The 356,194-nt window shown below is 70.2% G+C and carries 288 protein-coding genes, 3 tRNA genes, 3 rRNA genes and 1 pseudogene; 122 read left to right on the top strand and 173 right to left on the bottom strand.

What is annotated here, in order from left to right:
• The 5 genes from JMO03_RS18495 to JMO03_RS18515 all read right to left on the bottom strand — a co-directional run.
• Window positions 1-1,912: ESPR-type extended signal peptide-containing protein (locus JMO03_RS18495; RefSeq protein WP_273544296.1), on the bottom strand; the 1,912-nt coding region annotated here is incomplete at its 3' end.
• Window positions 1,913-2,730: 818 nt separating this feature from the next.
• Window positions 2,731-6,747, bottom strand: a complete 4,017-nt coding sequence (gene purL, locus JMO03_RS18500; RefSeq protein ID WP_202845247.1) for a phosphoribosylformylglycinamidine synthase — start codon at window positions 6,745-6,747, stop codon at window positions 2,731-2,733.
• Window positions 6,748-6,850: 103 nt separating this feature from the next.
• The gene (locus JMO03_RS18505) at window positions 6,851-7,672 is read right to left on the bottom strand and encodes a DsbC family protein (RefSeq protein WP_202845248.1); all 822 of its coding nucleotides are present in this window, start codon (window positions 7,670-7,672) and stop codon (window positions 6,851-6,853) included.
• Window positions 7,673-7,784: 112 nt separating this feature from the next.
• Window positions 7,785-9,518, bottom strand: coding sequence for an asparagine synthase B (gene asnB, locus JMO03_RS18510; protein ID WP_202845249.1), 1,734 nt, complete (start codon window positions 9,516-9,518; stop codon window positions 7,785-7,787).
• Window positions 9,519-9,621: 103 nt separating this feature from the next.
• A complete protein-coding gene (locus JMO03_RS18515) occupies window positions 9,622-9,852 on the bottom strand; it encodes a hypothetical protein (protein WP_202845250.1) in 231 nt (76 codons plus the stop codon).
• Between JMO03_RS18515 and JMO03_RS18520 the strand changes: the two genes are divergently transcribed.
• Window positions 9,851-11,512, top strand: a complete 1,662-nt coding sequence (locus JMO03_RS18520) for an ABC1 kinase family protein (RefSeq protein WP_202845251.1) — start codon at window positions 9,851-9,853, stop codon at window positions 11,510-11,512. The two genes, JMO03_RS18515 and JMO03_RS18520, sit on opposite strands and share 2 nt — an antisense overlap.
• A 325-nt stretch (window positions 11,513-11,837) precedes the next feature.
• Here JMO03_RS18520 and dapE read toward each other — a convergent pair whose 3' ends face one another.
• From dapE to map, 5 genes are all read right to left on the bottom strand, one after another.
• Entirely contained in the window at window positions 11,838-12,974 is a 1,137-nt protein-coding gene (gene dapE / locus JMO03_RS18525; protein ID WP_202845252.1) for a succinyl-diaminopimelate desuccinylase, read from the bottom strand.
• A 449-nt stretch (window positions 12,975-13,423) separates the two neighbouring features.
• A complete protein-coding gene (locus tag JMO03_RS18530) occupies window positions 13,424-13,783 on the bottom strand; it encodes a Spx/MgsR family RNA polymerase-binding regulatory protein (RefSeq protein WP_202845253.1) in 360 nt (119 codons plus the stop codon).
• Between the two features lie 79 nt (window positions 13,784-13,862).
• On the bottom strand, window positions 13,863-14,711 hold the full coding sequence (gene dapD, locus JMO03_RS18535; protein WP_202845254.1) for a 2,3,4,5-tetrahydropyridine-2,6-dicarboxylate N-succinyltransferase: 849 nt from the start codon (window positions 14,709-14,711) through the stop codon (window positions 13,863-13,865).
• A complete protein-coding gene (glnD, locus tag JMO03_RS18540; protein ID WP_337926452.1) occupies window positions 14,708-17,323 on the bottom strand; it encodes a [protein-PII] uridylyltransferase in 2,616 nt (871 codons plus the stop codon). The genes dapD and glnD overlap by 4 nt, the downstream gene beginning before the upstream one ends.
• 2 nt (window positions 17,324-17,325) lie before the next feature.
• On the bottom strand, window positions 17,326-18,102 hold the full coding sequence (gene map / locus JMO03_RS18545) for a type I methionyl aminopeptidase (RefSeq protein WP_202845255.1): 777 nt from the start codon (window positions 18,100-18,102) through the stop codon (window positions 17,326-17,328).
• 549 nt (window positions 18,103-18,651) lie between these two features.
• On the opposite strand from map, the gene rpsB reads away from it, so the two are divergent.
• Together rpsB and tsf are read left to right on the top strand one after the other, a co-directional pair.
• On the top strand, window positions 18,652-19,503 hold the full coding sequence (rpsB, locus tag JMO03_RS18550; RefSeq protein ID WP_202845256.1) for a 30S ribosomal protein S2: 852 nt from the start codon (window positions 18,652-18,654) through the stop codon (window positions 19,501-19,503).
• Window positions 19,504-19,630: 127 nt separating this feature from the next.
• Window positions 19,631-20,503, top strand: a complete 873-nt coding sequence (tsf, locus tag JMO03_RS18555; RefSeq protein WP_202845257.1) for a translation elongation factor Ts — start codon at window positions 19,631-19,633, stop codon at window positions 20,501-20,503.
• Between the two features lie 88 nt (window positions 20,504-20,591).
• Here the strand turns inward: tsf and JMO03_RS18560 are convergent, their stop codons facing one another.
• From JMO03_RS18560 to JMO03_RS18570, 3 genes are read right to left on the bottom strand one after another with little or no spacing between them, the layout of a single operon-like run.
• Window positions 20,592-22,199, bottom strand: coding sequence for a diguanylate cyclase domain-containing protein (locus JMO03_RS18560; protein WP_202845258.1), 1,608 nt, complete (start codon window positions 22,197-22,199; stop codon window positions 20,592-20,594).
• Between the two features lie 8 nt (window positions 22,200-22,207).
• Window positions 22,208-23,689, bottom strand: coding sequence for an ATPase domain-containing protein (locus JMO03_RS18565; RefSeq protein ID WP_202845259.1), 1,482 nt, complete (start codon window positions 23,687-23,689; stop codon window positions 22,208-22,210).
• Window positions 23,686-24,084 (bottom strand): hypothetical protein, encoded by a 399-nt coding sequence (locus tag JMO03_RS18570; protein ID WP_202845260.1) that lies wholly within the window; start codon window positions 24,082-24,084, stop codon window positions 23,686-23,688. Before JMO03_RS18570 ends, JMO03_RS18565 begins: the two co-directional genes overlap by 4 nt.
• Before the next feature lie 385 nt (window positions 24,085-24,469).
• On the opposite strand from JMO03_RS18570, the gene JMO03_RS18575 reads away from it, so the two are divergent.
• The 13 genes from JMO03_RS18575 (at window position 24,470) to JMO03_RS18635 (ending at window position 38,758) form a co-directional block, all read left to right on the top strand.
• Window positions 24,470-25,957, top strand: a complete 1,488-nt coding sequence (locus tag JMO03_RS18575; RefSeq protein WP_202845261.1) for a GGDEF domain-containing protein — start codon at window positions 24,470-24,472, stop codon at window positions 25,955-25,957.
• A gap of 80 nt (window positions 25,958-26,037) precedes the next feature.
• Window positions 26,038-26,760 carry a UMP kinase gene (pyrH, locus tag JMO03_RS18580; protein ID WP_202845262.1) on the top strand — a complete coding sequence of 241 codons (723 nt, stop codon included), beginning with the start codon at window positions 26,038-26,040 and terminating at the stop codon, window positions 26,758-26,760.
• A gap of 396 nt (window positions 26,761-27,156) precedes the next feature.
• Window positions 27,157-27,714 (top strand): ribosome recycling factor, encoded by a 558-nt coding sequence (gene frr, locus JMO03_RS18585; RefSeq protein WP_149103936.1) that lies wholly within the window; start codon window positions 27,157-27,159, stop codon window positions 27,712-27,714.
• A 115-nt stretch (window positions 27,715-27,829) separates the two neighbouring features.
• Window positions 27,830-28,591 (top strand): polyprenyl diphosphate synthase, encoded by a 762-nt coding sequence (uppS, locus tag JMO03_RS18590; protein ID WP_425491868.1) that lies wholly within the window; start codon window positions 27,830-27,832, stop codon window positions 28,589-28,591.
• The gene (locus JMO03_RS18595) at window positions 28,588-29,466 is read left to right on the top strand and encodes a phosphatidate cytidylyltransferase (RefSeq protein WP_202845264.1); all 879 of its coding nucleotides are present in this window, start codon (window positions 28,588-28,590) and stop codon (window positions 29,464-29,466) included. The genes uppS and JMO03_RS18595 overlap by 4 nt, the downstream gene beginning before the upstream one ends.
• A complete protein-coding gene (locus JMO03_RS18600) occupies window positions 29,451-30,638 on the top strand; it encodes a 1-deoxy-D-xylulose-5-phosphate reductoisomerase (RefSeq protein WP_425491869.1) in 1,188 nt (395 codons plus the stop codon). The genes JMO03_RS18595 and JMO03_RS18600 overlap by 16 nt, the downstream gene beginning before the upstream one ends.
• Before the next feature lie 9 nt (window positions 30,639-30,647).
• The gene (gene rseP, locus JMO03_RS18605) at window positions 30,648-32,009 is read left to right on the top strand and encodes an RIP metalloprotease RseP (protein WP_202845266.1); all 1,362 of its coding nucleotides are present in this window, start codon (window positions 30,648-30,650) and stop codon (window positions 32,007-32,009) included.
• A gap of 62 nt (window positions 32,010-32,071) precedes the next feature.
• Window positions 32,072-34,627 carry an outer membrane protein assembly factor BamA gene (gene bamA / locus JMO03_RS18610; RefSeq protein WP_202845267.1) on the top strand — a complete coding sequence of 852 codons (2,556 nt, stop codon included), beginning with the start codon at window positions 32,072-32,074 and terminating at the stop codon, window positions 34,625-34,627.
• Between the two features lie 14 nt (window positions 34,628-34,641).
• Window positions 34,642-35,682: a UDP-3-O-(3-hydroxymyristoyl)glucosamine N-acyltransferase gene (gene lpxD / locus JMO03_RS18615; RefSeq protein ID WP_202845268.1), complete on the top strand. Its 1,041-nt coding sequence runs from the start codon at window positions 34,642-34,644 to the stop codon at window positions 35,680-35,682.
• Window positions 35,679-36,134, top strand: a complete 456-nt coding sequence (gene fabZ / locus JMO03_RS18620) for a 3-hydroxyacyl-ACP dehydratase FabZ (protein ID WP_202845269.1) — start codon at window positions 35,679-35,681, stop codon at window positions 36,132-36,134. The genes lpxD and fabZ overlap by 4 nt, the downstream gene beginning before the upstream one ends.
• 1 nt (window position 36,135) lies before the next feature.
• Window positions 36,136-36,921 (top strand): acyl-ACP--UDP-N-acetylglucosamine O-acyltransferase, encoded by a 786-nt coding sequence (gene lpxA, locus JMO03_RS18625; protein ID WP_202845270.1) that lies wholly within the window; start codon window positions 36,136-36,138, stop codon window positions 36,919-36,921.
• Entirely contained in the window at window positions 36,921-38,186 is a 1,266-nt protein-coding gene (lpxB, locus tag JMO03_RS18630) for a lipid-A-disaccharide synthase (protein WP_202845271.1), read from the top strand. Before lpxA ends, lpxB begins: the two co-directional genes overlap by 1 nt.
• A complete protein-coding gene (locus tag JMO03_RS18635; RefSeq protein WP_202845272.1) occupies window positions 38,183-38,758 on the top strand; it encodes a ribonuclease HII in 576 nt (191 codons plus the stop codon). The genes lpxB and JMO03_RS18635 overlap by 4 nt, the downstream gene beginning before the upstream one ends.
• 43 nt (window positions 38,759-38,801) lie before the next feature.
• On the opposite strand, the gene JMO03_RS18640 is transcribed toward JMO03_RS18635, so the two are convergent.
• The 5 genes from JMO03_RS18640 to JMO03_RS18660 all read right to left on the bottom strand — a co-directional run bounded on the left by JMO03_RS18640 (window position 38,802) and on the right by JMO03_RS18660 (window position 45,935).
• Window positions 38,802-39,308 (bottom strand): gluconokinase, encoded by a 507-nt coding sequence (locus JMO03_RS18640; protein WP_202845273.1) that lies wholly within the window; start codon window positions 39,306-39,308, stop codon window positions 38,802-38,804.
• Complete coding sequence (locus JMO03_RS18645; RefSeq protein ID WP_202845274.1) at window positions 39,305-41,692, bottom strand: GH36-type glycosyl hydrolase domain-containing protein; 2,388 nt, start codon at window positions 41,690-41,692, stop codon at window positions 39,305-39,307. The genes JMO03_RS18640 and JMO03_RS18645 overlap by 4 nt, the downstream gene beginning before the upstream one ends.
• Complete coding sequence (locus JMO03_RS21560; protein WP_202845275.1) at window positions 41,689-43,077, bottom strand: glycoside-pentoside-hexuronide (GPH):cation symporter; 1,389 nt, start codon at window positions 43,075-43,077, stop codon at window positions 41,689-41,691. Before JMO03_RS21560 ends, JMO03_RS18645 begins: the two co-directional genes overlap by 4 nt.
• Window positions 43,078-43,470: 393 nt before the next feature.
• Window positions 43,471-43,728, bottom strand: coding sequence for a hypothetical protein (locus JMO03_RS18655; protein ID WP_202845276.1), 258 nt, complete (start codon window positions 43,726-43,728; stop codon window positions 43,471-43,473).
• Between the two features lie 23 nt (window positions 43,729-43,751).
• The gene (locus tag JMO03_RS18660; RefSeq protein ID WP_202845277.1) at window positions 43,752-45,935 is read right to left on the bottom strand and encodes a tetratricopeptide repeat protein; all 2,184 of its coding nucleotides are present in this window, start codon (window positions 45,933-45,935) and stop codon (window positions 43,752-43,754) included.
• Between the two features lie 145 nt (window positions 45,936-46,080).
• Here JMO03_RS18660 and JMO03_RS18665 point away from each other — a divergent pair, with 145 nt between their 5' ends.
• The 8 genes from JMO03_RS18665 to JMO03_RS18700 all read left to right on the top strand — a co-directional run bounded on the left by JMO03_RS18665 (window position 46,081) and on the right by JMO03_RS18700 (window position 55,241).
• A complete protein-coding gene (locus JMO03_RS18665; protein WP_202845278.1) occupies window positions 46,081-46,719 on the top strand; it encodes a YkvA family protein in 639 nt (212 codons plus the stop codon).
• Window positions 46,720-46,878: 159 nt separating this feature from the next.
• Window positions 46,879-50,460 carry a DNA polymerase III subunit alpha gene (gene dnaE, locus JMO03_RS18670; protein ID WP_202845279.1) on the top strand — a complete coding sequence of 1,194 codons (3,582 nt, stop codon included), beginning with the start codon at window positions 46,879-46,881 and terminating at the stop codon, window positions 50,458-50,460.
• Window positions 50,461-50,580: 120 nt separating this feature from the next.
• Window positions 50,581-51,540 carry an acetyl-CoA carboxylase carboxyltransferase subunit alpha gene (locus JMO03_RS18675; protein WP_202845280.1) on the top strand — a complete coding sequence of 320 codons (960 nt, stop codon included), beginning with the start codon at window positions 50,581-50,583 and terminating at the stop codon, window positions 51,538-51,540.
• Between the two features lie 16 nt (window positions 51,541-51,556).
• A complete protein-coding gene (locus JMO03_RS18680; RefSeq protein ID WP_202845281.1) occupies window positions 51,557-52,294 on the top strand; it encodes a tetratricopeptide repeat protein in 738 nt (245 codons plus the stop codon).
• 172 nt (window positions 52,295-52,466) lie between these two features.
• Window positions 52,467-52,607, top strand: a complete 141-nt coding sequence (locus JMO03_RS18685; RefSeq protein WP_202845282.1) for a hypothetical protein — start codon at window positions 52,467-52,469, stop codon at window positions 52,605-52,607.
• A gap of 31 nt (window positions 52,608-52,638) precedes the next feature.
• On the top strand, window positions 52,639-53,991 hold the full coding sequence (tilS, locus tag JMO03_RS18690; RefSeq protein ID WP_238346333.1) for a tRNA lysidine(34) synthetase TilS: 1,353 nt from the start codon (window positions 52,639-52,641) through the stop codon (window positions 53,989-53,991).
• A 46-nt stretch (window positions 53,992-54,037) separates the two neighbouring features.
• Window positions 54,038-54,301, top strand: a complete 264-nt coding sequence (locus tag JMO03_RS18695) for an exodeoxyribonuclease VII small subunit (RefSeq protein WP_202845283.1) — start codon at window positions 54,038-54,040, stop codon at window positions 54,299-54,301.
• The gene (locus tag JMO03_RS18700) at window positions 54,288-55,241 is read left to right on the top strand and encodes a farnesyl diphosphate synthase (RefSeq protein WP_202845284.1); all 954 of its coding nucleotides are present in this window, start codon (window positions 54,288-54,290) and stop codon (window positions 55,239-55,241) included. Before JMO03_RS18695 ends, JMO03_RS18700 begins: the two co-directional genes overlap by 14 nt.
• A 274-nt stretch (window positions 55,242-55,515) precedes the next feature.
• On the opposite strand, the gene JMO03_RS18705 is transcribed toward JMO03_RS18700, so the two are convergent.
• The 3 genes from JMO03_RS18705 to pmbA form a co-directional block, all read right to left on the bottom strand.
• Complete coding sequence (locus tag JMO03_RS18705; RefSeq protein ID WP_202845285.1) at window positions 55,516-55,953, bottom strand: DUF4870 domain-containing protein; 438 nt, start codon at window positions 55,951-55,953, stop codon at window positions 55,516-55,518.
• A gap of 273 nt (window positions 55,954-56,226) precedes the next feature.
• A complete protein-coding gene (locus JMO03_RS18710; RefSeq protein WP_202845286.1) occupies window positions 56,227-56,592 on the bottom strand; it encodes a DUF4870 domain-containing protein in 366 nt (121 codons plus the stop codon).
• A gap of 77 nt (window positions 56,593-56,669) precedes the next feature.
• Complete coding sequence (gene pmbA / locus JMO03_RS18715; RefSeq protein WP_202845287.1) at window positions 56,670-58,043, bottom strand: metalloprotease PmbA; 1,374 nt, start codon at window positions 58,041-58,043, stop codon at window positions 56,670-56,672.
• A gap of 17 nt (window positions 58,044-58,060) precedes the next feature.
• Between pmbA and yjgA the strand changes: the two genes are divergently transcribed.
• A complete protein-coding gene (gene yjgA, locus JMO03_RS18720) occupies window positions 58,061-58,603 on the top strand; it encodes a ribosome biogenesis factor YjgA (protein WP_202845288.1) in 543 nt (180 codons plus the stop codon).
• 126 nt (window positions 58,604-58,729) lie between these two features.
• On the opposite strand, the gene tldD is transcribed toward yjgA, so the two are convergent.
• The 4 genes from tldD to JMO03_RS18740 all read right to left on the bottom strand — a co-directional run bounded on the left by tldD (window position 58,730) and on the right by JMO03_RS18740 (window position 66,353).
• Window positions 58,730-60,181 carry a metalloprotease TldD gene (tldD, locus tag JMO03_RS18725; RefSeq protein WP_202845289.1) on the bottom strand — a complete coding sequence of 484 codons (1,452 nt, stop codon included), beginning with the start codon at window positions 60,179-60,181 and terminating at the stop codon, window positions 58,730-58,732.
• Between the two features lie 59 nt (window positions 60,182-60,240).
• Complete coding sequence (locus JMO03_RS18730; protein ID WP_202845290.1) at window positions 60,241-64,122, bottom strand: YhdP family protein; 3,882 nt, start codon at window positions 64,120-64,122, stop codon at window positions 60,241-60,243.
• 105 nt (window positions 64,123-64,227) lie between these two features.
• Complete coding sequence (rng, locus tag JMO03_RS18735; RefSeq protein ID WP_202845291.1) at window positions 64,228-65,715, bottom strand: ribonuclease G; 1,488 nt, start codon at window positions 65,713-65,715, stop codon at window positions 64,228-64,230.
• Window positions 65,715-66,353, bottom strand: coding sequence for a Maf family protein (locus tag JMO03_RS18740; RefSeq protein WP_202845292.1), 639 nt, complete (start codon window positions 66,351-66,353; stop codon window positions 65,715-65,717). The genes rng and JMO03_RS18740 overlap by 1 nt, the downstream gene beginning before the upstream one ends.
• 122 nt (window positions 66,354-66,475) lie before the next feature.
• Here JMO03_RS18740 and JMO03_RS18745 point away from each other — a divergent pair, with 122 nt between their 5' ends.
• Entirely contained in the window at window positions 66,476-67,213 is a 738-nt protein-coding gene (locus JMO03_RS18745; RefSeq protein ID WP_202845293.1) for an SIMPL domain-containing protein, read from the top strand.
• Between the two features lie 5 nt (window positions 67,214-67,218).
• Window positions 67,219-67,386 (top strand): hypothetical protein, encoded by a 168-nt coding sequence (locus JMO03_RS18750; RefSeq protein WP_202845294.1) that lies wholly within the window; start codon window positions 67,219-67,221, stop codon window positions 67,384-67,386.
• A 344-nt stretch (window positions 67,387-67,730) separates the two neighbouring features.
• On the opposite strand, the gene JMO03_RS18755 is transcribed toward JMO03_RS18750, so the two are convergent.
• Entirely contained in the window at window positions 67,731-68,324 is a 594-nt protein-coding gene (locus tag JMO03_RS18755; RefSeq protein ID WP_202845295.1) for a protein tyrosine phosphatase family protein, read from the bottom strand.
• A 96-nt stretch (window positions 68,325-68,420) separates the two neighbouring features.
• Between JMO03_RS18755 and JMO03_RS18760 the strand changes: the two genes are divergently transcribed.
• The 5 genes from JMO03_RS18760 to JMO03_RS18780 all read left to right on the top strand — a co-directional run bounded on the left by JMO03_RS18760 (window position 68,421) and on the right by JMO03_RS18780 (window position 72,828).
• The gene (locus JMO03_RS18760) at window positions 68,421-69,284 is read left to right on the top strand and encodes an MBL fold metallo-hydrolase (RefSeq protein WP_202845296.1); all 864 of its coding nucleotides are present in this window, start codon (window positions 68,421-68,423) and stop codon (window positions 69,282-69,284) included.
• 130 nt (window positions 69,285-69,414) lie between these two features.
• Window positions 69,415-69,972 (top strand): flavin reductase family protein, encoded by a 558-nt coding sequence (locus JMO03_RS18765; protein WP_202845297.1) that lies wholly within the window; start codon window positions 69,415-69,417, stop codon window positions 69,970-69,972.
• 13 nt (window positions 69,973-69,985) lie between these two features.
• Window positions 69,986-71,944: an acetyl-CoA hydrolase/transferase C-terminal domain-containing protein gene (locus JMO03_RS18770; protein ID WP_202845298.1), complete on the top strand. Its 1,959-nt coding sequence runs from the start codon at window positions 69,986-69,988 to the stop codon at window positions 71,942-71,944.
• 73 nt (window positions 71,945-72,017) lie between these two features.
• Window positions 72,018-72,335: a BolA family protein gene (locus JMO03_RS18775; protein ID WP_202845299.1), complete on the top strand. Its 318-nt coding sequence runs from the start codon at window positions 72,018-72,020 to the stop codon at window positions 72,333-72,335.
• A 10-nt stretch (window positions 72,336-72,345) separates the two neighbouring features.
• Window positions 72,346-72,828, top strand: a complete 483-nt coding sequence (locus JMO03_RS18780; protein WP_202845300.1) for an NUDIX domain-containing protein — start codon at window positions 72,346-72,348, stop codon at window positions 72,826-72,828.
• Window positions 72,829-73,405: 577 nt separating this feature from the next.
• Here the strand turns inward: JMO03_RS18780 and tkt are convergent.
• From tkt to JMO03_RS18845, 13 genes are all read right to left on the bottom strand, one after another.
• Window positions 73,406-75,394 carry a transketolase gene (gene tkt, locus JMO03_RS18785; RefSeq protein ID WP_202845301.1) on the bottom strand — a complete coding sequence of 663 codons (1,989 nt, stop codon included), beginning with the start codon at window positions 75,392-75,394 and terminating at the stop codon, window positions 73,406-73,408.
• Window positions 75,395-75,570: 176 nt separating this feature from the next.
• Window positions 75,571-76,917 carry a dicarboxylate/amino acid:cation symporter gene (locus JMO03_RS18790; RefSeq protein WP_238346334.1) on the bottom strand — a complete coding sequence of 449 codons (1,347 nt, stop codon included), beginning with the start codon at window positions 76,915-76,917 and terminating at the stop codon, window positions 75,571-75,573.
• A gap of 128 nt (window positions 76,918-77,045) precedes the next feature.
• The gene (locus tag JMO03_RS18795; RefSeq protein WP_202845302.1) at window positions 77,046-78,719 is read right to left on the bottom strand and encodes a BatD family protein; all 1,674 of its coding nucleotides are present in this window, start codon (window positions 78,717-78,719) and stop codon (window positions 77,046-77,048) included.
• Window positions 78,716-80,527, bottom strand: a complete 1,812-nt coding sequence (locus JMO03_RS18800) for a VWA domain-containing protein (protein WP_202845303.1) — start codon at window positions 80,525-80,527, stop codon at window positions 78,716-78,718. The genes JMO03_RS18795 and JMO03_RS18800 overlap by 4 nt, the downstream gene beginning before the upstream one ends.
• Window positions 80,524-81,585, bottom strand: coding sequence for a vWA domain-containing protein (locus JMO03_RS18805; protein WP_202845304.1), 1,062 nt, complete (start codon window positions 81,583-81,585; stop codon window positions 80,524-80,526). The genes JMO03_RS18800 and JMO03_RS18805 overlap by 4 nt, the downstream gene beginning before the upstream one ends.
• Window positions 81,582-82,040 carry a DUF4381 family protein gene (locus JMO03_RS18810; protein ID WP_202845305.1) on the bottom strand — a complete coding sequence of 153 codons (459 nt, stop codon included), beginning with the start codon at window positions 82,038-82,040 and terminating at the stop codon, window positions 81,582-81,584. The genes JMO03_RS18805 and JMO03_RS18810 overlap by 4 nt, the downstream gene beginning before the upstream one ends.
• Complete coding sequence (locus JMO03_RS18815; protein WP_238346335.1) at window positions 82,037-82,972, bottom strand: DUF58 domain-containing protein; 936 nt, start codon at window positions 82,970-82,972, stop codon at window positions 82,037-82,039. Before JMO03_RS18815 ends, JMO03_RS18810 begins: the two co-directional genes overlap by 4 nt.
• 178 nt (window positions 82,973-83,150) lie before the next feature.
• Window positions 83,151-84,143: an AAA family ATPase gene (locus tag JMO03_RS18820; protein WP_202845307.1), complete on the bottom strand. Its 993-nt coding sequence runs from the start codon at window positions 84,141-84,143 to the stop codon at window positions 83,151-83,153.
• Between the two features lie 153 nt (window positions 84,144-84,296).
• On the bottom strand, window positions 84,297-86,219 hold the full coding sequence (locus JMO03_RS18825) for a type IV pilus secretin PilQ (protein ID WP_202845308.1): 1,923 nt from the start codon (window positions 86,217-86,219) through the stop codon (window positions 84,297-84,299).
• Between the two features lie 16 nt (window positions 86,220-86,235).
• Window positions 86,236-86,766 (bottom strand): pilus assembly protein PilP, encoded by a 531-nt coding sequence (locus tag JMO03_RS18830; RefSeq protein WP_202845516.1) that lies wholly within the window; start codon window positions 86,764-86,766, stop codon window positions 86,236-86,238.
• 10 nt (window positions 86,767-86,776) lie between these two features.
• Window positions 86,777-87,451, bottom strand: coding sequence for a type 4a pilus biogenesis protein PilO (locus JMO03_RS18835; protein WP_202845309.1), 675 nt, complete (start codon window positions 87,449-87,451; stop codon window positions 86,777-86,779).
• Window positions 87,448-88,167 carry a PilN domain-containing protein gene (locus JMO03_RS18840; protein WP_202845310.1) on the bottom strand — a complete coding sequence of 240 codons (720 nt, stop codon included), beginning with the start codon at window positions 88,165-88,167 and terminating at the stop codon, window positions 87,448-87,450. The genes JMO03_RS18835 and JMO03_RS18840 overlap by 4 nt, the downstream gene beginning before the upstream one ends.
• A complete protein-coding gene (locus tag JMO03_RS18845; protein WP_202845311.1) occupies window positions 88,167-89,225 on the bottom strand; it encodes a type IV pilus assembly protein PilM in 1,059 nt (352 codons plus the stop codon). The genes JMO03_RS18840 and JMO03_RS18845 overlap by 1 nt, the downstream gene beginning before the upstream one ends.
• Window positions 89,226-89,486: 261 nt before the next feature.
• Between JMO03_RS18845 and JMO03_RS18850 the strand changes: the two genes are divergently transcribed.
• Together JMO03_RS18850 and JMO03_RS18855 are read left to right on the top strand one after the other, a co-directional pair.
• Window positions 89,487-92,042 (top strand): penicillin-binding protein 1A, encoded by a 2,556-nt coding sequence (locus tag JMO03_RS18850; protein ID WP_202845312.1) that lies wholly within the window; start codon window positions 89,487-89,489, stop codon window positions 92,040-92,042.
• A 235-nt stretch (window positions 92,043-92,277) separates the two neighbouring features.
• The gene (locus JMO03_RS18855) at window positions 92,278-92,931 is read left to right on the top strand and encodes a hypothetical protein (protein WP_202845313.1); all 654 of its coding nucleotides are present in this window, start codon (window positions 92,278-92,280) and stop codon (window positions 92,929-92,931) included.
• A gap of 79 nt (window positions 92,932-93,010) precedes the next feature.
• Here JMO03_RS18855 and JMO03_RS18860 read toward each other — a convergent pair whose 3' ends face one another.
• The 9 genes from JMO03_RS18860 to JMO03_RS18900 form a co-directional block, all read right to left on the bottom strand.
• Window positions 93,011-94,294: a citrate synthase gene (locus JMO03_RS18860; protein ID WP_202845314.1), complete on the bottom strand. Its 1,284-nt coding sequence runs from the start codon at window positions 94,292-94,294 to the stop codon at window positions 93,011-93,013.
• A 217-nt stretch (window positions 94,295-94,511) separates the two neighbouring features.
• Window positions 94,512-94,760, bottom strand: coding sequence for a type B 50S ribosomal protein L31 (locus JMO03_RS18865; RefSeq protein WP_149102349.1), 249 nt, complete (start codon window positions 94,758-94,760; stop codon window positions 94,512-94,514).
• A 74-nt stretch (window positions 94,761-94,834) separates the two neighbouring features.
• Window positions 94,835-95,773 (bottom strand): nucleoside hydrolase, encoded by a 939-nt coding sequence (locus tag JMO03_RS18870; protein WP_202845315.1) that lies wholly within the window; start codon window positions 95,771-95,773, stop codon window positions 94,835-94,837.
• 145 nt (window positions 95,774-95,918) lie between these two features.
• Window positions 95,919-98,021, bottom strand: coding sequence for an ATP-dependent DNA helicase RecG (recG, locus tag JMO03_RS18875; protein WP_202845316.1), 2,103 nt, complete (start codon window positions 98,019-98,021; stop codon window positions 95,919-95,921).
• Window positions 98,022-98,033: 12 nt separating this feature from the next.
• The gene (locus tag JMO03_RS18880) at window positions 98,034-98,417 is read right to left on the bottom strand and encodes a Rid family detoxifying hydrolase (protein WP_202845317.1); all 384 of its coding nucleotides are present in this window, start codon (window positions 98,415-98,417) and stop codon (window positions 98,034-98,036) included.
• A 133-nt stretch (window positions 98,418-98,550) separates the two neighbouring features.
• Window positions 98,551-100,722: a RelA/SpoT family protein gene (locus JMO03_RS18885; protein WP_202845318.1), complete on the bottom strand. Its 2,172-nt coding sequence runs from the start codon at window positions 100,720-100,722 to the stop codon at window positions 98,551-98,553.
• Between the two features lie 316 nt (window positions 100,723-101,038).
• Window positions 101,039-101,341, bottom strand: a complete 303-nt coding sequence (gene rpoZ / locus JMO03_RS18890; RefSeq protein WP_149102354.1) for a DNA-directed RNA polymerase subunit omega — start codon at window positions 101,339-101,341, stop codon at window positions 101,039-101,041.
• A 137-nt stretch (window positions 101,342-101,478) separates the two neighbouring features.
• Window positions 101,479-102,096 (bottom strand): guanylate kinase, encoded by a 618-nt coding sequence (gmk, locus tag JMO03_RS18895; RefSeq protein ID WP_202845319.1) that lies wholly within the window; start codon window positions 102,094-102,096, stop codon window positions 101,479-101,481.
• 132 nt (window positions 102,097-102,228) lie between these two features.
• Window positions 102,229-103,077 (bottom strand): YicC/YloC family endoribonuclease, encoded by an 849-nt coding sequence (locus JMO03_RS18900; RefSeq protein ID WP_202845517.1) that lies wholly within the window; start codon window positions 103,075-103,077, stop codon window positions 102,229-102,231.
• Between the two features lie 96 nt (window positions 103,078-103,173).
• On the opposite strand from JMO03_RS18900, the gene rph reads away from it, so the two are divergent.
• The 9 genes from rph to JMO03_RS18945 all read left to right on the top strand — a co-directional run bounded on the left by rph (window position 103,174) and on the right by JMO03_RS18945 (window position 114,584).
• Window positions 103,174-103,899, top strand: coding sequence for a ribonuclease PH (rph, locus tag JMO03_RS18905; protein WP_202845320.1), 726 nt, complete (start codon window positions 103,174-103,176; stop codon window positions 103,897-103,899).
• Window positions 103,896-104,543, top strand: coding sequence for an RdgB/HAM1 family non-canonical purine NTP pyrophosphatase (gene rdgB, locus JMO03_RS18910; protein WP_202845321.1), 648 nt, complete (start codon window positions 103,896-103,898; stop codon window positions 104,541-104,543). The genes rph and rdgB overlap by 4 nt, the downstream gene beginning before the upstream one ends.
• The gene (hemW, locus tag JMO03_RS18915) at window positions 104,521-105,762 is read left to right on the top strand and encodes a radical SAM family heme chaperone HemW (protein WP_202845322.1); all 1,242 of its coding nucleotides are present in this window, start codon (window positions 104,521-104,523) and stop codon (window positions 105,760-105,762) included. Before rdgB ends, hemW begins: the two co-directional genes overlap by 23 nt.
• A 76-nt stretch (window positions 105,763-105,838) precedes the next feature.
• A complete protein-coding gene (locus tag JMO03_RS18920) occupies window positions 105,839-108,193 on the top strand; it encodes a DUF1631 domain-containing protein (protein WP_202845323.1) in 2,355 nt (784 codons plus the stop codon).
• Complete coding sequence (locus JMO03_RS18925) at window positions 108,190-108,537, top strand: PilZ domain-containing protein (RefSeq protein WP_202845324.1); 348 nt, start codon at window positions 108,190-108,192, stop codon at window positions 108,535-108,537. The genes JMO03_RS18920 and JMO03_RS18925 overlap by 4 nt, the downstream gene beginning before the upstream one ends.
• 150 nt (window positions 108,538-108,687) lie before the next feature.
• Window positions 108,688-110,019: a Xaa-Pro dipeptidase gene (pepQ, locus tag JMO03_RS18930; protein WP_202845325.1), complete on the top strand. Its 1,332-nt coding sequence runs from the start codon at window positions 108,688-108,690 to the stop codon at window positions 110,017-110,019.
• Between the two features lie 325 nt (window positions 110,020-110,344).
• A complete protein-coding gene (locus tag JMO03_RS18935) occupies window positions 110,345-112,375 on the top strand; it encodes a sodium-translocating pyrophosphatase (protein ID WP_202845326.1) in 2,031 nt (676 codons plus the stop codon).
• Between the two features lie 376 nt (window positions 112,376-112,751).
• Window positions 112,752-113,810: a L,D-transpeptidase gene (locus tag JMO03_RS18940; RefSeq protein ID WP_202845327.1), complete on the top strand. Its 1,059-nt coding sequence runs from the start codon at window positions 112,752-112,754 to the stop codon at window positions 113,808-113,810.
• A 48-nt stretch (window positions 113,811-113,858) separates the two neighbouring features.
• Window positions 113,859-114,584 carry a murein L,D-transpeptidase catalytic domain family protein gene (locus tag JMO03_RS18945; protein ID WP_202845328.1) on the top strand — a complete coding sequence of 242 codons (726 nt, stop codon included), beginning with the start codon at window positions 113,859-113,861 and terminating at the stop codon, window positions 114,582-114,584.
• A 34-nt stretch (window positions 114,585-114,618) separates the two neighbouring features.
• On the opposite strand, the gene JMO03_RS18950 is transcribed toward JMO03_RS18945, so the two are convergent.
• Both JMO03_RS18950 and JMO03_RS18955 read right to left on the bottom strand, forming a co-directional pair.
• A complete protein-coding gene (locus JMO03_RS18950; protein ID WP_202845329.1) occupies window positions 114,619-115,170 on the bottom strand; it encodes a hypothetical protein in 552 nt (183 codons plus the stop codon).
• Between the two features lie 243 nt (window positions 115,171-115,413).
• The gene (locus JMO03_RS18955) at window positions 115,414-116,997 is read right to left on the bottom strand and encodes a M91 family zinc metallopeptidase (protein ID WP_202845330.1); all 1,584 of its coding nucleotides are present in this window, start codon (window positions 116,995-116,997) and stop codon (window positions 115,414-115,416) included.
• Window positions 116,998-117,202: 205 nt separating this feature from the next.
• Between JMO03_RS18955 and ppa the strand changes: the two genes are divergently transcribed.
• The gene (ppa, locus tag JMO03_RS18960; protein WP_202845331.1) at window positions 117,203-117,751 is read left to right on the top strand and encodes an inorganic diphosphatase; all 549 of its coding nucleotides are present in this window, start codon (window positions 117,203-117,205) and stop codon (window positions 117,749-117,751) included.
• Between the two features lie 110 nt (window positions 117,752-117,861).
• Here ppa and JMO03_RS18965 read toward each other — a convergent pair whose 3' ends face one another.
• From JMO03_RS18965 to JMO03_RS19025, 13 genes are all read right to left on the bottom strand, one after another.
• Window positions 117,862-120,051, bottom strand: coding sequence for a carboxy terminal-processing peptidase (locus tag JMO03_RS18965; RefSeq protein ID WP_202845332.1), 2,190 nt, complete (start codon window positions 120,049-120,051; stop codon window positions 117,862-117,864).
• A 191-nt stretch (window positions 120,052-120,242) separates the two neighbouring features.
• Window positions 120,243-121,250 carry a lipoyl synthase gene (gene lipA, locus JMO03_RS18970; RefSeq protein ID WP_202845333.1) on the bottom strand — a complete coding sequence of 336 codons (1,008 nt, stop codon included), beginning with the start codon at window positions 121,248-121,250 and terminating at the stop codon, window positions 120,243-120,245.
• 4 nt (window positions 121,251-121,254) lie between these two features.
• Window positions 121,255-121,944: a lipoyl(octanoyl) transferase LipB gene (gene lipB, locus JMO03_RS18975; protein WP_202845334.1), complete on the bottom strand. Its 690-nt coding sequence runs from the start codon at window positions 121,942-121,944 to the stop codon at window positions 121,255-121,257.
• Window positions 121,932-122,210: a DUF493 family protein gene (locus tag JMO03_RS18980; RefSeq protein WP_202845335.1), complete on the bottom strand. Its 279-nt coding sequence runs from the start codon at window positions 122,208-122,210 to the stop codon at window positions 121,932-121,934. The genes lipB and JMO03_RS18980 overlap by 13 nt, the downstream gene beginning before the upstream one ends.
• Window positions 122,211-122,315: 105 nt before the next feature.
• Entirely contained in the window at window positions 122,316-123,278 is a 963-nt protein-coding gene (locus tag JMO03_RS18985; protein WP_202845336.1) for a CsgG/HfaB family protein, read from the bottom strand.
• 149 nt (window positions 123,279-123,427) lie between these two features.
• Entirely contained in the window at window positions 123,428-124,648 is a 1,221-nt protein-coding gene (locus JMO03_RS18990; protein ID WP_202845337.1) for a D-alanyl-D-alanine carboxypeptidase family protein, read from the bottom strand.
• A gap of 86 nt (window positions 124,649-124,734) precedes the next feature.
• The gene (locus JMO03_RS18995) at window positions 124,735-126,123 is read right to left on the bottom strand and encodes a septal ring lytic transglycosylase RlpA family protein (RefSeq protein ID WP_202845338.1); all 1,389 of its coding nucleotides are present in this window, start codon (window positions 126,121-126,123) and stop codon (window positions 124,735-124,737) included.
• Complete coding sequence (gene mltB, locus JMO03_RS19000; RefSeq protein WP_202845339.1) at window positions 126,120-127,265, bottom strand: lytic murein transglycosylase B; 1,146 nt, start codon at window positions 127,263-127,265, stop codon at window positions 126,120-126,122. Before mltB ends, JMO03_RS18995 begins: the two co-directional genes overlap by 4 nt.
• 102 nt (window positions 127,266-127,367) lie before the next feature.
• Entirely contained in the window at window positions 127,368-128,498 is a 1,131-nt protein-coding gene (gene rodA, locus JMO03_RS19005; protein ID WP_202845340.1) for a rod shape-determining protein RodA, read from the bottom strand.
• Window positions 128,495-130,495 (bottom strand): penicillin-binding protein 2, encoded by a 2,001-nt coding sequence (mrdA, locus tag JMO03_RS19010; RefSeq protein ID WP_202845341.1) that lies wholly within the window; start codon window positions 130,493-130,495, stop codon window positions 128,495-128,497. The genes rodA and mrdA overlap by 4 nt, the downstream gene beginning before the upstream one ends.
• Window positions 130,495-130,977, bottom strand: coding sequence for a rod shape-determining protein MreD (mreD, locus tag JMO03_RS19015; RefSeq protein ID WP_202845342.1), 483 nt, complete (start codon window positions 130,975-130,977; stop codon window positions 130,495-130,497). Before mreD ends, mrdA begins: the two co-directional genes overlap by 1 nt.
• A complete protein-coding gene (mreC, locus tag JMO03_RS19020; protein ID WP_202845343.1) occupies window positions 130,974-131,981 on the bottom strand; it encodes a rod shape-determining protein MreC in 1,008 nt (335 codons plus the stop codon). The genes mreD and mreC overlap by 4 nt, the downstream gene beginning before the upstream one ends.
• 153 nt (window positions 131,982-132,134) lie before the next feature.
• Window positions 132,135-133,178: a rod shape-determining protein gene (locus JMO03_RS19025; RefSeq protein ID WP_149102380.1), complete on the bottom strand. Its 1,044-nt coding sequence runs from the start codon at window positions 133,176-133,178 to the stop codon at window positions 132,135-132,137.
• 212 nt (window positions 133,179-133,390) lie between these two features.
• Between JMO03_RS19025 and JMO03_RS19030 the strand changes: the two genes are divergently transcribed.
• Window positions 133,391-134,323 (top strand): carbohydrate kinase family protein, encoded by a 933-nt coding sequence (locus JMO03_RS19030; RefSeq protein WP_202845344.1) that lies wholly within the window; start codon window positions 133,391-133,393, stop codon window positions 134,321-134,323.
• A 415-nt stretch (window positions 134,324-134,738) separates the two neighbouring features.
• Here the strand turns inward: JMO03_RS19030 and JMO03_RS19035 are convergent, their stop codons facing one another.
• The 6 genes from JMO03_RS19035 to JMO03_RS19060 all read right to left on the bottom strand — a co-directional run bounded on the left by JMO03_RS19035 (window position 134,739) and on the right by JMO03_RS19060 (window position 142,229).
• Window positions 134,739-135,473 (bottom strand): hypothetical protein, encoded by a 735-nt coding sequence (locus JMO03_RS19035; RefSeq protein WP_425491863.1) that lies wholly within the window; start codon window positions 135,471-135,473, stop codon window positions 134,739-134,741.
• A 200-nt stretch (window positions 135,474-135,673) separates the two neighbouring features.
• Window positions 135,674-136,636, bottom strand: coding sequence for a peptidoglycan-binding protein (locus tag JMO03_RS19040; RefSeq protein WP_202845345.1), 963 nt, complete (start codon window positions 136,634-136,636; stop codon window positions 135,674-135,676).
• 238 nt (window positions 136,637-136,874) lie between these two features.
• The gene (locus tag JMO03_RS19045; protein ID WP_202845346.1) at window positions 136,875-137,837 is read right to left on the bottom strand and encodes an alpha/beta fold hydrolase; all 963 of its coding nucleotides are present in this window, start codon (window positions 137,835-137,837) and stop codon (window positions 136,875-136,877) included.
• Window positions 137,838-137,846: 9 nt separating this feature from the next.
• Window positions 137,847-139,862 carry a M1 family metallopeptidase gene (locus tag JMO03_RS19050; RefSeq protein ID WP_425491864.1) on the bottom strand — a complete coding sequence of 672 codons (2,016 nt, stop codon included), beginning with the start codon at window positions 139,860-139,862 and terminating at the stop codon, window positions 137,847-137,849.
• 74 nt (window positions 139,863-139,936) lie between these two features.
• On the bottom strand, window positions 139,937-140,695 hold the full coding sequence (ubiE, locus tag JMO03_RS19055; protein WP_202845347.1) for a bifunctional demethylmenaquinone methyltransferase/2-methoxy-6-polyprenyl-1,4-benzoquinol methylase UbiE: 759 nt from the start codon (window positions 140,693-140,695) through the stop codon (window positions 139,937-139,939).
• Window positions 140,696-140,753: 58 nt separating this feature from the next.
• Window positions 140,754-142,229 (bottom strand): metallopeptidase domain-containing protein, encoded by a 1,476-nt coding sequence (locus tag JMO03_RS19060; protein WP_202845348.1) that lies wholly within the window; start codon window positions 142,227-142,229, stop codon window positions 140,754-140,756.
• Window positions 142,230-142,365: 136 nt separating this feature from the next.
• On the opposite strand from JMO03_RS19060, the gene JMO03_RS19065 reads away from it, so the two are divergent.
• Both JMO03_RS19065 and JMO03_RS19070 read left to right on the top strand, forming a co-directional pair.
• Window positions 142,366-142,818 carry a nucleoside deaminase gene (locus tag JMO03_RS19065; protein WP_202845349.1) on the top strand — a complete coding sequence of 151 codons (453 nt, stop codon included), beginning with the start codon at window positions 142,366-142,368 and terminating at the stop codon, window positions 142,816-142,818.
• A gap of 5 nt (window positions 142,819-142,823) precedes the next feature.
• Window positions 142,824-143,648: a D-hexose-6-phosphate mutarotase gene (locus JMO03_RS19070; RefSeq protein WP_202845350.1), complete on the top strand. Its 825-nt coding sequence runs from the start codon at window positions 142,824-142,826 to the stop codon at window positions 143,646-143,648.
• Between the two features lie 91 nt (window positions 143,649-143,739).
• Here JMO03_RS19070 and JMO03_RS19075 read toward each other — a convergent pair whose 3' ends face one another.
• The 16 genes from JMO03_RS19075 to JMO03_RS19150 all read right to left on the bottom strand — a co-directional run bounded on the left by JMO03_RS19075 (window position 143,740) and on the right by JMO03_RS19150 (window position 160,269).
• The gene (locus tag JMO03_RS19075; RefSeq protein ID WP_202845351.1) at window positions 143,740-144,180 is read right to left on the bottom strand and encodes a hypothetical protein; all 441 of its coding nucleotides are present in this window, start codon (window positions 144,178-144,180) and stop codon (window positions 143,740-143,742) included.
• 152 nt (window positions 144,181-144,332) lie between these two features.
• Entirely contained in the window at window positions 144,333-145,712 is a 1,380-nt protein-coding gene (gene hslU, locus JMO03_RS19080; protein WP_238346337.1) for an ATP-dependent protease ATPase subunit HslU, read from the bottom strand.
• A 189-nt stretch (window positions 145,713-145,901) separates the two neighbouring features.
• A complete protein-coding gene (hslV, locus tag JMO03_RS19085) occupies window positions 145,902-146,453 on the bottom strand; it encodes an ATP-dependent protease subunit HslV (protein ID WP_202845352.1) in 552 nt (183 codons plus the stop codon).
• Window positions 146,454-146,533: 80 nt separating this feature from the next.
• A complete protein-coding gene (locus tag JMO03_RS19090) occupies window positions 146,534-146,998 on the bottom strand; it encodes a DUF1203 domain-containing protein (protein ID WP_202845353.1) in 465 nt (154 codons plus the stop codon).
• A 109-nt stretch (window positions 146,999-147,107) separates the two neighbouring features.
• The gene (gene xerC, locus JMO03_RS19095) at window positions 147,108-147,986 is read right to left on the bottom strand and encodes a tyrosine recombinase XerC (RefSeq protein WP_202845354.1); all 879 of its coding nucleotides are present in this window, start codon (window positions 147,984-147,986) and stop codon (window positions 147,108-147,110) included.
• A 99-nt stretch (window positions 147,987-148,085) separates the two neighbouring features.
• Window positions 148,086-148,766, bottom strand: coding sequence for a DUF484 family protein (locus JMO03_RS19100; RefSeq protein WP_202845355.1), 681 nt, complete (start codon window positions 148,764-148,766; stop codon window positions 148,086-148,088).
• Window positions 148,754-149,599, bottom strand: coding sequence for a diaminopimelate epimerase (gene dapF, locus JMO03_RS19105; protein WP_202845356.1), 846 nt, complete (start codon window positions 149,597-149,599; stop codon window positions 148,754-148,756). Before dapF ends, JMO03_RS19100 begins: the two co-directional genes overlap by 13 nt.
• 41 nt (window positions 149,600-149,640) lie before the next feature.
• A complete protein-coding gene (lptM, locus tag JMO03_RS19110; RefSeq protein ID WP_202845357.1) occupies window positions 149,641-149,916 on the bottom strand; it encodes an LPS translocon maturation chaperone LptM in 276 nt (91 codons plus the stop codon).
• Window positions 149,917-149,979: 63 nt separating this feature from the next.
• Window positions 149,980-150,435 carry a YbaN family protein gene (locus JMO03_RS19115; protein WP_202845358.1) on the bottom strand — a complete coding sequence of 152 codons (456 nt, stop codon included), beginning with the start codon at window positions 150,433-150,435 and terminating at the stop codon, window positions 149,980-149,982.
• A gap of 93 nt (window positions 150,436-150,528) precedes the next feature.
• Entirely contained in the window at window positions 150,529-152,694 is a 2,166-nt protein-coding gene (locus tag JMO03_RS19120) for a S9 family peptidase (protein WP_202845359.1), read from the bottom strand.
• A 62-nt stretch (window positions 152,695-152,756) separates the two neighbouring features.
• On the bottom strand, window positions 152,757-154,889 hold the full coding sequence (locus JMO03_RS19125; protein WP_202845360.1) for a prolyl oligopeptidase family serine peptidase: 2,133 nt from the start codon (window positions 154,887-154,889) through the stop codon (window positions 152,757-152,759).
• A 235-nt stretch (window positions 154,890-155,124) separates the two neighbouring features.
• A 5S ribosomal RNA gene (gene rrf, locus JMO03_RS19130) occupies window positions 155,125-155,237 on the bottom strand.
• Window positions 155,238-155,383: 146 nt separating this feature from the next.
• Window positions 155,384-158,247, bottom strand: a 23S ribosomal RNA gene (locus JMO03_RS19135).
• A 249-nt stretch (window positions 158,248-158,496) separates the two neighbouring features.
• Window positions 158,497-158,572, bottom strand: a tRNA-Ala gene (locus tag JMO03_RS19140).
• Between the two features lie 4 nt (window positions 158,573-158,576).
• Window positions 158,577-158,653, bottom strand: a tRNA-Ile gene (locus JMO03_RS19145).
• Between the two features lie 71 nt (window positions 158,654-158,724).
• Window positions 158,725-160,269: ribosomal RNA gene (locus tag JMO03_RS19150) — 16S ribosomal RNA — on the bottom strand.
• The 16S, 23S and 5S rRNA genes sit together here with 2 tRNA genes alongside, the layout of an rRNA operon.
• A 555-nt stretch (window positions 160,270-160,824) precedes the next feature.
• Here JMO03_RS19150 and JMO03_RS19155 point away from each other — a divergent pair.
• Together JMO03_RS19155 and JMO03_RS19160 are read left to right on the top strand one after the other, a co-directional pair.
• Entirely contained in the window at window positions 160,825-161,277 is a 453-nt protein-coding gene (locus tag JMO03_RS19155) for a DUF192 domain-containing protein (RefSeq protein ID WP_202845361.1), read from the top strand.
• Window positions 161,278-161,295: 18 nt separating this feature from the next.
• Window positions 161,296-162,177: a SirB1 family protein gene (locus JMO03_RS19160; RefSeq protein WP_425491865.1), complete on the top strand. Its 882-nt coding sequence runs from the start codon at window positions 161,296-161,298 to the stop codon at window positions 162,175-162,177.
• Between the two features lie 12 nt (window positions 162,178-162,189).
• On the opposite strand, the gene JMO03_RS19165 is transcribed toward JMO03_RS19160, so the two are convergent.
• Entirely contained in the window at window positions 162,190-162,369 is a 180-nt protein-coding gene (locus JMO03_RS19165) for a rubredoxin (RefSeq protein WP_202845363.1), read from the bottom strand.
• Between the two features lie 30 nt (window positions 162,370-162,399).
• Between JMO03_RS19165 and thiE the strand changes: the two genes are divergently transcribed.
• From thiE to JMO03_RS19185, 4 genes are all read left to right on the top strand, one after another.
• Window positions 162,400-163,098 carry a thiamine phosphate synthase gene (gene thiE, locus JMO03_RS19170; RefSeq protein ID WP_202845364.1) on the top strand — a complete coding sequence of 233 codons (699 nt, stop codon included), beginning with the start codon at window positions 162,400-162,402 and terminating at the stop codon, window positions 163,096-163,098.
• 90 nt (window positions 163,099-163,188) lie between these two features.
• The gene (gene hemL / locus JMO03_RS19175; RefSeq protein WP_202845365.1) at window positions 163,189-164,484 is read left to right on the top strand and encodes a glutamate-1-semialdehyde 2,1-aminomutase; all 1,296 of its coding nucleotides are present in this window, start codon (window positions 163,189-163,191) and stop codon (window positions 164,482-164,484) included.
• Complete coding sequence (locus JMO03_RS19180; RefSeq protein ID WP_202845366.1) at window positions 164,481-165,095, top strand: HAD-IA family hydrolase; 615 nt, start codon at window positions 164,481-164,483, stop codon at window positions 165,093-165,095. Before hemL ends, JMO03_RS19180 begins: the two co-directional genes overlap by 4 nt.
• A gap of 178 nt (window positions 165,096-165,273) precedes the next feature.
• On the top strand, window positions 165,274-167,523 hold the full coding sequence (locus JMO03_RS19185) for a TonB-dependent receptor family protein (protein ID WP_202845367.1): 2,250 nt from the start codon (window positions 165,274-165,276) through the stop codon (window positions 167,521-167,523).
• Window positions 167,524-167,544: 21 nt separating this feature from the next.
• Here JMO03_RS19185 and JMO03_RS19190 read toward each other — a convergent pair whose 3' ends face one another.
• The 4 genes from JMO03_RS19190 to JMO03_RS19205 all read right to left on the bottom strand — a co-directional run bounded on the left by JMO03_RS19190 (window position 167,545) and on the right by JMO03_RS19205 (window position 171,014).
• On the bottom strand, window positions 167,545-168,765 hold the full coding sequence (locus JMO03_RS19190; protein ID WP_202845368.1) for an acetylornithine transaminase: 1,221 nt from the start codon (window positions 168,763-168,765) through the stop codon (window positions 167,545-167,547).
• Between the two features lie 129 nt (window positions 168,766-168,894).
• Window positions 168,895-169,332: a VOC family protein gene (locus tag JMO03_RS19195; protein WP_202845369.1), complete on the bottom strand. Its 438-nt coding sequence runs from the start codon at window positions 169,330-169,332 to the stop codon at window positions 168,895-168,897.
• Window positions 169,333-169,441: 109 nt separating this feature from the next.
• Window positions 169,442-170,260 (bottom strand): SDR family oxidoreductase, encoded by an 819-nt coding sequence (locus tag JMO03_RS19200; RefSeq protein ID WP_202845370.1) that lies wholly within the window; start codon window positions 170,258-170,260, stop codon window positions 169,442-169,444.
• Window positions 170,261-170,351: 91 nt separating this feature from the next.
• Entirely contained in the window at window positions 170,352-171,014 is a 663-nt protein-coding gene (locus JMO03_RS19205) for a protein kinase family protein (RefSeq protein ID WP_202845371.1), read from the bottom strand.
• Window positions 171,015-171,061: 47 nt separating this feature from the next.
• On the opposite strand from JMO03_RS19205, the gene JMO03_RS19210 reads away from it, so the two are divergent.
• Window positions 171,062-173,074, top strand: coding sequence for a bifunctional DedA family/phosphatase PAP2 family protein (locus tag JMO03_RS19210; protein WP_202845372.1), 2,013 nt, complete (start codon window positions 171,062-171,064; stop codon window positions 173,072-173,074).
• On the opposite strand, the gene JMO03_RS19215 is transcribed toward JMO03_RS19210, so the two are convergent.
• Both JMO03_RS19215 and mpl read right to left on the bottom strand, forming a co-directional pair.
• Window positions 173,057-173,629: an LON peptidase substrate-binding domain-containing protein gene (locus tag JMO03_RS19215; protein ID WP_202845373.1), complete on the bottom strand. Its 573-nt coding sequence runs from the start codon at window positions 173,627-173,629 to the stop codon at window positions 173,057-173,059. The two genes, JMO03_RS19210 and JMO03_RS19215, sit on opposite strands and share 18 nt — an antisense overlap.
• 220 nt (window positions 173,630-173,849) lie before the next feature.
• On the bottom strand, window positions 173,850-175,211 hold the full coding sequence (mpl, locus tag JMO03_RS19220; RefSeq protein ID WP_273544298.1) for a UDP-N-acetylmuramate:L-alanyl-gamma-D-glutamyl-meso-diaminopimelate ligase: 1,362 nt from the start codon (window positions 175,209-175,211) through the stop codon (window positions 173,850-173,852).
• Between the two features lie 132 nt (window positions 175,212-175,343).
• Here mpl and JMO03_RS19225 point away from each other — a divergent pair, with 132 nt between their 5' ends.
• The gene (locus JMO03_RS19225) at window positions 175,344-175,841 is read left to right on the top strand and encodes a DUF411 domain-containing protein (RefSeq protein WP_202845374.1); all 498 of its coding nucleotides are present in this window, start codon (window positions 175,344-175,346) and stop codon (window positions 175,839-175,841) included.
• A gap of 104 nt (window positions 175,842-175,945) precedes the next feature.
• Here the strand turns inward: JMO03_RS19225 and JMO03_RS19230 are convergent, their stop codons facing one another.
• Window positions 175,946-176,524, bottom strand: coding sequence for an adenylate kinase (locus tag JMO03_RS19230; protein ID WP_202845375.1), 579 nt, complete (start codon window positions 176,522-176,524; stop codon window positions 175,946-175,948).
• Window positions 176,525-176,652: 128 nt separating this feature from the next.
• Here JMO03_RS19230 and JMO03_RS19235 point away from each other — a divergent pair, with 128 nt between their 5' ends.
• From JMO03_RS19235 to JMO03_RS19245, 3 genes are all read left to right on the top strand, one after another.
• The gene (locus tag JMO03_RS19235; RefSeq protein WP_202845376.1) at window positions 176,653-177,909 is read left to right on the top strand and encodes a 6-phosphofructokinase; all 1,257 of its coding nucleotides are present in this window, start codon (window positions 176,653-176,655) and stop codon (window positions 177,907-177,909) included.
• A gap of 315 nt (window positions 177,910-178,224) precedes the next feature.
• A complete protein-coding gene (locus JMO03_RS19240) occupies window positions 178,225-178,818 on the top strand; it encodes a hypothetical protein (RefSeq protein ID WP_202845377.1) in 594 nt (197 codons plus the stop codon).
• Entirely contained in the window at window positions 178,815-179,516 is a 702-nt protein-coding gene (locus tag JMO03_RS19245) for a DUF2846 domain-containing protein (RefSeq protein ID WP_202845378.1), read from the top strand. The genes JMO03_RS19240 and JMO03_RS19245 overlap by 4 nt, the downstream gene beginning before the upstream one ends.
• Before the next feature lie 153 nt (window positions 179,517-179,669).
• On the opposite strand, the gene ilvD is transcribed toward JMO03_RS19245, so the two are convergent.
• Window positions 179,670-181,511 (bottom strand): dihydroxy-acid dehydratase, encoded by a 1,842-nt coding sequence (gene ilvD, locus JMO03_RS19250; RefSeq protein WP_202845379.1) that lies wholly within the window; start codon window positions 181,509-181,511, stop codon window positions 179,670-179,672.
• 370 nt (window positions 181,512-181,881) lie between these two features.
• Between ilvD and ilvC the strand changes: the two genes are divergently transcribed.
• The 7 genes from ilvC to leuB all read left to right on the top strand — a co-directional run bounded on the left by ilvC (window position 181,882) and on the right by leuB (window position 189,747).
• Window positions 181,882-182,874 (top strand): ketol-acid reductoisomerase, encoded by a 993-nt coding sequence (ilvC, locus tag JMO03_RS19255; protein WP_202845380.1) that lies wholly within the window; start codon window positions 181,882-181,884, stop codon window positions 182,872-182,874.
• Window positions 182,874-184,643, top strand: coding sequence for an acetolactate synthase 2 catalytic subunit (gene ilvG / locus JMO03_RS19260; protein WP_202845381.1), 1,770 nt, complete (start codon window positions 182,874-182,876; stop codon window positions 184,641-184,643). The genes ilvC and ilvG overlap by 1 nt, the downstream gene beginning before the upstream one ends.
• Complete coding sequence (locus tag JMO03_RS19265; protein ID WP_202845382.1) at window positions 184,627-184,863, top strand: ACT domain-containing protein; 237 nt, start codon at window positions 184,627-184,629, stop codon at window positions 184,861-184,863. The genes ilvG and JMO03_RS19265 overlap by 17 nt, the downstream gene beginning before the upstream one ends.
• A gap of 110 nt (window positions 184,864-184,973) precedes the next feature.
• Window positions 184,974-185,912 carry an aminotransferase class IV gene (locus JMO03_RS19270; RefSeq protein WP_202845383.1) on the top strand — a complete coding sequence of 313 codons (939 nt, stop codon included), beginning with the start codon at window positions 184,974-184,976 and terminating at the stop codon, window positions 185,910-185,912.
• Complete coding sequence (locus JMO03_RS19275; RefSeq protein ID WP_238346338.1) at window positions 185,912-187,027, top strand: threonine dehydratase; 1,116 nt, start codon at window positions 185,912-185,914, stop codon at window positions 187,025-187,027. The genes JMO03_RS19270 and JMO03_RS19275 overlap by 1 nt, the downstream gene beginning before the upstream one ends.
• Window positions 187,024-188,574, top strand: coding sequence for a 2-isopropylmalate synthase (locus tag JMO03_RS19280; protein WP_202845384.1), 1,551 nt, complete (start codon window positions 187,024-187,026; stop codon window positions 188,572-188,574). Before JMO03_RS19275 ends, JMO03_RS19280 begins: the two co-directional genes overlap by 4 nt.
• A gap of 114 nt (window positions 188,575-188,688) precedes the next feature.
• The gene (gene leuB, locus JMO03_RS19285) at window positions 188,689-189,747 is read left to right on the top strand and encodes a 3-isopropylmalate dehydrogenase (RefSeq protein WP_202845385.1); all 1,059 of its coding nucleotides are present in this window, start codon (window positions 188,689-188,691) and stop codon (window positions 189,745-189,747) included.
• Between the two features lie 729 nt (window positions 189,748-190,476).
• Here leuB and leuD read toward each other — a convergent pair.
• Both leuD and leuC read right to left on the bottom strand, forming a co-directional pair.
• Window positions 190,477-191,124, bottom strand: coding sequence for a 3-isopropylmalate dehydratase small subunit (leuD, locus tag JMO03_RS19290; protein WP_202845386.1), 648 nt, complete (start codon window positions 191,122-191,124; stop codon window positions 190,477-190,479).
• A 101-nt stretch (window positions 191,125-191,225) separates the two neighbouring features.
• Window positions 191,226-192,665: a 3-isopropylmalate dehydratase large subunit gene (leuC, locus tag JMO03_RS19295; RefSeq protein ID WP_202845387.1), complete on the bottom strand. Its 1,440-nt coding sequence runs from the start codon at window positions 192,663-192,665 to the stop codon at window positions 191,226-191,228.
• 131 nt (window positions 192,666-192,796) lie between these two features.
• Between leuC and JMO03_RS19300 the strand changes: the two genes are divergently transcribed.
• Window positions 192,797-193,672: a LysR family transcriptional regulator gene (locus JMO03_RS19300; RefSeq protein ID WP_202845388.1), complete on the top strand. Its 876-nt coding sequence runs from the start codon at window positions 192,797-192,799 to the stop codon at window positions 193,670-193,672.
• Window positions 193,673-193,675: 3 nt separating this feature from the next.
• Here JMO03_RS19300 and JMO03_RS19305 read toward each other — a convergent pair whose 3' ends face one another.
• Together JMO03_RS19305 and JMO03_RS19310 are read right to left on the bottom strand one after the other, a co-directional pair.
• The gene (locus JMO03_RS19305; protein ID WP_202845389.1) at window positions 193,676-196,870 is read right to left on the bottom strand and encodes an efflux RND transporter permease subunit; all 3,195 of its coding nucleotides are present in this window, start codon (window positions 196,868-196,870) and stop codon (window positions 193,676-193,678) included.
• A gap of 53 nt (window positions 196,871-196,923) precedes the next feature.
• Window positions 196,924-198,063: an efflux RND transporter periplasmic adaptor subunit gene (locus JMO03_RS19310; protein WP_202845390.1), complete on the bottom strand. Its 1,140-nt coding sequence runs from the start codon at window positions 198,061-198,063 to the stop codon at window positions 196,924-196,926.
• Window positions 198,064-198,130: 67 nt separating this feature from the next.
• Here JMO03_RS19310 and JMO03_RS19315 point away from each other — a divergent pair, with 67 nt between their 5' ends.
• From JMO03_RS19315 to JMO03_RS19325, 3 genes are all read left to right on the top strand, one after another.
• The gene (locus JMO03_RS19315) at window positions 198,131-198,817 is read left to right on the top strand and encodes a TetR/AcrR family transcriptional regulator (RefSeq protein WP_202845391.1); all 687 of its coding nucleotides are present in this window, start codon (window positions 198,131-198,133) and stop codon (window positions 198,815-198,817) included.
• A 136-nt stretch (window positions 198,818-198,953) separates the two neighbouring features.
• The gene (locus JMO03_RS19320; protein ID WP_202845392.1) at window positions 198,954-199,607 is read left to right on the top strand and encodes a protein-L-isoaspartate O-methyltransferase family protein; all 654 of its coding nucleotides are present in this window, start codon (window positions 198,954-198,956) and stop codon (window positions 199,605-199,607) included.
• Window positions 199,608-199,636: 29 nt separating this feature from the next.
• On the top strand, window positions 199,637-200,983 hold the full coding sequence (locus JMO03_RS19325) for a TolC family outer membrane protein (RefSeq protein WP_202845393.1): 1,347 nt from the start codon (window positions 199,637-199,639) through the stop codon (window positions 200,981-200,983).
• 147 nt (window positions 200,984-201,130) lie between these two features.
• On the opposite strand, the gene waaA is transcribed toward JMO03_RS19325, so the two are convergent.
• Entirely contained in the window at window positions 201,131-202,435 is a 1,305-nt protein-coding gene (waaA, locus tag JMO03_RS19330; RefSeq protein ID WP_202845394.1) for a lipid IV(A) 3-deoxy-D-manno-octulosonic acid transferase, read from the bottom strand.
• 235 nt (window positions 202,436-202,670) lie between these two features.
• Between waaA and lpxL the strand changes: the two genes are divergently transcribed.
• Window positions 202,671-203,594: an LpxL/LpxP family Kdo(2)-lipid IV(A) lauroyl/palmitoleoyl acyltransferase gene (gene lpxL, locus JMO03_RS19335; protein ID WP_202845395.1), complete on the top strand. Its 924-nt coding sequence runs from the start codon at window positions 202,671-202,673 to the stop codon at window positions 203,592-203,594.
• Between the two features lie 268 nt (window positions 203,595-203,862).
• On the opposite strand, the gene JMO03_RS19340 is transcribed toward lpxL, so the two are convergent.
• The 6 genes from JMO03_RS19340 to JMO03_RS19365 form a co-directional block, all read right to left on the bottom strand.
• Entirely contained in the window at window positions 203,863-205,224 is a 1,362-nt protein-coding gene (locus JMO03_RS19340) for an O-antigen ligase family protein (RefSeq protein WP_202845396.1), read from the bottom strand.
• Window positions 205,184-206,320 (bottom strand): glycosyltransferase, encoded by a 1,137-nt coding sequence (locus tag JMO03_RS19345; protein WP_202845397.1) that lies wholly within the window; start codon window positions 206,318-206,320, stop codon window positions 205,184-205,186. The genes JMO03_RS19340 and JMO03_RS19345 overlap by 41 nt, the downstream gene beginning before the upstream one ends.
• Window positions 206,321-206,339: 19 nt before the next feature.
• On the bottom strand, window positions 206,340-206,540 hold the full coding sequence (locus JMO03_RS19350) for a zinc-finger domain-containing protein (RefSeq protein WP_202845398.1): 201 nt from the start codon (window positions 206,538-206,540) through the stop codon (window positions 206,340-206,342).
• A gap of 238 nt (window positions 206,541-206,778) precedes the next feature.
• Window positions 206,779-207,489, bottom strand: coding sequence for a pirin family protein (locus JMO03_RS19355; protein ID WP_202845399.1), 711 nt, complete (start codon window positions 207,487-207,489; stop codon window positions 206,779-206,781).
• A gap of 9 nt (window positions 207,490-207,498) precedes the next feature.
• Complete coding sequence (locus tag JMO03_RS19360; protein WP_202845523.1) at window positions 207,499-208,203, bottom strand: YceI family protein; 705 nt, start codon at window positions 208,201-208,203, stop codon at window positions 207,499-207,501.
• Between the two features lie 214 nt (window positions 208,204-208,417).
• On the bottom strand, window positions 208,418-209,008 hold the full coding sequence (locus JMO03_RS19365; protein ID WP_202845400.1) for a malonic semialdehyde reductase: 591 nt from the start codon (window positions 209,006-209,008) through the stop codon (window positions 208,418-208,420).
• A gap of 92 nt (window positions 209,009-209,100) precedes the next feature.
• On the opposite strand from JMO03_RS19365, the gene JMO03_RS19370 reads away from it, so the two are divergent.
• Window positions 209,101-210,078, top strand: a complete 978-nt coding sequence (locus JMO03_RS19370; RefSeq protein ID WP_202845401.1) for a mitochondrial fission ELM1 family protein — start codon at window positions 209,101-209,103, stop codon at window positions 210,076-210,078.
• A 633-nt stretch (window positions 210,079-210,711) separates the two neighbouring features.
• Here the strand turns inward: JMO03_RS19370 and JMO03_RS19375 are convergent.
• Window positions 210,712-211,041: an EF-hand domain-containing protein gene (locus tag JMO03_RS19375; RefSeq protein WP_202845402.1), complete on the bottom strand. Its 330-nt coding sequence runs from the start codon at window positions 211,039-211,041 to the stop codon at window positions 210,712-210,714.
• A gap of 240 nt (window positions 211,042-211,281) precedes the next feature.
• Complete coding sequence (locus tag JMO03_RS19380; RefSeq protein ID WP_202845403.1) at window positions 211,282-212,490, bottom strand: DesA family fatty acid desaturase; 1,209 nt, start codon at window positions 212,488-212,490, stop codon at window positions 211,282-211,284.
• Window positions 212,491-212,598: 108 nt separating this feature from the next.
• Here JMO03_RS19380 and JMO03_RS19385 point away from each other — a divergent pair, with 108 nt between their 5' ends.
• From JMO03_RS19385 to JMO03_RS19400, 4 genes are all read left to right on the top strand, one after another.
• Window positions 212,599-213,429: an ABC transporter ATP-binding protein gene (locus JMO03_RS19385; protein ID WP_202845404.1), complete on the top strand. Its 831-nt coding sequence runs from the start codon at window positions 212,599-212,601 to the stop codon at window positions 213,427-213,429.
• Window positions 213,422-214,249, top strand: a complete 828-nt coding sequence (gene mutM, locus JMO03_RS19390; protein WP_202845405.1) for a bifunctional DNA-formamidopyrimidine glycosylase/DNA-(apurinic or apyrimidinic site) lyase — start codon at window positions 213,422-213,424, stop codon at window positions 214,247-214,249. The genes JMO03_RS19385 and mutM overlap by 8 nt, the downstream gene beginning before the upstream one ends.
• Before the next feature lie 81 nt (window positions 214,250-214,330).
• Entirely contained in the window at window positions 214,331-214,894 is a 564-nt protein-coding gene (locus tag JMO03_RS19395; protein WP_202845406.1) for an ECF-type sigma factor, read from the top strand.
• Between the two features lie 236 nt (window positions 214,895-215,130).
• Complete coding sequence (locus JMO03_RS19400) at window positions 215,131-217,998, top strand: serine/threonine-protein kinase (RefSeq protein ID WP_202845407.1); 2,868 nt, start codon at window positions 215,131-215,133, stop codon at window positions 217,996-217,998.
• Here JMO03_RS19400 and JMO03_RS19405 read toward each other — a convergent pair.
• Complete coding sequence (locus JMO03_RS19405; RefSeq protein ID WP_202845408.1) at window positions 217,943-218,566, bottom strand: thymidine kinase; 624 nt, start codon at window positions 218,564-218,566, stop codon at window positions 217,943-217,945. The genes JMO03_RS19400 and JMO03_RS19405 overlap by 56 nt on opposite strands.
• Before the next feature lie 189 nt (window positions 218,567-218,755).
• On the opposite strand from JMO03_RS19405, the gene JMO03_RS19410 reads away from it, so the two are divergent.
• Window positions 218,756-220,729, top strand: a complete 1,974-nt coding sequence (locus JMO03_RS19410; protein ID WP_202845409.1) for a UvrD-helicase domain-containing protein — start codon at window positions 218,756-218,758, stop codon at window positions 220,727-220,729.
• A gap of 286 nt (window positions 220,730-221,015) precedes the next feature.
• Here JMO03_RS19410 and JMO03_RS19415 read toward each other — a convergent pair whose 3' ends face one another.
• The gene (locus tag JMO03_RS19415) at window positions 221,016-221,672 is read right to left on the bottom strand and encodes a DUF480 domain-containing protein (RefSeq protein ID WP_202845410.1); all 657 of its coding nucleotides are present in this window, start codon (window positions 221,670-221,672) and stop codon (window positions 221,016-221,018) included.
• A 113-nt stretch (window positions 221,673-221,785) separates the two neighbouring features.
• On the opposite strand from JMO03_RS19415, the gene JMO03_RS19420 reads away from it, so the two are divergent.
• Window positions 221,786-222,715 (top strand): 5'-nucleotidase, lipoprotein e(P4) family, encoded by a 930-nt coding sequence (locus tag JMO03_RS19420; RefSeq protein ID WP_202845411.1) that lies wholly within the window; start codon window positions 221,786-221,788, stop codon window positions 222,713-222,715.
• Between the two features lie 568 nt (window positions 222,716-223,283).
• Window positions 223,284-224,855, top strand: coding sequence for a hypothetical protein (locus tag JMO03_RS19425; RefSeq protein ID WP_202845412.1), 1,572 nt, complete (start codon window positions 223,284-223,286; stop codon window positions 224,853-224,855).
• A 24-nt stretch (window positions 224,856-224,879) separates the two neighbouring features.
• Here JMO03_RS19425 and JMO03_RS19430 read toward each other — a convergent pair whose 3' ends face one another.
• The 17 genes from JMO03_RS19430 to JMO03_RS19510 all read right to left on the bottom strand — a co-directional run bounded on the left by JMO03_RS19430 (window position 224,880) and on the right by JMO03_RS19510 (window position 238,367).
• Window positions 224,880-225,506 carry a hypothetical protein gene (locus JMO03_RS19430; RefSeq protein WP_202845413.1) on the bottom strand — a complete coding sequence of 209 codons (627 nt, stop codon included), beginning with the start codon at window positions 225,504-225,506 and terminating at the stop codon, window positions 224,880-224,882.
• Between the two features lie 363 nt (window positions 225,507-225,869).
• Entirely contained in the window at window positions 225,870-226,487 is a 618-nt protein-coding gene (locus JMO03_RS19435) for a hypothetical protein (RefSeq protein WP_202845414.1), read from the bottom strand.
• 37 nt (window positions 226,488-226,524) lie between these two features.
• Entirely contained in the window at window positions 226,525-226,863 is a 339-nt protein-coding gene (locus tag JMO03_RS19440; RefSeq protein ID WP_202845415.1) for a hypothetical protein, read from the bottom strand.
• 79 nt (window positions 226,864-226,942) lie between these two features.
• A complete protein-coding gene (locus JMO03_RS19445) occupies window positions 226,943-227,548 on the bottom strand; it encodes a hypothetical protein (RefSeq protein WP_202845416.1) in 606 nt (201 codons plus the stop codon).
• A gap of 101 nt (window positions 227,549-227,649) precedes the next feature.
• Window positions 227,650-228,099, bottom strand: coding sequence for a hypothetical protein (locus tag JMO03_RS19450; RefSeq protein ID WP_202845417.1), 450 nt, complete (start codon window positions 228,097-228,099; stop codon window positions 227,650-227,652).
• Between the two features lie 81 nt (window positions 228,100-228,180).
• Window positions 228,181-228,390, bottom strand: a complete 210-nt coding sequence (locus JMO03_RS19455; protein WP_149102457.1) for a hypothetical protein — start codon at window positions 228,388-228,390, stop codon at window positions 228,181-228,183.
• Window positions 228,391-228,523: 133 nt separating this feature from the next.
• Entirely contained in the window at window positions 228,524-229,243 is a 720-nt protein-coding gene (locus JMO03_RS19460; RefSeq protein WP_202845418.1) for a type III secretion HpaP family protein, read from the bottom strand.
• A 10-nt stretch (window positions 229,244-229,253) separates the two neighbouring features.
• Window positions 229,254-229,757, bottom strand: a complete 504-nt coding sequence (locus tag JMO03_RS19465; protein ID WP_202845419.1) for a hypothetical protein — start codon at window positions 229,755-229,757, stop codon at window positions 229,254-229,256.
• Entirely contained in the window at window positions 229,754-231,064 is a 1,311-nt protein-coding gene (locus JMO03_RS19470) for a FliI/YscN family ATPase (protein WP_202845524.1), read from the bottom strand. Before JMO03_RS19470 ends, JMO03_RS19465 begins: the two co-directional genes overlap by 4 nt.
• 53 nt (window positions 231,065-231,117) lie before the next feature.
• The gene (locus JMO03_RS19475) at window positions 231,118-231,783 is read right to left on the bottom strand and encodes a FliH/SctL family protein (protein WP_202845420.1); all 666 of its coding nucleotides are present in this window, start codon (window positions 231,781-231,783) and stop codon (window positions 231,118-231,120) included.
• A 10-nt stretch (window positions 231,784-231,793) separates the two neighbouring features.
• Complete coding sequence (locus tag JMO03_RS19480) at window positions 231,794-232,429, bottom strand: hypothetical protein (protein WP_202845421.1); 636 nt, start codon at window positions 232,427-232,429, stop codon at window positions 231,794-231,796.
• 3 nt (window positions 232,430-232,432) lie between these two features.
• A complete protein-coding gene (gene sctJ, locus JMO03_RS19485; RefSeq protein ID WP_202845422.1) occupies window positions 232,433-233,239 on the bottom strand; it encodes a type III secretion system inner membrane ring lipoprotein SctJ in 807 nt (268 codons plus the stop codon).
• A gap of 19 nt (window positions 233,240-233,258) precedes the next feature.
• Window positions 233,259-233,681, bottom strand: a complete 423-nt coding sequence (locus tag JMO03_RS19490; protein ID WP_202845423.1) for a hypothetical protein — start codon at window positions 233,679-233,681, stop codon at window positions 233,259-233,261.
• A 102-nt stretch (window positions 233,682-233,783) separates the two neighbouring features.
• On the bottom strand, window positions 233,784-234,122 hold the full coding sequence (locus tag JMO03_RS19495; protein WP_202845424.1) for a hypothetical protein: 339 nt from the start codon (window positions 234,120-234,122) through the stop codon (window positions 233,784-233,786).
• A gap of 139 nt (window positions 234,123-234,261) precedes the next feature.
• Window positions 234,262-235,527: an FHA domain-containing protein gene (locus tag JMO03_RS19500; RefSeq protein WP_202845425.1), complete on the bottom strand. Its 1,266-nt coding sequence runs from the start codon at window positions 235,525-235,527 to the stop codon at window positions 234,262-234,264.
• A 65-nt stretch (window positions 235,528-235,592) separates the two neighbouring features.
• Complete coding sequence (locus JMO03_RS19505; protein WP_202845426.1) at window positions 235,593-237,650, bottom strand: FHIPEP family type III secretion protein; 2,058 nt, start codon at window positions 237,648-237,650, stop codon at window positions 235,593-235,595.
• Between the two features lie 297 nt (window positions 237,651-237,947).
• Entirely contained in the window at window positions 237,948-238,367 is a 420-nt protein-coding gene (locus JMO03_RS19510) for a flagellar biosynthetic protein FliO (RefSeq protein WP_202845427.1), read from the bottom strand.
• Window positions 238,368-238,517: 150 nt separating this feature from the next.
• Here JMO03_RS19510 and JMO03_RS19515 point away from each other — a divergent pair, with 150 nt between their 5' ends.
• Genes JMO03_RS19515 through sctT form a run of 6 tightly spaced genes read left to right on the top strand, consistent with a single transcriptional unit; the run spans window position 238,518 to window position 243,451 of the window.
• Entirely contained in the window at window positions 238,518-239,594 is a 1,077-nt protein-coding gene (locus tag JMO03_RS19515; RefSeq protein WP_202845428.1) for a sensor histidine kinase, read from the top strand.
• A gap of 3 nt (window positions 239,595-239,597) precedes the next feature.
• Window positions 239,598-240,194 carry a response regulator transcription factor gene (locus JMO03_RS19520; RefSeq protein WP_202845429.1) on the top strand — a complete coding sequence of 199 codons (597 nt, stop codon included), beginning with the start codon at window positions 239,598-239,600 and terminating at the stop codon, window positions 240,192-240,194.
• Window positions 240,187-241,317 carry a type III secretion system cytoplasmic ring protein SctQ gene (gene sctQ / locus JMO03_RS19525; RefSeq protein WP_202845430.1) on the top strand — a complete coding sequence of 377 codons (1,131 nt, stop codon included), beginning with the start codon at window positions 240,187-240,189 and terminating at the stop codon, window positions 241,315-241,317. The genes JMO03_RS19520 and sctQ overlap by 8 nt, the downstream gene beginning before the upstream one ends.
• A 46-nt stretch (window positions 241,318-241,363) precedes the next feature.
• The gene (locus JMO03_RS21565; protein WP_425491866.1) at window positions 241,364-242,383 is read left to right on the top strand and encodes a hypothetical protein; all 1,020 of its coding nucleotides are present in this window, start codon (window positions 241,364-241,366) and stop codon (window positions 242,381-242,383) included.
• Window positions 242,384-242,396: 13 nt separating this feature from the next.
• Complete coding sequence (sctS, locus tag JMO03_RS19540) at window positions 242,397-242,663, top strand: type III secretion system export apparatus subunit SctS (protein ID WP_202845431.1); 267 nt, start codon at window positions 242,397-242,399, stop codon at window positions 242,661-242,663.
• A complete protein-coding gene (gene sctT / locus JMO03_RS19545; protein ID WP_202845432.1) occupies window positions 242,663-243,451 on the top strand; it encodes a type III secretion system export apparatus subunit SctT in 789 nt (262 codons plus the stop codon). The genes sctS and sctT overlap by 1 nt, the downstream gene beginning before the upstream one ends.
• Before the next feature lie 289 nt (window positions 243,452-243,740).
• On the opposite strand, the gene mdoH is transcribed toward sctT, so the two are convergent.
• The 3 genes from mdoH to JMO03_RS19560 form a co-directional block, all read right to left on the bottom strand.
• Complete coding sequence (mdoH, locus tag JMO03_RS19550) at window positions 243,741-245,636, bottom strand: glucans biosynthesis glucosyltransferase MdoH (RefSeq protein ID WP_425491870.1); 1,896 nt, start codon at window positions 245,634-245,636, stop codon at window positions 243,741-243,743.
• Window positions 245,637-245,638: 2 nt separating this feature from the next.
• Window positions 245,639-247,177: an OpgD/OpgG family glucan biosynthesis protein gene (locus tag JMO03_RS19555; protein WP_202845434.1), complete on the bottom strand. Its 1,539-nt coding sequence runs from the start codon at window positions 247,175-247,177 to the stop codon at window positions 245,639-245,641.
• An 83-nt stretch (window positions 247,178-247,260) separates the two neighbouring features.
• Complete coding sequence (locus JMO03_RS19560; protein WP_202845435.1) at window positions 247,261-249,306, bottom strand: M3 family metallopeptidase; 2,046 nt, start codon at window positions 249,304-249,306, stop codon at window positions 247,261-247,263.
• 203 nt (window positions 249,307-249,509) lie between these two features.
• Between JMO03_RS19560 and yghX the strand changes: the two genes are divergently transcribed.
• Window positions 249,510-250,403, top strand: coding sequence for a YghX family hydrolase (yghX, locus tag JMO03_RS19565; protein WP_202845436.1), 894 nt, complete (start codon window positions 249,510-249,512; stop codon window positions 250,401-250,403).
• A gap of 33 nt (window positions 250,404-250,436) precedes the next feature.
• Here yghX and JMO03_RS19570 read toward each other — a convergent pair whose 3' ends face one another.
• From JMO03_RS19570 to JMO03_RS19605, 8 genes are all read right to left on the bottom strand, one after another.
• Window positions 250,437-252,020 (bottom strand): serine hydrolase, encoded by a 1,584-nt coding sequence (locus JMO03_RS19570; RefSeq protein ID WP_202845437.1) that lies wholly within the window; start codon window positions 252,018-252,020, stop codon window positions 250,437-250,439.
• A gap of 23 nt (window positions 252,021-252,043) precedes the next feature.
• Window positions 252,044-253,159 (bottom strand): YkvI family membrane protein, encoded by a 1,116-nt coding sequence (locus JMO03_RS19575; RefSeq protein WP_202845438.1) that lies wholly within the window; start codon window positions 253,157-253,159, stop codon window positions 252,044-252,046.
• 18 nt (window positions 253,160-253,177) lie between these two features.
• Complete coding sequence (locus JMO03_RS19580; RefSeq protein WP_202845439.1) at window positions 253,178-254,218, bottom strand: N-acetyltransferase DgcN family protein; 1,041 nt, start codon at window positions 254,216-254,218, stop codon at window positions 253,178-253,180.
• Window positions 254,219-254,280: 62 nt separating this feature from the next.
• Window positions 254,281-256,632, bottom strand: coding sequence for a TonB-dependent receptor (locus tag JMO03_RS19585; RefSeq protein ID WP_202845440.1), 2,352 nt, complete (start codon window positions 256,630-256,632; stop codon window positions 254,281-254,283).
• A 115-nt stretch (window positions 256,633-256,747) separates the two neighbouring features.
• On the bottom strand, window positions 256,748-258,511 hold the full coding sequence (locus JMO03_RS19590) for an N-acyl-D-amino-acid deacylase family protein (protein WP_202845441.1): 1,764 nt from the start codon (window positions 258,509-258,511) through the stop codon (window positions 256,748-256,750).
• A 124-nt stretch (window positions 258,512-258,635) separates the two neighbouring features.
• Window positions 258,636-259,784 (bottom strand): DUF819 family protein, encoded by a 1,149-nt coding sequence (locus JMO03_RS19595; protein WP_202845442.1) that lies wholly within the window; start codon window positions 259,782-259,784, stop codon window positions 258,636-258,638.
• The gene (locus JMO03_RS19600; protein ID WP_337926455.1) at window positions 259,781-260,794 is read right to left on the bottom strand and encodes a dipeptide epimerase; all 1,014 of its coding nucleotides are present in this window, start codon (window positions 260,792-260,794) and stop codon (window positions 259,781-259,783) included. The genes JMO03_RS19595 and JMO03_RS19600 overlap by 4 nt, the downstream gene beginning before the upstream one ends.
• Before the next feature lie 68 nt (window positions 260,795-260,862).
• A complete protein-coding gene (locus JMO03_RS19605) occupies window positions 260,863-262,878 on the bottom strand; it encodes a serine hydrolase domain-containing protein (RefSeq protein ID WP_202845443.1) in 2,016 nt (671 codons plus the stop codon).
• A gap of 263 nt (window positions 262,879-263,141) precedes the next feature.
• Here JMO03_RS19605 and JMO03_RS19610 point away from each other — a divergent pair, with 263 nt between their 5' ends.
• From JMO03_RS19610 to JMO03_RS19630, 5 genes are all read left to right on the top strand, one after another.
• On the top strand, window positions 263,142-263,879 hold the full coding sequence (locus tag JMO03_RS19610; protein ID WP_202845444.1) for a helix-turn-helix domain-containing protein: 738 nt from the start codon (window positions 263,142-263,144) through the stop codon (window positions 263,877-263,879).
• 156 nt (window positions 263,880-264,035) lie between these two features.
• Entirely contained in the window at window positions 264,036-265,199 is a 1,164-nt protein-coding gene (locus JMO03_RS19615; RefSeq protein WP_202845445.1) for a zinc-dependent alcohol dehydrogenase, read from the top strand.
• A 69-nt stretch (window positions 265,200-265,268) separates the two neighbouring features.
• A complete protein-coding gene (locus JMO03_RS19620) occupies window positions 265,269-266,084 on the top strand; it encodes a DUF72 domain-containing protein (RefSeq protein WP_202845446.1) in 816 nt (271 codons plus the stop codon).
• Entirely contained in the window at window positions 266,077-266,805 is a 729-nt protein-coding gene (locus tag JMO03_RS19625; protein ID WP_202845447.1) for a DNA-formamidopyrimidine glycosylase family protein, read from the top strand. The genes JMO03_RS19620 and JMO03_RS19625 overlap by 8 nt, the downstream gene beginning before the upstream one ends.
• Window positions 266,806-267,062: 257 nt before the next feature.
• The gene (locus tag JMO03_RS19630) at window positions 267,063-267,410 is read left to right on the top strand and encodes a nuclear transport factor 2 family protein (protein WP_202845448.1); all 348 of its coding nucleotides are present in this window, start codon (window positions 267,063-267,065) and stop codon (window positions 267,408-267,410) included.
• A gap of 80 nt (window positions 267,411-267,490) precedes the next feature.
• Here the strand turns inward: JMO03_RS19630 and JMO03_RS19635 are convergent, their stop codons facing one another.
• Window positions 267,491-268,396 (bottom strand): LysR family transcriptional regulator, encoded by a 906-nt coding sequence (locus JMO03_RS19635; protein WP_202845449.1) that lies wholly within the window; start codon window positions 268,394-268,396, stop codon window positions 267,491-267,493.
• Between the two features lie 169 nt (window positions 268,397-268,565).
• Between JMO03_RS19635 and JMO03_RS19640 the strand changes: the two genes are divergently transcribed.
• Window positions 268,566-269,609 (top strand): SDR family oxidoreductase, encoded by a 1,044-nt coding sequence (locus JMO03_RS19640; RefSeq protein WP_202845450.1) that lies wholly within the window; start codon window positions 268,566-268,568, stop codon window positions 269,607-269,609.
• 14 nt (window positions 269,610-269,623) lie between these two features.
• Window positions 269,624-270,982: an NTP/NDP exchange transporter gene (locus JMO03_RS19645; protein WP_202845451.1), complete on the top strand. Its 1,359-nt coding sequence runs from the start codon at window positions 269,624-269,626 to the stop codon at window positions 270,980-270,982.
• Between the two features lie 359 nt (window positions 270,983-271,341).
• Here the strand turns inward: JMO03_RS19645 and JMO03_RS19650 are convergent, their stop codons facing one another.
• Entirely contained in the window at window positions 271,342-272,910 is a 1,569-nt protein-coding gene (locus JMO03_RS19650) for a S41 family peptidase (RefSeq protein ID WP_202845452.1), read from the bottom strand.
• 51 nt (window positions 272,911-272,961) lie between these two features.
• On the opposite strand from JMO03_RS19650, the gene JMO03_RS19655 reads away from it, so the two are divergent.
• Window positions 272,962-273,513: a helix-turn-helix domain-containing protein gene (locus tag JMO03_RS19655; RefSeq protein WP_202845453.1), complete on the top strand. Its 552-nt coding sequence runs from the start codon at window positions 272,962-272,964 to the stop codon at window positions 273,511-273,513.
• A 260-nt stretch (window positions 273,514-273,773) separates the two neighbouring features.
• On the opposite strand, the pseudogene JMO03_RS21265 reads toward JMO03_RS19655, so the two are convergent.
• The 3 genes and pseudogenes from JMO03_RS21265 to JMO03_RS19675 all read right to left on the bottom strand — a co-directional run bounded on the left by JMO03_RS21265 (window position 273,774) and on the right by JMO03_RS19675 (window position 275,203).
• Window positions 273,774-274,303 (bottom strand): annotated as a pseudogene (locus JMO03_RS21265) (RES family NAD+ phosphorylase).
• Window positions 274,300-274,686 (bottom strand): hypothetical protein, encoded by a 387-nt coding sequence (locus tag JMO03_RS19670; RefSeq protein WP_202845455.1) that lies wholly within the window; start codon window positions 274,684-274,686, stop codon window positions 274,300-274,302. Before JMO03_RS19670 ends, JMO03_RS21265 begins: the two are co-directional and overlap by 4 nt.
• A 444-nt stretch (window positions 274,687-275,130) precedes the next feature.
• A tRNA-Ile gene (locus JMO03_RS19675) sits at window positions 275,131-275,203 on the bottom strand.
• A gap of 205 nt (window positions 275,204-275,408) precedes the next feature.
• On the opposite strand from JMO03_RS19675, the gene JMO03_RS19680 reads away from it, so the two are divergent.
• On the top strand, window positions 275,409-275,963 hold the full coding sequence (locus tag JMO03_RS19680) for an ECF-type sigma factor (protein WP_202845456.1): 555 nt from the start codon (window positions 275,409-275,411) through the stop codon (window positions 275,961-275,963).
• Window positions 275,960-278,737 carry a serine/threonine-protein kinase gene (locus JMO03_RS19685; RefSeq protein WP_202845457.1) on the top strand — a complete coding sequence of 926 codons (2,778 nt, stop codon included), beginning with the start codon at window positions 275,960-275,962 and terminating at the stop codon, window positions 278,735-278,737. The genes JMO03_RS19680 and JMO03_RS19685 overlap by 4 nt, the downstream gene beginning before the upstream one ends.
• A gap of 63 nt (window positions 278,738-278,800) precedes the next feature.
• Here the strand turns inward: JMO03_RS19685 and JMO03_RS19690 are convergent, their stop codons facing one another.
• Window positions 278,801-279,823, bottom strand: a complete 1,023-nt coding sequence (locus tag JMO03_RS19690; RefSeq protein WP_202845458.1) for a CARDB domain-containing protein — start codon at window positions 279,821-279,823, stop codon at window positions 278,801-278,803.
• Window positions 279,824-280,142: 319 nt separating this feature from the next.
• Here JMO03_RS19690 and JMO03_RS19695 point away from each other — a divergent pair, with 319 nt between their 5' ends.
• The gene (locus tag JMO03_RS19695; RefSeq protein WP_202845459.1) at window positions 280,143-281,597 is read left to right on the top strand and encodes a peptidoglycan DD-metalloendopeptidase family protein; all 1,455 of its coding nucleotides are present in this window, start codon (window positions 280,143-280,145) and stop codon (window positions 281,595-281,597) included.
• A 381-nt stretch (window positions 281,598-281,978) separates the two neighbouring features.
• Here the strand turns inward: JMO03_RS19695 and JMO03_RS19700 are convergent, their stop codons facing one another.
• The 3 genes from JMO03_RS19700 to dtd form a co-directional block, all read right to left on the bottom strand.
• Window positions 281,979-282,359 (bottom strand): hypothetical protein, encoded by a 381-nt coding sequence (locus tag JMO03_RS19700; protein WP_202845460.1) that lies wholly within the window; start codon window positions 282,357-282,359, stop codon window positions 281,979-281,981.
• Window positions 282,360-282,566: 207 nt separating this feature from the next.
• Entirely contained in the window at window positions 282,567-284,426 is a 1,860-nt protein-coding gene (gene rpoD, locus JMO03_RS19705; protein WP_202845461.1) for an RNA polymerase sigma factor RpoD, read from the bottom strand.
• Between the two features lie 179 nt (window positions 284,427-284,605).
• A complete protein-coding gene (gene dtd, locus JMO03_RS19710) occupies window positions 284,606-285,046 on the bottom strand; it encodes a D-aminoacyl-tRNA deacylase (protein ID WP_202845462.1) in 441 nt (146 codons plus the stop codon).
• 456 nt (window positions 285,047-285,502) lie between these two features.
• Here dtd and JMO03_RS19715 point away from each other — a divergent pair, with 456 nt between their 5' ends.
• From JMO03_RS19715 to JMO03_RS19725, 3 genes are read left to right on the top strand one after another with little or no spacing between them, the layout of a single operon-like run.
• Window positions 285,503-286,423, top strand: a complete 921-nt coding sequence (locus JMO03_RS19715; protein ID WP_202845463.1) for a lauroyl acyltransferase — start codon at window positions 285,503-285,505, stop codon at window positions 286,421-286,423.
• On the top strand, window positions 286,420-286,950 hold the full coding sequence (locus JMO03_RS19720; RefSeq protein ID WP_202845464.1) for a PH domain-containing protein: 531 nt from the start codon (window positions 286,420-286,422) through the stop codon (window positions 286,948-286,950). The genes JMO03_RS19715 and JMO03_RS19720 overlap by 4 nt, the downstream gene beginning before the upstream one ends.
• Window positions 286,934-288,460, top strand: coding sequence for a PH domain-containing protein (locus JMO03_RS19725; protein ID WP_202845465.1), 1,527 nt, complete (start codon window positions 286,934-286,936; stop codon window positions 288,458-288,460). The genes JMO03_RS19720 and JMO03_RS19725 overlap by 17 nt, the downstream gene beginning before the upstream one ends.
• Before the next feature lie 7 nt (window positions 288,461-288,467).
• Here JMO03_RS19725 and JMO03_RS19730 read toward each other — a convergent pair whose 3' ends face one another.
• Window positions 288,468-289,586: a glycosyltransferase gene (locus JMO03_RS19730; protein ID WP_202845466.1), complete on the bottom strand. Its 1,119-nt coding sequence runs from the start codon at window positions 289,584-289,586 to the stop codon at window positions 288,468-288,470.
• Window positions 289,587-289,929: 343 nt separating this feature from the next.
• Here JMO03_RS19730 and JMO03_RS19735 point away from each other — a divergent pair, with 343 nt between their 5' ends.
• Window positions 289,930-290,592 carry a capsular polysaccharide synthesis protein gene (locus JMO03_RS19735; protein WP_202845467.1) on the top strand — a complete coding sequence of 221 codons (663 nt, stop codon included), beginning with the start codon at window positions 289,930-289,932 and terminating at the stop codon, window positions 290,590-290,592.
• An 11-nt stretch (window positions 290,593-290,603) separates the two neighbouring features.
• On the opposite strand, the gene JMO03_RS19740 is transcribed toward JMO03_RS19735, so the two are convergent.
• From JMO03_RS19740 to def, 4 genes are all read right to left on the bottom strand, one after another.
• Window positions 290,604-291,608 carry a glycosyltransferase family 2 protein gene (locus JMO03_RS19740; RefSeq protein WP_202845468.1) on the bottom strand — a complete coding sequence of 335 codons (1,005 nt, stop codon included), beginning with the start codon at window positions 291,606-291,608 and terminating at the stop codon, window positions 290,604-290,606.
• 78 nt (window positions 291,609-291,686) lie between these two features.
• Complete coding sequence (gene rsmB, locus JMO03_RS19745) at window positions 291,687-293,000, bottom strand: 16S rRNA (cytosine(967)-C(5))-methyltransferase RsmB (protein ID WP_202845469.1); 1,314 nt, start codon at window positions 292,998-293,000, stop codon at window positions 291,687-291,689.
• A gap of 71 nt (window positions 293,001-293,071) precedes the next feature.
• Complete coding sequence (gene fmt, locus JMO03_RS19750) at window positions 293,072-294,019, bottom strand: methionyl-tRNA formyltransferase (protein ID WP_202845470.1); 948 nt, start codon at window positions 294,017-294,019, stop codon at window positions 293,072-293,074.
• Between the two features lie 82 nt (window positions 294,020-294,101).
• Window positions 294,102-294,617, bottom strand: coding sequence for a peptide deformylase (def, locus tag JMO03_RS19755; RefSeq protein ID WP_202845471.1), 516 nt, complete (start codon window positions 294,615-294,617; stop codon window positions 294,102-294,104).
• A gap of 142 nt (window positions 294,618-294,759) precedes the next feature.
• On the opposite strand from def, the gene JMO03_RS19760 reads away from it, so the two are divergent.
• The 11 genes from JMO03_RS19760 to JMO03_RS19810 all read left to right on the top strand — a co-directional run bounded on the left by JMO03_RS19760 (window position 294,760) and on the right by JMO03_RS19810 (window position 310,467).
• Window positions 294,760-295,923, top strand: a complete 1,164-nt coding sequence (locus JMO03_RS19760) for a LysM peptidoglycan-binding domain-containing protein (protein WP_202845528.1) — start codon at window positions 294,760-294,762, stop codon at window positions 295,921-295,923.
• 89 nt (window positions 295,924-296,012) lie between these two features.
• The gene (gene dprA / locus JMO03_RS19765; protein WP_202845472.1) at window positions 296,013-297,143 is read left to right on the top strand and encodes a DNA-processing protein DprA; all 1,131 of its coding nucleotides are present in this window, start codon (window positions 296,013-296,015) and stop codon (window positions 297,141-297,143) included.
• 33 nt (window positions 297,144-297,176) lie between these two features.
• Window positions 297,177-297,650 carry a DUF494 family protein gene (locus JMO03_RS19770; RefSeq protein ID WP_149102519.1) on the top strand — a complete coding sequence of 158 codons (474 nt, stop codon included), beginning with the start codon at window positions 297,177-297,179 and terminating at the stop codon, window positions 297,648-297,650.
• Between the two features lie 111 nt (window positions 297,651-297,761).
• Window positions 297,762-298,271: a pilin gene (locus JMO03_RS19775; protein ID WP_202845473.1), complete on the top strand. Its 510-nt coding sequence runs from the start codon at window positions 297,762-297,764 to the stop codon at window positions 298,269-298,271.
• A gap of 45 nt (window positions 298,272-298,316) precedes the next feature.
• Complete coding sequence (locus JMO03_RS19780; RefSeq protein WP_202845474.1) at window positions 298,317-299,249, top strand: RDD family protein; 933 nt, start codon at window positions 298,317-298,319, stop codon at window positions 299,247-299,249.
• Window positions 299,250-299,426: 177 nt separating this feature from the next.
• Window positions 299,427-301,973: a DNA topoisomerase I gene (locus tag JMO03_RS19785; RefSeq protein ID WP_202845475.1), complete on the top strand. Its 2,547-nt coding sequence runs from the start codon at window positions 299,427-299,429 to the stop codon at window positions 301,971-301,973.
• A gap of 197 nt (window positions 301,974-302,170) precedes the next feature.
• On the top strand, window positions 302,171-302,731 hold the full coding sequence (tsaC, locus tag JMO03_RS19790; RefSeq protein ID WP_202845476.1) for an L-threonylcarbamoyladenylate synthase type 1 TsaC: 561 nt from the start codon (window positions 302,171-302,173) through the stop codon (window positions 302,729-302,731).
• Window positions 302,732-302,902: 171 nt separating this feature from the next.
• On the top strand, window positions 302,903-307,360 hold the full coding sequence (gene gltB / locus JMO03_RS19795) for a glutamate synthase large subunit (RefSeq protein ID WP_202845477.1): 4,458 nt from the start codon (window positions 302,903-302,905) through the stop codon (window positions 307,358-307,360).
• A gap of 127 nt (window positions 307,361-307,487) precedes the next feature.
• Complete coding sequence (locus JMO03_RS19800; protein ID WP_202845478.1) at window positions 307,488-308,969, top strand: FAD-dependent oxidoreductase; 1,482 nt, start codon at window positions 307,488-307,490, stop codon at window positions 308,967-308,969.
• A gap of 101 nt (window positions 308,970-309,070) precedes the next feature.
• The gene (locus tag JMO03_RS19805; RefSeq protein ID WP_202845479.1) at window positions 309,071-309,811 is read left to right on the top strand and encodes a DUF4124 domain-containing protein; all 741 of its coding nucleotides are present in this window, start codon (window positions 309,071-309,073) and stop codon (window positions 309,809-309,811) included.
• Window positions 309,811-310,467, top strand: a complete 657-nt coding sequence (locus JMO03_RS19810; protein ID WP_202845480.1) for a DUF4124 domain-containing protein — start codon at window positions 309,811-309,813, stop codon at window positions 310,465-310,467. Before JMO03_RS19805 ends, JMO03_RS19810 begins: the two co-directional genes overlap by 1 nt.
• 7 nt (window positions 310,468-310,474) lie before the next feature.
• Here JMO03_RS19810 and JMO03_RS19815 read toward each other — a convergent pair whose 3' ends face one another.
• The 10 genes from JMO03_RS19815 to JMO03_RS19860 all read right to left on the bottom strand — a co-directional run bounded on the left by JMO03_RS19815 (window position 310,475) and on the right by JMO03_RS19860 (window position 320,180).
• On the bottom strand, window positions 310,475-310,909 hold the full coding sequence (locus JMO03_RS19815; RefSeq protein WP_202845481.1) for a VOC family protein: 435 nt from the start codon (window positions 310,907-310,909) through the stop codon (window positions 310,475-310,477).
• 231 nt (window positions 310,910-311,140) lie between these two features.
• Window positions 311,141-311,917: an SDR family oxidoreductase gene (locus JMO03_RS19820; RefSeq protein WP_202845482.1), complete on the bottom strand. Its 777-nt coding sequence runs from the start codon at window positions 311,915-311,917 to the stop codon at window positions 311,141-311,143.
• A gap of 168 nt (window positions 311,918-312,085) precedes the next feature.
• Entirely contained in the window at window positions 312,086-313,207 is a 1,122-nt protein-coding gene (locus JMO03_RS19825; RefSeq protein WP_425491871.1) for a GDSL-type esterase/lipase family protein, read from the bottom strand.
• A gap of 187 nt (window positions 313,208-313,394) precedes the next feature.
• Window positions 313,395-314,153: a 2-dehydro-3-deoxy-D-gluconate 5-dehydrogenase KduD gene (gene kduD, locus JMO03_RS19830; RefSeq protein ID WP_202845484.1), complete on the bottom strand. Its 759-nt coding sequence runs from the start codon at window positions 314,151-314,153 to the stop codon at window positions 313,395-313,397.
• A 39-nt stretch (window positions 314,154-314,192) separates the two neighbouring features.
• Complete coding sequence (gene kduI, locus JMO03_RS19835) at window positions 314,193-315,041, bottom strand: 5-dehydro-4-deoxy-D-glucuronate isomerase (RefSeq protein ID WP_202845485.1); 849 nt, start codon at window positions 315,039-315,041, stop codon at window positions 314,193-314,195.
• 282 nt (window positions 315,042-315,323) lie between these two features.
• Window positions 315,324-316,373, bottom strand: a complete 1,050-nt coding sequence (locus tag JMO03_RS19840) for a LacI family DNA-binding transcriptional regulator (RefSeq protein WP_202845486.1) — start codon at window positions 316,371-316,373, stop codon at window positions 315,324-315,326.
• Between the two features lie 113 nt (window positions 316,374-316,486).
• Window positions 316,487-317,770 (bottom strand): TRAP transporter large permease, encoded by a 1,284-nt coding sequence (locus JMO03_RS19845; protein ID WP_202845487.1) that lies wholly within the window; start codon window positions 317,768-317,770, stop codon window positions 316,487-316,489.
• 3 nt (window positions 317,771-317,773) lie between these two features.
• Window positions 317,774-318,319: a TRAP transporter small permease gene (locus tag JMO03_RS19850; protein WP_202845488.1), complete on the bottom strand. Its 546-nt coding sequence runs from the start codon at window positions 318,317-318,319 to the stop codon at window positions 317,774-317,776.
• An 8-nt stretch (window positions 318,320-318,327) separates the two neighbouring features.
• Window positions 318,328-319,332: a TRAP transporter substrate-binding protein gene (locus JMO03_RS19855; RefSeq protein WP_202845489.1), complete on the bottom strand. Its 1,005-nt coding sequence runs from the start codon at window positions 319,330-319,332 to the stop codon at window positions 318,328-318,330.
• The gene (locus JMO03_RS19860; protein WP_202845490.1) at window positions 319,329-320,180 is read right to left on the bottom strand and encodes a 2-keto-4-pentenoate hydratase; all 852 of its coding nucleotides are present in this window, start codon (window positions 320,178-320,180) and stop codon (window positions 319,329-319,331) included. Before JMO03_RS19860 ends, JMO03_RS19855 begins: the two co-directional genes overlap by 4 nt.
• A gap of 148 nt (window positions 320,181-320,328) precedes the next feature.
• On the opposite strand from JMO03_RS19860, the gene JMO03_RS19865 reads away from it, so the two are divergent.
• On the top strand, window positions 320,329-321,666 hold the full coding sequence (locus JMO03_RS19865) for a pectate lyase family protein (RefSeq protein ID WP_202845491.1): 1,338 nt from the start codon (window positions 320,329-320,331) through the stop codon (window positions 321,664-321,666).
• Window positions 321,667-321,671: 5 nt separating this feature from the next.
• Window positions 321,672-323,273, top strand: coding sequence for a carboxylesterase/lipase family protein (locus JMO03_RS19870; protein WP_202845492.1), 1,602 nt, complete (start codon window positions 321,672-321,674; stop codon window positions 323,271-323,273).
• A 128-nt stretch (window positions 323,274-323,401) separates the two neighbouring features.
• Here the strand turns inward: JMO03_RS19870 and JMO03_RS19875 are convergent, their stop codons facing one another.
• Together JMO03_RS19875 and JMO03_RS19880 are read right to left on the bottom strand one after the other, a co-directional pair.
• Complete coding sequence (locus JMO03_RS19875) at window positions 323,402-324,757, bottom strand: pectate lyase family protein (RefSeq protein ID WP_202845493.1); 1,356 nt, start codon at window positions 324,755-324,757, stop codon at window positions 323,402-323,404.
• A gap of 108 nt (window positions 324,758-324,865) precedes the next feature.
• Window positions 324,866-327,682 carry a TonB-dependent receptor gene (locus JMO03_RS19880; RefSeq protein WP_202845494.1) on the bottom strand — a complete coding sequence of 939 codons (2,817 nt, stop codon included), beginning with the start codon at window positions 327,680-327,682 and terminating at the stop codon, window positions 324,866-324,868.
• Window positions 327,683-327,879: 197 nt separating this feature from the next.
• Between JMO03_RS19880 and JMO03_RS19885 the strand changes: the two genes are divergently transcribed.
• Window positions 327,880-328,905, top strand: a complete 1,026-nt coding sequence (locus tag JMO03_RS19885) for a sugar kinase (RefSeq protein WP_202845495.1) — start codon at window positions 327,880-327,882, stop codon at window positions 328,903-328,905.
• A 587-nt stretch (window positions 328,906-329,492) separates the two neighbouring features.
• On the opposite strand, the gene sppA is transcribed toward JMO03_RS19885, so the two are convergent.
• Together sppA and JMO03_RS19895 are read right to left on the bottom strand one after the other, a co-directional pair.
• Window positions 329,493-331,376, bottom strand: coding sequence for a signal peptide peptidase SppA (gene sppA, locus JMO03_RS19890; RefSeq protein WP_202845496.1), 1,884 nt, complete (start codon window positions 331,374-331,376; stop codon window positions 329,493-329,495).
• 55 nt (window positions 331,377-331,431) lie between these two features.
• Window positions 331,432-332,823: an MATE family efflux transporter gene (locus JMO03_RS19895; protein WP_202845497.1), complete on the bottom strand. Its 1,392-nt coding sequence runs from the start codon at window positions 332,821-332,823 to the stop codon at window positions 331,432-331,434.
• A 155-nt stretch (window positions 332,824-332,978) separates the two neighbouring features.
• Between JMO03_RS19895 and JMO03_RS19900 the strand changes: the two genes are divergently transcribed.
• Complete coding sequence (locus tag JMO03_RS19900) at window positions 332,979-334,196, top strand: DUF3667 domain-containing protein (RefSeq protein WP_238346339.1); 1,218 nt, start codon at window positions 332,979-332,981, stop codon at window positions 334,194-334,196.
• 17 nt (window positions 334,197-334,213) lie between these two features.
• The gene (locus JMO03_RS19905; protein ID WP_202845498.1) at window positions 334,214-334,519 is read left to right on the top strand and encodes a DUF4286 family protein; all 306 of its coding nucleotides are present in this window, start codon (window positions 334,214-334,216) and stop codon (window positions 334,517-334,519) included.
• A 104-nt stretch (window positions 334,520-334,623) separates the two neighbouring features.
• Here JMO03_RS19905 and JMO03_RS19910 read toward each other — a convergent pair whose 3' ends face one another.
• Window positions 334,624-335,208: a DUF3106 domain-containing protein gene (locus tag JMO03_RS19910; protein WP_202845499.1), complete on the bottom strand. Its 585-nt coding sequence runs from the start codon at window positions 335,206-335,208 to the stop codon at window positions 334,624-334,626.
• Window positions 335,195-336,127 (bottom strand): hypothetical protein, encoded by a 933-nt coding sequence (locus JMO03_RS19915; RefSeq protein WP_202845500.1) that lies wholly within the window; start codon window positions 336,125-336,127, stop codon window positions 335,195-335,197. The genes JMO03_RS19910 and JMO03_RS19915 overlap by 14 nt, the downstream gene beginning before the upstream one ends.
• A 470-nt stretch (window positions 336,128-336,597) precedes the next feature.
• Here JMO03_RS19915 and JMO03_RS19920 point away from each other — a divergent pair, with 470 nt between their 5' ends.
• Window positions 336,598-338,829 (top strand): primosomal protein N', encoded by a 2,232-nt coding sequence (locus JMO03_RS19920; RefSeq protein WP_202845501.1) that lies wholly within the window; start codon window positions 336,598-336,600, stop codon window positions 338,827-338,829.
• 18 nt (window positions 338,830-338,847) lie between these two features.
• Here the strand turns inward: JMO03_RS19920 and JMO03_RS19925 are convergent, their stop codons facing one another.
• Window positions 338,848-339,585: an NYN domain-containing protein gene (locus JMO03_RS19925; RefSeq protein WP_202845502.1), complete on the bottom strand. Its 738-nt coding sequence runs from the start codon at window positions 339,583-339,585 to the stop codon at window positions 338,848-338,850.
• Window positions 339,586-339,863: 278 nt separating this feature from the next.
• Here JMO03_RS19925 and JMO03_RS19930 point away from each other — a divergent pair, with 278 nt between their 5' ends.
• From JMO03_RS19930 to JMO03_RS19950, 5 genes are all read left to right on the top strand, one after another.
• Complete coding sequence (locus JMO03_RS19930; protein ID WP_202845503.1) at window positions 339,864-341,183, top strand: MFS transporter; 1,320 nt, start codon at window positions 339,864-339,866, stop codon at window positions 341,181-341,183.
• Between the two features lie 72 nt (window positions 341,184-341,255).
• Window positions 341,256-342,203 (top strand): transaldolase, encoded by a 948-nt coding sequence (tal, locus tag JMO03_RS19935; protein ID WP_202845504.1) that lies wholly within the window; start codon window positions 341,256-341,258, stop codon window positions 342,201-342,203.
• 337 nt (window positions 342,204-342,540) lie between these two features.
• Window positions 342,541-343,818: an NAD(P)/FAD-dependent oxidoreductase gene (locus JMO03_RS19940; protein ID WP_202845505.1), complete on the top strand. Its 1,278-nt coding sequence runs from the start codon at window positions 342,541-342,543 to the stop codon at window positions 343,816-343,818.
• Window positions 343,819-343,897: 79 nt separating this feature from the next.
• Entirely contained in the window at window positions 343,898-344,707 is an 810-nt protein-coding gene (gene zupT / locus JMO03_RS19945) for a zinc transporter ZupT (RefSeq protein ID WP_202845506.1), read from the top strand.
• Between the two features lie 155 nt (window positions 344,708-344,862).
• Window positions 344,863-345,555, top strand: coding sequence for a DUF2306 domain-containing protein (locus tag JMO03_RS19950; protein ID WP_202845507.1), 693 nt, complete (start codon window positions 344,863-344,865; stop codon window positions 345,553-345,555).
• Here the strand turns inward: JMO03_RS19950 and JMO03_RS19955 are convergent.
• The 5 genes from JMO03_RS19955 to JMO03_RS19975 all read right to left on the bottom strand — a co-directional run.
• The gene (locus tag JMO03_RS19955; protein WP_202845508.1) at window positions 345,482-346,576 is read right to left on the bottom strand and encodes a helix-turn-helix domain-containing protein; all 1,095 of its coding nucleotides are present in this window, start codon (window positions 346,574-346,576) and stop codon (window positions 345,482-345,484) included. The genes JMO03_RS19950 and JMO03_RS19955 overlap by 74 nt on opposite strands.
• Window positions 346,577-346,682: 106 nt before the next feature.
• Window positions 346,683-347,561 carry an RNA polymerase sigma factor RpoH gene (rpoH, locus tag JMO03_RS19960; RefSeq protein WP_425491867.1) on the bottom strand — a complete coding sequence of 293 codons (879 nt, stop codon included), beginning with the start codon at window positions 347,559-347,561 and terminating at the stop codon, window positions 346,683-346,685.
• A gap of 394 nt (window positions 347,562-347,955) precedes the next feature.
• The gene (locus tag JMO03_RS19965) at window positions 347,956-349,905 is read right to left on the bottom strand and encodes a DUF11 domain-containing protein (RefSeq protein ID WP_202845510.1); all 1,950 of its coding nucleotides are present in this window, start codon (window positions 349,903-349,905) and stop codon (window positions 347,956-347,958) included.
• Window positions 349,905-353,570 (bottom strand): TonB-dependent receptor, encoded by a 3,666-nt coding sequence (locus JMO03_RS19970; protein ID WP_202845511.1) that lies wholly within the window; start codon window positions 353,568-353,570, stop codon window positions 349,905-349,907. The genes JMO03_RS19965 and JMO03_RS19970 overlap by 1 nt, the downstream gene beginning before the upstream one ends.
• Window positions 353,571-353,584: 14 nt before the next feature.
• Window positions 353,585-356,194, bottom strand: a 2,610-nt coding sequence (locus JMO03_RS19975) for an OmpA family protein (protein WP_238346340.1), incomplete at its 5' end; no start/stop codon positions are given.

Here is a 356,194-nt window from a genome sequence, read left to right on the forward strand (position 1 = left end):
TGGCCTGCAGTCCATCGGCCGTGGCCGCCGCACCGCTGGCGGTGCTGAACGCGCCGTTGGCCTGCGCGCCCGCGCCGAACGCGCTCGCCCCCACCGCCGAGGCGGTCGTGGTCTGGTCCAGCAGCACCTCGCCCGTGGTCGGGTCCTCGTAGTACAGGCTCCCGCCCACCGCCGTCGCACCGTCCGCCGTCGCCGTCGCGTTGAACCCCGACGCCGTCGCGTTCTGGCCTTCGGCGTACGCGCCGCTGCCGTAGGCCGACGCACCGTCGCCATACGCGTTCGCCGCCTCGCCCGACGCCGTCGCATACGCCCCTTCGGCATACGCACCCACGTCGTCGCTCTGGTCGTCGTCGTTGCCCGTGGCCTGGAAGTAGCGGTTGTCCGCCGTCGCCTCCTCCAGCTGGTCCAGGTTCACCGCATCGGTGCCTTCCGTCCCCGCCGCCACGTTCGTGATCTGCCGCTCTTCGCCGACATCGCCCACGGACACCGTGTTGTCGCGATCGGCGTAGGAACCCTGTCCCAGCGCCACGCTGCCTTCGCCGACGGCCGCGCTGTCCGATCCCAGCGCCAGGCTGTTGTCGCCCTCGGCGGCGCTGAAGTTGCCGACCGCGGTGCTGTTGAAGCCGCCGGCGTAGGCCGCCCCACCCACCGCGGTCGAGTAATCGCCCGACGCCTCGGTCGGGATCAGTCCCCAGAACGCGCCACCGACCGCAACCGCGTTGTCGCCGCTGGCAATCGCATATTCGCCTACCGCCACCGAATCGAAGTTGCCGGCGAAGGCCCCGAAGCCCACCGCCGTGGCGCCATCGAACGTGGCCTCGGCGCCATAACCGAAGGCGCTCGCGCCGAAGCCGCTGGCCACGCTGTAGCCGCCGTACGCGGCCGAGGCGTCGCCCGACGCATCGCTGCGGAAGCCAGCCGCCGTCGCCTGCAGGCCGGAGGCGGAGGCCTCGCTGCCCACCGCAGTCGCGTAGGCGTCGGTCGCCTGCGCGCCGGCACCCAGCGCGGTCGCGCCGTCGCCATCGGCGACCGCGCCCGCGCCCGCCGCGACCGCGCCATCGCCGTTGATGCTGGCGTCGTCGCTGCCGTCGTCGGCGCCGTCCGCCTTGAAGTAGCGGTCGGTGTGCTCGGCCATCTCGGCTACGGCTTCCACCGCGCCCGCCACTTCGTCGACCTGGCCGACCGTCGCCGCGTCGCTGTCCGCGACGCCGTCGCTGACGTTGGTGATCCTGCGCGTGGCCGGTCCGACCGTGCCGGCGCCGCCGCCGTTGCCGACCGAGAACACGCCGGCCTCGGTGGCGCGCGCGCCGTAGCCCAGCGCCACGCTGCCGCTGGCGGCCGGGGCGACGTAGGCGTTGAAGCCCATCGCCACCGCGCCTTCCGAATGCGCCTGCGCCGCCTGGCCGACCGCGGTGCTGCGCAGCCCCATCGCCTGTGACGAACTCCCCAGCGCGGTCGAGGCCGAACCGTTGGCGAGCGCGTTCGATCCCACCGCGGTGGTGTTGGACTGCAGCGCGCGCGCATTGTTTCCGAGCGCCGTGCCATTGGCGTGGGTCGCCCTGGCCGCGTTGCCCACCGCGGTCGAGCCCGCCCCGCTGGCGTTGGCATCGTTGCCGCAGGCCGTCGAGCCGGTGCCCGAGGCGACTGCGCTGCCGCAGGCGTCCGCGAGCTTCGCCGGCGCAGCCTTGCCCTGGTCATGCGCCTTCGCCGAGTGCTGTCCCTTCCCCGTCGGCTTCCCGCCATGGACCTGACCCTGGGCGCCGGCGACGCCGGCGACGGCGATCACGCCGGTCGCGACGACCGCCTGCAGCATCCGCACCCCCTTCCCCTTGCCCTTCGCCGTGGCCAGCTCGGAGGCGACGGTCACCTGACCGGTGGACGGGTTCCAGATCTTGGAATAGATGCGGTTCATCGAGTTGGCCCTCTTGAGAGTGGGATTGATGCGGAAGACATCTGGAAAAATCAGGGCACGGCCGCGCGGGGCGTCCGATACGTGAAAGGCGGGAGGGAGTCAGGGGCGTGTCGCGGATCGCAGCGAGATCAGGCATCGAAGCCATCCATGTGCGGGCCGCCAGCGCTTCCTGAACGCTCCTCAAACTGCGGAAGGACTGTGACGATACTCACCGCGGCGGGCAATTTTCGTCAAGCGATTGGACGCCTCGCGTCACAAAATGACGCGTTCGAGCGAATTACTCCCCGTTTTCATCGACTTGCCGCCTGGTCCTGCCGCCGCTTGGGATGTTTCCGCTGAAACCAACTGAGCCTGCTGGAAAACCAGCCTGGACGATCAGGGGCGACGCCCGGCGCCCGACCGTAAAACCGGTCGGGATCGGGTCAGCTGTCCTGTTCGCGCCCGCAATCCCGTTTTGGCGGCGTTCCGCTGCACCGCAGCATCGGTCTCCGCGGCGCTGCCTGAAGGCCGCTTCCCCGGGGGCGCGTCCGGACACGTCGGCCAGCCCGCGCCGCTGCCCTGCCGGAACGGGCGAACAGCGGCGAACAGCGACTGGCAGGAGCGGACGGCGGGGCGCATGTCCGCGCCGAACCCGCACCGGCCCCGGCGACGCCTGCCGGCGCCTGCCCAGCCACGGGCCAGGACACCACGAGCGGGCCACCGGTCGGCGAAAACCGCAGGCTCCGCAGACGGCCTCGCGGGCGCTCGCTCGCGCGGTGTTGCCCAAGGCCCCGCTCAGGGATGCGCGTCGCCCGGACACGGGCGACGCCTGGCGGCTCTCAGCCGCGTTCGACCCGCACGCGCGCGTTGCGGAACATCCGCATCCAGGGCGAGGCATCCGGCCAGTCGGCCGGCGCCCAGCTGAAGTTGAGGCGGCGCAGGGTCCGCTCGGGATGCGGCATCAGGATGGTCGCGCGGCCATCGTCGCTGCACAGGCCGGCGATCGCGTCGGTCGAACCGTTGGGGTTGTCGGGATAGGTTTGCGCGGGCGTGCCGTCGCCCTCGACGTAGCGCAACGCCACCTTCGCCGCGGCGCGGTCGGCTTCGTCGTCGAACGCGGCGCGGCCTTCGCCATGGGCCACCACGACGGGGATGCGCGACCCGGCCATCCCGGCGAGGAACAGCGACGGCGAATCGAGCACCTCCAGCATGCCCAGGCGCCCTTCGAACTGCTCGCTGCGGTTGCGCAGGAAGCGCGGCCAGTGCGTCGCGCCGGGGATGATGTCGCGAAGCTGGGACAGCATCTGGCAGCCGTTGCACACGCCCAGCGAGAACGTGTCGCCGCGCGCGAAGAACGCCGAGAACTGCGCGCGCAGGGCGTCGTGTTCCAGGATCGAGGTCGCCCAGCCGCGACCCGCGCCGAGCACGTCGCCGTAGCTGAAGCCGCCGCAGGCGACCAGGCCGCTGAAGCCGTCGAGCCTCGCGCGCCCGGCGAGCAGGTCGCTCATGTGCACGTCGACCGCGGCGAAACCGGCGCGATCGAAGCCCACGGCCATCTCGACCTGGCTGTTGACGCCCTGCTCGCGCAGCACCGCGACCCGTGGCCGCGCGCCGGTCGCAACGAACGGCGCTCGTCCGTGCGCGCTCTGCGGACGCGATCCGCTCCCGAGCGACGCCGCGATGTCTTCCGCGGGATCGAACCTGAGCTCCGGCCGCAACCCCGGCGCATCGAAACGCCTGGCCGCAGCGCGTTCCTCATCGGCGCAGTCGGGGTGGTCGCGCAGCCGCTGCATCGCATGGGTCACCGACCACCAGGCGTCGAAGAGTTCCTCCCATCGCCATTCGGCCAGCGACCGCCCCCCGTCCAGCACCCGGATCCGGGGAGCGGTGATCGGCCGCGCGATGCGTTGCGCGCATTCGATCAGGCCGTGCCTGGCCACGAGGTCGGCGAACTCGGCACGGTCTTCCGTGGCGATCTGTACCACCGCGCCCAGTTCCTCGGAGAACAGCGTGCGCAGCACGTCCTCGGCGCGGTCGTCGCCCCAGCCGTCGAGGTCGATGTCGAGCCCGCGATGCGAGCAGAACGCCATCTCGCACAGCGCGGCGAAGGTGCCGCCATCGGAGCGGTCGTGGTAGGCGCGCAGCAGCCTCGCTTCGCGCGCATCGCGGACGAGTTCGAAGAAGCCGCGCAGGCGCGCAGGCTCGTCGAGATCCGGGCAGGCGCCACCGAACGCGTCGTAGCACTGCGCCAGGATGGACCCGCCCAGGCGCTGCTTTCCCGCGCCCAGGCCGATCAGCCACAGTTCGCTGTCGATGCCGTCCTCGAGCAGCGGCGTGAGCTGCGCGGTCACGTCGGCCACCGGCGCGAACGCGGTGACGATCAGCGAGACCGGGGAAACGCTCTTGTGCGTTTTCCCGGGAATGGGGAATGGGGAATGGGGAATGGCGGCCTGGGGATCGACGCCATCGCTTTGCCGATTCCCGATTCCCGATTCCCCATTCCCGGCTTCCACCCACTGCACCTGCATCGACAGCGAATCCTTGCCCACCGGAATGCTCAGGCCCAGTTCGGGGCACAGTTCCATGCCCACGGCGCGCACCGCATCGAACAGCTTAGCGTCCTCGCCGGGGTGGCCGGCCGCGGCCATCCAGTTCGCCGACAGCTTCACCCGCTCCAGCGCCTCGACCGGCGCCGCGCACAGGTTGGTGATCGCCTCGCCCACGGCCATGCGCGCCGCGGCCGCCGAATCGATCAGCGCCAGCGGCGTGCGTTCGCCGATCGCCATCGCCTCGCCGGCCACGCCGTCGAAGCCGGCCAGCGTCAGCGCGCAGTCGGCGACCGGCATCTGCCAGGGCCCGACCAGCTGGTCGCGCGCGGTCAGCCCGCCGACGGCGCGATCGCCGATGGTGATCAGGAACTGCTTGGCGGCCACGGTCGGATGCGCCAGCACGCGCAGCCCGGCCTCGTGCAGGTCGACGACGTTGGTGTTGAGGCCGCGCCAGCGCACCGGCGTCGCACGCGCGGTGTCGCGATGCATCTTCGGCGCCTTGCCGAACAGCACGTCCATCGGCAGGTCGATCGCGGGATCGGGCGGGGTGTGTCCTACCGATGCGCCATAGGCGACCACCAGGTGCTCGGCTTCGGTCGCCACGCCCACCGCCGCGAACGGGCAGCGCTCGCGTTCGCACAGCGCGGCGAATTCCTCGAGCCGGTCCTGCGGCACGCCGAGCACGTAGCGCTCCTGGGACTCGTTGCACCACAGCTGCATCGGCGAGAGCGAGGGATCGTCGCTGGGCACCTTGTCCAGGTCGATCACGCCGCCCACTCCGGAATCGTGCAGCAGCTCGGGAATCGCGTTGGACAAGCCGCCGGCGCCGACATCGTGGATCGAGGCGATCGGATTGCGATCGCCGAGCGCGACGCAGCGGTCGATCACTTCCTGGCAACGCCGCTCCATCTCCGGGTTCTCGCGCTGCACCGAGGCGAAATCCAGGTCTTCCGCGCTCTCGCCCGAGGCCACCGAACTCGCGGCGCCGCCGCCCAGGCCGATCAGCATCGCCGGCCCTCCGAGCACCACCACCGCATCGCCGGGCTGGAGAGAATGCTTGGCCACCATCGGCCGGTCCATCGCGCCGAGGCCGCCGGCGAGCATGATCGGCTTGTCGTAGGCGCGCGCCGGTTCGCCCGCGTGCTGCAGCTCGAAGCTGCGGAAGTAACCGAGCAGGTTCGGGCGCCCGAACTCGTTGTTGAACGCGGCGCCGCCGAGCGGGCCGTCGAGCATGATCTCCAGTGCCGGCGCCATCCGCGGATTGAGCGCGCGCGGCGCTTCCCAGGGCTGCGGCAGCGTCGGGATGCGCAGGTGCGAGACGCTGAAGCCGGTCAGGCCGGCCTTGGGCTTGCCGCCGCGCCCGGTGGCGCCCTCGTCGCGGATCTCGCCACCGGCGCCGGTGCTGGCGCCGGGGAACGGCGAGATCGCGGTCGGGTGGTTGTGGGTCTCGACCTTGATGCAGAACGCGCTGTCGGCGACCGGCTCGCTGCGGTATTCGCCGCCGGCGGGGCCGGGCCGGAAGCGGCGGGCGGGGTAGCCCTCCACCACCGCGGCGTTGTCGCTGTAGGCCGACAGCGTGTGCTGCGGCGTCTTCGCATGGGTGTGCCTGATCATGCGGAACAGCGAATGCGGCTGGTCCTCGCCGTCGACGGTCCACGAGGCATTGAAGATCTTGTGCCGGCAGTGCTCGGAGTTCGCCTGCGCGAACATCATCAGCTCCACGTCGGACGGATCGCGGCCGAGTCCGGCATAGCGCTCGCGCAGGTACCCGATCTCGTCCGCGGCCAGCGCCAGACCCAGGCGCGCGTTCGCGTCTTCCAGCTGCGCCAGCGGGATCCGCTCGAGCGCGCCGCGCGCGGGCACCGCGAACAGGCCCGCCGCCTCGTCGTGCGAGGACAGCAGCGACTGGGTCATGGGATCGTGCAGCCGCCTGGCCAATGCAGCCTGCAACGCCGGCTCGTCCGGCCATCCGGCGAGGTCGAGCCGGGTGCCACGTTCGACCCGGTGCACCGGCTGCCCGGCGCCGCGCACGATCTCTGTGGCCTTGCTCGCCCAGGGCGAGATCGTGCCCAGGCGCGGAGAGACGAAGCGCGACACCGTGCCGGGATGTTGCGGGGACGGCTCCCCGGACGCCTCCAGCATGCGCCGCAGCGTGTCGTCGTCCGGCGTGGCGCCGGGTTCCGGGTCGATCCAGTAGACGTGCCAGGCGCCGGCGATCCGGACCTCGGGCGCAACCGACTGCAGGCGGAGCTCAAGCCGTTCGCGACGGAACGGCGACAGGGCCGGGAGGCCCTCGAGGACGATCATGTCCGGAGAACGTTGGGAGCGGGCCGCCTATTGTAAGGGCGTTTGCCCTGGCCGGCCGGCGGAACGCCGTTTCGACGCACCGGCCGCGTGGGGCGCCCGCGGATCAGCCGCCGGCGGCCGCGTCCGCGTCGACCTGCTTGAGCGCCGACAAAAGGGCGTCGGGCGGCAGGTAGCCCGGCATCTGCACGCCGCTTTCGGTGACGATCATCGGGGTGCCGGTCAGGCCGACGCGCTGGCCGAGCTGGTACTGGCTGGCCACCGGGTTCTCGCACTTGCGCGACGGCACACGGCGGCCTTCCTTGGCGTCGGTGAGGGCCTTGCGCCGGTCCGGCGAGCACCACACCGACACCATCAGCTCGTAGTCGGGCGTGTCGAGTCCCATCCGCGGGAACGCCAGGTACTCGATCGCGATGCCGCGCTTGTTGTACTCGGCGATGTCCTGGTGCAGCTTGCGGCAGTAGCCGCATTCGACGTCGGTGAACACGCTGACCGTGTACTTCGGGTTGGCCGGTGCGAACACGATGCGGTCGCTGGCGGGCACCGCGGCCAGCAGCTTGCGCCGCACCTCCGCGACACCGGCCTGGGTGACGTCCTTCTTCGCCTCGATGTCGAACAGGCTGCCCTGCAGCAGGTACTTGCCATCGTCGCTGACGTAAAGCGCCTGCCCGCCGACGATCACTTCGCGGAACCCCTCCAGCGGCGCCGCGGCGATGCTGTCGATCCGGATGTCGGGATTGATCGACTCGATCGCCTTGCGCGCGCGGTCCTCCGGCGTGCCGGGCGCGGTTTCGATCCGGGCCGCGGCGGGGGCGTCGCCTGCTGGAATCGCATCCGGCTCTTCGGAGGCGGACGACGGCGACTGCGCGCAGGCCGACAGGCTCGCGGCGCAGAGGAGGGACAGCAGCAGGCTTCGCTTCGGGGACATTCGGCCGGGACACGTCGACAGCGGGACAGGCTCGCATTGTTGCACGCCGCGTCCCGGCGCCCTGCCATGGCAGGCGGCGGGGTCCGGAACCGTTCAAGTCCGTGCGCCCGCCTCAGACCGCGGGCACCGCCTGCGCGTGCACGCCGGCCACCGCGCGCCCGGACGGATCGGCCATTGCCGCGAAACTCGCGTCCCAGGCGATGGCCGTCGGCGACGAGCAGGCGATCGACTTGCCGCCCGGCACCGTCTGCGCGCAGGCGGTGCCGGGGTAGAACTGCTCGAACAGCATCCGGTAGTAGTACGCCTCCTTGGTCTGCGGCGGGTTGACCGGGAAGCGCCGGTCGGCGGCGGCCAGCTCGCGGTCGCTCACCTGCGCCTGCGCATGCGCCTTGAGGCCGTCGATCCAGCCGTAGCCGACGCCATCGCTGAACTGCTCCTTCTGCCGCCACAGGATCGGATCGGGCAGCTCGCCCTCGAATGCCTCGCGCAGCACGCCCTTCTCCATCCGCCGCGGACCGCTGTCGTCGCGGTCGATCATCTTGTACGCCGCGTCCATCCGCATCGCCACGTCGAGGAACTCGCGGTCCAGGAACGGAACGCGCGGCTCCACGCCCCAGGCCATCATCGACTTGTTGGCGCGCAGGCAGTCGTAGTTGGCGAGCGCGTCGAGCTTGCGTACCAGTTCCTCGTGGAATTCGCGCGCGTTGGGCGCCTTGTGGAAGTACAGGTAGCCGCCGAAGATCTCGTCGCTGCCCTCGCCCGAGAGCACCATCTTGACCCCCATCGCCTTGATCCGGCGCGCCAGCAGGTACATCGGCGTCGAGGCGCGGATGGTGGTGACGTCATAGGTCTCGATGTGGCGGATCACCTCCGGCAGCGCGTCCAGGCCTTCCTGGAAGGTGTAGGTGAAGCCGTGGTGCACCGTGCCCAGCGCGGCGGCCGCGACCTCGGCGGCGGCGAGGTCGGGCGAGCCCTCCAGCCCGATCGCGAACGAGTGCAGGCGCGGCCACCAGGCCTCGCTGCGATCGTCGTCCTCGACGCGGTGGCGCGCATAGCGCGCGGCGACCGCGGCGACCAGCGAGGAGTCCAGGCCGCCCGACAGCAGCACGCCATAGGGCACGTCGGTCATCAGTTGCCGGTGCACCGCGGCCTCGAACGCGGCGCGCAGCTCCTCCTTCGGTACCTGCACGCCCTCCACCGCCGCGTAGTCGCGCCACGGACGCTCGTAATACTTGCGCAGCACGGGCTTGGACGTCTCCGCGGCGTCGGCCGGGAACTCGTAGTAGTGCCCCGGCGGGAACTGCGCCACGTCGGCGCAGATCGGCGCCAGAGCCTTCATCTCCGAGGCCACGCACAGGCGCCCGGCGCGGTCGTGGCCCCAGTACAGCGGCACCACGCCGATCGGGTCGCGTGCGATCAGGGCACGTCCCTTCTCCGCGTCCCACAGCGCGAAGGCGAAGATGCCGTTGAGCCGCTCGAGGAACGCGGCCGCCCCCCCCGCATCCGCCCCGCTCTCGCGGTACAGGGCATTGATCACCTCGCAGTCCGACCCGGTCTGGAACGCGTAGTCGCGCACCAGTTCGGCCTTGAGCTCGCGGTGGTTGTAGATCTCGCCGTTGACCGCCAGCGCGAGCGCGCCGTCGGCCGAACGCAGCGGCTGCGAGCCGCCGGCCGGATCGACGATGGCCAGGCGCTCGTGCACCAGGATCGCGCGCCCGTCGTGGTACACGCCGCTCCAGTCCGGGCCGCGGTGGCGCTGCTTCTGCGACAGTTCCAGCGCCTGCCGCCGCAGCGCGGGGACGTCGTCGCCGGGCTGCAGCCCGAACATGCCGAAGATGGAACACATGGGGCGGAACTCCTGGGTTGCGAACGGTGGCTGGATGCGCGGACACGAAAAAGCCCGCATCTTGCGATGCGGGCTTGCATGGACGGCGTGGTCTTTCGGGGATCTACGCCGGGCTGCAGCCCGCTTCGCGCACACGATTGTTCGCCGCGCCGGGATTGCGGCCGGAAGCGTTCGCGTTGCGGAAGGACTGCGGTGCCATGTCGCGAACGTAACCGCCGCCACCGGCATTTGCAACAGTTGCAGACACAACCGTCACCGCGGCGCCGGAATACTCGCGGGCGGGCTGGCCACGGGCCAGCGCAAGACAGGGGGACACGACCTTGAACGACACCATGCAGCGAATCTCCCGCACCTCGCAGATCATCGCCATGCTCGCGCGCTACCGCAGCTCGGGCATCCTCACCGGGCTGGACCTGGGCGACACCCAGGAAGAGGACGTGGCCGATGCGGAGACCGATGCGCTGGCCGAGCGCTTCGTCTCCGACCTGGAAGAGATGGGCCCGGCCTTCGTCAAGCTCGGCCAGGCCCTGTCCACCCGACCCGACCTCGTGCCCGCCGCCTGGATCGCCGCGCTCGAGCGCACCCAGGACGACGCCACCCCGGCCCCCATCGGCGACATCGAGGTCCTGCTGGAGCGCGAGCTCGGCGTGCGCGCGAGCAAGGTCTTCGCCCAGATCGACCCGGAGCCGATGGCGGCGGCCTCGCTGGCGCAGGTGCATCGCGCGGTGCTGCACGATGGTCGCGTGGTCGCATTGAAGATCCAGCGTCCCGACGTGGCCGGCGCGGTGCGCGCCGATCTCGACGTGCTGGCGCGGCTGGCGGGGACCGCGGACGCGCTCACCGACGCCGGCCGCCGCCTGCGCCTGGCCGACTGGATCGCCGAGTTCCGCAAGGCCATGCTGCACGAACTCGACTACCGGATCGAGGCCGAGAACCTGGACCGCTTCGGCCGCCACCTGGCCGGCTACGAACGGCTGCGCGTGCCCGTGCCGCTGTGGGACTACGTGACCCCGCACCTGCTGGTGATGGAGTGGATCGACGGCATCAACGTCACCCGAATCAGCGGCCTGCGCCGCACCGAACAGGACACCGCGCCGGCCACCGTCGAGCTGCTGCGCGCCTACCTCGACCAGGTGTTCGTGCATGGCGACATCCATGCCGACCCGCACCCGGGCAACGTGCTGCTGTGCCCGGACGGGCGGATCGCGCTGATCGACCTGGGCATGGTCGCGATCATCCCGCCGCGCCAGCGCGAACGCCTGCTCAAGCTGGTCTTCGCCGCGGTCGACGGCCGCGGCGAGGACGTCGCGCGCGAACTGGTCGCGCTCGGCACCCGGCTGGAGGACTTCGACGAGAGCGCCTACGTGCGCGAGATCTCGCAGGTGGTCGCGCGTTACGCCAGCGCCACCCGGCGCGCCTCGGAAGGCCGCATGGTGCTGGACCTGGTCCGCCGCGCCACCGAATGCGGGCTGCGCACGCCGCCCGAGATCAGCCTGCTGGGCAAGACGCTGCTCAACCTCGAGCGTGTGGTCGACGCGCTCTCGCCCGAGATCGACGTGCGCCGCGAGATCGAGGCGCACCTGCAGTCGCTGATGCGCGACCGCCTGCGCAAGGCGCTGTCGCCGGCCAACCTCGCCACCGAGGCGATGGAGCTGCAGGAGCTGGTGCGCGAAGCGCCGCGCAAGCTCTCCGACACGCTGTCGCTGCTGGCGGGAAACCGGATGCAGGTGCGCCTGGCCGGCCTGGACGACTCGCGGCTGATGGAGAACCTGCAGAAGATCGCCAACCGCATCGCCTCCGCCGTGGTGATCGCGGCGCTGCTGCTGTCGTCGACGCAATTGATGCGGATGCAGGTCGGGCCGACGCTGCTGGGCTACCCGGCGCTGGCGGTGCTGATGTTCCTGGTCGCGGCGGTGCTGGGCCTGATCCTCGTGATCGGCGCGATGCGCCACGACCGGCATGCGCGGCCAGTGGAGCGCAGCGGAGCCGAGTAGCCGGCGCCACGCCCGTCCCCAGTTCCCGCGCGAGGCGCGGGCACCGGCATCGCAACCGCGAACGCGCGCCGAGCCATCTCCCGCGGAGGGAAGCGGAACCGCACGGGGAGAACCTCTCGGTTTCCTGCGCGCGAAGCTGGCCTGCACGCGAGGCCGGCGAGAACGGGCGGGGCGTTTCGCCCTTCCTTCCCCCGCTTGCGGGGGGATCGCACCTTCACGGTTGGAGTGTGCCGAAGGCGGATGGGCGTGCCGCAGGCGCGGGCGGCACCATCGCGGCCATCGCCCCTGACCCCGCGCTCCCGGGGCAACGGCCGCCCTGCGGTGGCTACGCGTTCGGCAGCAACAACCGCTCGATCAGGGCCCCGTACAGCGCCGGCAATGCGTCGAGATCGGCGACGCGCACGTGCTCGTCGACCTGGTGGATGCTGGCATTGACCGGACCGACCTCGATGCACTGCGTCCCCAGCGGCGCGATGAAGCGCGCGTCCGAGGTGCCGCCGCCCGTGCTTTCCTCCGGTGCCGCGCCGGCGAACGATGCCAGCACCTCGCGCGCGACGCTGCGCAGTGGACCCTCCGGCGTGTGGAAGGGTTCGCCGCTGCGGTGCCACTGCAGGCCGTAGTCCAGCCCGTGGCGGTCGAGCAGCGCGACGACCTCGGCCTCCAGCCGCGAAGCATCCCAGTGCGGGTTGTAGCGCAGGTTGAACAGCGCCCGCAGCTCGCCGGGAATGACGTTGCCGGCGCCGGTCCCGGCGTCGAGGTTGGAGATCTGCAGGCTGGTCGGCGGGAAGCTCTCGTAGCCCTCGTCCCAGCGCCGCGCGACGAGTTCGGCCAGCGCCGGCGCGAACAGGTGGATCGGGTTGCGCGCTTTGTGCGGATAGGCGACATGGCCCTGCACCCCGCGCACGGTGAGCGTCGCCGACAGGCTGCCGCGGCGTCCCACGCGCAGCAGGTCGCCGAGGCGTTCGCTCGACGATGGTTCTCCGGTGATGCACCAGTCGATGCGGGTGCCGCGCTCGCGGAAGATGTCGGCGACGCGGCGCACGCCGTCGATCGCATCGCCCTCCTCGTCCGAGGTCAGCAGCAGCGCGACCGTGCCCGGATGGTCCGGATGCGCGGCGGCGAACCGCTCGAGCGCGACCACGAACGCGGCCACGCTGCCCTTCATGTCGGCCGCGCCGCGGCCGTACAGCGCGCCGTCGCGCAGCGTCGGCGCGAACGGATCGCTGGCCCAGGCCTCGCGCGGTCCCGGCGGCACCACGTCGGTGTGCCCGAGCAGCGCCAGCACCGGCGCGCCGCTGCCATGCGTGGCCCAGAGGTTGTCCACCGCGCCATGGCGCAGGGACTCGATCGCGAATCCCGCGCGCGACAGGCGCCCGGCGACCAGCGCCTGGCAGCCGGCGTCATCCGGCGTCACCGAGGGGCGGGCGATCAGTTCGCAAGCCAGATCCAGAACTTCGCTCATGCTGCCGTCTCCGGGGCCCGGTCGACGCGCCGGGCCTTCGGGCAAGTATGTCCCGGCAAAGCCGGGGCTTCAGGGGTGAGTCCCGCGAAGGGGCCCGGCATGGCGTGTGCTGCCTGGAGGCGGCAGCTTCGATCCCTTCTCCCTCGGGGAGAAGGTGGCGCGAAGCGCCGGATGGGGGTCCGCCGGAGCGAGACGGGTTCGGACACCGCGCAAGTCGTGAGCCGATGATTCGCGCTCCGCATCATCCCGTCGCTACGTCGCGCCCCACCCGACCCGCGCTCCGCGTCCTGCCTGCGCATGGGTTCGGCCCCTGTGCGCAACGGCGCACACGCCATGCGGCATCACCCCGGGGAGAGAGGGCAGACACGCCGAGCGCTGCGGAAGTCGGACATGGCGAGTCACCCGGCAAAGCCGGGGGCCTTCCCTGGACATGCACCGGTCGCCCCCGGCTACTGCCCCACCCCGAAGCGCTTCTTGAATCCGTTGTCGGTGAAGCCCTGCGTGATCTCGCCGTCGTCCGTGACCACCACGGGCCGGCGGATCAGCTGCGGATGCTCGCGCAGCAGCAGCTTCCATTCGGCGTCGCCGGCGGCAGCCTTGCGGTTGTCGGGCAACTGCCGCCACGTGGTCGAGGACTTGTTGACCATCGCCGGGAACCCGCCCAGCCTGCCGGCCCACTCCACCAGCGTCTCGGGTGTGGGCTTGTGGTCGCGATAGTCGACGAACGCATACGGCACGCCGAATCGGTCGAGCCACTTGAGCGCCTTCCGGCACGTGTCGCAGTTCTTCAGTCCATAGAGCGTGGTCATGCATCGATCCTTCTTCAATCGGGCCTGCGCGCCGGCAGTACCCCGCGGGGGTGGTGGCGGCCACTGATCGAACGAACGGTCAGTCGGCCAGTCCTCGCAGCAGGTCGTTGACGCTGGTCTTGCCGCGGGTCTTCTCGTCGACCTGCTTGACGATCACGGCGCAGTACAGCGAATGCGAACCGTCCTTCGCCGGCAGTTGCCCGGACACCACCACGCTGCCCGGCGGCACGTAGCCATAACTCACCTCGCCGGTGGCGCGGTCGTAGATGCGGGTCGACTGGCCGAGAAACACGCCCATGCCGATCACGCTGTGGTGACCCACGACCACGCCTTCGACCACCTCCGAACGCGCACCGATGAAGCAGTGGTCCTCGATGATCGTGGGCGCGGCCTGCAGCGGTTCGAGCACGCCGCCGATGCCGGCGCCGCCGGACAGGTGGACGTGGCGGCCGATCTGCGCGCAGGAGCCCACCGTGGCCCAGGTGTCGACCATCGTGCCCTCGCCCACGTACGCGCCGATGTTGACGAAGCTCGGCATCAGCACCACGTCGCGGCCGAAATAGGTGCCACGCCGCGCGACCGCGCCCGGCACCACCCGCACGCCCATCCGCTTGAACCTGGGCGCGTCGAAGCCGGCGAAGCGCGCCTCGACCTTGTCCCAGAACGGCGCCGGCTGCGCGTCCACCAGCGCCATGTCGTTGGTCCGGAAATACAGCAGCACGGCCTTCTTCAGCCACTCGTTGACCCGCCAGCCACCCGTGCCGTCGGGCTCGGCCACGCGCAGTTCGCCGCTTTCCAGGCCGAGCATGGCGCCTTCGACCGCGGGCTTCACCGCATCGGCGGTTTCCCCGGCGCCGAGGTCCGTGCGGCGCTCCCAGGCGTCCTCGATCGTGCGCTGGATATCCGTTGCCCTTGCCGCTGCGGTCATGCCTTGTGTTCTCCGTCGATGCCGTGGTGGAGCGCTTCGCGCAGGGCGTCGCACTGGGTGTCGTCGAGCGCGCGGTCGCGCCGGTCGCTGACCAGGAACACGTCCTCGGCACGCGCGCCGAAGGTGGCGATGCGGGCGTCGTGGACGCGGATGCGCTGCTGGCGCAGGACCGCGGCGATGTCGGCCAGCAGTCCGGGGCGATCGGTGCAGACCAGGCTCATCACGGTGCGATGGCCATCCCCGGTGGTATCGAAATCGACCTGCGGCGCCACCCGGAAATGACGCAGGTGGCGCGGCTGGGCGCGCCGCGCCGGGCGCACGTCGAGCGAGCCGGCCAGCACCGTGGCCAGCTTGCGTTCGATCGTAGCGATGTCCGGCGCCTGCCGCTGGTCCACCGACAGCACCTGGAAGGTATCGAAGATGGTGTGCCCTGGGCCGTCCAGCGCGCGTGCCTGCTGGATCGCGAGCCCGAGCCGGTCGAGGGTGATGACGATCGCCGCGAACAGGCCGTCGCGGTCCGGCGCGTGCACGAATACCTCCAGCGCATCGCCCGCGCCGGCCAGCCGGCGCACGCGCGCCACGGTGGCACCGGGTGCCGCCCGGCGCAGCGCGAGCGCCTGCCAGACCACCTGGTCGGCGCGCGCGCGCAGGAAACTGGTATCGGGCATACGCGCGAACAGCGTCTCGATGTCGTCGACCCCTTCGGCCACCAGCAGGCCGGTGACCTTGTCGCGGGTCTCGGCGATGCGGTCGGCGGCGCCGATGCGGTGCTCGAGCCCGCGTCGCAGCGCGTAGCGGGTGGCGATGCGCAGGTCGGCGAGCAGGCGGTCCTTCCACGCGTTCCACAGCTTCGGCGAGGTGCCGGCGATGTCGGCACAGGTCAGCAGGTAGAGGTAGTCGAGCCGCTCGCGGTCCGCCACCTCGACCGCGAAGCGGTGGATCACCGCGGGGTCGGAGATGTCCTGCTTCTGCGCCGTGGTCGACATCAGCAGGTGCTTGAGCACCAGCCACTCTACCAGGGCGGTGTCGGTCTCGCCGTAGCCGTGCGCCCGGCAGAACGCGCGCGCGTCGACCGCGCCGAGCTCTGAATGGTCGCCGCCGCGGCCCTTGGCGATGTCGTGGAACAGGCCGGCGATGAGCAGCAGCTCGGGCTTGCGCAGCAGCGGCCAGACCTCGTGCGCCAACGAGAAGCGTTCATCGGGAATGCCGGTGGAGAACGAGGCGAGGTTGCGCAGCACCGCGAGCGTGTGCTGGTCGACGGTGTAGACGTGGAACAGGTCGAACTGCATGCGCCCGGACACCCGCGCGAACGCAGGAATCCATCGCCCGAGCACGCCCAGCCTGGCCATGCGTTCGAGCGAGCGCACCGGCCCCGGGCCGCGCAGCAGGGCGACGAAATCCTCTCGCAGCTCCGGCGACGCCGCGTCGTAGGCCGGCAGCGCGTGCAGCGATTCGGCCAGCGCGCGCGCGGTGCGCGAATGCAGCCCCTTGGCGCCCGGATGGTCGGCCCACAGCGCGAACAGCCAGAACACCCGGGTCATGTCGCCCCCGGGCCAGAACTCGTCGCGCGCCACGAGATATCCGCGCTTCATCGCGAACTCCGCATCCAGCGGCACCGCCTCCACGTCGCCCTCGATCTGCTCCTCGAAGCGCTGCAGCAGCCGCTCGCCGATGCGTTGCACGATCGCCGCGCTGCGGTAGAAGTCCTGCATCATCCGCTCGATCGCGGCGTTGTCGGCGTCGTCGATGTGCTGCAGGCGCGCGGCCAGCGCCTTCTGGTAGTCGAAGCGCAGCCGCTCCTCGCGCTTGCCGGCGACCAGGTGCAGGCCGTAGCGCAGCCGCGCCAGTACCCGCCATTCGCGCTCCAGCGCCGAATACTCGTCCAGGCCCAGGTGCCCGAGCGGGATCAGCGATTCGATGTCGCGGGTGCCGAACACCCGTCGCGCCATCCAGCGCAGGGTGTGGATGTCGCGCAGACCGCCCGGGCCTTCCTTGATGTTGGGCTCGAGGTTGTCGGCGGTGTCGCCGAAGCGGGCGTGACGCTGGCGCAGTTCCTCGCGCTTGGCGTTGAAGAACTCGCGCGCCGGCCAGACCCGGTCCACCGACACCGCCGCCTCCAGCCGCAAGGCCATCTCGGGCGTGGCGACCAGCGGTCGCGCCTCGATCAGCGAGGTCATCACGGTGAGGTCGTCCTGCGCGGCCTGGGTGCATTCGTCGAGGGAGCGCACCGCGTGCCCCACCGGAAGACCGGCGTCCCACAGCAGGGCGAACAAGCGCGACAGCGCGTCGGTGTCGCCTGCGCGCACGTCCTCGCCGACCACCACCAGCAGGTCGATGTCCGAACGCGGGAACAGTTCGCCGCGCCCGTAGCCGCCCGTTGCGAACAGGGTGAGCGCGGCATCGGCCGGGATCGAGCGCGACCATGCCTGCCGCACCAGCCCGTCGACCGCGATCACCCGTGCCATCAGCAGGCGCTCGATGTCGCCGTTGGCGTCGAAGCGCTGGGCGAAACTCGCGTCCTGTCCGCGCAGCGTCTCGGCGGCGAGCGCCGCCCAGGCCGCATCGTCTCCGGCGCGCGCGGCGGCCTCGTCGCTGTCCGGGGACCCCGACACGGTCAGAGGTCGTTGTCGTCGCCGGGCAACCGGGTCAGGATCTCGACCCCGCCGTCGGTCACCAGCACGGTGTGCTCCCACTGCGCCGACAGCTTGCGGTCCTTGGTGACCACGGTCCAGCCGTCCGGCAGCAGCCGGGTGAAGCGCGTGCCTTCGTTGATCATCGGCTCGATGGTGAAGGTCATGCCGGGCTGGAACACCAGGCCCTCGCCCGGCCGGCCGTAGTGCAGCACCTGCGGGTCCTCGTGGTAGACCTTGCCGATGCCGTGGCCGCAGTACTCGCGCACCACACTGAAGCGCTGGCCTTCGGCGTATTCCTGGATGGCGTGGCCGATGTCGCCGAGAGTGGCGCCGGGCCGGACCGCGCGGATGCCGCGGAACAGCGCCTCGCGGGTGACCTCCACCAGCCGCCTGGCCATCACCGAGGGCGTGCCGACGTAGTACATGCGGCTGGTGTCGCCGTGCCAGCCGTCCTTGATGACGGTGACGTCGATATTGATGATGTCGCCGTCCTTGAGCACCTTGGCCTGGCTCGGGATGCCGTGGCAGATGACGTTGTTGGCCGAGATGCAGGTGGTCTTCGGGTAGCCCTTGTAGCCCAGGTTCGCCGGGACCGCCTTCTGCACATGGACGATGTGGTCGTGGCAGATGCGGTCGAGCTCTTCGGTGCTGACGCCGGGCTTCACGTGTTCGGCCACGACCTGCAGCACTTCGGCCGCGAGCCGGCCGGCCACGCGCATCTTCTCGACCTGTTCGGGAGTCTTGGGGATCACGGACATAGGCGGCCATTATCCCCGATTCCTGCCGCGGGCCGGAAAACAGCCGGCCGGCGATGGCGAGGGTCTCGCTGGCGACGCTGAGGTCCCGTCGCGAACCGCAGTCTTCGGCCGCGAGCGGGACCCGCCGCCGGGACATGCCGGCGCTGACGGCAGGTGGGCCCGATGCCCAGCCGACGTCGCGGCCGCCGCCGGCGGCGGCTGGCGCTGCGGACAGGGCCGGACCGCCGAATCGGCCCGGCGGCCCCGAGCCCGCGCCTGCTCCTGCCCAGGCGGGTTTACCTGAGCACCCCGCCACGCTATGATTCCGCGGCTGTGCAGGGCCAACACCCGGCCCAGTCGCCCACGCCGGGCGTCGCGTCGGTCTCGACGCAGGCGAATACACACCCGCTGCAAGCACCCGTGCCGGGGTGTCCCGCGTCCACCAGGACGCAGGATCTGGCCACGGAGGCAGCGGGGAGGCCCAACCCCGGAACCGAGCGCCCTGCCGCGCAGGACGCACCGCCCATCCTGTCCCGTGGCGGCCGGTTCCATTCCCAGGAGTTCCGAACCATGCCCCAGATCACCATGCGCCAGATGCTGGAAGCCGGCGTCCATTTCGGCCACCAGACGCGCTACTGGAACCCGAAGATGGCCCCGTACATCTTCGGCGCCCGCGGCAAGATCCACATCATCAACCTCGAGAAGACGGTTCCGCTGTTCAACGACGCGATGAACTTCATCTCGGGCATCGCCCAGAAGCGCGGCATCGTGCTGTTCGTCGGTACCAAGCGCAGCGCGCGCGACGCGGTCAAGGAAGAGGCCGAGCGCTGCGGCATGCCGTACATGACCCAGCGCTGGCTGGGCGGCACGCTGACCAACTTCCGCACCGTCAAGCAGTCGGTCGCGCGCCTGAAGGAACTGGAAGCGGCCGAGACCGACGGCACCTTCGACAAGCTGGTCAAGCACGAGGTCCTGGGCCTGCGTCGCGAGCGCGACAAGCTGCTGTCCTCGCTCGGCGGCCTGAAGGACCTCAACCGCCTGCCCGACGCGCTGTTCGTGATCGACATCGGCCACGAGGACATCGCGGTCAAGGAAGCCAAGAAGCTCGGCATCCCGGTGGTGGCGGTGGTCGACACCAACTACGACCCGGCGCTGGTGGACTACGCCATCCCCGGCAACGACGATGCGATCCGCGCCGTGCAGCTGTACGCCGGCGCCGCCGCCGACGCGGTGCTCGAAGGCAAGGCCGCCGCACCGAACGCCGCGAACGTGCGCGAGGAGGAGTTCGTCGAGGGCGACGCCAAGCCGGGCCGTCGCGCGCCGGCGAAGAAGGCCGACGACGTCGCCGCGGCCGCGAAGGCCGCCGAACCGGCCGAAGCCGCCGAGCCTGCCAAGGCCGACGAGGCCCAGGCCGCCGGGTAATCCTGCGGCAATGCAGCCGCGGCACCCTGCCGCGGTTGCGATCGCGGCCGTCGTCCCCACGTCAGCCGTCACGAATCCAGCGGCGGGCCCTGCCCGCCGGTCATTTTTTTAGAATCCGAGGTCCCCGATGGAAATCACCGCATCCCTGGTCAAGGAACTGCGCGAGCGTACCGGCGCCGGCATGATGGAGTGCAAGAAGGCGCTCACCGAGAACAACGGCGACATCGACGCGTCCGCCGAGGCGCTGCGCAAGTCGGGCCTGGCCAAGGCCGACAAGAAGGCCAGCCGCGTCGCCGCGGAAGGCCGCATCGCCGCAGCGCAGGACGGCGGCAAGGCCGTGCTGGTCGAGATCAACTCCGAGACCGACTTCGTCGCCAAGGACGAGAACTTCGTCGCCTTCACCGAGGCGGTGGCCAAGGCCGCGCTGGGCGCCGGCGACGTCGAGGCGCTCAAGGCCACGAAGCTGCCGGCCGGCGAGACCGTCGAGGAAGCGCGCGCGGCCGTGATCGCCAAGGTCGGCGAGAACGTGCAGGTGCGGCGCCTGGCCCGCATCGACAGCGGCAACAACGTCGCCGCGTACGTGCACGGCGGCAAGATCGGCGTGCTGGTCGAGGTCAAGGGCGGCGACGCCGACCTCGCCCGCGGTCTGGCGATGCATGTCGCGGCGATGAACCCGCCGCACAACAGGCAGAGCGACGTGCCGGCCGACTTCATCGCCAAGGAAAAGGAGATCGAGCTGGCGAAGATGTCCGAGAAGGACCGCGCCAAGCCGGCCGAGATCCTCGAGAAGATCATCGGCGGCAAGATCGCCAAGATCGTCAACGAGGTCAGCCTGTACGGCCAGCCCTACGTGCTCGACACCGACAAGAGCGTCGAGGCCGTGCTCAAGGGCGCCGGCGCCGAAGTCGTCGGCTTCCAGCGCCTGGCCGTCGGCGAGGGCATCGAGAAGGTGGTCGAGGACTACGCCGCCGAAGTGATGAAGCAGGCCGGCCTGGCCTGACTTCGCGCGATCGCAGCCATTGAACGAAGCCGCGCGAAAGCGCGGCTTTTTTCATGTCCGCGGGTTTCTCCCGCGCACAGGGCCGGGCCTATCGAAGCAACGGCAACGTGACCACGAACCGGCTGCCCTGTCCGGGCCCGGCGCTGGTCGCGACCACGCTGCCGCCGTGGGCCTCGACCAGTTCGCGCACCACGGTCAGGCCGATGCCGAGGCCGACGCCGTTGAAGCCGATCGCGTGACCCTCCTGCACGAACGGTTCGAACACGTCCGGCAGGGCCTCGGCACTGATGCCGATCCCGCTGTCGGCGACGGTGATCGCCACCGTGTCGCCGAGCACCGCGACGGAAAGCCCGATCCGGCCCGCTTCCGGCGTGTACTTGGAGGCGTTGTCGAGCAGGTTGCTGAGCACCTGCACCAGGCGCACCGGGTCGCCATCCACGGCGACAGCGCGCACGGGCAGTTGCACGGTCAGCTGCTGCAGGCGCATGTCCATCGCCGGCCGGCAGGCATCGATCGCCGCGTCGACGATCCCGGCCAGGTCCACGGTGCATCGTTCGAGCCGCAGCTTGCCGGTGTTGGCGCGGGAGATGTCGAGCAGGTCGCTGACCACGCGGGCCATGTGCGTCACCTCGCGCTCGATGATCGCCTGCATCCGCGCCGGATCGCCACCCTCGGACTGCGCGAGCATGGTCGAGGCGAGGCGGATCGAGGTCAGCGGATTGCGCAGCTCGTGCGCCATCATCGCCAGGAACTCCTTCTGCTGGCGCTGCGACCGTTGCGCCGCGGCCTGCAGATCCTGGGCGGTCAGCGCCGCCAGCACCAGTTGCTCGTTCGCCTCCCGGAGCTGTTCATAGCGGCGATCGTGCTCGACCAGCGCCAGTTCGTACGGGGTCAGCGGATGTCTCAACGCGGCGACGCCCGGCGATCGCGCATCCTCCGTTCCGTTCTCGCTGAAGACGCAGTTACCCAGACCGCGACGCTTGGCGCCGTACATCGCCGCATCCGCATGGTCGATCAGCGTATCGGCATCCTCCCCATGCTCCGGGTAGATGCTGATGCCGATGCTCGCGGTCAGCCGCAGGACGTGTCCGCCGACGCGGTCGGGCACGCCGAGGGCCGCGGTCAGCTTGTGGGCCACGTCGACCGCATCCGCGGCCTGGGACAGCTCGGTGAGCAGGATCAGGAACTCGTCGCCACCGTGGCGCGAGACGGTGTCCACGTCGCGGACCGCCGCCGTCAGGCGGCGGGCGGCCAGCTTCAGCACCTCGTCGCCGACCGGGTGGCCGAAGGTATCGTTGATCTGCTTGAAGTGGTCGATGTCCAGGAACAGCAGGGCCAGGCGCGTACCGTGCCGGTTCGCATGCGCGATGGCCTGTGCGAACCGGTCGAGCAGGAGCAACCGGTTGGGCAGTTCGGTCAGGGCATCGTGCCCCTGCGATCGCGACATCTCCTGCAAGGTCTCCTTGCACGTGTCGGCATCGACCCGCGCGGCGAGGGCCGAGCACAGCAACTGCTCGTTGACTTCGACCAGTTGCGCCTCCCGACGGCTGTCGAGACGGTTTTCGGCTTCGACCACCTGCTGCTGCAGGCGCACCAAGTCGGCACGGGCCTGCCCGGCCTGCTCCTGCAGTCGCGACAGATCCCGCGCGGCTTCCTCCGTCGCGGACCCATCCTTCTTGTTGCCGGGGACAGCCATCGTGCCGCCTAGCCGTCGTCGCCGGCCGCGGCAGACCGATCGTGTGCGCGTTTGCTCGTCGGCCTGCCGCCGAGCAGCCCTTCCTGTTCGGCGAGCTTCTCGCCGATGCGAAGGCCGCTTCCGTCGATGGTGTACTCGCGCAGCTCATCCGAGTGCCCGCTCGAACGCACCTTGACCACCGCCATCACCCGCCGCAGCCGGCTCTCCACCTCGATGTAACGCTGGACGATGATCGCGTCGGTCAGGAACGCGGTGCCATAGGGACTGAAGCGCAGGTCGGTGTAGCGATCCTCGAGTTCGGAGGTCATCAGCACGGTGAGGCCGGCGGCGGCGAGCGCGGCGACCATGCGCGAGAGGTTCTCGCGGAAGTCGTGGCGGAAGGTCGGTGCCACCGCGAGCTCGAAACCCGAGAGCGAATCGATGACCACGCGGCTGGCCTTGCGCCGGCGCACCTCGTCCAGGATCAGCAGCACGATCTCGTCGATCGACAGGTCGGGCGCGCGGGTGTCCACCAGGCCGACCTGGTCGGCTGCGATCAGCTCGGCCAGCTGGCGGTTGCGCAGCCGGTCCGGGCGCTGCTCGAAGACCGCGATGACGCCCGCATCGCCAGCGCGCACGCCCTCGGCCAGGAAGGAAGCGGCGAGGATGCTCTTGCCCGAGCCCGAGGGCCCGGCCACCAGCAACGAGTAGCCGCGGGGCAGGCCGCCGCCGAGCATGTCGTCCAGCCGCGGCACGCCCATCCGCAGTCGCACGTCGTCGCGCGCCGGAAGCTTGTCGATCGCGTCCACCGGAACGCGTGCCGGCGCGAACACCTTGATGCCGGCCCCGCCGATGCGGAAGGTGTGCAGCCCCGGCAGCGTCGGCTGTCCGCGCATCTTCATGATCTCCATCTTGCGCACCATCGAATTGCGCTCGACGCTCTGGCGCAGCCAGATCAGCCCGTCGGCGATGGTGAAGATCGGGTTGGGGCCGGTCTCGGTGAAGTACTCGCCGATCAGGAAGGTCGTGGCCTGCCAGCTGGTCATCAGCATCCCGAGCTGCTGCACGAACTGCTGCAACTGGTTGTGCCCGGTACCGGCGGAGCCGCTGGCGAGCACCACGGAGCGGAACGAATCCACGAACACCAGCGCCGGGGCATGCGCCTCCATCGCCTCGACGATCCGGGCCAGCACGCGGTCCAGGTCGCCGGTACCGGTCTCCTCGGAGAGGTTGATCATGCGGATCGACCGGTTGATCGCCGCACTGTCGAAGTACGCGAACTGCTGCTGGTAACGCAGCATCTTCAACGGCGGCTCACCGAGCACGGTGAAGTACAGCGCCGGGCGCTCCGGCGTCGCCAGCGCGAACATCATCTGGTGCGCCAGCGTGGTCTTGCCGCTGCCCGGCGGCCCGGCGATCAGGTTGAACGAGTATTCCGGCAGGCCGCCGCCCAGCACGTCGTCCAGGCCGGGGACGCCGGTGGCCAGGCGGTTGATGGTGACAGAGGTCATGGCGCTGGATCCTGGGCGGGCAAGCCGCTGGAAGGGGAAGGGGGCGTCCAGACGGCGTCGAGCAGCCGCCGGGTGAGCGAAGGGCCGATCAGGCTGGTCAGCACACTCTGGAAAGCCTGCAGCAGGGCGACTGCGCCGGCGGTGGCCTCGGCGGGGTGGTCCTGGCGCGAGATCGCCGACTTGAGGGCCACGAGGTCCGCGGGCGCCTGGGCGTCCTCCCGCAACTCCAGCCAGGGATGCGCCGCGGCGGCGAGATGCAGGCTGCGCCTGTAGAGCGCGGCCACGCCGCGCTGGCCGATGACCGGCGCCAGCGCGACATCGATCCCATCCCATATCTCGCCGATCGCCTCGGCGATCCGCGCCGCGTCCGCACCTTCCCCGGCCCGCTGCGCCACGGCAAGAGCGATCCGGTCATCCTGACTGTCCACGAAACCCCTCTGCCGACCGCGGCGGACGGCATCGAACCGATACTACGCCCCCGGGTGTGAGGACGATGGCGGGGCCACGCCTCGCAGGCCCCGCCCTGCCGCCGCCGGGGTGTCTCGCGCGCGACCCTCGCGCCGACTCCGCAAGCAAGCGCCAGCGCACGTGCCCGGGCCGCCATCTGAAGCATGGCGCCGGCAACCCGGCGCCATGAGCGCGGCGGACGCTGCGACGCTTTCCGCGGTGGCCATCGCCATCCACTTCAGCTGTCCCACGTCCGGCCGATAACGAAGGCGCCCACCCCCGCCCCCGGAACGTCCAGGCGGTCGGCCCAGTCCGCACGGAGCCAGCAGTTCGATGCACCCGGAGTTCGAAATCCTGCTCGACCGCTGCGGCGACCTGCCGACTCCGCCCGGTGTCGCCCTGCGGGTCATCGCGCTCGCCCAGGACCCCGCCGCCCACCTGGCCGCCACCGCCGAGGTGATCAACCTCGACGCCGCGCTCAGCGCCAGGATCCTGCGCATCGCCAACTCGCCGCTGTTCGCCAGCGCCACCCGGCGTCCGTCGGCGACGGTCTCGCGGGCGCTCGCCCTGCTCGGCCTGAACGCGGCGATCACCCTGGCGCTCGGGTTCTCGCTGGCGGCCACGATGCGCGGTGGCGGCCCGATCGCGGCGGCGCGGGAGCACTTCTGGCGCCGGAGCGTGCTGAGCGCCATGGCCAGCCGCCTGCTCGGCGAGCGTGCCGGCCTGGAGCGGCTGGAAGAACTGATGCTCGGCGGACTGCTGCAGGACATCGGGGCGCTGGCCCTGATCCAGGTCCTGCCGGACCGCTACGCCGAGCTCGGCAACGTACCCGCCGGCATCCTGCCGTTGGAGCGCGAACGCGAGCTGTTCGGCAGCGACCATGCCGAGGTCGGCGCCTGGCTGGCGGCGCGCTGGAACCTGCCCGCCTACCTGCAGCGGATCATCGCCCGCCACGAATGCGGGCACTACGAGGGCGATCCCGAACTCGCCTGCGTCGCGGGCTCCGGCCTGCTCGCGGACCTCTGGCTGCAGGCGGGCACGCCGGAGCAACTGCGGGCGATCGCCGCCGAACTGGAGCGCCGCACCGGGCTGACGGGACTGGAAATCGCGCGCCTGCTCGAACGCCTGTCGGCGTCCGCACCGGAACTGGCCACCCTGTTCGATGTCCGCCTGGAGCACCCGCGCGAGCTGCGCGCGCTCCACGGCCGGGTGCAGGAACTGATGGTGGTGCGCAACCTGATCGAGATCCGCAACGCGGCCGACGCCAGGCGCGAGATCGAGGTCCTCAAGGCCCGGACGCGCGACCTGTCCGAACAGGTACGACGCGATCCGCTCACCGGCGCCTACAACCGCCTGCAACTGGAGGAGGTGCTGGAGCGCGAGTTCGAGGAAGCGCTGCGCCACGACCGGCCGCTGTCGATCGCCTTCATCGACCTGGACGACTTCAAACGCATCAACGATCGCCACGGCCACCTGGTCGGCGACCAGGTGCTGCAGGAATTCACCCGCTGCCTGGCCGCTCAGCTGCGGCAGAGCGACCTGCTCGCGCGCTACGGCGGCGAGGAATTCCTGATCGTGCTCGGCAATTGCGACGCGATCGACGCGCGTGCCACGCTCGAGCGGATCCTGGCGGAGATCTCGCGCACGCCGATGGCGCTGATCGACGGCGTTCCCCTGTACATCACCTTCTCCGCGGGACTGGCCTGCCAGGGCGGCAGCGACCAGTTCGCCAGTGCCGACGAGCTGCTGCGGGCCGCGGACGAGGCGCTCTACGGCGCCAAGCGCGATGGCCGCAACCAGGTCGCCGCGCAGGGGGGGTGAATCGGGCGGGAGGCCCGACGCGGAACCGGCATCGACGGCGATCGGCTAGAATCCCCGCGCCCCCCAGCCCCGAGGTCCGGATGTCCCAGCTCGCCTATCGCCGCGTCCTGCTGAAGCTGTCCGGCGAGGCGCTGATGGGCGACGAGGACTACGGGATCGACCCGAAGGTCATCGGCCGGCTGGCGCGCGAGGTGATCGAGGCGCAACAGGCGGGCGCCGAGATCGGCGTGGTGGTCGGTGGCGGCAACATCTTCCGCGGCGCGGGACTCGCGGCCGGCGGCATGGACCGGGTGACCGGAGACCAGATGGGCATGCTGGCCACGGTGATCAACGCGCTGGCGCTGCAGGACGCGCTGGAAAAGCTGGGCGCACGCGCCCGGGTGATGAGCGCGATCAAGATCAACGACGTCTGCGAGGACTACATCCGCCGGCGCGCGATCCGCCATCTCGAGAAGGGCCGGATCGCGATCTTCGCCGCCGGCACCGGCAATCCGTTCTTCACCACCGATTCGGGCGCTGCGCTGCGCGCGATCGAGATCGGCGCCGACCTGCTGCTCAAGGCGACCAAGGTCGACGGCGTGTACGACAAGGACCCGAAGAAGCACGCCGATGCGGTGCGCTTCGATTCGCTGAGCTACGACGAGGTCCTGTCGCGCGACCTGCAGGTGATGGACACCGCGGCGTTCGCGCTGTGCCGCGACAGCGACCTGCCACTGCGCATCTTCGACATGGGCCAGCCGGGCGTGCTGCTGCGCATCCTGCAGGGCGAGCCGATCGGCACCCTGGTGCGCGGACGGGCCTGACGCCCCTCCCTGGCGGAACCTTCCGGACCTCGGCCCAGCGCGGCCTGCGGCCGCCATGCACCGGGGCGGGTCCACGCCATGCGGCATCGCAACCACCCTTCGCCGCAGCGGGCCGGGCATGCAGCCTTGCCGGCAGCCCGGATGCGGCGGGGCGCCACGTCGCGCCGATCGCTCCGATGCCTCGCCCGCATCCTCGTCCGCACGGGCCGACCTGCCGGACTCCGCGCGACCCGGCCAGCGATCCATGCGCGTGCAGGGGCGCCCGGCCGCTCCGCGGGCCGCGGGAAGCGGGACTTCGCTGCACGAAACCCGCCGCCGGCCGGGAAGCCCGGACTCGTGCCGACGCCGCACCGCCTATAATCCCGCAGCTCAGCCCAGAGGACACCGGAGCCGGCGATGCTCAACGAGATCAAGAAAGACGCCCAGACCCGCATGGCCAAGAGCGTCGAGGCGCTGCGCCACACCCTGGTGAAGATCCGCACCGGCCGGGCCTCGACCGCGCTGGTCGAGCACCTGAAGGTGAACTACTACGGGTCGGACATGCCGCTGAGCCAGGTGGCCAGCGTGGCGATCAGCGACGCGCGTTCGCTGACGATCACCCCCTGGGAGAAGCAGATGGTCGGACCCGTCGAGAAGGCGATCCTCGCGTCCGACCTCGGCCTGACCCCCACCACCGCCGGCACCACCATCCGCCTGAACCTGCCGGCGCTTACCGAGGAGCGCCGCAGGGAGCTGTCGAAGGTGGTGCATGCGGAGGGCGAGGACGCCAAGGTCGCGATCCGCAACATCCGCCGCGACGCGATCCAGCAGGTCAAGGAACTGCTCAAGGAAAAGCAGATCTCCGAGGACGACGAGCGTCGCGGCGAGGACGAGATCCAGAAGATCACCGACAAGGCGATCAAGGACGTCGACGAGGTGGTCAAGGGCAAGGAACAGGAACTGATGGCGGTCTGAAGAGGGCCGTGATTGGCGATTCGTGATTGGTGAAAGCCGAAGCTTGGGAAAGGCCATCGCATTGACTGAGATCCAGGATTCGCGAGACCGCGCTCTTCCGAATCACCAATCAACCATCGCCCCTCACCGCGACGTGCCCAGGCACGTCGCGATCATCATGGACGGCAACGGCCGCTGGGCGACGCGCCGCCGGCGGCCGCGCGCGATCGGGCACCGCGCCGGGGCGCGCGCGGTCAACGTCTGCATCGACTTCTGCCTCGACCAGGGGATCCGGGCGCTGACCCTGTTCGCGTTTTCCAGCGAGAACTGGGGCCGGCCGGAGGAGGAGGTGGGCGCGCTGATGAAGCTGTTCCTGGCCGCGCTCGACCGCGAGGTGGAGGAGTTGCACCGCCGCGGCGTGGAAGTGCGCTTCATCGGCGACCGCGCGCGCTTCCCGGCCGACATCCGCGCGCGCATGCAGGCCGCCGAAACGCTCACCCGCAACAACACCCGCCTGACCCTGGCGATCGCCGCCAGCTACGGCGGGCGCCAGGACATCGCCTCGGCAGCACGTGCGCTCGCCGAGGATGTCGCCGCCGGGCGGCTGCGGCCGGACCAGATCGACGAAGCCGCGGTCGCGGCGCGCGTCGCCCTGGCAGACCTGCCGCCGCCGGACCTGTTCATCCGCACCGGCGGCGACTGCCGGATCAGCAATTTCCTGCTCTGGCAGCTCGCCTACACCGAACTCTGGTTCACCGAAACGCTGTGGCCGGACCTCGATGCGGCCACACTGCACGAGGCGCTCCGCGACTTCGGCGCCCGCGAGCGCCGCTACGGGCTGACCGGGGAACAGGTCTCCGGCGTCCGATCCTCCACGCACGGGAGTGCCCCCCCTTGACCCGGACCCGCGTATTCGCCGCCCTGCTGATGGCGCCACTGGCCATTGCCGGGGTGCTCCTGCTGCCGACCCCGTGGCTGGTCGCGCTGGCGGCGATCGTGTTCCTCGCCGCCCTGTGGGAATGGTTCCGCCTCTCGGACATCGACGACACCCTGCAGCGCACGCTCCTGCTGCTGGCCAACCTGCTGCTGATGGCGGCCCTGGTCTGGGCCTCGCCCACCGACAGCGGCGGTTCGCTGGTGCTGTTCAAGCTGGTCAGCATGTTCGGCGTGGTCTGGTGGCTGGTGGCGATGCTGTGGCTGCGACGCTACGACTTCGCCTCCGACCACGACACCCATGCGCGGGTGTTCAAGCTGGCCGCCGGCACCCTGGCGGTGGTGCCGGCCTGGTGCGCGCTGGCGGCGATCCATGCCGGCGATCCCGCACCCACCGCCTGGCCGCTGGTGCCGCAGGGACACGTCTGGCTGCTGACCGCGCTGATGATCGTCTGGGCGACCGACACCGGTGCGTATTTCGCCGGCCGCAAGTTCGGCGGCAAGTGGTTCGGCGGCCGCAGGCTGGCGCCGCGGATCAGCCCGAACAAGACCATCGAAGGCCTCGTCGGCGGCGTCGCGGCCGGCGTACTGGTGGCGCTGGCGATGGCGCCGCTGGCCGGTGCGGCCCCGGGCCAGTTGCCGCTGGTGGCGCTGGCGGCGGCGGCGACGGTGCTGTTCTCGGTGGTCGGCGACCTGTTCGAAAGCCTGCTCAAGCGCCATGTCGGCGCCAAGGATTCGGGCACCCTGATCCCCGGCCACGGCGGCGTGCTCGACCGGGTCGACAGCGTGCTCGCCGCGCTGCCGGTGTTCGCCGTGGCGAAGATCTGGCTCGGGTTCTGATGCAGCGCGTCGCAGTCCTCGGCGCGACCGGCTCGATCGGCGGTTCGGCGCTCGACGTCATCGCCCGTCATCCCGAGACCATACGCGCCAGCGTGCTCGCGGCCGGCGGCAACGTGGCGGCGCTGGTCGCGCTGTGCGCGACGCATCGACCCGAGCACGCCGTGGTCGGCGACACGTCGGGCCTGGCGACGCTGCGCGAGGGCCTGCGACACGCAGGCCTGTCCACGCAGGCGCACGCCGGGCCGGAAGCGCTGACGGCGCTGGTCGCCAGCGAAGCCTGCGACACCGTGGTCGCGGCGATCGTCGGCGCGGCGGGCCTCGACTCGACCCTCGCCGCCGCCCGCGCCGGCAAGCGCCTGCTGCTGGCCAACAAGGAATCGCTGGTGCTGGCCGGCGAACTGCTGATCGCTGCGGCGCGCGAGGCCGGTTCGACCATCGTGCCGATCGACAGCGAGCACAACGCCATCTTCCAGTGCCTGCATGGAAGGCCGGCCGGGACCGAAGTGCAGCGCATCACCCTGACCGCATCGGGCGGCCCGTTCCGCGGCCGCAGCCGCGCGCAACTGGCCGGGGTCACCCCGCAGCAAGCGGTGGCGCACCCGAAGTGGTCGATGGGCCCGAAGATCTCGGTGGACTCGGCGACGCTGATGAACAAGGGCCTGGAACTGATCGAGGCCCGCCACCTGTTCGGCCTGCCCGACGAGCGCCTGGACGTGCTGGTGCACCCGCAGAGCCTGGTCCATTCGCTGGTCGAATTCGTCGACGGCTCGACCCTGGCCCAGCTCGGGCTGCCGGACATGCGCACCTCGCTGGCGGTGGGCCTGGGCTGGCCGGCGCGCATCGCCTCGGGGGTCGGCGCGCTCGATCTCGCCGCGCACGGCCGGCTCGAGTTCGAGCCACCGGACCTTGCCACCTTCCCCTGCCTGCGCCTCGCCCGGGAGGCGCTGCGGACAGGCGGAACCGCCCCGGCGATCCTGAATGCAGTGAACGAGGTCGCGGTTTCAGCCTTTCTTCAGGGGCGGATCGGTTTCCTGTCCATTGCCGCGCTGGTCGAGGATGCCCTCGCGGCGATCGCGGCGGAACCGGCGTCGTCGCTGGCGGCGCTCGGCGATGCCGATGCCCGCGCGCGGCGTCATGCCGAACACGCCATTGCCACGGGTACCCTGCGATGAAGCGCCGCCATGACTGAGTTCCTCGGCTCCGCCTGGTGGCTGATCGTGAGCCTCGGCATCCTCGTGACCATCCACGAATTCGGGCACTTCTGGGTCGCGCGCCGCTGCGGGGTCCGGGTGCTGCGCTTCTCGATCGGCTTCGGCGGCGCGCTGTGGAAGCGTTTCGCGAAGGACGGCACCGAATACCGGATCGCGGCGATTCCGCTCGGCGGCTACGTGAAGATGCTCGACGAGCGCGAGGCCGACGTGCCCGCGGCCGAGGCGGCGCAGGCCTTCAACCGCCAGTCGGTCTGGAAGCGCATCGCGATCGTCGCCGCCGGACCCGCCGCCAACCTGATCCTGTGCTACGCCCTGCTGTGGGCGATGTTCGTGATCGGCCGGCCCGACTACGCCCCGGTGCTCGGTCCCTCGACCGGGATCGCCGCCGAATCCGGCCTGCGCGGCGAGGACCGCGTGCTGGCGGTGGGCGGGCGCGAGACCCCGACCTGGATGGAACTGCAGATGGCCCTGCTGCCGGCCGCGCTCGACCGCGCCGACGTGCCGCTGCGGGTCGCCGACGCCCAGGGCAGCGAGCGCCAGGTGTCGCTGCGCCTGTCTGCGCTGCCGGAGGACTTCGACCAGCGCCAGGTCGTCCGCAGCATCGGGCTGATGCCGCGGCACTTCACCATTCCCGCCGAGATCGGCCGGGTCCTGCCGGATGGCGCCGCCTGGGGCACGCTGGCCGAGGGCGACCGGATCACCGCGATCGACGGCCGTCCGGTCGAACGTTTCGAGGACATCGGCCCGCTGCTGCAGGCGCTGGGCGAGCGTGGTGGCGACGCGATGGTCGAGGTGACCCGCGACGGCGAGCGTCTGGCCTTCCCGCTGCAGCCGCGCGAATTCACCGACGAACGCGGCCACCGGCGCTGGGTCCTGGGGATCGAAGCGCCGGCCAGCATCGAGCTGCCGCCCAAGGACGCCCTGCAGCAGTACGGGCCGGTCGCCGCGATCCCGGTCGCCGCACGCGAGATCGGACACCTCTCCGGCCAGTTGCTGGGCATGGTCCAGCGTGCCTTCTCCGGCCGCCTGGCGCTGGAGAACACCGTGGCCGGGCCGCTGACCATCGCCCGCGCCACCAATGCCTACGCCAGCCAGGGCGTGGCCTGGTACCTGACCATCCTGGCCCTGCTGTCGCTGAGCATCGCCATTCTCAACCTGCTGCCGATCCCGCTCTTGGACGGCGGACACCTGTTGTATTACCTTATCGAGTTGGTCAAGGGCAGTCCGTTAAGCGAACGTGCGATGGCCGCCGGGCAGTATGTCGGCCTGGTGCTGTTGGCTAGCTTGATGGGCCTGGCGTTCTACAACGACATCCTGCAGCTGGTGCGCTGATGCCCCGCCCTCCGACCGCCGCTGCGTCAGCAGCGGAGCTCTTCCCCAATCCGGACCGATCGATGACGCGTACTCCTGCCCGCCACCTGCTTGCTCTCGCCCTCGCGACGGCCATCGCACCCGCCTGGGCCCAGCAGGCCGTCGACCCGCAGGCTGCGTTCGCGGTCCCGCAACCCGCCGCCCCCGCGCCGCAGTTCGCGCCCGGCACCGCCAGCTTCACCGTCGCCGATATCCGCATCGACGGGCTTCAGCGCATCGGCGCGGGCACGGTCTTCACCTACCTGCCGATCGAGCGCGGCGACACGATCAACCAGAACCGGATCGGCGAGGCGGTGCGTGCGCTCTACCGCACCGGCTTCTTCGAGGACATCCAGGTCGGCCGCCAGGGCGACATCCTCGTGGTCACCGTCACCGAACGCCCCGCGATCAACAAGCTGACCCTGACCGGCAACAAGGACATCAAGACCGAAGACCTGACCAAGGGCCTGAAGGACATCGGCCTGTCCGAGGGCGAGACCTTCGACCGGCTCGCACTCGACCGCGTCACCCAGGAACTCACCCGCCAGTACAACAACCGCGGCAAGTACAACGTCCAGATCGCCCCCACGGTCTCGCGCCTGGACCGCAACCGGGTCGACGTCACCATCGCGGTCACCGAGGGCAAGGCGGCCAAGATCCGTCACATCAACCTGATCGGCAATGAAGTCTTCGAACAGGACGACCTCACCGACAGCTGGGAATCCGGCGAAAGCAACTGGCTCAGCTGGTATCGCCGCGACGACCAGTACTCCAAGGAAAAGCTCTCGGGCGACCTCGAGAAGCTGCACAACTACTACCTAGACCGCGGCTATGTCGACTTCAGCATCGACAGCACCCAGGTGTCGATCAGTCCCGACAAGCGCGACATGTACATCGGCGCCGGGCTCACCGAGGGCGAGATCTACACCGTCTCGTCGGTCGAGGTCACCGGCGACACGGTGTTGCCCAAGGAGGATATCGAGGCCCTGGTGCTCACCCGGGATGGCCAGGTCTTCTCGCGCGCACTGCTCGAGCTGTCCTCGGACGCGATCACCGCGACGCTCGGCAACATCGGCTATGCGTTCGCACAGGTGAACACGATCCCGGAAGTGAACCGGGAGAACCGTACGGTCGGCATCCAGTTGCAGGTCGTGCCCGGGCCGCGCGTGAACGTGCGCCGGCTGGTGTTCAAGGGCAACACCCGCACTTCCGACGAGGTGATGCGCCGCGAGATGCGCCAGTTCGAGGGCGCCTGGTACTCGCAGGCCGCGATCGACCGGTCCAAGGTCCGGCTGCAGCGGCTGGGTTATTTCGAATCGGGCAGCGTCAACGTCGAGACGCAACCGGTTCCCGGCAGCAACGACGAGGTCGACGTGGTGTTCAGCGTGACCGAGACCACGTCCGGCAGCTTCGTGTTCGGCATCGGCTACTCGCAGCTGGCCGGGCTGACCACGTCGGTCCAGCTGTCGCAGAACAACTTCCTCGGCAGCGGCAACCGGGTCTCGATCGAGGCGCAGCGCAACGTCTACCTGCAGCGCTACGCGTTCTCGTTCATGAATCCCTACTTCACCGACGAGGGCATGTCGCTCGGCTACAACCTGTGGTGGCGCGAATTCGACAACTCCGAGTTCAACACCGCGCAGTACTCCTCCACCAACGCCGCAGGCCAGATGGTCATCGGCCTGCCGATCACCGAGTCGGACACGATCTCCGCGCTGTTCGGCATCGATCGCAACCAGATCTTCGCCTTCCGCGGCTCGTCGCCGGAATCGATCGTCGATTACATCGACGCCGTGGGCAACCGCACGTTCCACGCCTGGCGCACGGAGCTGGCCTGGGCGCGCGACTCGCGCAACGACTACCTGCAGCCTACCCGCGGGACCCTGCAGCGGGTGTCGCTGGAAACCACGCTTCCCGGCTCGACCGTCGAGTACTACAAGCTCAACTACGAGTTCTCCAAGTACTGGCACATCAACCGCGCGCTGGTGCTCAATACCCGTTTCGAGATCGGCTACGGCGACAGCTACGGCGACGACACCTACCGCGTGTTCTGCCGCGGGCTCGGTGGGCAGCCGCTGCCGCCGCCGGGCAGCGCCGCGCCCGATCCGAGCGACGTGCCCGGCAGCGGGGATTGCGCCGATGGCACCGTCTACAACAAGACCCTGGTCGCGTCGGGATTGCCGTTCTTCGAGAACTTCTACGCCGGTGGCGCGCGCTCGGTGCGCGGCTTCCGCGACAACACCCTCGGCCCGCGCGAGAGCGCCCTCAACAGCAGCTACCTGCAGCCGATCGGCGGCGCGTTGAAGACGGTCGGCTCGGTGGAGATGTTCTTCCCGCAACTGATCAAGTCGCCGGCCGCCCGGGTTTCCGCGTTCGTCGACGTCGGCAACGTGTTCCGCAATGTCGATGCCTTCGAGAGCAGCGAGCTGCGGGCTTCGGCGGGCGTCGCGCTGATGTGGCGGGCGCCGGTCGGCCCGATCTCGATCAGCTACGCGTATCCGCTCCGCAGCCAGGACGAGATCCGCGGCGAGAACGGCGCGCTGATCCAGCAGGGCGACGAGCTCGAGCGCCTGCAGTTCACCTTCGGCGGCGCGTTCTAGCCGCCTCCGGGTCGATGCCGCGCCACGCTGTCCAGGTGTCCGCGGGGGAGATCGCCGAACGCTTCGGCCTGTCCCTGCGCGGCGACGCCACTCGCATGATCGATGGCGTCGGTACGCTCGGCGGGGCCGGCCCGACGCAGCTTTCGTTCCTCGCCAACCCGAAGTACCGCGGCCAGCTGCCTGCTTCGCGGGCGGGCCTGGTGGTCGTGCGCGCGGGCGATGCCGACGCCCATGCCGGCGACGTGCTGGTCGCCGCCGATCCCTACGTCGCCTACGCGCGTATCGCGGCGCTGTTCGAACCGGCGGCGGCCGCGACACCCGGCACCCATCCCACCGCGGTCGTGCATCCCGACGCGCGGGTCGATCCGCGCGCGGCGGTCGGCCCGCTCGCCTGCATCGGCGCCCGCAGCCGGATCGCCGCGGGCGCCAGCATCGGCCCCGGCTGCGTGATCGGCGAGGACTGCGTGGTCGGTCCCGGCTGCACCCTGGTCGCGCGCGTCACTCTGGTCCGGCGCGTGGTGCTCGGCGAACGGGTGCTGGTCCATCCCGGTGCGGTGCTCGGCGCCGACGGCTTCGGCATCGCGCTGGATCGCAGCGGCGACGAGCCGCACTGGATCAAGGTGCCGCAGCTCGGCGGCGTGCGCATCGGCGACGACTGCGAGATCGGCGCCAACACCACGATCGACCGCGGCGCGCTCGAGGACACGGTGCTGGAGCACGATGTCCGTCTCGACAACCAGATCCAGATCGCCCACAACGTCCGCATCGGCGCCCACACCGCCATGGCCGGTTGCGTCGCCGTGGCCGGCAGCGCCTCGATCGGGCGATACTGCATGATCGGCGGCGCCGCGGGGATCGCCGGGCATCTCGAGATCTGCGACCGGGTGGTCGTCACCGCCATGACCCTGGTGACGCATTCGATCCGCGAACCCGGGGAGTATTCTTCCGGAACCCCGTTGATGGACAGTCGCAGCTGGCGCAGGAACGCGGTCCGCTTCAAGCAGCTCGACGCACTGGCCCGGCGCGTGGGGACGCCTCCAAAGGAAACCGAATGACACTGCAGGTCACGCTTCCCATCGACAGCATCGGCATTCGCGCCCTGCTGCCGCATCGCTATCCGTTCCTCCTGATCGATCGCGTGGTCGAGGCGGAGCCGGGCAAGCGCGTGCTCTGCTACAAGAACGTTTCCGGCAACGAACCGTTCTTCCAGGGCCACTTCCCCGATCGCCCGGTGATGCCCGGCGTCATGGTGATCGAGGCGCTGGCACAGGCCGGCGGCGTCCTCACCCAGCTCACCCACGGCGGTGGCCTCGAGGGCCGGCTGTCGTACCTGGTGAAGGTGGACAATGCGAAGTTCTCGCGCATGGTCGTGCCCGGCGACCGGCTGGACCTGGAGGTGGAGATCAAGCGCGAGATCCGCAACATGACCATGTACGTCGGCACCGCCCGCGTCGACGGCGAACAGGTCGCGTGCGCCGAGATCCTGTGCGCCGAGGTGCGCGGCTGACATGGCATCCGCCGGCATCCACCCCACGGCGTTCGTCGACCCGGGAGCCCGGATCGGCGAGGGGGTGTCGGTCGGCGCGTTCACCTGCGTCGGCCCGGAGGTCGAGATCGGCGACGGCACGCGAATCGGGCCGCATTGCAGCGTGCACGGACCGACCCGGATCGGGCGCGACAACCGCATCATCGGCCACGCCGCGATCGGCGGCGAGCCGCAGGACAAGAAGTACCGCGGCGAAAGCGTGGAACTGGAGATCGGCGACCGCAACCTGGTCCGCGAATTCGTCACCCTCAATCGCGGCACCGGAGACGGCGGCGGCCGCACCCGGATCGGCGACGACAACTGGTTCCTGGCCTATGCCCATGTCGCGCACGATTGCGTGATCGGCAACCACTGCGTGTTCTCCAACAACGCCACCCTCGCCGGGCACGTCGTGATCGGCGACCACGTGATCCTGAGCGGCTTCGCCGGCGTGCACCAGTTCTGCCGCATCGGCGCCCATGCCTTCATCGGCATGGGGGCATTGGTCAACGGCGACGTGCCGCCGTTCCTGATGGTGGCGCAGGAAGGCTACGGGCGCCCGCGCGGTATCAACGCCGAGGGGCTCAAGCGACGCGGCTTCGATGCCGAGCGCACCGCGGCGATCAAGCGCGCGTATCGGGCGGTCTACGTGTCGGGCGCGAGCCTGGCGGAGGCGAAGGCGCAACTCGCCGGACTCGCCGACGAAAGCGATGACGTGCGCGAGTTCCTCGCCTTCATCGAGAGCGGTGAACGGCCGCTGTTGCGTTGATGTCGGCAACTCAGGCCCCCGCCCCCGGAACCGGCGCCGCGCGCGACGCCACGTCCGCCTCACCGTACCCGGCCGCCGTCCAGGCCGACCTGCCCTCCGCCGACCCCGCGCGGGCGTTGCGCGTGGGGCTGTGCGCGGGCGAGGCCTCCGGCGATCTGCTCGGCGCCGGGCTGGTCCAGCAGTTGCGTGCACGCTTTCCCGGCGCGGAATTCGCCGGCATCGGCGGCGCGGCGATGCGTGCGGCAGGGGTCGATACCTGGCACGACGCCTCGGAACTGGCGGTGATGGGCCTGAGCGAAGTGCTGCGGCACCTTCCGCGGCTGCTGTCGCTGCGCCGGCGCTTGCGTCGGCGCCTGCTCGACTGGCGGCCCGACGTCTTCATCGGCATCGACGCCCCCGACTTCAACCTGGGCCTCGAGCGAGCCCTCAAGCGCCGTGGCGTGCCCACCGTGCACTACGTCAGCCCGTCGGTCTGGGCCTGGCGCGAGGGGCGCGCGGCGAAGATCGGGCGCAGCGCAGACCGCGTGCTGTGCCTGTTCCCGATGGAACCGGCGATCTACGCCCGCCACGGCATCGACGCGCGCTTCGTCGGCCATCCGATGGCCGACGCCATGCCGCTGAACCCGGACCGCCGGCGTGCCCGGGCCGAACTCGGCCTCGACGACGGGGCGCCGGTGCTCGCCGTGCTGCCCGGATCGCGGCTGGGCGAAATCGCGCGGCTGGGCGCGATCTTCCTGGAGGCCGCCGCGCACGTCGCGGCGCGGCTTCCCGCGCTGCGGATCGTGGTTCCCGCCGCCACGCCGGAATGCGGCGATGCGATCCGCGCATTGCTGTCGCGGTCCGCGCTGCCCGTCGATCGCGTGCGACTGCTCGACGGGCAGGCGCGCGAGGCGATGACGGCGGCCGACGTGGTCCTGCTCGCTTCCGGAACCGCGACGCTGGAGGCGATGCTGGCCAAGCGTCCGATGGTGGTCGGCTACCGGATCGCACCGAGCACCTATCGCATCGTCAAGGCGCTCGGGATGCTGAAGGTCGACCGCTACGCGCTGCCCAACGTGCTGGCTGGCGAGACCATCGCCCCGGAGCTGATGCAGGACGAGTGCACGCCCACGCGCCTGGCCGAGGCGGTGCTCGCCTGGTTCGCCGATCCCGCCGCCGCCACCGCGCTGGAACCGGTGTACCGCGACCTGCACCTCGCGCTGCGGCGCGACGCCTCCGCCTCCGCGGCCGACGCGGTCGCCGGCCTGCTGGGACCGGCGCCGTGACGCCGCTCGTCGCCGGCGTGGACGAGGCCGGACGCGGGCCGCTCGCCGGCCCGGTGGTGGTCGCCGCGGTCGTGTTCGACCCGGCGCGGCCGCGCATCAACGGGCTCGACGATTCCAAGCGGCTGGCTCCCGCGCGGCGCGAGTTCCTGTACGAACGCATCGTCGAGCGCGCGCTGGCGTACAGCGTGGTGTTCGTGGAGGTCGAGGAGATCGACCGGATCAACATCTTCCAGGCCACGATGGTGGGCATGCAGCGCGCGATCGCCGGCGTGGTCCACGTCGCGGGGCTGGCGCGCATCGACGGCAATGCGCTGCCGCGCGGACTGCCCTGCCCGGCGGAGGCGCTGGTGGGTGGAGACGCGCGCGACCGCTCGATCATGGCCGCCTCGATCTTGGCCAAGGTCTCGCGCGACCGCGTCATGACGGCCCTGCACGCCGAGCACCCGCTCTACGGATTCGACGCGCACAAGGGCTATTCGACGCCCTACCACCTCAACGCATTGCGGGCGCACGGGCCCTGCGCGCACCACCGGCGCAGTTTCGCACCGGTCGCGCAGGGCGCGCTGTTCTGATCCACGCGTCGCGGCCGTGAAGGCCCGGCCCGCGCCCTCGTGCTCACTCGAGCAGCAGCAATGCCTGTTCGAGCATGCGCGCAGGCGCGACGTCGATGTCCAGCGCGAACACGTCGGCCTCCCCGCGCGGCGGCTCCAGCGCCGTGAACTGGCTGTCGAGCAGGCTGACCGGCATGTAGTGGCCGCTGCGTGCGCGCATGCGCTCCGCGATCAGTTCGCGTTCGCCGTGCAGGAACAGGAAGCGCAGCGGCAGGCCGGCCTGGCGCAACATCTCGCGATGGCGACGGCGCAGGCCGGAGAAGGCGAGCGACACGCGCTCGCCGGCGGCGACCCGGCGTTGCAGTTCGCCGACGATGCGGTCCACCCAGGGTTGGCGCATCGCATCGGTCAGCGCCTGGCCACTCGCCATGTGCGCCCTCGCCTCTTCGCTGTGGAAATCGTCGGCATCGAGGAAGGTGGCGGGCCAAGCCGCGGCCAGCGCGCGCGCGAGGGTGGTCTTGCCGCTGCCGGACACGCCCATTACCACCACCACGCGCACGTCGTGGCTCATGTCGGCTCCATGGCGACCGGAAGTTCCACGCGCACCTCGTAGCGATGGCCGACGCGGAGGGGCGCGATCCTGCCATCCGGACACGGTTCGCCGTCGACGTGGACGCGGGTGCGTTCGATCCCGCCCACGCGCTCGATCGCGACGTCGAACTCCGCGCCGCGGAACCGGCGCGATGCGCGCGCGCGCGGCCAGTGCGCGGGCAGTTGCGGGGCGATCCGCAAGCCGTCGCCGTCGCCACGCAGGCCGAACAGCGATTCCACCAGGCAGCGGTACAGCCAGGCGGCGGTACCGGTGTTGAACAACTGGCTGGAACGGCCCGCGGTGCGGGGGTGCAGGCGCCACGCGCCCCGATAATAGTTGGGCACGAAGACCGGCAATTGGCCGCGCTGCAGGCAGTCCCGCGGCTCGGGGCCGGACAGCATCGCCCGCAGCGTCCGCCACGCGCGATCGGATTCCCCCACCGCATACAGGGCATGCAGCCAGAACGCGGCCGCATGGTTGTAGACGGCGCCGTTCTCCGCCGAGCCCGGGAATTTCTGGGTCAGGCGGCCCACGTCCTCGCGCATGCCGGTGTAGGGTGGTTCGAGCATCGCCACGCCCCAGGGCGACACCAGCTCCGCATCCACCGCGTCGAGCAGGCGTTCGCGGCGCGCCTCGTCGGCCGCGCCGCTGAGCATCGCCCAGCTCTGCGGATTGAGGTAGATGCGGCCTTCGGCATCCGCGCGCACGCCGAACACCACGTCGTCGTCGGTGATGCCGCGTGCGTACCAGTCGCCATCCCACAGCTGCGTATTGACCGCGGCGTTGAATTCGGCGGCACCGTCGCGGAACAGCTTCGCCTGCGCCTGGCGACCCACGCGCACGCAGATGTCCGCCCACAGCTGCAGCGCATGCGCGCTGGCCAGCGACAGCCAGCCGGACACGCCCTGGCCCTTCCAGCCGACCATGTTCATGGGGTCGCACCAGTCGCCCTGCGCGATGTAGCTCAGGCCGCGCGGGTCGCGCTGGTCGAGCAGCCACTGCATCGCGCGGTCGATGCGCTCGGCCACGCTGCGCGTGGTGCCGTCGCCGCCCGCCACGGGCACGTCGAGCAGCGCGTCGTCGCCGGTTTCGTCCAGGTAGGCGCGCAGGCACACGGGCAGCCATACGCAGTGGTCGGTGTGCGGCACCTGGTTGATGTACTTGAGCTCCGCGCCCTCGGCGAGCAGGATGCCGTCGGGCATCGCGCCCGTGGCCTCCTGCTGCGACAGCGCCTGCAGGAAGGCCGCGCGCGACGTCTCCGGTCGCACGTAGGCCATGCCCATGTGGTCCTGGAGGAAATTGCGCGTCTGCGGGTCGGTGGTCAGCCGGTTGGAGTCGCCGTGGTAGTAGACCTGGCGCGGCAGCCAGTGGTTGGCGAAGTCGTCCAGCCACGGGTCCGGGGTTTCGATGCGGATGCAGCCGCGGCCTCGCTCCAGGTATTCGCGGGTGCCCGCGCCGGCGTCGGCGAAGCCGCCCGCGGACAGGTAGCGTTCGCGCAGCGCGGCGATTTCGGCCTCGTCGCGTGCCGGGGCGAACAGGAAACGGAACTCCTCCACCGCATCGGGCACCAGTGCGAGCCGGTACTGCAGCGCCGCCGTAGGCGTTTCGTACAGGGCATCGCCGCAGGCCAGCTGCTCGCGCTGCGTGATCGACGAGGGCGCCTGCAACCCACCCTCGCCCTCGAACGCGGTCTGGTTGGCCTCCCACGCATCGGGCGCGCGCTCGTGCAGCAGCACGGTGCGGTCCTTGAAGTCGCGCTGGCGGAAGTAGTCGGCGACCTTCTGGTAGGGCGCCACGCTGTCGCAGACGATCCCGCCCAGGTCCGCCCGGTAGCGGCCGGACTGGTTCATCCACGACATGTAGCCGACCGGGAAGTACGGATACACGCTGACGCGGCGCACGCGCCCGGACACGTTGCGCACGCGCAGCGTCCACAGTTCGGCCACCTCGTCCGCCGGCAGCGACACGGCCAGTTCCACTTCGATCCCGTCGCAGCGCACGGTCCAGGCCACGTCGCCCTGGCCGACGTCGAACGCGAACCCGTCGGGCGCGCGGTTCACCGGCGCATGCGGCGCCGAGAACAGCCCGCCCTCTTCCTCGTCCCTGATGTAGCAGAAGCGCCCGGGATGGTGCGCGTAGTAGGGCTGCTCCGGCTGCATGAAGGTCTTCGCCTCCAGCGTGGGCGCGTGCGCGTATTTCGCGGGCTCGGGCTGCATGAACTGCGCCGTCGCGTAGCCACGCACGTTGAGCTGCAGCAGCATCCGCCGGTTCCACAGGAAGCTCGACGCCTGCGGCATCGCCACCGGGCTGCGCAGGACGAAGCGCTGGCCCTGCTCGCGGAACCCGTACAGGTCCTCGCTCATGCGATCTGGTCCCGACGCGCCTGCAGGTCGCGCTGCACGCCTGCGAGCGCGGCATCGTCGAGCGGGTAGAAATGCATCACGCCCGCCGCGAGCAGCGCGACGATGCCGGGGATCACCGTCAGCAGCAGCGCGATGCCCTGCTGCGACGCGTCCGACTGCGCCTCGTTGGCGACATAGCCCAGCGCCGCCAGCATCCAGGCGATGGCCGCCGTCGCCAGCGCGCCGCCCAGCTTCTGCGAAAACGTGGCCGCGGCGAAGGTCATCGCGGTGGCGCGCCGGCCGGTCTTCCACTCGGTGTAGTCGGCGCAGTCGGCGTACATCGAGAACGCCAGCGGCGACTTCGGGCCCAGCAGCAGGCCGATCGCGGTGTTGATGACGAACAGCAGCCAGATCGCGTCGGGCGGCACGAAGTACATCGCGCAGCTCAGCACGCCCACCCCCGCCATCAGCCACATCATCAGCCGGCGCTTGTCGACGAAACGGGTCATCACCGGCGTCAGCGCCGCGCCCACCGCCAGCGCCACCGAGTACACGCCCAGGAAGGTGCCGGTGAGCTCCGGGCGCACCAGGTAGTACTTCATGTAGTACACCAGCGAGCCGCTGCGCATCACGATCGTCACCATGATCACCAGCGCGAGCACGAACAGCACCAGCCACGGGCGGTTGTGCAGCAGGTCGGCCACGTCCTGCCTCACCGCGCTGCGCTGCAGCGGCGGCGGCGAGATGCGCTCGCGCGTGGTCAGGAAGACGGTGGCGAAGGTGGCGGCGGCGATCACGCCGTACAGGCCCAGCGTGAGCTGCCAGCCCAGTGCCTCGTCGCCGCGGCCCAGCCATCCGACCAGGTCGAGCGTCAGCCAGTTCACGACGGTGGTGCCGGTGAACGCGGCGATGAAGCGGAAACTGATCAGGGTGGTGCGCTGCTGGCTGTCGGCGGTCATCACTCCGCTCAGCGCCGAATACGGCATCGCCAGCACGGTGTAGGCCAGCATCATCAGGGTGAAGGTGGCATAGGCCCACAGCAGCTTGCCGTCCGGGTCGAGGTCGGGCACGGTCCAGGTCAGCACGCCGCACAACGCAAGCGGCACCGCGCCGAACAGCAGGTAGGGGCGGAACCGGCCCCAGCGCGTGCGGGTGCGGTCGGCGAGTGCGCCCACAAGCGGATCGGTGATCGCGTCGACCACCTTGGTCACCAGCATCATGGTGCCGACCGCGGCCGCGGCCAGGCCCATCACGTCGGTGTAGAAGATCAGCAGGAAGGCGGAGATGTTCGCCCAGTACAGGTTGAAGCCGAAGTCGCCGAGCCCGTAGCCGACCTTTTCCCGGAGCGGCAGGAGCTCGCCTACACCGTTGCCGCGTGTCCGCCTCGTGGCCCGATCGTCGCCCATGCGCCTCCCCGGCATGGCCTGCCCTTCCGACGAGCGGCCGAATCCAGCCATGATAGCGTTATCATCGATCCCGCGTGGCCGCCGAACCGTGATGCCGCCGGTTGAGCTGGTGAGCCGGGTGCACTGCGGACACGAAGCCCGGCGACCGTCTTGGCGCGCTGCGACAGGCGTCGCGCAAGCGCCGGGGCTCCGCGACCCGTGGCCCGCGGCAGAATGGGACCGGCGCTGGGCAGTTCACGCGGCCCAGCGGGATGCCGCCCCACCAAGCGCGGTTCGCGCCCCGCATTCGAACGTCGTGAGCGTCGGGCCCGCTTCCTGCAACTGGATTCCTGGCCGCAACGCCGGCGAAAGGACCTGCGCGATGGCACGTTCGCCGACCAGGCGAGATGTTGGTCAGGGCGGAGCCCGCCCGGTGCCGATCGCCGGCGCGGTCGCGAGGTTCGGCAGCAGTTCACCGGAAAAACTCAGTACATCGTGGTCGCCAACCCCAAGAAACAGGACGATTTCACCGCTCTTCGGTCTCGGACCGGACCCGATCGCCGGCGCCGAGCCAAGGGCCATCCTCAGATGGAGAATCCGTCCATCGCTCAGCGGGAACTGAAGCGCGGTTGCCTCCGGGGCATGCTGGAATTGCGGGTCTTTCGATGACATGGCTCGTTCTCCTGCTGCTTGCCTTACGGCGGTGAGCGGACGGTGTCGCCTTCGGCTGCATCCGTCCGCGGGGGTACCCCATCGATTCCGCTGAGCGCGGGATTGCCGTGGATCCGGTAGCCAGCCATTCCCGCGGCAAGCGCGTTCTCCACCTGCGCGCGCGCGGCGACCAACTCGCCGAGGGCTACCAGCGTCTGGGCATTGAACAGTGCGACTTCCGACGGCTCGCTTCCCAGTTCGGTGGAGCGCCGCACCAGCTCGTGGACCTCCTCGACGGCGCGTCCGAGGTTGACCCGGTACCAGCCCAGCGCCGCCAGCGCCTTGGCGTCTTCGGGCTTCAGCTCCAGGTAGCGCGACGACAACCGTTCTGCCTGCCTGAACGCTTCGCGGGCCTGCACCCGCGCATCGGGGAGGGCGAGCAAGGCTTGTCCGAGGTTTCCCCAGACCAGGTAATCGGATGCGTCCAGCTTCAGCGCGTCCCGATGCAGGCGTGCGGCCGCCACGTAGTCGCCTTCGAAGTACCGGATCTCGCCCAGGTTGGTCAGCGCGGAATACGTGGGACTGATCTCGATCGACCTGGACAGGGCCCGCGATGCCTCGTCGGCTCGACCGGAAACGAGGTAGATGGCACCGAGGTAACTCCACATCGGCGCATTGTCCGGCTGCAGCTCGACGGCCTTGCGATACGATGCGATCGCAGCCGGGAAATCGCCATCGAGGTAATTCCGGTATCCGATCTGGGAATGGATCCGTGGGTCGTCCGGGCGCAGCGACAGTGCCCGGTCGAAGTATTCCCTGGCTTTCTCGCGCCGCCCCATCTGCGCATGCGTGTTGGCCAATCCAACGTAGACGGCGACCCGGCGGGCAGGGTCCGCTTCGGCCTTCGAGTAGTACTCGATCGCCTCGGCATGCTCGCCACGCGCCAGGTGCAACTCCGCCTGTGCGACCATCGCTTCGCCGAGCAATGGATCCATCTCCAGCGCGCGCGCGCAAGCCGCGTCGGCGCGGTCGTACGCCTCCGCGTCGTTCCTGTCGAGGAACATCGCGACTTCCGCCCGGCAGATGCCCGCCTGCGCCCGCGCGAAGTTCGCGTCCTGCGCGAGCGCCTGATCGAAGTACCGCACTGCATCGCCTGCGTCCAGCCCGTGCAGGAACGACTGCAGGCCATGCAGGTACGCGTCGAACGCCATGACGCTGCGGGTGGGCGCAAGGCGCTTCTCGAGGGCCTCGCGCTGGCCGGAGATCACGCCCACCAGCGATCGCACGACCTCGTCGGCGATCTCTGACTGGATCGCGAACACGTCCTCGGGTTCGCGGTCGTAGCGCCGGCTCCACAACGTGAAGCCCGTCGCGGTGTCCGTCAACCTGGCATTGATGCGCATGCGCCCTCCCTCCCGGCGTACGCTGGCATCGAGCAGGGTCGCTACGCCCAAGCGCCTGCCCACGGACTTCGGATCCTGGTCGCGAATGGAAACGGCCTCCGGCGAGAGCTGCGCCGCAACCTTGAGGCCCGGCACGCTCGCCAGGGCGTCGTGCATTTCCAGGGCGAGCCCCTGTGCGAAGTAGTCGTCGTCGCCGATGCCGCCGAGGTTCGCGAACGGCAAGACCGCGACCGACGCCTCTGCGGCTCTCGGTACCGCCTGGCGTGTCTGCCACCAGGTCATCGAGACGATCGCCGCGACCAGCGTCGATGCGATCACCCAGTGCCGTAGTCGCCAAGCAGGCGGCCGCTGCGATCGCGCGTCGTGCGCATGCTCGGCAACATCCGACGGCGGCGATGGCGCCGGCGCGATCAGCGGTACGGCGTCCTGCATGGAAGCGGCCATCGTCGGACCCGCCGCGGGGTCCGGCGGCTTGGCGTGGTCGCGCGCATCGAGCAGCGCGCCCACGAAGCGGTACCCGAGCGCATGCCGCGTCTGGATGTACCTGGGATGCTGCGGGTCGTCGTCAAGGGCTGCACGCAATTGCGCGATGGCCCGCGTCAGTACGCCCGGCGTGACGTGGCGATGGCCCCAGACCTGGTCCAGCAGGTCGTCGCGGGCGACCAGCTCGCCAGGTCGCCGCAGCAGGGCCAGCAGCACCGCGAAGGCTTTCGGCTCGACCGGCTGCGCGACGCCATCGCGCAACAGCGTGTGCGCGGCTTCGTCGACGACGATGTCGCCGAATCGGTAATGCCCCGGATCGGGGGATTCGTCCGCGGTGGCCACCCTTCCTCGTCCCGCCCTCGCAACCTCACAGTTCCCTCGGCGTCGGATCGCAGAAACATCGCGCCCTCGTCATGACCCAACGCGGGCAGGTCGGGAATCTGGTCACACGCGCCGCATTCCGCGACGCATGACCCGGAGCACCGCCATGAACGTCTTCGTCGACACCCCGGACACCGTCCCCGCCCAGCCGCTGGCGCCATTCGAGCCCCAGTTCCACCAGATCGGCACACACCCTGCCGGCCCGGATGCGTTCGATCGGTTCAACCGGGTCCTGTCCCGGGTGGGTGGGGCGCCCCTGGAACCGGCCGACCTGGCCTCCGCCGCTCGCCGGCTGGCCCGCCCCGCGCGCACCGGGCGGCCTTCGGACTGGATCGTGCGCCGCCTGCGCCGCGGGCTGGCCGCCGGCCTGATGCTCGCAGACCCGTCATGGGAGCCGGCGCCGCAGTGCGGGCAGGTCGCCAGCACCGTCGTCGCCTACCTGCAGAGCGTCGACGACCTGATCCCCGACGATGTCCCGGTGTACGGCCGCCTCGACGATGCCCTGGTGGTCGAAGTCGCCTGGCCCGCGCTCGCCGCGGAGATGCGCAGCTATCTCGACTTCTGCCGTGTGCGCAGGATGGAGGCCGCTCTCCGCGGCTGCGGCGAAGCGGACTTCGTCTTCGGCCGCCGGGAATGGGACCTGGCCCGCAATGCCGAAGCGGGGCTGCTGGTCCATCGCCGCGAGGCGGGCCTGCGCAGCTATCTCCCGTCGCCATCGCCGATGCCGTACTTCCGCGTGTGCTGACGGACTCCGGATGACGTGATCCTGCGCCGGCAGGACCCTGGCCGCCCCCCGGGGCGGCCTTTCGTTGCAATGCGCAGCCGAAGACCCGCCCCCTGGATGTCAAGCCTTGTTCCACCGGGGGCTGGCCCCTAACCTGCCTGCCGTACGACCTGGATTCCGATGTCCTCCCGCTTCGTCCACCTCCACGTCCACAGCGAGTACTCGCTGGCCGACTCGACGATCCGCATCCCGGATCTCGTGAAGCGCTGCGCCGAGCTCGGCCAGCCCTCGGTCGCGGTCACCGACCGCAACAACCTGTTCTCGCTGGTGAAGTTCTACCGGGCGGCCGAGAGTGCGGGAATCAAGCCGCTCGCAGGCGCCGACGTGCTGGTGGCCGAGGGCGATGCCCCGGCCTGGCTGCTGACCCTGCTGTGCCGCGACCACGCCGGCTACCTGTCGCTGTCGCGCCTGCTCACGCGCGCCTGGACCCAGGGCCATCGCCACGACGGCGTGGTGGTGCGGCCGCAATGGCTGGCCGACGACGCCCGCGGCCTGTTCGCCCTGGCCGGTCGCCACAGCCACGCCGGGCAGTTGCTGGCCGGTGGGCGGGAGGATCTGGCGGGCGGCGCGCTCGGCGACCTGCAGCGCGTCTACGGCGAGCACTGCTTCCTCGAGCTGACCCGCTGCGGGCTCGATACCGAGGCCGCGTTCAACGCCTTCGCGCTGCGCGCGGCCACCTCGCGCGGGATCCCGGTGGTGGCGAGCAACGACGCCCGCTTCCTCGACGCCGGCGGCTTCGAGGCGCACGAGGCGCGCGTGTGCATCGCCTCGGGCCGGGTGCTGGACGATCCCAAGCGGCCCAAGGACTACGCGCCCGGGCAATACCTCAAGTCCAGCGAGGAGATGGCGGAGCTGTTCGCGGATGTGCCCGATGCGATCGACAACACGATCGCGCTCGCACAACGCTGCAACCTCGAGCTGCGCCTGGGCAAGTACTACCTGCCGGCGTTCCCGGTGCCCTCGGACGAGACGCTCGAGAGCTGGATCCGCAGCCAGGCGCGCGACGGCCTCGCGGCGCGCCTGGACAGGTATCCGCTGGCGCCCGGGCACACCCGCGAAAGCTACGACGCGCGCCTGGAGCGCGAGCTCGACGTCATCATCTCGATGGGGTTCCCGGGCTACTTCCTTATCGTGGCCGACTTCATCAACTGGGCCAAGCAGCACGGCATCCCGGTCGGGCCCGGGCGCGGTTCCGGCGCGGGCTCGCTGGCGGCCTGGGCGCTGGGCATCACCGACCTCGACCCGCTGCCCTACGACCTGCTGTTCGAGCGCTTCCTCAACCCCGAACGCGTGTCGATGCCGGACTTCGACATCGACTTCTGCATGAACCGGCGCGACGAGGTGATCGACTACGTCGCCGCCAAGTACGGCCGCGACCGCGTCAGCCAGATCATCACCTACGGCACCATGGCCGCGAAGGCGGTGTTGCGCGATGCCGGCCGCGTGCTCGGCCATCCCTACGGCTTCGTCGACGGGCTGTCCAAGCTGATCCCGCTGCAGCCGGCCGATCCGCTGTCGCTGGAGGACGCGATCGGCCGCAGCAAGCGCGCGCAGAAGGACAGCGCGTACGTGGTCTCGGAGTTCAAGGAGCGCTACGAGACCGAGGACGAGGTGCGCGACCTGGTCGACCTCGCGCTGCAGCTCGAGGATCTCACCCGCAACGCCGGCAAGCACGCCGGCGGCGTGGTGATCGCGCCCTCGCCGCTGTCGGACTTCTGTCCGCTGTACGCCGAACACGACGAAGGCGGCCGCGGCCGCAACCCGGTCACCCAGTTCGACATGAGCGACGTCGAGGCGGTCGGCCTGGTCAAGTTCGACTTCCTCGGCCTGCGCACGCTGACGATCATCGACTGGGCGGTGAAGGCGATCAATGCTCGGCGGGAATCGGGAATCGGGAATCGGGAATCGGGAAAGCAGGGGCCTGCTCCCATTCCCCATTCCCCCTTCCCCATTCCCGGCCCCCTCGACATCACCACCCTCCCCCTCGACGACAAGGCCACCTACGAGCTGTTCGCGCGCGGCGACACGGTGGCGGTGTTCCAGTTCGAATCGCGCGGCATGCGCGAGCTGCTCAAGCGCGCGAAGCCCGACACCTTCGAGGACATCATCGCGCTGGCCGCGCTGTTCCGCCCCGGCCCGCTGGGCAGCGGGATGGACAAGCAATGGTGCGACCGCAAGCATGGGATGGAGGACGTCAGCTACCCGCACCCGGCGCTGGAACAGGTGCTGTCGCCGACCTACGGCGTGATCGTGTACCAGGAACAGGTGATGCAGATCGCCCAGGTGCTGGCCGGCTATTCGCTGGGCGGCGCCGACCTGCTGCGCCGCGCGATGGGCAAGAAGAAGCCCGAGGAGATGGCCAAGGAGCGCGCCAAGTTCGAGGCCGGCGCCGCCGCGAACGGCGTCGATGCGCGCACCGCGACCCAGATCTTCGATTTGATGGAGAAGTTCGCCGAGTACGGCTTCAACAAGTCGCACTCGGCCGCCTACGCGCTGGTCGCCTACCAGACCGCCTGGCTCAAGGTGCACCACCCGGCGGAATTCATGGCCGCGGTGCTGTCGAGCGACATGGACAACACCGACAAGGTGGTCGGCTTCCTCAACGAAGCCAAGGCGATGGGCCTGACGGTGATGCCGCCCGACGTCAATGCATCGGGCTACATGTTCGAAGCGATCGACGGGCGTACGATCCGTTACGGGCTCGGCGCGGTCAAGGGCGTCGGCCGCGGCGCCTGCGAGGCGATCATCGACGCGCGCGGCGACGGCTACGCCGACCTCTACGACTTCTGCAAGCGGGTCGACGCCGGCCGCCTCAACCGGCGCACGCTCGAGGCGCTGATCCAGGCCGGCGCGCTGGACGCGCTCGCGTCCAACCGCGCCTCGCTGATGCGGCAGCTGCCTGAAGTGCTCAAGGCCACCGACCAGATCGCGCGCAACCGCGCCGCCGGCATGTTCGACATGTTCGGCGGCGGCGGCGCGCCCGACATCCATATCGAACTGCCCACCTGCGAGGAGTGGCCGCTCAAGCAGAAGCTCGACGGCGAGCGCGAGACCCTCGGCCACTACCTCAGCGGCCATCCGCTCGATCCCTACCGCGAGGAACTCGCGGCGCTGGTCGGCCACGACCTCGGCCAGCTCGACACGCTGTGGGCCGCGCGCTCGGAGTCCGAATCGCGCGGATGGCGACCGGAGACCACGGTGGTCGTCGCCGGCCAGGTGCTGGCGATGCGCAAGCGCGGCGACTCGCAGGCCTTCGTGCTGATCGAGGACGGGCGCGGGCGGCTGGAATGCGCGTTCTTCGCCGAGGACTACTTCAACAATGCCGCCCTGCTCACGCGCGACCGCATCCTGGTCATCGAGGGCGGGCTGCGCGAGGACGAGTTCAGCGGCGGCTTCTCGCTGCGCGCGCGCCGCTGCTGGGATTTCGAGCAGGTGTGCCAGCAGCATGCGCAGGGACTGTCGCTGCAGCTCGACCTTCGCGTCGCCGGCTCGCTCGACCGCGTCGAGTCGTTGTTCTCGCAACACCGCCCGGGACGCACGCCCTTGCGCTACGAGTTGCTGCTGTCCAACGGCGCGGTCGGCAAGCTCGACGTCAACGGCGGCCAGGGCGTCCGCGTCGCGGCGGACCTGCCGTCCTCGCTGCGCGCGCTGCCGGGGGTGCGGCGGGTGAAGCTGTCGCTGCAGCGGCCCTGGGTGAACTGAACGCATGCGCCCGCCCCGCCGCGCCCGCCGGGCCGCCGGATTCCGCCGTCCGGACGGCCGGGTACGGTCTCCGGGGACGCGGTCGGCTAGACTTCGCGCTTTCCCGAAGCAGTCCCGGGCATGAATCCGAACTACCTCGACTTCGAGCAGCCGATCGCGGACCTCGAGGCCAAGATCCATGAACTGCGCCAGGCCAGCAGCGGCCCGGCGGTGAACATCGACGCCGAGATCCACGCATTGCAGGACAAGCTGCGCAAGCGTACCGCGCACATCTTCCGCGATCTCAGCTCCTGGCAGGTGTCGCAACTGGCGCGGCACCCGATGCGCCCGTACACGCTCGACTACATCAAGGTGATGTGCGACGAGTTCGAAGAACTGGCCGGCGACCGCGCCTACGCCGACGATCCGGCGATCGTCGGCGGCCTCGGCCGCATCGACGGGCGCCCGGTCGTGATCATCGGCCACCAGAAGGGCCGCGACACCAAGTCCAAGGTGCGCCGCAACTTCGGCATGCCACGCCCCGAGGGTTATCGCAAGGCGTTGCGGCTGATGAAGCTGGCCGAGCGCTTCTCGCTGCCCTTGCTGACCTTCATCGACACGCCGGGCGCCTATCCGGGCATCGGCGCCGAGGAACGCGGCCAGTCCGAGGCCATCGCCCGCAACCTGATGGAGATGGCCCAGCTCGGCACGCCGGTGATCTGCACCGTGATCGGCGAAGGCGGCTCGGGAGGCGCGCTGGCGATCGGCGTCGGCGACCGCACGGTCATGCTCGAATACAGCACCTATTCGGTGATCTCGCCCGAAGGCTGCGCCTCGATCCTGTGGAAGGACGCCGGCAAGGCCCGCGATGCCGCCGAGCAGCTGGGTCTGACCGCGCGGCGCCTGCACGGCCTGGGGCTGGTGGACAAGGTGGTGCGCGAGCCGATCGGCGGCGCCCATCGCAACCCGCGCCAGACCGCGATCCGGCTCAAGACCATCCTGATGAACGAACTCGACGCGCTGCAGCAGGTGCCCGTCCCGGAGCTGCTGGAACGACGCTACCGTCGCCTGCGCGGCTACGGCGCGTACGAGAACGCCTGAGCGGGCGCCGCACGAGATGAGTCCCGTCCTGCTGCTCTCGATCGCGCTCCAGATCGGCTGCGCGGTGCACGTCGTGCGCACCGGCCGGCCGTTGTACTGGGTGTTCATCCTGCTGATCGGCTCCTACCTGGCGGTCGCGATCTACCTGATCGCCGAAGTGCTGCCGGAGATGCGTCACCATCGCGCCGCGCGCAACCTGGCACGCGGCGTGCAGCGCACGCTGGATCCCGGCCGCGGCCAGCGCGAGGCCAGCCGCCGGCTCGACCTCGCCGACACCATCGAGAACCGCCGCACGCTGGCCGAGCAGAGCCTGCAGGCCGGCGACCACGCGCGGGCCGCCGAGCTGTACCAGGCCTCGCTCAACGGCCTGTACGCGACCGACCCGCACCTGATGCTCGGCCTGGCGCAGGCGCAGTTCGGCTTGAACCGTCCGGCCGAGGCGCGGGCGACGCTCGAAGCGCTGATCGCCGCCAATCCCGGTTTCCGCTCCAGCGACGGCCATCTGCTGTACGCACGTGCGGTGGAGGCAACCGGCGACATCGAAGCGGCCAGGCACGAGTACGAGGCCCTGGTGCAGGGTTATCCCGGCGAGGAGGCGCGCGCCCGCTACGCACTGCTGCTCGGTCGCGAGGGCGACGAGGCCGGCGCCCAACGCCTGTTCCGGGAAATCCTCAAGCGCGCAGATGCGCTGCCGCGCTACTACCGCAACGAACAGCGCGAATGGATCGACCTGGCGAAGCGTGCCCTGAAGTAGCCTGGGCCACGCCGTTTCGGCAACCACCCCACGCGTCTGCGCCCGGGCGCGCTGCGCGAGGTGCCTCGACCCGCGACCGCGGCGGTGGACTTCCGCGCCGGCGATGGCGTCGTCGGCTCCAGGTCTAGAATCCTCCCTGTCCGCAGCCGGCGGACCCAGGGGGAGACGGACCATGATCATCGAGCAACACGACATGCCCTGGGTGGGGAAGATCACCGGCATCGTCGCAGCCGCGTCCGGTGGCCTGCTCCAGGCGTCGATCCACAGGTTCGCGCCAGGCGCGAACGGCGACGTCCGTACCGGGACCCGATGAACCGCCCGGTCTCCACTCTCGCGCCGCCGCCATGACGCTTGCGCTCGCGTGGCCGGCCGACATGCCGGCCGCGGCCGATGCCCCGCTGCTGGTGGGCTTCAGCGGCGGGCTCGATTCCACCGTGCTGCTGCATCGTCTGGCGCGCGACGGCGAGTGGCGCGCGCGCGGCCTGCGTGCGATCCATGTCCACCATGGGCTGCACGCCGGGGCCGAGACCTGGGCCGCGCACTGCGCACGCATGTGCGCGCAGCTCGAGGTGCCGCTCGACATCGCCCGCGTCCGCGTCGAGCGCGACAGCGGCGACGGCCTCGAGGCGGCGGCCCGCCGCGCGCGATACGCGGCGTTCGCCGCCGCGCTCGGCAGCGGCGGGATCCTGGTGCTGGCGCACCACCGCGACGACCAGGCGGAAACCTTCCTGCTGCGCGCGCTGCGCGGCTCCGGCATCGAAGGACTGGCTGCGATGCGCACCTGGCGCCGCTTCGAAGACGGCTGGCTGTGGCGTCCGCTGCTCGAGCTCCCGCGCCAGGCGCTGTGCGGATACGCGCGCGCGCATGCGCTGCACTGGATCGAGGATCCCTCCAACCGCGACGAGGCGCACGACCGCAGCTTCCTGCGCCGGCAGGTGATGCCGGCGCTGCGGGCACGCTGGCCGCACGCGGATGCGGCCTTCGCCCGCGCCGCGGAGTTGCAGCGCGGGGCGTCCACCCTGCTGGCCGACGCGGACGCGCAGGCGCTCGCGACGGCGCGCTGCGCCGACCCGCGCTGCCTGCGGGTCGCGGCGCTCGCCTCGCTTCCCGGGGCGCGACGGGCACGGGTGCTCCGCCGCTGGGTGGACGAAACCGGGCTGCCGCCGCTGCCGGCGGAAGGCGTCGCCCAGGTCGACCACCTGGTGCTCGCCACAGCGCCGACGGATGCCGCGGCGTTCGCCTGGCGCGGGGCGATCGTCCGTCGCTGGCGAGATCTGCTCTGGGCCGGTCCGGCGTTGCCTGCGGCGCCGTCCATGGTCTGCCTGCACTGGGACGGCACGGGGTCGCTGGCCTGGCCGGGGGGTGGTGCGCTGGTCCTGGAAGCCGCGCCGCCAGGCTTCGCGACGTCAAAGTCCGCGCATCCCGTTGCGCCGGATGCGCCCGACCCGCCGTTCGTCGCGCACGCGCGCGCCGGCGGCGAGCGCATCGCGCTGCCGGGCCGCAGGCACTCGCACGCACTCAAGCACGTGCTGCAGGATCTCGGCGTCCCGCCCTGGATCCGCACGCGTCTGCCGCTGCTGTCCGACCGCGACGGCAACCTGCTGGCCGCGGCCGATCTCGTCTACTCCGCACGCTTCGATGCCTGGCTGCGGTCGACCGGACGGCGCCTGACCTGGTCTGGCGTGGACATGATGTGACCGCGGCGCATAGGCCGCCCGGCACGCGCTGGCTTACACTTCACGCATGGTCAAGAAGCCCGCCGCCGAACCCTCCGCCGTCGCCGATTTCGAGACCTCGCTCGACCAGCTCGAGCAACTGGTCGAGAAGATGGAGCACGGCGAGATGAGCCTGGAGGAATCGCTCGCTGCCTACGAGCGCGGCGTGGGGCTGTATCGCCGCTGCCAGCAGGCGCTGGAGCAGGCGGAACTGCGCGTGCGCCTGCTCACCGATCCCGACGCGCCCGACAGGTCCGAGCCGTTCCCGGGCACCGTCGATGGCGACGGTTGATCCGCGCCACGCCGGGGCGATCGCAACGCAGCTGGACCAGTGGCGCCTGCGCGCGGACGCCGCGCTCGCGGCCGCGCTCGACAGCGTGGACGACACCGAACCGCGACTGCTCGCGGCGATGCGACACGCGGTCCTGCTCGGCGGCAAGCGCATGCGGCCGCTGCTGGTGCACGCGGCGGGTCACGCCTGCGACGCCCGCGAGGAAGCGCTCGATGCGCCGGCCGCCGCGGTCGAGCTGGTGCACGCCTATTCGCTGGTGCACGACGACCTGCCGGCGATGGACGACGACGCGCTGCGCCGCGGCCGTCCGACCGTCCACGTTGCGTTCGACGAGGCGACCGCGATCCTCGCCGGCGATGCGCTGCAGACACTCGCGTTCTCGATCCTCGCCGAAGCGGCGCTGCCCGATCCGCTGCGCGTGGCCATGCTGGCCGAACTCGCCTCCGCCTCGGGCGCACGCGGAATGTGCGGCGGTCAGGCGCTGGACATCGCCTCGTCCGGAACGCGTTCGTTGCTCGCATCGAATGCGGATCCCGACGCGGGCGCCGACCCTGCCCCCGGGCTCGCGTTGCTCGAACGCCTGCACGCGATGAAGACCGGCGCGCTGCTGCGCGCCGCGGTCCGCCTGGGCGCGATCGCCGCCGGTGCCGACCCGGCGACGCGGCGCGCGCTCGACGATTTCGCCGACGCGCTGGGCCTGGCCTTCCAGATCCGCGACGACCTGCTCGATGTCGAAGCCGACAGCGCCACGCTCGGCAAGACCGCCGGCAAGGACGCCGCCCAGGACAAGATCACCTTCCCCGCCCTGATCGGTGTGGACGCCTCGCGCGAACGGCTGCGCCAGCTCGCGGCGCGCATGACCGACGCGCTCGCCACGCTGCCGGGCGATACGGCACCGCTGGCGGAACTGGGCCGCCGCACGATCGAGCGCGCTTACTAGACGCCTCCGGCTCGATATCCCCCAAGCATCCGGCTGTCATCTCGAGCGCAGCGAGAGATCCGGCTCGTGGTCCGGCCTGATCGAGCAGCTTCGCTCCAGTGACGCGCCTGTCGTCACGTTCGGAGCGACAGGCCGGGTTATCCGGAAGGCCCCCCGGACGGGCATGGGCCGCGCGGGGGGCGTCACGGATCACCTGCTGCCGCGCCCGCCTCGAACACACGAGGCTGGCGAACGCACCCTGGACGAGGTTACGTGTCGCCAGGCGCGATGTCCGTTACAGCAGCCGCAGGGTCAGCGGATAGCGGTAATGCTCGCCGTTCCATGCCCTGATCGCGGCGACGATGCTGCACACCAGCCACATCACCGCGATCGCCGCGACTGCCACCAGCAGCATCAGGCCCGCCGGCAGGGTGACGATCAGGCCGATGCCGAGCGTCAGCACGGTGGCGCCGAGCAGCAGGAAGCCGAGCACGCACACGCCGCAGGCGTAGAGGAACATGCTCAGGTTGAAGTTGAACGCCTCGCGCGCGTGCTCCGCGGCGAACGGCGCGTCGTCGCGCTTGAGCAGGTACACCACGCCCGCGGCCAGCATGCCGGCGAAGCCGGCGGTCCAGCTGGTCAGCAGCGCCAGCGCCAGCGCGGCGACATGGGCACCGGCCGCCCACTGGCGATCGGCGAGGGTGGCGTCTTCGCGATGCAGCGTCGCATTCATGGTTCTGCTCCCGCCGGGAATCTTCCGGCGCAGGAACGATGATGCGCCCGCCGCGCGGAAACTCAACCCAACTCATGCCCTAGGGCCGTCGACGCTCATGGCGCATGCCGCGCATGCGCGCGCGTACGCCCTCGAGGCAGCACGGAAGCCGGACGGACGCACGGCAGCGCTCCCCTCGGCGATGGAATGCGGACCTGCCGCGACGCGCCCCGCAGGACCGGGACCCGGAGGGCGCTTCGCGCATCCGGGTCCCGTGAGGACATCCCTGCTCGCCTACTTGATCAGCCGGATCGCGACCGGATAGCGGTAGCGTTCGCCCTTGTTGGCCGCCAGCCCGGCAAGGATGAAGAAGACGATCGACGCGAGCCAGAGCAGGAACGTCAGCGGGCTCGCCAGCCCCAGCGTGACCACCGTCAGGATGAACAACGCGATGTAGACCATCAGCAGCGTGAGATTGAAGTTCAACGCTTCCTTCGACTGATCGATCAGGAACCCCTTGTCCGCCTTGTCCTTGTTGATCAGCCACACCACGAGGGGCACGATGAAGCCCAGGATGATCCCCGACAGGTGCGTCAGCATCGCGACCGTGCGGTCGTCCTGTCCGGCGTCTCCGCCCGGGATGGGATTGGTATCGTTCATTTCATTCCCCGAAGGTTGTTGGAGCCACGGTTTACACGTGCGGCTCCCTCCGCCGCACGGCCGCGCCTAGCATACCGTCAATCCGTGCCAGCCACCGTCATCGCGCCGACCAGGATCGAACCGGTGCGGATGTGCGAACGCGGATCGACATCGCGGCCCACCGCCTCGATGCCGAGGAACATGTCGCGCAGGTTGCCGGCCACGGTGATGCCGTCCACCGCGTGCGCGATCGCACCGCCCTCGACCCAGAAACCTGCCGCGCCGCGCGAGTAGTCGCCGGTCACCTGGTTCACGCCCTGCCCCATCAGTTCGGTGACCACCAGCCCGCGCCCCATGCCGCGGACCAGCTCATCGAAACCGTCGGCGTTCGGCGACAGCGCGAGGTTGTGCACGCCACCGGCGTTGCCGGTGGTCTGCAGCCCGAGCTTGCGCGCCGAATAGCTGCCCAGCACGTAACGCCGCAGCACGCCGCACTCGACCAGGGACGAAGCGCGCGTGGCCACGCCCTCGCTGTCCCAGGCCCCGGAGCGCAGGCCGCGACGCAGGAACGGATCCTCGAGGATCGACAGCCATTGCGGGAACAGCCGGGTGCCCACGCTGTCGACCAGGAAGCTCGCGCCCCGGTACAGCGCACCGCCGGACACCGCGCCGAGCAGGTGCCCGACCAGCGAGCGCGCGACATCGGCACTGAACAGGACCGGGTACGTCCCGGTCGCCAACCGGCGCGGCTGCAGCCGCGCCAATGCGCGCTGCGCGGCCCTGCGGCCGATCGCGACGGGCGCCTCCAGGTCCGACTCGGCCAGCGCGTAGCTGTACCAGCCATCGCGCTGCATGTCCTCGCCCTGGCCCACGATCAGCGCGCAGTCGATGCTGTGGTGGGTGCCGCGTTCGGCGCCGACGAAGCCGTGCGAGTTCGCGTACACGCCGAGCGATGCGCTGCTGCTGACCGACGCGCCGTCGGAATTGGCGATGCGCGCGTCGGCGTCGCGGCCGGCCGCCTCACAGGCGAGCGCGATGTCGACCGCGCGGTCGGCCTCCAGCGCCCAGGGATGCCAGTCGTCGAAATCGGGCCAGCCGTCGGGGCCGGGCCGCGCCATCAGTTCGGCATCTGCCAGCCCGGCCGCGGGATCGGCCTCGGTGAACTTCGCGATCGCGCAGGCCTGCGCCACGGTGGCGTCGAGGCTGGCATCGCGCAGGTCGGCGGTGCTGGCGCTGCCCTTGCGCCGGCCGAAGTACACGGTCACGCCGATGCCGCGGTCGCGGGTGGCCTCCACCGTCTCGACCTCGCCCATGCGCACGTTCACGCTCAGGCCGCGTTCTTCCGAACACGAGACCTCGGCCTGGTCGGCGCCCTGCGCGCTGCACGCCTCGAGCAGGCGCGCGGCCAGGCCCTGCAGGCGGTCGAGCCGTTCGAGGCTGTCGTCGGTGGCGGGCACGGCAACGCTGTTCAATGGCTTATCCTGATGCGATGAGAGGGAAGGACGAAGACACCGGCGAGTTCCTGTCGCCCAGCCGCAGCCAGCAGCGCCGCGAAGCGCTGGACGTGCTGGCGCTGGCCACCCAGCTCGCGGAACTGGAACCGGGCCGGCTGGCGAAACTGCCGCTGCCCGAACACCTGCAGCCGCACATCGCCGAAGCGCGCCGAATCACCTCGCACATCGCGCGCAAACGCCAGTTGGCGTTCCTGGCCAAGCAGATGCGGCGCGAAGACGATGAAGTCCTCGATGCGATCCGCGATGCGCTGGATGCCGGCGGCGAGGCGGCGAAGCAGGAAACCGCGCTGCTGCACCGGGTGGAGCGCTGGCGCGAGCGCCTGCTCGAAGACGGCGACGCGGCGCTGGCCGACCTGCTGGACGAGTTCCCGCAGGCCGATCGCCAGCAGCTGCGGCAGCTGTCGCGCAACGCGATCGACGAACGCGCCCGCAACAAGCCGCCGCGCGCGTTCCGGGAGCTGTTCCGGCTCCTGCGCGAGACGCTCGCGCAGGAGCCGGGAATAGGGAATAGGGAATAGGGAATAGGGAATAGGGAATAGGGAATAGGGAATAGGGAATAGGGAATAGGGAATGGAGGAAACGGGCATCGCGTCGAACTTCGCGTTTGCGATTCCCCATTCCCGATTCCCCATTCCCGCGCGCCATCAGGCGCGCGTCCCGCCCACCGTGATCTGCGACACCAGCAGCGACGGCTGGCCGACGCCCACCGGCACGCTCTGGCCGTCCTTGCCGCAGGTGCCCACGCCCTCGTCGAGCGCGAGGTCGTCGCCGACCATGGTCACGCGCTGCATCGTTTCCGGGCCGTTTCCGATCAAGGTCGCGCCCTTCACCGGCGCGGTGATCCTGCCGTCCTCGATCAGGTAGGCCTCGGTGGCCGAGAACACGTACTTGCCGCTGGTGATGTCGACCTGTCCGCCGCCGAAGTTGACCGCGTACAGGCCCTTCTTCACCGAGCGGATCATCTCCTCGCGCGTGCGCGTGCCGGCGAGCATGTATGTGTTGGTCATGCGCGGCATCACCATGTGCGCGAAGGACTCGCGGCGGCCGTTGCCGGTCGCCGGCACGCCCATCAGCCGGGCGTTGAGCGTGTCCTGCATGTAGCCGGTGAGCACGCCGTCCTCGATCAGGGTGGTGCACTGCGTGGGCGTGCCCTCGTCGTCGATGTCGAGCGAGCCTCGGCGCGAGGCCAGGGTGCCGTCGTCGACGATGGTCACGCCCGGGGCGGCCACGCGCTGGCCCATGCGCCCGGCGTAGGTGCTGGTGCCCTTGCGGTTGAAGTCGCCCTCCAGGCCGTGGCCCACCGCCTCGTGCAGCAGCACGCCGGGCCAGCCGCTGCCCAGCACCACCGGCATGTTGCCGGCAGGTGCATCGATCGCCTCCAGGTTCACCAGCGCCTGGCGCAGGGCCTCGCGCGCAGTCGCCTCGGGCCGTCCCTCGCCGAGCAGTTCCTCGTAGGTGTAGCGACCGCCATGGCCGGCATAGCCGCTTTCGCGGCGGCCGTCCTGCGCCACGATCACCTGCACGTTGAGCCGTACCAGCGGCCGCACGTCGCCGCCGAGCACGCCGTCGCTGCGCGCCACCAGTACGGTGTCGACGCCGCCCATCAGCCCCACCATCACCTGCTGCACCCGCGGATCGGCGGCGCGCAGCATGCGGTCGATGCGTTGCAGCGCCTCGACCTTGGCGGCGCTGCCGAGCGCATCGACCGGATCGTGCGCCGGATACAGGCTGCGGCCCTGGCCCACCGCGAGCGCACGCGGCGCGCGCGAATCGCCGTCGCGCGCGATCGCACGCGCGGAGCGCGCGGCTTCGAGCAACGCGTCGCCGTTGATGTCGTCGGAATAGGCGAAGCCCGTCTTCTCGCCGCTGATCGCGCGCACGCCCACGCCCTGCTCGATCGAATGCGCGCCGTCCTTGACGATGCCGTCCTCCATGCTCCAGCTCTCGCGGCGCGAATGCTGGAAATACAGGTCGCCGAAATCGATGCCGGGCCCGAGCAAGGTGCCGAACATGCGATCGAGCTGGGAAGCGTCGAGCCCGGCGGGGAGCAACAGGCGGGATTCGGCGACGGCGAGCGGAGTCTGTGCTGTATCCATGCGGCGCAGTCTGGGGCCTGGCGCGAGGATCGCAAGTCCATCGACGCCAGCAGCCGGCGTCACTGCTCTCGCGGCGGCGTCGCTGAACGGCGTGCGGCGGCGGCCTGCGGCGCATTGGCCTGCTCGACCACCTCGACCCGCGGGTCCTTCCACGGCCCGGTCACGCGATAGGTGCGCGCGCCCATCTCGCCGAGCGGCTTGCGCAACACGGCGTTGGCGACGGCGCCGACCGCGGCGCCGACCGGTCCGCCGGCGATCGCGCCCACCGCCGGCAGCAGGTTGCCGGTCTTGGGCAGCACCTCGATGGTCTGGTCGTGGGTCTGCGCGCGCAGGTCGCTGCGCCCGCGCATGCGGATTTCCGCCGCCGGCCCGTCGATCACCATGTCGTCGCTGCGGGCGGTACCGGCGGCGAAACGCACGCTGCCGCCGATGCGGTCGAAGCTGAACCCCTTGGAGAAGAAGTCCCGGAAATCGAGCATCAGCCGCCGCGGCAGCTGCGCGACGCTGAGCAGCCCCAGCACGCGGCCGGCGCCCGGCTCCACCTCCACCAGGCGGCCGTCCTTGATCGTCAGCGACAGTTCGCCCTGCATGTTGGCGAGCGCGAAGTCGGCCGGGCTGCGCGGCCACTCGGCGGCGAAGCGCAGCGTGCCTTGGCCGCCATCGATGCTCCGGCCGAAGCCCAGGCCCGCCATCAGTTCGCCGAAATCGCGGCTGTCCGCCTCCAGGCTCAGGCGCGTGCGCGCGCCCGTCCCGCGCCCGGTCCAGCTGCCGCCGGCGTCGATCCGTTGGTGCTGCGAGCGCGCCTGCAGCCGCTCGATCTCCAGGCCGTTCGCGGTCGCGCGGGTACGCAGCTCGAGCTGCCCCAGGGCAAGCGTGCCGAAACGGAAATCGTCCACGTCCAGCCGCAGCGGCGGCACCTTCGAGGGATCCATCCCGTCGCGCTCCGCCGCCGGCGTTGCCGCCTGCGCGGCCACCGGCGGCTCCGGCGCAGGCGGCGCCGCGCCCGACAGCGGTGTCGCGGACTGCCAGTGCAGACGTGCGAACCGGCCGCCGACCGCCGCACCCGGCTCCCGCGGGAGCTGCAGCGTGCCTGCCAGTGCGGCGCCTTCGAAACGCACCTGGGTGCCATCGCCCACCGGCGCCGCCAGCAGGCGCGTGTCGGCGAAATTCGCGCCCAGCAGGCGCAGTTGCGCCGCGGTGATGTCGATGCCCCGCAGCGGCATCGCACCACCACCGCCCCCGTCGCCGGACGCGAGCGTGGCCCACGCCAATGCATCCAGCACCGGGGCATGGCCACTGGCGACCAGGCCCGAGGCCGGCGGCGGCTGCGACACCCGCGAGGCACCGAGCACGGCGCGCACGCCCGTGCCCCCCGGCGTGGTGGTGGCGCGCAGCGCGAGCCGTCCTCCCAGGTCGACGCTCAGCTCGCCATCGCCCAGCGGCAGCGTGGTCACGATCGTGGTCGGCAGTGCGTCCGCCGCGGGCTTGGCCAGCGGCTCGGGCAGGTCCAGCGCGGTGCCCATCAGGTTCGAGCGCAATTGCAGCCGCGCCGGGGCCGCGGCCCCCGGCCGCGCTGCCCTCGCAATCACCACGCCCACCCGCCACTGCGAGCGGCCGCGCACGCGCGGCGCCAGCCAGTCGAGCTGCGGCGCATGCTGGAGCAGGTCGTCGGCGGCCAGCACGCCCTCGAGATCGGCCTCGAACGCGGAAGCGGGATCGCGCACATGCCCCTGTCCGGCACGCAGCGACAGCCTGCCCGGCCGTCCCTCGCGCACCGCCTGCAGTCCGCCGCCCTCGAAGCCGTGGCGGTCGTAGCCCGCGCGTCCGCGCACCTGTTCGAAGCCCAGCTTCCAGCGCGCGTCCGCGAGGCGTACGCCCTCCAGATCCACCTCGCCGGCGATCGTCGGCCGCACGCCGTCGCGCAGCGGCAGCGACATCGAGAACGTCGCCGCCACCGGACCGCTGGCCGACAGGCTGTCGAGGGTCTCCTCGATTCCGTTGCGCAGCGGGCTCTGCCGCAACAGCGCCAGCAACGCGCCGGCATCGCCCGCGGGGCGCGCGCGGATCAGCAGCGGCGCGTGCCCGTAGTGCGCGAGCGTGGCCTCCACGTCCCGCACCGCGACGCCAGCCACGGTGCCCGCGCCCCGCACCGCGAAACCGTCGTTGACGAAGTCGACCTCGCCATCGAAGCCCTCGACCGCAGGCCAGTCGCCATGGAACTTCACCACCGCATCCTGCAGTCGCGCATCGGCGTGGAACAGCCCGGCGTGCTGCCGGTCTCGACGCGTGCTGAAGGGCCAGTCGTCGAGATCGCCGCTGATCAGCGCGCGTCCGCCGCGCACGCGTCCGCCGACCAGCGCATCGTCGAGCCAGCGCTCGGCCGCATCCGGCATCACGTGGCGCACCCAGAACCGCTTGGCCACCGTCATCTCGGCGTCGTCGACCGAGGCCGCGATATCGAGGAACGGACGGGTGCCGTCGTTCTGGAACCAGATCCCGCCATGCACGTCGGCGGCATACCCCTCGCCGGCCACGCGCAGCGACGGCGTGCCCACGCGCAGTCCCGCGCCTTCGCGCCAGCCCGCCACTTCGCCGCGCAGGCTCACCGTGTGCGGCGGCCCGAACCCCGACGGCCAGTCGAAGCGCACCTGCGCCGCCGGATCCGGCTCGAAGCGGAAGCCCTGGGCGTCGCCCCAGAACGAGCCGGCGAGCCCGGCGAACCCGGGCGTGTCGCCGACGCTGGCCATGCGCAGCGCCTCGACCCGCGCGCTCGCGCGCAGGCGACCGTCGGCCTCGCGCTCGAACGCGATCTGGTGCAGCGTCGCGTCCGGCGCCGCGGCCAGCAGCCAGTTGCGCAGGCCAGGCTCCAGCCGGTCGCCGAGCGCGGCCACGGCCAGCAGCGGCCCCGCATCGATCCGCGCCGCATGCAGCGCGAACCGCTGCCCGCCCGCGACCGCGAGCCCGTCGAGCACCTGCGCTCCATCGTCGCCCGCGATGCGCAGCCGCGGCGCATCCACGCGCCAACCCTGCTCCGCCAGCTGCCAGCGCGCCTTGGCTTCGATCCGCCCGAAACGCTGCCGCGGCGGCTCGCGGCCTGCCGCGACCGCGGTACCGCGCAGCGCCACGTCCGCCAGCGCCGCGTCGACCGTGACCCGGGTGACGCGCCCCTTCCGCAACTGCAGCCACAGCTGCGCGCTGCCGGTGCCCGATTCGACCCCGACCCCGGCGAAACGCAGCAGCGGCGCCCAGGCCCCGAGGTCCGCCCGCATCGCCGCGGCGTACGCACGCCCCTGGCCCTGGCGTCGTTCGAGGTCGATGGCAAGGTCGAGCGGCTCTGCCGCTTCGCTGATCCACGCCTGCGCCGCGGCCCGCACCCGTTCGCCACCGACCTGCAGGCGCAGGTCGATTCTCGGCAGCGTGGCCTCGAGGCCCAGCGCCGGCGCGGACACCGTCAGCCGTCCGCCGATCACCTGCAGCTCGCCCAGCGATTCCAGCGCGGCGAACGGATCCTGCGCCGGCTGCTCCGAGCCCGGGAGCCCGCGCACCTGCCAGCGGCCGTCGTCGGCGCGCTCCAGCGCCAGTTCCAGGCCGCGCAGCCGCAGCTCGGTGAACGAGCGCCCCGGCAGCAGCCCGGCGTACTGCGAGACCAGGATCTCGGCCTCGCCGATCCGCACCGCACCGGCGCCTTCGCCGATGCGCAAACCGTCCACCCGCAGCAGCGGCCCGCGTCGGGTCCATTCGGTCTCGAGCCGGTCGAACGCCACCGGCCGTCCCGCACGCTCGCCCAGCCACGCCGCGACGCGGTCGGGATGGCGCTCGGCCAGCGGCAGCAGCCGGCTCACCGCGCCCACCGCCAGCGCCGTCAGCACCAGCAGCAACGCGGCCGCATACCACGCGCCCCGGCGCGCGAGCCGCAGGCGACGGCGGAAGGGCGTGGTCATCGGCGTCGCGCCGCGCGCGACGCCGTGATTCGTGATTGGCGATCGGTCATTCGGAACGACGCGCACGCCCCTCCAATCACCAATCCCGAATCACGAATCACGGCTTTACAGCAGAACGACATCGAACTGTTCCTGCAGGTACTGCTCGTCCGACTGGAACCGGATCGACTTGCCCAGGAATTCCTCGAGTTCCGCGACCGCGGGGGATTCCTCGTCGGTGATCCGCGCCACCACCTTGGGCGAGGCGATCACCAGCAGCCGCTCGGCCTCGAACTGGCGCACCGCGCGCACGATCTCGCGGAAGATCTCGTAGGTCACCGTTTCCGGCGTCTTCACCATGCCGCGGCCGCTGCACGCGTTGCAGGTCTCGCTGAGCTGGCGCTGCAGGCTGTCGACCGTGCGCTTGCGGGTCATCTCCACCAGGCCCAGCGGCGAGAAGTCGTAGACCGTGGTCTTGGCGTGGTCCTTGGCCAGCGATTTCTCCAGCGTGCGCAGCACCTGGCGGCGGTGTTCCTCGTCGACCATGTCGATGAAGTCGATGATGATGATCCCGCCCAGGTTGCGCAGCCGCAGCTGGCGCGCCACCGCCTGCGCCGCCTCGAGGTTGGTGCGGTACACCGTCTCCTCGAGGTTGCGCTGGCCGAGGAACGAACCGGTGTTGACGTCGACCGTGGTCATCGCCTCGGTCTGGTCGATCACCAGGTAGCCGCCGGATTTCAGCGGCACCTGTTTGTCCAGCGCGCGCTGGATTTCGTCCTCGACCCCGTACAGGTCGAAGATCGGACGGTTGCCGGTGTACAGCTCGATGCGCTCGGCCAGCACCGGCATGTACTTGGCGACGAAGGCCTGCAGCCGGTCGAAGGTCTCGCGCGAATCGACCTTCACCTTTTCCACGTCCTTGCGGATCAGGTCGCGCACCGCGCGCAGCGGCAGGCTCAGGTCCTCGTAGATGCAGGTCTGCACCGCGGCCTCGCGCGCGCGCCGGCCGATGATGTTCCACACCCGCGACAGGTAGGCCAGGTCCTCGGCGAGCGCCTCGGCCGGCTGGCCCTCGGCATTGGTGCGCACGATGTAGCCCAGCTGCGCCTCGGGCAGCGACTGCTCCGCCACCAGGCCCTTGAGCCGCGTGCGCTCGGCCTCGTCCTCGATCCGCGCCGAGACGCCGATCACCCGCGACTGCGGCAGCAGCACCAGGTAGCGCGACGGGATGCTCAGCTGCGTGGTCAGGCGCGCGCCCTTGCTGCCGATCGGATCCTTCACCACCTGCACTATCACTTCCTGGCCGTCGCGCAACAGCTCGGTCACCGGGCGCACCGGCTGCGGCACCGGCGGCAGGGCGTCGTCGTCCTCGGATTCGGGCTGGTTGGGCCGGATCACGTCGTTGGCGTGCAGGAACGCGGTGCGCTCCAGGCCGATATCGACGAACGCCGCCTGCATCCCCGGCATCACCCGCTGCACCGTGCCCTTGTAGATGTTGCCGACCACGCCGCGGCGCCAGCCGCGCTCGATGTGCAGCTCCTGCAGCATGCCGTTCTCGACCACCGCCACGCGGGTTTCGCGCGGGGTGACGTTGACCAGGATCTCCTCGGACATCAGCGCGCCGCTCCCGTACCCGCCTGCGCGGCGTCCGCCGACGCCGGGGACCGATCCCGACCGACGAACCCGGTCGCGAGCCCGAAGCCCTTCAGCAGCATCGCCGTCTCGTGCAGGGGCAGGCCCATCACGCCCGAATAGCTGCCGTCGAGGCGGGTGACGAAGCGTTCCGCGCCGCCCTGGATGGCGTAAGCGCCGGCGCGGCCCATCGGTTCGCCGCTGGCGACGTAGGCTGCGATCTCGTCATCCTCCAGGGTCGCGAAGGTCACCTGCGAGCGGCTCACCGCCTGCGCCTCGCGCCCGCCCGAGACCAGGCTGACGGCCGAGACCACGGCGTGGCTGCGGCCCGACAGCGCCCGCAGCATGTCGGCGGCATCGCGCACGTCGCGCGGCTTGCCGAACACCCGATCGTCGAGCACCACCTCGGTGTCCGCGCCCAGCACCACCGCCCCGGGCACGGCCACCATCGCCAGCAGCCCCGCCCCCGCCTTCTCGCGGGCCACGCGGCGCACGTAGTCCTCCGGCGGCTCGCCGGGCGCGCGCTCCTCGGGAACGTCCACCTCGATCACGCCGAAGAGCACGCCGAGGCGCGCCAGGAGTTCGCGCCGGCGCGGCGATTGGGAGGCCAGATGCAACATGGGACAAGGATACCCGCGGGGGGTCGCGTGCCGGCCGAACCCGGACCCGTAACCCCGTTCAGGCTCACGGGCCGTTCACCGGATCCTGACGACCCTTCCCCCAGCCACTCCCGGAGTTCGACATGATTCGCCCCGCCGCTTCCCTGCTGCTCGCTTCCACCCTCGCCCTGGGCGCCCTCGTGATGACCAACGCCAACGCGCAAACCCCCGCCCCCGCCATCGCCTCGAGCGACGGCACCCTGCTGTCGGTCTCGGCCCACGCCGAGGCCAGCCGCGTGCCCGACGTGGCCAGCCTGTCCACCGGCGTGGTCACCCAGGCCGCCGACGCCAACGCCGCGCTCAAGGCCAACTCCGCCGAGATGGCCAAGGTGGTCGCCGCGATCAAGGCCGCCGGCATCGCCGAGCGCGACGTGCAGACCAGCGGCATCAGCATCCAGCCGCAGTACCGCTACGCCGAGAATCAACCGCCGACGATCACCGGCTACCAGGCCAGCAACACCGTCAACATCAAGGTGCGCGACATCGCCCGGCTGGGCGACGTGCTCGACGCGCTGGTGGTCAGCGGCGCCAACCAGGTGAACGGCCCCAGCTTCGAGATCGACAAGCCCGAGGCCGCCTACGACGAAGCCCGCCAGTCCGCGCTGAAGCTGGCGCAGGCGCGCGCCGACATGTACGCCAAGTCGCTGGGCCTGCGCGTGCGTCGGATCGTGAGCATCAGTGAAGGCGGCGGCTTCCAGCCGCCGATGCCGATGATGGTGAAGGTGCAGGCGATGGACGCGCGCATGGAATCGGCCCCGGTGTCGCCGGGCGAGACCACGCTCGGCGCCAACCTCGACGTCGTGTTCGAGCTCGGGAGGTAAACCACATGCACAGGACACCCGACCGCCGCGAGGAGCGCTCCGGCTATCCCGAGAAGCAACCCCTCGACGGCGAGGACGCCCGCAAGACCGGCCCGCAGAAGAAGCCCGACCCCGACGAGGGCGGGCTGGACCGCGCACCGGAGCAGGACGGGACGAACGAAGAGGCGGAATGAGCCCGGTTCCTGAGGAGCCGGCGCGGCGGCGGCGGTCCAATGGGTGCAAAGACGCCAGTCCGCTGGCGCCAGCCAGTGCAGGCGGATGCGGCCTCGTACTGCATCCACCCGGAGCGGGTATCGAAACCTGCTGCTCGGGCCTGGTGTAGCGGGTGGAGATCGCACCCTTGCGCCTCGATGCCGGCCCACCTCCAACCTGCCGAGGCACCGGGGCGCCCATTGCACCCGATGGGCCTGTCTCTACCCGGCAAGCCATGATTCCCTGACGATCGCGACTTGCCTACCGCACTCGCACCGCCACGCGATCACAGCCAGGAACGCGCCGCGCGCTTCGCGGAAAGGCGCTAGTCGCCGGCCGCAGGAGCCTCCAGCTCCAGCCCCAGCCGTCCCCGCACCGCCGCTTCCAGCGCCGGGCTCGTGAGTCCGGCCGACTTCCCGAACGCCAGCGCTTCGACCGGGCCCATCGCGCCCGATCGCGCCGCGCCGATCGCCAGCAGGGCACCGGCGCGGTTGGCCGAAGCGCAGTGCACCAGCACCGTGCCTTCAGCGCCTTCGAGGAGCTGCCAGAGCGCTGCGGCGTTGGCATCGGACAGGTCGCTTGCGCCGGCCACCGGGATCGCGTGGTAGGCCATGCCCGCGCCGGTCACTTCGGCGCGGGCGTCGCGGCCCTGCATTTCTGCCTCGGGCCGCAGGTTGACCACCGTCGCCACGCCGTCGTCCGCCAGCCGATGCCAGTCGGCCGCGGCGGGCTGTCCGGCGGTGAGCAGGCCCGGGCGCGGCGCGCGCAGGCCGGGGATGGCCTGCGGCACGACGGCGGTGTTGGCCGCGCCGGCCACCGGCGTCGGCGAGGTGGCGCAGCCGGCGGCGAGCGTGGCGACGGCGAAACAGGCGGCCAGGGCGGCGATGCGCGGCATGGTCGTGGACAGGGACGGGGGCATGGAAATGCTCCGCGGCGGACGGACCTCCACTTTACGCTTCCCGAATGCGGCGCGTGAAAGCATCGGCCGCTCCCGATACCGTCGCCCGTCGCCGCCATGACACCCCGCGTCACCCCGTTCTTCCACGAGCCCAGCAGCACCTGGAGCTACGTGGTGTCCGATCCGGGCACGCGCCAGGCGGCGATCGTCGATCCGGTGCTGGACTTCGACGCGGCCTCGGGCCGCACCGGCACCGGTTCGGCCCGGGCGCTGCTCGACCACGTGCAGGGCGCCGGCCTGGACGTGCGCTGGCTTCTCGAGACGCACGCCCACGCCGACCACCTCTCCGCCAGCCACTGGCTCAAGGGCCACCTGCCGGCGGCCACGCTGGCGATCGGCGAAGGCATCCGCACGGTGCAGGCGCGGTTCGCGCGGATGTTCAACCTGGGCGGCGATTTCCCGGTGGACGGCTCGCAGTTCGACCAGCTGTTCGCCGATGGCGAGGCGTTCACGGTGGGTGGTATCGGCGCGCACGTGATCGCGGTGCCGGGACACACCAGCGACAGCTGCGCCTACCTGGTGGGCGATGCGCTGTTCACCGGCGATTCGCTGTTCATGCCCGACGGCGGCACCGCGCGTTGCGATTTTCCCGGCGGCAGCGCGGCGCAGCTGTTCCGTTCGATCCAGCGGCTGTACGCCCTGCCCGAGGCCACCCGCGTGTTCGTCTGCCACGACCACGGGCCGGATGGCCGGGACGTGGCCTGCGAGACCAGCATCGGCGCGCAGAAGCGCGGCAACATCCACGTGCGCGCGGATACGACCGAAGGAGACTTCGTGGCCGTGCGCGAGGCGCGCGACCGCACGCTGGAGATGCCGGCGCTGATCCTGCCGGCGGTGCAGGTGAACATCCGCGCCGGCGCCCTGCCCGAGCCCGAAGACAACGGCGTGCGCTACCTGCGGATTCCGCTCGATACGCTGTGAGCATGGTGGCGCGGGGGCGGGCGGCGGTTCGCAGGGTTGCACGGCGCGGCAGGCGGCCACTGCGCGGCGTGGCGACGCGGCGTTCGCGCGGGGCGCGGCATGCTGTGCCTCCTGCCACACGGAGATCGCGATGAAGCCTGTCCGCAAGCGCGCATTCCCGGTCGACCGGGTGCGGCGTTTCCTCGAACCCGGGCCGGTGCTGCTGCTGTGCACGCAATGGAAGGACGAGCGTGCGCTGATGACGCTGGGCTGGCACATGATGCTCGGCTACGACCTTGTGGGCACCTACATCTGGGACGCCAACCGCAGCCATGCGCTGGCGCGCCGCAGCCGCGAATGCACCCTCAACCTGCCCACGGCCGGCCTGCTGGACACGGTGGTGGGCATCGGCAACTGTTCCAGCCGCGAGGTCGACAAGTTCGAGCGTTTCGGCCTGGACGCGGCGCCGTCGCGGCAGGTGGCCGCGCCGGGCGTCGCGCAATGCCACGCCATCCTGGAATGCACGCTGCACGAAACGCGCATCACCCGCGACTACCCGTTGTTCGTGTGGCGGGTGGCGCAGGCGCGCGCGGCGGCGGCGCCGAAGCTGCCGCGCACGGTGCACTATCGCGGCGAGGGCCGGTTCATGGTGTCGGGCGACGAGGTGTCGCGCCGTCGGCTGTTCCGGCCGGACATGCTCGAACAGTGAGCACGGAGCCGCGATGACGCATTTGCTCGCCGATCTCGACGAAGCCGTCGGCTGGATGCTCGAACACCTGCCGCGCGAACTGCAGGTGGGCGCGCCGCTCGGCCTGGGCAAGCCGCACCGCCTGCTCAACGCGCTGTACGCGCGCGTGGCCGCCGATCCGGCGCGGCCGATGACGCTGTACACGGCGCTTTCGCTGGATCCGCCGCGCGCGGCGCCCGGGCTGGAACGACGCTTCCTCGAACCGTTCGCGCAGCGCCATTTCGGCGCGGACTTCCCGCGACTGGCCTACGTCGATGCGCAGCGGCGCGATGCCCTGCCCGCGCACGTGTCGGTGGAGGAGTTCTACCTGCAGTCGGGCGCGCTGCTGGGCTCGTCGCAGGCGCAGCGGCGCTATGCCAGCCTCAACTACACGCACGTGGCGCGCGCGCTCGCCGACCGCGGCGCGAACTGCATCGTGCAGAAGGTGGCCGCGAACGAAGACGGCACGCGGCTCTCGCTGTCTTCCAACACCGACCTGACCTTCGATGCGGTGGACGCGATCGTGGCCGCGGGGCTGCCGCGGCCGATGCTGGTGGCCGAGATCGATCCGCAGCTGCCCTGGCTGGATGGGGCCGCCGCGGTCGATGCCGACTGGTTCGACCTGGTGGTGGCGCCGCCGGCGCCGTACCCGAGGCTGTTCGCGCTGCCGCGCCAGCCGGTGGGCGTGGCCGAGCATGCGATCGGGCTGTATGCCAGCACCCTGGTGCGCGACGGCGGCACGCTGCAGATCGGCATCGGCGCACTGTCGGACGCGCTGTGCCATGCGCTGGCGCTGCGCCACGAGGACAACCCCGCCTACCGTCGCGTGCTGCATGCGCTGGATCCTTCCATCGAACGGCATCCGGCGGTGCGTACCAGCGGCGGGCTCGATCCCTTCGCGCAGGGACTGTACGGCTGCAGCGAGATGATCAACGAGGGCTTCCGCCGGCTGGTGGACGCGGGCGTGATCCGGCGCAAGGTGGTCGACAAGGCCTCGCTGATGCAGCGGGTGAACGAAGGCGGCGCCAGCGCGCTGGACCTGGAGCTGGTGGAGCGCGACGGCCAGTTCCTGCACGGCGCGTTCTATCTCGGCTCGCAGGACTTCTACGACTGGCTGCACGGGCTGGACGACGCCACCCGCCGCGGCATCGGCATGAAGCGCGTGAGCGAGGTCAACGAACTCTACGGGCTCGACGAAGGGCTCGAGCGCCTGCAGCGCCGCGACGGCCGTTTCTTCAACACCTGCATGATGGCGACCGCGCTCGGCGCGGCGGTGTCCGATGGGCTCGACGACGGCCGCGTGGTCTCGGGCGTGGGCGGCCAGTACAACTTCGTGGCGATGGCGCACGCGCTGCCGGGCGGCCGCTCGACGCTGCTGCTGCGGGCCACGCGCGAAGCCGGTGGCGTGGCCGAATCCAACATCCGCTGGAACTACGGCCACACCACCATCCCGCGTCACCTGCGCGATCTGTACATCACCGAGTACGGCATCGCGGACCTGCGCGGCCAGCCGGACGAGGACTGCATCGTGGCGATGGCGGGCGTGAGCGACGCGCGCTTCGCCGACGGGCTGCTTGCCACTGCGAAACGACATCGCAAGCTGCGCGGCGACTTCGCCATGCCGGCAGCGTGGTCGGACCACACCGCCGACGCGCTGGCCGCGACGCTGGCGCCGTTCCGCCGCGACGGCACCCTGCCCGACTATCCGCTCGGCAGCGATTTCACCCCGGTGGAGCAGCGGCTGGTGCGGGCGCTGGGCTGGCTGAAGTCGCGCACGGGGTCCCGCCGCGACAAGCTGGCGACGGTGGCGGCTGCGCTCCTGGGGCCGGGCGATGCGACGGATGCCGAGGCGATGGAGCGCATGGACCTCTCGCAGCCGCGCTCGGCCGGCGACTGGCTGCAGGCGCGCTTGCTGCGCCTGGCGTTGCACCGCACGCAGGCAGCGGCGGCATGAACGCAACACTGCGATGCGGTCCCGGCGGCGCGCGACCACGACCGCAGCCAGCGGCCACGCGTATCATCGTGCCATGAGCACGAAAGCCGACCTGCTGCGCGCGGCCCTGCAGCCGCTCTCGCCCACGTACCTCGATGTGGCGGACGAAAGCCACATGCACAGTCGCGGCCTGGAGACGCACTACAAGGCGGTGATCGCCAGCGAAGCCTTCGCCGGCAGGCGCGCGGTGCAGCGCCACCAGCTGGTGTACCGCGCGCTCGGCCCGCTGATGCAACAGGTGCACGCCCTGGCGCTGCATACCTACACGCCGGAAGAGTGGGCCGAACAGGGCGCGGCGCCCGACTCGCCGACCTGCCGCGGCGGCAGCAAGCACGACCGTCCCGCAGGCTGAGCCTCCGCGCATGGCGGAGCCCACGGTCGCCGGTCCGCCTGTCGTCAACGAACGCGGCGAACGCCTGCTGGCGTTCCATGCCGCGCACGCGTCTCCCCCGCCCCGGCCCGCCGACTTCGCGCTGGTGCTGGCGTCGCGTGGCGCGCAGGTCCTGCTGGTCCGCAATGCGCGCCGCGGCCTCTGGGAGCTGCCGGGCGGCTGGATCGAACCGGGCGAAGCGGCGGAGCAGTGCGCGCTGCGCGAACTGCACGAGGAGTCCGGTTACCGCGCAACCACCCTGCATGCGCAGGGATGGATCGGGATCGCGGTGGCGACGCCCGGGGATGGCGAATCTTCGACCGGCGCGATCTTCGGCGCAGCGATCGATGGCGAACCCGCGTTCCTCGCAAGCGACGAGATCTCGGATGCGGCGCCGTGGCCCCGGACCGCGCTGCCGCCCGACACGTCCGCAATCGACGCCTGGCTGGTCGCGCGACTCGCGATGCGGGAATGAAGAAAGTGGCGCCGGGCGCCCGCTGAACCAGGATCGCGATGGCTGTGGTCCGTCGCAGTCCCGAACGCGAGCCGTGTTGCGGCGTCCTGCCTGGCTCGACCACGGCTTCGACTGTGGCCGCGATGCACGTATACAGCTTGGCTGCAGGCGGACTGGCGCCGAAGATGTCGCTGCCGATCACGTTGTCATCGAGGCCCATGCGATCGCTGGATGTGTCCGTTGATCGACGCGTCGGGTGCGAGCGCCCCTGGCCTATCGGGTCGCTGGAGGCTGCATCACGACAGCAACCGAAAAGAACGCTCGGCGCGTGCGCGACCGCAAGCCGGCCCCGCCGTGGCCGTCGGGCCTTTGCGGCGAAATCAAGGGGGAGGCATCCGCCTGCAGGCGGATGCCGGAGGACATTCGCCGCAAAGGCCCGGCGGTCGCGGCGGGGCCCGTCAGGTCGCGACGCGGGGATGCGACGCGTTGCGCGATCCTCCCGATGCTGGGCGCGGAATCGGGAACTGGCGCAAGAGCGGGGCGCTTGCGCACTCCGAGAAGAGGGATCGACGCGCGCCCGCGCAGGGAGCCCGACTGGCTAGAGCGCCCTGGCCGCCTCGACCACCGCATCGACCGTGATGCCGAAGTGCTTGTACAGCTCGCCCGCCGGCGCGCTGGCGCCGAAGGTGTCGATGCCGATCGCGGCGCCATCGAGGCCCACGTACTGGCGCCAGAAACCGGTGACGCCCGCTTCCACGGCGACGCGCTTGCGCACGGCGTTCGGCAGCACGGATTCGCGGTAGGCCGCATCCTGGCGGTCGAACACGGTGGTCGAAGGCATCGAGACCACGCGCACCTTCTCGCCGAGTTGCTCGGCGGCCTTCGTCGCCAGTTCCACTTCCGAGCCGGTGGCGATCAGGATCACCTCCGGCGTGCCGACCGAGTCCTTCAGCACGTAGCCACCGCGCGCGATGTCACGCACCTGCCGCTCGTCGCGCGGCTGGTGCTGCAGGTTCTGGCGCGAGAACACCAGGCACGCCGGTCCGTCCATGCGTTCGATCGCCGACTTCCACGCCACCGCCGACTCCACCGCGTCGCAGGCACGCCAGACGTCGTTGTTGGGGATGTAGCGCAGCGAGGCCAGGTGCTCGACCGGCTGGTGGGTCGGGCCGTCCTCGCCCAGGCCGATCGAGTCGTGGGTGTAGACATGGATCGCGTGCGAGCGCATCAGCGCGCTCATGCGCACCGCGTTGCGCGCGTAGTCGCTGAAGACCAGGAAGGTCGCGTCGTAGGGAATGAAGCCGCAATGCATCGACAGCGCGTTGGCGATCGCGGTCATGGCGAATTCGCGCACGCCGTAGTTGATGTAGTTGGCCTCGGGCGAACCGCCGACGACCGGCTGGCTGCCCTTCCACAGGGTGAGGTTGGAATGCGCGAGGTCGGCCGAGCCGCCGATGAGTTCCGGCAGCAGCGGCGCGAACGCCTCGATCGCCATCTGCGAAGCCTTGCGCGACGCGACCACCGGGCCCTCGGCCTGCAGCTTCGCGATGTAGGCATCGGCCTGCGCGGCGAAGTCCGACGGCAACTCGCCACGCAGGCGACGCCGCAGTTCGGTCGCCAGTTCCGGATGCGCCGCCGCATACGCCTCGAACAGCGCGTTCCATTCCGCTTCGCGCACGGCACCGGCGTCGTCGGCGCGCCAGGCATCGGCGATCGCCGGCGGCACCTCGAAGGGCCCATGCGGCCAGTCGAGCGCCTTGCGCGTGGCCTCGACCTCGTCCTTGCCCAGCGGCGCGCCGTGCGAGGACTCCTTGCCCGCCTTGGCCGGCGAACCGAAGCCGATCGTGGTGCGGCAGCACACCAGGGTGGGCTTGTCGTCGTGCTTGAGCGCGGTCTCGATCGCGGTCCTGATCTCGTGCGGGTCGTGGCCGTCGACGTTGCGGATCACGCGCCAGCCGTAGGCCTCGAAACGCGCCGGGGTGTCGTCGGTGAACCAGCCTTCGACCTCGCCGTCGATCGAGATGCCGTTGTCGTCCCAGAACGCCACCAGCTTGCCCAGCCCCCAGGTGCCGGCCAGCGATGCGGCTTCGTGCGAAATGCCTTCCATCATGCAGCCGTCGCCCATGAATACCCAGGTGCGATGGTCGACGACGTCGAAGCCGGGGCGGTTGTAGCGTTGCGCCAGCAGCTTCTCGGCGAGCGCGAAGCCGACCGAGTTGGCGAAGCCCTGGCCGAGCGGACCGGTGGTGGTCTCCACGCCCGGGGTCATGAAATTCTCGGGATGCCCCGGGGTCTTCGACTCGAGCTGACGGAAGCGCTTGAGCTCCTCGATCGACAGGTCGTAGCCGGACAGGTGCAGCAGCGCGTAGTGCAGCATCGAGCCGTGGCCGTTGGACAGCATGAAGCGGTCGCGGTCGGGCCAGCGCGGGTTGCCCGGGTTGTGCCGCAGGTAGTCGTTCCACAACACCTCGGCGATGTCGGCCATGCCCATGGGCATGCCGGGATGGCCGGACTTGGCGGCCTCGACACCGTCGATGGCGAGGAAGCGGATGGCGTTGGCAAGCTCTCTGCGGCTGGGCGTCGTCATGTTCTGGCGTGTGCGGAAGGGGGATGGCCCCGGAACCGGGGCGCGCCATTGTCCCATGTCCCATGGGACATGTGGCGGACACCGCGATCATCGCGTGCGCTTTCGCCGGCAACCATTCCTGCGCGCAGGGGCACGCGTCGCGGCGATGTTCCCGGCGGCTCGCGCCCGCGTGGCGATCAGGCCCGCGGGGCGGGCTCCGGCTCGGGGATCGGTGCCAGTGCGGAATCCGGATCCGTATCCGCTTCGCCTTTCGACACCAGCGCGGCGATGCCCAGGTCGCCGGCAACGTTGACCGTGGTGCGGCACATGTCGAGGAAATGGTTGACGCCCAGCACCAGGCCGATGCCCTCGGGCGGCACGCCGACCATCGCGCAGATCAACGCGACCACCGGCAGCGAACCCGAGGGCACGCCGGCGGTGCCGATGCCGCCGAGGATGCACACCAGCATCACCAGGAACTGCTGGCCGAAGGTCAGGTCCACGCCGAAGAATTGCGCCAGGAAGATCACGGTCACGCCTTCGAACAGCGCGGTGCCGTTCTGGTTGGCGGTGGCGCCGATGGTCAGCACGAAGCGCGAGACCTTCTTGGGCAATTTCAGGTTCTCGTCCGCCACCTTCAGCGCGGTCGGCAGGGTGGCATTGCTCGACGCGGTCGAGAACGCCATCAGCATCGCTTCCTGCACGCCCTTGAAGAACGCCAGCGGCGACCAGCCGCCGATCAGGCGCAATGCGAGCGAATACACCACCAGCATGTGGATCGCGAGCGCGCCGACCACCACCAGCACGAAGGCGCCGAGCCGGATCAGCAGGTCCCAGCCGAACAGCACCGCGAGGTTGAACATGAAGCAGAACACCGCGTACGGCGCCAGCCGGATAACCAGCCCGATCAGGGTCATCGAGATCTGGAACAGCCCCTCGATGCCGCGCTTGAGCACCGCGGTCTGCGGCGTCTGCGTCAGCACAAGGCCGACGCCGAACATCAGCGCGAAGAACATCAGCGCGATGATGTTGGCGTTGTTGGAGGCCGCGCCGATCACGTTCTGCGGCACGATCGACAGCAGCATCTGCATGCCCGTGGGCTGGGTGGCGCTGTCGCGGACGATGGACTGGGCCCGCTCCGCCCCTTCGGCGAGCAGTTGCTGCGCGAGCACCGGATCGACGCCCGCCCCGGGCTTGAAGATGTTGACCATCACCAGGCCGAGCACGACCGCGATGCTCGAGAGCAGGACCGTGTAGGCCAGGGTGCGCCAGCCGATCCGGCCGAGCGAACCGACGTCGCCCATCTCCGACACGCCGACCACCAGTGCCGAGAACAGCAGCGGCACGATCAGCATGAAGATCAGGCTCAGGAACAGCTGCGAGAACGGCGTGGTGACGTAGCGCGTGAGTCCCTGCAACCACGCGGTGTCCGCGCCGATGCCGTAGTGGACGAACAGGCCGAGCACCAGGCCGATGGCGAAACCGATCGCGATCTTCCAGTGAAGCGGCATGCGCCCCTTGGCCCGCTGTTTCGGCTCACCCATCGACGCTGTCTCCGCTGCAACGAACGCCGCAGCTTAGCAAAACCCTCCGGCAGCGGTCCGCCACGGCGGCCGCGGGCCTGCATCCACCACGATCCGAGGCGCGCTGGCGCGCCTCCCGCGCCAGCGGCTCAGGATCGCGGACGCTCGGGATACAGCGGCGGCAACAGCGCAGGCGCGGGAGCGCGCGCCGGATCCGCCCGCCAGCGCGGGCCGTCGGCGAAGGCGGCGCGCAAGGATGCGCGCGCGGCCACGGCATCGCCGTCGCTCCAGCGGGCAGCCTGCAGCGTTGCGACGGCCGCGCGCTGCGCGTCGTCGTCGAGTCGCATCGACAGCGCGTCGAGGTCCGCCGCGGGCGGCGACGCCAGCCCGCACAGCGCGCGCTCGACCTCGCCCAGGTCCCCGGTCAGCAGCACGCGCTGGAGTTCGCGCAAGGTGGTCCCCGGTGGCGCGGCCGCATCCGCCGGCTTCCTGCGATCGTCCGGCGCACCTGCGGCGCGGTCACGGCGCTCGCGCAACCACCACGCCAGCGTGCCCAGCCACAGCAGCGCGAACGCGATCGCCAGCCAGCGCCAGACGTCGCTGCGGCGCCAGGCGCCGGCCTCGCCGCGGACGGCATCGAACGCCTCGTGTGCGCCATCGCCGGCCACCGCGCCGGTCGCGGCACCTGCCGTCGCCTCGAGTTCGAGGTCGGGCAACGACACGATCCGCGCAACCCCCGCGCGCACGTCCCACCAGGCCTGGCGCGGACCGGCGATGCGCAGCCCGCCCTCGCGCGTCGGCACCACGGCGAAGCGGCGCGTGACCTTCGTCCGCAGCCGGCCGCGTTCGAAGCGCTCGTCCACCTGCGGCGGTTCCGGAAACACCTGCATGCCGTCGCCCGCCGGCAGTTGCAGGTCCGGCAACTGGGTGGCGGCGGCTCCATCGGCGATCAGCTCGACGTCGATCGTCGCCGCCTCGCCCGCCCGCAGCGACTGCGGCGTGGCGAGGTAGCGCAGTTCGAGGCCGTGCAGCGGCAGCCACGGTTGCGGCGCGGCGTCCGGCACCGGCCGCACCTGCAGGATGCGCGGCGCGCCGTTCGCACGCAGCGCGCGGCGTCCGTCGCCGAACATGTCGTCGAAGAAACCGCCCACGCCGGTGCCTTCGAAGCGCGCGCCGGGAATGGTCAGGGTACCGCTGCGCTCGGGCACGATCGCGAACCGCCGTTCGACCACGGTATAGCGCCGCCCGCCGAGCTCGCGGCTGTACTGCAGGTCGCTGCCGACCCGCTGGAGTGCGGCGCCGTCGGGCGCTGGCTGATCGAGCTGGCCCGACACCAGCGGCGTGGCGTAGTACAGCCGGAGGGTGTAGCCGATCGTCTGCTGGACGTAGGGATCCTGGCTGTCGGCCTCGCTCTCGATGAACACCGGCTCGCCCGCGCGCGCGGGCGCGGTGGAAGCGGGCACGACGGTCAGCGCCAGCGGCGCGGTGGTTTCGCTGCCCACACGCAACGCCGGCACCGTCGTCAATCCTTCGCGCCGGGGCTGCAGCGCCACCGCGAATAGCACGCGGGCGCGGCGCTGGCCGTTGACCACCTCGACGCCGCGGCTGCTGCTGTGACCGCTGAGGACGAAGTCCGGCACGAGTTCGGCGAAGTCGGGCATCGGCGCGGCGGCCTGGTCGGTTTCGATGTTGAGCGTCGCGGTCTCGCCGACCTCGATGCGGTCGCGATCGAGCCAGGCCCGCGTCGCCGCCTGCGCCTGCGCGACGCAGGCGCCCAGCAGCAGGCAGGTGGCGATCCACCGCATGGCGGCGCGTGCGGTCATGGCGTACTCCTGCGTCCGTTGCGACGCTCGTATTCGAGCCGGAAACGCGCGCGCAGCAGGCCGCCCGGATCGTCGGGCACGCGCTGCAGCCAGGCCTCGCCGGCCTGGCGGCGCTCGCGTTCGGCCTCGGTCTCGGCGCGGTCGGGATCTTCCTCGACGGTGTCGCCGTCGTCGGTCGTTCCCGCGGCCTGCTGCAGCGCCTGCTGAATGCGCTGTCGCTGGGCCTCGTCGGCTTCGCGCTGGTCGCGGCTCCCTTCGGCCTGCGGCGAAGGGGGCGGCGTGCTGGGCGGATCCTCGCGCTCGCCCGCACGCGAGGTGTCGCCATCGTGCGTCTCGGGCGGCGGTCCGGACCGCTCGCCGTTGCCCTCGCCCGCCTGCGCGCCCTCGCGCCGGGATGGCGAGGATTCGTCACCACCCGCTTCCCCCTGACCCGCGTTCTCATCGTCCGCGCCCGGTTGCTGGCGCGGCTGCCCGGGACCCGACGGAGGCTGGCGCCGCATCGCCGCCTCGACCAGGGCCCGGTTGGCGATCGCATCGTCCATGCCCGGCTGCCGTTCCAGGGCCTCGTCGTACGCGGCGATCGCCTCTTCAAGGCGCCCGGCCTTCGCCAGCGCGTTGCCCCGGTTGTAGGCCGCGTCCGCACCCGGCAGGTCGCGCCAGGCCCGCTCGGCGTCTTCGTGCCTGCCGGCGCGATAGGCGTCGAGGCCTTCGCGCATGCGTGCGTGTTCGACCTGGTCCGCGCGGCGCCAGGGCGTGCCGGAGGGAGCAGCGCCGGCCACGGGTCCGGCAGCGCGCAGCTCCGGCAACGGCAGCAGCAGGCAGGCGACGAGGACCGCGACGGCGGCGCCGCGACGGAAAGCCAGCAGGCCCAGCAGCAGCAGCGGGAGCAGCAACCAGTAACCCTCGTCGCGCCATACCCGCGCGTCGGCGCGCGTGCGCGACGAGCTGGCGGTGCCTGCGTCGGACGACAACACGCCCAGGACGGCGAGATCGCCACCGTCCGTAGACAAGCCGGCATAAGCGCCACCGCCGGCCGACGCGACCCGGCGCAGCGATCCCGCATCCAGCCGCGAAGGCTGCAGGCTGCCGTCGCGCGCGCGGTAGGTGCCGCCGCCGGGCCTGCCGAATCCGAGCGTGGACACCCGCAAGCCGGCGGTGCGGGCGCGCGTCGCTGCCGCGATCGCGGCATCGTTCGCGCGATGCGCCAGCAGCAGGATGTCGCCATCGTCGTAGCCGGCCTGCGCCAGCAGCGCCATCGCGTGGTGGATCGCGCGGTCCGGTCGATGGCCATCGACCGGCATCACGTCGGGCGCCAGCGCATCGAGGAAGATCGCCACATTGGCGGCATCGTCGGTGAGCGGTGCGACGGTGTAGGCATCCTCGGAGAACGCGACCAGGGCGACATCGCCGCCGGTGCGCTCACGCAGCAGCGTCGCCAGCTTCGCCCGCGCCTGCAGCAGGCGCGAGGGCGGGAGGTCGGCGGCGAGCATCGCATCCGACAGATCGAGCACCACCACCAGCGCGCGCCCGTCCTGCTGCAGCGGCACCTCGCCCTGGCGCCAGCTCGGACCGGCCAGGGCCAGCACCGCCAGCGTCCACGCCAGCAGCCGTGCGAGCAGCCCGCCGATGCCGCGTCGCGATGCACCGGTCTCGACCAGATGCGGCAGCAGATGGGGGTCGACGTGTTCGCGCCAGACGCCCGCACGGCGCCGTTGCCACTGCCACCATGCCACCAGCAGCGGCAGCGTGAGCAGCGCCCAGAACCACTGCGGGCGCAGGAAATGCAGCTGCGACAGCGCCTCGCTCATGCGCCCGCCTCCGCATCCACGCGACGCGCGTGGCGACCGGCGCGCAGCCACTCCGGGCCCTGCAGACGCAGCATCGCCAGCAGGCCGGCCAGCAGCGCACCCGCCAGCGGCCAGGGATAGCGTTCGATCTTCGGGCGCAACTGCTGCCCGGGCCGCGCCACCGGTTCGAGCCGGTCGATCTGCGCATAGATGCCGGAGAGTTCGTCGGCGTCGCGCGCGCGGAACGCGCGACCGCCGGTCGCCGCGGCGATGCGTTGCAGCGCCGCCTCGTCGATTTCCACCTCGTTGCCCGGCAGTGGCACGCCGAACAACGACATCGCATCGCCATCGCCGCCGAAGGCGATGGTGTAGATGCGCACGTCGTGGTCGCGTGCGAGCTCGGCAGCCTTCATCGGATCGATCTGCCCGGCGGTATTGACCCCGTCGGTGAGCAGCACCAGGACCCGCTGGCCCGCCTCCTGCCCGCGCAGGCGCTTGACCGCGAGCGCGATCGCGTCACCCAGCGCGGTCTCGCGTCCGGCCAGCCCGACCACGCTGTCGAGCAGTTGCTCGCGGACGCTGTCGCGATCCAGGGTCAGTGGCGACAACGCATAGGCGCGCTGGCCGAAGACGATCAGGCCGACGCGATCGCCCGCACGCCGGTCGAGGAAATCGGCGATCACCGCCTTGGCCGCGGTCAGCCGGTCGACCACGCGTCCACCCAGACGCATGTCCTCCTCGCCCATGCTGCCCGACAGGTCGATCGCCAGCATCAGATCGCGGGCCGAGGCCGGCGGCTGCACCACCTCGCCCAGTTGCTGCGGCCGGGCGGCTGCGACGCATAGCAGCGTCCATGCCAGCCACGCCAGCACCGGCATGCGACGCACCGCGCGCGCGTCGCCCTGGCGCGCGATGCCGTCCAGGCGCCGTCCCCAGGGCACGCGCAGCGCGGGCTGGTCCTGCGGTACCGGCGGCAGGCTCCAGCGCGCCAGCCACGGCAGCGGCAGCGCGAACAGCAGCCAGGGCCAGGCGAAGCCGGCGAACAGCGTGGCGATCCAGTCGGCGGCCGATTCGATCATCCGCGCCGGCCCATCCAGTCGAGGAAGCGCGCGCGCGTGACCACGCGCAGCGCTTCGACCGCGCCCTCGTCGACATCGGCGCGGAATGCGCCATCGCGCAGCAGCGCGCCAGGGCCTTCGACGAACACCGGCTGCGGCGCTTCGCGGTCGAGCAATCGCAGCCAGTCCTCGCCCACGCGCGTGTCCGCCTGCGCATCGACATTCCGGGCGGCGCGGCGCAGCAGGTCCGACATCGCCGCCACCTTGCCCGGAGGCGTCCGCGCCGCGGCGACCGCCTCGTCGAACAAGCGCTCGGCCACCCGCCTTCGGCGCACGCGACGCGCATGCCGCCATGCCAGCACGGCCACGACTGCGAGCAACGCCGCGGCGACGATCCACCAGCCCGGTGCCGGCGGCCACCATGGTGGCGCCACCGGCGCGTGCACGTCGCGCAACGGCAGGTCGACCGAGGTCATCGGCGACCGACCTGGGGCAGCCAGGACTCGCTCGGCGCGTCGGCCGACAGCATGTCGACCCGCGCACCCCGCGCGCGCAGCATGTCCGCGGCCTGCCGTGCCGCGCCCGGGAACGCGGCTTCCCAGCGCCGACGCTGCGCAGCCGAGGACAGATCCGGTTCCATGCGGCGCCCCGCGCTGAGCAGCGGCAGCCGCTGCGCGGGCGGTTCGCGCTCGATCGGATCGTCGATCAGCAACACCACCACCTCATGGTGCCCGGTGAGCGATGGCCAGGTCTGCGGCGGCACCCGCGCGACGCTGCCGGCGTCGGCCAGCACCAGCAGCCTGGCGCCGGGACGCAGCAGTCGTCGTGCGCGGTCGAGCGCGACGGTCAATCCGGTGTCGTCGTCGGGTGGCGCGGCGTACCAGCGCACCAGGGCGTCGAGCACGCGAAGCACGCCGCGCGGCCCCCCGGCGGGAGGCACCAGCGCGTCGGCGCCGCCGCCGCGCAGCGCCGCGATCCGGTCGCCGTCGCGCAGCGCCGCCCACGCCGCGACCGCGCCCGCTCGCGCGGCCTGGACCGACTTGAAGCGCACCCGGGTGCCGAAGAACAGGTCGGGCGACGTGTCGGCCACGATCAGGCTGAGCCGTTCGCGCTCGGCATGGAACAGCTTGGTGTGCATGCGTCCGCTGCGCGCGGTCAGGCGCCAGTCGATGTGGCGCGCATCGTCGCCCTGCGCGTACTCGCGCGATTCGGCGTATTCCATGCCGCGCCCGCGCTGCATCGACGGCGCCGGCCCGCTGATGCCGAGACGGCCGCGCCTCGCGACGTGCCGCGCCTGCGCCACGCCGCGCAGCGCGACGAGCTCGGACAGGGTCGGCACGACGCCGTCCGTGCCGGAGGGCACGACCGAAACCTGTCGCGTTCGATCGCCGGGTGCGGGAAAGGGCATGGATCGCCTCGACCGTGCGCGTCTCAGACGCCTGTCGTCGCGCGATCGCACGGCATGCATCGGGGACACCGACCGATCGCCGGCAGGCGGCACGGCTCGCCACCACGAGCCCGGTCCCCATCCGCGATCGCGACTCCCGCCGAGCTGCGGCGCGCGCGGGCGCAAGCGACCAAGTCACTCACGGCAGCGGCACCTTCGCCAGCAGTTCCGCCACCAGCCGGTCGCCGTCCCAGCCCTCGGCGGTGGCTTCGTAGCTGGGCAGCACGCGGTGGCGCAGCACGTCCGGCGCCACGGCACGCACGTCGTCGGGGGTGACGAAGTCGCGTCCCGCCAGCCAGGCGTGCGCGCGCGCGCAGCGTTCGAGCGCGATCGAACCGCGCGGGCTCGCGCCCCAGGCGATGCGCCGCGCCAGCGCGGCGTCGTAGCGGGTCGCATCGCGCGAAGCCAGCACCAGTTCCACCAGATAGCGCTCCACCGCGGGCGCGACGTGCAGGTCGAGGACCGCGGTGCGCGCCGCGAACACGTCCGCCTGCGGCATCGGCGCGAACGCCCGCGCCACCGGCTGCAGCACGGCGCGCGCGCGTTCGCGGGCCAGACGCAGGATCTCGGTCTCGGTGTCGACCTCCGGATAGCCGATGCGCACGTGCATCAGGAAGCGGTCCAGCTGCGCCTCGGGCAGCGGGAACGTCCCCTCCTGCTCGATCGGGTTCTGGGTCGCCATCACCAGGAACAGGGGCGGCAGGGCGTACGTCTGGCGACCCACGGTGACCTGGCGCTCGCCCATCGCTTCGAGCAGGGCGGACTGCACCTTGGCCGGCGCGCGGTTGATCTCGTCCGCGAGCAGCAGCGAATGGAAGATCGGCCCGGGCACGAACTCGAACCGCGCGTCCTGCGGGCGCCAGATCTCGGTCCCGGTGAGGTCGGCCGGCAGCAGGTCCGGGGTGAACTGCACGCGGGCGAAATCCGCCTCGACCCGGGCCGCCAGCGCGCGGATGGCGGTCGTCTTCGCCAGCCCCGGGGCACCTTCGACCAGCAGGTGGCCATCGGCCAGCAGCGCGACCAGCAGGCGCTCGACCAGCGCCGCCTGGCCGACGATCTCGCTCGCCAGGTCCAGGCGGAGTGCGGCGAAGGCGGCGTGCAGGCGGGGGATATCGTCGCGCGGAATGTCCATGGGGCCCTGTGCGTGGAGCGTCAGCACGCATTGGACCAGATTCCAGCCGCCCGGTTCATTCCCGAGCCCAGGCGGTCTGCGTGCGCACACCGATCCCGGAACGAAGACGGGGCCCGAAGGCCCCGTCCGCGTCCGCCGCACAGGTCGCGCGGATCAGCGCTGCTGGACGCGCATCACCTTCGGCGTCACGAAGATCAGCAGTTCCGCCTTTTCCTTGCTTCTGCCCCGGTTCTTGAACAGGTTGCCGATGATCGGCAGGTCGCCCAGGAACGGAACCTTGGACAGTTCGCTGCGGTCGCGGAACTCGTAGACGCCGCCGATCGACACCGTCTGCCCATCCTCGACCAGGACCGCGGTGGTGATCTCGCGCTTGTTGATCTGCGGTACCTGGCCCAGGCCCGAACCGACGCTGACGAAGCCCTCGATCTCGTCCTTCTTCAACGCCATGTTCAGGAACACGCGGCCGTCGTTGGTGATGGTCGGCGTGACCTTGAGCTCGAGCAGAACGTCCTTGAACTCGACCGTCGGGATGCTGTTGCTCTGGCCGCCGGTGACCGTCAGGTAGCCGACTTCCTGGCCCTGGCGGATGATCGCCTCTTTCTGATTGCTGGTGACGATGCGCGGGTTGGACACGACCTCTCCCCTGCCCTCTTCCTGCAGCGCGGAAATCTCCATGTCCCAGTTGACGTAGTTGCCCAGAATGGTGAGGGCCAGCGAGCCTCCCCCCGTCACCGCATTGGAGAAGTTGAGCGGATTGACGAACGTCGGAAGACCTTCAAGGTCGGGGTCGTTCACATCGGACCAGTATCCCTGGTTCGATGCGATGCTGCCCGATGTGATCACGCGGTCCTTGTTTCCATACACGCCGAAACGCGCACCAAGGTCGCGTGCAAACGACTCGTTGGCGATGACGATCCGGGCTTCGATCACGACCTGGTCGACCGGCTTGTCGAGCGCGGCCACGAGGCGCTTGATCTCCGCCACGCGCTGCGGGATGTCGATGGCCAGCAGGGTATTGGTACGGCGGTCGAAGCTCAGGCTGCCGCGCGAAGACAGGAAGCCGCGGCTCTGGCCGGCGCCCCCCGCACTACCGCCACCGCCGCCCTGGCTGGTCTTGCTCTCGTCGGTCAGCAGCTTGGCGATGTCTTCGGCGTTGCCGTAGCTGATCGGGATGTACTCGGTGACCATCTCGGCGCGCTCTTCCAGGGCGAGGCGTGCGTTCTCCTTGTCCTGCTCGAACTTGGCGATCTCCGACTGCGGCGCGACCCACACCACGTTGCCGCTGCGGCGCTTGTCGAGCGAACGCGCCTGCAACACGATGTCCAGCGCCTGGTCCCAGGGCACGTTGATCAGGCGCAGGGTGACGTTGCCCTGGACCGTGTCGCTGGCGACGATGTTGAGGTTGGACTCCTCCGCGATCAGCTGCAGCACGGTGCGTACCGGCACGTCCTGGAAATTGAACGTGACCGGGCGGCCGCTGTAGGCGCGGGTCGCCGACGCCTGCGCGGAGGACGCGACCGCGTCGGGACTGCTGGCGCCCACGGCGCGATCGGGCGCGGTCGCCGCGCGCGGGACGATCTCGACCACGTAATCGCGCCCGGTCTGGTAGGCCATGGATTCGAAGTTGCCCTGCGCGCTCAGCACCAGTTGCGCACCCTCGCCACCCTGCCGGGCATCGATACGTTGCACCGGCGTGGCGAAGTCGGCGACGTTCAGCGGTCGCTGCAGCGCAGCCGGCAGCGACGCGTTGCCGATGTTGACGACGATGCTGGATCCCTGGGTGCGCAGGTCGGGATTCGCCCCGTCGCCGTCGAAACGCAGGATCAGCTTGCCGGCACCGCCGTCGCCACGCTTGAAGTCGACGGCCGAGACCGAGACGACGCCGGGAACCTGCTTGGCCGGATCGGCGGACGCGACCTGCGCGGTCGCCAGCAGCGCCGGCGCGTGTCCACGCACGGCCGGTGCGCCTGCCGCCGCGGAAGCCGACAGCAGGCCTGCGAAGAGGCCGAGCGCCAGCGCCTGGACCGGGATGGCCTGCCGGGTCGGTTGCGGGTTACGCACATTGGTGACGGTCATCTTTGACTTCCCCTGATCAATTGTCTTCGAGCGCAACCGAGGCCGGCCGTTCCAGCCAGCCGCCAGCGCCATCCGGCACGAGTTCGACGAGATCGATTCTATCTTCATGCACGCTGGTCACCCGACCGTCGTTCTGCCCCATGTAGACGCCGACCGACACGCGATAGGTCACCTTGTCGGGCGCCATCACCAGCGCGACCATCCCCGGGCCGGTATGCAGCGTGCCCACCATGTCCAGGCTGTCCAACGGGAACTGCTCGAGCGTCTGCTTACGGCGGTTGGAATCCGGCCGCGGACCGCTCCCGCTGCCGTCGTCGCCGAAGACCGCGCTGAAGGGATCGCGGAGATCCTGCGCGGCATACTCGAACGTCTCGAATTGCTGCATGACCGGTAGCGGATCCAGCGGCGGCGCCGGGCGCGCCTTCACGTTGGCGACCCACTCCTCGAGATTGGGCGCGTTGCCCGGCGTACTGGTGACACCCCGGACACAGCCGGCGAGCACGAGCGCAAGCGCGCAGGCCGTGATCCAGCGGCTCTTTGTCGACATCGTGCGCATATCAGCGAGCCCTCCCGGCAGCCGCGGCCGCGGCCTGCTCCTGCGCAGCGGCCTCTTCCTCGTCGAGATAGCGATAGGTCTTGACCGTGCCGGCCAGTTCCAGACTCGAGTTCGGACCGATTGCGGCCAGCGAATCCCCTCCACCCCCGCGCGGTCGCAGCGAGATGTCGTGCATCGTCATGATCACCACCCGCGGCAGCGAGGCCACGCCGCTGACGAACGCTCCGAACTGGTGATAGGTTCCCACCATCTTCAGCTCGATCGGCTTCTCGGCGTAGAACTCCTTGGGCGTTTCCGGACCCGGCTTGAACAGCTCGTTGTGGATGCCGGTGGCCAGCGCGGTCTGCGAGATGTCGTTGATCAGTGCCGGCATCTCCGTGCGGCTGGGCAGCTGCCGCAGCATCTGCTGCAGCTGCTGCTCCATTTGCGCGAGCTGTTGCTTGAGCGGTTCGAGATTGGAGGCCCGCCCCTGCTTCTCCTCGAAATCCGCACGCAACGCTGATTCCTGGGACTCGAGGCCCTTGAGTTCTTCCCCCTTCTTGCGCGTCACCACGTACCAGAGCAGGCCGAAGATCAGCAAGCCGATCAGCACGCAGAAGCCGATCTTGTATTCGCGCGGCCACGCGCCCATGTTGTTGAAGTCGAGTTCCCGCAGCGACATCTTCTTCTTGCTCACTGGGCAACTCCTTCGGCAGGCGTGGTCGCGGCCGCGGACTCCGCGGCGGGCTCAGCAGCCGGGACGTCGGCCGGCGATCCACCCTGCGCCGGAGCATCGGCGGGAGCCGCCGGTTCGGCGTTGACCGGAGGGACCGGGTCGGGAATGCCGTCGCCGTCCTCGTCCCGGGGCGCGGTGGGATTGGCCAGCTGCACCGACAGGTTGAACATGTACGGCAGGCCGGCCACGCCGTCGCGTGCTTCGATGATCGACAGGTCGGGCTTGGTCATCCAGCCCGAGCCCTCGAGGTTGCGCATGTAGCTGCTGACGCGCGAATTGGACTGTGAGCGCCCCTCCAGCGTCAGCTTCTCGCCCTCCTGCTTGATCGTGGTCAGGATCACGCCGTCGGGGATGGTGCGCACCAGCGAATCGAACAGGTGGACCATCTGCGAACGGTTGGCCTGCAGTTGCTCGATGACTTCCTTGCGCGCCAGCAGCCGGGCCTTCTGCCGGTCCAGTTCCTCGATTTCGACGATCCTGGTGTCGACCTCGGCGATCTGCTGCTCCAGGTAGCGGTTGCGTTCCTGCTGTCCGGAGATCTGCGCGTTGTAGTACATGTTGAACAGGAACCAGAGCGCCAGGCCGGCCAGGGCCGCCAGCGCGAGCATCGTGCCGAAGTCCTTCTGGCGCTGCTTGCGGCGCTCCGCGCGCCACGGAAGTAGGTTGATCCGGGCCATCAGTCGAAGCTCCTCAGGGCGAGGCCGCAGGCGATCATCAGGGCCGGGGCGTCCTGCGCGAGCGCATGTGCCTGCACCCGCGAACCGAGGGTCATCTGCGCCAGCGGATTGGCGATGACGGTCTGTACGCCGAGTTGCTCCTCGACCATTTCGGCGATGCCCGGAATCGAGGCGCAGCCGCCGGCCAGGACGATCTGGTCGACGCGGTTGAACTCGCTGCCGGCGTAGAAGAACTGCAGCAGGCGGCTGATCTGCTGGACCAGCGCCTCCTTGAACGGTTCGAGCACCTCGATCTCGTAACTCTCGGGCAGGCCGCCCTGGCGCTTGGCCAGGCCCGCCTCCTCGTAGCTCAGGCCGTAGCGGCGCATGACCTCGTCGGTCAGCTGCTTGCCGCCGAACACCTGTTCGCGCGCGTACAGGCTGCGGCCGTTGCGCAGGATGTTGAGCGTGGTCATGGTCGCGCCGACATCGACCAGGGCGACGATGCCGTCGCGCGGGATGTTGAGCGTATTGGCGAGCAGGCCGAACGCGTTCTCGATCGCGAAGGCCTCCACGTCGACCACCTTCGCGGTCAGTCCGCCGAGCTCCAGCGCGGAGGCGCGCATCTCGACATTCTCCGAGCGCGAGGCCGCGAGCAGCACCTGCACCATCTCGCTGTTGCCGGGCATGCCGCCCAGCACCTCGAAGTCGAGGTTCACTTCCTCGATCGGGTACGGGATGTAATTGATCGCCTCGAGCTCGACCTGCGACTCCATGTCGTCGTCGTCCAGATCGGCCGGCATCGGAATGATCTTGGTGATGACCGCCGAACCCGAAACCGCCACCGCCGCGAACTTCGCCTTGCTGCCCGACCTGGATACCGCGCGCCTGATCGCCTCGCCCACCGCCTCGACCTCGACGATGTTCTTCTCGACCACGGCATTGGGCGGCAGCGGCTCGACGGCGTAGTGCTCGACCCGATAACGGTCCCCGGAGCGCGACAATTGCAGCAGCTTGACCGCGGTCGAACTAATGTCGACGCCGACAAGCGGTGCTTGACTTTTTGTGATCAGCCCCACGTTTTTCCCCTTTGTCACGGGCGCTTACGTGCGCAACGTGCCCCGGAGCATTAAATAACGGACTTTTCATCCGGTGGCAACTATCGATTCACCAGAGCGTGCCGGACTGCCCGGGTTGGGGCCAACCCTGCCCCTCCGCGACACCCGACGCAAAGTCCGTGCCGACACCGCGCACCTCCCGCCCCGGGCGGTCGCCAGGCGGGGGCGTCCGCCTGCGTGCGCGGGGAAGGAGCGGACCGCTCCCTCTATACTTGCGCGCCTATGTCCAGCCCCGACCACCGGCCGCCCCGGAAGAAATCCCGCCCCTTCCTCCGCTTTCTGCGCTGGGCCCTGCTCGCCTGCGTGGCACTCGGACTGGTCGCCGCCGCCGCAGGCGGACTGGTGTACCACACGGTGTCCTCGAAGCTGCCCGAGGTGCAGAGCCTGCGCGACGTGGAGATGCAGGAACCGATGTACGTCTACTCGCGCGATGGCAAGCTGATCGCACTGTTCGGGGAAATGCGCCGCTACCCCGTGCGGATCGAGGAAGTGCCCGAGCGGCTCAAGCAGGCATTCCTCGCCACCGAGGACGCGCGCTTCTACGAGCACGGCGGCGTCGATTACAAGGGCGTGGCACGTGCGATCTGGCTGATCGCCAAGACCGGCTCGAAGGAAGGCGTGCCCGGCGGGTCGACCATCACCCAGCAGGTCGCGCGCCAGTTCTACCTCAGCCCGGAGGTCAGCTACACCCGCAAGTTCGCCGAGATGCTGCTCGCCCGCAAGATGGAGCAGGAACTGAGCAAGGACGAAATCTTCGAGCTCTACCTCAACAAGAGCTTCTTCGGCAATCGCTCCTACGGGGTGGTCGCGGCGGCCGAGTTCTACTACGGCAAGACGCTGGCCGAACTCGACCTGGACGAGATGGCGTCGCTGGCCGCGATCCCGAAGTTCCCCTCCAGCGGCAACCCGCTCAGCAATCCGGAGCGGGCGCGCGAGCGCCGCGACGACTACGTGCTCGCGCGCATGCGCGAACTCGATTTCATCAGCGAGGCCGAGTACCGCCAGGCGCGCGCGGTGCCGATGCACGCCAAGCCGCACGAGCGGCCGGTCGAGGCCTATGCCCCCTACGTGGCGGAGATGGTGCGCCTGGAGATGGAGGCCCGTTTCGGCGGCGACGTGCTGACCAAGGGCTACCACGTCACCACCACGATCGACCCGGTGCTGCAGACCGCCGCCGACCAGGCCGTGCGCAGTGGACTGGCGGTCTACGACCATCGCCACGGCTGGACCGGCAAGCCCGAGCAGACCTTCGAGCTCGCTCCCGACGAAGACCCCACCAGCGTCGCCGCGCGCCTGCGCCCGATTCCGGCGCAGAGCGGTCTGCTGCCGGCGATCGTGCTGGGCACCGGCAACGCGACCGCGGACGTGGTGCTCTCCGACGGCACCACGGTGACCCTGGACGCAGCGAGCAGCCGCTGGACGGGCAAGCATCCCGCGGCTCTGCTCGCGCGTGGCGAACTGGTGCGGGTGAAGCGGATCGAAACACCGGCCAAACCGGTCGCGCCGGCCTCCTCCGGCGACGACGGGGGCCCGGTCGCGCCGCCGACCATCAGCTGGCAGCTCGACCAGTTGCCGCGCGCGCAGGCCACGCTGGTATCGCTGGAGCCCGACACCGGCGCGCTGCGCGCACTGGTGGGCGGCTTCAGTTACGCCGGCAACAAGTTCAACCGCACGACCCAGGCGCGCCGGCAGCCCGGGTCCAGCTTCAAGCCCTTCATCTATGCGGCCGCGTTCGAGCGCGGGTTCAACCCGGCCTCGATCGTGCTCGATGCGCCGGTCGTGTTCCGGATGCGCCGCGGGCAGGACTGGCGGCCGCAGAACGACGATGGTCGCTTCGCCGGACCGATGCGCCTGCGCGAGGCGCTGGTGCGCTCGCGCAACCTGGTCTCGGTGCGTCTGCTCGACGCGATCGGCGTCGACTACGCACGCCGTTACATCAGCCATTTCGGCTTCGATGAGTCCGAACTGCCGCCGAACCTGTCGATCTCGCTGGGCACGCCGTCGCTGTCGCCGCTGTCGGTCGCGCGCGGCTACGCCGTGTTCGCGAACGGCGGCTTCCGCATCACCCCGTGGTTCATCGACGAGGTGCGCGACCGCAACGGCGAGCTGGTCTTCAAGGAGAACCCGCCGGTCGCCTGCCGTGGTTGCGGCGCCGGCGACCGTGCGATCCAGGTGGCGCGTGCGAACGTCGTCGACGGATTCGACCTGGGGCCGGCACGGCCCGCCCCCGCGACCACCGCGCCCGGCGAGGACGACGCCGAACCCGCGGAACTTCCGCAAGACGCGATCCTGGCGCCGCGTGCGATCGACGCGCGGGTGGCCTACCAGTTGACCTCGATGATGCGCGACGTGGTCCAGCGCGGCACCGGCACCGCGGCGAGGGTGCTCGGCCGCGAAGACGTCGGCGGCAAGACCGGCTCCACCAACGACCACCGCGATGCGTGGTTCTCCGGCTTCGGCGGCAACCTGGTGACCTCGGTCTGGGTCGGCCGCGACGACAACCGCTCGCTCGGCTATCGCGAATACGGCGGCAGGGCCGCACTCCCCATCTGGATCGACTACATGCGCGTGGCGCTGGAAGGCGTTCCGATCGCGGCCAACGAGCCGCCGGAAGGGATGGTCAGGGTCGCCGTGACGGCCGGAGGCCAGTTGCTGCCGACCACCTCCAGTGGCGGCATCGTCGAGTACGTCAAGGTCGAGGACCTCGACCGCATGCAGGCAGCGAACGAGTTCGAGTTCGACGACATGCCGGCCGAGGAAGCTTTCGACATCTTCTGAGGCCGGTCGGCGGCCCGAAGCGGACGGGTTCCGCACCCCGCCCCGCCGTGCCGGGACCAAGAGGGGAGCCGAGTTCTCGAACGCAGGGCCGGGCCGCGGTAGCGCAACACAGGAGGGTCCACGAGGCGCCGGGTCCGTGGGCGCTGTCAATCCGGTCTGCGGGCGGCCACCCTTTCACGTTGAAGTTTCCGGCGCATGGGGTACAGTCGGCGCGACGCCGTACCGGGGGATCGTGATGCACCGCGCCCGCCAGCACGCGCAAACGCGCACCCGCGAACGCCGGCACCGCCTCGCCCACGAAGCCGCGAGGCTGATGGCCGAAGGCGGCTTCCGCGACTTTCACCAGGCCAAGCTCAAGGCGGCCGAGCGCCTCGGTTTCCACGACGACGCCTCGCTGCCGCGCAACCGCGAGATCGAGGACGCGCTGCGCGAGTACCAGCGCCTGTTCCTCGGCGACAGCCAGGCCCACGACCTGCGCATGCGCCGCGAGGCCGCGCTGCGGGCGCTGGAGTTCTTCGCCCGCTTCGATCCGCGCCTGGTCGGCCAGGTGCTGGAAGGCACCGCGGATGCGCGCTCGCCGATCTCGCTGCACCTGTACAGCGACGACGCCGACGCGGTGACCCGCTTCCTCGAGGAAGCCGGCATCCCGGCCGAATCGCGCAGCCGGCGCCTGCGCCTGGACCGGACGCGCGAAGGCGAGTTCCCGACATGGATGTTCAGCGCGGAGGAACTGGGTTTCGAACTCACCGTGCTGCCGACGGTCGCGCTGCGCCAGGCGCCGCTGTCGAGCGTCGACGAGAAGCCGATGAGGCGTGCGTCCGCGACGCAATTGCGGCAACTGCTGGTCGACGAGGACATCGCCGGCTACGACGCGACCGGCGGCGCCTGAGTCCGTCCATCGCCGCGAATGCAGGAACGCCCCGGCTGGCGGGGCGCTTGCGTCTTCGTAGCCTGCGCGCGGCGCCGGTTCAGCGCTTGTCTGCGGGTACGTAGTCGCGCACGTCGCTGCCGGTGTAGATCTGCCGCGGGCGGCCGATCTTGGCTTCCGGATCGACCTGCTGTTCCAGCCAGTGCGCGACCCAGCCGGCGGTGCGGCCGATGGCGAACATGACGGTGAACATCTCGGTCGGGATCTTCAGCGCCTTGTAGATGATGCCGCTGTAGAAGTCGACGTTCGGGTAGAGCTTGCGCTGGATGAAGTAGTCGTCCTTCAGGGCGGCCTCTTCCAGACGCATCGCCACTTCGAGCAGAGGATCGTCCACGCCCAGTTCGCCCAGCACCTTGTGGGTCATCTCGCGGATGATCTTGGCGCGCGGGTCGAAGTTCTTGTAGACGCGGTGGCCGAAACCCATCAGGCGGAAGCCCGATTCCTTGTCCTTGGCCTTGGCGATCGCCGAGTCGACGTTCTTCGCCTCGCCGATCTCCTCGAGCATCTTCAGCACCGCCTCGTTGGCGCCGCCGTGCGCGGGGCCCCACAGCGCGGTGATGCCGGCGGCGATGCAGGCGTAGGGATTCGCACCCGTCGAGCCCACCAGGCGCACGGTCGAGGTCGAGGCGTTCTGTTCGTGGTCCGCGTGCAGGATGAACAGCAGGTCCAGCGCCTTGGCCACCACCGGATTGAGTTCCAGCGGCTCGCTCGGCACCTCGAACATCATGTGCAGGAAGCGGTCGACGTACTCGTGGTTGTTGCGCGGATAGCGGATCGGCCAGCCGATCGAGTAGCGGTAGGCGGCGGCGGCGAGGGTCGGGACCTTGGCGATCAGGCGGATCGCGGCCAGGCGCCGCTGCGCGGGATCCTCGAGGTCGAGGGTGTCGTGATAGAAGGCAGACAGGGAGGCCACGGTGCCGGCCAGCATGGCCATCGGATGCGCGTCGTAGTGGAAGCCGTGCAGGAAGTTCTTCAGCGACTCGTGCATCATCGTGTGATGCGTCACCTCGTGTTCGAACTTCGCGAACTCGGCCTTGTCCGGCAGTTCGCCGTTCATCAGCAGGTAGGCCACTTCCAGGAAGCTGGAGTGCTCGGCGAGCTGCTCGATCGGGTAGCCGCGGTACAGCAGCACGCCGTTCTCGCCGTCGATGTAGGTGATGGCGGACTTGCAGCTGGCGGTGGCGGTGAAGCCGGAGTCGTAGGTGAAGAGCCCGGTTTCCTTCGTCAGCTTCGAGACGTCGACGCAATCGTTGCCGAGCGTGGGTTTCAGGACGGGCAGCTCGACGGACTTGCCGCCAGCGTTCAACACGACATGGTCTGACACGATGCGCTCCTCGGGTTCGGACGTGCGGACGGACCCGCGCGGGCCCGGCGACGGCGGCGCGCAGGGCTACCGCAACGCAACAATTATCGCACAGCCGGTCCGAGCGCCGACTCGGACTTTGGTCTGCCCGAGGCCAGCGCGCGGGCTTGCGTCGGCGCAAACGGCGACGGCCGCCCTCGGGCGGCCGTACCTGCAACACAATCGTCCGAAGACGCGATTACTTCGCGTAGCGGCGCTTGAACTTGTCGATGCGACCGCTGGTGTCGACGATCTTGTTCTGGCCGGTGTAGAACGGATGCGTCGCCGAGGACACGTCGATCTTCACCAGCGGGTATTCGTTGCCGTCGTCCCACTTGACCGTTTCCTTGGTGGATGCGGCCAGCGTGGAGCGGGTCAGGAACCTGAAATCCGAGGTCACGTCCTGGAAGACGACTTCACGGTAATCGGGATGGATGTCGGCCTTCATGGGCGGGCACCGGAGTTTGCGCGGGGAAAGAGCGGCATTTTAGCCCGCCGCCGCCGCCGCGCGCAAGCCGCCCCTCAGCCCGCCGCCAGCGCGGCGCGGACCCGGCCCTCGAAGGCCGCATGGTCGTACTTGATGAGGATCCGCGCCCGGTCCGGATGCCCGGTCTGGCGGTTCCAGTCGACCAGGGTCGCGCCCCGGGCAGGGCCGGGGTCGAGGCAGACCTCGATCGGCCGTTCGACGGTTTCGACGGCGCCCTCCGCCGCCAGCGCCCAGGCCATCGCCAGCGCGTCGGCCGCGAACCAGCGGTCGCCGCGGCGGTCGATGGACCAGCGGCGGGTCTGCCGGGAGATCGACTCGTAGAAGCGCGCGCGCGCCGAATCGACGCCCAGCCAGGCCTCGACCTCCGGATGGGGCAGGCCATGCGCCACCGTGGCCTCCCAGTCGGCGAGGTCGAACCGCCCGAAGGCGTCGAACACGATCCGCGCCGCCTCCGGGTCGAAGTAGGCGTTGAATTCGGCGGCGGGGGTGATGTTGCCGTGCGCGGTCACCGCCCCGCCCATGATCACCAGCCGCGCGACGCGCTGCGGCAGGGTCGGGTCGAGCTTCAGCGCCAGCGCGAGGTTGGTCAGCGGCCCCAGCGCGACCAGCAGCAACCGGCCGGCATGCGCGTGCGACAGGCGCAGGATGGCGAGCGCGGCGTGCTCGTCGGAGACCGCGCGCGTAGCGGGCGCGTAGCCGGTATCGCCGAAGCCGTCCTGTCCGTGCACGTAGGCGGCATCGGGTGCGGCATGCAGCAGCGGCGCGGCGCAGCCGGCGAACACCGGCACGTCTTCGCGCCCGGCCACCTCGCACAGCTTCAGTGCATTGGCGACGGTGTGCGGCAGACCGACGTTGCCGGCGGCGATGGTCAGGCCGACGATCTCGTGCGCGGGATCGTCGAAGGCCATCAGCAGCGCGAGCGCGTCGTCGACGCCGGGGTCGGTATCGATCAGCAGGGGAGTCGGGTCGGGCATCGGGGAATGGGGAATGGGGAATGGAGGGCAGCCTAAACTGTCATCCCGAGCGTAGCGAGGGATCCGGCATCCGATCGCCGCAACCAAGATCCCTCGCTGCGCTCGGGATGACAGCTGCAGGCTCTGGACGACCCGGCGACATCCCTCAGGCGGCGGCATAGCGTGCGGCGCCGCCGATCCAGCGATCGACCAGCCGGTCGGCGACGTCAGGCGCGTCGCGCATCAGCGCCTCGCCGATACGGTGGATCTCGGGCAGCAGGTCCGCGTCCCTGGCGAGGTCGGCGATGCGGAAATCCGCCAGCCCGGTCTGGCGCGTCCCGAGCAGTTCGCCCGGGCCGCGCAGTTCCAGGTCCTTCTCGGCGATGACGAAGCCGTCGCTGGTCGAGCGCATGGTCTCCAGACGCTGCTTCGCCATCGCCGACAGCGGCGGCTGGTACAGCAGCACGCAGCTCGATGCCGCACTGCCCCGCCCCACCCGCCCGCGCAGCTGGTGCAGTTGCGACAGGCCGAGGCGCTCGGCGTTCTCGACGATCATCAGCGAGGCGTTGGGCACGTCGACGCCGACCTCGATGACCGTGGTCGCCACCAGCAGGTCGATCTCGCCGCGCTTGAACGCCAGCATCGTCGCCTGCTTGTCCGCGGCCTTCATGCGCCCGTGCACGAAGCCGATGCGCAGCTCCGGCAGCGATGCGGTCAGCTGTTCCCAGGTGGTCTGCGCCGCCTGCGCGACGACCTCGTCGCTCTCGTCGATCAGGGTGCACACCCAGTACGCCTGGCGGCCCTCGGCGCAGGCCGTGCGGATGCGCTCGACCAGTTCCGGGCGCCGCGCCGCGCCGAGCACCACGGTCTGCACCGGCGTGCGTCCCGGCGGCAACTCGTCGATGGCGGAGACGTCGAGGTCGGCGTAGGCCGCCATCGCCAGCGTGCGCGGGATCGGCGTGGCGGTCATCACCAGCTGGTGCGGGACGATGCCGTCGGCCGCCCCCTTGTCGCGCAGCGCAAGGCGCTGGTGCACGCCGAAGCGGTGCTGCTCGTCGACGACCGCGAGCGCGAGGTCGCGGAACAGCACGCCCTCCTGCATCAGCGCATGGGTACCCACGACCAGCTGCGCCGCCCCGCTGGCGGCGTCGGCCAGTACCGCGCTGCGTGCCCGCCCGGACACCTTGCCGGCGAGCCAGGCCACGCGCACGCCCAATGGTTCCAGCCAGCCGCGCAGGTTGACCAGGTGCTGCTCGGCCAGCAGCTCCGTCGGCGCCATCAGCGCCGCCTGCCGGCCGCTGCCGATCGCGAGCAACGCGGCCAGCGCCGCGACCACGGTCTTGCCGCTGCCGACGTCGCCTTGTACCAGCCGGAGCATCGGCCGGGGCCTGGCCAGGTCGGTGCGGATCTCGTCGAACACCCGTTGCTGCGCGGCCGTGAGCGCGAACGGCAGCGCATCGAGCAGCGCGCGCACGCGGCCGCCGTCGTCTTCCAGTGCCGGCGCGGCGTGCGCCTGCAACGCGATCCGCTGTCGGCGCAGGCTGAGATGGTGCGCGAGCAGTTCCTCCATCGCCAGCCGACGCTGCGCCGGATGGGTGCCGGCCAGCAGCGCACCGACGTCGGCGTCGCGCGGTGGCCGGTGCAGGGTCAGCAGCGCATCGCGCAACGAAGGCAGGCCGCTCTGCTCCAGATACCGCGCCGGCAGCAGTTCCAGGAGCCCCTCGTCAGGCAACCGTTCGAGCGCCTGCGCGACCAGCCGGCGCAGGGTCGCGGGGCCGATGCCGTCCACCACCGGATACACCGGGTCCAGCGCCTCGCCAAGCCCGTCCGTGTCGGCCTCGTCGAGCACGCGGTAGCTCGGATGCACGATCTCCAGCCCGAGCTGGCCCGGCCTGGGCGTACCGTACGCGCGTACGCGCGCGCCGACCCGGAACTGGTTCACCTGCTGCGAACGGAAGTGGAAGAAGCGCAGCACGACCGTGGCGCGGGACTCGTCGCCGAGCGCCACCCGCAGCATAGGCCGGTAGCGGAAGCCGCGTTCGACCGCCTCCACCCGCCCTTCCACCTGCGCCGCGACGCCAGGCTGCAGATGCCGGACCGGCGTGATCCGGGTGCGGTCCTCGTACTGGCGGGGCAGGTGCAGCCAGAGGTCCTGCAGGGTGTGCAGGCCGCGCGCCGCGAATTTCTCCGCCACCGCCTTGCCGACCCCCGGCAGCGCGGTCAGGCCGATGTCGCCGGAGGCCGCGAGCGCGGGCGCAGGTTTCGCCATGCGGCCGGAAGGTCAGTCCAGCACCATCACCGCGTCGACCTCGAACAGCACGCCCTTGGGCAATGCGGACACTTCGATGGTCGAGCGCGCGGGATAGGGCGATTGGAAATATTCGGCCATCACCGCGTTGACCGCCGCGAACTGCGACAGGTCGGTGAGGTACAGGCCCACGCGCGCGATGTCGGCCATCGAGCCGCCCGCGGCCGCGGCCACCGCGGCGAGATTGTCGAACGCGCGCCGCGCCTGCGCCTCGATGCCGCCTTCGACGACTTCGCCGGTGGCCGGATCGAGCGGGATCTGGCCGGAAAAGAACACCGTGTTGCCGGCGCGCGTCGCCTGGGAATAGGGGCCGATCGCGGAGGGCGCAGCATCGGTCTGGATCGGGATACGCGGCATGGGGCGGCTCCGGAAGGATGTGGGGTGATTGTAGCGATGGGACGCGGCGGCCGCGGCGACGCGTGCGGCGCCATGGTTTGCACGGGGCGCCCCGGATGCGGCCTTTGGCCTTATCCGGGCGACGGAGCTGCGGTTACAGGCGCTGCACGCCGTGCACCACGCCGAGCCGGCGGGTACGGCGGATGACCTCGGCCAGGTGCTCGCGGTCGCGGACCTCGATCGAGAAACGGATCACGGCGATGTTGGCGTCGCGCTCGAGGTACTCGACGCCCTCGATGTTGGATTCGGCCTTGGCGATCGCCGCGGCCACCTCCGCCAGCGAGCCAGGCTTGTTCTCGGTCTCGATCACCAGCGCGACCGGATAGTCGCCGATCACCTCGCGGTCCCAGCCGATCGCCACCCAGCGGTCCGGCGACTTGCGGTACTCCACCACGTTCGGACAGTCCAGCCGGTGCACCACGATGCCCTTGCCCGCGGTGTGGTAGCCCATGATCTCGTCGCCGGGGATCGGCATGCAGCAGTTGGCGAAGCTGATCACCCCGCGTTCGTGCCCCGTGATCAGGATCCGTTCGCCGCGACGCCGCGTCGGCTCGGCGCCGGACCCGTCGCCGCCAGGATCCTTCTGCGCCAGCGCCAGCGCCACCTGCGAGGGCATGCGGTTGCCCAGCGCGATGTCGGCCAGCAGTTCCTCCAGCCGCGGGTAGCGCAGCTCGCCCAGGTAGGCGTCGAGCCACGCCTGCGGCAGGCGGTCGAGCGAGGTCCCCAGGTCCTCCAGCGCGCGGTCGATCATGCGGTGCCCCAGTTGCACCGCGTCCTCGTGTTCGAGCTGCTTGAGCTGGGCGCGGATCGCGGTGCGCGCCTTGCCGGTGACCACGAACTCCAGCCATTGCGGCTTGGGCAGCGAGGACTTCGCGGTCACCACCTCCACCGACTGCCCGCTGACGAGCTTGGTGCGCAGCGGCACCAGCTTCTTGTCCACGCGCGCGGCGACCGCGGTGTTGCCGACGTCGGTGTGCACCGCGTAGGCGAAATCGAGCGCGGTGGAGTTGCGCGGCAGCGAGAGGATGTCGCCCTTGGGCGTGAACAGGTAGACCTCGTCCGGGAACAGGTCGACCTTGACGTTCTCCAGGAACTCCAGCGACGAACCGGTGGCGCGCTGCGACTCGAGCAGGTTGGCGATCCACGAGTGCGCGCGCGCCTGCGCGCCGCTCGGCGCCATGCCGTGCTTGTAGGCCCAGTGCGCGGCGATGCCGCGCTCGGCGATCAGGTCCATCTCCTCGGTCCGGATCTGCACCTCGATCGGCGAGCCGTAGGGACCGAACAGCACGGTGTGCAGCGACTGGTAGCCGTTGGCCTTGGGGATCGCGATGAAGTCGCGGAAGCGCCCGTCCAGCGGCTTGAACACCGAATGCGCCACGCCGAGCGCGTGGTAGCAGTCGGCCACCGAATGCACCACGATGCGGAAGCCGAACACGTCCATCACCTGGGCGAAGGTCTTTCCCTCCGCGCGCATCTTGTTGTAGATGCTCCAGGGCGACTTGACCCGGCTCACCAGCCGGTACTTCAACCCCTCGTTGGTCAGGCGCTGCGCGAGTTGCGCCTCGATCTTGGCCATCGCCTCGCGCCGCAGCATCGGCTGGCCGCGGATGTGCTTTTCCAGGATCAGGTGTCGCAGCGGATGCAGGGCGTGGAAGCCGCGGTCCTGCAGCTCGGCCTTGATCAGGTTCATGCCCAGGCGCTGCGCGATCGGCGCGTAGATCTCCAGCGTCTCGTGGGCGATGCGCTCGCGCGCCGGTCCCGGCTGCGCGCCGAGCGTGCGCATGTTGTGCAGGCGGTCGCCGAGCTTGATCAGGATCACGCGCAGGTCGCGCGCCATCGCCAGCATCATCTTGCGGAAGCTCTCGGCCGCGGCCTCCTGGTGGCTGCTGAAGTGCAGCTTGTCCAGTTTGGTCACCCCGTCCACGAGCTCGGCGACGGTCTCGCCGAACTCCTCGGCGATCTGCGCGCGGGTGAGCGGCGTGTCCTCGATCGTGTCGTGCAGGATCGCCGCGACCAGGGTTTCCACGTCGACCTTCTGCTCGGCCAGCACCCGCGCCACCGCCACCGGGTGGGTGATGTAGGGCTCGCCGGACTTGCGCGTCTGTCCCGCGTGCGCGGCCGCCCCCATGGCCCAGGCCCGGCGCAACTGCACCCGCTGCTCCGACGGCAGGTACCCGGCCGCGCGCTCGAGGTCGCGCACGTAGTCGGGCACGTCCTCTTCGGACGAGGGCACGGGCTGGATCAGGACGGGGGCGCCTAGGGTCATGACCTGAGCCTACGGCGAAAGGCCGGGAATGGGGAATAGGGAATGGGACTCGGAAAGCCATCCCGCGATCGTTCAGAATCCCGGCGATGGTGCTGCGAACGCGCATGCGGAGCACGGACGGCGATGGCGCTCGAGGGCCGAAGACGCCGGGTCCCGGCTTCGCAGGGTGGGCCGCACCCGGACTGCGCCACCCGCGACCGCCCCCAGAATGCCGAAGGCCCCGCCAAGGCGGGGCCTTCAAAACCAGCGTGAGGGCGGATTGGAACCGGAGCTCCGGCTTTCAGACTGCCGATTCCCCATTCCCTATTCCCCGCCTTCAGAGATCGTCGCCCTTCATGTCGTCGTCGCCGGCGACCACTTCGGCGGCGGCCCATTCCAGCGCCTCGCGCTCCTTGCGCTCGCGCTCGGCCTTGTCGACGGCGTCGATATAGGGCTGGTCGATGCGGCGGGCGGCGATCTCGCGCAGCGCCAGGACGGTCGGCTTGTCCTGGGCGTCGGCGTTGTCGATCTGCGGCTCCACGCCGTTGGCGAGCTGGCGCGCGCGCTTGGCGGCCATCATGACGAGCTCGAAGCGGTTGTCGACCACTTCCAGGCAATCTTCCACGGTGATGCGGGCCATAGGTCTCCCGGCGGCCGGCAGGCCGTCGATCAAAAGCGGTGAGGGTCGGCGATTCTAGGCAAACACACGCCGAGACGCAAGCTGCGACGTTGGAAATCAGTAACTTAGGGGTCGAAACCCGCCCCGGCCATCGCGGATCAGGGGTCGGCCAGCAGCCCCTCGATCAGCCGGGCATGGCGAAGCACCTGCTGCTCGCGGCGCAGGCGGCTGGCGACGAACACCGCGCACATCTCGTCGACAGCGGTGTCGAACACCTCGTTGACGATGACGTAGTCGAACTCGCCGTGGTGCGACATCTCCTCACGGGCATTGGCGAGGCGGCGCGCGATCACCTCCTCGCTGTCCTGGCCTCGCTTGCGCATGCGCTGCTCCAGCGCCTCGCGCGAGGGCGGCAGGATGAACACGCTGACCGCGTCGGGCACCTGCCGCTTGACCTGCTGCGCGCCCTGCCAGTCGATCTCCAGCAGCACGTCGCGTCCGGTGTCGAGCTGCGGCTCGACCGACTGCCGCGCCGTGCCCTTCCAGTCGCCGTGGACCTGCGCGTACTCGAAGAAGTCGCCGGCGCGGATCATCGCCTTGAATTCCTCAGCGGCGATGAAGTGGTAATGCTCGGCATGGCGCTCGCCCGGTCGCGGCGCGCGCGAGGTGAACGAGATCGACAGGCAGATGTTGGGGTCGCGCGCCAGGCAGGCGTTGACGATGCTCGACTTGCCGGCGCCCGAGGGCGCCGCGACGATGAACAGGGTGCCGCGCATCAGAAGGCCGGGAATGGGGAATCGGGAATCGGGAGTGGAGACAGCAGCGACTCGATGGTCACCGGGCCGCATCGCAGGTCGGGGAGTCTACCGCTTCCGCGATTCCCCATTCCCGATTCCCCATTCCCGGCCCTACTCAATGTTCTGCACCTGCTCGCGGATCTGGTCGATCAGCACCTTCAGCTCGACCGCCGCGCGGGTCGTGCGCGCGTCGACGGACTTGCTGCCCAGGGTATTGGCCTCGCGGTTGAATTCCTGCAGCAGGAAATCCAGCCGGCGACCCACCGGCTCCGGCTGTCGGAACACGCGCCGGATCTCGTCGACGTGGCTGGACAGGCGGTCGAGCTCTTCGTCCACGTCGAGCTTCTGCAGCGACAGCACCAACTCCTGTTCCACGCGCCCGGGATCGGCGGCCTGGGCGAGGTCGGCCAGGCGCGCTTCGAGCTTCGTGCGCTGTCCTTCGCGGATCGCCGGCACCAGGGTGCGCACCTCGCCGGCGATGCGTTCGATGCCGTCGACGCGCTCGAGGATCGCCGCGACCAGCTTGCCACCCTCGCGTTCGCGCGAGGCAAGGAACTCGTCGAGCACCTCGTCGAGCAGGGCCAGCGCCTCGCCTTGCAGCTCGGCCGGATCGGCCGCCTGCGACTGCAGCACGCCGGGAAACTGCAGCAGCTCGACCAGTCCGGTGCGCAGGTCGGGGAAGTGCCCGCGCAGCGACCCGGCGAGTTCGCCCAGGCGTGCGACCAGCGCCTCGTCGACCTGCAGCGAGAGTGCGCCCTCGGCCTGGCGCAGCCGCAGCGCCAGGTCGACCTTGCCGCGTGCGACACGCCCGGACACCCGTTCGCGCAGCGCCGGTTCCAGCACGCGCAATTCCTCGGGCAGCCGCGTGCCGAGCTCGAGGAACCGGTGGTTGACCGCGCGCAGCTCGCAGCCGAGCGTGCCCCAGGGCGTGCTGCGTTCGCCCGAGGCGTAGGCGGTCATGCTGCGGATCGACATCGTGCGTCCCATGATCGCCGAGGCGGAGGCGAGGATCGCCAATGGTAATCTGGCGCACCCCACTTTGCCGGAAGTTCCCGCATGAGCATCGCCCGCCCCAGCGGCCGCGCGCCCGACCAGCTGCGCGAGGTCCGCATCGTGCGCGGCTTCACCCACCATGCGGAGGGCTCGGTGCTGGTCTCGTTCGGGGAAACCCGGGTGTTGTGCACCGCCAGCATCGACAACAAGGTGCCGGCGTTCATGCGCGGCAAGGGCGAAGGCTGGGTGACGGCGGAGTACGGGATGCTGCCGCGCGCGACCCACACCCGCTCCGACCGCGAGGCCGCGCGTGGCAAGCAGGGCGGGCGGACGCTGGAGATCCAGCGCCTGATCGGCCGTGCCCTGCGCGCCTGCGTCGACCGTAGCGCGCTGGGCGAGCGCACCATCACCCTCGACTGCGACGTGCTGCAGGCCGATGGCGGCACCCGTACCGCGGCGATCACCGGCGCCTACGTCGCGCTGGTGGACGCGGTGCGCTGGCTGCGGGCCAGGCGCGAAATCGCGCGCGACCCGGTGTTCGGCGCGGTGGCCGCGGTGTCGGTCGGCGTCTATCGCGGTGTGCCGGTGCTCGACCTCGACTACGCCGAGGACAGCGACTGCGACACCGACATGAACGTGGTGATGAACGACGGCGGCGGCTTCATCGAACTGCAGGGCACGGCCGAGGGCCATGCCTTCCGCCGCGACGAACTCGATGCGCTGCTGGGGCTGGCCGAAACCGGCATCAGGGACCTGCTCGACAAGCAGCGCGAAGCCCTGGCGCGATGAGTAAGGCGAAACCGCTGGTGCTGGCGTCGAACAACGCCGGCAAGCTCGAGGAATTCCGCGCGCTGCTGGCGCACGACGGTTACGAGGTCCGCGCCCAGGCCGAGTTCGGCGTGGAAGACGCCGAGGAAACCGGCCTGAGCTTCGTCGAGAACGCGATCCTCAAGGCGCGTCACGCCTGCCGGGCCACCGGCCTGCCGGCGCTGGCGGACGATTCGGGACTCTGCGTCGACGCCCTCGACGGCGCCCCCGGGCTCTATTCGGCGCGCTATGCGGGCGGACACGGCGATGCCGCGCGCAACATCGACAAGCTGTTGCGTGCACTGTCCGAAGTCGCAGACGCCGATCGCGGCGCGCAGTTCGTCTGCGCGCTGGCGATGCTGCGGCACGCGGAGGATCCGCGTCCGGTCATCGTCGAGGGCAGCTGGCGCGGTGCGATCCTGCGCGCGCGCCTCGGCAGCGGCGGCCACGGCTACGACCCGGTGTTCCTCGATCCCGTGCACGGCCAGACCGCGGCGGAGATGCCGTTGTCGCTCAAGAACCGGCTGAGCCATCGCGGTCAGGCGCTGGCGCTGCTGCGGCAAAGGCTTTCCGCGGTTTCACCGAGTGCTGGCGATGCCATCCATGGCGCAACACGATCGCCCTGACGATCACCTGCCCGGCCATCCGTGGCCGGGCGTTCAGCAGCACGCGGGCCAATGGCCCGCCAACGCGCTGCTTCACCCACCGCTCTCGCTGTACGTGCACCTGCCCTGGTGCGTGCGCAAGTGTCCGTACTGCGACTTCAATTCGCACGAGGCGCGCGGCGTGCTGCCGTTCGAAGCCTACGTCGACGCGCTGCTGGCCGATCTCGACCACGACCTGCCGCTGGCCTGGGGTCGCACGGTGCACAGCGTGTTCTTCGGCGGCGGCACACCGAGCCTGTTCCCGCCCGACGCGATCGACCGCTTCCTGCAGGGCGCCAGCGCGCGCCTGCGGTTCGCGCCCGGGGCCGAGATCACCCTGGAAACCAATCCCGGAACCGCCGAACACGGCCGTTTCGGAGATTACCGCGCGGCCGGCGTGAACCGGATCAGCTTCGGCGTCCAGAGTTTCGACGACGACTGCCTGCAACGCCTGGGCCGGATCCACGACAGTGCGCAGGCCGAAGCCGCGGTGAAGCTGGCGCAGGACGCCGGCCTGGACAACCTCAACCTCGACCTGATGTACGCCCTGCCCGGGCAGGCGCTGGCGGGCGCCGAGCACGACATCGAGCGCGCGCTCGCGCTGCAGCCGGCGCACGTCTCGCACTACCAGCTGACCCTGGAACCCAACACCGTGTTCGCGGCGCGCCCGCCGCAGGGCATTCCCGACGACGACCTCGCCTGGGACATGCAGGAGCGCTGCCAGGCGCTGCTGGCCGACGCGGGCTATGCCCAGTACGAGGTCTCCGCTTACGCCAAGCCGGGCCGGCGCTGCGCGCACAACCTGAACTACTGGCGCTTCGGCGACTACCTCGGGATCGGCGCGGGGGCGCACGGCAAGCTCACCCTCGGCGCAGAACAGGCGATCCTGCGCCGCTGGAAGCTCAGGCACCCGACGGCGTGGCTTGCCGCGGCTGGTAGCCCGGCCGCCATCGGCGGCGACGAGCGCATCACGCCGGAACAGCGTCCGTTCGAATTCATGCTCAACGCGCTGCGCCTGGTGGAAGGCTTCGCGCTGGCCGATTTCGAGGCGCGATGCGGATTGCCGCAAACCGCGATCGAGGCACCGCTGGCGACCGCCGAGGCACGCGGATGGCTGCGCCGGGAAAGCGGTTACATCGTGCCGACCCCGCTCGGTCGCCGCTTCGGCAACGACGTGATCGGCCTGTTCCTGGCCGGCTGAGACCGCTGGCCGCGACATTGGCCGATCCGCGTCTGTCATGTAAGTATTGCCCCGACCTCTCGTCGCAGCACGCTTGATGCCCGCATCGTCCCCGCCCGTCGAACCCGCGGTCCCGAGGTCGCTCGCCGTTGCCGGGCTGCCGCAACGCGTGCGCAAGGCGCTGGAGGCGGCCCTGACCCTGGTGACCGACGAGATCGAGCCGCACCTGGGATCGATGCTCAACGAGTTCGAGGAGGAGTTGTTCCGGCTCGCCGACCAAGCCCGCAACCCGGGCACCGAGTCGGGCTACATGCAGACGCTGCGGACCTTCCGCCTCAACCGCTCCGACCTGATCCCGCGCTTCATCCTCGAGCTCGAGGCGGCGGTCGCCGCGATCCGGTCGCCGCCGCCGGCGACCGCCCACGCCGGCGGCACGACGCGCAACCTGCCCGCGCAGTCCGGCTTCGGCAAGCTCAGCCTCGTCGACGAGTCGGTGATGGACGAAGGCATGGTGATGCGCGAGATCGCCGGCCGCCAGGAAGCCCGCGCCAACCTCGCCCTGCACCTGCTCGGTCAGCGCTTCGGCGTGCTGGCGGCGTCCCCCGCTTTCGACACCGAGCGCCTGCCGCTGGGCCCGCAGTCGTTGTGCCGGGCCATGCGCGGCGCCGCGCAGGCCCTGGACATCGAGCACGATTCGCGCCTGCTGCTCTACCGCATCTTCGACCGCCATGTGATGACGCATTACTGGCGCGTGCTCGACCGGCTCGACGAACTGCTCGACCGCGAAGGCGTCCTGGCCGGCCTGACCTACGTCCCGGTGCGCATCCGTCCGTCGCCGCAAAGGCAGGAGGCCGCCACGTCGACCGCGCCGACGGACGCGACGCGCGGCCCCGGCGCGGCGACCATGCGGACCTCGCGCAGCGGTGGCGCGTCCAGCGGACGCGCGGTGTACCACGTTTCCGATCCGCAGCGGCCGCATACCGGCTGGATGGGCGAGCCGATCGAGGAGCTCGACGACGACGAGAAGGTCGCCTCCGAGCAGTTGCAGCAGTTGCTCACCAGCCGTCGCGAGCTGCTCGGCAAGCTGCGCCCGGGGAAGCAGCCCAGGCCCAGTGCGGTCATCGGCAGCGAGGACGTGTTCGCCGCGCTCGCGCACCTGCAGGCGCAGCCTCTGTCCGTGGCCGGCGCGCCGCAGACGCTGGCGGACGTGAAGCAGACGCTGCTGGCGCAGGCACGCCAGCGCCGCGGTACGCATGCCGAGCTGTCGCCACGCGACAACGACACCTTCGAGCTGCTGGGCATGCTGTTCGGCAACCTCGACGAGGAGATCCGCGCCGACGCCCCGGCGGCGGCCCTGGTCAAGCGCCTGCAGGTGCCGCTGCTGCGGGTGGCGCTGAGCGACAGCGGCTTTTTCGTGCGCAGCCGCCACCCCGCGCGCCAGTTGCTGAACACGGTCGCCGAGAGCGCGGCGAAATGGCTCGACGACGCCGACTTCGACCCGCAGTTCCTGGCGCCGCTGCAGAAGGCGGTCAACCACGTCGTCGAGAAGTACGACGGCGACGTCGAGGTGTTCTCGACCTCGAACGAGCAGTTGCAGACCCACCTGCAGGCCCAGGTGCGCAAGGCCGAACTGCTGGAGAAGCGGCACACCGAGGCCGCGCGCGGCAAGGAGAAGCTGGAGGTCGCGAAGCTGCGGGCGGCCGAGGTCATGTCCGGGGTGATCGGCGACCAGCGGCTGCCGCGTTTCAGCCGCGCCCTGCTCAACCAGGCCTGGGCCGACGTGCTGACCCTGACCCTGCTGCGCCAGGGCGAGGACTCCGAGGGCTGGAACAAGCAGCTGGACCTCACCCGGCGCATCGTCGAGGCCTGCAGCCGCGACGACGCGCTGCGCGACCCGGAGCTGGTCGCGCACATCGAAGCCTCGCTGGCCCAGGTCGGCTACCACGGCGAGGAAGCCAGCGTCATCGCCCAGCGCCTGACCAGCAGCCGTTCGGACGAGGAGGAAGGCGACACCGCCTCGCGCACCGAACTGGCGATGAAGCTCAAGGCACGCACCCGCCTGGGCGAGGATTCCGACAGGAAGAAGAAGCCGCTGCCACCCCGTACGCCCGAGGAGCAGGCGCGCTACGAGCAGCTCAAGGTGCTGCCGTTCGGGACCTGGATCGAGTTCGTCACCAACCAGCAGGGCGACGTGGTGCGCCGGCGCCTGTCGTGGTTCAGCCCGCTCACCGACAACGCGCTGTTCGTCAACCAGCGCGGCCAGCGCGTCGGCGAACAGTCGCTCGACAGCGTGGCGCGCATGCTCGCGTCGGGGCAGGCGCGGATCGTCATCGCCGGCCATGCCCGCCTGGTTGATCGCGCCTGGCAGGCGGCGATGCACGCGCTGCGCAGTTTCGCCGGTCTCGGCGACAAGGACCCCGAGGGCGCCGAAGGCGCGGGGGCACCGGCATGATGCACGAGTTCAGGCGCGCCAAGCGGCGCAAGGCCTCCGACACCATCCTGGTGACCGATGCGATGACCGAACGGGTCATCGGCCGCATCGGCAACGTGTCCGAAACCGGCATGCTGCTGATGGCGAGCGAACCGCTGGTCGACGACGCGCTCTACCAGCTCCGCTTCACCCTGCACGATGGCGGCAGCGGACAGGTGGTCGACGTCGGCGCGCACCTGCTGTGGATGGACCGCGCCAGCGCGCCAGCGCTGGTCTGGGCGGGGTTCCGCTTCATCGCCGTGTCCGAGGCGCAGTCGCGGCGCCTGCGGGCGTGGATCGAGGCGCCCGGCAGCCACTACGAGTAGGCGATTTCCCGCGCTTCCGGGCGGGATTCCCCGATGCCGGGGCCTGGCCTCCAGGGTGCCGATGGAACCGCATGGGTTCATCTGCGCTCGACTGCACCCGCAGCGGCGATGCGGCAGAATGCGACTTCGCTTTCCGCCGAACTGCGCAACATGGCCCTCGCCGCAACGCCCCTCTACGCCGATCACCTCGCCACCCTGCAGTCGCGCACCGCGACGGCGCTGGAGCGCGGCGGCTTCGACCACCTGGTGATTCCCAGCGGTACCCTGCACTACCAGGTGTTCGACGACCGCGACTATCCGTATGCGGTCAACCCCCAGTTCAAGCACTGGCTGCCGCTCGACCGCAATCCCGGCAGCTGGCTGGTGGCCACGCCGGGGGCGAGACCGCGACTCATCTACCTGCAGCCGCGCGACTACTGGCACGTGGTGCCGCAGGCGCCGGAGGGCTACTGGGTCGAGCACTTCGACATCGTGGTGATCGGCAAGCCCGAGGAGGCGATGGCGCACCTGCCGAAGAACGCGCAACGCTGCGCGATCCTCGGCGAAGCGCAGAGTGCGCTGGGCAAGTACGCGGCGTTCCGGCCGAACAACCCGCAGCCGGTGCTCGATTACCTGGAATACCACCGCGCCTTCAAGACGCCCTACGAGATCGAGATGCTGCGCGAGGCCACGCGCCGGGGCGTCCGTGCGCACAGGGCGGCCGAGCGTGCGTTCCGCGCCGGGGCCGGCGAGTTCGGCATCCACCTGGCCTACTGCCAGGCCGCGGGCCAGGATGCGAACGAACTGCCCTACAGCAACATCGTCGCGCTCAACGAGCACGGTGCCGTGTTGCACTACACCCAGCTCGACCGCCTGCCCCCGAAGCCCGTGCGCAGCTTCCTGCTCGATGCCGGCGCCAGCCACGGCGGCTACGCCTGCGACATCACCCGTACCCACGCCCGGGACACGGGCGGCGAGTTCCAGGCGCTGGTCGACGCGGTGGATGCCGCGCAGCAACGGATGTGCGCGCAGGTACGCGCCGGGGTCGACTACCGTCGACTGCACCTCGATGCCCACCTCGCGCTGGCCGGCATCCTGGACGAATCCGGGATCATCACCGTGTCGCCCGAGGAAGCGGTGGCAACGGGCGTCAGCAGTGCCTTCTTCCCCCACGGCATCGGCCACGGCCTGGGCCTGCAGGTGCACGAGGTCGCCGGTTTCGCCGCGAGCGACCACGGCGGCACGATCCCGAAGCCCGAAGGCCATCCCTACCTGCGCCTGACCCGCGTGCTGGAGCCCGGGTTCGTGGTGACGATCGAACCGGGCCTGTACTTCATCGACATGCTGCTCGAAGACCTGAAGACGGCAGGCCGCAGCGGCAGCGTCGACTGGGACCGCGTCGACGCCCTGCGCCCGTACGGCGGGATCCGCATCGAGGACAACGTGGTCTGCACCACCGGCGAACCGGCCAACCTGACGCGCGAGGGCTTCGCCGCCGCGTGAGCGCCCCCGGCCGGCGCAGCGCGCCGGTTCGCCGCGTCCTGCCGGGCAGGTCGCCATCCGGCCGCTGCCGTGCCGGACCCCGCCCGGCATTTCACAGGGCTTCCCGGCGGCGGCCCGGGGCACGCGCGGGCGTTCGCATCTTCCGGTGCTGGCGCTCGCCCCACACGCGGGCGGCGGGAGCCCGTGGCGCCGCTTTATCGCACTGCACAACGACCCTGTCGCCGGGGATCGGCAGAATCGGGTGTGCCCGGATTGGTCGGTCCATGCTCTTGTGCCATAGTCCGGGGGCTTTTTTCATCTGGTTCCATTTTCCGGGGAGGGGTTCATGCTCGAGCAGCACGGTTTGACGCTGGCACTGGTGTGCGCGGCGGTGGCGATCGTCTACGGCATCGTCTCGGCGCGATGGATCAACCGGCAACCCGCCGGCAACGCGCGCATGCAGGAGATCGCGGGTGCGATCCAGGAAGGCGCGCGCGCCTACCTCAACCGGCAATACCTGACGATCTCGGTCGCGGGCGCGGTGCTGTTCGTGCTGCTCGGCGTGTTCCTGGACTGGTACACGGCGGTCGGCTTCCTGCTCGGCGCGGTGCTCTCGGGCGCGGCCGGCTACATCGGCATGAACGTCTCGGTCCGCGCCAACGTGCGCACCGCCGAGGCCGCGCGCCGCGGCATCGGCCCGGCGATGGACGTCGCCTTCCGTGGTGGCGCGATCACCGGGATGCTGGTGGTGGGCCTGGGCCTGCTCGGCGTCGCCGGCTACTGGGCGGTGTTGAACCTGTACTTCCAGCTGCCGACAGCCGAGGTGCTGCACGCATTGGTCGGGGTGGCGTTCGGCTCGTCGCTGATCTCGATCTTCGCCCGCCTGGGCGGCGGCATCTTCACCAAGGGCGCCGACGTCGGCGCCGACCTCGTCGGCAAGGTGGAAGCCGGCATCCCCGAGGACGACCCGCGCAACCCGGCGGTGATCGCCGACAACGTCGGCGACAACGTCGGCGACTGCGCCGGCATGGCCGCGGACCTGTTCGAAACCTACGCGGTCACCGTGATCGCGACGATGCTGCTCGGCTACCTGATGGTCACCGAAGTCGGCAGCAACGGCGTGCTCTACCCGCTGGTGCTGGGCGGCGCCTCGATCATCGCCTCGATCATCGGCGCGTTCTTCGTCAAGGTGAAGACCGGCGGCTCGATCATGGGCGCGCTGTACAAGGGCGTGATCGTCTCGGGCGTGCTCGCGGCCATCGCCTACTACCCCATCACCACGCAGCTGATGGGCGACAACGCGCACGGCGCGATGAACATCTACTGGTGCGCGCTGATCGGCCTGGTACTGACCGGTGCGATCGTCTGGATCACCGAGTACTACACCGGCACCCAGTACGGACCGGTCAGGCACATCGCGCAGGCCAGCACCACCGGCCATGGCACCAACATCATCGCCGGCCTCGGCGTGTCGATGAAGTCGACTGCTCTGCCGGTGGTGGCGGTGTGCATCGCGATCTGGGCGTGCTTCGCGCTGGGCGGCCTGTACGGCATCGCCATCGCCGCGACCGCGATGCTGTCGATGGCGGGCATGATCGTCGCGCTCGACGCCTACGGCCCGATCACCGACAACGCCGGCGGCATCGCCGAGATGGCGGAGCTCCCGCCCGAAGTGCGCGACATCACCGACCCGCTCGATGCGGTCGGCAACACCACCAAGGCGGTGACCAAGGGCTATGCGATCGGTTCGGCCGCGCTGGCCGCGCTCGTGCTGTTCGCCGACTACACCCACAACCTGCAGGCCAGCAACCCGGGCGAGGTGTTCACCTTCGACCTGTCGAACCACTACGTGATCATCGGCCTGCTGATCGGCGGCCTGATCCCTTACCTGTTCGGCGCGATGGCGATGGAGGCGGTGGGCCGTGCGGCCGGCAGCGTGGTCGAGGAGGTGCGTCGCCAGTTCCGCGAGATCCCCGGGATCATGGAAGGCACCGGCAAGCCCGATTACAGCCGCGCGGTGGACATGCTGACCAAGTCGGCGATCAAGGAGATGGTCCTGCCGTCGCTGCTGCCGGTCGCGGTGCCGGTCGTGGTCGGCCTGCTGCTGGGGCCGCAGGCGCTGGGCGGGCTGCTGATCGGCACCATCGTCACCGGCCTGTTCGTCGCGATCTCGATGACCACCGGCGGCGGAGCCTGGGACAACGCCAAGAAGTACATCGAGGACGGCAACTTCGGCGGCAAGGGCTCGGAGGCGCACAAGGCCTCGGTCACCGGCGACACCGTGGGCGATCCCTACAAGGACACCGCGGGCCCGGCGATCAACCCGCTGATCAAGATCATCAACATCGTCGCGCTGCTGCTGGTGCCGCTGCTGTAGGCGGAATCACTCCGCATGTCACCGAAAGGGCGACCATTGGCCGCCCTTTTCTTTGGTTCTCTGCCGAGGCGAGGCGGCCGGTGCGACGTTGGAGAGGAGCTTTGCCGGAACGCTTCTCGTGATCACATCTCGTTGCGACCTGACGAGCCCCGTCCTGGCCGGGAGACATTCGCACCCGAGGCCGTCCGCACCCGGCGCCGCGATCGACGGGCAGACGCAGGGCTTTCCCGCAATGGCAGGCCACTTCCTCCGGATCCGGGCCAAGGCTTGCGGACGCGCAGTTGCGGCGGATCCGTGTCGGGCACCGCCCTGCACCCGTCTTTGCTTGCCGCGCCGCGCGTGCCCACAATCCGTCGTCGATCGCCGTGGATCCACCATGCGCCGCACCTCGCCATGCATCCTGTTCCTGTCCGCCCTGTTCGCGCTGCTGCCCGGGCCGGCGTGCGCCGCCGAACCCGAAGCCCGCGTGCCGGGATCGCTCGCTCCCGGCGAATACCTCTGGCACCCGGAGATCGCGCCGCACGGGCCGATCGTGCTGGTGGTCAGCCTCGACGAACAACGCGCCTACGTGTACCGCAACGGCTTGGCGATCGGGGTGTCGACGATCAGCTCCGGCAAGCCGGGCAAGGAGACGCCGACCGGGGTGTTCACCATCCTGCAGAAGAACCGCGACCACCGCTCCAACCTCTACAACGACGCACCGATGCCCTACATGCAGCGGCTGACCTGGGACGGCATCGCCCTGCACGGCGGCGCGCTGCCCGGCTACCCGGCCTCGCACGGCTGCGTGCGCCTGCCGCTGGAGTTCGCCAAGCGGCTATTCGCCGAGACCCGCAACGGCGACACGGTGGTGGTCGCCAACGCCAAGTCGGGCGCCGCCAGCCTGGCGCACCCGGCCCTGCTGGCACCGGTCGATGAGCGCGGCGCGCACGCGCTGCCGGCACGGGCCACGGCTGGCGACACTTGGAGCGAGGACGCCAGTCCGACCGGTCCGGTCAGCGTGCTGGTGAGCCTGGCCGACCGCCGCGTCTTCGTCCTTCGCAACGGCATCGCCATCGGCGAGGCGGCGCTGCAGGTCGAGGACGGCTTCTCGATCGGCGGCACGGTGCTGATGGTGGCAGGCAGGGAAACGGCGGACGAGGAGGTCCCGGCCCCGCAGGACCGGCCGCGGCGCCCTTGGTCGGCGCATCCGATCCTCGGGCTCGATGCCGACGCGATGGCGATGCTGCAACTGCGGCTGCAGGACCGGCCACTGCGCGTGGACGAGACCTTCTCGCGCCGCCTGCGCGAACTGCTTGTGCCGGGCACCACGGTACTGCTGACCGACCTGCCCGCAGTGCGGCCGGATCCGTCCGCGCCGGTGCTGCAGCCGCTGCTGGATGCGGAAGGGCCGGCCCCGCCGGGGCCCGGGCCTGAGCCGCTGCCTGCGGATTAGCCCGCCCCGTTCATCGGTCCGGGCCGGAGCCGCTGCTATCCTGCGACAATGAAGCTGCCCTTCGTCTGCACCCTGTTCGCGGCCGCCCTCGCCTTCGCGGCACCGGCCGTGGCCGCGCCTTCGAATGCCGAACCGCTGCTGGACCGGCTTGCGCAGGCGGCGCCGGGCATCGACCGCGAGGTCCTCTCGCTCGCCACCCGCGCCGTGTCCTGCGCGATGCGCCAGCCGGGCGGCGACCCGCGCCCGTCGACCCTGAGCGTCATCGACTTTTCCAGACCGTCCACCGAACCGCGCCTGTGGGTGTTCGACCTCGCCAGCCAGCGGTTGCTGTTCGAGGAACTGGTGGCGCACGGCCGCAACACCGGCCACAACATGGCCACGAAGTTCTCCAACCGCTCCGGCAGCCACATGTCCAGCCTCGGGGTGTTCCGGACCGCGGAATCGTACGTCGGCGCCAACGGCTACTCGCTGCGCCTGGACGGGCTGGAACCGGGCTTCAACGACCTGGCGCGCGAGCGCGCCATCGTCATCCATGGCGCCCCCTACGTCGCGCCCGACATCGCCCGCACCCAGGGACGGCTGGGGCGCAGCCTGGGCTGCCCCGCGGTGCGTCCGGCGGTCGCACGCGAACTGATCGACCGAATCCGCGGCGGCTCGATGGTGTTCGCCTACTATCCCGACAGCGACTGGTTGCAGCGCTCGCGACTGCTCGACGGCGACTGCGGTGGCTCGCGTCAGGCCGGCGTGGGCGATCCACCGGTCGGCGGCGGCTGACGGAAGCGACGCGGCCTCCGTCGCAAGCGACGCGCTACCCTGCCGCGAACGTCCCCGTGGCGATATCGAACCACGGGGTGCACAGCGTCCGCTGCGCCTGGACCGCCGCTTCCCCGGCCTGCCAGGTTTCGCCCGCGTCGACCTGCTCGGGCGAGAAGAAGTGCCCGGGGTCGAACGTCGCGACACCCAGGCACCAGCGCACGCGCCTGGGCGGCGTCGCGGTCGGGATCGCGAAGCTGAATTCCCCCTCGAGGGTCGCACCGGGATCGAGCTTCAGCGCCAGCGGCGTCAGCGGCACCGTCGGCCCGGTCGGATGGCCCTGGGCCGCCGGCAACGCCACGTGGCGCAATACCACGTCGCCGCCGCCGACCTCCTCGAACGTCGGCGCGCCGACCGCGCCAGAGGTCTGTCGTTTGCTCAGCACCGCGTGCCGGTTGCCGCGGTCGAACACCGCCAGGGGTGCATCGCCACCGTTGAGCATGCGGTAGCGGACCCGCAGCGTGTCGGCGGAAAGCGGCGAGAACGTCGCATCGAGGCGGGCGGTACCGTCCTCGACGCGGGCGGAAGCGGCGGATGATTCAGCCATGGATTCGACCTGCTGGGCGGGAGGTGCGGCAGCGGACGGTTGATCGTAGGCGCAGGCCTGGGCAGTGGCCAGCGCCAGGCCCAGGATCGCGATCGCCCGGGTTCGACGGCGAGTCGGCGTCATCGTAGGCATGAGTGCGCCAGTTCGCGTCCGGGAGATGAAAAAAGACGGGCAGCCTGCGTCAGACGCCGGCTGCCCGCCCCTCCATCCCTGGAGCAGAGTGACCGCGGCTCCCTGCCCCGGTCACAACCTGTAGCTGGGACGGTCCGGCAGGCCCAGTTCCTCGCGCAGCCCGTTCTCGGTCAGGTGGTCCGGATTGGCGGTGGTGGGGGGCGTGGCGGGATCGCCGTCGAAATCGAAGGGCGCGGCCGTGGTCTCCAGTCCGACCGCCTGGCGTTCGGAATTGGAGATGCCGCGATCGGCCAGGTCGGGGCCGTTGTAGTTGCCCGGCTGCAGGGTGCCGTTGGCGAAGTTGTAGGCATGCGACATCTCGTGGTACAGCACCACGACCGGCGCCGGGAATGCATCCATGTGGAACGACGGGTTGTAGCGGATGTCGGTGTCCACGCCGCGGCCCGCGCGGCCGTTGGTGATCTGCACGTCAGCCCAGGTGACGCCGTCCTCGGCCGGCATGGCGAAGCCGTTGTGTTCGTTCGACAGCTCCTTGATCGTGACGCTGTTGCCCCGGGTCGCGGCGGTATCGTCGAACTCGGCCAGCATGCGCTGTCCGTTCGGCGAGCCGCGCAGGAACTCGATGTCGGCCTGCACGCGCTGCACGAACGCGTCGGACCCCTCGACCGTCACGGTGCTGCCGACCTGCGGGTCGATCTCGACATTGACCACGGTGGGACGTGCGCCGGTGGCGGCGTTGATCAGGTCGGTGGCTTCGGCATACACGGTGGTCCGGTTGCCGGCGCCCTCGATGGTGTCGCGGCCCGCGCCGGCGTAGATGCTGCTGGCGCCGCTGGCGGCATGGATGGTGTCGTCGCCCAGGCCGCCGGAGACCATGTCGCCGGTACCGCGGCTGCGGATGGTGTCGTTGCCGGCGCCACCCTCCAGATAGTTGCGCCCGGCACCGCCGTCGATGGCGTCGTTGCCGTCGCCGCCGTAGATCACGTCGACGCCGCTGCCGCCCTGGATGACGTCGTCGCCGGCGCCGCCGAACACGTCGTTGCGGCCATTGCCCGTGAGGGTGATGGTGTCGTTGCCGTCGCCGGAGTCGATGCGGTTGTCGCCGCTGCCGGCGATGTCGATCTTGTCGTCGCCGTCCCCGGTCTCGGCGACGATGTTCACCGTCACGTTCGCGGCCACCTCGATCACGTCGTCGCCGCCACCGCTGCGGATGGTCAGCTCCTGGCCATCGGCGACGCGCACCGCGTAGGACTCGCCGTTGACGGTCACGTCGAGGGTGCCGTCGTCGCGCTGGCTGACGCCGACCTGGTCGTTTCCGCCGCCGGTGGTGAACACGAGCTGGTCGGAGCTGACGTAGGTCTGGCCGATCCCGGCCTCGGCCAGGGTGCGCTCGCGCGCGATCGAGACCGTCGCATCCTCGTGCAACGGGTCGATCTGGATGTCCTTGCCGTCCGGCGTCTGCCCGAGGCTGCGCCCGGCGGGATTGCTCTGGCTGCCGTCGACGGTGGTGACACCCATGCGCGGCAGAAGCGACAGCAGCGGCGAATCCTCGACGGTCGCCGGATCGACCGGGTTCCGGTCCAGGTCCGCCGGCGAGGACAGCAGGCTGTTGTCGATGGACGGATCGTCCCAGTAGCCGTCGGTGCGCGGCGGGGTGGAGTCGGCAATCCGGCTGGAATCGGTCTGGATCGACATCGGTGGCGTCCCGGTGGTGAGAAGTCGGGGACATGTATACGTTGGCGTATGGAAACGCGAAAAGCTGGGGCGTACCCTGCCCTGGGGAAAACCCTGGGTGCCGCGTGGGCGGGCTGCCGGAATTCTGCATTGCAGCATACGGTCGCGTAGAATGCCGCTCCCTGATCTAGCGGGCCCCGGCCCGCGCTGCCGGAGCTGCCGTCCCATGGGTCTCGACCACGTCTCCACCGGGAAGAATCCGCCCGACGAAATCAACGTGATCATCGAGATCCCGAAGGACGCCGAGCCGGTCAAGTACGAGGTGGACAAGGAAAGCGGCGCGATCTTCGTCGACCGGGTGCTGTCGACGCCGATGCGCTATCCGTGCAACTACGGCTACGTGCCGCACACGCTCTGCGGCGACGGCGACCCGGCCGACGTGCTGGTGGTGCTTCCCCTGCCGCTGGTGCCCGGCTCGGTGATCCGCTGCCGCCCGGTCGGCGTGCTGAAGATGACCGACGAGGCCGGCAGCGACGAGAAACTGCTCGCGGTGCCGGTGACCAAGGTGTTCCAGGGCTACGCCCATGTCGAGAACATCGACCAGGTGAGCACCCATTGGCTCGAGCGCATCGGCCACTTCTTCGAGCACTACAAGGATCTCGAGAAGGGCAAGTGGGTGAAGCTCGAGGGCTGGGGTGGCGCGGAGGAAGCGAAGAAGATCCTGGTCTACGCGATCGAGCGCCACAACGCACAGAAGGGCACGGCGAAGGCCTGACCCAGCTCGTGTCGGAGCGCTTTCAGGCGCGATGCATTTCTTCGGGAATCGATCGAGAGAAAAGCATCGCGCCCGAAGGCGCTCCTACGGATATGACGGCGCGCGGGGGATTACTGCGCCCAGCGGCCCGGTGCGGTCGATTCGGGCAGCACCTGCGCCGACAACTGGCGGTCGTTGTTGAGCAGTCGCACCGCGTCGGCGAGGATCGCCGCCGACTCGCGCAGCAGCGGATCCGGACGCTTTTCCGCCGCCTTCTCGCGCGCCGCGTCCTCGGCGACGTTGCGCTCGCCGGCATGGAGGCCGTCGTCGGTACTGCTTTCGGCCAGCGGGTCGAGCGCCAGACCCAGCGTCTTGCGCTCTTCCTGACGCTGCTTGCGCTTGGCCTCGTCGCGGTCGCGCTCGGCGCGGCGCTCGGCCTCGTTGAGCGATACGTACTTCTTCGCGCGCTCGGCACGGAACTCGGCCACGTCCGCCGACCACCACTGGAACTCCTTGTCCGCGGCCACGCGCGCGCCATGCAGCGCCTCGAGCTTGGGCAGCAGAGGTCCGAAATCGCCGTAGCGCTGGTGCGGCACCGCGGCGATCTGGCGCCATTCCAGCGCATTGTCGTAGGTGCTCTCGCCGAACTCGCTGGCGTCCACGGTCACCGGGAACGCGACGTCCGGCACCACGCCCTTGTTCTGTGTGCTGCTGCCGCCGGGCAGGAAGAACTGCGCGATGGTCAGCTTCACGTGGCCGTACTTGTCGCCCTCGTTCGCGGGCCAGCGGTCCAGCGGCACGATGTTCTGCACCGTACCCTTGCCGAACGAGGTCTCGCCGATGACCAGGCCGCGGCCGTAGTCCTGGATCGCGCCGGCGAAGATCTCGGAGGCGGAGGCCGAGCTGCGGTTGATCAGGACCGCCAGCGGACCGTCCCAGCTCACCCCGGGGGTGCGGTCGCCTTCCACGCTCACCCTTCCGCCCGACTCGCGCACCTGCACCACCGGGCCCTTGTCGATGAACAGCCCGGTCAGCTCGATCGCCTCGTTGAGCGAACCGCCTCCATTGTTGCGCAGGTCCAGCACGACGCCGTCGACGCCGTCGGTGCGGAACTGCTGCAGCAGCCGCGCAACGTCGCGCGTGGCCGAGGTGTACTCGCCGTTGCGGGTGCGCCGGCCCTCGAAGTCCTGGTAGAAGGCCGGCAGCTTGATCACGCCGATGCGCTTGTCCGCACCGCCGGTGGCCGGCGCGGGCAGGGTGATGATCTCCGACTTCGCCGCCTGCTCCTCGAGCTTGATGCGGGCGCGGGTCAGCACGATCCGGACCGGCGTGCTGTCGAGCGTCGCCTCGCCGGGGATCACGTCCAGGCGCACCTGCGTGTCCTTCGGCCCCTTGATCTTCTCCACCACGTCGTCCAGGCGCCAGCCGACCACGTCCTCCATCGCCCCGCTCGCGCCCTGGCCCACGCCGACGATGCGGTCGCCGGCCTTGAACTTGCCGCTCATCGCGGCCGGGCCGCCGGCGATGACCTCGCGGATCACCACCACGTCGTCCTGCTTCTGCAACTGCGCGCCGATGCCCTCCAGCGACAGCGACATGCTCTGGGTGAACAGTTTCGCGGTACGCGGGTTCATGTAGTCGGTGTGCGGATCGACCGTCGAGGTGTACGCGTTGAGGAAGGACTGGAACGCGTCCTCCTGGTTGAGCGCGGCCACGTTGTTGCCCATGTTGAGATAGCGCCGGTCCAGGGTCTTGCGGATCTCGTCCGGCTTCTTGCCGGCGAGCTTGAGCCGCAGCCAGTCGTTGCGCACCGACTGCTTCCACAGCGCATCCAGTGCCGCGGCGTCGGCGGCCCACGGCGCGTCCTCGCGGTCGTATTCCCAGCGGTCGTTGCCGGTGAAGTCGAAGATGTCCTGCTTGAGCAGGCCCCGCGCATAGGCGACCCGGTCGGCCACGCGCCGCTTGTACAGCGCGAAGATCGTGTAGGCCGGCTCGAGGTTGCCGCTGCGCACCGAATCGCCCATGCCCGACTCGTGGGCACGGAAGCGCGCGATATCCTGGGCGGTGAAGAACAGCTTGGCGCCGTCGAGCGCCTCCAGGTAGTGGTCGAAGATCTCCGAGGACATGGTCGCGTCCAGCGGCCGGGGCCGGTACGCGTAGCGGCTGTCCGACAACAGGCCGTAGACCAGCCGCGAGGTCGTGGTCTGTTCGGCGGTCGGAGCACCCGGGATCGCGTCGCCGTCCGCATGCGCCATGAACCCCAGCGGGAGGGCCAGGGCCAGGGCGACCAGTGTCACGGGCACGATGCGATTCAATTTCATCTGGGACGATCCTGGAAACGACCATGGGGAGGCGGCGCGTCCACTATGCCGCCAGGCTGTGACCGCGCAACAGTGCGACAAGTTGCACCATCGCGGTGATTCACTCTAGCCATCCGGGCTGGAGGCGGCGTGAACGGAGCGTTCCAGCCGGGAAACGTCTGCCGATGCGGCAGCCGGCGCAAACCGGCCGCTCAGGCGGCGACGCCCGCCTCCATCGCCTGGCGGTCGGCATGGTAGGACGAGCGCACCAGCGGCCCCGAAGCGACGTGGCTGAATCCCAGCGACATGCCGTAGTCCTCCAGCGCCCTGAATTCGTCCGGGGTCCAGTAGCGCAGCACCGGGTGATGGTGCGCGCTGGGCTGGAGGTACTGGCCGATGGTGACCATCTCGACGTCGTGCGCGCGCAGGTCGCGCAGCGTGCCCTGTACCTGCTCCATGGTCTCGCCGAGGCCGAGCATGATCCCGGACTTGGTCGGCACGCCCGGGTGTTGCGCCTTGAATTTCTGCAGCAGGGTCAGCGACCACTGGTAGTCGGCGCCGGGGCGCACGTTGCGGTACAGCTCCGGCACCGTCTCGACGTTGTGGTTGAACACGTCGGGCGGATCCGTGGCGAGGATCTCCAGCGCGCGCTCCATGCGGCCGCGGCCGCGGAAGTCCGGGGTCAGGATCTCGATCCGGATCGCCGGCGACTGCGCGCGCACCTCGCGGATGCAGTCGACGAAGTGCTGGGCGCCGCCATCGCGCAAGTCGTCGCGGTCCACCGAGGTGATGACCACGTACTTCAGGCCCATGTCGGCGATGGTGTTGGCGAGGTTCAGCGGCTCGGACGGATCCGGCGGCTTCGGCCGGCCGTGCGCGACGTCGCAGAAGGAGCAGCGCCGGGTGCAGACCTCGCCCAGGATCATGAAGGTGGCGGTGCCATGGCCGAAGCATTCATGGATGTTCGGGCAGCTCGCCTCCTCGCACACGGTGACCAGCCGGTTCGCGCGCAGCTTCGACTTGAGCGCGGCGACCGCGCCGTTCGCCGGGATCCGCACCCGGATCCACGACGGCTTGCGCAACACCGGCGCGCCCACGAACTCGACCGGCGAGCGCGCGATCTTGTCGCCGGCCACCTGCTTGGCGCCGGCCTCGAGCGACGCCGGCGCGCCGGTCGTGACGACCTGCAGCGGGATCGAGCGCGGGCTGGATTCGGACATGGGCTCAGGCGGCTTGCGGCGCGGAAGGCAGGGGGTGGGCGAGGTCGGGCGGCGGCGCGGGCCGCAGCGCCAGTCCGAACTGGCGGGCGAGCTCGTCCAGCAGGACCGGCTTGACCGCGTCCAGCCCGGAGGGACCGCCCAAGTCTAGCATCGAGGTCACCTGCAGCCCGGCGTAGCCGCAGGGATTGATGCGCCGGAACGGCTCGAGGTCCATGGCGATGTTGAACGCCAGGCCATGGAAGGTGCGCCCGCGGCGCACGCGGATACCCAGCGCGGCGACCTTCGCGTCGCCGACGTAGACGCCGGGCGCGCCGTCGCGGCGGACGCCGAGGATGTTCCACTCGAGCAGGGTGTCGATGATCGCCTGCTCGATCCGGCAGACATAGTCGCGCACCCCGACCTTCAGGCGTTTGATGTCGAGCAGCGGATAGACCACGATCTGGCCCGGGCCGTGGTAGGTCACCTGGCCGCCGCGGTCGACGTGCAACACCGGAATCCCGCCCGGCATCAGCACGTGTTCGGGCCTGCCGGCCTGGCCGAGGGTGAACACGGGATCGTGTTCGACCACCCACATCTCGTCCGCGGTCCGTTCGTCGCGCGCATCGGTGAAGCGCTGCATTGCGCGCCAGACCGGCTCGTAGGGTTGGCGGCCGAGGTCGCGCACGAAGGCCGGACGTGACGCTACAAGGTCCACTTCACTTCCGGGTGTTCGCGCAGGGCCGCGTGCGCGGCCTCGTACTGGTCGCGGTCCTCGGCCCGGAAGCTGAGCTTGACCGAGACGAACCGGCCGCCGCTGGACTCGCGCCAGGCGATGGTTTCCTCCAGCACGGTCAGGCCCGCGGCCATCAGCAGGCGCGGGATCTCGGATTCCAGGCCGATGTTGGCCGCGCCCATCGCGGTGATCTCGAAGGTGCCGGGGAACTGGAAGCCGTGTTCGGGGTTGTCGGATCTGATTTCCATGGACCGATTATGGGGTTCCCGGCGCGGAACCCAAACCTCCACCACCGGAACGCAAAAGGCCGCCCGGAGGCGGCCTTCGCGACACGACGACGCCGGTCGCCGGGATCAGCGCGACAGTTCCAGCAGGGTCGACGACACCCAGCCCTTGTTGCCGAGCTCGTCCTCGACTTCCCACATCATTCCCTGCTTGCCGCCGGTCGGGTACAGCATCATGCCCACGTCCAGCGAGCGCACCACGCCCTTGCCGTCCGGCCCGGTGAACAGGCGCGCGGGCTTGGTCACCGTGACCGCCTGCTGCGCGTTCGCGGCCGAGGCATTGTCCGGCAGGCCGCCGAGCTGGGCCACCAGGTCGGTATAGGCCTGCAGGTAGGCCAGGGTGATGACCTGGCCGAGTTCGGTGTTGGCGTAGCCGCCGACGCCCGCGGCCCCGAGGCCGCTGCCGCCGAACAGGCCGCCGCCGGCGCCCCAGCCGATGTCCGTCTTCTTGGCGCTGCCCTCGGCCATCGCGACCTGCTCGGACGAGCGCACGTCGGTGACCGTCAATACCACGTCGGCGGTCTTGCTCTTGAAGTTCAGGCCGCCCACGATCGCGCCCGCGCGGCCGCCGATCAGGCCGCCGAGCAGCCCGCCCACCGCGTTGCCGCCGGCATTGCTGTTGGCGCCGATCAGGTCGGGGACCATCACGTAATCGGCCGCCTTGATCTGGCCCTTGCCGACGTTCGAGCGCACGCGCAGTTCGCCGCCGGCGCCGAGGTCGCGCTCGCGCATCGCGGCGTCCAGGCCGGCACCACGGTCGACCAGGGTGAAGCAGCGCGACTTGTTGACGAACACCTTGATCAGCCGCGACGGCGCCGGCAACTGCTGCCCGGTCCACCAGTGCACCCCATCCTCCGGCTCGAGCACCGAGATCGAACCAAGCGGCGTGGCACAGACCGGGATCTGCGCGACCTGTTCCTGGCGCCGGTCCTGCGCACTCTGGCGCTGCGCCAGCGCCGGTGCCGCCACCGCCATCATCGTGACCGCCGAGAGCGCGACCGCGAGCGCGCGCCTGCCAGACATTCCGGACATCGTGTTTACCCCTTCTCTCTTCCTGAAAGTGTGATTGCGGGGCGCGATTGCCGCGCCCACCCCCTTGCCGGCCGCGACGCATTCCCGCGTCACGCCCGCACGGCGGATCTTAGCAAAGACGCAATCCGGGCCGGGGTCCGGTCAGCGGCTCAATCGGCGTTCCACCACATCAGGAACTCGTGCCAGAGACGCTTGAAGAACCCCGCCTCCTCGACCGCCTGCAGCGCCACCAGCGGCCGCTCCGCCACGACCTTGCCGTCGAGCGTGACCCGCACCTTGCCGATCGCCTGGCCCTTGGCGATCGGCGCCACCAGCGCCTGCGGCACGTCCATCGACGGCTTGAGCTGGTCGTACTTGCCGCGCGGCAGGCTCACCAGCAGCGGTGCCGCGACGCCGAGCTGCAGTTCGTTCTCCGCGCCCTTCCACACCTTCTGCGTGGAGATCGCCTTGCCGGCGTCGTACAGGCGGTGAGTCTCGTGGAAGCGGAAGCCCCAGTTGAGCAGGGCCAGCGAATCGGTCGCGCGCTGCGCCTCGCCGGTGGACCCCATCACCACCGAGATCAGGCGCTGGTCGCCGCGCCGGGCCGATGCCAGCAGGCAGTAGCCGGCACCGGAATGGTGGCCGGTCTTGATCCCGTCCACGCTCGGATCACGCCACAGCAGCAGGTTGCGGTTGCGCTGCGTGATAGGGCCGACGGTGTATTCCTTGAGCTTGTTGTACGCGTACTCCTCCGGGAAGTCGCGCACCATGGCGCGTCCGAGCAGCGCCAGGTCGCGCGGCGTGGAGTAATGCTCCGGCTCGGACAGGCCGTGCGAATTGACGAAGCTGGAGTTCTTCATGCCGATGCGCTGCGCATAGGCGTTCATCAGCGCGGCGAAGGCCTCCTCGCTGCCGGCGACGTGCTCGGCCAGCGCGATCGCGGCGTCGTTGCCGGACTGCACCACCATGCCCTTTTCCATCTCCAGCAGCGGCGCGGTCTGGTTGACCGGGAAGCCGCTGTAGCTGCCGTCGGTGCCGGCGCCGCCCTTGCGCCAGGCGTTCTCGGTCATCATCACCGGATCGTCGGGCTTGATCTTGCCCGCCTTCATTTCGGCCGCGATCACGTAGCTGGTCAGCACCTTGGTGATGCTCGCGGGCTCCACGCGCTGGTCGATGTTCTCGCCGGCCAGCACCTGCCCGCTCGCGTAGTCCATCAGCAGCCAGGCCGTGCCCGTCACCGAGGGCGGCGGCGGCGTGGGCAGGTTGTCGCTCAGCGCGGCGGGCGCCGGCGCGGACGCCGGCTGCGGCTGGTCCTGCGCGAGTGCCCATCCGACGGCGAGGATGGCCAGCGCGGCCACGGCGATGCGACGGGAGACAGCAGCGGGTTTCATCGAGGACGGTACTCCGGTGGTCCGGACATCCCTGGCCGGGCGAACAAGGAAACGCCGCACGCAGGCCGCGGCGGCGGAAGAAAAGTCTACTCGCGAACGATCTGCGGCACGCCGAGTCCCAGGCCGGTCACGCGCGAGGCGAGGTCGGCGATGGCCGTGCCGGCGACCGGTCCCACCCGAACGCGCCAGAGCGTGCGCCCGGCACTGACGACATCCTGCATCCGTGCCGCGGGGATGCCGGCACCGTGCAGGGTCGCGAGGGCGCGTTCGGCGTTGTCGCGCACCGAGAACACACCGACCTGGAGGGTGACGCCATCGACGGTCGCGTGCGCGGATGTGGCCGGAGTCGGCGGGGGCGTTCGCGCCTGCGTGGGCGACGGCGCAGCCACCGCGGGCGGGACCGGGGCACGGGCCGCGATCTGCGTGGCGGCGGCCGCTTGCGGCACCGGATCGGCGGTGCCGGTTCGCGGACCGGTCGGTGCCGCCGCGACCGTGGTCTCCGCATCGAGCCTTGCCTGGCGCGCGCGCATCCACGCATCGAAGTCGTCCGCCGTCCGCACCCGGCCATCCCCGTCGACGAGGCGGAACCGGTCTTGTTCGCGACCGTACTGCGGGTGGTCCGCCAGACCGGCGGAACGATCCGGCGCTGTCGTCGCGCTGGCCACAGGAACAGGTGCCCCCGGCCCCGTCGCGGCTGCGGCTGCGGTATCCGTCGCCGCAGACGGCGTCGGGACCGCGGGCGGAAGGCGTTCCACCAGCGCATCCAGTCCGCTCGGCGTCGCTGGTGCCGGTGCCGAGGCCTGCAGGGTGGCAGCTTCGCCCGGCCGCAACGCGCGCACCTCGACCCGGCCGGTGCCGCGCCGGTGGATGTCGAGCTTCACCGCAGCGGCGTAGCTCAGATCGACGACCCGCCCGTCGTGGAACGGTCCGCGGTCGTTGACCCGCACCACGACCGAGCGGCCGTTGTCGAGATTGGTGACGCGGGCGAAACTCGGTAGCGGCAGCGACTTGTGCGCGGCGGTGAACGCGTACATGTCGTAGACCTCGTGGTTCGACGTGCGGCGCCCGTGGAACTTGTTGCCGTAGTACGAGGCCAGTCCGGTCTCGACGAAGCCGTCGGTCGAGGCGAGCACCCGGTACGACTTGCCGAGCACCTGGTACGGCGAGCGGTTGCCGTAGGGTGAACGCGGCTCATGCACCACGACCGGCTCCGGGATGCAGGCGACGTTGGGCAGATAGTCGGGCGTACTGTCGCTCACGCCGGGCTTGTACAGGCCACCGGCGACGTAGTCGCCGCGCGTGGACGGGTCCTCCTGCGCCTTCGGATACGGCTTGAAGCCGGTGCAGTCGGGGGGCGTGGCGGCATCGGCCTGTGGCGCGACCGGGCTGCCGCCGCCCGGGGCGGGCGGCTTCCTCGCCGTCCCGGCGCACCCGGCGAGCAGCGCGATCACCAGCAGCGGCAGCAGCCGCCTCATTGCCCCGGTCCGGCCCCGGCTCGGATCGCCTGTGCCAGCTGGTGCACCGCCAGCGAATACATCGGCGAGCGGTTGTAGCGGGTGATCACGTAGAAGTTCCGGTACGCCAGCCAGTACTCCTTGCCGGCGTCGCCGTCGAGCGTGAGCAGGGTCGCACCTTCCGCCACCGGCTGGCCCGGCTGCGGCCGGTAGCCGCGCGCGGCGAGGTCGGCCAGCGGGTAGACCGGATCCCAGTTCTCCGGCACGAAATCCTCCGCACCAGGATCGCGCGTGGCGCGCGCGACCACCGGCGCGCCGCGTTCCCAGCCGTGCACCACGAAATAGTTGGCGATCGAGGCGAACACGTCCGGCAGGTGTGTCAGCAGGTCGCGGCGGCCGTCGCCGTCGCCGTCCTTCGCCCACAGCCGGTAGCTCGACGGCATGAACTGCCCCAGCCCCATCGCCCCCGCGTAGCTGCCCTTGAGCGCGAGCAGGTCGAGCTGCGGCTCTTCCTTCTTCAGCGCGAACAGCTGCGCCAGCTCGCCGGCGAAGAACGGCGCGCGCTTGGGATAGTCGAAGGCCAGCGTGTACAGCGCATCGACCACGCGGAAGCTGCCGGTGATGCGGCCGTAGCTGGTCTCCACGCCGATGATCGCGACGATCATCTCGGCCGGCACGCCGGTATCGGCGGCGACGCGCTCGAGCGCCACGCGGTTGGCGTCGTAGAAGGCGATGCCGCCGTCGATGCGCGCATCGTTGAGGAAGATCGAACGGTACTCGTGCCACTTGCGCACCGCCTCGGCCGGGCGGTTCATCGCGTCGATGATGCTCTGCTTCTTTTCCGCCTGCGCCAGCACGCTGCGGATCTGCGCGCGGTCCACGCCGTAGGTGGTCGCGGTGTATTCGACGAAGGCGTCGATGCGCTGTTCGCGCGGGATCGCGGGATCGGTCACCGATGGCGGCGCCACCGGGCGTTCCGGGGGCTGCGGCACCTTCGGCAGCAGCGCGGGCGCGGCGGGCGCGGCTGGCGTCTCGGCGGCGGGCGCAGGTGCAGGCGCGACCGGTCCGGGTTCGCCTGGAGGCGGCGGAGCCGGCGTCGCGCATGCGGACAGCGCGATCGAAAGCAAGGAGGCGGAGAGCGCGGCTGCGGAACGTCGGATCATCGGCGGCGAGGTTAGCACGCAGGGCCCGCGCGATGGCTTCGCGAACGATGAACGAAGCGCAACGCGCGCGCGATTCGATGGCGCCGTCGGCGCCGCAGCGCGCTAGCGCTTCTTGCCCTGCGCGTGCGCGCCCACCGACATCACCACGCCGAGCCCCGCCAGCAGCGACACCGCCGCGGTGCCACCGAAGCTCAGCAGCGGCATCGGCACGCCGACCACCGGCAGCAGGCCGGAGACCATGCCGCCGTTGACCACCACGTACACAAACAGCGCCAGTCCGAGGCTGCCGGCGAGGATCCGCGCATAGGCATCGCGCGCCTCCGCCGCGATCCACAGGCAGCGGCCGATGACGAAGGCATACAGCGCCAGCACGGTCGCCACGCCGAGCCAGCCGAACTCCTCGGCCAGCACCGCGAAGATGAAGTCGGTGGTGTGCTCGGGCACGTAGTTCAGGTGCGACTGCGTGCCCTCTCCCCAGCCCTGCCCGGTCAGGCCGCCGGAACCGATCGCGATCTTCGACTGGATGATGTTCCAGCCCGCCCCGAGCGGATCGTTCTGCGGGTCGCGGAAGGTCAGGATGCGATCCTGCTGGTAGGGGCGCAGGAACGAGAACCACGAGATCGGCGCGAGCAGCGCCAGCCCCGCGGCCGTGGCCGCGCCCGCACCGGCGACGACGAACCATCCCCACGACAGGCCGGCCAGATACAGTGCGAACACGCCGCTGGCCGCGACCAGCATCGCGGTGCCGAAGTCCGGCTGCAGCAAAATCAGCCCGGTGGGCATGGCGATGATCGCCGCGGTGGCCAGCACGGGACCGAATCGCGGCGGCAGCGGCGCCTGGCTGAGCATCCACGCCGCCATCATCGGCAGACTCAGCTTCATCAGCTCGGCCGGCTGGAAATAGAACACGCCCAGGTCGATCCAGTGCGCGCCGCTGCGTCCCGTGCCGACGACCAGCACCGCCAGCAGCGGCAGCAGCGACAGGCCATAGAACACCGGCGTCGCGCGACGCAGCGGCGGCGGCGGGATGCGCGACAGCAGCCACATCGCGCCGAGCCCGACCACGTACCGCGCCCCCTGCGACTGCACCAGCGCCATGTTCTGCCCGCTGGCGCTGTGCAGCACCGCCAGGCCGATGCCCATCAGCGCCAGAAGGGCGCCGAGCAGCGGCCAGTCGAGCGTGCGCGTGAAGCGCAGCAACAATTCCAGCAGCCAGCGCAGGATGGTGTTCATGGCCGTGCCGGCAGCGATTGGCGATGGGTCATCGGCGACTCGTGGGCGCCGCGCCGCCCGACGCGCGGCGCCTCCCCGGGTCCCTCGCCCGTGCGGACATTGCCGAAATCGGGGCGCGCAGGCCCCGGGCGCGGTGTCCCCTCCGATTCCGGTGGCTCGGGCATCTTCCCCAGCAGCCAGGCGTCGAAGATCTTGCGCGCGATCGGCGCCGCGGCACTGCCGCCGTAGCCGCCGCCCTCGACCGCGATCGCCACCGCGATGGTCGGCGCCTCCACCGGGGCGAAGCCGATGAACAGCGCGCGATGACGCAGGTGCAACGGCAGGCTGCGCGGATCGACCGCCGCGGTGCCACGCCGACTGATGACCTGCGCGGTGCCGGTCTTGCCGGCCATCGTGTACGGCGCGCCGACGGCCACGCGCCAGCCGGTACCGCCGGGCTGCATAGTGTCGGCCATGCCCAGGCGCACGACTTCGACGTTGGCCGGGTCCGGGCTCACCGGCACCGGCGCCGGCTGCGGCAGCGGCGTCCACGGCGCATCGAAGCCCGCGCGCGTCTGCGCCACCAGGTGCGGCCGCCGAAGCGAGCCCTCGCCCAGCGCGGCCGTGGCGCGCACCAGTTGCAGTGCGGTCACCTTCCAGTCGCCCTGGCCGATGGCCACGTTGACCGTGTCGCCCGGGTACCAGCGCTCCTTGCGCGCGGCCAGCTTGGCCGCCGGCGACGGCAGGATGCCGCCGATCTCGCCGGCCAGGTCGATCCCGGTCGGCGACCCGAACCCGTAGTGCGCCATGTACTGGTCGAAGCGCTCGATGCCCAGGTCGAGCGCGAGCCGGTAGTAGTACGTGTTGACGGAGGCCGAGATCGACCTGCGCAGATCGGTCCAGCCGTGTCCGCCGCGGCTGGCATCGCCCCAGCCGCGGCGGGTGCCGGGCAGGTAGAACATGCCGGTCGACAGCACCCGGTCCTCCGGTTTGCGCAGGCCGCTGTCGAGGCCCGCCAGCGCGATCAGCGGCTTCAGCGTCGAGCCCGGCGCGACGCCCCCCAGCACCAGGCGGTTGAACAGCGGCCGCGACGGATCGTCCGTCAGCCGCCGGTAGTCGGCGCTGGAGATGCCGTTGACGAACAGGTTCGCGTCGAAGCTCGGCAGGCTGACCATCGCCAGTATCTCGCCGGTCGACGGATCCATCGCGATCGCCGAGCCGGTCTGCTCGCCGAAGGCCATCACCATCGCCCGCTGCAGCTCCAGGTCGATGCCCAGGCGCAGGTCGGTGCCCGCCTGCGCCGGGACCATGCCGACGCTGCGCAGGGCGCGCCCCTCGACGTTGGTCTCCACCTGCTCGTAGCCGATGCGTCCACGCAGTTGCGCGTCGTAGTAGCGTTCGATGCCGGTGCGGCCGGTATGCGGAAACAGCACCTGATCCTTGCCGTAGCGCTCGACGTCGTCCTCGTCGGTCCGGCCGACGTAGCCGATGACGTGCGCCAGCAGGTCGCCGTGCAGGTAGCGCCGGTTGAGGTAGGCCACCACCTCGACGCCGGGGAAGCGCCAGCGGTCGACCGCGAAGCGCGCGACCTCCTCGTCGCTGACGCGCTGCTTGAGCGTGATCGCGCGGAAGCTGCGCGTGGCCTTGCGCGTGACCTCGAAGCGCGCGATCTCCTCGGGCGTCAGTTCGACCACCTCCGACAGCGCCGCCAGCATGCGCGGGATGTCGCCCGCGTCCTCGGGGGTCACGTCGATGCGATAGGCGGGCACGTTGTCGGCCAGCAGCCGGCCCTTGCGGTCGTAGATCAGTCCACGCGCGGGCACCACCGGGCGCGGCTTGACGCGGTTGGCCTCGGACTGTCGCGCGTACTCGTCGTGCTCGATCACCTGCAGGCGGAAGTACCAAGCCGCCAGCCCGGCCAGCGCGAGCACCACCAGGCCGAAGCCGACGAAGGCGCGCAGCCGGAACTGGGCGGCTTCGGCGGAGGGGTTGCGGATCCGCTCGCGTCGCGCGCGCATCAGCGCGACCTCCGCCCCTGGCGGAACGCGTCGAACAGCAGGAACAGCGGCACCCACAGCAGCATGCCCACCAGCGGTGCGAGCCAGTACAGCCATGGCAGCTGCGGCAGCCCCAGCAGCAGGTGGATCGCCGCCGCGACGACGCGGTCGTTGAGCAGCAGCCCGCCGATCGCCAGCGCCTGCTGCGCGAGCGGGAAGAAGCGCAACTGCGCGCGGAAGCGCTGCAGGATGAAGGCCAGGACCACCAGCCGCAGCGCCTGTTCCCCCAGCAGGGCACCGGACACCAGGTCGGCCAGCACGCCGACCAGGAAGGCGAAGCCGAGGCCTGCGCGCTCGGGCTCCTCGATCACCCAGTAGGCCACCATCAGCGCCAGCCAGTAGGGCCGTAGCCCCTGCACCGGCTGCGGCAGCGGCAGCAACCCCAGCAACAGCGCCACCAGCACGCTGACCGGCAGCAGCCACAGCCGTCCGCGGCGGTTCATGGCGTGCGCGCCCGTGCTGCCTGCGGCGATGGCTCGCCGTCCGCCGCGCCCGCGGGCGCCGCTGCCTGCGGCGCATCCCCGGCCGCGGGGGCGTGCGGGGCCAAAGCGGCATCATCGGTCGCGTCCGTCTCCCCCGTCGCGCCAGGCGCGGGGCCCAGCGGTGCGCGAGGCTGCTCGCGCAGCAACAGCACGTCGCGCCCCCGGTCGAGCTGCGCCGCGGGTTCGAGCGCCCCGATCAGGAAGGCGTGGCTGTCGTCGGGCCGAAGTTCGAGGATGGTCCCGACCGGAAACCCTGGCGGAAAGCGCCCTCCCAGGCCGGACGTCACCACCACGTCGCCCACCACCACGTCGCTCGACACCGGAATGTTGCGCAGTTCCAGCCGGTCGCTGCGGCCGATGCCGTAGGCCAGCAGGCGCACGCCGCTGCGCGAAACCGACACCGGCACCGCGTGGTCGAGGTCGGTGAGCAGCAGGACCGTCGCCGTGCCCGGCGTGACCGCGATGATCTGGCCGAGCAGCCCGCCGGCGTCGATCACGCTCTGGCCCTGGCGCACGCCGTCGCCGGTCCCGGCGTTGAGCAGCAGCCGCTGCCGCGCCGGATCGAGATCGACGTCGAGGATCGGCGCCAGCTGCACGTCCAGCCTGCCGCGCCCGGCGGCGCCGAGCAGGCCGCGCAGGCGCGCGTTCTCGTCGGCCTCGACCTGCAGACGCGCCTGGCGCGCGCCCATCACCAGCAGTTCGTTGCGCAGGCGGCGGTTGTCCTCGGCCAGGGTCGCGCGGGTCGCCGCGTCCTCGCGCATCGCCTGCCCCAGGCGCGAAGGCAGGCCGGCCACCTGCCACAGGGGCTGCACCGCGACGCTGGCGGTGGCACGCGCCTGCGCCAGCCAGTCGCCACGATGGTCGAGCACGATCAGCACGACCGACAGTGCGAGATACGCCAGCAGGCGCAGCGTCCCGACGACATCGCCAGGACGGGGTCCAGCCGGGTTGGCGAAGGAGGACACTCAGGAGCCGTGATTGGGGAAGGGTGATTCGTGATTGGGAACAGCAGGGCCCGCCTGCGCGGCCACGGCCGGGCGCGTCGGCCATTGAACACGGAGAGGTGACACGAAGCCTGTGCCCTTCGAATCACCCGTCACGAATCACCGATCACGTCCCTACTCCGACGCGAAGAACTCGTTCCCGTGCAGGTCCAGCAGTTCCAGCGCGCGGCCACCGCCGCGGGCGACGCAGGTCAGCGGATCCTCGGCGACCTGCACATGCAGGCCGGTTTCCTCGCTGAGCAGGCGATCGAGGTCGCGCAGCAGCGCGCCGCCACCGGTGAGCACGATGCCGCGCTCGGCGACGTCCGCGCACAGCTCGGGCGGGGTCTGCTCGAGCGCCTGGCGCACGGCGGCGACGATCCCCGACAGCGGCTCGCGCAGGGCGTCGAGCACCTCGTTGGAACTGATCTTGACCATCTTCGGCACGCCTTCGGCGAGGTGGCGGCCGGAGATTTCCATCTCGACGTTGCGCTCCTGCGGGTAGGCGCAGCCGATCTCGATCTTGATCCGCTCGGCGGTGGCGTCGCCGATCAGCATGCCGTGGTTGCGGCGCACGTAGTTGATGATCGACTCGTCGAAGCGGTCGCCACCGATGCGCGCCGACTGCGAGTAGACGATGCCGTTGAGCGCGATCACCGCGACCTCGGTGGTGCCGCCGCCGATGTCGACCACCATCGAGCCGCGCGCCTCGGTCACCGGCATGCCGGCGCCGATCGCGGCCGCCATCGGTTCCTCGATCAGGGAGACGTCGCGGGCGCCGGCCTCGAGCGCCGAGTCCTTGATCGCGCGCTTCTCCACCTGGGTCGAGCCGCAGGGCACGCAGATCAGCACCCGCGGGCTGGGCCGCAGGAAGCGGCTCTTGTGCACCTTGCGGATGAAGTGCTTGAGCATCTCCTCGGTGTAGGTGAAGTCGGCGATCACCCCGTCCTTCATCGGCCGGTGGGTGGTGATGTTGCCGGGGGTGCGGCCGAGCATCTGCTTGGCCTCGCTGCCGACCGCGGCGACCGCCTTCTGGCCCCCGGAACGATCCTGGCGCACGGCCACCACCGAAGGCTCGTTCAGCACGATTCCCTGCCCGCGGACGAAGATGAGGGTATTGGCCGTGCCCAGGTCGATGGACAGGTCGTTGGAGAACATGCCGCGGAACTTCTTGAACATCAGGGGCCGGCGTCCGTCAGGGGAATGTCACAGGGGCGGCTAGCCTAGCAAAAAAGCGCTTTCCCGCGGCTGCGGACGCCCGGATCGGGTCGCGCGACAGCTTCCCGTACAGCTCGCCTCGTCCCCCAAGTGCGGCGCCCGGTCCGGCGCCGCTGGCCTGCCCCCCTCGGCCCGGCTACCCTAACCGCCATTTTGACTGCCCGAGACGCCCGATGTCCGCCCTGATCTGCGGTTCCCTGGCCTACGACACCATCATGGTGTTCCCCGACCAGTTCAAGAACCACATCCTCCCGGACAAGGTCCACATCCTCAACGTCTCGTTCCTGGTGCCGCGGATGCGCCGCGAGTTCGGCGGCTGCGCCGGCAACATCGCCTACAACCTCAAGCTGCTCGGCGGCGACCCGGTTCCCATGGCCACCGTCGGCCAGGACTTCGGGCCCTACCGCGAGTGGTTCGAGGAAATGCAGATCCCGCTCGACCGGGTCAAGGTGATCGACGAGCTGTTCACGCCGCAGGCCTTCATCACCACCGACCACGACAACAACCAGATCACCGCCTTCCACCCGGGTGCGATGATGCGCAGCTACGAGAACCACGTGCGCGACGTGCCGGGCGTCACCATCGGCATCGTCAGCCCCGACGGTTACGAGGGCATGCTGCAGAACGCGAAGGAGTTCGCCGAGGCTGGCATCCCCTTCATCTTCGACCCCGGCCAGGCGATGCCGCTGTTCAACGGCGAGGAACTGCGCGCCTTCATCGAGCAGGCCGACTACGTGACCGTCAACGACTACGAGTCCAACCTGTTGCAGGAGCGCACCGGCTGGAGCGAGCAGGACATCGTCGGGCGGGTCAAGGCCTACATCATCACCCAGGGCCCGAAGGGCGCGCTGATCCACACCCCGGACAAGACCCACCACGTGCCGCCCGCGCACGAGCGCCGCATCACCGACCCCACCGGTTGCGGCGACGCGTTCCGCGCCGGCCTGATCTTCGGCATCGAGAAGGGCTGCGACTGGATGACCATCGGCCGCATCGGCAACCTGATGGGCGCGCTGAAGGTCGAGCATCCCGGCACCCAGAACCAGCGCTTCGACTACGACGAGTTCAGCGAGCAGTTCCGGCAGCAGTTCGGGTACGCGCTTTAGGGCCTCGTCGCGCGATCGATCGAAGCCTGCAGCTCAGGCTTCGTTGCTGTCCTCTTCATGCGGGTTCGTGATCCGCGGATCCGGAGGACAGTTTCGCTGCGCAGGAACCGGAATCTTCAGTCCGGAAGGCCCTTTCTTTGGTTCGTTTCTTTGGGTCAGCAAAGAAATGAGCCCGGCCGCCGCAGGCGGCCGGAACGCTTCTGGTCTCGAGTCGCAGTCCAATCCGGCTGCAAGGAACCTCTGAGAAGGTCTGGTTTGTCATTTCGAGCGCAGCGAGAAACCTCGAGCGATCAGCAGCATGGATTTCTCGCTGCGCTCGAAATGACACTTGGAGGATCCCAAGCAAAACTGCAGGACTCTTCAGCGCGGGTAACGTCCGGGCAGGGTGCGCCCGACGCTCGCACCCATCACACGCTCAATCCCACCCCGGCATCTTCCCCCGCTCCAGCCCCGCGACCTCGAACTCCGCGACCTGGTTGCCGACATCGCGCGTCGGGAACTCGATGCGCATCCGTTTCGCATCCCTCGTCAGTCGCCACAGCGCCTTCTCGTCGTCGATGAACATGGCGATCGCCTCGTCGGTCTTCGGACGGTTGGCCGACATCTTCCTCGGCGCCTGATCGTCGATGGCGACGGTCACGCTGCACTTGCCGTAACAGGCCTTCGCGAAATCGCCACCCGGCAGCACGAGGTAACTGCTGCGCCCCCAGTCGGGGTGGTCGCGGAAGATCAGGCGCACCGGTTTGGCGCCACTGCCGTCCACGTCGAGGGGGTCCCTCGCATAGATCGCCGCGGACACCTGGTTGCCGCCTTTTACCGACTGCGTCTGGTAAGCCCACAGCGCGGCGGTGCGGCGCGCCTCGTTCTCGGCATCGCCCTTCGCCTTCGCCTCGTCGTGCTTCGGACGCACGCGGTCGGCCGCCTCGGTGGTCGGCCACTTCGCGAGCAGGATGTCGCCCTGCGCCTTGGCCAGCGACCAGTTGCCGTCGGCGACCGCGGCCTCGAAGGCGCGCTCGGCCTCGGCGGCGGCCTGCTCGTTGGCAGCGGCCAGCGCAGCGGCCTGGGCGGCGGCTTCGGCTTCCCGGTCCTTGCAGCCGGCGAGCAGGGACATCGACAGCAGCACGGTGGCGGCGAGCGGGACCAGCTTCATGACGCGGCAACTCCTGGATCGGGGCCGGCGCGACGACGGAAGAGCGGCGGCGATGGCGATCAGTGTCGTGCGCAGCGCGCAAGGCTGCAAGCCGCAACCGGCGCAGCGACGTCGTTCGCGGCGCGGCGGGAGCCCGCCACGCCCGCGAAGATCCCCGCAACGCCAGGAAGCGTTCTCGCGGAAGCCCGACCGGAGATTCGTCAGTCGAGGTTGACGAATCCGTCCGCGCGCAGGTTGTCGCTGTTCACGCGTTCCCGCAGCTGGCCGGTGCTGAAGCCGTGGTCCATCTGGAAATGCGGCCGGTCGACCAGCCCGGTCCAGCGTCCGCCCCACTCCAGCCCCATCGACTCGCCGATGCGGCCGATCGCCTCCCAGTCGGTGTCCCAGCTGACATTGCCGTCGGGACGCAGTTCCGCCACGTCGAACGCGACGCCGTAGTTGTGGTAGCTCTGGCCACCGCGGGCGTTGGTCACGATCGGCCCCGGATTGCCGTTGCGTCCCTGCGCGTACAGCGCGTCCTGTTCGGCGAAGGAGCGGAAGCCATCGGTGACGCGCAACTGGATGCCCAGTTCCTGCTCGACGCGCTGGACGAACTGCGAGGCCACCGCACGCACCTCCGGATGCAGCCCCTGGATGCGGCGATCGGTCACCGCGTCGCCGGTCGCGACCACATCGCCGGTGACGGGCGCCACCGGCTGGTCGCCGCTGCGTCCGAGCGCGGACCAGGTATCGCGGCCGACGATGCCGTCGACGTCGAGGTCGCGGCTGGCCTGGAAAGCGCGCACCGCCTGTTCGGTGCGTGCGCCGAAGATGCCGTCGACGGCGCCGGGATTGAAACCGGCGTTGTGCAAACCTTCCTGCAACTGCGTCACCACCGGGCCGCGGTCCCTGCGTTCGAGGGTCGGCGTGGGGCCGGCCGGATCGACGAACGCGGTCGTCGGCGACACCGCGCCCTCGGGCAGGCGCAGCGCCTGGCCCGGATAGATCACGTCCGGGTTGAGCACCTGCGGGTTCGCATCGCGCATCGCCTTCAGGGTGACGCCATGGTCGCGGGCGATGGTGGACAGCGTATCGCGCTGTTGCACCGTGTACGCGGGGGTGTCGAGACTGGGGTCGTGCCCCTGGTGGGTAGTGCTGTCGGCGGATACGGCGGTCAACGCCATGGTGGACTCCTTGTCGCGCATCGATCCGGATGGGGTACCGGATAGATCCCACGGGCGCGATCGAGGCGCCACCCGGGTACGACCCTTGGCCGGGTTCGCCCGGGGTTGCGGGCGTGCCGAACTGCAAATGGGCGGAACGACGATCACGCCAACGGTGCGATGGTGGGCACAAAAACGCACGCCCCGACACGGCAACCGCTGGAAACGGCGCGAAGACGAAGACGGTGGCGCCCGGGCGTCAGGCCACGTCCGGCTCGAGCAGCGAGACGATGGCGTCGGCGACCTCGCCCGGCTGCTCCATCAGCGTCATGTGCCCGCTCTCCGTCAGCAGATGCCGGCGCGCGTGCGGGATGCGCTGCGCGTAGCGTTCCATCGCGCCGGGATCGATCACCCGATCGTAGGCGCCCCAGACCAGCAGGGTGGGCTGTCGGATGTCGCCGGCCTCCTGCCACGGCAGGAAGCGTTCGTCGCTGCGGCCGATACGGTCGAGCACCGCCTGCTCGAAGGCCGCCTCGCGCCGCCGCCATGCGGTGTACGCCCACGATCCGGGCCATGGCAGCGGGGGTCGGGCCCGGGCGTCGTGGAAGACCGTGGCGAAATAGCGCTCGAGCGTCGCCGCATCCGCGACCGCGAACGGATTGCCGCCTTCGAGCACCTCGAGGCCGAAGGCGTTCTCCGCGAACTCCACGCCGGCGGCATCGAGCAGGACCAGCGCCGACACCCGCTGCGGATGGCGGGCGGCCGCCAGCGCGGCGATCCCGCCTCCCATCGAGTGGCCGACCAGCACCACCGGGCCGCCGATGCGGTCGATGAAGGCGGCGACGCGCGCCGCCTGCGCCGCGAAACCGTAGTCCGCGCCTTGGGTGCGCTCGCTGTCGCCCCAGCCCGGCAGGTCGGGCAGCACCAGCCGGTAGCGACGCCCGAGCCGCGCGCTCAGCCGGTACCAGTTCTCCTTGCCGCCGGTATAGCCGTGGATCAGCAGCAGCGTGGCCGCATCGTCCGTCGCGGCCGCGCGTTCGACCCAGCACCAGCGGATGCCCTCGATCGTCGCCTCGTGCGCCGCGAAACCGGCCGCGAGGCGTTCGCGCAGGAACTCGGCGCGGATCAGTCGGCGCGGATCGCGCCAGGTGGCGACGCCGACGAGCGCGACCGCCAGCAGCCCGAGGACCGCGACCGCCGCCAGCAGCGCGCCGATCGGCATCGGCGCGCCTCAGTACGCCGGCGCGGCGCTGCCCTCGGCCGGGGGGGGCGCATCCTGGGCTGGCGGCGCGGGTGCCGGTACCGGCGCGGGGGCCGGCCTGGCCTCGGCGATCACCTTTTCCACCGACGCCGTCGTGATCGGGTGGTACCCGGGCCGCGCGTTCTCCAGGGCCGCCCTGGCCAGGGCCAGCCCGGGTTCGGTCTTCACCAGCGCCTCGTACACCGGGATGATGAGCTTGCGCCGGCCGATCTTCTCGACGAATGCCGTCCCGGCCTCGTACGCCGGCGTGTATCCGCTGCGGATCGCGAGCGGGTACCAGCGCATCGCGATCTCGCCATTGGCGGTGCCGGTGAAGTGGTAGGCCGCATCGAGTTGTTGCAGGTCGGCCACCGGCAGGGTCTCCGGCATTCCCTCGAGGAAATGCAGCCATTCCTGCGTGCTCCACGGGCCGGTGATCGAGGTCGGCGGCAGCTGCTTGCTGCCTCGCCAACCCAACCGCGCCGAATCGACGATGCCCAGCCGCGGCGACAGCACCTGCGGCGCACTGGCCGGGATGCCCGGACCGTAGATCCATTCCTGGATCTCGCCATCCGTCACCTTGCCGGGATGCGGGTCGAACAGGTGCTGCTTCGCGTACGCGAGGAAGGTTTCGGTGGGAATGCTCTGGAACGCGAAGTGGTCGAAGTAGCCGCGCAGGAACGGATCGAACACCTCGCGCCCGAAGCGCTGCTCGAGGAACTGCAGGAACCAGGCGCCCTTGTCGTAGGACACCTGGCTCAGCGCATCGTCGGCGTCGAGCTGCGTGCCCGGACGGATCGCCAGCGACTGCGTCGCCTCGGGCATGCCCTTGATCCCGCGCTTGAGCGCATCGCGCGCGATTACCCATTCCATGCCGCTGAACTCCTCGCCGTAGAGCGCCTCGACGATGCGGTTCTCCACGTAGCTGGTCATGCCTTCGTTGAGCCAGCCGTGCTTGGCGCTGGAGAAGGTGACGAGGTTGCCCGACCAGCTGTGCGCCAGCTCGTGCGCGATCAGCGACACCAGCGACTTGTCGCCGACGATCACCGTGGGGGTGATGAACGACAGCCGCGGGTTCTCCATGCCGCCGAACGGGAACGATGGCGGCAGCACCAGCAGGTCGTAGCGCTCCCAGCGATAGGGTCCGTACAGCGCCTCGGTCGCGGCGATCATCTTTTCGGTATCGGCGAACTCGGCCGCCGCCCGGTCGACCATCGACGGCTCGGCCCACACGCCGCTGCGCGCCGAGATCGGCTTGAACACGAGGTCGCCGGCGGCGATCGCCATCAGGTAGGAGGGGATGCGCTGCGGCATCGAGAACGCGTAGTCGCCGTCGCGCGCGGCCTGCGGGTCATTGTCGGCGCTCATCAGCACCATCACGTCCGGCCGCGAGCGCACGCGGGCGCTGTAGGTGTAGCGCACCTGCGGCGTGTCCTGCAGCGGCACCCAGCTGCGTGCGTGGATCTGCTGCGACTGGCTGAACATGAACGGCAGTTGCCCGCCCTCGGTCATGGCCGGTTCCAGCCACTGCAGGCCGGATGCCCGGGGCGACGTGCGGTAGCGCACGCGCACCTTCGCCGGGCGCTGCGGCGCCTCGATGGTCAGCTTGCTGCCGAGGTTCGGATCCCTGTCCGCGAGCGCGAACGCCAGCGGCTGCCAGGCCCCCTCCACATCGCCCTCGACCCCCTCGATCGCCAGGTCGCGGGTGTCGAGCACCAGTTGCGCGGCCTCCCCGTCCTTCCACTGCAGGGTGTAGGTGGCGGTGCCGGCCACGGTCTTCGTGTCGAAGTCGAGGTCCAGGTCGAGCGCCAGGTCGTCGATGGCGACCCTGGCGGGTTCGGCATAGGAGTGTTCGTCGGTATCGACCATGGCGGCGGGCCTGGGTGCGGGGGCATCCGCGGCCTGCGGATCGGCGGCTTCGCGCTTGCAGCCGGCGGCCAGCAGGCACGCAAGCACGAGGGCGGCGAGGACGGGACTGCGCGGAACGCGCATGGAACGGACAGGCATGGCCGGGGGAAGCCTCTGCGGAACGGGACCCCGGATTGTAGCGCCTGCAACCGTTGCGGCCGCCGCAGCGGCGATCAGGCCTTCCAGCCGTCGTGGATCGCGACGATGCCGCCCGACAGGTTGCGGTAGCGCGCGCGGGCGAAACCGGCGGCATCCATCATCGCCTTCAGCGCCTCCTGCGGCGGATGCCTGCGGATCGATTCGGCGAGGTAGCGGTAGCTCTCGCCGTCGTTCGCGAACAGCCTGCCCAGTCGCGGCAGCACGTTGAACGAGTGGAAGTCGTAAAGCGGCCTGAACCACTGCGCCTGCACTTCCGAGAACTCGAGCACCCGCGCCTGCCCGCCGACCTTGAGCACGCGCAGCATCTCGCGCAGCGCCGCGTCCTTGTCGGTGACGTTGCGCAGGCCGAAGGCGATGGTGACCAGGTCGAAGCTGGCGTCCGGGAACGGCAGCGTCTGCGCGTTGCACTGCACGTAGCGGAACCCGCGTACGTGGCCGCGGTCGACCATGCGGTCGCGGCCGGTGCGCAGCATTTCACCGTTGATGTCGCCCAGCACCAGTTCGCCGGACTCGCCGACGCGGTCGCGCAGCAGCGCGGCGATGTCGCCGGTGCCGCCGGCGAGGTCGAGCACCCGATCGCCCTTCTTCACCTGCGCTGTGGCGACGAAGTAGCGTTTCCAGACCCGATGGATGCCGAGGCTCATCAGGTCGTTCATCAGGTCGTAGCTGCCGGCGACCGACGAGAACACTTCGCCGACCAGCTTCTGCTTTTCGCCGACCGGCACCTCGCGGTAGCCGAAATGGGTGGTGCCGGACTCTTCGGGTGCGCTCATGCGCGCATTATCGCATCGGCCGCCGTGGACCGCGTGTCGCCGCGCCCGCCTCCTCCCCTCACTTGCGGCGCCGCGGGCCCTTGCCACCGGTGACCCGCGCGTCGCCGCCGACCACCAGCGTGAAGCCGGTCGCGGTCGTCGATTCGACATAAACGCTAAACAGGCCATCGGGCGACACCCAGGCCTCGCCGACCTTGAACATCGAGCCCTCGTTGTTGGCGGTGTCGGCCGGCGGCCAGTCGCTGTCCTGGCTCTCGGCCTCGTAGCGGTAGTCGCTGCCGACCCGGTGGATGATGATCGCATCGCCGGCGAGCCGGCCCTCGTAGTCGCCGATCGGACGCCGCGCCTCGACCGTGTACCAGGTGCCGCGGTACGGGTCGGGCGACTGCGGTGTCTGCAGCACCAGCATGCGGATGTTGTCGGGCAGACCGTTGCCGGCGGTGGGCAGCGGCAGGCTGGCGTAGTCGACCGCCAGACGCGTGCGCGCCGATCCCGCGGCGATCGTGCGCTTGCGCGCCGCGTCCACCCAGCCCAGCCGGTCGCGCTGCAGGATGTTGATGTGCTTGGGCCGCGAGCCGTAGGTCGTGTCCCGGACCGCGTTGCTCCAGCCGTCGCTCATCACGTCCCAGGGGTTGTCGTAGGTATCGTCGTCGCCATCGGAGTTGTCCGAGTGCGGCAGGCCGTAGCCGTGGCCCATCTCGTGCGCCAGCGGCGCCAGGTTGTTGAACGACCACGGCGGGTTCCAGGTGCTCGACCAGCAGCGGTTGACGCCGTCGAGCGTGGTGCAGCGGCCGCCGCCCCAGGCGTAGCCATCCAGGTCGCCGTTGAACATGAGGTTGATGCCGATGACCTGACTGAAGTCGACGTCGGCGTCGGCCGCGGCGGTACAGTCGTTGAACAGCGCGGTGAGGTCGGCGTCCTTCTCGCCGTCCTCCTCGGTCACGTAGTGCGAGCGCGGGTGCGGCAGCGCGTACCAGCCGCGCGCATCGCTGCCGGTGAGGTGGATCTTGTCGTAGGACACCTCGCGCCAGTAATGGCCCAGTTGCCCCGGCGCATCGCCGTACTGGTCGCGGAAGAACGTCACCGGCTTCTGTTCTTCGGCGATGTCGCTGAAGCGGCAGGCCACGGTGATCCAGCGGGTCGCGCCCAGCGTGGCCTTGGCCACGCCGTCGGACTTGCCGGTCAAACCATGCGCGCGTGCGGTGTCGGGCGCGTCGGCGGGCACGATCGCCTCGATCCTGCGGCCGCCGGCCGACGATTTCGCGACCGAAAACTGCACGGCCACGCGTCGATTGCCGAGCGCGTACAGGTCGCCGGCGCCACGGCGCGCCTGGTCCGGATCGAGGGGGATCCGCGCGCCGCTGTCCAGCACCAGCGCCGCCTCGAACTTCGTCGGGACGCTTCGGCGCCCGGACGCCGGCGCGGGATCCCCCCAGCGCAGTTCCAGCCCCCCCTGGACCACCTGCGCCTGCGCGAAACCGCCGCCGATCAGCCCGGCGAGCGCCAGCGCGGCGATTCCGAATAGGTTCTGCATGTTCCCCCCGGCGCGATGCGTGCCCGTCCGCACGATTCTGGGTGAGCCCGCGGGATGGGACAAGGCCGGGCGTCACGGTCCGCGCAGTGACGGCGAAGCGCGATATCGTGCGGGTTTCCCGTCCGGAGCGCCGACGATGCCGATCCCCGACCCCCGCGCCATGCTCGAAATCGCGATCGCCGAGGCGCGCCAGGGCCTGGCCGAAGGCGGCATCCCGATCGGCGCGGCGCTGTACCGCAACGACGGGACCCTGCTCGGCCGCGGCCGCAACCGCCGCGTACAGGAGGGCGACCCGTCCGTCCACGGCGAGACCGATGCCTTCCGCAAGGCCGGCCGCCAGCGTCGCTATCGCGACACGATCATGGTCACCACGCTGTCGCCCTGCTGGTACTGCAGCGGGCTGGTGCGGCAGTTCGGCATCGGGACCGTGGTGATGGGCGAATCGGTGAATTTCCACGGCGGCCACGACTGGTTGCGCCAGCATGGCGTGAACGTGGTCGACCTGCGCGACCCGGAGTGCATCGCCATGCTCGGCGACTGGATCGCGGCGAATCCCGAGGTCTGGAACGAGGACATCGGCGAGGACTGACGCGGATGTCCCAGCAGCACGAACCCTGCCGCTTCCACGGCAGTCCCTGCCTGCGGCTGCGCAACGAAGGCGCCACCGCGATCGTCGCGCTGCACGGCGCGCAGGTGCTGTCGTGGATTCCTGCGGACGGTCGGGAGCGCCTGTTCCTCGGCGCGCGCGCGAACTTCGCACCCGGCAGCGCCATCCGCGGCGGCATCCCCGTGATCTTCCCGCAGTTCGCGGGGCGCGGCGCGTTGCGCAAGCATGGATTCGCCCGCGCGCTGGACTGGGCGTTCGCCGGCGTCGACGGAGACGAGACCGTGTTCGCGCTGGATGACGGACCCGGCACCTCCGAATGGCCGTTTGCGTTCGCCTGCCGGCTGAAGGTCTCGGTGCGCGCGATGCGGCTCGCCGTTTCCCTGGAAGTGCAGAACCACGACGCGGCGCCGTTCGCCTTCACCGCCGCGCTGCACACCTACCTGCGCGTCGGGGACATCGCGCATGTGTCGCTGCAAGGCCTGCAGGGTTGCGACTACGAGGACAGCGCCAACGGCGGCACCCTGCATCGCGCGTCCGGTCACGCCATCGCGTTCGCCGGCGAAGTCGACCGCATCTACCGCGACGTCGTCGCGCCGCTGGTCCTGGCCGATGGCGTGGATCGCCTGCAGATCGGCCAGCGCGGCTTCAGCGACGCCATCGTCTGGAATCCCGGCGAAGCGCTTGCCGCGCGCATCGGCGACCTCGCACCCGGCGAGTACCGCAGGTTCGTGTGCGTGGAGGCCGGGAAGGTGCTGGAGCCGGTCGCGCTGATGCCCGGCGAGCGTTGGTGCGGAAGCCAGGTGCTGGGCTGACACCGGGCCGCTGTCAGGCCGCCCGTGTACGGGCTTGGTCGCTGCCCTCGCGAAAGGCGACCGCAAGTGGCCGCGGATCCGTCGGACGCGCTCAGCGCGCCTCGATCGTGAACGCGCCGAATGCCACGCCCAGGTCCCAGCCCTCGCCGGTGCCGGCCAGGGCCAGCGACACCTCGCCCTTGGTCATCGCCTGCGCCTTGCTCGACTTGACCGCACCGGCATGCGCCTCGGCGGCCACGTAGGTGCCGAGCACCTCGCCGATGCCGCGAACCGCGGAGAACTCGCCGCGACCGCCGCGGATCTCGGACTTGCCGAAGCTCAGGCCGCCGCCTTTCGCGCTGATCCGTACCGCCATCGCCTGTCCGTTGTCGCAACTGACCCGGCCCGTGCCCGATGCGGTCTTGTACAACGCCGACCAGCCGGCCATGTCGAAGTCGAGCCGGCAGGACACCTCTCGCGCCGACGCGGGCGCGGACGCAACCAGCAGCAGGAAGAAGGTCGCGGCGGCCGCGGGCAGGAAGGATCGGGACATGGGTATTGGCCGGCACAAGGTCGACCCGGAGCATAGGCCGCGCACCGGTGGCGCGTCAGCCGGCGGCGCGTACCGTGTTCACGCGCGGTACGGGCGGGCAGCGGCACGCCGGCGCACCGGGCCGGCCAACCCACGTTCCCTGCGGCGGCGCGTCAGAGGATGTAGCGACTCAGGTCGGGATCCTGCACCAGTTCGCCCAGGTGCGCGTCGACGTAGCCGCGGTCGATCTGCACGCGGCTGCCGTCCTTGTCCGGCGCCTCGTAACTGAGCGTGTCGAGCAGTCGTTCGAGCACCGTGTGCAGGCGCCGGGCGCCGATGTTCTCCTGACGCTCGTTGACCTGCGCGGCGATCTCGGCGAGGCGTTCGACCGCGTCGTCGGCGAACGACAGCATCACGCCTTCGGTTCTGAGCAGCTCGACGTACTGTTTCGTCAATGCCGCCTTCGGCTCGGTGAGGATCCGGACGAAGTCGTCCTTGCTCAGCGCGGCGAGCTCCACCCGGATCGGGAAGCGCCCCTGCATCTCCGGGATCAGGTCGCTCGGCTTGGCCAGATGGAACGCGCCCGAGGCGATGAACAGGATGTGGTCGGTCTTGACCGAACCGTACTTGGTGCTGACGGTCGAGCCTTCCACCAGCGGCAGCAGGTCGCGCTGCACGCCCTCGCGGCTGACGTCGGCCCCCACGCCCTCGCCACGCTTGGCGACCTTGTCGATCTCGTCGATGAACACGATGCCGTGCTGCTCGCAGGCTTCGATCGCCGCCTCGCGCACGTCGTCCTCGTTGACCAGCTTCGCCGCCTCCTCTTCGACCAGCTGCGGACGCGCCGCACGGATCGTGAGCTTGCGCGCCTGGGTCCTGCCGCCGCCAAGGTTGGCGAACATCTGGCGCAACTGCTGCCCCATCTCCTCCATGCCCGGGGGGGTCATGATGTCGAGGTTCCCGGCGCTCGCCGACAGTTCCAGCTCGATCTCGCGTTCGTCGAGCTCGCCCGCGCGCAGCTGGCGCCGCAGCTTCTGCCGGGTCTCGGACTCCTTCGCCGACGGTTCCACGCCGATGTCGACCGTGGCCTGCGCGCCGAACCCGAACCCGGGCTGCGGCACGTCGCGCCGCGGCAGCAGCGCATCGAGGATCCGGTCCTCGGCCCGCTCCTCGGCCTGGGTGCGCACCTTCTTCTTCGCCTGTTCGCGATAGAGCTTGACCGCGGTGTCGGCGAGGTCGCGGATGATCTGCTCGACGTCCTTGCCGACGTAGCCGACCTCGGTGAACCGCGTGGCCTCGACCTTGACGAACGGCGCGTTGGCGAGCGTCGCCAGCCTGCGCGCGATCTCGGTCTTGCCCACGCCGGTGGGGCCAATCATCAGGATGTTCTTCGGCATCACCTCGTTGCGCAGCTCGTCGGGCAGTTGCGCGCGGCGCCAGCGGTTGCGCAGCGCGATCGCCACCGCGCGCTTGGCCGCCTGCTGGCCGATGATGTGGCGGTCGAGCTCCTGCACGATCTCGCGCGGGGTCATGGTGGAATTCGCTTCGCTCATGGGAATGGGGAATGGGGAATGGGGAATGGGGAATGGGGAATGGGGAATGGGGAATGGGGAATGGGGAATGGGGAATAGGGAATAGGGAATAGGGAATGGAGAATGGGAAATCGGGAGTCGGAGCGGGAAGATGCACCGGGATGGGCAGGACGAATCGCTCTTCGCGATTCCCCATTCCCCATTCCCGGCCTACAGCTCCTCCACCACCACGTTGCGATTGGTGTAGATGCAGATTTCGCCGGCAATGGCGAGAGCTTCAGTGGCGATGGCGCGGGCATCGAGTCGCGTATGCGCCATCAGCGCGCGCGCTGCGGAGAGTGCGTACGAGCCGCCGGAGCCGATCGCGATCAGGCCGTCCTCCGGCTCGATCACGTCGCCGGTGCCGCTGATGATCAGCGAGGTGTCCTTGTCGGCCACCGCGAGCAGGGCTTCGAGCTTGCCGAAGCGGCGTTCGGTGCGCCAGTCCTTGGCCATCTCCACCGCGGCGCGCTGCAGCTGGCCGTGCTTTTCCAGTTTCGATTCGAACAGCTCGAACAGGGTGAAGGCGTCGGCAGCGGCGCCGGCGAAACCGGCCAGCACCTGTCCGTCCTTGCCGAGCCGGCGCACCTTGCGCGCGTTGCCTTTCATCACCGTGTGCCCGAGGGTCACCTGGCCATCGCCGGCAACGGCCACCTTGCCGTCGCGGCGCACCGACAGGATCGTGGTGGCGTGGAACACGTTTGGATTCTGGCTGGGGTCCATGCGGCCTCCGGAGCAGGTCTCACCGGGATGGGGGCGCGGTCGCGGCGATCAACCCCCGGGCGCTTCGCCCCGCCCCCGCCTCAGGCCCGGTCGGCGACGCAGGAGAAGCACCCGCGTGCCGCGTTGTGCAGGTGGACGTAGGCGATGGCCGCGTCGTCGAACATCCCCGCGAGTGCACGCGCGACGTCGCCGCCTTCGTGGACCGCCGCCTCGACCATGAGGTGCGCAGCGTCGTAGGCGCGCAGGGCGATCAGCCGCGTCGACACGTACGGCGGCACCATGCCGGGCGACAGGACCCGCTTCGACGCGCCTCGGCGCAGGAAGATCGGGCCTGATGCGCGGTATGGCGGCACGGGCTGGTGCTCGTAGGACAGCAACAGCAGCTCCTCGCCCGTCCTTGCGTCTTCCAGGCTGGCGCGACAGGGAAAGCCGCGGTCGCGATCGGCGATGTAACGTTTCGCGCCGAGACGCTGCAGGGCGGCATCGTCGAGGGCGAACAGCGCCTCGTGTGGCGCGGGATCGATCCCGGACAGGCGGAAGGTCATGGCGGGTCCTGTGGTTGCGGGACCTGCAGCATGCCGGGCCGTACGGATCGATACTGGCCGGATCCGGACATCGCAACAGATGCAGCCGGCGGGCTGCCGGACATCGCCGCTAGCGCGGATCGCGCCGTTTGGCCCTGGGATGCGCGGCGTCGTACACCTTCGCCAGGTGGCCGAAATCCAGATGGGTGTAGATCTGCGTGGTGGCGATGTCGGCATGCCCCAGCAACTCCTGCACGCCGCGCAGGTCGCCGGAGGATTCGAGCACGTGGCTGGCGAAGGAATGCCGCAGCAGGTGCGGGTGCACGCGCTTGAACAGGCCCTGCCGCTGCGCCAGCAGGCGCATGCGTACCTGGACCGCGCGCGGGCCGATCGGCCCGCCGCCGCGCCCGGGGAAGACCGGCGCCTCGTCGGCGCCCCCGCTGTCGCTGCGCCATTCGCGCAGGGCGTCGCGCGCGTGCGAACCGACCGGCACGATCCGCTGCCTGCCGCCCTTGCCGAGCACGGTCACCAGGCCCTCGTCGAGGCGCAGGTCGCGCCAGCGCAGCGCGCACAATTCGCTCACGCGCAGGCCTGAGGAATAGAACAGCTCGAGCATCGCGCGGTCGCGCAGGCCCAGCGGCGCCTCGGTCGACACTTCCACCAGCGCCTTCGCCTCGTCCGGATCGAGCACCTGCGGCAGCTTGCGCGGCGCCTTGGGCGCGCGGATGCCGGCGGCGGGATTGGCGGCGACGCGGTCGTGCTTGAGCAGCCACTGGAAGAAGCTGCGTACCGCGGACAGGCGCCGCTGCAGGCTCTTGGGGGACAGTCCGCGGCGATGCTCGGCGGCGATGAAGGCGCGCAGATCGGCTTCGCGCAACGCCGCGACGTCACCGTCCGCGGACTTGCGAGTCCATGCCGACAGGGCTTCGAGATCGCGCCGGTAGCCGTCGAGCGTGTGCGGCGACACCCGGCGTTCGACCTGCAGGTAGGCCAGGTAGTCGTCGATCATGGCCAGCGGACCGGCGACAGCGGATGCGCACCCGCAGGCCACGCCCCGCCCACGGAAGCCGATCCGTGCCGGGAGCGCGGCACCGCCGATGCGATCGCGTCAGCCATCGAACCTGCGCAGCGCGACCTCGAACGCCTCGCCCATCATCCGCAGGAACAGCGTACCCATGCCGGGGTAGAAGCGGTTCGGGCCGCTGCTGCCCACGGCCACCAGCCCGGTGCCCTCGAGCGCCAGCAGCGCGCTGGACTGGACCTCGTCGACGCGTGCGCCGTAGAGCAGGGCCTGCTTGTCCGGATGCAGCCGGCCACACAGCGGATCGCCCGCCTTCAGCGCATCGGCGAAGGGCGACAGTACCGCCTCGTCGCGTTCGATCACCTGCAGCCAGGGCTCGCCGCCGAGTCCCTCGACCGCCCCGAACAGGACGATGCGCACGAGGTCGCCGGCGAAATCCTCCTCGAGGGTCGCCGCCATCGCGCGCACCACGCCGGCGCGATCGGGCTGGCGCATCAGCGCCAGGGTGAGCTGGTGGGTGCGCACGGCGAGCCGCTCGTTCTCCTGCGAGATCGCGAACAGGTCGTGCAGCCGGCGGGAGAGCTCGCGGTTCTTGTCCCGCAGCACCTCGAGCTGGTAGCTCGCCAGCGAGGCTGCGGGCCCGTCCTCGCGCGGCACCACCAGGGTCAACGCCAGGTCCGGGAACTGCTGCAGGAACTTCGGCTGGCGCCTGAGCCAGGCCGCCACTTCGTGTGCGCCGAGGCGCTCGGGATTGCTCATCCGGTCCATTCCCCCTCGAAAACGAAAGCAGCCGGCCCGCTCATCGCGACCTGCGACGCGTCGTCCGGCCAAGCGATCCCAAGCTCTCCGCCCGGAAGCGCGACCATGACCTCGCGGTCCACGCGGCCGCGCTGCGCCAGCACCGCGACCGCTGCGCAGGCACCGCTCCCGCAGGCCAGTGTCTCCCCGACCCCACGCTCGAAGACGCGCAGTCGGATGCGGCCGCGATCGAGTACCTGCGCGAAACCGATGTTCGCCGACTGCGGCAGCATGGGCGAGGCCTGCAGGACCGGACCCAGCGTGCGCACCGGCGCCGCGTCGACATCGTCGACCTCGATCACCGCGTGCGGATTGCCCATCGACACCGCGCCGAAACGCACGCGTTCGCCAGCGTCGAGTACCGCCTCGTAGAGCGCCTGCGGCCTTGCGACGCCGGCCATCGGCACCTGCGCCGGATCGAACCGCGGCACGCCCATCGCCACCCGATAGCGGCCATCGCCGAGCACGTCGACGGCGTGGGTCGCGGCGGGACTGTCGAGGTCGAAACGCGACTCGCGAGCCGCGCCGTCGCGCACCAGCCAGGCAGCGACGCAGCGCGCACCATTGCCGCACTGCGCCGAGGGCGAACCGTCGGCGTTCCAGATGCGATAGCTCGCCAGCGAGCCCGCGGCGGTCGGCGGCTCGATGGTCAGGATCTGGTCGCAGCCGACGCCGGTATGGCGATCGGCCAGGGCGCGGCAGAACTCCGGCGCTGGTGGCGGCGCGCCGTCGCGCAGGTCGAGCACGACGAAATCGTTGCCGGCGCCATGCATCTTGCTGAAACGCAGCACTGCCTGCGGCATTTCGCGGACACGCGGTTGCGGAGCGGAGGCGGCCACCTGGCTCAGCCGTGGTCGGGTTCCGCGGGCGGCGGCGCATCCACGCCGGCATCCTCGTCGGTGTCGCCGACCGGAATGTCCTCGGGCGGCGCGGCCTCGTCCGGATCCGCGACCGGCTCGTCGTCGGAGGACTGTTCGAGCTCCTCGACATCCTCCACATCCTCCACATCCTCGATCACGTCCGCGCTCGGTCGCACCAGCGGCCCCTTGTTGCCGCAGGCAGCGAGGTTGAAGGCGAGCAGCAGCGCCAGGGGCGCGAGGATCGATGTGGATGTGCGCATGGCGGAAGTGTAGCCCGCCGCGCGTGGCACGACGAGGTCCTGCGCCGGCAGCGACCCGGCGGTTCAGTCCTCGGCCACGTCCGATCGCCTCGCCTCGGGCTCCGGCCGGCACCACAGCCAGGCGCCGACGGTGGCCATGCAGCCGAGCGGCAGCGCGATCATCCACCAGCGGTGGCTGCCGCTCAGCGCCATCACCGCGACCAGGACCGCCGCCGAGAACAGCATCGCCCAGGTCGCCAGCCATTTCGCATGCCGACTCACCGCCCCGTGCAGTTCCCAATCCCGGATCGCCGGGCCGAAGCGCGGATGCGCATGCAGCCAGCGATGCAGGCGATCGGAACCGCGCGCCGCCGCCCACGCCGCGATCAGCACGAACACGGTGGTGGGCATCACCGGCAGGAACGCACCGATGATGCCGAGTCCGAGGCTGACGTAGGCGAGCAACCACCAGGCCCACCGGAAGCGCCTCGGGCGCTTCCTCACGCAGGGGGGCGCCGGCGGGCCCGGCTCGCGGCTCATGCGGGAACCGTCATGCCGCGCAACGCAGGGCGACCGCGCGGCGCGATCGTGACCCATCGCTGGCCACTGTCTCCCGCGCCCGGGAGGATGCCCTCACTTTTCGGCGAGCCCCAGCTGGTCGAGCATGAACGCGTACATCTCCGCCTGCTCTCGGTAACGCCGGAACCGGCCCGACTTGCCGCCATGACCGGCCTCCATGTTGGTGCGGAACACCAGCGGCCCCGCGCCGGTGTCGACATCGCGCAGCCGCGCCACGTACTTCGCCGGCTCCCAGTACTGGACCTGCGAGTCCCACAGCCCGGTGCCGACGAACATCGCCGGATACGCCTGCGGCCTGAGATTGTCGTAGGGCGAGTACTGCAGCATATAGTCGTAGTACTGCGGCTGCTCCGGATTGCCCCACTCGTCGTACTCGTTGGTGGTCAGCGGGATGCTCGGATCGAGCATCGTCGTCACCACGTCGACGAACGGCACCTGCGACAGGATCACCCGGTAGCGGTCGGGCGCCATGTTCGACACCGCGCCCATCAGCAGGCCGCCGGCGCTGCCGCCGAACGCCGCCACGCGGTCCTTCGCCGCGTAGCCCTGCGCGACCAGGTGGTCGGTGACGTCGATGAAGTCGGTGAAGGTATTGATCTTGTTGAGCAGCTTGCCCTCGTCGTACCAGCGACGGCCCAGTTCCTGGCCGCCGCGGATGTGCGCCAGCGCGTAGACCATGCCGCGGTCGAGCAGGCTGACCGTGGTCACGCTGAAGCCCGGGTCCATCGACATGCCGTAGCTGCCGTAGGCGTACTGCAGCATCGCCGCGCTGCCGTTCTTCTCGAACCCCTTGCGGTAGACCAGCGAGACCGGGATCTTCTCGCCGTCGCGGGCGGTGGCCCAGACGCGCTCGGTGACGTACCGCGACGGATCGTAGCCGATCACCGGCTGCCGCTTGAGCACGATGCGCTCGCCGGTGGCGGTGTCGAGCTCGTAGGTCGTCGCCGGCGTGGTCAGGGAGGTGTAGGTGTAACGCAGCTTCGTGGTGTCGTGCTCGGTGTTGGCCGCGAGGCCCATCGAGTACGCCGGCTCGTCGGCCTGCACGTATTCTTCCTTGCCGCCCTTGCCCAGGATGCGCACGCGTTCGAGCGCGTCGGAACGCTCGCCGATCGCGATGAAACCGTCGAACAGTTCGAAGGTCTCGAGAAACACGGCGTCGTCGTGGGCGACGATGTCCGCCCAGTCCTTGCGCGAGGTCGTCCCGCTCGGCGCCTCGACCAGCTTGAAGTTCTTCGCACCATCGGCATTGGTGAGGATCACCCAGCGCCCGTCGAGATGGTCGGCCTGGTACTCGACGTCGCGCTCGCGCCCCGCCAGTACGGTGAACGCCGCCGGGTCCGCCGCGGACGCGTAGCGCAGTTCGTCGGACACGGTGCTGCTGACCGCGATCACGATGTACCTGTCGTCCCGGGTGCGGTCGATGCCCATGTAGAAACTGTCGTCCGTTTCCTCGTAGACGACCACGTCGTCCTGCGGATCGGTACCGATGACGTGGCGCTTCACCCGCTTGGTGAGCAGCGTCTCCGGATCGTTCTCGACGTAGAACACGGTGCGGTTGTCGTCGGCGAACACCAGGTCGCCGGACGTCCCGCGGACCTCCTCCGGGTAGGCCTTCCCGGTGGCGAGGTCGCGGAAGCGGAAGGTGTACTGGCGACGGCCGTTGGTGTCGTCGGCCCAGGCCAGCACGTTGTTGTCCTGGCTGACCTCGTAGGCGCCGACGGCGTAGTAATCCTTCCCCTCGGCCAGCACGTTGACGTCGAGCAGCACCTGCTCGCCTGCGAAATCGCCGCGCTCGTTGGCCTGCTGGATCGACAGCGCATCGACGTCCGGGCCGTCCTTGCGCCGGGCGTGGATCGGGTAGTCCTTGCCGGTCTCGTAGCGGGCGTAGTACCACCAGCCGCGCTCGCGCGCGGGAATCGAGCTGTCGTCCTGCTTGATGCGGCCGACGATCTCCTCGTACAGCCTGTCCTGGAGCGGCTCGAGCGGCGCCAACACGCGATCGGCGTAGGCGTTCTCGGCCCCGAGGTAGGCGAGCATCGCCTTGTCCTCGCGTTCGTCGTCGCGCAGCCAGTAGTACTCGTCGTCGCGTTCGGCGCCATGCGGCGCCTTGACCACGTGCGGGCGCTTTTCGGCGTCGGGTGGCGGGGCGTCGGCGGCGATGGCGGAGGTGGCGGGAAGCGTCATCAGGATCGTGGTCGCGAGGATGAGGGCCGATTTCATGCGGAAATTCCGGCGGAAGGAAGAGGATCCCGCGTTCCGGCATCGCCGGTACGCGGATCGGGTCAGGGCTTTGCGAGCTGTTGCCACAGGAAGGTCAGATACAGCGCGTCCATGTGCGCGGCCTGGCGGTTGTCCGCGGCGCCGCCGTGGCCACCCTCGATGTTCTCGTAGTAGCGCACGTCCTGGCCGGATTCGAGCATCTTCGCCATCATCTTGCGGGCGTGGCCGGGGTGCACGCGGTCGTCGCGGGTCGAGGTCAGCAGGATGGTCGGAGGGTACCGCTTCGACGGATCGAACAGGTGGTAGGGCGAGAACGTACGGATGTACTCCCACTCTTCCGGCACGTCCGGGTTGCCGTATTCGGCCATCCACGAGGCCCCGGCCAGCAGTTGGTTGTAGCGCTGCATGTCGAGCAGCGGCACCTGGATCACGATCGCGCCGAACAGCTCGGGATACTGCACCAGCATGTTTCCGGTGAGCAGGCCGCCGTTGCTGCCGCCGCGGATGCCCAGGTGCGCGGGAGAGGTGACCTTGCGGTCGATCAGGTCCTGCGCGACTGCGGCGAAGTCCTCGTAGGCCTTGTGCCGGTTCGCCTTCAGCGCGGCCTGGTGCCAGCGCGGCCCGTATTCCCCCCCGCCACGGATGTTGGCGACCGCGTAGGTGCCGCCCTTCTCCAGCCAGCCCTTGCCGACGCCGCCGGAATAGCCCGGGGTCAGGGAGACCTCGAAGCCGCCGTAGCCGTAGAGCAGGGTCGGATTGCTGCCGTCGGCTTTCGCGTCCTTCGGGCGGACCAGGAAATACGGCACGCGGGTGCCGTCCTTCGAGGTGGCGAAATGCTGCTCGACCACGTGCTTGGAACCATCGAAGAACCTGGGCTGTGTCTTCAGCACTTCCGGTGCCGGTGCGCCTTCGCCCGCGTCGCCCAGCATCAAGGTGGTCGGCGTGAGGTAGTCGGTGATCGTCAGCCACAACGCGTCGGATTCGTCGCTGTCCACCGCGCTCGCGCCGATCGTGCCGAGTTCCGGCACGCCCTCGAGCGGACGTTGCGTCCAGCCGTCCGCACCCGGCGTCAGCACGAACAGACGATTCTTGACGTCGTCTAGGACGTTGATCACCAGGTGATTCTTGGTGAAGGAGGCGCCGGCGAGCGAGGTGGTCGCGGTCGGCTGGAACACCACGTCGAACGCTCGCTTGCCGGCCATGAAGTCGTCGAAACGGGCGGCGAGCAGGGAGCCGGCCTGGTAGGTCCTGTCGCCCACCGTCCACGGCTCACGAAGTTCCAGTCCCAGCCACTCGCGCTGCACCGACTTCTGCGCCGAGTTCGGCGCGTCGACCTTGGTCAGCGACCCATCGGCGTCGCGCAGGTAGAGTTCGTCGTTGTAGAAGGCGATGGTACGGACCACGAAGTCCCGCTCGTAGCCGGGGGTGTGGTCGTGGCCGGCCGAGATGTACATGTCCTCCGGCGTGCCCTCGTAGACGACCTTCGCGGAAGCCAGTGGCATGCCGCGCTTCCATTCCTTGACGACGCGCGGATAGCCGGAGCTGGTGAGCGATCCTTCGCCGAAGTCTGTGAACGCGTACACGGTATCGCGATCGATCCAGACCAGCGCGCCCTTCGCTTCCTCGCGGAAGAAGCCGTCCTCGACCCACGACTTGCGCACAAGGTCGAACTCGCGGGTCACGTCCGCGTCCGCACCCCCGCGCGAGAGCGCGACCAGGCAACGCGAGTACGCCTCGCCCTCCTGCTTCGGCCGCAGGCAGTCGGCGCCGTGCCAGACCCAGTTCTCCCCCTCGGCCTCGTTCAGCGCATCGAGGTCGATCAGCACTTCCCACTGAGGCCTGGGCTTGCGGTATTCCTCGAGCGTGGTGCGGCGCCACAGTCCGCGCGGATTCTGCTTGTCGCGCCAGAAGTTGTAGTACCAGTCGCCCTGCTTGTAGACGTCCGGGATCTTGTCGTCGGAGTCGTAGATCGCGAGCAGGTCCGCCTCGAGCCGCTTGAACCCGGGCGTGCTGGCCAGTCCTGCTTCGGCCTTGGCGTTCTGCGCCTTCACCCACTCCAGCGCCGCCGGATCCTCGACGCCTTCCAGCCACTGGTTCGGGTCGGACACCTCCACCTCCTCGTTCGCGTGCGCCAGGCCGCCCGCCAGGCCAATCGCGACCGCGAGCAACGCGATCGCCGGAATCAGTTTCGCCATTGGGTTTTCCCGGAGAAAGTAGCCGAAACGCTAGCACAGCCGAACGCCTGCTCCCGAGTGCCGGAAGTCGGAACGCTGCGGTTCGACGGCATCACGCTCACCCATTCTTCCGCCTTGCGCCATCGTGTCGCTGCAGCATCGCTCGAGCCGCGCGACCCGGACCCAGCCGTCTTGCGGGTGCCGAATGACACAAAGAAAAACCCCCAGCCGCAAGACTGGGGGTTTTGGGTAAAGACCCTGGCGATGACCTACTCTCGCATGCGGATGCACACTACCATCGGCGCGTAAGCGTTTCACTTCCGAGTTCGGAATGGGATCGGGTGGTTCCACTCAGCTATTGTCACCAGGGAGACCGTGGAGGGTCGCCAGTCCCGCCGGCGGACGAATCCGCACGGACGAGCAGCGCTCACGCTCTCATTGGGTAGGGAAGTAGCGAACTGGTTTGGTCCGAACGTCCGCGACATGTCGCAGAGTCCAAGGCCACTTGAGGTTATATGGTCAAGCCGCACGGATCATTAGTACTGGTTAGCTCAACGCATTACTGCGCTTACACACCCAGCCTATCAACCACCTGGTCTTGATGGTTCCTTTAGGGGGCTTGTGCCCCGGGAGATCTCATCTTGAGGCGCGCTTCCCGCTTAGATGCTTTCAGCGGTTATCGCTTCCGAACATAGCTACCCGGCAATGCCACTGGCGTGACAACCGGAACACCAGAGGTTCGTCCACTCCGGTCCTCTCGTACTAGGAGCAGCCCCTCTCAAATCTCCAACGCCCATGGCAGATAGGGACCGAACTGTCTCACGACGTTCTGAACCCAGCTCGCGTACCACTTTAAATGGCGAACAGCCATACCCTTGGGACCGACTACAGCCCCAGGATGTGATGAGCCGACATCGAGGTGCCAAACACCGCCGTCGCTATGGACGCTTGGGCGGTATCAGCCTGTTATCCCCGGAGTACCTTTTATCCGTTGAGCGATGGCCCTTCCATACAGAACCACCGGATCACTAAGTCCTACTTTCGTACCTGCTTGATCCGTCGATCTTGCAGTCAAGCACGCTTATGCCTTTGCACACAGTGCGCGATGTCCGACCGCGCTGAGCGTACCTTCGAGCTCCTCCGTTACTCTTTGGGAGGAGACCGCCCCAGTCAAACTACCCACCATACACGGTCCCCGACCCGGATTACGGGCCCAGGTTAGAACGTCAAGCACGACAGGGTGGTATTTCAAGGATGGCTCCATGCCAGCTAGCGCCAGCACTTCACAGCCTCCCACCTATCCTACACAGACGAACTCAACGTTCAGTGTAAAGCTATAGTAAAGGTTCACGGGGTCTTTCCGTCTTGCCACGGGAACGCTGCATCTTCACAGCGATTTCAATTTCACTGAGTCTCGGGTGGAGACAGCGCCGCTGTCGTTACGCCATTCGTGCAGGTCGGAACTTACCCGACAAGGAATTTCGCTACCTTAGGACCGTTATAGTTACGGCCGCCGTTTACCGGGGCTTCGATCAAGAGCTTCGCCTTGCGGCTGACCCCATCAATTAACCTTCCGGCACCGGGCAGGCGTCACACCCTATACGTCCACTTTCGTGTTTGCAGAGTGCTGTGTTTTTGATAAACAGTCGCAGCGGCCTGGTCACTTCGGCCTCCCCCAGCTATTCACCAGAAGAGGCGCACCTTCTCCCGAAGTTACGGTGCTATTTTGCCTAGTTCCTTCACCCGAGTTCTCTCAAGCGCCTGAGAATTCTCATCCTACCCACCTGTGTCGGTTTACGGTACGGTCTGCGTAAGCTGAAGCTTAGGAGCTTTTCCTGGAAGCGTGATATCGGCAGCTTCGTCCTGATGGACTCGTCCTTAGTCTCAACGTTGCGCCCCCGGATTTGCCTAAGGGCACCGCCTCAACTCTCTCACCGGGGCAACCAACGCCCGGCCTGCCTAACCTTCTCCGTCCCTCCATCGCACTTACGCGAGGTGCTGGAATATTAACCAGCTTCCCATCGACTACGCATTTCTGCCTCGCCTTAGGGGCCGACTCACCCTGCGTCGATTAACGTTGCGCAAGGAAACCTTGGGCTTTCGGCGTGCGGGCTTTTCACCCGCATTATCGTTACTCATGTCAGCATTCGCACTTCCGATACCTCCAGCAGACTTCTCAATCCACCTTCGCAGGCTTACGGAACGCTCCTCTACCGCGCATACCGAAGTATGCACCCCAAGCTTCGGTTTACTGCTTAGCCCCGTTAAATCTTCCGCGCAGACCGACTCGACCAGTGAGCTATTACGCTTTCTTTAAAGGGTGGCTGCTTCTAAGCCAACCTCCTGGCTGTCTGTGCCTTTCCACATCGTTTCCCACTTAGCAGTAAATTTGGGACCTTAGCTGTGGGTCTGGGTTGTTTCCCTTTTCACGACGGACGTTAGCACCCGCCGTGTGTCTCCCATGCAGTCCGTCTCGGTATTCGGAGTTTGCAATGGTTTGGTAAGTCGCAATGACCCCCTAGCCATGACAGTGCTCTACCCCCGAGAGGATTCACATGAGGCGCTACCTAAATAGCTTTCGAGGAGAACCAGCTATCTCCGGGTTCGATTAGCTTTTCACTCCTAATCACACCTCATCCCCTACCTTTGCAACGGGAGTGGGTTCGGGCCTCCAGTACCTGTTACGGTACCTTCACCCTGGGCATGACTAGATCACCCGGTTTCGGGTCTATTGCCTGCGACTATGCGCCCTTATCAGACTCGGTTTCCCTTCGCCTCCCCTATACGGTTAAGCTCGCCACAGACAATAAGTCGCTGACCCATTATACAAAAGGTACGCAGTCACCCTTGCGGGCTCCTACTGCTTGTACGCACACGGTTTCAGGGTCTATTTCACTCCCTTCACCAGGGTTCTTTTCGCCTTTCCCTCACGGTACTGGTTCACTATCGGTCGGTCAGGAGTATTTAGCCTTGGAGGATGGTCCCCCCATGTTCAGACAGGGTTTCTCGTGCCCCGCCCTACTCAATTTCATCGAAATGGCCCTTTCGCATACAGGGCTGTCACCTTCTATGGCCGGCCTTTCCAGGCCGTTTTGCTAGAACCAGATCGACTTTTGGGCTAGTCCCCGTTCGCTCGTCACTACTAAGGGAATCTCGGTTGATTTCTTTTCCTACGGTTACTTAGATATTTCAGTTCACCGCGTTCGCCTCGTACAGCTATGTATTCACTGCACGATACCCCTTGCGGGGTGGGTTTCCCCATTCGGACATTGCCGGATCAAAGCTTGTTGCCAGCTCCCCGACACTTTTCGCAGGCTACCACGTCCTTCATCGCCTCTGACCGCCAAGGCATCCACCGTGTGCGCTTATTCGCTTGACCATATAACCCCAAGTCGCCTCGGAGTCTGCAAGTGTCCATGGTTACAAGCCACGGACGCGAATATTGCAACGACTCAAATATAAGGAATCTTTCGATTCCCGCCTTAGCCTCATACGACACGTTTTGGACAATCGTCTCAAACGCTCGCTACTTCCCTATTTTTCAAAGAACGCGACGCCGGCTTCAACGCCGGAGTCGCTTCAATCTTTATGTGTGCGCGCAATCCGTCCACTTGCTGCTTACAGAACCTGGTGGAGCCTGTCGGGATCGAACCGACGACCCCCTGCTTGCAAAGCAGGTGCTCTCCCAGCTGAGCTAAGGCCCCGAAGTGGTGGGTCTGGGAGGACTCGAACCACCGGCCTCACCCTTATCAGGGGTGCGCTCTAACCACCTGAGCTACAGACCCGGTCTGTTTGTGCGGATTGTGCAGGTTACTTGTGCGGACGCCTGACAGGCAATTAGCTGTCTTTGGTCTCAAAAGGAGGTGATCCAGCCGCACCTTCCGATACGGCTACCTTGTTACGACTTCACCCCAGTCATCGGCCACACCGTGGCAAGCGCCCCCCTTGCGGTTAGGCTACCTGCTTCTGGTGCAACAAACTCCCATGGTGTGACGGGCGGTGTGTACAAGGCCCGGGAACGTATTCACCGCAGCAATGCTGATCTGCGATTACTAGCGATTCCGACTTCACGGAGTCGAGTTGCAGACTCCGATCCGGACTGAGAGAAGGTTTCTGGGATTGGCTTGCCCTCGCGGGTTTGCTGCCCTCTGTCCTTCCCATTGTAGTACGTGTGTAGCCCTGGCCGTAAGGGCCATGATGACTTGACGTCATCCCCACCTTCCTCCGGTTTGTCACCGGCGGTCTCCTTAGAGTTCCCACCATTACGTGCTGGCAACTAAGGACAAGGGTTGCGCTCGTTGCGGGACTTAACCCAACATCTCACGACACGAGCTGACGACAGCCATGCAGCACCTGTCTCACGGTTCCCGAAGGCACCAATCCATCTCTGGAAAGTTCCGTGGATGTCAAGGCCAGGTAAGGTTCTGCGCGTTGCATCGAATTAAACCACATACTCCACCGCTTGTGCGGGCCCCCGTCAATTCCTTTGAGTTTCAGTCTTGCGACCGTACTCCCCAGGCGGCGAACTTAACGCGTTAGCTTCGATACTGAGTTCCTAGTTGAACCCAACATCCAGTTCGCATCGTTTAGGGCGTGGACTACCAGGGTATCTAATCCTGTTTGCTCCCCACGCTTTCGTGCCTCAGTGTCAGTACTGGTCCAGGTGGCCGCCTTCGCCACGGATGTTCCTCCTGATCTCTACGCATTTCACTGCTACACCAGGAATTCCGCCACCCTCTACCGTACTCTAGCCCGCCAGTATCCAATGCAATTCCCAGGTTGAGCCCAGGGCTTTCACATCAGACTTAACGAACCACCTACGCACGCTTTACGCCCAGTAATTCCGAGTAACGCTTGCACCCTTCGTATTACCGCGGCTGCTGGCACGAAGTTAGCCGGTGCTTATTCTTTGGGTACCGTCAGAACAACCGGGTATTAACCGGTCGCTTTTCTTTCCCAACAAAAGGGCTTTACAACCCGAAGGCCTTCTTCACCCACGCGGCATGGCTGGATCAGGCTTGCGCCCATTGTCCAATATTCCCCACTGCTGCCTCCCGTAGGAGTCTGGACCGTGTCTCAGTTCCAGTGTGGCTGATCATCCTCTCAGACCAGCTACGGATCGTCGCCTTGGTGGGCCATTACCCCGCCAACTAGCTAATCCGACATCGGCTCATCCAATCGCGAGAGGTCTTGCGATCCCCCTCTTTCACCCGAAGGTCGTATGCGGTATTAGCGTAAGTTTCCCTACGTTATCCCCCACGACAGGGTAGATTCCGATGTATTCCTCACCCGTCCGCCACTCGCCACCCAGGGAGCAAGCTCCCCTGTGCTGCCGTTCGACTTGCATGTGTTAGGCCTGCCGCCAGCGTTCACTCTGAGCCAGGATCAAACTCTTCACTTAAATTTTTCGGACTTGCGTCCAATACTTCGAGTGCAGTCGTCGACCTGAGCTCCAATTACTCGCTTGCATTTGCATGCATTTGAATCGTTGTTGCTCTTGGTACGAACGTCTGCTAGATGGACAGTCATCCACCGGCCAGACGCCCGCACAAGTTACCTGCGCACACTGTCAAAGATCGTTGGAAACAGGCCTCAGCGCCTCGCTTCCGTTCCCGTCGGCGTTTCGCCTCAGGGAGCCGCACATGATAGCGCGGTTTTCGCTTTCGTCAACACCTCATGAAGAGGTTTTTTGACTTCCCTTCAGCTTCGGCCCGTAGGCGTTCCGTCGAAGGGAGCCGCACATTCTAGCCCGTTTTTTTTGGCCGTCAACACCTTGGCGTCGGGCTTTTTCACGGGCCGGAGGGGGTCTGGTGTCGTCTCCGTCGCCAGGCCCCGGCGGTGCGGGGGCGCGCATTCTGCACGTTCGCCGCGCGCTTGCCTAGCCCCCGCCCCGATCGCCTTGACTCGCCACGCTGGCTGGCCGATGTTGCGTGCCGTCGCCCTTCCGGAACCCGCCATGCGGCTCATCGCGCGCGTCGTCGCCCTCCTCCTGCTCGCGTCGGCAGCGGGCTGCGCCAGCGCCGACGGACCATGGGTCGAGCTGGGCGGAAAGCGCTACGTGGTCGAGGTCGCGGACGACGACGCGGAACGCGCGCGAGGGCTGATGTTCCGCGATGCGCTTGCGCAAGGCCACGGCATGCTGTTCATCCACGACCGGGAGGAGCCGCAGGCCTACTGGATGAAGAACACGCGCATCGCGCTCGACATCCTCTATTTCGACGACGAGCTGAAGCTGGTGTCGCAGCAGCGCGACGTTCCCCCGTGCTCGGCCGGCAACGCGTGTCCGTCGTACCCCAGCGGCGCGCCCGCACGCTACGTCCTGGAGCTCAACGCCGGGGAAGCAGCTCGACTGCAGTTGCAAGAAGGCGCACGCATGCGCATCTCGCCGGCCCTGCAGGATGCGCCCTGAGCCCTGCGTCGGCAAGCCTTGCACCCACGGCGCCCGCGGCGCAGTCTTGCCTGCATGAACGTGCTCGACCCATTGCCCGCCTGGCCGGCGCTGGCCGCGCTCGACGACGACGCGCTGCCGCTGCTGGATGTCGCGCTGCTGATCGCGCGCGACGAGTACCCGGACCTCGACCCGCGGCGCTACGCGCTGCAGGTCCAGGGCCACGGGTCGCATCTGCGCAACGTCCTGGATCGCGAATCCCACCCCGCGCTGAAGATGCGCGCGATCAACCGGTATCTGTTCGAGGAAGTGGGCTACGCCGGCAACCACGACGAGTACTACGACCCGCGCAACAGCTATCTCAACGAGGTGTTCGAGCGGCGCCTGGGCAACCCGATCTCGCTGGCCCTGGTGCAGATGGCCGTCGCGCGCGAGGTGGGCCTGCCGCTCGACGGGGTGTCCTTCCCCGGCCATTTCCTGGTCCGCCTGCCTGTGGACGACGGCGTCCTGGTGATGGACCCGTTCAACCGCGGCCGCCCGCTCGACGTCGACGAGCTGCGCCAGCGCGCGCGCGCGCACCTGGGCGGCGACGTGCCCGACGACGACGCCCTGTCGCAGATCCTGTACCCGGCGTCGAACCGCGCGATCCTGGTCCGCGTGCTGCGCAACCTGCATGGCGTCTACCAGGAGCGCGGCGACTGGGACCGGGCCACGCGCAGCGCCGACCGGGTGCTCAGCCTGGTCCCGGACAATCCGGAAGCGCTGCGCGACCGCGGCGTCGGCTACCTCGAGCTCGGCCATTTCGCCGGCGCGCGGGAAGATCTGGGCCGCTACCTGCTGCGCCACCCGCGTGCAGACGACGCCGCGGACATCCGTCTGCGCCTGATCGAGACAGGCCGGCACACCGCGCGGCTGCACTAGCGACAGCGTCGGCTAGAGCGTCACCATCTCGAAATCGTCCTTGGTGACGCCGCAATCCGGGCATGTCCACGTCTCCGGGACCTCCTCCCAGCGCGTGCCGGGCGGGAGGCCGTCGTCGGGCAGGCCGGCGGCCTCGTCGTAGACGAAGCCGCAGACGACGCACATCCAGCTGCGGTAGGGCGAGTCGTTCATCGGATAATGGGTCGAGCACCAGGAGGATCCATGCCATTGTCCCATCCCGCGCGACGGGGCGAAACCGAGACCGGCGCGCTGCTTCGACGGCGCGGGGCCGACGCCCGGGGGTTGTACGCGATCACCCCCGACACGATCGACACCGATGCGCTGCTGGCGCGCGTGGCCGGGGTGCTGCCGCATGCGATCTGGCTGCAATACCGGAACAAGAGCGCGAGCCAGGCGCTCAGGCGCGCGCAGGTCCGGGCACTGCTGGCGGCGTGCCGGGCGCAACGCGTGCCGCTGATCGTCAACGACGACTGGCGGCTGGCTGCGGAGTTCGGGGCCGACGGCGCCCACCTGGGCGAGGAGGACGGCGACCTGCGCGCCGCGCGCGACGCGCTCGGTCCGTCAGCGATCCTCGGCGCGTCGTGCTACGACTCGCTGGAACTGGCGCGCGAGGCGGTGGCCGCGGGCGCGAACTACGTGGCGTTCGGCGCGTTCTTCCCGACATCGACCAAGGCCACGACACGGCGTGCGACCGCCTCGCTGCTGCGCGAATCGGCCGGCCTCGGCGTGCCGCGGGTGGCCATCGGCGGCATCACGCCGGACAATGCGCCGGCGCTGGTCGCAGCCGGTGCCGACCTGCTGGCGGTGGTCAGCGGCGTGTTCGATGCCGACGATCCGGCGGGCGCGGCGCGGGCCTACCTCCGCGCGTTCCCTCCGCCGATCCCCGCACGCCGCGCCTGACGCGTCCGCCGCCACGCGCCTGTGCAGGCGCGATGCGCGAGAAGGGCATCGTGCCGTACCCCCACCGATCGAATCGAGGCCCCGACCACCATGAACCACTACCGCTCCCACGCCCTCTTCGAACGCGCACGCGCGCGCCTGCCGGGCGGCGTCAACTCGCCCGTGCGCGCCTTCAAGTCGGTGGGCGGCGAGCCGTTCTTCGTCGCCCGCGCCGACGGCCCCTGCCTGTACGACGTCGACGGCAACCAATACATCGACTACGTCGGTTCCTGGGGCCCGATGATCGCGGGCCACAACCACCCGAAGGTGCGGGAGGCGGTGCTCGAGGCGATCGGCCATGGCCTGTCGTTCGGCGCGCCCTGCCCGGCCGAAGTGACGATGGCCGAGACGATCGCGCGGCTGGTGCCCTCCTGCGAGATGGTGCGCATGGTCAATTCCGGCACCGAGGCGACCATTTCCGCGATCCGGTTGGCGCGCGGCGCCACCGGACGCGCCAAGATCGTCAAGTTCGAGGGCTGCTACCACGGCCACGGCGATTCGTTCCTGGTCAAGGCCGGAAGCGGCGCATTGACCTTCGGCGTGCCCACGTCGCCCGGCGTGCCGAAGGCGCTGGCCGACCTGACGCTGACCCTGCCCTACAACGACTTCGACGCCGCAACCGCACTGTTCGAGGAGGTCGGCGGCGAGATCGCCGGCCTGATCATCGAACCGGTGGTCGGCAACGCCAACTGCCTGCCGCCGCGCGACGGCTATCTGCAGCACCTGCGCGCCCTGTGCACGCGGCATGGGGCGCTGCTGATCTTCGACGAGGTGATGACCGGATTCCGCGTGGCGCTCGGCGGCGCGCAGGCGCGCTATGGCGTGACGCCGGACCTCAGCACGTTCGGCAAGATCATCGGCGGCGGCATGCCGGTGGGCGCCTACGGCGGCCGGCGCGAGCTGATGTCGCAGATCGCACCAGCCGGCCCGGTGTACCAGGCGGGCACGTTGAGCGGCAACCCGGTGGCCATGGCGGCGGGCCTGGCGATGCTGGAACTGGTGTCGGAGCCGGGCTTCCATGAGCGCCTGGAGGCGGCGACGCACGCGCTGTGCGACGGTCTCGAGGCGGCGGCGAAGGATGCCGGCGTGCCGTTCGCCACCACCCGCGTCGGCGCGATGTTCGGCCTGTTCTTCACCAATGCGGCGCGCGTCGACACCTACGCGCAGGCGGTGGCCTGCGACACCGCGGCGTTCAACCGCTTCTTCCACGCGATGCTGGAGCGCGGGGTCTTCCTCGCGCCTTCGGCGTTCGAGGCGGGGTTCGTGTCCAGTGCGCACGACGGTGCCGTCATCGACGCGACGCTGGCTGCGGCGCGCAAGGCGTTCGCGATCGTCGCGGGCGGGTGAAACCGCGCATCCGCCAGCTGCTGTTCGATTTCGACGAAGTCCTGGCGAGGTACCACCACGAGACCCGCATCGCCCACCTCGCGACGCATGCCGGCTGCGCGCAAGAACGTGTGCGCGAGGCGTTGTTCGTCTCGGGACTGGAAACCGAGTACGACGGCGGGCTGATCGACACCGCGACCTACCTCGCGCGGCTGGGCGACGGTCTTGGCGCGCCGATCGACGAGGCGGCGTGGATCGCATCGCGCCTGGCCGGCAGCCGTGCGGACCTCGGCGTGCTGTCGCAGGTGTCGACGCTGGACGCGTCGCTGCCGCTCGCGGTGCTGAGCAACAACGGCGCGCTGATGGCACGGGCGATTCCACACGTCCTCGGTACGGCCGCCGTGCGCTTCGACGGCCGGGTGTTGTGCAGCGGTGCCCTGCGGTTGCGCAAGCCGGACCCGGCGATCTTCGCCGAAGCGCTGCGCCGGCTGGGCTGGGACGCGGACGGCACGCTGTTCGTCGACGACAGCTTTTCCAACGTGCAGGGCGCCCGCCGCGCGGGGCTGCACGCCGAAACCGTGACGGACGCGCGCTCGCTGCGAAGGGTCCTGAAACGCTTCGGTCTGGCCTGACCGGAACGCCCGCGCCCGATCCTGCCGTCACCGGCTGGCGACGCAAGACGCGTCCGAGGCGGCCGCGAACCGATCAGCGCTCGGCCCACTGTTGTAATGCGAATCAATATCATTACAATTCATCTCCTTTTTACATCACTGCCGCCCGCTGCCGGGTGCTGCGCCTGGAGATCCCCGAATGCGCCAAATCCTCATCCCCGTCCGGCCCGCCCCACTCGCCATGGCGCTGGTGGCCGCGCTGGCCGTCACCGGCGCCGCGCAGGCCGAAGTCTCGTCCGAGGCCGACGCGGAAGCCGCACGGATCAAGGAGGTGGACGCGGTGCGCGTGATCGGCCGACCGGAGGACCCGCAGAGCTCGACCGGCTCGGCCTATGTGCTCACACCACGCGAACTGGACAAGTTCGAACGCAGCAACGTCAACAACGTGCTGCGCAGCGTGCCCGGCGTCTACACCCGCGAGGAGACCGGCGAAGGCGTGTTCCCGCGGATCAGCATCCGCGCCTCGTCGTCGGGCCGCAGCGACCGCATCTCGGTGCTCGAGGACGGCGTGCCCGCGGCGATGGCGCCCTATGCCAACACCTCCGCGTACTACTTTCCCAACATCGGCCGCATGGCCGGCGTGGAAGTGCTGAAGGGCCCGGAGATCCTGCTGCACGGTCCGCACACCACCTCGGGCGTGGTCAACCTGTTGTCGACGCCGATCCCCGAGGCCGCCGCCGGCAGCCTGAGGGCGGAAATCGCCTCGTTCGATACGCGCAAGCTGCATGCGAACTACGGCGCCACGGCCGGTCAGTGGGGCTTCCTCGTGGAAACCTACCAGGGCAGCGGCGACGGCTTCCACCAGATCGATCGCTCCGACCTCGGCGCCGGGCACGACATCAACGAGTACGTCGGCAAGCTGCGCTGGAGCAGCGCGCCCGGCGCGCGCTATTCGCAGCAGCTCGACCTCAAGCTGGCCTACGACGAAGAGACCGCGCGCGTCAGCTACCTCGGGCTGACCGATGCCGACTTCAACGCCGATCCCGACCGCCGTTACGGGCTGAGCGAACTCGAACGCATGGACCGCGGCCGCAAGTCGGCCAGCCTGCAGCACCAGATCGGATTCAGCGAGAACACGTGGCTGACGACCACCGCCTACCTGGTCGACACCTACCGCTACTACGACCGCCTCAACCAGATCAACGGCGTCAACCTCGGCGGCATCACCGACATCGTCAACACCGGCGGCGCCGGTGCGGCGCTGCTGCAGGGCATCCTCGACGGCACCGCAGATACCACCCATGCCAACGGCGTGCGCTACGGGCACAACCATCAGGCCTTCGTGTCGAAGGGGCTGAAGGTGGAGTTGGAGCACGGGTTCGAGACCGGTGCCGTCCAGCACACGCTGACCAGCGGCGTGCGCTATCACGAAGACCTCAGCAAGAACGTCGACAAGGGCCGCTCCAATAGCTACTACGCACAGGTCAACGGTGACCTCGTCTACCTGCGGACTGATTTCGTCTCTCCCCAGCGCGGCGACGCCGAGGCTTGGTCCGCATGGATCGTCGATCGCATCGAGTTCGGCGACTGGAGCCTGCTGCCGATCGTTCGCCATGAACGTATCCGCACCCGCGCCAACCTCGCCATCGACGCCACGCCTGCGCAGGCGGCCGCCCGCGCCAGCAACGACATCGACAAGACCACGCTGGGCTTCGGCGCCAACTACGCGATCAACGCCAACTGGACCCTGCTCGGTGGGGTGCACGAAGGCTTTGCACCTCCGGGCAACGGGTCGGCGCAAGGTACCCGTGGCGAGGAAAGCACCAATGTCGAAGGCGGCGTGCGCTACCGAAACGGCCGCTTCGGAATGGACGCGATCGGCTTCTTCACCGACTACAAGAACGCGATGCGCACCTGCCTGGTCGCCAATCCCTGCTCCGGCGGCGTCGTGGACGGCACCGAGCAGACTGGCGCCAAGGACGTCTACGGCCTGGAGCTCGGCCTGTTCGCCGAGCTGTATTCCAACGGCGCGATCAGCGTGCCGCTACGGCTTGCCTATACCTGGACCGACGGCGAGTACACCCGCGACTCCGACACCGGCAGCGTGCTCGACGGCGACGTGATCGAGTACACGCCGAAGCAGATCGGCCAGTTGCAGCTCGGCGTGGAAGGCGAGAACGGCTGGAACGCCTACGCCGCGCTGAGCTATTCCGACGGTGCGTATACCACCAATACCGCCGGCCGCGCCGGCGTGGACGACACCTTCCTGCGTACCGAAAGCCTGTTCACCGTGGACCTCGCGGCGACGTATCCACTGTCGCCAAACGCCCTGGTGTATGCCCGCATCGACAACGTGCTGGACGAGCGCAGGATCACCCACCGCGGCGCCGATGGTGCGCGGGGCAATGCGCCGCGTGGTTACGCGGTCGGTCTGCGGCTGGATTTCTGAGTCGTTTGCCCGCGTGGCGCGTCAGCGAGGCAACGCGACCAGGGCACGTTGCAGGCGCCTCAGGCCTTCGGCCAGTTCCTCGTCGCTGATGTTCAACGCCGGCACGAAGCGCAGCACGTCGGGGCCGGCCTGCAGCAGCAGCAGGCCCTGCGCGGCGGCGAGGTCGAGGATCTCGCCCGCGCGGCCGGCGTAAGCGGGCGCGAGCACCGCGCCGAGCATCAGGCCGCGGCCACGGACCTGCGCGAACAGGCCGAGTTCGCCGCCGATCGCGTCCAGTCCCGCGCGCAAGGCCGCCGCCTGGCGCGCGACGTTGTTGACGATCTGCGGCGACGACAGCTTGCGCAGCGCGACCCGCGCCACCGCCGCGGCCAGCGGATTGCCGCCGAACGTGGTGCCGTGGGCACCGAACTGCATCGCCTCGGCCGCCCGGTCGCCGACCAGCATCGCACCGACCGGAAAGCCGCCACCGAGCGCCTTGGCCAGGGTCACCACGTCCGGCACCACCGCATCCTGCCAGTGCGCGAACAGCGTGCCGGTACGGCCCATGCCCGACTGGATCTCGTCGAGCACCAGCAGCGCACCATGGTGGTCGCACAGCTCGCGCACAGCGCGCAGGAAGCCCGGCGCGGCAGGCATCACCCCGCCCTCGCCCTGGACCGGTTCGAGCATGACCGCGGCCACGTCGCCGGCCGCCATCGCGATCTCGAGCGCGACGACGTCGTTGAAATCGACGTACCGGAAGCCGCCGGGCAACGGTTCGTAGCCTTCCTGGTACTTCGGCTGCGCGGTCGCGGTGACCGCGGCCAGCGTGCGGCCGTGGAAGCTGCCGTGGAACGTGACGATGACGCGTCTGTCCGGCGCGCGTCCCTGCGACGTGGCCCACTTGCGCACCAGCTTGATCGCCGCCTCGTTGGCCTCGGCGCCGGAGTTGCACAGGAACACGCGTTTTGCGAAACGCGACGCGGCCACCAGTTCTTCCGCCAGCCGCAGTGGCGGCTCGCTGTAGAACACGTTGCTGGTGTGCCACAGCTTACCGGCCTGCTCGGTCAGCGCGGCGACCAGGTCCGGATCGTTGTGGCCCAGGCCGCAGACCGCGATGCCGGCCGACAGGTCGATGTACTCGCGCCCTTCGCTGTCCCAGACGCGCGCGCCCTGCCCACGCTCCAGGATCACCTCGCGCTGGCGGTAGACCGGCAGGTAGACGTCGCGGCCGAGGGCGAGGAGGTGCGGCAGGTTGGGCATGGCACGGGGTCGGGGGGACGGGCCGTCATTGTGCGCATCCGGCGCACCGACCGCACCCCCCGCCCGGGCGGTCACCGCGCGGTGGGCGAATGGCAGGACGTGCCGGTGACACGCAGCGTTGACCGGGCCTCACCAGCTCCCGGTATTGGGCATCGAAGCCCACGGCTCGGCCGGCGGCAGCGCCGCGCCCTTCTGCAACAGTTCGATCGAGATCAGGTCCGGGGTACGCACGAAGGCCATGCGCCCGTCGCGCGGCGGGCGGTTGATGGTCACGCCGAGCGACTGCAGGTGCGCGCACAGCGCGTAGATGTCGTCGACCGCGAAGGCGAGGTGGCCGAAGTTGCGCGCGCTGCCGTAGTCCTCGGGCGGCGAGCCGTCCTCAGGCGGCCAGTTCCAGGTCAGCTCGATCTCGGCTTGCGGATTGTCCGGTGCACCGAAATAGACCAGGGTGAAGCGCCCGGCCTCGTTGTCCATGCGTCGGGTCTGGCGCAAGCCGAGGCCTTCGGTGAAGAAGCGGCTGGTCGTCTCGAGGTCGTGGACGCGGATCATCGCGTGCAGGTATTGCATGTCAGTGCCTCCGGAGGGTCGAGCCCCGATGCGCCCGTCCGGCCCGGATCACGAGCGGCGACCGACGGGATGCGGCAGTGGGCAGGGTGGTGATCGGCCGTTCCCGTCGCTAATCCAGGAACAGGTCGGGCAGCAGCGTTTTCGACGGGTCGAAGGTGTAACGCGACAGGTCGGTGATACCGGCCCCGGCGAGCACCTCGTCGTCGATCAGGAAATTGCCGGTGAAGCCCGCCGCGGGGCGGGCCAGGATGGCGTGGGCCGCGTCGGCCATGATCTCCGGTGAACGGCCGTTGCCGGGTTCGACGCCCGGGATCATGTTCAGCGCGTCGGTCGCGATCAGGGTGCGCGGCCACAACGCGTTGATCGCAACGCCTTGCGCACGGAACTCCTCGGCCAGGCCCAGCGTGACCAGGCTCATGCCCATCTTCGCCAGGGTGTAGCCCGTATGCGGTGCCCACCACTTCGGGTCGAGCGACGGCGGCGGGCACAGCGTGAGGATGTGCGGGTCCGGCGCCTGCAGCAGGTGCGGCAGGCAGGCCTGCGCACAGAGGAAGGTGCCGCGCGCGTTTACCTGCTGCATCAGGTCGAAGCGCTTCATCGGCGTGTCCAGCGCGCCGCGCAGCCAGATCGCGCTGGCGTTGTTGACGAGGATGTCGAGCCCGCCGAACGCGGCGACGGTCTTGCCGACCGCCTCCTTCACCTCGCCCTCCTCGCGGATGTCGCACCTGAGCGCCAGCGCGCGGCCGCCGGCCGCCTCGACCGCTGCGGCCGCGGTATGGATGGTGCCGGGCAGCTTGGGATTCGGCACGTCGGACTTGGCCGCGATCGCGACGTTGGCGCCATCGCGCGCAGCACGCAACGCGATCGCCAGGCCGATGCCGCGCGAAGCGCCGGTGATGAACAGGGTCTTGCCGGCAAGAGCGGGCATCGGGGAGTCGGGAGTCGGGATCGATCAGGAAGCCTACTCCACCGGCCGTCATCCTTCGAATCACCAATCACCAATCACAAATCACGGCTTCTCAAGGCTTCGGCCCCTGCCCCTCGTTGTCCTCCCACTTCAGGATCCGGCGGGTGACGAACCGGTATACCGGCTTGCCGGTGCGGAACCACAGGTCGCGCACCCACGAATTGCGCTTGAGCACGCGCCGTTCCACCGGCGTCAGCGCTTCGCGGCAGTACATGCGCTTGTGCTTGAGCAGGTGGCGCAGGTCCTCGCGGAACAGCAGGCGCATCCAGCTCGAGCGCGGGTCGCCGCGGGTGGCGAGCTGGAAGTCGATGATCGCCGGCCGGCCATCCTCGAGCACCAGCCAATTGGCCTCCTTGGCCAGGTCGTTGTGGGCGACGCCGCGCCGGTGCAGCGCCTGCAGCAGGCGTCGCGCGGCGCGGAAGTACGCGACATCGCCCCGAGGCGGCCGCTGGTACATCGCCGCGCCGGCCATGAAGCTGCGGTCGAGCCGGCGCCCGTCCCAGGCCAGCAGCCGCGGCACGTCGGCCAGGCCGGCGACCCGCTGCAGCGCCCGCGCCTCGCGCCGCGCCAGCCACCAGGCGGGCAACCGCAGCCAGGCGGGCACGTGGGCCAGGTCGCGGCGCACGAAGGCGCCCTCAGCCCCGTGCATCAGCGAGATCCGGCCGAAGCTGTCGGCCTTCAGCGCCCGGGTTTCGATGGCGGCGTCGCGGTCCATGGCGCCAGTGTAGGCGAGCGCCCGGCGGCGGCTGCCATAATTGGCGGATGGACTCCGGCTGGTTCGACGCCACGCTCGCCTGGATCAGCGCGCACCCGGTCGCGGCCGGCGGCCTCATCTTCCTCATCGCGTTCTGCGACGCGATCATCGTGCTCGGCATCGTGGTGCCGGCGCTGCCGCTGCTGTTCGCGATCGGCGCGCTGATCGGCCTCGGCCACATCGACGGGACCTACGCGATCACCTGCGCCGCGCTGGGGGCGTTCGCCGGCGACGGCATCGGCTACTGGGTCGGCCATCGCTGGGGGCCGCAACTGCGCGAGCACTGGCCGTTCCGCCGTTATCCGCAGTTGCTCGACCGCGGCGAGCTGGTGTTCCGCCGGCATGGCGCGAAGAGCATCCTGATCGCGCGCTTCGTCGGCGCGATCCGCGCCTTCGTGCCGGCGATCGCGGGCATGCTGCGCATGCCGCTGCGGCGATACGTGCCGATGAGCCTGCTGGCCTGCTTCCTGTGGGCCGGGATCTTCCTCGCGCCCGGCTGGATCTTCGGCGCCTCCTACGACGCCGTCGCGGCGGTCGCCGACCGGCTGGTGCTGGTGTTCGCCGGGCTGCTGCTGGTGCTGGCGCTGGCCTGGGCCGGGGTTGTGTACACCTACCGCTGGTTCGACCGCCATGCCAACGACCTGCTCGCACGCGCGCTGCGCTGGACCCGCGCGCACCCCAGGCTGGGTCGCTACGCGGCGGCGCTAATCGACCCCAACCGGCCCGAGTCGGCCTCGCTGGCGATCCTCGCCGCCTGCCTGCTGGCGATCGGCTGGGCCTGGTTCGCGCTGCTGGGAACGGTCTGGACGCGCGGCGAACCGCTGGCGCTGGACCTGACCGTGTTCCAGGCCATGTACGAACTGCGCAACCCGCTGGCCGACCGGCTGATGGCGGGACTGGCCTCGATCGGCGACTGGGAGGTGCTGGTGCCGGCCTCGGTGCTGGCGCTGCTCTGGCTGCTGTGGCGGCGACGCTGGATCGCGGCCGCGCACTGGGTGGCCGCGCTCGCCTTCGGCCTGGTGCTGACCACGGGCCTGGCGACGCTGATCGACATGCCGCTGCCGCCCACCGCGCACAGCGGGTTCGGCTTCCCCTCGGTGTCGGTGACGATGGCCACGATCACCTTCGGCTTCTTCGCGGTGCTGATCGCGCGCGAGCTGCCGGGCCGCTCGCGGGTGTGGCCGTACATGGTCGCCGGCCTGGTCGGCGCGCTGCTCGGCTTCGCCAGACTCTACCTGGGCGCGCACTGGCTCAGCGACGTGGTCGGCGGCATGCTGCTGGGCATCGTCTGGCTGCTGTTGCTGGGGATCGCCTATCGTCGGCACGTGGCCCGCTCGTTCTGGATGCGGCCGCTGGCCGCGATCTTCTACATCGCCTTCGTCGTCGCCGCGCTCTGGCACGCGCCGAAGGCGGTCGACCCCTTGCTGCAGCGCTTCAGCGCTCCCGAGCCGGCGCTGGTCCTCGATCGCGACGCCTGGTGGAACGACGCCTGGGCGCAGTTGCCCGCGCAGCGTCGCGAGCGCGACGCCAGCCGGCGCTGGGCGCTCGAAGTACAGGTCGCCGGCGAGCTGGCGCCGCTGCAGGGGCACCTGCGCACGCTGGGATGGAAGGCGCAGCCGCAGGCCGACTGGACCGCGACCCTGGGCCTGCTCGACGACGACGTGCCCAGCGGGCTGCAGCCGGTGCTGCCGGCCACGCTGGGTTCGGAGGCGGAATCGCTGCTGCTGCGCCGACCCGCAGCGGATGGCCGCATCCATGCGTTGCGGCTGTGGCGCTCGCCGGCGCGGCTGGCCGACGGCACGCCCCTGTGGATCGGCGCCACCCAGACCCTCGAGTTCGAGCGCCCGCTGTACGGCCTGTTCGGCATCTGGCTGCCGGTGGCCGACGATGGCGCCGCCTATGCCGAACTGCACCGGGCGCTGACCGGTTTCCCGATGCGCGAGGCCGTGCACCCGCATTCCGGCGCGCCGGTGCTGAGGGTGCGAACGGACCCTGGCGCAGGCTCAGGACAGCAGCGCTAGCAGCTCGTCCAGGCGCTGGTCGGGATCGTCCTCCTGCAACAGGCGCTGGCGCTGCGGCAGCGTCAGCGGCAGCAGCTCGGCCAGGCGCCAGCCGACCCAGGCGGCATCGTCGAAACGCGGCTCGGGGATGCGCACGTCGGCCTCGCCGAGCTGCTCCAGGATGCGGCGCAGTACCTCGCCCAGCAGCGCGTGTTGCGGCTGCAGTTCGGCGACCGGATCCGGATCGCACCAGTCCACCTCGGCCACCACCAGGCCGTTGTCGCGCACCCGGGTGCGGGCGACGTGGAAGCGCCGGCCGCCGCGCAGGCGCAGGTGCAGCAGGCCGTCCGCGCCGCTGTCGAAATCCTCGATCCGCGCCTCGGTCCCCCAGGCCATCGGCATCGCGGGCGCGCCCGTCTCCTCGCCCTGCGCGATCAGGCACACGCCGAAGCCGCTACCGCTGCGGCCGCAGTCGCGTACCAGATCGAGGTAACGCGGTTCGAACACGCGCAGGCCCAGCGCCGCGCCGGGAACCAGCACGGCATGCAGCGGGAACAAGGGCAGGGAGTCGGGCATGGAGGGAAGTCTAGGCCGGCAACCGGTGTCGGGGATGCAAAAGCGGGCGCAGCCCTGGGGAGCGGGGCGTCGAGGGCCGGCCTCTTTTTCCGGCCATCCGTCCGCTTGGCCGCTTCACAGCAGCCGGGGGCACCGGTCGTGATTCGGCGACGGACGCGCCCCGCACGCTCTAGGAGCAGGTCCGCGCCCGGACAACAGCCCCCGCGCCCTACAGCGCGGCCTACGCGCCGCGCAGCGAGCCGAGAAACCGCGACGGCGCGCCGTCGAAGCCGCCATTGGACATGAACACGACGTGGTCGCCGGTCAGCGCGATCTCGCGCAGTGTCGCCAGCAGCGCATCGGCATCGGGCACCGCGCGGGCGTCGCCGCGCACCGCCGCCACCACGGCCGCCGCATCCCAGGGCAGTTCCGGCCGCGCCAGGAACACCACCGCATCGGCCCCGTCCAGCGAGGGCGCCAGCGCATCGGCGTGCGCGCCCAGCCGCATCGAATTGCTGCGCGGCTCCATCGCCACCACGATGCGCGCCCCGCCGACCTTCGCGCGCAGGCCCGCGAGCGTGGTCGCGATCGCGGTCGGATGGTGGGCGAAATCGTCGTAGACCGTGATGCCCCGGGCCCCGCCCAGCAGCTCCATCCGGCGCTTGACGCTGCGGAACCGGGACAGCGCCGGAATCACGGCGGCCACGTCCACGCCCACCGCCGCGCACGCGGCCAGCGCCGCGAGCCCGTTGAGCACGTTGTGATCGCCCAGCAGCGGCCATTCGACCGTACCCAGCAGTTGACCGCCGCGTTGCACGGCGAACGCGCTGCCGTCGTCGCGCAGCTTGCGCGCGCTCCACTCGAAGCCATCGTCGAACCCGAAGCGCTCGACCGGCGTCCAGCAGCCCATCTCCAGCGTCTCGCGCAGGCGCGCGTCGTGGCCGTTGACCAGCAGCCGTCCGCGCGCGGGCACCGTGCGCACCAGATGGTGGAACTGGCGCTGGATCGCGGCCACGTCGGGGAAGATGTCGGCGTGGTCGTACTCGAGGTTGTTGAGGATCGCCACCAGCGGCCGGTAGTGCACGAACTTGCTGCGCTTGTCGAAGAAGGCGGTGTCGTATTCGTCGGCCTCGACCACGAACTCGCGCCCCGCCCCCAGCCGCGCCGACACCCCGAAATCCTCCGCCACCCCGCCGATCAGGAAGCCGGGCTCGCGTCCTGCGGCCTGCAGCAGGAACGCCAGGATCGTCGTGGTCGTGGTCTTGCCGTGGGTGCCGGCCACCGCCAGCACGTCTCGCCCGGGCAGCACCGCCTCGCGCAGCCATTCCGCCCCCGAGGTGTAGGCGCGGCCGCTGTCGAGCACCGCCTCCACCGCCGGGTTGCCGCGCGAGAGCGCGTTGCCGATGACCACGGTGTCGCAGTCGGGCGACAGGTGCTCCGCGCGATAGCCCTGCTTCAGGGAGATGCCGAGGCGTTCGAGCTGGTTCGACATCGGCGGATACACCGCCTGGTCGCTGCCCTCGACGGCGTGGCCGAGTTCGCGCGCGAGCGCGGCGACACCGCCCATGAAGGTGCCGGCGATGCCGAGGATGTGCAGTTTCAAGTCGCTGGGCTGCCGTTGCGGGATCGTCGCGCACTTTACCGAAAGGCACGCCGGCGCGGCGCCTGACCCCGGTCAAGGCCGGTTCCGGGCGGACCGGTAGACTGCCCGTATCGCCCGCGCCGAGGAGCCGCCATGCCCCGCCTGCTGTCCGCCATCGCCACCCTGTCGTTTCTGCTCGCCGGATGCGCCGCGGCCGAGTCCGTCGCACCCGGCGAGCCCGCGACGGTCGCGACGGCCGGTGCCGCGCTGCCGCTGCTGACCGTACACAAGCATCCGAGCTGCGGCTGCTGCGGGCTGTGGATCGAGCACATGCGCGAGGCCGGTTTCGAGGTCGAAGCGCGTGACAACCCTGACATGGCGACGGTCAAGGACGCCGCGGGCGTGCCCCAAGCGCTCGGCTCATGCCATACCGCCGAGGTCGCGGGCTATTTCATCGAAGGCCACGTGCCGGCCGCGGACGTGCTGCGGCTGCTGCGCGAGCGCCCGCAGGCCCGCGGCCTGGCCCTGCCCGGCATGCCGCTGGGGTCGCCGGGCATGGAGCATCCGGACGGCATCGTGCAGCCCTACACGGTCTCGCTGGTTCTGGAGGACGGCGGTACGCGCGAATTCAGCCGGCATCCGCGGGACTGAACCAGTCACGTCGTCGCGCCTCGGCCACACGGAGATCCGCCCCACGACCCCACCGGAACCGGCTGGCGCGCGATGCCTCGCGGCCCCAGGACGCGGCGTGCCGCTCAGCCGACCGCCTTCTCCGGCGCGATCGCCTCGACGATCCGGGTGAAGACCTCGTCCAGCGTCCCCACGCCCTCGACCACGGTCAGCTGGCCGTGCTGGCGGTAGAACTCGATCACCGGCGCGGTCTGCTGGTCGTACACCTGCAGGCGCTTGCGCACCGCTTCGGGCGCATCGTCCGCGCGGCCCTCGGCCTGGGCGCGACCGGCCAGGCGCTCGACGATCTGCTCGTTGTCCACCGCCAGCTGTACCGCCGCGTCGAACTTCTGTCCCAGGCTGCGCAGCAGTTCGTCCAGCGCCGCGGCCTGGGCGAGGTTGCGCGGGTAGCCGTCGAGGATGAAGCCGGCCTTCGTGTCCTCGCGCGAGAAGCGGTCGCGGAGCATGCCCAGCAGGATCTCGTCGCTGACCAGGTCGCCGCGGGCCATCACTTCCTTGGCCTGCAGCCCCAGCGCCGAACCGGCGGCCACTTCGGCGCGCAGCAGGTCGCCGGTCGAAATGTGCGGAACCTGCAGGTACTCCTTCAGGCGGGCCGCCTGCGTGCCCTTGCCCGAGCCGGGCGCTCCCAACAGAACCAATCGCATCGAGGACTCCCCACCAGATCGAAACCGGAGGCGGTCGCGGGCGGTTGCTACACTCCGGCCGGAACCGCGGATTCAGCTGCCAGCTTAACCCATCGACCGCTTCCCCCGACCTCATCCCAAGGGCGCATATGGCTTCCGGAACCCTGCTCTACTCCCAGTCCGGCGGTGTCACCGCCGTCATCAACGCCACCGCCTCGGGCGTGATCGCCGGGGCCCGCGCGCGCAAGGTGAAGGTGCTGGCGGCGCGCAACGGCATCCTCGGCGCATTGCGCGAGGAACTGGTGGACACCTCGAAGGAATCGGCAGCGGCGATCCGCGGGCTGGCGCACACCCCCGGCGGCGCGTTCGGCTCGTGCCGCTACAAGCTCAAGTCGGTCGAGGCCGACCGCGCCAAGTACGAGCGCCTGCTGGCGGTGTTCAAGGCCCACGACGTGCGCTGGTTCCTCTACAACGGCGGCAACGATTCGGCCGACACGGCCAACAAGGTCTCCAAGCTCGCAGCCGAGTTCGGCTATCCGCTGACCTGCATCGGCGTGCCCAAGACGATCGACAACGACCTCGCCGTGACCGACTGCTGCCCGGGCTTCGGCTCGGCCGCCAAGTACACCGCGGTGTCGGTGCGCGAGGCCGCACTGGACGTGGCGGCGATGGCCGAGACCTCGACCAAGGTCTTCGTCTACGAGGCCATGGGCCGCCACGCCGGCTGGCTCGCCGCCGCCGCGGGCCTGGCCGGCAAGGGCCCGGACGAGGCGCCGCACCTGATCCTGTTCCCCGAGCGCCCGTTTGATGAGGCCGACTTCCTGAAGCAGGTGAAGAAGGTGGTCGCGCGCGTGGGCTATTGCGTGGTCGTCGCCAGCGAGGGCATCCAGACCGCCGACGGCCGCTTCGTCGCCGATTCCGGCGGCGGCAAGGACTCGTTCGGCCACACCCAGCTCGGCGGCGTGGCCTCGTACCTGGCCGGCAAGGTCAAGGACGAACTCGGCTTCAAGGTCCACTGGACACTGCCCGACTACCTGCAGCGCTCCGCCCGCCACCTCGCCTCGAAGACCGACCTCGAACAGGCGGTCGCCGTCGGCAAGGCCGCGGTGCAGTTCGCGCTGAAGGGCCAGAACGCGACCATGCCGGTGATCGTGCGCAGCTCGGACAAGCCGTATCGCTGGAAGATCGGCAGCGCGCCGCTCGACAAGGTGGCCAACCACGAGAAGAAGTTCCCCGCCGGCTTCATCCGCCGCGACGGCTACGGCATCACCGACAAGGCCCGCACGTACCTGGAACCGCTGATCCGCGGCGAAGCGCCGCCGCCCTACGGCAAGGACGGGATCCCGGCCTACGTCACGCTGAAGAACGTCGCGGTGAAGAAGAAGCTGCCCGGGTGGGATGGCTAGCACGCATCGCCCATCGCAGCCGGTCCCCACACCGCCCGTAGCCCGGGTAAGCGAAGCGCACCCGGGGGTGTTCGCGACGTCCTCCCGGGTGCGCTTCGCTTACCCGGGCTACGCGGCTGCGCGGGAGATGCCGGCGCGGCGCGTACTTCAGCTCTCCTCCAGCAGCGACAGGTTGCGCACTGCGCCCTTGTCGGCGCTGGTGGCGAGCAGCGCATAGGCCTGGGAGGGCTGAGCGGACCACGCGCGCGGGCCCGCTTGGCAGGTCCCCTCTCTTCGGCTAAGTTGCGTTCCACGTCCTTGGGGAAGGATCGCCGGATGTCGAGATTCGCCGCCGCGCTGCTCTTAGCCGCGCTTCCGTTTGCGTGTGCCCATGCCCAGTCGCCGACGGGGTCCGACGATGACGGAGCCGGCGACGACACTGGCGCCCCCGCGCCGCCCGACTGCTGCCGGATCGAGGCGGGCCACGCGATCGACCTGGAAATCGCCCAGCCGCTGAACTCCTGGGAGTTCAAGCGCGGAGACGCCTTCCGGCTCACCGTCGCGGCGCCGGTCGTGGTGAACGGCCACGAGTTGATTCCAGTGGGCACCCCCGTGGCCGGCGAGATCGTGCACGCAGACGCCGCACGCGGCGGCGGTGCGCCAGGGGAACTGCTGATCGCTGCGCGCTCGCTCGAGATCGACGGGCGAAACCTCCGTCTGCGGGGCCTCAAGCTGGGCGGTGCCGGCCAGGACAACAGTCAACTGGCGATCGGCGTCTCCATGGGCGCAGGGCCATTCGCCATGTTCATCCGCGGCCGCGAGATCGAAATCCCGCAGGGTACCCGTGTCCACGCCAGGCTGGCAGAGGCGATCGACTTCGCCCCGGCCGCAAACGAATCTTCGCCGCAGTTCCAACCGGAGCTTCCATGATGCATCTGCCCTTGCGCACCGCCCAGCTCGCGCTGGCCTTCCTGCTGGCCACCCCTGCATACGCGCAGGATTCCGCAGCAACGGATCAGACCGTGCCGGCGACGCAGATCCCACCCGAGGAAACCGCCGAGTCGATCCCGACGACGGTGCCCCTCCCGCGCCCTGAGCCGCTGTTGGACGCGAACGACGCTCCTCCGGCAACCCAGGACGAGCATGCCGATGCCGCACACGGGGAGATCGCCGCGGACGACCCAACGGACGACGCAACGGACGCGGGCACGGACAGGGAGACGACCGAAGCGGACGCCGGGTCGACGGCGGGCAACGCGGCGGCACCGGCGACGCTCTCGTCCATCACCGTCCCGGCGCCTCCAGCAGGCGCCGGACAGGTGGTGTTCTTCCGGGAGAAGAAATTCGCCGGCGGCGGAGTCCGCTTCAAGGTCCGCGAGAACGGCGAAGAGCTGGGCAAGCTCGGCAGCGGTGTCTATTTCGTGCACACCACGCAACCCGGCGTGCACGAGTACGTCGTGCACTCCGAGTCCGAAGACGTGCTGACCCTCGAGGTCGAAGAGGGTGAGACCTACTACGTGCAGGGTTCGATCACGATGGGAGTCCTGGTCGGTCGCCCGAACCTGTCGCCTTCGGACGAGACCGTCTTCGCCGCCGCGTCCACGAAACTCAAGCCCGCAAAGCAGTAACGTAGCCCGGGTAAGCGAAGCGCACCCGGGGCTGTTCGCGACGTCCTCCCGGGTGCGCTTCGCTTACCCGGGCTACGCGGCTGCCGAAGTGGGAGGGATGAGCCGGTCCGCCCGGCGTCGCGTCCACGCGGATGCGGGTCGCAGCGCGGACGATCAGCCCGCGTCCAGCAGTTCCAGGTTGCGCACCGCGCCCTTGTCGGCGCTGGTGGCGAGCAGTGCATAGGCCTTGAGCGCGGCACTGACCTTGCGCGCGCGCGGCTGCGCGGGTTTCCAGCCCTTCGCATCCTGTTCGGCGCGGCGCGCGGCCAGCTCTTCGCCTGACACCAGCAGTTCGATCGAGCGCGCGGGGATGTCGATGCGGATGCGGTCGCCGTCGCGGACCAGGGCGATGTTGCCCCCGGCCGCCGCTTCGGGCGACACGTGGCCGATGGAGAGTCCCGAGGTGCCGCCGGAGAACCGCCCGTCCGTCAGCAGCGCGCACTGCTTGCCCAGGCCTTTCGACTTGAGGTAGCTGGTGGGGTACAGCATTTCCTGCATGCCGGGGCCGCCGCGCGGGCCCTCGTAGCGGATCACCACGATGTCGCCGGGCTTCACCTCGTCGCCGAGGATGCCCTGCACCGCGGCGTCCTGGCTCTCGTAGACGCGGGCGCTGCCTTCGAAGACGTGGATCGATTCATCGACGCCGGCGGTCTTGACCACGCAGCCGTCGACGGCGATGTTGCCGTGGAGCACGGCCAGGCCGCCCTCCTGCGAGTAAGCGTGTTCGACGCTGCGGATGCAGCCTTCGCTGCGATCGGTATCGAGCGTCGGCCAGCGCGTGGCCTGGCTGAAGGCGATCTGCGTCGGGATGCCGGCGGGCCCGGCCCGGTAGAACGTGCCGATCGCCTCGTCCTCGACCGTGGTCACGTCCCACGTCGCGATCGCCTCGCCCAGTGTCCGGGCATGCACGGTCGGGACTCCGGTGTGCAACAGTCCGCCGCGTGCGAGTTCGCCGAGGATCGCCATGATCCCGCCGGCGCGGTGCACGTCCTCGATGTGGTACTGCTGCGTGTTCGGCGCCACCTTGCACAGCTGCGGCACGCGCCGCGAGAGGCGGTCGATGTCGTGCAGGGTGAACGGCACCCCGCCTTCCTGTGCCGCGGCCAGGAGGTGCAGGATGGTGTTGGTCGAACCGCCCATCGCGATGTCGAGCGTCATCGCGTTCTCGAAGGCCTCGAAGGTGGCGATCCCGCGCGGCAGCGCACCGGAGTCCTCCGCGCCGTACCAGCGGTGGCACAGTTCCACCACGGTGCGTCCGGCGCGCAGGAACAGCTGTTCGCGATCTGCATGCGTGGCCAGCACGGTGCCGTTGCCCGGCAGCGACAGGCCCAGCGCCTCGGTCAGGCAGTTCATCGAATTGGCGGTGAACATGCCGCTGCACGAGCCGCAGGTCGGGCAGGCGCTACGCTCGACCGCCGCCACCTGCTCGTCCGACGCTTCGGGATCGGCCGCCATCACCATCGCGTCGACCAGGTCGAGCTTGTGGTCGGCCAGCGCCGTCTTGCCCGCCTCCATCGGCCCGCCGGACACGAACACCGTGGGCACGTTGAGCCGCAGCGCGGCCATCAGCATGCCGGGCGTGATCTTGTCGCAGTTGGAGATGCACACCAGCGCGTCGGCGCAATGCGCATTGACCATGTACTCGACCGCGTCCGCGATCACCTCGCGACTCGGCAGCGAGTACAGCATCCCGTCGTGGCCCATCGCGATGCCGTCGTCGACCGCGATGGTGCTGAACTCCTTGGCCACGCCGCCGACGCGCTCGATCTCGCGCGCCACCAGCTGGCCGAGGTCCTTCAGGTGCACGTGGCCGGGCACGAACTGGGTGAAGGAGTTGGCGATCGCGACGATCGGCTTGTGGAAGTCGTCGTCGCGCATGCCGGTGGCGCGCCACAGCGCGCGGGCGCCGGCCATGTTGCGGCCGTGGGTGGAGGTCTTGGAACGGTATTCGGGCATGGAACTTCGCGGGGAGGGGATGACGCAATGCGTCAAAGCGGCATTCTCGGCAGTTTTCGCGGTTTCAGTTGCAACGATTTCCGCCGCAACGAACGCCGCCGGGTATTTTGCCGGTTGTGCTTGACAAGCCCGGAAAGCCCGGTTTAGTTTGCGTGAATGCTGCAACGCCACACCAGCCCGAAGAACGCCTGCGACGCCGCCGCGTCGTCGCTTCTCGTAGTCGTGCTTATTACCTCGCCAACAGGTGCGGGACGATCGGGCGCGTAAGCAGCAGGCGCCGAATCGCAAAACCCCGCACCGCAAGGGCGGGGTTTTTTGTTGCCCACCACATTCCCTTCCATCCACCCCGATCCACAGCAGAGAGCCCCAGATGACCCAGTCTTCCCTTCCCAAGCCCAGCATCGCCATCGTCGGTTACGGCAGCCAGGGCCGCGCGCATGCGCTGAACCTGCGCGATTCGGGCTTCGACGTGACCGTCGGCCTGCGTCCGGGCGGCCCGACCGAAGCCAAGGCCAGGGCCGACGGATTCACGGTGAAGGCGCCGGCCGAAGCGGTGAAGGACGCCGACCTGGTGGCGGTGCTCACGCCCGACATGGTGCAGCGGCAGGTCTATGCCGACGCGCTGGCGCCGAACATGAAACAGGGTGCCTGCCTGCTGTTCGCGCACGGGCTGAACGTGCATTTCGGCATGATCGCCCCGCGCGAGGATCTCGACGTGATCCTGGTCGCGCCCAAGGGGCCGGGCGCGCTGGTGCGGCGCGAGTACGAGATCGGCCGCGGTGTGCCCTGCATCTGGGCCGTGCACCAGGACCGCAGCGGCAAGGCGAAGCAGCTGGCGCTGGCCTATGCCGACGGCCTCGGCGGCGCGCGCGCCAACCTGATCGAGACCACCTTCAAGGAAGAGACCGAGACCGATCTGTTCGGCGAGCAGGCCGTGCTCTGCGGCGGCGCCTCGTCGCTGGTGCAGGCCGGCTTCGAGGTGCTGGTGGAAGCCGGCTACCAGCCGGAGATCGCCTACTACGAAGTGCTGCACGAGCTGAAGCTGATCGTCGACCTGTTCTACGAAGGCGGCATCACCCGGATGCTCGAGTTCGTCTCCGAGACCGCGCAGTACGGCGACTACGTGAGCGGCCCGCGGGTGATCGACGCGTCGGTGAAGGAGCGCATGCGCGACGTGCTCAAGGACATCCAGGACGGCACCTTCACCCGCAACTGGGTGGCCGAGCACGAAGCCGGCCTGCCCAACTACAACCGTTACAAGCAGGCCGACCTCGACCACCCGATCGAAGTGGTCGGCAAGCAGCTGCGCGCGAAGATGGTGTGGCTGGACAACTCCCCGAAGGAACAGAAAGAGGCCGCGTGATGAACGGTGCGCACTGGCTGGTGCAGGCCCTGGAGGCGGAAGGCGTGGACGCGCTGTTCGGCTATCCGGGCGGGACGATCATGCCGTTCTACGACGCGCTCCACGGCGCGTCGCTGAAGCATGTCCTGGTACGGCACGAGCAGGGCGCGGCGTTCGCCGCGAACGGCTATGCACGCGCCAGCGGCCGCGTCGGCGTGTGCGTGGCGACCTCCGGTCCGGGCGCTTCCAACCTGGTCACCGGCATCGCCGATGCGATGTTCGACTCGGTGCCGATGGTGGTCCTCACCGGGCAGGTGCCCACGTTCCTCATGGGCACCGACGCGTTCCAGGAGCTGGACGTGTTCGGCATGACCATGCCGATCGTCAAGCACAGCTTCCTGCCGCGCAAGGTCGACGACCTGCCGCACATGTTCGCCGAGGCCTTCCGCATCGCCCGCAGCGGGCGCCCCGGGCCGGTGCTGATCGACCTGCCCAAGGACGTGCAGATGGCCGACGCCTCGCACCTGCCGGTGCACTCGCCGCTGCCGGCCGAGCCGGTGCCGAACCCGCCCGACGCCGCGCTGCACGAGGCCGCCGCGCTGATCTCGCAGTGCCGCAAGCCGGTGGTGTACGCCGGCGGCGGCGTGGTGCTGGGCGATGCGGTGGAGGCGTTCCGCGAGTTCGTCGACCTCACCGGGCTGCCGACCGTGCTCACCCTCAAGGGACTGGGCGCGCTGCCGGCGAACCATCCCGGCAACCTGGGCATGCTCGGCATGCACGGCAGCCGCGCCGCCAACATGGCGGTGCAGGAAGCGGACCTGCTGTTCGTGGTCGGCGCGCGATTCGACGACCGCGCCACCGGCAAGCTGGCCGAGTTCGCACCCAACGCGCGCGTGGTGCACCTGGATGGCGACTGCTGCGAGATCAGCAAGCTGCGCGCGGCCGACGTCGCGGTCCCGGGCGATCTCGCCACCAGCCTGTCACGGCTGGCGGCGCCGCTGGCCGCACAGATGGAAGGCCGCCACGCGGCCGCGCGCAAGGCCTGGCGCGACACCTGCCTGCAGCGCAGCCAGCGCCACGCCGCGCGCTACGACGCGCCCGGCGAGACCGTGTACGCGCCGGCGTTGCTCAAGCGCCTGAGCGAACTGGCGCCGAACGCGATCGTCTCCTGCGACGTCGGCCAGCACCAGATGTGGGTCGCGCAGCACTGGCGCTTCAATCACCCGCGCCAGCATCTGACCAGCGGCGCGCTCGGCGCGATGGGCTTCGGCCTGCCGGCGGCGATGGGGGCGCAGATGGAAAGCCCGGAAGCGCAGGTGGTGTGCGTCAGCGGCGACGGTTCGTTCATGATGAACATCCAGGAGCTGGCCACCATCCGCCGCTACCGGCTGCCGGTGAAGATCGTGCTGCTCGACAATTCCGCGCTGGGCATGGTCCGGCAGTGGCAGGAGTTGTTCTTCGAGAAGCGCTATTCGGAGATCGACCTGTCCGACAACCCCGACTTCGCCGAGGTCGCGCGCGCGTTCGGCATTCACGCGCTGCACGTGGACAAGGCCGCCCATGTCGACGACGCGCTGCGCGCGCTGCTGGCCGCCGACGGCCCGACCCTGTTGCACGTCGCGATCGACACCGCCGCCAATGTCTGGCCGCTGGTGCCGCCCAACCACAACAACGCGCAGATGATGGATCCGGATGACGCCGGCACGCTCGACACCGGCGAACCGGTCGCGACCCAGCCACCCTCCGCGTCGTCGGCCTCCGAGGAGCCCAGCAATGCGCTACCAGCTTGACTTCACCCTGCGCAGCGCCGAGGGCGTGCTGGCGCGCGTGCTCGGCGCCACCGAGCGCCGCGGCTTCCGGCCGCTGTCGGTCGACGGCCAGGCGCAGCCGGAGGGCGACCGCTTCCACCTGCGCATGACCGTCGAGGGCGAGCGTTCCGACGCCTCGCTGCAGCAGCAGCTGGCGAAGATGTACGACTGCCTGTCGGTCTCGGTACAACCCTGCCCGTAGGGACGGGTCCCGGCCTGCCGACACGTTCCAGCGTTACCGCGTTCCTGGACTCTCCGCATCGCACGCCACCCCAACCATCCGCGGGCCAGACCCCGCACACCGGACCCCACATGAGCGCCACCGTCACCCCGATCGCCGAAGCCGCCCACGCACGCCACGCCACGCAACCGCATCCACGTCCGGACGCCGCCACCGTGTTCGCCTGGTTCGACGGCGCGCTGGTAGATGCCGGGGCGGTGCAGGCCGGCCTGACCACGCACGCCATGCACTACGGCAGCGGCGTGTTCGAGGGCATGCGCGCCTACGCCACGGACTCCGGCGCTGCCGTGTTCCGCCTGCCCGAGCACTTGGAGCGCATGCGCCGCGGCGCCGAGATGTTCGGCCTGCCCTTCGACCCGGCGCTGTGCGCCGAGGCCACGCTCGCCACCCTGCGCGCCAACCGCCACACCGACGCCTACATCCGGCCGCTGGCGTGGTTCGGCGAAGGCGGGTTCGGCCTCGACGTCGAAGGCCACGTGCCGCACATGATGGTGGCCACCACCGCGACCAGCGTGCACCTCAATGGCAGCCGTGCGCGCCTGGGCGTGGGCAAGTGGCGCCGCAACCCGGCCGACTCGCTGCCGCCGCTCAAGCTGTGCGGCAGCTATGTGAACTCGATCCTGGCCAAGCGCGAAGCCAAGGCGCGCGGCTTCGACGAGGCGCTGTTCACCGATCGCGAGGGGTTCACGGTCGAGTGCACGGGCGCGAACGTGTTCATGGTCAAGAACGGCCGCCTGACCGCCGTCGAACACCGCGATGCGTTGCCCGGCATCACCCGCGACACCCTGCTGCAGCTGACCGGCGCCGAGACGCGCATGGTGCCGCTGGCCGAACTGCTGGACGCGGACGAGGTGTTCGCCTGCGGCACCGCGGCCGAGGTCGCCCCGGTGGCGCAGATCGAGGAGCGCGAGTTCGGCGACAATCCGGTGACGCGCGAACTGGCCGACCTGTACGGCCAGGTGGTGCGTGGGCGCGAGCCGGCCTGGCGCCACTGGCTCACGGACGTCTGATGGACCCTGCCGTAGCCAGCACCATCGACGTGACCGCCGGCGACGTGCTGGCGGCGCAGGCGCGGCTGCGCAAGTACCTCGACGTCACCCCCACCCACTACGCCGAACGCTTCGGCACCTGGCTGAAGCTCGAGAACCTGCAGCGCACCGGCTCGTACAAGGTGCGCGGCGCGCTCAACGCGCTGCTGGCTGCGCGCGAGCGCGGCGACGACCGCCGCGTCATCACCGCCTCGGCCGGCAACCACGCCCAGGGCATGGCCTGGGCCGCGTACCGCCTCGGCATCCCGGCGATCACCGTGATGCCCAGGACCGCGCCGGAGACCAAGGTCGCCGGCGTCGCCCATTGGGGCGCGACCGTGCGCCTGCATGGCGAGACCTACGACGAGGCCAAGGCTTTCGCGAAGGAACTGGCCGAGCAGAACGGCTTCCGGCTGCTGTCGGCCTTCGACGATGCCGACGTGATCGCCGGACAGGGCACGGTCGGGCTGGAAATCGCAGCGGCGATGAACCCGGACGTGGTGCTGGTGCCGATCGGCGGCGGCGGCCTGGCCTCCGGTGTCGCGCTGGCGCTGAATTCCCAGGGCGTACGCGTCGTCGGCGCGCAGGTCGAGGGCGTCGACGCGATGAGCCGCGCGCTCAAGGGCGATCGCGCGCTGGTCGACCCGCGTGCAACCCTGGCCGACGGCGTGCGCGTGAAGGAGCCGGGTTACCTCACCGAGCGCCTGCTGCGCGAACTGCTCGACGATGTGGTCATCGTCCGCGAGGCCGAGTTGCGCGAGACCCTGGTGCGGCTGGCGCTGGAGGAGCACGTGATCGCCGAGGGCGCCGGCGCGCTGGCGCTGGCCGCGGGCAAGCGCGTGGCCGGCAAGCGCAAGTGCGCCGTGGTGTCCGGCGGCAACGTGGACGCGGCGGTGCTGGCGGCCCTGCTCTCGGAGGTGCGGCCGCGGCCGCCGCGCAAACCCCGGCGCCGGACCCGCGAGCGACTTCCCTGGCCGGCGGCGAAGCAGCCACCGCTTCCCGCCGGCCTGCTCCCGGTCCATGACGCAGCGCAACCCCGGCCGCAACCGGCAACGGGTAACATCGACAACGAGCTTCCCGAGGAACTCCTCGCATGAACACCACCCCCGAGTACGTACGCATCTTCGACACCACCCTGCGCGACGGCGAGCAGTCCCCCGGCTGCAGCATGACCCCGCAGCAGAAGGTGGTGATGGCGCGGGCGCTGGCGGAGTTGGGCGTCGACATCATCGAAACCGGCTTCCCGGCCAGTTCCCAGTCCGACCGCGAGGCCACCGCCCAGATCGCGCGCGAACTGCGCACCACCACCCTGGCGGTGCTGTCGCGCTGCCTGCCCGAGGACATCGAAGCCTCGGCGCGCGCGCTGGAAGGTGCCGCGAAGCCGCGCATCCACGTGTTCCTGTCCACCAGCCCGCTGCACCGCGAACACAAGCTGCGGATGAGCAAGGCCCAGGTGCTCGATTCGATCGGCACCCACGTGGCGATGGCGCGCAAGTATGTCGCCGACATCGAGTTCTCGCCCGAGGACGGCACCCGGACCGAGGAGGAGTTCCTGCACGAGGCGGTGGCCGTGGCGATCGCCGCCGGCGCCACCACCATCAACGTTCCCGACACCCTGGGCTACACCACGCCCGAGGAAATCCGCGGGCTGTTCGAGCGCATGATCGCGAACATCCCGGGCGCGCGCGAGGTGATCTTCAGCGCCCACTGCCACAACGACCTCGGCCTGGCCGTGGCCAATTCGCTGGCGGCGATGGAGGGCGGCGCACGCCAGATCGAGTGCACCATCAACGGCATCGGCGAGCGCGCCGGCAACGCCGCGCTGGAAGAGCTGGTGATGGCGCTGAAGGTCCGCAATGCCTTCTACAACATCGACAGCCAGGTCGACACGCGCCGTCTCGTGCCGACTTCACAGTTGCTGCAGCGCCTGATCGGCATGCCGGTGCAGCGCAACAAGGCGATCGTCGGCCAGAACGCGTTCGCACACGAATCGGGCATCCACCAGCACGGCATGCTGCGCAATCGCAACACATACGAGATCATGAACCCGTCCGACGTCGGCTGGCCGGACACCAAGATGGTGCTGGGCCGCCACAGCGGCCGCGCCGCCGTCGGCCACCGCCTGCGCGCGCTGGGCTACACGATGGAGGACGCGCAGCTCGACCAGGTATTCGTGCAGTTCAAGGCGCTGTGCGAGCAGCAGCGCGTGGTCGAGGACGACGACCTGGAGCGCCTGATCGACGGCGGCGTCAGCGGCATGGGCTACCGCCTGTCGTCGATGACCATCAGCGACCGCGGCCAGCGCGCCAGCGCGCAGGTCGAGCTGTCCGATCCCGACGGCAGGAAGATCAGCGAAAGCGCGCTGGGCGACGGTCCGGTCGATGCGCTGTTCGCGGCGCTGGCCAATGCCACCGGGGTGAAGCTGTCGCTGGAGAGCTACAGCGTGCACAGCGTCGGCCTCGGCACCGACGCGCAGGGCGAGGCGTCGCTCAGCGTCCACCACGAGGGCACCGAGTACCAGGGCAGCGGCACCAGCCGCGACATCATCGAGGCCAGCGCGCTGGCCTGGCTGGACGTCGCCAACCGCATCCTGCGGCGCACCCCCGCCGGCGCGCCCACGGTCGACGCGCGGGCGACGGCCTGAGCGCACGCGCGTCCCGACGACGGCTGCGCCCCTGCGCGCATCCGGCACCCCCGTTTGCACCAGGCCGGCCACGATGCCGGCCGGTTCCCTTTTCCCCTTCCACGTTGCGAGTCCATGCACGCTGACATCGTCGTATTGCCCGGTGACGGCATCGGTCCCGAGATCGTTGCCGCCACCTTGCCGGTCCTGGAGGCCGTCGCCTCGCGCTTCGGCCACCGGTTCTCGTTTGCCGAGCACGACATCGGCGGCATCGCCATCGACCGCCACGGCGAACCGCTGCCGGCAGAGACGCTGGAGGCCGCGCGCAAGGCGGATGCCGTGCTGCTCGGCGCGGTCGGTGGGCCGAAATGGTCGGATCCGAGCGCGAAGGTGCGTCCGGAACAGGGCCTGCTCGCGATCCGCAAGGCGCTGGGCCTGTTCGCCAACCTGCGCCCGGTGCGCCCGCACCCGGCCGCGCTGGGCGCGTCGCCGATCAAGTCCGAACTGCTGCAGGGCGTGGACATCATGGTGGTGCGCGAACTCACCGGCGGCATCTATTTCGGCGACAAGACCCGGACCGACACCGAGGCCACCGACCTGTGCCGCTACAGCGTGGTGGAGATCGAGCGCGTGGTGCGCAGCGCGGCGGCGCTCGCGCGCGGGCGACGCGGCCACCTGACCTCGGTCGACAAGGCCAATGTGCTGGAGACCTCGCGGCTGTGGCGCGACGTCGCCACGCGCGTGATGCGCGAGGAATTCCCCGACGTGACCCTCGAGCACCAGCTGGTCGACTCGATGGCGATGCACCTGCTGTCGAGGCCGCGCGCCTATGACGTGATCGTCACCGAGAACATGTTCGGCGACATCCTCACCGACGAGGCCTCGATGCTGGCCGGTTCGCTCGGTCTGCTGGCGTCGGCGTCGCTGGGCGCGGGCAGGGTCGGAATCTACGAGCCGATCCACGGGTCGGCGCCCGACATCGCCGGCAAGGGCATCGCCAACCCCTACGCCACCATCCTCAGCGCGGCGATGCTGCTGCGTCATTCGCTGAGGCTGGAGGCCGAAGCCGCCGCGGTCGAGGCGGCCGTCTCCTCGGCGCTCGATGCGAAGGTGTTCACCGCCGACCTCGCGGCCGCGGGCCAGGGTGTCGACACGCGCAGCGCGGCACAGGCGGTCGTCGAGCGCCTCGCCTGATCGCTCGCCGCGAGACTGCGCGGGACGCTGCGGCAAGCCTCAGATCCGGCAGACAATTTCGCTCGCCCGTGCCTCGACGAGCATTCCTCACGCGCACTTGCTGCCCTGACCGACGGCTGCCTTCTTACGCGCATCGTCGTTGTCGTGATCTGTCGGATAGCTCGCCAAACAATGCTTCCAGGAGGCACGTCTTCGGTGGGAGCCGCCGCGCCCCGGGGGGTCGTGCACCGCTCGGGCGGACATCCATGTCCGCACTCGCGGCCGTGGCGCATCCATGTGCGACTTGCACGATCCCCCCGGGGCACGGCGGCCATGCGATCTGGTGCCGCATCGCTTCACACCGGATCGAGATCGACGGCACGCCGGTTTGCTGGTTCCGGACAGGGTGTGCACAGGACGCGGCAACGCGCTGTTCTGAACATTTGTCCCAGTTCTACTGCAGCAAGATCACTGGGCAGGTCACCGCCACCCAGGTAGCACTACGTTGACCTAACGCATCTGTAGTGGCCGTGCCTTACGAAGGCTGCCGCTTACAGGCCGCGACTCCCGCCAAAGCCCAACGCCACGAAGCCTCAAACAGAACGCATCCGGAAGCCGCGGTGGACGGGGTGTCTGCATCCGAAGGCACGTTCCTTCCGGCGCTCCTGCTCTTGCTTGTCAGAGCTCAGGCTTCGAAACGGGCGGACCTCAACTGCACATCGACTCGCGACCGACGGGCTCACCTGGGAATCAAGCGCCAGCGCCGAACAACCACGGCTGCGACGCACGATGGCGTGCCTCGAACGTGGCGATGGCCTCGTGTTCCTGCAGCGTCAGGCCGATGTCGTCCAGGCCGTTGTACAGGCAATGCTTGCGGAAGGCGTCGATCTCGAAACCGTACTGCACGCCATCGGGTCGGGTCACCCGCTGCGACGCGAGGTCGATGGTGAGCTGGTAACCGGGCGTCGCCGCGCACTGTTCGAACAGCGCGTCGACTTCCGCCGGCTCCAGCACGATCGGCAGCAGGCCGTTCTTGAAGCTGTTGTTGTAGAAGATGTCGGCGAAGCTAGGCGCGATGATCGCGCGGAAGCCGTACTCCTCCAGCGCCCAGGGTGCATGCTCGCGCGAGGAGCCGCAACCGAAGTTCTCGCGCGCCAACAGCGCGCTCGCGCCGCGGTAGCGCGGGAAGTTCAGCACGAAGTCCGGGTTGACGGGGCGCAGGCTGTTGTCCTGCCCCGGCTGGCCGATGTCGAGGTAGCGCCATTCGTCGAACAGGTTCGGCCCGAAGCCGCTGCGCCTGATCGACTTCAGGAACTGCTTCGGGATGATCTGGTCGGTGTCGACGTTGGCACGGTCCAGCGGTGCGACCAGGCCGGTATGGGTGGTGAAGGGAGTCATTGGAGGGGCCGGGAATGGGGAATGGGGAATGGGGAATGGGGAATGGGGAATGGGGAATGCGACAAGGGGACAGGCTTCGGGATCGCAGCTGACGTGATTCCCTATTCCCTATTCCCTATTCCCTGCAGTTCGCGAACATCCACGAAATGCCCCGCCACCGCCGCCGCAGCGGCCATCGCCGGACTGACCAGGTGGGTGCGCCCGCCGGCGCCCTGGCGGCCTTCGAAGTTGCGGTTGGAGGTCGAGGCGCAATGCTCGCCGCTGCCGAGCTTGTCGGGATTCATCGCCAGGCACATCGAGCAGCCCGGCTCGCGCCATTCGAAGCCGGCATCGAGGAATATCCGGTCCAGGCCTTCCGCCTCGGCCTGCGCCTTGACCAGGCCGGATCCGGGCACCACCAGCGCCTGCTTGATGCTGGAGGCGACCTTGCGGCCCTTCGCGACGGCCGCCGCCGCGCGCAGGTCCTCGATCCGCGAATTGGTGCAGGAGCCGATGAACACGCGGTCGAGGCGGATCGTGGCGATCGGCTGGTTGGCCTCCAGTCCCATGTACTTCAGCGCGCGCGTGATCGAATCCCGGCGCACCGGATCGGATTCGCGTTCCGGGTCGGGCACGTTCTGGTCCACCGCCAGCACCATCTCCGGCGAGGTGCCCCAGCTCACCTGCGGGCGGATGTCGGCGGCCTGCAGCTCGACCACGGTGTCGAACCGCGCGTCCTCGTCCGACACCAGATCCCGCCATGTCGTCACGGCCGCGTCCCAGTCGGCGCCCTTCGGCGCGAATGGGCGGCCCCTCACGTACTCGATCGTCTTCTCGTCCACCGCCACCATGCCCACGCGCGCGCCGGCCTCGATCGCCATGTTGCAGATGGTCATGCGGCCTTCCATCGACAGCGCGCGGATCGTACTGCCGCCGAACTCCAGCGCATGGCCGTTGCCGCCGGCGGTGCCGATCCGGCCAATCACCGCCAGCACGATGTCCTTGGCGGTCACGCCGAACGGCAGTTCGCCCTCGACGCGCACCAGCATGTTCTTCATCTTCTTCGCCACCAGGCACTGGGTCGCCAGCACGTGCTCGACCTCGGAGGTGCCGATGCCGTGGGCCAGCGCGCCGAACGCGCCATGGGTGGAGGTGTGCGAGTCGCCGCAGACGACGGTCATGCCCGGCAGGGTCGCGCCCTGCTCCGGGCCGACCACGTGCACGATGCCCTGGCGGGCGTCGTTCATCTTGAACTCGAGGATGCCGAAGTCGTCGCAGTTCTCGTCGAGGGTGCGCACCTGCAGGCGCGAGACCTCGTCGACGATCGATTCCAGCCCGCCCTGGCGTTCGGCGCGTGTGGTCGGCACGTTGTGGTCGGGGGTGGCGATATTGGCGTCGATGCGCCACGGTCTGCGGCCAGCGAGGCGCAGGCCTTCGAACGCCTGCGGCGAGGTGACCTCGTGGAGGATGTGGCGGTCGATGTAGATCAGCGAGGAGCCGTCGTCGCGGCGCTTGACCTCGTGCATCTCCCACAGCTTGTCGTACAGCGTCTTGCCTGCCATCGGCGTGCCCCGCGTCGGTCCGTTGGTCTGGATGGCCCGCGGCACGGCCGCCGGACAAAGCCATCCTAGGCACTTGCCATCAATAACTCCAATTCATATTTTTCATTCCTCGAATAACTCGCAGGAATGAAATGGACCTGGCCAGCCTGGAGGCCTTCGTCGCGGTCGCCGACAGCGGCGGCTTTTCGGCCGCGGGCGAACGCCTGCACCTGACCCAGCCCGCCGTGAGCAAGCGCATCGCCGTGCTCGAGGGGCAGCTCGGCCGCCGCCTGTTCGACCGGGTCGGGCGCGAGGTGGCGCTGACCGAGGCCGGGCAGTCGCTGTTGCCGCGCGCCCGCCGCATCCTGGCCGAACTGGAAGACACCCGCCGCGCGCTCGGCCATCTCGATGCCGAGGTCGGTGGTCGGCTGAGCCTGGCCACCAGCCATCACATCGGCCTGCACCGCCTGCCGCCGCTGCTGCGACGCTTCGGCCAGACCCATCCGCTGGCCGCGCTCGACCTGCGCTTCCTCGATTCGGAACAGGCCTGGGCCGAGGTGCTGCATGGCCGGCTGGAACTGGCGATCACGACCCTGGGCCCGGCGGCTGCGCCGCTGCGCACGGTTCCGGTCTGGGAGGATCGGCTGGAGTTCGTGGTCGCGCCGGACCATCCGCTGGCCGGGCGCGAACAGGTGGACCTGCGCGACCTCGCCGCGCATCCGGCGGTGCTGCCGGACGCCAATACGTTCACCCACCGCATCGTCGCCGAACGCTTCGCCGCCGAGGGTCTGGCGCCGACGCTGCGCATGACCACCAACAGCATGGAGACGCTGCGGATGCTGGCGAGCGTCGGCCTGGCCTGGAGCGTGCTGCCGCAGACGATGCTCGACTCGCAGACCGTGGTGCTGCGCGTGCCCGGCGTGGCGTTGCGGCGCCAGCTGGGCTACGTGACCCACGCAGGGCGCACGCTGTCGAGCGCGGCGCGGGCGTTCATGGCGCTGCTCGACGCCGTCGCCACACGCGACTGAGGCTCAGCCTGCCGGGGCGGGCCGTGGCTGCGATGCACCTGGCTGCGGTTCATCGCGGCGCACCCGGAACCACGCTGCGTACAGCGCCGGCAGGAACAGCAGGGTCAGCACCGTCGCCACCGTCAGCCCGCCCATGATCGCCACCGCCATCGGCCCGAAGAACACGCTGCGCGAGAGCGGGATCATCGCCAGGATCGCGGCCAGCGCGGTCAGCACGATCGGCCGGAACCGGCGTACGGTGGCATCGACGACCGCATCCCAGCGCGCGTGCCCGGCGGCGATGTCCTGCTCGATCTGGTCCACCAGGATCACCGAGTTGCGCATGATCATGCCCGCCAGCGCGATCGTGCCCAGCATCGCCACGAAGCCGAACGGCACCCGGAACACCAGCAGGAACAGGGTCACGCCGATCAGGCCCAGCGGCGCGGTCAGCAGCACCAGCGCGGTGCGCGACAGGCTGCGCAGTTGCAGCATCAGCAGCGTCACCACCACGAACAGGAACAGGGGCAGGCCCGCCCTGATCGAATCCTGGCCGCGGGTGGAATCCTCCACCGTGCCGCCGGTCTCGAGCCGGTAGCCCTCGGGCAGTCCGGCGCGGATCTCCTCCAGCGTCGGCAGGATCTGCGCGACAACGGTGGGCGGCGTCAGCCGGTCGCGGATGTCGGCGCGCACGGTGACGGTCGGCAGGCGGTCGCGGTGCCAGACGATCCCGTCCTCGAACACGTATTCGAGCGTGCCGATCTGCGACAGCGGCACCGACTGCCCGCTTTCGGTCGGCACCGCCAGGCTGCCGAGCAGGTCGAGCCGCGCACGTTCGTCGTCGGTGCCGCGCAGCAGCATGCCGACCAGTTCGTTGCCTTCGCGATAGGTGCTCACCTGCAAGCCGCTCAGCGAACCGGACAGGAACTGCGCGACGTGCTGCGAACTGACCCCCAGCGCGCGGGCGCGATCCTGGTCGATGCGCACCCGGACCACCTTGCTCGGCTCGTCCCAGTCGAGGTTGACGTTGGCCACGTGCGGGTTCTCCCGCACCTTCTCCGCGACACGCACGGCGATCGCGCGCACGCGCTCGACATGCTCGCCGGAGACCCGCAGCTGCACCGGATAGCCCACCGGCGGCCCGGTCTCCAGACGCGTCACCCGCAACTGCAGCTCGGGAAACGCGGGCGCGACCTCGTCGGTCAGCCAGCCGCGCAGCGCCTCGCGCGCGTCGACGTCCCGGGTCATCACCACGAACTGGGCGAAGTTCGCCTGCGGCAGTTGCTGGTCGAGCGGCAGGTAGAAGCGCGGCGAACCGGTACCGACGTAGGCGACGTAGTTCTCGACGCCTTCGCGTGCGTCGAGCAGGGCCTCGAGCCGGCGCACCTGCGCCTCGGTCGCGCGCAGCGAACTGCCTTCGGCCAGCTCAACGTCGATCATCAGCTCCAGCCGGGTGGAATCCGGGAAGAACTGCTGCGGCACGAAGCGGAACATCGCGATCGAGACGACGAACGCGGCCACGGTCGCACCGATCACCAGCCAGCGATGGCGCAGCGACCAGTCGAGCACGCCACGCAGGCGAACATAGAACGGCCGCTGGTAAGGATCGTGGTCGTGCGCGTCGTGCGAGGATGGCGCCAGCGCGAAGGCCAGCCGCGGCCAGCGCAGCGCCATGCGTTCGCGTCGTCCGCGCCAGCGCGCCGCCAGCGAGCCGGGGCGCGGCGGCCGCGGATGCGCAAGGTCCGGCAGCATCTTGTCGCCCAGGTAGGGGATGAACAGCACCGCCGCCACCCACGACACCAGCAGCGCGATCGTCACCACCTGGAACAGCGAGCGGGTGTATTCGCCGGTGCCCGAGGCCGCGGTCGCGATCGGCAGGAAGCCGGCGGCGGTCACCAGGGTGCCGGTGAGCATCGGGAAGGCGGTGCTGGTCCAGGCGAAGCTCGCCGCGCGGAAGCGGTCGAAGCCCTGCTCCATCTTGATCGCCATCATCTCCACCGCGATGATCGCGTCGTCGACCATCAACCCCAGCGCCAGCACCAGCGCGCCGAGCGAGATCTTGTGCAGGCCGACGTCGAACCAGCGCATGGCGATGAAGGTCATCGCCAGCACCAGCGGGATCGACACCGCGACCACCAGCCCGGTGCGGAAGCCGAGCGAGAAGAAGCTGACCAGCAGCACGATGGTCACCGCCTCGGCCAGCACGCGCATGAACTCGCCGACGGAGGCATCCACCGCCGCCGGCTGGTCGGCGACCTTGCGCAGTTCCATGCCCGCCGGCAGGGTGCGCTGCAGCCGCGCGAACTCGCGCTCGAGGGTCTTTCCCAGGCGCAGGATGTCGCCGCCCTCGTGCATCGACACGGCGAGGCCGATCGCATCCTCGCCCATGAAGCGCATGCGCGGCGCCGCCGGATCGGCGAAGCCGCGGGTCACCGTGGCGATATCGTCGAGCCGGATGGTGCGGTCGCCGGCGCGGATCGGAAACTCGCGCACCTGCTCGACCGAACCGAACGCACCGTCCACGCGGATCTGGACGCGGTCGGTGGCGGTTTCGAAGAAGCCGGCCGGCACCACCGCGTTCTGCTGCGCCAGCGCCTCCTGCACCGCCGCCAGCGGGATCCCGAGCGTGGCCAGACGGGTGTTGCTGACCTCGATCCACAGCTTCTCGTCCTGCAGGCCGACCAGTTCGACCTTGCCGACGTCGTCCATGCGCTGCAGCTCGAGCTGCACCCGGTCGGCGTAGTCCTTGAGCACCGCGTAGTCGAAGCCCTCGCCGGTCAGCGCGTAGATGTTGCCGAAGGTGTCGCCGAACTCGTCGTTGAAGAACGGCCCGACCACGCCCTCGGGCAGGGTGGCGCGGATGTCGCCGACCTTCTTGCGCACCTGGTACCAGAGGTCCGGGATCTCGCGCGAATGCATCGCATCGCGCGCCATGAAGATCACCTGCGATTCGCCCGGCCGCGAGTACGAGCGGATGAACTCGTAGTCGCCGGTCTCCATCAGCTTCTTCTCGATGCGCTCGGTGACCTGGCGCGCCACTTCGTCGGCGGTCGCGCCCGGCCACAGCGTGCGCACCACCATCGCCTTGAAAGTGAAGGGCGGATCCTCGGAGCGCCCGAGCTGGAGGTAGGAGAACACGCCCGCGATCGCTACCACGATCATGGTGTAGAGCACCAGGCTGCGGTTGCGCAGCGCCCACTCGGAGAGGTTGAAGCGCATCGCTCAGCGGCTCCGCGCCGCGGAATCGTGGCGCACGAGACGCCGTGCCCGCCTCACGGCGCGGGCTCCGTCGCGGCCTGCGGCGTCGCCACCGGCCGGTTGTCGCGATCCACCGGCGCCACTCGCTGCCCTTCGCGCAGCAGGTGCCCGCCCGCGGACACCACCCAGTCGTCCGCCGCGAGCCCGGACAGCACCGGCACCCGGGTTTCGCCGAAGTCACCGAGCTCGACCGGAACCAATGCCAGCGTGCCGTCGTCCGGTTCGACCACCCACACCGCGTGCCCGCCGCCCGGGCCAGATTGCAGCGCGGACAGGGGCACGCTCAGCGCGGCGCGCGTGCCGTTGCCGGCCACGTACACGCGCGCGCTCTGGCCGAGCTCGACCGAAGGCTGGGCGGCGGGATCGAGCGCGACGCGGGCGGCATAGGTGCGCGCCTGCGGATCGGCGGCCGCGGCGATCTCGCGGAGGGTGCCGGACAGGCGCTCTCCCGGGGCGTTCCACAACTCGATCTCGACCGGCTGTCCGATGGCGAGCTCGCGGATGCGCGATTCCGGCAGCGCGATCGCCACCTCGCGGCCGCCGTCGCCGGCCAGGGAGAACACCGCCTGCCCGGCCGCGACCACCTCCCCGGCCTCGACCAAGCGGTTGGCGATCACGCCATCGCGAGGCGCCTGCAACTGCGCGTACGCCGCCTGGTTGCGCGCCACCTCGAGCTCGGCACGGGCCGCGCGTGCCCGCTCGTCGGCGGCCTTCCACGCGGTCTCCTGCGCATCCATCGCCGAGGCGCTGACCAGTTGCTCGCCGGCCAGGGCCGCATAGCGGGCGCGGTCGGCACGTGCCCGGGCCAGTTCGGCCTCGGCCGCGGCCAGTTGCGCCTGCGCCGCCTGCACCTGCAGGCGCTGGTCGCCGGGGTCGAGCTCGGCCAGCACCTGGCCCTTGCGCACGCTGTCGCCGGCGTCGACGTGGCGCCGCACCAGGTTGCCGCCGATGCGGAACGCGAGCGGACTTTCCTCGCGTGCGCGCACCTCGCCGGCGTAGGCGGTCACCGCCGCGTCCGCGCCACCTGCGGGTTGCTCGACGAGGACGGGGCGCGGCGCCTCCGCGGGTGCCTGTTCGCCGGCGCATGCCGCAAGCAGCGCCGCCAGCGCAATCGCACACCACCATCCACGGAAGGAACGATCCGTCGCCTTCATCGGGCACCCGATTAATGAACCGGCGCGTATAGTATAAATAGCGTACCGATTAGTCTAGTATTACATCATGTCGCTCAAGCTCCCGCCTTCCGCTGCCGCGTCCGCGTCCGCGACTTCGCGTCCCCCGGCGGGCCCCGGTCGGCCCAAGGATCTGGCCAAGCGCGCCGCGATCCTCGACGCCGCCGCGCGGATGTTCACCCAGCACGGCTTCGAGGGCGCGAGCATGGACCAGATCGCCGCGGAAGCCGGTGTGTCCAAGCTCACCGTGTACAGCCATTTCGGCGACAAGGAAGCGCTGTTCGGCGAGGCGGTGCGCGTGGTCTGCGCCTCGCTGATGCCCGACGACCTGTTCGTCGCCGACCCCAGCGCGCCGCTGCGCTCGCAGCTGACCGATATCGCCAAGGCCTTCTTCGCGATGATCACCAGCGACGAGGCCCTGGCCACGCACCGGATGATGATGACCCCGGGCAGCGACGAACGCCTGCGCCAGATGTTCTGGCAGGCCGGTCCGGAGCGCACCCAGCGCGCGTTCGCCTCGTTCCTCGAGGCCCGCGTCGCGCGCGGCGATCTGGACGTGCCCGACCTGCCGCGCGCGGCCCGGCAGTTCTTCGCCCTGCTCAAGGGCGACCTGCACACGCGCATGGCCTGCGGCCTGTGCGAGCGCCCCAGTGCGGCCGGGGTGGATGCGCACATCGAGGCCACCGTCGACATGTTCCTGCGCGCGTACGCCAGCCGCACGCCCGCGCAGGCATGAGTCGGGCGGGCGCCATCGGTCGCGGTGACTTCCGGCACTCAGCCGGACCGGCGCCCGTGGCGATCATGGCCCCGCGAATTTGCCCGCGCCGGCCAGTAGAATTCCGTTCCTTCCTCTTTCGTTCCCGGACCGCACGATGACGTTCGATTACGCCAAGGCCCGCGAGACCATGGTCGAGCAGCAGATCCGTCCCTGGGACGTGCTCGACCCGCGCGTGCTCGAAGTCCTGGTGCGGCTGCCGCGCGAAGCCTTCGTCGGCGAGCGCCACCGCGCGCTGGCCTACGCCGACCTCGAACTGCCGCTGGGCCACGGCGAGACCATGCTCAAGCCCGTACTCGAGGGCCGCGCGTTGCAGGCGCTGGCGCTGGAAGGCGGCGAGTCGGTGCTCGAGATCGGCACCGGCAGCGGTTTCCTGACCGCGTGCCTGGGCATGCTGGCGCGCGAGGTGGCGAGCATCGAGCGCCACGCCGACCTCGCCGATGCCGCGCTCGGCAGGCTGCAGGCGCAGGGCATCGGCAACGTCGAGGTGGTCGCCGCCGATGCGTTCGCCTGGGATCCCGGCCGCCAGTTCGACGCGATCTGCGTGACCGGTGCGGTCGACGCGGTGCCGTCACGTTTCGTGCAGTGGCTGCGTCCCGGTGGCCGCATGTTCATCGTCCATGGCCGGGTACCAGCCATGGACGCGGCATTGCTGCGCAACGATGTCGACGGTCATCGCATCGAATCGTTGTTCGAAACCGAATTGCCGTACCTGGTCGGCGCCGAACCGACGCCCGAGTTCAAGTTCTGACACGTTCCGAATTTCGCCAAGGATCTCCGATGCGCCGCCGCCCCCTCGCCCTCTCCCTCGCCCTCGTCCTGATGTCCGCGCCGGTCTTCGCCGAAGACCTGATGCAGACCTACGAGCTGGCGCGGACCAACGATCCGCAACTGTCGATCGCGGAATCGCAGCGGTTGTCGACCCGCGAGAACGCGGTGCAGGCACGCGCCGCGCTGCTGCCGCAGATCAACGGTACGGCCAGTCTGGACCGCTCGCACGAGGCCGGCGGCACCGGTACCGCACGCAGCCGCAGCTACCGCGCGTCGCTCGGCCAGGCCGTGGTCGACCTCGGCGCGATCTCGAGCCTGCGCGCGCAACGCGACTACAGCACCGCCGCCGACTACGACCTCGAGGCCGCCGGCGACGAACTGATCTCGCGCACCGCCAACGCCTATTTCGACGTGCTGGTGGCGCTGGAGACACTGGCGGCGGCCGAGGCCGCGGAGGAAGCGTTCCAGAAGCAGTTCGACTACGCCGACAAGCGGCTGGAAGTGGGTCTCGCCCCGATCACCGACGTGCACGAGGCCCGCGCGCAGTACGACGGCGCGCGCGCCAACACGATCCTCGTGCGCAATGCATTGCAGGACGCCTACCAGGCGCTGGCCGAGATCACCGGCACCCCGATCAACGCGCTCAGGGCGCTGCCGGAGGACTTCCGTCCGGAACTCCCGCCCGGCGGCGATGCCGAGGCCTGGGTGCAGCGGGCGGTGGACGGCAATCCCAGCCTGCAGGCGGCGCGCTACTCGGTGCAGGGCGCCGAACACGGCGTCTCGAGCGCGCGTGCCGCGCACCTGCCGACGCTCGATCTCGGCGTGAGCTACAGCAACGGCGCCAACTGGTACTCGCCGGGCACGGTGATCCCCCCCGGTGCCGAAGGCTTCGGCAACAGCGAGGGACACGCGTTCGGCCTGACCCTCACCGTGCCGATCTTCTCCGGCGGCGCGACCCAGTCGCGCGTGCGCCAGGCCATCGCCGGCCGCGACATCGCCCAGGACCAGCTGGAACAGGGCCGCCGCGCGATCGAGCGCAACACCCGCTACGCCTACCAGGCGTTGGTGGCCGGCATCAGCGAGGTCGAGGCGCGGCGCCTGGCGCTGGTCTCGGCGCAGAGCGCGTACGACGCCTCGCAGGTCGGCCTCGAGGTCGGCACCCGCACCGTCATCGACGTGCTGATCAACCAGCAGAACCTGTTCAGCGCGCGCCAGGCCTACGCGACCGCCAAGTACAACTACCTGCGCAACCGGCTGCTGCTCGAACAGGCCGCCGGTACGGTCGACGCGGCCACCGTGCAGGACGTCAACCGCCTGCTGACCGTCGACACGACCGTTCCCGCCCAGCAGCAGTAGCCGGGCCCCCGCGCACGCAGCGGGCAGTCGCCTGTTCCGTGCGCGCCGCGTCCGGGCAGTCGGGCGCCTGCGATCCGGTACCGCTTCGTTTTCACCGCGTTGCTTCCCTCGTGCGTGCGCTCCTGGCGCGGCCGCCGCCTCACGGTTTCAGGCGCGCAGATGTCCGGGCAGGTCCGCGCGGATCACGTCGAGCGTGCGCTGCAGCGCACCGCGGCCGTCGCGCACCAGTGCCAGGCCCGCTTCGCGCATCGCCGCACGTCCAGGCAGATCGTCCAGCAGCTGCGCCAGGCCCGCGACCACCGCATCCACGTCCGCGCCGATGCGCAGCGCGCCGGCAGCCTGCATGAGCCGCGCGATATCGGCGAAGTTGTGCAGGTGCGGGCCGGTGACGACCGGTGTGCCTACCGCCGCCGGCTCCAGCAGGTTGTGGCCGCCGATGTCCTGCAGGCTGCCGCCGACGAAGGCCACGTCCGCGCAGGCGTAGAACTGCTGCAGCTCGCCCAGCGTGTCGAGCACGAACACCGCGTCGTCGGCGTCGGGCCAGTGCGTGAGCTTGCGCGTGGCCACCCGCCAGCCGGCGTCGACCGCCTGCTGGGCGGCGCCACGGAAGCGCTCGGGGTGGCGTGGCGCCCACAGCATCAGCAGGTCCGGCCAGCGCTCGCGCAGGCGCCGGTGCATGGCGACGACCATGGCCTCCTCGTCGGGGTGGGTGCTCGCGGCGATCCAGACCGGGCGCGCGCCGATCCGGTCGCGGAATCCGGTCGCGGCGCGCGCGATCTTCTGCACGTCGATCGCGATGTCGTACTTGAGGTTGCCGGTCACCGCGAGCGATGCCGGTGTCGCGCCCAACGCGGCGAAGCGGCGGGCGTCGTCGGCGGACTGCGCGGCGATCCGACGCAGCGTGCGCAACGCGCGCGACAGCAACGGACGCAGCACGCGGTATCCGCGCAGCGACCGCTCCGACAGGCGCGCATTGACCAGGTAGGCGGGGATGCCGGCGTCGCGGCAGCAGAACAGCAGGTTCGGCCACAGTTCGGTTTCGACCACCAGCGCGATCCTCGGCGAGAAGTGCGCGAGGAAGCGGCGCACGGCGCCCGAGAGGTCGTACGGCAGGTAGACGTGTTCGACGCGCTCGTCCCACAGCGCACGCACGCGCGCCGAGCCGGTCGGGGTGATGGTGGTGACCAGGAGCCGCTGGCCGGGAAACGCGCCGAGCAGCGCGTCGACCAGCGGCGCGACCGCGTTGACCTCGCCCACGGACACCGCATGCACCCAGATCGGGGCCGGCCTCGCCGGCGCGGCGTAACGCGCATAGCGCTCGCCCCAGCGTTCGAAGTACGCCTCCTGGCGGAATCCGCGCCAGATCAGGTGGTACACGGTGACCGGCACCAGCAGGTACAGCACCGCCGAATACAGGCCGCGCAGCAGGCGTTCGGTCGGGTCGGCACGCATCGGCACAGGATAGCGGGGAATCGGGAATCGGGAATCGGGAATGGGAAAGGCTAGCGGATGCGGTTCTCCTTCCGCGCTGACGATCATGCGTCCAGAGCCTGCACGTCGAGGGCGACGCGCGACTCGTGATCAATGCCGGTCGAAGACCGGGGATGGGGGCAAGGCCCGCATGCGGCCTCCACCACAGAGCGGCGACGTTCGGGCTGCGCCGCCCACCAGCGACTACAATCGCCCGATGAGTTCCACGCAGAACCCGGCGCCGGGCCCGCCGCTGTCGCCGCGGCACTGGCCGACATGGCTGGGCATCGGCGCGATGGCGTTGGCCGCGCGTCTGCCATGGCTGTGGCAGCGTGCGATCGGCCGCGGTATCGGCACCGTGCTCCGGCAGGCGCTGCGCGAGCGCCGCGCGGTCGCCGCGCGCAACCTCGCACTGTGTTTCCCCGAGCTGGACGACGCCGCGCGTGAAGCGCTGTTGCTCGCGCATTTCACTTCGCTGGGCATCGGCCTGTTCGAGTTCGCGCGGGCGTGGTGGGGCTCGGTCGAGCCGATGCGCAAGGCGCTCGTGGTCGAAGGTCTGGAGCACATCGAGGCCGCGCGTGCCGGCGGCCGCGGCGTGATCGCGGTCTCCGGCCACTTCAGCACGCTGGAAATGTGCGGCCGGCTGATGTGCGACCACGTGCCGCTGGCGGGGATGTACCGCCCGCACGCGCAGCCGGCGATGGAATGGGCGGTGCGGCGCGGGCGTGCACGCTATGCCGCGGCGATGTTCCCCAAGCAGGACGTGCGCGGTGCGGTGCGGCACCTGAAGCAGGGCGGCCTGCTGTGGTACGCGCCCGACCAGGATCCGAGTCGCGGCGACGCGGTCTACGTGCCGTTCTTCGGCCAGCCGGCGCACAGCCTCACCTCGACCCACGCCCTGGCGCGGATGTCGGGCGCGGCGGTGGTGCTGTACCAGCACCGTCGTCGTGCCGACGGCGGCTACACCCTGACGCTGTGGCCGGCGCTGGAGGACTACCCGTCGCGCGACGCCACCGCCGACACCGCGCGCGTGATCGCCGGCATCGAGGCCATGGCGCGTGCGGCACCGGACCAGTACCTGTGGATCCACCGCCGCTTCAAGCGCCGACCCGACGGCACCTCGCCCTACGCCGGGCCCTGATCCGCCGCGCGTAGGCGCGCCTTCGGGCGCGAGCGCGATCCTTGCGATCTACACGCCCGGGTCCTGTCGCGCCTGAAGGCGCTCCTACACCTGTAGTGGTGGATTGCGCGATGACGATACGTGTAGGCCCCACGCAGCCGAACGCTCGGATGGGTGCCTCCACCCGACTTCACCGCTACCGTGGTCCTGCTCCCTGTAGGAGCGCCTTCAGGCGCGACCGCGAGCGGTGCGATGAACGCATCGACCCCTGTCGCACGTGAAGGCGCGCCTACGCGGTGGCGGCGCCTTGCGCGGCAGGGGCGGGTGCAGCCTGCCGCCCAGCCAGCAGGCTGCCGGCGTACAGGGCCGCCAGCAACAACGTCAGCCCGCCCCAGAACGTGGAATAGAACGCCAGGTGGGTGTTGAACGGGAACACCGTCACCGCCAGCGCCAGCATCGCCGGCCGCGCGCGCGCGCGCGCATCGGCATCGGCGAACCGCCACGCGCGCCACGCCAGGGCCGCGCCGGCCAGCCACAGCAGCAGGCCGATGGCGCCGGTCTCGCTGAGGATCTCCAGCAGGATCTGGTGGGCGTGGAAGGCCGGACCCTCGCCCCATGCGGCCGGCTCGCCCGGCTCCGGATCGCAGGCCGGGAACGCCTGGCGGAAACCGCGCGCGCCGACCCCATTGACAGGATGCTCGCGCGCCATGCACACCGCCGCGCCCCAGATGCGCGTACGCCCGGACAGCGCGGTGTCCACCCCCTCATCGCCTTCCGCGGTCCACGCCTGCGCGGTGCGCGCCACGCGCTGCTGCACCTGCGGCGAGAAGTAGGACAGCGCCGCCAGCGCCACCGCGCCCGCCGCGAACACCCCCAGCAGCTTCTTCCAGCCCAGCAGGCTCCAGCCGCTGAACAGCAGCACCAGGGCGAAGGTGATCCACGACGCGCGCGAGCCGGCGAACAGCACCACCACGCCGACCAGCAGCGCCGCCACGATCCAGCCGCTGCTGCCGAAACGCCGCCCTGCGGCATACAGCGCGAACGGCGACAGGCTGGCCAGCACCACGCCGAGCTTGAGGTTGCACGGCCCGAGCACGCCGCCGAGACGGTCGGCGGCCGCCAGTTGCTCGACGCTGCACATCGGGCGCCCGCTGATGGCCTGCTTGATCGAATCGATCCCCCAGAACAGCGGGCTGGTCCCGATCACCACCTGCACCAGCGCGTCGAGCGTCCACGCCAGCACGATCACCGCGAGTCCGCCGAACGTGATCCGTCGGCCGCGCGGGGTAGCCACGGCCGATGCCGCCAGCCAGAGGAACGGCAGGTAACGCAGGTCGACCAGCGATTCGCGCAGGGCGCGGCCCTGGTCGAGCGCATCGAACGACGACACCAGCTGCGGCAGCCAGTACGCGCAGAACAGCACGCTGGTCAGCGCCCAGGCCTGGTGGCTGAGCAGTCGCATGCCGCCATGGAAGCGGCCGATCGCCAGGTGCGCGATCGCGGCCAGCGCGCCCAGCACCATCACCGCTTCGGCGTAGCCCGGCGCGGGCCACAACGCGACGAACGCCAGCACCCAGTGCGGCGCCCAGCGCCAGCCGGCGCGGGGCGCGTCAGCGGGCGTCGGGGGCGTGAGCGTCGCGGAGTTCGTCATAGACCGACAGCGTGGCGTCCTGCATCGCCTGCAAGGTAAACGCAATGGTATCGGGAAGCGATGGCGGCCGGGCGAGCGCGGCGCGCACCGTGCGCAGCAGCGCATCGGGATCGTACGGCGCGACCGCGCCCGCCGGCTGCAGCGCGCGCAGCAGTTCGCCGACGCCGCCGTGATCCCAGCCGATCACCGGCCGCCCGACCGACAACGCCTCGACCACCGTGCGCCCGAACGATTCGGGCTTGCGCGAGAGCTGCAGCACCAGATCGCTCGCGGCGAAGGCCTCGGCGATGGCGGCGGTGGCCGGGGTGATCGCGATCGCGTCGCCGACACCGGCCTCCAGCGCGCGTCGGCGCAGTTCAACGGCGTACGCCTCGCGTCCGTCCTGCACCGCGCCGGGCATCCACAGCCGGGCGTCGAGGCCGTCGGCGCGCAGCGCGGCGAGCAGTGCGATCGCGTCGCCATGTCCCTTCAGCCGGGTGCCGCGACCGGGCAGCAGCAGCAGCAGTCCCTCGTCCGCGAGCGTGGGGTGCTGCGCCGCCACCCGCGCCCGCGCCGCCCGGTCGGGCCAAGCGACGCGCGGGAATTCCGCCGGGTCCACCCCGCGCGGGATCACCCGCAGCACGCCGGGATCGGTACGCGGATAGTGCTGCAGCACGAAGTCGCGCACGGTCTCCGACACGCACACCACGCGCTCGCCGCGCACCATGATCGCACTGTAGCGGGAGGGCGTGTTCAGGCCGTGCACGGTGGTGACGAAGCGCGGTCGTGCCGGCGCCGGCATGCCGCGCAGCGCGCGCCAGCCCAGCCACGCCGGCAGGCGCGAGCGCGCGTGCACGATGTCGACCCGCTCGCGCGCGAACAGCCGGCGCAGCGCAGGCACATGGCGCAGCACCAGCGGCGACTTGCGGCCGATGTCGAGCGCGATGTGTTCCGCGCCGCTCGCCAGCAGGCGCGGCAGCAGGCGCCCGCCAGCGGAAACGACCAGTGCGCGATGGCCGGCGCGCACCAGCGCATCGGCGATCTCGAGGGTGGAACGTTCGACGCCGCCGGAGTCCAGCGCCGGCAGCAGTTGCACCACGGTCAGCGGGCGCGGCATGCGCGACCCCGCGCCGGCATCAGTCGACGAGAACGAAATGCGCGCCGCAGTACGGACAGTCGGCCTCGCCGCCATCGGCCTCGATCGGCAGGTACACGCGCGGATGCGAGTTCCACAGCGCCATCGACGGCAGCGGGCAGCTCAGCGGCAGGTCGCTGCGATGCACCTCGTAGCGGGACTGCGCATTGGCTTGCGTGGGCTGGGGCTGGATCGCGGTCATGGCATCGGGGTTGGGGCTGCAACCGCCGCATTCTAGCGCGGAAGGCGCGGAGGCCGTCGCGCGTGGGCCGGTGCGGGGCATTCGACGCAGGACTTGGCGCAGCGAGGTGGCGCCGGCATCCGTCGCCCTGTCGACCGGAACGCCGGGTCCATGAGTACCCGGCTGCGCCGGAAAGACGACGCGCGGTCGTCACGGCGATCCCGGGTGCGTCGCGCCCGGGCAACCCGCCGGCTTTCATCTACGGCGGCAGGTCGAACAGCAACAGGTCCGCGGTCCCGCCGCCCTGGCCTGCGAGCTGCAGATGTCCCGGTTCGCCGGACACACCGACCGCATCACCCGCGGACAGGGGTTCGCCGTCGACGACCACTGCGCCGTGCACCACGTGCAGCCAGTACAGCCGCGACGGATCCAGCGCGTGCACGACGCCCTCGCCTTCATCCAGCCGTACGCCGTGCAGCCAGGCCTGCTGCCGGATCGCCAGGCTGCCGTCCGCGCCATCGGGCGAGGCCAGCGTGGCCCAGCGGCCCTGGCGCTTCGTCGGAGCGAACGCGCGCTGCGCATAGGCGGGCGGCAGGTCACCGCGGTCGGGCATGATCCAGATCTGCAGGAAGTGCACCGGCTCGCTGTCCGAGCCGTTGTACTCGCTGTGTTCGATCCCGCTGCCGGCGCTCATCCACTGCACCTCGCCCGGCCGCAGCACGCCGCTGCTGCCGGTGCTGTCGCGATGCGCCAGCGCGCCGCTGATCACGTAGCTGAGAATCTCCATGTTCGCGTGCCGGTGCGGCGGGAACCCGCCGCCCGGCGCCACGCGATCCTCGTTGATCACCCGCAGCGGTCCGAAACCCATCCACGCCGGGTCGTGGTAATGGCCGAACGAGAACGTGTGCCGGCTGTCGAGCCAGCCGGCATCCACGTGCCCGCGTTCGCCGGAGCGGCGGACGATGCGCATCGCCCTGCCTCAACCTTTCGCGGCGTCGGCGCCTTCCGGCGCGGCGACCATGGCTTCGGTGGTGATCCGCAGCTCCACCTCGTCGCTCACGTTCGGCGCGTACGCGCCCACGCCGAAATCGCTGCGCTTGAGCGTGGTGACGGCGTCGAAGCCGGCCGCGGCGCGCTTGGCCATCGGATGCTCGGCGAAGCGGTTGACGGTCACGTCCAACTCCACCGGCCGGGTGATGTCCTTGACCGTGAGGTCGCCTGTGACCTTGAGCCTGTTGCCGCCGGCGGATTCGACCGACGTGCTCTTGAAGGTGATGGCCGGGAACCTCTCCGCGTCGAAGAAATCGGCGCTGCGCAGGTGGTCGTTGAAATCTTCCGCGAACGAGCTCAGCCCGTCGAGCGGCAGGGTGACCTCCACCGACGAGGCGGAGACGTTGTCGGCGTCGTACACGATCCTGCCTTCCGCCTGGCCGAAGTTGGCGACCGGGTTGGAGAAGCCGAAGTGGCTCCACTGCGCGACCACGTTGGTGTGGTTGGGGTCGATCACGTACGTGCCGGAGACGCCCTCCACCGGCGCGACATCGGCCGGCGCAGGCTCCGCACCGTCCAGGGTGGCGGCGGGCGTGGCCGCGGGGTCGGCGGCCGCAGGCGGCTCGGCCGGCGAGCACGCGGCGATGGCCAGGGTCAGGGCGAGCGGAAGCAGGAGGAGCGCGGGACGTTGCATGGTGGTGACCTCGGAATACGTGAGTGGGTGGCGCGGTGTGTAGGTGACGTTGGCACGGCCGGCGCCGCGGGTGCTGCTGGACTTCACTGCATCGCCGGGCGCGGCCCGGCCGCCCCGGCACGAAGCCTGCGGCCCGGCATTGCCGCGCCGCGCCGATCCCCGACGCCCGGCCCGCCGGCATCGACGCTGCCGGTGTCGAAGGATGCGGAATGCCTCATTCGATCCGTGCCGCCTCGTCGAACGACAGCCGCGGCAGGCGCGGGTACGTCGCCGACGGGTCGCCCCGGCCGAGGTTGATCAGGATATTGGAGCGCACCGGGGTGCCGGTGAAAAACGCCGCGTCGACCTTGTCGTTGTCGAAGCCGGTCATCGGCCCGGTATCCAGCCCCAGCGCGCGCGCCGCCAGGATCAGGTACGCGGTCTGCATGCTCGAGCCGCGCAGGGCCACGCGCTCCAGCCGCGCCTCCGGCGAGCCCTCGAACCAGGATTTCGCGTCGGCATGAGGGAACAGTACGGGCAGCTTGTCGTAGAAGCGCAGGTCGTGGCCGACGATCACGGTGACCGGCGCCGCCATCGTCTTCTCGAAATTGCCCTCGCTCAGCGCCGGCCCCAGCTTCTCCTTGGCCTCGCGCGAGCGCACGAACACGAACCGCGCGGGGCAGGCATTGGCTTCCGTCGGCCCCAGCTTCGCCAGGTCGTAGAGACGGTGCAGGGTGGCGTCGTCGATCTGCCCGGCGAACGCGTTGTGGGTGCGGGCGGTACGGAAGAGCTGGTCGAGCGCGGCATCGGGCAGCGTGTCGGTCATCGGGCGTCCTGAGGAGGCGGTCTGAAGTGGCTGCAGTGTAGAGTTCCACGCATGACGTTCAGCCGCGGTCATCGGAACGGATGATTACAGAAATGGAACGAGCCGCGGCCGCGGGTCCGCATTCAGCGCAAATCTGGTCCCTCAGCGACGGCCGCGCCGGCAATGCCCGCCAGGCGGATGCACTGGCTGCCGCCCTTGGCGGCGCGACCCGCACCGTCGCGCTGGAACCGCGCCCGCCCTGGCACTGGCTGGCGCCGCGCCTGCTACCGGGCGCCGCGCGCGCCTTCGGCGTCGCGTTTGCGGATGCGCTGCAGGCGCCCCCCGCGCTGGCCATCGGCTGCGGCCGGCAGGCGGCGCTGGCCACCCGCCTGCTCGGCACGCGCGGCGCGAAGACCGTGCAGATCCTCGACCCACGCATCGACGCCCGCCACTGGGATCTGCTGGTGCTGCCCGAACACGACCGCCGCCGCGGCGACAACATCATCCCCCTGCTCGGCAGCCTGCACCCGGTCGACGATGCCTGGCTGGCCGAGGCCCGGCGCGCATTCGCCGCATTCACCGACCTGCCCGCGCCGCGGACCGCCCTGCTCGTCGGCGGCCCCACCGCGCATGCCCGTTTCGACCGCGCGCGCCTCGAAATACTGTGCGCCGAGCTTGCCGCGCAGGCCGCGCACGGGGGCGGCAGCGTGCTCGCCACCGTCTCGCGACGCACCCCGCCCGGCATGGTCGAGGCCATGCGCCGCGCGCTCGCCGGTACTCAGGGCCTGGCCTGGCGCGACACCCGGGACGGTCCCAATCCCTATCCCGGCCTGCTGGCCTGGGCCGATCGCATCGTCTGCTCGCCCGACTCGGTGAACATGGTCAGCGAAGCCTGCGCCACCCGCGTCCCTGTCCACGTGTTCGACGCGAATCGTACCGACGGGCGACCGCGACGCTTCCTCGAAGCGCTGCGGGCGCGTGGACGCATCACCGGGTTCGACGTGCCCCCCGGCCAACACCCGGACCTCGTGCCGCTGCGGGAAACCGGCCGGGTGGCGGAGATGGTGCGGCAGCGGCTGGCGTGGGGTTGAGCCGCAAACGCTCCAGACGCCCCGGGTGCGCTTCGCTTATCCGGGCTACGCCGGCCGGGGCCGTCGCGGCTGGCGCATCGGATCCACGTTTCATGTAGCCCGGATAAGGCCGCAGGCCGCATCCGGGGCCTTGCGGGAATACTCCCGCCATCGCACTCCCGGATGCGCTTCGCTTATCCGGGCTACGCCGGCCGGGGCCGTCGTGGCTGGCGCATCGGATCCGCGTTTCACGTAGCCCGGATAAGGCCGCAGGCCGCATCCGGGGCCTTGCGGGAATACTCCCGCCATCGCACTCCCGGATGCGCTTCGCTTATCCGGGCTACGCCGGCCGGGGCCGTCGCGGCTGGCGCATCGGATCCACGTTTCATGTAGCCCGGATAAGGCCGCAGGCCGCATCCGGGGCCTTGCGGGAATACTCCCGCCATCGCACTCCCGGATGCGCTTCGCTTATCCGGGCTACGCCGGCCGGGGCCGTCGTGGCTGGCGCATCGGATCCACGTTTCACGTAGCCCGGATAAGGCCGCAGGCCGCATCCGGGGCCTCGGGGACATTCCCACCCACGCACTCCATGGTGCGGCTTCGCTTACCCCGGGCTAGGAACTACGGGACAGCGCAGGCGGCAGGCATGTCCGGCTACTGCGGCGGCGCCGCCAGCTCGCGTGCGTCGAGGAAGCCGTCCCGGTTCACGTCCTGGCGGCGGAAGCGCTCGGCCAGGCGGGCACGGTGCTGGCCGCGGGTGAGAGACCTGCCCTTGCCACCGGGTTGTTCGTCGGGGGAGAGCACGCCGTCGCCGTTGCGGTCCATGCCGTCGAAGGCGTAGGTCATCCAGTCCTGGTACTCGGCCAGGGAGACGCGGCCGTCGCCGTCGGTGTCCATTTTCGCGAGATAGTCGCCGGTCTGCGTGACTTGGGCGAAAGCGGCCGCGGGGAGCAGCAGGAGAGCGAAGACGATCAGGATGTGCATGGGAGGAGTGTAGCGGCTCGGTCGCCCTCGGCCGGCGCTGTGCGCCGACCACTGCCGCCAAGCGGGCAGGGGGTGAAGCGGCGTCCGTATCCGAGGGGTGTGCCGCAGGGAGCGGGAACGTACGTGAATGCGCTGCCCCATCCGTGCTGTGCGCCGACCTCTCCCGCGAGCGGGAGAGGTGCGAACCCGGAGTCCTGGCTCGACCCCTGCCGCGAACCGCGGAGGTGCGGCGCTACCGCGTCAGGCGCGGACCGACTGCAGCGAATAGCCCTTGAGCCGCGCCGAGTAGTCCTGCAGCACCCGGATGCCGCTGGCCTCGGCCTCGCGGCACCAGTCCTGCAGGGCGTGCAGGGCGTCGCTGGCGTTGGTGCTGCGCGCTTCGAGCACGGCGGCGAGGCGGCGACGGTATTCGACCAGGGTGTGGATGCGCGGGCGCTGCGAGATCCACTGCTGCATCTGCTCGCGCGCCTCGGGCTTGAGCCAGCGGCCGTCGTCGACCAGCGCCTTGCGCTGCTGCCGCGGCAACAGCGAGCGCAGCTTCGCGCCGGCGGCCTGGGCTTCCTCGCGCAGGGCCGGCATCAGCACGTTGCGCTGGTAGTCGGTCATCGCCTGGAAGCGGTGCGCGAGCAGCGCGCGCATGGTGTCGGTGTCGGGCACCTGGATGTTCGGGCGCACGTCCAGCGCCGGGGCCACGCGCAGCACCTTGGCCAGACGCACTTTCTCCAGGCCCCGGATCACCGCCCAGCCGATGTCGAACTCCCACTTGCGCAGCGCGAACTTGGCCGAGCTGGGGAAGGCGTGGTGGTTGTTGTGGAGTTCCTCGCCGCCGATCCACACGCCCCAGGGGGTGAGGTTGGTGGCGGTGTCGGTGGTCTCGAAGTTGCGGTAGCCCCACCAGTGGCCGAGGCCATTGACCACGCCCGCAGCCCAGAACGGGATCCACGCCATCTGGATCGCCCAGATCGCGATGCCGGCGAAGCCGAACAGGGCGAAGCTGACGAACAGCAGCAGCGTCGGGCCGAGGGTGGCGTGCGGGGTATAGAGGTGGCGCTCGATCCAGTCGCTGGGCGCGCCCTTGCCGTACTGCTCGATGTCGGCGCGCATGCCGCGCGCTTCGCGGTAGAGTTCGACGCCCTGCCAGAACACGGTCTTGATGCCCTTGTGCATCGGGCTGTGCGGGTCTTCCTCGGTCTCGCACTTGGCGTGGTGCTTGCGGTGGATGGCGACCCACTCGCGGGTGATCATCGAGGTGGTCAGCCAGGTCCAGAAGCGGAAGAAGTGCGCGAGCACCGGATGGAAATCCACGCCGCGGTGCGCCTGACTGCGATGCAGGTACAGCGTGACCGAGAGGATGGTCAGCTGGGTGGCGACCAGGAAGTAGGCGGCGAGCGGCCAGAAGCTCCACTGCAGCAGGCCACCGGCGAGGAAGTCGATCAGGGACGCGGGCATGACGTTTTTCGGCAGGTTGGGACTCTTGCATGATGGGGCCCGCGCGATGCCAAGGCCAGCCCTGCGGCCACGTATGGTGTTCATTGGATTCATCCCCATGTCCCGCAGATGACCGACGACGCCCGTCTTCACGCCACCGTCCTGATCGAACTCGACGACGCCCGCGTGCTGCGCGACGGGCGCGCGGCGCTGGACGGCGTGAGCCTGCGGCTGCCGCTCGGGCGGCATACCGCGATCCTCGGGCCGAACGGCTGCGGCAAGTCCACCTTCATCCAGCTGGTCACGCGCCAGCTGTACCCGGCGGCGCACGCGGACGGACGGCCGGCGGTGCGGATCCTCGGCGAACACCTGTGGGACGTGCGCGCGATCCGTTCGCGGCTGGGCATCGTCACCGGGGCGATGCACGACCAGCTGGCGACCCTGCCGGAACTGTCGGTGGAGGATGTGGTGCTGGGCGCGTTCGACGCGCGCCTGGCGCCGCAGCCCAGCGAGGTCCCCGAAGAACGCCTGCAGCAGGCCAGCGGCGCATTGGCGCGGGCCGATGCCGCACACCTCGCCGGCCGCCTCTACGCCAGCCTGTCCACCGGCGAGGCGCGGCGGGTGCTGCTGGCGCGGGCGCTGGTGCACGGGCCGCTGGCGCTGCTGCTGGACGAGCCTGCGGCAGGCCTGGACGTGGTCGCGCGGGAACGTCTGCTGCACACGCTGCGTCGGCTCGCCGGCGAAGGCGTGACCCTGCTCCTGGTCACCCACCACGCCGAGGAACTGGTGCCCGAGATCGGCCACGTGGTGCTGCTGCGCGAAGGTCGCGTGGTCGCCGACGGCGCGCGCGACGAAGTGCTGACACCCGCCCTGCTCGCGCGCGCGTTCGATGCGCCGCTGCGGCTGCGCGATGGCGCGGTCCCCACCTTCGAGTTCGACCGGGCCGGCGCCGATGCCTGAGCTGCCCGAGGTCGAGACCACGCGCACGGGGCTGGCGCCGCATGTCCAGGGGCGCCACGTGCGCGCGGTGGTGCTGCGCCGGCCCGACCTGCGCTGGCCGATCCCGGCCGAGGTCGCCGACCTGTTGCCCGGCCAGCGCATCCTCGCGGTGCGCCGCCGGGCGAAGTACCTGCTACTCGACACCGCCGCCGGCAGCGCCCTGCTGCACCTGGGCATGTCCGGCAGCCTGCGCGTGCTGCCCGCGTCCACCCCGGTGCGCGACCACGACCATGTCGACTTCGTGCTCGATGGCAGTCGCCCGGGATCGAAGCGGGTGCTGCGTTTCAACGACCCGCGGCGCTTCGGCTGCCTGCTGTGGCAGCCACCGGGCGAGACCCATGCGCTGCTGCAGGGTCTGGGTCCGGAACCGCTGTCGGACGATTTCGACGGCGACCACCTGTTCGCGCGCAGCCGCGGCCGCAGCGCGCCGGTGAAGGCCTTCCTGATGGACCAGCGGATCGTGGTGGGCGTGGGCAACATCTACGCGGCCGAGGCGCTGCATGCCGCCGGCATCTCGCCACTGCGCGCCGCCGGGCGGGTCTCGCGCGAGCGCTACCGGCTGCTCGCCGGCGAGGTCCGCCGCATCCTCGACCACGCCATCCGCCGCGGCGGCACCACCCTGCGCGACTTCCTCGCCCCGGACGGAGCGCCCGGCTACTTCGAGCAGGAGCTGTCGGCCTACGGCCGCGGCGGCGAACCCTGCCCGCGCTGTGGCCGGCCGCTGCGGCAGGCGGCGATCGGCCAGCGCGCCACCGTCTGGTGCGGCCGCTGCCAGCGCTGAAGCGCCCGTGGGCCACCGTGCACGGCGACCGGCAGCGCGCCTTCGCGGTATAGTCGGGCGCTGGGACGGGACTCCTCGCGCATGGCCGAAACCGCTGACATCACCCTCTGGCTGGACGCCGCGCGCGGCGGCGACCGCAGCGCGCTCGACCGGGTCCTGGCCACCCTGTACCAGGAACTGCACACCATGGCCCGCCGGCAGCTGTCCGGGCAGATGGGACAGACGCTGGACGCCACCGCGCTGGTGCACGAGGCCTACCTCAAGCTGATCGGCCGCAAGGAGATCCAGTTCGACGACCGCGCCCATTTCTTCGCCTACGCCGCCTCGGCGATGCGCAGTGTGGTGGTGGACTACGCGCGCCAGCGCCTGGCGCAGAAGCGCGGCGGCGACCTGCACCGCGTCACCGACCTGCCGCAGGACATCGAGGGCGGGCTGCGCCTGGACGAGGACATGCTGGCGCTGGACGTCGCGCTCAACCGCCTGGCCGGCGTCGACGCCAAGCTCGCGCACGTGGTGGAACTGCGCTACTTCGGCGGACTGTCCGAAGCCGAGATCGCCACCCTGCTCGGCCGCTCCGACCGCAGCATCCGCCGCGACTGGCAGAAGGCGCGGATGTACCTGCTGGCGTCGCTGCAGGATTCGTGACCGGGACAGGCGACGACATGCGCGCCAGCGCCGATGCGGTTGTTCCCGGCAAGCCGGATCGCGTAGAGGCAGGCGGAATCCGTCGTTCCTTCCCCCATTCGCGGGGGAAGGTGGCGAAGACGGATGGGGGAGCGCCGAAGGCGCACGGCAACGCGCTCCTGCGCCCGTTCTGCGCACTTCCTGCCGCACGCTCGAGACCCGATGCCGGCGCCGCAGCCTGCGTCGGCACGTAACCCATGGACGCCGACCGCTGGCAACGCCTCTCGCCCCTGCTCGACGCGCTGCTCGAGCTGGACGAAGGTGCCCGCGCCGCCAGCTTGGCCTCGCTGCGCGAGGAGGATCCGCAGCTCGCGGACGACCTCGAGGAGCTGATCGCGCTCGAGGCCAGCGGCGACGACTTCCTCAACGAACCGCTGATCGGCGTGCATCCGGGCGTGCAGGCCGGCGCGGCCGTCGGCCCTTACGAGCTCGAACGCATGCTCGGCGAGGGCGGCATGGGCCAGGTGTGGCTGGCGCGCCGCGCCGACGGCCTGTACCAGCGGCGCGTGGCGCTGAAGCTGCTGCGCCCGGGCCTGGCCGACCCGAACCTGCGCCTGCGCTTCACCCGCGAGCGACAGATCCTCGCCCGGCTCGAACATCCGCACATCGCGCGCCTGCTCGATGCCGGCATCAGCAGCGACAACCAGCCCTACCTGGCGCTGGAATACGTCGAGGGCGAACCGATCACCGACTGGTGCCGTGCGCGCGACCCCGGCGTGACCGCGCGCGTGGACCTGTTCCTGCAGGTGTGCGAGGCGGTGAGCCATGCGCACACCAACCTGATCGTTCACCGCGACCTCAAGCCCTCGAACATCCTGGTCACGCCGCTCGACGACGTCCGGTTGCTGGACTTCGGCATCGCCAAGCTGCTCGACACCCCCGAGCAGGCGCTCGACCACACCCGCACCGGCCTTCGCACTTTCACCCTGCACTACGCCGCGCCCGAGCAGATCCGCGGCGAACCGGTCACCACCATGACCGACGTGTACTCGCTGGGCGTGGTCCTGTACGAGCTGCTGACCGACCGCAAGCCCTACCAGCTCAAGCGTCCCAGCGATGCGCAGTGGGAGGACGCGATCCTCAATGTCGATCCGCTGCGCCCGTCGCAGGCGCTGCAGCGCGCCACCGACGGCGGCGAGGCGGAGTCGCGGCTGCGCCGTCGCGCCAGGGAGGTCGCCGGCGACCTCGACAACATCGTGCTCAAGGCACTGTCGAAGAAGCCCGAGCAGCGCTATCCCTCGGTCGAGGCGCTGGCGCTGGACCTGCAGCGCTCGCTCGACGGCAAGCCGGTGCATGCGCGTCCGCAAAGCGTGTCGTACCGCATCGGCAAGTACGTGCGCCGACACCGTTGGGCGCTGGCGACGGCGACGATGGTCTCGCTGGTGCTGGTCAGCGCGCTCGGCATCGTCGCCTGGCAGGCGCGACAGGCGGTCCAGGAATCGGCGCGCGCCCAGGCCATGCAAAACTTCGTCGTCGGCCTGTTCGAAACCGCGGGAGACGTGCCGTCCGATGCCCTGGTCGACATCCGCCAGCTGCTCGACGGCGGCGAACTGCGCATCGAGCGCGAGCTGGCGCACCAGCCGGTGGCGCGCGCGGAACTGCTCGGGGTGGTGGCGCGGCTGCGCGCGGGACTGGGCGACTACGACGCCGCGCGCGACCTGCTGTTGCGCCAGGTGGCGCTGATCGATGCGCTGGACGACCCGCCGGCGAGCCTGCGGCTGCAGTCGGCCACCGACCTCGGACGGGTGCTGCGGCTGAAGGGCGAGATCGACGGCTGCGTCGCGCGCATGGCGCCGGCGATGCCGCTCGCGCAGCGCAACGAACGCCGGCTGCCGCTGCCGGTGTCCGGGTTCTACTCGCAGTTGGGCCGCTGCCACGCGGCCGCGCGCCGGATCGACGAAGCGCGCGTGCTGTACCTGCGCTCGCTGGCGCTGCGCCGCGACCCGCTCCAGGACGACGCCGGCATCGTCGAGAACCTCGCCGACCTGGCAGCCCTGCACGCCGCGACCGGCGATACCGCACGCGCGCTGGTCGAGACTCGCGCGGCACTGGCGCTGCTGCGCAACAGCAGCGGTGAACGCCATCCGCTGGCGATCGACCTGCTGCGCACGCTGTGTTCGCTGGAACGCGAGTCGAGCGACACCGCCGCCGCCGAGCGCGACTGCGCCCAGGCGCTGTCGCTGGCGATGGAACTGCGCGGCGCCCGCCACCATGCCACGATCGACGCGCGTCGGCAGTTGGCTGCGGTGCACGTCGACCAGGGCCGCTTCGCCGAGGCCGAAGCCGAGTTCCGCGACACCCTGGACTGGATGACGGTGCGGCTCGGCGAACGCCATGTCGACGTCGCGCGCAGCCACAACAGCATCGCGATCGTGGTCTGGGAGCGCGGCGACCTCGACACGGCGCTGCGCGACCTGTCCACCGCGGTGGACATCTGGCGCGAGCATCGCAGCCAGACCATGCTCGCCTCGGGCCTGTTCAACCAGGCCATGCTGCTGCATGGCGCCGGACGCGACCGGGAGGCGCTGCCCCTACTGCAGGAATCTCTGGCGCTGCGGCGCGAAGCGTTCGGCGCGCGCCACGGGCTGGTCGGCGACACGCTGCGCCTGCTCGGCGAGGTCGAGGCCGACCTCGACAGGGCATCTGCGTTGGCGACGCTGCGCCAGGCGCAGGCGCTCACCCGCCAGGACTACGGCGCGAACCATTCGCATACCCGGCGCGCGGAGATCTCGCTGGCCCGCTACCAGGCGTTGCGCGGCGACCCGGCGGCGCTGACCCGGCTCGACGCGCTCGCGGAGCTGCCGCCGCACGAGTCCGAACTGCGCAAGGCCGGCTGGCTTGCGCGGGCGTACGCCGCCGACGCGCGTTGCCGCATGCCGGCCGAGCGCGACCTGGCGCTGGCGAGCCTGCAGGCGCTGGTCGCGCAGGTGGAACAGGCCCAACCCGAGGGCGGGGCGCTGCCGCGCGAGATCGCGGCCCTGCGCGCGTCGTGCATGGCCGGCAGCGTGCTCAGGCCAGCGGCAGCGGCGTCTGCAGCGGATCGATCTGCGCCTCCCCGCGCGTGATCCGCTTGAACTCGGCGCGGCTGACCGAGATGTAGCGCTCGTTGCCGCCGATCTCCACCTGCGGCCCGGTGTGCACCGCCCGGCCGTGTTCGTCCACGCGCACGGTCATGGTCGCCTTGCTGCCGGTGTGGCAGATGGTCTTGATCTCGATGAGCTCGTCCGCCCAGGCCAGCAGGTACTGGCTGCCTTCGAACAGTTCGCCCTGGAAATCCGTGCGCAGGCCGTAGCACAGCACCGGCACGCGCAGCGCGTCGACCACCTCGCCCAGCTGCCAGACCTGCGACCGGGCCAGGAACTGGGCCTCGTCGACCAGCACGCAGTCGAGCGTGCCCAGCACCGCGATGTCGCGTTCGACCAGCGCCTGCAGGTCTTCGCCGCGGTCGAAGGCGACGCCCTCCGCCTGCAGGCCGATCAGCGACGCCACCCGACCGCTGCCGTCGCGGTGGTCGAGCCGCGGAGTAAGGATCAATGTCCGCATGCCGCGCTCGCGGTAGTTGTGCGCCGACTGCAGCAGCGTCGTGGTCTTCCCGGCGTTCATCGCCGAGTAGTAGAAGTAGAGCTTGGCCATGACGGCAGTTTATCGGTCCGGCCCCCGGATTGATCGTAGGAACGCCCTCAGGCGCGATCGCTTTCGGGTCCCGAAGCCGAAAAGGCATCGCGCCTGAAGGCGCTCCTACGAATGGCAGGCCGGATCGGCGGCCCGCCGGGCCTGGTCGCGCGCCATGTAGAATGGTTCCGCTCCGCCATCGCCGTCCGCATGTCCCTCAATCCCCAGCAACGCGCCGCGGTCGCGCACTGCGACGGCCCCCTGCTCGTGCTCGCCGGCGCCGGCAGCGGCAAGACGCGGGTGATCGTCGAGAAGATCGCGCACCTGGTGCAGACAGGCCGCTATCCGGCCAGGCGCATCGCCGCGATCACCTTCACCAACAAGGCCGCCAAGGAGATGCGCGAGCGCGTGGCCCGGCGCATCCGCGGCGATGCCGCCGAAGGACTGACCCTGTGCACCTTCCACGCACTGGGGCTGCGGATCCTGCAGTCCGAGCCCGCCAGGCTCGGGTTGCGCCGCGGTTTCTCGATCTTCGACAGCGACGATTCGATGTCGCAGTTCAAGGACCTGATGCCGGGGGCCAAGTCCGATGCGGTGCAGGCGATGCAGTCGCTGGTCTCGACCGTCAAGAACGCGGGGCTCTCGCCGGAACAGGCGGCGGACGTGGCGCGCAGCGCGCGCGAGCACGAGGCGGCCTCGCTGTACGCGCGCTACCAGCAGCGGCTGTCGACGTTCAACGCGGTCGATTTCGACGACCTGATCCGGCTGCCGGTGCAGTTGCTGGAAACCGATGCCGACGCTGTCGCCGGCTGGCGCGAGCGCATCGGCTACCTGCTGGTGGACGAATGCCAGGACACCAACGACGCCCAGTACCGCCTGCTCAAGGCGCTGGCCGGGCCGAAGGCGAACTTCACCTGCGTGGGCGACGACGACCAGAGCATCTACGCCTGGCGGGGCGCCAACCCCGAAAACCTCGCCCTGCTCGGCCGCGACTACCCGAACCTGGTGGTGGTGAAGCTGGAACAGAACTATCGCTGCAGCAGCCGCGTGCTGCGCGCGGCGAACGCGCTGATCGCCAACAACCCGCACGAACACCCGAAGACCCTGTGGAGCGCGCAGCCCGACGGCGAGCGCATCCGCGTGTGGGAATGCCGCGATGCCGCGCACGAGGCCGAGCGCGTCGCCGGCGAGATCCACTTCCTGCACACCGCGCGCGAGGTGCCGTGGAGCGAGTTCTGCGTGCTGTTCCGCGGCAACCACCAGTCGCGCGCGCTGGAAAAGGCGATGCAGTTGCTGCGCATCCCCTACCACCTGTCCGGCGGCACCGCGTTCCTCGATCGCGGCGAGGTGAAGGACGCGCTGTCGTGGCTGCGCCTGGTCGCCAATCCGGAGGACGATGCCGCCTTCCTGCGCGCGGTACAGTCGCCCAGTCGCGGCATCGGCGCGACCTCGCTGGCGAAGCTGGCGGAGATGGCGCAGCATGCGCACCTGCCGCTGTCGCGCGCCGCCGAGTCGATGGGGCTGCTCAAGCAGCTGCAGCCGCGTGCTGCGAACGCGCTCGGCGCCTTCACCGACATCGTGCGGGGCCTGCGCGCCGATGCCGCGCGCCTTCCGCCCACCGAGCTGGTGCGCGGCCTCACCGAGAAATCCGGCCTGCTCGCCGCGCTGCGCGAGCAGTGCAAGAGCGACGAGCTGTTCCGCATCCGTCGCGGCAACCTCGACGAACTCGCCGACTGGTTCGAGGGCGCGCGTGGTGCCGGCCCGGGCGAGCTCGCCGCGCAGCTCGCCCTGCTCAGCCACGCCGACAAGGGCGATCCCGGCAACCAGGTGCGGCTGATGAGCCTGCATGCGGCCAAGGGGCTGGAGTTCCGCTACGTGTTCATCGTCGGCATGGACGACCACACCCTGCCGCACGAGGCCAGCATCGACGAGGGCCGGCTCGACGAGGAGCGCCGCCTGCTCTACGTCGGCATCACCCGCGCCAAGGAGCAGCTGTGGCTGTCGTACTCGCTCGAAGCGCAGCGCTGGGGCGCGAAGCTGCGGCTGGCGCCGAGCCGGTTCCTCGACGAACTGCCCGCCGCGGAACTGCAACGCGACGGCGCCGACCCGGTCGCCGATGCCGCGCGCAAGGTCGAGCGCGCGACCGTCGGCTTCGCCAGCATCCGCGCGTTGCTGGGCGACTAGCGCGCCGCCCTCGCTAGCCCACGCCCGCCCGGGCAGCGCGACCTTCGCCGCGACAGGCGGGAGACTTCCGACGAGACCGTCGTTCGCCCCGTTGGGGGCGGCGTCCTGGCGACAGACGCGCTGATCGCGCCGTACTCGCGACGAAGTGACCGTCCGGGCAGTGCCGCGCGCGCACAGCCCGCCGACACGATCGGCCACTTCTCGAACGTCATCGCCACCCAGGCCGACTCGAACCGCGCCGGTGTTCGTCTTCGCACCTGCCGCGCATCGGGGAGGGACGGCGGTGTCAGCGCCCCTCGGCGGCCAGCAGCCGCGACAGCTGCCCGCGCAGTTCGGCGACCTCGGCCTCCAGCGCTTCGACCCGGGCCTGCAATCGCGCGTCCACGGCTCGCGGGGCAGCCTGCGCCACCGTGCGCTCCGCGGCGGCCTGCACGTCCACCGGGCCGCACAACTGGTGGGTGTAGCGATCCTCGCGCTGGCCGGATGCGCGTGGCAGCAGCACCACCAGCGCCTGCGTGTGCTGGATCAGTCGTTCCAGGTGGTGGCGCACGTCGTCGACATCGGCGAAGGCATGCATGCGTTCGCTGCGCGCGAGCAGCTCATGCGTCGTCTGCGCGCCGCGCAACAGCAGCAGCGCAAGCAGGGCCACCTGCGGCCTGGGCAGGCTGAAGAAGGCCTCGGCGCGATGCTCGTAGCGCTCCGCGCGCGAGGAGAACACCTGTTTCGCCAGGCCCTTGCGCTCGAGCTGCCGCAGGGCATGGTGCACGGTGCCGGCGTCGAGCGACATCGGCGGGTCGCGTGCGGTCTTCTGGTTGGCCGCGGCCTGGGCGGCGTTGACCGTCAGCGGATAGGCGTCCGGCGTGATCGCCTGCTTCTCGATCAGGCAGCCCAGCACGCGCGCCTCGGACGCGGTCAAAGGCAGTGCGGGGGCATCGGCATCCACGGGGCTTCATGTCCTGGTCGGCTCGGTCGGGTCACAGCATAGCCGGGCGGCCGCGACCGCCGGAAACGCGGCTTCGCTACACTCCGCGGCTCCCGCACCGATGGAATCGCCGCATGCGCACGCCCGCACCCGCCGCTTTCCTGCTCGCGACCGCGTTCGCCCTCGCCGGCTGCAAGCCGGTATCGTTCACCGCGCCCGACGGCACCGCGACGCCCATGCAGCCAGACGCCACAGTGGCTGCGCCAGACCAGCCGGCGGCAACCGACGCCGACGACAACCTCAACGCCGTACTCTGGGTGCAGCGCTCGGCCGAGTACCAGGCCAATGCGATCTCGATCTTCCGCGCCGCGGCCGACCACCTCGACGCCGCGCTGAGGGAACCCAACTGGGATGCGCTGGTCCCGGACGAACGCGAACAGGCCGCGCCGGCCGCCGGGCTGGCGCCAGCGGTGATCATGGACATCGACGAGACCGTACTCGACAACTCGCCCTACCAGGCGCGCCTGGTCGCCGACGGCGCCGAGTACGACGAAGTCACCTGGGACCGGTGGGTGGCGGAGAAGAAGGCGAAACCCGTTCCCGGCGTGGTGGAGTTCGCCAGCACGGCCGAGGCGAAAGGGGTCACCATCCTCTACCTGTCCAATCGCGCCGTACACCTGAAAGAGGCGACCCTGGCCAACCTGCGTGCCGAGGGCCTGCCGGTGAAGGACGACAGCGTGTTCCTGGGCTTGGGCACCCATGTCGAGGGCTGCGAGCAGCAGGGTTCGGAAAAGCTCTGCCGCCGTCGTCTCGCAGGGCGCGAATACCGGGTGCTGATGCAGTTCGGCGACCAGCTCGGCGACTTCGTCGAGATCGTCGCCAACACCCCCGAAGCCCGCGCGGGGCTTCTGGCCGAATACGAAGACTGGTTCGGCGAACGCTGGTGGATGCTGCCCAACCCCACCTACGGCTCCTGGGAGCCGGCGGTGTTCAACAACGCCTGGAGCGAACCCAGGAACGCGCGGCGGGCCATGAAGCGCAGCGCGCTCAATCCACAAAAGTAGAAAAATCAGATATTTATATTACTCAAATTAAGGTATTGCATCAGATTTAGCGGCGCTGTAGTCTGGCGCCCGCCACAGCACTAGTCCTCCGGCACTGCCGGATTCGCGGGAAACCAACGGTTTCCCGTTTTTTTTGGTTCTTCTCCAACGTGAGGGAGCCTGGCCAAGGTGTCAGGGAGTGGTCCCGGGCTTGCGGCTCGGAGCGTTCCAGGCCGGGGATTGCTCCTCGGCTCGGTCAGCCCGAGCGGAAAGCGATCCGCGGGCGCCGGGGCGCGGTGTCCATCCGAAGACCTGACAGGGACTTCTCCATCGCGGACCGTTTCTCCCTTACATGGGAAAAGAACCTTTCTGGCGGCCAGGGACTCCCAGACCGGACACACCCCCGCCGCGCCGCGGGACCAGCAGCGTCTGGCCTTCAAGAACGAGCGACGCCCTGGGACCTGCGCCTGCGACGCAGGTCCCGATTCGTCGCAGCCCTAGGGTCGACCCCAGATACCGGCGTGCGTCGCGCCGACGTAGCGTGGATCGATGACAGGCGTGTTTCGCGCCGGTATCGGGGAGGCATGCCGTGACGTCCATCCCGTCCCCCTTCGATGCGTTGCGCGCGCTGCTGCCCATGCCCGGACGTGGGGGCGATGGCGGCCCGCTGATGGGGCCCGGCGAAATGCTGGAGATGGGCGACGGCGGCCCGTTGCGTCCCCTGGGTCCACATGGGCGTGGCGTGGACGGTCACCCGATGCACTCCGGTCCGATGCGAGCGGATGGCGTGCCGCTGCTCTCGCCTCCGGAAGCCGCACAGGTGGCCGATCTGCTGTCCGGGGCCATGCGCCAGAACCCCTCCCACCCCCTGTTCCGGGAACTGTCGCAGATACCGGCGGAAGAGTTCCGGCAGTGGGTGATGGATTTCCTGACCATGCCCTCGGGTGGCGCGCGTGACCTTCCGCCGCAGGCTGCCGCGCCATTGGCACAGGCCACCGCCGCGGCGGCGGCCCTGCTCCGCGAGAATGGAGCGCCGCAGTCCGCTCCTCCGCAGTCGATGGCGGAGGCGCGTGCCGAAGCCGACGCCCTGCGCGCGACGATCCAGGCCCAGGCGCAGCAGACCGCCGCCGAGCGGGCACAGGCAACACCGGGCACGCTACGCGCAGGCGAAGACGGGCGCCAGATGGCGGTGAACACCGCGCTGGCGGCGAACGGGGCGCAGGAGGGGCGCGTGGCGACCGATGCGCGTTACGCCGGACTGCTACAGGCGCTCGCACAAACCGCGCGCGCCGAATCTGCGGTGCCGGCGGCGCCAAACCTGGCCGGCTCGCCCGCCGCCGCCGCGCCGCAGATCGCGCCTGCGTCCCCGAGCCATGCCGCGGCTCCGCCGGACTCCGCGCGGACGCTCCAGGATCCGGCCGTGCCCCTCATGCAGGGACGTACGCCCGTGGAGGCTCCACTGCCTGCGCGCGCCGAACGCGTGGCAGGCGCGGCCGATCCCATGCCCTCGGGCGGATTGCCCGGACTGGTCGGCGCCGCCGGCGTCACCCTGGCCGCAGTCGGGCAGCCGGCGGGTACCACCTTCGCCCAGGCGCCGCAGCAGGCGGTGCGTGCGCGCAAGTCCGAGGAAACCCGGGACAAGCGCGACAAGCACGCGCGCGAGGCGCAGCAGCGCGACGGCGACGGGGACGCCCGATCGCAATCGCAGTCGCGCGAGCGCGCAAATGGACAGGGCGACGCGGCGAAGAAGCGCCCTCCGGATGCGGCTGCGACAGCCGCCGGCGGCGAAGGTCGCACGGCCTCGCCCGGCGCACCCGCTGCCGCCGCCGGCCACACCGCCATGGTGGCAGGGTTGCGACCAGCGGCTTACGCGCAGGACGCGGAGGCTGAAACGGAGGACCAGGCACGTCCCGGCGGCCACACGGCTGCCGGCGAGTCATCCGATGAGATGACCGCACGGTCGCGGCGGCACCAATGGCTGTACTGGTCGCTGATCGCCGTCACCTACAGCTGCCTCGCGATCGCGCTCGGGATGATGACGCCCCTGGCAGCCTCGCTGCCCATCGCGACCGAATCCCTGCCCGTCTGGCGCAATGCCCTCACCACCACCGGACTGGCCACCGGGCTTTGGGCCTGGCTGCTCGCACGCCGCCTGCGCTAGCCCAGTCGCGCCGCCCGAACCACCTCATCGCGCAGGGCGCGTCCCCGCGGGCCGCATCTGGTCCACGCGTTCCTCGCGCAGGTCGATGCCATGGCGCGACAGCACGTCGGCGGCAACCCGATCGCCGTAGCGCCGCAGTGCGACGCGATCGCCCGAGCCCAGCAACCGCGCGTATTCCCTGCTGCGGAGCGCGGTGAGGATCGCCGCGCGTTCGGCAACTTGCTGCTTGCCTGCATCCCCGGTCCCCGCCAGTTCCTCGAGCAGGGTCGACGACGCCACTGCCTCGCGGATCGCCGGCAGTTGCTCCTCGCGAATGCGATCGCCGTTGACCACCGCCCAGTGCACCGCGTGGTGCATCGCGATGACGTCCATCAGGTCGCTCCCATCGAGCCCCAGCGTGGACATCGCCTGGTCGAAGTCCTGCAGCGCCTGGCCACTTTCCACCAGCGTACGGAGCTCGGCGCGCGTGGCCTCTTCCAGGGGTCGGTACTCGCGCAGGAAGGCCTGCACGGCCTGCTGCCGCACGGCGGCCGAGCGCCTGAACCGCGGATCGAAACGCGCTTCGCCGGACGCGGCCTTCCAGCCGTCGAGATACGGTCGCTCGAAGGACGATTCGAAGGACTCGCGGGTGGAGGCCGCAGCACCACCCATGGCGTCACGCTCCGGGCCCTGCCCACCCGGCGCGGGTTCGTTCCCGGACGATCCGGCCCCGCAACCCGTCAGCAGCGCCAGCGTCACGACGACGCTCGCCCAGACTCCGGTGCGCGCAGCGCCCCCCGGGTTCGAAATGCGCGGTTGCCTCGTGTATGCAGCACCGCCTCGAACGGGCGGGGTTGGGGGCGCCAGCCAAGGCAGCAAGGACAACCAGGGAGTGCACGGGGCAAGATCCGCCCGCCGCGCGACAAGCGGCGCGACCCGGCAGAACTGCTCTCGCACGCCTGCTGTGACGCGCGAAGCGTTCACCTGCGGACTCGCATGCCGGCCGTTCCGCGGGGCAAGGCTGGCAGGGCTCGCCTACTGCCCGTACTTCGCGCGGATCGCCGCACCGTCGCGCCGCCCCATCTCGGTGGCGACCTGGCGCAGCCAGCGGTCGGCGCTCGGCCTGCCATCGCTGCGCACGCGGCGTTCGTATTCCGGCAGCAGTTCGCGGCGGCGCTGGTCGATCATGCGGCGCATGTCCGCCTCCATCGCAGCCTCGTCGATCGGCCTGTGCGCGGGTGCATGCGCGAGCTGCTGCGACGCACGCTTCTTCCGCACGGCCTCGCGATCGATCCAATCCGGACCGTCTCCCGTGCTCTGGTTGCGCATCAATGCATGTTGCTGCATCAGGTTGGCCTGCCCCCCGGCGTCGATCAGCTGCGCGCTGGCCGGCGGGATGACGCACATCGCGCCGAGCAACCCAAGGGACAGCACGGCAAGAAGTACGGAAGGGCGATTGATCGTCGGTAGCATGGATTCCTCCTTGGCGGCGGCATCGCGCATCGAACCTGACAAGGTCGAACCTAGCATCGCGATGATTAACGTCCCGAAAAAGCCTGGCGTCAGGGCGTGACCACCGTCGCGGTCCGCATGCTCCGCGCCGCAAAAGATTGCGGCGGGCAATGCCCGCCGCAATGTGTCGCTTGCTTCCATTCCGCTCCGGGCCGCGGCCCGGAGCCGATTGGCTGCCTCAGTTCTTGCGGGCAACCTGGGCCAGGCCTTCGCCGACCGACTTGATGGCGGTCGAGACGGCCTGCGCGGTCTGCGAGAAGATCTGCGACTGCACCTGGAAGTCGGTCATCGCCGCCATGTACTCCTCGGACTGCTGCTTGGCGTCGCTGTCGTAGGTGCGTTCCATGGTCTGCTGCGCTTCGATCATCTTGCCGGCGCGGGCCGCGAGGATCTTGCCCAGCCCGGCGGCCAGGGCCTCGAACCACGAGCCGCCCTTGCCGGGCTTGAGTTCGGCCGAGTTGACTTCGCCGCTTTCGACGCGGGCGGTGAACATCTGCAGGATGAAGCTCTGTGTCATGGTGGTGTCCTCATGGCTGGATCGTCTGTGTCGAAGAATTCGGAACAACTGCCTTGGGTGCGGTAAACCAGGCGCTTCTTCAGGCGGATCCAGGCGGCCCACGCAACCGCCGCGACCGTGACTTGGTGATGGATTGCTTGCCGGGCAGGACGAACTGGTCCGCGAGGGCGCCGCCAGCGCCTAGCGTGGGGGCGTCGCCCGCGCGCAGGGATGCCAGCCATGCCATGGCCGCGTGTTCACCATCGCGCTCGATGCGCTGTGCGAGTTCCAGCGCGACCTGGACTTCCCGGTTCTGGACCTGGCTGGTCGCCTCGCCGAACTGGCGGATGAGGCTCTCGCGTTCCTCCTGGCCCAGCAGGCCGTCGCCGGCCAGCGCTTCGAGGGTGTCTACCCAGGCGGTGCGCTCGATTCCAGTGACGGCCGGCTGCAGGTTCGCCTCCGCCACGGCCTTGCGCATGTGCTCGATGACGAAGTCGAGATCCTCGTCGTCGCCCGTCGGCGCGGTGGCCCGCAGCGAAGCTTCGAGCAGGTCCAGGACTTCGCGCTGCTGCTCATCAACCCCGTCTCCCGTCGGCGTGCCCGGCGTGGACGGCGTTGCGTCCACCGGCGCTGCCGTCCTCGCCAGCGCGACCGGGCCGCGCTCGGCGGCTCGGGTGGCGACTTTGCGGGGCGGGCGGATGGCCATGGGCCGGCGGGATCCTTTTCGGGGAGCGGTGCTGGAAGGTCTGGATCGAGTGTCCCTGCTGCGCGCAGGCCCGGCAACTGGGGCCGACCCTAGTCGACGCGTCAGGCGGTGGACGAGGGTTGCGTGAGGGCGGGAATGGTCTGGAACAGGTGGCGCATGCGTTCGCCCTGTCGGCGGCCCAGGGCCTCCGCAGCCTCGGCCAGCCAGGCGCGGCTGGCATCCTGGCCATCGCGGCTGGTGCGCTCGCGGAACTCGGCCTCGAGTCTGGCCTTGTCGCTTTTCAGTTCGCCGAGCAACACGTCGTATTCGCGTAGGATCGCGGCCTCGTCGGCGACGTCCAGGCTGCCCTGCGCACGCATCTCGCCGAGCGACTCGATGAATTCCTCGCGACTGGTCGGCAGCGCGAGCGACGCGGCCCGGTGGGCCTCTGGCGGATCCACGGCGGGCGCCGCCTGGGCGTCGACATCGTGGGCGAATGCCGCGGTGCCGAACGGGACGGCAGGGCCGTCATCGGGCTTGCGCTGCGGGCGTTGGGGAGGACGCTTGGCCATGATGCTCGTGTGCAACCGGTTGGTGGTGTCGGGTGCAGCGGCCGGCCTTGGCACGGCCGCTGCAACAGGTCCAACTGCCGGTCAGGCGCCGACTGCGTTCAGGAAGCCGTTGCTGAACGCGGAGTTGAACACGTCGTCGAACGCGGAATTGCCCGAACCGCCCGAATCGCTGAGCAGCGAACTGACGAGGCCGCCGGCCAGCTGGCCAAGCATCGGGTTGCCGGTATAGGCGGTAACGACCGCACTGACGACGGAGGAGAGAACATCGCTGAGACCGCTGAGGAAGCTCATGGGGTGACTCCTGTCTGAAGATTGATGTTGGGGTATCGGTTCTTCGTGAAGCGCTGGTCCGCGCCTTGGAGTCTGTGGAGATGAGGCAGGCCGTCCAAGCTGGGGCGTTCCCCACCTGGGGCAAACCCTGGCCTCAGCCGTCGAAACGTGGATCGATCTCGAGCTGGCCGAGGTTGTGCTCGGCAAAGCGACGCGCCAGCGCCGGCGCGGCCTCGCGGATTGCGTCGTAGCTGTCCCGCGAGCGCACGTCGGCGCGCAGGTGCCAGCCGTCGGCGGTCTTGCTCAGCAGCAGGTCGGTCCCGGGCAGGGTCGCGTCGGCCATGCGCAGCAGGACATGGCCCTCGCCCTCCGCGGAAGCCGCGCCATCTACCGCGAGCTGGCGCACATGTCGTTCGAGCATTTCCGCCAACGCCTTGCCGCTGGCCATCGGCGGCGCGGGAGCGGTCGGCGGCGGCAGGCCGCTACCATCGCGCAGCGCGGCCTGCGCCTGCATCATCGCCAGCAGGTCGGCGCCATCGACCGAGTTCGCGCCCATGCCGTTGTTATCGGTGCCGTCCTGGGTGCCCTGCTGGCCCACCAGACCGCGCAACGCCGCCTGCTCCTCGCCATGGCGCGCGGCAGCCTGTGCGGCGTGGCGACCCGACTCCGGCGCGCCGCGCGGCGACTCCTCGCGCCCAGGGACGCCGGCGCGGCCTTCCTGGCGGCCGTGCTGCATCAACTGACGGAAGCGGTCCACCTGCTCCTTCGGCGGCGCCTCGCGCGGCTTGTCCGCGGGCCGGTCGTTGTCGGTGCCGCGCGCCTCGGTGGCCGGGCGGTTGCTCAGCGATGAGGTGCTGCTGTTGTCGATGCTCATGTCGGGCTCCTCAATGACGGGTGCGGGCGATGTGGACGGCCTGCACCAGATCGGCGGCGGCGTCCTCTTCGCGGCGCGCCTCGAGTGCGATCACCTCGCCGCGCCAGAGGCCCTTGCGCTTCTCCAGCGCGTCCTCGCGGGCCTTGGCGCGGAAGAAGGCCTGCATCGCCTCGGCCAGCGCCTGTTCGGCCTGCTGCAGTTTCTGTTGCGCCTGCTGCAGGCGCAGGCATGCGGCCTGCTCCTGTTCGCCCAGCCAGTCGATGTGCGCCTCGCGCTGCTCCAGGGCCAGCGGGAACGGGATGCCCGGCGGCGGCGGCTCCAGCATGCGCAGGCGCTGGCCGGCGCGCTCGCGGCGCAGTTGCGTGATTTCGCCCTCGATCCGGGTGCAGGCGTCGCGGCACTCGCGCACCACGCGCTGCTTCTCGACCACGACCAGCCGCGCCTTGCCGGTGCGGTGCGCGCGCAGCTGCAGCAGCTTCTGCAACGGGTAGCGCCGGCGCGATGCGCCGCTCATGCGAACAGCTTCTTCAGCGTGTCGGACGACTGCGCGAACGGCACCAGCTCGCCGGATCCCTGCTGCAGCAGCTTGCGGATCGGTACGATGCGGTCGATCGCGAAATCGGCCTCCGGATCGCTGCCGCGCTTGTATTCGCCCAGCTGCAGCAGCAGTTCGATGTCCTGGTGCTTGGCCAGCGCCTTGCGCAGCTGGCCGGCGGCGCGCAGGTGCGCCTGGTCGACGACGCGCGGCATGGTGCGGCTGAGGCTGGTGAGCACGTCGATCGCCGGGTAGTGATAGGCGGCGGCGAGCTTGCGCGAGAGCACGATGTGGCCGTCGAGGATCGAACGTACTTCCTCGACGATCGGGTCGCCGCCGTCCTCGTCCTCCGCCAGCACGGTGTAGAACGCGGTGATGCTGCCGAGTTCGTTGTTGCCGGCGCGCTCGAACAGCCGCGGCAACGCACTGAACACCGAGGGCGGGAAGCCGCGCCGCGCCGGCGGCTCGCCGATCGCCAGGCCGACGTCGCGCAACGCGCGCGCGAAGCGGGTGACCGAATCGAGCAGCAGCAGCACGCGCTTGCCCTGGTCGCGGAAATGCTCGGCGATGGCGGTCCCCACCCACGCCGCGCGGCTGCGCTCGAGCGCCGGCCGGTCCGAGGTCGCCACCACCACCACCGACTGCGCCAGGCCTGCCTCGCCCAGGTTGTCGTGGATGAACTCGTTGACCTCGCGGCCGCGCTCGCCGACCAGCACGATCACGTTGACGTCGGCATCGCCGCCGCGCGCGAGCATGCCCAGCAGGGTGCTCTTGCCGCCGCCGGCGACCGCGAAGATGCCCACCCGCTGACCCTCGCCCGCAGTCATCACCGCATCGATCGCACGCACGCCGGTCGAGAACGGACGCTCGATCAGGTTGCGGGTGAGCGGGTTGGGCGAGGCGGCGTAGATCGGCATCTCGACCGCGGGACCGATCGGGCCCTTGCCGTCGATCGGCTCGCCGTGCGCGTCGAGGATCCGCCCGAGCAGGCTCGGGCCGGCACGCACCGAAGCCTGGCGCCCGCTGGCGACGATCTCGGTGGTGGCGGAAATGCCGTCGAGCGCGCCGAGCGGTGTCAGCAGCGTGTGCTGGCGCGAGACGCCGACCACTTCCGCGGCGAGGTCGAACGATGGATCGCCGTCGCCGGGCGGATTGCGCAGGTGGCACAGTTCGCCGATCGCGGCCTTCAGGCCGGTGGCCCGGATCAGGGTGCCGTAGGCCTCGACCACGCGGCCCACGCGCTGGATCGACTTCACCCCGGCCAGCGCGCTGAGCAGCGGGTCGATCGCCGCGTCCTCGCGGTCCTCGCGCAGCTGCGCCGCAGGCAATCCCGGCAGGTTCACTGCGCCGTCCCCGGCTGGCTCGCGCCGGCGAGCGCGACCCGGATCGCCTCGATCTGCTGGGCCACACCGGCGCGCACCTCGCCCGCTTCCGAGACCACCACGCAACTGAGCGGATCCAGGCTTTCGTCGTCGACCAGTTCGATCACGCCGACCGCGGGATGCGCCTGGCGCACCGCGCCGAGGCCGGCCTGCACCGACTCGCGCACGCTCGGGTGCACGCGGATCAGGAGGAACTGTTCGGCCTGCGCGGCCTCGACGGCCTGCATCACCAGGGGCGGCACCACCCGCGCCGCGTCGAAGCCCGGCGCGACCCGCGCGACGATCGCGCAGGCCAGCTCGGTGATGCGCCCGGCGGCCTCGGCCAGCACGCGCGCGCGACGTTCGTTGAGCGCGGTGAGCTGCTCGGCCATCTGTTGTTGCGCGCGCTTGAGGCCTTCGGCGAAACCCTCGGCCTGCCCCGCCTCGCGCGCCTGCGCGACCTCGGCCTCCACTTCCCCGCAGAGCGCGTTGACGCGCGCCAGCAACTGGTCCAGTTCCTCCAGCCGCGCCCAGTGACGGGCACGGACCACACGCGCGGAGACCGCACGTTCGAATTCGCGGCGCTCGAACACGGCGACGCTGCCGCGCTCGGATGCGGTGTCCGCGGCCGCCCTCGTGGGCATGGACTGCGCCCTAGTCGCCATCGTGGTTCTCATGGTGGGACGCGACCACCAGCACCGCCTTCTCCGGCAGGTGCGCGGCGCGGAGCGGCCCGTTGTCGTGGAGCAGCTGGGCCCAGTCGGCGAGTGCGCGATGACGACGCGACGCCCAGGCATGGAGCTCGGCGCGGCCCTGGCGGTCGAGCAGATCGCCGAGCAACGCTGGATCGCTCAGGAATCCCGGCTCGGCCAGCAGCGCTTCCCATTCCGCCGACAGGCGGGCGCGGGTCGCCTGGTCGAGGCGACCATCCCACACGGTCTTGTCGAGGGCGAGCAGGTAGCTGTTGCCGAGGGTGGCGCGCAGCCAGCGCACCGGTTCGCGACGCACTTCGGCGCGGATCAGCGGCGCATGGGCCAGCACGCCGAGATCGCGCACCAGCGCGCGCACGCGCGCGGGCGGCCAGCGACGAGGGGTCGCCATGTGCCCGCGATCGCCGGGGCGCGGCGCCAGCAATCCGTCGAGGAACGTCGCCGGCAAGGCGCGTACCAGCAACCGCTGGCCCAGAGCGCTGGTACGTGCCCTTTCCACCAGCCGCGGTTCGAGCGCCTGCCCCGTTTGGTCCGCGTACCACGCGGAATGCACGTCGGCGAGCAGCGCCTGCAGCGGCATGGGTCAGCCGTTCCAGATCCTGCCGCTGTCGCCCGCGGACTGCGGCGCGCGGCGCTGGCGCAGGCGCCCCCAGGCGGCCCACACGAGGGCCAGCAGCGCGAGCACCCCGAGGCCGATGCCGATCGACATCGCATTGGCCGCCGACATCGCCGCCGGGACGGAGCTCGCACGCTGCGGGGTGCCCGCCACCGCCGGTGCGCCCGGCATCGGCACGAATTCGACCGAGACCTTGTTGATGTCGTCGAGTCCCTCGATACCGTCCTTGACCACGGTCTTGATGCGGGTCTGCATGTTCTCGAGGTTGGCGCCCGGCTGCTGGAAGATCACCACCGCGGCCGAGGAATCGCCACCGTCGCCGCCCAGCGGATCGCGCCTGGCCAGGGCGATGTGCACCCGCGCGTCGACCACGCCGGGGTAACCCGACAGCGTGCGCGCCAGTTCCTGCTGGCGGCTGCACAGGTAGCGCGCGTTCTCCTCGACCGAAGAGGACGCGATGCCCTCCTTCTTGAACACGTCGCACATCGAGACGTATTGCTGCCGCGGCAACCCGCGGGCCTGCAGGACCTGCATGGCCTGGGCGAACTCGCCCTTGTCGACGCGGATCTCCCAGCCGGTCTTGCTGATCGAGGTCCGCTTCTCGGCGTTCACGCCCGACGCGAGCAGCGCCGCGAACACCTCGTTGGCCTGACGCTCTTCCAGGTCGCCGTACAGGGTGACCCGCGAACAGGCCGCGAGCAGGAGGCAGGCGAGCAGCAGGCAGCCCGCACGCAGGCCGGCGGTCAGGGGGGAACGGGGGCGGACACTGTCCATCGCCAGGGCTCCGGAAGGATCAGGACTGCTGCCGGAAGAGCTGCTGCACGCCGTCGGACGTGCGGTTGGCAACGTTCGAGGTGAGCTGCGACTGGAACAGGAACTGATGGCACTGCATGGTCATCTCCAGCATCTGACCCGGCGACATTTCGGTCGCGCTCGCGGACATCGCACGCGAGAGCGATTCGATGTTCTTCGCGGTGCCATTGAGGCTGTCGAACGCATCGACCATCATCTTGGCGGTGGTCGATTCGCCAGCGGCCGCGACATCGGACACCGCGTCGGGCTGCTTGCCCGGCTTCGCCGCGTCCACCCCACCCGTGCGTTCGAGCGCCTGCGCGAACTCGCGCACATCCACCGCCGCCGCCTGCGGCTGCACCGTCGGCGCCGCCGCGGGATTGGCCGCCGCATCCATGGCCGCCACCTGGATTGCATCGATCATGTTCTGGCTCCTTGCTGCATGCGCCATGCAGGCGCCACCGGATCGATCGGCGTGCGCATGGCCCGAAGCCGCGCACACGCCGCGATCCACCGACCGCCGACGTTACTGCTTGCGCGCGACCGCGTTGAGCGATTCGGCCACGCTGTTCTGCGAGGTCGCCGCGTTGTTGGACATGAATTGCATCTTCAGGCTGGCCGCGGTGAGCGCGACCATCTGCGAGGGCTGGTCGGAACCGGTGCCGATCTGGTCGGACAACTGGGTGATTTCGGACGCCTGCGCGTCGAGCGTCTGCCCCCATGCGCGCGACATCGCTTCGTACCAGCTGGTGCCGCTGCCCGCGCCGCCGCCGGTACGCGTGCCGCCGGTGGTGCCGGGGCCGTTCGCGAACGTGGCCGCGCCGATGTACTGGTTGATGAGGTTGCCGTTGGTGGGAATCGTCATCGCAATGCTCCTTGTGCGTCGGAGGATCTGACCTCGGTGGAATCGAAACGGACGGAATCGGGTCCGGACCGTCTCGTCTGGAACTGTAGCGGATAAATGTTGCCGCAAACCGTCACCTAGGGTTTACCGCAGGGGATGTTCAAAGCGTGTCGGCGTCGAGCGCATTGGCGCGCAGACCCGAGCGGATTTCAGGTTGCTGAACAATCCCCCCGCGGCGTGGGGAGGCGGCATCGGTCCCCGCATCGTCGGCCGCTGCCCGCGCCGGAGCGGGCTCGTCCTCGACCGCAGGCGCGGGAGCCGGTGCAGGCGAGGGCCTGAGCTTGGCGAGCGCGCCGTCGGGCTGCAACACGTGCGCATGCGCGCCGATCGAGATCAGCTCGCCCCAGCCCGGGATGGCGTCGCCGACGTGATAGCGCTCACCGTCGGCGGTTTCCACGTAGGGCGCGTCGCCGCGCACGATCGAGACGATGTGGGCCTGCGCCTGCGCAGCATCTGCGGCCTCGTCGCCGGCGTCGGCGACGGCTGCATCGAGGTTGATCGGTTCGACCATGTTGACCCCGGTTTCGGCCATCGCCCGCGAGCGGATGAAGTCGCGCACCGGCTGCTCGTCGCCGCCGAAATGGCCGGTCACCCGCACGTTGTTGTCGCCCAGGTACTCGGCCTGCGCGGGATAGCCGCCGCTGCGCATGACCTCGGCGACGTCGATCGCGAGATCCTCGCCACTGCGCAGCGTGGCGCTCGCCGGCAACGCCTCGCTGGCGATGCGCGCGTCGAGCCGTTCGCGGGTCGCGCGATCGGCCACCGTGCCCGACAGCACCGCGCGTCCCTCGACGTCGCGCGTGATCCGCACGTCGCTGATGCGATGCTCGCGCGCCAGCTCGCGCAGGCGTTGCTCCACGTCGACCGGCGGCGGGCCGGCCGGCATCCACGCGGCGAAGATCGCGAGTCCGGCCAGCGCCAGCACGGCGACGCCGGCGATCATCGGCAGGCGGCTGGCGAACGCGGCCCTGGGGCGCGGCGGCGCTTCGTGGCCGTACTCGGGCGCGAGCGCGAGCCACGCGGGGGCATCGGCGCGGCCGAACGCGATCGCCGCCTGGCCCAGGCCGATGCGTTGCACCTGGGCGATCTCGACCGGATCGCCGGGATGCAGGGTGCGTTCGGGAAGCTCCACCGGCGCATCGAGCGCGCGCAGGTGGAAACGGCCGTCGACGATGTTCAGCAGCGCATGGTGCGCGGCCACGCCGGCGTCGGCGAGCACCACGTCGCAATCGTCGCCGCTGCCGACGAGCACCATCTCGCGCCGCGACAGCGGCCGGGTGGCACCCGCGTGCAGTCCGGCGACGATACGCAGTACCGCGGCGTCGTGGTCAGCGGGAGGCGTGGATGTTTCGGGGGAAGACGACATCGGGACTTGCTCCTGCGGGCGGGGGACCCCACGGGACGGGTTTGAACGAAGGTGGCGCGCACCGGTCAGGCATTGATCTGTCCCGCCTGGACGATCCGCAGGTCAGGCGCGAGCTCCTGGTAGGAGAGCACCGGCAGTTCGAAGAAGTCCACCTCCAGCAGCTTGCGCAGGTGGCGGCGCACGTCGAGCGAGCACAGCAGCGCCGGCCGCACGCCCGGCGCCTGGCGCCCGAGCTGGGCGCGCACCTCGCCGCCCAGTCGCGCAGCCAGTTCCGGCGAGATCGCCAGCTGGCTGGCGCCACCGGCGACGCGCACGGACTGGCGCAGCTTGTCCTCGAGCTCGGGGTGGATCAGCAGCACGTGCAGGTTGCGGTCGCCGTCGGACCAGCGCTCGGCGATCTCGCGCTTGAGGGCCACGCGCACGTATTCGGTCAGCAGCACCACGTCCTTCTCGCGGCTGCCGACGTCGGTGATCGCCTCGAAGGCGTCGCGCAGGTTGCGGACCGGCACGCCCTCCTCGGCCAGCCGGCGCAGCACGTCGGCCACCCGCTGCGGGGCGACCACCCGCAGCATCTCCTTCACGAGATCGGGATAGTCGCGCTGCATCTTGCCGAACAGGTTGGAAGTTTCCTGGATGCCGAGGAAGCTGCCGAGCCGGCGCCGCAACGCGCCATCGGCGTGCCAGACCAGCAGATCCAGCGGCGCGAGCGCACCCGCCGCGGCGGCGCCCTCGCGCCACTGACCGAACAACGGCGGGAAGAAACCCGGCTGCGGCGCGGCGCCGGCGATCTGCGGTTCGAACACGCCTTCCCGCGGCAGGCGGCCCGCCGCCACGCGCGCACCGTGCGCGCTGAGCCGGTACTCGCCCTCGGGCAACGCCACCGAGACACGCACCACCGGCGTCGGCAGCGGCACGCCGAACTCGTCGCGCACCTGCCTGGTCACCGCGGCGATGCGCGCACGCGCGGGCTCCTGCCCGATCGCGGCGGCCAGCGACGGCGACAGCTCGAGCAACAACGGCGGCGGCGGCGCGAAATCATCGGTCTCGACCGGCACCTGCGCGGCGGCGACCTCTTCGTCGCTGACCTTGAACAGACGCCGCAGCGTCTCGAACTCGAGCCGGTAACGCCAGGCGCTGAAGCCCAGCAGGCCGAGCCCCAGCACCAGGAACACCGGCCACGGGAACCCCGGCACCAGCGCCATCAGCATCGCCAGCAGCCCGGTGATCAACGCCACCCGCGGCTGCGCGCCGATCTGGCGCGTGATCGCGTCGCCGAGATGGCGGTCCTCGACCTCGCCCGCGGTGCGGGTGACCACCAGTCCGGCGGCCATCGTTGCGAGGATCGCCGGGATCTGCGAGACCAGGCCGTCGCCGATGGTGAGGATGCTGTAGGTGTGCGTGGCCTGGGCCAGCGACATGTCCTTCTGCAGCACGCCGATGGCGAGGCCGCCGAGCAGGTTGACCAGGATGATCACGATCCCGCAGATCGCATCGCCCTTGACGAACTTCATCGCGCCGTCGAGCGAGCCGTGCAGCTGGCTCTCGGTCTCCAGCAGGCGGCGCTTGCGGCGCGCCTCGTCCTTGTCGATCAGGCCGGCGCGCAGGTCCGAGTCGATCGACAGCTGCTTGCCCGGCATCGCGTCGAGGGTGAAGCGCGCGGCGACCTCGGCCACGCGCTCGGCGCCCTTGGCGATCACGATGAACTGGACCACGGTGATGATCAGGAACACCACCAGGCCGACCACCAGGTTGTTGCCGGCGACCAGTGTGCCGAAGGTCTCGACGATGTGGCCGCCCTCGGCGTGCAGCAGGATCGACTTGGTGATCGCGATCGAGATCGCGAGCCGGAACAGCGTGGTCAGCAGCAGCACGCTCGGAAAGCTCGAGAACGCGACCGGGTTGGGGATGTAGATGCCCAGCAGCAGCAGGCCGAATCCGATCGAGATGTTGACCGCGACCAGCGCATCGAGCGCCACCAGAGGCAACGGCAGGATCATCACGCTGATGATCAGCACCGCGCCGAAGGCCAGTACCACGTCGCTGTAGCCGGGCCGCCGCCGCGGCGCGGCGCCTTCGGGGGCCGCGAACAGGGAGGTCAGCCAACTGCGTACGTTCGTCGTCATCCGTGGCCCTGGGGGAAGGGGGGCATGGTCTGCAGCCTGCGCAGGAAGCTTGGGGGCCCTGCGGACTGGTGCATCGAGCCTGCGCCAGGTCTCCGGCGGCCGCCCCTGCCCCACCCGCACGACGCGGCGTCCGGAAAGCGACAGCCCGCACCCTGCACGAGCCCCACCTCCCGCGACGCATCGCGCCGCTGCAACGCGACCATATATCGCCGCGATGTTATGCGTGCGTCAACAGGATGTTGCATCCAGACGTCCCACCCATCACGGCGCGCGGCGCCCGGCACGCCGGGATTCGCATCACGGTCGTTTAACCTTGAGCCGCTGTAATAGGCTCATGGGACCCCCTGCAGCGTCATCGGTTTGTCTGGCGACGAGGGGCCCCAGGTCGTCGTCGTCGAGCTTGGTGACGAGCGTCACGGCATTCGCGCTCACGCCGATGGCGAAGGCGCGTCCGGCACGCGTACGCACCACTACGATGCGCTCGCGCGATCCGACCGGCAGTACCTGCACCACGGACAGCGGCGCGTCCGGGCCAGCCAGGCCGAAGCGCCGCCGCAACAGGTGCAACAGCACCAGCAGGAAGACGATGATGAAGGCCAGCGGCAACAGGATCGCCATCAGCTCCCAGAGGTACGAGCCTCCGTTCGTGTCCCGGGCGGTCGACGCGACCGTGGCGGCGGCCTCCGTCGCCGCGAATGGCAGCAGGAGCGACAGCAACGTGGCGGGGCGTGGTGGGCTCGGCATCATCGGTGGGCTTCGCGCGGCAGGGAACCCGGATGCGGCGGGCGATCCGGCCGCATACCGTAGCAGGCCGGCGCGGCGCCCGCCGTCGCGCGGACGACGCGCGCGCAGCCGGGGCGCGGCTGCATGACGCCGCCCGCCGCGCGCCGACGCCCCGCCGCGGACGCGGCGTCGGGTCTTGGCGCGATCCTCGGCGCGATTCCCTTCGCCTGCGCCGCATTCGCACGTGGCGACGGTGCGCTGGTGGCGGGCAACCAGTGTTTCAGCGAGGCCTTCACCGCCCTGCCCGGGCATCGCGACCGTGCGCAGCTGGCGCAGGCGCTCGGCGTGCCGGCGGACGCCGACGGCGCCGAGGCGCGCGCCCCGCATAGCGGCCACTGGTATGCCCTGCACTGGCGCCCGCTGACGCTGGAAGGCCAGGATCTCGATCTGCTGACCGCCGTCGACATCAGCGCCCGGCTCGAAGCGCTCGATACGCACAAGCACCAGCAGGAGAAACTGCTGTTCACCTCGCGCCTGATGTCGGTCGGCGAAATGGCCGCCACCCTCGCCCACGAGCTCAATCAGCCGCTGGCCGCGATCGTGAACTATCTCAACGGCAGCCTGCGCCTGGTGGGCCAGGCCGGCGGTCCGGCGCAGGTGGAACGCGCGCTGATCGCGGCCCGCACCCAGGCCGAGCACGCGGCCGCGGTCATCTCGCGCGTGCGCGAGTTCGTGCGTGCGCGGGAACCCCGGCGCGATGCGCAAGATGTGACGGTGATCGCAAATACCGTGCTCGAACTTCTGCGGCTGGAGGCCGAGCGCCAGCAGCTGCGCATCGATCTGACGCTGTCCGCGGCGCTGCCCGCGGTCTATGCCGACAAGGTGATGGTCGAGCAGGTACTGCTCAACCTGGTCAAGAACGCGATCGAGGCGATGCGCGAGATTCCGCCGGCGCAACGCGAACTCCGCATCGAGGGCCGCGTCAACCTCGACGACGAGGTCGAGGTGCGGGTGCTCGATCGCGGCGGCGGCCTGGACGCCGCCGAGAGCGAACAGCTGTTCTCGCCGTTCTTCACCACCAAGACCGACGGGCTCGGCATCGGCCTGGCGATCTGCCGCTCGATCATCGAATACCATGAAGGACGATTGTTCTTCGAACCCAGGCCCGGCGGCGGCAGCGTCTTCGCGTTCACGCTGCCGCGGGCGGAAGGGAGGCTCTAGGGCATGGCACCGGCGCGGATCTACCTGGTCGACGACAACGACGCGTTCCGCGAATCGACCGCGTGGCTGCTGGAGACCGCGGGTTTCGAACCGCGCCCGTTTCCTTCCGGCGCCGCCTTCCTCGCCGCCTACGAGAGCGAGCGCCACGGCGCGCGCGACGAATGCCTGGTCTCCGACATCCGCATGCCGCAGATGAGCGGCCTGCAGCTGCAGGACGAGCTGCTCAGGCGCGGTATCCGCCTGCCGCTGGTGTTCGTCACCGCGCACGGCGATGTGCCCCTGGCGGTCGAGGCGATGCGCAAGGGCGCGACCAACTTCCTCGAGAAGCCGTTCACCGACGAGGCGCTGACCCACGCCATCCACGCCGCGTTCGCCAGTCGCCGCCAGCATCCGCCGATGCGCAACGAGGCACTGGAGAAACTGAGCCCGCGCGAGCGCCAGGTGCTCGACCTGGTGGTGGCCAGCAAGCCCAACAAGATCATTGCGGACATCCTGGGAATCAGCATCAAGACCGTGGAACTGCACCGCGCGAACATGATGTCGAAGCTCGGCGTGCGTTCGCTGCCCGAACTGATGAAGGTCGCGCTCGGACATGGCTGAAACCGCGAAGAAGTCCCGGAAGTCTCCCGCCCGCGCCGCGCGACAGGACCAGGCCACGACGGCTCCGGTGCGCGAGGCGCGCGCGCTGCGCGGCCTGTTGCCGTCGCTGTCCGCCACGGCAGCGGCGGCGCTGCGAGGTTTGTTCGCCGCGCCGCAGGGCTGGACCCTGCGCGACAACGGCGTGCTGCAGTTCATGCCGGGCAGGCCGGCGCCCACCGCGCAGACCTTCTGGCTCGATGCCGAGGGCACCCGCATCGGAATCGCGCTGCAGGCGCCGGCGGATGGCGGGGGCATGCACTGGAGCGATTACCAGGGACGCTCGCGCGTGCTGGCGTGGAGCCTGGCGCACGAGGCGCAGCTGATGCGGCTGAGCGAGGCCTTCGGCGTCGTGCTGACACCCGTCGCCGACCCCGACGAGGGCGCGGGCACCGACGAGGCCGATGCGCTGTGGCTGGATTTCATCGTCGACGAGGAACCGGCCGACGGCACGGCATCGCGCATGCCGGCGCTGCAGGGCGCGCTACGCGTGCCGCCGCGCTGGACCGAACGCCTGCTCGAACGCGCGGACCCGCCCTACGACGACGACACGCCGGCGCTCGGCCGCTGGCGCGAACTCGGCATGCCGGTTTCGCTGCAATGGCGGATGCCGCCGCTGCCGTTCGCGGAATGGTCGACGCTGCAGCCCGGCGATGTCCTCGTCGTCGGCCGTCGCAGCCGGCCGCCGCAGGCCGTGGCATGCGCGGGCGACCTGGCATGGCCGCTGGCCGCGACCGCCGGGGGCTGGCGGATCGACGCTCCCCCAAGACATCTTCGGACCGTTATGCAGGAGACTTCCCCCATGAACGACACTCCCCCCGACGCCGGCGGCGACACCGCGGGCGACCTGCCCGCCGACGGCGAAGCGCTCGCCCGGCGGCTGCCGGTCGATGTCTGTTTCGAACTGGGCCGCAGCGAGCTGCGCGTCGGCGACGTGTCGGCGCTGCAGCCGGGCTACGTGTTCGCGCTGGCGGCGCCGGTGGAGGGCGCCAACGTGACCATCCGCGCCAACGGCCAGGCCGTGGGCCAGGGCGAGGTGGTCGCGGTCGGCGACACGCTCGGCGTGCGCCTGCTGTGGTGGAACTGAGCGGCGCCTGCCGGGCGCCACGCCTCCGCGCCGACCGGGAAGCCCCATGGACCTGAGCAGCTACTCCCCCGCCCTCGTTCTCGTCGTCATCGTCGGCCTCGCGCTGGCGCCGTTCGTCGCGGTGATGGTGACCTCGTTCACCAAGATCGTGGTCGTGCTGAGCCTGCTGCGCAATGCGCTCGGCCTGCAGCAGGTGCCGCCGAACGTGGTGATCAACGGTCTGGCGATCGTGCTGTCGATCTACGTGATGTATCCGGTGATCCTCGACACCTACGACGCGGTCACCGCGCACCAGCAGGGCCGTCCGGTACCGGCGTCGGTGCAGGCGCAGGTGGAGGCGCGCCAGCGCGCGCAGGCCGAACGCGCACGGGTGCAGGCCGAACGCGCGGCGCAGCGCGCGCAGTCTGCGCAGGGCCAGGCCGCTGCGCCCGACGCGGGCGATGCGCCGCTCGCCGCGGACGAGCCGGCGCCGACCAGCCCGGCGGCGGCCGACGCGCTTCAGGCGGAGTCCGAGGCGGAAGCGTCGCGAGCGGCCGACGCCGATGCCGATGCCGAACCCGGACCGCTGTTCCGCAACGTGACCACCGGCGAGGCGCCCGTCGCAACGGCGGCCGAGCCGGAGATCGTCGTGCCGGCGCCGACGCCGCCGCCCGCCCTCGACGCCGGCAGCGAGGGCGCGCGCCTGCTGGCCATGTTCGAGGCCGGCAAGGAACCGCTACGCACCTTCCTGATCCGCCATTCCAACGACGCCGAGCGCGGCTTCTTCCTGCGCAGCGCGCGCAGCCTGCTGCCGCCGGAGCGCCGCGACGCGCTGAGCGTGGACGACTTCATCGTGGTCATCCCCGCGTTCACCGTGAGCGAGCTCACCGCCGCGTTCCAGATCGGCTTCCTGATCTTCCTGCCGTTCCTGATCATCGATCTGGTGGTGGCCAACATCCTGCTCGCCCTGGGCATGATGATGATGTCGCCGACCACCGTGTCGCTGCCCTTCAAGCTGCTGCTGTTCGTGCTGATCGACGGCTGGGCCAAGCTGGTGCATGGCCTGGTACTGACCTACACGCCCTAGGAGACCGACGACGATGGGCGAAACCCTCGAACTCACCCGTCAGGCGCTGTGGCTGGTGTTGCTGCTTTCCGGGCCGCCGATCGCGGCAGCGGCGATCGTCGGCCTGGTCGTGGCGTTCCTGCAGGCCGCGACCCAGATCCAGGACCAGACGTTCGCCTATGCGCTGAAGTTCGTCACGATCGTGCTGGCGCTGTTCGTCACCGGCGCGATGATCGGCGGCACCCTGTACACCTATTCGAACCGGATCTTCGTCGAGTTCCCGGGCCTGATCCGGCGCTGATGGAGATCTTCTCCTCGGCCGAGACCGCGCTGCTGGCGCTGGGCCTGACGCTTCCGCGCATCGTCGGCGCGTTCATCATGCTGCCGCTGATCAGCCCGCAGAACATGCCGGCGATGGTGCGCAACAGCTTCCTGGTCAGCCTGGCGATCGTGGCTCTGCCGATCGTGGTCACCACCGCGCCGCCGGGCACGATGAGCACGCTGTCGTGGCCGGCGCTGGTGGTCAAGGAGCTGTTCATCGGCATCGCCATCGGCTTCTGTTTCGGCATCGTGTTCTGGGCGATCGCGGCCGCCGGCAACGTCATCGATACCCAGATCGGCATGTCGATGGCCACCGTGTTCGATCCGATCCAGGGCCACCAGACCTCGCTGCACAGCGAGTTCCTGTCGCATTTCGCCGCATGGGTGTTCATGGCCAGCGGGGCGTTCCTGATCTTCCTCGACCTGCTGATGTCGAGCTACGCGATCTGGCCGCCGACCTCGTTCTTCCCGAATCTGCCGGCGGCGGGCATGAACCTGTTCGTCGGCCACTTCAGCTACTTCACGACCACGATGCTGGTGCTGGCCGCCCCGGTGATGGTGATCCTGCTGATCGTCGACCTATCGTTCGGCCTGGTGAACCGCTACGCGCCGCAGCTCAACGTGTTCGCGCTGACGCTGCCGCTGAAGGCCTGGGCGGCGACCGGCATCATCCTGCTGTTGCTGGGCGTGTACGTCGAAGTACTGGTGCGGCGGCTGCACGACAGCGAGGGGCTGGTGCAACTGCTGCGCAGGACGTTCGGCGGATAGCGGGGACGCTCGCCCGGCCGCCTGCGCAATGCGGACTTCGTCCGCGGGATCCCTCGCTGCGCTCGGGATGACAGGCACTTCGCTCGGGATGACAGGCACTTCGCTCGGGATGACAGGCGCTGCGCTTGGGATGACAGGCGATGATGAAACCTGTCATCCCGAGCGCAGCGAGGGATCTTCCACGCGATCGCGGCAAGATGCGGTGGCGTGCGCCATCGCGGCGGCCGATCCTGCCAAGGCACGCCTGTCCGCCTTGCATTGCTTCGCCTCTCGCCTCTCGCCTCTCGCCTCAGCTCGAATCCGCTTCCGCGCGGATCCCGCGCGCCCGCATCAGGATCTCCGGCACCCGCGTTTCCTCCGGCGTGGCGAAGATGCCGACGCGCCGCAGCCAGTCGCCGGGCGCCTTCGCCGAGGTCAGCGCCACCACCGGGATCGACAGCACCAGCCCGGCGATCACCGGCGACATCCACGCCGCCAGCCCGGGCGAGACCAGATACGCGACCACGCCCGCGCCGATGCCGAACAGCGTGAGCCCGCCGTAGCGCGCCAGCAATGCCGACAGCGGCAGCGTGCCGTCGTCGCGGCGCTGTGCGTCCCAGCCCGAATCCTTGCCCGACAGCACCTCGGCCACGCCGCGCGACTGCAGGTACATGGTCACCGGCGCCATCAACGCGGCCAGCACGGTTTCCAGCAGCAGGCCCGCGGCCAGTCGCCAGCTGCCGCCACAGGCGCGGCGCGTGGCGCGGTCGAGCATCGTGGCCAGGAAGCCGAGCAGCTTCGGCGCGAACAGCAGCGCCATGGTCAGCGCGAACACCCACAGGAAGCGTTCGGGATCGGCGTCGCGCCAGTACGCCAGCGCCGAATAGCGGCCGTCCCCGCCCTCGATGCCGGCGGCTTCGAGCGGGATCGACAGGCCGACCAGCATCAGCATCGCCCACATCGGCGCGGTGAAGTAGTGGCCGATGCCGATCAGCAGGTGCACGCGGCTGATCCAGTGCAGGCCGCGCGCGGGCAGCACCATCGAATGCTGCAGGTTGCCCTGGCACCAGCGGCGGTCGCGCACCAGCATGTCGGTCAGCGACGGCGGACCTTCCTCGTAGCTGCCGCCGAGCCCGGGCTCCATGTGCAGCGCCCAGCCGCCGCGGCGCATAAGCGCGGCCTCGACGAAGTCGTGGCTGAGCACGGTGCCGCCGAACGGCTCCCTTCCGCGCAGTTCCGGCAGGCCCGCGTGCGCGGCGAACGCCCGGGTGCGGATCATCGCGTTGTGGCCCCAGTAGTTGCTTTCCGCGCCGTGCCACCATGCCACGCCGTGCGCGACCACCGGCCCGTAGACGCGACCGGAGAACTGCTGCATGCGCGCGAACACCGTGCTGCCGTTCATCACCAGCGGCAGGGTCTGGATCAGCGCGACGTCGGCGTGGCGCTCCATCGCGGCCGCGAGCCGCACGATGGTGGCGCCGCCCATCAGGCTGTCGGCGTCCAGGATCAGCATGTGCGCGAACCCGCCGCCGAAGCGGCGCACCCAGCCGGCGATGTTGCCGGCCTTGCGTTCGCTGTTGTCCTCGCGACGCCGGTAATACAGGCCGATGCCATCGCCCAGGCGCGCGCGCAGGTCGAGGAAAGCGCGTTCCTCCTCCGCAGCGATCTCCGGACGACGCGTGTCGCTGAGGATGAAGCAATCGAAATGCGCGGCCCGGCCGGTGGCGGCCACGGACTCCAGGATCGCCTGCACGCCGGCGAAGGTGCGCCGCGGATCCTCGTTGTAGACCGGCACCAGCAGCGCGGTGCGGGTCGACAGCTGCGGCAACGGACCGTCGTTCGCCAGCCCCAGCCGCAGCGGCCGGCGCGCGACCACGCGCGCGAACCCGGCGAGCGCGCCCATGAACGACATCGCGATCCAAGCGAACAGCATCACGAACAGCGCCAGCAGCACGCCTTCCAGGATCTCGATGCCGCCACCGCGCATCAGCCACCACATCTGGTAGGCGGCGAACGCGGTCAGCATGCCGGTGCCGCCGAACACGAAAAGGCGGCGCAGGCCGATCGACGCCGGCGTGCTCGGCAGGCGCCTGTTGGCGAGCCGGCCGGCGTGCAGGTCCTGCACCGGCATCGGCAGCGGCGCCTCGGGCGGGAGCCAGGGCGCGGCGGGGATGTCCTCCTCGCGTCGAACGGTTTCTGCCTGCACGATCACGCCGGCCACCGCGACAGCCAGGTCTCCGACAGCGGCACACCGGACGCGTCGAGCAGACGCGCGCGCAGTTCCACCTCGGCCGTCCCGGCCGGCATCAGTTCGAAGCTCATCCGCCAGTGGCCGGTCGCGGCGACGCGGTAGGCCACCGGGTTGCGCAGCTCGCCCACGGAAGCGGATGCCTCGACGCGCGGCGCGGCGTCAGCGGGTAGCGACGCCAGGCGCCCACCGTCGAAATCGATCACGAACAGCCGCGGCCGCGCCCCTTCCCCGTCGCCCTCGCCGGTGCGCGTCGCCACCACGCGCGCCAGCTGCGGCAGCCAGGTGTGGTCGCGGCCCCAGTGCAACCGGTAGCCGAAGCGATGCTCGCGTCCGGCCGCGAGCGACGCCCGCGGCCGCCAGAAGGCCACGATGTTGTCGGCGAACTCGTTGCCGGTCGGCAGCTCGACCAGGTGCACCTCGCCCGCGCCCCAGTCGCCCAGCGGCTCGACCCAGGCGTCCGGCCGGCGCTCGTACGAGCCCTCCGCGTCCTGGAACTGGGCGAAATCGCGCTTGCGCTGCATCAGCCCGAAGCCGCGCGGGTGCTCGTCCTGGAATCCGCTGTGCGAGACTCCGGGCGGATTGCGCAACGGCCGCCAGGCCTGCTCGCCGGCGCCGTTGAACAATGCCAGGCCGTCGGAATCGTGCACCGCGGGACGGAAATCGTCGACCCCGACGCGGTCGCCGGGATCGAACTCGAACATGCTCGTCAGCGGCGCGATCCCCGCGTTGCGCAGTTCCACCCGCGGATACAGCCGCGCGTCCACGTCGATCAGGGTTTCCTCGCCCGCGGGCCGGATCGCGAAGCGATAGGCGCCGGCCACGCTCGGGCTGTCGAGCAGCGCGTGCACGACCATGGTGTCCGCGCCCGCCGCCGGCTGCTCAAGCCAGAACGCGCGGAACAGCGGGAACTCCTCCGGCCCCGGATCGCCGCTGCCCAGCGCCAGTCCGCGCGCGGACAGGCCGTACACCAGCCCGCGCGCCACCGCACGGAAGTAGCTGGCGCCGAGGAACACGCACAGTTCGTCGAAATAATCGGCGCTGTTGACCGGCGCATGCAGGCGGAAGCCGGCGTGGCCGAGCGCGGGATCGTCGGGCGGCGGCACCTGCGGTCCGAACTCGAAGCGGTCGCGGCGGTAGGGCAGCGGCATCGCGCGGCCGTCCTCCACCAGGTGCAGGTCGACCCGGTCCTTGAACAGGAAGCCGCGATGGAACAGCTGCGCCTGGAACGGCGCCCCGGTATCGCGCCACAGCGCGTGCTCGGGGCGGAAGCGGTAGTCGCGGAACTGGTCGTAGTCGATGCTGTCGAGCGGCGGGGGAAGCGTGCGCTCGGGCGGCGCGTAGGCGCGCGCGGCCAGTGCGCGCGCCAGCGCGGGCACCGTGTCGCCATCGAAGGGGGTCGCGGCGCCCGATGCGGCGAAGGCGGCCAGGGATCGGCCAGGCAGGGCCAGCAGCACCGGCATCGATGCACCGGCCGCGATCAGGTCTCGGCGTCGCAAGGCAACCTCGTGGAAGGGCGGTAACCCGCGCCCATTAGACGGGGCGACGCTTAACGGCGCGTCAAGGCGGCGTCACGATGCGCTCAGCCGGCCATCCCCGAATGCCGCAGCAGCGCGTCGATCCGTGGCGCCCGTCCGCGGAACGCACGGAAGTTCTCGGCCGCGCTGCGCACGCCGCCGCGCGCCAGCACCTCGTGGCGGAAGCGCGCGCCGGTTTCCGCGAGCCTGTCCGGCGCTTCCTCGAATGCGGCGTAGGCGTCGGCGCTGAGCACTTCGGCCCACTTGTAGCTGTAGTAGCCGGCGGCATAGCCCCCGGAGAAAACGTGGCTGAACTGGTGCTGGAACCGGTTCCACGCCGGCGGCACGTTGACCGCGACCTCGCTGCGCACCCTGTCGACCAGTTGCTGCACCGGGTTGCGCGCCGGATCGAAGCCTTCGTGCAGCGCCATGTCGAACAGCGCGAACTCGAGCTGGCGCACGGTCGCCATGCCGCTCTGGAAGTTCTTCGCCGCCACCATCCGGTCGAACAACGCGCGCGGCAGGGGCTCGCCCGTCTCGACATGCGCGGTCATCGCCTCCACGCGCTCCCATTCCCAGCAGAAGTTCTCCATGAACTGGCTGGGCAGTTCCACCGCGTCCCATTCCACGCCGTTGATGCCGGCCACGCCCAGCTCGCCCACCCGGGTGAGCAACTGGTGCAGGCCGTGTCCCATCTCGTGGAACAGCGTGGTCACGTCGGCATGGCTGAAGGTCGCCGGCTTGCCGTCGGCGCCGCGGCCGAAGTTGCAGACCAGGTGCACGATCGGTGTCTGCACGGCGCGCGCCTGCGCCTGCGCGCCCTGGTCGCGGCGGTTGCGGCAGTCGTCCATCCAGGCGCCGCCGCGCTTGCCCTCGCGCGCGTACAGGTCGAGGTAGAACTGGCCGACGAGCGCCCCGTCGCCGTCGACGAGCCGGTAGAAGCGCACGTCCTCGTGCCACACCGGCGCGCTGTCCGGCTCCACCCGCAGGCCGTAGAGGTCGTGGACCAGACCGAACAGGCCGTCCAGCACCTTCGGCTCGGTGAAGTACTGTTTGACCTCCTGCGCCGAGAAACTGTAGAGCGACTGCTTGAGCTTCTCGCTGGCGTACGCGAGGTCCCAGGCCTCGAGCGTGTCGAGGCCCAGTTCCGCCTTCGCGAACGCCTCCAGTTCGGCGCGGTCGCGCTGCGCGTGAGGCCTGGCTCGCGCGGCGAGATCGCGCAGGAAGCCCAGCACCTCGCCCGGCGTCTCGGCCATCTTGGTGGCGAGCGAGTATTCGGCATAGCTGCCGAAGCCGAGCAAGGCGGCCAGTTCCGCACGCAGCGTGAGGATCCGATCGATCAGGGCGCTGTTGTCGAGCGCGGGATCGTCGCCGAGTTCCGAGGCGCGCACCGCATTGGCGCGGTAGAGGGTGGCGCGCAGCTCGCGATCATCGGCGTAGGTCAGCACCGGCAGGTACACCGGCATCTGCAGTCCGAGCTTCCAGCCCGGCTTGCCGTCCTTCTCCGCGGCCGCGCGACAGGCGGCAACGACGTCGGCGGGAATGCCGGACAGGCGCGATGCGTCGTCGATGTACAGCGCGTAGGCGTCGGTGGCATCGAGCACGTTCTGCGAAAACTTCGCCGATGCCGCCGACAGCGCTTCGCGGATCTCGCCGTAGCGCGCCTTTTGCGCATCGGGCAGCCCTGCGCCGCCGAGGCGAAAGTCGCGCAGCGCGTTCTCCACCACCTTGCGCCGCGCCTCGTCGCAGCCTGCGAATCCAGGTGCGTCGGCCAGCCTGCGGTACTGCGCGAACAACGCGAGGTTCTGGCCCAGCGCGCTCCAGAAGCGCGTGACCGCCGGCAACGTCTCGTTGTAGACCGCGCGCAATTCCGGCGTGTTGACCACCGCCTCGAGGTGGCCGACCTGGCCCCAGGCCCGTGCCAGGCGCTCGGTGGCGTCGTCCAGCGGCACCACGAAGCCGTCCCAGGTGACCGGCGAGACGGTCTCGGCCTCGCGCACGGCGGTCTCCGCCCGGGCCAGCAGTTCGGCGATCGCGGGCGCGACGTGTTCGGGGCGGATCGCGTCGAAGCGCGGCGGGCCGGAGAAGTCGAGCAGCGGGTTCGGCGACATGGAATGGGGTCCGGGTTCGGCAGGGGTGGAAGGGAAGTGGGTGCCCGCACGTTCGGGATCAAGCATGCCATGCGTCGCAGCCGCACCGCGTCGACGGCCGCGCATAGTCCGCCGGTCGTCTTCCCGCGTCTGCGCCCCCGCGGGTGCGTTCGCGCGGGCGCGCTGCGGTACCGTAGCGCCACCGCCCGCACCGGAGCACAGGCATGGCCCGACTCACCGCGAAGGATTTCCATCCCGAACTGCTGGAGCTGTACGACTTCTACGTGCACGGCCGCATCTCGCGCCGGGATTTCCTCGACCGCGCGACGAAGTTCGCCGTCGGCGGCCTGACCGCGGCCACCATCCTGGCCTCGCTCAGCCCCGACTACGCGCTGGCGCAGCAGGTGCAGTTCACCGATCCGGACATCCTTGCCGAGTACATCCGCTATCCCTCGCCCAACGGCCACGGCGAGGTGCGCGGCTACCGCGTGCGCCCGGCCAAGGCCGAGGGCAGGCTGCCGGGCGTGGTGGTGGTGCACGAGAACCGCGGCCTCAACCCCTACATCGAGGACGTGGCGCGGCGGCTGGCCAAGGCCGGGTTCCTGGCGCTGGCGCCGGACGGGCTGAGTTCGGTCGGCGGCTACCCGGGCAACGATGCGCGCGGGCGCGAGCTGCAGCAGCAGGTCGATCCGGAAAAGCTGATGAACGACTTCTTCGCCGCGATCGAGTTCCTGATGCAGGATGAACGCGGCACCGGCAAGGTCGGCATCACCGGGTTCTGCTACGGCGGCGGGGTCTCGCATGCGGCGGCGGTGGCCTATCCCGAGCTGGCGGCGGCGGTGCCGTTCTACGGCCGCCAGGCGAAGCCCGAGGACGTGCCGAAGATCAAGGCGCCGCTGTTGATCCATTTCGCCGAGACCGACGACAACGTCAATGCCACCTGGCCCGCGTACGAGGCGGCGCTCGAGGCCGCGGGCACGCGTTACGAGGCCCACTTCTATCCCGGCACCTACCACGGCTTCCACAACGATTCGACGCCGCGCTACGACGAAGCGGCGGCGGCGCTGGCCTGGGAACGGACGCTCGACTGGTTCCGGCGGCACCTCGTCGCCGCGTGAGGTGGGCGACCAGGCCGCCACGCGTGGCCTGCGCTACTCCTCCGCCTGCGGCACGAACGACAGGTCGTGGTAGTCGTAGCTGAAGTCGGCCAGCGGCGAGACCGCCTTCATCGTGATCCGCGACACCTTGCCTTCCGCATCCAGCGCGAAGCTGACGTAGGCCGGTTCGATGGCCGTGTCGTCCCACCGCGTGCGGAAGGTGTCGTACTGCCAGTGCTCCAGCGTGCCGGCCATGTTCGGCGTCTGCAGGAAGTCGATGCGCAGCCTGCCGGCGTCGGCGGCGACCGTGATCGGCCCGTACCAGGCATCGACGTAGCGGCCGGCATAGCCGGCCAGGGGCAGCGATGGCTTCGAGGCCTTGCGCGCCTGCGTACCGGTGGACGCCAGCGCAGCGAGCCCGCCCTCGAGGCGCGCCTGGTTCCATTGCCCGAAGGCCGCCACCCAGTCGCGCGGCTCGAAGCCCAGGTAGTGGTCCAGCAGTTCCTGGCCGAGGCCGCGCAGCACGTCCACGTCTTCGGCATTGATCTGCAGCGCGATGCCGAGGTCGTGCTCGGGCACCAGCACCACGAAGGCGAGCACGCCGAACACCGCGCCGCCGTGCTGCACCACCTTCACCCCGCGATAGTCCTGCACGTTCCAGCCCAGCGCGTAGCCGGAGAACTGCGGCGTGATGGCGCCGATAGGTTCGGGATACGGGCGGATCGGCACATGGATCTGCGGCGTCCACATCTCGCGCGCAGTGGCCTCGTTCCACAGGCGCCCGTTGCCGTCGGGGCGCGCGCCGAGCGCCAGTTGCACCTGCAGCCAGCGCGCGAAGTCGTTCGCGCTCCACGACAGGCCGCCGGCCGCTGCACCGACCTGTCCCAGGCCTTCGCGTTCGCGCAGCAACTGCTGTTCGCCCAGGCCACGCAGGCGCGGGTCGAGTCGCGCGTGCGGCTGCGCGCGGTTGCGCGTCGCGAAGCGATCGGCCTCGTCGCTGACGGCGGTCGCCATGCCCAGCGGCCGGAAGATGTGATCGCGCACGAACGCCTCCCAGCTCTCCCCGCTCACGGCGGCGACCACTTCGCCGGCGACGATGTAGAGGATGTTGTCGTAGGCATAGCCGCTGCGGAAACTCGTCGCCGGTTCGATGTGGCGCAGCGCGCGGACGATGTCGGCGCGGCTGCGCGAACTGCGCGGGATGAACAGCAGGTCGCCCGCGCCCAGGCCCAGGCCGCTGCGATGCACCAGCAGGTCGCGCACGGTCATCTCGCGCGTCACCCACGGATCGTGCATCCGGAACTCCGGCAGGTGGTCGATGACCCGGTCGTCCCAGTGCAGCTTGCCGTCGTCGACCAGGATCGCCAGCGCCGCGGCGGTCACCGCCTTGCCGGTGGAGCCGGTGGGGAAGAGCGTGTCGGCGTCGACCGGATCGGACCCGCCCAGCGCGCGCACGCCGTAGCCCTTCGCATGCACGATCTCGCCGTCCTTCACGATCGCGATCGCCATGCCGGGCACATCGCGCGTGCGCATGGCCGCCTCCACCCGCGCATCGAAACCGGCGGGCGGCGCGGCGACTGCGGGCGCGACGATGCACGCCAGCACCAGCAGGAGAGTGTGGAACAGGGTCACGCGCATGCTTGCGTCTCCTCGGAAGTGGTTCATGCCTGCGCGCCCGGCCGCGTGCGCATCCGCCACAGGTGCCAGCTGCCGAACGTCAGCAGCGGCAGCACGTACACGAACAGGAACAGCCAGGCCAGCGCGCGGTAGCCGTGCGCGATCAGCGCGACCAGTCCGTAGCGCTCGGCGATGAAGATCGAGCCAACCAGCAGCACCACCGCGACACAGAGCCGCGCGCCACGCGGGAAGTCGCCCCGCTCGCGTTTCCGCCACGCACCGGCGATGCGCTCGTTGACCGCGTGCACCGCGCCCACGCCGCTTTCGAGCAGGGCCAGGAAGATCATCGCCTGGAAGCCGACGTGCAGCAGCGGTTGCTGCATGCGCCGCAGCATGTAGTCCGACGGCAGCGCCTCGCCGGCGATCTGCGGCATCCACGCCAGCATGCAGGCGAAGAACGCGATCGCCGGCAGGATCGCCAGCGGGCCGGCCAGCAGGCCGGCGGCGACCGCATCGCGACGCCGGGTGAAATGCCGCAGCATCGGCAGGATCGCGACCGCGCCGACGATGTTGTAGCAGGCATAGGTCAGCCCGCCCTGCACCCAGCCATCGAGAGAATGCGGCGTGGAAAGGCCCTGCAGGATGCGGTCGCCGAACGTGGTGAAGGCGAACGCGACGAACAGCACGTACATCGCGTACAGGAACACCGAGGCCCAGCCGAACAGACGCTCGACCGCACGGTTGCCGAAGGCCACCACCGCGCCGATCGCCGTCATCAACGCCAGCGTGCCCACCAGCGGCGGCCAGCCGGTCAGCGCGGCGACCACCGCGCCGGCCGCCGCGCCGAACACCGCCAGGATCAGCACCATGAACACCACGTAGGCGAGTTCGAACACCACCCAGCCGGGCCCCACCAGCCGGCCGAAGAAACCGCGGTAGTCGTAGCTGCCGGTGGCGAAGGCGAACACGAACGTCAGCGCGCACACCACGCTCCACACCACCATCGCCAGCGACAGGCCCAGCAATCCGCCCTGCGCGCCACTGGGCAGGAAGTATTCGGCGAGTTCACGTCCCGTCGCGTAGCCGCCACCGATCACGAAGCCCTTGAACGCGAGGCCGGGCAGGAGGAAGCGCTGGAACCGTGTCGGCACCGGGCTCATCGCCGCGTGCCCCTGCGCTCAGGCCAGGCAGGCATCGACCAGCCGGTCGAACGCTTCGCCGCCGCGCATCGGATCGGCGACCGGCAGGCCCAGGCGCGTAGCGGTGGCTTCGATCGCCTCGCGCGCGGCCGCCGCGTCCAGCGCGCCGGTGTTGAGGCTCACTCCGGCGCAACGGATCGCCGGATTGGTGCGCGCCCCCAGCCGCAGCGCGAGATCGATCGTGTCTTCCACCGACGGCAGCGCGAAGTGGGAATGGCCGAGCATGCGCTCGCGGCCATGTTCGTGGCAAACCACGATGACGTCGGGCTGGCTGCCGTGCAGCAGCGCCAGCGACACCCCGGCGTAGGCCGGATGCGACAGCGAGCCCTGTCCTTCGATCACGTCCCAGTGCCCGGCATCGGCATCTGGCGACAGCATTTCTGCAGCGCCCGCGGCGAAATCCACCACCACCGCGTCCATCGGCACGCCACCGCCCGCGATCAGGATCCCGGTCTGCCCGCTGGCGCGGAAGTCGACATCGACCCGGCGCGACGCGAACGCGCGCGCAAGCGACAGCGCGGTGTACTTCTTGCCCAGCGCGCAGTCGGTGCCGATGGTGAGCAGGCGGCGGCCGGAACGCTTGCGACCGCTCGCGACCGGCAGTCCCGTCGGCGGCTCGCGCACGTCGATCAGCTGCCGGCCGTGCACCACCGCGGCATTGCGCAGCGGCTCGATCTCCGCCAGCCTCGCATGCATGCCACCGATCAGGTCCAAGCCGGCATGCAGCGCGTCGAGCAGCAGCGGGATCCAGTTCGCCGGAATCCGCCCGCCGGGGTTGGCGATCCCGATCACCATCGACCGCGCCCCCAGCATCCGCGCCTGCGGCGGCGACAGGAAGGGCAGACCGGTGGTGACGGTCGCACCCTTGCACGCGTACTCGCCGACGCAGCGCTCGCCGGCCCAGTCGCGCAGCCCGAACGCGGTCTTGGCGTAGCCCGGTTCGGTGACGTCGCCGAGGAACAGCAGATACGGTTGCGGCAGCGGCTCGGCCTCGCGCAACGCGGGAACGGCATTGGGCATGCGGACTGGTCCGTATCCTTGCGGGGGAGGCATGCCGTCCCGGTGGCGGGCCGGCACGCGGATCAGAAGCGGAAGTCGAGCTCGAGGCCGACGGTGCGTGGCTGGATGGGGCTCGCGGCGTAGTGATGGGTCACGCCGGTCAGCGCACCGGTCACGTCGGTCATGGTCGAATAGGCGCGCTTGTCGGCCGCGTTCTTGACGTAGCCGCGCAGCGTCCACGCCCCGTTGGACAGCGATGCGTAAACGTCGAGCGCGCCGTAGCCGTCGATGACCAGCGGCTCGGTGATCGTGGTGTCCAGCACCGTGCGCGGTTCCGCGATCGCGATCACCTCCCGCTCCGTGGTCGCGTTGGTCCGGTCGTCGACCCAGCGATAGCCGCCGCCGACGCCCACGCTCCAGCCGTTGCGTAGCGAGAAGTAGTAGTCGACGGTGGCCGAGACGGTCAGGTCGGGCACGTAGGGCATGCGATCGCCCTTGAGGCCGGTGTTGATCTCGAGCACGCCGCCGGGCAGGTCCGGGTCCAGCGGCACCACGATCACCGGGAAATCCTCGTCGATCACCGCGTCGTTGTAGGCGCCGTTGAGGCCGAGGGTGAGGCCCGGGGTCGGACGCCATTGCAGGGATGCCTCGAGCCCGCGGCTGGTCGCTTCGCCGCCGTTGACCAGGCCGCTGACGCCATTCACCAGCGACGCCACCTGGATGTCCTCCCAGTCGACCTGGTAGGCGACCAGATCGAGCAGCACGCGCCGCGAGGCGAATGCCGACTTCCAACCCAGCTCGTAACTGGTCAGAGTCGACGAATCCACCGCCGACGGCAGGCCCACGGAGACCACGTTGGGACCGCCCGGCTGGTAGCCGGTGGAGGCCTTGGCGTACACCATCGAATCCGGACCGAGCTGGAACTGCGGTGTGATGCTCCAGGTGAACACGTCCTCGCTGGAGGTGTTGTCCTGGGTCGCGATCGGCAGCAGGACGCCCGCGACCACGTTCTGGGTGAATTCCTGGTCGTTGCGGGAGAAGCGCACGCCGGCACCGATCTTGAACCGGTCGGTGAACGCGAACGAGCCGTTGGCGAACACCGCCGTCTCCTCGAACGTGCTGGGAATGTACAGCTCGCCGAGCACGCCGATGATCCCGTCCCAGGGCGCCGGCAGCGGCGATCCGTCGAGCTGGTTGAGCGCGACGTACTGGTAGTTGTCGCCCTTCTCGCGGGAATGGAAGGCGCCCAGCAGCCATTCGAAGCGCTGCCCGGACTTGGACTGCAGGCGGAATTCCTGGGTGAACTGGGTCATGTCCAGCACGTTGTCCAGGTAGGACGAGCCGGCCTCCAGGGTCGGGTCCGCGGCCAGGAACGCCAGCGGGTACTCGCCGTAGCTCAGGGTGACGTCGGAGCGCACCGCGGTATGGGTGTCGGCGTAGCTGGTCGCCGAGATGAAGTCGGCGAAGCCCAGGTCCCGGTCGAAGGTGAGCGAATAGTGGTCGATCTCCTTGCGGAAGGGTTCGTCGACGTGGATGTAGTTGGAGAGCCCCGAGACCGGGCGGCGGGTCAGCGGATCGAGCGCCATCACCGCGTTGTCGTCGCTCTCGACCTCCTGGCGCATCGCGGCGAACTGCACGCTCGACCCCTCGCCTTCCCAGCGCAGCGACGCGCGGGCACTGGTCTGGTGGCCCTGGTTGATGTCCTTGCGTCCGTCGACCAGGTTGTCGATGTAGCCGGGCAACGCATTCCTGGCGAAACTGGCGCGGATGGCCAAGGCATCCTCGACGATCGGCAGGTTCATGCCGATCCGGTAGTTGAAGCCGCTCTCGCCGTCCTCGGGGAACGACACGCCGCCGCCGACGCGGAACTCGCGCACCGCCACGTCGGGCTGGCGCATGGTGTACTTGATCAGTCCGCCCATCGCGCCGGCGCCGTACAGCGTGCCCTGCGGGCCGCGCAGCACCTCGATGCTCTCCACGTCGTAGGGCAGCAGGTCCAACTGGTACAGCGTGGCCTGCTGGTAGAGGCTGTTGGAGCCGACCGGGGTCTCGTCGACATAGGTGCCGACGGTGGAGCCGGGCGAGAGCGCGGCGATGCCGCGCATCGACACCTGCACCTGGCCCGGCGTACCGCTGGACTGGACCTGCAGACCGGGCACGTAGCTGGCGTAGTCCGACATCTGGGTGGCATTGAGGTTCTCGAGCTGCTGTTCGCCGATGCGCGTCATCGAGACCGCCACCTCGCGGATGTCCTCTTCGCGCTTGTTGGCGGTCACGATCACGCGATCGAGTTCGGTCGCCTGCGCGTCGGGCGCGGCGTCGGCGGCTGCATCTTGCGCCAGCGCGGCGCCGGAGGTGGCCAACGCCAGGGCGGCGCCGATGGCGCGCGCGAGGCGCGAGTAGCGGGTAGGTCCGATCGACTTGGATGAGGCCATGGCATGTTCCCCGGGTCGGCGATGGCACCCCGCGTTGGCGGAGGCCGGAGTGGTCGGCTAAGTCCTGATCAGGGATCATGATCCTAATCAGAGAATTGTCAACCCGCACGGAGAATCAATTTCGTGCTGCGCCAACCGCTTCCGCGCCCGTGCCCGTGCCCGTGCCCGTGCCCGCTCCCGTCCAGCCTGGCCCACGCACGACCCGGCCGGGCGTGGCACCGGTGTGTTCGCCATCGCGCAGCACCTGCACGCCGTTGACGAAGACCTCGCCGACACCGGTCGCGTACTGCTGCGGTCTGTCGTAGCTGGCATGGTCGATGATGGCCGCCGGGTCGAACACCACGATGTCGGCGAAGCAGCCGGGTCGCAGGCAACCGCGGTCTTGCAGCTTCCAGTTCGCGGCCGGCAGGCCGGTCAGGCGGTGGATGCCCTCCTCCAGCGACATCAGCTTGCGGTCGCGCACGTAGTGCCCGAGGAAACGGGCGAAGTTGCCGTAGGCGCGCGGATGCGTGCTCGATTTCAGGAACACGCCCTCCGGCGCCGACGACTCCGCATCCGATCCGAGGCTCACCCAGGGCTGCTTCAGGCCCAGCGCGACGTTCTCCTCGCTCATCAGGAAGTACGCCGCGCCCACGCGCGAATCGTCCTCGACGATCAGGTCGAGGACGGTCTCTTCCGCGGTCGTTGCGCGCTCGCGCGCCACGTCGGCCAGGGTGCGGCCGGTCAGCGGCTTGAGCGTGGGATTGCGGAAGTCGATCAGGATCAGGCGCTCGTCGGAGCCGGCGAGCAGGCGCAGGTTCTCCCACTCGACGTGGGGATCGCGCATTTCCGCCAGCACCCGCGCACGGATCGCCGGATCCTCCAGCCGCGCCACCATCGCCTCGTGGCCGCCGGCCTGCACCCAGGGCGGCAGGGCGGCGGCGAGCCCGGTCGCGCCGGCGGTGTAGGCGTACATGTTGGCGCTCACCTGCAGGCCTTGCGCGCGCGCTCCCTCGATCTTCGCGATCGCCTGCGCCATCTTCGGCCAGTTCTTCTCGCCCGCCGCCTTGAGGTGATAGGCCTCTGCGCGCTGGCCGGTGGCGCGCGCGATGGCGATGGTCTCGTCGAGCGCCTCGAGGAAGCGGTCGGCCTCGCTGCGCATGTGCGCGACATAGCCGCCACCGCTCTCGGCTGCGGCCTGCGCCAGTGCGACCAGTTCGTCGGTGTCGGCGAACGCCGCCGGCGGGTAGATCAGCGAGCTGCCGACGCCGAGCGCGCCCTCGCGCATCGCCTGGCGCACCAGGTCCTGCATGCGGGCGAGCTGCGCGGCATCGGGCTGGACGTCGTCCTCCCCCAGTTCGTGGATGCGGACCGTGGTCGCGCCGACGAAGGATGCGACGTTCGGGGTCACGCCGCGTCGTTCCAGGAACCCGAGGTAGTCGCCCAGCGAGGTCCATTCGAGGTCGTAGCGGATGTCGCCCTGCTGCTTCAACGCTTCGGCCCGCATGCGGGCGTTGACAGGCCCCATCGACCAGCCTTCGCCGAAGATCTTGAGGGTCACGCCCTGCTTCGTGTCGCTGATACCACGCCCGTCCTCGATCAGCGATTCGGTGGCCCAGCTCAGCACGTTGATGAAACCCGGCGACACGGCCCGGTCGCGCGCATCCAGCACCGTGTCTGCCTGCGCCCCGGTGCCGGCGGGAAGCAGCGCGGCGATGCGGTCGTCGCGCACGGCCACGTCGACCCGTTGCGGCGCAGCCCCGCTGCCGTCGTAGACCACGCCGTTGCGGATCAGCAGGTCGTAGCGCTGCGTGGAAACACCGGTGGCCGGGGTGCCGGCGCATGCGGCGAGCACGGGCAGCAGCGCGGCTGCCAACAGGCGAACGATCGGTCGATGCATCAGGGTGCTCCTGTCGCGGGTGGAGGGTCGAGGGTCGTGGCGATCCCCTTGTACCGCCGAACGTCTGGCGGATGCGCCGGGCGTACCGGGCGGCCGGAATCGCGAAGGCGCGGCCACCACCGGCTCACGGCGCCACCGCCTCGTACAGGCCGATCCCGACGAAGTTGCCGAGCACGTAGCCCAGCACGCCGGTGGCCACCGCGGCAACGGCCAGCCGCCGCCAGCCGAACAGGACCGCGAACGCGATCGCGATCGGTGGCCCGCCGATGCATGCCGTGGATGCGATGACGATTTCGGCATGATTGAGCCGGCAGAGCCGCGCACCGGCCAGGAGGAAGGCGATGTGCACGGCGAAGATCACCAGCACGTAGGCGAACAAGGCCGGCGCTGCGCCCCACATCGCACCGAGGTCGGCACCCGCGCCGAGCATCGCGAAGAACAGGTACATGAACAGCGTGGCCGCCAGTTCCGGTCCGGCGATCGCCTTGAGCCAGCGTCGCCCCACCGTCGCGATCGCGACCATCGACAGGGTGATGTAGAGGATCGCGTACGTGGGCTGGCCGAGACGCGACGCCAGCTCGATGCCTGCGGCGCACGCCAGCGTGGCCAGGCCCAGCGCCAGCGCCAGGTCGATGACGGTCGGCACGCGCCGTGCGTCGTCCGTATCGCCGACGGCACATGCCAGCAGTTCGGCCCGCCAGGCGAACCGGCTGCGGAACACCGACCAGGTCGCGGCTGCGCCGACCAGCAGCAGGTAGCCGAGCCCGACCACGTTGTCGATCGCCACGCCGGTGGCCAGGGCCGTGGGATCGCGAAAGCCGACCGCCTCGGCGACCGCCGCGAAGTTCAGCGAACCGCCCACGTAGGTGGCGCTGAACACGGCCGCGTACTCCGCCTCGAACGGCCCCAGATCGAGCAGTTTCGTGCCGAGCCACGCACCGGCGGCGACGCCGACGGCTCCGAACGCGAACGCCACCAGCGTGCGTCCACCGTCGACCACGATGCTCACCAGGTCCGCACGCAGCAGGAACAGGGCGATCGCCAGCGGTACCAGGTACGTCCAGATGAGGTCGTAGGTCGGTGCGGAGGCCGGGATGACGTCGAACTGGGCCAGCGCGATCGCGATCGCGATCACCAGCATCACGCCCGAGACGCGCTTGCCGATCCCGGTCTTTTCCAGGCTGGCGCCGATTGCCGTCAGCGCGAAGAACACCGCCAGCAGCGCGAATGCGTTGTCGGCGGGGATCAGCGTCGGGGTGATCGGTGGCGTCATCCCGAAGCCGACGCGCCCCAGACCACCGCTGGGCAGTCGATGTGCCCATCGCGATAGACGACACCGGGAGTGCGATCCTGGCGGAGGAAGGTGGGCCCGTCGAGGTCGACGACATCGCAAAGCTGTCCGAGCACGAATGCGGGCGCAGCCGCGAGGCTGGTCCCGCACATGTTGCCGACCATCACCTGCTTGCCGAGTTCGCGCGCACGCCGGGCCATCATCAGCCCTTCGGTCAGGCCGCCGCACTTGTCGAGCTTGATGTTGATCACGTCGAACCGGTGGTGGCGCGCTTCGAGTTCGGCCAGGTCGAGGATGCTTTCGTCCGCGGCGAACGGCAGCGCGCGCGCGATGCCGTCGAGTTCGTGCTCGCGCCCACGCACGCAGGGTTGCTCCAGCAGCGCCACGCGCGCTTCCAGCAACGCCGGCAACAGCGATGGCAGCGTGGCGCCATCGTAACCCTGGTTGGCGTCCACGCCGATCCACGACCCGGGGCAGCGTGCACGGACTGCGCGCAGCCGCGCGACATCGAGGTCCGGTTCACCGGTCAGCTTCAGCTTCAGCGCGCGCGCCTGCATCGTGCCGTGCACGTAGGCGGTCGCGCGCTCGGCCATGACCGCGGGTCCGTCCGCGCCGACGGTGAACGTGGTCAGCAACGGACGCGCGCCATCGAGCCCTGCAAGCATCCACACCGGGACCCCGGCGCGTTGCGATTCGAGTTCCCACAACGCGCAATCCAGCGCATTGCGGGCGCCGCCGGCCGGCAGCAGCGTGCGCAGCGTCTCGCGATCGAGGCCGGCCTCGATCCGTGGCCGCAGCGCCTCCAGCGTGGCCAGCATCGCCTCGGGATGGTCGTTGTTGTAGTAGACGCCGGCCGCCTCGCCGCGACCCACGTGCGCGCCGTCGCGCAGCGTCGCCACGGTGGCGGGCATCGCTTCGAACACGTGCCCGGCGATGCGGAACGGTGCGGCCATCGGCAGCGGTTCGTTGTGCAGTTCGAGTGCGAGCGGCACGGTGCGGGCGCTCCCGGGAAACGTGGGGTCGATACGCCGGCGGCGCGTGGCCGCCGGCAGGATGATCGTCAGTAGTTGGCGCCGAAGCCGATCAGGTGCTGGGCGATGCCGATCCACAACACGAACCCGCAGGCCAGCGCCAGCAGGACGGCCCACAGCTTCGCCAGCAGCCGGCGCCGGCCGCGCAGTACGTGCCAGGCATTCCACAGCGCCACCGCGGCACCGAGTGGCAGCACGAGGGTGGCGAACAGGCGCAGGGCGATGATGATCGCGTCGGTGTCGGGGCTGGTGTACTCCAGCTTGCTGAGCATGCCGACCACCAGTCCCAGCGCCCCGCCCATCGCCAGCAGCACCAGCAGGGCCGCGATCCGCACCAGCCGGTGCGCGCGCGCGTCCAGCCCGGCCAGCCTGTAGGGCGCACGGTAGTAGCGGCGCACCAGCGCCGACACCGGCCACGCCAGCACCGTCAGCAGCAGCACCGCCAGGCTGGCCACCAGCAGCGGCATGCCCAGTGCCTGCCAGCCCGACAGGCGCTGGAACACCATGATCGGCGCGTACGGCTCCATGCTGAAACGCGTGACCTTGCCGTCGACCACGTCGGCCGCCAGCCGATCGGTGCTCGAAGTGTCCTGCCACACGTACGGCGCCACTTCGCGCCACTTCTTCGGCGCGCCGCCCGGGCCGAGGGCCAGGGTCACGCTGATCGTGCCGTCCTCGTTGGCCACCACCTTCACCGGGCCCAGCAGGTTGGCCAGCGACAGGAAGTTGCTGTCCGGTCGGCGGCTGCTGGTGTAGGTGCCGGCGATCTGCTGCGCATGCAACTGCGCGTCGGCTTCGGACACGCCCGCCTGCGTCTGCGCATCGCCAGGCAGGTAGCGGTCGGCGAAGCCGCGCGAGAGTGCGTAGCGGATGTGTCCGGTGGCGCCGTCGCGGCCGGAACTGTTCATCGACACGAACAGGCCGATGCCGTCGTCGGGAAACAGTTGCAGGTCGCTGTGGAACCACTGCGTGTCGCCGCCGTGCGAGATCGCGCGGTGGCCGTTCACCGAGGTCTCGTAGAAGCCGAGCATCATCCGGTTGAGCGGGCCCACCGAGGCCTGACCGGTGGCATGCATCGTCCGTGCGGTGTCCGCGTCGAGGATGCGCGCGTCGCCGTAGGCGCCGCCCTGCAGGTGCGCGATCATGAAGCGGGCCATGTCGCTGCCGGTTGCGGCGAGGCTGCCGGCGGGGGCGAGGCTGATGAACTCGTAGTCCTGCGGCGTGCCGTCGGACGCCCGCGAATACCCCTTCGACATCTGCGCCAGCAGCGCCGGCGGCAGCGGCTGGCGGAAGCTGGAGTGCGCCATGCCCAGAGGCTGGAAGATGTGGCGGTCGAGATAGTCGTCGAAGCTTTCGCCCGACACGCGCTCGACGATGTAGCCGGCCAGCGCGGTCGCGTAGTTCGAGTACGCCGGCGTGGTGCCGGGCGCATGGATGCGTTCGGGGACCCAGTGCTTGAGCGCCTCGCCGAGCGGGGTGATCTCGTCCTCGCTCGCGGTGATCAGCGCACGGATCTGCTCCTCGAACCCGGTGGTGTGGGTCATGATCTGGCGCAGCGTCACCGGCGTGTCGTCGTGCGCGGGGAGCTCGAAATCCAGGTACTGGTTGACGTCGGCGTCGAGGTCGAGCTTGCCCTGCTCCACCAGTTGCATCACCGCCGTCCAGGTGAACAGCTTGGAGACCGAGCCCGGGCGGAACAGGGTGGCCTCCGGGTCGACCGGCGCGCGGCTCGCCAGGTCCGAATAGCCGTAGCCCTTCTGCACCAGGACCTGGCCGTCCTTGACCACCACCACCACGGCGCCGGCGATGTCGCCCGCGGCCAGCGCGTAGGGCATGAACCCGTCCAGCCAGGCCTCGACGTCGCCACGTTCCAGCCCCGGCGTGCCGGCAGCCGGGGCTGGCGCGGCCGCGGCCGGAGCATCGGCCGGACTCGGCAGCGCCGGGGGCGGCACCGCACCGGGTGTCACCGCCGCTTCCTGCGCGGTTGCGGTCGCCATGCCGGCGGCCAGCAGCCAGGCGCTCAGGATCATGGGAATCGTGCGCATCGAACGGTCTCCGGTCGGGGGACGGGGTCTTGCGTGGTCGTGGAACCGCGCCGCGGCGCCGAGGGCGGCGGGAGCCGGTTCATCCTGATTCGGCGATAATGATCCCAATCAGAGAATTGTCAACCAGTGCCGAAAGTCTCCCGGACTCCTGTCTTCACGGCCGGCGACCACACCCACCCTTCCCACCGATCGCCTGCGAAGGCGATGATGATCCTCTTCAGGACATGCCAGCCTGTCGCGGACAACCAGGAGATCCGGCAAGGATGACTGCGCAACATCCCACCATCGGCGGACTGCTGCGCTCGCTGCGCGCGCGCAAGGGCTGGACGCTCAAGCAGATGAGCGAGCATTCCGGCATCCCGCTCTCGACCCTGTCCAAGGTCGAGCACGACCGCCTGACCCTCACCTACGACAAGCTGCTGCAGCTCAGCCAGCGGCTCAACCTGCGCATGTCCGAACTGTTCGCCGAGCAGGACGAGGCACCGGAGCCGCCGGTGACCGCGCGCCGCAGCATCGGCCGCATCGACGACGCGATCCGCGTCACCACCCCCAACTACGACTATTACTACCTGTGCCCGGAACTGCGCCGCAAGCGCATGATCCCGGTCCTCACCCGGGTGCGCGCCAAGAGCATCGAGGAGTTCGGCGAGCTGGTGCGGCACTCCGGCGAGGAATACATCCACGTACTCGAGGGGCGCATGGAGGTGCACACCGAGTTCTACGACCCGATGGTGCTCGAGACCGGCGAGTCGGTGTACATCGACTCCAACATGGGCCACGCCTACATCGCCGCTGAAGGCTGCGACGAGGTGCTGCTGCTCGGCGTGTGCTCGAGCGCGGACGAGCAGCTGATGGAATCGCTGCTCACCCTGCACGGGGAGGAGGGCGCCGCGCAGCAGGCGCGCGCGCCACGCGCGCTGCCGCAGCCGAGCCCGACCAGGACCCTCCCTGCCAGGCGCGCGACAAGGAAGAAGCCGGCGAGGAAATCCAGGGGCGAATAGCGGAGCAGTCCGCGTACCGGTGATTCCGGCCGCGACCCCGATGCGCGCCTGGCCGGCCCGCAACGGAACCTGCCATTCATTCGCATGAACCGGGCTCACGGCGCCGTGATCGGCGCTGCGTCAGCCTCTGACACCCCGCCCTGCGGCGAGCGTGCCATGAAGGCTTTGACCTACCAGGGATCGAAGGACGTCCGCGTCGAAACGGTGCCCGATCCCATCCTCGTCGAGTCCGACGACATCATCCTGCGCGTCACCGCCACCGCGATCTGCGGCTCGGACCTGCACATCTACCGCGGCAAGATCCCCGGCATGGAGGATGGCGACATCCTCGGCCACGAGTTCATGGGCATCGTCGAGGAGGCGGGCCGTGACGTGACCAAGGTGAAGGTGGGCGATCGGGTGGTGATCCCGTTCGTGATCGCCTGCGGACGCTGCTTCCATTGCCTGCTCGACGAGTACGCCGCCTGCGAGACCACCAACACCGGTCCGGGCGCGTCGCTCAACAGGAAGTCGATCAAGCCGCCGGCGGCGCTGTTCGGCTACAGCGCGCTGTATGGCGGCGTGCCCGGCGGGCAGGCGGAACTGGTGCGGGTGCCGAAGGCGAACGTCGGGCCGTTGCCGGTGCCCGATGCCCTGGGCGACGAGCAGGTGCTCTTCCTCTCGGACATCCTGCCGACGGGCTACCAGGCCGCGGTCAACGCCGGCGTCGAGCCGGGATCGAGCCTGGCGATCTTCGGCGCCGGGCCGGTCGGCTGCATGTCGGCGGCGTGCGCACGCATGCTCGGCGCGGAGACCATCTTCATGGTCGACCACAACCCGTACCGCCTGGAGTTCGCGCGCGAGGCCTACGGCGTGATCCCGATCGACTTCGACGAGGACGACGATCCGGCCGACACCATCCTGCAGGCGACCGCGGGGCGTGGCGTCGATGCCACGATCGAGGCGGTCGGCTTCGAGGCCAAGGGCAGCGCCACCGAGACCGTGCTCACCACGCTGAAACTGGAAGGCTCCAGCGGCAAGGCGCTGCGCCAGTGCATCGCCGCCACCCGCCGCGGCGGCACGGTCAGCGTGCCCGGCGTGTACACCGGCTTCATCCACGGCTTCCTGTTCGGCGATGCGTTCGACAAGGGCCTGACCTTCAAGATGGGACAGACCCACGTGCAGGGGCTGATGCCGGAGCTGCTGGAGGCGATCGGCGAAGGCAAACTCGCCCCGGAGATCATCATCTCCCACCGCATGTCGCTCGCCGACGCAGCGAAGGGTTACCAGGTCTTCAACGATCGCGAGGACGAATGCCGCAAGGTCGTGCTGACGCCGTGAGCGCCGGGCGCGGATCGTCGCGTGCGATCGCGCGTGCGGGTCGCCGCCGGATCGCGATGCCGGGCCCGCATGCGCGACCCGCTGTCGCGTCCGGGCCGGGCCGGTAACCCGGGGCGACCTCGCGTGCGCCGGGTGCGGGTGGGCTGCGCGGGCTGGTCGATCCCCGGCCGGCATCGCGCGCTGTTCGGCGAGGGGGACAGCATGCTCGCGCGCTATGCCACGCGCTTCGACGTGGTCGAGATCAACTCCTCGTTCTATCGGCCGCATCGCAGGGAGACATACGAGCGCTGGGCCGCGTTGGTACCGCGCGGCTTCCGCTTCTCGGTCAAGCTGCCGCGCACCATCTCCCACGAACTGCGGTTGCGTGGCGCCGGACCGGCGCTGGACCGGTTCCTCGGCGAGGTCGAAGGCCTGGGTGGCAAGCTCGGCGGGTTGCTGCTGCAGCTGCCGCCGAGCTTCGCCGCCGACCTGCGCGATGCGTCCAACTTCCTGCGCATGCTCCGCCGCCGCAGCGACGTCCCGCTGGCGTTCGAGCCGCGGCACCCGAGCTGGTTCGATGCACGTGTCGACGCGCTGTTCCAGCGCCACGCGGCGAGCCGCATCGCCGCCGATCCGGCTCGCGTGCCCGCCGCCGCGCGGCCCGGCGAAGGCGCGGGCTGGCCGTACTGGCGCTGGCACGGCGCCCCGCGCATGTACTACAGCGCCTACACCGACGATGCGCTGGCGCAGCTGGCTGCGGGCGTCGCCGCCGTGCGCGGCACGCAGGCGCCGTGGGTGATCTTCGACAACACCGCGCACGGCCATGCGGTCGACGACGCCACGCGGTTCCAGTCCCTCGCCGAAGGCAGGCGCCCGGCGCGCCGCAAGGAACGCCGGCGTGCCTGAAGGTCCGTCCATCGTCATCCTGCGAGAGGAAGCGGCGAAGTTCCGTCGCAAGACCGTGCGCAAGGTGTCGGGCGACAGCTCGATCGACCTGCAGCGCATGCAGGGCCGGCGCGTGGTCTCGCTGCGCAGCTGGGGCAAGCACTTCCTGGTCGAGTTCAGCAGCTTCAGCCTGCGCGTGCACCTGCTGATGTTCGGCACGTACCGCATCGACGAGCCGAAACCGAAACCACCGCGGCTGGCGCTGGAGTTCGACAACGGCACGCTGTACTTCTACACCGCCTCGCTGAAGTACGTCGAAGGCCTGCTGGACGACACCTACGACTGGCGCGCCGACGTGATGTCGCCCGAGTGGGACCCCGCGCTCGCGCGGCGGAAGCTGCGCAGGCAGCCGGACGCTCTCGCCTGCGACGCGCTGCTCGACCAGGAGGTGTTCGCCGGCGTGGGCAACATCATCAAGAACGAAGTGCTGTTCCGCATCGGCGTGCACCCGGAGTCCACCATCGGCGCGCTGCCGCCGCGCACGCTGACCCGGCTCGTCGCGCAGGCGCGCGAGTACAGCTTCGACTTCCTCGAATGGAAGAAGCGCTACGTCCTGCGCCAGCACTGGCAGGCGCACCGCAAGCGCGATTGCCCGACCTGCGGGGCGAGGCTCACCAAGGCGAAGCTGGGCCTGCGCGAGCGATGGGCGTATTTCTGCGGGCAATGCCAGCGACGCTACTGACGCATGCAATCCGCGAGGCGGTTGCGCGGCCGCCCCCCCCGAGCCGCGCCCACGCCGTGACGCGGCGTGGACGTGCGGATCGCTACCTTCGCCTCCGGCACCTGAGGAGATGGTCGTCCGGACCAGCGAACGGACGCCGGCGATGCGCGCTGCCTCAGCGCCCACAACCTCGGATCGCCGCTGACGTCAGCGCGGAAGCGGCCGGATCGCCGGCGAGTACACCCGTCCCACCCACCTGTCGAGAACGGAGACCCCCGATGTCCGAACGCAACAAGGCCGCACTGCAGAACGCGAACGCGGCGATCCGCCGCGGCGACAACGAGGGCTTCCTGGCGTTCTGCACCGAGGATGTCCAGTGGACGACGGTGGGCGGCGAAACGCTCGATGGAAAGCAGGCCGTCCGCCAATGGATGGGCGCGAACTACACGACGCCGCCGCAATTCACCGTCACCGACCTCGTCGCCGAAGGCGACCTGGTCGTCGCGATCGGGGAGATCACCACGAGCGACGAGGCCGGGAATGAAGTCACCAGTGCGTACTCGGACGTCTGGCGCTTCCGCGACGGCAGGATGGCGGAACTGCGGGCGTTCGTCGTCGAGCGATAGGCGTTTTCCCGCATATTCCTGCGGCGTGCCGCGGGCATGACCGCGAGCCCGCCGCGCACGCCGTGCGCGGTGCCCGAACCTCAGTCCGCGGCGCCGGCACCCTCCTTCAGGAAATCCACGAACGCCCGGAGCGGCGCCGGCACGTGCCGGCGGTCGTGGTAGTACAGATAGGGACCGTCGAAGGACTGCCACCAGTCTTCCAGTACCGGCCGCAGGGTGCCCTGGTCGAGGAACGGGCGCAGGTATTCCTCGAACGTATAGATTATGCCGACGCCGCCCAGGGCGGCGCCGACCTCCAGGTCCTGCGAGGAAGTCAGCAGCGGGCCCTGGGGCGCGATGCGGACGGTGCGTCCCTTCCGCTCGAGTTCCCACACGCCCAGCTTGCCGCTTTCGAAGCGATGGCCGATCAGGCGGTGTGCGGGCAGTTCCCTGGGGTGCCGCGGGGTGCCGTGCTTCGCCAGGTAGGCGGGAGAGGCCGCTGCGACGAAGCGCTGCCGGCGCGGGCCGATCGGCACGGCGATCATGTCCCGGGCCAGGCTTTCCTCGTAGCGTACGCCCGCGTCGTAGCCGGCGGCCAGGATGTCGATGTGGGTGTTGTCCATCGCGACTTCGACGGTCAGCCCGGGATGCCGCTGCAGGAACGCGGGCATCAGCGTCGGCAGCACGAAACGCGCCACCGGCACCGGGACGTTGAGCCGCAGGTTGCCGACCGGCCCATCCGCGCTGTCGTCGAGGTCGTCGAACGCGGCGCCGATTTCGTCCAGCGCCGGGCGTAGCCGCCGCAGCAGGCGTGCGCCGGCCTCGGTCGGGGTCACGCTGCGCGTGGTCCGGTTGAGCAGCCTGACGCCAAGATCGGACTCGAGCCTGCGGATGCAGTCGCTGAGCGACGAGGCCGACATGCCGCGCCTGTGCGCGGCGACTCTGAAGCCGCCCGCATCCGCCACCGCCGCGAACAGGGCGACGTCGCTCAGGTTGGGCTGGCGCATGTCGCGGCCTCCTCCGGCTGACCTGCAATTGTACGACTGAACGTACACGGCATCCAGATTTACCCGGCTTATCAAGCGCAATCACGGCGCCAACAATGCCTGGGCGTCGACGCGGCGCCGCCTGCCGGAGCCCCCGCCGACCTCCCCCATCAAGCACGAGGAGTGGACCATGAGGACTGTTCGAACCCACCATTCGCCCGACCGCGCGCCGCGGTCGCGCAGGCGTTTCACGGCGGCGGGGCTGGCCCTGGGCTTCCTGCTCGAGGCCGGCAACGCCTTCGCGCAACACCCGCCCAAGCCGGACTGGACCCTCGCGGACATGCCCTCGCAGGCCGGTCGCATCTTCCTGGTCACCGGCGGCACCAGCGGCATGGGCTTCGAGGACGCCAAGGCCCTGGGCGCGGCGGGCGCACGGGTGGTGATCGCCGCGCGCAATCCGCAGCGCGGGGAAGAAGCGGTCGCGCGCATCCGGCGCGAACATCCGGAGGCCCAGGTCCAGTTCGAAGCCGTGGACCTGTCCGACCTGTCCTCGGTGCGCGCCCTGGGCGAACGACTCGCCGCCACCCTGCCCCGGCTCGACGGCCTGATCAACAACGCCGCGATCATGGCGCCGCCAGAGCGCGGCGTCTCGGCCGACGGCTTCGAATCGCAGCTGGCCACCAACTACATCGGCCACTTCGCGCTCACCGCGCAGGTGCTGCCGCTGCTGCGCAGGAGCGAATCGCCACGCGTCGTCACCCTGGCCAGCATCGCGGTCGCGCGCGGCGCCATCGACTTCGACGACCTGCAGTCGACCCGCCGCTACGACCCGTACCGCGCCTACGCCCAGTCCAAGCTGGCGTGCCTGATGTTCGCGTTCGAGCTGCAGCGACGCAGCGACGCCGCGGGCTGGGGCATCCGCAGCATCGCCGCCCACCCGGGCGTCGCCGTGACCGAGCTGGTGCGGCGTGGCCCGGGGCTGGACAGCGAATTCGGGCGCGAATGGGCCAGCGAGCGCGAGGAGTACCACTCGCCCGCCCAGGGCGCGTTGCCGACCCTGTACGCCGCCACCGCGCCCGAGGCGCAGGGCGGCGCGTACTACGGGCCCATCGGCGAGGAGGAGAAGCGCGGACCGCTCGGCCTGGCCACGGTACCCGCCGCCGCCAGGGACGTCGAAGCGGCCGCACGCCTGTGGGCGGAAACCGAACGTCTGGCCGGCCTCGGCTTCCGCTGACCGGCGCCGCCATCATGCCGACCGCAACCCTGGCGCGGCGCCTCGGCGCCGCGATCAATGCCGAACGCCATGAACTGGCGCCCGCCCTCACCGGCTTCGCCCTGTTCTTCTGCCTGTTTTCCGGCTACTTCATGCTGCGGCCGGTGCGCGAGTCGATGGGCATCATGGCCGGCGTCGAGCACCTGCAATGGCTGTTCACCGCGACCTTCGTGTCCACGCTGGCGGTCGTGCCATTGTTCGCGTGGCTCGGCTCACGGGTGCCGCGCCGGCATTTCGCGGACTGGGTGTACGGCGTGTTCTGCGTGAACCTGCTGGCGTTCGCGGGCGCGTTCCATTTCGCCGGCGAGAGCGTCTGGATCGCGCGCGCGTTCTACGTGTGGATCTCGGTCTACAACCTGTTCGTGGTCTCGGTGACGTGGAGCCTGATGGCCGACGTGTTCGACGGGCGCCAGGCGCGACGCCTGTTCGCGTTCATCGCCGCCGGCGCCAGTGTCGGCGGCCTGGTCGGCCCTGCGGCGAGCGCCTTGCTGGTCGGCGCGACCGGCGAGGCCGGGCTGGTGCTGCTCGCCGGCCTGCTGCTCGGCCTGGCGCTGGCGCTCAAGGCGCCATTGATGCGCTGGCGCGAGACCGGCGGCGCCGGCAGGCCCGGCGCGCCGCCCGCCGAGAGCACCCGCAGGCCGATCGCCGGCAACCCGTTCAGCGGCATGACGCGGGTGCTCCGCTCGCCCTACCTGCTGGCGGTGGGCGCCTTCGTCGTGTTGCTGGCGACGGTCACCACCTTCCTGTACTTCGAGCAGGCGCGGTTCGTCGCAGGGTATTTTCCCGATCGCGCTTCGCAGATCCGTGTCTTCGGGCTCATCGATGTCGCGGTGCAGGCCGGTGCGCTCGGGTCGCAACTGTTCGTCACCGGACGCATCGCCCAGAAGCTGGGCGTGCGCGTGCTGCTGGCGATCGTGCCGATCGTGGTCTGCATGGGCTTCATCGGGCTTGCGCTGGCGCCGAGCTTCGCGATGCTCGCGGCCCTGATGATCGTGCGCCGCATCGGCGAGCACGCCTTCGTCCGGCCCGGCCGCGAGATGCTGTTCGCGCCGCTGGACGCGGAGAGCAAGTACAAGGCCAAGGGCTTCATCGACACGGTGGTCTATCGCGCGGGCGACGCCGGCAGCGCCTGGGTCAAGAGCGCGCTCGACCTGATCGGCCAGGGCACGGTGCTGGTGGCGCTGGTCGGTGCCGCCTGCGCACTGGCCTGGGGCGGACTGGGCTGGCTGATCGGCCGGCGGGCGGATCGCATGGGCGGCAGAGCGGACACCGACGCTCGCGATCATGCAGGACCGCAAGTCCTGAAGACGCTGGCGGCCCGTCGCGGATCGTGAGCCGTCGCGGTGGTGCACACATGGCGGCAAGCAGCGGACGCCAGGTGGCGGACCAGCCATCGAAAAGCTGATGTACCTGATTGAGGTATAAGGATTCTTTACAGTAACAACAGCGTCGACTCGCGCTCTGACTCACGTCCAGTTGCTGGGTCCGCGCCCTCACACCTCGAACCAAGATTGGCGCTCCCGACCGGTCCAGATCGATCATCTGCATGAGGTGCGTTTTAACGGATTACGTATTGTCGGCATGAGCACGCTCGACGCCCTGCAGGAGGCACCACCTGTTGGCGTGATCCGCTCGCCCATGATCGATCACCGGCTGCTTCCGACCCGTTGCATTCGACGCTGCGCGAACGCATTCATCTCCCGGTTGATTGTGGATGAACCATGTCGCCGGCATCACTGCGCCACAGGCTCGGGGAACGATCTGATCCATGCATGGGGCAGACGGGAGGGTCCTCGACCGTCCACGGCACCAGGGTAAGCGCGTAGGCCACCTCAAGCGCGCTGTCCTGGCTCGTGCCCGGCAAGTCGGGGGACACTGGACAGTGTGGTGGAACACCGCGGCCAAGTGGAAGGTCGTCCCAGGCGAAACGGAACTTCAGTAGTGGAATGTGCAGCAGCATTCCACTGTTGGGTAGCCGAACTTCCCACGTATATCCACTGGTATTGCCGGCGTGCGCTCCCGCCACTTCTTCGCCCACGAACAAGCCACGTTGCACGTGGTAGAGCATCGAAGAGAGTTCTGCGGCTCCCGAGAATGTCTCACCGCCCGCCAGCACGATGAGCCGGCCGTCGAACAGGGGCGACCTGGCTTGCCAATGCGACATCAGCCCTTCGGGCGGCTCGTTGCGGCGGGACAGGTGGCCATTGGGAAGGCGCTCCTGAGCTGCCAGTTCCTGCTTGTCGAAAACCTCCACCGAGTACAGGCGTCCCTGTCTGTCGGCCACGGAAAGCGACGCGTCACGGGCTTCCACCGAGGCGTACTTTCGTAACGGATCGCGGACGAAGTAGGAGAACAGGTAGTTCTCATTGCCCTCCGACCCGCCGCCATTCCGGCGGAGATCGAGGATCAAGTTGCGTGCTCCGCGCGTGTTCAGCGTCTCGAACAGTTGACGGATGACGGTTCGATAGTCGCTTCCGGCTTCGCGATAAAGCCGATTGCTGAAGGTCGGAACCAGCAGCCGGGCCGTCTGGCCGTCCAGCCACTCAAGGCTGGCCAGCGGTGACTCCTCGGGTCTCGTCGGTGCCGTTCGTGCCGCGGCGGCAATGCCTGCGACCACCCGTTCGTTGATCTCGCCGGAGGCATCCTGCAAGCGTAGACGGTAACGCTTGGCGCCTCCCCGCATCCAATAGCGTAACTTCGCATAGCCTGCGCCCCCGGCTTCACGCATCGCGCCGGTGGCGATCCGGCCGTCGTGTCCCAGCGCCGCCATCGACTCCCTCACCAGGTCGTCCGCCGACTCTCCGTCGATGGCCAGTAAGCGGGTGCCGGGAGACACGTTGGCGGCATCTCCCCATCCCATCTCGACCCAGGCTCCTCCTTCCGTCCAGTGAATGTCGAGCGGAAGCAACCCTTGACCCTGCCGGTCCATGCGTTTCATCGCCGGGCTACGCTGCAGGAACAGATGACCTTCGCCGATCCGGCTGAGCAGCGGCCTGAGCACGCGAAACAACCCCTGTGCGTCTTCCGCGTAGGGAAGCATTTGACGCGCTTCCTGTTTGGCGAGCCGCCAGGCGCGCTCGGATTGGAACCACGTCGCATCCGGAAGAGCGGCCTCGACCGCTTTCACGGCTAGATCGAAGTCCTCTTCCACCTGCGCAGGCGTCATGACGGTTGAAGTGTTGTCGGGCGCCGCGCTCAAGCCTGTGGGCAGGCATGCAGCGGCTAGAAACAGCCACCTCGTCCACGGATTGACCTGGTTCATCGTTCGGCGCCTAATAGGCAAAATATTGCTTTTCATTGGAGGCGAATAAGTTTGCCTAGTCAACCCATCCCGGAATTCCTGGCGTACGTCGCGCACAACGTGAAGGCGCGCCGCCTTGCGGCCGGCCTGAGCCAGCGTTCGCTCGCCGACGCTGCGGGTGTGAGCTTGCGCATGGTGGGAGCGATCGAGAACGGCACCAGCAGCGTGAGCACCTCCACCCTGGACCGGCTGGCGATCGTATTGGGTGCCAGTCTTGCGGAGTTGGTGGCCAATCCGCAGAGCCCATCGACGCAGCAGCCGCGGCGACCGGGATGGAAGGGGCGCTACGGGGGAACCGGCACGTTGTTGTCCAGCGTCCGTGCTGCGCGCGAAGTGGAAACCTGGGAATGGCGGCTGGAGCCGGGCGAGTCCTATCGCGCCGGCGCAGATCCTCAAGGCTGGCACGTGCAACTTGTGGTTGCCTTAGGCCAGGTGACCCTACTCATGAAAGGTGAGGAACGAACACTGCGCGTTGGTGCCCACGTGTTCGCCAGTGATCATCCACATGCGTTCGCCAATCGGGGGGAAAGCCAGGCGCACTTCTTCAGGATGACCATTTGTTAGGCATGGCGTGCGCACACCGGTTTCTACACGAGGCTCGAGTACCCACTTTGGGGGCGGAATGGGCCCCGCCCGAGACTCGTGGCGATTGACGGACGAGCGCCAACCGTGAAAGCCGATCGCTGGCGGACTGGGTGCATGCGCGTTCAGGTGGCAGCTGTCGGCCGAACGGCGCCGTCCAGCCCTGAGCGATCACTAGAACCAGCAATGTGAGCTGCAGCAGGATGCCGGCCGCGAAATCGCTCTCCACGTCGAATGCGAACTCAAAGCGGACTGCGCCACGAAGTCCGGTCGCGCGGCGACAACCTGTCGGGATCGTGCACGTCGAACAGGTCGTCTGCAGTCAACTGGTCCGGATAGAGCACGAGGTTCACGCCGCCCGGCTGTCGTGTCGACGGGAAGGCCAGACTGGCGGCCCGCGAGGCCAACACCCTATCGGCCATTTCCCAGGTCGGCGGCTCGATCCGTTGCCGGAACCACAGGTCCTTCCAGGCGCAGTCCCACTCCCGCCACAGCGCGTCCCACGCCGGCGAGAAGCCGCCGCTGAAATCGACAATCCGTGCGAGCGTCACCCGGTAAGCGGCCATCGTGCCGGGCGAGACAGCTGTTCGGCCTGGCCGTACTCGGCGATGGCGGTATCCGGCGTGGTCGACAGATACACCGCGTGCGTCCCCGGGCGGTTGAAGCGACCGTCCTTGGCGGCAGCGCCGGCGCCGCTCTTGGGCTCGAACGCCCAGCTCGGCGTCAGGACGCGGTAGTACACCGCATCCGGCCCGACGCCATCGAAGATCATCCGGTCGCGCCGGCCGACAGGTTGATCAGGTAGTCGCGGAGGCCGTCGGCCGAGCCATCGGCCACCAACTGCTCGGCGGCGCGGCCATCCAACTCCATCAGCGGCACGTTGCGGAACCAGAACACCGCCCGCTGCCGATCGCCGCCGGTCAGTTCCACCGCGATCGCCAGCACACTGGCGGCGCCGCGCAGATGGTCCTGCAGCTTTTCCGCATCCGGCGAACGGGTGGTCGTGGTGCGATGCACTTTCGCCAGTTCGGCCAGCCGCTGGGTACTGATGTGGTGCGTGTCGCTGAAGGCGGACGGCGAGAAGTAAGGCGCGCCGGGCTCCCGCAGGTCTTCCAGGAACCGGGCAGCATGATCGCGGTTCAGGACGGCGTTCATGGGAGCACCAGGATTGGGGTGTGATGCACTTATGATGCAATTTTGATGCATGTCAACTTTTCACCCGGTGGCCTCCGCCATTCCCATTCCGCCGACAACACTTCCTCGTCCGCCAGACGGTCGCGCGGCTCCGGCTTCGATCAGGCTGCGGACGGGGGGATTCAGATCCCGGCCCGCCGCGATCACGCTCACCGCCGGCGGCCGCCTGGCCGGCATGTGCTGGACATCGAGGCAACGCCGACACGGGTTGCCGACCTTCCGGATCTCTCGCTGGCTGCCGAACCCGGCCATGCCCGATGCGATCGCGAGCGCGGGGTTCCACCGCCGATAGCGCTGATGCGCCCACACGGCGATCCGGTCGCCGTGCGCCCCTGCGGGCGCCACCTGGACGCATGCGTACAACGGCAGCGCAACGGCCCCGAAAGATGCCGGATAGCGGAAGAATGGGCCCACCAGGACTCGAACCTGGAACCAAGGGATTATGAGTCCCCTGCTCTGACCATTGAGCTATAGGCCCGCGCCGTGGCCATTATCACCGCGGCGGATGCAGATGCGCAGGCGGGTACGGTCGCGGGACGTGCCGGCAGCGCCTCCGGCACCGGGATGCCGAGTTCGCCCCTTGATGTCCGGGCCGCTGGCCTCACCGCCGCTTTGCGCGCCACAGCCGCCGGGGGTAGAGTCCGCCGTGACCGCCCCGAGGGCGCAGTCGCGTTGCCTTGGGCATGTCCAGCGAGATCACCCGGCTGCTGCAGGAGCACCATCGCGGCGACCGCGAGGCGTTCGACCGTGTGGTGCCGCTGGTGTTCGACCGCCTGCGTGCGATCGCGCGCGGGCAGCTGGCGCGCGGCGGCGGCCGCGGCGCCACCATGGACACCGGCGTGCTGGTGCAGGAAACCTACCTGCAGCTGGCCGACGAACAGGGCGTGGACTGGAACGACCGCGGACACTTCTTCGCGATCTGCGCGCGGGCGATGCGCCGCATCCTGGTGGACCACGCGCGCATGCGACATGCGGCCAAGCGCGGCGGCGGGCTGCAAGCGGTCACGCTCACCGCCGACATCGCCGCGGTCGACGACCGGCTCGAACTCGTGACCGGCGTGGACCGCGCGGTGGACGAACTGGCGGCGTTCAACCCGCGCCTGGCGCAGGTGGTGGAATGCCGCTTCTTCGCCGGCATGAGCGAGGAGGAAACCGCGATCGCGCTCGACAGCTCGCTGCGCACGGTGCAGCGCGACTGGATGCGCGCACGGGCCTGGCTGCTGAAGGCGCTGGGATGAACGCCGGCGGCGATCCGCGCGCCGAACTCGACCGTTTGTTCGACGAGGCGCTCCAACGCGAGGGCATCGAGCGCGCCGCCTTCCTCGACGCGGCCACGGCAGGCAGGCCGCAGCTGCGCGCGGAGCTGGAAGTCCTGCTGGCGCTGTGCGAATCCCCGGCGCCCGCGCTCGAGCCCGGGGTGCTGCACGACGAAGGCCTGTGGCGCTCGCTCACCGATGAGGGCGACGCCGATGCGAACGCCGCCGCCGATGCGCAGGCCGGGCGCAGCGTCGGCGCCTGGACGCTGCGCCACGAACTCGGCCAGGGCGGCATGGGCACGGTGTTCCTGGCCGAACGCAGCGGCGACGGGTTCGCGCAGCTCGGCGCGCTCAAGCTGATCCGTGCGGGCGTGGATACCGCTGCATTCCTGGCGCGTTTCGCCCAGGAACGCCGGATCCTCGCCGGCTTCAACCATCCCGGCATCGCCCGGCTGCTCGACGGCGGCCGCGACCCGGGTGGCCAGCCGTGGCTGGTGATGGAATACATCGACGGCGAACCGCTCGACCGCTACTGCGACCGGCATCGGCTCGACGTGCGGCAGCGCATGACGCTGTTCCTGCAGGTCGCGCGCGCAGTGGCGCACGCGCACCGGCACCTGGTGGTGCATCGCGACCTCAAGCCGTCGAACATCCTGGTCGACGCCGATGGCCAGGCCAAGCTGCTGGATTTCGGGATCGCCAAGATCCTCGCGCCGGAGGGCGTCGACCCGCTCGTCCCCCCCGACGCGCAGACCGCCGTCGCCACCCGCATCTTCACCCCGGAGTACGCCGCGCCCGAGCAGGTCCTGGGCCGGGCGGCGACCACCGCGGTCGACGTCTACCAGCTCGGGCTGCTGCTGTACGAGTTGCTCGCCGGGCGGCGCGCCTTCGATCGCGCCGACGATGCCGCGCAGGCCTCGCGCCGCGCGCACGAGGGCATCGAGCCACCGGCGCCCGGCAGCTTGGCATTCGACGCCGAGGCCTGCGAAGCGCGGCGGACCACGCCGCGCGGACTGCGGCGCGCCCTGCGCGGCGACCTCGACACGATCGTTCGCAAGGCGCTGCGCGCCGCGCCCGAACGCCGCTACGCCACCGCGCAGGCGCTGGCCGACGACATCGTGCGCTGGCAGGAAGGCCGTCCGATCCAGGCGCGGCCCGAGAGCGTGCGTTACCGCGCCACGAAATTCGTGCAGCGCCACCCGTTCGGCGTGGCGGGCGCGGCGGCTTCGTTGCTGCTGCTGTTGGCGTACGCCGCCACGGTGACCATGCAGGCCGAGACCATCGCCCGCGAACGCGACCGCGCCCGCGCCGAGGCGGTCAAGGCGCAGCAGGTGAAGGCGCTGGTGCTGCGGCTGTTCGAGAACGCGGACCCGCAGTCGGGCAGTGCGCAGCTGAGCGCACGCGAACTGCTCGACCGCGGCTGGGCCGGCATCGAAGCCGAACTGGGCGACCAGCCCGAGGTGCGGATCGAACTGCTCGACACCGTGGCCGAGGCCTATCGCCAGCTCGGCCTCTACGACCACGCGCAGCCGCTGCTCGACGCGGCGGTGGAAGCGGCCACGACCCAGGCCGCCGCGCACCCGGCGCTGCTGCCGCGCGCGCTGCGCAGCAAGGGCCGGCTGCGCAGCGACCAGGGCGACTACGCAGAAGCAGGCGTGTTGTTCGACCAGGCGCTCCAGGGCTACCGCGCGCTGCACGCCGGCGCCCATGCCGACATCGCCGACACGCTCGGCGACCTCGGCCTGCTCGCGCTGCGCGAGGGGCAGTGGCCGGAAGCCGAGGGGCGCTACCGCGAGTCGCTGGCGATGCGCCGGCAGCTGTTCGGCGACGAACATGTCGACATCGCCGACAGCCTCGACCAGCTCGGCGTGGTGATCCGCCACCAGGGCGACTACGCCGGCGCCGAACCGCTGCTGGCCGAAGCGCTGGCGTTGCGCCGCCGGCTGCTGCCGCCACACCACCCGATGCTCGCGCGCAGCCTGTCCAACCTGGCACTGGCGCACAACGACCTCGGCCGCTACGACGAGGCCGAGACGCTGTACCGCGAAGCGATCGCGGTGATGTCGCACAGCCACGACAAGCGGCATCACCGCGTCGCCGCGATCAAGAACAACCTGGCGCGGGTGCTGCAGGTGCGGCGCGACTATCCCGCCGCCATCGCCCTGTTGCGCGAAACGCTGGAGATCCGCCGCGAGGCCTTCGGCGAACGGCACCCGAACGTCGCCCTCAACCTCAACGACCTCGGCCGGCTGCTCGCGGAGTCAGGCGATGCGCAGACCGCCGAGATCCATTACCGCCAGGCGCTGGACGCCTATCCGGCGGACCACCCCTGGCGCTCGGCCACGGTGTTCAACCTCGGCCTGCTGGCGGAGGAACAGGGGGATCTCGCCGCCGCCGAGCGGCACTACCGCGAGGCGCTGGAGACCCAGCGGCGCGACTACGGCGAGAACCACGACCGCGTCGGCACCGACCTCAACCGCCTGGGCGTGGTACTGCGGCGCCAGGGCCGCCTGGACGAGGCGGAAACCAGCCTGCGCCAGGCCCTGGCGATCTACCGCCAGCGTCTGCCGGCGGGTCACCCGCGACTCGCCGCAGTGCTGCTGCCGCTGGGCGAGCTGCTGCTGGAACGGGGGCGGCGCGAGGAGGCCGAACCCCTGTTGCGCGAAGCCCGGGATGCGCTGCAGGCCGCGTTCGGCGACGAGGATCCGCGCACGCTCGAAGCCATGCAGTCGCTCGCGCGCGCGAACTCCGGCTGAGGGCGACCGCGCGCATGGCGCGACCGGGGACGTGGCATCCCGGCCGCGCCGTTCCGGCACCGCTCAGCCGCAGTTGCCCTCCACCTTCACCCGCACCCGGCGCAGGTTGTTGGCCTCGTCGCTCTCGGCGACGTTGCCGGGCGCGTCGGCGTGCACATAGAGCATCCAGGTTCCCGGCGCGAGCGAGAGGTGGCCGTCGGAGGTCCCGATCTCGCCCGGCGCCAGCGCCGGCAGCGCCTTGGTCGCGAGCACTTCGCCGTCCTGGGTGTCGCGCATGATCCGGTTCGCAGTCGCGCCCGAGGCCAGCTGGCCGTCGTTGCGGGTGCGATAGAGATAGCGGAAGCCGCAGCGGCCCAGCCTGCGGAACGAGGCCGACGCCGCCGACACCGTCGCTTCGGTGCCCCAGGGGATCGCCTGGTCGCCGAGGCGGAAGTTCTCGACGAGGACCAGATCGGCCTGATCCACGGCCGCCTGCAGCTGGATCGGCCCGCCCTGGTCGCGGTCGGCCTGCGGGTTCGGCGTCAGCCCGACCTGGCCGGGCTGGCAACCCAGCACCGGGTTCACGCCCGGCGCCACCGGCTTCCAGCCGCTGGGGCAACCGGCCGGCGGTGCAGCGCGGCCGGGCCGCTGCGTCAGCACCAGGTTGGCGGGCACGCAGCGCAGCGCCGGGTTCAGGCCCTGCGGCGCGGGCTTCCAGCCGCTCGGACAGCCCGGCTGCGGTCCGGCCGCCTGGCGCGTTGGCGGCGCGAGGTTCGAGGGCTGGCAGCGCAGCAGCGGATTCACGCCGGGGGCCACCGGCTCCCAGCCGGCCGGGCAACCCGGCGGCGGCGCCGCAACCCCGGGGGCAAGCGTGGCGGTGTAGTTGTCCGGGAGGCAGCGCAGCGCCGAGTTGAGGTTCTGCGGCACCGGCTTCCAGCCGTCGGGGCAGCCGGCTGGCGGCGCCGCGCGTTGCGGCGCGGCGGTCCGGGTCTGCGCGTTGGCGCCCAGGGTCGCGAGCGAGAGCGCGAGGGCGAGGGTCGCCAGTGCGGCCCGCGGCGGCATGGCCGCGCGCAGTGCAGGGGTGATCCGGCGGGGAATGGTGGTCATGACAAGCTCCTGTGGAAGGGATGGCGGTGTGGAACCGGGTCGAATCCGCACCGGCCAGGGCCGGGGGTTCGATCTGTCAGTCGTACTGGGTGGGGAAAACCCGCCACCTCGCATCGCCAGGCAGCCCGCCGCGGTTCATGCCGAACCACGCGGGCGGCCCTCGCCCCGGAAAAACGCCGGCGCGCAGCGGGACAGGCCGCCGCGGGGTACCGCGGACCGGCGGTGGCGGGTTCTTCCGGGAGACCGCGACTAGGGAACTGCGGACCGCGACGCGCCGCGTCCACCAGCGGCCGCAGCCACCCATCACCGGAGCACATCCATGAACCGTCCGTCCTCCTCCCTCCCCGGCCTGTGCCTGGGCGCCTGCATGCTGCTGGCGCTGGGCCACGCCCGCGCTGAAGACCACGCCCCCGCCACGGCCACGGCCAACCTGGCCATCGCGCCGATGGAGAAAACCGCCGGCATCTACCGGATCCCCTACGCCGACGGCACCAGGGTGCGGATCGGCCGCGACCACAACACGCATACGCCCAAGGGTCGCTACGACATGAACGGCCAGGGCGGCGGCACCTACCGGATCGTGGCGGCGGCCGACGGCTACGTCACCCACATCGAGGATCGCTACAGCGCGCGCCTCGACTGCAAGGACCTGCCCGACAGCGAGAAGAAGAACAACTACGTCTGGATTCGCGGCGACAACGACGAGTCGATCAAGTACAGCCACGCGCGGCAAGGCTCGAGCACCGGCAAGGCGAAGCTGAAGGTCGGCCAGTTCGTGACCGCCGGCACCTACCTCGGCGATGAGGGCGACGTCGGCTGCGCGGGTGGCCCGCACCTGCACGTCGAAGCGGCGGTGCTGCGCGCCACCGATCCGATCACCGAAGTCGGCGGTTTCGTGCGCGACAACGCCGGCAGCAAGCGCAACCGCGTCATGCGCGTGTGCGGCGCGCCGGGAGGCGTGTTCGCCGCCGGTCAGACGCTGACCGCGCGCAAGGTGCCAGGCGCGATCAAGCCCGGCGCCGCCGAAGTCGCGCGCCACGGCGTGCCTGCCGGCGACTACCAGTGCCTGTTCGACCAGGCGGTGGCCTCGGGTTACATGCCCGAATGGATCGACGGCTTCGAGGTCGGCGGCAAGGGCTACTACAACGTGGTGTTCCGGCCGAAGGGCGGCACGTGGGCGGCGTTCCACGGCCTGACCGGCAGCCAGTACCAGCAGCGCTTCGACCAGTACCAGCGCCAGGGCTACCGCCCGCACCAGGTCGAAAGCTACCCGGCCGGTGGCGGCGTGCGCTACGCGGTGATCTTCCGCAAGCAGGCCGGACCGCAGTACGCGGCGTACCACGGCCTGAGCGCCGCCCAGCACCAGCAGCGATTGAACGCGCTCACCGGCGACGGCTACCGGCCACGCAACGTCTCGGTCGTCTCCAGCGGCGGCGAGCGCCGCTACACCGCGCTGTTCGACAAGTCCGACCTCGGCAGCTGGCAGTCGAAATCCCAGCTCAGCGCGGCCGAGTACCAGCAGGCGTTCGACGACAATGCGAAGCACAAGCGGCAGCTGGTCTACCTCAACAGCTACACCCACGGCGGCCAGCCGTACTTCAGCGCGATCTGGAGTTCGAAACCCACCGGCACCCATCGCGCGCGTCACGGCCTGACCTCCGCGCAATACCAGTCGGAATGGCAGGGTGCCACCGGCAGCGGCCTGCGCACGCGTGCCGTCACCGGCTACGGGGTCGGCAACTCGCCCCGCTATGCGGCGTTCTGGAGCCGCTGAGCCAGCAGGGTTGCGCGCTGGATAGCAGGAACCCGCCAGCCGGCGGGTTCCTGTTCAACGGGTTCCTGTTGGACATGCGGCGGATTGGACATGCGACGGAGCGCCGCGGTGTTCGACCGTCGCTGCAAGCACCGCCACTTCAAGCACCGCCACTTCAAGCCATGCGCCTGATCGGCGCCCACTCTTCGCTCCGGCTGCGCGATCACATAGTCCCGGTCACGGCGCCCGCGCACCCAAGCCATCCCCCGGGCAGCGAGCGCACCGGGGCAGCGCACCAGGGCAGCGAGAATCGCACGACCGCGACCGGACGACGAGGTACCGGCCGCGATCGCGCGACACGAACCGGGCGGCAGGTGCCGCCCGGTCCGTTGCAGGGACGGATCAGTAGCCGTCGTTGTTGTTCTCGCCGTCCGCGGCCGAATTGGCCTCCTCGGCGGCGTCCTGCGCCTGCTCGGCGGCGTCGGCGGCCTTCTCGGCGGCATCGGCCAGGTCTTCGCGGCGGGTCATCTCGTCGCCGGTATCCACCTGGGCGGCGATGTGCGCGCTCGCGTCGGCTGCCGCATCGGCGGCGTCGGCAGCGGCCTGCGCGGACTCGGCCGCGGCCAGATCGCCGGTGTTCGCCGCATTCTGCGCGGCCTGCTGCGCCTCGGCGGCCGAGTCGGCGGCCTCCTGTGCGGAGTTGGCGGCCTGGTCGGTGTTGCTGCAGGCACCCAGGCCGGCGGCCAGGGCAAGCGCAAGAAGGGTCTTGGTGGTCGTCGTCATCGGGCAGATCTCCTGGTTCGGGCGCACGCTGCGCCGTCGGGGGGCAACTCTGCCGGGGCCGATGTTGGCGTCGCGCGAACGTCCCGCAATGGCCGCGTGTAGCGTTCAGCTTTCTTCGAGGGATGAAAAAAAAAGCCCAGGCGCGGATGCGGCCGGGGCTCTCGAAGGTGCGAGCCAGGCCCACCGCAGGGCCTGGCCGGTACGCGGTCAGTCGATGTCGAGGAACGAGCGCAACTGCTCGGAACGGCTGGGATGGCGCAGCTTGCGCAGCGCCTTGGCCTCGATCTGGCGGATCCGCTCGCGGGTGACGTCGAACTGCTTGCCGACTTCCTCGAGGGTGTGGTCGGTGTTCATGTCGATGCCGAAGCGCATGCGCAGCACCTTGGCCTCGCGCGGGGTCAGCCCGGCCAGCACGTCGCGCACGGTCTCGGACAGGTTGATGTTGGTCGTGGCCTCGATCGGGGAGTCGACGTTGGTGTCCTCGATGAAGTCGCCCAGGTGGGAGTCCTCGTCGTCGCCGATCGGGGTCTCCATCGAGATCGGCTCCTTCGCGATCTTCATCACCTTGCGGATCTTGTCCTCGGGCATGTCCATTTCCTTGGCCAGCTCCTCCGGCGTGGCCTCGCGGCCGTACTGCTGGAGCATCTGCCTGGAAATGCGGTTGAGCTTGTTGATCGTCTCGATCATGTGCACCGGGATGCGGATGGTGCGCGCCTGGTCGGCGATCGAGCGGGTGATCGCCTGGCGGATCCACCAGGTGGCATAGGTCGAGAACTTGTAGCCGCGGCGGTATTCGAACTTGTCCACGGCCTTCATCAGGCCGATGTTGCCTTCCTGGATCAGGTCGAGGAACTGCAGGCCGCGGTTGGTGTACTTCTTGGCGATCGAGATCACCAGGCGCAGGTTGGCCTCGACCATCTCCTTCTTGGCCTTGCGCGCCTTGGCTTCGCCGTAGGCCATCGCCCGGTTGATCTCCTTAAGATCGGCGAGCGTGACCATCATCGCCTTCTCGACCGAGAGCGTGGCTTCCTGCTCGGCCACGATCTGGTCCTTGACCTCGCGCATGCCCGACGACCACTTCTGCTTGCGCTTGAGCACGTCGTCCACCCAGCCCAGGTTGGTCTGGTTGCCTTCCCAGGCGCGGATGAAGTCCTTGCGCGGCATCTTCGCCACGCGGGTCGACAGGTCGAGGATGCGGCGTTCGTGGTCCTTGATCTCGCCGACCACGTCGCGCAGCTTGCGCACCAGCACGTCGGTCAGCGGCAACGGCAGCTTGAGGGTGGTGAAGATCTCGGCCATCTCCTCGCGCAGCTTGAGCACGGGCTTGGCCTCGGCGCCGTTCTTGGCGTAGGACTTCTGGAACTTGGCGTAGAGCGCGGCCAGCGCCTCCATGCGGCGCGCGACCTCGGCCGGATCCGGGCCGGTGGGGCCGGCGTCCTCGGAATCGGCGTCGTCGGCGTCGTCATCGTCGCCGTCGGCATCGTCCGTGGCGGCGTCGTCGGCGACCGCGGCGACCGGGATCTCCTCCGCCGGTTCCTCGAGGTCGTTGAAGCCGACCACGATCTCGGCCAGGCGCTTCTTGCCCGCCTTGTGCAGTTCGTAGTCCTCGAGCAGCAGCTGCACCGACCACGGGAAGCTGGCCAGCGAGGACAGCATCTGGTTCAGGCCTTCCTCGATGCGCTTGGCGATCGCGATCTCGCCCTCGCGGGTGAGCAGCTCGACCGTGCCCATTTCGCGCATGTACATGCGCACCGGGTCGGTGGTGCGGCCGCCCTCGCTGTCGAGCGCGGTCAGCGTCGCGGCGGCTTCCTCGGCGGCGGTGTCGTCGACGTCGCGGTTGCCGGTTGAGTCGCCGGTGAGCAGCAGCGACTCGACGTCGGGCGCGATCTCGTGCACCTCGATGCCCATGCCGTTGATCATGCCGATGATGTCCTCGATCTGCTCCGGATCGACGAGGTCGTCGGGGAGGTGGTCGTTGACTTCGGCGTAGGTCAGATAGCCCTGTTCCAGCCCCTTGGAGATCAGGAGCTTGATGTCGGACTGTTCGGCTGGACGTTCGTTCGCCATGAGGCGCGCACCGGGGAGAAAAGTGAACCCGTAATTATACCATCGCCCCCGGGCGGATCCTGCCGGGAGGCCTGCGGCCCGGGCGCTCATCGGCCGGGCTGACGATCATATGGGGACCCGGGGCGGCGGTTTCCAGCCGGGCCTCGTAGCGACCTTGGCCGGCCCCAGCCCCCGGGCGATCACGCCCGCAGCAGGAAGGTCACCGGGCCGTCGTTGAGCAGGCGCACGGCCATGTGGGCACCGAAACGGCCGGTCTCGACCGGGGCCGGATGCCGCGCGCGGCATTCAGCCAGCAGTCGGTCGAACACGGCTTCCGCTTCGGCCGGCGCGGCCGCCGTGCTGAATCCCGGCCGCATGCCCGAGCGGGTATCGGCCGCCAGGGTGAACTGGCTGACCAGCAGCAGGCCGCCACCGGTGTCGGCCAGCGACCGGTTCATCCGCCCCTCGTCGTCGGCGAACACCCGGTAGCCGAGGAGCCGGCTCGCCATCCGCGCCACCTGCGCCTCGCCATCGCCCGGTTCCACCCCGACCAGGGCCAGCAGGCCGGGGCCGATGCGACCGACGACCTCGTCGTCGACGCTCACGCTGGCTTCGGTTACGCGCTGGATCAGGGCGAGCATGGGGAATGGGGAATGGGGAGTGGCGTAGAGGATGCCAGAGCGGAAGCCCAGGACTTTCTGGACAGCGAGTTTGAACCCTTCTCCCCGCGGGAGAAGGTGGCGCGAAGCGGCGGACGAGGGAGCGGCGGAGCGTTGCAGGTTCAGACACCACGCAAGTCGTGAGGCGATGACTCGCGCGCAGGGCCCATCCCCGTCGCTTCGCCGGACCCTCCCACCACCCTTTCGCGGCTGCGTCCCTGCCCTGCGCAGCACGCATGACGTTCACCAGACGCGCGACGCCCGCGCGCAATCCATGTGCGTTCGCGAGGGGTGCGGGACGCCGCACCGAGCGCTGCTAGGTTCGATCCCGGCAGTCCCCTCGCGGAGCCGGGGTTCGCCTCGGGGACCGGGGCAAGCAGGTTCCCGCACCCACCATCGGGAACCGCCGCGCCCGACGGCCGTCGCTACACTGGCGCGATGACGGATCTCGTCGCCCGCCTGCTGTATGCCCTCGCCGCCGCCGTCGGACGCCTGCCATGGCCGCTGGTGCGTCGTCTCGGCGATGCGCTGGCGTGGCTGTGGCTGCGTACCGGCGCGCGCGAGAGCACCGTGGCGCTGCGCAACCTCGAACTGGCCTATCCGGACTTGTTGCCGGCCCAGCGCGAAGCGTGGCGGCAAGGGATCCTGCGCGCCACCGGCCTGCAGACCCTGGAAACCCTGCGCCTGTGGACGCGCCCGCACGCACGCAACCTCGAACTGATCCGCCAGACCCATGGCGAAGACCTGTTCGACGCGGCGCTGGCGGCCGGTCGCGGGCTGATCGTGGCCGCGCCGCACTTCGGCAACTGGGAACTGCTCAACCAGTGGCTGGCGGCGAAGACACCGCTGGCGATCCTCTACAAGCCGCCGGAGTCCGCGATCGGCGAGGCGTTCCTGCGGCGCGTGCGCGCCGATGCCGACGCCGGCCGCGTGACCCAGGTGCGGGCCGAGGGTGCCGGGGTGCGCCAGCTGTACAAGCGGCTGCAAGGCGGTGGCGTGGTCGGCATCCTGCCCGACCAGCAGCCCAAGGGCGGCGACGGCGAGTTCGCCCCGTTCTTCGGCGTGCAGGCCTCGACCATGACCCTGCTCGGCCGCCTGGCCGGGCGCAGCGGCGCGACCGTGCTGTTCGCCTGGTGCGAGCGGATCGGAAACGGCCCGGAGTACGCGCTGCGGATCGAGGCGGCCTCGCCCGGGATCGCCGATCCGGACGCGGCGGTGGCCACCGCCGCGCTCAACGCCGATGTCGAACGCATCGCCCGCCGCGACCCGGCGCAGTACCAGTGGACCTACAAGCGCTTCAAGGCGCGGCCGCCGGGCAGTGGCGAAACCCATCCCTACGCCGACCTGGAGGGTCGATGACCCCGTCCGAAACCTCCGGGACCGGAAGCGAGGCCCCGACCCCGATGGCGTTGCCGGACGGCTGGCAACCGCTGCCGCGCGCGGCGCGCTGGCTGTTCGTGCTCGGCAACCTGTTCGGCTTCGGGCTGGTGGCGCTGGCGCTGCTGGTCCCGATCGGGCTGTTGCTGCGCGACACGCCGCTGGCGCTGCCGCTGGCGCTGGCGGTGCTGGTGGTGCTGCCGGCCTGGGGCACCTGGCTGGGGTACCGGCAGTACGCGTGCACGCGCTGGCAGCTGGACGCGCATGGCTACACCCTGCGCCGCGGCCGCCTGTGGCAGCGCGAGACCTTCGTGCCCAGAAGCCGGGTGCAGCACCTGGACCTGCAACGCGGCCCGATCGAACGCCGCTTCGGCTTGTCGACCCTGGTCATCCACACCGCCGGCACCCGCCACAACGCGGTGGCCACCGCCGGCCTGTCTGCGGACGACGCGGAGTGGCTGCGCAACCAGCTCGCGCGCTGGATCGAAGCCGATGACGACGACGCCTGAACCGCCACCGCTCGCGACCCAGGCCGAACGCCGGCTGCACCCCTGGTCGTGGCTGTTCGTGCTGATCGGCTCGGTGCGCCAGTTCCTCGTGCCGCTCGCGGTGCTGGTGATCTTCGGCGGCCGCCGCGAGGAAGGGGTGCAACTGCTGATCGCCGGCGTCGTCGTGCTGGTGCTGGCGCTGGTGTCGGTGTGGCGCTATTTCACCTACCGCTACCGCATCGACGGCGACAGCCTGATCGTGCGCAGCGGCCTGCTCGAGCGCAGCCTGCGCCAGGTGCCGTTCTCGCGCATCCACAACGTCGAGCTGCGCCAGACCCTGCTGCACCGGCTGTTCGGGGTGGCGGAGGTGAAGCTCGAGTCGGCCGGCGGCACCCGGCCGGAGGCGCAGATGCGGGTGTTGAAGCTGGACGATGCTCTGGCCCTGGAAAGGCTGATCCGGCATCGCGGGCGCAATGTCGAAGGCGCCGCGCAGGCGGATGCGGGCGGCGCGGCGCAGGGCGACACCCTGCTGGCGCTGTCCAGCGCCGAGATCGTGCGCCTGGGCCTGATCTCCAACCGCGGCATGATCGTCGTCGGCGCCGCCCTGGCGCTGGGCTGGCAGGTGTTGCCGGAGAACACGGTCAAGCGCGCGTTCGACCTGGTCTGGCGGGAGGCGTTCGGCTATGTCGAGCATCTCGACGGCGGCTGGTCGGCGACCGCCCTGGCGATCGCCGGCGTCGTGCTGTTGGCGCTGGTGCTGGTCCGGCTGTTCTCGGTGCTGCTGGCCCTGGTGCGCTACCACGGTTTCCGCCTGCAGGCGCACGGACGCCGGCTGACGGTCGAGCGCGGCCTGCTGGCGCGTGTGCGCAGCAGCGTGTCGCGGCGGCGGATCCAGGCCTGGACCCTGCGCGAAGGCGTACTGCACCGGTGGTTCGGTCGCCGCTCGCTGGCGATCGACACCGCGGGCGCGCAGGCCGAGGGCGGCGAGGGACAGTCGCGCGACCCGTCCGAGCTGGCGCCCATCGCCACGCCCGAGGCCTGCGACGGACTGCTGCGCGACCTGCTCGACGGCGTCGCCTGGCCGCCCGAGGGCTGGCAGCCGCTGCACCCGCGCGCCTGGCAGCGCCTGCTGGTGGGCGACGTGGTGTTCGCCGCGCTGCTCGCCGCCGGCCTGTGCTGGTACCTCGGCCCCTGGGGCCTGCTCGGCCTGCTGTGGCTGCCGTGGGGCTGGCTGCTCGCGACCCGGCACGCGCGCTTCGCCGGCTACCACGTCGATGCGCGCCTGGTGGCCGTGCGCGAAGGCTGGTGGTCGCGGCACTGGCGGTTCGCCGAGATCGACAAGCTGCAGGCGTTGCAGTTGCGGCAGTCGCCGCTCGACCGCCGCTTCGGGATGGCCTCGCTGTGGCTCGACACCGCCGGCGCCGGCGCGGCCTCGCCGCCGCTGCGCATGCGCTACCTGCCCGAGGCGCGGGCGCGCGCACTGTATGCGGGACTCGGGCGCGACGTCGCGCGCAGGCGGCTGCGCTGGTAGGCCGGCCTCAGCGCGGCGAGGGCCGTTCGGCGAGTTCGAGGAACAGCGTCTCATAGCGCGCATTCATGTGCTCGCGCCCGTATTCGCGCAGCGCCAGCGCGCGCGCGGCCTGCCCTAGCCGCGACGCCAGCGCATCGTCGCGCAGCAGGCGCTCGAGCGCATCGGCCAGCGCCCGCGGATCGGCTTCGGGCACCAGCAGGCCGTCGGCGCCGTCGTCGATCACCTCGCGCACGCCCGGCACCGCGCTGCCGATCACGGCGCAGCCGGCGGCCATGCCTTCGATCAGGGCCAGCGGCATGCCCTCGTAGTGGGTGCTGAGCACGGCGATTCGATGCGTGAGCAGCAGTTCGGGCACGTTGCGCGCCACGCCGAGGAAGCGCACCTGCTCCCGCATGCCGAGCTCGGCGGCCAGGCGCTCGACCGGCGCGCGATGCAGCGCCTTGCCGCCGCCGGCCAGCAACAGCGGCGGCCGCAGGCCGCGTTCGCCGAGCAGGGCCAGCGCGCGCAGCAGGCTGGCGTGATCCTTCTGCCGCGAGTAGCGGGCGACCATCACGATGCCGGGCACGCGCCCGGGCAGCGGATGGGCGTCGGCATCGGCGAACGGGTCGAGCCGGATGCCGTTGGGGATGGCGATGGTGCGGTCGGCCGGCATGCCAATGTCCAGCAGCGCCTGGCGCACGCCCTCGGAGCAGCCGACGATGCGCGAGGTGCGCGCGGCCAGCCAGCGCGTCTGCGCCAGCCGCCAGCGCGTGTAGCGTTCGCGGGTGTTGTGCTCGACGTGCACCAGGTGCGGCACGCCCGCCAACAAGCCGGCGTAGCGCCCCCAGAGGTGCTCGCTGAAGCCGTGCGCCACCAGCACATCGGGGCGGAACTCGCGGCAGAGCTTCGCCAGCGCCCGGATGGTCGCCAGGTGCGACCAGCCCGGCACCAGTTGCAGCGGCGTGCCCGCCGCGCGCAGTTCCTCGATCCGCACGGGGTCGCCGCGGCGCTTGCGGCGCAGCACCAGCAGGGGCTCGACCCGCCCTCCGGACAGCCCCGCGTTCACCAGCTGGATCGCCACTTGGGTGGCGCCTCCGGAGAAGCCGCCGGTGACGAAATGGAGGACGCGCGGGCGGGATCGGGTCATGACGGAGGATTCACGCGAAGGCTCCATACGATAGCGTCAGCGCATCAGTCCCCTCCCCCGGCGCCCATGGTTCCGCTCCTCTCCTGCGCCTGCGTCCTGCTCGCCATCGCCGGGATGCTGTGGCTGCGCCGCCCCGTGGAATCCACGCCGCCGCAGCCGGCCACGCTCCTGCTCGAAGGCGCCGGCCCGGTTGCGACGGACACGCTGATCCCGCGCCGCCTCTGGTCCTACTGGCACGACGACCAGGTGCGCCGCTGGTGGTGCGCCGCTGCCTGGAGAACTGGCGCAGGCACTGCCCGGAGCCGGGAGATCGAACTGATCCTGGGCAGCACCCTGCACCGCCATGTCCAATCCTGCCCGGCTGCCCGACGGCTTCGAGCGGCTGACACCGGCGAGGCGCTCGGACTGGCGGCGGTTGTACCTGCTCGCGCACCACGGCGGCGTCTGGATCGATGCCGGCACGATCCTCACCGAATCGCTGGACTGGATGGTCGAGGCGCAGGCCGGCACGGGCGCCGAGTACCTGGGCTATTACTTGGACGGATTCTGCGTGGCGGGCCGCACGCCGGTGCTCGACAGCTGGTGCATGGCCGCGCCGCCTGGCATGCCCTTCGTGCAGGCGCGGCATACCGAACTGTGCAGGACCCTGGCCGTGGGCGACGAGGCCTATCTCGGCGCGTTGCGCAGGGACGGGCGCTACGAGCGGCTGGTGCAGCGGATCTCGCGGCCGGCTTACCTGATCGTCCACATCCGCGCCCAGGCCGTGCTTGACGACGGCCGGCCCTACCGGCTGCTGCTGTGGCGCGCCGAGGATACGGCGTACTTCCTGCAGCAGATGTCCCACTGGCGGCGCCTGCGGCTGTACCGGCGCCTGCTCGCGCACCCGGCGCCATCGCGCCCGCCGCGGCTGATGAAACTGCGCGGCGGCGAGCGCAACAAGCTCGAGGGCTACTTCGCCCACCACCTCTACCGCGACGACAGCATCGTCGGACGCTACCTGCCCTGAGCCGGCGAGGCTCAGCGCAGCCAACCGCGCCGCGCGAGGCTGCGCTGCGCGCGCCAGGCCCGCAGCCACCATCCGCGCGCACGGTATTCGGCCAGCACCGCCGGCATGCCCTGCGGGAACACCGCGTCGATCGCAGCGAGGCACTCGCGCGCCAGCGCCCCGTCCTGGCGCGGCACCTTGCGCGCCAGCGAGGCGAAGATCCGCAGGCAGAGGTACTCCAGCGCGCGCTGCGTGCGTTGCGAGACACCGCCGGGCAGCGCCATCACCCCGTCGTGGACCTCGCGCAGCGACAGCAGCAGGTCCCGCGACTTGTCCGGCGTCATCCGCGCCATGATGCTGTCGCCGCGCTGGCGGTAGCCCACCCAGGGCTGCGGCGCATGCCGCCAACGGCCAACCGACGCGCAGAGCGGCGCGACGACCGCCATGTCCTCGAAATAGCGGCCTTCGGGAAAGCGCGCGCCGCGCCAGGCCTCGCGAGTGGCGATCTTCGACCAGGCATGCAGCTGCCGCCCTTCGAGCAGGCCGGTGAGCAGCACGTTGCGATCGTCCGATCCATCGCCCGGGCGCCCGGCGAAGCTGCGCCGGTGCAGCTCGCCGCGCAGGCGATGCCTCACGCCGAACGAGGCGCGGAGCAGGCGGAAGTCGCACAGCACCAGGTCCGGCGACTCGCGCTCGACGATGGCGCGCAGCCCGTCAATCGCACCGGGCATCAGGACGTCGTCCGAGTCCAGGAACCAGAGGTAGCGGCCCGTCGCCGCATCCATCAGGCTGTTGCGCGCGGCGGACAGGCCGCGATTGCGCTCGTGGGCGAGGCTGCGGATGCGGCCGGGGTGGGCCTGCTGCAGCGCGGCCACGATGGCCATCGAGCCGTCGGGCGACCCATCGTCGAGGACGACCAGCTCCACGCCGGGATCGGCCTGCCGCAGCACCGACTCCAGGCACTCCCGCAGGTAGGGTTCGACGTTGTAGACCGGCACCAGCACGCTCAACCAGGGCGCGTTCGCGGTCTGCGGCATCGGGTGGGTCCAGTGCGACGGATGAAAAGGTCGGCGCGAGTCTACCGTGGGCCCCTGTCGCCCGGATGACCGCGCGCTTCAGATCGCCTTGCGCAACCGGGCGTAGAAGAATCCGTCCATGCCCGCCTCGCCGGTCAGGCGCTGCCGGCCCGCGCCGGCGGCGCGACCGAAACGTTCGTTCAGCGGTTCGGCCGCCGCGTCCGGCGTGCGTTCGAGGAAGGTGGCGACCTGCCCGGCATTCTCCGCGTGCAGGATCGAGCAGGTGGCGTAAACCAGGCGGCCAGCCGGGGCCAGCAGCGGCCACAGCGCATCGAGCAGGCGCGCCTGCAACGCCGCCAGCGCGGTGAGGTCGGAGGGGCGCCTGTGCAGCAGCAGGTCCGGCTGGCGCCGGACGATGCCGGTCGCCGAACACGGCGCGTCGAGCAGGATCGCGTCGAACGGCTCCCCGTCCCACCACGCCGAGGTGTCGGTGGCGTCGGCGGCCAGCAGGCGCGCGCCCGCGCCGACGCCGACGCGCTCGAAGGTGCCGCGCACCTGGCGCAGGCGGCGCGCATCGACGTCGAGCGCGGTCAGGCGCAGGGTCGGATCGCGTTCGAGCAGGTGCGCCGACTTGCCGCCGGGCGCGGCGCAGGCATCGAGCACGCGCGCGCCGCGCGGCGGCGAAAGCGCGTCGGCCACGCGCTGCGCGGCCGCGTCCTGCACCGAGACATCGCCGCCCGCGAACCCGGGCAATGCGGTCGGCGACACCGGCACGTCGATGCGCAAGGCGTCGGGCAGATCGTCGACGGCCAGCGGTTCGAGGCCGGCTTCGCGCAGGCGCGCCGCGTACCGTTCGACCGCACCGCGCATGCGGTTGACCCGCAGCCAGGTGGGCGCGGGCGACGCGCTCGCGGTGAAGATGGCGTCCGCGTCCGCGGGCCAGTCGGTGCGCACGCGGTTGCGCAGCCACTCAGGCCACACGGCGTCGGCATGCCCCGCCGGCAGGCCGTCGCGCTGCGCGCGGCGCAACAGCGCGTTGACCAGACCGGCTTGGTGCGCGTGGCCGAGGCCGCGCGCGGCGTCCACGGTCGCGGCGAGGGCGGCATGCGCCGGCAACGCCAGTGGATCGAGCTGCGCGAAACCGGCATGCAGCAGCGCGCGCAGCGCGGCGTCGCGCCGCGGCAGCGGCCTCGGCATCCACGCGGCGAGCGCAGCGTCGTAACGCGCGCGGTTGCGCAGCGCGGCGAAGCAGATCGCCTCGACCAGGGCGCGGTCGCGCGGATCGGCCACCTCGGGCAAAGCGGCAGCCAGCTCGGCCTTGAGCGAACGGCCGCCGTGGAGCACGGCGTCGAGGATGCGGGCCGCGGTGACGCGCGTGGCGACGCCGGGAGGTGCCGCCGGGTTCTTCGCCACCTAGCGGCTCCGGGCGTGCATGCGCGGGCAGTGGGCGCCGGAGCCCGACGCGGGAGTGTCGCTTCCTGCCATCAGCGGGCGCCCGCCGGCGGCGATGCCGCCGCATCGCGTAGCTCGCGCCGCGCGTTGAGATAGTCGGCGGCGGTGATCACCTTGCCGCCCGCACGCTGCAGGGCACGGATCCGCAGCGCGCCCTCGCCGCAGGCGACATCGATGCCGTCCCTGCCGGCGAACAGCAGCGTGCCCGGCGTGGCGGAATGCGCCAGCGGCAACGCGATCGCGCCATGGATGCGCAGGCGCTCGCCTGCGACATCGGCCTCGGCAACCGGCCAGGGATCGAACGCGCGCACCTTGCGCGCCAGCAGTTCGGCCGGTTGCGTCCAGTCGAGCCGGGCCTCGGCCTTGTCCAGCTTGTGCGCATAGGTCACTCCGTCTTCCGGCTGCGGCCGGGGCGCGGGCCGCATGCCCGCGCGCAGCAATGCGAGACCGTCGCCCAGCACCTGCGCGCCGAGTTCGGCGAGCCGGGCGTGGAGCTGCCCGCCGGTTTCGCGCTCGCCGATCGGCGTGGCCAGCGACAGCAGCACCGGGCCGGTGTCGAGCCCCTTCTCCATCTGCATCAGGCACACGCCGGTCTCGGCATCGCCCGCCTCGATCGCACGCTGGATCGGCGCCGCGCCGCGCCAGCGCGGCAGCAGCGACGCGTGCACGTTCCAGCAGCCGAAGGTCGGGATGTCGAGGATCCTCGAAGGCAGCAGCAGGCCGTAGGCCACGACCACCAGCAGCTCTGGCTGCAGCGCGCGCAGGGCCTCGCGCGCGTCGGCGCCACGCAGGCTGGCGGGCTGCCGCACGGGCAGTCCGAGCCGCATCGCCTCCTGCTTGACCGGCGAGGCCGCCAGTCCGCGACCACGGCCGGCGGGGCGGTCGGGCTGTGTATACACCGCCACTACTTCGCCGCGCGCCGCGGCGACGCGCAGCGAGGGCACGGCGAAGTCGGGAGTACCGGCGAAGACGAGGCGCATGGTGGTGATTGGTGATTGGTGATTGGAAAGAGCGGCGAGCCGTGGCATCTGGTGCCGTCACGAATCACGAATCACGAATTCCCTAATCACGGCCCTTCCGCAACTTCTCGAGCTTCTTGACCGCGCGGTCGCGCTTGAGCGCGGAGAGATGATCGATGAACAGCTTGCCGTCGAGATGGTCGACCTCGTGCTGCACGCAGGTCGCCAGCAAGCCGTCGATGCGCAACTCGAACAGTTTGCCATGGCGATCCAGCGCCTCGACCACGATGCCGTCCGGGCGGGTCACGTCGGCGAACACGCCCGGGATCGACAGGCAGCCTTCCTGGTGCAGGCGCAGCTCGACCGATCGCTCGCGGATCACCGGATTGATGAAGGCCAGCGGCTGGTCGCGGCCTTCGGTGACGTCGATCACCATGAAGCGCTGATGGGTGTCGATCTGGGTCGCGGCCAGACCGATGCCGGGCGCCTCGTACATGGTCTCGAACATGTCGTCGAGCAGGCGCTGGAACGCGGGATCGTGCAGCTGGTCGACGTCCACGGGCCGGGCCACGGTCCGCAGCCGGGGGTGGGGGTATTCGAGGATCGGGAGCAGGGCCATGGGAAAAGGGTGGCGGCGGTCACAACCGCGCGGAACGGCCCGCCATTGTAGCCCCGCGCGGCTTGCAACCGGCCGCCGGTTGTACGCTATAGTGCCTTCGCTGCACGGGGAAATCTTCAAGGGGAGCAATTAGATGGCCCGCATGCTTGAGCGCCTTTCTCAGGGGCTTCGTACGACGTGCGTCGTCGCATTGATGACGGTGGCCACCTACGCCACCGCCCAGACCATGCGTGGCGACCATCCCGACACCTATGTCGTCCAGCGCGGCGACACGCTCTGGGACATCGCCGGCAAGTTCCTCCAGCGCCCCTGGCTGTGGCCGGAGATCTGGCAGGCGAACCCCCAGATCAGCAATCCGCACCTGATCTATCCGGGCGACATCATCAGTCTGGCCTACCTCAACCGCGTGACCGCATCGCCGGGGCCGCGCGAGGACGCGCAGCCGATCGACGCGATCCCGCTGTCGGACATCGAAGCCTTCCTCAAGGACCTGCGCGTGGTCGACGCGTTCGAGCACCTGCCCTACGTGGTCGGCCTCGAGGAGGATCGCCTGCGCACGACCCAGGGCCAGGTGGCCTACATCCGCGGCCTGCCCGGTGCCGGCGCCGGCCAGCGCTACGCGGTGGTGCGCCCCACGGTGCGCTACACCCATCTGGACCGCAGCGGCCTGTGCTGCGACCTGTTCCACAAGGACGACCTCGACTTCCGCGGCAAGCGCATCGCCGACTTCGAGCAGTACTGGACCAACGTGGTCACGCCCGACAAGGGCCAGGAGCTGCTCGGGTACGAGCTGCAGCGCGTGAACGTGGGCACCATCACCCGCGGCGAGGTCGGCGGCATCCAGGCCAGCACCCTGCTGCTCGACGAGACCGGCCGCGAGGTCCGCATCGGCGACCGCCTGATCCCGATCGACGCCCAGCCCTACGACCTGCAGTTCTTCCCGCATCCGCCGGCGCAACAGCTCGAGTACGGGCGCGCCCGCGTGCTCGCCGTGGCCGATACCCTGGCCCATGGCGGTCCGCGCGACGTGGTGGTGCTGTCGGTCGGCGCCCGCGAGGGCGTGGACAACGGCACCGTGTTCTCGATCTGGCGCGAGGGCACCAACACCGTCGACCGCGTCGAGAAGGGTCCGGACCGCGACGCCGACACCGTGTTCTACGAGAACAAGGTGCGCCTGCCCGACGAGTTCGCCGGCCACGTGATGGTGTTCCGCACCTACGAGAAGGTCAGCTACGGCCTGGTGATGAGCAGCGTCAAGCCGACCCGCATCGGCCACCACCTCAAGCACCCCGACGCGCCCTACTGAGCGCCGCGCCCGCGGCGCGGGGTTTTCCTACAGCGAACGACAGCGGCGCCTCCGGGCGCCGTTGCCGTTTGCGGGCGATGCTGCACGGCATGGACGACGACGCCCTCGCCCTGCTGCGACTGCTCGATGCCGGCGGCGCCTCCGCGCCGAGACGTCGACTGCTGGAGCGCTGCGGCACGCCCGCGCAGGCGCTGGCCGCGGGCGAGCACGCCTGGCGCGAGGCCGGACTGGTCGGGGCCCAGGTCCGCGCGCTGGGCGCCGACACCGGCGCGACCGCATGCGTCCGCGACTGGTTGGCGAAGCCGGGGCATCGATTGATCGGCTGGCACGATCCGGACTATCCCGCCCTGCTGCGACGCATCCAGAGCCCGCCGCTGGCGCTGTTCTCGGCCGGCGACGCGAACCTGCTCTGGCACCCCGCCGTGGCGGTGGTCGGCACCCGCGCGCCGACCGCCGGCGGCCGCGACCACGCCCGGGAGTTCGCCCTGGCCATCGCCCGCGCCGGGTTCGCCGTGTGCAGCGGCCTGGCCGCGGGCATCGACACCGCCGCGCACCTGGCTGCGCTGGCTGGCGACGGCGCCACCATCGCCGTGCTCGGCAGCGGCGTGGACGTGCCCTACCCCCGCGCCAATGCCGGCCTGCACCGGGACATCGAGGCGCGCGGCCTCGTGGTCAGCGAACACCCGCCCGGCACCGCCGCGAGGCGCGAGCATTTCCCGGCCCGCAACCGGATCATCGCCGGGCTGGCGCTGGGCACCGTGGTGATCGAGGCGGCGCAGCGCTCGGGCGCGTTGATCACCGCGCGCCTGGCCGCCGACGCTGGACGCGAGGTCTTCGCCGTGCCCGGGTCGATCCGCAATCCGCTGGCGCGCGGCTGCCACCGGCTGATCCGCGACGGCGCCACCCTGGTCGAGGCCGCGGACGAGGTGACCGCCGCACTCGCGCCGGTGGCGCAGTCGCTGGCCGACGCCTTGCGCCGCCGGCTGCAGGCCCCCATCTGTGATCCCGCAGGCGCCTCCGCGGTGCCCGTCGGTGCGCCGCGGCAGGACGATCCGGACTACCAGCGCTTGTGGTCGGCCATCGGTCACGACCCAAGCCCTATGGATCAGTTGCTCGAACGCACCGGATTGACGACCGCGGAACTGTCGTCCATGCTGCTGGTCATGGAGCTGGATGGCCGGATCGTGCTCGAGCACGGCCGGTATTACCGCAAGTCCTGACTTCACCGCGCCCCCGGGCGCAGGCCGGGGGAAATGAAAGAGAGCATCCTGGACGTCCTGCTCTATCTGTTCGAACACTATTTCACCGAGGACGCGGACCTGGTCCGCGACCGCGACTCGCTCCAGAACGGCCTGCTCCAGGCCGGTTTCAGCCCCGCCGAAATCAGCAAGGCCTTCGACTGGCTCGATGCCCTGGCCGAGCAGCGCCCGGTGGCGGGCGCGACCCGCGTCGACGGGCCGACCCGGGTCTACTTCGGACCCGAACTGGACAAGCTCGACGTCGAGTGCCGCGGCTTCCTGCTGTTCTTGGAGCAGCACGGGATCCTCGATGCCGACCACCGCGAACTGGTGCTCGACCGGGCCATGGCGCTCGACCAGGAAGAACTCGACCTGGACGACCTCAAGTGGGTGGTGCTGATGGTGCTGTTCAACCAGCCCGGCAGCGAGGCCGCCTATGCCTGGATGGAAACCCAGATGTTCGCCGACGAGCCCGAGCCGGTGCATTAGCCCGGACCGTCCCCGGCCGCCGACGCGCCCTCGCATGCGGCCGGCGGGCCTTCTGCCGCGCAGGCCCCGGCCTGTCTCCCGATACATCCGCCCCGCAACGGACCTGCACGCTTGCATCAGACCGCCCCCGGCGCCGGCCCGCCACCGCTACCGTCCAGACCTGCCCGCCCCGCTCCGCCGCCTCGCAAGGGCCTGCACGGCTGCCTGATCGCGTTGATCGTCGCCGCCTGCCTGGCGATTCCGGTGGTCGCGATCCTCGCCGCGATCGCGATTCCGGCCTACCACGACTACCTGGCACGGTCGAAGGTGGCCCAGGCGCTGCTCGAGACCTCGGCGCTGAAGGGGGCGGTCGCGGGTTTCGCCGCCGAACAGGGCCGCTGCCCGGTCAATGGCGACCGCGGATTCGACGCTGCCGACGCATACCGCGGCGCGGCCCACGCCGCGATCGTGTTCGGCGAGAGCGACGACGGCGTCTGCGCGATCGAGCTGCTGCTGCAGGACGACCGCAACGAGGCCGTGGACGGGCATCGGCTGTGGCTCGAGTACGACCTGGAAGCCGGCACCTGGGACTGCAGTTCCGAAGCCGAGGACCGCTACCTGCCCGCGCACTGCCGCGGCTGAACGAGGCGTCGCAGGGGTGCGGCGCACGACTCTACGAACGGGGGAATGACGATGTCCATGTGGTACTACGCCGATGCCGACCATGCGCGGCAGGGGCCGGTCGATGCCGCCGAACTGGTGCGCCTGCGCCTGCAGGGCCGGCTGGCCTGGGAGACGCTGGTCTGGCGCGAGGGCATGGCCGACTGGCAGCCGATGCGCGATTTCGCCGCCGAGCTGGCCCAGGCCGACGATCGCGGCGCGGCGGCCACGGCCGCCCCCGGGGCAGTGGCGACGCAGCCGCATGCCGACGCGCCCTGGGCGGAGGCCGATGCCCCCGCCTCGCCCTATGCGCCTCCGACCGCCCCGGTCTCGGACGATGTGTCGGTGGTGGCCGGCGGCGAGGTGGTCCATGCGGGGTTCTGGAAGCGCTTCGCGGCGATGGTGATCGACGGACTGGTCACGGCCGCGGCGTCGTGGGCGGTGCAGATCCCGCTGTTCGTGCTCGCCGGCGCCGCCGGTGCGATGGGTGGAGACCTGCTGTCGACCGGTGGCTCGGTGGGCCTGATCGTCCTGTCCTACGCGATCGGCATCGTGATCCCGCTGTTCTATTTCGCCTGGATGCACTCGTCCGCCAGCCAGGCCTCGCTGGGCAAGCTGGCGGTGGGGATCAAGGTCACGCGCGGTTCCGGCGAGCGGATCAGCTTCTGGCGCGCCTTCGGCCGCTATGCCGCCTACTTCCTGACCGTGCTGTTCAGCTTCGGCATCGGCGGCGTGGTCTCCGCCTTCACCACCGGCCTGAGCGAACGCCGGCAGGCCCTGCACGACATGATCTGCGACACCCTGGTGGTCGACAAATGGGCCTTCACCGACCGCCCGGACCTGCAGCGGCGGGAGCTGGGCGTGGTGACCTGGGTGATCCTGATCCTGGGCCTGGGGCTGCTGGGCCTGGCCCTGCTCGGAATCGTGGCCGCGATCGCAATTCCGGCCATGAGCCGCTGACCCGCGCCCGTCCACCCGGCGGCCCGTCGCTTGACACGGCCGCACGGGCCGTGATTCCACTATAAATAGCGCCGCCCCCGAGCGGCACCGACCGAACGCCCGGGTCCACCCGGGCGTCGTAGTCTCCGAATCCCCCGAGCGGCGTGGCCGGAAGCCGCGCCCGGAACCCAATCCCCGATGCCCAAGAATCTGCTCATCGTCGAATCGCCGGCCAAGGCCAAGACGATCAACAAGTACCTCGGCAAGGACTTCCAGGTCCTCGCCTCGTACGGCCACGTCCGCGACCTGGTGCCCAAGGAGGGCGCGGTCGACCCGGACAACGGCTTCGCCATGCGCTACGAACTGATCGAGAAGAACGAGAAGCACGTCGAGGCGATCGCCAAGGCGGCGAAGTCGGCCGAAGGCATCTGGCTCGCGACCGACCCGGACCGCGAGGGCGAGGCGATCAGCTGGCACATCGCCGAGATCCTGCGCGAGCGCGGCCTGCTGCAGGACCGCACCCTGCAGCGGGTGGTGTTCACCGAGATCACCCCCCGCGCGATCCGCGAGGCGATGAGCCGCCCGCGCCAGATCGCCGACGAACTGGTCGACGCCCAGCAGGCGCGACGCGCGCTGGACTACCTGGTCGGCTTCAACCTCTCGCCGGTGCTGTGGCGCAAGATCAAGGCCGGGCTGTCCGCCGGCCGCGTGCAATCGCCGGCGCTGCGCATGATCGTCGAGCGCGAGGAGGAGATCGAGGCGTTCAAGGCGCGCGAGTACTGGACGGTCGAAGCCGAGTGCGTGCATCCCTCGCAGCCGTTCACCGCCAAGCTGTTCAAGCTCGACGGGAAGAAGTTCGAGCAGTTCACCATCACCGACGGCGAGACCGCCGAGGACGCGCGCACGCGCATCGCCGCGGCCGCGAACGGCGCGCTGCACGTGACCGACGTCGCCAGCAAGGAGCGCAAGCGGCGTCCGTCGCCGCCGTTCACCACCTCGACCCTGCAGCAGGAAGCCTCGCGCAAGCTGGGCTTCACCACCCGCCGCACGATGCAGGTGGCGCAGAAGCTGTACGAGGGCGTGAACATCGGCGACGAGGGCACGGTCGGCCTGATCAGCTACATGCGTACCGACTCGGTCAGCCTGTCGGCCGAGGCGCTGTCGGAGATCCGCGACGTGATCGCGCGCGACTTCGGTACCGCGTCGGTGCCCGACAAGCCCAACACCTACCAGACGAAGTCCAAGAACGCGCAGGAGGCGCACGAGGCGGTGCGGCCGACCTCGGCGCTGCGCACCCCGGCCCAGGTCGCACGTTTCCTGAGCGACGACGAGCGCAGGCTGTACGAGCTGGTGTGGAAGCGCGCGGTGGCCTCGCAGATGATCCCGGCCACGCTCAATACCGTGACCGTCGACCTCGCCGCCGGCGCCGAGCACGGTTTCCGCGCCTCCGGCACCACGGTGACCGTGGCCGGCTTCCTCGCCGTGTACGAAGAAGGCCGCGACAGCAAGGGCAAGGAAGACGAGGACGAGGGTCGCAAGCTGCCGGCGATGAAGCTCGGCGACCGCATCCCGCTCGACCGCATCCACGCCGACCAGCATTTCACGCAGCCGCCGCCACGCTTCACCGAAGCCTCGCTGGTCAAGGCGCTCGAGGAATACGGCATCGGCCGGCCCTCGACCTATGCCTCCATCATCCAGACCCTGCTCGGCAAGCAGTACACCGTGCTCGACGGGCGCGCGTTCAAGCCGACCGACGTCGGCCGCGCGGTGTCGAAATTCCTCAGCAACCATTTCGGCAAGTACGTCGACTACGACTTCACCGCCAATCTCGAGGACGAGCTCGACGCGGTGAGCCGCGGCGAGGAGGCATGGATCCCGCTGATGGAGAAGTTCTGGGGCCCGTTCAAGGAACAGGTCGACGACAAGAAGGCCACGCTCGACAAGGCCGATGCCGGCAGCGTGCGCGTGCTCGGCGCGGATCCGGAGAGCGGGCGCCAGGTCAGCGCGCGGATCGGCAAGTTCGGGCCGCTGGTGCAGATCGGCACGGTCGAGGACGAGGACAAGCCGAGGTTCGCCTCGCTGCGCCCGGGCCAGAGCATCTACAGCATCTCGCTGGAGGAGGCGCTGGAGCTGTTCCTGCTGCCGCGCGTGCTGGGCCAGGACAAGGGCGAGGACGTCAGCGTCGGCATCGGCCGCTTCGGCCCGTTCGCGCGTCGCGGCGACACCTATGCCTCGCTCAAGAAGGAGGACGATCCGTACAAGATCGACCTCGCACACGCGGTGTTCCTGATCGAGGAGAAGGAAGAGATCGCGCGCAACCGCGTCATCAAGGAATTCCCGGGCAGCGACATCCAGGTGCTCAATGGCCGCTTCGGCCCCTACATCAGCGACGGCCGCCTCAACGGCAAGATCCCCAAGGACCGCGAACCGGCGTCGCTGACGCTGGAAGAGGTGACGAAGCTGCTCGAGGAAACCGGCAAGCCGGCGCGCCGCGGCTTCGCCGCGAAGAAGGCCGCCGCCAAGAAGGAAGCCGCGGCAAAGAAGGCATCGAAGAAGGCCGCCGCGAAGAAGGCGCCAGCGAAGAAGGCCGCGAAGAGCGGCAAGGCGAGCACGAGGAAGTCCGCTGCGAACACCGCGCGACCACTGTCCGCCGACCTCGAACCGGCGAAGTCGCTGGTGACCGCGGCGAAGTTCGAGCCGGGCAAGAAGCGGGTGGTGAAGAAGGCCGACAACGCACCGTTCTGACGCGCGCCTCGTCTCCGGGATTTCGCGCACGGGCAGGGCGCGCGCGTCGTCGGGGCATCGCCGAACGGCCCGGTCGGCGCGATCGCGCCTGGGGGAAGGCACGCGACAGGTGGCGTTCGGCCTGTCGTCAGGTGCGCCGCTGCACGCCCAGATTCCGCCCGCACACGGCGGAAATGTCGATTCGATAAGCTGCCGTGATGCCGCAGACTCCCGAGATCGAGCACGCCATCGCCGTCCTGCGCCGCGGCGGCGTGATCGCGTATCCCACCGAAGGCGTCTGGGGCCTGGGCTGCGATCCGTTCGACGAAGCCGCGGTGCTGCGCCTGCTCGCGCTCAAGCAGCGCCCGGTCGACAAGGGCCTGATCCTGGTGGCCGCCACGCTGGCGCAGCTCGATGGCCTCGCGGACTGGTCCGCGCTACCCCTTGGCGCGCGCGACGAGGTCCAGTCGTTCTGGCCCGGCCCCCATACCTGGATCGTGCCGGCGTCCGACGCGGTCCCGCGGTGGATCCGCGGCGAGCATGACGGCGTCGCGGTGCGGGTGAGCGCGCATCCGGTGGTCGCTGCGCTGTGCACGGCGTTCGAGGGGGCCCTGGTGTCGACCAGTGCCAACGTCGCGGGCGATCCGGCGCCGCGCACGCGCGCGGAACTCGCTCCGCGCATCTGCGCCGGCATCGACCTGATCGTTACCGGAGAAACCTCCGGACTGGCCCAGCCGACCGACATCCGCGACGCGCGCAACGGTCGCCAACTCCGCTAAAAACGCGGCTTCTTCCGCGATTGCGGTTTCACCGGCAACCAACTGCGCGCGTGCGTTGCCGCGTCGCACAATTTGTGATCTATTCGGGTCCGTGGATGCGCCGCCGGGCGATGTTCGACCGCGCCCGGCTCCGATTCCCACGCGACCCTCACACCAACGACGACGACGACGATGCGGGCACTCCCGGATCGGGGGCTCCACGACCCCCGCGATGAACACGACAGCTGCGGATTCGGCCTGATCGCGAAGATCGAGGGCAAGCCGGAGCGTGCGATCGTGGACATCGCGCTCGAGGCGCTGGCGCGGATGGCGCACCGCGGCGGCGTCGCCGCCGACGGCCTCTCGGGCGATGGCTGCGGTGTGCTGATTCATGGCGCGGACGGCTTCGTGCGCACGCTCGCGTCCGACGCGGGCTTCCCGCTGCACGACGGCCCGGTCGCCGCCGGCATGGTGTTCCTGCCGCACGATGCCGACGCCGCCATGCGCTGCCGCGGGCAGTTGGCTGCGCAGTTGCAGCACGTCGGCGTGCGCGTTGCCGGCTGGCGCGTGGTGCCGCTCGACCTCGACGCCTGCGGCAAGCTCGCACGCTCGTCGGTGCCGCGCATCGAACAGGTCTTCGTGGAAAGCGACGAGCCCGATGCCGATGCGCTCGAGCGCGCGCTGTTCCTCGCCCGCCGCCGCTGCGAGGAAGCGCTGCGCGACGAGGCCGACTTCTACGTCGTCGGCCTGTCGCCGCGCCTGCTCGGCTACAAGGGCATGGTGCTGCCGAGCCACCTACGGCAGCTGTTCCCGGACTTGTCGCATCCGCAGCTGGCCGCACGCGCGGTCGTGTTCCACCAGCGCTTCTCCACCAACACCCTGCCGCGCTGGCCGCTGGCGCACCCGTTCCGGCGCCTGGCGCACAACGGCGAGATCAACAGCATCGAGGGCAACCGGCGCTGGGCGCAGGCGCGCAAGCACGTGTGGCGTTCGCCGCTGCTGGACGTCTCCGAATTCGAGTCGACCGTGACCATGCACGGCTCGGATTCGCAGTCGCTCGACAACATGCTCGAATGGCTGCTGCTCGGCGGCATGGACCTGCCGCAGGCGATGCGCATCCTGATCCCGCCGGCGACGCAGTCGCTCGAATACAAGGACACCGACCTCGCCGCGTTCTACGAGTACTACTCGATCAATTCCGAGCCCTGGGACGGCCCGGCCGGCGTGGTGATGTGCGACGGCCGCTTCGCCGCCTGCACCCTCGACCGCAACGGCCTGCGCCCGGCGCGCTGGACGCTCTCGCGCGATGGCGTGTTCGTGATCGCCTCCGAGGCCGGCGTCTGGGAGCTGCCGCCGGAGGACGTGGTGGCCAAGGGCAAACTCGGTCCCGGCGAGATGATCGCGATCGATCTCGAGGGCGGGCGTCTGCTCGACAACGACGCGATCGACGACCTCAACCGCGCCCGCGCGCCGTACAAGCAGTGGCTCAAGCGCGGCATGAGCTGGCTGCATACCGAGTTGATCGACCCGGCGCTCACCGACGCGCCGTTCACGCCGGAAACGCTGCTCGCGTTCCAGAAGCTGTTCCAGCTCTCGCGCGAGGAGCAGGAAGCGGTGCTGCGCCCGCTCGCCGAGACCGAGCAGGAAGGCATCGGCTCGATGGGCGACGACGTGCCGATGGCGGCGATCAGCCAGCGCGTGCGCCCGCTCTACGACTGCTTCCGCGAGGCGTTCGCGCAGGTCACCAACCCGCCGATCGACCCGCTGCGCGAGGAGTGCGTGATGACGCTCTCCACCCAGATCGGGCGCGAGGGCAACCTGTTCCTGGACCAGGCCGAGAACGTCCACCACGTGATGCTCAATTCGCCGGTGCTGTCGCAGCGCAAGCTGCACCAGCTGCTGGCGCTGCCGCGGTTCGAATCGGCGCACCGCTACATCGACCTGTATTTCGACCAGCGCACCTCGCTGCGCGACGCGGTGCTGCGCATCTGCGCCGAGGCCGAGGCGGCGGTGCGCGAGGGCGTCGAACTGCTGATCCTCAGCGACCGCCGCCCGCGCCGCGGCCATGCCGCCGTGCACGCGCTGCTCGCCACCGGCGCGGTGCACCTGCACCTGGTGCGCAAGGGCCTGCGCTGCGACGCCAACCTGATCGTCGAGACCGGCACCGCGCGCGATCCGCACCATTTCGCCTGCCTGATCGGCTTCGGCGCGACCGCGGTGTATCCGTTCCTCGCCTACCAGACCCTGGCCGCGCTCGCGCGCCGCGGCCTGCTCGGCGGCAAGACCAGCAACGAGCCGCTGCAGGTCGGCCGCAGCTACCGCCGCGGAATCAAGAAGGGCCTGCTCAAGATCCTGTCGAAGATGGGCATCGGCAGCATCGCCAGCTACCGCGGCGCGCAGCTGTTCGAGATCGTCGGCCTGGACGAGGACGTGGTGTCGCTGTGCTTCGAAGGCACGCCCTCGCGCATCCGCGGCGCCGGTTTCGCGCGGCTGGAGAGCGATGCCTGGGCGCTGGCCGAGCACGGCTGGGACGACAACGCGCTGCCCGAGCCGGGCGGACTCATGCGTTACGTACACGGCGGCGAGTACCACCAGTACAACCCCGACGTGGTGACGAGCCTGCAGCGCGCGGTGCTCACCGGCGCGCGCGAGGACTGGAAGGTGTACGCCGGCCATGTCGACACCCGGCCGCCCGCGGCGCTGCGCGACCTGCTGCGGCTCAAGCCGCTCGGTGCGTCCGTGCCGGTCGACGAAGTCGAACCGGTGTCGTCGATCGTCAAGCGCTTCGACTCGGCCGCGATGAGCTTGGGCGCGCTGTCGCCGGAAGCGCACGAGGCGCTGGCGATCGCGATGAACCGGCTCGGCGGCCGCAGCAACTCCGGTGAGGGCGGCGAGGACCCGGCGCGCTACAGCACCGAGAAGCGCAGCAAGATCAAGCAGATCGCGTCGGGCCGCTTCGGCGTCACGCCCGAGTACCTGATCAATGCCGAGGTGCTGCAGATCAAGGTCGCGCAGGGCGCCAAGCCCGGCGAGGGCGGCCAGTTGCCCGGCAGCAAGGTCAACCCGCTGATCGCGCGGCTGCGCTACGCCAAGCCGGGCATCGGCCTGATTTCGCCGCCGCCGCACCACGACATCTATTCGATCGAGGATCTCGCGCAGCTGATCTTCGACCTGCGCCAGATCAATCCGACGGCGCTGATCTCGGTCAAGCTGGTCGCGCACGCCGGGGTGGGCACCATCGCAGCCGGCGTGGTCAAGGCTGGTGCGGACCTGATCACCATCTCCGGCCATGACGGAGGGACCGGCGCCAGTCCGCTCGGCTCGATCCGCTACGCCGGCGTGCCCTGGGAACTGGGCCTGTCGGAGGCGCGCCAGGCGCTGCAGGCGAACGAGCTGCGCGAGCGCGTGCTGCTGCAGACCGACGGCGGACTCAAGACGGGACTGGACGTGGTCAAGGCGGCGATGCTGGGCGCCGACAGCTTCGGCTTCGGCACCGCGCCGATGATCGCGCTGGGCTGCAAGTACCTGCGCATCTGCCACCTCAACAACTGCGCCACCGGCGTGGCGACCCAGGACGAGCGCCTGCGCTCGGCGCACTTCACCGGGCTGCCCGAGCGCGTCGAGAACTTCTTCCGCAACATCGCCGAAGACGTACGCGAACTGCTGGCCTCGCTCGGCGCGCGGTCGCTGGAGGAGATCATCGGCCGCACCGACCTGCTCGAGCAGCACCTGCGCCAGACCCGCGAGGAGGTCGACATCGACCTGTCGCGGCTGCTAGCCGGCGATCCGTCGCAGCCCGCGGCGTATTGCGGCGCGCCGGCGCTACAGGCGCCGCCCGACGGCCTCGCGGCCAGGCTCGATGCCGAGCTGGGCGGCGTGATCGAACGCGGCGAAGGCGGCGAGTACGCCTACCCCGTGCGCAACACCGACCGCAGCATCGGTACCCGCCTGTCGGGCCTGATCGCGCAACATCACGGCAACACCGGCATGGCCGATCGCCCGCTCACGCTGCGCCTGAGCGGCAGCGCCGGCCAGAGTTTCGGCGCGTTCAATGCCGGCGGCCTGCGGCTGCATCTCGAGGGCGAAGCCAACGACTACGTCGGCAAGGGCATGGCCGGCGGCTGCATCGTGCTGTCGCCGCCGCGCGGCAGCGCGTTCGAGTCGCGGCAGACGCCGATCCTCGGCAACACCTGCCTGTACGGCGCCACCGGCGGCGAGCTGTACGCGGCCGGCCGTGCCGGCGAACGCTTCGCGGTGCGCAACTCCGGTGCAGTGGCGGTGGTGGAAGGCGCGGGCGACCACTGCTGCGAGTACATGACCGGCGGCACCGTGGTGGTGCTCGGCCGTACCGGACTGAACTTCGGCGCCGGCTTCACCGGTGGCCTGGCCTACGTGCTCGACCTCGACCGCGATTTCGTCGACCGCTACAACCACGAACTGATCGACATCGTGCGCATCTCGCCCGAGGGCTTCGACAACTACCGCCAGCACCTGACCGACCTGCTGGAAGCGCACGCCTCGCTCACCGGCAGCGCCTGGAGCGCGCGCCTGATCGACGAGTTCCGCGACTTCGTCGGAAAGTTCTGGCTGGTCAAGCCCAAGGCCGCGAGCCTCGAGGCGCTGGCGAACGAGCTGCGGAGGGCGGCATGAGGAAGGCCGGGAATCGGGAATCGGGAATCGGGAACCGAAAACGCGATTCCCGGATTCCACGCGCGGCCGCACCACGCGCATGCGGCGCTTCTCCTATTCCCCATTCCCCATTCCCGATTCCCGTGTCATGAGCAAGAAAAAAGTCTTCCAGTTCCTCGATATCCCGCGCGAGATGCCGCGCAAGGTGCCGTTGCAGCTGCGCACCGAGGGCGACTGGAACGAGCTGTACGGCAAGTTCGGGCAGCCCGAGGCCGCGTACCAGTCCGGGCGTTGCCTGGACTGCGGCAATCCGTACTGCGAGGCCAAGTGCCCGGTGCACAACTACATCCCCAACTGGCTGCAGCTGGTGGAGGAAGGGCGCATCCTCGAGGCGGCGGCGCTGTGCCACGAAACCAATCCGCTGCCGGAAATGTGCGGACGCGTTTGTCCGCAGGACCGCCTGTGCGAGGGCGCGTGCACCCTCGACGCGGGCTTCGGCGCGGTCACCATCGGCGCGGTCGAGAAGTACATCGTCGACACCGCCTTCGAGCAGGGCTGGCGGCCGGACCTGTCCAAGGTCGTCGCCACCGGCCACCGCGTCGCCGTGGTGGGCGCCGGTCCCGCGGGGCTCGCCTGCGCCGACCGCCTGGCACGCGCGGGCATCGCGGCCACCGTGTTCGACCGCTACGAGCAGATCGGCGGCCTGATGCAGTTCGGCATCCCCAGCTTCAAGCTCGACAAGTCGGTGATCGCGACCCGGCGCGACGTGCTCGAGGAAATGGGCGTGCGCTTCAGGCTCGGCGTCGAGATCGGCCGCGACGTGTCGCTGGGCACCCTGCTCTCGGATTACGACGCGGTGTTCCTCGGCCTGGGTGCATATCGTTACACCGACGGCGGCCTGGCCGGCCAGGACCTCGCGGGCGTGCTGCCTGCGCTGCCGTTCCTGGTGCAGAACGGGCGCATCGTCACCGGTCGCGAGCCGCAGGGGCGACCGATCGCGGGCTGGGAAGACCGGCTGGTGCTGCCGGACCTCGCCGGTAAGCGCGTGGTGGTGCTGGGCGGCGGCGATACCGGCATGGACTGCGTGCGTTCGGCGATCCGCCTCGGCGCGAGCAGCGTCACCTGCGCCTACCGGCGCGACGAGGCCAACATGCCCGGCTCCGCGCGCGAGGTGGCGAACGCGCGCGAGGAAGGCGTGCGCTTCCTGTTCAACCGCCAGCCGCTGGCGATCGAGGCGGCGGACGGCAGGCACGCCTCCGGCGTGCGCATGATCGAGACCCGGCTCGGCGAACCGGACGCGCAGGGGCGCCGCGGCGCGGTGGCGATCGAGGGCAGCGAATCGCTGATCGAGGCGGACGTGGTGATCATCGCCTTCGGCTTCTCGCCGCGACTGCCGGACTGGCTGGCCAACTCCGGCGTCCAGGCGCGGGAGAACGGCCGCATCATCGCAGGCGGCGGCGACCGCCTGCCCTACCAGACCACGCATCCGCGCCTGTTCGCCGGCGGCGACTGCGTGCGCGGTGCCGACCTGGTGGTGACCGCGGTACAGGAAGGCCGCGACGCGGCGGCCGCGATCGCGCGCATGCTGCGCGACACCCAGGGCATGGCTTCGGCGCTCGACGCGGCGTGAGCGTCGACGCAGCCCGGGCCGGCCTGCGCCGGGGATTGAACCGTCCCTGACCGGAGGTCCCTTCCGTTTGCCCCATCGCGCCCGCGGCGGCAAGATGAGGCATGCACCTGTTTTTGCCCGCGGCTTTGCTGACCGCCTTGCTCGCTGCCCTGAGCGTACGCGCGGCCGAACCTGTGACCGTTTACCGCTGCACCGACACGCAGGGCCACGTCACGCTGGGCGACGTTCCGTGCCCGAAGAGTTCGTCCGAGCAGGTGATCAGGCTGCAGCGGCCGGCCGACGGGCCTCCGCCGCCTCTCCGCGCCGAAGAGCCGCCTCCTGCCGACGACCCGCCGCCCCGCCCGCAGGTGGTGGTCGTGCATACGCCCCAGCCGATGTACGAGTGCACCACGCCCGATGGCGAGCGTTACACCAGTGACGACGGCGATGGCAATCCTCGCTGGGTGCCGTTGTGGACGCTCGGATATCGAGGGGGCTACGGGCATGGCCGCCCACCGCCGACGGAGCGCGGTGCCCTGTCCCAGTACTACGCCAACCGTCCGCTCGGCGGGCGGGTCGGTGCGCCCACTCCGCGCCCGGATCCCCCGACGGCCGCCCCCGGTCGACCGGACCGGCCCGGCCGGCCCGACCGTCCGGGCTACGGCGGCCTCGGCGGCCCCGGTACCTGGGTCCGCGACACCTGCCACGCCCTGCCGCGGGGCGAGGTCTGCGCGCGCTTGGCCGATCGGCGCGACCAGATCCGGCGCCGCTTCTTCAACGCGCAGGAGACCGAACGCAACAGCCTGCGCGCCGAGGAACGCGGGATCAACGCGCGCCTCGCCGCCGACTGCGGGACCGGTTGATGCGTCCACACCTGATGTTGGGCGGCCTCCTGCTGCTGGGCGCGGCGCTGGCGCTGGCCCAGGACGGCAGCACCATCTACCGCTGCACGGCCGCCAGCGGCGAGGTCACGATCCAGAACGGCACGCCCTGTCCCGCCGGCAGCCGCCAGGAGATCCGCCAGGTCGATGCCCTGCCCTCGCGCCCGCCGCCGGCAGGGGTCGCCGGTGGCCTGACCGTGATCGAGGAACCGGCGTACACGCCGCCGCCGCTGTCGAATTTCGTCCAGGTCGCCGGGCCGCAGGACGGGCCGATCACCGGTCCCGAGCGTCCCGACCTGCCCGAACCGGCGCAGCTCGCGGCCAGCGAACGCCTGCCGCCACCGCCGATCTACCAGTGCGAAACCTGGGACAACGACAGTTACGTGAGCGAGGATTGGTCGCCCAAGCCGCGTTGCGTGCGCCTGGACACCGCCGGCGTCGGCGCCGCCTGCGAGAACAAGTACGACGTCTGCGCGCGAATCGGCGACCGCGACGCCTGCGATGGCTGGAAACGCCGCCAGCGCGAGATCGAATCGGGCTGGCGGCATGCCCGCGGCGCGGACAAGCCCGCGCTGCAGGAAGAGTTCGCGCGGGTGACTAAGATCTTGGTGGATTCGACCTGCGCGCTGCCGCCCTGAGCGCGGCTCACGCGTCGAAGCGGATGTGCACCGAGTCCGCGCTGCGCTGCGCGGGACCATGGAAGACCGCCTCGATGTTGTTGCCGTCCGGATCGAGCACGAACGCGGCGTAGTAGCCGGGGTGGTACGGGCGTTCGCCGGGCGCACCGTTGTCGCGGCCGCCATGGGCGAGTGCGGCGGCGTGGAAGGCCTCGACCGCCGCCCGGTCGCGCGCCTGCAGCGCGAAGTGGTGGCGCCCGGTCAGCTCGCCCTGCGCCGCCTCACTGTCCGCGGTCGACACGAACAGCTCGTCCGCCCAGAACCAGCCCTCGCCGCTGCCCCCCATCGGTATGCCGAGCGCGTCGAGCACTGCCTCGTAGAAGCGGCGGCTGGCGTCAAGGTCGCGGACCACCAGTTGCAGGTGGTCGAACAGCCGGCCGCGGTGGAGTTCCTGCGTTTCCATCTCCGGGTCCTCGCGTGGAATCGCGTGATGATAGCCGCGCGCACGGCGCTCGCCACGGCAGTCGTCACGAATCCCGCGCCTTGCCATCGGCCGCTGCAGCGCACGAGGGAGCGCACGAGGCATGGCCGAGGGACTCCAGCGGCTGGCGCGCCGATGCGACGGGAGGTGGCCGTCTGCCGCGCACGTCGCCGGCATGCGCGCGATGCGGGACGCGACGCAGCGCCTCCCGCCTCAGAACCCGTAGCGCAGGAATCCGCCGTCCACGGCGATGCACTCGCCGGTGATGTAGCCGGCGGCGGGCAGGCACAGGAAGGCCACCGCGGCGGCCACCTCCTCCGGCTCGCCGACGCGACCCATCGGCGTGCGCAGCAGCACTTCGTCGAGATAGTCGGGATCGGACAGCTTGTCGGAGGTGCGGCGCGTGCGGATATACCACGGCGCCACCGAGTTCACCCGCACCCCGTCCTCGGCCCACTCGACGGCGAGGTTGCGCGTCATCTGGTGCAGCGCCGCCTTGCTCATGCCGTAGGGGGCGCCGCTGCGCACGTGGGTGAGGCCCGACACGCTGCCGACGTTGACGATGCTGGACGCGGCGTGCCGGGTCAGCAGCGGATGCGCGTAGCGCGAGAGTTCGAACGCACTGAAGAGATTGACCTCGAAGATCTCGCGCCACTCGTCCTCGGCATAGTCGTTGGCGGCGCGGGTGAGGTTGCCGCCGGCGTTGTTGACCAGGATGTTCAGCCCGTCGCCCTGGTCCTCGACCCAGTCCAGCACCTCGCGTCGCTGCTCGTCGTCGGAGACGTCGCCGATGAAGGCGCGGATGTCGCCGTCGGGGAACTCCTCGGCGAGTTCGTCGCGCGCCACCTCCAGCGCATCGCCGTTGCGCGCGACGATCAGCACCGTCGCGCCGAAGCCGAGCAGCTCGCGCGCGATCGCGCGGCCGATGCCTGCGCTGCCGCCGGTGACCAGCGCGAGTTGTCCATCGAGCCGCCAGCGATGCGGATCCATTTTCGCGCGTCCAAGACCGGGTCGAGCCTAGGATAGCGCCTGACCGCCCCAGGAGAACCCGATGGACAGGATCGCCAGACCCGTCGTGCTCGCCTCCGCCCTGCTGTGCACCGCCTGTTCGCCACCGCGGGAGCCGCCGAGCGAACAGCCGCCGGAGCCGCAGGCCGCTCAGGGCGTGCGCGAGGCCTCGTCGAAGACGATGAAGATCACCAGGTCCTCGTCGCCCAGCTGGCGCAACGCGTGGCTGTCGCCGTTGCGTGTGAGGATCGCGTCGCCCGCGCCCACCCCGCGCGCTTCGCCGTTGAGGACGAGTTCGCCACGGCCGGAGAGCACGTAGTAGATCTCGTCCTTGTCGTTGACGTGCGTGCCGATGCTCGCGCCCGGATGCAGCACGCGCTTCCGGAACACGACATCGAAGCCGGTGGCGTCGGCGAAGAACGGATAGGCGGTGGTGGTGCCGTCGCCTTCGTGCGGACCCGGCTGGGTCACCGCGATGTCCCGCTCGGCGACCACGGTCGAAGGCGACACCGCCAGAGGCGCCAGTGCGGAAATCGCGGCGCACGCGTCTGCCGTGACCGGCCTGACGGGTGCGTCCTTATCGGCCGCCTGCCAACCCGCGACGACCAGGCACGCGACCACCTGCGCGCCCGCGGCGCTGAAATGGGTGTCGTCGGCCTGGCGCTGCGTCGGCACGTGCATGAAGTACGGCTTCGAAGCCGCGTCGCCGAGGCCGCGCAGCCAGTCCATGCTCGACGCGTTGAGGTCGACCAGGACGACGCCCTCGCGACGGGCGAACTCGCGCATCGCCTGCGGATAGGGACCGTGGGTGTCGAGCAGTTGGGCGCCATCGAACTTGCGCCGCGCGACCGGCGTCACCAGCACCGGCGTGGCACCGCGCGCCCGCGCCAGCGCCACATAGCGCATCAGCCAGGCCGGATACGCTTCGGAAGGATCGTTGTATCGCGCGGGATCCTCCACCTTGGCATCGTTGTGCCCGAACTGGACCAGCAGCACGTCGCCCGCGCGCAGCTCGTCCGCGATCGCGTCGAGCCACCCCTGTTCGACGAAGCTGCGCGCGCTGCGCCCGCTCTGCGCGTGGTTGCGGACCTCCCAGCCTTGCGCGAGCCACGGTTGCAGCCGCATCCCCCAGCCTTCGCGCGGCGCACGCTCAGCCGGGTAGGCGCTCGCCGTGGAATCGCCGGCGACGAAGACGCGACGCGGTTCTCCGGCAGTCGCGGTCGCGGCGGCGAGGCACAGGCCCGACAGGAGAACGGGGATCGATTTGTGCATGCTCATCGCGGACCTCCGCTGCGGATGCGGCGCGCCGCCCGTGGCAACCGCCTGCGGGCAAGCCGTTGTCGGCCGGCAGGCCGCGCGCCGGTTGGTGGCGACGTCCGTCGCGGGCTGAAAAAAGGAACGGGCGGAGAGAATTCCGCCGGGGAGGACGCCAATCCTCCCGCCCGTTCCGGAGAGAACCTCAGCGCGCCAGCCAGCCACCGTCGACCGGGATCACCGCGCCGTTGACGTAGTCCGAAGCGCGGCTGGCGAGGAACACCGCGGTGCCGCCGAGATCCGACGGCTCGCCCCAGCGCCCGGCCGGTATGCGGTCGAGGATCGCCTTGTTGCGGTCGGCATCGGCACGCAGCTGCGCGGTGTTGTCGGTGGCCATGTAGCCGGGCGCGATCGCGTTGATGTTGATGCCCTTGCTGCCCCACTCGTTGGCGAGCAGCCGGGTGATGCCGGCGATGCCGCTCTTGGATGCGGTGTACGAGGGCACGCGGATGCCGCCCTGGAACGACAGCATCGAGGCGATGTTGATGATCTTGCCGCTGCCCCGGGCGATGAAGTGCCTGCCGGCGGCCTGCGACATGAAGAACGCGGACTTGATGTTGACGTTCATCACGTCGTCCCAGTCCTTCTCGCTGAAATCCACCGCGTCGGCGCGGCGGATCAGGCCGGCGTTGTTGACCAGGATGTCGAGCCCGCCGAGCCCGTCGACGGTCTCCTTGACCAGCCGTTCGACCGGCTCGATCGAGATCAGGTTGGCCTCGAGGTCGAGGAAGCGGCGGCCCAGGGCGCGCACCTTCTCGCCGGTTTCGGCCGCCTCGACGATCCCGGCGGCGGCGATGTCGGCGCCCGCTTCGGCAAGCGCCAGGGCGATGCCCTGGCCGAGCCCGGTATTGGCGCCGGTGACCAGCGCGACCTTGCCTTCGAGACTGAAAGGATTGCCTGCCATGGTGTTCGGTTCCTTGCGTGGGTTGCGCGACGGAGGGGGTTACTTGAGCTGGCAGATTTCCAGCACGTGCATGTCGGTGTAGTCGAGGTTCTCTCCACCCATCGCCCAGATGAAGGCGTAGTTGCTGGTGCCCGCGCCCATGTGGATCGACCAAGGCGGCGAGATCACCGCTTCGTCGCTGCGCATCACGATGTGGCGCTGCGCATCGGGCTGGCCCATGAAGTGGTAGACGCGGTCGTTCTCGCCCAGGCCGAAGTAGAAGTAGACCTCGCTGCGGCGGTCGTGCAGGTGCGGCGGCATGGTGTTCCAGACGCTGCCGGGCTTGAGCACGGTCAGGCCCAGCAGCAGTTGCGAGGACCGGCAGGTGGCCGGCACGATGAACTGGTAGATCGTGCGTTCGTTGCTGGTCTCCAGCGCCCCGCGATCGAGTGCGACGGCATCCTTGATCGAGAGCTGCTTCGTCTCGAAGCGCGCATGCGCCGGGGTCGAGGCCAGGTAGAACTTCGCCGGATTGGCCGCATCGTCGGAGGAGAACGACACGTCCTGGCTGCCCATCGCGACGTACAGCCCGTCCTTGGGGCCGAGCGCGTAGCGGGTGCCGTCGACGGTGACCGTGCCGGCGCCGCCCCCGACGTTGATCACGCCCAGTTCGCGCCGCTCGAGGAAGGGGTGGCCCTTCGTGGACTCGGGCTCGGTCTGGCGCGGCAGTTCGACCCCCTTCGATACCGGCGCGGCGCCGCCGATCACGAAGCGCTCGTTGTGCGAATAGTTGAGCTGCACCGTGTCCGCCACGAACAGGTCGCCGACCAGGTAGCGGTCGCGCAACTGGTCGTTGCTGGCGCCGTCCATCATGTCCGGATGGGTGGCGTGGTAGGTCTTGCTAAACATGGCGTCGCTCCTGGATGCGGGCCCGGCCGCAGCCGGGCGTGTATCGATGGCCCGATTCTACGGAATCGGGTAACCGGTGTCATTTTGCGCTGCGGCACCGCGCCGTAGCCCGGATAAGCGCAGCGCATCCGGGACCGGCTTCCCGACAACTTCATGCCCCCGGCGCGCCGGCAGCATGCGCGGTTCGAGTCCACACCACCGGAATCCCTGCGCGGATCCGGCCCGACGGCGCCGCACCATCCACCGGATTCGATATCCCCGGATGCGCTGCGCTTATCCGGGCTACGCGGGGGGCTGGCAGGAGTCGCGGATCACCAGGTGCGGGCGAACGCTCGACAGCGGACGTGCGCCGCCATCGGACTGCAGCAGCATGGCGGCGGCCATGCGCCCGGTGTCGCGCGTGTCGCGGCGCACCGAGGTCAGTGGCGGCCACAGGCGCGAGGCCAGCGGGCTGTCGTCGTAGCCCACCACCGACAGATGCTTGGGGATCTGGATCCCCGTGCGCAGTGCCACGCGGTAAACGCCCGCGGCCATTTCGTCGTTGCCGCAGAAGATCGCGGTGGGCCGCTTCTTCGCACCGAGCAGCTTCTCGGCAGCGGCCACGCCCGACTCGAAGGTGTAGCCGGCCTCGACCAGGCGCGACGGCGGCAGCTCGATGCCGCGCCGCTGCAGCGCCCCGACGAAGCCGTGGGTGCGCTCGATCGCCGAGCGGTATGCGGCCGGGCCGGTGATCATCGCCACCTCACGGTGGCCCAGCGACTGCAGGTAGTCGGCCACTTCCGCCGCGCCGTCGCGGTCGTGGGTGACGACCATCCGGTCGGTGGCGTCGAGCGCCACCGCGGCGATGCGCGCGTAGCGGCAGCCGACGTCGTCCAGCATGTCGGCCAGGGCCTGGTCCTCGGAGACGCGCGGCACCAGCATCACCCCGTGCAGCTTCTGCTGCTGCACGAACCGCCGCACGCCGTCGACATAGTTCGGACTGCGGCTGTCGCAGGGATGCACCACCAGCTCGAACCCCGAGTCGCGCAGCGCGTCGAGCGCGCCGTACTGGATGTCGACGATGTACTGCGCGGTGGGGTTGTCGTAGATCATGCCGATCAGGAACGAACGGCGGAACGCCAGGCCACGCGCCATCGGATCGGGCACGTAGCCCACGTCGCGCATCAGCGTCTCGACCTTCTCGCGCGTGTCCGCGCGCACCAGCGGCGAGCGGTTGATGATCCGCGACACGGTCTTCTTGGACACGCCTGCGAGGCGCGCGATGTCGTTGATGGTCGCAGCCTTGCCCCGGGGAACGGGCCTGGCTTCGTCTTGCTTGCTGGTTCGCGGCATGTCGTGTCCCGCCGGCTGATACCGGTGTCGGGATCAGTCTAGCGCGCGGTCGCCCGGAAATGCGGCCATGCGGGGTCGCGCGACCCCGTGCAAGGGGGCACGGGCCGGGCGGCTCACGCGCGCAGCAGCGTCGGCAACCACAGCGACAGCTGCGGGAACAACACCACCGCCAGCAGCACGGCCAGGCCCGCCAGCCAGAACGGCCAGATCGAACGCAGGCTTTCGGCGATCGTGATCTTGCCGATCGCGGTGCCCACGAACAATACCGAGCCCACCGGGGGCGTCACCAGGCCCAGGCCGCCGGTCAGCACCAGCACCATGCCGAAATGCACCGGGTGGATGCCGTAGGCCTTGGCCACCGGCAGGAAGATCGGGGTGCAGATCAGGATCATCGGCGCCAGGTCCATGAAGGTCCCCAGCAGCAACAGGATCAGCACGATCAGCAGCAGCACCGCGTACCTGTCGTCGGCGATCGCCTGCAGCGCCTCGACCGCCGCCACCGGCACCTGCAGGTAGGCCAGCATCCAGCCGAACGCGGCCGCGCAGGCGATCACGAACAGGATCACGCCGGTAGTCCGTGCCGCATGCACGATGGTCTCGAGGAACATCCGCCAGCGCAGCTGCCGGTACAGCACCACGGTCACCAGCAGGGCGTACACCACCGCCACCGCCGCGCTCTCGACCGCGGTGAACACGCCCGCGCGGATGCCGATGAAGATCAGCGCCACCAGGCCCAGGCCGGGCAGCGCCGACACCAGCCGCAGCAGCACCGTGCGCAGGCCGGGAAACGGTTCGGTGCCGTAGCCCCTGCGACGCGCCACCACGTAGCCGGTCAGCATCATCGCCGCCGTCATCAGCAGCGCCGGCAGGATGCCGCCGGCGAACAGGTCGGCGATCGAGATGCCGCCACCAGCGGCCGCGGAGTACAGGATCAGGTTGTGCGAGGGCGGCACCAGCAAGGCCACCAGTGCGGCGGTGATGCAGACATTGACGGCGAAATCGCGGTCGTAGCCGCGCTTGACCATCTGCGGGATCATGGTGCCGCCGACCGCGGACACGTCCGCGATCGCGGATCCGGACACGCCACCGAAGAACAGCGACGACAGCACCGAGACCTGCCCCAGGCCGCCGCGCACGCGTCCCACGAGTCCTGCGGCCAGCGCGATCAGACGTTCGGAAATGCCGCCGCGCATCATGATCTCACCGGCGAAGATGAACAGCGGAATCGCGATCAGCGAGGCGGTGCCGATGCCCGCGCCGACCTGCTGCGCCAGCACCACCGACGGCAGGTCCAGATACAGCAGCGTCAACAACGAGGCGGCGGCCAGCGCGTAGGCGACCGGGACGCCGATCACCAGCAGCACGATGAATACGCAGAACAGGATCGCGATGCCCATGGGTCAGCCCTCCCCGCCGTGGCCGCGCACGATCCCGGGCAACCTCGCCAGCGCGAACAGCACCATCAGCGCGCCGCCGAGCGACAGCGGCAGGAACCCGATGCTCTGCGGCATCGGCGCGCCGGCGATGCGCACGTCCAGCGCGTCGAACAGCAGCACCGCGCCCCACACCGCCAGCACCGCGCCGATCCCGGCGATCACGAGCACATTGATCGCGTCGACCACACGTCGCACATGCGGCCGCATGGCATCGGCCAGCAGGCTGAAGCTGAAGTGGCGGCGGGTGTGCACGCCCGCCGCCGCGCCGAAGCTCATCGCCGTGCTGAGCAGCAGCACGGTGACCGGCTCGGTCCAGCTCGGCGAGTCGTTCAGCACGTAGCGCGCGACCACCTGCCAGCCCTGCACCAGCACCAGACCCGCCAGTGCGGCCGCGGCGATGGCGATGGCGATGCCGGCGATCCGGTCGAGCACGCCCGGGGCGCCTGCAGGCGTCGGGGCGGTGCCGGCGTCGGTTTCGGTTTCGCGGCGGCTGTCCGGTCGTCCCGTCATCTGCGTCCTCATGCGGTTGCGCGGATCCGCGCGTACAGCGCGTCGATGCGCGGATCGCGGCGGTACTCCGCGAGCAACGGCGCGGCCGCCTCGCGGAAGGCGGCGATGTCCACCTCGTTCGCCTCGATGCCCGCGGCCAGCACCTGCTGGCGTGCCGCGGCCTCGGAAGCGTCCCAGGCGTCGCGCATCACCGTCACCGAGCGCCGCGCGGCGTCGCGCAGCCGCTCGCGGTCGGCGGGATCGAACGCATCCCAGGTCCGCTGCGACAGCAGCAGCACGTCCGGCGCGTACGAATGCTCGCTCTGCGACCAGTAGCGCGCGGCCTCGAAGTGGCGGCTGGAGTGGAAGCTGCGGATGTTATTCTCGGCGCCGTCGATCATGCGCGTCTCCATGCCCGAGTAGACCTCGCCCAGCGACAGCGGGGTGGCATTGGCGCCGAACTGGCGCAGCAGGCGGATGAAGATGTCCGAAACGGGAACGCGGATCTTCATTCCCTGCAGGTCGGCGGGCGTGCGGATCGGGCGCCGCGCGTTGTAGAAGCAGCGGGCGCCGGAGTCGTAGATCGCCAGCCCGACCAGACCGCGTTCGGAGAAACCGTCCAGCACCGCCTGGCCGACCTCGCCGTCCATCGACCGGCGCATGTGCGCGACCGAATCGAACACGTACGGCAGGCACAGCGCCCGGGTCAGCGGGAAGGCGTTGTTGAGTGCGCCGCTGTAGACGCGCGCGAAGTCGATTGCGCCGAAGCGGGCCATGTCGATCGCCTCGGCCTCGCGGCCGAGCTGGCCCGAGTGGTAGAGCCGGATGCGCAGCCGGCCCTGCGTCTGGCGCTCCAGCGTTTCGCCGATCCAGCGCACGGCCTGGACCGTGGGATAGTCGCCGACGTGCACGTCGGTGGCGGTCAGCGAACCGCCGCGGCCCGCAGCCAGCGCCGGCACCGCGCCCGTGGCGGCCGTGGCGGCCGTGGTGCATGCTGCGCCGAGGCCGGCAGCGATGAAGCGACGCCGCTTCATGCGGAGTCGCCGCCCGCGGCAAATGGGGTGGCGGCGACGACATGTCCGTGGATCGTGCCGTGTTCGCCGAAGTCCACCCGCACCCGCTGGCCCACGCGCACATCGTGGATGCCGGTGGCGTTGCCGGTCGCGATCAGGTCGCCGGCCCGCAACGGACGGCCGCGGCGCGCCGAGCGCGACAGCGCGAACGCATAGGCCGCCAGCAATCCACCGGGCAGCAGCATGGCGCCGCCGGTGCCGACGCGCTCGTCTTCGATCCAGCATTCCGCGACCAGCTCCTGCTCGGGGATGTCGCGCCAGCGCGCGATCTCAGGCCCCACCACCAGGCCGTTGTTGTTTCCGAAATCCGAGACCACCACCCGCGGCCCGAGCGCGTTGATCGTCGCCAGCGGGCTGCTGGCGATCTCCAGGCCGATCGACAGCGTGGCCGGCAGCGCCGCGGCCTCGGCCGGCGTCCAGTCCAGCTTGCCGGCAGGCGCGTCGGCCTCCAGGCGCAGCACGTATTCGGCCTCGATCGCGCCGAAGCCGCCGGAGAACACCGGCAGCACGGCATCGTCCACCCGGGTCGACACCTGCCGCTGGTAGATAGGACCGAGCAGGCGATCGTCGCCCGAACCGTCCCGGCGCTCGGCGCCGATGTAGCCGACCTTCCAGCCGGCCACGCGATCCGGCCAGCGCGCGATCGCGAGATCCTGGACCTTGTACGCCGCGACCAGGTCGTCGGGAATGGCGCCCGGGAAACCCGGCACGCTGCGACCCTGCAGCCGCGCCTCCACGAACGTGTCGGCGATGGCCGCGGCGGCGGCGTGCTCGGTCGAGTCCTTCGATGTTTCGGTTTCGCTGCTCAAGGCCCCTCCGGATGATGTTGCGGTGCAGATCGCCGCAGGCCGGTTGTCCTTGTAAGGTAAACCGGTGTCATCTTCAATGTGCAGTGCGGCAAACCGGTGGACATTCTTCGGCCGGCCGCCCGATCCGACCCGCGATGGAGCCTTCCACATGACCCCGATCCGCCGACTGCCCGCCTGGTTCGCCCTGCTCGCCTGCCTGCTCTGCCTGACGGTCCCGGTGCCGGCCGCCGAACCGTCCAAGCCGGCCTTCCCCGGCGCCCAGGGCTGGGCCGCACACACGCCCGGGGGGCACGGCGGCCAGCTGCTGCGCGTCACCACGCTCGCCGCCGATGGTCCCGGATCGCTGCGCGCCGCGGTCGAGGCCAAGGGCCCGCGCATCGTCGTGTTCGAAGTCGGCGGCGTGATCGACCTGGGCGTGCAGACCCTGCGCGTCACCGAACCCTTTATCACCATCGCCGGCCAGACCGCGCCGGCGCCAGGCATCACCCTGATCCGCGGCGGCATCGACATCGCCACCCACGACGTGATCGTGCGCCACCTGCGCGTGCGTCCCGGCGATGCGGGGAAGCCGAGGCGCAGCGGCGTCGACTTCGATGCGATCTCCACCGTGCGCGCAGAGAACGTGATCGTCGACCACTGCTCGCTCACCTGGGGCACGGACGAAGGCCTGTCCGCGTCGGGGACGCGCTTCATCGAGGGCGGGAAGACGCTCGAAGACTTCCGCAAGGGCACCTCGCGCCGCATCACCTTCAGCAACAACCTGATCGCCGAGGGCCTGGCCCATTCCAGCCACGGCAAGGGCGAGCATTCCAAGGGAACGCTGGTGCACGACCACGTGCAGGACATCCTGATCGTCGGCAACCTCTATGCGCACAACTACGAACGCAACCCGCTGTTCAAGGGCGGCGTCTCGGGCCAGGTGCTCAACAACCTGATCTACAACCCCGGCGCGCGCGCCGCGCATTACAACCTGATCGCGGAGGAATGGCTGGGCCACGAGTACGCGACCGGCGCGATGATCCTGCGCGGCAACGTGCTGCGCGCCGGCCCGGACACGCGCAAGCTGGCCCTGTTCATGATCGGCGGTTCGGGCGACGTCGACCTGTTCCTCGACGACAACCTCGCCGTGGACACGATCGGCGAGAAGACCATTCCCGACGTCGGCCGCTACACCACCGCGCCGGCCCAGGTGAACCTGTTGAAGTCGGCGCCCGCACTGCCGTTCGGGGTGTCGCTGTTGCCGTCGGCAAGCGTGCAGGACGCCGTGATCGAGACCGCTGGCGCCACGCCGTGGAACCGCGATCCGATCGACCGGCGCATCGTGGCCGACGTCATCGAGGGCCGCGGTGCGATCATCGACAGCCAGGACGAGGTCGGTGGCTACCCGGCCTACGCCGAAACCCGCAAGCCATTCGTCGAAGCCGAATGGAACCTCGAGACGATGGAGCCGCTTGCCGGCTACCAGCGCGGCGAACCGCTGCGCTGAGCGGCATGCGATCGGCACGTCGCCGCCTCCTGCTTGCCGCCGCGGGCGGCATCGGCGCTGCGCTGGTCCCCGTCACCGGCGCGTTCGCCGCACCGTCGCCCGCGCATGCGCTCGCCCGCGTACGCGGCGGCCGCGTCGCCGGCGAGCGGGCGCATGGCGTGCACGTGTTCCGCGGGCTGCGCTATGGCGCCGATACCACGCAACGACGCTTCCTGCCGGCGCTGCGCGAGCCGCCCTGGCGCGGCGTGCACGACGCGACCGCGTTCGGCGCGTCAGCGCCGCAGCGCGGCGGCGACGGACCCGGCAGCGAGGACTGCCTGTTCCTCAACGTGTGGACGCCCGCGCTGCGCGACGACGCGCGACGCCCGGTCCTGGTCTACCTGCACGGCGGTGGCTACAACACCGGCTCGGGCAGCGATCCACTGTACGACGGCACGCGCCTGTGCCGGCGCGGCGACGTGGTGGTGGTCACGCTCAACCATCGCCTCAACGCGTTCGGCTACCTGCACCTGGCCGAGCTGCTGGGTCCGGAGTACGCGGCTTCGGGCAACGTCGGCCAGCTCGACCTGGTGCAGGCGCTGCGCTGGATACGCGAGCACGCACTGGAGTTCGGCGGCGATCCCGGCAATGTCACCGTGTTCGGGCAATCGGGCGGCGGCGCCAAGATCGCCACGCTGATGGCGATGCCTTCCGCGCGCGGCCTGTTCCATCGCGCCTGGACGATGAGCGGCCAGCAGGTCACCGCCGCGGGACCGCGCGCCGCCGATGGACGCGCCCGCATCTTCCTCGACGCGCTGGGGCTGCAGCCGGCGGACGCGGCTCGTCTGCGCACCCTGCCCGTCGGCGCGCTACTGCAGGCGCAGTCGGTGCGCGACCCGTCCCGCATCGAGGACACGGCGCTGTACTTCGGACCGGTAGCCGACGGCGAGGCGTTGCCGCGCCACCCGTTCTGGCCGGATGCGCCGCCGCAGTCGGCGCGACTGCCGATGGTGATCGGCAACACCCGCGACGAAACCCGCGCCTTCCTCGGCAGCGATCCGGCGCACCACGCGCTCGACTGGGACAGCCTCCCCGAGCCGTTGCGCAGGCACCAGTATGTGGATCTCGATCCCGCCCTCGTCATCGCCGGATACCGGCGCATGTATCCGCGTTACACGCCGTCCGAGGTGTTCTTCGCCGCGACCACCGCCGGCCGTTCCTGGCGCGGCGCGCTTGAGGAACTCGAGGCGCGCGCACGCGACGGCCACGCCAATACCTGGGCCTACCAGCTCGACTGGTACCCGCGCGATGTCGATCCGGACGGACGGATGCGTGCCTTCCACACGCTCGACATCGCGCTGGTGTTCGACAACATCGCGCAACCCCACGCACGCACCGGCACGTCCGGCGACGCACAGCGCGTTGCCGACGCGATGGCCGATGCGCTGCTCGCCTTCGCCAGGAACGGCAACCCGGGCATCGGCGCGACCGCGGACTGGGCGCCCTGGTCGCAGGAACGCGGCGAAACGATGGTGTTCGCCGATGCGCCTCGCATGGCGTTCGATCCGCGCGGCGACGAACGCCGGCTCTACCGACAAGCGCCGTTCGTCCAGCGCGGCACGCTCTAGAGCCGCGCCGGACCAGAACCGGCCAGGAGCGCTGGCACCTCGGCGACTCGCCGTCATCGCAGGCTTGACGCGCGTCTGCCACGATTCCCGATTCGCCCGCCGCTCGGACGCGGCACGCGCACGTCCGCTCAATCGAACGGGCCCGCCCCGCGCGCCACCATGGCCGGCACCTTCGAGGTCGGCGCCACCGGCCCGTGCAGTACCGGCACCCAGTCCACGCCCGCCACCAGCGTATCGCCGTTCGCCGCATTGAACGCTGCGAGCACGTCGACCGCATTGCGCGCGGTCACGCCATTCACGTAGCTGCCCTCGGCGTGGATGCTCTGGCCGTTGAAGCGCTCGATGAACAGGTCCGGCGTCACCGCCCCCGGCACACGGAAGTGGTTGTTCTCCGCGAAGATCTGCGACTCGACGCCCACGCCCCAGCTGTAGCCGTAGCGCACCGCCCCCGCGGCCGTGAGCACGTAGGCGTTGTTGTAGACATGCACCTGTCCGTAGCGCACGCGCGGCACGCGCTGGTCGAGGTCCTCGAACAGGTTGTGGTGCAAGGTCAACCGCAGCTTGCCGCGATCGGCGCTCGCGCCATCCGAGGAGCCGACCAGCATCGCCTTGTCGTGGTCGCGGAAGTGGTTCCAGGAAATGGTGACGAGATCCGAGGCGTTGGTGACGTCGAGAAAGCCGTCGTGCACCTGGTAGAGCCGGCCGAAGTACACCGGCAGGCGGTCGTCCGCGGTCTGGATGTCGGCGAAGCGGTTGTGGTCGATCCACACGTGCGTGGCATTGCGCACCGAGATGGTGTCGTACAGGGCGTTCCAGTTGCCCTGTGCACCGTCGCCCGGCGACCACTGCGGAAAGCAATCGAACGTATCCTCGAACGTGAGGTTTCGGATGATCACGTTCATCGGCGTGTTGCCGCTGGTGCTGCCCGGGCGGATGTCGAACCAGGCGCCGCGCACGCGCGCGTCGCCGCCGACGCCGACGATGGTGGTGTTGGCGGGGATCCGGATGCGTACGCGCGACTGTTGCGCCGCGGCCGAGGCCGCGCGTGCCCGCTCCAGCGGGCCGTCGGGATCCACGCGGCCCCAGGTCGCCGGGTCGTACGCGGCGAGGAAGGCATCGAGCGAGTACGGCGTTCCGGATTCTGGATCGGCGCGATGGTAGTCGCTGCACTGCAGCGCATCGCCCTGCGCGTCGACATTGGCATCGAGAACGCCCTCGATCTCTATGATCTTCGGCGTGGCGTCGGGATAGGCGAGCGCGGCGACCAGCGCGTTGCGGTCGCGCACGCGGTGCACGCGCGAAGGCTGCGCCGCGGAACCGCCGGTGGTGCCCTGCGGCAACGCATCGGTGGGCAGGCTCGCCCACCCGTCGCCTGCGGCGATCGGCTGGCGGCCGAGGCTGGATGGAGACGAGGCCGTCGCGGACAGCGCGCATAACGCTGCGAGGGACAGGACGACCGGCAGCAGGTGCCTGGTGGTGTTCATGCGGACCTTCCTTGCGGAGCCCCCCGTTCCACCGGCGACACGCCGGCCCGGACCCTTCACGGACGCCGCAGGCCGGCACGGAACTCCGCGCCGGCCTGCTTCACGCGGTCAGAACTTGTAGCGGAAGCCGACCATGAACTGGCGGCCGGTATGGGTGTAAGCGATTGGCCTGTCGCCTGCCGAATCGATCCACAGATCGCTCCACTCGTCGGTCAGGTTCAGGCCTTCGAGCGAGATCGAGAAGTTGTCGTTGAAGTTGTACGCGACCGAGGCATCGACCGTGGTCGTCGCCTTGGTACCCTCCACGTCGCTGCCCTCGCGTCCCGGGATCTGGTTGAGGTACTCGTCGCGGTAGGCCGCGGACACGCGCGCGGAGAATTTCTGGTTGTCGTAGTAGACAGTGGCATTCCAGGCGTTGTTCGACAGCCCGACCATCGGTCCCGTGGCCGCTGGCGCACCGGTCGAAGTCAGGTACTGGATCTCCGATTCGACGTACGTGTAGTTCAGCTGGACGCCGAAGTCCTGCCAGATGCCCGGCAGGAAGGTAAAGGGCTGCTGGTAGCTGATCTCATAGCCGGTCAGGTCGCCGCCCGGGGTGTTGAGCGGCTGCTGGAACACGAAATCGTCGGTCGGGGACGCCCCGGTTCCCACCAGCAGCGAGTCCGGCAGTCCCGAGGTATTGAAGGGACGCGTCTCCCGCGAGGTCTGGATGTAGCTGTCGATGTCCTTGTAGAACACGCCCAACGACAAAAGCCCCTCGTTGCTGAAGTACCACTCCAGGTTGAGGTCGAGGGTCTTGGCACGGAACGGATCGAGCCGCGGGTTGCCGGTGGTGACCGTACGCGCACCGCCGCTGACCGTGACCGTGGCGCCCGGGTTGAGGAAGCCCAGGTTGGGGCGCGACATCACTTCCGCGCCCGACAGCCGCACCAGGAAGTCCGGCGTCACCTCCGCGATCAGGTTGAACGAGGGCAGCGTGTCGCTGTATTCGTGCACCACGCGGGTCGGCACCGACGCCGGGCCCACGATCGAGAAGCCGTCGCTGGTGAGCTCGGTGTCGACGCGGCGCACGCCGACGTTGCCACGGAACGGCACGGCGCCGATGTCGAACGAGAAATCGCCCTGGAGGTAGAAGCCCGTGCTCTGCTCGTTGACCACACGGTTGTTGGCCGCCACCCCGGACAACGTGTTGGACACCGCGTAGATCCCGCTGTTGCTGTAGATGTCGTATGCCCGCGCGAAGGCGGCCACGTCCGGAACCAGCCAACGGTTGACGCCGCCGGCGCCGATTCCGTAGAGGCCGAACTCGCGCAGCAGGCCTGCCAGCGTGGTGCTGTCCACGAGCGTGGGCGAAACGCTTTCGGTGGAACGCCGCCATTCGCGGCCGGTATAGGTGTAGTCCTTGTAGTGCACGCCACCCTTGAGCGTGAAGTACGGCGACGCGTTCCAGGTCAGGTCCACCTGGCCGGTGTCGTACTCGTTACGCGCGTACTGCGGGCGCAGGCGCACCTCGGCCAGCGTCCAGCCGTTGGGGTCGAGCGGATCCAGCGCGCCATAGTCGAATGCCGGCAGGCGGCTGTTGCCGCGGTAGTCCCACGAGTATCCATCGACATCGAACTTGTCCATGATGATCGTGGTCTGCACCGGATTGTCGTACTCGGAGCGCGAATTGCCGACCAGTGCATCCAGGGTGAAGGCGTCGTTGAACCTGTGTTTGAGCGTCCAGCCCCACTGCAGGAAGTCCGTGGTCTGTTCGTCGTAGCGACCTTCCGAGCGGATGTCGACGTTGTCGAACACGCCATACACCAGGTTTCCACGAGAGTCGACCTCACCATCCAGCACCAAGGTGTTCGGTTTTCCGGTCCGCGGATTGAGCGGCGCGGGGATGTCGTCGGCGGTACTGTTGCCCCGACTGAACGAGACCGCATTCATGTTGTCCTGCCAGCGGTTCGCGTCGAAGCGCGCGTACAACACGTCGAAGGCGAGTTCAGTCTGGCTGTTCGGCCGGAACTGCAACGAACCGGTGACGCCGACGCGCTCCTGGTCGTGGACGTAGAGGTTGTACCGCGGGATGCGGGGGTGGAACACGTCGGCGTCGCGCGCGCGCAGGAATGGCGAGGCCGCGCTGAAGTTGCCGTTCGACGGGCCATTCGCCCAGCGCACCGAGTCGGACCCTTCCTCGACCACCTTGCGGTCGGTGTATGCCACCGACAGCAGCGCGCCGAGCTTGTCGTCGGCGAAGGTGTTGCTGATCAGGAAGCTGCCGCGCGGATCGGTTTCCTCGAGCAGGTCGTTGTAGCTGGCCTGGCCGCCGATCGACAGGGTGAAGCCGTCGAAGTCGAACGGACGCGCGGTGCGCAGGTCGACCGTCGCGCCCAGCGACCCCTCCTCGATCTCCGCGGCCGAGGTCTTGCGCACCACGAGCTGGCTGAACAGTTCGGAGGCGAAGGTATTGAAGTCGAAGCCGCGACCGCGGTTCACGCCACCGGAGGTATCGGTGCCGCCGCCGGTCGACAACGCCTCGATGCCGTTGATGCGCACGCGGGTGAACTGCGGCCCGAGGCCGCGCACCGAGATGTTGCGGCCCTCGCCGCCCTCGCGGGTGATCGAGACGCCCGGGATGCGCTGCAGCGATTCGGCCAGGTTGAGATCCGGGAAATCGGCGATGTCCTCGGCGACGATCGCGTCGACCACGCCGCTCTCGCCGCGCTTGATGTCGAGCGCCTTCTCCAGGCTGGCGCGATAGCCGGTCACGACCATGGTGTCGAGCGTTCGCGCATCCTCCACGGGCGCGGCGGGCGACGCCGGCGCCGCCGGTTCGGCGTCCTGCGCGATCGCCATCATCGCCTGGGCCTGCAGGGCGAGGCCGATCGAAACGGCCAGCAAGGTAACCGGTGTCTTTTTTCTCTGTGCGACAACTTGCATAATTCCCCTCCCGTGATGTCAGTCGTTGGCCGTTGCGGCGGCTGACAGTTGTAAGTGCTTATGAGATGACGCCCGGCGGGCCCGAATGACACCGCTGGCCAAAACCCTAACAAAACCTTGCCCGGCAAGCATGCTGCGACGCAAAACGCCCTGTCGCCGGCGCTGGCCGATGATGCGAGTCCCCAATGGGAGCCCCCATGTCCGCTCGAATCGCCTGTTTCGGTGAATTGCTGCTCCGCCTCGCCTCCCCCGGGCGCGAACTGATGCTGCAGTCGCCCGCGCTCGAGGTCCGGATCGGCGGGGCGGAAGCCAACGTCGGGGTGTCCCTGGCCCGGTTCGGCCACGACGTGGCCATGCTCGGCACCGTCGCCGACAACCCGCTCGGCCGCGCGGCGCTGGGCGAACTGCGCCGACACGGCGTGGACACGCGCGCCGTGCGCCTGGCCGGCGGCCGCATGGGCCTGTACTTCCTGGCCACGGGCGCCGGGCACCGGCCGAGCGAGGTGTTGTACGACCGCGCCGCATCGGCCTTCGCATCGGCGCCCGCTTCGGACTACGACTGGAACGCGCTGCTTCGCGATACCGCATGGCTGCATCTGTCGGGGGTGACCCCGGCGCTGGGTGCGGCCACCGCCGCCGCCGCCACGGACGCGGTGCGGGCCGCGGTGGCGTCCGGGGTCCGCGTCTCGTTCGACGGCAACTTCCGGCCGAAATTGTGGGCTGCCTGGGACGGCGATCCGGCCACGATCCTGCGCCCGCTGCTGGAAGGCGCACAGATCGCCTTCGCCGACCACCGCGACATCGACGTGGTGCTGGGCGCGGAGGCCGGCGGCGATGCCGACGCCCACGACCAGCGTTTCGCACGTGCCGCGCGCCGCGCCTTCGACGCCTTCCCCCGGCTGCAGCGCATCGCCTGCACCACGCGCGCCCAGGCCAGCGTCGAGCACCACGCGCTGGGCGCGTTGATGGCCACGCGCGACGGCGAGCTGCACCGGGTCGAGCCGCGCGAGCTGCCCGCGATCGTCGACCGGATCGGCGGGGGCGACGCCTTCGCCGCTGGCGTCCTGCATGGCCTGGTGCTGGGCTGGAACGACGCCGACTGCCTGCGCTTCGGCCATGCCGCCGGCTGCTTGAAGCATGCCGTCCCGGGCGACTTCAACCTGTGCGACGTCGACGACGTGATGGCGCTGGTCCGCGGCGAGCGGCTGGACGTGAAACGCTGAGGCGCGCCTTGCCACGGGCGGCGGTTGCGCTGCCTACACCACCACCGCACCTGGCTCGGGCGCAGCGGGAACGGTGCGCGTCCGTTCGGCGTTCCGTGCAGCGGCACCGGTCGAACCCGGGTCCGTCGTCGCGCCTGAAGCCGCTCGTGCAGCCCCGCTCCCCGCAAGAATGCCCCGTTGATCGCCGGGCTTTCCCGGTGGGCCGCAGACTCGAATGCCGGTCCATGCGAAGACGTCGCCCGGGCGTGGTCCCGGGTGCGCTTCGCTTACCCGGGCTACGCCGTGTTCCGCGTGTAGCCCGGATAAGGCCGCAGGCCGCATCCGGGAAGCCACGGACTCGAAAGCCGGTCCATGCGAAGGCTTCGCCCGGACGTGGTCCCGGGTGCGCTTCGCTTACCCGGGCTACGCCGTGTTCCGCGCGTAGCCCGGATAAGGCCGCAGGCCGCATCCGGGAAGCCACGGACTCGAAAGCCGGTCCATGCGAAGGCTTCGCCCGGGCGTGGTCCCGGGTGCGCTTCGCTTACCCGGGCTACGCCGTGTTTCGCGCGTCGCCCGGATAAGGCTGCAGGCCGCATCCACGCGTCACATCACAGCCCGCAGAAGCAGTGCGCCAGCACCTTCGCCGGCGCGCCGTCGGCCTTGAGCACCTGCTCGAGCATGCGCAGGTCGCGTTCGGCCTGCGGCGCGGCGCGCGCGAGCAGGCTGCGTGCGAGGTCGGAATCCTGCAGCCAGGCCCGTGCCAGCCGACCTTCGACGAAGCCCGCGAACCAGCGTTCGAACGGCGTGGCCGCGCGCTCGACGTAGCGCACCCGCCAGGCGTCGGCGTCGCCGAGCCGGGCGCGCGTCGCGGCGTCGGCGATCGCCGCACGCAGGCCGCCGAACTCGTCCACCAGGCCGCGCTGCTTGGCCTGCTCGCCGGTCCAGACACGGCCGCGCGCCACCTCGTCGATCTGCTCCGGGGTACGGCCGCGACCCTGCGCGACCCGGGTGATGAAATCGCGATAGCCCTTGTCGATCAGCGACTGGATCAGCTGCCCGGCCTCCGGCGACAGCGGCCGACTGAGGTCGAACGCGTCCGCCATGCGCGTGGTGGCGACGCCGTCGGTATGCACGCCGATCTTCTCCAGCGCGCGCGGGAAAGTCGGGATCAGACCGAAGATGCCGATCGAACCGGTGATCGTCGACGGATCGGCGTAGATCCGATCGGCGTCCATGCTGATCCAGTAGCCGCCCGACGCGGCGACGTCGCCGAAGGACACCACCACCGGCTTGTCGGCCTTCTTCAGGCCCAGGATCTCGCGGCGGATCACTTCCGAGGCGAACGCCGAGCCGCCGCCCGAATTCACCCGCAGCACCACCGCCTTGACGTCGTCGTCGTCGCGCGCGTCGCGCAGCAGCGCGGCGGTGGACTCGCCACCGATCGTGCCTGGCGGCTGGCGGCCCTCGAGGATGTTGCCCTCGGCCACCACCACCGCGACCTGCGGCCGCCGGTCGGCCGCGCGCTTCGGGCCTTCGGCATGGCGCAGGTAGTCGAAGAACCCGACCTGGCGGAAGCCGCCTTCCGCGTCCTCGTCGGCCTCGCCGCGCTCGGCGAGCAGCACTTCCACCTCTTCCTGCGTCTTCAGCCCGTCGACCAGCTTCTGCGCCATCGCGTAACGCGCGGCGTCGCCGTCGACCGCGGCCACGCCCTCGGGCAGGGCGTCGATGCCGGCGGCAAGCGCCTGCGGCGTGGTCTTGCGCAGGCGAGCGATGTCGGCCAGGTAGCGCTGCCAGACGTCGTTGCGCCAGAACAGGTCGGCCTGCTTGGCTTCGGGCGACGCGTCGTCGCGGATGAACGGCTCGGCGGCGGACTTGTACTCGCCGACCTTGAACAGGTGCATGTCGATGCCGAGCTTGTCCTGCAGGCCCTCGCGGTAGAACTGGCGGTAGCCGCTCAGGCCGAGCAGCAGGATCTCGCCCTGCGGATCGAGGTAGACCTCGTCGGCCTGCGCTGCCAGCAGGTACTGGCCCTGGGTGAACCGCTCGCCGAACGCGACCACCTGCTTGCCCGATTCGCGCAGCGCCTGGATCGCCGCTCCGATCTCGCGGATCGAGGCGAAGCCCGAGAACCCCATGCGGTCCACGCGCAGCAGCACGCGCTCGACGTTGTCGTCGTCCTTCGCCGATTCGAGCACCTGCAGCACGTCGCGCAGCTGCACTTCCGCAGGCCCCCGGCCGAAGCTGGCCTGGAACGAGCGGCTGACCGGATCGGACGTGTACTGCTCCACCAGCACCGCCTCGGGCGCGATCACCAGCGTGCTGCGCGCCTCCAGCGGCGCTACGCCCTTGCGGCCGCCCGCCAGCACCACCAGCACCAGCAGCAACAGGAAGAAGAACAGCAGGTTGAAGACCAGCCGGCGGACGAAGTTCATCCCGTCCCAGACGCCGACGATCGCGCGCAGCAACGGGCCGCGCTGTGGGGTTTGACTCATTTGGGCGAAAGCTCCCTGTTCCGGACGGCCAGAGTACCCGGCAATCACCGCGTTTTCATGCGTCTTTGGTCACCCGCACCTGCGGCATGGCCGGCAGCGCGGCCGGGCGGCTGCTGCGCGCGAATCGCAGCGCCATCAGCACCGCCGCGACCAGCAGGCCGGCGATCAGCCCCAGCCACATCCCGCGCGGCCCCCAGCCCAGGCCCAGTCCGAGCCCGGCGCCCAGCGGCATGCCCACGCCCCAGTAGGCGAAGGCGGCGATGAACATCGGCACCCGGGTGTCCTTGAGCCCGCGCAGCGCGCCGGCCGAGAGCACCTGGACGCCGTCGGGGAACTGGAACGCCGCGGCCAGCAGCAGCAGCGAGCCGGCCAGCGAAGCCACCGCCAGATCGCGCGTGTAGATGCCGGCGATCGCCTCGTGCCAGCCCAGCAGCACCGTCGCCGACAGCGCCTGGGTGGACAGCACCAGCACCAGGCCGGCCAGCGCGGCGCGGCGCACCCCCTGCGCGCCGCGCCCGGCGCCGACCGCATGCCCGACGCGTACCGTGGTCGCCTCGGCCACCCCGAACGGGATCATGAAACACAGGCTGGCGACGTTGATCGCGATCTGGTGCGCCGCCACCTCGAGTTCGCCCAGCCGCCCGATCAGCAGCGCGGTGGCGATGAACAGCCCGCCCTCCATCGCCACGGTGACCCCGATCGGCAGGCCGGTGCGGAGCAGGGTCGAGATCTCGCGCCAGCGCGGCGGATCGAACCGGTCGAACAGGCGCATCGCCTCGAACCTGCGCGCGCGCGCCAGGTAGACGAGGAAGCCGAGCACCTGCAGCCACAGCATGATCGAGGACGCCAGGCCCAGCCCGCCGGCCCCGCCTTCCGGCAGTCCGAATGCGCCGAACGTGAGCGCGTAGCCCAGCGGCAGCAGCACCAGCAGGCCGCCGAAGCCGAAGACCATCGTCGGCAGCGTCCAATGCAGGCCGTCGCACAGGTAGCGCATGCAGAAGTACAGGGTCATCGCCGGGATGCCCCAGCGGATCCCGAGCAGGAACGCGCTCGCGGCCGGGCGCACCTCGGGCGCGATCCCCATCGGCGCGAGCGCGTGCACCGACAGGCTCAGGAACGCGAACAGCAGCGCGCCCAGCGCCAGCGACAGCCACAACGCCTGCCGGAACAGCGGCCCGACCTCGGCCCGTCGGCCGGCGCCGTCGAGTTGAGAGACCGACGGCGGCAGCGCCATCAGCGTGCCCATCGGCACCATCATCGGCAACCAGAACATGGCCGTGCCCACCGCCACCCCGGCCAGGGTGTTGGTGCCGTGGCGGCCGGCGATGACATTGTCGACGAAGCCGATCAGCCCGGTCGCGAGGTGCCCGGCGACCAGCGGCGCGGCAAGCACGGCGGAGGTCCGCACTTCCCTGCGGAAGCGCGGCGGCGGAGTGGAGGCGGACATGGCAGGAGCTCGGGACGACTGCGGCCGGCAGCGATCGGGTGTCGCGCGCTGGCGCCGGGTCGACGGCGACCGGTATTTTAGGCGATACGATGCGCCTTCACGCGCCTGCCCGTGGGTGGCGGCCCGATGCGCGCGCCCATCGCCTCCGGAATCCGATGAACGCCCCGACCGACACACCGGCGACCTCCCCGCCCGCGCTCCCCGCCATGGACGCACCGCGCGGCGACTGCGCCAACTGCGGCACGCCCCTGCTGGGCGAGCACTGCTACGCCTGCGGACAGCCGGTGAAGGGACTGGTGCGGCATTTCTCCAGCCTGGTCGGCGACGTGCTCGACAGCGTGTTCGAATGGGATTCGCGCACACCGCGTACGCTCTGGCCGCTGCTGGCCCGACCCGGCTATCTGACGCTCGAGTACTTCGCCGGCCGCCGCATCCGCTACGTCAGCCCATTCCGGCTGTTCTTCTTCCTCGCCATCGTCACGTTCTTCATCGGCAAGCTGGTGGTCAGCTTCGGCGACCAGAATCCGGTGCAACTCGGCGGCAACAGCGGCATCGAGACCGCGCGCAGCATCGCCGAAGTGGAGCAGGCGCGCGACCGGGCACTGGCCGAGATCGCCGCCTCGCGCGTCGAACTCGGGGACGAAGCCACGCAGGCCGGCCCGGCCGATCCCGGCGCCGGGATCGGCCTGCGCACCGCCGAAGCGGCGCTGCGCGCAAGCGAAACCGCGATCCGCGCCCAGGCCGACGAGCGCATCGCGGCCTTCCGCAGCGCCGAGGAAACCGGCGGTCCGCCCCCGGTGCCGCGCCTGAACAAGCTCACGTTCGGACCGGAGGACTGGGATCCGGTGACCAATCCGGTCACGGTGGATTTCCTGCCGGGGTTCGCCAACGACTGGCTCAACCGCCAGGTGGGGCGCGCCGAGAAGAACGTGCAGCGGCTGCAGGAGGATCCGGATCTGTTCAAGGACGCCCTGCTCGGGTCCGTGCCCTCGACCCTGTTCCTGCTGCTGCCGCTGTTCGCGCTGATGCTCAAGCTCGCCTACGTGTTCAAGCGCCGGCTGTACATGGAGCACCTGATGGTTGCCCTGCACAGCCACGCCTTCCTGTGCCTGGCGTTGCTGCTGCTGTTCGTGACCACGGCTCTGGAGCGATGGCTGGCGCCGCAGGGCGGCGGCCTGGCGATCGGCTTCGAGCTGGTGGAGGCCGCGATCTGGATCTGGATGCCGATCTACCTGTTGTTGATGCAGAAACGGGTATACGGTCAGGGCTGGACGATGACCCTGCTCAAGTACGGCGTGATCGGCATGTGCTATTCGATCCTGCTCAGTTTCGGCGCGGCGTTCACCACGATCGCCAGCCTGGTGTGGATGTAGCCGGCGGAGATGGTGCCATGGTGCTGTACGAGGTGACCGTGCGGGTGGAGCGCGAGATCGCGGAGGACTACCTGGCATGGCTGCCCGGCCACGTGGAGCGGATCCTCGCGCTGCCGGGCTTCGACGCCGCCGAGGTGTTCGAGGTGGTGGAAACGCCCCCGGACGCCCGCCATCTGCTCCTGTGCGCGCACTACCGCCTGCGCGACGGCGCGGCGCTCGAAGCGTACCTGCAGGGGCATGCGGCGCGGATGCGCGCCGAGAGCGCCGAACGCTTCGGCGACCGGGTGCGCGCCTCGCGACGGGTGCTGCGTCCGGCCTGCTGACGCGCGCAGCGGACCGCCCCGGGCGCTCCTGGTCGGCCCGAGCGGATCCGCACGATCAGCGAGCACGCGGACGTGCGTACGCGACGCCGGCAGCGGAGAGCCGGTCAGGGCTCGACCCGGCGTCGCAACCATGCGGCGCGCTGCGGCGGCGCCTGCGCCATCAGCGCCGCGCGCAGGCGGTGGCGGTCCTGCGGCGGCGTGCGCTGCGCCAGTACGCCCAGGTCGGCACGTGCCTGCGCGGGCAACGCGCGCAGCGCATCGAGCAGCGCTTCGCGCTCGTCCGGCGCGACCTGCGCGAACAGCGCGTGCAACTGCGGCCAGTCCGCGCCCAGCACCGGGCCGAGCAGCCAGCCGCGACGGATACCGGCATCGAGCGCGTCGAAACGCGACCGCAACGCCTGCTGCTCCGCGACCGGCAACGCCCGGTAGGCCGCGCGTGCCGCGCGCATCCGGGCCCGCTCGGCCTCCGGCAGCGCCTGCCAGGCCGTCCACGCTTCGCGCCTCTCGCGCTGCATCTGCGCCGGCAACGCGTCCCAGGCCTCGACCCGGCGCTGCAGCGCCTCGCGCTGCTCCGGCGCGAGCGACGCGATCCGGCGCGCGCCTTCCCCTGCTGGCTGCGCGGCCGCGACGGCGGCCAGCAGCAGCGCCAGGCCGCCGAATCCGGCACGGAACCGGTCAGTCCAGCGCATCGGCGCCCTCCGCCGTCGATGCGTCGGCCCCGGCGCCTACGCCAGCGACGGAATCCGCCGTCGCCACGCCCGCCTGCGCCAGCGCGTCCACCAGCCAGGCCTCGAACGCCGGGTCGGCATCGTCGTCGAACGCGTCCGTCGCCTGCGCGATCAGCAGGTCGAGATCGCGATGGGTTTCCAGGGACGCGGCAGGATCGAAGCGCGCGGCCGGGGTCGCGGCCGGGGGGAGTTCCTCGGTGCGGATGCGCGCACCCCCGCCCTCGGCGGGGGCCGGGGTCCAGGGCCACCACCAGGTCGCCACCAGGGCCGCGGCCATGAGCGCGAGCACGGCGATCGTCGCCGGCCAGACCCAGCCGGCACGCCTGCTGGCCGGCGCGACGGGCTTCGCCGGCCGCGGGCGATGCCCGTCGCGCAGCATCCCGATCCGCTCGAGTCGTTCCAGCGGCAGCGTCCGCACCGCCTGCTGCGCTGCGGCCGACAGCGCCCGCCATCCCTCGGGGTCGGCACTGCCATCGTCGCAGTGCGGCAGGGCCCGTTGCAGGGCGAGTCGATAGGTCGGACGGGCAATGCCCAGTACCGCCGCGGCTTCGGATTCGGCCAACCCCGCGACCAGCCGCAGCAACAGGGCGGCGCGGGGCCCGCTTCCGAGTGCGGCGACGTGGGCGGGGGCGGCGTCGGGGGTGGCGCGCACGGTGGTGCGCAGTTGCGGCGCGGCCAGCAGCATCGCCCAGAAGCGGCGCGGCCACTCGGCGAAGGCGATGCCGCCGGCCACCTCGCGGAACCCGCGCAAGGTGGCGGCCAGGGCCCTGTCGCCGGCCTCGCCGTCCCCGCCCTGCCACTCCGCGAACACCGCGCCCCGGCGCTCGACGCCGCGCAGGAACGCAGTCAGGGCGGCATGGACCGCGGTGGGATCGTTCAAGGGGAAGACGCCATCGTTTCCGGGCCCGGGGGACGGCCCGACGCGCGCCATGATACGTGCGTCGCCTCGGCCACCAGGGACTTGACGGGCGTCTCACTCGGTGATCCAGAAGCGCTTTTGTGGGCAAACGTTGTGCACATGCGTCGCGAAACCGTCATCTCGCACCCGCGTGAAGCGGTGTTCGACATTGTGAAGGCTTTGTTTCACGCGGAACTCGTTGATTTTTCAGATAAATGGTCGTTTGGCGCTTTTTTCGCCAACCCGGGCTTTCACGCGCAGGGCGAGGCCAAAAACACGCTGCGGATGCGCTCGTGCACAGGGTTATCCACACAAATTGTGGATAAGGGGAAAATCCTTTGCCGCCATCCACTTGCGGGCGGAACGTCCACCGCGGGACAACTCTGGCACGCAAGTCCGGCCAGCGCGCAGGCCCGGCACGACGTCGCGCCACGAAGCCCTAGACTTTGGCGGTGTCCGATGCCCCTGCTCCCGTGTTCCAGGTCGCCCTGCCGCTGCCGCTGCCGCGGCTGTTCGACTACGCCGCGCCCGCGGGCCACGCGCCCGGCGCCGACGATATCGGCCGGCGCGTGCGAGTGCCGTTCGGGCCGCGCGAACTTGTGGGCGTGGTCGCGGCGGTCGGCGCAGCGGCGCCCGATGCGCCCGAGCTGCGCGCCATCCTCGCGCGGCTCGACGACCGGCCGCTGCTGCACGGCGAACTGCTCGACTCGCTGCGCTGGCTGGCGCGCTATGCCCACGCCCCGCTCGGTGAGGTGCTGGCCACCGCCCTGCCCGCGGCCCTGCGACGCGGCGAACCGCTGCCCGACACCCATGCCTGGGCCTGGCGCCTGACCGAAGCCGGCGCCACCGCGCTGAGCGGGCTGCGCAGCGGCACGCGCCCGCGGCGGCTGGCCGAGCTGCTGCGCGACGCCGGACGCGACGAGGATGCGCTCGACGCGACCCTGGAGGACTGGCGCGCGGCCGCGCGCTCACTGTCCAGGCGCGGTTACGCCGAACGCGTCGCGGTACCCGCTTCGCAACTCGTGCCGATGCCGGCACCCGGGCCGACGCCCCACGCCGAACAGCAGGCCGCGATCGATGACATACGTGGCGCTACCGGCTTCGCGCCGCTGCTGCTCGACGGCGTCACCGGCAGCGGCAAGACCGAGGTCTACCTGCACGCGATCGACGACTGCCTCGCGCGCGGCCGCCAGGCGCTGGTGCTGGTGCCCGAGATCGGCCTGACCCCGCAGTTGCTGGCGCGGTTCCGCGCGCGCCTGGGCGTGCCCGTGCACGCCACCCACTCCGGGCTCAACGACGGCGAACGCGCGCGCACCTGGGCCGCGGCCTGGCGCGGCGAGGCGCGAGTGGTGGTGGGCACGCGCTCGGCGGTGTTCACGCCGCTGCCCCACGCCGGCCTGATCGTGGTCGACGAGGAGCACGACGGCAGTTACAAGCAGCAGGACGGCATCCGCTACCACGCCCGCGACTTCGCCCTGGTGCGCGGCAAGGCGCTCGGCGTGCCGGTGCTGCTGGGCAGCGCGACGCCTTCGCTGGAGACCCTGCACAACGCCACCACCGGCGAGCGCTACGGCTACCTGCGCCTGTCGCAGCGCGCCGGCGACGCGAAGCCGCCGGCGGTGCGGGTGATGGACGTGCGCAAGCGCCCACTGGAGGCCGGGCTGTCGGCGCAGATGCTCGAGGCCATCCGCGCCGCGCTCGCCGACGGCGGCCAGGTGCTGGTGTTCCGCAACCGCCGCGGCTACGCCCCGGTGCTGCTGTGCCACGACTGCGGCTGGAGCGCGCAATGCCCGCGCTGCGGCACGCCCGAGGTCGGCCGGCCGATGACCGTGCATGCGCAGGGCCGGCGCCTGCAATGCCACCACTGCGGCCATCGCCGGGCGCCGCCGCCGGCATGCCCGGACTGCGCCAGCCTCGCCCTGCAGCCGCAGGGCGTGGGCACCGAGCGCATCGAGGAAGTCCTCGCGGCGAAGTTCGACGACGTGCCGGTGCTGCGCATCGACCGCGGCAGCACCCAGCGCAGGGACGGGCTGGCGACGCTGCTCGGCGAAATCGGCGAGCGCCCCGGCATCCTCATCGGCACCCAGATGCTGGCCAAGGGCCACGACCTGCCGAACCTCACCCTGGTGTGCGTGGTCGGCATCGACGAGGGGCTGTTCTCGGCGGATTTCCGCTCGCACGAGAAGCTCGCGCAACTGCTGATCCAGGTCGCCGGGCGCGCCGGACGCGCGCAGCGCGCGGGACAGGTGCTGCTGCAGACCCACCATCCCGGGCACCCGCTGCTGACGACGCTGATCGACGGCGGTTACCACGCCTTCGCCGCGGAAGAACTGGCGCAGCGCGAGGCCGCCGGTTTCCCGCCGTTCGCGCACCTGGCGCTGCTGCGCGCCGAGGCCAAGCACGCGGGGGGGCCGCTGGGGTTCCTGCAGGCCGCGAAGCAGTGTCTCGCGCCACCGCGGCCGGCGGCGGCGGAACCGGACCAGGACACGTTGACCCTCGGCGGACCGATGCCGGCACCGATGCCGCGCCTTGCCGGCATGCATCGCGCGCAATTGCTGCTGTCGGCGCCGACGCGCCGCACGCTGCACGTCGCGCTCGAGGCGGCACTGCCGACGATCCACGCGCTGCCCGAAGCGCGCAAGGTGCGCTGGTCGCTGGACGTCGACCCGGTGGACCTGTACTGATCCGCGCAGTGCGCCCGATCAGCCGGCGGTCTTGCCCCGGGGCTTGTCGCGCACGAACACCATCTGCCCCTGGCGGCGCACCTCGAACAGGCCGATCGCCTCGACCAGGTCGCTGAGCTTGCGGTAGCCGTAGTTGCGCGGATCGAACGAGGCCTGGTTGCCGATCTGCTGGCCGACCTGGCCCAGGTGCGACCAGCCGTCGTCGTCGGCGGCCGACTCCACCGCGCTGCGCAGCAGCTGCAGCAGGCGACCGTCGCCGCGCAGCTGCTTCAGGGTGCGCGGCTTGCTGGCCGAGGGCGCCGCGTCCGCCGCGACGCCCGGCGCGCCCAGCGCCTCGACGTAGGTGAACTTCGAACAGGCGTTGACGAAGGGCTTGGGCGTCTTCTGCTCGCCGAAGCCGTAGACCTTCACGCCTTCGGTCAGCAGCCGCATCACCAGCGGGGTGAAGTCGGCATCGCTCGAGACGATGGCGAAGGCGTCGAGCTTGCCTGCGTACAGCAGGTCCATCGCGTCGATCACCATCGCCATGTCCGAGGCGTTCTTGCCGGTCGAATAGTCGAACTGCTGGATCGGCCGGATCGCGTACTCGTGCAGCACGGCCTCCCAGGCCTTGATGTGCGGATTCTTCCAGTTGCCGTAGGCGCGGCGCACGTTGGCCACGCCGTGGCGCGCGACCTCGTTGAGGATCGCGTCGATCTTGCCCGCCGGCGCGTTGTCCGCATCGACCAGCAGCGCGATGCGTCGTTCGATATCCATCCGTCCACTCCGTCGTCGCGCTGCAGTCGCCCGATTATCGAGCGCATTCGGACAACATATCAATGCGCCCCCCAAACCGGCTGCCTTGCCTGCGCGCATCGCCTCCCCTCCCGCAAAAACATTCCTGTCATCCCGAGCGTAGCGAGGGATCTGCTGCCGGCGTCGGATACAAGATCCCTCGCTGCGCTCGGGATGACAGGAATCCTGGGGAATCGGCACGTGATCCCGACGCCGGAACGGTCCAGAATCGCCCCGACCCCACCGGACACGTCCGCCGCATGCAGACCGCACCCCACGCCGCCATGACGCCCGCGCAGCGCCTGCGCAGCATCTTCAGCGGTTCGGTCGGCAACCTCGTCGAGTGGTACGACTGGTACGTCTACGCGGCGTTCTCGCTGTACTTCGCCGAGGCCTTCTTCCCCGGCGACGACCGCACCAGCCAGTTGCTCAGGACCGCGGCGATCTTCGCGGTCGGCTTCCTGATGCGCCCGCTCGGCGCCTGGCTGCTGGGGCGCTACGCCGACCGCCACGGACGCAAGCGCGCGCTGATGCTGTCGGTGGTGATGATGTGCGGCGGCTCGCTGCTCATCGCCTGCACGCCCGGCTACGACAGCATCGGCATCGCCGCGCCGGTGCTGCTGTTGCTGGCACGGCTGCTGCAGGGCCTGAGCGTCGGCGGCGAGTACGGGACGTCCGCGACCTACCTGAGCGAGGTCGCCACGCGCGCGCACCGCGGCTTCTGGTCGAGCTTCCAGTACGTGACCCTGGTGATGGGGCACCTGGTCGCGCTGGGCGTGCTGATCGCGCTGCAACGCGTGTTCCTGACCGAAGAGCAACTGCGCGACTGGGGCTGGCGGATCCCGTTCGTGATCGGCGCGCTGGCCGCGGTCGTGGCGTTGTGGCTGCGCCGGACCATGGTCGAAAGCGAGTCCTTCGCGCGTGCCGAGGCGCACGCCTCCGCGCAAACCGACGCGCGCCAGGGCACGCTGCGCGAACTCGCGCGCCATCCGCGCGCGGTACTGACCGTGGTCGGCCTGACCATGGGCGGCACGCTGGCGTTCTACACGTATACCACCTACGTGCACAAGTTCATGGTCAACAGCGCCGGCATCGCCAACGAGACCGCGAGCCTGATCAACGCCGCGACGCTGTTCGTGTACATGCTGCTGCAGCCGCTGGTCGGCGCGCTGTCCGACCGGATCGGGCGCCGGCCGATCCTGATCGGCTTCGGCGTGCTCGGTGTGCTGTGCACCTGGCCGATCCTGTCGATCCTGCAGGATGCGAGCCCGGTGCAGGCGTTCTGGCTGATCCTGGCCGCGCTGGTGATCGTCAGCGGCTACACCGCGATCAACGCGGTGGTGAAGGCCGAGCTGTTCCCGGTCGAGGTGCGCGCGCTCGGCGTCGGCCTGCCCTACGCGCTGACCGTGGCGCTGTTCGGCGGCACCGCCGAGTACGTCGCGCTGTGGTTCAAGGACATCGGCATGGAGCGCGGCTTCTTCTGGTACGTCACCGCCTGCATCGGCGTGTCGCTGCTGGTCTACCTGCGCATGCCGGACACGCGCGCGGCCTCGCGGATCGACCGCGACGGTATGCGCTGAAACCGTTACGGCAGCGCAACGGCGGATGCGCGACAATAGGCGCATCCCGCATCGAACCGACCCCACGCCCGCATGCCGACCCAGCTCGAACAGCTCCGCGCCCTGTCCACCGTCGTCGCCGACACCGGCGACATCGAGGCGATCGCCCGCTTCAAGCCGATGGACGCCACCACAAATCCCTCGCTGCTGCTCAAGGCCGCCTCGCTGCCGGCCTATGCGGCGCGCCTGGATGAGGCCGTGTCCGGCGCCGGCGGCAGCGGGGAGGCCCGCGTGGCCGACGCCGGCGACCGCCTCTCGGTGGCGATCGGCGGCGAGATCCTCAAGCTGATCCCCGGGCGCGTCTCCACCGAGGTCGACGCGCGCCTGAGCTTCGACACCGAGGCCACCATCGCCAAGGCGCATCGGCTGGTCGAGCTCTACAGCCAGGCCGGCATCGGTACCGACCGCCTGCTGATCAAGATCGCCTCGACATGGGAGGGCATCCGCGCCGCCGAACGGCTCGAGCGCGAGGGCATCCACTGCAACCTCACCCTGCTGTTCTCGTTCGCGCAGGCGGTGGCCTGCGCCGAGGCCGGCGTGTTCCTGATCTCGCCCTTCGTCGGTCGCATCCTCGACTGGCACCTGGCCAACGGCATGGCCAAGCCGGCCACGCCGCAGGACGATCCGGGCGTGGAGTCGGTGACCCGCATCTGGAACTATTACAAGCGCCACGGCTACGACACCGTGGTGATGGGCGCGAGCTTCCGCAACACCGGCGAAGTGCTGGCGCTGGCTGGCTGCGACCGCCTGACGATCTCGCCCGACCTGCTCGGCGCGCTGGAAGCGTCCGACGCGACCGTCGAGCGCGCGCTGGTCGATGCCGGCGAACGTGGCGACAAGCCCGCCGCGCTCGACGAAGCCGCGTTCCGCTGGCAGCACAACGAGGACGCGATGGCGACCGAGAAGCTGGCCCAGGGCATCCGCAATTTCGCCGCCGACCAGCGCAAGCTCGAGGCGCAGTTGGCCGCCAGGATCGGCTGATCCCGCACCACGGCGCCAGCGCGCGGAAGCTGCAGTCCGCCATCGCCGCCACGTCGGTTCCTTGCGAGTCCTGATGCGGCGAGGCATCCCCCGCCACGAAGACCCGCCTGGCCGCTCTCCCGCTTGCGGGAGAAGGTCGGAGTGAGAGCCGGGACGCGGCGCGTTGCCTCCGCGCCTCGGGCATGTCTCCTCCGCCTCCGGCATCCGTCACCCGCGGGCGGTGGAACCGCCTGGCGCGGCCCATCGCTGCAGGAGTGCGAACAGCCCGCGACGGTGTCGTGGCCCCGGCTGGCCGCGTCCACGGGGCCTTGCGGCGCCCACGCCTAGAATCGACAACATGACGCCACCGCTTCCCCACGTGGTCATCGTCGGCGGCGGCTTCGCCGGACTCTGGGCCGTCCGCGCGCTGCGGAACGCGCCGGTCCGCGTCACCCTGCTCGACCGCGGCAACCACCACCTGTTCCAGCCGCTGCTCTACCAGGTGGCCACGGCGGGCCTGTCCGCGCCCGACATCGCCGCGCCGCTGCGCCAGATCCTGCGTCGGCAGGAGAACGTCGAGGTGCGGATGGCGACCGTGTCGCGCATCGATGCGGACGCCCGCCGCGTGGAGATCGAAGATGCCACCGGCGGGCAGCTGCTGGATTTCGACTACCTGATGCTCGCCAGCGGCGTCACCCACGACTATTTCGGCAACGACGAGTGGGCCGCGCACGCGCCCGGGCTGAAGACGCTCGACGACGCGCTCGACCTGCGCCGCAAGCTGCTGCTCGCCTTCGAACGCGCGGAGTCGGAATCCGATCCCGACGAACGCGACGCCTGGCTGAGCTTCGCGATCATCGGCGGTGGTCCCACCGGGGTCGAGCTGGCGGGCACGCTGTCCGAGATCGCACGGCACACGCTCAAGGGCGAGTTCCGCAACATCGATCCGGCGCGTGCCCGGGTGCGGCTGGTGGAAGCCGGACCGCGGGTGCTGGCCTCGTTCCCGGACGACCTGTCGTGCAAGGCACGCACGCAACTCGAGAAGCTCGGCGTCGAAGTCCATACCGGCGTGCCGGTGGAGGAGATCACCGCCGAGGGCTACCGTCGCGGCGACGAGTTCGTGCGCGCCCGGACCGTGGTCTGGGCCGCCGGTGTCGCGGCCTCGCCGCTGGCGCAATGCCTGGGGGTGCCGCTCGACCGCGCCGGGCGGGTACGGGTGCAACCGGATCTCTCGGTGCCGGGGCACCCGTGCATCTTCGTGGCCGGCGACCTCGCCGCGGTCGACCGGGCCGACGGCAAGCCGGTGCCGGGCGTGGCGCCGGCGGCCAAGCAGATGGGCCGCCATGTCGCACGCACGATCCGGGCGCGGCTGGACGGACGCGAGGGCGCGCCCTTCCGCTATCGCGACTACGGCAACCTCGCCACCATCGGCCGCATGGCCGCGGTGGTCGACCTCGGCGCCTGGCGGTTCTCCGGGATGCTGGCCTGGTGGTTCTGGCTGCTGGCGCACCTGTTCTTCCTGGTCGGTTTCCGCAACCGCAGCGTGGTGCTGCTCAACTGGTCGGTGGCGTACTGGACCCACCAGCGCGCGGCCCGGATCATCCTCGGCGGCGACGATCGTTCCGATACAAAGTAACGATCTCCACGCGTGAGTGCGCACGTCTGCGCGTGCCTTGCTTCGGCTAGGATGGCGCGTCCCCCGGAACGCCGTCCGCATGACCGAGATCCCGCTGCAGAACCTGCTGATCGCGCTCGCGGTGACCACCGGCGCAGGACTGGCGACGGGACTGGGCAGCCTGCTGGTCTTCGCCTCGAAGAAGCCCAATGCGAGGCTGCTCGCGTTCGGCCTCGCGTTCGCCGGCGGCGCGATGGTCTACGTCTCGCTCGCCGAGATCCTCAACAAGTCGGTCGCGTCGTACACGCTGGCCTACGGCGACCGGATGGGATTCACCTGGGGCACGCTGTCGTTCCTCGCCGGCGTGCTGCTGATCGTCACCATCGACCGGCTCGTGCCCAACCCGCACGAACGGCTCGAGGTCGACGATCCCTATTTCCGCCAGCACAACCGCGACTACGTCAAACGCGTCGGCCTGCTGACCGCGATCGCGATCACCGCGCACAACTTTCCGGAAGGCCTGGCGACGTTCTTCGCCACCCTCGAGGATCCGGCGGTCGGCATGCCGCTGGCGTTCGCGATCGCGATCCACAACATCCCCGAAGGCATCGCGATCGCGGTGCCGGTGTACTTCGCCACCAACAACAAGGCCTACGCCTTCGTCGCCTGCCTGCTGTCCGGCCTGGCCGAGCCGATCGGCGCGATCATCGGTTACGTGCTGCTGCGGCCCTATCTGTCGGACGCGGTGTTCGGCGGGGTGTTCGGCTTCATCGCCGGGGTGATGGTGTTCCTGGCGCTCGACGAACTGCTGCCTGCCGCCAAGCGCTACGCCAAGGGCCACGAGACCGTGTACGGCCTGGTCACCGGCATGGCCGCGCTGGCGATCAGCCTGGTGCTGTTCAAGTGGTAGGCCGCGCAGCGCTGCCGTCGGCGGGCTGATCACGCCTCCGGATCGGCGGATCCGGTCGTCCGGCCGCGTCGCACGCGTTCGAACCGGCCGATCGGGACGACCGCCCTCCGCCCACCGCGCATCTTGCCGGGCACTTTTCCGGTGGAGGACGCCCCATGCGGGCCCGGCTCGGCATCTTCGCGGCGCGCGCGGCGCTGATCGTGTTCTCGCTCGCCTGCGTGGCCACAGCGGCCTACGCCTTCGCCTATCTGTACTTGGCCTACCGCACCGGGGATCCCTTCGCGCAGCAGTTCGCGGTGTCCGGCCTGGACGTGCCGGCGCACTTCTTCGGCGCGGGGCTGGCGCTGTTGCTGGTGCCGCTGCAGCTGGCGGGCCGCGTACGCCGGCGCTGGCCGACCCTGCATCGCATCGGCGGCTGGCTCTCGGCCGCCGCAATCCTGGTCGGGGGCCTGTCCGGCTTGTCGCTCGCCCAGCACGCGCAGGGCGGCTGGCCCAGCCGGCTGGGTTTCGGCCTGCTGTCGCTGATGTGGCTCGCGATCACGGCCAACGGCATCCGGCTCGCGGTCGCGGGCGACATCGCCCGACACCGGCGCTGGATCGCCTACAGCGTGGCCCTGACCGCGGGCGCGGTGACCTTGCGGCTGATGCTCGCGGTCGGCGCCGGCGTGCTGCAACTGCCGTTCATGCCGGTCTACGTCACCGCGGCCTGGGCGAGCTGGTTGCTCAACCTCGCGATCTGCGCCGGGCTGCTGCGCATGGCTGACCGCGGGTGGTTCAGGACGGCAGCGACCGCCCGCCCGCATGACGGCGCCGGTAGGCGCTTGGCGTCTCCCCGACCATCCGCTTGAAGGCTGTGTTGAACGTCGACTTCGAGGTGAATCCGGCGTCGTAGGCGATCTCGAGGATGCTGCGGCCGTCGCCGGGATCGCCGAGGCGGTCGCGGACCGCCTCGATCCGGTGCCGGTTCACGTACTCCCAGAAGTTGCCGCCGAGGCGGCGGTTGATCACCATCGAGACCAGGTACTCGGGATAGCCGCTGCGGCGCGCGAGCTGGGCGATGGTCAGTGCCGGTTCGCGGTACATCGCCTGTCCGGACATCAAAGCCGACAGGCGCGCCGCGACGTCGTCGACACGCGGATCGTCGCCGTCGGCCGGCGCCTGGGCAGGCTCCCGGGCCGATGGCAGCGCCGGCAGCGGTTCGGTGACGGGCGGCTGCCCGAGGCTGAACCACCCCGCGACGCAGACCCAGCCGGCGACGGCGCCATAGATCATGAAGTAATCGACCCCCGGCATGTCGGCGAGCGCATGCAGCGCGGCGATGCCCCAGATGACGAACTGGCACCCCGCCAGCGCCGCCAGCCAGCGCAGCGAGAGCCGGTCGGCATCCGAGCGCCGCGCGCGCAGCCAGCGGCGATAGCGCCGGATCTCCAGTGCCGCGGCCGCAAGGTAGGCGAACGCGACGGAGAACAGCAGCGGATCGAACCAGCGCTGGTGCCAGTCGCCGGCGGCCGGCAGGGCGGTGTCGGCAAGGCAGCGCCCCATTGCCCATCCCAGCGCCAGCAGCAGCCAGATTCCATGCAGCAGGGCCCGCCATCCCGGATCGCGTCCGCCCACCAGCGCACGCACGTAGAGGAAGAACAGCGGGGCATAGGCGAACGGCAGCAGGCGCGCGACCGTGAACGCGCCGTCGACACCCGAGTCCGGCCAGGCCAGGTGCGAGGCCTTGATCGCCAGGTCGGCCGCGATCACGCCCAACCAGAACGCCAGCACCCGGTTGGCCGGCACATTCATCGGCCGGCGCCACAGCGCGAGCGCGAGCATCGCGGCTTGTGCAGCGCCGATCGCGTAGACGACGATCCAGAATTTCATTGCGTGCGAAGTGGGCCTGTGGACGCCGGGCCGCACAGGGTAGCAGCGGCCACGAAAAAGCCCGGCCGCGGGGCCGGGCTTCTCGTGGTCGTGCGCAACGCGCTGGTCAGGCCGCGAACAGCGCCTTCATCTTCTTCAGCGCGTTGGCCTCGACCTGGCGGATGCGCTCGGCCGACACGCCGTACTCGTCGGCCAGTTCCTGCAGCGTGAGCTTGCTGTCGGGATCGAGCCAGCGGCGCTTGATGATGTCGCGCGAACGCTCGTCCAGGCGGGCCAGTCCGGCGCGCAGCAGCTCCAGCCGGTTGTCGGCGCTGTCGCCGCGTTCGTAGGCCTGCGCCGGATCCTCGTCGTGCGCGATCAGGTACGCCGACGGCGACGGCGGCGCGTGCTCGTCGTCCTCGTCGGACGGTGCATCGAAGCCGATGTCGCGGCCCGACAGGCGCGACTCCATCTCCAGTACCTCGCGCTCGGACACGTTGAGGTCCTTCGCCACCGCGCTGACTTCCGCGGCGTTCAACCAGCCGAGTCGGGTCTTGCTCTTGCGCAGGTTGAAGAACAGCTTGCGCTGCGCCTTGGTGGTGGCGACCTTGACGATGCGCCAGTTCTTGAGGATGAACTCGTGCATCTCGGCGCGGATCCAGTGCACCGCGAAGCTCACCAGGCGCACGCCGATGTCGGGGTCGAAGCGCTTGACCGCCTTCATCAGGCCGATGTTGCCTTCCTGGATCAGGTCGCCGAGCTGCAGGCCGTAGCCGCTGTAGCCACGGGCGACGTGGACCACGAAGCGCAGGTGCGAATGCACCAGCTCGCGCGCGGCGTCGAGGTCCTCTTCGTCGCGGAAGCGGCGCGCGAGCGCCTGCTCGTCGTCGACCGAGAGCACCGGGATCTGGTGGACCGCGCCGATGTAGGCTTCCAGCGAACCGAGCGGAGTCAGCCCGGTGAAGCTGGGAACCGGCAGGTTGTTGGCAACGAGGGCTTGGGTCATGGGGGTCTTCATGGTGGTGAGTTTAGCAGTCGGCATATCTGACTGCTAAGGGGCCAGGAAGTTCCCAGCATTGCACTGGTGGAACAACCGCTCGCCAGCTGGGGAGACCGCCGCTGGAACCGTGGCGATTCGCTGCGCGCAATCGTCCACCTGGAACCACCCCTCACCGGCGACTCAATAAATTAACTTATGCATCAATCACTTGCAACATTCCACCTGTCCCGCTGCGTGGCAAGTCGCGGGTGCGGTGTCGGCGCCGGGGCGCAGCGCCGACCACCCGGTTCGGAGCTTCCGGTGCGTATGCGGACGGCCGCGCCCTGTCCCTGCGTCTGGACGCCGGCATGGGAACCCTGCGCCGCCGGCCCGATGCGCTGCGCCGGCTTAGGCCAGCGCCTCAGGGGGTCGCAGTCACCTCGCAAGCGAACTCGATCCGCACGCCGCCGCCCACCGGCAACACCGGGATCACCAGTCCGGCCCCCTGCAGGCCCGCGATGGTCGGGGTAACCGGGCATTCCGCGTCGCCCGTGGCGCTGCAAGCGATGACCGCAGCGCTACAGTCCAGGCCGGTGACCGCGGGATCGCTCACGATCGCGCCGTCGGCGGCCAGCGGGCCTGCATTGCCCACCTGGAGCACATAGGTGACCTCGTCGCCGATCCGGGCAGAGTTCGGCGTCACCTCCTTGATGATCGATAGGTCGGCTTCGTCCGTCACCGTCACCGAAGCGGAGGCGCTGCCGGAAGCGTCGAAATCGGGAATCGTCTGCGCGTTGTGGGTCACGCCGGCCGTGTTGGTGATGGTGGCGCCAGGCGCCACGTCGGCGTCGACGGTCACCTGGAACCGGAACGACGCCGCATGGCCGGCGGAAATCAGCCCGCCGTTGCCCGGACCGGTGCCTCCGTCGAACGCGCTATCGTCTTCGCCCAGGCGAAAGACCACGCTGCCGCCCGCGAATTCGGCCTGGTCGCCGTCGGCGGCATCGCTCATCGCCCCGGTGGGGCCGCCGTTGGTGGCGCCGCCATCGTCGGTATTGTTGGTCAGGATCACCAGGCTGCCGGGCACATAGGTGGTGCCGGCCGGAACGGGGTCGGTCACCAGCACGTTGGTCGCGCCATCCTGTCCGCTGTTGTCGAAACTGATCGTGTACGTGAGCACGTCGCCGGGCTCGACATCGCCACCGTTGTCGTCCGTCACGTCCTTGACGATGGAGCTGACCAGGTCGGGAGCGAACACGTCCGTAGCCAGGCTGACCATGCCGATGTCCATGACTTCGCTGCTGCTGCCCCGCAGGCGGATGGCCGCGGAGGTGGCGCCGTTGGGCAGCTGCACGTCCGGCGGCTGGAAATCCAGGTCCATGCCCAGAGTGTTGCTGTAGTCCGGCGTGCGACCCGCGGTGACGTGGGCGCCATTCACGCTGACGGTACTGTTCCAGAAATTGTTGACCGGATTGATGCCGTTGGACACCGGGTTGAGGGTGGCCGCGCTGGTTCCGAAGGACAGGCCCGGGAGCGAGGCGTGATCGTTGCTGGCGCGGTCGCCGTCCCAGGTCAACACGCCCAGCGTGGAGTTCACCGGCCCCGTCGGCGGCGTGACGAAGGGGCCGACGCTGAGGTCGAGGATCGGATTGACTCCGTCGGCCCTCAGCCAACCGTCGAACACGCTCAGGCTGCGCGTAGGCATGCTGTTGTTCCGGTAGGCCACCACCAGGGACCAGCCGGCCCAGGTATTGTTGGTCGCGTTGCGGCTGGTGGCGATGTCGGCGACGGTGTACACACCGTTGCCGGCGGCCGCTACCTGCGCGGTCACGTCGGCGAACCCCTGGTAGTCGGGATGGCTGGGCTCCTGACCGACCAGCGAGTCGAACTGGTTGGCGGTGACGGTGGAATAGCCGCCGCCCGGCCCCGCGAACCGCACGCTGTCGCGCCCGGGCGTGGTCGGAGAGGCCTGCCCGCTCCAGTACAGCCCGGCGAACAGGACCATCGAACCCGGTGGAAGGTCCAGCGTGGCGCTGCTGGAGTTGAATGTCGCCGGATCGCCATCCACGTCGTGATGGACCATGCTGACGCCAGTGGAATTGTTGTTGAGGCCGCCGCTTCCATCCGTATGGGTACGCGAAGCCACGCACGCCGCCTGCTGCCCCGCAGTGCCTGCGGCGGGATCGCAGTGCATGTTGATGTTGCCGATGCCGGCGATGTCACCGTTGGCGATCGTCGCGTAGCGCTGGGCGAATGCTCGCTGCGCCTGCGCGGGCAGGCTGCACAGGCTCAGCCCGACCGCCGCGAGCAACAGGGCGGGGAAGCTCGCGCGGCAGCGGGAAGCGAACGGGATCCTGCTCGAGACTTTCATCAGTAGCTACCCACGAAATTGACGAACCAGCCCTTGTGGTCGTAATCGAACTCGGTCAGGTCGTCGCTGAAATCGGTGAAGTTGTAGCCGGCGCCGATACGGAAGTTACGGCCGATGTCGCGGTCGATGCCGGCCATCCAGCCCTGCCGGGTGCCGCCGTCGTCCACGTCCAGCCAGCGGTACTCGGCCATCGCGTGCCAGCGATGCAGCAGCTCGTAGCGGACCTGCCCGGCGGCGAAGGTGGTCGCCGAGTCGAACCAGTCGCCGGTGCCACGGCCGAAGCGCGCCTCGCCTTCGCGTCGCGCGAGCTTGCCGGCGAACTCCCAGCGCTGGTCGTGGCGGTACACGCCCTCCATCGACAGCACCTGGGTCCGCTGGTCGTACTGCGCGCCGCCCATCTGGCCCAGCGTCGCCAGGTCGTAGAGGTAGGTGTAGCGGCCGAACAGGCCCCACCGCGTGCTGTTCCAGGGGCGGAAGGCGAAGCCGAAGTTGCCTTCGATGAACTTCGCGCTGGCGGCCGGGTCGAGATCGTCCTGGGTGTCGGCGTAGTTGAAGCGCGCGGCGATGCGCCAGCTCTCGTTGAGCTTGTGGGTCAGGCGATGGGTGCTGACCCACTGGGTGACGCGCTCGGCACCGCTGTCCTCGCGCCACTCTAGCTTGCTCTGCCAGCTGGTGTCGGTGGAGGTGCGGCCGCCGGCGACGCTGATCGCGCGGCGGTCGATTTCGCCGCCGCTGGCGTTGGTCAGCTCGCCGTCGCTCAGGGTGAAGCCGACGTTCCAGCCCTGGGCCGGATAGAAATCCAGCCCGAAGGTGTGCGCCAGCCCGCTCTCGCGCCGGTTTTTCAGGAACTGGCTCTCGTTGAACACGTTGACCTGGTTCGACAGCCGCCAGCGCTGGCCCAGCGTCCAGCCGTTGCGCGCGTTGGGATTGAACAGCGGGTCGTAGTCGCTGCGGTCGGTCGAGTACGTGTAGCTTCCGTAGAAGCTCTGCTGCGCCGAACGCCGCCACTCGCCGTTGACCTGCGCCGCGTCGCCGCGGTCGCCGGTGGTCAGTTCGCCGCCCAGGGTGGAGAGATTGGCGAAGTTGTAGCGGCCGCCGAGGGTGAACGCGTCGTTGTCGGCGTAGGCGCCGCCGTCGTCGTCCAGGGTCAGCTGCGCGGTGCCGTAGACGTCGAGCGCGGTGCCGAAGCGGCGGGTGTAGCGCGCGGCGCCGAGCAAGCCGGCGGCATCGAGCGTGCCGCGCGTCTCCTCGACCCGGCGCAGTTCGAACGCCAGCGCGTCGAAATCGCCGATCCGCCATTCGGCCCGGGCCTGGGCCTGGGTCAGCGCGTCGCCGGCGCGCTCGGCGCGGCTGTAGCGCGCGTACACGCCGAGGTTCGGGGTGAACTCGCCCAGCACTTCGGCCCCGTACTCCTCGACCTCGGCGCCGGTATCGAAGCGCGAGATCGAGTAGCCGGCGTCGACCTGGCGCCACCATGCGCCTGCGCTCCAGGGCTGTTCGCTCCAGCCCAGTTCCTGGAAGTTGGCGCGCGCCTCGATCGCGGTGGCCTCGCCTTCGCGCGGACCGGTCGGGTTGAGGCGCGTGAAGCTCAGGCCGCCGTTGTCGGAGAAGAACACCGGCGCACTGGTGGATTCGGTGCGCGCGTGCTCGAGCTTGAGGTAGGTGCCCTTGCCAGCCTGCAGCGTGACGTCGGCCGAGGTCAGCGTGTAGTCCTCGCCGGCGCGATTCTCGTCGACGTGGGTCACCCCGATGCCGAGATGGTCGCCGAACCAGTGCTTGCCGCGCACGCCGGCGGTCACGTCGTCGGCGTCGAAGTCGTTGGGCACCCACTCGTAGTCGACGATCAGCCGCTGCTCGAACCCGTCCAGCGGCGCGTCGCGGGTCAGCGACGGCAGGTTCTGCAGGGTGATCTGCGCGAGCGGGCGGGTCAGCAGCACACGGCCCTGCAGCTCGTCGATCTCGTAGTCGGCGCCGCGCAGCAGCTCCACGCGCTGCTCGACGCGGCCGGTGGTGCGGTCGCGCACTTCCAGCACCACGCGGTCGGAGCCGGGCAGCACGTCGGTATGCCGCAGGTAGTACAGGCTGCCGCCGGTACCGATGAACTCGCTGTGGCCGGGCGCGGTCTGCGCCTCGGAGGCGAATGCGCGCAGCTGCGTCACCGGGTCGCCCCAGGCGTTGGCCATGCGCGAACGCCAGTTCAGCGCGGCGCCGTACAGCGCACGCGAGTACTGGCCGTATTCGGTTCCGGTGAAGCCGGTGGCGAAGTTGCCCCACAGCGCCTCGTTCTTGTCCCAGTCCACGCGCAGGTAGAACCGGCCCATGGTGTCGACGTCGCGCCACACGCGGGAATCGTCGCCGTAGGTGGGGTAGTACAGGTCGGGATCGAGGCGCCGAAACACGTCCTGCGGATCGGCCGAGGTGAAGCCGTCGAACAGGTCCTCGAGCGGGCGGTTCTGGGTGTCGGCCTGGGCGGTGACCAGGTACTTCCCCCCCAGCTTGGCCTTGCCGTAGAACGCCAGGCGGCCGTCGCTGAGGATGTCGTCCTCGCGCCCGGCCAGCGCCAGCGACTGGCCGGGCCCGCTGGCGTCGTTCTGGTAGACGGTGACGTCGGCCATCGCCACGCCGAAGAAGTAGCGGCCGCTGACCTCGACGTCGAGCGCGTGCACGATCGGCGCCACGCCGTCCTGGCCATCGAGGCCGATCTCGAACCGGTGCTGGCCGACCGGCACGAGGTACTCGGCGACGAACTTGCGTTCCAGGTCGACCGGATAAGACTCGCCGTTGATCCGCAGCGAACGGCCTTCTGGCAGGTTGCGGCCCTGCACGCGCACGCGCGAGCCGTAGATCGGGATGTTCTGCTGGCGCAAGCCATTGCCGGCGAACGCGTCCTCCACGAGTTGCTGCGTCAGCGCCTGGTCGCCGGTCAGCGCGGTGCCGAGCGAACGCTCCACGCTCTCGCGCACCTGGCCGCGGGCGCGCTCGACCTCGTCCGGACGCACCAGCTGCAGCTTGCGCGGCGAGGTTTCGTCGAAGTTGCCTTGCGCGTCGAAAGCGCGCAGTACATAGACCAGTTCGTCCCCGGCGCGCAGGCGCAGGTCCGCGGGCAGCTCGCCGTTCCATTCGCTCTGCACGGCGGCCTCGACCGGCAGGTCGATGCTCGCCACCGGCGATACCAGGTCGCCGTCGTTGCCGCGGTAGATCCGCAGCTCGTAGCGGTCGACGAAGGCGGTGTAGTTGCTGCGCACGAACAGGCGCACCGGCTCGACGATCCGCCCCGCGTCGAAGGCGACCATCGACGGCGCGGTGATGCTCAGTTCCGGCATGCCCAGGTCGGGATCTTCCGTGGCCCAGAGTGCCCCTCCGCCCGGCAACTGCACCGAGAACGTGCCGCGCGCCACCGCGCGACCCGGCTGATCGAGTGCGACCGACACGCGGCGGTCCGGCTGCAACGCCGCGGAGGACGACTGCGCGTCGGTCCCGCTGGTGACCGGCTGGTCGTAGCTGCGCGTGCGCACGCGGAACACCAGCTCGCCGCTGTCGTCGCTGCAGTCTTCTTCGCCGCATTCGATCGCGGCCGTCGCCGGCGTGGCCTGCTGCGCCGAGGCGCTGGCGCTGATGCCGGCGAGGATGCCGATCAGGGCGGTGTCGAGCAATTTCATCTTCATGGTCCGGATCCCCCTTACCTGCGTTCCGTGCCGACGGGGGCCGCCGGATCGCTGCTTGCCTCGACCCGCACCTTCGCGCGGACCTCCGGACTCAACCGCTGCGCGAGTGCCTGTTGCACCGCGCTGGCGCGTCGCAATCCGAGCGCGGCGTTGTAGGCGTGCGAGCCGCGGACGTCGGTGTGCCCGACGATCGCCACCACGCCGCCGCCAAGCTGTTCGAGCCGTCTTGCGACCGCGTCGAGCAGGCCTTCGAACTCGAGCCGGATCCGCGACTGGTCGGTGTCGAACAGCACCGTGCCCAGCAATGCGCCGCCGGCATCCACGCCCGCGATCAGGCTGTGCGGGTCTTCGACGCGCGTACGCAGGACCACGCTCAGTCCAGCCTGTGCCTCGCCGCCCACCTGCGTCTGCAGCGCATCGCGCACCGCGGCCGCGCGGGCGAAGGCCAGGCCCTCGCTGTCGCCGTCGGCGGTGATCACCACCTCGCCGCCGCGATGGCGCTCGACCTGTGCGGCCATCCGCGCGATCGCAGGCAGGTAGGCCTCGCGCACCTCGGCGCTGCCGGGCGTGAAGATCACCTCGCCCAGTTCCAGTTCCACCCGGCGTTCGCCGCCCGGCAGCACCTGCACCGGCAGTTGCACGCCGAAGTCGAAGCGCACCGGCAGACCCGGGGTCACGCGCCGCACCAGCGGATTGGCGGTGGTGAACGGCGTGCCCGGCGGCAGCGTGACCGGATCGACCTTGAGGATGAAGTTGCGGCCATGGCCCCAGTCGCCGCCATGCACGTCGGCCAGGTGGTAGCGGCCGTACTGGTCGGTCTCGATCAGCACGCCCTCCACCGACGCGATGCGCACGCCGGGAATGCCGCGCTCGTCGATACCCGCGTTGGAGACCACGTAGGCGACGTCGAACCCGCCTTCCACAGCGGACACTACGCGCTCGACCGTCGGCTCGGCCGCGTTCAATCCCTTCGCCGCCTCGCCGCTGCGTTCGAGCATGGTGTTGCCGGCGGCATCCATGCGCAGGGTCGCGCCCTGGGCGCTGGTCAGCACGAAATCGCCGGTGAAATCGGCCGAGCGCAGGCGCTGGCGGATCACCACCTGGCGCGCCTCCACCGGATCGGCTTCGGACTGCCGCGCCGCGATCGCGCCCACGTCGATGCCATGCAGCAGCGGCGCGCTGGCGTCGGCCACCGGCTGCGGGCCGTCGCCTCGGTCGATCGTGGTGGAACCGGCGATGTAGGCCGCGGGCGCGAAACCGCCCTGCACGCGTACGTCGCCCAGATCCGCGCGATCCTGCCAGCCGTCACCATCGCGGTCGTCGAAGACCGTGCCGAAGACCAGGCTGTCGTCGAGAAGTGGATCGTTGTCGAGCGCGACCTGCGCGGTCGCGACGTTCGAGATCGGCGTGTTCGTCCCGTCGACCGCGACCGCCTCGTTGACGTGCATGCCGGCGCGCACGCCCGCGCCCACGCGCAGCAGGTAGACGATGGTCGCCTGTCCGCCGGCGTCGATATCGAGTCCGCCGATGCGCAGCGGATGCCGGCCCTCCAGGGTGAAGGCGCCATCGCGGTCGGTCACCGCCATCGAACCCTCGACGTAGCTGAAGCCGTCCGGCGGGGTGTCGACGAGGGTGGTGCCGGTGATGTTGACCGCGCCGATGTTCTCGACCGTCAGCGTGTAGCGAACCAGGTCGCCGATCGCGACGTTGCGCACGGCGACGGCCTTGACGATTCGCAGCAGCGCGTCGTCGGACAGCTCGTGCCGGGTCTCGCAAACGGTGCATTCGGGCTCGACGTCGGTGGATTCGCCGACCACCACGTTCTCGACGCTGCCGCTCGCCTCCGCCGTGACCGTGGCCGGGTAGGTGAAGGTGTAAACCCCGGGCACGGTCCCCGTGGGCAGCGTGCAGACCACGGTGGCGCCCTGCGCGGCGCAGCCCGCGGGCAGCGCGCCCAGCGCGAGCCCCGGCCCCGGGGTGTCGACCAGTCGCACGTCAGCGCGCGTGGCGGAATTCTCCACCGTCGCCGTCAGCGTGTACTCGATGACGTCGCCCACGCGGACCTCCTGGTCCTCGCCGGGCGTCGCGTGCTTGGCGATGACCACCCGCGGCTCGACCAGCGGATGCCGGGTGCTGCAGCTGCCGCACGTCGGCGGCTGGCCACCGGTGCCGGTGCCGCCGCTGGCGGCGACCACGTTGCTCACGAGGACGGTGGCATCGGCATTCACCGTCGCCGTGTAGGTCAGCGCGTAGTTACCCGGCAGCGTGCCCGCCGGCAGCGTGCAGGTCAGCGAGCCCGAGCAGGCGAACGCGCCCGCATCGATGACTTCGCCGAAGCTCAGGCCCTCGCCCAGGGTGTCGACCAGGGTCAGCACCTCGCGCGTCGCCGAACGTTCGACCGTCGCCTGCAGGGTGTAGGTGATGACATCGCCCGCACGCACCGGGGTGTCGCTGCCCGGGTTGGAGGACTTGGTCACGGTGACCACCGGCGCGATCACGTCGTGCTCGGTCGCACACGTGGTGCACTCCGGATCCGGATCGCCACCGGGCGGGTTGCTCGCCGTCACCACGTTGCCCAGCGTGCCGGTCGCGTCGGCGTCCACGGTCGCGGTGTAGGTCAGCGC

The organism is Luteimonas saliphila (assembly GCF_016774335.1).
Classification (GTDB): Bacteria; Pseudomonadota; Gammaproteobacteria; order Xanthomonadales; family Xanthomonadaceae; genus Luteimonas; species Luteimonas saliphila.

Coding starts and splice junctions, on each gene's coding strand:
- JMO03_RS19865 (WP_202845491.1), top strand. CDS start 320,329: ATGACCCCGATCCGCCGACTGCCCGCCTGGTTCGCCCTGCTCGCCTGC.
- JMO03_RS19905 (WP_202845498.1), top strand. CDS start 334,214: ATGGTGCTGTACGAGGTGACCGTGCGGGTGGAGCGCGAGATCGCGGAG.
- rpoZ (WP_149102354.1), bottom strand. CDS start 101,341: ATGGCCCGCATCACCGTGGAAGATTGCCTGGAAGTGGTCGACAACCGC.
- JMO03_RS19230 (WP_202845375.1), bottom strand. CDS start 176,524: ATGCGATTGGTTCTGTTGGGAGCGCCCGGCTCGGGCAAGGGCACGCAG.
- JMO03_RS19405 (WP_202845408.1), bottom strand. CDS start 218,566: ATGGCCAAGCTCTACTTCTACTACTCGGCGATGAACGCCGGGAAGACC.
- JMO03_RS19090 (WP_202845353.1), bottom strand. CDS start 146,998: ATGACCTTCCGCCTGTCCGGGATCGATCCCGCGCCACACGAGGCGCTG.
- JMO03_RS19780 (WP_202845474.1), top strand. CDS start 298,317: ATGACGATGTCCATGTGGTACTACGCCGATGCCGACCATGCGCGGCAG.
- JMO03_RS18760 (WP_202845296.1), top strand. CDS start 68,421: ATGACACCCCGCGTCACCCCGTTCTTCCACGAGCCCAGCAGCACCTGG.
- JMO03_RS18640 (WP_202845273.1), bottom strand. CDS start 39,308: ATGAGCCACGACGTGCGCGTGGTGGTGGTAATGGGCGTGTCCGGCAGC.
- JMO03_RS19065 (WP_202845349.1), top strand. CDS start 142,366: ATGCCGATCCCCGACCCCCGCGCCATGCTCGAAATCGCGATCGCCGAG.
- JMO03_RS19900 (WP_238346339.1), top strand. CDS start 332,979: ATGAACGCCCCGACCGACACACCGGCGACCTCCCCGCCCGCGCTCCCC.
- dprA (WP_202845472.1), top strand. CDS start 296,013: ATGGACGACGACGCCCTCGCCCTGCTGCGACTGCTCGATGCCGGCGGC.
- rpoH (WP_425491867.1), bottom strand. CDS start 347,561: ATGACCCAAGCCCTCGTTGCCAACAACCTGCCGGTTCCCAGCTTCACC.
- JMO03_RS19585 (WP_202845440.1), bottom strand. CDS start 256,632: ATGGCCTCATCCAAGTCGATCGGACCTACCCGCTACTCGCGCCTCGCG.
- JMO03_RS18565 (WP_202845259.1), bottom strand. CDS start 23,689: ATGACCTCTGTCACCATCAACCGCCTGGCCACCGGCGTCCCCGGCCTG.
- def (WP_202845471.1), bottom strand. CDS start 294,617: ATGGCCCTGCTCCCGATCCTCGAATACCCCCACCCCCGGCTGCGGACC.
- JMO03_RS19320 (WP_202845392.1), top strand. CDS start 198,954: ATGACGTTCGATTACGCCAAGGCCCGCGAGACCATGGTCGAGCAGCAG.
- JMO03_RS19480 (WP_202845421.1), bottom strand. CDS start 232,429: ATGCCGCTGCAGGCGCTGCTCGCCGACGTGCATTCCGCGTGGTACGCG.
- JMO03_RS21560 (WP_202845275.1), bottom strand. CDS start 43,077: ATGGGCGACGATCGGGCCACGAGGCGGACACGCGGCAACGGTGTAGGC.
- JMO03_RS19190 (WP_202845368.1), bottom strand. CDS start 168,765: ATGCCCAACCTGCCGCACCTCCTCGCCCTCGGCCGCGACGTCTACCTG.
- JMO03_RS19495 (WP_202845424.1), bottom strand. CDS start 234,122: ATGACGATTCCCACCAACGGCAACCTCATCAACCAGTACATCGGCGCG.
- JMO03_RS19120 (WP_202845359.1), bottom strand. CDS start 152,694: ATGAAATCGGCCCTCATCCTCGCGACCACGATCCTGATGACGCTTCCC.
- JMO03_RS18675 (WP_202845280.1), top strand. CDS start 50,581: ATGAATCCGAACTACCTCGACTTCGAGCAGCCGATCGCGGACCTCGAG.
- JMO03_RS19645 (WP_202845451.1), top strand. CDS start 269,624: ATGCCGACCGCAACCCTGGCGCGGCGCCTCGGCGCCGCGATCAATGCC.
- fmt (WP_202845470.1), bottom strand. CDS start 294,019: ATGCGCCTCGTCTTCGCCGGTACTCCCGACTTCGCCGTGCCCTCGCTG.
- JMO03_RS18710 (WP_202845286.1), bottom strand. CDS start 56,592: ATGAACGATACCAATCCCATCCCGGGCGGAGACGCCGGACAGGACGAC.
- hemL (WP_202845365.1), top strand. CDS start 163,189: ATGAACCACTACCGCTCCCACGCCCTCTTCGAACGCGCACGCGCGCGC.
- JMO03_RS18985 (WP_202845336.1), bottom strand. CDS start 123,278: ATGTCCGGAATGTCTGGCAGGCGCGCGCTCGCGGTCGCGCTCTCGGCG.
- mrdA (WP_202845341.1), bottom strand. CDS start 130,495: ATGCGCGCGCGACGCGAGCGGATCCGCAACCCCTCCGCCGAAGCCGCC.
- JMO03_RS19205 (WP_202845371.1), bottom strand. CDS start 171,014: ATGGACCGCGACGCCGCCATCGAAACCCGGGCGCTGAAGGCCGACAGC.
- lptM (WP_202845357.1), bottom strand. CDS start 149,916: ATGCGCACATCCACATCGATCCTCGCGCCCCTGGCGCTGCTGCTCGCC.
- JMO03_RS18810 (WP_202845305.1), bottom strand. CDS start 82,040: ATGACCTCGGTCGACCTGCCGTTGCGCGACGTGCACGCGCCGGTGGCG.
- asnB (WP_202845249.1), bottom strand. CDS start 9,518: ATGTGTTCCATCTTCGGCATGTTCGGGCTGCAGCCCGGCGACGACGTC.
- JMO03_RS19955 (WP_202845508.1), bottom strand. CDS start 346,576: ATGAAATTCTGGATCGTCGTCTACGCGATCGGCGCTGCACAAGCCGCG.
- JMO03_RS19050 (WP_425491864.1), bottom strand. CDS start 139,862: ATGCCTGTCCGTTCCATGCGCGTTCCGCGCAGTCCCGTCCTCGCCGCC.
- JMO03_RS19465 (WP_202845419.1), bottom strand. CDS start 229,757: ATGAGCGGCGCATCGCGCCGGCGCTACCCGTTGCAGAAGCTGCTGCAG.
- lpxB (WP_202845271.1), top strand. CDS start 36,921: ATGTCGGCAACTCAGGCCCCCGCCCCCGGAACCGGCGCCGCGCGCGAC.
- JMO03_RS18885 (WP_202845318.1), bottom strand. CDS start 100,722: ATGACCCTAGGCGCCCCCGTCCTGATCCAGCCCGTGCCCTCGTCCGAA.
- JMO03_RS19735 (WP_202845467.1), top strand. CDS start 289,930: ATGTCCAATCCTGCCCGGCTGCCCGACGGCTTCGAGCGGCTGACACCG.
- JMO03_RS18770 (WP_202845298.1), top strand. CDS start 69,986: ATGACGCATTTGCTCGCCGATCTCGACGAAGCCGTCGGCTGGATGCTC.
- JMO03_RS19360 (WP_202845523.1), bottom strand. CDS start 208,203: ATGCAACGTCCCGCGCTCCTCCTGCTTCCGCTCGCCCTGACCCTGGCC.
- JMO03_RS19240 (WP_202845377.1), top strand. CDS start 178,225: ATGTCGAGATTCGCCGCCGCGCTGCTCTTAGCCGCGCTTCCGTTTGCG.
- JMO03_RS19895 (WP_202845497.1), bottom strand. CDS start 332,823: ATGTCCGCCTCCACTCCGCCGCCGCGCTTCCGCAGGGAAGTGCGGACC.
- JMO03_RS19785 (WP_202845475.1), top strand. CDS start 299,427: ATGCCCAAGAATCTGCTCATCGTCGAATCGCCGGCCAAGGCCAAGACG.
- JMO03_RS18695 (WP_202845283.1), top strand. CDS start 54,038: ATGGTCAAGAAGCCCGCCGCCGAACCCTCCGCCGTCGCCGATTTCGAG.
- JMO03_RS19760 (WP_202845528.1), top strand. CDS start 294,760: ATGCTTGAGCGCCTTTCTCAGGGGCTTCGTACGACGTGCGTCGTCGCA.
- JMO03_RS19610 (WP_202845444.1), top strand. CDS start 263,142: ATGACTGCGCAACATCCCACCATCGGCGGACTGCTGCGCTCGCTGCGC.
- lpxA (WP_202845270.1), top strand. CDS start 36,136: ATGGCATCCGCCGGCATCCACCCCACGGCGTTCGTCGACCCGGGAGCC.
- JMO03_RS19440 (WP_202845415.1), bottom strand. CDS start 226,863: ATGACACAGAGCTTCATCCTGCAGATGTTCACCGCCCGCGTCGAAAGC.
- JMO03_RS19810 (WP_202845480.1), top strand. CDS start 309,811: ATGCGTCCACACCTGATGTTGGGCGGCCTCCTGCTGCTGGGCGCGGCG.
- dapD (WP_202845254.1), bottom strand. CDS start 14,711: ATGACCGCAGCGGCAAGGGCAACGGATATCCAGCGCACGATCGAGGAC.
- JMO03_RS19670 (WP_202845455.1), bottom strand. CDS start 274,686: ATGAACGCCGTCCTGAACCGCGATCATGCTGCCCGGTTCCTGGAAGAC.
- JMO03_RS19820 (WP_202845482.1), bottom strand. CDS start 311,917: ATGGATCCGCATCGCTGGCGGCTCGATGGACAACTCGCGCTGGTCACC.
- hemW (WP_202845322.1), top strand. CDS start 104,521: ATGGCGCAACACGATCGCCCTGACGATCACCTGCCCGGCCATCCGTGG.
- JMO03_RS19025 (WP_149102380.1), bottom strand. CDS start 133,178: ATGTTCAAGAAGTTCCGCGGCATGTTCTCCAACGACCTGTCCATCGAC.
- JMO03_RS19155 (WP_202845361.1), top strand. CDS start 160,825: ATGCGGCTCATCGCGCGCGTCGTCGCCCTCCTCCTGCTCGCGTCGGCA.
- JMO03_RS19370 (WP_202845401.1), top strand. CDS start 209,101: ATGGAACGAGCCGCGGCCGCGGGTCCGCATTCAGCGCAAATCTGGTCC.
- JMO03_RS18990 (WP_202845337.1), bottom strand. CDS start 124,648: ATGAAACCCGCTGCTGTCTCCCGTCGCATCGCCGTGGCCGCGCTGGCC.
- JMO03_RS19505 (WP_202845426.1), bottom strand. CDS start 237,650: ATGACGACGAACGTACGCAGTTGGCTGACCTCCCTGTTCGCGGCCCCC.
- JMO03_RS19450 (WP_202845417.1), bottom strand. CDS start 228,099: ATGGCCAAGCGTCCTCCCCAACGCCCGCAGCGCAAGCCCGATGACGGC.
- bamA (WP_202845267.1), top strand. CDS start 32,072: ATGACGCGTACTCCTGCCCGCCACCTGCTTGCTCTCGCCCTCGCGACG.
- JMO03_RS19640 (WP_202845450.1), top strand. CDS start 268,566: ATGAGGACTGTTCGAACCCACCATTCGCCCGACCGCGCGCCGCGGTCG.
- kduD (WP_202845484.1), bottom strand. CDS start 314,153: ATGGCAGGCAATCCTTTCAGTCTCGAAGGCAAGGTCGCGCTGGTCACC.
- leuD (WP_202845386.1), bottom strand. CDS start 191,124: ATGACTCCCTTCACCACCCATACCGGCCTGGTCGCACCGCTGGACCGT.
- JMO03_RS18740 (WP_202845292.1), bottom strand. CDS start 66,353: ATGTTGCATCTGGCCTCCCAATCGCCGCGCCGGCGCGAACTCCTGGCG.
- JMO03_RS18965 (WP_202845332.1), bottom strand. CDS start 120,051: ATGAAATTGAATCGCATCGTGCCCGTGACACTGGTCGCCCTGGCCCTG.
- JMO03_RS18745 (WP_202845293.1), top strand. CDS start 66,476: ATGATTCGCCCCGCCGCTTCCCTGCTGCTCGCTTCCACCCTCGCCCTG.
- ubiE (WP_202845347.1), bottom strand. CDS start 140,695: ATGAGCGCACCCGAAGAGTCCGGCACCACCCATTTCGGCTACCGCGAG.
- JMO03_RS18825 (WP_202845308.1), bottom strand. CDS start 86,219: ATGACCGTCACCAATGTGCGTAACCCGCAACCGACCCGGCAGGCCATC.
- JMO03_RS18515 (WP_202845250.1), bottom strand. CDS start 9,852: ATGGTGTCGTTCAAGGTCGTGTCCCCCTGTCTTGCGCTGGCCCGTGGC.
- dapF (WP_202845356.1), bottom strand. CDS start 149,599: ATGCCGCAGGCAGTGCTGCGTTTCAGCAAGATGCATGGCGCCGGCAAC.
- JMO03_RS18505 (WP_202845248.1), bottom strand. CDS start 7,672: ATGTCCCCGAAGCGAAGCCTGCTGCTGTCCCTCCTCTGCGCCGCGAGC.
- tkt (WP_202845301.1), bottom strand. CDS start 75,394: ATGACGACGCCCAGCCGCAGAGAGCTTGCCAACGCCATCCGCTTCCTC.
- tsf (WP_202845257.1), top strand. CDS start 19,631: ATGGAAATCACCGCATCCCTGGTCAAGGAACTGCGCGAGCGTACCGGC.
- rng (WP_202845291.1), bottom strand. CDS start 65,715: ATGTCCGAGGAGATCCTGGTCAACGTCACCCCGCGCGAAACCCGCGTG.
- JMO03_RS18730 (WP_202845290.1), bottom strand. CDS start 64,122: ATGACCACGCCCTTCCGCCGTCGCCTGCGGCTCGCGCGCCGGGGCGCG.
- JMO03_RS18765 (WP_202845297.1), top strand. CDS start 69,415: ATGAAGCCTGTCCGCAAGCGCGCATTCCCGGTCGACCGGGTGCGGCGT.
- frr (WP_149103936.1), top strand. CDS start 27,157: ATGCTCAACGAGATCAAGAAAGACGCCCAGACCCGCATGGCCAAGAGC.
- JMO03_RS19340 (WP_202845396.1), bottom strand. CDS start 205,224: ATGACGAACTCCGCGACGCTCACGCCCCCGACGCCCGCTGACGCGCCC.
- JMO03_RS18865 (WP_149102349.1), bottom strand. CDS start 94,760: ATGAAGGCCGACATCCATCCCGATTACCGTGAAGTCGTCTTCCAGGAC.
- rpsB (WP_202845256.1), top strand. CDS start 18,652: ATGCCCCAGATCACCATGCGCCAGATGCTGGAAGCCGGCGTCCATTTC.
- JMO03_RS18820 (WP_202845307.1), bottom strand. CDS start 84,143: ATGGACATTCCGCGCGACGATATCCCCCGCCTGCACGCCGCCTTCGCC.
- ilvG (WP_202845381.1), top strand. CDS start 182,874: ATGAACGGTGCGCACTGGCTGGTGCAGGCCCTGGAGGCGGAAGGCGTG.
- JMO03_RS18685 (WP_202845282.1), top strand. CDS start 52,467: ATGATCATCGAGCAACACGACATGCCCTGGGTGGGGAAGATCACCGGC.
- JMO03_RS18520 (WP_202845251.1), top strand. CDS start 9,851: ATGCAGCGAATCTCCCGCACCTCGCAGATCATCGCCATGCTCGCGCGC.
- JMO03_RS19460 (WP_202845418.1), bottom strand. CDS start 229,243: ATGAGCATCGACAACAGCAGCACCTCATCGCTGAGCAACCGCCCGGCC.
- yghX (WP_202845436.1), top strand. CDS start 249,510: ATGGCCCGACTCACCGCGAAGGATTTCCATCCCGAACTGCTGGAGCTG.
- JMO03_RS18950 (WP_202845329.1), bottom strand. CDS start 115,170: ATGGCTGAATCATCCGCCGCTTCCGCCCGCGTCGAGGACGGTACCGCC.
- JMO03_RS19445 (WP_202845416.1), bottom strand. CDS start 227,548: ATGGCCATCCGCCCGCCCCGCAAAGTCGCCACCCGAGCCGCCGAGCGC.
- JMO03_RS19595 (WP_202845442.1), bottom strand. CDS start 259,784: ATGACGCCACCGATCACCCCGACGCTGATCCCCGCCGACAACGCATTC.
- JMO03_RS19420 (WP_202845411.1), top strand. CDS start 221,786: ATGCGCACGCCCGCACCCGCCGCTTTCCTGCTCGCGACCGCGTTCGCC.
- leuB (WP_202845385.1), top strand. CDS start 188,689: ATGCACGCTGACATCGTCGTATTGCCCGGTGACGGCATCGGTCCCGAG.
- JMO03_RS19650 (WP_202845452.1), bottom strand. CDS start 272,910: ATGAACCAGGTCAATCCGTGGACGAGGTGGCTGTTTCTAGCCGCTGCA.
- JMO03_RS18575 (WP_202845261.1), top strand. CDS start 24,470: ATGCACCCGGAGTTCGAAATCCTGCTCGACCGCTGCGGCGACCTGCCG.
- zupT (WP_202845506.1), top strand. CDS start 343,898: ATGACCGAGATCCCGCTGCAGAACCTGCTGATCGCGCTCGCGGTGACC.
- JMO03_RS18775 (WP_202845299.1), top strand. CDS start 72,018: ATGAGCACGAAAGCCGACCTGCTGCGCGCGGCCCTGCAGCCGCTCTCG.
- ilvD (WP_202845379.1), bottom strand. CDS start 181,511: ATGCCCGAATACCGTTCCAAGACCTCCACCCACGGCCGCAACATGGCC.
- JMO03_RS18940 (WP_202845327.1), top strand. CDS start 112,752: ATGCGCCGCACCTCGCCATGCATCCTGTTCCTGTCCGCCCTGTTCGCG.
- JMO03_RS19930 (WP_202845503.1), top strand. CDS start 339,864: ATGCAGACCGCACCCCACGCCGCCATGACGCCCGCGCAGCGCCTGCGC.
- kduI (WP_202845485.1), bottom strand. CDS start 315,041: ATGTTTAGCAAGACCTACCACGCCACCCATCCGGACATGATGGACGGC.
- JMO03_RS19490 (WP_202845423.1), bottom strand. CDS start 233,681: ATGATCGATGCAATCCAGGTGGCGGCCATGGATGCGGCGGCCAATCCC.
- JMO03_RS19225 (WP_202845374.1), top strand. CDS start 175,344: ATGCCCCGCCTGCTGTCCGCCATCGCCACCCTGTCGTTTCTGCTCGCC.
- JMO03_RS19305 (WP_202845389.1), bottom strand. CDS start 196,870: ATGCGCTTCAACCTCTCCGAGTGGGCGCTGCGCAACCGCAGCCTGGTG.
- dtd (WP_202845462.1), bottom strand. CDS start 285,046: ATGCTCGCCCTGATCCAGCGCGTAACCGAAGCCAGCGTGAGCGTCGAC.
- ilvC (WP_202845380.1), top strand. CDS start 181,882: ATGACCCAGTCTTCCCTTCCCAAGCCCAGCATCGCCATCGTCGGTTAC.
- JMO03_RS19035 (WP_425491863.1), bottom strand. CDS start 135,473: ATGAAGCTGGTCCCGCTCGCCGCCACCGTGCTGCTGTCGATGTCCCTG.
- tilS (WP_238346333.1), top strand. CDS start 52,639: ATGACGCTTGCGCTCGCGTGGCCGGCCGACATGCCGGCCGCGGCCGAT.
- waaA (WP_202845394.1), bottom strand. CDS start 202,435: ATGCGTGCCGACCCGACCGAACGCCTGCTGCGCGGCCTGTATTCGGCG.
- JMO03_RS19845 (WP_202845487.1), bottom strand. CDS start 317,770: ATGGGCATCGCGATCCTGTTCTGCGTATTCATCGTGCTGCTGGTGATC.
- JMO03_RS19300 (WP_202845388.1), top strand. CDS start 192,797: ATGGACCTGGCCAGCCTGGAGGCCTTCGTCGCGGTCGCCGACAGCGGC.
- yjgA (WP_202845288.1), top strand. CDS start 58,061: ATGAGAGGGAAGGACGAAGACACCGGCGAGTTCCTGTCGCCCAGCCGC.
- JMO03_RS18700 (WP_202845284.1), top strand. CDS start 54,288: ATGGCGACGGTTGATCCGCGCCACGCCGGGGCGATCGCAACGCAGCTG.
- JMO03_RS19040 (WP_202845345.1), bottom strand. CDS start 136,636: ATGGCGTTGACCGCCGTATCCGCCGACAGCACTACCCACCAGGGGCAC.
- JMO03_RS19605 (WP_202845443.1), bottom strand. CDS start 262,878: ATGCGCACGATTCCCATGATCCTGAGCGCCTGGCTGCTGGCCGCCGGC.
- JMO03_RS19410 (WP_202845409.1), top strand. CDS start 218,756: ATGTCCCTCAATCCCCAGCAACGCGCCGCGGTCGCGCACTGCGACGGC.
- JMO03_RS19630 (WP_202845448.1), top strand. CDS start 267,063: ATGTCCGAACGCAACAAGGCCGCACTGCAGAACGCGAACGCGGCGATC.
- JMO03_RS19560 (WP_202845435.1), bottom strand. CDS start 249,306: ATGTCGCCGAACCCGCTGCTCGACTTCTCCGGCCCGCCGCGCTTCGAC.
- JMO03_RS19855 (WP_202845489.1), bottom strand. CDS start 319,332: ATGAAGCGGCGTCGCTTCATCGCTGCCGGCCTCGGCGCAGCATGCACC.
- JMO03_RS19870 (WP_202845492.1), top strand. CDS start 321,672: ATGCGATCGGCACGTCGCCGCCTCCTGCTTGCCGCCGCGGGCGGCATC.
- JMO03_RS18705 (WP_202845285.1), bottom strand. CDS start 55,953: ATGAATGCGACGCTGCATCGCGAAGACGCCACCCTCGCCGATCGCCAG.
- pyrH (WP_202845262.1), top strand. CDS start 26,038: ATGTCCCAGCTCGCCTATCGCCGCGTCCTGCTGAAGCTGTCCGGCGAG.
- JMO03_RS18665 (WP_202845278.1), top strand. CDS start 46,081: ATGAACGTCTTCGTCGACACCCCGGACACCGTCCCCGCCCAGCCGCTG.
- JMO03_RS18755 (WP_202845295.1), bottom strand. CDS start 68,324: ATGCCCCCGTCCCTGTCCACGACCATGCCGCGCATCGCCGCCCTGGCC.
- dnaE (WP_202845279.1), top strand. CDS start 46,879: ATGTCCTCCCGCTTCGTCCACCTCCACGTCCACAGCGAGTACTCGCTG.
- JMO03_RS19280 (WP_202845384.1), top strand. CDS start 187,024: ATGAACACCACCCCCGAGTACGTACGCATCTTCGACACCACCCTGCGC.
- ppa (WP_202845331.1), top strand. CDS start 117,203: ATGGGTCTCGACCACGTCTCCACCGGGAAGAATCCGCCCGACGAAATC.
- JMO03_RS18680 (WP_202845281.1), top strand. CDS start 51,557: ATGAGTCCCGTCCTGCTGCTCTCGATCGCGCTCCAGATCGGCTGCGCG.
- gmk (WP_202845319.1), bottom strand. CDS start 102,096: ATGCGCGGCACCCTGTTCATCGTCGCGGCGCCCTCGGGCGCCGGCAAG.
- JMO03_RS18805 (WP_202845304.1), bottom strand. CDS start 81,585: ATGATCGAATCGGCCGCCGACTGGATCGCCACGCTGTTCGCCGGCTTC.
- JMO03_RS18920 (WP_202845323.1), top strand. CDS start 105,839: ATGCCCGCATCGTCCCCGCCCGTCGAACCCGCGGTCCCGAGGTCGCTC.
- JMO03_RS19885 (WP_202845495.1), top strand. CDS start 327,880: ATGTCCGCTCGAATCGCCTGTTTCGGTGAATTGCTGCTCCGCCTCGCC.
- JMO03_RS21565 (WP_425491866.1), top strand. CDS start 241,364: ATGGACCTGAGCAGCTACTCCCCCGCCCTCGTTCTCGTCGTCATCGTC.
- JMO03_RS19690 (WP_202845458.1), bottom strand. CDS start 279,823: ATGACCACCATTCCCCGCCGGATCACCCCTGCACTGCGCGCGGCCATG.
- JMO03_RS19725 (WP_202845465.1), top strand. CDS start 286,934: ATGACGACGACGCCTGAACCGCCACCGCTCGCGACCCAGGCCGAACGC.
- JMO03_RS18900 (WP_202845517.1), bottom strand. CDS start 103,077: ATGACCGCCTACGCCTCGGGCGAACGCAGCACGCCCTGGGGCACGCTC.
- mreD (WP_202845342.1), bottom strand. CDS start 130,977: ATGAACCGCCGCGGACGGCTGTGGCTGCTGCCGGTCAGCGTGCTGGTG.
- JMO03_RS19740 (WP_202845468.1), bottom strand. CDS start 291,608: ATGCCGCAGACCGCGAACGCGCCCTGGTTGAGCGTGCTGGTGCCGGTC.
- JMO03_RS18935 (WP_202845326.1), top strand. CDS start 110,345: ATGCTCGAGCAGCACGGTTTGACGCTGGCACTGGTGTGCGCGGCGGTG.
- JMO03_RS19455 (WP_149102457.1), bottom strand. CDS start 228,390: ATGAGCTTCCTCAGCGGTCTCAGCGATGTTCTCTCCTCCGTCGTCAGT.
- JMO03_RS19515 (WP_202845428.1), top strand. CDS start 238,518: ATGACGCCGCCCGCCGCGCGCCGACGCCCCGCCGCGGACGCGGCGTCG.
- JMO03_RS19850 (WP_202845488.1), bottom strand. CDS start 318,319: ATGACGGGACGACCGGACAGCCGCCGCGAAACCGAAACCGACGCCGGC.
- JMO03_RS19100 (WP_202845355.1), bottom strand. CDS start 148,766: ATGGACCGGATGAGCAATCCCGAGCGCCTCGGCGCACACGAAGTGGCG.
- lipA (WP_202845333.1), bottom strand. CDS start 121,250: ATGTCCGAATCCAGCCCGCGCTCGATCCCGCTGCAGGTCGTCACGACC.
- sctT (WP_202845432.1), top strand. CDS start 242,663: ATGGAGATCTTCTCCTCGGCCGAGACCGCGCTGCTGGCGCTGGGCCTG.
- JMO03_RS19245 (WP_202845378.1), top strand. CDS start 178,815: ATGATGCATCTGCCCTTGCGCACCGCCCAGCTCGCGCTGGCCTTCCTG.
- xerC (WP_202845354.1), bottom strand. CDS start 147,986: ATGATCGACGACTACCTGGCCTACCTGCAGGTCGAACGCCGGGTGTCG.
- JMO03_RS19770 (WP_149102519.1), top strand. CDS start 297,177: ATGAAAGAGAGCATCCTGGACGTCCTGCTCTATCTGTTCGAACACTAT.
- JMO03_RS19075 (WP_202845351.1), bottom strand. CDS start 144,180: ATGTCCCGATCCTTCCTGCCCGCGGCCGCCGCGACCTTCTTCCTGCTG.
- JMO03_RS18880 (WP_202845317.1), bottom strand. CDS start 98,417: ATGCCGCGTATCCCGATCCAGACCGATGCTGCGCCCTCCGCGATCGGC.
- leuC (WP_202845387.1), bottom strand. CDS start 192,665: ATGGCAGGCAAGACGCTGTACGACAAGCTGTGGGAGATGCACGAGGTC.
- JMO03_RS19500 (WP_202845425.1), bottom strand. CDS start 235,527: ATGTCGTCTTCCCCCGAAACATCCACGCCTCCCGCTGACCACGACGCC.
- fabZ (WP_202845269.1), top strand. CDS start 35,679: ATGACACTGCAGGTCACGCTTCCCATCGACAGCATCGGCATTCGCGCC.
- JMO03_RS19880 (WP_202845494.1), bottom strand. CDS start 327,682: ATGCAAGTTGTCGCACAGAGAAAAAAGACACCGGTTACCTTGCTGGCC.
- tsaC (WP_202845476.1), top strand. CDS start 302,171: ATGCCGCAGACTCCCGAGATCGAGCACGCCATCGCCGTCCTGCGCCGC.
- JMO03_RS18800 (WP_202845303.1), bottom strand. CDS start 80,527: ATGAGCGAGGCGCTGTCGCAGCTGCATTTCCTGCGCCCGCAGTGGTTC.
- JMO03_RS19435 (WP_202845414.1), bottom strand. CDS start 226,487: ATGGAAGCAAGCGACACATTGCGGCGGGCATTGCCCGCCGCAATCTTT.
- JMO03_RS19815 (WP_202845481.1), bottom strand. CDS start 310,909: ATGGAAACGCAGGAACTCCACCGCGGCCGGCTGTTCGACCACCTGCAA.
- JMO03_RS19235 (WP_202845376.1), top strand. CDS start 176,653: ATGGCTTCCGGAACCCTGCTCTACTCCCAGTCCGGCGGTGTCACCGCC.
- pepQ (WP_202845325.1), top strand. CDS start 108,688: ATGGCCCTCGCCGCAACGCCCCTCTACGCCGATCACCTCGCCACCCTG.
- JMO03_RS19265 (WP_202845382.1), top strand. CDS start 184,627: ATGCGCTACCAGCTTGACTTCACCCTGCGCAGCGCCGAGGGCGTGCTG.
- rph (WP_202845320.1), top strand. CDS start 103,174: ATGAGCATCGCCCGCCCCAGCGGCCGCGCGCCCGACCAGCTGCGCGAG.
- dapE (WP_202845252.1), bottom strand. CDS start 12,974: ATGAGCGAAGTTCTGGATCTGGCTTGCGAACTGATCGCCCGCCCCTCG.
- JMO03_RS19210 (WP_202845372.1), top strand. CDS start 171,062: ATGGACTCCGGCTGGTTCGACGCCACGCTCGCCTGGATCAGCGCGCAC.
- JMO03_RS19590 (WP_202845441.1), bottom strand. CDS start 258,511: ATGCATCGACCGATCGTTCGCCTGTTGGCAGCCGCGCTGCTGCCCGTG.
- JMO03_RS19200 (WP_202845370.1), bottom strand. CDS start 170,260: ATGCCCGCTCTTGCCGGCAAGACCCTGTTCATCACCGGCGCTTCGCGC.
- JMO03_RS19620 (WP_202845446.1), top strand. CDS start 265,269: ATGCGCGACCCGCTGTCGCGTCCGGGCCGGGCCGGTAACCCGGGGCGA.
- JMO03_RS19940 (WP_202845505.1), top strand. CDS start 342,541: ATGACGCCACCGCTTCCCCACGTGGTCATCGTCGGCGGCGGCTTCGCC.
- rodA (WP_202845340.1), bottom strand. CDS start 128,498: ATGAACACCATCCTGCGCTGGCTGCTGGAATTGTTGCTGCGCTTCACG.
- JMO03_RS19045 (WP_202845346.1), bottom strand. CDS start 137,837: ATGCCGATCGGCGCGCTGCTGGCGGCGGTCGCGGTCCTCGGGCTGCTG.
- JMO03_RS19165 (WP_202845363.1), bottom strand. CDS start 162,369: ATGAACGACTCGCCCTACCGCAGCTGGATGTGCGTCGTCTGCGGCTTC.
- JMO03_RS18830 (WP_202845516.1), bottom strand. CDS start 86,766: ATGTCGACAAAGAGCCGCTGGATCACGGCCTGCGCGCTTGCGCTCGTG.
- purL (WP_202845247.1), bottom strand. CDS start 6,747: ATGATCGTCCTCGAGGGCCTCCCGGCCCTGTCGCCGTTCCGTCGCGAA.
- JMO03_RS19365 (WP_202845400.1), bottom strand. CDS start 209,008: ATGACCGACACGCTGCCCGATGCCGCGCTCGACCAGCTCTTCCGTACC.
- JMO03_RS19950 (WP_202845507.1), top strand. CDS start 344,863: ATGCGGGCCCGGCTCGGCATCTTCGCGGCGCGCGCGGCGCTGATCGTG.
- lpxL (WP_202845395.1), top strand. CDS start 202,671: ATGAGTTCCACGCAGAACCCGGCGCCGGGCCCGCCGCTGTCGCCGCGG.
- JMO03_RS19715 (WP_202845463.1), top strand. CDS start 285,503: ATGACGGATCTCGTCGCCCGCCTGCTGTATGCCCTCGCCGCCGCCGTC.
- hslV (WP_202845352.1), bottom strand. CDS start 146,453: ATGGACCCCAGCCAGAATCCAAACGTGTTCCACGCCACCACGATCCTG.
- JMO03_RS19350 (WP_202845398.1), bottom strand. CDS start 206,540: ATGACCGCGATCCAGCCCCAGCCCACGCAAGCCAATGCGCAGTCCCGC.
- JMO03_RS19520 (WP_202845429.1), top strand. CDS start 239,598: ATGGCACCGGCGCGGATCTACCTGGTCGACGACAACGACGCGTTCCGC.
- recG (WP_202845316.1), bottom strand. CDS start 98,021: ATGGCGAAACCTGCGCCCGCGCTCGCGGCCTCCGGCGACATCGGCCTG.
- JMO03_RS19840 (WP_202845486.1), bottom strand. CDS start 316,373: ATGCCGCGAACCAGCAAGCAAGACGAAGCCAGGCCCGTTCCCCGGGGC.
- JMO03_RS18655 (WP_202845276.1), bottom strand. CDS start 43,728: ATGTCATCGAAAGACCCGCAATTCCAGCATGCCCCGGAGGCAACCGCG.
- JMO03_RS19215 (WP_202845373.1), bottom strand. CDS start 173,629: ATGCCCGACTCCCTGCCCTTGTTCCCGCTGCATGCCGTGCTGGTTCCC.
- JMO03_RS18945 (WP_202845328.1), top strand. CDS start 113,859: ATGAAGCTGCCCTTCGTCTGCACCCTGTTCGCGGCCGCCCTCGCCTTC.
- JMO03_RS19615 (WP_202845445.1), top strand. CDS start 264,036: ATGAAGGCTTTGACCTACCAGGGATCGAAGGACGTCCGCGTCGAAACG.
- sctS (WP_202845431.1), top strand. CDS start 242,397: ATGGGCGAAACCCTCGAACTCACCCGTCAGGCGCTGTGGCTGGTGTTG.
- JMO03_RS19030 (WP_202845344.1), top strand. CDS start 133,391: ATGTCCGCCCTGATCTGCGGTTCCCTGGCCTACGACACCATCATGGTG.
- mltB (WP_202845339.1), bottom strand. CDS start 127,265: ATGATCCGACGTTCCGCAGCCGCGCTCTCCGCCTCCTTGCTTTCGATC.
- JMO03_RS19700 (WP_202845460.1), bottom strand. CDS start 282,359: ATGACGACGACCACCAAGACCCTTCTTGCGCTTGCCCTGGCCGCCGGC.
- JMO03_RS19315 (WP_202845391.1), top strand. CDS start 198,131: ATGTCGCTCAAGCTCCCGCCTTCCGCTGCCGCGTCCGCGTCCGCGACT.
- JMO03_RS18750 (WP_202845294.1), top strand. CDS start 67,219: ATGCACAGGACACCCGACCGCCGCGAGGAGCGCTCCGGCTATCCCGAG.
- JMO03_RS19400 (WP_202845407.1), top strand. CDS start 215,131: ATGGACGCCGACCGCTGGCAACGCCTCTCGCCCCTGCTCGACGCGCTG.
- sctQ (WP_202845430.1), top strand. CDS start 240,187: ATGGCTGAAACCGCGAAGAAGTCCCGGAAGTCTCCCGCCCGCGCCGCG.
- JMO03_RS19965 (WP_202845510.1), bottom strand. CDS start 349,905: ATGAAAGTCTCGAGCAGGATCCCGTTCGCTTCCCGCTGCCGCGCGAGC.
- gltB (WP_202845477.1), top strand. CDS start 302,903: ATGCGGGCACTCCCGGATCGGGGGCTCCACGACCCCCGCGATGAACAC.
- JMO03_RS19325 (WP_202845393.1), top strand. CDS start 199,637: ATGCGCCGCCGCCCCCTCGCCCTCTCCCTCGCCCTCGTCCTGATGTCC.
- JMO03_RS19275 (WP_238346338.1), top strand. CDS start 185,912: ATGGACCCTGCCGTAGCCAGCACCATCGACGTGACCGCCGGCGACGTG.
- JMO03_RS19380 (WP_202845403.1), bottom strand. CDS start 212,490: ATGCCCGCGTCCCTGATCGACTTCCTCGCCGGTGGCCTGCTGCAGTGG.
- sppA (WP_202845496.1), bottom strand. CDS start 331,376: ATGAGTCAAACCCCACAGCGCGGCCCGTTGCTGCGCGCGATCGTCGGC.
- JMO03_RS18995 (WP_202845338.1), bottom strand. CDS start 126,123: ATGAGGCGGCTGCTGCCGCTGCTGGTGATCGCGCTGCTCGCCGGGTGC.
- JMO03_RS19070 (WP_202845350.1), top strand. CDS start 142,824: ATGTCCCAGCAGCACGAACCCTGCCGCTTCCACGGCAGTCCCTGCCTG.
- tal (WP_202845504.1), top strand. CDS start 341,256: ATGCCGACCCAGCTCGAACAGCTCCGCGCCCTGTCCACCGTCGTCGCC.
- JMO03_RS19720 (WP_202845464.1), top strand. CDS start 286,420: ATGACCCCGTCCGAAACCTCCGGGACCGGAAGCGAGGCCCCGACCCCG.
- JMO03_RS19680 (WP_202845456.1), top strand. CDS start 275,409: ATGTCCAGCGAGATCACCCGGCTGCTGCAGGAGCACCATCGCGGCGAC.
- sctJ (WP_202845422.1), bottom strand. CDS start 233,239: ATGGACAGTGTCCGCCCCCGTTCCCCCCTGACCGCCGGCCTGCGTGCG.
- JMO03_RS19730 (WP_202845466.1), bottom strand. CDS start 289,586: ATGACCCGATCCCGCCCGCGCGTCCTCCATTTCGTCACCGGCGGCTTC.
- JMO03_RS19475 (WP_202845420.1), bottom strand. CDS start 231,783: ATGCCCACGAGGGCGGCCGCGGACACCGCATCCGAGCGCGGCAGCGTC.
- JMO03_RS19385 (WP_202845404.1), top strand. CDS start 212,599: ATGACCGACGACGCCCGTCTTCACGCCACCGTCCTGATCGAACTCGAC.
- JMO03_RS19910 (WP_202845499.1), bottom strand. CDS start 335,208: ATGCGCTGGACTGACCGGTTCCGTGCCGGATTCGGCGGCCTGGCGCTG.
- rdgB (WP_202845321.1), top strand. CDS start 103,896: ATGAGTAAGGCGAAACCGCTGGTGCTGGCGTCGAACAACGCCGGCAAG.
- JMO03_RS18840 (WP_202845310.1), bottom strand. CDS start 88,167: ATGGCCCGGATCAACCTACTTCCGTGGCGCGCGGAGCGCCGCAAGCAG.
- JMO03_RS19875 (WP_202845493.1), bottom strand. CDS start 324,757: ATGAACACCACCAGGCACCTGCTGCCGGTCGTCCTGTCCCTCGCAGCG.
- JMO03_RS18530 (WP_202845253.1), bottom strand. CDS start 13,783: ATGACCACGCTCTATGGACTGAAGAACTGCGACACGTGCCGGAAGGCG.
- JMO03_RS18560 (WP_202845258.1), bottom strand. CDS start 22,199: ATGGCTGTCCCCGGCAACAAGAAGGATGGGTCCGCGACGGAGGAAGCC.
- tldD (WP_202845289.1), bottom strand. CDS start 60,181: ATGGATACAGCACAGACTCCGCTCGCCGTCGCCGAATCCCGCCTGTTG.
- JMO03_RS18870 (WP_202845315.1), bottom strand. CDS start 95,773: ATGCCCGACCCGACTCCCCTGCTGATCGATACCGACCCCGGCGTCGAC.
- JMO03_RS18850 (WP_202845312.1), top strand. CDS start 89,487: ATGTCCAGCCCCGACCACCGGCCGCCCCGGAAGAAATCCCGCCCCTTC.
- hslU (WP_238346337.1), bottom strand. CDS start 145,712: ATGAGCGAAGCGAATTCCACCATGACCCCGCGCGAGATCGTGCAGGAG.
- thiE (WP_202845364.1), top strand. CDS start 162,400: ATGCCATTGTCCCATCCCGCGCGACGGGGCGAAACCGAGACCGGCGCG.
- JMO03_RS19575 (WP_202845438.1), bottom strand. CDS start 253,159: ATGAGCCCGGTGCCGACACGGTTCCAGCGCTTCCTCCTGCCCGGCCTC.
- rpoD (WP_202845461.1), bottom strand. CDS start 284,426: ATGGCGAACGAACGTCCAGCCGAACAGTCCGACATCAAGCTCCTGATC.
- JMO03_RS19060 (WP_202845348.1), bottom strand. CDS start 142,229: ATGCAGAACCTATTCGGAATCGCCGCGCTGGCGCTCGCCGGGCTGATC.
- JMO03_RS19925 (WP_202845502.1), bottom strand. CDS start 339,585: ATGGATATCGAACGACGCATCGCGCTGCTGGTCGATGCGGACAACGCG.
- JMO03_RS18855 (WP_202845313.1), top strand. CDS start 92,278: ATGCACCGCGCCCGCCAGCACGCGCAAACGCGCACCCGCGAACGCCGG.
- rseP (WP_202845266.1), top strand. CDS start 30,648: ATGACTGAGTTCCTCGGCTCCGCCTGGTGGCTGATCGTGAGCCTCGGC.
- JMO03_RS18795 (WP_202845302.1), bottom strand. CDS start 78,719: ATGACCGCACGCGCCGCCATGCGGTGGATCGCCACCTGCCTGCTGCTG.
- JMO03_RS19125 (WP_202845360.1), bottom strand. CDS start 154,889: ATGGCGAAACTGATTCCGGCGATCGCGTTGCTCGCGGTCGCGATTGGC.
- JMO03_RS18980 (WP_202845335.1), bottom strand. CDS start 122,210: ATGGAAATCAGATCCGACAACCCCGAACACGGCTTCCAGTTCCCCGGC.
- JMO03_RS19580 (WP_202845439.1), bottom strand. CDS start 254,218: ATGCCCAATGCCGTTCCCGCGTTGCGCGAGGCCGAGCCGCTGCCGCAA.
- JMO03_RS19800 (WP_202845478.1), top strand. CDS start 307,488: ATGAGCAAGAAAAAAGTCTTCCAGTTCCTCGATATCCCGCGCGAGATG.
- lpxD (WP_202845268.1), top strand. CDS start 34,642: ATGCCGCGCCACGCTGTCCAGGTGTCCGCGGGGGAGATCGCCGAACGC.
- JMO03_RS19430 (WP_202845413.1), bottom strand. CDS start 225,506: ATGGGTGGTGCTGCGGCCTCCACCCGCGAGTCCTTCGAATCGTCCTTC.
- map (WP_202845255.1), bottom strand. CDS start 18,102: ATGTCCGTGATCCCCAAGACTCCCGAACAGGTCGAGAAGATGCGCGTG.
- JMO03_RS19185 (WP_202845367.1), top strand. CDS start 165,274: ATGCGCCAAATCCTCATCCCCGTCCGGCCCGCCCCACTCGCCATGGCG.
- JMO03_RS19570 (WP_202845437.1), bottom strand. CDS start 252,020: ATGCGCGTGACCCTGTTCCACACTCTCCTGCTGGTGCTGGCGTGCATC.
- JMO03_RS18790 (WP_238346334.1), bottom strand. CDS start 76,917: ATGGGTGAGCCGAAACAGCGGGCCAAGGGGCGCATGCCGCTTCACTGG.
- JMO03_RS19310 (WP_202845390.1), bottom strand. CDS start 198,063: ATGAAGGCGACGGATCGTTCCTTCCGTGGATGGTGGTGTGCGATTGCG.
- JMO03_RS19685 (WP_202845457.1), top strand. CDS start 275,960: ATGAACGCCGGCGGCGATCCGCGCGCCGAACTCGACCGTTTGTTCGAC.
- JMO03_RS19970 (WP_202845511.1), bottom strand. CDS start 353,570: ATGAAGATGAAATTGCTCGACACCGCCCTGATCGGCATCCTCGCCGGC.
- JMO03_RS19355 (WP_202845399.1), bottom strand. CDS start 207,489: ATGCGCATCGTCCGCCGCTCCGGCGAACGCGGGCACGTGGATGCCGGC.
- JMO03_RS19375 (WP_202845402.1), bottom strand. CDS start 211,041: ATGCACATCCTGATCGTCTTCGCTCTCCTGCTGCTCCCCGCGGCCGCT.
- JMO03_RS19635 (WP_202845449.1), bottom strand. CDS start 268,396: ATGCGCCAGCCCAACCTGAGCGACGTCGCCCTGTTCGCGGCGGTGGCG.
- mutM (WP_202845405.1), top strand. CDS start 213,422: ATGCCTGAGCTGCCCGAGGTCGAGACCACGCGCACGGGGCTGGCGCCG.
- JMO03_RS19115 (WP_202845358.1), bottom strand. CDS start 150,435: ATGAGCCGCGAGCCGGGCCCGCCGGCGCCCCCCTGCGTGAGGAAGCGC.
- JMO03_RS18645 (WP_202845274.1), bottom strand. CDS start 41,692: ATGAGCGAGGACCTGTACGGGTTCCGCGAGCAGGGCCAGCGCTTCGTC.
- JMO03_RS18925 (WP_202845324.1), top strand. CDS start 108,190: ATGATGCACGAGTTCAGGCGCGCCAAGCGGCGCAAGGCCTCCGACACC.
- JMO03_RS19195 (WP_202845369.1), bottom strand. CDS start 169,332: ATGCAATACCTGCACGCGATGATCCGCGTCCACGACCTCGAGACGACC.
- JMO03_RS18780 (WP_202845300.1), top strand. CDS start 72,346: ATGGCGGAGCCCACGGTCGCCGGTCCGCCTGTCGTCAACGAACGCGGC.
- JMO03_RS19270 (WP_202845383.1), top strand. CDS start 184,974: ATGAGCGCCACCGTCACCCCGATCGCCGAAGCCGCCCACGCACGCCAC.
- JMO03_RS18955 (WP_202845330.1), bottom strand. CDS start 116,997: ATGTCGATCCAGACCGATTCCAGCCGGATTGCCGACTCCACCCCGCCG.
- JMO03_RS19695 (WP_202845459.1), top strand. CDS start 280,143: ATGAACCGTCCGTCCTCCTCCCTCCCCGGCCTGTGCCTGGGCGCCTGC.
- JMO03_RS18815 (WP_238346335.1), bottom strand. CDS start 82,972: ATGCCCTTTCCCGCACCCGGCGATCGAACGCGACAGGTTTCGGTCGTG.
- JMO03_RS19805 (WP_202845479.1), top strand. CDS start 309,071: ATGCACCTGTTTTTGCCCGCGGCTTTGCTGACCGCCTTGCTCGCTGCC.
- JMO03_RS19345 (WP_202845397.1), bottom strand. CDS start 206,320: ATGCCGCGCCCGCTGACCGTGGTGCAACTGCTGCCGGCGCTGGACTCC.
- JMO03_RS19395 (WP_202845406.1), top strand. CDS start 214,331: ATGGCCGAAACCGCTGACATCACCCTCTGGCTGGACGCCGCGCGCGGC.
- JMO03_RS19825 (WP_425491871.1), bottom strand. CDS start 313,207: ATGCACAAATCGATCCCCGTTCTCCTGTCGGGCCTGTGCCTCGCCGCC.